This is a genomic window from Kitasatospora brasiliensis (assembly GCF_032654805.1).
Lineage (GTDB): Bacteria > Actinomycetota > Actinomycetes > Streptomycetales > Streptomycetaceae > Kitasatospora > Kitasatospora brasiliensis.
Genome location: NZ_JAUOOW010000005.1, coordinates 287,269 through 718,527 on the forward strand (window position 1 = coordinate 287,269; position 431,259 = coordinate 718,527).

Here is a 431,259-nt window from a genome sequence, read left to right on the forward strand (position 1 = left end):
CGCCTCGACGGCGGAGCTCACTGCGGCCTGGATTGCCTGGGAAAGGTCTGCGGGGGTCACGACGCCAAGCGTAGGCGAGACGGAGTGCCCGCCCGCCACTCGGTTTACCGGTTGAGACGTCCGGATGCCCTCGTTCCGGGGTCTCAGCCCCGATCGGTGGGGTCTGTTCGCTCAGGGCGAACTGTGTCGGGCGACCCCTCGGGCCGCACGGTGAGCCGCATCAGCCGCCGGACCAGGGCCACCAGGTCGGCCGGGTCGAAGGGCTTGCCGAGGTAGCCGTCCACCCCGACCCGCTCCCCCAGGTCGAGGTCCGCCGGGGTGCAGGCGCTCACGATCGCGATCGGCAGCCGGCCGGTGTCCGGGGTGGCGCGCAGCCGGGCCGCCGTCCGCAGGCCGTCCAGCCGCGGCATCATCACGTCCAGCGTCACCACGTCCGGCCGCACCCGGCGGATCACCTCCAGGCACTCGGCGCCGTCGGCGGCGGTCACCACCTCGAAGCCTTCGAGCTCCAGGTTGACCCTGATCAGCTGGCGGATCACCTCGCTGTCGTCCACCACGAGGACCCGCCCGGACACTCCCGACACCTCACCGAGGGTATCGGCGGCCCCGCCGCCCCGTCCGGCCTTTGGGCACTTCCGCTCCCCGCCCCCCGGCGCCGCCCCGACGATCTTCCGGGAACCCGGGTACGGGGCGCATGTTTCATGGGGTATTGTTTCTCACGTCGCAAGCGCAAGCAGCCGACAGGCCAGTAGGCCCCCGTAGCTCAGGGGATAGAGCACCGCCCTCCGGAGGCGGGTGCGTAGGTTCGAATCCTACCGGGGGCACTTCGCGGGAAGTGCAACTGAGGCCCAGATCAGTGGAGTTGATCCACGGATCTGGGCCTTCGTCATGTTCCGGGCCGGACGGGCCCGACGGGCCGCACGGGCCCGGTTGCCCGGGCCCGGCGCGCTTCAGGAGGCGGAGGCCTCGACCTGGGTGTAGAGGTCCGCGATGGTGTGGTCGAAGTAGGCGCTGTACGAGGTGTCGTCGGTGTCGCCGCCCTGCTCGTAGCCGCCGATCGCGCCGACCACCTCGCCGGTGGCGGTGTCGATCCACGGGCCGCCGCTGGTGCCGGACGGGTAGGACGGGCACTGGACGACCCGCTGGTAGTCGCTCTCCCGGCCGGTGGTGTCGGTGCACAGCAGCGGCGCCTCGGAGTCGGCGGGATAGCCGTAGAGCCGCACGGTCGCGCCGAACGGCTCGCCGGCGCCGAGTTTGTTGCCGCCGACCACGTCCTCGACGTTGCGCCCACCGTTGGGCGCGGTCTCCAGGATCGCGAAGTCCTCGTCCGCGTCGCCCTTCTGGGACCAGCCGGCGGTGGTGTGGATCGCCGTCACCCGCCAGGTGCCGTACGGGGCGGAGCCGTCGCGGTAGCCGGGGGCGAAGGTGACGCCGTCGGTGCTGCTGAGGCAGTGGGCGGCGGTCAGCAGCAGGTTGCCGGCGGCGCTGTGCAGCACGCTGGCCGTGCAGAAGTGGTTGCCGGCCCCCACCGAGCCGCTGAACAGCGCGCCGACGGTGGCGGATTCGCGGTCGGCGGCCGGGGCCGGGGCCGGGGCGGTGGTGCCGAGGGTGACGGGGGTGGCGGCGGCCGACGCGGTGGCGGTCGGGGAGTCGGTGGGCGCGGGCGAGGCGGAGGCGGCGGGGGACGCGGTCGGGGCCGCCGCCGCGGTGGGAGGGGCGGCCGGGCCGGTGGCCGCGGCGGGCGGGGCGGCGACCGTACGGGTGCTGCGGGCCGCCTTGCCGGCCGCCGACGCGTCGGAGAGGTCCAGCCCGTGCGTCCCGGTGAGCACGGCGGCGACCGCGACGGCGGACAGCGCGGTGAACAGGGACGGGACCAGGAGGCCGCGGCGGCGGGACCTCTGGCGGCGGTGCTTGCCCATGCCTGCTTCTCCTGCCGGGGCGATCGGTGGCGGCGTTCGGTCAACGACTATGACGCCTCAGCCTGGTAGGGGCGTGACCGGCTCCTTGGAGCTCGATGAGAAATCCGCGCCCGCCCGTGCCCCCGACGCCACCGACCCGCGTCCCGACGTCAGTTGCCCGCGAGCACCGCGTCCAGGTCGGCGGCCGCGACGAAGGCGGTGTGCGTTCCGGCGGCGGTGCAGGCGAAGGCACCGGCCACCGTACCGGCCCGGGCGCAGTCCAGCGGCGCGCGCCCCTGGAACCAGGCGTACAGGAAGCCGGTGACGAAGGCGTCCCCGGCGCCGTTGGTGTCCACCACCGGGCGGCCCGGGTCGACGGCCGGCAGGTGGCGCGGCTCGGCGTCGCCGCGGGCGAGCAGGTGGCAGCCCTCGGCGCCGGCGGTGGCGACGACCACCCGCGCACGCCCCTCGGCGAGGATCGCGCGCATCACCTCCTCGTGCCGGCCGCGGCAGCCGGCCACCGAGAGGAAGACCAGGTCGGAGCCGAGCGCGTAGTCGCGGTGGTGGGGGTCGGCGCCGTCCCAGTCGTGCAGGTCGGTGGAGGTGGTGCGGCCGAGGCGGCGCAGGTCGCCGTACATGTCCCGGTTGACGCCGGTGATGGACAGGTGGACGTGCCGGGTGCGCTCGGCGTACGGCAGGTAGAACGCGCGCGGCAGCCGCAGGTCGGCGGGGTGGCGGCCGTCGAAGAAGGAGAACCGTCGGCCGGCCGCGTCCACCAGGTTGACCCCGCGCGGGGTGCCGTGCGGGCTCACCAGGTGCGCGAAGTGCAGGCCGTGGCGCGCGTAGTGGGCGCGGACCAGGTCGCCCTGCGGGTCCTCGCCGAGGAAGTCGATGAACGCGGTGCGCAGGCCGAGGTGGTGGGCGCCGAGGGCGACACCGTTGCCGGTGTGGCCGACGTAGTCCCGCACCGGTTCGACGAACGTCGAGTCGGCGGCGGGGATCTCCAGCCGCTCGACCCGCACGATGGTGTCCACTCCGGTACCGCCGACGACGAGCAGGTCGAACTCGGGCAGCATGGCGCCTCCTTGGCCCCTGGAAAGTGCCAGGAGTCAAGCAGGCGCCGGAGGTTGACTGCAAGATCTTGCTGCAAATTTCATCCCGCCGGTGGCGGCTCCGCGCCCGCTTCGGTCCGGGCCTCCGCGCGGACCTCGGCTCGGACCTCGGCCTCCCCGGCCTCCCCCATCGGCACGGCGGTGGCCCCGATCGGCGCCGGACGGTGGTCGATCATCAGCACCGCGACCAGGGCGGCCACCAGCAGGACACCCATCGCCACCCAGGTCGCGACCACGTAGCCGTGCACCGCGCCCTGCGCCCGCACCGCCGGATCGGAGGCGATCCGGGTGGCCAGGAAGCTCGCGGTGGCGCTCGCGGCCACCGTGTTCAACAGCGCGGTGCCGACCGAACCGCCCACCTGCTGAGCCGAGTTGAGGGTGGCCGCGGCCGCGCCGGCCTCGTGCGGGGCGACCCCGAGGGTGGCCAGGCTCATGGCCGGCATGAACACCAGACCGAGGCCCAGGCCCAGCAGCAGCTCCGCGGGCAGCACCATGCCGGCCCAGGGGCTGCCCACCCGCATCTGGGTCAGCCAGGCCATGCCGGCCGCGGCCAGCAGCAGCCCGGGACCGACCAGGTACCGGGTCGGCACCCTGGTCATCATCCGGGCCGAGAAACCCGTCGAAGCCAGCACGATGGCGGCCGTCATGGGCAGGAAGGACAGGCCGGAGACGACCGGCGAGAAGTGCTTGATGACCTGGAGGTAGTAGGTCAGGAACAGGAACAGCCCGAACAGCCCGATCATCGCCAGGCCGACCGAGAGCGCGCCGCCGGCCCGGTTGCGCTCCGCGACGATGTGCGGCGGCAGCAGCGGGTGCGCACTGCGCCGCTCGACCAGGACGAACAGCGCGAGCAGCGCCGCGCCCAGGCCCAGCGAGCCGAGCACCAGGGCGTCGCCCCAGCCCCGGTTCACGGCCTCGGAGGTGCCGTAGACGATCGCCAGCAGGCCGCCGCAGCCGAGCAGCGCCCCGGGCAGGTCCAGCGGCATCCGACGGCCCTTGGCGACGTGGTCGCGGTGCAGCACGGTGAACGCCGCGAAGGCGGTGACGGCGGCGATCGGCACGTTGACGAACAGGCACCAGCGCCAGTCCAGGTACTCGGTCAGCAGCCCGCCGGCGATCAGGCCGATCGCGGAGCCGCCGCCGGCGATGGCGCCGAAGATGCCGAAGGCCGTACTGCGCTCCCGGGGGTCGGAGAAGGTGGTGGAGAGCAGCCCCAGCGCGGAGGGGGCGAGCAGGGCGCCGAACGCGCCCTGGAGGGCGCGGGCGCCGAACAGCATGGCCGGGCTCGCCGCGGCGCCGCCGAGGGCGGAGGCGAGGGCGAAGCCCAGCAGGCCGACGGTGAAGACGCGCTTGCGGCCGAAGAGGTCGCCCAGCCGTCCGCCGAGCAGCAGCAGGCCGCCGAAGGCCAGCGTGTAGGCGGTGATCACCCACTGCCGGTCGGCGTCCGAGATGCCCAGCGACCGCTGGGCGGACGGCAGGGCGATGTTCACGATGGTGATGTCCAGCACGATCATGAGCTGGGCGGTGGCGATGACCGCCAGCGCCCACCAGCGGCGTCGATCCGCGTCCTCATGACCGGTGGCGGGTAGCGCAGACACTGGTCGAGCCTTCCGGAGTGCGGCGGAGAGATCACGCAGTCGCCTTCCAGGGGAACTCCGGCCAGGGCCGATGGCAAGGAAAAACCTCACCAAATCGGCCTGTTCGGGACAAAAGGACTAGAGCCCCGGGACTCGCGACCGAGTCCCGGGGCCCCTGTCCGAGCCCGATCAGAGCGCCGAGAGCTCCTCGACCAGGTCGTCCAGCCCCAGCGAGCCCTGCGAGAGCGCCGCCATGTGCCAGGCCTTGAGGTCGAACTCCTCGCCGCGCGCCTCGTGCGCCGCCTTCGCCGCCGCCCGGCCGCGCAGCCAGGCGCGCTCGCCGAGCTTGTAGCCGATCGCCTGGCCGGGCATGCCCAGGTAGCGGACCAGCTCGCTGTCCAGGAACTCGTCCCCCAGGCCGCAGTACAGGCCGAAGAACTCCCGGGCGTGCTCGGGGCTGACCGGCTCGCCCGGCTTGTACGGGGAGTCGGCCGGGAAGTCCAGGCCCACGTGCATGCCGATGTCGATGATGACCCGCAGCGCCCGCATCATCTGGGCGTTGAGGTAGCCCAGGCGGTGGCCCGGGTCGGTGAGGTAGCCGAGCTCGTCCATCAGGCGCTCGGCGTACAGCGCCCAGCCCTCCAGGTTGGCGCTGACCCCGCCGAGGCTCACCTGGTAGGTGGAGAGCCGGTCGGCGACGTAGTTCCACTGCGCGAGCTGGAGGTGGTGGCCCGGGACGCCCTCGTGGTACCAGGTGGAGACCAGGTCCCAGACCGGGAAGCTGTCCCGGCCGACCAGCGGCAGCCAGGTCCGCCCGGGGCGGCTGAAGTCCAGCGAGGGGGCGGTGTAGTACGGCGCCGCGGCGCTGCCCGCCGGGGCGATCCGCGACTCGACCCGGGTGACCGGCTCGGCCAGGTCGAAGTGGCTGCCCTGGAGGTCCTGGACGGCCTGGTCCATCAGGCCCTGGAGGTACTCCCGGGCGGCCTCGGCGCCCTCGATGGCCGGGCCGTCGGTCTCCAGCCACCGCATCGCCGCCAGCAGGCCCTCGCCCGGCAGCACCTTCTCGGCCTCGACCTCCATCTGCGCCAGCAGGTCGTGGAACTCGCTCCAGGCCCAGGCGTAGGCCTCGTCCAGGTCCAGGTCGGCGCCGGTCCAGTAGCGCACCAGGCGCACGTAGCGCTCCCGGCCCGCGGTGTCCGGGGCGCCGGCGGCGGCCGGGGCGTACACGTCGCGCAGCCAGTCGCGCAGCTCGGCCAGCGCCCCGTCGGCGGCCTCCGCGTGCTTCGACAGCTCGGCGCGCGGGCCCTCCGGCGCGGCCTGGACGAACTGGACGAACCATCCGTCGCCCTGGCCGTCCTCGCCCAGCCACTCGGCGAACTGCCCCAGCACGGTGGCCACCTGGCGCGGGCCGGACAGCAGACCGCGCTCGACGCCCTCGGCCAGCGTCTGCCGGTACTGCGCGAGCGCCACCGGGACCCTCGCCAGGCGGCGGCCGAGCACCTGCCACTCGGCCTCGGTGTCGGTGCCCATCAGGGTGAAGGCCTCCCGCAGCTCGTGCACCGGGGAGCTGAGGTTGCGCAGCGAGCGGAAGTTCTCCCCCGCCTCGTACACGGCGAGTTCGGCGGTCAGCCGCTCGCGCAGCAGCCGGGCGCAGCGGCGCTCCGCCTCGTCCTCGGCGGCGCCGGCCCGCTCGGCCTCGTCGAGCTTCGCCAGGGTGCGGCGGGCGAGGCCGGCGACGGCCTCGGCGCCGGCCGGGGAGAGATCGGGAAGACGGTCGTCCTCGGTGTTGAGGCCGAGGTAGACCGCGATCAGCGGGTTGAGCTCGGCCAGTTCGCGGACGTGGTCGTCGGCGATGCGGCGCGGGGTGCTGCCGCCGTCGGTGATCAATTCTTCACGCATCCGGACATCATTTCGCGGTACGGCCGCTTTGACACCCATTTACCTCCTTGGCTTTTGCCTCCTGCCTTGCCTCCTGCCTTGCCATCCGTCGGTCACCGGCCGCTCCGGCCCGCCGAATCCGTTCGGCGCGACCGGATCCGATCGGTACCGCGGCCATTACGCTGGCCGCCATGGAAGCCAGCACCAGCACGGCAGCAGGTCAGGCACCCGCCCCGGCCGCGTCCGAACCGCGCCCGCGCCGCACCGGCTACCGGCGGCTGCCGGTCCAGAAGCGGCGCGAGCAGCTGATCGCGGTCGCCCTGGAGCTGTTCGCCTCCCGGCCGCCCGAGGAAGTGAGCCTGGACGACGTCGCCGAGGCCGCCGGGGCCTCGCGCCCGCTGGTGTACCGCTACTTCGCGGGCGGCAAGCAGCAGTTGTACGAGGCCGCGCTGCGCTCCGCGGCGAACGAGCTGACCAGCCGCTTCGCGGTGCGGGTGAGCGGGACGCCGTCCGAGCAGCTGTCGGCGGTGCTGGACGGCTACTTCGCGTTCGTCGCGGAGCACGACGCGGGCTACTCGGCGCTGCTGCGCGGCGGTTCGGTGGTGGAGACGGCCCGGACCTCGGCGATCGTGGACGACGTCCGGCGGGCGGCGCTGCGGCGGACGCTGCGCCACCTGGGCGTGCGGGAGGCCGGGCCGCGGCTGACGCTGCTGGTGCGCTCGTGGATCTCGGTGATCGAGGGCGCGTCGCTGAGCTGGCTGGACGAGGGGCGGACGCTGCCGGTGACGGAGCTGCGGGACTGGCTGGTGGACCAGTTCACCGCGATGGCGGCGGCGACGGCGCTGCGCGATCCGCAGACCGCCGAGGTGCTGGCGGGGGTGCTCGCGCTGGAGGGGCCGCGAGCGGAGCGGCTGCGGGCGGTGCTGGAATGCCCGTGAGGCGCCGGGCGGCTAAGCCGGGTGGCTGACATTCGAACGCCCAGGGCGAACGCAGGCGTGCCGGGGTTTGCCGCTGCGCAGGATGCCGGGCATGGAGATCATCCGGGTACGCGACGAGTTGCACATGATCACACTGGAGTTCGGCACCGCCTACCTCTGGCGGGACGAACACGGCCTCACCCTGGTCGACACCGGCATCGCCGGCTCGGCGGACGCCATCGAGGAGGGCATCCGGGCCGTCGGGCAGGAGCCGGCCGCGCTGCGCCGGATCGTGCTCACCCACCACCACGAGGACCACACCGGCTCGGCGGCCGTGCTCGCCCGCCGCCACTGCGCCCAGGTGGTGGCGCACCGGCTTGAAGCCCCGGTGGTCCGGCGCGAGCAGCCGCCGGTGCCGCCGGTGCTGAGCCCCTTCGAGCAGCAGCTGTGGGAGGGACTGCCGGCGGTACCGCCCGCCGAGCCCTGCCCGGTGCACCGGGAGGTCGAGGACGGGGACGTGCTGGACATCGGCGGCGGCGCGGTGGTGGTGCACGTGCCGGGGCACACCGACGGCAGCATCGCGCTGCACCTGCCCGGCCCCGGGGTGCTGTTCACCGGGGACGCGGTGGCCAACGTCCAGGGCCGGATCGTGCCGGGGGTGTTCAACACCGACCCGGCCCTGACGCTCGCCTCCTTCCACCGGCTGGCGGCGCTGCCGGTGGAGACGGCGGTGTTCGGCCACGGCGACCCGATCGCGCGGGGCGCCTCAGCCGCCCTGCGGGCCGCCGCCGAGCAGCACGCCCAGGTCTAGTCCGCGTGCCCGGCCCGGGCCGAGCCGGGCGACCTCCCGCTGCCAGTGCGCGAGGTCGCGCCGGGCGTCCGCCCGGGCCTCCGGGGTGGCGCCCGGCACCCGGGCCAGCCCGTCCAACAGCTCCACGGCGGCGCCCGGACTGCCGTCCCGGGCCAGCCAGAGCGCCAGGTCGTGGCAGGTGCGCAGGGTGCGCGGGTCGTCCGGGCCACAGATCCGGGCGAAGTCGGGGACGAGCCCGAGCAGGATCTCCACCGCCTCCGCCGCCTCCCCCGCCGCGCCGTGCTGCCAGGCCCGGTCGGCCCGCCGGCGCAGCTGCTCCGGGCTGGGGTCACCCGGACGCAGCATCCCGGGCCGGATCCCGCGCAGCCGCTCCAGCACCTCGGCGGCGCCGCTCGGCCGCCGTCCGGGCTGTTTGGCGAGCAGCCCGGCGATCAGCTCGGCCAGCTCCGGGTCCGTGCTGCGGACCCGCGGCGGGACCTCCTCCAGGTGCTTGTACATGTACTCGGCGGCCGAGGCGGCGCGGAACGGGCGGCCGCCGGTGCAGACCTCGTGGAGCATGATGCCGAGCGCGTAGAGGTCGGCCCGGCCGTCCACCACGCCGCCGGACCAGCACTCGGGCGCCAGGTACGGGACGGTGCCGACCACGCTGCCGGTGGAGGTGAGCCGGACGCTCTGGGTGACCAGTCGGGCGATGCCGAAGTCCAGCACCTTGGCCCGCTGCCCGTCGTCCGCGATCATCACGTTCTCGGGCTTGATGTCCCGGTGGACGATCCCCGAGCGGTGCGCCGCGTCCAGCGCCTTGCAGACGTGCCGCATCCAGCGCAGCGCCTGCTTGTGGTCCGGCAGGCCCTCCTTGAGCACCTCGGACAGCGCCCGGCCGCGGACCAGCTCCATCACCAGGTAGGGGATCTTCCCTGAGCCGGACTCCGTCCACCCGTAGTCGTAGACGGTCACGATGTGCGGGTTGTTGAGGCCGCCGGCCGTCCGGGCCTCGCGGACGAACCGGCTGACCGCCTCCCGGTCGGCGGCGTGCTCGGCGAGCAGCACCTTGACCGCGACCTCCCGGTCGATGGTCGTGTCGGTCGCCCGCCAGACCACGCCGAACCCGCCCTTGCCCAGCCGCTGCTCCAGCCGGAAGCGACCGCCGAGCACCTCGCCCTTCTCCATGCCCTCCCCCAACTCGACCGCGCCCGCCCGGCGTTCGCCGCCGGTGCGGTCGGAGGGGTCACCATAGCGGCGGGCGGGGACGAACGGGTGAACGAACCCGGCCGCCCCGGCTACGGCTTGGACTTGGGCAGTCCGGGCGGGTTGATCTCGGACTTCGGCACCGCCTCGCCGTCCAGGCCCCAGCGCTTGAGCACCTGCCCGTAGGTGCCGTTCCTGATCAGCTCGTCGATCGCCGCGTTCAGCGCCTTGACCAGCCCGTTGTCCTTCCCGGTGGCGGCCGCGATCTTGCCGAGGACGTCCGCGCCGCCGCCGGAGTAGGTGCCGACGACCTCGGTCTCGCCGGTCCGCACCGCGTGGAAGGCCAGGCTGGGGTTGGGGCCGGTGTAGACGTCGATCCGGCCGGAGGACAGCGCCAGGTAGTACTCCGGCGCCTGGAAGTACTTGATGTCGATCGGTTTGAGGCCGTTCCTGACGTTCTCCTCGCTCCAGGAGATCAGCAGCTTCTCCTGGTTGGTGCCGCTGGTGACGCCGACCGGCCGGCCCGCGAGGTCCTTCGGGCCGGTGACCTTGATCCCGCTGCCCTTCTTCGTCTCGAAGCCCAGGACGTCCAGCCGGTAGGTGGCGAAGTCGTACTTCTCCTTGCGCGCCTCGGTGACGGTGATGTTGGACAGGCCCACGTCGTACTTGCCGCTGTCCAGGCCGACGAAGATGTTCTCCCAGGAGACCGGGTTGAACTCGACCTTGAGGCCCAGCACGTTGCCGATCAGCTCGGCGAGGTCCGGCTCGACACCGATGATCGTCTTGTCGTCGTCGGCGTAGAAGTCCAGCGGCGGGGTGGTGCCGAGGGAGTCGACCACGCTCAGCCGCCCCTTGCGTCTGATCTCCTCCGGGACGAGCGCGGCGATCGCCTCGACCTTGGGCGTGGTGACCCGGTTCTGGTTCGGCGACAGGTTCACCACCGTGCCGTTCGGCGCGGTGCCGCTCCCCCTGGCCGGGGCGAGTTCCGCCGCGGCGCCCGTGGCACCGCTGCCGCAGCCGGCCAGGGCGAGGGCGGCGGCGAGCGCGCCGGCGGCGGTCACGAGGGCGCGACGGGGTACGGGCATGGCGGAACTCCTGATCGATGGAAGGGTGTTGGGAAGGGGTGGGTCAGAGGACCTTGGCCAGGAAGGCCCGGGTGCGCTCGTGCCGCGGCCGGTCCAGGACCTCGGCGGGCGGGCCCTGCTCGACCACCACGCCGCCGTCCATGAAGACCACGGTGTCGGCGACCTCGCGGGCGAAGCCGATCTCATGGGTGACCACGATCATCGTGGTGCCGCTGCGGGCCAGGTCCTTGATGACGTCCAACACCTCGCCGACCAGCTCCGGGTCGAGCGCCGAGGTGGGCTCGTCGAACAGCAGCACCTTCGGCTCCAGCGCCAGCGCCCGGGCGATCGCCACCCGCTGCTGCTGCCCGCCGGACAGCTGCCGGGGGTAGGCGGCGGCCTTGTCGGCCAGCCCGACCCGTTCCAGCAGCGCCAGCGCCGTCGCCGTCGCCTCGGCCTTGGAACGGCGCAGCGCGGCGACCGGCGCCTCGACCAGGTTCTCCAGCACGGTGAGGTGCGGGAACAGGTTGAAGTTCTGGAACACGAAGCCGATGCCGGTGCGCTGGCGGAGCACCTCGCGCTCCTTGAGCTCGTACAGCCGTTCCCCGGAGCGCCGGTAGCCGATCAGCTCGCCGTCGATGGCGACGTGGCCGCGGTCCAGCTTCTCCAGGTGGTTGATCGCCCGCAGCAGGGTGGACTTGCCGGAGCCGGACGGGCCGAGCACCACGGTCACCGAGCCGGCTGGGACGTCCAGGTCGACCCCGCGCAGCACCTCCAGCCGGCCGAAGCTCTTGTGCAGGCCGCGGACCCGCACCATCGGGGCGGCCGAGGGGAGTTCCGGCTTCGTCAGGGTGGTCACGACTGTCCTCCGGGGGTACGGGCGGCGGCGGGCCGGGTGCGGTCCGGCAGGCTCCGGGCGAAGGCCCGGACGCGCTGCCACGGGGTGGGCGGCGGGGTGCGCTCGGCGCCGCGGGCGAAGTGGCGCTCGACGTAGTACTGGCCGATCGAGAGCACGGTGGTCAGCAGCACGTACCAGACGGTGGCGACCATCAGCAGCGGCACCACCCGGCCGGTGCGGCCGTAGACGACCTGGGCCTGGTAGAAGAGCTCGCCGATGGCCATCACATAGACCACCGAGGTGCCCTTGAGCAGCGAGACCACCTCGTTGGCGGCGGCCGGCAGGATGCCCCGCATGGCCTGCGGCAGCACGATCCGCCATGCCTGGCGCAGCCGCGGGATGCCGAGCGCGGCGGCGGCCTCCCGCTGGCCGGCGTCCACCGCGACGACACCGCCGCGGATGATCTCGGCGGCGAACGCGGCCTGGTGCAGCCCGAGGCCGAGCACCGCGGCGCCGAGCGCGCCGAGCACCCCGACCGTCTCCACCTCGCCGAAGGTCGGGCCGAAGGGGATGCCGATCCCGAACCGCTTGTACAGGTAGGAGAGGTTGAACCAGAACACCAGCTGGACGATCAGCGGGATCGAGCGGAACACCCATACGTACGCCCAGGCGATGGACCGCAGGATCGCGCTGCGGGACAGCCGCATCGCGGCCACCGCGGTGCCCAGCAGGAAGCCCAGCGCCGTGCCGTACGCGGTGAGTTCGAGGGTCCGCCCGATCGCCCGGAGGATGGTGTCGGCGGTGAAGTAGAGCCGGAAGGTGGCCCAGTCCCAGCCGGGGTTGGTGGCCAGGCCGTGGGCGAACTGGGCGAGGACGACCAGGGCGGCGAGGCCGGCGGCCCAGCGCCAGGGGTGCCGGGCGGGGACGGTCGGCAGGCCGTCCAGGGCGTCCAGGTCGAGGGCGGCCGCCGGACTCGGCGGGGCCGGCGGAGCTGCGGTGCTGACGGTCATCGGGGACTCCTTCGGCTGGCCTCGCGTTCGGGCGGTCAGGCGTGCTAGGGCGGTCAGGCGTGCTCGGGCGGTCAGGCGTGCTCGGGCGGGCTGATCCGGGACTCCTTGATCGCCGACTCGGTGACCCCCCACTTGCGCAGGATCCGCTCGTACGTCCCGTCCTGGATCAGCTGGTTGACCGCCGCCTGGAGCGCCGGGGCGAGCTTGGAGCCCTTCTTGAGCGCGAAGCCGACGTCCAGACGGTGGAACTCGCCGAGGAAGCGGGTCCCGGAGGCCTCCTGCGCGGCCTGGTGGCGCAGGCCGTTGATGGTGGACATCTCGACGTCCACCCTCCCCTGCTGGAGGCTGGTCAGCAGGGCGCCGCTCTCGCTGAACGCCCGGACCTCGTACGGCTTCTTCCCGGCGTCGGCGCAGACGTTCTTCCGGTTGTTGAGGGTGGTCTCGAAGGTGGTGCCGGCACCGGTGCCGATGGTCAGGCCGCACAGCTGGACCAGGTCGGTGACCGGCTGGATCGCGGTGTTGTCCTTCTTCACCGCGAAGCCCTGGCCGTCGTCGATGTAGGTGACGAAGTCGATGGTCTTCAGCCGGGCCGCGGTGACCCCGAAGTTTCCGGTGCCGACGTCGAACTTCCCGCTGTCCAGCGCGGGCAGGATGGTCTCGAAGGCGGCCTCCTCGCGCCGCACGGTCAGGCCGAGCAGCTTGGCCACCGCGTCGGTGAAGTCCACGTCGATCCCGGCGGGCTTCTTGTCGGCCTGGTCGACGTAGAACGCGGTCGGCGGGGTGCCGAAGGAGGCGCCGAACTTCAGCGTGCCGGCCCGGCGGACCTCCTCGGGCAGCAGCGCGGCGGCGGCCTCGGACTTCGCCAGTCCGGCGACGACGTCCTCGGTGGCGGCCGCACCGCCCGTCCCCGCGGCACTCGCGATCTTCGGGTCCGAGCCGCAGGCGGCCAGGGCCAGGACCGGCAGCAGGGCGGCGGCCGCGAGCAGGCGGCGGCGGACGGTGGTGGGTCTCACGGGAGGCCTCTCAGGAGGTCGGGGCCGGTACGGGCGGCTGCGGCTGTCCGGCGGACAGCCGCTTCTCGAAGGGGAGCAGGGTGACGGTCCGCGGATCGGCGCAGACGTCGAACAGCGGGGTGTAGCCGGCTGCCAGGTAGAGGCCCCTGGCCTCGGGCTGGCGCGGACCGGTGGTGAGGTAGAGCCCGGTGTAGCCGGCTTCGGCGGCCGTCCGCTCCAGCTCGGCCAGCACCCGGCGGGCCAGGCCGCGACGGCGGTGCGCGGAGTGCGTCCAGACCCGCTTCAACTCGGCGGTGTGCTCGTCGTACCGCTTGTACGCGCCGCCGGCCACCGGCTCGCCGTCCTCCAGCAGGAGCAGCAGCACGCCGTGCGGCTCGGCGAAGGCCTCACCCGGGTAGCGGTCCATCTCCTGGCGCCCCTCGGGGCCGTACCGGGTGACGTACTCGTGGGTGAGTTCACGCAGCAGCGGCTCGGCCAACGGGTCGTCGACGGCGACCCGGAGGAACTCGGCGGGCATGGCGGGACCTTTCGGGTGGGCAGCACCGGAGGCGGCCGTGGCGGGGCACGGCCGCGCGGCAGGGGGACGCGGCGGCGGGAGCGGTGGAGTGAGTGCGGAACCGCGGGTGACGATGGCGATGTGACGGTGCGTCAGCCACCCCCGGGGTGCGCCGAGGGAGGGCCACCCAGAGGGGATCAGGGCCGAGCGGGAACGGGGCCGGACGGGCGGCCCGCCGTCAGGTCAGCCGCGACACGCTGCGGACCACACCCGACCGAAGTCGATGTGGTCGCGGGTGACCAGGGGCTGCTCGGCGTACATGGGCTCAAGTTGAACAGTCGCCCGATCGGTACGTCAACCGCCCATCGTTGCCACACTGTTGCGATCTCCCGACGCGTTTCCGACGTGTTGCGGGCGGATGGCGGCACCCCTGATCGCCCCCGATCACCCTTGACGGCCGTCGATCGCGCATGCCTACGATCGGCGCGGAGTGCAGTGCCCCGCGCCGGCCGTGTTGAGGGACACGGGCCGCGACCGCGTACGTGACCACCGCCGTACCCCTCCCCGCCCGCACTCCGCCCAGGAGCCGCCGCCATGGCCACCCCGCAGGACGTCCTGCCCGCCCGCTCCACTGTCCGTCCGGCTGTCGAGCCGCCCGACGCCGAGGCCCGGATCGTCGCCCGCCGAAGGCCCGGCCAGTGGGCCGCCGCCGCCCTGGCGCTGCTGCTGGCCGCGATGGCGGTCGACTCGGTGGTCCGCAACAAGGCGTTCCAGTGGGGCCTGGTCGCCGACTGGTTCACCGCCCGGTCCGTGCTCGACGGCCTCACCCTCACCCTCTGGCTGACCGCCGTCACCCTCGCCCTCGGCTTCGTGTTCGGCACCGTCCTCGCCGTCATGCGGCTCTCCACCAACCCGGTGCTGCGGACGCTGAGTTGGGGCTACATCTGGGTGTTCCGATCCACCCCGCCGCTGGTGCAGCTGCTGTTCTTCTTCAACATCGGCGCGCTCTACCCGACCCTCGGCCTCGGCATCCCCTTCGGCCCCGAGTTCGTCACGGTGAAGACCGTCAACCTGATGGGACCCACGCTGACCGCCGTCATCGGCCTCACCCTGCTGGAGAGCGCGTACGCCGCCGAGGTGATCCGCGGCGGCATCCTCTCCGTGGACCGCGGCCAGCTGGAGGCGGCGGCCGCGCTCGGGCTCGGCCGGTGGCGGGTGCTGCGCCGGATCGTGGTGCCGCAGGCGATGCGGGCGATCGTGCCGACCGCCGGGAACATGCTGATCGGCGCACTCAAGGGCACCAGCATCGTGAGCGTACTGGCCGTCTCCGACCTGCTCTACTCGGTGCAGCTGGTCTACCTCCAGTCGTACCAGGTCATCCCGATGCTGATGGTCGCCACCCTCTGGTACCTGGTGGTCACCACCCTGCTGTCGATCGGCCAGTACTACGTGGAGCGGCACTTCGCCCGGGGCGCCACCCGGGACGGGCTGCCGCCCACCCCGCTCCAGCGGGCCCGTACAGCCTTCGCCAAGGTGGTGCGGGCATGAGCAGCGTCGTCATCGTCGGGGCCGGCCCACGCGGCACCGGGCTGCTGGAGCGGATCGCCGCCAACGCCGCCGAACTCCTGCCCACCGAGCGACCGTTGGCGATCCACCTGGTCGACCCGCATCCGCCCGGCGGGGGCCGGATCTGGCGCCACGACCAGTCCCCGCTGCTGCGGATGAACTCGATGGCCGAGGACGTCACCATGTTCACCGACGAGCGCTCCACCCTCGAAGGGCCGGTCCGCCCCGGCCCCTCGCTCGCCGAATGGGCCCGGCGGCAAGAGGAGTTCGCGCCCTACCGGGAGGTCGCCGACCCGGCCGTGCGCGCCGAACTGCGCACCCTCGCGCCCACCGACTTCCCCACCCGCCGGGCCCAGAGCGCCTATCTGGACTGGGTGTTCCGCCGCGCCGTCGCCGACCTGCCACCGCACATCACGGTCACCGTCCACCGCGACACCGCCCGGCGGATCGACGGCCCGGACGACGGCCCGCAGACCGTCCACCTCACCGACCGGACGCTCACCGCCGACCATGTCGCGCTCACCCTCGGCCACCTCGACTCCGCCCCGCACCCGCGCTTCGCCGCCGACGCCGAGTTCGCCGCCCGGCACCGACGCTTCCACCTCCCACCCGCCTACTCCGCCGACGTGGCAGGCGAGTTGGAGCGCATCGCCCCCGGCGAGCAGGTGCTGCTGCGCGGCCTCGGGCTCGCCGCGGTGGACCTGGTCTCCCTGCTCACCGAGGGCCGCGGCGGCCGCTTCGAGCCCACCGGCGACGGCGCCGCCCCGCGCTACCTCCCGTCCGGCCGCGAGCCGGTGCTCCACCTGGGCTCCCGGCGCGGCGTCCCGTACCACTCCAAGACCGGCTACCGCCTCCAGGGGCCGCCTCCGCCGCTCCCCCGGTACTTCGACGCGGCCGCCGTGGACACCGTGCTCGCCCGCGCGGGACAGCTCGAACTACGGCGCGACTTCTGGCCGTTGATGGCCAAGGAGATCGGCTTCGGCCATTACCACGAGCTGTTCCACGCCCACCCCGAGCGCACCGCCCTGCCCTGGCCGGAGTTCCTCGCCCGGTACGACCGGCACGACTGGTACAGCCCCGAACTCGCCGCCCTGGTCGCCCAGTCCGTCCCCGACCCGGCCGACCGGATCGACTTCGAGCGGCTCGACCACCCGCTCGCCGGACTCGAACTCGACACCGCCGAGGAACTCCAGGCCCACCTGCGCGCGTACGTCGGCAGCGACGCCGACCGCCGGGCCGACCCCGCGCACAGCGCCGACCTCGGCGCCTTCCTCGCCCTGCTCTCGCTGTTCGGCCAACTCCCCCGGATCACCGCGAGCGGCCGGCTCACCGCCCGCTCGGTCGCCGAGGAAGTGGACGAGTGGTTCTTCGGCTACTTCAGCTTCCTCGCCTCCGGCCCGCCCGGCTTCCGGCTGCGCCAGCTGCTCGCCCTCTCCGAGGCCGGGGTGGTGCGCTTCCTCGGCGCGGGCGTCCGGATCGAGCGGGACGAGCCGAGCGGCACCTGGCGGGCGCGCGGCGCCACCGTGCCCGGCCACGCCGTCACCGCGACGGCGCTGATCGAGGCGTACCTGCCCAAGCACGAGCTGGGCCGCACCCTGGACCCACTGCTGGGCGAGCTGCACCGCGCCGGGCGGCTCGTCGAGGAGGTGGTCACCGACCCGGACCACACCCACCGCTCCGGCCTGGTCACCATCGCCCCCGCCGACAGCCGGCTGCTCGACCCGGCCCTCGGCGGCGCCCCGCACCCGCGCCGCACCGCCCTCGGCCCGCACACCAGCCTGCGCTCGGCCGCCGCCTTCGCCCGGCCGCGCACCGACGCCCCGGCCTTCCGGCAGAACGACGCGGCCGCCCGCGCCCTGCTCCGGGCGCTGGCGGCGGCGCCGGCGGTGCGGGCGCTGGCGGCGTGAGGCCTCGGGAGGCTCAGGAGCCGCAGATCTGCGTCACCAGGTCCTCGTCGGTGACGAAGAACGGCGCGGAGGCCACCCGCTCCGCGACGCCCTTCGCGCCCGTGCCGCGCTCCAGCGCGCGGGCCGCTTGCGGATCGCCGCCGGACCTGAGCCGCCGGACCAGCCGCAGCGCCTCGTCCCGGTCGATCCGCACCCGCCACGCCCGGACGGTCCGGGCCGGACCGCCGTGGAACCGGGCCCGCTTCCGGTACTCCGCCAGGTCGGCCCGGGCCCGCATGCTGCGCCGGTCGGTCACGCCGAAGGCCTCGTCGAGCCGGGGCACCATGTCGGTCAGCTGGAGCACCGCGGCCTGGTAGTCGCGCCGCCGGGCCTGGCAGGTCGCGAGGTCCTGCCAGGCCTTGAAGACGAGCGGGCCGCGCGGACCCAGGGCGCCCCTCAGCACGGGCAGGAGTTCGGTCAGCAGCCGGATCGCGGTGACCGTCTCGCCGCTGTCCCGGACCAGCTCGGTCAGGTCGTACCTGACCTCCAGGACCTGGGGATCGACCGGTCCGAGAGCCGAGTTCAGGTCCTCCACCAGCCCCTCCAGCACCCGGACGGCCCGCGTCCGCTGGCCGGCCCGGCCGAAGTACCGGGCGAGGTCCCGCCGGGCGGTGACGACCTCCGGGTCGGTCGCGCCGAGCGACCCCGCGGCGGCGTCGACCACCGGCTGGAGCAGGTACACCGCCTTCGCGGGCCGCTCGTCCCGCACGGCCCGTACGGTCTCCGTCAGCCGGGCCCGCAGGACCACCGCGTCCTCGACCGGCGCGGGCCGGACGACCCGGGCGGGCGGCTCGGGCCAGACGAAGCGGGGAGGCGGCTCGGGGTACAGCAGCGCGGGCCGCCCCACCGGCCGCAGGTTCGGCTCCTTCGGGTGTCGGGTCAGTCCCCGCGGCCGGACGGGCCGGACGGGAGCCCGCCGGCCCGGCGGCGAGGTGCGCGGTGGCGCTGGTGCGGGTGCGACCTCGGGCTCGGCCTCGGCCTCGGGAGCGGGAGCGGGCTTGGGGGCCGGCTCGGGCGGCACCTTCCCGTCGGCCAGGTCCGCGAGCCGCCCGGCGACCGTCCGGGCGTCGGCCGGCCGGTCGTTCGGGTCCTTCGCCAACAGCTGGGCGACCAGCGCGGGCAGCTGCGCCGGCAGCCCGTACCGGTCCGGATCCAGCGCCGGGGGCACCTCGTTGAGGTGCTGGTACATCAGCACGGGCGTCGAGTCCCCGGCGAAGGGGCTCGTCCCGGTGCAGAGTTCGACCAGCAGGCAGCCCACCGCGTACAGGTCGGCCCGGCCGTCCACCCGGTCGCCGGTCCACCGCTCGGGCGCCATGTACGCCGGGCTGCCGATGACCGTCCCGACGGTGGTCAGCCCTCCCGTGCCGGAGTCCAGCTGGGCGATGCCGAAGTCCAGCACCTTGAGCCGACCGGCCTCGGTGATCATCACGTTGTCCGGCTTGATGTCCCGGTGCACCATGCCCGCGTCGTGCGCCGCCGCCAGCGCCTCGCAGATCTGCTGCCCCCAACGCAGGCTCTGCTTCGGCTCCGGCAGGCCGTCCCGCAGCACCTGCGTCAGGGTGCGGCCGACGAGCAGCTCCATGACCAGGAAGGTGACTTCCCGGTCCTCACCGGTCTCGCACTGGCCGAGGTCGTGCACGGTGACGATGTGCGGATGGGACAACTGGCCCGCCGCGTGCGCCTCCCGGACGAATCTCAGCGCCGCCTTCGCCCGGTCACCGCCGTCGTGCCCGATGACCTTGACGGCCACCAGGCGTTCCATCCGGGTGTCCTCGGCCTCCCACACCACCCCGAATCCGCCCTGGCCGAGCTTCCGCACCAACTGGTACCGGTCGTCCAGGACGTCACCGACTCGCACGCGCGCTCCCCCGCCCTCCCCGCCATGACGCCCAGACTCTACCGACGGACCTCCCGCCGTCACGGAGCCGGTGGAAGGATGGACGGTGAGCCCCGCGCCGGTGCGGCGGCTCGCACCAGCGGAACCGAGGAGCGCAGTCATGGCCAAGCAGGCCCCGCAGAGCGACCCGGCGCAGGACGCCCCCGAGGTGTCCGCGCCCCAGCACGCGGCCGCCGGGCTGCCCGCCGTCGGCCACAGCCTGCGGATGGCCACCGAGCAGATGGGCGCCCGCCGCACCCTGGCCACCCTGCTCAAGGTCAACCAGCCGAACGGCTTCGACTGCCCCGGCTGCGCCTGGCCCGAGCCGGACAAGACCCACACCGCCGAGTTCTGCGAGAACGGCGCCAAGGCCGTCGCCGAGGAGGCCACCGAGCGCCGGATCCGCGCCGAGTTCTTCGCCGCCCACCCCGTCGCCGACCTGGCCGAACGCTCCGGCTACTGGCTCGGCCAGCAGGGCCGGCTCACCCGGCCGATGCTGCTCGACGAGGGCGCCACCCACTACCGGCCGGTCTCCTGGGACGACGCCTTCGCGCTGATCGCCGAGGAACTCAAGGCCCTGGACACCCCGGACGGGGCGGCCTTCTACACCTCCGGCCGGACCAGCAACGAGGCCGCCTTCGCGTACCAGCTGTTCGCCCGCCGGCTCGGCACCAACAACATGCCGGACTGCTCCAACATGTGCCACGAGTCCTCCGGCTCCGCGCTCACCGAGACCATCGGCGTCGGCAAGGGCAGCGTCAGCCTCAAGGACCTCTACCAGGCCGACCTGATCATCGTGGCCGGCCAGAACCCGGGCACCAACCACCCCCGGATGCTCTCCGCGCTGGAGCGCGCCAAGCGGGCCGGCGCCACCATCGTCAGCGTCAACCCGCTGCCGGAGGCCGGGCTGGAGCGGTTCAAGAACCCCCAGCACGCGCGCGGCCTGGCCGGCCACGGCACCAAGCTGACCGACCTCTTCCTCCAGATCCGCCTCGGCGGCGACCTCGCGCTGTTCCGCGCGCTCAACCGGATCGTCCTGGAGCAGGACGGGGTCGACCGCGGGTTCGTCGCCGAACACTGCCACGGCTTCGAGGAGTTCGAGGCCCAGGCGCTGGCGACCGACCGGGCCGAGGTGCTCGCCGCGACCGGCCTGCCCTGGGAGCAGATCGAGGAACTCGGCCGGCTGGTGCTGAAGTCCGAGAAGATCATCGTCTGCTGGGCGATGGGCCTCACCCAGCACAAGCACGCCGTTCCGACCATCCGCGAGGTGGTCAACTTCCTGCTGCTGCGCGGCAACGTCGGCCGCCCCGGCGCCGGGGTCTGCCCGGTGCGCGGGCACAGCAACGTCCAGGGCGACCGGACGATGGGCATCTTCGAGCGGCCGTCGACGGCCTTCCTGGACGCGCTCGGCAAGGAGTTCGGCTTCGAGCCGCCGCGCGAGCACGGCTTCGACTCGGTGGACACCATCCGCGCGATGCGCGACGGCCGGGTCCGGGTCTTCTTCGCGATGGGCGGCAACTTCGTCGCGGCCACCCCCGACACCGAGGTCACCGAAGCCGCGATGCGCCGCTGCCGGCTGACCGTCCACGTCTCCACCAAGCTCAACCGCTCGCACGTGGTCACCGGCGCCCGCGCCCTGATCCTCCCCACCCTGGGCCGCACCGACCGGGACGTCACCGCGCGCGGCGCCCAGTTCGTCAGCGTCGAGGACTCGATGGGCCAGGTGCACGCCTCGCGCGGCGGCCTGCGCCCGCCGGCCCCCGGACTGCTCTCCGAGACCGCGATCGTCTGCCGCCTCGCCCGCACGGTGCTCGGGCCGCAGGACACCGTGCCGTGGGAGGACTTCGCCGAGGACTACGACGCCCTGCGCGACCGGATCGCCCGCGTCATCCCGGGCTTCGAGGACTACAACGACAAGGTCCGCCGCCCCGGCGGCTTCACCCTGCCGCACGGCCCCCGGGACACCCGCACCTTCCCGACCGCCACCGGCAAGGCCAACTTCTCGGTCAACCCGCTGACCGCCCCCGAGGTCCCGGCGGGCCGGCTGCTGCTCCAGACGCTGCGCTCCCACGACCAGTACAACACCACCATCTACGGCCTGGACGACCGCTACCGCGGCATCAAGGGCGGCCGCCGGGTGGTCCTGGTCAACCCCGCGGACGCCGCCGAACTCGGCCTGGCCGACGGCCAGTACGTCGACCTGGTCAGCGAGTGGAGCGACGGCGTCGAACGCCGCGCCCCGCACTTCCGGGTGGTCCACTACCCCGTCGCCCGCGGCGGCGCGGCGGCCTACTACCCGGAGACGAACGTCCTGGTCCCCCTCGACTCCACCGCCGACATCAGCAACACCCCCACCTCCAAGGCCGTCGTCATCCGCTTCACCCCCGACACCGTCGCGTAGCGGCCACGGGACGGGCTCTCCCCTCGCCGCCCCCGTGCGCCCCTTGGGGCGCACGGGGGCGGCGAGGGCGCGAGGCGGAGACGGGAACGGCCTCGGACAGCGCGAAGGCCGCCCCTCGTCCGTGGACGTGGGGCGGCCTTCTCCGAGTGTCAGTGCGTCGGCGTGCCCAGCGGCAGGGTCGCGGTGGGGCTGCCCGGGGCCGAGGCGCTCGCGGAGCCCGTGCCGGTCGGGCTGCCGGTGCCGGTCGGGCTTCCCGTGCCGCTCGGGGTGGGCGTCCCGGTGGTGCCGGTCGGTGTCGGCGTCGGGGTGCCCGGCGTCTCCGTCGGGGTCGGCGTCGGAGGCGGGGTGGGCGTCTCCGGCGTCCCCGGCGTCGTCGGCGGCGTCACCGGCACGGTCGGGGCCGGCGGCGCGGGCGGCGGGGGCGGGGTCTGCTTGACCGGGCTCGGCGCGATCGGCGTGGCCGCGTCCCAGCCCGACGGCAGGTCTGGCACCTTCCAGGCGCCGCCCGCCTCGTCGGCCGCGCCGGACGGGTCCGGCCGGACCGCGCCGAGGATCGCCATCGAGCCGACCGGCGAGATCTTGATGAACGCCCCGGGTCGCGGCGCCTGCACGATCAGCCCGCCGCCGATGTACATCCCGACGTGCGAGGCGTCCTGGAAGTAGATCACCAGGTCACCGGGCCGCAGCTGGTTGAGCGCGACGTGCGGCAGCTGCGCCCACTGCTCCTGGCTGGTGCGCGGGATCGGCTTGCCGGCGTGCAGCCAGGCCTGCGAGGTGAGGCCGGAGCAGTCGTAGGAGTCCGGCCCGGTGCCGCCCCACAGGTACGGCTTGCCCAGCTGCGCCAGCGCGAAGACCACGGCCGCGCGCCCTTGGAGGGAGGGCGTGTGCTCCCCCTTGCCGAGCGCCCCGGAGGCGAGGAACGCGAGCTGCGCCTCGTCCGCCTTGGCCTTCTCCAGCTGCTCCAGCTCGGCCCGCTGGGCGCCGGTCAGCGAGGAGACCAGCTGCTCGACCGCGGCGAGGTCGGTGGCCGCCTTGGCCTTGGCCGCGTCCTGCTGGGCGACCAGTGTCTGCGCTGTCTTCAGCGCCTCCTCGCTCTCCTTCTTCAGCCCGTCCAGCGCGTCCCGGTCGCCCTTCAGCTTGTCCAGGAACTCGGACTGCGAGCGGCTGGCCACCGCGAGCAGCTCGGCGATGGTCACCGCCTCGTACGGGTCCTTGGAGAGCAGCAGTTCGGCGTACGCGGAGGCGGCCCCGTTGCGGTACTGCGCCGCGGCGAGCTGCGAGGCGATGTCGGTGCCGGCGTCGACCTGCTTCTGCTGGCGGTCCAGCCGGCCCTGGAGGTCGGTGAGCGAGGTCTGCTGCTCCGCGACCTTGGCCACCGCGCCGTTGTACTGCTCGGTGGCGGCCTCGGCGCTCTGGTACAGCGCGTGCAGCTGGTCGAGCATCGGGCCGAGGGTGGCCTTGGCGGCGGCGAGCGGGTCCGAACCCGGGACGACCTGGCCGGTGTTGCCCGGGTCGGGTGCGGCCCAGGCGGCCTGGCCGGCGGCCGGCAGCGCGAGGGCGGCGGCCGCGAGGACGGCTCCGCAGCGCAGCGCCGCCCGCACCCAGGGTCGTACGCGTGTCGTTTCGGCTCTCTGTTCTGCCCCGCCCATGTCGACCTGGTCCTCCCGCCGCGCACTGCCCCTGTCCCGGCTTCCCGGATCCCGCAGATCCTCCCACGGGTTACTCGCCGGAAACAGGGCGCGGAAGGACGGGGAGGTTAATTCTCGATCGATCTGTGAGACAGCTCTCAGCAAACCGGGTCGAACCGTCATTTTCTTCGCTAATGTCCAGCTCAGCGCGCCGCAGGTCACCGCAATGAAATCCAATGGTCACCGGGAGTCAACCATCGGAACCATGATTCCCGGCTCAGTTCACCTTCCGTTTACCAAACAGACCTACGGTCGCGACGTCATCAACGTCCGTGCGACAACTACGACGATTGTTTGGGTATGGAACACATCTCGTTCCTGGTAGCCGTTGTGATCATCACGGCGCTCGCCTTCGACTTCACCAACGGGTTCCACGACACCGCCAACGCGGCCGCCACCGCGATCGCGACCGGGGCCCTTCGTCCGAAGGTCGCGGTCACCATCGCGGCCCTGCTCAACTTCGCGGGCGCCTTCCTGTCCGTGAAGGTCGCCACCACGATCTCCGGCGGCATCGTCAACGAGAAGGCCGGCGTCCATCCCGAGATCATCTTCGCCGCACTGGCCGGCGCGATCCTCTGGAACCTGCTGACCTGGCTGCGCGGACTGCCGTCCAGCTCCTCGCACGCCCTGTACGGCGGCCTGATCGGCGCCACGATCGTCGGCGTCGGTATGAACGGCGTCAACTTCGACACCGTGATCACCAAGATCATCATTCCGGCGGTCGCCTCCCCCTTCGTCGCCGGCCTCGCCTCCTGGGGCGCCACCAAGCTGGCGTACGCGATCACCCGCAAGGGCAACAGCGCGGCCACCGAGAAGGGCTTCAAGACCGGCCAGGTCTTCTCCTCCTCGCTGATCTCGCTGGCCCACGGCACCAACGACGCCCAGAAGACGATGGGCATCATCACCCTGACCCTGGTCTCGGTCGGCGCCCTGCCGCACGGCGCGCTGCCTCCCACCTGGGTGATCGTCTCGGCCGGCGCCGCGATCGCGCTCGGCACCTACATGGGCGGCTGGCGGATCATCCGCTCGATGGGCAAGGGCCTGGCGGACATCCGTCCGCCGCAGGGCTTCGCCTCCGAGTCGGCCGCCGCGACCGTCATCCTGACCTCGTCGCACATGGGCTTCGGCCTCTCCACCACCCAGGTCTGCTCCGGCGGCATCATGGGCGCCGGCCTCGGCGGCCCGAAGGGCGAGCTGCGCTGGAGCCTGGTCCGCCGCATGGTCTACACCTGGGGCCTGACCCTGCCGGCCGCCGCCGTGGTCTCCGGCCTCGCGGCCCTGGTGGCCGAGCAGGGCGGCTGGGGCGTCGCCCTGGTCGGCGCCGTGCTGGTGGCCGGCGCGGGCGCGATGTGGATGATCTCCCGTCGCCAGCCGGTCGGCGCGGACAACGTCAACGACGTCAACGAGGTCACCCCGGTCGAGGTCACCCCGGTCGAGGTCGCACCGGCCGGTACCGCCAACGCCCCCACCCCGGCCTCGACCACGGTCGCGGCCTGAGCGCCCGCGGCTGAGGAGGAGCACTCACCATGCACATCACCATCAAGTGGAACGCCCTGGCCGAGACCGCCGGTGTCAGCTTCGGCATCACCGTCGCCGTGGTCGCCGTCTTCGCGCTCGGCATCCTGGCGCTGTCCCGCCGCGAGGCCGCGGTGAGCGCCGCCCGCGAGGGCGGCACCGCCGCGGCTGGCGGCGGCAAGCTCGCCCTGGCCGGCGCGTACGTCTGCTTCGCGGCCTGCGGCGCGGTCGTCCTGTACGGGCTGTCGCTGATCGCCGGCAAGTAGCCGCCGCGCACGGGGGCGAACGGCAACGGGCCGGGGAGTGTCGAGACACTCCCCGGCCCGTTCGCGCGTTCCGACCGGTCGGCCCGCCTGCCGGTCGCTTCCCTGTCAGCTCTCCTGGGTGGTCTTCAGCGCCGTCTCCCGGATGAACAGCACGGTGACGAAGGCCAGCGCCGAGAACGGGGCGGCCCACAGGAAGACGGTGCCGACGCCGTGGCCGAAGGCGTCCGTCACCAGCGGCACGATCGGGGCCGGCAGCTTGGCCAGGTCCGGGATGCCGCCGCCGGAGGCCGCGGGCGAGGCCGGGATGTGCGCGGCGGCCAGGTTGTCGGCCAGGTAGTGGCCGACCTTGTTGGTCATCAGCGCGCCGAGCGCGGAGACGCCCATCGCGCCGCCCATGGTGCGGAAGAAGGTGACCACCGAGCTGGCCGCGCCGAGCTCGTGCCGGGGCACCGTGTTCTGCACCGCGAGCACCAGGTTCTGGCTGGTCAGGCCGAGGCCGATGCCGGTGATCGCCATGTAGGCGGAGAGCAGCGCGTAGTCGGTGTCGGCCCGGGCGGTGCCGAGCAGGCCGAAGCCGACCGCGAGCAGCGCGGTGCCGGTGACCAGGTAGGCCTTCCACTTGCCGTACTTGGTGATCAGCCGGCCGGCCACCGCGGAGGAGAGCGCCAGGCCGAGGATCATCGGCAGGGTCATCAGGCCGGCCACGGTCGGGGACTTGGCGCGGGCCAGCTGGAAGTACTGGCTGAGGAAGGTGGTCGCGCCGTACATCCCGACGCCGACCAGCACGCTGGCCAGCGCGGCCAGGGTGACGGTGCGGTACTTGAACAGGCCCGGCGGGATGATCGGCTCGGCCGCGCGGAACTCGATCGCGATGGCCAGGGCGCCCAGCAGCAGGCCGCCGCCGACCATGGCCGCGGTCTGCCAGGACAGCCAGGCGTAGTTCTTGCCGGCCAGGGTGATCCAGATCATCAGCAGGCTGACCGAGGCGGTGATGACCACGGCGCCCAGGTAGTCGATCTTCGCCTGGCGCTTGACCACCGGCAGCTTGAGGGTGCGCTGGATCACCAGGATCGCGGCCACCGCGAACGGGATGCCGACGTAGAAGCACCAGCGCCAGCCCAGCCAGGAGGTGTCCACGATGACGCCGCCGATCAGCGGGCCGCCGATGGTGGCGAGCGCGAAGACCGCGCCGAAGTAGCCGCTGTACCGGCCGCGCTCACGCGGCGGGACCATCGCGGCCAGGCAGATCTGGCCGAGCGCCACCACACCGCCGGCCCCGATGCCCTGGAGCGCGCGGCAGGCGATCAGCTCGCCGGTGTTCTGCGAGAGGCCGGCCAGCGCCGAGGTGCCGATGTAGATCAGCAGGGCGATCTGGAGCAGCAGCTTCTTGCTGGCGAGGTCGGAGAGCTTGCCCCAGATCGGGGTGGAGGCGGTGAGGGTGAGCAGCGACGCGGTGATCACCCAGGTGTACGCGGACTGGCCACCGTGCAGGTCGGCCAGGATGTGCGGCAGGGCGTTGGAGACGATGGTCGAGGAGAGCACGGCCACGAAGAGGCCGAGCAGCAGGCCGGAGAGGGCCTCCATCACCTGTCGGTGCGTCATCTGTTGACTGTCGGTCGCGGCGGCGGTGGCGCTCGCGGCCTCGGTGGTCACGGTCATCTGGGTCCTTCGGCGAGCAGGCGGGCGGGCAGGATGCGCGGATCATGAAATTTCGTTGCCGTAAGCAACCATAAGTCGAGATGGTTGAACTAGGCAACTTTCTTCAAGGGAAAGTAAAGCCGCGCGCTCAAGCGCCCGCAGCGCCTCCGGAAGCCGCCGGGACCCCTCCGGGCCTCACTCCGTCGGGGGCTCCCCCAGCACGTCGTTGAAGCGGTGCAGCAGCACCGCGAAGCGGGCCACGTCCTCCGGGGACCAGTCGCCCATCACCTCGCGCACCCGCCGCATCCGCACGTCCCGCGCGGACAGGTAGCGCCGGCGGCCGTCCTCGGTGAGCGAGACCAGCGCGGCCCGGCGGTCCAGCGGGTCCGCCTCCCGGGCGACCAGGCCCAGCTCCTCCAGCGTCCGGATCTGCCGGCTCACCGTCGCCTTGCCGATGGTGAAGTGCGCGCCGACGTCCGTCACCCGCACCGGCCCGGCCTGCTCGATGTACGCGAGCAGGCTGTACGCCATGCCCTCCAGTCCGGGGTGCACCCGGCGTGAGAGTTCCGCCACTCTGGCCCGGCCTCGCCGGAACATCAGGGCGACCTCGCGCTCCACCGCCACCAGGGCTTCCTCGTCACTCACCGCGCCAGTATCGCGCAGCGACACTCGCCGAGCCCGGGGACGTACAGTGCGACAAGCCAACTAGTTCATGGTATTAAGTATCGGTTCTGGAAGTACCGATTTTCCCCCATACGCAAGGAGATGTGGATGGCAGCCCCGGGGCAGGGTTTCCTCGCCGAGTTGAAGAGCGCGGTCACCCCGCGCGCGGCACTGCTCGTGTTCGGAGTCCTGCTGCTCCAGCTCGGCTTCATCACCTCCTACATCGGGGCGCTGCACAAGCCCGCCCCGCAGAACCTCTCGATCGCGGTGGTCGCCCCGCCGCAGGTCGCCCCCAAGCTGGTCGGCGCGCTGGAGGCGGTGCCGAACGACGCCGTCCGGGCCAGCACCGTGCCGGACGCCGAGACCGCGACCCAGCTGATCAAGGACCAGAAGCTCTACGCCGCGCTGGTCGTGGACCCGACCTCCACCCAGGACACCCTGCTGGTCGGCAACGCCCGCGGCACCGCCGCCTCCAAGGCCGCCGAGACCATCACCACCGCGATCGACCAGAGCCAGGGCCGGACCGTCAAGGTCCAGGACGTGGTGCCGCTCGCCAAGGGCGACAACAACGGCCTCTCCGCCTTCTACCTGGTGATCGGCTGGTGCGTCGGCGGCTACCTGGTCGCCTCGATCCTCGGCATCAGCGCGGGCTCCAAGCCGGCCAACACCCACCGCCTGCTGATCCGCCTCGGCGTCCTCGCGGTGTACTCCATCGGGGCCGGCCTGCTCGGCACCGTGATCGCCGGACCGGTGCTGAACGCCCTGCCGGGCTCGATCCTCGCCCTGACCGCCATCGGCGCCCTGGTGGTGTTCACGGTCGGCGCGTTCACCATGGCGCTCCAGTGCCTGTTCGACATCCTGGGCATCGGCGTCGCGGTGCTGATCTTCGTGGTGCTCGGCAACCCGAGCGCGGGCGGGGTCTACCCGGCGCCGATGACTCCGCCGTTCTGGCGGGCCATCGGCTCCTGGATCCCGAACGGCGCCGGCACCACCGCCACCAAGTCGATCGCCTACTTCGGCTCCACCAACCTGGGGATGCCGATCCTGGTCATGGTGGTCTGGGCGCTGGTCGGCATGGGCGTCGCCCTGCTGGCCGTGCTGCGCGGCCCGCGTTCCGGCGGCCGCGAGCTGGTGGCCGAGGAGGCCTGAGCCTCCCGCTGACCACGCGCGAGCCCCCGGCCACCACGGCCGGGGGCTCGCGCGTTCCCCGCGACGACAGTCAGCCGGTCAGCCGAGCGGCCCCGGATCGGCGATGACGGCCCGTACGACGCGCACCGCCGCGCCCAGCAGCGGGCCCCGGCGGCCCAGCCGGGAGACGGTCAGCCGCTCCGGTGACCACGGCCGTACCGTCACCCGGGCGGCCAGCTCGGCGCGCATCGCGGGCAGCAGCCAGGGCGCCAGCCGGGCGTAGCCGCCGCCCAGCACCACCCGGGCCGGGTCCAGCAGGTTGACCGCGCCCGCGGCGGCGGTGCCGAGCGCCGTGCCCGCCCCGGCCAGCGCGGTACGGGCCGCCGTGTTCCCGGCCCCGGCACGGTCGGCGAGCAGCGCCACCCAGTCGCCCCGGGAGCCGGTCAGGCCGGCCGCCCGCAGCACCGCCGCCTCGCCCGCGTACTGCTCCAGGCAGCCATGCGCCCCGCAGGCGCAGCGGGGCCCGCCGGGGTGGACGGGCACATGGCCGAACTCGCCGGCGAAGCCGCGCGCCCCGCGCAGCAGCCGGCCGTCGGCCACGATCGCCGCGCCGACCCCGGCCTCGGCGGAGACGTACAGGAAGTCCTCCGGGCCCTCGCCGAGCCAGCGCTCGGCCAGTCCGCCGAGGTTGGCCTCGTTGTCCGCCTCGATCGGCAGCTCGGCCAGGCCGCCGCCGGTCGCCCGCAGCGCCGGGCGCAGTTCGGCGGCCAGCGGGACGTCCTGCCAGTCCAGGTTGGCGGCCCGCTGGAGCACCCCGCCGGAGCCGCCGACCAGCCCGGGTACGGCCAGGGTGAGCCCCGCCGGGCGCAGCCCCGCCTCGGCGACGGCCTCGTCCAGCAGCCGGGCGAGGTCGGCCATCACGGCGGCCGGTTCGCGGCCGTGATTGGAGACCTCCCGGCGCCGCGCGGCGCGGACCTCCCCGCGCAGGTCGACCACGCAGGCGCCCAGGTGCCGGACCCCGATCTCGGCGCCGAGGCCGCCGGGCCCGGCCGGGTTGAGGCCGAGCGCGGTGCCGGGGCGGCCGACCTTGCCGCCGGAGGTGGCGGGGCCCTCCTCGACCACCAGCCCGGCGGCGATCAGCTGTTCGGCGAGCGAGGAGACGGCGGCCCTGGTCAGCCCCGTCCCGGCGGCCACTTCGGCGCGCGAGCGCGGGCCGCTCGCGATCACCCCGAGCACCAGGGCCAGGTTGGCCCGGCGCATCCCCTGCTGGCTGGCGGGGCCGGTCCGCAGGGCGTCCGGCTCGCGCATAAGGCTCACCTCGCCCCTTTACGGCACATCCGGTGGCATCTCGGGTGCAGCGTAGCCGGGTTCCGGGGCCGTCGTCGGGAGCAGGGCGGGCGGCACGGGCCCGGCGGGCGGGGCCGGCCGGGCGGGCGGGGCGAAGACCCAGCGCCGCATCGCCCAGTAGCGGAACAGCATCGCCACGAAGGTGCCGACGACCATCCCGCTGAGGAAGTCCGCGAGCTCCTGCTGGACGGGGTCGATGTACGGCTCGCGCAGGTCCAGCAGGTACCGGGAGGCCGCCAGCGGTACGTCGTTGACGGCGATCGCCACCGCGCTGACCAGGAGGAACATCAGCACCTCCCGCTGCCGGCCGTCGGCCCGGAACGCCCAGCGGCGGTTCAGCACGTACGAGACGGCGGTGCCGATCACCGTCGCCACCGTCAGCGCGACCACCGGTTTGTGTTCCAGCACGGTGAACTTCAGCCCGAAGTTGATCGCCGTGGTGAGCACGAAGCAGCCGCTGCCCACCAGCAGGAACTTCACCAGCCGGCGGTGCCGCACCAGGAAGGGGCGCAGCCGTTCGGGCACCCGGGCCAGGGCGCGCTGCGTGGGGGACGGCATCTCCGCAGTGTCGCACGCGGGGATGCCGTCGCCCCTTCACTCGGCGGTGGCGACTCGGGCGGTAGCGGCTCAGGCGGCCGCGACCAGCACCTCGGCCGGCTCCAGCGCCAGCTCCAGGACCTCCCTCACGTCAGCCACCGGGTGCACGGTGAGCCGCTTCAGCACCTCGGCCGGGACGTCGTCCAGGTCGGCCTCGTTGCGCTTGGGGATGATCACCGTGGTGAGCCCGGCCCGGTCGGCGGCCAGCAGCTTCTGCTTCAGCCCGCCGATCGGCAGCACCCGCCCGGTCAGCGAGACCTCGCCCGTCATCGCCACGTCGGTGCGCACCCTGCGGCCGGAGAGCAGCGAGGCCAGCGCCGTCGTCATGGTGATGCCGGCGCTCGGCCCGTCCTTGGGGACGGCTCCGGCCGGGATGTGCAGGTGCACGCCGCGGTCGCGCAGCGAGGTGACGGGCAGCTCCAGCTCGGCCCCGCGCGAGCGCAGGTAGGAGAGCGCGATGTGCGCGGACTCCTTCATCACGTCGCCCAGCTGGCCGGTGAGGGTCACCCCGGTGCCGCCCGTCTCGGCGTCGGCCAGCGAGGCCTCGATGTAGAGGACGTCGCCGCCGGCGCCCGTCACCGCGAGGCCGGTGGCCACGCCGGGGACGGCGGTGCGGCGCTCGGCCGGCTCCTGGGCGGACTCCGGCACGTGGTGCGGCCGGCCGATCAGGGCGCGCAGGTCCTGCGGGCCGACGGCGGCGGGCAGTTCGCGCTCGCCCAGCTCGGCCTGCGCGGCGATCTTGCGCAGCACCCGGGCGATCGAGCGCTCCAGGCCCCGGACCCCGGCCTCCCGGGTGTACTCCCCGGCGAGCCGGCGCAGTGCCTCCTCGCCCACGGTGACCTGCTCGCCGCCGAGGCCGGCCTTCTCCAGCTGGCGCGGGAGCAGGTGGTCGCGGGCGATGACGACCTTCTCGTCCTCGGTGTAGCCGTCCAGCCGGACCAGCTCCATCCGGTCGAGCAGCGGCTCGGGGATGGCCTCCAGGACGTTGGCGGTGGCGAGGAAGACGACGTCGGAGAGGTCGAGCTCGACCTCCAGGTAGTGGTCGCGGAAGGTGTGGTTCTGCGCCGGGTCCAGCACCTCCAGCAGGGCGGCGGCCGGGTCGCCCCGGTAGTCGGAGCCGACCTTGTCGATCTCGTCGAGCAGGACGACCGGGTTCATCGAGCCGGCCTCCTTGATCGCCCGCACCAGGCGACCGGGCAGCGCGCCGACGTAGGTGCGCCGGTGGCCGCGGATCTCCGCCTCGTCCCGGACGCCGCCGAGCGCGACCCGGACGAAGCTGCGGCCCATCGCCTTGGCGACCGACTCGGCAATGGAGGTCTTTCCGGTGCCGGGCGGGCCCACCAGGGCGAGCACCGCGCCCCCTCGGCGGCCGCCGACCAGCCCGAGCCCCTGGTCGGCCCGGCGCTTGCGGACGGCCAGGTACTCGACGATCCGCTCCTTGACGTCGGCGAGGCCCGCGTGGTCGGCGTCCAGCACCGTGCGGGCACCGGCGATGTCGTACGCGTCCTCGGTGCGCTCGCTCCAGGGCAGCTCCAGGACGGTGTCCAGCCAGGTGCGGATCCAGGAGCCCTCGGGCGACTGGTCGGAAGCGCGCTCCAGCTTGTCGACCTCCTTGAGCGCGGCCTCGCGCACCTTCTCGGGCAGGTCGGCGGCCTCGACCCGGGCCCGGTAGTCGCCCTCCTCGTCGGCGGCCTCGCCGTTCAGCTCCGCCAGCTCCTTGCGGACGGCCTCCAGCTGGCGGCGGAGCAGGAACTCCTTCTGCTGCTTGGCCACGCCCTCCTCGACGTCCTTGCGGATGGTGTCGTTGACCTCCTCCTCCGCGAGGTGGTCGCGCAGCAGGGTCAGCGCGTACTCCAGCCGGGCGACCTGGTCGGCCTCCAGCAGCACCTTGAGCTTCTGCTCGGCGGTGGCGAAGGGCGCGTAGCCGATGTTGTCGGCGAGCTCGCCGACGCCCTCGATCTGCGCCACCCGGTCGACGATCTGCCAGGCGCCGCGCTTGCGCAGCCACTGGGTGGACAGCGCCTTGTACTCCTTGACCAGTTCGGCGGCCCGGCCGGCCACCGGGGTGCCGACCGAGGACTCCTTGAACGGCGTGGTCTCCACCCAGAGGGCGGCGCCGGGGCCGGTGGTGCCGACGCCGATCCGCGCCCGCCGCACGGCGCGCACCAGCGCGGCCGGCTCGCCGTCGGCCAGCCGGCCGACCTGCTCCACGGTCGCCAGGGTGCCGGCCGCCGCGTACGAGCCGTCCACCCGCGGCACCAGCAGGACCTGCGGCTTGCCGGTGCCGGTGGCCGCGGCCCGGGCGGCCTCGACCGCCGCGCGCACCTCGGTGTCCTTCAGGTCCAGCGGGACGACCATGCCCGGCAGGACGACCTCGTCGTCCAGCGGCAGCACGGGCAGGGTGAGCGGTGTGGACGTGGATGCCATGATCTCTCCCCAGTCAGCGAACTTGAGTCGACCTGACTAAGTCTTCGCGCCCGGCGAATGTTCCCCACGCCCGGTTCGCCGTGAGCGAACACGAATCGACACGGAATGCACCACGTCCGACTCCGTCAAAAGCGCACCAAAAACACCTCAAGGGAGTCTTAAGAGACCCTGATGAAAAGGTCACCCGTCGCGGGCCGCGCCCGACCGGGCGGCGGTGTCAACGCGCCGTCCACGCCCGCGCGGGAGCACTGCCCGGAGCCGTCACGGCGGCCGGGCGCGGCCGGGGCGGGCGCCGCTCGACCCGTCGCAGCCAGCGCCACAGCGCGACCCCGGTGAGCACCGCGGCCGGGTGCCCCACCCCGGTGATCACGTCCCGGTCGCCGGCGATCTGCCCGGCGATCATCAGCCCGACGCCGCCCAGCGCCAGCACCCGCCCGGGCCGGGAGAGCAGCCCGGCCACCGCTCCCAGACAGGCGAGCACCCCGTAACTGACCCCGATGTCCAGGTAGTCCATCACCTCGGGCGCCATCCGCCCGGTCTCCACGGCGGTGATCACCACGCCCTGGGAGAGCAGCGTCGCCACCACGTGGCCGACCGCGAACACCGCCGCCGCCCTGGCCGGGCCGACCCTGCGCTCCAGCGGCGCCAGGGTGAACGCGAATCCCCACAGGTACGGCATCCACACCTCGCCGGCCACCCAGAATCCACTCAGCACAAGGGCGCGCAAAGGATGCTGGAGCAGGTTGTGCCCGTCCGAACTGGAGGCTTCCTGCAAGCGCTGGACGAGTTCCGGATCCGCGACTTTGGCGAAGGTCGTGGTGGCTCCCACGACGGCGAGATATCCGAGTGTGAAGGGCGTCCGACGGGGCATCGGCACTCGTTCCAGCAGCCACTCCAGGACTCCGGCGCGCAGCCCGAGCCGGAGCATTCCGTACGGCACCGCCGCGGCTCCGCTCCCGTCGGCACCCCGCCGAACTCCCGCCATGCCGCCTCCGCTCCGCGCCGCGTCCACCGGCCCCCGCCAGGTGCCCAACGTACCGGCGCGGGCCCCGGTTTCCGCCCGGCCGGGAGTTGTCGCGGACACGGTACGTCGAGGTTCTGAGAGGCACCTGGGAAAAGCCCGTGAAGACCGTCGCCGCGGCGGACCGCCGGATTCCCGGCATTGGTCCAGACCTTCTCCCCAATAACGCGGCAGCACGGCCTCTGACCGGCGACTTGGCGTCAACTGGACTGCATACGTACCGTTACGCAGAGAAAATTCGCCGGGTAAGGTATCGGCCCGTGCCCACTCGTGCAGTGGGTCCGAGGGCGGCCCGACAGCCGGCCCACGGGCCGGAAACGTCCGGTCCACCTGCCGGGAAGCATCCGCTGTCCGTACGCTGCGAAGTGCGCGGGAGAAGTGGGCGGCCGACCATCCGTCCTCGGCTCCCGATCGCGCGACGGGACGGCGGACCCGGCACAGTCCACGACGGAACAAGACTACGAGCGGAGCCCGCCATCCCCACAGGTGGCCGGCCCGCAGCCCTGGGGGCGGTGGCGTGACCGTGACAGAAATTCAGCAGGACAACCACAACACCGGTGGCACTGTGAGCAGCCAGCGCAGAGTCCTGGTGGTGGAGGACGAGCCCACGATCGCCGAGTCGATCGCCGCCCGTCTGGGCGCCGAGGGCTTCAAGGTCGCCGTGGCCCACGACGGCCCCGGCGCGGTCGACGGCTTCCACACCTGGCAGCCGGACCTGGTGGTCCTCGACATCATGCTGCCCGGCTTCGACGGCCTGGAGGTGTGCCGCCGGATCCAGGCCCAGCGCCCGGTGCCGGTGCTGATGCTGACCGCCCGTGACGACGAGACGGACCTGCTGGTCGGCCTCGGCGTGGGCGCGGACGACTACATGACCAAGCCGTTCTCGATGCGCGAACTGGCCGCCCGCGTCAACGTCCTGCTGCGCCGCGTCGAGCGCGCCCAGCAGGCCGCCCGCACGCCCGCGCTGGGCAGCCTGCGCTTCGGCGAACTGGAGATCGACCACGTGCAGCGCCGGGTCCGGCTGGCCGCGGGCGACGTCCACCTGACGCCGACCGAGTTCGACCTGCTCGCCTGCCTGGCCGCCCAGCCGCGCGCGGTGCTCACCCGTGAGCAGCTGCTGGCCGAGGTCTGGGACTGGACCGACGCCTCCGGCACCCGCACCGTGGACAGCCACGTCAAGGCGCTGCGCCGGAAGATCGGCGCCAGCTGGATCCGCACCGTCCACGGCGTCGGCTACGCGCTGGAGGCCCCGCTCTCCTGACGGCGATCCGCCTCGAAGACGGGCCACCGGGGGCCCGTGTCGGGGACGACGCCGTGCCACCACGCGGGGACCACAGGAGACCATGACCTTTCCACAGCAACGCAACGGGGAATCCGACGGCGCGCGGCCGCAGAACCTGGCCGCCCGCGCCGCCCATCGGGTCTGGGCCGACATCAGGCCGCTCGACCCGGTCCGGTCGATCAAGGGCAAGCTCGCCCTGCTCGTGGTCGTCTCCGTGTTCCTCGCCACCGGGATGGTGGTGATGGCGATCCGGTCCGAGACCCAGATCCGGATCATCATGATCTTCTCCATGATCGCCTCGCTGCTCTTCATGCAGTTCCTCGCGCACGGGCTGACCGCCCCGCTGCGCGAGATGACGGAGGCCTCCCGCGCGATGGCCTCCGGCGACTACAGCCGCCGGGTCGAGGTGAGCTCGCGCGACGAGATCGGCGAGCTGGCGGCCGCCTTCAACGCGATGGCCGCCGACCTCCAGGCCGCCGACCGGCACCGCCGCGAGCTGGTCGCCAACGTCTCGCACGAGCTGCGCACCCCGATCGCCGCACTGCGCGCCGTCCTGGAGAACGTGGTGGACGGTGTCGTCCAGCCCAATCCGGCCACCCTGGGGGCGGCGCTGGAGCAGACCGAGCGGCTCGGCCGCCTGGTCACCCACCTGCTCGACCTCTCCAAGATCGACGACGGCGTGGTCGACCTGGACGCCCGCCGCTTCGAGGTGCGCGAGTTCCTGGACGGCGTGCTGCGCGGGGTCACCGTGGACGGCGCGACGGCCGGCGGCGCCTTCTCCCGACGCGGGGACGTCCGGCTGGCCCTGGAGGTCAACCCGGCCGGCCTGACCGGCGTGGCGGACCCGGAGCGGCTCCACCAGGTGGTCGCCAACCTGGTCGACAACGCCTGCAAGCACTCTCCGCCCGGCGGCACCGTGACGGTGCGGGCCAGGCCGGAGGGCGAGACGGGCGGCCTGCTGCTGGAGGTCGAGGACGAGGGCCCCGGCATCCCCCCGGCCGACCGCACCCGGGTGTTCGAACGGTTCGGTCGCAGCGGCACCGCGACCGCCGCCGGTCCGGGCGCGGACGGCGGCACCGGACTGGGCCTGGCCATCGCCCGCTGGGCGGTCGACCTGCACGGCGGGCGGATCGCGGTGGCCGAGTCCCCGCGCGGCTGCCGGATCGAGGTCCGGCTGCCCGGCCCGCGACAGGGCGATGGTCAGGACATTTGTCACAAGTCCGACACAGAGCCACACAAAGATCGTTAGAAGATTTGGTCGAGGTTTTGTCCGATTTCGTCCGGGTATGAACCCTGTTCGACGCCGATCGGTTCCCCTCAGATACGGCTTTCTAACGTACTTTTTCGGCCAAACTCCAGGTCAGGACTGTGATCTGGACGACGCCTGGCCCCCGGGGACTGCGCGATCACCGGTCAGGGGCGTAGCCTTAATCCCCGCTGTCCAAACATCCCAAAAGGAAGCGGAAGAGGGCGGTTGCCGCCGTGTCGCCACAGTCCCCTGAAACCCCCAACAGCTCGGCAAGCTCCACTGGCTTCGGCCCCAATGAGTGGCTCGTCGACGAGATCTACCAGCAGTACCTCCAGGACCCGAACTCGGTCGACCGAGCCTGGTGGGACTTTTTCGCCGACTACAAGCCCGGTACCGAGGTGACCCCAGTGACCCAGGCCGCGACCCAGGCCGGCTCCACGCCGACCCCTGCCGCTGCCCCCGCGCCCGCCGTTCCCACGGCCGCGCCCGCCACCGCTCCGGCTGCCCCGGCCCCGGCCCCGGCCGCCGCTCCGGCCCCGCTCGCCGCCGCGCCCGCCGCGCCCCCGGCCCCCAAGGCCGCCCCGGCGCCGGCCGCGCCCGCGACCGCCGCCGCCGGCCCCGAGCTGGTCCAGCTGCGCGGCCCGGCGAAGGCCGTCGCCACCAACATGGACGCCTCGCTGGAGGTGCCGACCGCGACCTCGGTCCGCGCCGTCCCGGCGAAGCTGTTGATCGACAACCGCATCGTCATCAACAACCACCTCCAGCGCGCGCGCGGCGGCAAGGTCTCCTTCACCCACCTGATCGGTTACGCCCTGGTCCAGGCCGTCAAGGCCGCCCCGGGCATGAACTACAGCTACAAGGTGGAGAACGGCAAGGCCTTCCTGGTCAAGCCGGAGCACGTCAACCTGGGCCTGGCCATCGACCTGGTCAAGCCGAACGGTGACCGCCAGCTGGTCGTCGCGGCCATCAAGAAGGCCGAGACCCTCGACTTCTTCGGCTTCTGGCAGGCCTACGAGGACATCGTCCGCCGGGCCCGCGCCAACAAGCTGACCATGGACGACTTCACCGGCGTCACGGTCTCGCTGACCAACCCCGGCGGCATCGGCACCGTGCACTCCGTGCCGCGCCTGATGCAGAACCAGGGCACCATCGTCGGCGTCGGCGCCATGGAGTACCCGGCCGAGTTCCAGGGCTCCGCCCCGGAGACCCTGTCCCGCCTGGGCGTCTCCAAGATCATGACGCTGACCTCGACCTACGACCACCGCGTCATCCAGGGCGCGGCGTCCGGCGAGTTCCTGCGCGAGATCCACCGTCTGCTGCTCGGCGAGAACGGCTTCTACGACGAGATCTTCGAGTCGCTGCGGATCCCGTACGAGCCGGTCCGCTGGGCCACCGACGTCGCCACCACCCACGACGACGAGGTCAACAAGACCGCGCGCGTCATGGAGCTGATCCACTCCTACCGGGTCCGCGGTCACCTGATGGCCGACACCGACCCGCTGGAGTACAAGCAGCGCAAGCACCCCGACCTGGACGTCACCACCCACGGCCTCACCCTGTGGGACCTGGAGCGCGAGTTCGCGGTCGGCGGCTTCGGCGGCCAGAAGATGATGAAGCTCCGCGACATCCTCGGCCTGCTGCGCAACACGTACTGCCGCACCGTCGGCATCGAGTACATGCACATCCAGGACCCGACGCAGCGCAAGTGGCTGCAGGACCGCCTGGAGAAGCCGTACACGAAGCCGGAGCGCGAGGAGCAGCTGCGGATCCTCCGCCGCCTGAACTCGGCCGAGGCCTTCGAGACCTTCCTCCAGACCAAGTACGTCGGGCAGAAGCGCTTCTCGCTGGAGGGCGGCGAGTCGCTCATCCCGCTGCTGGACGCCACCATCGACGCCGCCGCCGAGCACCGCCTCGACGAGGCCGTCATCGGCATGGCCCACCGCGGCCGCCTGAACGTGCTGGCCAACATCGTCGGCAAGCCGTACGGCAAGATCTTCGGCGAGTTCGAGGGCAACCTCGATCCGAAGTCGATGCACGGCTCCGGCGACGTCAAGTACCACCTGGGCTCCGAGGGCACCTTCACCGGCCTGGACGGCGAGACCATCAAGGTCTCGCTCGCCGCGAACCCCTCCCACCTGGAGGCCGTGGACCCGGTCGTCGAGGGCATCGCCCGCGCCAAGCAGGACATCCTGGACCAGGGCGGCACGACCTTCCCGGTGCTGCCGATCCAGATCCACGGTGACGCGGCCTTCGCCGGCCAGGGCGTCGTCGCGGAGACCCTGAACATGTCGCAGCTGCGCGGCTACCGCACCGGCGGCACCGTGCACATCGTGGTCAACAACCAGGTCGGCTTCACCGCCGCCCCGGCCAGCAGCCGCTCGTCGATGTACTCCACCGACGTGGCGCGGATGATCGAGGCCCCGATCTTCCACGTGAACGGCGACGACCCGGAGGCCGTGGTCCGCGTCGCGCGGCTCGCCTTCGAGTTCCGCGAGACGTTCCACAAGGACGTCGTGATCGACCTCATCTGCTACCGCCGCCGCGGTCACAACGAGGCCGACAACCCGTCTTTCACCCAGCCGCTGATGTACGACCTGATCGACAAGAAGCGCTCGGTGCGCAAGCTGTACACCGAGGGCCTGATCGGTCGCGGCGACATCACCATGGAAGAGGCGGAGCAGGCGCTCCAGGACTTCCAGGGCCAGCTGGAGAAGGTCTTCGCCGAGGTCCGCGACGCGGCCCAGGCGCCGGCCGACGCCACCGCCGGCAAGCCGGTCGCCGACTTCCCGGTCTCCATCCAGACCGGCATCTCCCAGGAGATGGTCAAGCGGATCGCCGCCTCGCAGGTCAACCACCCGGACTGGCTGACCGTCCACCCGCGCCTGGTGCCGCAGCTCCAGCGCCGCGCCGCCTCGGTCGAGGACAACACCATCGACTGGGCGATGGGCGAGACCCTCGCCATCGGCTCGCTGCTCATGGAGGGCCACCCGGTCCGCCTGGCCGGCCAGGACAGCCGCCGCGGCACCTTCGGCCAGCGGCACGCCGTCCTGATCGACCGCAAGACCGGCGAGGACTACACCCCCCTCCAGTACCTCACCGAGGACCAGGCCCGCTACACCGTCTACGACAGCCTGCTGTCGGAGTACGCGGCCATGGGCTTCGAGTACGGCTACTCGCTGACCCGCCCGAACGCGCTGGTCATGTGGGAGGCGCAGTTCGGCGACTTCGTCAACGGCGCGCAGACCGTGGTGGACGAGTACATCGCCTCCGCCGAGCAGAAGTGGGGCCAGCACTCCGGCGTCACCCTGCTGCTGCCGCACGGCTACGAGGGCCAGGGCCCGGACCACTCGTCCGCCCGCCCGGAGCGCTTCCTCCAGCTGTGCGCGCAGAACAACATGACGGTCGCCATGCCGACCCTGCCGTCGAACTACTTCCACCTGCTGCGCTGGCAGGCGCACAACCCGCACCACAAGCCGCTGGTCGTCTTCACCCCGAAGTCGATGCTGCGTCTGAAGGCCGCGGCGAGTGCGACGGAGGAGTTCCTGTCCGGCTCCTTCCGCCCGGTCATCGGCGACTCCACCGTCGACCCGGCGCAGGTCCGCAAGGTGATCATCACCGCCGGCAAGTTCTACTACGACCTGGAGGCCGCCCGCACCGAGCGCGGCGTCACCGACACCGCGATCGTCCGGGTCGAGCGGCTCTACCCGCTGCCGGTGGCCGAGCTCCAGGAGGAGCTGGCCCGCTACGGCGACGACGTCCAGTTCGTCTGGGCCCAGGAGGAGCCGGCCAACCAGGGTGCCTGGCCGTTCATCGCGATGAACCTGGTCGACCACCTCCAGGTCGTCATCGGCCGCAGCGGCGGCGACGCCCGTCTGCGCCGGGTGGCCCGTCCGGCCGCCTCGTCGCCGGCCGTCGGCTCGGCCAAGCGGCACGCCGCCGAGCAGCAGGCGCTGGTCGAGGAGGTCTTCGCGCTCTGACGCGCCGAGACCCCCGCTGTTCGAACGCCCGCGGCCCCGCTCTCCCCACCGGGAGGGCGGGGCCGCGGGCGTTCCCGTAGGTCCCAGCTCTGCAACCAAACCCGAACCCCGGTGTGCGAGCTCCTGACGGGTCGATAGGTTATGCCTCGCCGGTCGGCAGCCCCGGCGCCCGTCGTCGCGCCCGGCCGCCACGGCCGTACCGCCTCACCGCACTCCCAGGGGGATCCACCAGATGACCGCCGACACGCCTCGGGACGCCGACCGGCTCCCGCCGGTCTTCCAGCCGCTCCTCCCGGACGACCCCCGGGACGTCGGCGGCTACCGGCTGTTCGCCCGGCTCGGCGCCGGCGGCATGGGCCGGGTCTACCTCTCGTACACCCCGGGCGGGCGCCCGGTCGCGCTCAAGGTGGTGCGCCCGGAGTTCGCCGAGGACGGCGAGTTCCGCCGCCGCTTCGCCCAGGAAGTCAGCAACGCCCAGCGCATCCACGGGCTCTACACCGCCCAGGTGATCGACTCCGGCGGCCTGGACTCCGACGCCCCCTGGCTGGTCACCGCGTACGTGCCGGGCCCGTCCCTCCAGCAGGTGGTGCGCGAGCACGGCGCGCTGCCGGCGCGCACCGTGCTGCTGCTGATGGGCGGCATCGCCGAGGCCCTCCAGGCGATCCACAGCGTCGAGGTGGTCCACCGCGACCTCAAGCCCGCCAACGTGCTGGTCGCCGGGGACGGCCCGCGGGTGATCGACTTCGGCATCGCCCGGGCCGCCGACGCCACCGCGCTGACCGGCACCGGCTACCGGATCGGCTCCCCCGCCTTCATGTCCCCCGAGCAGGCCCAGGGCCGCCCGGTCACCCCGGCCACCGACGTCTTCGCGCTCGGCGCCCTGGCCGCGTACGTGGCCGGCGGCACCGCGCCGTTCGGCGACGGCCCGGACACCGCGGTGCTCTACCGGGTGGTGCACGAGGAGCCGGACCTGACGGCCGTCCCGGCGGACCTGCGCGAGCTGATCCAGCGCTGCCTGGCGAAGAGCCCGGAGGACCGCCCGAAGCCCGCCGAGATCATCCAGGTGGCCCGCAACCACCCGGAGGTCGGCGGCCAGCTGCGGTTCGGCGACGACTGGCTGCCGCGCCAGGTCAACACCGAGATCACCCGCCGCTCCGACCTGCCCAAGACGCCCCCCACCCCGCTGCCGGCCGCGCCCGCCACCTCGCCGAGCACGCCGCCCGCGATGCCGGCCGCTCCCCCGCCGCCGGCCGCCGCCCCGACCCACCCGGCGACCGCCGTACACCCGCCGCGGCAGCCCTCGACGCCCCCGCCCGGCTTCGCGCCGCCGCCGGTCGGCTCGTACGGCGCCCCGCAGCCGCCCACCGAGTCGCCGACCGCCCCGGTGCGGCCCACCCCGCCGACCGCCCACCTGCGGCCGGAGCCGCCGACCTACGACACCCCGCCGCCCGGCCCGGTGGTCACCGCCGCCCCGGCCCCCGAGCCGGAGCCGGAGGCCCGGCGCAAGGGCGGGGTGTCCTGGAAGATGCTGCTCACCGTCGCCCTGGTGATGGCCGTCGGCGGCACGGCCGGCGGCGTGGTGCTGATGAAGAAGCTGGACGACGGCAAGACCCCCGAGGCCAAACCGGCGGTCACCGTCACCCGGCCCTCCGACCCGCTGCCGCCCGCCTCGACCGCCCCGACCCGGCCGTCCCCGTCGGCGACGTCGGCCACCTCGGCCACCTCCGCCCCGGCGGTCTCCGCCGGCCCGGCGAAGTACACGGTCGTCTACGAGGACCGTGAGCTGACCGCGCCGAGCCGCAGCTACAACTTCGACCTGACGGCGGGCAAGGTGGCCCCGACCACGAGCGGCAACGCGTGGGTCCTCAGCCCGAACTACGGCAAGCTCAGCTACGACGGGGACGCCTACATCCCCCAGGACTCCACCCTGACGCCCGAGCAGTGCTCGGCCGCCGTCGAGAAGGAGCCGGCGGGCAACCTGGACTACAACGCCCTGCCCCAGGGCCGGTTGTTCTGCGTCCGCAGCCGCACCAACGGCAACATCGCGATCGCCAAGGTCGTCTCCATCGACGACAACAGCGGCTCGGTCAAGCTCTCGCTGGCGCTCTACCGCAAGGAAGGCTGACCGGACCCGTCTATCCTGACCAGGTCAATCCCCATCCGACCGGAGCGAACCGTGTACTTCACCGACCGAGGCATCGAGGAGCTGGAGAACCGGCGCGGCGAGGAGGAGGTCACCCTGGGGTGGCTGGCCGAGCAGCTGCGCACCTTCGTGGACCTCAACCCGGACTTCGAGGTCCCGGTCGAGCGGCTGGCCACCTGGCTGGCGCGGCTCGACGACGAGGACGACGAGTGACCCGGTGAAAGCCGGCGTCAGGCCCGGGAGGCAACCGCCTCCCGGGCCTGACGCGTGTCCGGGGCCGGAAACCCGTAGGGGAGGGCTCCGGGGCGGGTCGGGGTCGGGTTCGGGGATCGGCACGCTTGACTCTCCCGGTACGCGATATATCGTCTTTAGAAGAGAACGCGATACATCGCGATCCGCGACGGGAGGCGGCAGAGATGAGCCAGTGGACGGTCGAGGGCACCGAGAGGATCACCTTCGACGAGACGGTGCGCGCGCTGCACGTGCGGACCATCGAGGGCACCGTGAACGTGGTCGCGGCCGAGGGCCCGGCCCGTCTGGAGGTCACCGAGCTGGTCGGCGACCCGCTGCACGTGACGCTGGTGGACGGCGTCCTGACGGTCACCTACAAGGACATCAACAGCTGGGGCGAGTTCGGCGACTGGCTCAAGTCGGTCGGCTCGGTGAAGAACTTCTTCGGCACCTTCAAGCGCAAGCGGATCGCCGGCGTCACGCTGACCGTCCCGGCCGAGGCCGAGGTCAAGGTCGGCACCGTGTCGGCCGACGCCACCGTCAGCGGCGTCTCCGGGCACGTCTCGGTGCAGAGCGCCAACGGCGACACCACCTTCGCCGGGGTGACCGGCCGGATCGACGCGACCACCGTCACCGGCGACGTGGACGCCCAGGCCGTGGGCGGCCAGCTCAAGGTCAACACCGTCTCCGGCCGGCTCACCGTGATCGCCGGCACCGCCGACCGGGTCCAGGCCAACACCGTCACCGGCGCCGTCACCCTGGACCTCGACGTGGCCGGGGAGACCGACGTCAAGGTCAACACCGTCAGCGGCCCGGTCGTGGTCCGGATCCCCTCCGTCGCCGACGCCACCGTCCAGGCCGGCTCCACCAGCGGCGACGTCTCCAGCACCTTCGAGCAGCTCCAGATGAGCAGCACCTGGGGCGCCAAGAAGATCTCCGGCCAGCTGGGCGAGGGCCGCGGCAACCTCAACGTCACCACCGTCTCCGGCGCCGTCACCGTGCTGCGCCGCCCCGACGCGGAGGACGAGGGCCCGGTGGTGGTCAAGGAGCTTCCGGCCGGCCCCGGCACGCCCAACCTCACCAAGGAGGCCTGACATGACCCCCGTGTTCGGCCACGGTCGGCTCCGGCTCTACCTGTTGAAGCTGCTGGACGAGGCGCCGCGGCACGGTTACGAGGTGATCCGGCTGCTGGAGGAGCGGTTCCAGGGCCTGTACGCCCCCTCGGCCGGGACGGTCTACCCGCGGCTGGCCAAGCTGGAGCAGGAGGGCCTGGTCACCCACACCACCGAGGGCGGCCGCAAGGTGTACCGGCTGACCGACGCCGGACGCACCGAACTCGAAGCCCGGCAGGGCGAGTTGGACGAGCTGGAGCTGGAGATCCACGACTCCGTGGCGCAGCTCGCCGGGGCGATCCGGGAGGACGTCCGGGACAGCGCCAAGGACCTGCGCGAGGAGCTGTGGAACGCCGCGAAGCAGGCGCCCCGGCCGGAGCGCACCGAGCGGCCCGGGGACCCGTGGGCCGGGCCCTGGGGCGAGAACGAGTCCTGGCAGCGCGCCAAGGAGGAGTTCGCCCAGTTCAAGCAGCAGGCCAAGGAGCAGGCCAAGCGCGCCCGGGAGCAGGAGAAGGCCGCCAAGGCCAAGGCGAAGGCCGCCGAGGAGGAGGCCCGCCGGCTGCGCGAGCAGGCCAAGGCCTCGCGCACCGCCGCCCAGCAGGAGGCGCTGCGGATCAAGCGCCGCGTCGAGCAGCAGGTGCGCGAGCACGCCGCCAAGGGCGACTGGCCGACCGGGCTGGCCGAGGGCCTGTCCGAGCTGACCAAGGGCCTGTCCGGGCTGGCCGACGCGGCCCGCTGGGGCCATGTCGCGGAGGAGCCCGCCGAGAAGGTCACGGTGACCAGGATCGACCTGGACGAGGACGAGCCCGGCACCCCGGCCGACCTGCCCTCGTGGGCCCGTACCGACCCGGCCGGGGACCCGGCCCGGGAGCTGGAGCGGCTGCTCGACCGCTTCCGCGACCAGGTCCGCGACGCGGCCCGGGACGGCGGGGTGGGCCCGGACCGGCTGGCCGAGGCCGGCGCGGTGCTGGGTGCCGCGGGCGAGCGGCTGAAGCGGCTGCTCGGCTGAGCATCCGTACGGTCCGGCCCGGTGCCTCTCGATGGAGGGCGCCGGGCCGCCGTGGGTGTCAGGACGTCAGGGCGTGAGGACGATCTTGCCGAAGACGTCGCCCTTGGCCAGCCGGGCGAAGCCCTCTCGCGCCTCGGCCAGCGGCAGCACCGAGTCGATCACCGGCCGGACGCCGGTGTTGGCGCAGAACGCGAGCAGCCCGGCCAGCTCCTCCTTGGTGCCCATGGTCGAGCCGACCACCTTGAGCTCCAGGAAGAAGATCCGGTTCAGCTCGGCGGAGCCGGGGTTGGGGCCGGAGGTGGCCCCGGAGATGACGATGGTGCCGCCCGGGCGCAGCGACTTCACCGAGTGGGACCAGGTCGCGGCGCCGACCGTCTCCATCACCGCGTCCACCCGCTCGGGCAGCCGGGCACCGCTCTCGAAGGCCGCGTCGGCGCCGAGCTCCACCGCCCGGGCGCGCTTGGCCTCGTCCCGTCCGGTGACCCAGACCCGCAGGCCGGCCGCCTTGCCGAGGACGACCAGCGCGGTCGCCACCCCGCCGCCGGCCCCCTGGACCAGGACGGTGTCTCCGGGCTTGACCCCGGCGTTGGTGAACAGCATCCGGTAGGCCGTCAGCCAGGCGGTGGGCAGGCAGGCGGCCTGTTCGAAGCTCAGTCCGGCGGGCTTGGGCAGCAGGTTCCAGGTGGGCACCGCGACCTGCTGGGCGAAGGTGCCCTGGTAGCGCTCGGTGAGGATGGAGCGCGGCTCGTCGGGGCCGACCCCGTGGCCGCTCTGGCCGATCACCGAGTGGAGGACCACCTCGTTGCCGTGCTCGTCGACGCCGGCGGCGTCGCACCCGAGGATCATCGGCAGCTTCTCGGCGGGCAGGCCGACCCCGCGCAGCGACCACAGATCGTGGTGGTTGAGGCTGGCGGCCCGGACCGTGACCACGCTCCACCCGGGACGGGCCTGCGGCTCGGGGAGGTCACCCAGCTCCAGCCCGCTCAGCGGGTCGGCGGCGTCGATACGTGCGGCGTAGGCAGCGAACATGCCACCGCACGATAGCCGCGACGACCCGGGGCCGGAACCACGTCACGATGTGACGCGTGTCCCGGCCCCGGGTTGTTTGCGGATCGTCAGATCCGCGCCACGCCCTCGGCCCGGGCGGCCTCGGCGACGGCCTTGGTGACCGCCGGCGCGACCCGCTCGTCGAACGGCGAGGGGATGACCTTCTGCGGCGTCAGCTCGTCGGCCACCACGCCGGCCAGCGCCTTGGCGGCGGCCAGCTTCATGCCCTCGGTGATCCGGGAGGCGCGGACCTGGAGGGCGCCCGCGAAGATGCCCGGGAAGGCCAGCACGTTGTTGATCTGGTTCGGGAAGTCGCTGCGGCCGGTGGCGACCACGGCGGCGTACTTGTGCGCGACCTCGGGGTGGATCTCCGGGGTGGGGTTGGCCATCGCGAAGATGAACGCGCCCTCGGCCATGGTCGCCACGACCTCCTCCGGGATGGTGCCGCCGGAGACGCCGATGAACACGTCGGCGCCGGCCAGCGCCTCGGCCAGCGAGCCCTTGAGGCCGGTGCGGTTGGTCCGCGCGGCGATCTCGGCCTTGACGTCGGTGAGGTCGCCGCGGCCCTCGTACACCACGCCCTTGCGGTCGCAGACGGCCACGTCGCCGATGCCGGCCGCGACCAGCATCTTGGCGATGGCGATGCCGGCCGCGCCGGCGCCGGAGATGACGGCCCGCAGCGAGCCGATCTCACGGCCGGTCACCTTGGCCGCGTTCCACAGGGCGGCGGTGGAGACGATCGCGGTGCCGTGCTGGTCGTCATGGAAGACCGGGATGTCCAGGGCCTCCTGGAGCCGGCGCTCGATCTCGAAGCAGCGGGGGGCGGAGATGTCCTCCAGGTTGACGCCGCCGAAGGAGGGCGCCAGCCGGACCACGGTCTCGACGATCTCGTCGACCCCGGTGCAGTCGAGCGCGATCGGCACCGCGTCCACGCCGGCGAACTGCTTGAACAGGATCGCCTTGCCCTCCATCACCGGCAGCGAGGCCTGCGGGCCGATGTCGCCGAGGCCCAGCACCGCGGTGCCGTCGGTGACCACCGCGACGGTGTTGGACTTCCAGGTGTAGTCGTTGACCAGCTCCGGCTGCTCGGCGATGGCCGTGCAGACCCGGGCGACACCGGGGGTGTAGGCGAGGGACAGGTCGTCCGCGTCGCGCACCGGGACGGTCGCCCGGATCTCCATCTTGCCGCCCCGGTGGAGCGCGAAGACCGCGTCGACCGGATCGTCGGTGTCCTGAGTACTGCTGTGGATGATCTCCGCTGCCACGATGACCTCTTCGTCAGTGATCTGGCGAGGGCACACGACCGACGGGCGAACGACCCGTCCGGAAACCGGAAACCGGGTACGCCGAAGCGGACCCGGGGAGAGGGTCGGGGCGCTGCCGTCGGGCGGCGCCCTCGGATGAGGGTGTTATTGGGTCTGGTGTTGTCCGTGTTGTGCTTCCCGCCCGAGCGTAGGTCGGACGAGGGCATCGCACCTATGCCTTTTCGTCCTCGTCACGTACGGTTCATCGCCGCGCTGTCGCGTCGCGGGGCCCGGCATCGCGAGAGCCGGGCTCCGGCGGCGGCAACGGCATGAGCGCACGCACACCCGCGGGGTGAACACAGATCCGAAAGGGAGTCGGGTGTTCCGGATACGGAGCCACGTGAGGACTTCCGTTCCTGAGCACCCCGAGCCTGTCGGGGCTCGTCGGTCTGGTTCGAGCGTTCGGGGGTCACCCGGTGACGATTCTGACATACCCGCCGCCGGGCCCGGCAGGCCGGGATGGAACGCTCCGGTCCGCATACCTATGCGCGGAGTGACAGGTCCACCGGCTGGGTCCGAATAGCGGACAGCGTGACCCCTCGTTATCCGATTTTGATCTGGATGACGGTCATCTGACTGTCATCAGATGGCAGGATTCCCCCCATCTCCGATCGAGTCGGCCCCTGGTCGAGGCGGTTCGGTCGACGGCCACCTCGGCGGAGGGTGGCGGAAGCAGTACCTGGTACCACCCCGGGCGGCCTCCATGTGCCCCGGGCAATCGCACCACCGGCCTGCACGTCTCTCCCCCCAGGATGGAGATCCCCCTCATGACCGCCCGTACCCAGCGCAACCGCCTCTTCGCGGCCGGCCTGGTCGCCGCCTCCGTCTCCCTCGTGCTGACCGGTTGCGGCAGCAGCGGCAGCAAGGACGAAGGCAGTGGCGCCCCCAACGCCTCCGCGACCGTCAACGAGGTCAAGGCCGACCCCAAGCTGGCCCCGCTCGTCCCCGAGGACGTCAAGGCGGCCGGCAAGCTGCTGGTCGGCGCGGACGCCTCCTACGCGCCGGACGAGTTCAAGGACGACAACGGCAAGGTCATCGGCATGGACGTCGACCTGGCCAACGCCATCGCCGCCAAGCTCGGCCTCAAGGCCGAGGTCCAGGACTCCGGCTTCACCGCGATCCTCCCCGGCATCCAGTCGAACAAGTTCCAGCTCGGCATGTCCTCCTTCACGGACAAGAAGGAGCGCGAGGACATCGTCGACATGGTCACCTACTTCAACTCCGGCAGCGCCGTCGCGGTGAAGAAGGGCAACCCGGAGAAGATCGACCCCAAGGACCTGTGCGGCAAGAAGGTCGCCGTCCAGACCGGCACCACCCAGGCCGACGAGATCAACGACACCCGCAACCCGGACTGCGCCAAGGCCGGCAAGCCGGGCATCCAGAACGGGGGCGACAAGTTCGACCTCCAGACGGACGTCACCAACGCGGTGGTCTCCGGCCGCGACCAGGCGATGATGGCCGACTCCCAGGTCGTCGACTACGCCGTCAAGCAGTCCGGCGGCCAGCTGGAGAAGGTCGGCGAGACCTACGGCGTGGCCCCCTACGGTGTCGCCCTGGCCAAGGGCTCCAAGCTCACCCCGGCCGTCCAGGGTGCCATCCAGTCGCTGATCGACGACGGCACCTACAAGCAGATCCTCACCAAGTGGGGTGTCGAGGCCGGTGCCATCACCAAGTCGGTCGTCAACAGCGCCGCCGGCAGCTGACCGTACGCTCCATCTTCTCTCCCGAGGCCACACCGTGAACTCTTTGGACAAGGGGACGGCGCAGGAGGGACGGCCTGACACCATCAAGGCCGTCCCGGTCCGCCACCCCGGACGCTGGGCTGGCGCCGTCGTCATCGCCCTGCTCGCGGCGATGCTGCTGAGCGCCCTCTTCACCAACCCCGCTTTCAAGTGGGACATCGTCGGTCAGTACCTGTTCCACGACAGCATCATGCACGGCCTGCTGGTCACGCTGGAGCTGACCGTGCTCGCCATGCTCATGGGCGTGGTCGGCGGCATCGTCCTCGCGGTGATGCGCCTGTCCCCCAACCCCCTGCTGGCCGGCGTCGCCTGGGTCTACATCTGGATCTTCCGCGGCACCCCGGTGCTGGTGCAGCTGGTCTTCTGGAACTTCCTCGGCCTGATCTGGGCCAAGCTGTCGATCGGCGTCCCGTGGGGGCCGGAGTTCTGGTCCCAGCAGACCAACGTCCTGATCCCGACCTTCGTCGCCGCACTGCTGGGCCTCGGCCTCAACGAGGCCGCCTACATGGCGGAGATCGTCCGCGGCGGCATCCAGTCGGTGGACGAGGGCCAGGCCGAGGCCGCGCACGCGCTCGGCATGAGCCGGGCCCAGACCATGCGCCGGATCGTCCTGCCGCAGGCCATGCGGGTGATCATCCCGCCGACCGGCAACGAGACCATCTCGATGCTCAAGACCACCTCGCTGGTCTCGGTGATCTCCCTGGAGGAGATCTTCCGGGCCGGTCAGGTCATCTACTCCCGGAACTACCAGAACATCCCGCTGCTGATCGTCGTCAGCCTCTGGTACCTCTTCTTCACCTCGGTGCTGACCATCGGCCAGTACTACGTCGAGCGCCACTACGCCCGAGGCTCCAATCGCACCCTGCCGCCCACCCCGCTGCAGCGGCTGCGGGGCCTGTTCGCCGGGAAGCCCGCCCCCAAGACGGCCGCCGACGTCGTCCCGGGGATCGAGGGAGGTGGTCACGTATGACCGATCTGACCAAGACCCCGGCCCGCCCCGCCGCGGCGGCGGCCGACCTGATGGTCCGCGCCGAGAACGTGCACAAGTCCTACGGCCTGGTCGAGGTGCTCAAGGGCATCGACCTGGAGGTCCGCAAGGGCGAGGTGTTCTGCCTGATCGGCCCCTCCGGCTCCGGCAAGTCGACCTTCCTGCGGTGCATCAACCACCTGGAGAAGATCAACGGCGGCCGCCTCTGGGTGGACGGCGAGCTGGTCGGCTACCGGCAGAAGGGCGACCGGCTGCACGAGCTCAAGGACCGCGAGGTCGCCGTCAAGCGGCGCGACATCGGCATGGTCTTCCAGCGCTTCAACCTGTTCCCGCACATGACCGCGATCGAGAACGTCATGGAGGCGCCGGTCCAGGTCAAGGGCGAGACCAGGGCCGAGGCGCGCGAGCGCGGGATGGCCCTGCTGGAGCGGGTGGGCCTCGCCGACAAGGCGAAGAACTATCCCTCCCAGCTCTCCGGCGGCCAGCAGCAGCGGGTGGCGATCGCCCGCGCGCTGGCCATGAAGCCCAAGCTGATGCTCTTCGACGAGCCGACCTCCGCGCTCGACCCGGAGCTGGTCGGCGACGTCCTCGACGTCATGCGCGGCCTCGCCGAGGAGGGCATGACGATGGTGGTCGTCACCCACGAGATGGGCTTCGCCCGCGAGGTGGGCGACGCGCTGGTGTTCATGGACGGCGGCGTGGTGGTCGAGTCCGGCAACCCCCGCCAGGTGCTCACCGACCCCCAGCACGAGCGCACCCGGGCCTTCCTGTCCAAGGTGCTCTGAGAGCCGTACCCCCGGCGCCCGGCAGGCCGTCCTGCCGGGCGCCGCGTTTTCCCCTCGGGGGTAATAGGCTGGAGGCTGTCAGCCCGTTACCGAATCTGGAAGGACCCCTGTGGAGCTCGCCGCCTACGCCGATCTCGCCGTTCGGCTGGTGAACACCGAGGAGCCCGAGCGCGGCACCGACACGCTGACCACCGTGGAAGCGGTGCGCGGCCTGTTCTCCGACTCGGCGCGGGCCGCCGCGCTCGCCGACGAGTCCGACCTGCCCCGGCTGCGGGCAGTACGGACCAGGCTGCGCGGAGTCTTCGAGGCCGCCGCCGAGGGGGACGAGATCCGCGGCGTCGACCTGCTGAACAGCCTGCTGATGGAGTACCCCGTCAGCCCGCTGATCTCCGGGCACGACTACCTGGACGACGCCGGGCGGCCCCGCTGGCACCTGCACCTGGCCGACAACTCCGCCACCGCCACCGCGCACTTCAGCGCGGTCGCCTGCATGGGGCTGGCCGTCCACCTGACCGAGCTGGGCGCCGACCGGCTCGGCATCTGCCAGGCCGCGCCCTGCCGCAACGCCTACCTGGACACCTCGACCAACCGCTCCCGCCGCTACTGCTCGGACCGCTGCGCGACCCGCGCCAACGTGGCCGCCTACCGGGCCCGCAAGCGCCAGGAGGCGGAGGCCGCCGCCCAGGCGTAGCGGCGCGTTCTCCACGCCCGCTTCCAGACGTCCGCTTCCAGACGCCCGCTTCTAGACGTCCTCGACCCAGGCGCCGAGCCGGCGGGCCAGGCCCGGCACCCGGGCCAGCCGCGGGGTGAGCAGCAGCCGCTCCAGTCGACGGCCCGGCGCCAGCCAGGCCGGGCTCGGACGCAGCCGCAGCAGCGCCCGGCCGAGCACCAGCTCGTCCGGGACGGCACCGTAGCTGCGGCTGTCGCTGTCCACCGGGCGGTTGTCGGACAGCAGCCACCAGCCCTCGGCCCGGCGCTCCGCGGCCCGCTTCACCACCAGCAGGTCCTGCTGGAAGGGGTGCCGGAAGAGCACCACCGCGCCCGGCCGGATCGGGGCCCCGTAGCGGACCAGCAGCCGGTCGCCCTCGCGCAGGGTCGGGACCATCGACGGCCCCGCCACGTCGACCAGCCCGAACGGCAGTGCGCTGCCCTCCGGTCGCGTGCTCCGCGCCACGACTCCTCCTCCCGCTCGGCCGACCCCCAGTCTGCCGTACGGACCGTCATCCGTTCGATGTCCGAAATGACATGGTTCCCGGTCCGCCTTTTGCCCTAGGCCCACCGCCCGATCGCGAATCCGGGAGGGCGGAAGGGTAATCTCGGGCGCGGGAAGACGATCTAAGGAAGGACTCCCATGTTCTCTCGTCTGTTTGCACCTCGCGCCACCGCCCACGCCCACTGCGACCTGCCGTGCGGCGTCTACGACCCGGCGCAGGCCAAGCTGGAGGCCGAGTCCGTCAAGGCCACCCAGGAGAAGTACCAGGCCAACGAGGACGCGCACTTCCGCGCCCGCGCCATCATCATCAAGGAGCAGCGCGCCGAGGCCGTCAAGCACCACATCTCGGTGCTGTGGAGCGACTACTTCAAGGCCCCGCACTTCGAGAAGTACCCGCAGCTGCACCAGCTGATCAACGACACCCTGAAGGCCGCCTCGGCCGCCAAGGCGTCCACCGACCCGGCCACCGGCCAGGCCCTGCTGGACCTGATCGCCGAGGTCGACAAGATCTTCTGGGAGACCAAGCAGGCCTGAGCCTGACGAGTCGCCACCCGACCGCCCCCGTCCGGACCACCGGACGGGGGCGGTCGTGCGTTCACGTCCCACCCGCCATCGGTAAGGGTTGAATGCCCTGAGCGGCTGTTATGCTGCCAGGGCGTCCGAGGGGGAAGTCCGGTGTGAATCCGGCGCTGACCCGCAACGGTGAGCGCGGCCCGTACCAGCCCGGACGGCCACGCCAGCCCGATCGCCCTCGGCCGCCGACCTCCCGACAACTCGCCGCGGACTGCGAGGGGAACGGCGCCCCGGCACGCCCGCGCGCCCGCCCCGGCGCACCCGCGGCCCGAGGCAAGGCGCACCCGTGAACCGCCCCTCCGTGGACCGCGCGCCCGCAGACCGCGCGGCCGGCCCGCCCACCCGCCGCGCACCCGTCGCCCCGCTCGCCGCCGGCCTCGCCGTCGCCCTGCTGCTCTCGCTGGTCTGCGGGGTCGCCCTCGGCTCCTCCGGGATCGACCTGCCCCACGTCCTGCGGCTGCTCGGCGCCGGACTGACCGGCGGTCGGCTGGACGCGGACGAGGCCGCCGCCTACGCGATCGTCTGGCAGATCCGGCTGCCGCGCACCATCCTCGCCGCCGTGGTCGGCGCCGGACTGGCCGCCTGCGGCGTCGCCGTCCAGGCCCTGGTGCGCAACGCCCTGGCCGACCCCTTCGTCCTCGGCATCTCCTCCGGCGCGGCCGTCGGCGCCAACGCCGTCCTGCTGTTCGGCGCCTTCGCCTCGCTCGGGGTGTGGGCGATCTCCGCCTCCGCCTTCGGCTCCGCGCTCGCCGCGATGACACTGGTCTACCTCGCCGCCCGCACCGCGTACGGGCTCACCCCGCTGCGCCTGGTGCTCACCGGCACCGCCCTGTCCTACGGCTTCTCCGCCGCCACCACCCTGATGGTCTTCGCCGCCGACCGCGGCGAGGCCGCCCGGGACGCCATGATGTGGCTGCTCGGCAGCCTCGGCGGCGCCACCTGGGGCAAGGTGCCGCTCGCCGCCGCCACCGTGCTGGCCGGCCTGGCCTACCTGCAGTGCGCCGCCGGCCGGCTGGACGCGCTCGCCATGGGCGACGAGACCTCCGCCTCGCTCGGGGTGGACCCGGACCGGCTGCGCCGCGAGCTGTTCGTGGTCACCGCCGCCGTCACCGGCACCGTGGTCGCGGTCAGCGGGGCGATCGGCTTCGTCGGGCTGCTGATGCCGCACCTGGCCCGGATGCTGGTCGGCGCCGGGCACCGCCGGGTGCTGGTGATCGCGCCGCTCGCCGGGGCACTGCTGCTGGTCTGGGTGGACATCGCGTCGCGCACCCTGCTGGCGCCCGCCGAACTGCCCGTCGGGGTGTTCACCGCGGTGCTCGGCGTGCCCGCCTTCCTGCTGCTGATGCGCCGCCGCGGCCAGGCCTTCGGAGCCGGCCGATGAACGGGACGACCGAAGCCCAGGACCTCGCCGTGGACGCCGTCTCGGTGGAGCTGGCCGGCACCCGGCTGGTCCACGAGGTGAACCTGGCGGCCGCCGCCGGGCAGGTGGTCGGACTGGTCGGGCCGAACGGCAGCGGCAAGTCGACCCTGCTGCGCTGCGTCTACCGGGTGCTCAAGCCCGCCGGCGGCGCCGTCCGGCTGGCCGGCGACGACCTGCACGCGCTCACCGCCCGCGCGAGCGCCCGGCGGGTGGCCGCGCTCTCCCAGGAGCACTCCGCCGAGTTCGACTTCACCGTGGCCGAGGTGGTCGCCATGGGCCGGCTGCCGCACCGCCGCGGCTTCGGCGCCCCCACCGACGGGGACGAGGAGCGCTGCGCCGAGGCGCTGCGCAAGGTCCGGGCCGGGCACCTCGCCGAGCGGGGCTTCCTGAGCCTGTCCGGCGGCGAGAAGCAGCGGGTGCTGTTCGCCCGCGCGCTGGTCCAGGAGCCGCGCCTGCTGGTGCTGGACGAACCCACCAACCACCTCGACATCGCCCACCAGTTGGAGGTGCTGGCGCTCGCCCGCGAGGCCGGCCCGACGGTGCTCACCGCGCTGCACGACCTCAACCTGGCGGCCGGCCACTGCGACCTGCTGTACGTGCTGCGGGCGGGGCGGATCGTCGCCTCCGGCCCGCCCCACGAGGTGCTCCGACCCGCCCTGCTGGCCGAGGTGTTCGGCGTCCGCGCCACCCCGGTGCGGCACCCGGAGACCGGCGCCGTCCAGCTGCTGTTCGACCGCCTCGCCCCCTCCGCCTGATCCACCCCGTCGAAGGAACCACCGTGCGTACCAAGGCCGTTGCCGCCGCCGCCCTGCTCACCCTCGGACTCACCGCCTGCGGCGCCGAGATCGCCCCCAAGGAGGCCGCCACCACCACCGCCCACTACCCGGTGACGGTGGAGAACTGCGGCGAGAAGCTCACCTTCGCCCAGAAGCCCGCCCGGGTGGTGACCAACGACGTCAACATCACCGAGCTGATGCTCTCGCTCGGCCTCGCCGACCGGATGGCCGGCTACGTGATGCCCGACGACAAGGGCAGGATCGACCAGGTCTCCTGGAAGGACGGCTACCAGCAGACCACCTGGCTCTCCAAGAAGGTACTCACCAAGGAGATCGCCCTGGACGCCAAGGCCGACCTGGTCTTCGCCGGCTGGCACTACGGCTTCGACGAGGGCGCCGGCGTCACCCCGCAGGCCTTCAAGGCGCTCGGCATCGACTCCTACGTGCTCAGCGAGTCCTGCCGCAGCGGCAAGGGCACCGAGCGCGGCGTGATGGACCCACTGGAGGCGCTCTACACCGACCTGACCAACCTCGGCGAGATCTTCGACGTCAAGGACCGCGCCGACAAGCTGATCGCCGGCTTCAAGGCGCAGATCGCCGCCGTCCCCCAGCCCGAGCGCCACCCGTCCGTCTTCCTGTACGACAGCGGGCAGGACAAGCCGTACACCGCCGGGAAGTTCGCCGCCGCCAACGAGATCATCGCCAAGGCCGGCGGGACCAACATCATGGGCGACCGCGCCGACACCTGGTTCACGGCCGGCTGGGAGAGCGTGGTGCGGCTCGACCCCGAGGTGATCGTGATCAACGACTACGGCAGCACCGGCGCCGAGGAGAAGCGCCGCTTCCTCACGTCCTTCCCGCCGCTGGCGAACGTCGCCGCGATCAGGAACGACCGGATCTTCACCATGGACTACGTCGACATGGTGGAGAGCCCGCGCAACCCGGCCGCGATCAGCGCGCTGGCCGCCTACCTGCGCACCGTAACGGCCCGCTGACCGCGCGGGCGGCGGGGGCGGCCGGGCGTACGCTCGAAGTGCGAGCCGACGGAACCCGACCGGAGGAGCGAGATCATGACCACCATGGCGACCCCCGCCGCCTTCGACACCCGCGCCCTGCGCGAGGGCATCGAACGCGGCGACGCCGGAACCCTGTTGGCGCTCTACGCGGAGGACGCCGAACTGCGCGTGGTCGACCGCAAGACCCAGCCCAGCCACCCCCTGGTGATGCACGGGCGGGCCGAGATCGGCGCCATGCTGGACGATGTCTACGCCCGCGAGATGACCCACAAGCTGGAACAGGTGGTCGTCCAGGGCGACCACGTCGCCTTCCTGGAGTCCTGCCGCTACCCCGACGGCGTCCGGGTGCTGATGTCCTCGATGGCCGGACTGCGGGACGGCCGGATCGTCGACCAGACCTCCGTCCAGGCCTGGGACGAGAGCGGTCCCGAGCAGTAGGCTCACAGCATGATCCGCACCGCCGTAGCCACCGACGTTCCCGTCATCCACGCCATGATCCGTGAACTCGCGGACTACGAGAAGGCCCTGCACGAGGCGAAGGCCACCGAGGCGCAGCTGCACGACGCCCTGTTCGGCGAGAACCCGGCGCTGTTCGGCCTGATCGCCGAGGACGACGCCACCGGTGAGCCGGTCGGCTTCGCGGTGTGGTTCCGCAACTTCTCGACCTGGCGCGGCACCCACGGGATCTACCTGGAGGACCTGTACGTCCGTCCTCAGGCGCGCGGCGGCGGCCACGGCAAGGCGCTGCTGCTGGAGCTCGCCCGGATCGCCGTCGAGCGCGGCTACTCCCGGGTCGAGTGGTCGGTCCTGGACTGGAACCAGCCCTCGATCGACTTCTACAAGTCGATCGGCGCGGTGCCGATGGACGAGTGGACGGTCTACCGGCTCACCGACGAGGCGCTGGCCGAGGCCGGACAGCGCTGAACGGCCCCCGGGAGACCGGGAAAAGGGTCTGCCACCCTGCGTCGCAATGCCTTACCATGAGTAACTCCCGAACCGGGGTGCGGAAGGCAGAGCGATGGCGGATCCGCGGCGCCGGGCACCCCTTCGGGGGTAGCGAGCGGTAACAAGCGGGGTACCAAGAAAGCACAGCGCGCCACCCAGGAGGCAAGGGTGTCCCAGATCGACGGCGATCTCGGTGTTCAGGACTTCGTGGAGGTCCGGCTGCCCGCAGCCGGCGCCTACCTCTCCGTCCTGCGAACAGCGACGGCCGGGTTGGCGGCCCGGTTGGACTTCACCCTCGACGAGATCGAGGATCTGCGGATCGCGGTCGACGAGGCTTGCGCCATCCTGCTCCAGCAGGCGGTGCCCGGCTCGGTGCTGTCCTGCGAGTTCCGGCTGGTCGGCGACTCGCTGAAGGTGACCGTCGCCGCCCCGACCACCGACGGCAAGGCGCCCGAACGGGACACCTTCGCCTGGACGGTGCTCTCCGCGCTGGCCGGCGAGGTCGACTCCTCGGTCGCCGAGGACAACACCGTGTCGATCAGCCTGCACAAGAAGCGCGGCGGCACTCCCGCCCACTAGTCGGGCCGACCGAACGACAGCAGCACCCAGCACCACCCGCGCAAGGGCCGTCCGCCGATCCCCGCTCCGGGGCCCGGTGGACGGCTCCCGGTACCGCCCCGGGCGGTACGACCAACGAGACGATTCCGGGGCCACCGGCCCCGGTGCTCCCGGAACGGAACGGGGGAATGGCCGTGAGTGATCTGGACCGTACCGGCCTCGCGACGGCGGGACCTGCCGTACCGACCCAGGCGAGCGTTCCCGGACTCGCCGCCAACGACGAAGCGCACCCGAAGGACGCCCACCGGATGAGCCACCCCACCGAGCCGACGTCCGACCCGACGCCTGCCGCCGCGCCCCCGCCGGACCTGGTGGACGAGACCGGCGAGGTCGCCGCCGCCGGCACCGTCGATGCGGCCGACGCCGTCTCCGACGCCGCCGAGAGCGACGCGGCGGCAGAGGCGACCGAGGCGGCAGAGGCGACCGAGGCCGAACCGCACGGCGCCGTCCCCGCCCAGGGCTCGCACCGCACCGGCGCCCCGGACCGGGAGGCCGCCCGCGCGCTGTTCGTCCGGCTGTCCGCGCTGCCCGAGGGCTCCCCGGAGCGGGTCGAGCTGCGCAACCAGCTGGTGCGGATGCACATCCCGCTGGTCGAGCACCTGGCCCGGCGCTTCCGCAACCGCGGCGAGCCGCTGGACGACCTGACCCAGGTCGCCACCATCGGACTGATCAAGTCGGTGGACCGCTTCGACCACGAGCGCGGGGTCGAGTTCTCCACCTACGCCACGCCGACCATCGTCGGAGAGATCAAGCGGCACTTCCGCGACAAGGGCTGGGCGGTGCGCGTCCCGCGCCGGCTCCAGGAGCTGCGGCTGTCGCTCACCACGGCGACCAGTGAGCTCTCCCAGCGGCACGGCCGCTCCCCCACGGTGCACGAGCTCGCCGAGCACCTGGGGATCTCCGAGGAGGACGTGCTGGAGGGCCTGGAGTCCGCCAACGCGTACTCCACGCTGTCCCTGGACGTGCCGGACAGCGACGACGAGTCTCCGGCCGTCGCGGACACCCTGGGCGCCACCGACGAGGCACTGGAGGGCGTCGAGTACCGCGAGTCGCTCAAGCCGCTGCTCGCCCAACTGCCGCCCCGGGAACAGAAGATCCTGGTGCTGCGGTTCTTCCGGAACATGACCCAGTCGCAGATCGCCGCCGAGGTGGGGATCTCCCAGATGCACGTGTCCCGGCTGCTCGCCCGGACGCTGGCCCAGCTGCGGGAGAAGCTCCTGGTGGAGGAGTAGGCCTGACGGCCGGTCAGCCCTGGCGGCCCTGTGTGCTCAGCTCTCCTGCTGGGCGTACAGGGCCGCCGTCGACTTCGGGTTCAGCAGCGCGCCGATGCCCACCAGGCCGAGCACGCCCACCAGCACGCCGGCCGCGACCATCGCGCCGCCGCTCTGGCACATGTAGTAGGCGACCGGCAGGCAGGTCGAGTTGGTCAGCACCGCCGGGCTGCGGCCCCAGCGGCGCTCCTTGAGCAGCGCCCGGGCGGCCAGGATCGGCAGCACGCCGAGCAGCACGATGACCGCTCCGCCGAACTCGTTCAGGGCCAGCTGCTTGGCCTGGCCGGAGAACGCGGACACCATGTCCGAGATGCCGACGACGGCCAGCGCGGCGCCCTCCAGGGCGGTGATGGCGGCGCCCAGGGTCAGGGAGACGGGGCGGCCGGAGCCTGCCGAGGGGGCGGGGGCGGAGGTTTCTGCGGTCACTCCAGCAGGGTAGCCGCCGGTTGGTCCGTACCGACCCGTAGGCTTTCCCCATGCGCGCTCTCCTGGTCGTGAACCACAAGGCCACCACCACCAGTGGCCGAACCAGGGACGTCCTGATCCACGCGCTGCGCAGCGACCTCAAGCTGGAGGTGGCCGAGACCGAGTACCGGGGCCACGCGCGCGACCTGGCCCGCGAGGCGGCGGAGGACGGCACGGTCGACCTGGTGGTGGCGCTGGGCGGCGACGGCACCGTCAACGAGGTGGTGAACGGGCTGCTGGCGCACGGCCCGGGCGAGAGGGTCCCGCGACTGGCCGTGGTGCCGGGCGGTTCGACCAATGTGTTCGCCCGCGCGCTCGGCCTGCCCAACGACCCGGTGGAGGCCACCGGCGTCCTGCTGGACGCGCTGGAGCACGGCCGCGAGCGGCCGATCGGGCTGGGCAAGGCGATGACCGACGGCCTGCCGGACCGCTGGTTCACCTTCACCGCCGGCCTCGGCTTCGACGCCGGGGTGGTGGGCCGGGTCGAGGAGCAGCGCAAGGCTGGGCGCAAGTCCACCCACGCCCTGTACGTCGGCCAGGCGCTACGGCACTACTTCACCCAGCGTGAGCAGCGCCGCTCCGGCCCGGTCTCCTTGCTGTTGCCGGGCCGCGCGCCGGTTCCGGGCCTGGTCCTGTCGATAGTCAGCAACACCTCGCCCTGGACCTTCCTCGGCAACCGCCCGGTCTACCCCTCACCGCTCGCCTCCTTCGACACTGACCTGGACGTCTTCGGCATCACCCGTATGACGGCGTTCGGCACGGCTCGAACGGTCCGTCAGATCCTGCGGTCGTACGGGTCTTCGAGCGATGGCGCCCCTCCGGCCGGGCCTGGCGGGAAGCACGTCGTCTCCTATCACGACGTCAGGCACTTCACCTTGGTTTCAGAGGAACCGAGCCCGTTCCAGGTCGACGGGGACCATCTTGGAGACAGGAGTCGCGTCAGTTTCACAGGCGTACGGCGGGCACTGCGTGTGATTGTGTGACTGGAAGGGGGGTTCCTCCTTCTTCTCGAACGCACAAGCCCCCTTCACTCCATAGAAGTACTGGCTGTGAGCTAGGCGACACCGAAGAATCCAAAATTCCTCCCCGAAGGGGGTTGTATCCGAGCCCGAGGTTTGCGAACCTCTACATGGCGATCGGGACACATCGCAGCGACGGCAACTCCGGAAACATCAGGAGCGCCGACCGCGGAGTGCCCCTCGAATCGCCGAATCCCCCCCAGCACAGACCACCCGGGCCCGGTGGGCCTTTGGTCTCTTTTGCTGTTGCGGGATTCGTGAAAGCGTTCACATTCACAAGCCATTCGATTGTGCCGATCGGGCCACCCCCCGCGGCAGGAGGAGTTGGACGACCATGGACTGGCGCCACCGCGCTGTCTGCCGCGAAGAGGACCCGGAGCTGTTCTTCCCGATCGGGAACACCGGTCCTGCTCTGTTGCAGATCGAGGAAGCCAAGGCCGTGTGCCGCCGCTGCCCGGTGATGGAGCAGTGCCTCCAGTGGGCGCTTGAGACCGGCCAGGACGCCGGCGTCTGGGGCGGCATGAGCGAGGACGAGCGTCGTGCGATGAAGCGCCGCGCCGCCCGCAACCGCGCCCGCACCGCCTGATCGCGCAGCGATCACACGCCGTAGCACCAGCAGCAACCGCCGTACCGATCGACACACGATCAAGGCTTCCCTGCACTTCCTGGTGAAGCCTTCCGCACAAAGGACCCCGCCAGCCGGGGTCCCGCGACACCAGACCCGCCCAGCCACTTGATACTGTTCACTGAGAGCAATATTGTGGAGCTGTGGCGCTCACCGTGTGCAACGCACCGGCGAAGTGTCGCACCACCCAGAGCCCCCGCTCCGGCCGACTCCCCCCGACGGCCGGAACGGGTTGAGAGGCCCTGTCGACCCACCCCCCCCCGGTCGACAGGGCCTCGTTTCTGTTTCTCCGGCCGTCTTCCCGCCCCCGCGCACGGAGCGTGCACCCGGCGCATCCGCCGAACGCACGCCCCTCACGGGCGCGTTCGCAACCGATTCCTCGGGCCGTGCTCAGCGGACCGGGATCTCCAGGACCACCTTGGTCCCGCCGTTCGGGCCGGCCACCATGTCGAAGGTGCCGCCCAGCTCGCCGGTCGCCAGCGTCCGGACGATCTGGAGTCCGAGGTTGCCCGCCGTCTGGGGGTCGAAGCCCTCCGGCATGCCGCGGCCGTCGTCCTGGACCGTGATCAGCAGGTACTCCTCCGGCCGGGCGCCGCCGGTCCAGCTGTCCGACCAGCCCTTCCCGGTCGCCGGGGCCCGTCCGCGCAGCGCGCTCACCTCCAGGTTCCCGGAGGCCGTCGGACCGAAGGCGTGTTCCAGCGCGTTCTGGAGCAGTTCGGTCAGCACCATCGACAGCGGGGTGGCCACCTCGGCGGACAGGATGCCGAAGCTGCCGGTGCGGCGGGTGGCCACCCGGCCGTCCTGGGACAGCTCCATCACCATCGCCAGCACCCGGTCGGCGATCTCGTCGAAGGCCACCTGCTCGTCCAGCGCCTGGGAGAGCGTCTCGTGCACGATCGCGATCGAGCCGACCCGGCGCACCGCCTCGTCCAGCGCGGCCCGGCCGGACTCCGACTCCATCCGGCGGGACTGAAGCCGCAGCAGGGCCGCGACGGTCTGGAGGTTGTTCTTCACCCGGTGGTGGATCTCCCGGATGGTGGCGTCCTTGGTCATCAGCTCGCGGTCGCGGCGGCGCAGCTCGGTCACGTCCCGGCAGAGCACCAGCGAACCGGTCAGGGTGCCCTTGGGCTTGAGCGGGATCGCCCGCAGGGTCACCACTCCCCCCTGGGCCTCCACCTCGGTCTGCCGGGGCGCCCAGCCGCTCGCCACCTTCACCAGCGCCTCGTGGACGGCCGAGCGGGACGGCGGGGCGAGGGCCGCGGTGGCGCGGCCGAGGTGGCTGCCGACCAGGTCGGTGGTGAGGCCGAGCCGGTGGTAGGCGGAGAGGGCGTTGGGGCTGGCGTAGGTGACGATGCCGTCCGCGTCCAGCCGGATCAGGCCGTCGCCGACCCGCGGCGCGGCGTCCATGTCGGCCTGCTCGGCGCCGGGGAACGGGAAGGAGCCGGCCGCGATCATCTGGGCCAGGTCGGAGGCGCTCTGGAGGTAGGTGAGCTCCAGCCGGCTGGGGGTGCGGACGGTCAGCAGGTTGGTGTTGCGGGCGATCACCCCGAGCACCTTGCCCTCGCGCCGGACCGGGATCGACTCGACCCGGACGGGGACCTCCTCGCGCCACTCCGGGTCGCCCTCGCGCACGATCCGCCCCTCGTCGAAGGCGGCGTCCAGCAGCGGACGGCGGCCGCGCGGGACGAGGTGGCCGACCATGTCGTCCTGATAGGAGGTGGGCCCGGTGTTGGGCCGCATCTGCGCCACCGAGACGTAGCGGATGCCGTCCCAGGTGGGGATCCACAACACCAGGTCGGCGAAGGAGAGGTCGGAGAGCAGCTGCCACTCCGAGACCAGCATGTGGAGCCATTCCACATCGGCCCCGGTCAGGGTGGTGTGGCGGCGGACGAGTTCGTTCAGCGAGGGCACATGGCGAGGGTAGCGCCGCGGCCGCGGGCGGGGCGCGGCGGACCCGGCGGGCGGGCCGCCCGGGGAGCCTGAGTTGTTTAGACCAATCCCCGGAGAGGCCTGGACAACCGAGATTGGTCTAGTCCACAATGAAAGGGCACCAAGGAGAGGCCCCCGCGCAACTGCCCTGACCGCGCGCGGCTTCTCCTCGGTCGGACGCCGCCGAACGAGGACCCCGCACAGTCCTTGATCGAACCCGGCGCCCGACGACAGCTCCGGGCTGCGGTGCCGCATGGGTTGAGGGTCCCGTGTCGGCGCCGTGGCCCGTAGTGTTTCCGGCCCCGAGAACCATGGTCGGCCGCTCAAGGAACAGGCCCCCGGTCCACAGCTCGTGGACCGGGGGCCTGTTCGCGCACCGGACCCGGCTACCGGGTCTCGGTGACCTTGGCCAGGGCGCGCGGGGCGTCCGGGTCCTGGCCGCGGGCGATGGTCACCTCGTGGGCCAGCAGTTGCAGCGGCAGGATCTCCAGGATCGGCTGCACCTCCTCGGGCACCCCGGCCGGCAGCGCGAAGCCGGCCGAGGCCGCGTCCACCTGCGCCTGCTGCCCGACCACCACCAGGTCCGCGCCGCGCCCGCGCAGCCGGTCCAGCACCGGCTGGAGGGCCTCGCCGCCCTTGCCGTCCGGGACGATCGCGATGACCGGCGAGACGTTGTCCACCATGGCCAGCGGGCCGTGCAGCAGGTCGGCGCCGGAGAACGGGGTGGCCGGGATGTAGGTGGTCTCCATCAGCTTGAGCGCCGCCTCGCGGGCGGTCGGATAGCCGTAGCCGCGCGAGGTGATCACCAGCCGCTGGGCGAAGCGGTAGCGCTCGGCCAGCGCCTTCACCTCGGCCTTGCGGGCCAGCACCCCGGCGGCCAGGCCCGGCAGCTCCTTGGCGGCCCCGCCGTCGCCGCCGCGCAGGCCCTCGACCAGCAGGTAGAGCGCCAGCAGCTCGGCGGTGTAGGTCTTGGTGGCCGGCAGCGCCTTCTCCGGGCCCGCCAGCACGTCGATGTGGAACTCGGAGACCTCGGCCAGCGGCGAGGCGGCGTTGTTGGTCACCGCCAGGGTGATGGCACCGGCCTCGCGGGCGGCCTTGGTGGAGGCCACCAGGTCGGGTGAGCCGCCGGACTGGCTGACGGTGATCACCAGGACGTCGGTGAGGTCCGGCTTGGCGCCGTACGCGGTGGTGGTGGACATCGAGGTCAGCCCGGCCGGCTTGCCGAGCAGGATCTCGATCAGGTACTTGGCGTACAGCGCGGCGTTGTCGGACGTGCCGCGCGCGGTGAGCAGGACGAAGCGCGGGGCGCGGGCGGCGATCTGCGCGGCGACCTCGCGGATCTTCGGGGCACCCTCGTCGAGGATGCGCTGGAGGACGGCCGGCTGCTCGGCCATCTCCGCCGCCATGATCCGGCCGGGGACGGGAACGGTCTGCGGGTCGGACATCTGGGTCTGCCTCCGATGAGAGGTTCGACCCCACGCGGGCGGCTGCCCGGCGGGGGCTCCACGGGCGGCGAGTCCGCACACTCGCTGCGGTCCTTCGTCCGGCAATCCTACGGGCGCGCCCGGTGCCGGGCACCTCCGTCCGCACACCCGTACGCCCCCCGGCACGCCCCGCCGGAGACCGGAGGGGCGTGCCGCGACGGACGGTCAGGGCTTGTTGATCAGCTGGTCGATCGCGGCGTCGGCCTCCTTGGTGGCCTGGTCCACCGACTTGCCCTTGAGGATCGAGGCCAGCATGTCCGGAATGATCTTCTGCTTCTCGACCGCGCCCCAGCCGGGGGCCAGCGGGGTGAACCAGGCGTCCGGGACGGCGTTGGCCGCGGCCGCGGTGCTCGGCTTGTTCTTCAGCGGGTTCAGCTGGGTGAGGTTGTTCGGCAGGATGTCCTTGTCCGCCAGCGCCTGCTCGGACTTGGTGCTGGTGAACATCCGGATCCAGTCGGTGGCCGCCGCCACCTGCTGGGACTTGGCGGTGACGGCGAGGTCGGAGCCGCCGATGAAGGTCGGCAGCGGCTTGCCGTCCGGGCCGGGCATGGTCGCCACCTTGACGGCGTCCTTGATGCTCGGGTCCCCGGTGACCGGCGCGGTGACGCTGGCCGCCTCGTAGCCGTTGCCGTAGAAGGCCGCGGCGTGCCCTCGGGCCATCGCCTCGAACTGGTTCTGCTCGTTGACCGTCAGGTCGCCCTTGTTGTACTTGCGCACCAGCTCGACGAAGTGGGTGATGCCCTGCTGCGACTTGGCATCGTGCAGGGTGCCGTGCCAGTTGCCGGCGGCGTCGAACTTGGCGATGCTGCCGCCGGCCCCGGCGACGTAGCTCATCGCGGCGTACCAGTACGGGCCGGGCAGGTAGAGCGCGGAGTAGGTCTTGTCGGCCTTGTTCTTGTCCGCGATCTTGTCCAGCGCGGACATCAGCTCGAACTCGGTCTTCGGGAACTCGGCGCTGCCGGTGGCCTGCTGGAAGGTCGCCGAGTTGTAGATGGCGACCCGGGAGCCGGCGTAGTACGGCACGCACCACAGCTTGTCCTGGTACGTGCAGGTGTTGGCGAGCGCCTTGATCCAGCTGTCGGCGTTGTCGAAGCTGGTGCGGTCCACCGGGGCCAGCGCGCCGGAGAGCACGTACTTCATGGTCTCGGTGTTGCCCAGCTCGACCACGTCGGGGGCGTTGCCCTCGGCGATGGCCTTGTCCAGCTTGCCCACCTTGTCGGCCCAGCCCTGGTAGGCCAGCTTGAGGGTGATGTTCGGGTACTTCGCCGCGAACTCGTCGTTCACCCGCTGGACCAGGTCGGGCCAGTTCTTCTGGGCGTCGTCCATCAGCCAGACGGTGACGGTGCCGCCGGCGGCCTTCGAGCCGTCCGCCGCGCCGTCGCCCGCGGGCTTCGCGGACGAGGAACAGGCCGTCAGACCGACGGCCAGCGCCATCGTCCCGAGCGTCGACATGAGCTGACGCGTCTTCACGCCATCCTCCGAGGGTGTAGAGCCATGTGCCCGCCGGCAGCGTGATTGGCGCCCCGGCGGGAGAGTCCGGGCTTGGGGGCGGCGAAGAGCTTCAGGTGGGGCTGATACCACATCCGGGGAGGTTCGTTCTTCCGCCGGATGACTGGACTCTGGCCTAGACCATAGGTGGTGTCAACGGCCAAAAGCCTTCGTCGGGGCCGCCGTTGCAGAGCTGTTGTACCGCGTGGGCGGCCAGTTGCCACACCGTCACCCTAAGTAGATCTTAAGGTGGATTTAAGGCCTGCTTGAGGGAGCACGGTCACTCGACGAATCCGCAGGTCACCACGGGGAAAACGGAACGGGCCCGCCATGCGGCATGCGCATGACGGGCCCGTCGGCCGACGCCCTCCGGACACGGCCGGTGACGTCTCGTCGGTCGGTTCAGCCGATCGCTCCCGGCTGCCCGGTGAGGACCTCCACGGCCGCCAGCCCGCAGACCCGGGCGGCGCCGTGGGTGGCGATGTGGATCGCGCCGACCGGCTCGGACTGGGGCAGGCCCATCTCCACCACGGCGGCGTCCGGACGGGCCGCCACCAGGCGGCTCAGCGCGGCGGCCATCCACGCGTGCCGGTGCGCGTCCCGGACCACCAGGACCAGGCGGCGGCCCTCGGCGCCGGCCACCAGCTCGCCGACCAGGGCGTCCAGCAGCTCCGGCGTGGCCTCGGCCGCCGACACCTCGCGGGTGCGGGTGCCGGGGAAGCGGTCCGCCAGCATGCCGGCCACGCCCCACGGGGTGACGTCGCCGACGGCGATGTTCGGCTCGTCCGAGAACGAGGCCACGTACGGGCGCTCGCTCACCGGCGGCGCCACCACGCCCGGCGCCCGGACGACCCGCAGCGCCCGGCGCGCGGCCCGCAGGCCGACCGCCAGGTCCGGCTCGACCCGCTCGCCCTGGGCCGCGATCCGGCCCCAGCTGCCCAGCGCCCGGACCCGCTCGGCGGCGTCCGCCAGCCGCTCCTCGGCGAGCCGGCCGGAGCGCACGCCCGCCACGATGGCGTCGCGCAGCATCAGCACGGTCTCCTCGTCGGCGAGCCCGCCGCCGACGCAGATCGCGTCCGCGCCGGCCGCCAGGGCCAGCACGGTGCCCTCGCCCATCCCGAAGGTGTCGGCGATGGCGCCCATCTCGATCGCGTCGCTGACGATCAGGCCCTGGTAGCCGAGGCCTCCGTCGGCCGGGGCCGCGCGCAGCAGGTCGCGCAGCACGGCCGGGCTCAGGGTGGCCGGCAGCTTCGGGTCCAGCGCCGGGACCATGATGTGGGCCGTCATCACGGCCTTGGTGCCGGCCGCGATCGCGGCCTGGAACGGGATCAGGTCGCGGGCCCGCAGCACGTCCAGGTCGACGTCGATGACCGGCAGGCCGTGGTGGGAGTCCACCGCGGTGTCGCCGTGGCCGGGGAAGTGCTTGGAGCAGGCGGCCACGCCGGCCGACTGGAGGCCCTCGACCCAGGCGGCGGTGTGCCGGGCGCACAGCTCGGGGTCGGCGCCGAAGGAGCGCACCCCGATCACCGGGTTGCGCGGGTTGGAGTTGACGTCCGCGGTGGGCGCCCAGTTGTAGTTGACGCCGGCCGCGGCCAGCGCCCGGCCCAGCTCGCGGGCGACGTCCCGGGTCAGCGCCGGGTCGTCGATCGCGCCGAGCGCGAGGTTGCCCGGCCAGGAGGAGCCGGAGCCCGCCTCCAGCCGGGTGACGTCGCCGCTCTCCTCGTCGATGGCGATCAGCAGGTCGGGGTTCTCGGCGCGCAGCGCCCCGGTGAGGGCGCAGAGCTGGTCGAGGTCGACCACGTTGCGGTCGAACAGGGCGACCGAGCCGAGGCCCGCGGCGAGGTGGCGGCGCAGCCACTCCGGCGGCTCGGTGCCGACGAAGCCGGGCTGGAGGACGGTCAGCGCGTCCCGGTGCAGCTGGTCGCTGTCGAGGACGGTGGGAACGAGGATGCTCACGGTGGCTCAGCCCTTCACGGCGCCGTCGGTCAGACCGCCGACCGCCTTGCGCTGGAGGAAGACGAACAGGATCAGCACGGGAATGGCGAACATCGTGGACGCGGCCATGGTGGCGCCCCAGTCGTTCCCGAAGGCGGTCTTGAAGGACGACAGCCACAGCGGCAGGGTCTGGCCGTCGTCCTTGTTGAGGATCAGGACGAGCGGGAACTCGTTCCACGCCGTGATGAAGCCGAACAGCGAGGTCGACATCAGGCCCGGGGCCAGCAGCGGGAAGATCACCTTCACGAAGGCCTGGGTGCGGCTGCACCCGTCCACCATGGCCGACTCCTCCAGCTCCTTGGGCACCGCGGCGATGAAGCTGCGCAGGGTCCAGATGGTGAAGGGCAGGACCATCATCATGTAGAAGAAGGTCAGCGGCACCAGGCTGTTCAGCATGTCGTTGTCGCGGGAGATGATGTAGACCGCGATGGTCATGACCTCCCACGGCGCCATCTGCGACATCATGACGACCAGCACGAAGGCCTTGCGGCCGCGGAACTTCATCCGGGCGATGGCGAAGGCCGCCAGGGTCGCGATCACCAGCGACATCAGCACCGCGGCGATGGTGACCACGAAGCTGTTGGTGACGTACGTCCAGAACTTGGGCGCGTTGACGGCCGTGGTGAAGTGCTCGAAGGTCGCGTTGAGCGGGACGAACACCGGCGTCGGGCTGATGATGTCGCTGTCCTGCTTGAACGCGGTCGCGAACATCCAGTAGACGGGGAAGACGAAGAAGACGGCGAGGACGGCCGCGATCACGTTCAGCCAGGTACGTCCGAAGAGAGAGCGCCTCACAGCTCGTCCTCCTGCTTGATCATGATGCGGAAGTAGTACGCCATCAGCACGCCCAGCATCAGGATGGTGAGCACCGCGATCGCGGCGCCGACGCCGTAGTGCTGGCCGGAGGAGCCCTCCAGGAAGGCGTGCACGGGCAGGGTCCTGGTCAGGTTCTCGGGGCCGCCCGCGTTGACGGCGTAGACCTGGGTGAAGGACTTGAACACCCAGATGACTTCGAGGAAGGTCGTGGCCATGAAGAACGGCTTCAGGTTGGGGAAGATCACCGCGGTGAAGATCTTGACCGAGCCGGCGCCGTCCATCCGGGCGGCCTCGTAGAGCTCCTTGGGGATGGTCGTCAGACCGGCGTACATCTGGAACGCCACGAACGGGATCGACATCCAGACGATCAGCAGGATGATCACGAAGAACGTCGAGTACTGGTCGCTGAGCCAGTTGTAGTCCCGCATCGAGTGCCAGCCGAGCTGGTCCAGGATCCAGTTGACGACGCCCCACTGGGAGTCGAACAGCCAGGTGTAGACGGTGGTCGCGGCGACCACCGGCATCGCCCAGGCCATCAGCAGCGCGATCTGGAGCACCAGCCGCATCTTCTTGCCGAGCTGGTTCAGCAGCAGGCCGATCAGGGTGCCGCCGGCCATGATCAGCACCACGTTGACCAGGGTGAAGGCGACGCTACGGCCGGTGACCGCCCAGAACTCGGGGTCGCTCAGCTGCTCCTTGTAGTTGTCGAAGCCGTTCCACTCGGTCAGGTGCAGGACGAGCTGGCGCTTGTTGAGGTTCTGGAACGACAGCAGGACCGTCTTGACCAGCGGCCAGCCCAGCAGGCCGACCGTCGCCACGATGGCCGGCAGCAGCAGCAGGTACGGCGCGAGGCGCGAGCCCAGCCCGGGGCCGCCCGCGGATCTGACGCCCTTCGGCGCGGGGCCCTTGGAGCCGCCGCCCGCGGCGCTCTTGGTAACCGTCACAGCAGCCTTCCCTGGCTCCGGAGACTGTGTCTGCACCCGCTGCGAATGCACAGCCATCGTTCTCACTTCCTCACAACCGGCCACGACGGACAGGCGCCGCCCACCGGCCCCCCGCCGGGGGCCGGTGAGCGACGCCGCTCAGTGCTCTTACTGCTTCTGGTTGAGCTTCTTGGCGATGACCTCGTCGTACTTCGCGGCCGTGGAGGCGAAGTCGCCGCCCTGGAGGACAGCGGTCAGGAACTCCTTGACCGGGTTCGGGTTGTCCTCGACGCTGGCCCAGTTCGGGGTGTTCGGGGTGATCGCGCCGACGGACGCGGCGGCCTTGGCGGCGGTGGCGAACTCGCCGGTGATCGCGCTGTCCAGCGCGGGCTTGTTCGAGGTGATGCCGTTGGCCGGGAAGATGCCCTCGTTCTTGTCGTTCAGGGCGATCTTCAGGAAGTCCTTCGCCATGTCGGTGTTCTTGCTCTGCGAGGCGATCGCGAGGTTGGAACCACCGAGGAACACGCCGGAGGGCTTGTCGGCGGTCTTGCCCGGGAGCGGGAAGAAGCCGATCTTGTCCTTGGGCATGGCCTTCTCGTCCGGCAGCTCCCAGCCGAGGCCGATCATGGCGCCGACGTTGCCCTTGCCGAAGACGTCCTTCTGCTGCGGGGTGGCCTCGTCCTTGTCCTTCGGACCGGTGGCCGAGTAGCTCTGGAGCTTCTTGTAGGTCTCGAAGGCCTTCTGGCTCTCGGGCGAGCCCAGGCCGCCGACCCACTTGTCGCCGTCCTTCTTGGCGATCTTGCCACCCTCGCTGCTGAGCAGACCGAAGTAGACGTACCACTCCTGACCCGGCATGTAGATCGGGTCGGCGACGCCCTCGGTGGCCTTCAGCTTCTCCAGGTCGGCGTAGAACTCGTCCAGGGTCTTCGGCGCGGCGCCCAGGCCGGCCTTGGCCCACAGGTCCTTGTTGTAGGCGACCACGCGGTTGGTGACGTACCACGGGGCGGCGTACTGCTTGCCGTCCAGGACGGTGGACTCGACCTGGTTGGCCGGCCAGGTGTCGCCGCCGAAGGCGGCCTTGTCCTTGGTGATGTCCAGCAGACCGCCCGAGGCGGCGTAGCCGGCGGTCTGGGTGTTGCCGACCTCGACGACGTCGACCGAGCCCTCGGACAGCGCGGCGGTGATCTTGGCGCCGATGCCGGTCCACTGCTGGTCCGCGAACTCGACCTTCGAGCCCGGGTAGGTGGTCTCGAACTCGGTCTTGACCGAGTCGGACCAGCCCTTGGGGGCGGAGCCGGTCATGGTCCAGACCTTCAGCGTCTTGCCCTTGTACTTGTCGGCGGCCGAGGCGGAGGTCGAGCCCGACTTGTCCTCGCTCTTCTTGCCGTCCGAGCTGCAAGCCGCCAGGCCGACGACCATTGCTGCGACGCCGACCGCCGCGATGAGCTGACGCTTCACGCCATCCTCCTGAGGGATGCCTGGGTTTCCCCGTCGGACGGCGGCGGCAGACCCACACAAAGCGAGGGAAAAGGTGCCGCGGACCCCATCGAACGGGTGGGGGGATTCATAGTTACCGGTCTAGTGGTGTAGACCAGATGCCTGGAGCTTGGCCTAGACCAATGGGCCTGTCAACGGCTGTTCGGCCCTTCAACACCACCCGTTATCAAGACGACACCGCACATCGTTCATCGCGTGATGAGGTATTCGTTCCGTAGCCATACATGCAACGATGTGAGCCGTTAACGATGTGGCGGGGCCTGCGAGGCCTCGCGAGAAGCGGGAGAACAGGTCCGATGAGCAGCGACGGGGGATCCACCGCCCAGGTCAACGACCCCGAAGTGAACAACCTCCCGACGCAGGCCGGCACCGATCCGACCGCGCGCGTCCCCAAGTACTACGGCCTGAAGCGGCACCTGCTCCAGCTCACCGAGACCCAGCCCGCCGGCACCCCGGTGCCGCCCGAGCGCGCGCTCGCCGCCCAGTTCGACACCTCGCGCACCACCGTGCGCCAGGCCCTCCAGGAGCTGGTGGTCGAAGGCCGGCTGGAGCGCATCCAGGGCAAGGGCACCTTCGTCGCCAAGCCCAAGGTCGCCCAGGCCCTCCAACTGACCTCCTACACCGAGGACATGCGGGCCCAGGGCCTGGAACCCGCCTCCCGGCTGATCGAGATCGGCTACATCACCGCCGACGAGCGGCTCGCCCCACTGCTGGACATCAAGCCCGGCGGCCGGGTGCTGCGGATCGAGCGGCTGCGGCTGGCCAACGGCGACCCGATGGCCATCGAGGTCGCCCACCTGTCCGCCAAGCGCTTCCCGGCCCTGCGCCGCAACCTGGCCAAGCACACCTCGCTGTACGCGGCGCTGCGCGAGGTGTACGGGGTCACCGTGGCCGAGGCCGAGGAGACCATCGAGACCACCCTGGCCAACCCGCGCGAGGCCGGCCTGCTCGGCTCCGACCTCGGGCTGCCGATGCTCCAGCTCTCCCGGCACTCCTTCGACGCCGAGGGCGATCCGGTCGAGTGGGTCCGCTCGATCTACCGCGGCGACCGCTACAAGTTCATCACCCGGCTGAAGCGCCCGGAGTAGGCCCCCGGGGTCGCCGCACTTCGAGGCACCGGCGCGCGAGTCCCGCGCGCCGGTGCCTTTTCGCATTCCGCGACCGCGCTCTCACGTCCCGCGACAGCGCCCTTTCCGGCCACCCGGCACCGCATTTCCGCCCCCGTGCGGCGGATATCGGACGGTTGCGTCCGAGTGCTGGGAAGTTCCGTGAATTCCGGTGACATGGATCACCCCATGCCCTAGATTGCGCAGCCGTAATGACCTGACTGCCGATCACCGATGGTGCTGCTCGGCGGGCCTGTCCGGCGCCCGGCGCCGACCGGGCTGCGGCGCCGACGGGGACCTTCCGGAGCGGAGCCGACATGCCCTCTGATCCCCCCACTGTCGACGACGTGGCGCCCGAGCCGGCCGGGAGGCACATCCCGGCCGTGACGCCCGAGCGGGTACTGGCAGGCCTCGCCCTGCTGGTGCCCATCGTCGCGATGCTCTGGGTGTCCTCGTACAACAAGAGCGAACCGGCGGTGGCCGGAACGCCGTTCTTCTACTGGTACCAGCTGCTCTGGGTGCCGGTGTCGGCCGTGTTCACGGTCACCGCCTACCTGCTGATCAACCGGGACGAGAAGGCCCGCAAGGCGGCCGGGCAGGGTGGTGCGCGATGAAGGACGTCAACGTGCCGGCCCTCGTGGTCTTCGTGCTGTTCTTCGCCCTGGTCACCGTGATGGGCTTCCTCGCCTCGCGCTGGCGCCGCGCGGACAACGCGGCCCACCTGGACGAGTGGGGCCTGGGCGGGCGCAGCTTCGGGACCTGGGTGACCTGGTTCCTGCTCGGCGGCGACCTCTACACCGCGTACACGTTCGTCGCCGTCCCCGCGGCGGTCTACGCGACCGGCGCGGCGGGCTTCTTCGCGGTGCCGTACACGATCATCGCCTACCCGCTGGTCTTCCTCTTCCTGCCCCGGCTCTGGTCGGTCTCCCGGGTGCACGGCTACATCACCCCGGCCGACTTCGTGCGCGGCCGCTACGGCTCGCGGCCGCTGTCGCTGGTGGTCGCGCTCACCGGCATCCTGGCCACCATGCCGTACATCGCCCTCCAACTGGTCGGCATCCAGGCCGTGTTGGACGTGCTGGGGGTCGGCGGCGGGGAGAACGCCAACTGGTTCGTCAAGGACCTGCCGCTGTTCATCGCCTTCGGCGTGCTGGCCGCCTACACCTACTCCTCCGGCCTGCGGGCCCCGGCGCTGATCGCCTTCGTCAAGGACGCCCTGGTCTACATCGTGATCATCGTCGCGGTGATCTACATCCCGATCCGGCTGGGCGGCTACGGGCACATCTTCGACTCGGTCGCGCAGCACTTCAAGGAGGTCAAGACCGGTTCGCTGACCGTCCCCGACAACAAGCAGTGGACGTACGCCACGCTCGGCCTCGGCTCGGCGATGGCGCTGTTCATGTACCCGCACTCGGTGACCGGCGTGCTGGCCTCCAAGTCCCGCAACACCGTGCGCCGCAACATGGCGATCATGCCCGCGTACTCGCTGATGCTGGGCCTGCTGGCGCTGCTCGGCTTCATGGCGATCGCGGCGGGCGTCGGCAAGGGCGTCAAGGGCTTCAACGCCCAGCTGTCGGTGCCCCAGCTGTTCGCGAACATGTTCCCGGACTGGTTCACCGGCGTGGCCTTCGCCGCGATCGGCATCGGCGCGCTGGTGCCGGCCGCCATCATGTCCATCGCGGCGGCCAACCTGTTCACCCGCAACGTCTACAAGGAGTGGCTCAAGCCCGCCGCCACCCCCGCCGACGAGACCCGGATCGCCAAGCTGGTCTCGCTGCTGGTGAAGGTCGGCGCGCTGGTCTTCGTGCTCGGCATGGACAAGCAGGCCGCGATCAACCTCCAGCTGCTGGGCGGCCTGTGGATCCTCCAGACCTTCGTGGCGATCGTCGGCGGCCTGTTCACCCGCTGGTTCCACCACTGGGCGCTGTTCGCCGGCTGGGCGGCGGGCATGGTGTACGGCACCTGGAAGGCGTACGGGATCGCCAGCCCGGCCACCAAGCACTTCGGCGGCAACGCGGCCGAGATCCCCGGCATCGGCGAGATCGGCTACATCGGCCTGACCGCCTTCGTGCTCAACCTGGTCGTCTCGGTGGTGCTCACCCTGGTGCTGCGGGCGGTCAAGGCGCCGGACGGCCCGGACGAGACCAAGCCGTCCGACTACAGCGCCGAGGCCGGGGACGAAGAGCTGAAGAACGCGCCGGAGCCCGTAGCGGCGCACTGATTCGCCCGGTACGCGCCCTGTGATCGCGCCGCCTTCTCCGTGAACACTGGAGAAGGCGGCGCGATCATATGTATGAACAGGCGTGCACGCCGGGCACCACCAGACCGGACCGGCATCCGGCCGGAACCTGATCGACCACGGGGAGCTCGCGGCCATGGCAGAACTCGGCACCACCCTCAACGGCCAGCACCAGTCCACCCAGAGCGAGCGCCAGCCCGCCCAGGGCCCGCACCTGAACGTCGTCGGCGGCCACCGCCCGCCGTCGGCCGGCCGGCTGCCGTCCGTCCTGGTCGCCACCCGGCACGGCGAGTCCACCGCCAACGTCGAGTTCCAGCGGGCCGAGGCCGCCGGCGCGCTCAGCGTCCCGATCGCCTGCCGCGACGCCGACATCCCGCTGTCGCTGCGCGGCCGCCGGCAGGCCCAGGCGCTCGGCCGCTGGTGGGCCGCCCTGCCCGGCGCCGACCGCCCGCGCAGCGTCTGGTGCTCGCCGTACGTCCGCACCGCCGAGACCGCCCGGATCGCCCTCGCCCAGGCCGCCGGGCTCGGCGCCGTCCCGGTCTCGCTGGCCGTGCGCTACGACGAGCGGCTGCGCGACCGCGAGCTCGGCGTCCTGGAGATGCTGCCGAAGGCCGCGATCGAGGCCGAGCACCCGCAGGAGGCGGCCCGGCGGCGCAAGATGGGCGAGCTGTACTACCGCCCGCCGGGCGGCGAGTCCTGGGCCGACGTCGCGCTGCGGGTGCGCAGCGTGCTGCGGGACGTGTGCGAGGAGGAGGCCGGCCGGCCCGTCCTGCTGGTCGCCCACGACTGCACGGTGCTGATGCTGCGCTACGCGCTGGACCGGCTCAGCGAGGAGCAGCTCACCGCGCTCGGACCGGTGCACAACTGCTCCGCCAGCCTCTGGCGGGCCCAGGACGGGCGGCTGCGGCCGGACGGCTGGAACGCGGTCGGACACCTGGGGCGTGTCTGACCATTCGAGTCGGATCAGCGCCCGGCGGGAATCGTCGGACACGCCCTGACGGCCGAGGCGGACTGACGGACGGTCCGTTCGACCCCGCAGGACCGGTCCGCCGACCGGTCCGGCACACTGGCCCGATGGACTTCCTCATCCGCAAGGCCCTCCCCGAGGACCTCACCGACGCCGGCCGGATCACCGTCGAGGCCTTCGTCGGCGACGGCTTCACCTCCCCCACCAGCGACTACGTCAAGCTGCTGGGCGACGCCGGGCGGCGGGCCCGGGAGGCCGAGCTGCTGGTCGCCGTCGACGGGGCCGGAGCCGGAGTCCTCGGCAGCGTGACCTTCGCGGTCGGCGGCACCGAGTGGGCGGACATCGCCACCCCGGGGGAGGGCGAGATCCGGATGCTCGCCACCGCCGCCGCCTCCCGCGGCCGCGGTGTCGGCGAGGCGCTGGTGCGCGCCGCCGTCGCCCGCAGCCGCGAACTCGGCCTGGCCGGCATGGCCTTCTCCACTCAGCCGACGATGACCACCGCCCACCGCGTCTACGAGCGGATAGGTTTCCGGCGCACCCCCGAGCGCGACTGGGAGCCGATGCCGGGGATGCGCCTGATGGTCTACACCATGGCGTTCTAGCGGGGCGTTCTAGCGGGGCTTCTTGTCGTACCCCGGCGCCACGTAGATGGTGTACCGGCCGTGCTTGCCGCTGGTCACCACGGAGACCACCCGGTAGCCGGCGGCCTTCAGGGTGGGCTGGATCGCCTTGTCGATGGCCCCGGTCTGGGTGAAGTCCAGGACCACGACCTTCCACTCGTGGGCCTGGATGCCGGCCTGGATCGCGGGCACCCCGTTCTGCATCTCGCCGGTGTCCGGGTTGCGCCGGAACACCGCCACCAGGTCGTGCCACTGCTGCCAGTTGGTCTGCTTGCGCAGGTAGTACGCCGGGACGTTGTAGTTCTCGACCAGGTAGCGGTCCTCGCCCTTGACGATGTACGGCTCCAGCGCGGCGACGAAGTCCTTGGAGTTCGACCACTCGCCGTTCATCTCCCGGCCCTGGGCCGCGCCCACCCAGGCCAGCGGGCCGACCACCAGCGCGGCGGCCGCCACCCCGGCCACCAGGTGCAGCCGGCCCTTCAGCCACAGCACGGCACGGGCCAGCACCAGGCCGGCCACGACGCAGGAGAACCAGGCGCCGAAGTCGACGTGCTTCTGGAGGGACAGCCAGGTGTGGATGCGGATCTGGTTCACCGGCGCCATCAGCCCGGCCAGCAGCAGGAGCAGCGCCAGCCAGAACTCCGGCCAGGCCGCGCCGCCGCGCCGGCGCGCCCGCACCAGCTGCACCAGCACCCCGGCCAGCGCCACCACCAGCAGCGGACCGACCCAGCGGGCGGCCTCCGAGGCCACGTAGGAGTACGAGTCGTGGCCCGGGGCGCGCTTGAGCGTGGTGTGGTTGAAGCCGTTGACGTACTTCTGGCCCGCCGCCAGCGCCGCCGCGCCGACCGCCAGGACGAAGGTGAGCAGCACCAGCAGCCCGCGCCGCCAGGCCTCCCAGGTGCGCAGCGAGCCGCGCGGCCCGGCCAGCACCGCGATGCCCGCCACCACCGGCACCCAGAGCAGGGCGGCGTACTTGGTGACACCGGCCAGGGCCAGCAGCAGCCCGGCGACGACCAGGCTCGGGTACCCGCCACCGGTGGTCAGCCGCACCGCGCAGTAGCCGGCCCAGGCGAGGATCGCCAGCGCCATCGCGTCGTAGGTGGCCAGGCCGCCGAGGAACTGGGTGGGGCCGAGCGCGGCGAACGCCGCCGCCGCGCAGAACGCCGCGAGCGAGCCGTGCAGCCGCCGGGTGGCCAGGTGGACGGCCGCGGTGGCGGAGAGCATGAACGCCAGGCTCAGCAGCCGGGCGCCGTTCAGCCCGCCGAGGAAGTCCGCGACGGCCACCACGATCGGGTAGATCAGCGGCGATCCGGAGAAGAAGGTCTCGTAGTCCGACACCGGGTTGCCGTGCCGCAGGTGGGCGATCTCCTGGTACCCGGCGTAGATGTAGGTGCCCTCGTCGATGAAGGCGGTGTTGCTGAGGATCAGGTGGTACGAGAGCGCCGCCTGGACCAGCAGCACGGCCAGCAGCGGCAGCCAGTCCGCCCGCAGCGCCGGCCGGGCCGGGTGCGCCACCGGGGGCGGGCCGGACTTTCGGCGGCGCCGGTCGGCGCCCGTGGCGGCGGGACCGGGCCCGCCGGCCGTCCGGTCACGCTCGCCGAGGGCCACGCCGCCGGCCGGTCTGGCGCCGCCGAGGACCGGCTTGCGGGTGGACTCGGGCCGGATCCAGCGGCCGTCCGCGCTCATCAGACATGCTCCTCATCTGGGGACTTCGCATCCCCTGGCGGGGCGCACTACGGCCGCCGCCCCGTGGTGCGGGGGGCGGCGGCCGGATGTTCTCAAGGGCCTTCGGCGGGCCGGACCCCGGGGGTCAGCCGCCGAGCCAGGCGCCGGTCGGCGCGACGGACGGCGGCGAGCTGGGGCCGGCCACCAGCTTGACGATGTCGGCCTCGGGCAGCACCTGGCCCCACACCTGGATGTCGGCCACCGCGCCGTGCCAGGGGTCGGCCCACTGGGAGTTGGAGCTCAGCCGCCCCACCTGGAGCGAGTTGGTGCCGCTCGGCTGCACCCCGGCCGACTTGGCCGAGGCCTGCGGAGCGCCGTTGACGTACAGGGTGAGCTGGCCCGCCGCGTCGTCGTAGACGCCGGTCAGCAGCACCCACTGGTTGACCGTCGCGTCGCCCTTGGACCAGGCGATCGCGGAACCGCCGCCCGGCACCTGGACCTTGAAGTACCACTGGTCGTGGCCGTTGTTGTTGGCCCGGCCCATCGAGTACGAGTAGTACTGGCCGTCGCCCTGGCTGACCGCGCTGCGGTTGCCGTTGGGCACGTCGACCAGCACCCGCGCGGAGACGGTGAAGCTCTTGCTCACGTCGACGACCGAGGTGGACGTCGAGGCGAAGGAGTCCGGGCCGCTGGGCAGCTTGAGGACCTGGCCGGAGAAGCCGGTCATCGTCCCCTGCTTGGCGTCGCCGCCCAGGTTGAGCGCGGCCGAGCCCTTCTTGGCGGGCAGCGAGCCGACGGTCGGCGGGCTGTCGATGGCCTTGCCGCCCGGCGTGCTCGGCTGGCTCCCCTGGCCCGACGGGGTCGTCGGGGTGACCGGACCGGGGGTGGTCGGGCCGGGCGTGACGGGCCCGGGCTGCGGGTCCTTCTTGTGCTGCCCCTGGTAGTACCAGAAGCCGCCGCCACCGGCCGCGGCCACCACCACGACGGCGGCCACCGCGCCGATCAGCTTGTTCCGGCGGCCGCGCTTGGCGGCCTGCTCGTTCCGGTCGGCCAGCGCCTCCCAGTCCGGGGTGCCGGAGGGGGCCGCCGGGGCGCCCGCGGCGAAGGCCGGGGTGCCGGAGGAGGGGACGGGCGGCTGGAAGCCGCCCTGCTGCTGCCAGTGCGCCACCGGCTGCTGCGGCTGCTGCGGGGTCGGCGGCTGGGCCTGCTGCGGCGCCGGCGGGAAGGGCTGCCGGCCGACGGGCGGGCCGGGCTGCGGCGCCACCGGACCGGGCTGCACCGGCCCCGGCACCACCGGGGCGGGGCCGCCGCCCGGCTGCGGCACCGGCGGCACCGGCGGCACCGGATGCGGCATCAACTGCGGCGGCTGCGCGGGTGCGGCGGGCGGCGGCCCGTAGCCGGACGCGGGCCCGAAGGCTCCGCTCGGGGACTGCGGTGGCACACCGGTGGCCGGAGCGGCCCCCCCGGCCGGTGCCTGCTGCGGTGGCGTGGCGGGCTGGCCCGGCTCGCCACTCGGTACCGGTCGATCGCTCATGGGCCGAATGCTAGGGCATCGGACCCGACACGCCCATGGGGGGTGCGTGGACGAATCGTCAGTACGTCCGACCCTCAGCGCCCGGGCTACGCGACCCCGTTGTACGGCAGCTTCCAACGCTGGGAGACGGTGTCCGCGCACGGCCGCAGCTGCACCGGGATCCCGTCCGCGAGGGCGCCGCCCGTGGTGCCCAGGCACAGGCCGGTGTCCGGGTGCTTCAGCCGCTGCCCGGGGGCGGTGACCCAGCGCTGGGCCGGGCCGCCGGTGCAGTCGGCGAGCGTCACCGAGGTGCGGTCGGCGGCCGGGGCCAGGCAGGCCGCTCCGCCGCGCAGCGAACCGTCGTTGCCCACCGTCCAGCCGGTGGAGACGGCCTGGTCGCCGCAGGATCCGACGGTCACCGGGGTGCCGGCGGTCCCGCCGCCGCCGTGCCGCAGGCAGATCCCGGGGGCGCCCGCCGGGACCTCGCCGGCCGGCAGGCCGACCCGGTTGTGGAAGGCGAAGGACTCGCTGCGCAGGCCGGCGCCGCCGCTCCAGACCTCGAAGCCGGCCTGCACCCGGCACAGGTAGGAGCCCTTGGGGACGTACCCGCGTGCCATCGCGTCGGCGGTGAACAGCCGCAGGTCCAGGCCGCGGGTGGTGTGGGTGGGGGCCGTGCGGACGTAGCTGATCACGCTGTGCGGGCCGGTGATCGGCGCCTGGTACACGTGGTACGCCGCGTCCCCGAAGGGCTGGGAGTCCGCCACCTTGTCCCCGGCGGGCTTCACGTTGTCGGTGGCGTCCAGCCAGACCATCAACTCGGCGCTCTCCCCCGGCAGGCAGTTGCCCGGACTGGAGCCGTACCAGAGGTCGAGCGAGAGGTTGAAGGAGCCGCTCACCTTGCCGTTGGCGTCCCAGTCGACGGTGGCGTCGCCGAGCGCGCTGACCGGCACCGGCAGTCCGCTGGCGCCGGGGGCGGTGGAGACGTTGGGGTAGGCGCCCGGGGCGAGCGGGTTCTTCGGGACGAAGTCGTCGGTGCGGGAGAGCGTGAAGCCGCTCGTCCCGACCGGGTCCACGCAGACCGTGCCCGCGGTGTTCCACGGGTTGGGTTCGAGGATCGTGGCGCCGCCGTCCATCGCCAGTTTGGGGAACGGTTCCTGAGGGGTCGAACAGAGACCGGCCGCGGCCCGGGTCTCGGTGGGGGCGGGCTGTTCCACCGCCCCGACCCGGCCGCTGCACCCGGTCAGCAGCGCGGCGATCGCGCCCAACGCGGCGACCGCCCGAAGGCCCCGCGCCGGGCGTCCGGCCGTCCCGTCCTCGATGATCATCAATTTCCCCGAACCGTCCTGGACCGTCGAGCGGACAACCGTACACAAGCGTTCCGAACGCACCTCCGTTCACATCACGATCAGAACTCGATATCGGTTCCGAACGGGTCACGGCAGGTGGGGGAGCCAAGTGAAAGGGATCGGTCCCGTACGATCCTGCCGTCCCCCCTTGCCGCCCCAGAACGGCCGCCGCACGGGGACGGTTCAGAAACGACACGGTTCCGGGGGAGTAGAGCACGTGACTGTCACCGAGAGCCCGCGACAAGCGGGAAGCGGCCGGCCGCCCGTCTCTCGACGCCGCAACCGGCGCGATCCCGCCGCCCGCACCCGCTGGGGCCTGCTCCCCCAACCGCCGGACAACAGCGAGAAGTACCTCTACGCGCGCACCAACCTGTGGGTGCTGACCTGCTTCTCGCTGATCAGCTTCGCCTGCATGGTGGCCAGTGAGATCGGGCTGCTGAAGTCGACGCCGTGGTTCCTCTTCTTCGTGCCGCCGCTCGCCTTCACCATCGTCTACTACCTGATCTCCCGCTGGGTGCACGGCTTCAACGAGACCTTCGACATCTCCGCCCACCGCGCCCTGGTCAAGTCCTGGCAGCCGGAGCACTATCCGACCGTCGACGTCTTCCTGCCCGTCGCCGGCGAGCCGATCGAGGTACTGCACAACACCTGGACCCACGTCGCCCGGCTGCGCGACCAGTACCCCGGCGACGTCACCCCGTACGTCCTCGACGACAGCAACAGCCCCCAGCTCGCGCAGATGGCCGTCGACTTCGGATTCGTGTACGGCACCCGGGACAAGCTCGGCTGGTTCAAGAAGGCCGGCAACCTCCAGTTCGGCTTCCGCAACTCCGACGGCGACTACATCCTCATCCTGGACGCCGACTTCGCGCCCCGGCCGGACCTGCTCAACGAGATGCTCCCCTACATGGAGAACGACCCGGGCATCGGCATCGTCCAGTCCCCGCAGTTCTTCCGCATCCTGGACTCGCAGAACTGGATCGAACGCGGCGCCGGCGCCGTCCAGGAGCTGTTCTACCGGACCGTCCAGGTCTCCCGGCAGCGCAACGACGGCGCCATCTGCGTCGGCAGCTGCGCGGTCTACCGGCGCGCGGCGCTGGAGGAGAACGGCGGCACCACGCTGATCGGCCACTCCGAGGACGTGCACACCGGCTTCGACCTGCGCCGCCTCGGCTGGGACCTCCAGTACATACCCGTGGCGCTGGCCACCGGCGTCTGCCCGGACAACGTCGGCGGCTTCTTCAACCAGCAGTACCGCTGGTGCACCGGCTCGATGAGCCTGCTCGGCAGCAAGAAGTTCTGGCAGACCAAACTGCGGCCGGCCACCCGCGCCTGCTACATGTCCGGCTTCTTCTACTACATCCACACGGCGCTGTTCACCATCGTCTCGCCGCTCATCCCGATCGTCCTGCTGCTCGCCCGCCCCGACCTGATCCGCTGGGAGAACACCGCGCTGGTGCTGCCAGGCCTGCTCTACGCGACGGTCATCTTCCCGCTCTGGCACCGCAATCCGTACCGGCTGGAGGCCTGGGCCGCCCGCATGATGTACGGCTGGGCGCACGTCTTCGCCATCTGGGACATCGTGCGCGGCAGCCGGATGGCCTGGCAGCCGACCGGATCCAGCGGCGCCAAGAAGAACAAGACCCGCCGGTTCTGGATCGGCGTCATCGCCTGGGGCGGCGGAACGGCCCTGCTCTGGGTGCTGCTGAGCATCTGGCGGATGCTCACCATGGGACCGCTGAACTTCGCGCTCGTCCTCGCCTCCGGCCTCTTCTACGCCACCGTCGTGGGCCGGGTCCTCGTCCAGCCGCGCCCCACGGAAGCAGTGTGATCGCCATGACCGCCCACCTCGGACGGGCCGGGCGGCTCCGTCGCCGGCTGGCGTTCCCGCTGCTGGCGGCCGCCGGACTGCTGCTCGCCACCGCGTGCGGGCCGGAGGACCCGGGATTCGCGATGCAGAAGGACCTCGCGCCGCCCGCCCCGGCCGCCACCACCACTGCCGCCTCCCCCGGCGCCGCTCCCGCCGCGGTCGCGACGCCCAAGGCCCTGCCGGCCGGCGTCCCGTACGACGTCACCCCGCTGCTCAAGCCGAGCCACAAGTACCTCGGCGCCGCCCTGCCCGACGTCCCCGGCACGATGGACGCGCTGGCGCCCTACAGCGCCGCGATCGGCAAGCAGCCCAACGTCCTGGAGTTCTACGCCCATTGGAAGGGCGGCTTCGACACCACCGGCGCCCGCCGGATCCACGACGCCGGGGCCCTGCCCTTCATGGCCTGGGAGCCGCACGACCGCTCGCTCGCCTCGATCGCGGCCGGCGACACCGACGACTACGTGCGCGGCGTCGCCAAGTCCGTCGCCAAGTTCAACCTGCCGATCGCCATCAGCATCGCCCACGAGATGAACGGCGACTGGTACCCGTGGGGCCGTCAGGCCGCCACCCCCCAGGACTTCGTGGCCGCCTGGCGCCACGTCCACGACATCTTCGACCAGGCCGGCGCCACCAATGTGATCTGGGTCTGGAGCCCCAACATCACCGACCCCGCGCCCAACACCCGCCTCGCGCCGTACTACCCCGGCGACACCTACGTCGACTGGGCGGGCATGACCGGCTACTTCACCAAGACCGGGCCGAAGACCTTCGAGACGCTGTACGGGCCGACCATGACCGAGATCCGCGCCTTCTGCAAGAAGCCCTTCTTCATCAGCGAGACCGCCTCCGAGCAGGGCAAGCGCCAGCGCGCGGACATCGACCAGCTGTTCTCCGGACTGGAGGCGCACGACGACATCGTCGGCTTCGTCTGGTTCAACATCGTCAAGCGGGCGGACTGGCGGGTCGAGGCCGTCCCGGACACCCTCGCCGCGTTCAAGCAGCGCGTGTCCGACCCCCGTTACGGCTTCGACATCCGGAATCCCCGATGAGCACTGAGTCCGACTTCTCCCACGAGCCGCCCGGCCGCGCCGCCCACGAGCCGATGACCGAGCCCCAGCCGGACCCGATCGCCCAGGGCCGGGCCGCCCGCCGCCGGGCCGCCGCGGCCGCCGCCTCCGCCCCTGGCGCTGCCGCCGCTGTGGGCGCCGCCGAGCCCGAGCCGAACCTCATCGAGCAGGGCCGGGCCGCCCGCCGCCGGGCCGCCCGGGAGTCGATGGCCGAGGCCGAGGCCGAGCCCGCGTTCGTCGAGCCGCCCCGCGCGGCCGTCGCGGTGGACGAGCCGGAGCCCACGCCCGCGCCCGTGCCTTCTCCCGCGCCCCGCCGCACCGAGCGCACGCCCGCGCCCGCGCCCGCGCCCGAGCCCGAGTCGCGCCGCACGGCCGCCGCCGTGGAGAACCCCGACGGCATACCCCTCGCCCCGTACACCATCCCCGAGGTCCCCGCCATCGGCTGGGACCCGAGCACCAGCCCCCGCCGCCGCTGGATCGCCCGCGGCCTGCTGGGCGCCGTACTGACCGTCCAGGCCGCCCTGTCGCTGCGCCTGCTGGCCGCCGCCCACCCCGACGAGGCCGCCACCATGGTCGCCGGCCGCCAGCAGCTCGACCACCTGCTGCACGGCACCCCCGTCACCACCGACCTGGTCGAACGGATCCAGGGCTCGCCCTGGCTCTACCCGCCGCTGGCCGGCGCCGCCGCGAACGCCGACGGCATCTGGGGCACCCGGCTGCTCAGCCTCGGCTTCGCGCTGATCACCACGGTCCTGCTGTACTCCCTGACCCGCCGGCTGTTCAACGAGCGCGTCGCCATCTGCGCGATCGGCGTCTACGCCGTCCTCCAGTCCACCGTCGTGGTCGGCTTCTACGCCGCGCCCGAGTCCCTCGCCCTCCTGCTGGTCGCCCTCGCGGCCTGGACCACGGTGTTCACCGCCCGCCGCCACCCGGCGCTGGCCCTGCTCGCCGCCCCACCCGCGGCACTGGCCTGCGCCGTCGCCTACTCCGCGGCCTTCGCCGTCCCGGCCCTGGTCGCCCTCGCCTTCGCCGGTGCCCGGCCGTACCAGCGGACCGGCCCGGCCGCCCTGCGCGCCCTGCTGGCGGGCGCCGGCACCCTCGTCCTGCTGCTCCCGTACGGCACCCTCGGCAAGCTCGCCGGCTGGTCGCCCTCGCGCGGCAACGCCCCCGGCCCGGCCGGCTCGATCCTGCTCAACACGCTCCAGTGGGCCGGCCTGTTCACCGTCCTCGCGGTGGCCGGCACCATCGCCTACGCGCGCCGCGAGCAGATGAACGAGCACGACGCGCCGGAGCAGGACCCGTTGCCCACCAGCCGGGGCCAGCGCGCCCTGCTCGGCACCGTGCTCACCGTCACAGCCCTGCTGATCCCCGCCGCCCACCTGTGGACCGGCACCTCCGGCGCGCTGTTCCGCCACCTCGGCTACGGCGCGCTGCTGGCCGCCCCGCTCGCCGGCGTCGGCCTGACCCGGCTGGTCGGCGCCCACTTCCGCCACCCGCAGCTGGGCATCCTGGTCTGGGTCGCGCTGCTCGCCCTCGGCCTGGAGCAGTCCGCGCTGCGCTACCAGAACGGCCCCGACTCCGGCCGCCTGCTGGCCGTCCTGCGGGTCCACACGGACCCCCAGGGCCACTACCTCACCGAGGTCGACGGACTCGCCGAGTACTACCTCGGCGGCGTCTCCAAGCCCGAGCAGTGGGTCTCCGCGCGCACCGGCACGGAGTACCGCGACGCCGCCGGCGCGCAGCACCACGGGGACGCCGGCAGCGTGGCCGCGATCCGCGACGGATGGTTCTCCATGGTCGTCCTCGACAGCACCGCGCCGAAGGCCACCGACCGGGCCCTGAGCGACGCCCTGACGGCCTCCGGGCAGTACCGGCTGATCGCCCAATTCACGTCGCCGACCGGCGATTCGAGTACGTACAAGGTCTATCTGAAGCACTGACCGGCCACCCGGCCCACCCACACCCGCGACACGACAGGCACAACATATGGTGCCGCCGCAAGCTGGCGGCACTACATGTATGCTCGCTACTGCTGTCGACGCAGGGGAACCCGGTGCGAATCCGGGACTGCCCCGCAGCGGTGTGCGAGCGGCTCCAGCAGCCGTGCCGCGAGTCCGAGTACCTGCCGACAGCCTGCGCCACGGCCCTCCCGCAGAGGCCGCGCCAGCATCAGCAGTACACCTCCGGGCCTCGCGGGCGGGCCGGGGAGTCACCGTCGCGCGACGCCGTTTTGGCGTTCGCGCTGTGCTCCCCTGCCCCGAACGGCCCGGCGGCCCCCGATCACCGCCGCCGATCGCCGCCAGGAGAGAGCGCCTTGACCACCGCCGCCTCAGTCACCCTGCCCACCCAGGGCACCGGTACCGCCTTCACCGACCCGACGGTCTCCGACCCCGGCGGCGCCCTGCTGCGGCTGCTCACCGACCGCAGCACCGACCTCACCGAGGTCGACCCCGGCCATGTCGCCGCCGCCGCGCTGCGCGGCCGCCACGCCGGCTCGGACTTCGCCGAGCTGCGCGGGCTGGCCGTGGACGCCGCCGCGTCGATGATCGCCGAGGACCCGCAGTACTCGAAGCTGGCCGCCCGCCTGCTCGCGCTGGAGATCGTCGACGAGGCGAACAGCCAGGGCTCGGTCTCCTTCTCCGCCTCGATCGCCGTCGGCCACGCCGAGGGCCTGATCGGCGACACCACCGCGGACTTCGTCGCCAAGCACGCCGCCGCCCTGGACGCGCTGATCGACACCGCCGGCGACGACCGGTTCGAGTACTTCGGCCTGCGCACCGTGCAGTCCCGCTACCTGCTGCGCCACCCGATCACCCGCAAGGTGATCGAGACCCCGCAGCACTTCCTGCTCCGCGTCGCCTGTGGCCTGGCGGTCGGCGACAACGAGCAGTCCGTGCGCGAGGTCTCCGAGCTGTACGGCCTGATGAGCCGCCTGGAGTACCTGACCTCCTCGCCGACGCTCTTCAACTCCGGCACCCGCCACCCGCAGATGTCCAGCTGCTACCTGCTGGACTCGCCGCTGGACAACCTGGACTCGATCTACAACCGCTACGCGCAGATCGCCCGCCTGTCCAAGCACGCCGGCGGCATCGGCCTGTCCTACTCGCGCATCCGCTCGCGCGGCAGCCTGATCCGCGGCACCAACGGCAAGTCCAACGGCATCGTGCCGTTCCTGCGCACCCTCGACTCCTCGGTCGCCGCCGTCAACCAGGGCGGCCGCCGCAAGGGCGCGGCCTGCGTCTACCTGGAGACCTGGCACGCCGACATCGAGGAGTTCCTGGAGCTCCGCGACAACACCGGCGAAGAGGCCCGCCGCACCCACAACCTCAACCTGGCCCACTGGATCCCGGACGAGTTCATGCGCCGGGTCAACGCCAACGAGGACTGGTCGCTGTTCTCCCCGGCCGACGTCCCCGAGCTGGTCGACCTGTGGGGCGCCGAGTTCGACGAGGCCTACCGCAAGGCCGAGCTGGCCGGCAAGGCCGTGCGCACCATCCCCGCGCAGACCCTGTACGCCCGCATGATGCGCACCCTGGCGCAGACCGGCAACGGCTGGATGACCTTCAAGGACGCCTCCAACCGCGCCGCCAACCAGACCGCGCTGCCGGGCCGCACCGTGCACTCCTCCAACCTGTGCACGGAGATCCTGGAGGTCACGGACGACTCCGAGACCGCCGTCTGCAACCTGGGCTCGGTCAACCTCGGCGCCCACGTGGCCCCCGGTGCCTCCGCCGACGACCTGCTGGGCGCGATGGACTGGGAGCGGCTGGACGCCACCGTGCGCACCGCCGTCACCTTCCTCGACCGCGTGGTGGACATCAACTTCTACCCGACCAGCGAGGCCGGGACGTCCAACTCCCGCTGGCGCCCCGTGGGCCTCGGCGTGATGGGCCTCCAGGACGTCTTCTTCAAGCTGCGGATCGACTTCGACTCCGCCCAGGCGAAGGCCCTGTCCACCCTGATCGCCGAGCGCATCATGCTCACCGCCTACGAGCGCTCCGCCGACCTCGCCGAGCAGCTCGGCCGCCACGAGGCGTACGGCGAGACCCGCGCCGCCCGCGGCGAACTGCACATCGACCACTTCGACGTGGCCCCCCAGTGGGGCGAGAAGTGGGACGCGCTGCGCGCCCGCATCGCCGTCACCGGCCTGCGCAACTCGCTGCTGCTGGCCATCGCGCCGACCGCGACGATCGCCTCCATCGCCGGCGTGTACGAGTGCATCGAGCCGCAGGTGTCCAACCTGTTCAAGCGCGAGACCCTCTCCGGCGAGTTCCTCCAGGTCAACCCGTACCTGGTGCGCGAGCTCAAGGAGCTCGGCGTCTGGGACCAGCAGACCCGCGACGCCCTGCGCGACGCCAACGGCTCCGTCCAGGACCTCAACTGGCTGCCCGCCGAGGTCCGTTCGCTGTACCGCACCGCCTGGGAGCTGCCGCAGCGCGCGCTGATCGACCTGGCCGCCGCGCGCATGCCGTACCTGGACCAGAGCCAGTCCCTGAACCTGTTCATGGCGGCGCCGACCATCGGCAAGCTCAGCTCGATGTACGCCTACGCGTGGAAGGTCGGTCTCAAGACCACCTACTACCTGCGTTCGCGCCCGGCCACCCGCATCGCCCAGGCCGCGCCCGGTGCCGCCCGTGCCGCCGCGCCCGCGCCCGTGCCCGTGAACACCCCCTCCCTCACCCCGGAGCAGGAAGCCGCCATCGCCTGCTCCCTGGAGAACCCCGAGTCCTGCGAGGCCTGCCAGTAATGTCCGACGACCGCCAGAAGATGCTGCTCGACCCCGGCTTCGAGCTGACCCTGCGCCCGATGCGCTACCCGTCGTTCTACGACCGGTACCGGGACGCCATCAAGAACACCTGGACGGTGGAGGAGGTGGACCTGCACTCGGACGTCGCCGACCTGGCGAAGCTCAACGAGGGCGAGCGCCACCTGATCGGGCGACTGGTCGCGTTCTTCGCGACGGGTGACTCGATCGTCTCCAACAACGTGGTGCTGAGCCTCTACAAGCACATCAACTCCCCGGAGGCGCGCCTGTACCTGTCGCGCCAGCTGTTCGAGGAGGCCGTCCATGTGCAGTTCTACCTGACGCTGCTGGACACCTACCTGCCCGACCCGGAGGACCGCAACGCGGCCTTCGCCGCGGTGGAGAACATCCCCTCCATCCACCAGAAGGCCCAGTTCTGCTTCAAGTACATGAACGCGGTCGACCACATCGACTCGCTCCAGACGAAGGAAGATCGCCGGGCGTTCCTGCTCAACCTGATCTGCTTCGCGGCGTGCGTCGAGGGCCTGTTCTTCTACGGCGCGTTCGCCTACGTGTACTGGTTCCGGAGCCGGGGTCTGCTGCACGGCCTGGCCACCGGCACCAACTGGGTGTTCCGCGACGAGTCCATGCACATGGACTTCGCGATGTCGGTCGTCGACACCGTCCGCGAGGAGGAGCCCGACCTCTTCGACGACGAGATGGCCAAGCAGGTCACCGAGATGCTGGAGGAGGCTGTTGAAGCCGAGCTCCAGTTCGCCCAGGACCTGTGCGGTGACGGCCTCGCCGGCATGAACACCGAGTCCATGCGCCAGTACCTGGAGGCCGTCGCCGACCAGCGCCTCGCGCGCCTCGGCCTGCCGATCCGGTACGGGTCCACGAACCCGTTCGGCTTCATGGAGCTCCAGAACGTCCAGGAGCTGACCAACTTCTTCGAGCGCCGGGTGTCGGCGTACCAGGTGGCTGTCGAGGGCTCGGTCTCCTTCGACGACGACTTCTAAGAGGGACGAGTAACACTGGTGCCCCGCACGGCCAAAGCCGTGCGGGGCACCAGTGTTACGCCAACTCCCCTGATTTGATCCCGGCGATGAACGCCACCCACGCATCAGCCGCGAAGAGCAGAGCCGGCCCGCCCGGGTCCTTCGAGTCACGGACAGCCAGCTCGAAAACCAATCGCCGGGTCTCCACGCAGTCGTTCGCCTGAGCGCTGTAGCTGCTCTTGAACCAGTCCCGAACAGCGATCTCCGGTAGGGCCATCGCGCTCACACTCCTGTCTGGTCTTGCGCTCACGTCTCCGCTGCAATTGCCGAGATCATATCCAGCGACTTCGCCGGGTTCAGTGCCGATGACCGGAGGTACTCGAAGACCAACCCGTAGCCGTCGAGCTCTGCCTGGTTCTCCATGTAATGGCTGCTCGTCAGCGTCTCCAAGAAGACCGCCCCGGCGTTCGGAGAGTCCGTGAACCCGAACATCACGAAGGCTCCGCACGCACCAGCCGTCGCCCCGACCTCCAGTGGCACCACTTGCAAGGTCACATTGGGCATTTGCGCGGCCATGGCCAGGTGCTCCAGCTGTGCTCGTTGGACCTTCCTACCTCCGACGGGACACCTGAGCGCCGGCTCCCAGATGATCGACCAGAATCTGGCCGGGTCTGCCTTGGAGAGGACTTCCTTTCGTTCCATCCGGATCTCGACCAGTTGGTCGATGCGCTCCGGGCGGACGGCAGCCGGATTGGCCTCCAACACCGCACGCGCATAGTGCTCGGTCTGCAACAGACCTGGCACCACCATGGACTGCCAGGTGCGGATATACCGGGCATCCCCTTCAAGCCCAAGGAAGTCGGCGTATGCCGGCGGAATCGTGTCACCGTAGTCGTGCCACCAACCACGCTTCTTGCTGTCTCGGGCCAGTACCTCAAGGGCTTCGCGCTCCTTGCCTCCCGACCCGTAGAGATCGAGCAGGATCCCCAGGTCCAGCCGACGGACGCCCGACGCCCCGGTCTCTATGCGGCTGATCTTGGCGCGGGAGCAAGCAAGTGCCTGTGCCGCATCCTCCGTCCCCTTGCCCGCAACTTCGCGGAGGCGGCGAAGTTCCGAGCCGAGTCGGCGGGCACGGACGGTCGGCTTCGGTTCATGAGCCATGCGCAAGTCCTCTCACCTAACGGCCACAGTGTGCATTGTGACGGTTCGTCAATCCAGCGTAACCACTTCTGCATCGTTGCAGTTGTTTCACTTGCAGCATGCAGAGACGCGGGTGCATGCTACCTGGAGTGCGAGCGCCGCCACACCGTGTGATCATGGCGAGCTCGCCACCGGGCATCCCCATGCCTTCTCAGCCGTCTTCACCCCGCACCTCGGAGGTGGCCCCGCCATGCCTGAAAGCGTCTCCCCCGCCCCCATCTCGCAGACCTGCCGGCTCACGCGGCACCGAAGGTCCGCCGGCACCGCCCGCCAGAAGCTCCACGACTTCCTCCTCCCCCACCCCTCCGGCGAACTCCTCCTCCCCACCGGCGAGTTGCTCGTCAGCGAGCTCGTCACCAACGCCATCCAGCACTGCCGCGCCCCGCGCGACCGGCACATCCTCGTCCGCTTCCACCTCGCCCCGGACCACACCCTCCGCATCGAGGTGCACGACGCCGACAGCGAGAAGCCGGTCATCCAGCCCATCTCGAACTCCTCCGAGACCGGCCGAGGCCTGTTCCTCGTCCAGGAGTTGGCCCAGAGCTGGGGCTGCTGCCCGCGTGAGGGCGGCATCGGGAAGTTCGTGTGGTGCCACATCTCCCCCGAGGCGGCCGCCGCGTGAACACCGTCCACGCCGAGATCACCGGCATCATGCAGCCCACCGTCTTCCTCAGCGTCGACCACGCCCTCCCCACCCTCTGGGAGCACGTGCGCGACCTCCCCGTCCGCGAGGCCCACCGGGAGTTCATCCGGGCCTGCATCGGACCCGGCAACAGCGAAGGCATCACCCGCTGCCTCGACCGCAGCGGCAGCTGGAGCACCACCCTCTACGTGGGCGAGATGACCGCCTCCACCGCCCACCCGATCACCATCACCACCACCCCCCAGCCCTGAACTCCCCCGCCCCCGCCCGGCCTTCACGCCGGGCGGGGGCCCAGGAACCGCCCGCCATGCACCTCTCCCGCGACGCCTTCGGCGCCCTCTTCGACGGCTTCCACCATGCCGCCTTCCGCCTCGCCACCCGGGACACCTACGGCAGCGTCGATGCCTACCAACGCTTCCTGGCCGGAGAGCCGAAACCCCCCGACCACAACGCCGCCTGGCGGACCCGGGTCCAACGGCACACCGACGCCGGCCGACGCATCCACCGGGTCCACATCCTGACCCGGCCCCTCAGCCCCTACCTCCGGTTCGAACTGGACTGGGGCTACCGAACGAACGCCACCGCCGGCGAGGAGTTCTCCATCCTCGACACCACCGACCAGCCCAACCCCCTCCAACACGCCCCCGACTTCTGGCTGTTCGACGAATCCACGGCCGTCTCCATGGCCTACGACACCAACGGATACTTCCTCGCCGCACAACAGGAACCCGACACCCACCGGTGGATCCACCACCGAGACACCGCCCTGGCCCACGCCACCCCCTTCCCCACCTGGTGGGCCCGCCACGGCACCACGTGAGAAGCCGAACTCCCCCGCCCTGCCCGGCACGCGCGCCGGGCAGGGCGGACAAACCCCACACGAGACAGGTCACAGGTCGGCGAGTCTATGCAGGAACGCGACTAACGGCATGGCTGCGCTTGTCCCCTCTCAACCGCAGTCCGTAGCTTGTCGTCACCACAAGCAGAGGGGGCGTAGTGGAACTGAGGATGATCGCGGGTGGCCCGTGTGGCACATCCGGCGACGAGAACGGTGACTGCGACAGCGGGGACTGCCCAACGGTCTATGTGACCGACCGGGACACGGTCGCTGTTCAGGGGTACGACATCGACCGTGCGACCCCAGCCGGGGAGTCCGTGGTGGAGATCCCCAAGGCCGTACTGAGGGAGGCCGTTCGTGTTCTTGGATGGTGAGGAGTGGCAGAGCTACTTCCGGAACTTCCGGAGATCTGCCTGGCGCCTTGAAGTACAGCCCAGGTACACGATGCCCGCCGAGGCCGACAGTCTGGCCCGCTTCCTCCGTGGCGAGCCGAAGCCCGTCCACCACAATGCCGCTTGGCACACCACCGTCCGGGAAGCGGTGGCTTCGGGGAAGAGCTTCGGGCGCGTCCGTATCGTCCGGGAGCCCCTGACGGACTACCTCCGCTACCAGTCCGCGTGGGGAATCCCCGGAAACATCACAGCCGGGGAGGATATTCGCGTTCTCGACCTCACGGACCGAACGCTCGCTCTCCCGGAGCAAGACTTCTGGATGTTCGATGACGAGGTCGTCGTCCACCTGAACTACCGAGCCGACGGGACACAGATAAACCGTGAACTGATTTCGAACCCGGACCTTTCCACGTACCACCAGTGGCGCGATCTCGCCCTCGCTGAATCAGTCGGCTTCACAGAGTGGAACAGTGCTCGAACCTGAACTCCAAGGACAGCAGCGAAAAGACCTTGCGGAGGCCCTGAGAGGCCTCCGCAAGGCTTCCGGCCTTTCCGGGGAGCGACTGGCCAAGCGTTGCAACATGAGCCAGTCGAAGATCAGCCGGATAGAGACCGGGAGGATTCTCCCCACAGTTGTCGACGTTGAACTGATCCTCTCGGCTCTCGAAGTCGTTCCGCCGGAGGTGACAAGAGAACTCCTCGACCTCGCCCGCGCAGCGAACGTCGACTACGTGGCGTGGCGCACGCAGGCCCGACTGGGGCTGCACCACAAGCAGGCCGAGCTCAAAGCGCTGGAAGGGTCGTCACGTCTGATGCGCCACTTCCTCCCGGCGATCCCGACAGGACTCCTCCACGTGCGCGAGTACGCGGTGGCAACGCTGACGCCGACCGTTGGGAGCAGCCCGACGAGAGACGTAGCCAGAGTGGTCCAAGCCCGCATGGAACGACAGTCCATCCTTGACGACCCGGCGCGCCACTTCGTGTTCCTGATGACCGAACAGGCCATCAGGTGGCAACGGGCGAGTCGACCGATCATGGCGGCCCAGGCATTGCACATGGCAGCCGTCTCAGAGAAGCCCAACGTGGAGATCTCGATCATCCCGCAAGACCTTCCCGTCAACGGCACACCCATGAACATCTTCGTCATCTATGACGACCGCCTGGTCACTATCGAACTGTTCTCCGGCGAGGTGATCCTGCGCGATCCACAGGACATCCGTCACCATATAGAGCTGTTCGACATGTTTCTCAGCCATGCCCTTACGGGTGAGGCTTCCTCGGAATTTCTCCGACAGTGCGCGGACGAGTTTATGCCGGAGCTCGACTAGACGTAGATCGCAGCCCCCTACGGCCATAGCGTGTTTCTCAATCGACAGATCCGAGAACCACGGGAGCCTTCCATGTCCACTGCGGATTCCGTACAGCCGACCGGCCGGCACGACCTGTACGAACTCGACCTCTCCGAGGTCCGGTTCAACCGCGCGTGCGGCGGCAACCAGGGCGGGGGCGACGACGGCGAGTCATGCGTGACCCTCGGGCTGGTGAAGCACGGCGTCTTCGCCCTCGGCGACAGCAAGCGTCCCGACCGGGAGCCGCTGCTGTTCACGACCGAGGAGCTGACCAGCTCCGGGATCGACCCCGCGCGGTTCGGCCTGTCCGTCTGACGTCCCCCAACCACCCCGGTCGCCCGCAGCTTCCTGCGGGCGACCGGGGCACCAACACATCCAAGGACCAGCGCAGTTGCACTTCCACGGCTACGAATGGACCGGTGACGGCCGGCTCCTGGCGAAGGAGTCCGAGCGGAGGCCGGTCGACGGCGGCGGGTTCCGGCTCTCCGAGCTGCCACCGCTGATGACGGGCTGGTGGCTCCTGAAGCCACCAGCCCAGATCCGGGGCACCTGGGCCGCACCAGCCGACGCAGCCGACTGGCTGGTGAAGCGCTACGAGGAGCACACGCCCGGCGGTGAACCACGGCTGCCAACCGAGGCACGCCGACAGCAAGCGCTCGACCAACTGGCCGACTCCTCCGACGTGGTGTGGTCCCGCTGGGTCTCCGACAGCCGTTGGTCGGGCCACTACGTGATCGCCTGCCCGAACAGGACCTGGCCGGACATCCCCTGCCCGGCCGGAGCGTGAGCCTCCGCGCGCGCTGGGAGGCATCTTCGCGCGCTCGGGTGCACGCTCTGCCGGGCAGGTGAGGGCGGCCCGATCATAGGGCGATCCGGAGTCGGTCGGCCGCGAACCAGGTTCATGGCCACCGCACTTCACCGAAGGCACCATCGGGAGGATCTCCATGACCATCCGACCGCGACTGCCCTTCCGGGTCGTCGCCCTGGCCGCGACCCTCTTCGCTGCCATCGCCGTCATCCCGCTCACGGCCACCGCCGCCCGGGCGGCGAGCCCGATCTGCATCAGCGGCACGATCCAGTACGACTACCAGTCCCCCGAGGACGGGGCGAACAAGCCCACCCGCACCAAGCCGCTGCGCAACGCCATCATCGAGTTGTGGGGCGCGGAGAAGAGCACCGACACCGCGCACGCGCTCAACTCCTGGTCGATCACCAACGCCAATGACGGCGGCTACAACCTCTGCTACACGCCCACCACGACCACCTCGCTGAGCACCGTGTGGGTGAAGGTCTGGGCGGCGGGCTGGTACAGCAACCTGTGGCGGGTCCTCGACGGCAACGGCCAGTACTACAGCCTGGACCTGCCGGCCCTCTCCAACGTCACCGGCAACAGGAACCTCGGCACGGCCAAGCCCCCGGCTTCCGCGGTTCGCGCCTGGCACACCCTCGACACCCTCAACCTCCTGTGGTGGAAGCGCCAGAACCCCAAGAGCGACTGCTGGTCCGCCAACGAAACGGACAGCTACAACTGCACCCCGCTCACGGTCATCTGGCAGGACGGCCCCAGCGGCTCGTGGTACGACACCGGCCGGAACAGCGTCTACCTCATGGGCATCGACGCGGACTCGGAGCACTACATCCTGCACGAGGCCAGCCACTTCCTCATGCACCGCCTCCTCAACGGAGTGTGGTCGAGCAGTCTCAACTGCCAGTCGCACCACATCTCGTACGCGATCCCCGAGGGGTGCGCGTGGTCGGAGGGCTTCGCCGACGCCTCCGCCGCCTACGCGTACGGCGACTCCCGGTTCGTCTTCGGCGACGGGTCCGACACCAATTTCGTCTACGGCAACGACTGGGGCGTCGGCGACCAGGTCGAGGGCAACGTCGCCGGCTCCCTGCTCGAACTGTGGCGCAACGTCGACACCGACTGGAGCGGAACCATCGCCGCGATCGCCGCGCAGAAGCCGCTCACCTTCAACACCTACTTCAACTCCACCCGCCCGGCCGCGAATCCGCCCCTGGCCACCGGCAGCACGGCGCTCGCCAAGCTGCTCCCGCACACCATCGACTACGGGCCCACCATCGTCGGCGACGGCAAGTACCGCAGCCTCACCGACGGCGGCGGCGTGGTGCTGGACCGGATGGGCGGGTGCGCCAACGTCACCGGCGCGAACGTCGACCTCAACACCGCCGGTGCCAACCAGGGTTGGCAGCGCTGGAAGCTCGACGCGAACGCGGACGGCACCGTCCGGGTCTCCGACGGCTGCGCCCAGCCGCTGACCCTCACCGCCCCCACCGGCGTCGGCGGCACCGTCACCGTCAAGGTCTACGACCCGTCCAACGCCTACCAGAAGTGGAAGGTGACCAAGGCCAACGGCACCCTCAAGCTCGTCAACCCGCAGACCGGCCTCGCCCTCGACCGGACGAGCACCGCCCTGGGCGCCCTCGTGACCGTCAACACGTCGAGCGACTCGAACTCCCAGTCCTGGGCCGCTCTCGCCTGAACAGCGGGGCCGGTGCGGGTGATCCGCACCGGCCCCGCCGTCCGAACCGCGGCCTCACCCCTGAGCGACGGCCTCCAGCGGGCTCAGCGCCGCCGCCCGGCGGGCCGGGAGCGCCGCCGCGAGGACGCCGACCGCCAGCGAACCCAGGCACACCAGTGCCAGCGTCCCCCAGGGCAGCGCCAGCGTGTACCCCTCCATCGCGCCGCCCGCGAGCGCGCCGACGGCCCAGGCGCCGAACAGGCCGCCGGCCAGGCCCAGCAGGGTGCCGAACGCGGCGACCACCACCGCCTCCAGGCGGATCATCCGACGGATGCCGGGCCGGTCCAGCCCGATGGCGCGCAGCATCCCGATCTCCCGGGTCCGCTCGGCGACCGACATGGCCAGGGTGTTCACGATCCCCAGCGCGGCGATCACCCCGCCGATCGCGAGCAGCCCGTACATCAGCGTCAGCAGGCTGCCCATGACCCCGGAGGCCTCGCGCACCAGCTCGGCCCGGTCCTGCACCTTGAGCAGCGGATTGTCGCCCACCGCCGAGCGCAGCCCGTCCCCGGTCGCGCCGTCGCCCTGCACCAGGATCCGCTGGACGGAGCCGGGCCGGTAGCTGTTGCGCTGCACCTCGGCGCGGTCGCCGAGCACGCTGCCGGCGGTGGGGTTGTCCCGGTAGACGCCCACCACGGTGTACGGGGTGGACTCCTCACCCCGGCCCATCCGGACGTCGACCCGGCTGCCCGCGCTCACCCCGTTCTCCTCGGCGATGCTGTCGGCGAGGGCGATCCGGCCGGGCCCGAGGTCCTTGAGCGAGCCGCTGACGAAGTCGAGCTTCAGGGCCTGGCCGACGGAGGCCGGGTCGACGCCGGCGATCTCGCGGACCCGGCCCCCGATGAGCGCCGTGGAGTCCGCGATCGCGGTCACCGACCGCACCCCGGGAGCGCCGGCCACCCGCTGCACGGCCGCCGGGTCGATGACGGTCATCGGGCTGTCGGTGCCGATCACGTAGTCGGCGCCGAGCCCGTCCGCCGCCTGCCGGTCCAGGGCCTGCCCGGTGGAGGCGCCGATGGTGGCGAGCCCGCTGACCAGCGCCGTGCTGATCAGCAGGGTGGTGGCGGTGGCGGCGGTGCGGCGTGGGTCGCGCAGGGCGTTGCGCTGGGCGAGCTGTCCGGTGGCGCCGAAGCGGCGGGTGAGCGAGCCGGCCGCCCGGATCGCCGGGCAGGCCAGCGCGGGCGCCAGCACGATCAGGCCGACGACCAGGGCCGCGCAGCCGAGCATCGCGCTGCGCAGGTTCTTCTCCGAGGCGTCCTTCGCCGAGCCTTCGAGCGCGATCAGCAGGCCGACGCCGAGCAGCAGCAGGACGGTACCGACGACGGGCCGCAGCCAGGAGCGCCCCTCCGGCCCCGCGGCCGCCCGCAGCGCCTCGATGGGCGCGATCCGCGCGGCCCGGCGCGACGGCAGCCAGGCGGCGAGCACCGTCACCCCCACCCCGACGAACAGCGCCGCCACGACCGACCGGCCTCCGATCTCCAGCGGGCCGGTCGGCAGCCGGCCGCCGTCGGTGCTCAGCAGCTCGGGCAGCACGGACGCGATGCCGAGGCCGAGCGCGAACCCGGCCGCCGACGCCACCAGCCCGACCAGCACCGCCTCAACCAGCAGCGAGCGCACCACCTGGCGCCGGGTCGCCCCCACCGCCCGCAGCAGCGCGATCTCCCGGCCGCGGCGGGCGACCAGCATGGTGAAGGTGTTGACCACCAGGAACGATCCGATGAACAGCGACACCCCCGCGAAGACCAGCGGCATCTTCTGGTAGCCGCGGGTCAACGTCTTGACGTAGATGGCCTGTTGCTCGGCCTGCGCCAGCCCGGTGGTGGCCGTGACACGATCGGCCGGGAGCACGGCCGTGATCCGCTGCGCCAGCTCGTACTGGCCGACACCGGGCGCGGCGACGACGTCGATGCCGGTGTACGCCCCCGGCTGCGCGAACAGCCGCTGCGCGGTGGCCCGGTCGAACAGGGTGAGGGTGCCACTGGACGTCACCCGGGTGTCCTCGGTGGTGACGATCCCGACCAGGCGCGCGGTGAGCACCGGGCCGTCCGTGGCCAGCGTGACGGTGTCGCCCAGCCGGTAGCGGCCGGCGTCCGCCGTACCCCGGTCGACGGCGATCTCCTCGGCACCGGCCGGGGCCCGGCCCTCCACCAACGGGTGGTGCCCGGACTCGTACGCGCCCGCGAGGTTCGCCCCGCGCTTGACCCGCAGCGGCTTGCCGTCCGCCGCGTTCAGGGTGGCGCTGCCGTCCGCCGTCGGCCGCACCGCCGCGACGCCGGGCACGTCCGCGATCCTGCGCGCCAGGGCGTCCGTCAGGTCCTCGGGCTCCTGACCCGTGACGGTGACCGCGATGTCGGCGAAGTTCCTTGACGCGGCGGCCCGTTGGGCGGCGGCGGTGGAGTCGGCGAAGACGAGGGTGCCGGAGACGAACGCGACACCGAGGCAGACCGCGAGGACGGTCATCAGCAGGCGCGCCTTGTGCGCCAGCACGTTGCGCAAGGCTGTGGTCAGCATGAGCAGCTTTCGATCAGTAGGAGGGGGCGCGAGGCTTCAGCCGGCGACGGCGGGGCTCTGGGGGCTCCCCCCGGAGAAGCGCCGCATGACGTCCAGCACCCGGTCCGGCGTCGGGTTCGCCATCTCGTCGACCAGCCGCCCGTCGGCCAGGAACAGCACCCGGTCCGCGTACCCGGCGGCCACCGGGTCGTGGGTGACCATGACCACCGTCTGCCCCAACTCCCGTACGGAGTCCCGCAGGAAGCCGAGCACCTCGGCGCCGGCCCGGGAGTCGAGATTGCCGGTCGGCTCGTCGCCGAACACGATCGCGGGGCGGGCCACCAGCGCCCGGGCGACCGCGACACGCTGCTGCTGCCCGCCGGACAGCTCGGCCGGGCGGTGGCCGAGCCGATCGGAGAGCCCGACCATCGCCACCACCCGGTCCAGCCACTCCCGGTCCGGCCTGCGGCCCGCCAGCGACAGCGGGAGCGTGATGTTCTCCAGCGCGGTCAGCGTGGGCAGCAGGTTGAACGCCTGGAAGATGAACCCCACCCGGTCGCGCCGCAGTTGGGTGAGCTGCCGGTCCCCGAGGCCGCCCAGTTCCGTCGTCCCGATCCGGACGGAACCCGAGGTGGGGGCGTCCAGCCCGGCCGCGCAGTGCAGCAGGGTGGACTTGCCGCAGCCGGACGGGCCCATGATCGCGGTGAACTCGCCCTCCCGGAAGATGACGCTGACCCCGTCCAGGGCGGTGACCCGGGTCTCGCCGCTGCCGTAGACCTTGGTCAGGTCGGAGGTGGCGGCGGCGATCCCCGGTGTCACGTACGGGGCAAGGGCGTTGACGGTCACGGGGAGGGCTCCTGTCCGAGGTGCGGGTCGGTTCACTCCGGATGGTGTCCGAGCCACGTATCGGGGCCCCGTGCCGCCGTGTATCAGTCCCCGCTCCGCTCGGCAGCGGTTCCGTAGCGGTCCGGTGCGTCCGGCAGCCGCAGCGTGGCCACCGCGCCGCCGTCCGGCGCGTTGGCGAACCGCAGGTCGGCGCCGAGCAGCCGGGCCTGCCCGAGCGCGATGGTCAGCCCCAGCCCGTGGCCCGTGCCGCGCTCGGCGGCGCCGGTGTGGAAGCGGCGCGGCCCGTGGCGCAGCAGCTCGTCGGGGAAGCCGGGGCCGTGGTCGCGCACGACGACCGTCCGGCCCTCGACGGTGACCAGCACCGGGGCGGCGCCGTGCCGGTGGGCGTTGAGGACGAGGTTGGCGACGATCCGCTCCAGCCGCCGCGGGTCGGTCTCCACCGACGCCGGCTCCCCGGCGATCACGACGTCGGCCACGGCCTCGGCACCGGACCCGGCCCCGGTGCGCGCCACCGCCTCCCGGACGACCTCTCCCAGCGGCACCCGCACCGGCACCGGCTGCTCCGCCCCGGCGTCCAGCCGGGAGACCTCCAGGAGGTCCTCGACCAGTCCCCGCAGGTCCCGCACCCGGGCCCGGATCAGGTCCTCGGTCTCCCCGGCCGGCAGCAGGTCGGTGGCGGCCAGCAGCCCGCCGACGGGCGTGCGCAGCTCGTGCGCCACGTCCGCGGTGAACTGCCGCTCGGTGCGCAGCCGTCGGCCGAGGCTGTCGGCCATCGCGTCCACCGTCGCCGCGATCTCGGCGACCTCGTCGCCGCCCTTGGTGGGGCCGGTCCGGGCATCGAGGTCCCCGGCGGAGATCCGGCCGGCGGTCTCGGCGACCCTGCGCAGTCGGCGGGCGAGCAGCCCGGCCCCGTACCCGGCGAGCGGCAGGGCCACCGCGAGCGCGACCAGCGAGGCCACCGCCATCGCCGCGTCCAGCCGGGGCAGGTGGGACAGCTCGGGCGCCATGTTGACCTGGACGGCCAGCACCGGGCTGCCCGTCCCGCCGGTGCGCTGGGCGGCCCAGTAGGACGGTCCGAAGTTCCCCCGGACGCGCCCGTCGTAGGCGGTGTGCCGCCGGTCGTCGGGCAGGTGCCGCAGTTCGGCGGGCAGGTCGGGCGGGTCCAGCTCGGCGCCGTCGACCAGTGCTCCGGTGCGCCGGTGGACGTCCATGGCCGCGTACACGGCGTTGAAGGCCCTGGCCTCGGCCCGGCCGCGGATGTCCTGGGCGGTCCACAGGTGCACCAGCACGCCGACCGCCACCGCGACCAGGCAGGCGGTGGCGGCGGCCAGCGCGGCGATCTTCCAGCGCAGCGAGACCCCGCGCGGCATCCGGACCCGCACCGCGCTCAACGCCTGAGCTTGTAGCCGAAGCCGCGGACCGTCTCGATCCGCTCCCGGCCGAGCTTGCGGCGCAGCCGCTGCACGCACAGGTCGACGACCCGACTGTCGCCGTCCCAGCCGTACTCCCAGACGGTGCGCAGCAGGGTGTGCCGCTCCAGCACCACCCCGGGGTGGGCGGCGAACTCCAGCAGCAGTTTCAGCTCGGTCGGCGTCAGCGCCACCGGCTCGCCGCCGACGGTCACCTCCAGGCCGACGGGGTCGACGGCCAGGTCCCCGAACACCAGGGCCTCCGTCTCGGGGGCGGCCCCGGGCGCGGGAGCGGAGGCGTACGTCGCCCGCCGCAGCAGCGAGCGGATCCGCGCCACCAGCACATTGGTGTCCACCGGCTTGACCACGTAGTCGTCGGCCCCGGCCTCCAGCCCGGCGACGACGTCCAGGCCGTCACCGCGGGCGGACATCATCAGCACCGGCACCAGGCTGCTCTCCCGGACCCTGCGGCACAGGCCGATCCCGTCCAGGCCGGGCAGCATCACGTCCAGGATCAGCAGGTCGAACGGTTCGTCGCGGAACAGTTCCAGGCCGGTGAGCCCGTCCGCGGCGGCGCGCATCCCGTAGCCGTAGCGTTCCAGCGCGACGGTGAAGGAGCGGCGCATCAGGTCGTCGTCCTCCACCAGCAGCACGCGGACGGGGCGCGGGGACGGGGCGGCGGGCGAGGACACGGACGGAACGCTCCAGTTCGGCGAACTACACGGGGCGGCGGACAGGGGGAACGATATGGCAGATACCGGACACGACGGCCTCGGTGCCCGCGTCGACGGCCGGGGGGGACCACCCGACGCGCGGCGGACACCCGGTGGATACCCGGGGACGCGAAAACGCGGGGGCCGGCCCGGGAGTCCCCCGGACCGGCCCCCAACACGCCGTCGGGCGTTACGCGTTCGGCACCGTCGCGTACTTCGGGGTGCCCTCGGCCATCTGCCGCAGGGCGTCCTTGCGGTCCCGCTTGGACAGCTTGTCGATGTACAGGAAGCCGTAGAGGTGGTCGGTCTCGTGCAGGAGGCAGCGGGCGAAGAAGCCGGTGCCCTCGACGCGGATCGCCTTGCCGTCCTTGTCGACGCCGGTGACCGCGGCGTAGTCCGGGCGGGGCAGCTCGGCGTAGGCGGTGGGGACGGAGAGGCAGCCCTCGTTGCCGTCGTCGAGGACCCGCTTGCGGTCCTTCGGGAACTCCTCCAGCACCGGGTTGATCACGTGGCCGATGTGGCGCACGCCCTCGTCGTCCGGGCAGTCGTAGACGAAGACCTTGAGGTCGACGCCGATCTGGTTGGCGGCGAGGCCGACGCCCTCGGCGGCGTACATCGACTGGAACATGTCGTCGATCAGCGCGGACAGCTCGCCGTCGAACGCGGTGACGTCCTTGACCTCGCGGTGCAGCACCGGGTTGCCGACGACGGTGATCGGGCGGGCGGTGCCCTTGGAGAGGTCGGGCTCCTCACCGATCACCTTCACGGGCGTCTCGGGCGCCGTCCCCTCCACGTCGTGCTCGTGCTCGTGCTGCTCGGCCTGCTCCGCCATGTCTTCCGCTTCCGTACGTAGGTCTGTTCGTTTACCTCACCAGGGTACTCAGCAGACTTCTTCGAGGTCCCGGTAAGCCCGGGTTCCCGGGGCGCCCACGACCCAGCGGTCCAGCAGGGTGCGCACCAGGTGGGCCGGGGCGGCGATCCCGCACTCGCGTTCGACCAGCCAGGACATCCCGGCCGCGCCGCCCTGGCTGAGGTGGCTGAGGTGCCCGGGGTGGGCGGCGTCGCCGTCGTCGTGCGGGTCGTGGTGGGCGGCGACGCCGTCGTCGGAGGCCATCCGGCTCTCCGAGCAGGCGCGGCACAGCAGCCGCACCGAGGAGGTCCAGTCCTCGGCGGCGTAGCCGGCGTCGGCGACCAGGCGCTCCAGGGCGTCCCGGTCCCCGGCGGTGGCGGCCTGGAGCAGCACCACGTAGGTCGGCACCGGGGAGGGCGCCCACAACTCGATCTCGTCGAACACCGGGTAGGCGACGCCGTCGGTGACCCGTTCGCCGTGCGGGGCGCCGTCGTGCAGCACCACCTCGCCCCAGCGCCGGCCGGAGGAGGGCAGCGGGATGGACAGCACCTCGATCCGGGCCGGGTCCAGCCGGCGGCCCCAGACCACCTCGGACTCGCCGTCCGGGGAGAGCCGCACCGGGGTGGTGCCGAGGTCCAGGCTGACCGGGCCCTCCTGCTGGACGCCGGGGCCGCCGGGCAGCTTCAGCCCGTACGCCTGCCAGGCTCGGCGGGCCAGCGGCCAGTCCTGGAGGGCGGTGGCGGTGATGCCGAGGTTCCACCAGTCCGGGGCGCCGTGCTCGCGGTCCAGCAGGGCGACGGCGCGCAGGCCGGCCGAGCGGGCCTGCTCCCAGTCCCGGCGGAACTTGTGCAGCAGGGCGAGGTTGAACCAGGAGTCGGAGAGCCAGGGCTCCAGGTCGGCGGCCATCACCAGCAGCGCGCCGGCGTCCTCGTAGCGGCCGTCGCCGATCAGCGTGAAGGCCCGGTCGGTCGTCTGTCGCCAGGTGGCGGACGGCCGGTGCCGTGCCCGGTGGAAGATCCTCACGTTCGTCCCTGCCGTCGTCGTCCGCTCAAGTCCCGTGCCACCGTGCCCGTCCGCCTCGGACGGCGTACGGAGCCCGGTGCCCCGGGTCGGTGTTCCACGCTACGACCGCATCCAACCACGCCCGCCCCCGCCCGCGCTCCCCACCGTCGAGGTTGGGGCCCGCCCCTCCCCAGCCTGCCCGCCCGATCGCGCCCGCTCAACCCCTGACGGCCGCGAGCCGGTCCCCCCGGGCCCTCGGGGCATGCCGGCCGCTCAGCCGCGGGCCTGTCCGCGCAGCCGGGCCAGGGCGTCCACCACGCGGGTGTCGTAGACCCGGCCGCGGCCCAGCCGCAGCACTTCCAGGGCCTCCAGCCGCCCGACGGCCTCGCCGACGCCCCGGCCGCGGGCCGCCGTGAGCAGGTCGTCGTGGGCGTTGGCGACCCGGATGATCCGGGACGCGAGCGGCACCGGGCCTTCGCCGGGGGCGGGGGCGGCGATCGGGTCGGCCAGCCGGGCGACCTGCTCGGCGACCTGCCGGGGCACCCCGGTGCGGCTGATCACCTCGCTGCCCAGCCGGGCGATCCGCCGCTGCTCGGTGCCGGGCAGCAGCGCGGTGGCGCCGTCCGGCACCGGCTCCACCAGGGACAGCTGGCCGACGTCGTGCATCAGGGCGGCGTACTCCAACAGGGCGAGCTCGCGGGTGCCCAGACCCAGCTCGCGCCCCAGCGCGCACGCCGTGTCCGCGACCCGGCGCGCGTGCCCGTTCGGGGTGTAGCCGGCCACCTCGGTGGCCCGGGCGAGGCTGGCGATGGTCTGCCGGGTGGTGGCCCGCACGGCCGCCGCGCGCCGGAAGGACACCTGGGCGAGCAGCAGCGGGGCGCAGAACAGCGGCAGTGCCCACAGCCCGACCTCGCCGGCCGCGAGGCTGACCAGCATCCCGGTGGCGACGATCGCCGAACCGATGCCGAACAGCGAGCGCAGCTCGTCCTCCAGCGCGGCCGGGAAGCGCGGCCCGCCACCGGAGCGGCGCAGCAGCGCCGCCAGGGTGGCGTCGCAGAGCGCGGCCAGCGCGGCGACGGCGGTCAGGAACGCCCCGTACCCGGGGCCCTGCGGGGAGAAGCGGTCGACCGCGCCGCCGTTGTAGAGCGGCTGGAAGACGGCGGCGGCGAAGCCCACGGCCAGCAGCCGGCGGGCGGCGCCGTCGAGGTGGGCCGGGTCGGCCCACGGCGGGCGACGGTGCGTCCGCTCGGCGGGGGCGCCCGGCAGCACCCGGCACGGCAGGACGAGGCAGGCCAGCCGGCCCAGCAGCAGGCCGACCCCGGTCACCGCGACCACCTGGAGCGTGCCGTGCGCGGTCGGCACCCCGCGCAGCGGCCCGAGCAGGGCGTACGCCAACGCGCCGGCCGCGCCGATGGGCGCCTGCTCCCGATCCCCCGGAAGGGTGATCCGTACGCACTCGCCGAGCGCGATCAGCGCGGTGAACGCCAGCGCGACCCCGGGCTCCGGGAGGCCGCGCACCGTGACCGCGCCCAGCGCGAGCGCCAGCAACGCGGCGGCGGCCGCGCGCACCACGCGGGCGGTGCGCCCTGCGGCCGTACGCCCCGAGGCGGCACGCCCCGAGGCGGCACGCCCGGCAGCCGTCCGCACGAAGACCGCGCGCCCGGGGGCTCTCACGGCTGCCCGGCCTCGGCGGCGCTCCCGCCCTGGGGCGGCACCCGGCCCGGCGCCGCCCGGACCGGCTCGGGCACCCCGAGCGGGATGTCCGGCACCGCCTGGATGGCGTCCTCGGAGTGCACCACCGGCTGCCAGTCGTGCTCGGCCAGCGCGGCGATCAGCGCCCGCACCATCACCGGGTCGAACTGGCTGCCCGAGCAGCGCTCCAGCTCGGCCACCGCCTCGCCGACCGGCCGCCCGCGCCGGTAGGAGCGGGTGGAGGTCATAGAGTCGAAGGCGTCGGCGACCGAGATGATCCGGGCGAACTCGGGGATCCGGTCGCCGGTCAGCCCGCTCGGGTAGCCCCGGCCGTCCATCCGCTCGTGGTGGTGCAGGATCCCGGCGTGCGCCTCGCGCAGGAAGTCGATCCCGCGGACCAGCTCGTACCCGTACACCGGGTGGATCTCCACCTCGCGGCGCTCCGCCTCGGTCAAGGGACCGTTTCTGCGGAGCAATTCGGTGGCCACGCCGAGCTTGCCGACGTCGTGCAGGATGCCGGCGAAGCGCAGGGTGCGCAGCCGCTCCGCCTCCATGCCGAGCTGAGTGGCGATCAGCACCGAGGCCCGGCCGACCCGTTCGCTGTGGCCCCGGGTGTAGGAGTCCTTGATCTCCACGGCCTGCACCAGTGACTGCACGGTGGCCTGGTGGGCGTCCCGCTCACGCTGCCCCTGGGCGAACACCCAGGCGGAGATGGACAGCGGCAGCAGCGCCAGCAGCGCCGCGAACGCGCCGTACGGGCCCTGCCAGAGCACCGCGACCATCAGCCCGCCGGCCGCGTGCACCAGCACCGGCAGCCCGCACACCGAGTGGGCCCCGCGCAGCAGCACCCCGGGGCGCCGACCCTCGGTGAGCATCAGCATGGCGCCCACCACCGCCCCGTTGACCAGGCAGAACACGGCGACGGCGGCGAAGGAGGGCAGCAGCGCGGCCGGGAAGCGGGAGCCGAGCAGCAGCTGCGGGCCGCACAGCAGGTGGAAGGCGACCGAGGAGGCGAAGGCGCACAGCGCGAGCTGGGAGCCGTTGAACAGCTGCCGCGGGCGGCTGCCGCGCCCGCTCGGGCCGCCGAGCAGCGCGGCCGGGGCGGCGACCAGGGCGGCGGCGGCCGGCGGGAGCATCAGCACCCCGGCGAACAGCACCGGGAAGAAGGCGTTCACCCCTGACCCGGACCGGGCCGGCGCGCGCTCGGGCAGCGCCGGACGGCCCAGCAGCCGGCGCACCAGCACCAGGCAGGGGGTGGGCAGGCCTTGGGCGAGCGATTCCCAGCAGCCGTGCAGGAAGGCCAGCAGCCCGACCTTGGGCCAGTCCACCGGAGCGCCGAGCCAGTGCGGCACCCCGGAGGCGGCCGCGGCGGGCAGCAGCGGCACCAGGCAGCAGAGCGCCATCAGCGGGACGGCCACCAGGTAGCGCACCGCCCCGCGCGGCAGGGCCGGGCCTCCACAGTCGGTAGCGATCTCGACCTCCCCGCCGTACGGACCCGGTGTTGCCTCGACACGTCGGAAGGACCGACGGTGAGTGTCCGTCAGGAGAATAGGACGCGACCCGGGCGTGGGGACGCATGATGGCGCAATGGCGCAGTTGGCGCACCGTCAACCCACTCGAACGAGTGAGGGCGCACATGAGCAGAACGGGAGCGGCCCCGGGAGCGCACACTCCCGGGGCCACCGCCCTCCTTGCCCGAACCGTCGGCCCGCCCTCGCCGGCGGGCCGACGGGCCATCACGCCGAGCGGTCGACCACCGACTCGGCCACCGTACGGGCGTTCGCCCGACGGTCCGTCACTCCGCCTGAGCTCCGGCCTCGACCGGCGCACCCGGGCGCTCCGCCGGAGCCTGCCCGGCGGCCCCGCCCAGCTTGGGCGCCGGACGCGCCGACTCGGCGTGCACCTCGACCGTCGTCTCCACCGAGACCACCACCTGCTCGCCCGAGCGCTGCCCGGCCCGGATCGAGTCGATCCTGGCCAGCACCTTGCCGCGCAGGTCCGCCGGGGTGTCGTCGCAGCCGCAGGAACGCTTGATCAGCGCCTTGATCGCCTGCTCCAGCCCGTACTGCTTCAAACATGGCGAACACTCGTCGAAGTGGACCCGCAACTTTGCGCAGTCACCTTCGGGCATCTCGTTGTCGAGGAATTCATAGAGGTGGTCGAGGACCTCGCCACACTCGGTTTCGTGCGGATCGCCGCAGCTCATGAGCCCGAGCCCTTCGCTTCCTGCCCTGCCCCGCTGCCGGCCGGGACGAGCCCGCGCTCACGGGCGTAATCCTCCAGCATGCCGCGCAGCTGACGGCGGCCGCGGTGCAGTCGGGACATCACCGTACCGATGGGAGTACCCATGATGTCCGCGATCTCCTTGTACGCAAAGCCTTCTACGTCCGCGAGATACACGGCGATCCGGAATTCCTCCGGGATCGCCTGGAGCGCGTCCTTCACATCGCTGTCGGGAAGGTGGTCGAGCGCCTGGGTCTCGGCCGAACGCAGACCCGTCGACATGTGCGACTCGGCCCGCGCCAGCTGCCAGTCCTCGATCTCCTCCGCCGCGGTGCGCTGGGGCTCCCGCTGCTTCTTGCGGTACGAGTTGATGAACGTGTTGGTGAGGATGCGGTACAGCCAGGCCTTGAGGTTCGTCCCCTCGCGGAACTGGTGGAACGACGCGTACGCCTTCGCGAACGCCTCCTGGAGCAGGTCCTCCGCGTCGGCCGGGTTGCGCGTCATGCGCAGCGCCGCCGAGTACATCGGATCCAGGTAGCCCAGGGCGTCGCGCTCGAAGCGCTCCCGCCGGGCCTCCTCGCTCTCCTCCGCCGACACCCGGTAGGTGTCCTCACCGATCGCCTCGGCCAGCTCCTCACCGGTGAGCGCCTCGCCCGCAGGCAGGGCCTCGCCCGGGCCACGGCCCGGATCGGCCTCGTGCTCGGTCCCGACGACCGGACCCACCTCCTCGGCATGACGGGTACGGCCCACGGCGGGCCGCCCAGAAATGGAGGATATCGGGCTGACGGGCTTCTCGCCCGCGTCGAGCCAATCCGACCAGGAGGGGGCGAACGCCATGGCGGCCTCGCGCTCCTCAGGCCGTTCCGGGCACGCGATCGAACCCATCTGCCCTGCCTCTCACCGGTACTCGTGCTGACGGAGAGGACAACCACCGGTACCCCCCGCGCATTCCCGCCCGCCCGCACCATTCACTCGCACGAGTGCACGAGTGCGCTCACGGGCCAGAACACCGTGCGCCCACAGGCCCACGACGAGCGGAACGACCCGCCCCCGGCCTCACACCAGCCCCAGCACCCAGTCCCCCACCGCGGCGCAGATCAGCTCCAGCACCTCCTCCTGCCCCACCGACGCCCGCTTCGGCACCTCGAAACCGTGGTTGCCGTACGGCAGCGCCACCAGCTCGTGCCCCGGCGGCAGCTCCGGGAACTCCCCCGGCCCGCCGAACGGATCCGCCGGGCCCTGCACCACCAGCGTCGGCAGCCCCGACCCCAGCAGCTCCTGCGCCCGGCTCTTCTCCGGCCTGCCCGGCGGGTGCAGCGGGAACGCCAGCGCCACCACCCCCACCGCCCCGCTCGCCGCACCCGTCCGGCAGGCCACCCGCGCCCCGGCGCTGCGCCCGCCCACCACCAGCGGCAGCCCCTGCCCGGCCAGCAGCCCGGCCACCGGCCGCCAGCCCAGGTCCAGGGTCTTCGGCGCCGGGCCCAGCTTCTTGCCCGCCACCCGCCACGGCTGCTCGACCAGCGCCACGGTGATCCCCCGGTCCGGAAGCTTCCCGGCCAGCGCCACCAGGTCCCGCGCCCCGATCCCGCCGCCGGCCCCGTGCCCGAGCGCCAGCACCGCCCTCGGCTCGGCGGCCCGGTGGTAGGTGATCCGGGCCTCGCCCGCCTCGGTGGGGACCGCTTCGGTGGTGCTCATCTCGATGACTCCAGGAAGGTTCGGATCAGAACAGGGTGGTCACGGGCTCGACCCACGGCTCCTTGAGCTCCGGCCCGTTGTTGCGGATGCTGCCGACCGCCGGATCCACCGGCGTCGCCACCAGCGCCCCCGGCGGCGGGGGTATCAGCAGTCGGCGCAGCCCCTCCGGTTCGGTCAGCCGCGGATCCAGCCACTCGTCCCAGTCCGCCCGGTCCAGGAACAGCGGCATCCGCTCGTGGATCGGCGCCAGCGCCTCCTCGGCGTCCGTCGTGACGACCGTGAACGTCACCAGCCAGGCCCGCGGATGCCCCGGCGGCACCGCCCGGTCGCGCCAGAACTCGTACAGCCCGGCCAGCGCCAGCGGCGCGCCGTCCGCCCGGGAGACGAAGTACGGCTTCTTGCGCGCCCTGCCCCGCTCCCCCGGCACCGTCTGCCACTCGTAGTAGCCGTCCACCGGCAGGACGCACCGGCGCGCCGCGAAGGCCTGCCGGTACGAGGGCTTCTCGTGCACCGTGTCCGACCGGGCGTTGATCATCTTCACCGCCGTCTCGGCGGAGTCCGACCACGGCGGCACCAACCCCCAGCGCAGCACCCGCAGCTGACGCACCGCCCGCGCCGGCCGCTCCTTCGCCAGCCGCTCCAGCACCACGAAGGCGCTGTCGGTCGGCGCCACGTTCCAGTTCGGCGCGAGGGTCTCCGCGGGCTCCCAGTGCTCCACGTCGAACAGCTCGACGAGGTCCTCGGGCTTGCTGCTGGCTGCGAACCGACCGCACATGCGGGCCAGCTTGCCATGCCGCCCGCCCTCAGGACCTCTCCGTCCCCGCGCCGCAACCACCCGCCCCCGACCGACCGTCCCCCGTGCGAGGCTGACCCGAACGGCCCAACGCACAAGGCCCGGCCCGCCGGACGGAGGCAACGAGACACCGATGAACACGAACGACCAGACCCTCGCCGACCTGTGGAGCCAGGTCACCGGCACCCAGACCGCCCCACCCGGCTGGCTGGTCCTGGCCACCGGCGCCGCCGCCCTGCTCACCGTCCTCGCCCGCCCGCTCTGGCACGTCGCCCGCAACGCCGTGACCATCGCCCACGAAGGCGGCCACGGCCTGACCGCCCTGGTCACCGGCCGCAAACTGGCCGGCATCAGGCTGCACTCCGACACCTCCGGCCTCACCCTCTCCTACGGCCGCCCCACCGGCCCCGGCATGGTCCTCACCGCCTTCGCCGGCTACACCGCCCCCGCCCTGCTCGGCCTCGGCTGCGCCGCCCTGCTCGCCGCCGACCGGATCACCCTGCTGCTCTGGCTGGCGGTCCTGCTGCTGCTCGCCCTGCTCGTGCGCATCCGCAACGCCTACGGCTTCCTCACCGTGCTGCTCGCCGGCGGCGCCTTCTTCCTGGTCTCCTGGTTCGGCAGCGCCCAGGTCCAGGCCGGCTTCGCCTACCTCGGCTGCTGGTTCCTGCTCTTCGGCGCCGTGCGCCCCGTCCTGGAGCTCCAGCACCAGCGCCGGATCGGCTGGGCCCGCGACTCCGACGCCGACCAGCTGGCCCGGCTCACCCACGTCCCCGCCCTCGCCTGGGTCACCGTCTTCCTGCTCGTCGCCCTCGCCTGCCTCGGCCTCGGCGCCGCCTGGCTGCTCCAGCCGCTGTCGTAGTGCGGGCGCCGAGACTGTTCCGGTACGGCCCCTAGACTTGCCCCATGACCGAGACCCTGTGGCCCGCCCCCGTCGCGACCAGCCCCGTCGACGCCACCGTCACCATCCCCGGCTCCAAGTCGGTCACCAACCGGGCCCTGGTGCTGGCGGCACTCGCCGACGGGCCGGGCTGGGTGCGCCGCCCGCTGCGCAGCCGCGACTCCCAGCTGATGGCCGACGGCCTGCGCGCCCTCGGGGTCACCATCGAGGAGAAGGTCAACAACGACTCCGGCGGCATCGGCGGCGGCGAGGCCTGGCGGGTCATCCCCACCCCCGTGCTGCACGGCCCGGCCTCGGTCGACGTCGGCAACGCCGGCACCGTGATGCGCTTCCTGCCCCCGCTGGCCGTCCTCGCCGACGGCCCGGTGCACTTCGACGGCGACCCGCGCTGCTACGAGCGCCCCCAGCACGGCGTGATCAACGCCCTGCGCGCGCTCGGTGCCCGGATCGAGGACGGCGGCCGCGGCGCCTTCCCGCTCACCGTGCACGGCACCGGCTCGCTGGACGGCGGCCCGGTCGAGCTGGACGCCTCCTCCTCGTCCCAGTTCGTCTCCGCCCTGCTGCTCTCCGGCGCCCGCTACAACCACGGCATCGAGGTCCGCCACGTCGGCGGCCCGGTCCCGTCGCTGCCGCACATCCGGATGACGGTGGAGATGCTGCGACTGGCCGGCGCCCAGGTCGACGCCCCCGAGGACGGCGGTGAGAAGGACGTCTGGCGGGTCACCCCCGGCGCCCTGATCGGCCGCGACCTGGTGGTCGAGCCGGACCTCTCCAACGCCGCGCCGTTCTTCGCCGCCGCGCTGGTCACCGGCGGCCGGGTCACCGTTCGGGACTGGCCCAAGCACACCACCCAGCCCGGCGACCAGCTGCGCGAGATCTACACCCGGATGGGCGGCGCCTGCGAGTTCACCGACGAGGGCCTCCAGTTCACCGGCACCGGCCGCGTCCACGGCATCGAGGCCGACCTCCACGACGTCGGCGAGCTCACCCCGGTGATCGCCGCCGTCGCCGCGCTCGCCGACTCCGAGTCCCACCTGTACGGCATCGCCCACCTGCGCCTGCACGAGACCGACCGGCTCGCCGCGCTCGCCAAGGAGATCAACGACCTCGGCGGCGACGTCACCGAGACCGAGGACGGCCTGCGCATCCGCCCGCGCCCGCTGCGCGGCGGCATCTTCCACACCTACGAGGACCACCGGCTCGCCACCGCCGCCGCCGTCCTCGGCCTCGCCGTCCCCGGCGTCGAGGTCGAGAACGTGGCCACCACCGCCAAGACCCTGCCCGACTTCCCCGGGATGTGGGCCGAGTTGCTCGGCGAAGCGACGGCGGGCGTCTGAGCGGAGACTGAGCACATGCGCCGCTACGGCAAGGACGCCGACGAGGACGACATCCGCAACCGCCCCGCCCGCCGGGGCTCCCGGCCGCGGACCAGGATCCGGCCCAAGCACGAGGACGCCGCCGAGGCGATGGTGCTGACCGTCGACCGCGGCCGGATCACCTGCCTGATCGACCCGGGGACGAAGCAGGAGCGCGAGGTCGTCGCCATGAAGGCCCGCGAGCTGGGCCGCAAGGGCGTCGTCGTCGGCGACGTGGTCAACCTGGTCGGCGACCTCTCCGGGGACGCCGACACCCTCGCCCGGATCGTCCGGGTCGAGGAGCGCAGCTCGGTGCTGCGGCGCACCGCGGACGACGACGACCCGTACGAGCGGATCGTGGTCGCCAACGCCGAGCAGCTGGCCATCGTCATCGCGCTGGCCGACCCGGAGCCGCGCCCCCGGCTGATCGACCGCTGCCTGGTGGCCGCCTACGACGCGGGCATGGAGCCGCTGCTGGTGCTCACCAAGTCGGACCTCGCCCCGGCCTCGACCCTGCTGGACTCCTATGCCTCGCTCGGCATCACCTATGTGGTCACCCGGCGCGACGAGCTGGAGACCACCGGCGCCGAGGCCGTGCGCGAGCACCTGCGCGGGCGCTCCACGGTGTTCATCGGCCACTCCGGCGTCGGCAAGACCACCCTGGTCAACGCGCTCGTCCCGGACCGCCAGCGGCAGACCGGCCGCGTCAACGCGGTCACCGGCCGCGGCCGGCACACCACTGTCTCCGCCCTGGCGCTGCGGCTGCCCCCGCCGCCCGGCGCCAAGCCCGGCTCGAAGAAGGCGCTGGACCCCGGCTGGGTGATCGACACCCCCGGTTTCCGCTCCTTCGGCCTCTCGCACATCGACCCGTCCCGGGTCATCCACGCCTTCCCCGACCTGGAGCCCGGCACCGTCGACTGCCCGCGCGCGTGCAGCCACGACGAGCCGGACTGCGCGCTGGACGCCTGGGTCGAGGGCGGCCACGCCGAGGCCGCCCGGCTCTACTCGCTGCGCCGTCTGCTGGCCAGCAAGGAGGGCGAACTCGACTGAGCTTGGTGGCCCGTTCGAGGTGTCGGAGCGCTCCCGCCTGGCGATCATAGGAAGGTCGGGCCGGATACGGTCCGGCCCGCCGATCGACAGGGAGGGCACGCGATGGCATGGGCCCTGGTGGTCCTGGCCGGTTTCCTGGAGACCGGCTTCGCGATCAACCTCAAGCTCAGCGAGGGCTTCACCAAGCTCTGGCCCACCATCAGCTTCTGCGTGTTCGCCCTCGGCAGCTTCGGCCTGCTCACGCTCTCCCTGAAGAGCCTGCCGGTCGGCCCCGCCTACGCGGTGTGGACGGGCATCGGCGCGGCCGGAACCGCGGTCTACGGGATGGTCTTCCTGAACGAGAGCAGCTCGGTGCTCAAGCTGGTCTCGATCTCCCTGGTGATCGCCGGCGTGATCGGACTCCAGCTCAGCGGCACGGCGCACTGAGCAGCGGGGAGCCGCGGCGCGCACCCGGCGGCACGCTAGGGTTTCGGGCATGGCCGACTACCACGACGATCTCCGACTCGCCCATGTCCTCGCCGATGCGGCCGACTCGGTCACCTTGGAGCGCTTCCGCGCCCTGGACCTGAAGGTCGAGACCAAGCCCGACCTCACCCCGGTGAGCGACGCCGACAAGGCCGCCGAGGAGCAGGTGCGCAGCGTGCTCCAGCGCGCCCGCCCGCGCGACGCCGTGCTCGGCGAGGAGTTCGGCCTCCAGGGCTCGGGCCCGCGCCGCTGGGTGATCGACCCGATCGACGGCACCAAGAACTACATCCGCGGCGTCCCGGTCTGGGCCACCCTGATCGCCCTGCTGGAGGACGGCCCGGACGGCGTCGAGCGCCCGGTGGTCGGCATCGTCTCCGCCCCGGCGCTCCAGCGCCGCTGGTGGGCGGCCAAGGGCCTCGGCGCGTTCGGCGGCCGCAGCCTGGCCAAGTCCTCCCGGCTGCGGGTCTCGGGCGTCTCCCGGATCGAGGACGCGTCCTTCTCGTACTCCTCACTCACCGGCTGGGAGGACCGCGGCCGGCTGGACCCGTTCCTGGACCTCACCCGGGCCTGCTGGCGCACCCGCGCGTACGGCGACTTCTGGTCCTACATGATGGTCGCCGAGGGCGCCGTGGACATCGCCGCCGAGCCCGAGCTGTCGCTGTGGGACATGGCGGCCAACTGCATCATCGTCGAGGAGGCCGGCGGCAGCTTCACCGGCCTGGACGGCATCCCGGGCCCGGGCGGCGCCGACGCCGTCGCCTCCAACGGCCTGCTGCACGAGGAGGCCCTGCGCCGGCTCTCGGTCTGAGCGTGGTCGCGGCCCCCGTGTCCGGCGCGTGCCGGACACGGGGGCCGCCGCTTTGCGCGGTCCGGCTGCTACTGCTGCTTGCGCAGCTCCCGGACCGCCGCCTCCAGCCGCTGCCCGAAGTCGGCGTCGGCCTTGCGGAAGTTGTCGATCGCCCGCTCGACGATGTCGTCGCGGTCGGCCGAGACCTTGGCGATGAAGCCGGACAGGTTGCCGATCAGGCGCTGCTTCTCCTCCTCGGAGTACAGCCGGTACAGGGCGCCGGCCTGCCCGAAGTCGTCGTCCTCGGCGTGCGAGGGCGCGACGTGGGTGCCGGTGGTGCCGGCGACGGAGGTCGCGGCCCACAGCGGACGGCCGGTCTGCACCGGGCCGCCGAAGCTGTTCGGCTCGTAGTTCTTCTGCCGCCCGTGCCGGCCGTCGTACAGGGAGCCGTCCCGGCCGTTGGTGCGGGCCTCGGTGGCGTGCGGACGGTTGACCGGCAGGTGGTCGGCGTTGACGCCGACCCGGTAGCGGTGGGCGTCGGCGTACGCGAACAGGCGGCCCTGGAGCATCTTGTCCGGGGAGGGGCCGATGCCGGGCACGAAGTGCGCCGGGGAGAAGGCCGACTGCTCGACCTCGGCGAAGACGTTGTCGGGGTTGCGGTTGAGCTCCAGCTTGCCGATCTCGATCGGCGGGTAGTCGGCGTGCGGCCAGACCTTGGTCAGGTCGAAGGGGTTGAAGCGGTAGTTCGCCGCGTCGGCCGCCGGCATGATCTGGACCTGCACCGTCCAGCTGGGGAACTCGCCGCGCTCGATCGACTGGCGCAGGTCGCGCTGGTGGCTGTCCGGGTCCTCGCCGGCCAGGGTGTTGGCCTCGGCCTGGGTGAGGTTGCGGATGCCCTGGTCGGTCTTGAAGTGGTACTTGACCCAGAAGTGCTCGCCGGCCTCGTTCTGCCACTGGAAGGTGTGCGAGCCGTAGCCGTTCATGTGCCGGTACGAGGCGGGGATGCCGCGGTCGCCGAACAGCCAGGTCACCTGGTGGGTGGACTCGGGCGACAGGCCCCAGAAGTCCCAGACGTTGTCCGCCTCCTGCGAGCCGGTGTACGGGTCGCGCTTCTGGGTGTGGATGAAGTCGGGGAACTTGGTGGCGTCCTTGATGAAGAACACCGGGGTGTTGTTGCCGACGAGGTCGTAGTTGCCCTCCTCGGTGTAGAACTTCAGCGCGAAGCCGCGCGGGTCGCGCACCGCGTCGGCCGCGCCGAGGTTGCCGGCCACGGTGGAGAAGCGCAGGAAGACCTCGGTCTGCTTGCCGACCTCGGACAGGAACGCCGCCCGGGTCCAGGGCGTCACATCGGCGGTGACGGTGAAGGTGCCGTACGCCCCGGCGCCGCGGGCGTGCACCACGCGCTCCGGGATCCGCTCGCGGTTGAAGTGCGCGAGCTTCTCGAACAGCAGCTGGTCCTGGATGAGGGCGGGGCCCCCGACACCGGCCGTCTCGGTGTTCTGGTTGTCGGCGACGGGGGCACCCGCCTCCGTGGTCAGGGTCGGGCGCAGCTCGTCCTGGGTCGTCATGGCAGTGCCTCCGCGGTATCCGGTCTCGATGACACGATCCTAACTTGGACTTTGTCCAAGTCAACACTGGAACCAAACTCGGAGCATGACTTACTCTGGATGACATGAGCGATCTGCTGGAGAGACTGCGCGGCAGAGGCTGGCGGCTGACCTCGCAACGCCGGGTCGTGGCCGAGGTCCTGGACGGCGAACACATCCACCTCACCGCCGACGAGGTGCACGCCCGCGCGACGGCCCGCCTGCCCGAGATCAGCCGCGCCACCGTCTACAACACGCTCGGCGAACTCGTCACCCTCGGCGAGGTCCTGGAAGTCGCCACCGACGGCCGCGCCAAGCGCTACGACCCCAACGCCCACCGCGCCCACCAGCACCTGATCTGCTCGGGCTGCGGCGCGATCCGCGACGTCCACCCGCACGGCGACCCGCTCGCCGACCTCCCCGCCGCCGAGCGCTACGGCTTCACCGTCACCGCCGCCCAGGTCACCTACCGCGGCCTGTGCCCCGACTGCCGCCCCTGAGCACGGGGTTCAGACACGGGGTTCAGACACGGGGGTTCAGGCACTGAGCTCCGCGCTCAGCGCGCCCAGCAGCCGTCCGGCCCGCTCCGACACCTCGGCCGGCCCGTAGTCGATCGCCCGCCGGCACCAGTTCTCCGCCTGCGTCGGCTCCCCCCGGCGCAGCGCCAGCAACGCCAGGCGCAGCGCCGCCCGGCCGTGCCCGGCGTCCGCCGCCCGGGTGTACCAGAGCATCGCCTCGGCCTCGCTGTCCTGCCGGGCCAGCAGCAGCCCCAGGTTGAACGCCGCACTGCGGCTGCCCGCCTCCGCGGCCCGCCGGTACCAGCTCTCGGCGATCTCCAGCGCCCCGCGCTCGGCCGCCCGCACGCCCATCCGCACCTGCGCCCGGCGGTGCCCGGCGTCCGCCGCCACCGCGTACCACTGCTCGGCCTCGGCGTCCGCGTCCCCGCGCCGGTCCAGCAGCGAGGCCAGCCGGAACGCGCCCTCGGCCGAACCCCCGGCCCCCGCCTGCCGGTAGCGCTCCAGCGCCCCGGCCAGGTTGCCGCGCTGCTCCTGGACGACCGCCAGTTGCAGCGCCGCCTCGCCGTGCCCCTCGGCCGCGGCCCGCGCGTACCACTCCTGGGCCTGCTGCTGCTCGCCGCGCCCGGCGTGCAGCACACCGAGGTTGAACGCGCCGTCCACGCTGCCGGCCTCGGCCGCCTTGGAGAACCAGGGCTGGGCGCCGGACTCGTCGCCGCGCTGAAGCAGCACCACGGCCAGCGCGTTGCAGGCCTCCCGGTGCCCGGCGTACGCGGCCCGGCGGTACCACTGCTCGGCCTGCTGCTCACGGCCGGTGCCGGCGCAGAGCAGGCCGAGGTTGAAGGCACCGTTCTGGTCGCCGGCCTCCAGTGCGAGGCGGTACCAGTGCTCGGCCTCGGCGGCCTCGCCGCGGCTCGCGTGCAGCGCGCCCAGCGCGTTGGCGGCGGTGCCGTCCCCCGCCTCGGCGGCCTCCTGCCACCACTCGGCGGCGGCCGCGTGGTCCCCGGAGTCGCGCAGCAGGAAGCCCAGCGCGCAGGCCGCGCGCGACTCCCCGTTCTGCGCGGCCTGCCGGTACCAGCGGGCCGCCTCGTCGAGCAGTGACCGGTCGGCGCGGGCGCGCTCCTCCAGCAGCACGCCCAGGCGCAGCGCGGCGCGGGCGTGGCTGCGGGCGGCGGCGGTGCGGTACCAGGTCTCGGCGGTCTCCTTGTCCCCGGCGGCCTCGCGCATCCGGGCCAGCCGGTAGGCGGCCTCCCGGTGCCCGGCGTCGGCGGAGACCTTGAACCAGCGCTCGGCGCGCACGTCCCGCCGGTGCTCCATCAGGTCGCCCAGCGCGTAGGCGCCCAGCGGGTGGCCGTGGTCGGCGGCGAAGTGCAGCCAGTACTCGGCGGCCTCCTCCTGGCCCTGGTCGCGCAGTTGCAGCCCGAGCGCGTGGGCGGCCGGCGCGCTGCCGGCCACGGCGGCATGGCGCCACCACTGGCCGGCCTCGGCCCGGTGGCCCTGCTGGTGCAGCAGCACGCCGAGGTTGTTGGCGGCGGCGCGCAGCCCGGCGGCCGCGGCGGCGCGCAGGTAGGGCTCGGCGTCCTCCAGTTCGCCGCGGCGCAGCAGCAGGGTGCCCAGCCGGCAGGCGGCGTCCGGGTCCCCGCCGTCGGCGGCCTGCCGGTGGCGGGCTTCCAGCGCGGCGGACTCCCGGGCGGCCAGGGCGGTCTCGAAGCTGGTCGGGTCGAAGCCGGCCGGGTCGAGCGCGGTGCCGGCCGTCGGATCGACGCCCGGCTGCTCGCCGACGTACGCGCCGACCGCGGCGGCGAATTGACGGGTCGACACGTGGACCAGGCTGTCCGGCCCGTAGCCGGAGACCGGGAGACGCTCGGACAGTCCGTTGGCGCGCTGGGCCGGCAGGACTCCGGGGCGGCTGTCGGGGCTCTCGGCGCTCTCCGACCAGGCATCGGTGTCCGCTTCGGCGGCCGCCGCGGACTTGGCGCCTGACTTGCCGATCAGCCTCATGCCGACTCCCGCTCCCCCAGAGTGTCGCGGCATCGTGCCCCGGCGTGCGACCGGGGGGACTCCCAGGGGAGGCGCCGGACCCGACGGGCGGTCAGCGACCGTGCACCGTCCCCCATGTGTCCCATCGTCGCATCACCCAGTACCCGCGTACACCTGCCCCGGCCGAATTCCGGCGGGGCCGACCCGAAGCCGACGAAATTGCTTCGGCGCTTTGTCGATTTCCCGACACTTCAACCTCACAAACCCCGCTGCCGTCGTCCTTGGCGACGGTCGATAGTACCGGAGCGGTTCCCACCGCTTCCGGACACGAACGACCCCGGAAACAGAACGACCCCGGAAACACCAGAGGCCCGGAGGAAGAATCCTCCGGGCCTCTGGCCTTTGTAGCGGGGACAGGATTTGAACCTGCGACCTCTGGGTTATGAGCCCAGCGAGCTACCGAGCTGCTCCACCCCGCGTCGGTGGTTAAACCATAGCACGGACGCGGGGTGGAACGGAAAACGGTTACCGCAGCTCAGCGGCCTACGGCTGGGCGGCGGGCGATGCGCCGTTCGTGGCACCCGGGGCCGGAGTGCCGGTCGGGGCCGGCGCCGAGCCCGCGCCGCGGGCCGCGTCCACGGCCTTCAGCGCGTCGCCGAGCGCCTTCTCGGCGGCGCCGTACGCCGCCCAGTCACCGTTCTTGAAGGCGGTATGGCTGTCGCTGTACGCCTTCTGCGCGTCCGAGATCGCCTTCTGGAGCTCCGGCGAGACCGTCCCGCCCGGCGCCGGGGTGGTCGGCGTCGTCGGGGTGGTCGGCGTGGTCGGCGTGGTCTGCGTCGGCGGGATGGTCGCCGGCGGCGCCCCGCCGAACACCTTCTTCAGCGCGGCCTCCAGGGTGTCCTCGAACGCCACGTTGTCGTCCCCGTACACCGCCAGGACCTTCTGCATCGTCGGGTACTTGGCGCCGCGTCCGCGCACGTACACCGGCTCGATGTTGAGCAGCCCGCCGCCGACCGGCAGGGTCAGCAGGTTGCCGTACTCCAGCTCGGCGTCGCCACCGCTCTTCAGCGCGAAGATCTGGTTGGCCACCTCCTGGCGGGAGTTGAACTTCGACTGCACCAGGCCGGGGCCGGGAGCGCCGCTCTCGCCCGTCATCTTCAGGATGCGGATCTTCCCGTAGTCGTCGCCCGGGTCCGCGTTGACGGCCATGAACGCGGCCAGGTTGGGCCGCCCGTTGGGCACGAAGGTGCTGGTCAGCGAGAAGCTCGCCGCGCTGGTGTCCGGCATCCGCACCGTCACGTAGTACGGCGGCTGGACCTGCTTGGTGTCGCTGGTCGGGTCCACCGGGGTCTGCCAGATGTCACTGCCGTTGAAGAACGAGTTGGCGTCGGTGACGTGGTACTGGCCGAGCAGGTCGCGCTGCACCTTGAACATGTCCTGCGGGTAGCGCAGGTGCGGCACCAGCGTCTGCGGGATGTCCGCCTTCGGCTCCACGGTGCCCGGGAAGGCCTTCATCCAGGTCTTCAGCACCGGGTCCTTCTCGTCCCACTGGTAGAGCTTCACCTCGCCGGTGTAGGCGTCCACCGTGGCCTTGACCGAGTTGCGGATGTAGTTGACCTGGTTCGCGGCCGTCAGCAGCTCACCGCGCTGGTTGGTCAGCGAGTCCTTGGTCGCCGTGCCCAGCGTCGTCTTCGAGGCGAACGGGAAGCCGTCCGAGGTGGTGTAGCCGTCCAGCACCCAGAGCACCCGGCCGTCCTGCACCACCGGGTACGGGTCGGCGTCGATCGACAGCCACGGCGCGACCTTCTCCACCCGCTCCTTCGGCGTCCGGTTGTAGATCACCTTGGCGCCGTCGGTGATCGCCCCCGCGTAGAGGATCTGCGGCTCGGCGAAGCGCACCGCGTACGCGGCCCGGGTCAGCGGATTGTCCAGCGAGACGCCGCTGCCACCGCTGTAGGTGGTCTCGGCGTTCTGACCGGTCTTGGGATCGGTGTAGTCGATCTCCTTGTTGGAACCGCCGACGATCGAGTACGTGGTGGTCTTCTCGCCGTAGTAGATCCGCTGCTGGTAGTCGCCCAGCGAACCGGTCGCCGGCAGGCCCGACTCGGTGAACACCGGCTGGCCCTTGTCGTCGACCTGGTTGCCCTTGGCGACCACGGCGCCGTAGCCGTGGGTGTACTTGAAGTGGTCGTTGATCCAGTTGCGCTGCACGCCGTTCAGGTCCAGCTCGCGCAGGCCGATCACACTGTCCTGCTTGTCCTTCCCGGTGCCGTAGCGGTCCACGTCCAGCGTGTTCGGGAAGGCGTAGTAGTTGCGCTGCTGCTCCAGCGACTGGAACGCCGGCGAGACCACGTTCGGGTCCAGCAGCCGGATGTCCGAGATCGTCTGCGCGTCGGGCTTCAGCGCGTCCGCGTTGGTGGCGCCCTGCGGAGAGTACGGGCTGGTCTGCGCGTCCGCGATCCCGTACGCCTGGCGGGTGGCGTCGATGTTCTTCTGGATGTACGGCGTCTCCTTGGCCTGCTCGTTCGGCTTGACCTGGAACTGCTGCACGATCGCCGGGTACAGCCCGCCGATCAGCACCGCCGACAGCACCATCAGCCCCAGGCCGATCAGGGCCGGAGCCCAGGTGCGCCGGATCGGGGTCAGGAAGAACAGCACCGCGCAGATGATCGCGACGAAGAACAGGATGGTCTTGGCCGGCAGGAACGCGTTGGCGTCCACATAGCGCAGGCCCGTCCAGCCCGAGACCCCCTTGTAGGAGCCCGTCTTCACCGCCAGCGCGTAGCGGTCCAGCCAGTACGCGACGGCCTTCAGCAGCACGAACACGCCCAGCAGCACCGCCAGGTGCCCCTGCGCGCCCACACTCGCCCGACGGCCCGGGCCCTGGAGCCGCAGCCCCCCGTACAGGTAGTGCACCAGCGCCGACGTCAGCAGCGAGACGATCACCGCGCTGAACGCGAAGCCCAGCACGAACTCGTAGAACGGCAGGTCGAAGGCGTAGAACGAGACGTCCATGCCGAACTGCGCGTCCTTCTCACCGAAGGACGTCGCGTTCGTCCACATCAGCCAGGTCCGCCACTGGCCCGAAGCCGCGGCACCGGCCACCAGGCCGATCACCAGCGAGACCCCGACCAGCGCCCAGCGCTTGAACGGCGCCAGCCCCGACCGGTAGCGGTCCAGGCTCTGCTGCTCCACCGACATCGCCGACAGCGGCGGCCGCAGCCGGTGCGCCAGCCAGATGTTGAAGCCGACGATCACCGCCATCAGCAGGCCGAACACCGCGAACAGGCCGACCTTCGTCCACAGCTGGGTGGTGAACACCGAGGAGAAGCGGACCGACTTGAACCACAGCCAGTCCGTCCAGAAACCCGCGAACATGACGAACAGCAGGAAGAGCACCGCGAGCACGCCCAGGGTCAGCAGGGCCACCCGCGCCCGCCGGGAGGGCGGGCCTACCCTGCGCCGGAAACCCGGCCCTGACCGTTCGGGCATCTGGAAGACCACGGTGGCACCTCGGCTGTGTCGTCTGGATGGGGGAATGGGGGCAGTCGTCAGAGAAACTAAACCAGGCTTTGGTCGAGTTCCCACCGTTAGCAGACGGTTACGACCGCCACCCGCCCCGGCCGCCCCCACCGGGACTTCCCAGGGCCCCTCCCACCGGCGCTCCACGAGCCCCGCACGGCGAGCGCGCCCCGCCCGCCGTGTGAGGATTGAGGCATGTCCGACGCGCCTGATCTCAACAACTCCCCCGACGACGTCTCCAAGCTCCCGGCCGCCACCCCGCTGACCCGGGCCGCCCTGGAGATCGACGAGTACGCCGCCACCCTCGGCTGGGACCTCCCGGCCCGGCTGTTCGCCCTGGTGGACAGCGCCGCCCTGCGCAAGGCCAACCCCAAGATCGCCAAGCAGCTCGGCCTCGCCGAGGGCGACGAGGCCGGCCTCACCCCGATCGAGCAGGACGAGCTGCCGGCCGGCATGGAGCTCGACAAGTTCCTCGGCACCATCGCCTGGCCCGACTCCGTGGCCGGCTGCGCCCTGGTCGTCGAGCGCCTGATGCTGCCGCCGGGCGCCGAGCAGTCCCGCCCGCGGGGTGCCTCCGACGCCCAGCTCGCCGAGTGGGTGGCCAACCACCCCAAGCGCGAGGAGGTGCGGATCACCGCCGCGGTGCTGCGCGACGGCAAGAAGGAGATCGCCCTGCGGCTGCGTTCCAAGGACGTCGCCCGCGAGGTGCTGACCGGCCCGGACCTGGTGCCCGGCCTGACCGACGCGCTGCTGGCGACCTTCGCCTGACGCCGTCCCCGACGGCTACTTCGCCGCGCAGGACGGCAGCGCGGAAGCCTGCCCGGAGCGGACCTGCTCCAGCGACTTCAGCGCGCCGTCCAGCGTGTCCGTCTTGATCAGGGTCAGCCCGGACGGGACGTTCTTGGTGGCCTCGGCGCAGTTCGAGGACGGGGTGAAGAAGTACTCGGCCCCGGCATCCCGGGCGGCGATCAGCTTCATCGAGATGCCGCCGATCGGGCCGACCTTGCCGTCGTCGTCGATGGTCCCGGTGCCGGCCACGAACTTGCCGCCGGTGAGGTCGCCGCCCGGGGTCAGCTTGTCGATGATGCCGAGCGAGAACATCAGGCCGGCGCTCGGGCCGCCGACGTCCTGGAGACCGATGTCGATCTGGAACGGGTAGGTGTGCCGGATCCCGGTGCCGATGCCCACCACCGCGAGGTCCGCGCGCTCGGCCGAGGCCTTCGGGTCGAGGTCCTTGGCCCGCACCGTCGGGACGGTGACGTCGGTCTTCGTGCCGGGGGTGGCGCCGTCGGTGTCCTTGACCCGCGGAACGACGGTGAAGACCACCGACTCGCCCGGCTTGTGCTTGGTGACGGCCGCGACCACCTGGTCGACGGCGCCGACCGGGGTGCCGTCCACGGCCACGATCTGGTCCCCCGCGTGCAGCCGACCCTCGGCGGGGGCGCCCGCGGTCACCGACTTCACGATCAGCTCGTTGCCCACCGGGATGCCCAGCTGCTTGAGCGCGGCGGTGCGGGCGCTGTCCTCGGAGGAGGCGAACTCCTCGGCGTTCTGCTTCTTGGCGTCGGCGTCCGACTGCCCCTTCGGGTAGACGTTGTCGTGCGGCACCACCAGCACGTCGTCCCGCAGCCAGCCGACCACCGCGTTGACCAGGCTGGGCTCGTACTTGGCCCCGGTGACCTGGACGGTGGTCATGTTGAGGTGCCCGCTCGCCGGGTACGAGTCGTGCCCGCTGATGCTGATCACCGGCTTGCCGCCCTGGTTGCCGAGCGTGTTGTACGTCGGCCCCGGGCTCATCTCCGTGTACGGCACCTTCATCAGCACCGAGACGCAGAGCAGCGCTATGAGCAGCAGGGTGGCAGCGAGCATCGTCGCGGAGCGGCGTGGCATGCCTCGACAGTACGGGACGCGCCCGACGGGACGCCCGCCGGGCTACCTGCCGGGGCGCTCGCTCGGGGCCGCGGAGCCGGCGGTGGTCCGCTCCATGGCGGCCATGAAACGCCGGTGTTCGGCGAGTGAGGCCGGGTCCCCCGTCGCGCGCGGGGTCCGCTGGGCCCACAGTGCCCAGAGGCCGGCCGCGACGCCGGCGGCACCGGGGATGATCAACCAGGCGAGCGCACTCATGACCAGGACTCCCAGCTCGTCGTGTCTATGAGCAGATTAACCACTCCGGCGGACAACGCGGCCGACGCCATCCGGGTTACGGGGCGGCCGATCGGCTCACTTCCAGGGAGTATTCGGGGCGCCGCCGCCGACCCGTTCGGGTGAGAGCACGGCGCGCCTGACCCGACGGACGCGAAAGGTGTGCGGATCGGTTCCGGCGAATCGTTTCCGTCCGCCGCGGCCCGGGTGCCCGGTTCCGGCGTACCGATGGCCGAGCACCGTGGCCCGGGTCAGCAGCCGCCCGCGCCGACCCACTCCTCGCCGCCGTCGGCGAACACCTGGTGCTTCCAGATCGGCACCTCGCGCTTGAGGTCGTCGATCAGCCGGCGGGCCGCCGCGAAGGCCTCGCCCCGGTGGGCGCAGGAGACGGCGACGATCACGGCCTTGTCGGAGATCTCCAGCCGGCCCACCCGGTGGACCGCGGCGAGCGCCCGGACCGGGAAGTCCGCGGCCACCTTCTCGGCGATCCGGCGCATCTCCTGCTCCGCGGTGGGGTGGCAGCTGTACTCCAGCGCGGAGACCGACTTGCCGCCGTCGTGGTCCCGGACCGTCCCGACGAAGACGGTGGTGCCGCCGGCCGCGTCGTCGCCTACCGCCTCGTACACCTCGTCCAGCGAGAGCGGGGTGTCACGGACGGCGATCAGCCGGATGGGGTCGTGGTTCTCGGACATGGCCCCATGATCCCCCATCCCGCACGGACACGGGTCCGCTCCCGCGACTCCCCCGGCCCGGCCGCTCAGAACCTCCGCCGCTTGCGGGCCCGGCGCACCAGCGCCGCCGTGCCGACCAGCGCCACCGTCGCCCCGGCCGCGCCCAGGCTGGTCGCCGCCTCCTTGCCGCCCAGCCGCCGCCCGGCCACCGCGTGCTTGCCGGACACCTGCTCCAGCAGCTCGGCCAGCACCTGCTCGTTGGTGTGCACCGGGCGCCAGCCCGCCTCGTGCAGCCGGCTGCCGGACACCACCCACGGGTACATCGTGTACGCCAGATCCCCGGCCGGAGCCGGGGTCAGGCCCAGCCGGTGCAGCCGCGCCGCCGTCCCGAGCGCCAGCGAGGCCGGCAGCTCCATCCGCCGGATCCCGGACAGCCGCTCGACGTCCTCCTGCTCCAGCCAGCCGTCACAGCCGACCGTCACCTCGCCCTCGACCAGGCCCAGCACCGCGTACTCCAGCGCCGCCGCCAGGTCGTCCACGTGGCAGAACTGCCAGCACGGCCGGGAGCCGGCCACCACCAGCAGCCGGGGCGCCTCGAAGTGCCGGGTCAGCACGGTGTCCACGCCGGGGCCCACCACCACGGCCGGCCGCAGCACCGTCACCTGGAGGCCCGGGTGGGCGCGCGGCGCCCGGCGGGCCAGCCGCTCGATCTCCAGCAGGTCCCCGACCAGCGAGGCCTCCTCGGTGGCCCGCAGCTCGGAGTCCTCCGCCAACGGCACCTCGTTGTCGGCCAGCGCGCCGTAGACCATCGCCGAGGTACACAGCACCACCCGGGGCACCCCGGCGGCCGCGGCCGCGGTCAGCACGGTCTGGGCGCCGCGCACGTTGTAGGCGCTGCGGGCCCGCGGGTCGGACTCCATGCCGAAGTCCATCGCCAGGTGCACCACCACGTCGACCCCGGCCAGCCGCTCGGCCACCGCCGGGTCCCGCACGTCGAGCACCCGCCACTGCACGCCCGGGACCTCACCGCGCCGGTCGTCCACGGCCAGGACCTTCCGCACGTGCGGGGAGGCCACCAGCCGGGCCGCGACCCGCTCGCCCAGCACTCCTGCGGCACCGGTGACCGCCACGGTCAGCGGCCGTCCGCCGTAGGCTGGAGGCGGCGACGCCGTGGTGTCCGACGCGTCCTCTCCTCCGGTCAGCCCAGAGCGAACGTCCCAGGGCGGGGAACTCACCGGCCATCCTCCACGGTTAGCTTTATGTGCGTACGGACGTGTGTCACGTACGCACATCCTGCCCGAGGCGAAGGCCCGGCGGTGCACCCGGCGCGGGCCAGCCGCGCGGGAGCCGCCCCCGAGTCCCCCGCTCCGCCGCCGCCCCGGGCGCAGATTTTCCCGCCACACCCGTATGACGGCTAACCGGATCGAGGACCCCGTGAGCGACCTTCCCTTCGGATTCGGCGTTCCGCCCGAGGAGCCCGAGGACGGCAAGGCCAAGCCCGACGACGCCCAGAAGAAGAAGGACCAGGACCCGGTCGGCGGCCAGCAGCCGTTCGGCTTCGGGGGCGGCAACCCCTTCGGCGCGATCTTCGGCATGCCCGGCGCCCCGGGCGGCCCCGCTGGCGCCGACAACCCCTTCGCCGCGATGTTCGGCGGCATGAACCCCGGCGACCTCGGCGCCGCCTTCCAGCAGCTCGGCCAGATGCTCTCCTTCGAGGGCGGCCCGGTGAACTGGGACCTCGCCACCAACATCGCCCGCCAGACCGTGGTCGCCGAGCCCGCCGAGGGCAAGAGCAAGGACCGCTCCGTCAGCGCGGCCGAGCGCTCCGCCGTCACCGAGGCCATCCGCCTGGCCGACCTGTGGCTCGACGGCGCCACCGAGCTCCCCTCCGGCGCCGGCACCGCCGTCGCCTGGAGCCGCGCCGAGTGGATCGAGGCCACCCTCCCGGTCTGGAAGGACCTGGTGGACCCGGTCGCCGAGCGGGTCGGCAACGCCATGGGCGGCGTCCTGCCCGAGGAGATGCAGGCCATGGCCGGCCCGCTGATGGGCGTGATGCGCTCGATGGGCGGCGCCATGTTCGGCACCCAGATCGGCCAGGCGCTCGGCGCGCTCGCCGCCGAGGTGGTCGGCTCCAGCGACGTCGGCCTGCCGCTCGCCCCGGCCGGCAAGGCCGCGCTGCTGCCGCAGAACGTCGCCGAGTTCGGCGAGGGCCTGAGCGTGCCCGCCGACGAGGTCCGCCTCTACCTCGCCCTGCGCGAGGCCGCCCACCAGCGGCTCTTCGCCCACGTGCCGTGGCTGCGGGCCCACCTGCTGGGCGCCGTCGAGGCCTACGCGCGCGGCATCAAGGTCGACACCTCCCGGATGGAGGAGCTGGTCGGCCAGCTCGACCCGAGCAACCCGGAGGCCCTCCAGGAGGCGCTGGCCGGCGGCCTGCTCCAGCCCGAGGACACCCCCGAGCAGAAGGCCGCGCTCGCCCGCCTGGAGACCGCGCTCGCGCTGGTCGAGGGCTGGGTCGACGCCGTCGTGCACGCCGCCGCCGAGCCGCACCTGCCCCAGTCCGGCGCGCTGCGCGAGACCGTCCGCCGCCGCCGCGCGGCCGGCGGGCCCGCCGAGCAGACCTTCGCCACCCTGGTCGGCCTGGAGCTGCGCCCGCGCCGACTGCGCGACGCCGCCCGGCTCTGGGCGCTGCTCGCCGACGCCCGCGGCATCGAGGGCCGCGACGCGCTCTGGGAGCACCCCGACATGCTGCCCACCGCCGCCGACCTGGACGACCCGGATGCCTTCGTGCACCGGGGCTCCGCCGACGACCTGGAAGGCGGCATCGACTTCGACGCGTTCGACAAGCTGCTCGGCGACGCCGCGGCCGGCAAGACCGACCTCGGCAAGGACGAGCGGCCGAAGAACGACGAGAACGGCACCGACGGAAAGGGCGAGCCCACCGCATGACGGCCACCGACACGCCCGCCGCCGGGCCCTCCACCGGCCTGCACGCGGACGCCGTCCGCACGCTGACCGACTGGCGGCCCGCCGACGAGGACCAGGACCGGCTGCGGCTCGACTACCTGGACCACCTCTCCGCGCAGCCCGAGGGCCTCTACCGCTCCTGCCTGCCCGCGCACATCACCGCGAGCGCCGCGGTCGTCGACCCGGCGGCCGGGCGGGTGCTGCTCACCCTGCACCCCAAGGTCGGCATGTGGCTCCAGATGGGCGGGCACTGCGAGCCCGGTGACCGCGACCTCGCCTCGGCGGCGCTGCGCGAGGCCGTCGAGGAGTCCGGCATCCCCGACCTGGTGCTCCTGGAGGCCGACGGCCGCCCGGTGCCGGCCAAGCTGGACCGGCACCTGGTCCGCTGCACCGGCAAGGACCGGCCGGAGAACACCCACCTGGACGTCCAGTACATCGCGCTGGCCCCGGCCGGCGCCCAGGCGCTGATCAGCGAGGAGTCGCTGGACCTGCGCTGGTTCGACTACGACCGACTGCCGGAGCTCACCGACCACTCGGTGCGTGACCTGGTGGCCCGGGCGCGGCAGCTGACCGGCTGAGGTACGGCACGGAGAAGGGGGCGCGGACCTTGACGGTCCGCGCCCCCTTCCGTTGCGCCCACGGTCAGCCCTCGGGCTCGCATCCCTTCGCTCCCCCTTCGGCCCCTTCAACCCCTTCGCCCCCCTCGCCCCCCTTCGACCTCAGCCGCAGGAGGTCGCCGGGTCCGGCCCGCCCGGCCCCGGGCCCGCGTGCCGCGCGCCGGGGATGTGCGGCAGCCGGGCCGCCGAGACCACGCCCTCCAGATAGCCGCGGGCCCGCTCGGTCCGCGGATAGGCCTCCAGCAGCGCCCAGAACGCCGGCCCGTGGTCCGGCACCAGCAGATGCGCCAGCTCGTGCAGCAGCACGTAGTCCAGCACGTACTCGGGCATGCCCTGGAGGCGGTGGGAGAGGCGGATCGTCCCCTCGCTGGGGGTGCAGGAGCCCCAGCGCGAATTCTGGTTGGTGACCCAGCGGACCTGGCTGGGCCGGGCGCGATCGCCCAGATAGGCGGCCGACAACTCGCGGGCCCGGGCCATCAGGGCCTCGTCCCCCGGGATCCTCCGGGACTCCTGGGCGGCGAGCTTCTCCAGCATCTGCGCGACCCAGCGCTGCTCCTCGGCGTGCGACATCCGGGCCGGGATCAGCACGACGGTGCGGTCGCCCTCGCGGTAGGCGGAGACAGTGCGGCTGCGGCGGGCGCTACGGCGCACCTCGACCCGGGTGCGGTCGTGCGCCTCGGGCGGCACGACGCCGTTCGGCAGCGGCTGCGGTGGCCCCGGTCTCGACTGCTGCCGCTGATCCGGGCGCCCGCGCGTGTTCGGCCCCGCGATCTGCGACCCGGACGCCGCACGGGCACGCCGACGCGACGCCGGTGGATGGGAGTCCCGCTCGGCTGCCATGGCACACGACGTTACCGGCTACCACGGACAGAAGTCCGCTGCCATGGCCGGAATCTTTCATGGAGTGATCGCGAACGAAAAGTCGACGGCGGGTGTCCGGAAACCGACGCCGGGGCGGATGGCCGGTTATCCACAGGGCATGCGAACCGATCGTGTGATCATGCCCCCGGGCCTGTGGATAACTTTCCGCACCGGATCGCCGCCATGGGGCATGCTGCCGTCAGCCGTCCGGAAACGATCCGAAGGGAGATCGCCGTGCGCCTCGCTCTCAAGCCCGCGCTGTCCCGCAGCTGGCGGGACTCCGAGACCCTGCAGTTCGGCACCGTCACCCACCTCGCCGGGGTGCTCGGCAACGCCGACAAGACCCTCTGCGACTTCCTCGCGCTGCTCGACGGGACGCGCGACCGACCAGAGCTCCTGAACGAGGGCGAACGCATCGGGCTCGGCCGCGAACCGGCCGACGCTCTGCTCACCGGCCTGGAGGAGACCGGCCTGCTGGACGACGCGGCCGCGGCCACCAGGGCCCTGGCCCGCTTCCCCGACCCGCACCGCGGCCTGCTCGGCCCCGACCTCGCCTCGCTCTCCCTGGTCCACTCCGGCCCGGGCGCCGCACCGGCGATCCTGGGCCGCCGGGCCGACGCGCGGATCGAGGTGCGCGGCGCGGGCCGGGTCGGCGCCGCCGTGGCGGCGGTGCTCGCCGCCGGCGGCACCGGCACGGTCACCGTCGCGGACAGCGGCCGGGTGAAACCCGACGACTGCTCGCCCGCGGGGCTGCCACCCACGGACATCGGGCGGCTGCGCTCGACGTCCGCCCGAGAGGTGGTGCAGCGGGCCGCGGGCCGCAAGCCGGTGCCACTGCCACGGCAGAAGCCCGACGGCGATCCACCGGACTTCGTGGTCCTCGCGCCGCGGGACGGCAGCGCCGCCTTCGCCGGCGGCACGTACGAGGCCCGGCAGCTGCTGCGGGCCGGAGTGCCGCACCTGTACGTGGGCGTGGTCGAGGAGTTCGGGGTCGTCGGGCCGCTGGTGATCCCGGGGATGTCGGCCTGCGGGCACTGCCTGGTGCTGCGTCGGGAGGACGAGGACGCGGCCTGGCCGCGGGTCCTGGCCCAACTGGCCGACGGCGGCCCGGGGCGGGCCCGGACACCGGCCTGCGACACGGCCCTGGCGACGGCCGTCGCCGGCCTGGCGGCCCTGCACGTGCAGGTCTACCTGGACGGCGGCCGACCGCCGAGCGTGGACGGGCACTGCGAGGTGTCGGCGCGCGACGGGATGTTCCGGCGGCTGCGGCTTCGTGGCCATCCGGACTGCGGGTGCCTGTGGCAACCGCTGCCGCCGGCGTGAGGCGATGAGGAAGGACGAGGAGAGGAAGGAGGACACAGGACGGAGGACCGTCCCGGGCTCGGGCCCGGCGGCTGCGAGGCTCGGCAGTCGCCGCACCCGGCCCCGGGGCGCCACCGAACCGGGCGGGCGCCCGGCCGTGCCAGCCCGCGGCCGGAGAGCCGCCGACCGTACGAGCCGACGGTCGGCGACGCAGCGGAAGCCCGCTTGATGGCCCGCGCCCCGCCCAGGGCGGGGCGCGGGCCGGGGTCAGGGTCGGGAGCCAGAGGCCAGGGCCACGGCCAAGGCCAGGGACTCGGGGCCAGTTGGCGGGGCCAGGGTGCGCGGGATGGGTGAGAGGTGGGTGCGGCGGAGGGAGAGGCGGGCGGTGGGTGAGGCGGGTGGGGGGTGGGGGGTGGGGGTGGGGGGGGGAGGGGGCCCCAGAGAAGTAGCACCATCACACCACCACGTAGGAAGTCGGCCCCGCCGACTTCCTACGCACCCCCTCCCCAAAGCCCACCCCCCACCCCCACCGGACCAAGCCCCCCAACTCCCCACAAAGGGACCGCACTCCCCGCCCCGCCCGACCGAATTCCTCCGGGCACGTGGCAGGGAGCGGGCACAATGGCGTAGAGATGGTCGGCCTTCCGGAATCGGGAGGCCAGGGAATGGAGGCCCGGGTGAGCGATCTTCCGCGCAAGGCAGTGACCCGCACGGCACGGCTCGCCGCCCTGCCGCTGGGGATAGCCGGTCGCGCCACGCTCGGACTGGGCAAGCGCATCGGCGGCCGCTCCGCCGAGGTGGTCACCGCCGAGCTCCAACAGGCCACCGCCGACCAGCTGTTCAAGGTCCTCGGCGAACTCAAGGGCGGGGCGATGAAGTTCGGGCAGGTGCTGTCCGTCTTCGAGGCCGCGCTGCCCGAGGAGGTCGCGGGCCCGTACCGGGCGGCGCTCACCAAGCTTCAGGACGCCGCTCCCCCGATGCCGGCCGCCAAGGTGCACACCGCGCTCGCCCAGCGGCTCGGCGACGACTGGCGCGAGCTGTTCCTGCGCTTCGACGACCGGCCCGCGGCCGCCGCCTCGATCGGCCAGGTGCACCGGGCGGTCTGGCACGACGGGCGCGAGGTCGCCGTCAAGGTGCAGTACCCGGGCGCGGGCGACGCGCTGCTCGCGGACCTCTCGCAGCTGAGCCGGGTGGCTTGGCTGCTGGGCCCGCTGATTCCCGGGCTGGACATCAAGCCGCTGATCACCGAGCTGCGCGAGCGCGTCTCGGAGGAGCTGGACTACGAGCTGGAGGCGCAGGCCCAGCGCCGGCACGCCGAGGAGTTCGCGGGCGATCCGGACATCGTGGTGCCGCGCGTGGTGGCCCAGGCCGACCAGGTGCTGGTCACCGAGTGGATGGACGGCACCCCGCTGGCCGAGGTGATCGCGGACGGTACCCAGGAGGAGCGCGACCGCGCCGGGCAGGTGCTGGCCCGGTTCCTGTTCGCCGGCCCGTCCCGGACCGGCCTGCTGCACGCGGACCCGCACCCGGGCAACTTCCGGCTGTTGAAGGACGACGGCCCGGCGTCGGGCTGGCGGCTGGGCGTGCTGGACTTCGGCACCGTGGACCGGCTGCCGGGCGGGCTGCCCGCGCCGATCGGCGCCTCGCTGCGGATGGCGCTGGCCGGGGACGCGGCGGGCGTGCTCCGGATGCTGCGCGAGGAGGGCTTCGTGAAGCCCTCGATCCGGCTGGACCCGGACGCGGTGCTGGACTACCTGCTGCCGATCATCGAGCCGGCCGCGGTGGAGAACTTCCACTTCACCCGGACCTGGATGCGCGCCCAGGCCGCCAGGATCGCCGATCCCCGCTCGCCCGCCTACAACCTGGGCAAGCAGCTGAACCTGCCACCCGCGTACCTGCTGATCCACCGGGTGACGCTGAGCACCATCGGAGTGCTCTGCCAGTTGGGCGCCAAGGCGCCGTTCCGCGCGGAGATGCTGGAGTGGCTGCCCGAGTTCGCCGAGCGGCCACTGGTGAAGCCCGCGAAGCGGGCCCGCCCGGCCCGCAAGGGCTGACCCGGCGGCACGGAAACGACCCGCCACGGCAACGACCGCAGGCCGCTCCCCCTCAGTGGGGAGCGGCCTGCGGCACGACGGGGGTCGGACCGGAGTCCGGCGGGGCGCGGAACGCGCCCCGGGGCCGGGCGCCTTACATCAGCGCCACGGCGAGCGCCTTGCGGGCCCGCAGCGAGGCGCGCTCGGCCCGCTGCTTGAGCCGACGGGCCTGGGCGACCCGGCGGCCGAGGCGTTGGTTCTCGGCCTCGTGCATCCTGTCTTGCATATGGGCACGGGCCAGGGATTCGTGGAGAAGTTGCATCTCAAGGATCCTGCTCTGGGTCTGACGTTCGGTGGCCTGCTCGGCGCGGGCGGTGGGATCGACGGCGGCGGGGTTCATATCGTGGTCCTGCTCGTGGTGCTTGCTCGGGAACGGAATGCGGGCTGCGGCGTCGGCCTTGGCGGCGGCGATCCGCACGGATCGGCGGAGGGCACTGTCCAGCGGGGGCTGCTCTCCCCGACGGATGGCCCTGGCCTCGTGGGCGGGGTTCACGACATGACCTCGGTCTTGCGCGGACGGCCACGGGGACGCTTGCGGGCCACGACGACGCCCTGGACGAACAGCTCGCCACCCCAGACGCCCCACGGCTCACGCCGCTCCAGGGCGCCGGTCAGGCAGGCGTCCTTCACCGGGCAGGTGCCGCAGAGGGACTTCGCGTACTCGACGTCGGCCGGCGTCTCCGCGAAGAAGACCTCGGGGTCGAAGGCGCGGCACGGGATGGGAAGGCCGAGCGACTCGGCCTGCTCGATCGAGCTGATCTGCATGGAAGGAACCTCCGGGGGGTCGGCCTGGTCGGCCTTGGTGATCTGGCTTGTCTGCGGTACGGACGGGGTGGGCGGTGTGATGACCGTGGACACTGTTGCGTCTTCCTCGTCTTCTCAGTGGTTCCGGCCCAGGGGACTGGTGGTGCTGGGCCAGAGGCCCCGGGGGGCCTGGGTTGGTCTTGCGTACCGGACAAAACAGAAGGGCCGCGGATCCCGGTGTGACGGGTTCCGCGGCCCTGGAGGTGCCGACCTGAGGATGACTCAGGTTCGTTCTCTCCAGGGTTCAGGGCCGCGGAAGGCCTGCATCCGGATGGCCGTGGCACGCGTAAACGCGGCCATAGCCTGGTTAATCAGCTGCTCGTTCTGCTTCGGGGAGTTTCCGGCACCGATGACCTGCGCATAGCCGCCATGCATGGCGGCGGCTACTGCTGCCTTCGGTGCCTGGGTCGGTCGCTCATCGCGCACGGAGCGCGACGTGCCGACCGACTCCCAATCACGGGACAGACCGGTCTCGACAATGGTCCCCTCGACGCTCTCGCTGTTCGTGCAGCACAGGGCAGTCTGCCCAGGGCCACTGACAACGGGGACGACACGGACACCGGTGGTGTCGAGACCCAGACCGGTTCCACCGAGTTCGGCGAGCGCCCGAAGACGGGCAGCACGCAGGGAGGCGGCGACGACGGTCTGGCCAGTCATTTTGGTGATCATGATGCTTTCCACGGCGCGCCTCCTCTCGGCGTCTCGCGGAGCCTGGTCTCCCTGGCTCCGAATGTTCGGATGTCTGTCTCGGCAAAGCTCTCGGGCGAGGGGAATCCGCACAGGTTTCACCCCGTGCGACCGCGTCCCCTTGACCGCTCCGGCAGGCTATTGCGCTCCCGGTACGCGGCGCAAACTATTTTTCACGCGAGTTCGTCGGCACGTCACACGACGGGCTCCGAAGCCACCCGGGCGGTCCCCCTGGACCGCGCCCGGACCGGCTCAGGCCTGATCGGCCGGCCCGCCGTCCTCGACGTCGTCCGGATCCTCTTCGGGTTCCTCCCCCGCACACAACGAGAGCACGGCGGCGCCGTACTTGTCCAGCTTCATGGCCCCGACCCCGGAGATGACGGCCAGCTCCTGGCGGTTGGCGGGCACGTCCTCGGCGATCGCCATCAGCGTGGCGTCGGTGAACACCACGTAGGCCGGCACGCCCTGCTTCTTCGCCGACCGGGCCCGCCACTCGCGCAGCCGCTCGTACAGCCCTTCGTCCATCGTGGACGGGCAGCTCTCGCAGCGGCGCAGCTTGCGTTCGACGGCCTCGGTGAGCACCTTCTCGCAGACCCGGCACGTGACCGGTCCGCGGACCCGCCGTGCGGCGGAGCGTTCGCCGGGCTCGACGCCCCCTCGTCCGCCGCGTGCGCCGGTGCGTGCGCCGGTGCGTGCGCCGGGCATGGCGGAGCCGGGGCGCAGCCCGTCCAGGAAGCGGCTGGGTTTGCGGCTGGCGCGGCCGCCCGGGGAGCGGGAGAGCGCCCAGGAGAGGCTGAGGTGCTTGCGGGCGCGGGTGACGCCGACGTAGAGGAGGCGGCGTTCCTCTTCGATCTGTTCGTCGGTCTTGGCGTAGATGATCGGCATGGTGCCCTCGGTGAGGCCGACGAGGAAGACGGCGTCCCATTCGAGGCCCTTGGCGGCGTGCAGTGAGGCGAGGGTGACGCCTTCGACGGCGGGGGCGTGCTGGGCGGCGGCGCGGGCGTCGAGTTCGGCGACGTAGGCGGCGAGGTCGGTGGTCTGGCCGGCCGCGGTGCGGGTGCGTTCGAATTCCTCGGCCAGTCGGACGAGGGCGGCGAGGGATTCCCAGCGGTCGCGGACGGCTCCGGAGCCGGCGGGCGGTTCGGGGGTGAAGCCGCGGGCGGCGAGGACGGCGCGGACCTGGCCGGCGAGGTCGGGGGCGCCGTCGGTGAGCGGGTCGGAGCCGGCGCGGGCGGCGCCGCGCAGCAGGACGCCGGCGTCACGGACCTCGGGGCGTTCGAAGAACCGTTCCGCGCCCTTGAGCTGGTAGGGGACGCCGAGGTCGGCGAGGGCCTGTTCGTAGACCTCGGACTGGCCGTTGGTGCGGAAGAGCACGGCGATCTCGCTGGCGCGTACTCCGGTGGCGAGGAGGTCCTTGATCCGGCGGGCGGTGGTCTCGGCCTCGGTGGGTTCGTCCTCGTATTCGGTGTAGACGGGTTCGGGGCCGGCCTCGCGCTGGGAGACGAGTTCGAGGCGGTGGCGGGCGGCCTCGCCGCGGGCTTGGGCGAGGAGTCCGTTGGCGAGGTGGACGACCTGGGGGGTGGAGCGGTAGTCGCGGACGAGTTTGACGACGCTGGCCCCGGGGTGGCGGGTGCGGAAGTTGAGCAGGTAGTCGGGGGTGGCGCCGGTGAAGGAGTAGATGGTCTGGCTGGCGTCGCCGACGACGCAGAGGCTGGCGCCGCCGTCGGGGCCGGTCCACTGGTCGAGGAGGCGCTGCTGGAGCGGGGAGACGTCCTGGTACTCGTCGACGGTGAAGTGCCGGTACTGGGAGCGGACCTGGTCGGCGATGTCGTGGCGGTCTTCGAGGATGGCGGCGGTGAGCAGCAGGACGTCTTCGAAGTCGATGTTGCCGCGGCGGCTCTTGGTCTCTTCGTAGACGCGGTAGACCTGGGCGGTCTCGGCCGGGTCGCGGGGGGCGTCGCGGCCGGATTTGGCGACGGCGGCGGGGTAGTCCTCGGGGGCGATCTGGGTGACCTTGGCCCATTCGATCTCGGCGGTGAGGTCGCGCAGTTCGGTGCGTTGGACGCGCAGGCCGCAGCGGCCGGCGGCTTCGGCGACGAGTTGGACCTTGCGTTCGAGGAGTTGGGGGACGGGGCCGCCGACGGCGCGGGGCCAGAAGTACTGGAGTTGGCGCAGGGCGGCGGCGTGGAAGGTGCGGGCTTGGACGCCTTCGGCGCCGAGTTGGCGCAGTCGGCCGCGCATCTCGCCGGCGGCGCGGGCGGTGAAGGTGACGGCGAGGACCTGTTGGGGGTGGTAGACGCCGCTGCGCACGCCGTAGGCGATCCGGTGGGTGATGGCGCGGGTCTTGCCGGTGCCGGCGCCGGCGAGGACGCAGACGGGGCCGTGCAGGGCGGTGGCGACGGCGCGCTGTTCGGGGTCGAGCCCGGCGAGCACGGCGTCGGGGCCCGTGGCGGCGCCGGGGTCGGCCCAGGGGGAGCCGCCGTGGGGGCCGTCGTGGGGGCTGCCGCTCAAGAGGTCTTCCTGCATGCGTTCCATCCTCTCAGCCCGGTGGGACAACCTGGGAGGAGTTGTCCACAGGCTCGGTGTGATCGCAGGATGATCGCTCCGCGTGACGGTCGTCGGCGGGCCGGAATGTCCGCCGTCCGGTGGACGTTGCCTCCGGTGACCGTCCGTATCCCCCTTCCCGAAGGAGCCCCCTCGATGTCCGGCACCGTGACGATGTACAGCACGACCTGGTGTGGGTACTGCAACCGACTCAAGAGCCAGCTGACCCGTGAAGGCATCGGCTACACCGAGATCAACATCGAGGAGGACCCGGCGTCGGCGTCCTTCGTCGAGTCGGTGAACGACGGCAACCAGACCGTTCCGACGGTGCTGGTGACGCCGGCGGGTGGCGGGGAGCAGGTCGTGATGACCAACCCGAGCCTGCTCCAGGTCAAGAAGGCCCTGGCGGGCTGAACGCGCCGGGCCCGGGGTCGGCGCGCGTCACGGCGCGTCGGCCCGGGCCGGGTCGACGGGTGCGGCGGGTGCGGGCAGGCTGGTGCGCGCGCCGAGGTCGCCGACGCCGTAGACGAGTCGGCTGCGGTCGGCCGAGTAGCGGGTCTCGATGACGCGTACGGGTCCGCGCCGGTCGTAGGTGACGCGGGTCTGGACCAGGAGCGGGACGCCGGGGCCGCCCTGGAACCACTGGGCTTCCTCGGGGCCGGGCATCCGGGCGACGAGGTGGTCGACGGCGCCGATCTCGGTGCGTCCGAGGGTGGCGAGCACCGCTTCGTCGCCGCCGTCGACGGGGTCGGGTTCCATCAGCGGGGTGCCGGCGGCGAGGCCGGCCCGGTAGTGGCTCTCCTCGATGGAGTAGGGCTCGCGGTCGAGCAGGCGCAGCTGGCGGCGGACGACGATGGCTTCGCCGGGGCGCAGTCCGAGCCGTTCGGCGATGTCGACCCTGGCTCGGACGATCATCATCTCGAAGTCGGTGCTGAGTTCGCGCCCGGCTTCGGCGGCTTCGCCGAGGTAGACGTCGGAGGGTGCGGCGAGGCAGTCGCGGGGTGCGGGGGGCAGGGTGGGTCCGTAGGCGTGGTGGTCCAGGACGGGGTGTTCGCGCAGGTAGGTGCCCTTGCCCTGGAGGCGGACCAGGCGGCCTTCGTTGACCAGGACGTCGACGGCGAGGCGGACGGTGTTGCGGGCGACGCCGTACTGGCGCTCCAGTTCGCTCTCGACCGGGAGGGCGGCGTCGGCGGTGAACTCGCCTTCGGCGATCCGGCGGCGCAGGTCGGCGGCGAGGCGCTGGTATTTGGGGGATTGGGCGGTGCCCCGGGGGATTGTCACCCTGGTGAATGTAGCGAGCGTGGCGAGGGGGTTTCAGCCGTTTCCGGCAATATCGTCCGCGCGGGTTGACGGTGTGTCCTCGGATTCGTCTTCCGGTAGCAGAACTGGCCCGTCTGAACACGAACAGCTGGGCGCGAGGAATTCCGGAAGGGCTCAGAAAAGCAAAGAGGGGCGCATGGAATTGACCACGCGCCCCCCTTTCCGTGGGACTGTCGGGACGTCGGATTACCAGCGTGCCGCCGAGGGCAGCGGCTCCCCGTACCAGAGCTCGACCAGGTGCCGGGCGATCGAGATGCCGGACGGCGGCAGGATCTCCCCCGCCTCCATCCCGGCCCGCAGCTCCTCGCGGGAGAACCAGCGCGCCTCGGCCAGCTCCTCGCCGTCCACGGTGATCTCGGTGCCGCCGGGCAGCGCCTTGCCCAGGAAGCCGAGCATCAGGCTGGACGGGAACGGCCAGGGCTGGCTGGCGACGTAGCGCACCTCGCCGACCCGTACGCCCGCTTCCTCCTGGACCTCGCGGGCCACCGCCTGCTCGATCGACTCCCCCGGCTCGACGAAGCCGGCCAGCGTCGACCAGCGGCCCTCCGGCCACAGCGCCTGACGGCCGAGCAGGCAGCGGTCCTCCTCGTCGGTGATCACCATGATCACCGCCGGGTCGGTGCGCGGGTAGTGCTCGGCGGCGCAGGAGGTGCAGCGCCGCACGTGCCCGGCGCCCGCCTTCTCGGTCGGGTGCCCGCAGCGCGAGCAGAAGCTGTGCAGCCGGTGCCAGTGCTCCAGCGCCACCGCGTGCACCAGCAGTCCGGCGTCCCGGTCGGACAGCAGCCCGCCGACCTCGCGCAGCCCGGCCGGACGGGCGTCGCCGTCCAGGCGCCCGGGCAGGCTCTCGCCGGCCAGCGCGAAGTAGGAGACGCCGTCCTCGTCGGTGCCCAGGAAGTACCGGTCGCCGGTCTGCGGGGCCTCGAAGGAGGGCAGCAGCACGAGCTCGGTGCCCTGCGCGGTGTCGACCACGAACGCCTCGCCGCCGGCGATCGGCAGGACCCGGGTGTTGGGGTGGCTCCAGGCGGCCGCCAGCCAGGGCTCGTCGAAACGGTGCTCGGCCGCCCGGTCCACCCCGGACCGGGCCAGTGCCAGGTGCAGCGGGCGCTCGGTCTCAGGCACGGTGCTCACGTCTGTTCCATCCCCACGTGGTGAATCATCCGGATGAGTGATCTGGCTGCCATGGTGCGCGCGAGCGCGGGTCATGCCCCCGGCCGGAAGTTCTCGGCCAGGTCGCCCCAGAGGTACGCGGCGGTCTCCACGCCCTTGGCGAGCAGGTCCAGCTCGACCTTCTCGTTGACCGAGTGCCAGCCGTCCGAGGGCACCGAGATGCCGAGGAACAGCACCGGCGCGCCCAGCACGTCCTGGAGGTCGGCGGCGGGGCCGGAGCCGCCCTCGCGGGTGAAGAGGATCTTCTGCTCGAAGGCCCGGCCCATCGCGCGGACGGTGGACTGGAGCGCCGGGTGGTCCAGCGGGGTCAGGCAGGGCCGGGTCGCGCCCGGGAAGACCAGCTCGTACCGGATGCCCTCGGGCACCTGCTCGGCCACCCAGGTCCGGACGGCCTCGCGGACCTTCTCCACCTCCTGCCCGGCGACCAGCCGGAAGGACAGCTTGAGGTGCGCCGAGGCCGGGACGATGGTCTTGCCGCCGGGGCCGGTGTAGCCGCCCCAGATGCCGTTGACCTCGGCGGTCGGGCGGGCCCAGATCCGCTCCAGGGTGGAGTAGCCGGCCTCGCCGCGGGTGCCGTACGACTTGGCGACCCTCAGCCACTGCTCCTCGTCGAAGGGCAGCTCGGCGAAGAGCTCGCGCTCGCGCTCGGTCAGCTCGATGACGCCGTCGTAGAAGCCCGGGATCGCGACCTTGCGGTCGGCGTCGTGCAGGGCGGCGGCCATCTCGGCCGCGACCTGGGCCGGGTTGGGGACGGCGCCGCCGAAGGAGCCGGAGTGGATGTCGGTGTCCGGCCCGTACAGGTCGACCTGGGCGTCGGCCAGGCCCCGCATGCCGGTGCAGACGGTCGGCGTGGTCGCCGACCACATGCCGGTGTCCGAGATGACGACCACGTCGGAGGCCAGCCGCTCGGCCTCGCGCCGGACCAGGGCGGCGAAGTTCGGCGAGCCGGACTCCTCCTCGCCCTCGATCAGCAGCTTGAGGTTGACGGCCGGCGCGGTGCGGCCGGTGGCGGCGAGGTGGGCGCGCACGCCCAGGGTGTGGAAGAACACCTGGCCCTTGTCGTCGGCGGCGCCGCGCGCGTACAGCCGGCCGTCGACCACGGTCGGGGTGAACGGCTCGCTGTCCCAGCCGTCCTCCTTGGCGGCGGGCTGCACGTCGTGGTGCCCGTAGACGAGGACGGTCGGCGCGGCCGGGTCCCCGGAGGGCCACTCGGCGAACACCGCGGGCAGTCCGTCGGTCTCCCACACCTCGGCCACCGGGAAGCCGGTCTCGCGCAGCTTGGCGGCCAGCCAGTCGGCCGAACGCCGCACGTCACCGGCCCGGTCCGGGTCTGCGGAGACCGAGGGGATGGCCAGCCACTCGCCGAGGTCGGCGAGGAAGGCGGCCTGGTGCTGGTCGATGTAGGAGCGGACGGCGCTGTCCGGGGTTTTCGTCATACCGACGACTGTAGTTCGCCGCTGCGCGTGCCCGCCCCGGCCGTCCGGCTGGCGGGCGCCGTAGGGGCTGTAACCTCCGTCACCCCCCGTACCTCCGCGGCCCCCGCGTACCCATCGGACGCCGGCCGGACGCCCGCCGCCCCCGCCGCGGACGATCACGCGGACGGGGGCGGGAGCGCCGGTACGGGCCTCAGCCCGAGCGGCGCAGCAGGGTGATCCGCGAGCGGGTCATCAGGGCCGCGAGGACGGCCGCGAGGACCGGCAGCAGCACCACGGTGGCGGCGATGGTCGGCCATGGGAGGACCAGGGTCGCCCGGTTGGCGATCTCCTCCGCGCTGATCCCGGGGTAGCTGCCCGCGGCCTGGACCTTGCGCAGTGCCACTCCGGGCACCAGGCCGCTGACCACGCCGAGCAGGGCGCCCATGGCGGCGATGACGCCGCACTGGAAGCCGGACAGCGAGCGCCTGATGCGGGGTTCGGCGCCGACCGCCGCGAGGGTGGTCAGGTCCCGCTGGGAGTCGGCGGCGGCCAGTCCGGTGGCGATGCCGGCCGCGCCGAGGGCGACGAGCGCGGCGAAGACGTTCAGCCCGAGCTGGATCAGGTCGACCCGGCTCTGGTAGCCGCGTTCGATGTCGAGCACGTCGTGGTTGCTGAGCTTGGCCAGCGCGCCGTTGGCCTTCTGCTGGGCGCCGTCGGTGGGTGCGGCGGCGGGCAGCCAGGCCGAGCCGGCCGGGGCTGTGTGGAAGCCGAGCTTCGCGGCGGCGTCCGGGCTGATCACGGCCATGCCGGCGGCGGGCATCGTGGCGTCGGCGAGGACCGCGTCCACGGTGATCTCGGTGTGGACGGGCTTGTCCGACGAGGAGGGCGAGGACGGCGAGGACGGGGCCGCGGGGAGGGTGATCTGGAGGATCGCCTTGCCGTCCTTGAGGTAACGCGGGTCGAAGACCACGGCCTTGCCGGCGGCGAGGGCCTTGGCGGCGCCCTGGTCGGTGACGCCGTAGAGGTTGCGCAGCAGTCCCGCGTCGCCGGCCGTCAGCGACGGGAAGCGGATGCCCCGGTGGTTGGAGATCTGGCAGCGCTTGTCCGAGCTGACGATCCGTGCGCTTTCCTCGGGCGAGGAGGTGTCGTCCGGCTCGAAGACCGGGCAGCGCAGCTCCTTGGGCAGTGCGATGTTGATGTAGCCGCAGTAGGCGCCGTCGGCGCAGTCGGCCTTGGGGTCGACGCGCTGGATGTCGGCGCGCGGGCCGAGTTCGGGGATGCTGCGTTCGACGGCCTCGCGCATCTGCGGCAGCAGTTTGCCGTCGGGGCCGTCCATCCAGCCGTTGCCGAGTGTGACGGCGCCCGCCGGGGCGGAGGGGAGGTACTCGCGGCGCTGCTGCTCCTCCATGCTGGCCATGTAGACGCTGACGGCGACGGAGCCGGCGACGGCGGCCATCACGGCGGCGACGGCGGGGGCGGTGCGGGCGCGGTGGCGGACCGAGTCGCGCAGGGCGAGCCGGGGGCCGAGCGGCAGCAGGCGGCCGAGTCGGCCGAACAGGCCGACCAGGTAGGGCACCAGGGCGACCATGCCGAGTTCGGCGACGGCCGAGCCGCCGAGGACGGCGAAGCTGCTGTTGCCGATGCCGCTGGTGGCGCCGAACAGGGCGAGGGCCGCGCCGCCGGCGAGCATCAGCAGGCCGAGGACGGCGAGCTTGCGGCTGGGCGGCTTGAGGGTGTCGCGGCCGGTGAGCGCGGCGACGACGTCCTGGCGGGAGGCCTGGACGGCGGGCACGACGGCGGCGAGCAGTCCGGTGACGAGGCCGACCAGGAGGATGCCGAGCAGGTCGAGCGGCGGCAGGGCGAAGTGGCCGAAGCGCTGGCCGGAGTAGTCCTCGGCGCTGGTGCGCAGCAGGGCGACGAGGCCGATGCCGAGGCCGAGGCCGATGGCGGCGCCGGTGAGGCCGAGGACGATGCCGCCGCCGAGGACGACGGCGCGGACGTTGGCGCGTTCGCCGCCGGCGGCGGCGAGCAGTCCGAGCTGGCGGCGGGAGCGGCGGGCGCCGACGGCGAAGGCGGGGCCGGCCAGCAGGACGATCTCCAGCAGGGCCATGCCGGCGACGGTGGCGAGGATGACGACGTCGGTCCGGTCGAAGTAGCTGGTGGTGGGGGCGCCGGAGTTCTTCTGTTCGGTGTAGAAGGGGACGTCGGCGCGGGCGGGCGGGTTGGCGAGGACGGCGCGCGAGGTGGCCTCGAACCCGTACTGGTTGAGTTCCTTGACCTTCGGCCAGTCGATGGTGGCGCCGGCGGGGAGCTTGACCAGCCAGCGGGTGGGCTCGTCGGGGCCGTGGTCGCCGGGGCCCGATGTCTTGGGGAGTCGGCTGAGCAGGGTGCCGGGGCGGGCGGTGATCTCGCTGGCGGACAGCTCGCCGGGGTACTCGTAGACGCCGGTGATGGTGAAGGGGTTGGTTTCGAGGCCGCGGACGCTGGTCCGGTCGCCGATCTTGAGCTTGGAGCGCTTGAGGAAGTCGCGGCTGACGGCGACTTCGGTGTCGGCGGTGGGGGCGCGGCCCTTGACCAGGTTGATCCGGCCCTGCCAGACCGGATCGGTCAGGTCGGCTTCGCCGGCCCGGGCGCTGAGCAGGCCTTCGGCGCTGCCGGCGGCGGTGTAGGGGCCGGAAAGTTCGGGCACCAGGGTGGCGCCGGCCGGGAGCAGTTGGCGGGCGAGGTCGGCGGGCGGGGTGTCGAGGGCGCGCTGCTGCGCGGGGGTGTACGTGGGGGCTTCGCCGTTCTTGGCGTCGTCCTTGGGGTTCTTGAGGCTGATCCCGCCCTCGGGGTCGGGGGCCTGGGTGAGGGAGGATCCGCGTTCGACCATCTGGAGTTCGCCGGCGGCTTGGCCCATGAGTCGTACGGTGCGTTCGGCGGTGGTGAGTTCGGCGCTGCGGAAGACGACGTCGGCGCCGGTGACGCCGAGGACGGGCAGGGCGACCATGGCGATGACGAGGGCGCTGCGGCCCTTGGCGCGCAGGGCGTCGCGGCGGGCGATGCGCAGGGCGACCCGCCAGGCGCTGAGCTTCACTCGTCCACCTTCAGGCTGTTGCCGGCGGCGCTGACGAGCAGGCTGGCGGCGTCCTGGCTGGTGGATTCGTCGACCATCCGGCCGTCGCGCAGGAAGACGACGCGGTCGGCCCAGGCGGCGTGCCGGGCTTCGTGGGTGACCATCATGGCGGCGGCGCCGGCGTCGCAGCGGGCGCGCAGGACGGCGAGGACGGCTTCGCCGGTGGTGGAGTCGAGGGCGCCGGTGGGTTCGTCGGCGAGGACGAGGCGGCGGTCGCCGATCAGGGCGCGGGCGATGGCGACGCGCTGCTGCTGGCCGCCGGACATGTCGTCGGGGAAGCGGTCGGCGAGTTCGGGGATGCCGAGTTCTTCCAGGGCGGCGAGGGCTTCGCGGCGGGCGGCGCGGGTGGAGAGGCCGTCGAGTTCGCGCGGCAGGGAGACGTTCTCGGCGGCGGTGAGCGCCGGGATCAGGTTGTAGTCCTGGAAGACGTAGCCGACGGAGCGGCGGCGGACCTGGGCGAGCTTCTTGCGGTTGAGGTCGCCGAGGGCGGTGCCTTCGACCAGGACCCGGCCGCCGCTCGGGGTGTCGAGGCCGCCGGCGAGGGTGAGCAGGGTGGACTTGCCGGAGCCGGAGGGGCCCATGACGGCGACGAATTCGCCGGGGTGGACCTTGAGGTCGACGCCGCGCAGGGCCTGGACCTCGGCGGCGCCGTGGCCGTGGACGCGGGTGACGTTCTCCAGATGGAGGACCGGTGTGTGCCGGGCCGATTGGGTGTGGGACATGGAGTTCCCCCCTTGTGCTGGGTGTGGGCCCGGTGTCGGGTCCGGGCCTGGTGGTTCGGGTGCCGTGGGGCTCAGGCGCGCAGGCGGCGGCCGCGTTTGGCGGGCGCGGCGCCGTCGCGGGCGGCCTCGGCGGTGCGGGCTTGCAGGAGTTCGGCCTGCTGGGCGAGGCGGGTCTCGCAGTGGTCGAGCCAGCGGATCTCGGCTTCGGTCTGGAAGATCAGCTGGTCGAGGACGAGCAGCCAGGCGAGGTCGTTGCTCTCGGAGGGCACCGAGCCGGCTCTGGTGTCGCCGGCCAGGGCGCGGCCCTTGAGCCGGGTGTAGTCCTGGAGTGCCTTGATGCTGTGTCGGCGCTGGCCCTGGACGACGGCGGAGACGTCCACCCCGGGGACGGTGACGGCCATGGCGAGTTTGATCGCCAGTTCGTCGCGCGGGGGGTTGGTCCGGGGCACCGGGGTGTCGAACCAGTTCCGCAGTTCGGCGCGCCCTTCGTCGGTGACGGCGTAGAACTGGTGGCCTTCGTCGTCCTCCCCCGCGGCCTCGACCAGGCCGTCGCGTTCCAGCCGCGACAGCGTGGTGTAGACCTGTCCGACGTTGAGCGGCCAGGTGGCGCCGGTGCGCGCCTCGAATTCGGTGCGCAGCTGGTAGCCGTAGCGCGGGCCCTGGTCGAGCAGGGCGAGCAGACCGTGACGGATGGACATACCGAGTATGTATACCCGGTATGCCCTACCGCCTCAAGCTGGGGCGCCCTCCCCCGGCGACCAGGTACCGTCGTGCGGTGTGAGCCAGTTGCGCATCGCCACCTTCAACCTGTTGCACGGCCAGCCGCTCGCCCCGGACGGCGCCCCACGGCCCTACCCGTCCGACGCGGGCGGCCCGTTGGCCGAGGCGGTGGCCGCCCTGGACGCCGACGTGCTGGCGCTCCAGGAGGTGGACCGGCACCAGTCGCGCTCCGGTGGCACCGACCAGGCGGCGGTGGCGGCCGCGGCGATGGGCGCGAAGGACTGGCGCTTCGCCGCCGCGCTGCACGGCCGCCCGGCACCGGTGGCCGGCTGGGTGCCGGAGCCGTCCGGGCCGAACGGCCTGCGGGTGTATGGGCCGGACGAGGTGGGCGACGGCGCCCTGCCCTCGTACGGGACGGCCCTGCTGACGAGGCTTCCGGTGCGGCACTGGCGGGCCCGGCGCTTCGCTCCGGCGCCGTTCGGGCTGCCACTGCGGGTGGCCGGGCGGCGCGGGCTGACGCCGGTGCCGGACGAGCCCCGGGCCGCGCTGGCGGCCGTCCTGGAGGGCGAGCACGGCCCGTTCACCGTGGTGGCGGCGCACCTGTCCTTCGTGCCCGGCTGGAACATGGCGCAGCTGGCCGGCATCCGGCGCTGGATCGCCGACCTGCCGCAGCCGTACCTGGTACTGGGTGACTTCAACCTGGTGGGCGCGGTGCCGCGGACGGTGCTGGGCGGGGCGACGGCGCTGGAGCGCACCGCGCCGCGGACGCGGGTGCGGGAGCTGCGGGCGGCCCGGCGGGCCCGGCCGCTGCCGGCCGAGCCGCGCCGGCGCCGGGTGCGCGAGCCGCGCGCCCGGCTCCAGGGCTGGTACGACCTGGCGCGTACGCCGACCTACCCCTCGCACCGGCCGGCGGTGCAGTTCGACCACGTGCTGGCGATCGGGGTGCCGCGTACGGCGGTGGGCCCGGCGGCGGCGCCGCGCTCGTCGGTGTCGGACCACCGGCCGCTGCTGGTCGAGGTGTCGCTGTAGGGACTTATCGGCGCGTCAGGACTCCGGCCTGCTGCGGGAGTTGGACGACGGCCGCGAGGCTTGGGGCCGCCGCGCCGAGGGCTTGCGGGGGGTCGAACTGGAGCAGCAGCATGGCCGCGTCGTCGCACAGCTGGCGTCCGACGTGGCGCACCACGTCCTCGTGCAGGCGTTGCAGGACGTCGGCCGGGCGGTCGGCGGCGCAGCGCGGGAAGCGTTCGGCGAGCGGGTAGAAGACGCCGGCGCGGTCGCGGGCCTCGATCACCCCGTCGGTGAACAGCAGGACCCGGTCCTCGGCCTGGAGCAGGATCCGGTGGACGGGCGGGCGGACGTCGGCCGGGTCGAGGACGCCCAGCGGCGGTACGGTTTCGGCGAGTTCGAGCGGGCGGACGTCCTGGCCGCGCAGCAGCAACGGGGCGGGGTGGCCGCAGTTGACGATCTCGGCGGTGCCGTCGGGGCGTACGGCGATCAGCACCAGGGTGACGAACTCCTCCTCCACGCCGGGGTGGTCGTTCTCGTGCAGGGCCCGGTCGAGGCTGTCGGCCAGCCAGGCGGCCACCTTGTCCAGGGCCGGTTCCTGGTGGGCGGCTTCGCGGAAGGCGCCGAGGACGGCGGCGGCGGTCTCCACCGCGCCGAGGCCCTTGCCGCGGACGTCGCCGACCACGGCCCGTACGCCGTGCCGGGTGTTGACCACTTCGTAGAGGTCGCCGCCGATCCGGGCGTGGGCGGCGGCGGCTTCGTAGTGGACGGCCGCCCTGACGGTGCCGACCCGTTCGGGGACGGGCCGCAGCAGGACCCGGCGGGCGATCGAGGCGACGAGTTGGGCGTCGGCCAGGGCGCGTTCCTGGCGCAGCCGCAGGGTGGCGCTGACCCAGCCGATCGCGGCGACGAGCAGGATCGCGAAGACGCTGGCGGTGTGGACGGACTGGTCGAGGGTGTCGCTGCGGAAGGCCATCAGGAAGGCGGCCGCCTCGGTGCCCAGGCCGATGGCGAACGGGTACCAGGTGCGGCGGCTGACCACGGCGGCCAGCGCGGGGACGGCGGTGAGGGCCGGTTCGACGGTCACCTCGGTGCCACTGAGGTAGTCGAGGGCGACGATCAGCAGCATGCCGATGAACGGCAGCGCCAGCGCCGTCCTCGGCCAGGTGCCGGTCGCGCGCGGAGCGGGGCCCGGGGTCGGCCCGGTGAACCGCTCTCTGATCCATCCGGTCGCGCTCAACTTCGGTCTCTCCAGCAGAAGACGCCGGTGCCCGAGGGCACCTGCGGTGATGACTGAGGGTTAGGGAATGCGGGCCTTGCTGGCGGCCGGAGCTCGGGGGTTGACCGGTTACCGACCCCACAATAGGCGCGAAACGTGCACGACGCACAGGTTTCGGGCGCCGGCGTGACGACTTGGATGCTCTGGGTGACTCAATAGTCACTGTTCCCGATCAGAAGCCTTTCCAACTCTTTTCGGTCGGGAAGTCCTGCCGGGCGGACGATCCGGCCGCTGCGGACGTACAGGAACGAAGCCGTGACCTGCTCGGGATCGACGCCCGCGTGCTCGGCCCAGGCCAGCCGGTAGACCGCGAGCTGCAACGGGTCGGCGCTCTCCTCCCGGTGGGTCTTCCAGTCCACCACTTCGTAGCGTGACCCACCGCCGGATTCCGACAACCCGTCATCTTCCCGGTAGACCGCGTCGATCCGGCCCCGCACCACCCGGCCCGCCAGCACCAGCTGGAACGGCGCCTCCACCCGGTGGGGCTTGCGCTGGGCGTACGGGGTGCGCAGGAACGCCTCCTTGAGCCGCTCCAGGTCCTGCTCGTCCTCGATGCCGTCGTCGTCGGCGCCGGGCAGGGCGCCGGGCTCGACCAGCAGCAGCGGCTCGATCCGGGACTGCACCCAGGCGTGGAAGCGGGTGCCGCGCCGGGCCGCGGGCTGCGGGGGCCGCGGCATCGGGCGGGCCAGGTCGTGGGCGAAGCCGTCCGGGTCGGCGGCCAGGCGCAGCAGCTGGGTGGCGGAGAGCGCGGCGGGCAGCGGCACCTCGCGGGCGGTGCGCCGGGAGCGCTCCAACTCGCCGAGCAGGGCGGTCAGATCGCGGTCCCAGGAGGCGACCTGGCGCTGGTCCTCGGGGGCCATCGGCTCGGGTTCAGCAGCCTCCGCTCCGCCCAGGCGGGCGCGGACCACGCCGGCGACCCGGCGGCGGGCGTGCTGGGCGGCCGGGTCCAGCGGCAGCGGCCAGGGGCGTTCGACGGGGGCGGCCAGCGCCGGGTTCTCGGCACCCTTCTCCGGCTGCTCGGCCCAGTGTTCGATCTCGCCCGTGCCGGGCCGCTCGCAGTGCTCGCGCAGCGCCTCCAGGAAGGCGGACGGGCCGCGGACGGTCTTCTGGCTGGGGCCCCACCAGTGCCCGGAGGCCAGCAGCAGCGACCGGGGGCGGGTGAACGCCACGTAGCCCAGGCGCAGTTCCTCGGTGCCGGAGTGCTCGGCCAGCTCCTTCTTGAACGCCGTCATCGACTTCCCGTTCCAGCCGCCGCGCACGTCGGGCAGGGTCGCGGCGTCGCCGCGCAGGGCGTGCGGAAGCACCCGCTTGGTGCTCGTCCAGCGTTCGCGCGGGCTGGACGACGGGAACGCGCCCCGGACCAGGCCGGGGACGGCGACCACGTCCCACTCCAGGCCCTTGGACTTGTGCGCGGTGAGCACCTTCACGGTGTCCTCGCCGCCGGGCAGGCTGCTGTCCAGGCCGCGCTCGTACTCCTGGGCGGCGCGCAGGAAGCCGAGGAAGGCGGCCAGGCCCGGGTCCCCGTCGAGGTCGGCGAAGGAGGCGGCGACGTCCAGGAAGGCGTGCAGGGTCTCGCGCCGCCGGGCGGCCAGGGCCTGCGGGGAGGCGGCGAGTTCGACCTCCAGGCCGGTGACGGACAGCACCCGGTGCAGCACGTCCATCAGCGGGTCGGCGAGGGAGCGGCGCAGCTCGCGCAGTTCGGCGGCGAGCCGGGCGAAGCGCACCCGGGCCTCGGCGGAGAACGGCAGGTCGTCGGGCTGCTCAAGGTCGAGGAAGGTCTCCACCGCGTCGGCCAGCGAGACCACCTCGGTCGGGTCGGCCTCGGCGACGGCCGCGGCCAGCGCCTCGACGCCCTCGGGCCGGTCGGTGCGCACCAGGTCGGCGGCGCGGCGGCCGAGCAGCGCGAGGTCGCGCGGGCCGATCCGCCAGCGCGGGCCGATCAGCAGGCGCACCAGCGCGGCGTTGGCGGTCGGGTCCTGGAGCACCTCGCAGACCGCCACCAGGTCGGCGACCTCGGGCAGTTGCAGCAGCCCGCCGAGGCCCACCACCTCCACCGGCACCTGGCGGGCGACGAGGGCGGCGTGGATGTCCGGGAAGGCAGCGCCGCCGCGGCACAGCACGGCGATCCGGCCGGGCGCGGTGCCGGTGCGCACCAGGTGGGCGATCGAGTCGGCGAGCCAGTCGATCTCCTCGGCGTGGGTGGGCAGCAGCGCGGCCCGGACGAAGCCGTCCTGTTCGGCGCCGGGGGCCGGGCGCAGCGCCTCGACGCCCTCGTGCATCGCGCGCAGCGGGGCGGCGAGTTCGTTGGCGAAGGCGAGCAGCCGGCCGCCGCTGCGGCGGTTCTCGCTGAGCGCGTAGCGCTCGGCGGGGCCGCCGTCGGCCTTGGGGAAGTGCCGGGGGAAGTCGTCGAGGTTGGCGACGGAGGCGCCGCGCCAGCCGTAGATCGCCTGGCAGGGGTCGCCGACGGCGGTCACCGGATGGCCGGTGTCGGTGCCGAAGAGGCCGGCCAGCATCAGCCGCTGGGCGACGGAGGTGTCCTGGTACTCGTCGAGCAGGACGACCTTGAACTGGCCGCGCAGCAGTTCGCCGACCTCGGGGCGCTGCTGGGCGAGGCGGGCGGCGGCGGCGATCTGGTCGCCGAAGTCCATCAGTCCGGCGGAGTGCTTGCGGCGCCGGTAGTCCTCGACCAGGCGCAGCAGTTCCAGCCGGGCCCGGGCGGTGGCCGGGACGGCGCGCAGGTCGTCGTTGGTCAGTTTGACGGTGGCGAGGGTGTCCAGCAGCTGTTCGTCGAAGTCGCGCAGGGTCTGCGGCTCGACGAGGTGTTCGGCGAGTTCGCCGTCCAGTGCGGTCAGGTCGGCGACCAGGTTGGCGAAGGTGCCGGTGAGCGCGGGGAACGGGCCGCGGGCGGTGCGCAGCACCTTGGCGGCGAGCTGGAAGCGGGTGGCGTCGGCGAGCAGCCGTACGTCCGGTTCGATGCCGATCCGCAGGCCGTGTTCCTTGAGGAGGCGGCCGGCGAAGGCGTGGTAGGTGGAGATCTCCGGGTCGCCGAGGGGTTCGGCGGCGTCCCGGTCGGCGACGCCGGCGCGGAGCAGGGCGGCGCGGACGCGTTCGGAGAGTTCGCCGGCGGCCTTGTTGGTGAAGGTGAGGCCGAGCACTTCCTCGGGCCGTACGGCGCCGGAGCCGACCAGCCAGACGACCCGGGCGGCCATCACGGTGGTCTTGCCGGAGCCGGCGCCGGCCACGATCACGGCCGGTTCCAGGGGGGCGCCGATGGCCGCCATCTGCTCCCGGTTGAACGGGATCCCGAGCAGTTCCTTGAGCTGGTCGGGATGGCTGAGCACGGCGGTCACCCCGCAACGGTAACCGGAGCGGCGGACATTCCTTACTCGACCAGTTGGGCGCCGTCGCGCTGGGCGGAGCAGCTGCGGCGGAAGGTGCAGCGGTCGCAGCCGCCGCCGGTCTGGGGGACGAAGCGTTCGGCGAGGACCTTGCCGGCGGCCTCGGCGAGGAGGTTCTCGATCCAGGGCTCGCCCTCGGGCGGGTCCTGGCGCTGCACCTTGGGGGTGTCCTGGGCGGCCTTGGCGGCGGGTTCGCGCAGGTGGACGAGTTCGGCGCCGCCGGTGTCGGGTGCCGTGCCGTCGAAGCCGGGCAGCTGGTTGAGGGCGCCGGCCCGGACGGCGAGCTGGTAGACGGCGAGCTGCTTGTGCTCGGGCAGGGACTTGTCGGTGGGTATCTGCTTGCCGGTCTTGAAGTCGACGACGTAGGCGCGGCCCGCGGTGTCCTTCTCGATCCGGTCCATCGAGCCGCGGATGCGGACCTGGACGCCGCCGACGTCGAGGGTGACGTCGAAGCCGTGCTCGGTGGCGACGAGGTCGCGGCCGCGTTCCAGGACGTGCCAGTTGAGGAAGCGTTCCAGGGCGGCGCGGGCCTCGGTCTTCTCCTGCTGGGACTTCCAGGGCGCGTCGAAGGCCAGCGCGTCCCAGACGGTGTCCAGGCGTTCCATGAGGACGGCGAGGTCGGCGGGGGTGCGGCCGGAGCCGACCTCGTCGGCGAGGGCGTGCACCACGTTGCCGAAGCCCTGGGCGGCGGAGCCGGCGCCGCGGGCCTTGACCTCCTTGTCCAGGAACCACTGGAGGGAGCAGCTCTCCAGCTGTTCCAGGCCGCTGCCGGACAGCCGGACGGGGGCGTCGGCGGCGCGCAGCGGTTCGGGGGCGGCGGTCGGGTCGTCCAGGCCCCACCAGCGTTCGGGGTGGGCGGCGGGCACCAGCGGCAGCCCGTCGTCGTCGGTGGCGGCGGCGAGGGTGGCGAGGCGTTCGGCGGCGGCGCGGCGCAGTTCGGGCGAGCGGGCGGGGTCGACGGTGACGGCGCGCAGTTCGGCGACGAGGGCGGCGACGGACAGCGGGCGGCGCGGGCGGTGGGTGACGTCCTCGACGGTGACGGGCGGGGTGCGGCGCAGCACCTTGCCGTTGGCGGGGTCGATGTCTTCGCGGTAGAGCTCGCGCAGGAAGCGGGAGGGTTCGTCGCCGTCGTCGGCGGGGGCCTTGACGGCGGTGACGATGAGCCGTTCCTTGGCGCGGGTGGCGGCGACGTAGAAGAGGCGGCGTTCCTCGCCGAGCAGGGCGCCCGGGGAGAGCGGTTCGGCGAGGCCGTCGCGGCCGATCCGGTCGGCTTCCAGCAGGGAGCCGCGGCGGCGCAGGTCGGGCCAGAGGCCGTCCTGGACGCCGGCCACCACGACGAGGCGCCATTCCAGGCCCTTGGAGCGGTGGGCGGTCATCAGTCGGACGGCTTCGGGGCGTACGGCGCGGACGGTGAGGGTGTCGGCGGCGATGTCCTGGGCTTCGAGTTCGGCGAGCAGGTCGAGGGCGCTGCGGTGGCCGGTGACCTGTTCCTCGGCGCGGGCGGCGGTTTCGAACAGGGCGCACAGCGCGTCCAGGTCGCGGTCGGCGTTGCGGCCGGCGGCGCCGCCGCGCAGGGCGGCGCGTTCCAGGCGTTCGCGCCAGCGGCGGCTGCCGTCCCACAGTTCCCACAGGGCGTCCTCGGCGGTGCAGCCGCCGGCGAGCAGTTCGCGGACCTTGCGCAGCAGGGTGCCGAGGTCGCGGGCGCGGCGGGCGTGCGCGGGGTCGAGGGCGACGAGCCGTTCGGGTTCGGCGAGGGCTTCGCGGATCAGTTCGCCGGCCGGGCGCGGGGCGGTGGCGGGGTGGCCTTCGGCGCGCAGGGCGGCGCGTTCCTCCTCGCGCAGGGCGCGGCCGAGGCGGCGCAGGTCGGAGCCGTCGAGGCCGCCGAGCGGGCCGGTGAGCAGGGCGTGGGCGAGGTCGGTGGTGAGGGGGTCGGGGGCGTCCGGGTCGCCGTGCTTGTCGCGGGCGGCCTGCTGTGACGCTTGTCGGGCGCAGACCCGCAGGGCGAGCAGCAGGTGGGCGACGGCCGGTTCCTCGCGCAGCGGCAGGTCGTCGCCGTCGATCTCCAGGGGGACGCCGGCCGCGCCCAGGGCCCGCCGTACGCCGGGGATGGAGCGGGCGCCGGCCCGGACCAGGACGGCCATCTCGCCCCAGGGCACGCCGTCCTCCAGGTGGGCGCGGCGCAGCAGGTCGGCGATCGAGTCGAGTTCGGCGCCGGGGGTCGGGTAGGTGTAGACCTCGACCTTGCCGCCTTCGCGGGAGGGCAGCAGGGCGCGGTGCTGGGCGAGTTTGTCGGCGGGCAGCCGGCCCATGGGCATCCGGCGGGCGATCTCCCGGGAGGCGGCGAGCAGGACGGCGCCGGAGCGGCGGGAGACCCGCAGCACCTTGACGTCGGCGGGGCTGCCGTCGGTTTTCCGGAAGGTCTGCGGGAAGTCGAGGATGCCGTTGATGTCGGCGCCGCGGAAGGCGTAGATGGACTGGTCGGGGTCGCCGACGGCGACGAGGTCGCGGCCGCCGCCGGCCAGCTGGTGCAGCAGCCGGACCTGGGAGGGGTCGGTGTCCTGGTACTCGTCGACGAAGACGACCTCGTAGCGGCGGCGCAGTTCCTGGCCGACGTCGGGGCGTTCGGCGAGCAGGACGGCGCGGTGGACGAGTTCGGCGTAGTCGAGGACGCCGCGCAGGTCGAGGACGTCGAGGTAGTCGGCGAGGAAGTGGGCGGCGGCGGCCCAGTCGGGGCGCTGGACGCCGTGGGCGAAGCGTTCGAGTTCGGCTTCGCCGAGGCCGAGCTCGCGGCTGCGGGCGAGGACGGCGCGGACTTCGTCGGCGAAGCCCCGGGTGGTGAGGCAGGCGCGCAGGTCCAGCGGCCAGGCGATCCGGCCGAGGCCTCGTTTGGCGTCCTCGGCGCCGCCGGCGAGCAGTTCGCGGACCATGACGTCCTGTTCGGGTCCGGAGAGGAGCCGCAGCGGTTCGGCGTAGTCCTGGGGGTCCTGGTGGGCGCGCAGCAGGGCGTAGCAGAAGGAGTGGAAGGTGGTGGCCTGCGGGGCGGCGGCCGAGCTGCCGAGGCGCCCGGACATCCGGTCGCGCAGTTCCGTCGCGGCCTTGCGGCTGAAGGTGAGGACGAGGATCCGCTCGGGGTCGGTGCCGTCGGCGACGCGTCGGGCGACGGCTTCGACGAGGGTCGTGGTCTTGCCGGTGCCGGGTCCGGCCAGGACCAGCAGCGGTCCGCCGGTGTGCTCGACCACGGCGCGCTGGTAGGCGTCCAGCACGGGTGGGTCGGGCTGGACGAGCGGGCTGCGCACGAGCCGGTAGGGGGAGCTCACGTACTTGGTCCTGGGGTCGAGCAGGCATGGCCGGGCGGGCCCGCGAGGGCCCGCCCGCATCGAGCCTACGATCCTGCCCCGTCAATCCGGACCGGGCGGTGGTTTCCGGCCGATCCGCTCGCCCCGTCTACCGGCCGTCCCAGCGGGCCCGTCGGAGGTCGACCCGGATCGGGTCGGCGAGGTCGCGCAGCGGGGTGGCCTCCTCGCCGTAGTGGGCGAGGGCGCGCTGTTCGTGTCCGGGCAGCAGGCGGCCGTCCGCGCGGACCACCCGCCACCAGGGCACCGAGCCGCCGTACAGGGCCATGACCCGGCCGACCTGCCGGGGGCCGCCCTGGTCGAGGTATTCGGCGACGTCGCCGTAGGTCATCACCCGGCCGGGTGGAATCCGCTCGACCAGGTCGAGCACCAGTTCGGCGAACGCCGGCAGGGCACCGGGGAGGCCGTCCTCTGTTGCGTCCGTCACCTGCGGCATTCTTCCCTACCGGGGCGGACCCCGGGCGCCGTGGGGAAGATCCGCCGCGCCCGATCCGCCCCCTGTCCCGCACGGCGAGCCGGAGCATGCCACCATCTTCGGGGCGGTGATGAGTGATACGAGGACAACAAGACCAGATGACCGGGACGGCTGACGTGGGCGTGGACAAGGACTCCGACGAGTCCGCCGACGTGCCTCCGTCTCCCGGCGGCGGGGACGAGGGCCGGCCCGAACCGGGCCCGACGCCGGAAGTCTCCCTGATCAAGGACCGGACGATCAAGACCCCCGCGCCCGGATCCGGCACGCCCGACGGCCACGAGCACGACCACGAGCACGACCACGACCCGCTGGACGACGCCCCGCACCTGGACGTCGACGAGCCGCTGCTCGCCGCCCGCGCGCACCGCCCGTCCGACCTGATCCGCTTCCTGGCCGGCGTCTTCGGGATCATCGCCGTCTTCGTGCTGGCCGGCATCGCCACCTCGACCACCACCGGCATCGAGCAGGACATCGCCACCAACGCACCGCACTTCTCCGCGGTGTTCTCCACCATCACCGGCCTGCTCTCCAGCGTCGCGGTCCTCGCCGTGCCGCTGGCCTTCGCCGTCGAACGGCTGATCAAACGCGACGGCCTGCGGGTCGCCGACGGGGTGCTCGCCTCGGTGCTGGCGTACGGCGTCTCGCTCGGCATCGACTGGTGGGTGGCCGAAGGCGCCTCCCCGCACATCCGGGAGGCGCTGACCAGGCTGCCGCTGGACAGCAACGGCAACCTCACCGACCCGGTGCACGGCTACCTCGCCCCGGTGATCGCCTACATGACCGCCGTCGGCATGTCGAGCAGACCGCGCTGGCGGGTCGCCCTGTGGGTGGTGGTGGTCTTCAGCGGGGTCACCGAACTGCTCGGCGGCTACACCACCCCGCTGTCGCTGCTGCTCACCGTGCTGATCGGCTGGTCCGTCGCCTACGGCACCCTGTACGCGATCGGCTCCCCCAACATCCGGCCCACCGGCCAGCATCTGATGATCGGCCTGCGCAAGGTCGGCTTCACCCCGGCCGGCGCCGTCCGCGCCCCCGACGCCCCCGGCGGCACCCGCCGCTACCACGTCACCCAGCAGGGCGGCGCCCCGCTGGACGTCCACATCATCGACCGCGAACAGCAGGCCTCCGGCTTCTTCTACCGGGCCTGGCGGCGGCTGCGGCTGCGTTCGGTCGCGGTGCGCCGCAGCCCCCAGTCGCTGCGCCAGGCGCTGGAGCAGGAGGCCCTGATCGCGTACGCGGCGGCCGCCTCGGGCGCCCGCGCGCCGCAGCTGGTCGCCACCTCCGAGCTCGGCCCGGACGCCGCGATCCTGGTGTACGAGAACGTCGAGGGCCGCACCCTCGACGAGCTGGCCGACGAGGAGGTCACCGACCCGGTGATGGCCTCGGTCTGGCAGTCGGTGGCCGCCCTGCACGAGCGCCGGATCGCCCACCGCCGACTCACCGGCGAGTCCCTGCTGGTGGTCGACGACCGGACCGGCTGCCTGGTCAACCTGTCCGGCGGCGACATCGCCGCCACCGACCTGACCCTGCGGATCGACGTCGCCCAGCTGCTCACCACCTTCGCCCTGCGGATCGGCCCGGAGCGCGCCGTCGCCACCGCCAACGCGGTGCTCGGCGCCGAGCGGGTGGCCCAGGCGCTGCCGCTGCTCCAGCCGGTCGGGATGAGCCGCTCCACCAGGGTCGACCTCGCCAAGCTCACCAAGGAGCGCAAGACCGCCGCGCGGGCGAGGGCACTGGAGCAGGTCGCGGCCGGCGAGCGCACCCAGGAGCAGGCCGAGGAGGACATCGCGGCGGCCGGCGAGGACCTGCTGAGCCGCATCCGCGGCCAGATCCTCCAGATCGCCCCCGAGGCCCCGATGGCCCCGGCCAAGCTGGAACGGCTGAAGCCGAAGACCCTGATCATGGTCATCGCGCTCACCTTCGCCGCCTACCTGGCACTGACCACCATCAAGCCGGCCCAGCTCAAGCTCTCCCAGATGAACTGGGCCTGGGCCGCCGCCGCCCTGAGCGCCGCCGCGTTCAGCTACGTCGCCGCCGCGATGAGCCTGACCGGCTTCGTCCCCGAGCGGCTGCCGTTCCGGCGCACCGTCGCCGCCCAGCTGGCCGGCTCCTTCGTCAAACTGGTCGCCCCCGCCGCGATCGGCGGCATCGCGCTCAACACCCGCTACCTCCAGAAGGCCGGGATCCGCTCCGGCCAGGCCGTCGCCTCGGTCGGCGCCTCCCAGCTGGCGGGCCTCGGCGGGCACCTGCTGCTGCTGTTCAGCTTCGGCCTGATCACCGGCAGCCAGACCAACGGCGATCTCTCCGCCTCCCGCGCGGTGATCATCGGGGTGCTCACCGCCGCCGTGCTCGCCCTGGTGGTGGCCGCCGTCGCACCGCTGCGCCGGTTCGTCCTGGGCCGGCTGCGCTCGCTGTTCTTCGGCGTGGTGCCGCGGATGCTCGACCTGATGCAGACGCCCAGCAAGCTGGTCACCGGCTTCGGCGGCATCCTGCTGCTGACCCTCTCCTTCACCGCCTGCCTGGACTTCTCGGTGCAGGCCTTCGGCGGCGACGTCAGCTTCTCCGCCGTCGCGGTGGTCTTCCTGACCGCCAACGCGGCCGGCTCCGCGATCCCCACCCCGGGCGGCATCGGCCCGGTCGAGGTCGCCCTGATCGGCGCCCTCACCGTCGCCGACGTCTCCCCCGCCGTCGCCACCCCGGCCGTCTTCCTCTACCGGGCCCTGACCTTCTGGCTCCCGGTGATCCCCGGCTGGATCGCCTACAACGTCCTCCAGCGCAAGAAGGCCCTCTGAGCCGCTCCGGCATGCGGAAAGGGGCCTGCCGAGCGGCAGGCCCCTTTCCGTGCGCGAGGGTCTAGTAGACCGGCTTGTGCGGCTCGATCTGGTTCACCCAGCCGAGCACGCCGCCGCCCAGGTGGACGGCGTTGGCGAAGCCGGCGGCCTTGACCACGGCCAGCACCTCGGCCGAGCGGACGCCGGACTTGCAGTGCAGCACGATCTTCTTGTCCTGCGGCAGCTTCTCCAGCGCGTCGCCCATCAGGAACTCGTTCTTGGGGATCAGCACCGCGCCGGGGATGTTGACGATCTCGTACTCACCGGGCTCGCGGACGTCGATGAGGTAGATGTCCTCGTCCTCGTCCTGCCACTGCTTGAGCTGCTGCGAGGTGATCGTCGAACCGGCGGCGGCGGCCTGCGCCTCCTCCGACACGACGCCGCAGAAGGCCTCGTAGTCGATCAGCTCGGTGACCGTCGGGTTCTCGCCGCAGACGGCGCAGTTCGGGTCCTTGCGGACCTTCACCTGGCGGTAGTTCATCTCCAGGGCGTCGTAGATCATCAGCCGGCCGACCAGCGGGTCGCCGATGCCGGCCAGCAGCTTGATCGCCTCGTTGACCTGGATCGAGCCGATGGACGCGCACAGCACGCCCAGCACGCCGCCCTCGGCGCAGGACGGGACCATGCCCGGCGGCGGGGCCTCCGGGTAGAGGCAGCGGTAGCAGGGGCCGTGCTCGGCCCAGAACACGCTGGCCTGGCCGTCGAAGCGGTAGATCGAGCCCCACACGTACGGCTTGCCGAGCAGCACCGCGGCGTCGTTCACCAGGTACCGGGTGGCGAAGTTGTCGGTGCCGTCCACGATCAGGTCGTAGCCGGAGAAGATCTCCATGACGTTGGAGTTGTCGAGGCGCTCCTCGTGCAGCACCACGTCGACGTACGGGTTGATCTCCTTGACCGAGTCCCGCGCCGACTCGGCCTTGGAGCGGCCGATGTCCGACTGGCCGTGGATCACCTGGCGCTGGAGGTTGGACTCGTCGACCACGTCGAACTCGACGATGCCCAGCGTGCCGACACCCGCGGCGGCCAGGTAGAGCAGGGCGGGCGAACCGAGGCCGCCGGCGCCGACACACAGCACCTTGGCGTTCTTCAGCCGCTTCTGCCCCGCCATGCCCACGTCCGGGATGATCAGGTGGCGGGAGTACCGGCGGACCTCGTCAACGGTGAGCTCGTCGGCCGGCTCGACCAGGGGTGGCAACGACACGGGGACTCCGATGGGTCTTGTTCGGATGGCCAGGGCCAACCTCGGTGTGGGGTTGTTGCTCCGCCACGCGGGTGGCTCTCTAGGCCAACAGTGTCATGCCCCACCACTATTCCGAGACAGCCCGTCCGATATGCGAGACGGGCGGCGCCGGATGGTGGAAGCCCCGAAAGGCGCCCCGGGCCCGTGGTTGACGGGCTCGGGGCACCCGGCCGGCGTTCACACCCGGCAGGCCGTCTCCAGCCAGACGTCGCCCAGCGACTCGTCCAGCGGCACCTGTGTCCGCCATCCGAGACGGTCCCTGGCGGTGCGCACGTCCGCCTGCCGCCACGGCACCGGCTCGCCCGGCGCCGGCCGGCCCTCCGGGCGGTGCCCCTCCGGCCGGTGTCCGGGCAGGTGGTGACCGACCGGGTGGTGGCCCGGATGGTGGTGGCCCGGCAGGTGGTCGCCACCCGCCCCCCCGGCCTGCGCGGGCAGCAGGACCTGCCGGTTCTCCTCGACGATCGCCCCCTCGAAGCCCGAGGCCCGCACCAGCAGCTGGGCCGCGTCCCGGGCCCGGACGGCATGCCCGCTGCCGACGTTGATCACCCCGGTGGCGGCCGACACCGCGGCCGCCTGGATGGCCCGCGCGACGTCCCGCACATCCACGAAATCCCGGTATCCGGACAGGTCCGGCATCCTCACCTGGTGCTCGTCGCGCTCCAGCGCCCGCCGCAGGCCCTCCGCGAGCCGCCCGAACAGCGAGGCGGTGGGCGCCCCCGGCCCCACCACGTCGAACACCCGCAGCACCGCCGCGTCCAGCCCGGAGGCCAGCACCAGCTCCGTCCCGGCCAGCTTGGACACCCCGTACGGGCCGACCGGCCGCGGCTCGGCCTGCTCGGACACCGGCACCCCGCCGGGCACCGGCCCGTACTCGGCGGCCGAGCCGACGTGCACCAGCCTCGCCGGCTCCCGGCTGCGCCGGATGGCCTCGCAGACCGTCGCGACGGCCAGCGTGTTCGACCGGATCAGGGTGCGCGAGCTGCCGTACGTGGCGCCCGCGCAGTTGATCACCACCTGCGGCGCGACCGCGTCCAGGAACCGGGCCAGCGCGCCCGGGCTCCCGGTGGTCAGGTCGAAGCGGATGTCGGCCGAGTCGCGCCGGCCGAGCACCGTCACCTGCAACTCCTGGTCCATCAGCAGACGGTCGGTGACCCGGCGGCCGATGAAGCCGTCGGCGCCCAGCAGCAGCACCCTCATCGGGGGTGTCCTTCCACGAAGCCAGCTCGGGACGACCTGGCGGACTGAGTTCAACGAACGGGACGAAAGCGGGGATCACACGGCGGATCCCGGAGTGGAGCGAAGGTGCGGACGGACGGCGCTCAGCGGTACGAGCCGGCCCGGCCGAGCGCCGCCCCGGCGTACACGAGCAGCGCCGCCGCGACACCGCCGCCGCCGAGCAGCCACGCCTCCGGGGCGGAGCGCCCCAGCGCGAGCAGCCCGAGCACCGCGGCGGCCCCGGCCGACGCCCCCACCGCGGCGGCCGCCGACCGGCCGCACCGCGCCAGCAGCACCGGCAGCACCAGCAGCAGGCCCAGCACGCCCTGCGCCGCCCACTGGGCGGGGCCGGCCCGCTCGGCCGCCAGGTGCAGCAGCCCGCCGCCGTGGCCCGGCCCGGGGCGCGGAGCGACCACCGCCAGCACGGCCAGCGCCGCGAAGCTCAGCACCCCGAGCACCGCCAGGTGCAGGGCCAGCGCGACCGGCAGCACCGGCCGCATCCGGGCCCGGAACCCGGCCAGGGTGCCCGCCGCGCCGAGATGGCCGCGGCCCACCTGCCGGTACCAGCGGGCCGCCCCCTCGGCCGACCCGGCCGACACCGCCGCCGCCAGCCCCAGCGCCACGGCCACCGGACGGTCCCCGCCCGGCGCGGCCCGCGCGAGCAGCAGCATCGCGGCCGCCACCCCGGCACAGGGCAGCGCGGCCGAGCCGGCGACGGTCAGCGCGGCGCCCGCCCCGCCCGGCCGTCGCGGCACCGGCCCCGGCGGCGGCGGGCGCCGGGGCACCCGGGCGTACAGCTCCTCGGCCAGCGCGAACAGGTCGACGTGCCGGCAGCGGGCGGCGGCGTCCGTGCCGAGCCCGGCCTCCTCCAGCCCGGCGGCGATCTCCAACGGGTCGACGGCGCGCTCGCACAGCTCCCGGTGCTCCGCCATCAGCTCGCGCACCGGGTCCGCGCCGCCGCCGAGCAGCGTGCCGCCGGACATCAGACGGCCCCCGCGAACTCGGCCGGCTGCCGCGAGTCGACGGCGGAGCCCCCGCCGCGCGGCCCTTCGGCCAGCCAGTACTCGGCGGGGCGGGCGAACGGACGGGCCACCGGCCCGCCCTCGCCGGCCGGGAAGGCCGGGTGCCGCGAGACCAGCTCCAGGTAGATCTCCCGGAAGGCGCCGATCTCCGGCTCCACGGCGAAGCGTTCCTGCGCCCGCAGCCGCCCGGCCAGCCCGAGCCGGCCGCGTCGTTCCTCGTCGCGCAGCAGCGCCAGGCAGGCGCCGGCCAGGGCGCCCGGATCACCGGCGGGCACCAGCAGCCCGGTCGGCCCGACCACCTCGCGCGCCACCCCGACATCGGTGGAGACCACCGCCCGGCCGCTGAGCATCGCGTCCGCAAGCAGCCGGGGGCTGTGCCGGGAGAGCCCGGAGAAGACCACCACCGTGCCCGACGCCCACACCTCGGCGAGCGGGCCGGGCCGTCCGGCGAAGCGCACCGCCTCCCCCACCCCCAGCCGGCGCGCCACCGCTTCGCAGTGCGCCCGGTGGCCGGGCGCCGTCTGTTCGCCGTGCACCACCAGCCGGGCGCCGGGCACCTCGGCCCGGATCCGGGCGAGGGCGTGCAGCGCGGGTTCCGGGCCCCGGCCCGGCTCCAGCGCGCCCGCCCACACCAGGGTCGGCGCCGCCGGCTCCGGCCCGGCGGCCGGGCGCCCCGCCTCCGGCGTGCCCTCGTACACCACCCGGGTGCGCGCCGGGTCGGCGCCGCAGCGGCGCTGCCACCGCTGGTCGTGGGCGCTGCCGGGGGTGAGTATCGCGGCCTGCCGGTAGGCCTCCCCGGTGAGCTCCCGGGAGAAGGACAGCCGCAGGGCCCGCACCGGCCACCCGTACGGCGCCTCGTGGTGGCCGAGGTACTGCTCGCGCAGGTGGAGGCGGTGCTCGGTGACCAGGAACGGCACCCCGTGCAGCTGCCGGGCCACCAGGGCGGGCAGGACGGCCGGGCCGCCGCCGACCACGTGGCACAGGTCGGCCGCGCCGAGGCCGCCGGGGCCGGTTCCGTACCAGGGCGCCGACAGCGGGCGCAGCCACCGCTCCAGCAGGTCCGCCGCGGCCAGCAGGTCGCGCACCGGCGGCTGTCCGGCCGAGGTGTCCGCGCCGGGCAGCCGCCAGGTCCGCTCCAGCAGTCGGCGGGCGGGCGCGGAGGCCAGGAAGGCGGGCAGCGCGCCGTCCTCCCGGGCGAGCGCCGCCAGCCGGTACAGCCCGGACGCGAAGCCCGCCCGTTCCCCGGGCAGCACCAGGGCCCGCACCAGCTGCTCGTACGCCTCGGCGTACGGGCGTCCGCGCCGCGCGCCCGGGGCCCGGCGCGGCGGCCTCGGCCGCGATCCGGTCAGCCGGTACCGCTCGAACTCGTGCTCCGGCATCGCGGCAGCCAGCCGGTCGCACCAGTCTCCGGCGCCACGCTGGGGGTGCGGCCGGGCACCCTCGGTGAGCAGGGCTACGCGCACGGGAGACCTCCAGGGCAGAGCGGATTCGCTGGGCGGGATCACGGACGGATCGACGGATTTCCGGGCGGCCCGAGCGGTCGCCGGGGGCGCCCCGCACGGCGGCGGGGACGGCCGTCGCCGGGGAGCCCGGTCGGCCCGGTCGCGGACCCGCCGCGTTCCGTTCCCCCGGGCGCCCGCCCGCTCCGGCGGTCGGGCCCGACCCGCCGGGACCTCTCGACCGCGGCCGCCCTCCGGTTCTTCCGGCGGCCGCGAGTCCCCCACACCTGTTCGGTCCGACAGCAGAAAGGTAGGACCGGCCCAGGCCGATCCATCGGTCACATGCCTGCCTGCCACCTGATCGAGTGAACCGCAGTGACCTCGGCCCGAACCGGGCCGTTACCGGGCGGCACGCGCGGGCCCACGCTCGCCCCCCGCGCTCGCCCCCCCGCGCTCGAACCCAGCGCTCGAACCCCGTGCTCAGGCCCCCGCGATCAGCTCCCGCACCGCCCGGGCCACCTGGTCGGGGTGCTCCATCATCGCCACGTGCCCGGACTCCGGCAGTACCAGCAGCCGGGCGTCCGCGAAGGCCTCGCAGGCGCGCCGGGCCGAGCGGTACGACACCAGCCGGTCGCGCAGCCCGTACACCAGCAGCACCGGCGCCTTGACCCGCTCGGCCTGCCGCCACAGCGACTGCTCGCCGCGCTCGGTGTACGCCGAGACGATGCCGCGGGCCGAGCCGACCAGCGCCTGCATCGCGTGCGGCACCTCCAGCCGGCGCCGGTACTCGGCCACCGCCTCGGCCCTGGCCGCCGGGCTCAGGCCGTCCGGGTCGCCGTAGACCAGCCGCAGCAGGTCCTCGGTGGCGGCCTCGGCGTCGCGCCCGCCCGCGGACAGCCGGCGCAGCAGCGCGGGCACCCCGGGCACCGCGAGCAGGCCGGTCGGCCAGGCGGAGCGCTGCGGGGGCAGTTCGGGCAGGGCGGGCGAGACCAGGGTGAGGCTGCGCACCAGGTCTGGGCGCAGGGCGGCCAGCCGGACGGAGACGGCGCCGCCGAGGGAGTTGCCGAACAGGTGGACCGGGCCGCGGCCGGAGGCCTCCAGGTAGCCGATCACCGCGCGGACGTGGCCGGAGACGGTGAGGTTGCCGTCGAGGGGCGGGTGGGAGCGGCCGAAGCCCGGCAGGTCCACGGCCTCGCCGTCGACCAGGCCGCAGAGCCGGCCCATCAGGGCCTCCCAGTTGGCGGCCGAGCCGCCGAGGCCGTGGACGAACAGTCCTGGCTCGCGCCCGTCGGAGGCGCCGTCCGCGAGCGGGCGGTGCACCGCGAGCACCGCGCCGGGGACCTCGACCGTACGTACCTGCTGCTCAACGCCGCCCATGGTGGACGATGGTAGTGAGCCCGGCGCGCGGAGGAGCCGGTGGGAACAAGGCCCGTCCCCTCCGTCACACCACTGCCGACGCCGAGGTCAGCGCCGTATTGTGGGCTCCTGACAACCAGGCCGATCGTCTTTTCTCGCCTTCGCCGAACGCGGGCGCGGTTACCGAAAAGTAGAATCGGTCGTCTTGCCAGCTGCGAACAGACCCCGAAGTGAGGAGCGCCGTGACGGCCATCCAGGAGGCGCAGGAGCGCCCGCGCGGTGCCCGCCTGCCGCGAAGCGCCCGCCGTGAACAACTGCTCGGAGCCGCCCAGGAGGTGTTCGTCGCCCAGGGCTACCACGCGGCCGCCATGGATGACATCGCCGACCGTGCCGGGGTGAGCAAGCCGGTGCTGTACCAGCACTTTCCCGGGAAGCTGGAGCTGTACCTGGCGCTGTTGGACAAGCACTGCGACGCCCTGGTCGACGCGACCCGCGAGGCGCTGTCGGCGACCACCGACAACAAGCAGCGGGTGGCCAACACCATGGAGGCGTACTTCAACTACGTCTCCAGCGAGTCCGGCGCCTTCCGGCTGGTCTTCGAGTCGGACCTGACGAACGAGCCGGCCGTGCGCGAGCGGGTCGAGCGGGCCTCCGAGGCGAGCGCGACGCTGGTCAGCAAGGTGATCCAGGAGGACACCGACCTGCCGGAGGCGGAGTCCAAGCTGCTCGCCGCCGGGGTCTGCGGCCTGGCCCAGATCACCGCCCGGTACTGGCTCTCGCAGGGTCTGGAGATCCCGCGCGACGAGGCGATCCGACTGGTCGCCAGCCTGTCCTGGCGCGGCCTGAAGGGCTTCCCGATGCACGCGGGCGAGCAGGGCGGCGAGGGCTCCGCCCAGTAGGGCCGACCCACCGCCCGCCCGGGCAGGTCCGCCGAGCTTCGCCTGGCCGGTGATCCGGTGCTCTATGGTGAAGCCGTACGGCACGGTCGCCGCGAACGCTTGTCCCAGGCGGTCGGGTGCCCGTGCGTGGAGGCTGCAAACCAGGAGGGACGGAAGCCGTGGAGGTCAAGATCGGCGTGCAGAACGCGCCGCGCGAGATCGTGATCGAGAGCTCGCAGACTGCCGATGAGGTCCAGAGCGCGGTCGCCAAGGCGCTGGAGGGCTCGGAGAAGATCTTCGCGCTGTCCGACGAGCACGGCCGCCGCATCATCGTCCCGGCCGAGCGCCTGGCGTACGTGGAGATCGGCGAGTCGGCCGCCCGCAAGGTCGGCTTCGGCACCACCTGAGGCGCCGCGAGATCGTTCGGTGCCCCGTTCCCGTGAGGGAGCGGGGCACCGTTGCGTGTACGGCCGGGTGGGGCGGGGTACGGCGACAGGTGCGACGCCGGTGTCGTACGCCCGTTCCCCGGGAGGCAGCCTTGCTGGTCGAGTCGATCGTCTTCGCCCTCGTCGGCCTGGCCACGGGCGGCGCCGCCGTACTGGCCCTGCCCTCGTACTTCCGGGCCGCCCGGCCGATGACGCTGGGCACCGCGCTGGCGGCGGCGCTGGTCGGCGGGGCGGTCGCGCACTTCAGCCTGGACGGGCGCTACCCGGCGGTGTCGATCGCGGCCGCGGCGCTGGCCTCGGGCGTGCTCACCTCGCTGCTGGCCCGGCCGGACCTGGCCGCCGGGCTCGCCCCGGCGCACCGGCACCACCCGCACCGGCCCGGCACCCACCGCACCCAGCGGCGGCACCGGGCGGCGTGAGGACGGTCAGGAGGCGAGGCCGAGGGCGGCCATCCGCTTGGTGTGCGCCTCGGTGATCCGGTTGAACATCTTGCCGACCTCGACCAGGTCGAAGCCCTGCACCTGGACGCCGCCGACCAGCATGTTCGACAGCGCGTCACGCTCGGCGACGACCCGCTGGGCCTGGCTGAGCGCCTCGCCCATCAGGCGCCGGCCCCACAGGGCAAGCCGTCCGCCGGCCCGCGGGTCGGCCTCGATGGCCTGGCGGACCTTGTCGACGGCGAACTGGGCGTGGCCGGTGTCGGACATCGCGCCGAGGATCACCTCGCGGGTGTCGTCGTCCAGCCGGACGGCCACCTCGCGGTAGAAGTCGGTCGCGATGGCGTCGCCGACGTAGGCCTTGACCAGGCCTTCCAGCCAGTCGGAGGGCGCCGTCATCCGGTGGAACAGCTCCAGCGGCTCGACGAACGGCCGCATCGCCTCCTGCGGATCGGCGCCGATCTCGGCCAGCCGGTCGTGCAGCCGCTGGTAGTGCTGGAACTCGGCGGAGGCCATCCGGGCCAGGGCCGCCTTGTCGGCGAGGTCGGGCGCCAGCTTGGCGTCCTCGGCGAGCCGCTCGAAGGCGCTCAGCTCGCCGTACGCGAGGGCGCCGAGCAGGTCCAGTACGGCCGCCCGGTAGCCGGGGTCGGCCGAGCACGCGGCCCAGTCCCCGATCGAGCCGGCCGCCGTGTCCTGCGTCTCACCATGGGTCTCCATGACCCGCCACCTTAGTCCCGACCGCCCCCGGGCACGCTCGGTGACCGGCCGGAACGCCCGGTCCGGGGGCGGTTGCCGGGGGCAATGTCAGACGCGTCACGTGTTCGAGTCGTCGCCTGACTGTATGGTGGTACGGAGCCCCGTCGTGTTCGCACGGTGTCACCGCCGTCTCGGTAACCCACGCGATCCCGCTCCGTAGCGGCGCCGTCCAACCGGACGTGTCCGCACCGGGAGCACGGGTACTCACGTACGCGGATGCCCGGTCGGAGAGCCGATCGGCTCCGACCATGGCTTGGACTTCAAGCCTTGGCACCGCATCAGTGGCCGAGCGAGGGCCGCCGAGACCACGCCCCGGAGGCGAAGGTCCCGCGCAGGTCCCTCACGGGAACCTTCCCCGACGCCGCCGGCGACGCGCCCCCGCACCGGGGCAGCGCGCACCGGCCGGCCGCAGGGACCGGCGCGGTTGTGCGTTCGCGCAGCTGTATCAGGGCCGCCCAGGCCCGTACGCAGCCGTGCGGCTGCCCGCCCGCCGCTCGCTCTCGGCCCCTCCACACGGAAGAGGCAGGACCCTGTCCACCACCGCTGAACCCATCAAGACGACCTTCCGGGACCTGGGAATCCTCTCGGAGACCGCCGAGGCCCTGGAGGCCGTCGGCATCGTCCACCCGTTCCCCATCCAGGAGATGACCCTCCCGGTCGCGCTGACCGGCCACGACGTCATCGGCCAGGCCAAGACCGGCACCGGCAAGACCCTCGGCTTCGGCCTCCCGCTGATCGAGCGGGCCATCGTGCGCGCCGACGTGGACGCCGGCCGGGCCACCGAGGAGCAGCTCTCCGACTTCCCGCAGGCGCTGATCGTCGTCCCGACCCGCGAGCTGTGCACCCAGGTCACCAACGACCTCCAGACCGCCGGCAAGGTGCGCGACGTGCGCGTCCTGGCCGTCTACGGCGGCCGGGCGTACGAGCCGCAGGTGGAGGCGCTCACCAAGGGCGTCGACATCGTGGTCGGCACCCCGGGCCGACTGCTCGACCTGGCCGGGCAGAAGAAGCTGAACCTGTCCAAGGTCCGCGCGCTGGTCCTGGACGAGGCCGACGAGATGCTCGACCTGGGCTTCCTGCCCGACGTCGAGAAGATCATCACCATGCTGCCGGCCAAGCGGCAGACCCTGCTGTTCTCGGCCACCATGCCGGGCCAGGTGATCAACCTCGCCCGCCGGTACATGAGCCAGCCGACCCACATCCGGGCCGCCGCTCCGGACGACACCGGCGCGACCGTCGCCAACATCGAGCAGCACATCTTCCGTGCGCACTCGCTGGACAAGGTCGAGATGGTCTCGCGCATCCTCCAGGCCGAGGGCCGCGGGCTGGCGATGATCTTCTGCCGGACCAAGCGCACCGCCGCCGACGTCTCCGACCAGCTGACCCAGCGCGGCTTCGCGGCCGGCGCGGTCCACGGCGACCTCGGCCAGGGCGCCCGCGAGCAGGCCCTGCGGGCCTTCCGCAACGGCAAGGTGGACGTGCTGGTCTGCACCGACGTGGCGGCCCGCGGCATCGACGTCGAAGGCGTCACCCACGTCGTCAACTACCAGTGCCCCGAGGACGAGAAGACCTATCTGCACCGGATCGGCCGCACCGGCCGGGCCGGCGCCTCCGGCACCGCCGTCACCCTGGTCGACTGGGACGACATCCCGCGCTGGCAGCTGATCAACAAGGCGCTGGACCTGCCGTTCAACGACCCGGAGGAGACCTACTCCACCTCGGCGCACCTGTACGAGCTGCTGAAGATCGCGCCGGGCACCAAGGGTGTCCTGCCGCGCTCGGAGCGCACCCGTGCCGGGCTGGGCGCGGAGGAGGTCGAGGACCTCGGCGAGACCGGTGGTCGCGGCGCCCGCTCGGGCCGCGGCGGTCGCGGTGGCGGGGACGGGCGCGGCGGGCGGGACGGCTCCGGCCGTCCGGCCGCCGCCACTGCCGAGACCGAGGAGCAGAAGCCGCGCCGCACCCGTGAGCGCCGCCGCACCCGACGGGGCTCGGCGGTCGAGGGCGAGGCCGCTGCCGTCGTGACCGAGGCCGCCGTGGTGGCTCCGGCCGTCGAGGGCGCCGAGGGCGAGGCCGCTCCGCGCCGCCGCCGTCGCCGCTCGCGCGGCGGGGCCGGTGCGGCGGAGGCCGTCGTCACCGAGGCCGCCGTCGTCGAGACCCCTGCCGTCGAGACCCCTGCCGTCGAGACCGCTGTCGTGGAGACCGCTGTGGTCGAGACCGTCGCCGCCGAGGCGGCCGTCGAGACCCCGGCCCCGGTCAAGAGGGCCACCCGCGCCCGCAAGCCCAAGGCGGAGGTCGTGGAGACCGTCGCCGCCGAGGCCGTCGTCGAGACCCCGGCCCCGGTCAAGAAGGCCACCCGCGCCCGCAAGCCCAAGGCTGAGGTCGTGGAGACCGTCGCCGAGGCGGCCGTCGTCGAGACCCCGGCCCCGGCGAAGAAGGCCACCCGCGCCCGCAAGCCGAAGGCTGAGGTCGTGGAGACCGTCGCCGAGGCGGCCGTCGAGACCCCGGCCCCGGCGAAGAAGGCCACCCGCGCCCGCAAGCCCAAGGCCGTCGCGGAGACCGCCCCGGAGGCCCCGGCCGCCGAGGCCGCCGCCGAGACCCCGGCTCCGCGCAAGCGCACCCGGACCCGCAAGGCCGCCGCCCCGGCGGAGGCCACTCCGGAGAGCTGACACCCCCGTGTCTCCCCCGAGGGGGCGGACCAGGCCACCCGGCCCGGTCCGCCCCTTCGGCGTTCGACCTCCTAAGCTCGGGCCCATCGGGAGTCGCCGCCGACAGCAGGGAGCAGCCCATGAGCACGCCGCCGTTTCTGACCCTGCCCGGGTGCGCGCGCGCCGAGCGGGTGGTGACCGGGCGCGGGGAGTTCGCGGCGCTGCGGGCGGAGCCGGACGGGCCGGTGCGCGGTTCGGCGCTGCTGGTGCCGGGGTTCACCGGCAGCAAGGAGGACTTCATCGGGCTGCTGGAGCCGCTGGCCGCCGCCGGGTACCGGGTGACCGCGGTGGACCAGCGCGGGCAGTACCAGAGCGGCGGCCCGGACGACCCGGCGGCGTACCGCGTCGAGGCGCTCGGCGCGGACGTCCGGGCGCTCACCGAGGCGCTGGCCGCCGACGGCGGGCCGCCGCACCTGCTGGGGCACTCCTTCGGCGGCCACGTGGTGCGGGAGGCGGTGCTCGCCGCGGCCGCCGAGGGCCCGCTGCCGTGGCGGTCGCTGACCCTGATGTCCAGCGGCCCGGGCGCGATCGACCCGGCCGAGGCGGCCCGTACCAAGCTGCTGCTGGACGCCCTGGAGGCGATGGACCTGGAGCAGATCTGGCAGGTCATGCGGCAGCTGGAGGCGGAGAGCGGGGAGCCGCGGCCGAGTCTGGAGCCGGCCGTCGCCCGGTTCCTGCACCGGCGTTGGTTGGCCAATGTGCCGCGATCGCTGTCCGTCACCGGCGGCCACCTGGTGGCCGCGCCGGACCGGGTGGCGGAGCTCGCCGCGGCCACCGCCGGGCTGCCGGTGCTGGTGCTGTCCGGGGTGCGGGACTACGCCTGGCCGATCCCGGAGCAGACCGCGATGGCCGAGCGCCTGGGTGCCCGCAGGGTGCTGGTCGAGGATGCCGGCCACTCCCCCAACGCCGAGCGGCCGGCCGCGACGGCCGAGGCGCTGGCCGCGTTCTGGGCCTGAGTCCCGCGCGCGGGACGGCGCCGTAGCCGCGTCGGTTCCCGGGATTCCCCAGAAGTGGTCTGTACCACTTCTTCGATTTCGATCGACGTCAACACGGGACAAAATTCGTTAGTTACGGTAATCTTTGATTCTGTCCGGGAATCATCGCCGGCCTCCACTGCGGCGCAGATCACCCGAAACCCGGATGTCACGGACGGGCAATGGCCCGGTAGCACCGCCACGTCACCGTGGTTTCACGAGGCAGCTGGACGCACCAGGCAAGCAGGGGGAGCCCTTGCCGCAACAGACCGCCGTACGGGCGACGACGAACCGCCCGCTCCGGCCGTACCGCCGGATCCGCAGGACCCCTGAAGGGCTGATACCGACTCAGCCGCGACCGCCCCGCACCGCGGGGTCAGAAAAGGAGACGCCCATGACAAAGACCATGCGCTTCGAGATCGTCCGACTCGACGACACCGACGGCTCCGCCGCCGACCGCCTGATCGCCGACGCCGCCACCGTGCGCGAGTTCGTCCAGGCCGCCGCCCGCACCGGCGAGCGCCTGCTCATCCGTCCGTGCCCGACCGTCTGACCCGGCGCGGCGACTCCGACCGGGAGTCCCCACCCGCCGCCGACGAGCCGGGAGCGTCCGATCCGGACGTTCCGATACCCGACTGACGCCCCGTCACCGCATTCGCCGATGACGGGGCGTCAGTGTGTCCGGGGCCGAAGCCCGGTACGTTTGCCGCCGCCCGCGACGGGACATCCCCCAACGGGAACCGCCCGCAACGGGCGTCCGCCACCGACAGGTGCCGCCGAGCCCTCCGTACGGGTGATCGTCCTTGACGCGGCGGTCCGGAGGGAGGAGCGTTGTCGGCTATGAGGGGCGAGCCAAGCTGCCCGAGGTGCGCCGGTCGGGTCCGCGCCCCCGGTCTGTTCTCAGACACCTGGCAGTGCGACCGGCACGGAGCGGTGCACCCGATGCAGCCCGTGCTGCCCCCGAGCGTGGAGGCCCTGGGCGTCGCCGTCGCCCGTTCCCAGGTCCCCGTCTGGCTGCCCTGGCCGCTCCCGGTCGGCTGGCTCTACACCGGCATCGCCCACGTCGGCGACGACGTCTCCGGCGCCCGGGCCACCGCCGTCGCCTGCTCCGGTCCGGCGCCGCTCGGCGGCTTCGGCGAGCTGGTGCTGGTCGCCGAGGAGCTGGGGGTCGGCCTCGGCGCCCGCTACGCCGGCCTGCCCGGCCCGGACCCGGGCGACTCCGTCGGCCTCTACAAGCCCGCCGACGCCAAGCTGATGGCCGCCGGGCGGCCCACCCCGATGTTCCACGTCCCGGACGCCCCGGCCGACCGCGCGGTGTTCGTCGGCGAGGCCCGCGGGCTCTGGCTCTGGGCGGTCGCCTGGCCCGAGCAGTCCGCCCTGGTGATGTACGACGAGCTGGTGCTGACCGATCTGCGCGAGGCCGGCGCCGAACTGGACCTGCTGCCCTGCGGGGCGATCTCCCCCCGGCTCTTCCACTAGAAGCTCCACCCGGGAGCTCTATCCTGGGCGGCACCCACGAGCCCCCAGGAGCCCGATCCGTGCGCATCGACCTGCACGCCCACAGCAACGCCTCCGACGGCACCGACACCCCGGCCGAACTGGTCGCCGCGGCCGTCGCCGCCGGACTCGACGTGGTGGCGCTGACCGACCACGACACCGTGTCCGGCCACGCCGACGCCGCCGAGGCGGTACACGCGCTGCCCGAGGGCACCCGGCTGACCGTCGTCCCGGGCGCCGAGCTGTCCTGCGTCGTGGACGGCATCAGCATGCACCTGCTGGCGTACCTGTTCGACCCCGAGGAGCCCGAGTTCGCGCGGGAGCGGGAGCTGGTGCGCACCGACCGGTTCCGGCGCGGGCGGGCGATCGTCGAGCGCTGCCGGGAGCTCGGCGCGGAGATCAGCTGGGAGCAGGTGCGGCGGATCGCCGGGGCCGGCTCGGTCGGGCGCCCGCACATCGCCAGCGCGCTGGTCGAGGCGGGCGTGGTGGCCACCGTCTCGGACGCCTTCACCGCCGACTGGCTGGCCAACGGCGGGCGGGCGGACGTCCGCAAGCACGAGACCGACCCGGTCGAGGCGGTCCGGCTGGTCCGGGCGGCCGGCGGGGTGCCGGTGTTCGCCCACCCGGGGGCCGTCAAGCGCGGTCTGACGGTCTCCGACCAGGTGATCGCCGACCTCGCGGCGGCCGGACTGGCCGCGCTGGAGGTCGACCACACCGACCACGACGAGGAGACCAGGGCGCGGCTGCGCGGCCTGGCCGGCGAGCTCGGACTGCTGGTCACCGGCTCCAGCGACTACCACGGCGCCCGCAAGACCGTCCGGCTCGGCGAGTACACCACCGAACCTGCGGTGTACGAGGCGCTGCTGGCGCAGGCCCGCGGCGCGAAGCCGATCGAGCGCTGAGCCGCCGCCGGACCTCTTGAGCCGTGAACGCCCGACCAAGGGATCATGAGTCCCTCGGTCGGGCGTTCGCGCACCCCGGCTGACCGGGCGTCAGTCGAGTCGGACGCCGCGCCGGTCCGGGTCGCGCAGGTCGGTGCCCTGGTTCAGCCAGCGCTCCTGGAGGGCGGCCGCGCCGTGCACCCGCTTCCAGCCCGCCTCGTTGGGCGTCATCGGCAGCAGCGGCAGGAAGCGGACCGGGTCGGCCGGGTCGGCCAGTTCCAGGTCCTCGACCAGGCCGCCCGGTTCGGCGGCCAGCACCGAGGTGAACGGCGCGCCGTCCCAGAGCGGGGAGCCGAGGTCCAGCGAGCCGCCGGGGGCCACCACCAGGCCCTCGACCTGCGGGGTGGCGGCGAAGGTGGCCAGGGTGCGCAGCACGCTGTCGCGGCCGCCGCGGACGGTGAGCACCAGTTCGGCGCGCGGGCCGCGCAGTTGGTCGGCGACCGGGGAGGTCGGGTCGGCCATCGGGGCGGCGGACATGCCGAGCGTCGCGTACCGCACCAGCCCCTCGGGGTCCGGGCCGAAGCGCAGCACCTCGATCCGGTCCGCGCCGAGGAAGGTGACGGCGGCGCGGCCGCCGGGCTCGCCGAAGGTGGCGATCAGCCGGGCTTCGACGGCGGCCAGCACCGCCTCCCGGGTGAGCTCCGGGGAGTTGTCGCCGTAGGGGTCGCCGAAGAGCGGGAAGTCGTGCGCCATGCCGGTGAGCGTAACCCCCGGGGGTGGGCGGGCCGCGTGCGGGCGGGCCCGGGGGCGGTCGCGGGCCTCGGGGGCGGTTGTGGGCCGCAGCACACCGGGAACCCGTAAAACCTTGGGAAACCCTCTGGATCCCCTCGGCTTCGATGGCCGGTCAGATGTTAGGGTGAGCGACTGGCCACCGGGATCGTTTCGTTCCGGGGCGGCGGCGCGAAGGAGGTGGTTGCGGTGGATACCGGCCGACCATGCAGTACCGGCAGCTCTGCCCGGCCCCGTCTTCCCCGTACCCCTCGCCCCGAAGGCCCCATCGGCTGAGTCAGCCGCGGTAGCCCCGGGTGTCGGAAGCACGGCGAACGGACCTGCCGGGAGAGCACTTTCATCCCCTGTTCCACCGGTGTTCTCCGCCGTCGTACCGCGGCCGAACGTTTCTGCACTCCGCGCCGCCGCGCGACGGTTCCTGCCTCTGGGAGCCAGCCATGTCGATGATCAACAGCCTGCGCGCCGCCGTCCGCCCCAACCGTCGCCGTGGCGCGGCCGGGGCCTATGACGTCCTGACCGGGGACGCCGTCTCGGCGGTGGTGGACTGCGCGGTCTACCAGCACGGCGAGCGCAAGGGCGAGACGTGCAGCCCGCGCGAGGCGGCGCTGCGGGTCAAGGCCTCGCACCAACTCCCCGGCGGCGAGGGCTCGTTCAGCTGGATCGGGCTGCACGAGCCGACCGAGGCGGAGTTCGCGGGGATCGCCCAGCGCTTCGGCCTGCACCCGCTCGCGGTCGAGGACGCGGTGCACGCCCACCAGCGGCCGAAGGTCGAGCGCTACGACGACGTGCTGTTCGCCGTCTTCAAGACCATCCGCTACGTCGAGCACGACCAACTCACGCCCACCAGCGAGGTGGTGGAGACGGGCGAGCTGATGGTCTTCGCCGGGCGGGACTTCGTGATCACCGTCCGGCACGGCGGCCACGGCTCGCTCCAGGAGCTGCGCCACCGGCTGGAGGCCGACGCGGACGAGGCCGGACTGCTCGCCAAGGGCCCCTCGGCGGTGCTGCACGCGATCGCCGACCACGTGGTGGACAACTACCTGCTGGTCGCCGAGCGGCTCCAGAACGACGTGGACGAGATCGAGTACGGCGTCTTCTCGGCCAAGGGCGGGCGCAGCTCCGATGTCGGCCGGCTCTACCAACTCAAGCGCGAGGTACTGGAGTTCAAGCGCGCCGTGGTGCCTCTGCTGCGCCCGATGCAGCAGCTGTCCGAGCCGCTCCAGCGGCTGGTGGACCCGGACGTCCAGAAGTACTTCCGGGACGTCGCCGACCACCTGGCCCGGGTCGCCGAGCAGGTGCACGGCTTCGACGAGCTGCTGAACTCGCTGCTCCAGGCGAACCTGGCGCAGGTCTCGGTGGCGCAGAACGAGGACATGCGCAAGATCACCGCCTGGGCGGCGATCTTCGCGGTGCCCACCATGATCACCGGGGTCTACGGCATGAACTTCAAGTACATGCCGGAGCTGGACGACCAGTACGGCTACCCGACGGTGCTCGGCGCGATCGTGCTGATCTGCGTCGGGATGTACCGGGGCTTCCGCCGCAACGGCTGGCTCTGACCGCCGGCCGGAGCTACCGGCGCCCGCCGCGGGCGACCAGGACCAGGCCGAGCAGGATCAGCGCCACCGCCGGGTAGGCGGCCGCCGGGGGCCACTGGCCCAGCCAGAGCGCGGCGATCAGCGTCGCGCCCGGGGTCTCCAGCAGGATCGCGGTGGAGGTGATCGACGGCCCGAGGGTGCGCACCACGCGGTTGCTCAGCGAGTGGCCGAGCAGCTGGGCGGCGACCATCAGCAACGCGATCTGCCACCACACCCCGGCCGGCCAGCCGGCCAGCGGCGTCCCGGCGACCAGGCAGATCCCGAGCAGGACGGCCGAGGTGGTGGCGTAGCAGACCAGGGTGTAGGCGGTGGTGCTGACGGTCCTGCGGACCTCGGCGCCGAGCAGCAGGTACCCGGCCGAGGCCAGGCCCCCGGCGAGGGCGAGCGCGTCGCCGAGCAGTGCGCGCGGGGAGAGCGAGAGGTCCACGCCGGTCAGCACCAGCACGCCGGCGAAGGCGACGACGGTGCCGAGCCAGACCATGCGCGGGGCCCGGACGCCCATCAGCCGCAGCAGCAGGATGGTCCACAGCGGGGTGGTGGTGACCAGCGCGGTGGCGGAGGCCACCGAGGTCATCCGCAGGCTGGGCATCCAGAGCGCGAAGTGCACGGCGAGCAGCGCCCCGGCCGCGACGGCGAGCAGCAGCGCCCGGCGGCCGATCCCGCGCAGTTCGGCACGGTGGCGCAGCAGCGCGTACGGGCCGAGGACGCCGACCGACATGAGGTTGCGCCAGAAGGCGATCGCCAGCGCGGGCGCGGCGGTGGCGCTGATCAGCGGCCCGGAGAGCGAGATGCCGCCGATCGAGACGGCGAGCAGCAGCAGGTCGAGGGTGGGGAGCGGGTGCGCCGCACGCGGGTCGGCGGTCGCGGTCGCGGGGGTGGTGGCGGGGGCGGTCGCGGGCCGGGCGGTGGGCACGGCGCTCCTTGCTGGTCACGGTGGCGGGGCGGTGGTACGCGGGGCGGGTCATACCGTAAGGCCCGTGGCGTGGCAATGGAACTGTCGACCGGAGGCTGAGACATCCACGGACGGCGGAGCCCGTACGCTGTCCGCCATGGACCGTACGCCCGCCGCCGCGACCGCCGACGACTTCCTCGACCAGGCCCTGCTGGAGGAGGCCGCGAAGAAGTCCGGCCTGCTCTGGGTGCGCGCGGACGGGCAGGAGCAGGCCCGGCCGCTGTGGCACGCCTGGCACGACGGCGCGGTCGTGGTGGTCGGCGGGGGCGGCGAGCAGCCGCTGCACGGCCTGGAGCCCGGCTCCGGCGCCACCGTCACCGTCCGCAGCAAGGACAAGGGCGGGCGGCTGACCGGCTGGAGCGCCCGGGTGGTCGAACTGGCCCCGGAGAGCGAGGCCTGGCTGGGCGCCGTCGAGGAGCTCAAGGGCAAGCGGCTGAACGCCCCCGACACCGACGCCATCGCCGCCCGCTGGGCCCGTGAGTGCCGGGTGCTGCGGCTGGAGCCGGCCGGCCCGCTGACCGAGCGCCCGGGGGCGATGCCGGACGGCTCGCACGCCGCGCGGCCGATGCCGACCCCGGCCACCACCCGCCTGCCGATCCCGGCCGGCCTGCCCAAACTGCTGTTCAAGCGCCGTTAAAGCCCCCCGAGTGTTAAGCAAAGGATGCCGCCGAGGACTCCTACGACGGCTACCGTGCCTCCCGGCCGGGCTTCGAACACGCGGGTAGCCTGGCCACCAGGTGCGCCCCCGGCGCGTCCGGTACGGCGTCGAGCGAGTCGAGGGAGTCCATGGCAGGGCCAGGCAGCCGGGTCTTCATCTCCCATCTGTCCGCCATCGCGGTCTTCGACCCGAACGGCGACCAGGTCGGGCGGGTCCGGGACGTGGTCGTCTCGCTGCGGCTCGGCGGCCGCCCGCCGCGGGTGCTCGGCCTGGTGGTCGAGGTGGTCGGACGGCGCCGGATCTTCCTGCCGATGACCAGGGTGACCAGCCTGGAGTCCGGCCAGGTGCTCACCACCGGCGTGATCAACCTGCGCCGCTTCGAACAGCGCCCGTCCGAGACCCTGGTGCTCGCCGAGCTGCTGGACCGCACCGTGACCTGGTCCAAGTCCGGCGAGGAGGTCACCGTGCTGGACGTCGGCATGGTGCAGACCCGGCTGCGCGAGTGGGAGATCAGCAAGGTCTTCGTCCAGGTCGGCCGGGCCGGCCGGCTGCGCAAGGGCAAGGGCGAGCGGCTCACCCTCGACTGGCAGGACGTCACCGGCTTCTCGCTGCCCGAACAGGACCAGGGCGCGGCCAACCTGCTCGCCACCTTCGAGCAGCTGCGCCCCGCCGACCTCGCCGGCGTGCTGCACCACCTGTCCGCCAAGCGCCGCGCCGAGGTGGCCGCCGCCCTGGACGACGAGCGGCTCGCCGACGTCCTGGAGGAGCTGCCCGAGGATGACCAGGTCGAGATCATCGGCAAGCTCCAGGAGGAGCGCGCCGCCGACGTCCTGGAGGCGATGGACCCGGACGACGCCGCCGACCTGCTCTCCGAGCTGCCCGGCGAGGAGGCCGAGCGCCTCCTCCAGCTGATGGAGCCGGAGGAGGCCGCGCCGGTGCGCCGCCTGCTGACGTACGAGGAGGACACCGCCGGCGGTCTGATGACCACCGAGCCGATCGTCCTGGAGCCGGACGCGACGGTCGCCGAGGCGCTGGCCCGGGTCCGGGTCAGCGACCACAAGCCCGCCCTGGCCGCTCAGGTCTTCGTCTGCCGCCCGCCGAACGAGACCCCGACCGGCCGCTACCTGGGCACCGTGCACTTCCAGCGGCTGCTGCGCGAGCCCCCGTACATCCTGGTCGGCTCGCTGGTGGACGACGACCTGGACCCACTGCCGCCGGACACCCCGCTGTCGCTGATCACCAGCTACCTGGCGACCTACAACCTGGTCGCCGCGCCGGTGGTGGACGAGGCGGACCACCTGCTCGGCGCGGTGACCGTCGACGACGTGCTCGACCATCTGCTGCCGGACGACTGGCGCGACGCCGCGCTGCACGCCCATGACGAGGCGCACGACGACGAGAGGGAAGGGGTGACCGGTGGACGGTGACCGCAACGGACGGCCGGACGACTCCGCGCGCCGGCGCCTCCAGCGCGAACTGCGACAGCTGCGCCAGTTGCGCGAGCTGCGCACCCGCGAGGGCAGCCGGGACCGGCGCCCGGAGACCACGCCGATCACCGGCGCCGGCCGCGCCCGGCTCGACCAGCCGCGCACCGCCCGGCCCGGCCTGATCACGCTGCCCTCCTACGACCCTGAGGCCTTCGGCGTCCTGTCCGAGCGGATCGCCCGCTTCCTCGGCACCGGCCGGTTCATCGTCTGGATGACGGTGGTGGTCGTCGTCTGGATAGCGTGGAACACCCTGCTGCCGGCCCACGTGCGCTTCGACGAGTACCCGTTCATCTTCCTGACCCTGGCGCTGTCGCTCCAGGCCTCGTACGCGGCCCCGCTGATCCTGCTGGCGCAGAACCGCCAGGACAACCGGGACCGGGTCAACATGGAGCAGGACCGGGCCCGCAGCGACCGCAACATCGCCGACACGGAGTACCTGACCCGCGAGGTCGCGGCCCTGCGGCAGGGCCTCGGCGAGGTCGCCACCCGGGACTTCGTCCGGTCCGAACTCCAGTCCCTGCTCAGGGAGCTGGACGAGCGCAGGGAGGCCCCCGAGCCGCTGTGACCGGCGGCACGTTACCGGCCGGTCAAGGGGTCGGCCCGGCGCCGTACCATCAAGGCATGGCCAACGAGACAGAGGTCGCGGCCGGCGTCACGGAGGAGTCCGTACGCCAGGCGCTGGCGACCGTCAACGATCCGGAGATCAACCGCCCGATCACCGAGATCGGCATGGTGAAATCGGTCGAGATCGCCGAGGGCGGCGCGGTGCGCGTCGCGGTCTACCTGACGGTCTCCGGCTGCCCGATGCGCGAGACCATCGTCACCCGGGTGCGCGAGGCGGTCGGGAAGGTCGCGGGCGTGACCGGCGTCGAGGTCGAGCTCGACGTGATGAGCGACGAGCAGCGCAAGGAGCTGTCCCAGCTGCTGCGCGGCGGCGCCCCCGAGCGGGAGATCCCGTTCGCCAAGCCGGGCACGCTGACCCGGGTCTACGCCGTCGCCTCCGGCAAGGGCGGCGTCGGCAAGTCCTCGGTGACGGTCAACCTGGCGGCCGCGATGGCCGCCGACGGCCTGAAGGTCGCCGTGGTGGACGCCGACATCTACGGCCACAGCGTGCCGCGCATGCTGGGTGTCGAGGGCCGGCCGACCCAGGTCCAGGACATGATCATGCCGCCGCAGGCGAACGGCGTGAAGGTCATCTCGATCGGCATGTTCACCCCGGGCAACGCCCCGGTGGTCTGGCGCGGCCCGATGCTGCACCGCGCGCTCCAGCAGTTCCTCGCCGACGTGTACTGGGGCGACCTGGACGTGCTGCTGCTGGACCTGCCGCCCGGCACCGGCGACATCGCGATCTCGGTGGCCCAGCTGGTCCCCAACGCGGAGATCCTGATCGTCACCACCCCGCAGATGGCCGCCGCCGAGGTGGCCGAGCGGGCCGGCACCATCGCGGTGCAGACCCACCAGAAGATCGTCGGCGTGATCGAGAACATGTCGGGCATGCCGTGCCCGCACTGTGACGAGATGATCGACGTCTTCGGCACCGGCGGCGGCCAGACCGTCGCGGACGCGCTCACCCGCACCGTCGGCGCCACCGTCCCGGTGCTCGGCTCGATCCCGATCGACGTCCGGCTGCGCGAGGGCGGCGACGACGGCCGCCCGGTCGTGCTCGCCGCGCCCGACTCCCCGGCCGGCGCGGCGCTGCGCGCGGTGGCCGGCAAGCTCGGCGGCCGCCAGCGCGGGCTGTCCGGGATGTCGCTCGGCCTGACGCCCAAGAACAAGTTCTGAAACGCCGGTTGACGAAGGGCCGGGCGGTTCGCCGCCCGGCCCTTCGCCGTACTCCGGCGCCTGCTACAGCCGGGTGTAGGAGCCCAGCTCCGGCACGGTGGCGAAGCCGATGCCGTAGGCGCTGACGCCGCGTCCGTAGGCGCCCAGCAGGACGCCGGGGGCCTCCCCGGCCAGCACCCAGCCGTACTCGGACTCGCGGTAGCGGAAGGGCTGCGGCAGGCCGTTGACCGGCAGGCTGAGGGTGGACCAGCCGGGGCCGGCCAGGTCGTCGGCGAGGTCCCAGGCGAGGCTGCTCTGCTGGTCCAGCCAGTCCTGGCGCAGGGTGCGGTCCAGTTGCCCGGGCCAGGTCGCGGCGAGCAGGCCGGAGCCGGCCAGCCAGGCGGCGGAGGAGGCGGAGGTCGCCTCCAGGGTGCCGGTGTTGTCCGCGCTGCGCCGGCTGTCCCGGCGGGCCACGGTGACCACGACGGCGAACTTGCGCACATCGCGCGGCTCGTACTGCTTGGCCGGCTCGTCGCCGTGGCCCAGCGAGCCGTAGTCGACGCTGCCCGCGGCCCGGGCGCCGGCGCCGGCCTGCACCAGGAAGCGGCGGCCGGTCCAGCCCTCGTCCAGCCCGTACCAGGGGAAGTCGGCGGACAGGTAGGGCACCAGCGGGTCCGCCGGGCCGGCCTGTCCGCCGACCACCGGGCCGCCGGCCGTGGCCGTCGCCCCTCCCGCCTGACTCGTCGCGTCCATCCCCGGGCCTCCTCAAACACACGTTTGCCTGCCGTGGCGCGCTCCCATGGTGGCGTACCGCGGCGCTCCCCGGGACCGTTCCTGGACCGCGACGGTGCGCGATGTGACGGAAGGCCCAGCGGGAACAATCAGCACAATAGCGGCGCGCACGCCACCGCCCCGCTCAGCCGGGTGGCCGGGCGGGGCGGTGGCGCGGCACCGGGGCGCCGGAACGCGGTGCGGATCCGACGGCGGATCAGGTGGCGTCGGGGTCGAACGGGGGCCGCTCGCCGGGCGCCAGCGGGGCTCCGGCGGAGGCCGGCGCCGGGGCGGACTTCTCGAAGCTGACGCTGCCGCCGCGGCCGCCCGTCGGCGCCGCGGGCTTGTCGTCCAGGACGGAGCGGATGTCCAGCGAGTCCTTCATGTCCTTGAGGCCCAGCGGGTCGTCCTGGTCGCCCAGGAGCTGCTTGCGCACGAAGGTCTTGGGGTTCAGGTCCTCGAACTCGAAGTCCTTGAACTCCGGGCCCAGCTCGCTGCGGATGTCCTCCTTCGCGTTGTCGGCGAAGGAACGGATCTTCCGGATGAAGCCCATGGTGTCCTGGATCAGCTTCGGCAGCTTGTCCGGGCCGAAGATGATGATCGCCATCACGACCAGGGTCAGCAGTTCCAGCCCACCTACGTCGCTGAACACCTTTGCTCCCTAGCTCGTCGGACGACGGTCTCTACAGGGTAATGGCCACCGGCGAGTCCTTGGTCCACGCCAGGATGAAGCCGTGGTAAAGACCTGCCGGTGGCCGGGGTACGGCGGTGTCCGTCGAGGGACGTGCTACCGGCCCTGGTGGCGCAGGGCGGCCATGTCGGCGGCGTAGCGCTCCGGGGAGAGGGGCGGGGTCGCGTCGCGGGTCGCGGCGACCGGGCGGCCCACGAAGTCCACCGGGACCTGCGCCGTCATCGGGACGAGGCCGGCGCCGGGCGGGCTGACGGTGGTGCCGTGACGCTCCTCACCCTGGGTGCTGAGCCCGCCGACGCCACCGAGCGTCACCGCGGCGACGGAGAAGGCGCCCGCGGCGGCGAACACCAGCCGGCGCCCGCGTGCGGAGGTTCGAACGGCCGCGGCCGACTGCGGACGGGCGGGGGCGGCGGCCTCCGGACGGGAGGTGCGCCGGCCGATCAGCGGCCGCAGCACCGCACCGCGCCCGAAGGCGCGCGGGTCGACCCCGGGCACCGGGGAGTCGGCGCCGAGCGCTCCGGCGCCGAAGGAGGCCCCGGCACCGCGGCCGAAGGAGCCGCCGTCGAGCCGGCTGCCGCCGAGCGTTCCGGTGGCGGCGACCCCGCCACCGGGAAGGTCATCGTCGTCATCGTGGCGGCCGCGGGCCGGGCGGCGGCCGTCCGACGGGGCGTCCTCGGGGAGGTTGCCGACGGCCATCAGGCGGGCCATCAGCGAGGCGGACGGGCCGGGCGCGGCCGCCTGGGTCAGCAGGTGCTTGACGGCACGGCCCTCGTCGGCCTCGGCGAGGCACTGCGGGCAGGTCGCCAGGTGGGCCTGGACCCGGTCGCGCGAGTCGTGGCCGAGTTCGCCGTCCACGAAGGCGGAGAGGCGATCGCCGAGGTGGTGCTCCTCGGCTGCGGCGGGGCGTACCGGAAGCGCGTGCAGCACCGTGTCCGCGGGCAGCGCCACCGCGGGGGGCAGCACGGGCTCACCGGGTTCATCGCCTCCGCGACGGCCCGGCAGGGCCCAGCCCCGTCGGGTCGCGGACCGGTCGGAGGCGTCCGACCGGCCCGAACCGGACCGGCTGGTTCCGCTCACGACCGCCTCCGTCCGCGCCCACCGGGCGCGACCGCGGTCTCGACCGCGCCGACGCCGACCGGCACCGGCTCCTCCGAGCCGCCGCGGCGCTCACGGCCGGGGGCCGAGCCGGGGGCGCGGTGCTTGAGCGCGGCGCGCAGGTGCGAGCGGCCGCGGTGGATGCGGCTGCGGACGGTGCCGAGCTTGACGCCCAGCGTGGCGGCGATCTCCTCGTACGACAGGCCCTCGATGTCGCAGAGCACCACCGCGGCCCGGAACTCCGGGGCCAGGGTGTCCAGCGCCTGCTGCACGTCGGCGTCGAAGTGGGTGTCGCTGAAGTGCTGCGCCGGGCTGGGCTCGCGGGAGGCGAGCCGCTCGGCCGCGTCCTCGCCGAGCGCGTCGAAGCGGATGCGCTGGCGGCGGCGGACCATGTCCAGGAAGAGGTTGGTGGTGATCCGGTGCAGCCAGCCCTCGAACGTGCCGGGGGTGTAGGTGGACAGCGAACGGAACACCCGGACGAAGACCTCCTGGGTCAGGTCCTCGGCGTCGTGCTGGTTGCCCGTCAGGCGGTAGGCCAGCCGGTAGACCCGGGCGCTGTGCGCCTCGACGATCTCCTCCCACGTGGGCGGAGTCCAGGTCTGCGCGTCGGGACCCTCGGTGAAGGTCGCGAGGGCGGGGGCCTCGGTGGCACCGGCGGTCGGCGCGGTGGCCGCGGGCTGGTCCAGGTCGGAGTGCGCAGGCTGGTTCATCACGGGCTTCGGCGTACGGGCCGACGCGGTGCCGCGGGAGTGCCGCCGCACAGGAACGTCGCCCTCGGCCACACCTCCTCGGTCGGCTCTTCTGCCCAGCAGGGCCACCACCATATCCACCTCACCCGTCAAGCCCGGATAAAAGTGCCCGGGTGCTCTCTCGCACCCGGTCCGTCATGACAACGGCCCGCCGCCGTACGCGGTTCCCGGTCGGCCAGTAATCTGTGCCAGGAAATATCGACATCCTTCGGCACCGGGCCGCCGCCCGGGGCTCCGAAAGAGGCAGCCATCAGCGAGTTCGGGCCCGCGCGCGCGGCCCTCGCCGACACTTACGTGGGCGAGGACGCGGTGCTGACCTACGCCCGGGCACAGTCCGCGCGCACCGGGATACGGGCGATCGGCCCGAGCGGCGGGGCCTGTCTTCGGCTCCTGGCGGCCGCGCTGGACGCCAAGGCGGTGGCCGAGATCGGCACCGGCACCGGGGTGTCCGGGGTCTACCTGCTGCGCGGGATGCGGCCGGACGGCGTGCTCACCACCGTCGACTCGGAGCCGGTGCGCCAGCAACTGGCCCGCGAGGCGTACCAGGCGGCCGGGTTCGCCGCCAACCGCTCCCGGTTCATACCGGGCCGGGCGCTGGAGGTGCTGCCCCGGCTCGCCGACGGCCAGTACGACCTGGTGTTCTGCGACGGCGATCCGGCCGAGTCCTGCGAGTACCTGCTGGAGGCGCTGCGGCTGCTGCGGCCCGGCGGGATGGTCTGCTTCGAGGGGGTCTTCCAGGAGGGCCGGCTGGCCGAGCCTGAGCTCCAGGACCCGCAGACCGGCGCGGTCCGGGACCTGGTCCGGGACGTCCGGGAGAGCGAGGCCCTGCTGCCGGCGCTGCTGCCGGTGTCCGACGGGCTGCTCTGCGCGATCAAGCGCTGAGCCTTCCGGGGGGCCTCGGAGCCCCTCGGAAGGCGTGCGGAAAACACGCGGGCCCGGGCAGACATGACGTCGTACCCGGGCCCGGCAGCACATCTCCAGGAGATGGGCGAGCACCTGCTGCGGTCAGCCGCAGGCCTTCTTCAGGGCCTCGCCGAGGGCGTCGGCCTCGTCAGGCGTGAGCTCCACCACAAGGCGCCCGCCGCCTTCGAGCGGAACGCGCATGATGATGCCCCGTCCCTCTTTGGTGACTTCGAGCGGGCCGTCACCCGTCCGCGGCTTCATGGCCGCCATGCTCGTTCCCCTTCCTGCAACCGCTCAGCTACGCACCGGCAGTCCGTCCACCGCCGGTATCGAACGCATTGATCGGAAGCCATTATCCCGCATGCCACGGGCTGATGACCAACATCACTCTCGGTGCAACCACGGCCGGACCGTCCCCAACCACCGCAAACCACGCCATAAGCCCCGGCGTGGCGACGGCCCGGACGCCACCGGAGGGTGCGATACCTCACACTCCCCAGCCCCCCGCGTGCTCCGGCATCCTGACACACACGACCGACACCGCCACGATCACGGGAGCCCTCATCCATGTCCGATTCCGTGCAGTACGAGCTGGACGGCGGCCTCGCCGTCATCACCATCAACCGCCCGGAGGCGATGAACGCCCTGGACGTCGCCACCAAGATCGCGCTGCGTGACACCGTGACCGCCGCGGCCGCGGACCCGGAGGTCCGGGCCGTCCTGCTGACCGGGGCCGGCGAGCGGGCGTTCTGCGTCGGCCAGGACCTCAACGAGCACCTGGAGATGCTCAAGCGGGCCGAGGAGACCGGCGAGGGCGCGCTGCGGACCGTCGCCGAGCACTACAACCCGCTGACCCGGGCGCTGGCCGGGATGCGCAAGCCGACCGTCGCCGCGGTCGGCGGGGTGGCGGCCGGCGCGGGCGCCTCGCTCGCCTTCGCCTGCGACTTCCGGATCCTCTCCGAGCGGGCCGGCTTCAACACCGCCTTCGCCGGAATCGGGCTGACCGCCGACTCGGGCGCCTCCTGGACGCTGCCCCGGCTGGTCGGGCACGCCAAGGCCACCGAGCTGCTGATGCTGCCCCGGACGGTGAAGGCCGCCGAGGCGATGGAGCTGGGCCTGGCCACCAAGGTGGTGCCGGCCGGGGAACTCGCCGCCACCGCCCGGGCCTTCGCCCGCGAGCTGGCCGAGGGCCCGACCGTCGCCTACGGCGCCATCAAGGCGTCGCTGGCCTACGGCGCCTCCCACTCGCTGGACGAACTCCTCGACAAGGAGGACGAGTTGCAGACGCTGGCCGGCGAGAGCGAGGACCACCGGATCGCGGTGCGCGCCTTCATCGCCAAGGAGAAGCCGAAGTACGTGGGCCGCTAGGGTCTCAGCGCTTCCTCTTCGCCCCGCCGGCGCGGACGTGGCAGTCCGCCAGGTGGTCGTCGACCAGCCCGCAGGCCTGCATCAGCGCGTAGGCGGTGGTCGGGCCGACGAAGCGGAAACCCGCCTTCTTCAGGGTCTTCGCCAGCGCCGTCGACTCGGGGGTGACGGCCGGCACCTCGCCCAGCGTGCGGGGGGCCGGCCGGTCCGGGTCGGCGGCGAACTGCCAGATCAGCGCGTCCAGGCCGCCCTCCAGCTCGCGGGCGACCCGCGCGTTGGCGATCGCCGCCTCGATCTTGGCCCGGTTGCGGATGATGCCGGCGTCGGCGAGCAGCCGCTCCTTGTCCGCCTCGTCGAACTCGGCGACCTTGGCGATCTCGAAACCCGCGAACGCCGCCCGGAAGCCCTCGCGGCGGCGCAGGATGGTCAGCCAGGACAGGCCGGACTGGAAGGCCTCCAGGCAGACCCGCTCGAACAGCGCGTCATCGCCGTGCACCGGGCGGCCCCACTCGGTGTCGTGGTAGACCCGGTAGTCGTCGGTGGAGTCGCCCCAGCCGCAGCGGCGCAGGCCGTCCGCGCCGAGCACCGCGCCGTCCGTCACCGCTCCCGCCCCCTCGCGTCCTCGGAGGCCCGCTCCCCCGCCGACTGCTTGGTGAGCGCCACGGCCGGCTCGACCACCTGGGCGAACTGCTCCAGGCCGGGCAGCGGTTCGGCCGCCGGGTCGGGGGCGTCGCCCGCCTCGACCGCGCCGGCCAGGTGGGCGGCGGCCTCCAGCTCGGCGATCCGCGCGTCGCGGTAGGCGAGTTCGGCACCGAGGCGGTCCAGGACGTCGTCCACCTCGTCCATCCGGTAGCCGCGCACCGCCATCGGCAGGCGCAGCTCGTCCACGTCCGCCTTGCCCAGCGGGCGGTCCTGCGGCAGTCGCGCGGAGAGCCGGTCCGGTGCCGCCTCCGGCATCGAGCCGCCCCCGCCCAGTGCCACCAGTGCGGCACCGCCGACCACCACGGCCATGGCGACCACGATCACCCAGAACACGAGCTGTCCTCCCGAACTCTCGACCGGTCCGCTATGTGGTGGCACCCGACCACACTGATCATGACAGCATGGTCCCTTGGTGAGGCCGGGGGCCATCATCGCACCCGTAGGAGCTGTGGAGGAGACATCGGTGGTACTGCGCCTGGGACCGCGGGAATTCGGTGACGACGAGCTGGTGATCATGGCGATCGTCAACCGGACGCCGGACTCGTTCTTCGACAAGGGCGCGACCTTCGCCGACGAGGCCGCCTTCGCCGCCGCCGACCGGGCGATGGCCGAGGGCGCGGCGATCCTGGACATCGGCGGCGTCAAGGCCGGGCCGGGCGACGAGGTCACGGTCGAGGAGGAGCTGCGGCGCACCGTGCCCTTCGTGGCCGAGCTGCGCAAGCGCCACCCCGAGGCCGTGATCAGCGTGGACACCTGGCGGCACGAGGTCGGCGAGGCGGTCTGCGAGGTCGGCGCCGACCTGCTGAACGACGCCTGGGGCGGGGTGGACCCGAGGCTCGCCGAGGTGGCCGCCCGGCACGACGTCGGACTGGTCTGCACCCACGCGGGCGGCGCCGAGCCCCGCACCCGGCCGCACCGGGTCGGGTACGAGGACGTGATGGCGGACATCCTGCGGGTCACCGTGGGGCTCGCCGAGCGCGCGGTGGAGCTGGGCGTACGACGGGACGCGGTGATCATCGACCCGGGGCACGACTTCGGCAAGAACACCCGGCACTCGCTGGAGGCCACCCGGCGGCTGCCGGAGATGACCGCGACCGGCTTCCCGGTGCTGGTCTCGCTCTCCAACAAGGACTTCGTCGGCGAGACCCTGGACATGCCGGTGAACGAGCGGCTGCTCGGCACCCTGGCCACCACGGCGGTCTCGGCCTGGCTGGGCGCCCGGGTCTACCGGGTGCACCAGGTCGCGGAGACCCGCCAGGTGCTGGACATGGTCGCCTCGATCCGGGGCACCCGCCCCCCGGCGGTCGCCCGCCGGGGGCTGGCCTGACGCCCTCTTACCGGCGCTCGGCTCGCCTCCGGGGCGCTCCGGACCCGGCGCGCCCCTTCGGCTCGCTCGCGCAGACTCGCTCGCGCAGGCTCGCTCGCGCTAGATCCCGCCGGCGGGCCGGCGGGCGTCGGCGAGGATCTTCATGACCTCGTCGACCTCGTCGGTGATGTGGAACAGCTCCAGGTCGTGCGGGGCCGCCTTGCCCTGCGCGACCAGGGTGTTCTTCAGCCACTCGAACAGGCCGCCCCAGTAGGCGCTGCCGAAGAGGATCACCGGGAAGCGGGTGACCTTCTTCGTCTGCACCAGGGTGAGCGCCTCGAACAGCTCGTCCAGCGTGCCGAGGCCGCCGGGAAGCACCACGAAGCCCTCCGCGTACTTCACGAACATCGTCTTGCGGACGAAGAAGTATCGGAAGTTCAGCCCGAGGTCGACGTACTCGTTGAGGCCCTGCTCGAAGGGCAGCTCGATGCCGAGCCCGACGCTCAGGCCGCCGGCCTCCGAGGCGCCGCGGTTGGCGGCCTCCATCGCGCCCGGGCCGCCGCCGGTGATCACCGCGTAGCCGGCCTCGGCGAGGGCCCGGCCGATGGCGATGCCCGACTGGTACTCCGGCGAGTCGACCGGGGTCCGGGCGGAGCCGAACACGCTGATCGAGGGCGGGAGTTCGGCGAGGGCGCCGAAGCCCTCGACGAACTCGGAGGTGATCCGCAGCACCCGCCACGGGTCGGTGTGCAGCCAGTCGGTCGGACCGGTGGTGTCCAGCAGGCGCTGGTCCGTGGTGCTCGTGCCGACCTGGTCCCGGCGCACCAGCACCGGGCCCTTCTGCTTCTCGGGCCAGGCCTTCTTCTTCCGCGGCACCCCGACCTGCTCGGGGCCGTGACCGTCGTGCTTCTCGTCTCCTGTGCCTGTCATGACGAAACCCTACGTCCGACCTCCCCCGTTTTCAGACAACGGGGGAAGGTCGGTTGGGCATCCGGAAGGTGGCGTTCGGCTGCCGGCCGGCCCGGCGGCGCCGGGCCCGGCTCAGCTGGTCAGCCAGCCGCGCAGCCGCTCCTCGACCTCGGCGATGGCGCTCAGCGAGCAGTGCTCCTCGCGCTTGTGCGCCAGATTCGGGTCACCGGGGCCGTAGTTGACGGCCGGGACGCCGAGCGCGCTGAACCGGGCGACGTCCGTCCAACCGAACTTGGCCCGGGCCTGGCCGCCGGTGGCCGCCAGGAAGGCCCGGGCGGCCGGCTGGGAGAGTCCGGGCAGGGCGCCCGCGGCGAAGTCGGTGACGGTCAGGTCGAAGCCGTCGAAGACCTCGCGCACGTGCTTCTCCGCGTCCGCCTCGCTGCGGTCCGGCGCGTAGCGGAAGTTGACCGTGACGACGCACTCGTCCGGGATCACGTTGCCGGCCACGCCGCCGTCGATCCGGACCGCGTTCAGGCCCTCGCGGTACTCCAGGCCGTCGATCTCCACCCGGCGCGGCTGGTAGTCCGCGAGCCGGGTGAGCACCTCGGCGGCGTGGTGGATGGCGTTGTCGCCGAGCCAGCTGCGGGCCGCGTGGGCACGCACGCCGGTGAGCCTGATCTGCGCCCGCAGGGTGCCCTGGCAGCCGCCCTCGACCATGCCGCCGCTCGGCTCCATCAGCACCGCGAAGTCGCCGGCCAGCCACTCCGGGTGCTCCTTGGCGAGGTGGCCCAGGCCGTTGCGGTGGGCCTCGACCTCCTCGCAGTCGTAGAAGACGAAGGTGAGGTCGCGGTTGGGCTCGGGCAGGGTGGCGGCCAGGCGCAGCTGCACGGCGACACCGGACTTCATGTCCGAGGTGCCGCAGCCGTAGAGCAGGTCGCCCTCGACGTACGAGGGGACGTTGTCGGCGATCGGCACGGTGTCCAGGTGTCCGGCCAGGACGACCCGTTCGTCGCGGCCCAGGTTCGTCCGGGCGACCACGTTGTTGCCGTGGCGGTCGACGGTGAGGTGGGGGTAGTCGCGCAGGGCGGCCTCCACGGCGTCGGCGAGCGCCTGCTCGTCGCCGCTCACCGAGGGGAAGTCGACGAGCCGGGCGGTCAGCGTGCCGCCGTCGAGAGTGAGGTCCAGGGGCGTCGGGTTCGGGCTGCTCATGGCGCCAGCCTAGTCCGCGGCATGCGGACGTCCTGCTGACACGGATCTGCGGAGCGCCCCGCCCCGAGCCGAAGGGCGCGCCGGTGCCGAAAGGGAGAAGCGAGGAGGCCCGAGGAACGAGGGCATTGGAGCGCCGACCGTCGGCGCCGGGTCCGAGCGCCCGGAGGCGAGTGGGCGAGCCCCCGCCCCGAGCCGAAGGGCGCGCCGGTGCCGAAAGGGAGAAGCGAGGAGGCCCGAGGAACGAGGGCATTGGAGCGCCGACCGTCGGCGCCGGGTCCGAGCGCCCGGAGGCGAGTGGGCGAGTTGCAGCGGCGAGTGGGCGAGTTGCAGCGGTGAGCGAGCGAGCTCGCAGCGGCGAGTGGGCGAGTTGCGGCAACCGGAGGGCGCCGCACATCCGTCCGAGTGGGTACGGTGTCGGATCAAGGAGCAGGCGCGAGAGGGGCGAGGGTGGCCAGGAGAAGGAGCAGCGAGGAGCTGGGCGACGAGGGGGAGCCCACTCGCCGCCGCGGGCCGCTGCGCGCCCTGCTGACGGTGATCGTGGGGCTGCTCGGCCTCGCGCTGGTCGCCGGTCTGGCCGTGGTCGGGATCTGGTGGTTCGGGTTCAAGCCGGGCACCTCCGAGGAGTGCACGGTGAAGACCGCGGCCGGCAACGGCACGCTGGAGCTGCCGCAGGCGGCCAACGCCGCGACGATCGCCGCGGTGGCGCGTTCGCGCGGGCTGCCGGACCGGGCGACCACGATCTCGCTGGCGACCGCCATGCAGGAGTCCAAGCTGCGCAATCTGGCGGGCGGTGACCGGGACTCGATCGGCCTCTTCCAGCAGCGGCCGTCGATGGGCTGGGGCACCCCGGCGCAGATCTCGGACCCGGTGTACGCGACCAACAAGTTCCTGGACGGCCTGGTCAAGGTCCCGGGCTACACGCGGCTGCCGCTGACGGACGCCGCGCAGGCGGTGCAGAAGAGCGGTTACCCGCAGGCGTACGCCAAGCACGAGACCAAGGCGACGCTGCTCACCTCGGCGCTGGCCGGGCGCGAGCCGGCCTCGTTCTCCTGTGTGGTGCACGACTACGCCAAGCCGGATCCGGCGGATTCGCCGTCCGACTCGGCGACCCCGGGTGCCACGGCCGCGCCGGTCGCGGTGTCGGACCGGACGCAGGTGCTGTCGGATCGGGTGCGCCGGGAGTTCGGCCGTACGGTGACCCCGGCGGCGGGCTATGCCTCGACCATCAAGGGGGCCGAGAACGCCGTCTCGCTGACGCCGGATCCGGCTACCGCCGCGCTGACCTCGTCCTCGGACGCCGGGGCGGACGGCGGGGTGAGCGCCGAGCGGGCGAGCGGGTGGGAGGTCGCCCACTGGGCGGTGGCCCAGGCGCAGCAGCTGGGCATCGCGACGGTCGCGTACGACGGGAAGATCTGGCGCAAGTCGAAGTCGGAGGACGGCTGGCAGGCGCAGACCTCGGGCACTTCGACCAAGCTCGTCCAGGTCACTCTGGCGGCGGCCGACAAGAGCTGACGCACAGGTGTTCGGGTTGCCGCCGATCGGGTGATTGCGGTCAACCTCGGTGGACCGGAGGCCTGCTCCGGCGACCCGGGCCGGAGAACCGTCACTTCCCTTGGCCGGGGCCGTTTCGGCGGCGTCCGGGCGGCCTGGCGGGCGACACTGCCGTGGTCATACGATCCGATCGTCGGTCGGGTGAGTTCCTTGCACCGGCCGAAACCTTCTGGCTTCTCAAGCGGTAACAACGTCGTCCGCCCGGTCGTCCACGCCCGGTCCCTTGGGTGGACGGGACGGACCCAGACCCCTTCGAGGAGCCCCATGTCTCACCCCCTGACGCGCCGGATCGCCCAGGCCGCGCTCATCGTGGCCGCCGGAGCGACCCCGCTGGTCGCGGCCGGCTCCGCGTCCGCCCTGGGCGGGGACGCCCTGCTGCCCAAGAGCGACCTCGCGGCACCGCTGGGCCAGCTGACCAACACGGACGCGACGTCCACCCTCCAGCACACCACCCACCAGCTCGGCCAGGCCGCCGGCACCACCGGCGCGGCCACCGTCGCCGCCGGCGTACCGGCCTCCGCCGACGCCGCGGGCAACATCGTCGCCCAGCAGCTGCCCGAGGCGAACGAGAAGGCCGGCTCGCTGACCGCCCCGGTCGACCAGACCGCGGCCACCGCGGGCCAGCTGTCCTCGGTCACCCCGAAGGTCACCTCGACGCTGGCCGGCAAGCTCGGCGAGGCCGTCACCGGCAAGGCCACGGAGACCCGCAGCGCCACCGCCGGCACCGGCCCACTCGACGGGCTCACCCAGACCGGCTCGGTCACCCAGGCCGTGCCGGCCGCCGGCACGCTCACCGGGGCCGTCCCCGGCGGCAACGCCGTCGCCGACGCGCTGCCGGTCGGCGCGGTGCAGCGCGCGCTGCCGCTCGGCTCGGTCCAGAACGCCCTGCCGTCCGACCTGCCCGCGACCGACGTGCTCGGCCTGGCCGAGCACGGGTCGGCCAACCGCCTCGGCGGTGCCGACCTCGGCCAGAACAACCCGCTGGCCGGCCTCACCGGCGCGCTCGGCCCCCTCGGCGGCCTGCTGGGCGGCCTCAACGGCGGCGGTCTCGGCGGCCTGTAACCCCCGTGCCGCGGTAACCGCTGTTCGATCGGCAAGAACCCGAAGGGGGCCGGTGTCCGTGACACCGGCCCCCTTCGCTCGCCCTCTGAGGGTCAGCGCGCCGCGCCCAGCCGCTCCACGGCCGCGGCGACCCGCTCGTCGGTCGCGGTGAACGCGACCCGCACGAAGCGGTCGCCGGCCGGACCGTAGAAGTCGCCGGGCGCCACCAGGATGCCCAGCTCGGCCAGTTCGGCCACGGTCTCCCAGCACGGGCGGTCCTGGGTCGCCCACAGGTAGAGGCTCGCCTCGGAGTGCTCGATCCGGAAGCCGTACGCCTCCAGCGCCGCCCGCAGCGCCGAGCGCCGGGCCGCGTACCGCTCGCGCTGCTCGGCGACGTGGGCGTCGTCCGCGAGCGCGGCGATCGTCGCCGCCTGGACGGGCGCCGGCACGATCATGCCGCCGTGCTTGCGCACCTCCAGCAGCTCCTTGACCACCACCGGGTCCCCCGCCACGAAGGAGGCGCGGTAGCCGGCCAGGTTGGAGCGCTTGGAGAGCGAGTGGACGGCCAGCAGGCCCTCGTGCCGCGTTCCGTTCTCAGGGCTGCCGCAGACGTCCGGGTGCAGGACGGAGACCGGCTCGGCCTCCCAGCCCAGCTCCAGGTAGCACTCGTCGCTGACCAGCAGCGCCCCGTGCTCCCGGGCCCACTCGACGGCGTGGCGCAGCTCGTCCGCGCCCAGCACCCGGCCGGTCGGGTTGGACGGCGAGTTCACCCAGAGCAGGCGCACCCGGGAGCCGTCCAGCTCGTCCACCGAGTCGTACTCGACCGGCTCGGCGCCGCACAGCCGGGCGCCCACCTCGTAGGTCGGGTACGCCAGGCGCGGGTAGGCGACCTGGTCGCCGGGGCCGAGGCCGAGCTGGGTCGGCAGCCAGGCCACCAGCTCCTTGGAGCCGACGGTCGGCAGCACGGCCTGCGGGCCGAGCTCCGCGCCGAGCCGGCGGCGCAGCCAGCCGGCGATCGCCTCGCGCAGCTCCAGCGGGCCCCAGACGGTCGGGTAGCCGGGCGTGTCGGTGTGCGCGGCCAGCGCCTTCTGGATCACCTCGGGGACCGGGTCCACCGGGGTGCCGACGGAGAAGTCACAGAGGCCGCCCGGGTGCGCCAGGGCGGTCTTCTTGTACGGCTCCAACTTGTCCCACGGGAACACGGGGAGCTTGTCCGAAACGCGGCGCGCCGCCCCCGGGTGGCCCGGGAACGGCGCGCGCGTGCTGTTGGTGCTCACAGCTGTTGTGCCACCGATCGTCAGTGGTCGGCGTTCTGCGGCGGCAGAGCGGCGATGAACGGGTGGTCACGCTCGATCAGGCCGAGCTTCGAGGCGCCGCCGGGCGAGCCCAGGTCGTCGAAGAACTCGACGTTCGCCTTGTAGTAGTCCTTCCACTCCTCCGGAGTGTCGTCCTCGTAGAAGATCGCCTCGACCGGGCAGACCGGCTCACAAGCGCCACAGTCGACACACTCATCCGGGTGGATGTAGAGCGATCGCTCGCCCTCGTAGATGCAGTCAACCGGGCACTCTTCGATGCACGCCTTGTCCTTCACGTCGACACAAGGCTGCGCGATGACGTAGGTCACGCTGTCGTTCCTCCTCGGAAGGGCCTGGTGGCCCGTTCTGTTCTGCTGCCGTGCGCGGTGAGCGCGGCGTCGTCGATGCCCGCCCCTAGTATCGCGGGTCGGAGACCGCAAATGCACAGGAGGTGGCCAGATGCCGGTGGAGAACCCGCTCGACGACCGTCCGGAAGTCCGGATAGATCGCTCTGACGTGGGACGACGCGTGTCCGTGCGGCGCCTGGCGGAGTTCGTGGACGAGCGGCCGGTGTTCCGGGATTCGATCGGTGTGCTCACATCGTGGGACGATCTTGGGTTGACGGTCGCCCCGCGCTCCGGCGGACCGGTGTCCTTCCCGGAGAGGCTGCTGGTCGCGGGCAAGGTCGTGCCGCTCTTCCCGGCCCGGCGCGCGCCGCTGCCGGCCACCACGCCGGTCGAGCTCCAGCGGATCGCGGGACGCGGCTGGCCGGCCGTCGAGCAGGAGCCGCTCGGCGAGTGGACGCTGCGCGCCTCGGCCGGGTTCACCCGGCGGGCGAACTCCGTCCAGGCGCTCGGGGACCCGGGGCTGGCACTGCCTCAGGCGTTGGCGGCCGTCCGCGACTGGTACGCGGCGCGCGCACTGCCCGCGTACGTCGAGGTGGTCTCCCCCGGCTCGTCGGAGCCGCTGATCGCCGAGCTCGACCGGCTGGGGGCCGGGTACGGGCACTGCCGGGTCCTCACCGCCCCGCTGGCCGCGCTCGCCCGGACCGGGTCCGGGCACGACCGGGTGCGGCTCTCGCGCACGGCGGACGAGCGGTGGACCTCGCTGTACCGGCGGGTGGGTGACGACCCGGCGGTGGAGGAGGCGGCCCGGCGGGTGCTGCACGGCGGGCCGTCGGTCTGGTTCGCCACCGTTCCGGGCGCCGTCGGGCAGCCGCCGCTGGCCATCGGACGCTGTGTCATCGACGGGCCCTGGGCCTGCTTCGGCGCGATCGAGGTCCAGCCGTACGCCCGGCGGGCCGGGCTGGGGACGGCGGTCATGGCGGCGCTCGCCTCGCGCGCGGCCGAGGAGGGGGCGAGCGGCGGATACCTCCAGGTCGAGGTGGGGAACGCGGGGGCGAACGCGCTCTATGACGGGCTCGGCTTCACGACCAGTCACACTTACCACTACGCGCTACTGCCCCAGGGGTAGCAGCCAGGCAGCTTGCCCGTCCGCTCGTCCGTCCTGTTGTCCGTCCGCCGTACGAAAGCCGTCGCCGTCACCGTGACCGAGCAGAGCAGAGACCGCTTCCGGACCGCCGCCCGCGCCGAGCAGCCCGACCCGGTGCTGCTGTGCCTGCTCGCCGCCGCCGAGCACGGCATGGTGCCCGACCCGGGCGACCCCGGCGAACCGCCGGGTGTGGACGCGCTGCTCGCCGCCTGCGAGGCCGCGCTGGAGCGGCACGCGGCGGCGGTCCGGCAGGCGGTCGCCGAGCGGGCGCCCACCGGGCCGGAGGAGACCGCCGCCCTGCTCGCCGCGGTGCTCGGCGGCCGGGAGCGCTTCCACGGGCGGCAGGCGGACTACCGGCGCCTGGAGTCCTCGCTGCTGCCGGACGTGCTGCGGCGGCGGCGCGGGCTGCCGATCATGCTGTCGCTGGTCTGGATGGCGGTCGGGCGGCGAGCCGGGCTGACCGTCCACGGCATCGCGCTGCCCGGTCACTTCATCGTCGCCGTGGGCGGCCCGGCCGGCGGCGAGGAGTACGTCCTGGCCGACCCCTTCCACGGCGGGCGGCTGCTCGACCAGGAGGACGCCGAGCGGTTGGCCGCCGCGGCCGGCCAGGAGTTCACCCCCACCCTGCTCACCCCGGCCCAGCCGCTGGACATCGTGCTGCGGGTGCTCGGCAACATCCGCGCCTGGGCCGCCGAGCGCCCCGAGCACGCCCGCACCCAGCTCTGGGCCACCGAACTCGCCCTGCTGCTGCCCCGGCACCCCGCCCAGCTGCGCCTGGAACGGGCCGAACTCCTCGTCCGCACCGGGGACTTCCTCGGCGGCTCGGCGGAGATGGACGCCTACGCGCAGATCCTGGACGCCTTCGACCCGGACACCGCCGCCAAGGTCCGCCAGGAGGCCAGGGCGGCCCGGCACCGGCTCAACTAGGGTGCTACAGCCAGCCCTTCTCCCGGGCGATCCGCACCGCCTCGGTGCGGTTGCGGGCCTCGGTCTTCTGGATCGCCATCGACAGGTAGTTGCGCACCGTCCCCTCGGACAGGTGCAGCCGCCTGGCGATGTCCGCGTTCACCGCGCCGTCGGCGGCCGCGCCCAGCACGTCCCGCTCGCGCGCGGTCAGCGGGTTGGCGCCCTCGGCCAGCGCGGCGGCGGCCAGCGCCGGGTCGATCACCCGCTCGCCGCGCAGCACCCGGCGGATCGCCTCGGCCAGCTCGGCGGCGGGCGCGTCCTTCACCAGGAAGGCGTCCGCCCCCGACTCCATCGCCCGGCGCAGATAGCCGGGGCGGCCGAAGGTCGTCGCGATGACGACCCTGGTGCCCGGCGCCCGGCGGCGCAGCTCGGCGGCCGCCTCGATGCCCGTCATCCCCGGCATCTCGATGTCCAGCACGGCGACCTGCACGTCGTTCGCGAGCACCCCCGCCACCACCTCGTCCCCGCGCCCGACCTGGGCGACGACGTCGATGTCCCCCTCCAGCCCGAGCAGCGCGGCCAGCGCCTCCCGGACCATCCCCTGGTCCTCGGCGAGCAGCACGCGGATCGAGGCCCCGTTGTCAGTGTCGTTCATGGCCACGACCTTAAGGGCCCGTCTTGACCTGTGGTGAGTCTCCCGCGGGGGGAGACGCCGAGGTGGAGCCATGGACGGCAGCAGCCGGCGACCGTCCACGGCCGGCCCGTCCCGGAGGGCCTGGCCGGGGTATTCCGGTGGTTCACCGAGGCCCTGCGCGCCAGACTGGCGCGATGCCCACCCTGGAACTCCTGCGCCCCGACCACGCCGACGCCCTGCTGGCCTTCGAACGCGCCAACCGCGCGTACTTCGCCCGCAGCGTCCCGGACCGCGGCGACGCCTACTTCGCCGGGTTCGCGGACCTCCACGCCGCGCGCCTCGCCGAACAGGCCGAGGGCGTCTGCCGGTTCCACGTCCTCCGGGACGCGGCCGGCGAACTGGTCGGCCGGGTCAACCTGGTCGACCTCGTCGACGGCAGCGCCGAACTCGGCTACCGCGTCGCCGAGTCCGCCGCCGGCCGCGGCCTCGCCACCGCCGCCGTCGCCGAGGTCTGCCGCCTCGCCGCCACCGCCTACGGGCTGCGCTCCCTCACCGCCGTCACCACGCTCGACAACCCCGCCTCCCAGGCCGTCCTCACCCACAACGGCTTCCGGCCCGGGTACGAGTTCCTCCTCGACGGCCGCCCCGGCCTCGCCTACCGCCGCACCCTGACCGACCTCGCGCCGTCGGCCTGAGGGCCGGTCGGCTCAGAGCCAGCGCCGGGCGGCTTCGAGGCTGTCGGCGATGCCGGTGTTGAAGGCGAGGGCGGCGCCGGGGGCGTGGCGGCGGACGTGGTTGACCACGAGCTCGAAGAAGGGCAGGGCCGGTTCGGGCTTGCGGATGCCGCCGCCGATGACGACGACGTCCCACTCGCGGCCGGACAGGGCCGCCACGACGGCGGGTTCGGCGGTGTCGTCGGGGGCGACCAGGGCCGTGGCGACGTCGATGCCGTGCTCGGCGAAACGGGCGAGTTCGGCGTCGAGGACGGCCCGCACGGCGTCGCCGTCCATGCCGGGGACGGTGTGCGGGTCGAAGCCGATGATGAGGACGGTGGCCATGCCCGACGCAACGTTCAGCTCGGGTCCGCGGGTTCCCCGGCGAGGAAGCGGGCGGCGTCGGCGAGGGTGAGCTTGGGGTCGGTCCAGGAGCAGACCTCCAGCCAGGTGAGCCGGCCGTCCTCGGCGAAGAGGAGGACCTCGCCGTCGGAGCCGATCGCCGCCTCGGCCACCACCTCGGAGCGGGCGCCGTCCTGGACGCCGGCGAAGAGGGCGGTGCTGCACCCGCAGCGGCAGCGGGACTCGACGCGCAGGTGCGGGAACTGGGTGCGCAGCGGGTGGCCTTCGGGGAGGAGGACGTCGAGGACCTGGGCGACATCGGCGGGGAGGAGAGTCATCAGCGTCTGCTCAATCGTGAGGTGAGGGCGGACAGTTCGTCGATCCGGAGGAGGCGGGCGAGCAGCGGGTACAGGGCGGTGAACACGGCGGCGGCCGGCAGCAGGCCGTACCGGGCGGTCCACCAGGCGGCGGCAGCGGCCGGGAGGGCGGCGAGCAGCACCTTCAGGTGGTCGCCGAGGACCCGCAGCGGACCGAGGCGCCGGCGCAGCAGCAGGCCGGCGGCGAGGCAGGTGAGCAGGAACGATCCGCCGTAGCAGCCGGCCATCCCGGTGACGGCCCAGCGCAGCGGCAGCAGCAGGTGGCAGAGCACCGCGCCCAGGGCGGTCGCGGTGACGGGCAGCAGGTTGAGCAGGAAGGGCGTACGGCTGTCGCCGAGCGCGTAGAAGGTGCGGGTCAGCGCGTACGAGGCCGAGTACAGCACCAACCCGGGCGCGAACGCGGTCAGCATCCCGGCGATGGCCTGGACGTCGGCGGAGCCCGTCCGCCCGTGCCCGAAGGCGAGGGCGCACAGCTGCGGCGCGAGCACGGCGAACGCGCACGCCGCGGGGACGGTGACCACCGCGACGGTGCGGAGGGCACGGGCCAGCAGCGCGCGGACGGCGCGCGGGGAGCCGGCGGCGGCGCTCAGCGCCGGCACCACCGTCGTCACCACCGACACCGTGACCACCCCGTGCGGCACGATCCAGAGCAGGTACGCGCTGCTGTACGCGGTGTACCCGACGCCGGGCAGCCCGGCCGCGGCGGCCTGGGCACCGGCCGCGGTCGACAGCCTGGTCACCACCCAGTAGCCCACCTGGTCGCTGAGCACCAGCAGCAGCGTCCACCCGGCGGCGCGCAGCGGCTCGCCGAGCCCGGCCTGCCGCCAGTCCCAGCGCGGCCGCAGCCGCACCCCGGCGGCCCGCAGGCAGGGCAGCAGCACCAGGCTCTGCGCCACCACCCCGGCCGTCGTCCCGGCCCCGAGGACCGCCAAGTCCGTGGAGGAGAAGGAGCGTTGACCGAGGTAGCAGCCGAACACCCCGATCACCACCAGGTTGTTGAGCACCGGCGCCCACGCCATCGGCGCGAACTTCTGCCGGGCGTTGAGGAGTTGACCGAGCACCGTGAACAGCCCGTAGAAGAACACCTGCGGCAGGCAGAGGTACGCCAGCAGCACCGTACGGTCCAACTGCCCGCCCGTGTACGAGGTGTAGGCCCGCACCACGTACGGCGCGCCCGGCACCACCACGGCCGTCAGCGCCAGCAGGGCGACCACCAGCACCGTCACCAGCCGGTCGATGTGCGCGGCGCCGCCGTCCGCCGACTCCTTGGCCGCGCGCACCAGATGGGGCACCAGCGCGGTGTTCAGCGCGCCGCCGATCAGCAGCACGAACAGGATGTTGGGCACCGTGTTCGCGACGTTGTAGCCGTCCGCGAGCACCCCCGAGCCGAGGACGGCCACCAGCACCGCCGAGCGGACGAATCCGGTGGCCCGGGACACCACCGTCCCGGCCGCCATCACCAGGCTCGGCGGCAGGGCCCGGCGCGGCCTGCGGTGGCGGACCGGCAGCTGGGCGGGCGCCGGAAGGTCGTCGAAGACGGACACCCGCCACCCCCCTCCCGCCTCAGGCGCCGATCCGGACGGAACGGCGGAACCGGCGAGAGCATGCGCCAAGAGCCCTGAAGCGAGGCTGAGAAAGCTGAAGAGGACTTAAGGAACGGATTCCCCGCCGGTGGCATCCTGATGCGCATGGAAATTCTGGTGGTGGAGGACGACGCCCAGGTCGCGGCGGCCGTCCGGCGCGGCCTGGAGGCCGAGGGCTACACCGTCGACCTGGCCCCGGACGGCCTCACCGGCCTGCGGCTGGCCCGGCGGCACGCCTACCGGGCGATCGTGCTCGACATCATGCTGCCCGGCCTGAACGGCTACAAGGTGTGCGAGGCGCTGCGCGCCGACGGCGTCACCACCCCGATCCTGATGCTGACCGCCAAGGACGGCGAGTACGACGAGGCCGAGGGCCTGGACACCGGCGCCGACGACTACCTCACCAAGCCGTTCTCCTACCTGGTCTTCCTGGCCCGCCTGCGCGCCCTGATCCGCCGCAGCCAGACCCCGGGGCCGCTGCTGCGGGTCGGCGACCTGTGGCTTGACCCGGCGGGCCGCCGCTGTGGCCGGGGCGGCGCCGAGATCACCCTCACCGAGCGGGAGTTCGCCGTGCTGCGCTGCCTGGCCGAGCACCCCGGCGAGCTGCTCTCCAAGCGTCGGATCGTCGACGAGGTGTGGGACATCGCCTTCGACGGCGAGGAGTCCATCGTCGAGGTGTACATCAGCATGCTGCGCCGCAAGGTGGACACCCCGTTCGGTGTCCGCTCGATCGCCACCGTGCGCGGCGCCGGCTACCGGCTGGAGGCCGCCTCGTGCTGAGCCGCCTCTCCACCCGGCTGCGCACCTCGGTGGCGGCCGGCCTGGCCGCGCTGGTGCTGCTCGGCGCCGGCGCCTGGTGGCTGCGCGGCCACCTGTACGACGCCCAGTTGGCGGCCGCCGAGGAGGACGCCAAGTCGCAGTCCCGCGAGATCAGCAACGGCTACAAGTACGGCCGGCAGGTCGTGGACACCTGGCAGCTGCCGTACGTGGTGCTCGGCAGCGACGGCCACGTGCTGATCATGGGCGGCACGTTGACCACCCAGCACATGACCGGGCCGCTGCCGACCGCCGTCCCGCGCCTGGCCCCGGACAACTGGCAGTCGGTCCAGCGGATCAGCATCGGCCCCGCGGGCGAGGCCGCGGCCAACCGCTACTCGGGGCGCACCTTCACCGCCATGGGCAGCTGGAGCCCCCTGCTGCGCAAGGAGGACGACCAGACGAAGCCGCTGGTCGGCCCGTTCACGGTGTACGTGCTGGCCACCCCGTTCGCCGCCGAGGCCTCGCTGCGCAGCATCGACCCGGTGCTGCGGGCGGGTGTGCCGGCCGCCGCGCTGCTGGTCGCGCTGGTGGCCTGGGCGGCGACCAGCCGGGCGCTGCGCCCGGTGGACGCGATCCGCGCCGAGCTGGCCGAGATCGGCGAGCACCGGCTGGACCGCCGCGTCCCGGTGCCGTCCTCCGGCGACGAGATCACCCGGATGGCCCGGACCACCAACGCCACCCTGGACCGGCTGGAGCGCTCGGCCGTCCAGCAGCAGCGCTTCGTCGCGGACGCCTCGCACGAGCTGCGCAGCCCGATCGCCGCGCTGCGCACCAACCTTGAGGTCTCGCTGGCGCACCCCGAGCGCACCGACTGGCCGGCCGCGACGTACGAGGCGCTCACCTCGGTGGAGCGCCTCCAGCAGCTCACCGAGGACCTGCTGTTCCTGGCCCGGGGCGCGCACCCGGCGACGGCCGGCCAGTTCACCGCCGTCGACCTGTCCGCCGTGCTGCGCGAACTCGCCGACCAGTACCGCCCGGTGCTCGGCGCCCGGCTCGCCCTGCGGGTGGACGCGCCCGAGCCGGTGCCGGTGCTCGGCAGCCGGATCCGGCTGCACCGGCTGGTACGCAACCTGCTGGACAACGCCCAGCGGCACGCGACCGCCGAGGTGGTGCTGTCCACCCGGCGGACCGCGCACGGCGCCGTCCTGGAGGTCCGGGACGACGGCCCGGGGGTGCCTGCGGAGGACCGCGAGCGGATCTTCGAGCCGTTCACCCGGCTCGACGAGGCGCGCAGCCGGGACGCCGGCGGCAGCGGTCTGGGCCTGGCCATCGCGGCCGACATCGCCACCCGGCACGGCGGCACCCTGCGGGTCGCCCACGCACCGCGCGGCGCCCGCTTCGTACTGGAGCTGCCGTCCGCCTGAAGGTCCGTCTAGAGCGGGGTCCGCAGCGGCACCAGGGCCCGCAGCCGGAAGCCCTTCCCGCGCTCCCCCGGCCCGGTCTCCAGCCGCCCGCCGACCAGCGCCAGCCGCTCCTCCAGTCCGGACAGGCCGTTGCCCGGCTGGGACTTGCCCGGCCCGCGCCCGTTGTCTGCCACCTCCAGGACGGCGTAGCGCTCGCCGTTCTCCTCCCAGCGCTCGTCCCCCGCCACCGCGCAGAGGGTGGCGCCCTCGCCGTGCCGGACCACGTTGGTGACGGCCTCGCGCAGCGCCCAGGCCAGCGCTCCCGACTCCTCCTCGGCCAGCGACGGCCAGCGGTCCACGAGCTCCGGCGAGGCCTCCAGCCGGACCTGTGCGGCGCCCAGCGCGGTACGGGCGGCGGCCAGTTCGACCGGCAGGGTCGGCCGGCGGAAGCCGGTCACCGCCTCCCGGACGTCGGTCAGCGACTGCCGGGCGACCTGTTCGATGTCGGCGACCTGCGCCCGCGCCGCCTCGTCCTTGCCGGCGTCCATGAACCGCCCGGCCAGCTCGCTCTTCAGGGTGATCAGCGACAGCGAGTGCCCCAGCAGGTCGTGCAGGTCGCGGGCCAGGCGCAGCCGCTCCTCGGAGGCGGCCAGGTGCGCGACCGCGGCCCGCGCCTCGCGCAGCTCCTTCATGGTGGCGACCAGCCGTTGCAGCCCGGTCATCGCGACACCGGAGAGGAAGGCGCTGAGCGCGATGGTGGCGATGTTGTCGGTCCCGGCGCCGATGCCCCACCCGACGGTGGCGGTGAGCGCGGCCATCGCGACCAGCGCGTGCAGCCCGTACTTCAGCGGCGTGATGATCGCGACGCACACCGAGGCGTAGATGAACAGCGTCAGGAAGGCGCCGCCGAGGACGGCCGAGGCGGCGATGGCCAGCCCGACCATCGTGACGACGATCGTCAGACAGGCCCGCGGCCGCATCCCGGCCTGCGAGCGGAAGATCACCAGCAGGACGTAGGCGACCACGAACCCGGCCAGGCAGCACCAGCCGAACACCGTCCCGGCGGTGCCGTGGTGGCCGCCCAGCAGGTCGCCCGCCGGGTACGCCAGGTAGAGCATCCACAGCGCCATCCAGGCGATCTTGACCAGCAGCTGCCGCCGGGTCTCCACCGGGGAGCCGGGCACGTTCATGAACGACGCGCGCGCCACACCCACCCCCTCCGAGGGTTCGTCGGGACGGTGGGTGGGGCGCGCGCTGCTCATGTCGATCATCATGCCTGGCGGGTGTCGCGCCGGTACAGCGCCGCCGCGGCGGCGACGAACACCACCAGGAAGCCGGCCAGCCCGGCGACCGCGGCGGTGTCCAGGGAGTGTCCGGGCCGGGTGAAGGCGGCCAGCTTGTTGTACAGGTACACCGGGTTGAACCGGGCGAACTTCTCCAGCGTGCCACCCACCGGGAACCAGGTGCCGCCGAGCAGCGCCATCGCCATGTAGGTGATCATCACGATGGTCTGCACCGCGTCCGGCGCCGCCGCGTACCCGAGCGCCACCCCGAGCGCGGCGAACACGAAGCTGCCCAGCCACAGCGCCAGCGCCAGGCCGGCCCACTGCGCCGCGGGGAGCGAGACACCCTGGCTCGCGCCGACCGCGAAGACCACCAGGATCGCCGGCAGCGTGGTCACCGCGCTCGCCGCGATCTTGCCGAGGGTGTACGCCCGGCCGGGCAGCGCGGTCAGCCGCAGTTGGCGCACCCAGCCGCTCTTGCGCTCCAGCGAGATCCGCTGCGCGTTGCCGGTCAGCACCGCGCCGACCGCGCCGAAGGTGGCCATCGAGACCATGAAGTACGTCTTCACCGGCAGCCCGCCGGCCAGCGGGCTGGAGCCGTAGGCGTTGATGAAGAAGAAGTACATCAGCGCCGGGTAGAGGAGGGTGAAGAGCAGGTAGCGCCGGTTGCGCAGGGTCCGCAGGATCTCCAGCCGGATCAGGGTGGTCATCGCACACTCTCCAGGGCTGCGTCGTTCCGGTCCTGCTCGCCGGTGATGGTCAGGAAGGCCTGCTCCAGGCCCAGCCCGGTGACCTCCAGCCCGCGCGGGTACAGCCCGGCCCGGTAGAGCCCGGCCACGCTGGCATCGGCGTCCGCGGTCCGGATCCGCACCGTGCGCACCCCGGGGACGCGCGCGGTGGCGTCCAGCGACTGCACGCCGGGCAGCGCGCGCAGCACCGCCTCGTCGTACGGCTGCCCGTCCGCGTCGTGGAGTTCGAAGGCGATCCGGCGGGCCCCGGCCCGTTCCTTGATCTCCGCCGAGCTGCCGTCCGCGATCAGCCGGCCCCGGTGCAGGACCAGGACGCGGTCGGCGATCGAGTCGGCCTCCTCCAGGTAGTGGGTGGCGAACAGCACCGTGCGCCCGGCGTCGGCCTGGGCGCGCATGCTCGCCCAGAACGACTGCCGCACGCTGACGTCCATGCCGGTGGTGGGCTCGTCCAGCACGATCAGGTCGCTGTCGCCGGCGATGGCCAGGGCGAAGCGGACGCGCTGCTCCTGGCCTCCTGACAGCTTGTCGACCCGTCGTTCCGCCAGCTCCGTGATCCCGGCGTCGGTCAGTACCCCCGTAACCGACCTACCGCGCGGGTGCACGTCGCAGGCGAGCCGGACCAGCTCACGCACCTTGACGTCGGACATCAGCCCGCCGCTCTGGAGCATCGCGCCGACCTTGCCGGCCGCGATCGCCGTCCGCGGGGTGCCGCCGAACAGGGTCACACTGCCCTGGTCGGGCTCCCGCAGGCCGAGCAGCAGGTCCAGGCTGGTGGACTTCCCGGCGCCGTTCGGCCCGAGCAGTGCCACCGTCTCGCCCGGCCGCAGGACCAGGTCCAGCCCGTCCACGGCACGCACTCTGCCGTAGCTCTTGCCCACGCCGCGGAAGGCGGCCACCTCGGTCACCATCGCCCCTGCTCCTCTGCCCTGACGGTGTTACGCCTGTGAATGTCACAGTCGGTGCTGTTCGCACCACCTCAGAGTCCCGCGCGGGCCGGTACGGGCGGCAGTGTCCGCCGTCGTGCCTTCGGCATGACGGATGTCATGGGTGCGGCCGGTACCCGCATCACGCCGAACGAGGCAGTAGGGGGCACCGGCCGCGAAGGGGCTGGTCAGAGGTGCTTACAGGCCCAGCGAGCGCTTCACGAAGTCGACCTGGAGCAGCATCAGGTTCTCCGCGACCTCCTCCTGCGGGGTCATGTGGGTGACACCGGACAGCGGCAGCACGGTGTGCGGGCGCCCGGCGGCGAGCAGCGCCGAGGACAGCCGCAGGGTGTGCGCGGCCACCACGTTGTCGTCCGCCAGCCCGTGGATGATCATCAGCGGGCGCTCCAGCCCGGCCGCGTACCCGCCCAGCGAGTTGGCGGCGTACACCTCGGGCTGCTCGGCCGGGTGGCCCAGGTAGCGCTCGGTGTAGTGGGTGTCGTACAGCTCCCAGTCGGTCACCGGCGCGCCGGCCACCGCCGCGTGGAAGACGTCCGGGCGGCGCAGCACCGCGAGCGCGGAGAGGTAGCCGCCGTACGACCAGCCGCGGATGGCGACCCGGTCGAGGTCCAGCGGGAACTCCCCGGCGAGCGCGTGCAGTGCCTCCACCTGGTCGTCCAGGGTGGCCCCGGCGAAGTCGGAGACGATCGCCTTCTCCCAGGCCGGCCCGCGCCCGGGGGTGCCGCGCCCGTCGGCGACGACCACCGCGAAGCCCTGGTCGGCGAACCACTGGGACTGGAGGTGCGGGTTGTGCGCCTGGTAGACGCGCTGGCCGCCGGGGCCGCCGTACGGGTCCATCAGGACGGGGAGCAGGCCGTCCCGCTCGCGGTCGTAGCCGGTGGGCAGGAAGACGGCGGACGGGATGCGGCGCTCGCCGGCGAAGCGGAAGACCGGGCGGGCGGTGATGACCGGGGTCTCGGCGTGCGAGGCGATGGTGGCGACGTCGTCGACCGCCAGGCCCTCGGGCAGGTCCCGGGCGACCTGGACCAGCGTGCCGGGCAGGTCGGGCTCGGCGGTGGCCCGGACGGTGATCCCGCCGCCGTGCACCGCGCTGGTGACGGAGGTGAACGGCCGCCCGTTGGCGGACTCCCAGCCCAGCCGCTTGCCGTCGTGGCTGATCCGGCCGACGCCGACCCAGCCCGGCTCGGGGTCGGTCTCCTCGGTGCCGCCGGAGGCGCTGAAGAACACCTCGCCCTCGGTGACCGCGACGACCGACCGGACGTGCAGGTCGGCGCCGGTCACGGCGTGGTCGCCGATCACCAGCGCCCGCACCCCTCCCTCGTCCGAGATCCGGACCAGCTTGCCGTCCGGGGTCCAGGCCGGGACGCCCGCGAACAGCTCCAGCCAGGCGCCGTCCTTCTCCTCGTGCAGCAGCTCGGTGGCGCCGGTGGCCACGTCCAGGCCGAGGATCCGCTGGTGGCGCTGGTCGCGGGACTGGACCTGGAGCAGCGGGACGCCGCCCTTCGACCAGTGCACCCGGGCCAGGTACGGGAAGGCGGCGCGGTCCCAGACCACCTCGGTGCGCCCGCCGTGCAGGTCGAGCAGCCAGAGCCCGACCTCGGCGTTGGCGGTGCCGGCCGCCGGGTAGGGGACCTCGGCGGGCTCGCGGTCCGGGTTCGCCGGGTCGGCGATCCACCAGCGGCGCACCGCGCTGTCGTCGGCGCGCTCGACCAGCAGCCGGTCACCCCCCGGGGACCACCAGAAGCCGCGGTCGCGGTCCATCTCCTCCTGGGCGATGAACTCGGCCTGGCCCCAGGTGACGTTCGGGCCGTCGGGCTCGGCGAGCACCCGGTCGCCGCTGCCGTCGGTGCGGGTCAGCCGCAGCTCGCCGGCGGTGTTGGCGTACGCGACGTGGGCGCCGTCCGGGGACGGGCGCGGGTCCAACAGCGGCCCCTCGGCGGGGAGTTCGGCGGTGGTGCCGGCGGCCAGGTCGGCGGTGAACAGGCGGCCGGAGAGGGCGAAGGCGGCCAGCGCGCCGTCCGCGTCCAGGGCGTAGCCGACGATGCCGGCCGAGCCCTCGCGGCTGCGCTCGCGGCGGGCCTTCTCGGCCGGCGAGAGGTCCTCCTCGCCGCCACCGAGCAGCGCGGCCGGGTCGGCGGCGATCCGCTCCTCGCCGGTGGCGGTGTCGAGGGTCCAGAGCAGGTTGGCCCGGTCGCTGCCCGAGCGCGAGCGCAGGAAGACGACCCGCGAGCCGTCCGGTGCGACGGAGAAGGAGCGGGGCGCCCCGACGGTGTAGCGCAGGGTCCGCGCGTACTGCCGCGGGAAGGTGTCCTCAGAGGTGTGGGAGGTCATGGCACCAGACCTTATGACGTCGAACCACCGCTGCCGGAAGCAGATTGATCACCCGTTCGGAGCATCGTGCGGAAGTACGCCCCAAAGAGGTCCAAACCGCCTCCACTCGGCCCATGCGCCCCTCCGATGCCGCCGTGCCCCGGCGCGCGCGGACTCACTGAGCGTGACGATCCCCTCACCCATCGGGTATGACTAGTCCGGCGCGTGATCGTCGGCCCCCGTCCCGGGCCGCCGGTCCCCCGCAGCCTCCAGTCCCGCACCGTCCCCCGCCGCCCTCCCCGGAGGCGGCGCGCCCGAGAATGGGGTTGAGCCGAATGGCCATGAACATCTCCGCCGCCGTGCTGATGCTGGTCATCGTGGTGATCCTGATCCGCCGGTCCGGCCTGAAGCTGGCGCACGCGATCGTCTGCGCGCTGCTCGGCTTCTACCTGGCCTCCAGCTCGATCGCCCCGTCCATCGCCCAGGTCACCAGCAACCTCGCCGGAATGATCAACGGCCTGCGACTCTGACCCTCCGCGGGCCGGTGGTTAGGCTTCCTCCCATGACCGCGACTACCGGCCGCCGCCTCCTCCTGGTCCACGCGCACCCCGATGACGAGTCGATCGGCAACGGCGCCACCATGGCCCGGTACGCCGCCGAGGGCGCCCTGGTCACCCTGGTGACCTGCACCCTCGGCGAGGGCGGCGAGGTGATCCCCCCGGAGCTGGCCCACCTGACGGCCGACCGGGAGGACCGGCTCGGCGCGTACCGGATCGGCGAGCTGACCGAGGCGATGCGCGCCCTCGGCGTCACCGACTTCCGCTTCCTCGGCGGCCCGGGGCGCTACCGGGACTCCGGGATGATGGGCGTGCCCGAGAACGACGTGCCCGGCTGCTTCTGGCGGGCGGACGTCGACGAGGCGGCCGGCCACCTGGTCGCGGTGATCCGCGAGCTGCGGCCGCAGGTGCTGGTCACGTACGACGAGAACGGCGGCTACGGGCACCCGGACCACATCCAGGCGCACCGGGTCGCGATGCGCGCCCACGAGCTGGCCGCCGACCCGGCGTACCGTCCGGCGCTGGGCGAGGCCTGGCGGATCGCCAAGGTGTACTGGAACCGGATGCCGCGCTCGGCACTCGACGCCGGTCTCGCCGAGGCCGCCGCCAAGGCGCCCTTCCCGGGTGTCGCGCAGCCCGCCGACGTCCCCGGGGTGGTCGACGACGAGGTGGTCACCACGGTGCTGGACGGCGCCGGGTACGCCGCCGCCAAGGCCGCCGCGATGGCCGCGCACGTCACCCAGATCACCGTGGACGGCGCCTTCTTCGCGCTCTCCAACGACCTCGCCCAGCCGCTGTTCGCCACCGAGTACTACCAGTTGGTGCGCGGCCAGGCCGGACCGGGCGACGAGCCGGAGGACGACCTGTTCGCGGGCCTCGCCCCCGACACCGCGCACGCCGAGGAGGGCGTCCGATGAGCAAGCCCGCCCCGCAGCGCAAGGCCGCCGCGCAGCCGCCGCGCCGCTCGCTGTCCGCCGCCGTCCTCGGCACCCGGGAGGAGCGGCTGGCCGAGTCGCAGCCTCCGCGCGCCGCCCGGATCGCGGCCTACGCCCTGCTCTTCCTGCTGGGCGCCGCGGTGTCGGTCTGTGGATCGTTCGTGCAGGCCGTGTGGCCGCCGGTGGGGGTCCTGTTGGCGCTCGCCGCGACCGCCGGGACCTTCTACGGCGGCCTGCGGGTCACCGGCACCCGGCTCGGCGCGGGCGCGCCCGCGGCCGGCTGGTTCCTGGCGATGCTGCTGCTGATCGTGCCCCGGCCCGAGGGCGACAACGTGCTGTGGTCCAACGCCACCTCGCTGGCCTGGCTGTTCGCCGGCTCGATGCTGGGCGTGATCTGCGCCACCCTGCCCACCCGCACCAGCTGGTTCCCCGGGGTGCCCGGCCCCCCGCGCTGACCCCGGTCGGGCACGGCGTACGGTACCGCGTACGACGAGCAGTCAGGAGCGCGCGGCCTTACTCTCATACCGGAGGAACCGGACGTATCAGGATCTGTCCGAAGCCGTTCGCCGCTCAGTTCTTCCCAGTATGGTGGTCCCGCAGAACGCCGTACCCGACCGCCGCCCGCCCCAGCCAGGCCCGGCGACCACGAACCGCGGTCGCGCCGCACGGCCCGCCCGCGAACCCGGAGCAGAGCAGCATTGAGCAGCCGCGAATCTGACAACGCCCACCCGACGCCTCGGCGCACGGGTCCGGACGCCTACCCGTCGGGCACCCCGCCCTACGGCACCCCGGGCCCCGGCGGCGACCGGGCCGCGGCCGCACCGGGCGCCGCGTCGGGCGGCGAGGACGACGGGCCGAGGACCGAGACCACCCTGACCACCCGGGTCCGGATCAACATCCCCGGCTCGCGTCCGATCCCGCCGGTCGTCGTCCGCAGCGCCGTCAAGAACGAGGACGGCCCGGGCGATGACGCCCCGGCCGCCGCGTCCGAACCGGGCAGCCCCCGGCACCGCTCCGCGCCGGCCTCGCCCGTCCTCGGCGTGATGGAGGACGGCGGCCGCTCGGCCGCCCCGCCGAGCCTGCCGCCGGAGTGGGAGATGCCGGCGGTCCCGCCGATCCCGTCGGCGACCTCCGAGTCGGAGTCCACCGGCGCGTGGTTCCGGCCGCGCCAGAAGAAGACCCAGACCGCCGAGGCCGTACCGGCCGGCGTGCCGGCCGCCGCCGCGAGCGCGGTGGAGGCCCCGGCCGCGCCGGCCGCCGCCGAGCCGCGCCCGCAGGGTGCCCGCCCGGCCGCCCGTGCCAACGGCACCCCGAACGGCCGTCCGGTGCCGTCCCAGGGCAAGCAGTCGGCCCAGGGCAAGCAGCCGCACCCGGCCGCGCCCGCCGCGCCGTTCCGTGCCGAGGCCCCGGTGGAGGAGCCCGGCGTGTACGAGGCCGCCGCGCCCTTCGCCCCGGTCACCGACCCGTTCGGCACCTCCGTCCCGGAGGCCGGCCGGCCCCGGCAGAACGGGCAGTCGCAGAACGGCCGCCGACCGGACACCCGGCAGGCCGACGGGCAGCAGCAGAACGCCCAGCGCCACGACCGCCGGCAGACCGCGCCGCAGAACGGCTTCCAGCCGAACGGGCAGGCGGCCGCCGAGGCGAACACCGAGGACACCTCGGTCGACGGCTTCGCGCCGATCCACGACCACACCCCGCCGCCCGCCGCGATACCCGGCCTGCCCCGCGACGGCGCCCCGCGCGGCGCCGACGCCCCCGCCCAGCCGGGCCTGTTCGCCTCGGCCCCGACCGGCACCGACCCGTTCGCCGCCCAGCGCCCGGCCGCCCCCGGCCAGGAGAGCCCGGTCGTTCCGGCCGGTCCCGGCGCCCTCTTCCCGGGCGCGCCCGGTGCCGCCCCGCAGCACGGCGGCCCGCAGCTGAACGGCGCCCCGCGGCTGAACGGCCACGACCCCGAGGCCACCGAGTTCACCCCGCTGCCGACCCCGCCCCCGGCCGCCGGCCCGCGGCCCGAGGCGGCCAAGAACGCCAATGCCAACGCCAAGGGCAAGGGCAAGGGCAACAAGGGAGCCAAGGGGGCCGACGCCCCCGCGCCGGACCTGGCGCCGTTCCTCCCTCCCACCCTGGCTCCGGTTCCCGCCCCGGCCCCCGCCAAGAAGGCCGAGCCCGCCGCCCCCGCCAAGGCCAAGCGCGGCGGAGCCGGCAAGAAGCTGGTCAAGCTGGGCACCTACGGCATCGTCGCGGTGCTGTTCCTCGGCGCCGCCGCGTACGGCACCGGCCTGATGCTCAACCAGTCCGACGTCCCCAAGGGCACCGTGGTGCTCGGCGCCGAGATCGGCGGCAGCAGCCGCGACCAGGCGATCCACCAGCTGGACGAGTCGATCGGCAAGGCCGGCCAGCAGCCGCTCAAGCTGAAGATCGGCGACCAGGCCGTGGACCTCGACCCGACGGTCGCCGGGCTGAGCTTCGACACCACCGCCACCGTGGACGGCCTGGCCCAGCACAGCTACAACCCGGTCGACGTCATCAAGTCGCTCCAGGGCGGCACCAAGGCCGTGGCCCCGGAGGTCAAGGTCGACCGGGCCAAGCTCAAGGCCGCCCTCGACACCCTCACGGCCGCCGGCTCCGGACCGGGCCTCCAGGAGGGCTACGTCAAGTTCAGCGACAACGGCGAGCCGATCGTCGTCCCCGGCCGGGCCGGCCAGGCGGTGGACTCGGCCAGTGCCCTGGACGTGATCGAGCAGGCCTACCGCGACCGCGCCGACGGCAAGCCCGACCAGCCGATCTCGCTCGCCGTCGCGGCCGCCCAGCCGAAGGTCTCCGCCCAGGCCCTCCAGGCCGCCGCCGACGGCCTCGGCAAGCAGGTGGCCTCCGGCAAGGTGCACGTCACGGCCGGCACCAAGACCTGGGACTTCGGCCCGAAGACCGCCGCCAAGGCGCTCACCCTCGTCCCGGACTCCTCCGGCAAGATCGTGCCCAAGTGGGACCTCGACGCGCTCTCCGCCCAGCTGGGCAACGCGTTCGACAAGGTGAAGGTCAAGAAGAACGGCCAGCTCGCCGCGATCACCCCGCAGGACGTCGCGGACGGCGTCACCTCGGTGTTCGACAAGACCGGCGACAAGGACCGCACCTTCAAGTTCACGGTCTGACCCGGCCGCGTCGCCGAGGGGCCGGCCGGCCCCTCGGCGACGCCCGCCGACAACTCGACAACGTCCCTCCCGGTCAGCAAGATGTGACGCCACACCATCCGTCACATCCAGCCCGGAAGGCACGCCGATGCGCCGCCGCCTCCAGCACCACGGGACGGCCCTGCTCGCCGGTCTCACCGCCCTCACCCTTTCGCTGGCGCTCTGCTCCTGCACCTCCGGCCCGAACGGCGCCGGCGGCGACGCCTTGCCCTCCGCCCCCGCGTCGCCCAAGCTCACCTCGGTCGACATCAACCCGCACGACCGGGCCCAGCTGCGCCAGGGCGGCACCCTGAACCTGGCGATCGCCCAGTTCTCCCACCAGTGGTCGCCGATCCACGCCGACGGCGCCGAGTCCACGACCGTCATGGTCAGCAAGCCGCTGCTGCCGACCTTCTTCCGCTCGGACGCGGCCGGCACCCAGACGCCCAACCCGGCCTACCTCCAGGACGCGCACGCCGACCTCAAGGACGGCCGGCAGGTGGTCACCTGGACGCTCAACCCGAAGGCCCACTGGTCCGACGGCACCCCGATCACCTGGCGCGACATCGAGGCCAACTGGCGTGCCCTGAACGGGAAGGACCCGGCGTACAAGTCCTCCAGCAACACCGGCTTCGAGCTGGTCTCCGCGGTCGAGCGCGGCAAGGACGACTTCCAGGCCGTGATGACCTTCGACCGCCCGTTCGCCGAGTGGCAGTCGATGTTCAACAGCGCGAGCAACGCCCCGCTGCTGCCCGCCGGCCGGATCGCCACCCCCGAACAGTTCAACACCGCCTACCTGGACGGGTTCCCGGTCACCGGCGGCCCGTTCAAGGTCGAGCAGCTGGACCGCGCCGCCCAGACCGTCACCCTGGTCGCCGACCCCTCCTGGTGGGGCGACAAGCCGATGCTGGACCGGATCGTCTTCCGCGCGATGCTGCCCTCCGAGATGCCCGCCGCGTTCTCCAGGGGCGAGATCGACCTCGTCAACAACGGCCCGGACGTGGCCGGTTACCAGATCATCCAGAGCACCAGGAACGCCGTGGTGCGCCGGGCCGGCGGGCCGGACTTCCGTCAGCTCACCCTGAACGCCCGCACCCCCGCGCTCGGCGACGCGACCGTGCGCCAGGCCCTGTTCCAGGCGATCAACCGGGACGTGATGATCCGCTCCGACCTCAACGGCCTGGACTGGCCGACCGTCCCGCTCAACAACCACCTGCTGGTCACCAACCAGAACGGCTACCGGGACAACTCCCTCGGCCTGGCCCGCTACGACCCGGCCGAGGCGGCCCGCAAGCTGGACTCGGCCGGCTGGAAGCTGGACGGCGACGTACGGAAGAAGGACGGCCGCGAGCTGAACCTGCGGATGGTCGTCCCGGCCGGCGTCACCCCGGCCCAGGCCGAGGCCGCCAACGCCACCAGGATGCTCAAGGACGTCGGCGTCAAGGTCACCACGGTGACCGCCCCCGCCAACGAGTTCTTCGACAAGTACGTCAACCGCAACGACTTCGACATCGCCGCCTACTCGCTGATCGGCACCCCCTTTCCGGCCAGCGGCAACCGCGCCAACTTCGTCCAGAGCGGCGGCACCAACCACGTCGGCGCGGGCAGTCCGGCGGTGGACGCCGCGCTCGACCGGGCCGCCGCCGCGACCGACGCGGCCACCTCCTCGGAGGCGATCAACCAGGCCGACGGCGAGCTCTGGAAGGTGGCCGGCGTGCTGCCGCTCTACCAGCGCCCCCAGCTGTTCGGGGCCCGCGCCGACCTCGCCAACATCGGCGCCCAGGGCCTGTCCGACATCGTCTGGGAGAACGTCGGCTTCGTGAAGTAGCCGGCCCGCCGGGTGCGGCGGGCCTCAGCCGTGCAGCGTCTCGCGCCAGTAGTGGCAGGCGCTGCGGCGGCCCGCCAGCTCCGTCCCGTGCTCGCTGGTCACCGGTACCAGCGGCGGGAGTTCACTGCGGCAGCGGTCCTGCGCGCGGTCGCAGCGGGGATTGAAGGCGCAGCCCTCCGGGATCCGCAGCAGGCTCGGCGGCAGGCCCTTGATCGCGTGCAGGTCCCGGCCCTTCTGGTCGAGCCGGGGGATCGAGTCCAGCAGCCCCCGGGTGTACGGGTGCGCGGGCCGGGCGTACAGCTCGCGCACCGGCGCCGTCTCGACGATCCGGCCCGCGTACATCACCGCGATCTTGTCCGCGACATCGGCGACCACACCGAGGTCGTGGGTGATCAGGATCAGCCCCATGTTGAACTCGGCCTGCAACTCCGCGAGCAGGTCCATCACCTGGGCCTGAACAGTCACATCCAGCGCGGTGGTCGGCTCGTCCGCGATGATCAGATCGGGCTCCAGGGCCAGCGCCATCGCGATCATGATGCGCTGACGCATACCGCCGGAGAACTGGTGGGGATAGTCGTTCACCCGCTGCCTGGCGGCGGGGATGCGCACCCGCTCCATCAGCTCGACGGCCTTCTCCCGCGCCTCCTTGCGGGTGGCCCCCCGGTGTGACCGGAACATCTCGCCGAGCTGGTAGCCCACGCTGAGCACCGGGTTCAGCGCGGACAGCGCGTCCTGGAAGATCATCGCGATGTGCCCGCCCCGGATGGTCCGCCGGGCGCCCTCGCGCATGGTCAGCAGGTCCTCGCCGCGGAACAGGACCCGCCCCGCGGTGATCCGCCCCGGCGGCATGTCCAGGATGCCCATGATCGCCTGCGCCGTCACCGACTTGCCGGAGCCGGACTCCCCCAGCACCGCCAGCGTCTCCCCCGACGCGACGGAGTAGCTCACCCCGTTCACGGCCTTGGCGACGCCGTCCCGGGTGTGGAACTCCACGTGCAGGTCGTCGACTTCGAGCAACGGCGTGCCGGGCTCCAGGGATCCCCGACCGCCGCCGATCACCTCCACCGCGTCCATGAGAGCAGCCCTCCTCAGCACAGCGGCGTCCACCGTTGGGCGCAGAGCAACTATCAAGGAACATCCGGTACTTGGCGAGTGTGCGGCAGATCTCTTTTCCGTCACGACCCCTCGGCCGCCGAGCGCTCCGCCGCGAAGTGACAGGCCGAGTCGTGCCGCGCCGCCCCCTCCAGCCAGGAGGGCGCGGCCAGCAGCGGCACCTCGACCTCGCACCGCTGCTGCGCCTTCCAGCAGCGGGTGCGGAAGCGGCAGCCGGACGGCGGGTTGGCCGGCGAGGGCACGTCGCCGGTGAGCACGATCCGGTCCCGGGTCTCGCGCGCCGTCGGGTCCGGCACCGGCACCGCGGAGAGCAGCGCCTGGGTGTACGGGTGCGTCGCGTGGTCGTAGATCTCGGTGTCCGAGCCGATCTCCACCACCTTCCCCAGGTACATCACCCCGACCCGGTCCGAGATGTGCCGGACGATGGAGAGGTCGTGGGCGATGAACATGTACGAGAGGTTGAACTCGCCCTGCAACTTCTCCAGCAGGTTGATCACCTGCGCCTGCACCGAGACGTCCAGCGCGGAGACCGGCTCGTCGCAGATGATGACCTCCGGCTTGAGCGCCAACCCCCGGGCGATGCCGATGCGTTGGCGCTGGCCGCCGGAGAACTGGTGCGGATAGCGGTTGATGTACTCGGGGTTGAGCCCGACCACGTCCAGCAGGTCCTGCACCGCCTTGCGTCGGTCGCCCTTCGGTGCCACCTCGGGGTGGATCTCGAAGGGCTCACCGATGATGTCGCCGACCGTCATCCGCGGGTTGAGCGAGGTGTACGGGTCCTGGAACACCATCTGGATGTTCCGCCGGACGGCCTTCAGGGCCGACCCGGAGAGCCGGGAGATCTCCTCCCCCTTGTAGCGGACCGACCCCTCGGTGGCCGGCTCCAGGTTCATCAACACCTTGGCCAGCGTGGACTTCCCGCAGCCGGACTCGCCGACGATGCCGAGCGTCTCGCCCTGCATCAGGTCGAAGGAGACCCCGTCGACCGCCTTGACCGCGCCGATATGCCGCTTGAACAGGATGCCCTTGGTGAGCGGGAAGTGCTTGACCAGGTCCCGGACTTCGAGGATCGGCTCGCCGCGTCGCACCTCCTGCGCGAAGGCGACCTCCTCCGGCACCACCGCGCCCAGTGCGCCGGCCCCGTCAACGGTCATGGAGGGTCTCCTTCCAGAAGAAGCAGGCGCTGCCGCGCCCGGCCACCGGCATCCCGTCCTCCTCGGCGACCGGGAACAGCTCCGGCACCTCGGCCCGGCAGACGTCCCGGGCCCGCGGGCAGCGCGGGTTGAAGGCGCAACCCCGGGGGATGCGCAGCAGGTTGGGCGGCAGGCCCTTGATCGCGTAGAGCTCCTGGCCCTTCTGGTCGAGCCGGGGGATCGAGTCCAGCAGCCCCCGGGTGTACGGATGGGCGGGCCGGGCGTACAGCTCGCGGACGGGCGCGGTCTCGACGATCCGGCCCGCGTACATCACCGCGATCTTGTCCGCGACATCGGCGACCACACCGAGGTCGTGGGTGATCAGGATCAGCCCCATGTTGAACTCGGCCTGCAACTCCGCGAGCAGGTCCATCACCTGGGCCTGAACGGTCACATCCAGCGCGGTGGTCGGCTCGTCCGCGATGATCAGGTCCGGTTCCAGGGCCAGCGCCATCGCGATCATGATGCGCTGACGCATACCGCCGGAGAACTGGTGGGGATAGTCGTTCACCCGCTGCCTGGCGGCGGGGATGCGCACCCGCTCCATCAGCTCGACGGCCTTCTCCCGCGCCTCCTTGCGGGTGGCCCCCCGGTGTGACCGGAACATCTCGCCGAGCTGGTAGCCCACGCTGAGCACCGGGTTCAGCGCGGACAGCGCGTCCTGGAAGATCATCGCGATCTTCCGGCCGCGGATCCGCCGCCGCTCCTCCTTGCTCATCGTGAGCATGTCCCGGCCTCGGAAGAGGATCTGGCCGCGCGGGATCCGGGCCGGCGGCATGTCCAGGATGCCCATGATCGCCTGCGCCGTCACCGACTTGCCGGAGCCGGACTCCCCCAGCACCGCCAGCGTCTCCCCCGCCGCGACGGAGTAGTCGACGCCGTTCACGGCCTTGGCGACGCCGTCCCGGGTGACGAACTCGACGTGCAGGTCCCGGACGTCGAGCAGCGGCCCCTGGTACGGTGCCTGCGGCTCGTGCCCGGTACTTCTCAGCGCTGTGCTCACGGTGCGCTCCCCTCGCTCAGCGAAGCTTCGGATCGAGGGCGTCGCGCACTGCGTCGCCCAGCATGATGAAGGCCAGCACGGTGATCGAGAGCGCCGCGGCCGGGAAGAACAGCACGTACGGCGCGGTCCGGATGACCTTCTGGGCCGAGGAGATGTCGATGCCCCAGGAGATGGTCGGGTCCTGAAGGCCGATGCCGAGGAAGCTCAGCGTCGCCTCGGTGGCGATGTAGCCGCCGAGGGCGATGGTCGCCACCACGATCACCGGGGCGATCGCGTTCGGCAGGATGTGCCGGAACATCAGCCGGCCCGTCCCGGCGCCGAGCGCCCGGCCGGCCACCACGTAGTCGGACTGCTTGACGGTGAGCACCGCCCCGCGCATCACCCGGGCGATCTGGGTCCAGCCGAGGACGCCCAGCGCGACGACCACGCTCCACACCGTGCGGGTGGCGAAGGCGTTCAGCAGCACCAGCGCCCCGAGCAGCAGCGGGATGCCGAAGAAGATGTCGGTGATCCGGGAGAGCACCGCGTCGATCCAACCGCCGAAGTAGCCGGCCACCATCCCGGTCAGCCCGCCGAGCACGGTGACGGCGGCGGTCACGAAGATGCCGACGGTGATCGAGGCCCGGGCGCCGTACACCACCCGGGCGAAGATGGACCGGCCCTGGGCGTCGTAGCCGAACCAGCCGGTGCCGAAGACGTCGCCCCAATCCGGCCGCCTGAGGTAGTTGTTCACCAGGTCGGCCTTGCGTGGGTCGGCGGAGGTGAACGCCCAGGGGAAGACCGCCATCACCACCAGCAGCAGGATCAGCACCGCCGAGACCAGGAAGATCGGCCGCCGGCGCAGGTCCCGCCAGGCGTCGCCCCAGAGGCTGCGGGCCTCCTCGCGCTTCTCCACGTCCGGTTCGACTAAAGTGTCCTGCTCGACGGCCATGCCCTGCTCCCCCGCGTAGTCGAGGTGTGAGACTCCCGGCTTGGGGTGCGGCTCGTACGATTCCTCGTCGTGGATGTCAGGCATAGCGGATCCTCGGGTCCAGGACCGCGTAGAGCAGGTCGACGAGCAGGCTGGCGACCAGGTAGACGATCACCAGGACGGTCACGATGCCGACCACGGTGGGGCCCTCCTTCTGGTTGATCGCCCGGTACAGGACGTTGCCGATGCCCTGCACGTTGAAGATGCCCTCGGTGACGATCGCCCCGCCCATCAGCGCGCCGAGGTCGGTGCCGAGGAAGGTCACCACCGGGATCAGCGAGTTGCGCAGCAGGTGGCGGGAGATGATGGTCCGCCGGGGCAGGCCCTTGGCGACCGCGGTGCGGATGTAGTCGGCCCGCAGGTTCTCGCCGATCGAGGTCCGGGTGAGCCGGGCGACGTAGGCGAGCGAGAGTGAGCCCAACACGATGGCGGGCAGCACCAGCTGGGTCAGGTCGTAGCTGTCCTGCACGGTCGGGGTGACCCAGCCCAGATTGGTGGCGAACACCGTCTGCGCGATGTAGGCCAGCACGAAGACCGGGATCGAGATCACCACCAGGGTCAGGATGAGCACCAGGGTGTCCGCGACGCTGCCGCGCCGCAGGCCGGAGAGCACGCCCAGGGCCAGGCCCGCGATCATCTCGAAGACGAAGGCCAGCAGGGCGAGCCGGATGGTGACCGGGAAGGCGTCCGCCATGATGTCGGTGACCGGTCGGCCGGTGAAGCTGGTGCCGAAGTCCCCCTGGAAGAGGTTCCCCATGTAGTGCAGGTACTGCTTCCAGATCGGCTGGTCCAGGTAGTACTCGTGCTTGATGCTGGCGACCACGGCCGGGTCGGCGGCCTTCTCGCCGAACAGCGCCGCCACCGGGTCGCCCGGCAGCGTGTAGACCATCAGGAAGATCAGCAGCGTGGCGCCGAAGAAGACCGGGATCATCTGTAGCACCCGCCGCAGCACGTAACTGCCCATCCGAGCCTCCTTCCTAGGTGTCCGACTGGGTGTCCGGCCGGGTTCCCGGCCGTCAGACCGCGCCCCGCCCTCCGTGCGGGGAGGGCGGGGCCGGCACGAGCGTCCGGAGGCTCAGCCCTTGACCTCGACCTGGGTCCAGGCCGGGTTTCCGAAGGAGTCGAACTTCACGTTCTGCACCCTGTTCGAGTAGCCCGAGTTGGTGCGGTAGTACCAGAGCGGGATGGCGGGCATCCCGCTCGGCAGCACCCCCTCGGCCTGCTGGTAGCCGGTCACCGTGTCGGCGACGCTGCCGGCCTCGTCGGCCTTGGTGGCGGCCTCGTCGAACTGCGGGCTGCTGTAGCCGGTGTCGTTGGACGCGGCGCCGGTGCGGTAGACCTCGGCCAGGAAGTTGGCGTTCAGCGGGTAGTCCTGCACCCAGCCGGTGCGGAAGGCGCCGTTGAGCTGGTGCCCGGTGATCGCCGCCCGCGCGGTCTTGAAGTCGGGCTTCGGGTCGCCCAGGCAGTCGACCCCGGTGTTCTGCCGGATCGAGTTGCAGACCGCGTCGACCCACTCCTTGTGGCCGCCGTCCGCGTTGTAGGTGACCAGCAGCTTGTTGCCGGGGACGCCGCCGCCCTCCTGGATCAGCTGCTTGGCCTTCGCCGGGTCGAACTTGCAGAAGTCGCCGCAGGTGCCGTCCTTGTAGCCCTGGACGCCCTCGGCCACCCAGGCGGTGGCGGGCTTGCGGGAGCCCTGGAGCACCGTCTTGGTGATGGTGTCGCGGTCGATCGCCATCGACAGCCCCTGGCGCACCTTCGCCTTGTCCGGCGAGGACCAGTCGCCCTGGTAGAGCGTGAAGCCGATGTTCTGGATGGCGCCCTGCGGCTCGTCCACCGCGCGGTCGCCGAGGTCGCTCTTGTACGTGGCCAGCGCGGACGGCGGCACCAGGTCCATCACGTCCAGGTTGTTGGACTGGAGGTCGGCGTAGGCGGCCTCGGACGTGGTGTACATCTTGAAGACGATGCCGCCGTTCTTCGGCTTGTCCACGCCTTGGTAGTCCGGGAACGCCTTGGTGACGACATTGCTGTTGTGCGCCCAGCTGACGAACGCGTACGGGCCGTTGCCCACCGGCTTCTGCCCGTACCCGGCCGGGTCCTGGTAGAAGCCGTCGGGCAGCGGCGAGAAGGCGATGTAGCCGAGCTTGTATTCGAAGTACGAGACCCGGTGGGCCAGTTTGACGGTGAAGTGCAGGTCGTCGGTGACGGTCAGCCCGGACATCTTCTCCGTGGTCGGCGAGCCGGAGGCCGGGTGGACGTCCTGGTAGCCCTCGATGTCGGCGAACCAGGAGCTGTTGATCTGGTTGTTCGCCGGGTTGGCGCCCCAGTTCCAGGCGTCGACGAAGTTGTGGGCGTGCACCGGGGTGCCGTCGTGGAACTTCCAGCCGTCCTTCAGGGTGATGTCGAAGGTCTGCGAGTCAGTGGTGTCGATCTTGTCGGCGACCTGCATCCGGATCTTGGCGTCGCTCGGGTCGTAGTCGACCAGGCCCTTGAAGAGGTTCTGGATGATGCGGCCGCCGCCGACCTCGTTCGCGTTGGCGGGCTGGAGCGGGTTCTGCGGCTCGTTGCTCTGGTAGCTGAAGGTCTTGCCGGCGTCCGACGAACTGCTGCTGCTGCCTCCTCCTCCACCACCGCCGCCGCATCCGGTGGCCACCAGGACCACGGACGTCGCGGCGGCGAGGACCCAACGGACGCGGGCGGCTACGGGCATGGAGGTCCCTCCTCAGGGTGTGGTTCGCATCACACCCCATGAGAAGCGCGGCCCGGCGACGGCGCGAGTCAGGTGCACCCGGACGGGTGCGCCGACCCCCCGCCGAGTTGACGCGGCGCCGGAACGCCGGAAGGGCCCGCGGCGCGAACGCCACGGGCCCTTCCTGGGACGAACGGGGGATCAGGCCGCGGCCTGCTCCCGGACCTCCGGGAAGTGGCAGGCCGTCTCGTGCGCGGCCGGGCCCTCCAGCACCGAGGGCACCGCGAGCAGCGGGACCTCCGTGGAGCACCGCTCCTCCGCCTTCCAGCAGCGGGTGCGGAAGCGGCAGCCGGACGGCGGGTTGGCCGGCGAGGGGATGTCCCCGGTCAGGATGATCCGCTCGCGGGTCTCGCGCGCCGTCGGGTCCGGCACCGGCACCGCGGAGAGCAGCGCCTGAGTGTACGGGTGGGTGGCGTTCTCGTAGATCTCCTCGTCCGAGCCGATCTCGACCATCTTGCCCAGGTACATCACGCCGACCCGGTCGGAGATGTGCCGGACGATGGAGAGGTCGTGGGCGATGAACATGTAGGAGAGGCCGAACTCGCCCTGGAGCTGCTCCAGCAGGTTGATCACCTGCGCCTGGACGGACACGTCCAGCGCGGAGACCGGCTCGTCACAGATGATGATCTCCGGCTTGAGCGCCAGACCGCGGGCGATGCCGATGCGCTGGCGCTGGCCGCCGGAGAACTGGTGCGGGTACCGGTTGATGTACTCCGGGTTCAGACCCACGACGTCCAGCAGGTCCTGGACGGCCTTGCGGCGGTCGCCCTTGGGCGCCACCTCGGGGTGGATCTCGAACGGCTCGCCGATGATGTCGCCGACCGTCATGCGCGGGTTGAGCGAGGTGTACGGGTCCTGGAACACCATCTGGATGTTGCGGCGGACGGCCTTGAGGGCCGCACCCTGCAGCGTGGAGATGTCCTCGCCCTTGAACAGCACCTGGCCGGAGGTGGCGCGCTCCAGGTTCATCAGCACCTTGGCCAGCGTGGACTTGCCACAGCCGGACTCACCGACGATGCCGAGGGTCTCGCCCTTCTTCAGCTCGAAGGAGATGCCGTCGACGGCCTTGACCGCGCCGACCTGCTTCTTGAAGAGGATCCCCTGGGTCAGCGGGTAGTGCTTGTGGAGGTCCTTGACCTCCAGGATGTTCTCAGCCATGGAGGGTCTCCTTCCAGAAGTGGCACGCGCTGCGACGGCCGGTGAGCTCCTTGCCGTCCTTGTCCGTCACGTGGTGCAGCGCCGGGATCTCGGAGCGGCACAGGTCGGTGGCGGCATCGCAGCGGGGGTTGAACGCGCAGCCGGCCGGAACCTTCAGCAGGTTCGGGGGCAGGCCCTTGATCGCGTACAGCTCCTGGCCCTTCTGGTCCAGGCGCGGGATGGAGCGGAGCAGGCCCTTGGTGTACGGGTGCGCGGGGTTCGCGTACAGCTCGTGCACCGGGGCGGTCTCCACGATCCGGCCCGCGTACATCACGGCGATCTTGTCCGCGACGTCGGCGACCACGCCGAGGTCGTGGGTGATCAGGATCAGGCCCATGTTGTACTCGGCCTGGAGCTCGGCGAGCAGGTCCATCACCTGGGCCTGGACGGTCACGTCCAGGGCGGTGGTGGGCTCGTCCGCGATGATCAGGTCGGGCTGGAGCGACAGCGCCATGGCGATCATGATGCGCTGACGCATGCCGCCGGAGAACTGGTGCGGGAAGTCGTTCACCCGCTGCCGGGCGGCGGGGATGCGCACCCGGTCCATCAGCTCGATGGCCTTCTCCTTCGCCTCCTTCTTGGAGGCGCCCTGGTGCACACGGAACATCTCGCCGAGCTGGAAGCCGACGCTGAGCACGGGGTTCAGCGCGGAGAGCGCGTCCTGGAAGATCATCGCGATCTTCCGGCCGCGGATCTGCCGCCGCTCCTCGCCGCTCATCTTGAGCATGTCCTTGCCGCGGTACAGGATCTCGCCCTGGGTCACCTTGCCCGGCGGCATGTCCAGGATGCCCATGATGGTCTGCGCCGTCACGGACTTGCCGGAGCCGGACTCGCCGAGCACGGCGAGCGTCTCGCCGGCCGCGACGGAGTAGTTGACGCCGTTCACGGCCTTGGCGATCCCGTCCCGGGTGTGGAACTCCACGTGGAGGTCCTTCACCTCCAGGAGAGGGGTGCCAACTTCGAGACGTTCGTTCTTCTGGTTGTTCTCGATCACGGTGGTCATCGGGTCGTCACCTCTTCTCTCAGCGGAGCTTCGGGTCGAGGGCGTCGCGCACCGCGTCGCCGAGCATGATGAAGGCCAGCACGGTAAGGCTGAGCATTCCGGCCGGGAAGAACAGGGCGTACGGAGCCGTACGGATCACCTTCTGGGCCGAGTTGATGTCGATGCCCCAGGAGATGGTCGGGTCCTGGAGACCGATGCCGAGGAAGCTCAGCGTCGCCTCGGTGGCGATGTAGCCGCCGAGCGCGATGGTGGCGACGACGATCACCGGGGCGATCGCGTTCGGCAGGATGTGCTTGAACATGATCCGGGTGGTGCCGGCGCCGAGCGCCTTGGCCGCGGTCACGAAGTCGGCCTGCTTGACCGTGATCACCGAGCCGCGCATGACACGGGTCATCTGGGTCCAGCCCAGGGAGACCAGCGCGAAGACCACGCTCCAGATCGTGCGCGAGGTGAAGGCGTTGAGGATCACCAGCGAGCCGAGCAGCAGCGGGACGCCGAAGAAGACGTCGGTGACCCGGGAGATGATCGTGTCGATCCAGCCGCCGAAGTAGCCGGCGGCCATACCGGCGATGCCGCCGAGGATGGTCACGCCCAGGGTGACGCAGATGCCGACCACGACCGAGGCGCGGGCGCCGTAGATGACGCGGGCGTAGATGCTGCGGCCCTGGAGGTCGTAACCGAACCAGTCCGCCTGGAACAGGTGGCCGTAGTTCGGCTTCGTCAGGTAGTGGTTGCGCAGGTCGCCGGCCCGCGGGTCCACCGAGGTGAACAGCCCCGGCGCGACCGCGATGATGACCAGCAGCAGGATGAGCAGCGCGGAGATCACGAAGATCGGCTTGCGACGCAGGTCGTGCCAGGCGTCGGAGCCCAGGCTGCGGGCCTTCTCCGGCTTCGCGGCCGCGGCGGCGGCCTGGGCCGGGATCTCCTCGGCCGTCTTCTTCTCGGTCAGGTCAGGCATAACGGATCCTCGGGTCCAGGACCGCGTAAAGCAGGTCGACGATCAGTCCGGCGGCCAGGTACACGACCACCAGGAAGACCACGAAGCCGGAGACCGTCGAGCCTTCCTTCAGGTTGATCGCGTGGTAGAGCGCGTTACCGACGCCCTTGACGTTGAAGATGCCCTCGGTGACGATCGCGCCGCCCATCAGGGAGCCGAGGTCGGTGCCGAGGAAGGTGACCACCGGGATCAGCGAGTTGCGCAGCAGGTGGGTGCCGATGACCTTGCGCTGCGGCAGGCCCTTGGCCACCGCGGTGCGCACGTAGTCGGCCTTGATGTTCTCGGCTATGGAGGTACGGGTGAGACGCGCCACGAACGCCAGCGACACCGAACCGAGCACCAGGGCCGGCAGCACCAGCTGGGTGATGTCGTTGGAGTCCTGGACGGTCGGCGTGACCCAGTGCAGGTTGTCCGCGAAGGTCGTCTGGAAGATGAAGCCGAGCACCGGGATCGGGATCGAGATCAGCAGCAGGGTGAAGATCAGGGCGCTCTTGTCGAACACCTTGCCTCGGCGCAGGCCGGCGAACAGGCCGATGCCGATGCCCAGCACGATCTCGATGGCGAACGCGAACAGCGCGAGCCGGATGGTGACCGGCAGCGCCTCGGTGATCACGTCGAGGACCGGTCGGTTGGCCAGGGTGGTGCCGAAGTCCCCGGTGAACAGGCCCCCCATGTAATCGAGGTACTGCTGCCACATCGGCTGGTCGAGACCCATCTGGTGCTTCAGGGCGGCAACCTGGGCCGGGTCCGGCGCCTTGTCACCCCACATCGCGGCCACCGGGTCACCCGGCAGCGCGTGCACCATCACAAAGATGAGCAAGGTCGTTCCGAAGAAGACCGGGATCATCTGGAGCAGTCGCCTCGCGACAAAGCGCCCCATCGTGCCTCCATGTATGGCTCTGCCGGGCCCGTCAACCCGGCAAGAGATAAGTCGGCGTGCCAACGGCCGGTGCCAGTCCTCGCCCTTGTGGGGATGGACGGGCACCGGCCGTTGTCACCAGGTCAGGCGGTGCCGACCGATTACTTCTGCTTGACCTCGACGTCGGTGAAGACCGGGTCGCCGAAGGAGTCGAACTTCACGTTCTGGACGTTCTTGGAGTAGCCGGAGCTGGTCTTGTAGTACCAGAGCGGGATGGTCGGCATGTCCTTGGCCAGCTGGAGCTCGGCCTGCTGGTACAGCTCGGCGGTCTTCTCGACCGAGGTGGCGGCGTCCGCCTCCTTGGCGAGCTTGTCGAACTCCGGGCTGGAGTACTTGCTGTCGTTCGACGAGGCGCCGGTGCCGTAGACGTCACGCAGGAAGTTGGCGTTCAGCGGGTAGTCCTGCACCCAGGCCGTACGCATCAGGCTCTGGACCTGCTTGTTGGTGATGACGTCACGCACGGTCTTGAAGTCCGGCTTCGGGTCACCGGTGCACTCGACGTTGACCGCCTGGCGGATGGAGTTGCAGACCGCGTCCACCCACTCCTTGTGGCTGCCGTCGGAGTTGTAGATGATGCTGACCTTGCCGCCGGGGACGCCGCCGCCCTCGGTGATGAGCTGCTTGGCCTTGGCCGGGTCGTACTTGCAGAACTCGCCGCAGGTGCCGGCCTTGTAGCCCATGACGCCGGGGGCGACCCACGAGTCGGCGGGGATGCGGTTGCCGTTGAGCACGGTCTTGGTGATGGTGTCGCGGTCGATCGCCATCGACAGGCCCTGACGGACCTTCTCCTTGCCCGGGGTGTTCCAGTCACCCTGGTACAGCGCGAAGCCGATGTTCTGGATGGCACCCTGCGCCTGGTCGATGGCGCGCTTGCCCAGGTCGTCCTTGTACTTCGGCAGGTCGGTCGAGTCGACCTGGTCCAGGACGTCCAGGGTGTCGGACATCAGGTCCTTGTACGCGGCCTCACCGGAGCTGTAGTTCCGGAAGATGATGCCGCCGTTCTTCGGCTTGTCGCTGCCCGCGTACTTGTCGTACGCCTGGACGGTGATGGCCTTGTTGTGCTCCCACGAGACGAACTTGTAGGGGCCGTTGCCGACCGGCTTCTGGCCGTAGCCGGCCGGGTCGGCGAAGAAGCCCTCGGGCAGCGGGGAGAAGGCGGCGTAGCCGAGCTTGTACGAGAAGTACGAGACCGGGGCGTTCAGCTCGATGGTGAAGTGCGTGTCGTCGACGATCTTCAGACCGGACATCTCGGTGGCCGTCGGGTCGCCCGTCTCCGGGTGGACCGCCTCGTAGCCGACGATGTCGGAGAACCAGGAGGAGTTGATCTGGTTGTTCTTGACGTTGGCCGACCAGTTCCAGGCCTTCACGAAGGAAGCGGCGGTGACCGGGGTGCCGTCGTGGAACGTCCAGCCGGACTTCAGCGTGACGGTGTAGTTCTTGGCGTCGGTGGTCTCGATCTTGTCGGCCACCTGGTTGCGCAGCGCGCCGGTCGCCGGGTCGTAGTCGACGAGGCCCTTGAAGAGCTCCTTGACGATACGGCCGCCGAGCGTCTCGTTGGCGTTGGCCGGCTGGAGCGGGCGCTGCGGCTCACCGCTCTGGTAGCTGAAGCTGGCCCCGGCGTTGACGGCACCGTTGTCGGAGCTGCCCCCGGAGGAGTCGGTGCTGCTGCTGCACGCAGTCGCAGCGAGGGCGACAGCAACAGCTGCGACAACCCACTTGGCCTGGCTCGCACCGCGCATCGGTGTGCCTCCTGAATTCGACGTTGCAACGAGGAGGGCATGGCGGAACGGTTGTCACCGGGTCCGCTGTGCCTCCGCGCTCGTGGTTTCGGCGCGCACCCCTGCGCGTTCACCCTTGACCCGAGCCTGACTGCACCCACTATCCGTCACGCACGGACACGAAAGTGACCAGTGACGATCTCAATTAGGTCACATGAACAGTCGGTAAGTTTCGAAAACCGGACATTTGAGACATAGCCAGACAGGCACCAAACGGACAGTCCTTGCGGATGACGAACTGTCATGTCCGCTCAGCGAACACCCTGATGTGATGAGCGCTATTCCGTGAATAGCGGCCCCGACAACTTGGAGTAGTTGAAAAAGTTCGCCCCCCTCTCCACAGGAAAGGGGGGCGAATCATTCCGGCCAATGGCCGTTCAGTGCGTCCGGATCACGCCTTCTTGGCGCGCGAGGAGGCGCGGCCGCGGTCCTTCTGGTCGAGAACGACCTTACGGATGCGAACCGTCTCCGGGGTCACCTCGATGCACTCGTCCTCGCGGCAGAACTCCAGCGACTGCTCCAGCGAGAGCTTGCGCGGCGGGACGATCGACTCGGCCACATCAGCGTTCGAGGAACGCATGTTGGTGAGCTTCTTCTCCTTGGTGATGTTGACGTCCATGTCGTCGGCGCGCGAGTTCTCGCCGACGATCATGCCCTCGTACACCTCGGTGCCCGGCTCGCAGAAGAGCACGCCGCGCTCCTGGAGGTTGGTCATCGCGAAGGCGGTGACCACACCGGAGCGGTCGGCGACCAGCGAGCCGTTGTTGCGGGTGGTCAGGTTGCCGAACCACGGCTCGTGGCCCTCGTGGATCGAGTGGGCGATGCCGGTGCCGCGGGTGTTGGTGAGGAACTCCGTGCGGAAGCCGATCAGACCGCGGGACGGGACGACGAACTCCATCCGGACCCAGCCCGAGCCGTGGTTGGACATGTTGTCCATCCGGCCCTTGCGGATGCCCATGAGCTGGGTGACGGCACCCATGTGCTCCTCGGGCACGTCCACCGTGAGGCGCTCGACCGGCTCGTGGGTCTTGCCGTTGACCTCCTTGGTGACGACCTGCGGCTTGCCGACGGTCAGCTCGAAGCCCTCGCGGCGCATGGTCTCGATCAGGATGGCCAGCGCCAGCTCACCGCGGCCCTGCACCTCCCAGGCGTCCGGGCGCTCGGTGTCCAGGACGCGCAGCGAGACGTTACCGATCAGCTCGCGGTCCAGGCGGTCCTTCACCTGGCGGGCGGTGACCTTGCGGTCCACCTTGCCGGCCGCCTTGGCGTCCGCGCCCTTGCCGGAGCCACCGCGGCCGACGAGCGGCGAGGTGTTGGTGCCGATGGTCATCGAGATGGCCGGCTCGTCCACCGTGATCAGCGGCAGCGCGATCGGGTTCTCCGGGTCGGCCAGGGTCTCGCCGATCATGATGTCGCCGATGCCGGCGACGGCGCAGATGTCACCGGGGCCGGCCACCTCGGCCGGCTTGCGGGTGAGCGCCTCGGTCATCAGCAGCTCGGAGATGCGGACGTTCGAGATGCTGCCGTCGCGCTTGATCCAGGCCACGGTCTGGCCCTTGCGCAGCTCGCCCTGCTCGACGCGGAGCAGCGCGATGCGGCCGAGGAAGTTGTCGGCGTCCAGGTTGGTGACGTGGGCCTGGAGCGGGGCGTCCTCGTCGTAGCTCGGGGCCGGGACGTGCTCCAGCAGGGTGGAGAAGAACGGCTCCAGGTTGGTGCTGTCGGCCGGGACGGTGCCGTTCTCCGGCTTGGTCAGCGAGGCGACGCCGTCACGGGCGCAGGCGTAGACGATCGGGAACTCGATCTGGTCCTCGTCCGCGTCCAGGTCGAGGAACAGGTCGTAGGTCTCGTTGATGACCTCGTCGATCCGGGAGTCCGGACGGTCGGTCTTGTTGATGCAGAGGATGACGGGAAGGCGGGCCGACAGCGCCTTGCGGAGCACGAAGCGGGTCTGCGGCAGCGGACCCTCGGAGGCGTCGACCAGCAGGACGACCGCGTCCACCATCGACAGACCGCGCTCGACCTCGCCACCGAAGTCGGCGTGGCCCGGGGTGTCGATGATGTTGATGGTGATCGGCGCGCCACCATCCTTGGGGTGGTACTTGACGGCGGTGTTCTTCGCGAGAATGGTGATGCCCTTCTCGCGCTCCAGGTCGTTGGAGTCCATCATCCGGTCGTCGAGGTGCTGGTGGGCGGCGAAGGCGCCGGCCTGCTTCAGCATGGCGTCGACCAGCGTGGTCTTGCCGTGGTCAACGTGGGCGACGATGGCGACGTTACGGATGTCGTTGCGCGTGGGCATGCCTAGCGGATTCTCCCGGAATCGTGGGTTGCGGCGCCCGGCTGCGTGACGCGCACTTGCGATCCCTTTCGATCGCCGCCGCCCGTTCCGCCTGCTACTACCGGTCCACCCGCCGGGCACATGGCCATGCCTCGGCTTCCTCCTATCGTACGGGGAAGCGCCCAGGTGGGCGGAAACGAGCAGGTCGGGCGGGATCAAGATCACAGCCGGGTCACACACTCTTCACCCGACATCCGCGCTCCCGCCCCCTTCCGTTCGTGATCCGACGACCGGGCCCCAGGGCGTGTCCTGACCGCTCCAGCCCACGTCCTGGAAGCGCGGCCAGCCGAAGCCGTACGCGCCCGCGCCGACCACCCCGGCCCGGACGCCGACCAGCTCCGGCCGCTGGTAGAGCGGCACCGAGTGCCCGAGCTGCCAGATCCGCACGTCCGCCTCCTGGAGCAGGTCCAGCCGGGCCGCCGGGTCCAGCTCGGCGGCCGCCCGGTCGAACAGCCGGTCGATCTCCTCGGTGCCGCTGCGGCCGAAGTTGCCGCCCGGCTCCGGCGCGCCGTCGGCGTCCGGCCGGGGCTTGGCGTACGCGGGCCGCAGCTCGCTCGCCGGGCTGGGGCCGGCCGGCCAGGAGAACAGGGCCAGGTCGTAGTCCCCGGCCGCCAGGTGCTCCCCGACGAAGGACTCGGCGGGCGCGGCCACCTGCTGCACCGCGACCCCGGCATCCGCCAGGCCCGCGGTGAGCGCGTCGGCGGTGCGCTTGGCGGTGGCCGAGCCGGCCGGGACGAGCAGGGAGAGGGCGAGCGGCGTGCCGCCCTTGGCCCGGGTGCCCCCGCCGGCGGGCCGCATCCAGCCAGCCTCGTCCAGCAGCCTGGCCGGGTCCGCCGGGCCGGCCGCCTCGCTGTTGTCCCGGTAGCCCTCCTGGTCGCCCGCGAGCAGGTGGCTGCCCAGCGGTGCGGCGGGCAGGCCGAGCGGGGTGAGCGCCGCGTCGGCGATGCGGCGGCGGTCGACGGCCCGGATGAGGGCGCGGCGCACCAGCGGGTCGGTCAGCGGGCCGCGGGCGGCGTTCAGGGTGAGCTGGGTGAGCGAGGCCGCGGCGGCCCGGTGCACGGTGATCCCGGGAAGCGACTCGGCCCGCTTCAGCGCCGTCGCCGCCGCCTCGGGCGCCGCCTCCGGCACGGCCGCGGGCGGCGGGGCCTCCGCCGGTGCGGACGCGGTGGGCACCGGAGCCGCCCGGTCCACCGCCGCGGTGAGCGGGGCGACGTCCAGCCGCTCCTGGTCCAGCGCGTCCAGCCGCTGCTCGGGCGGCACGGCGAGGAAGTCGATCCGCTCGGCCTTCGCCGGCTCGCCCCACCAGAGCGGATTGCGCACCAGGGTGACCGTGCCGCCCTCGGCGTCGTACCCGGAGAGCGCGTACGGCCCGGCGCTCGGCCGGCCCGCGTCGGTCAGCGCCTGCTCGAAGGCGGCCGGGGTGGCCGTCTCGGCGGCCGGGTAGAGCGGCCCGAACAGCGAGCGCCACTCGGCGTACGGCCGCCGGAAGGCCACCTTGACCTCCTGCGGGTCGGCGCCCTGGGTGACCGACTCGATGGCGTCGTACCCGGCCGGGCGGGTGCCCTGGCCGGCCAGGGCGGCCCGCTGCGCGTCGAGGTCGGCGGCCGAGAGCGGGGTGCCGTCGCTCCACACGGCGTGCGGGTTGAGCCGGTAGGTGACCACCTGCGGCTGCTGCCCCGGCGGGGTGGACTCGGCGTCCTCCAGGTAGTCCGGGTCGGGGACGAGCCGGCCGTGCTCGTCGGGCCGGAACAGCGAGGGGTACAGCGCGTGGGCGAGCAGCGCCGAGTCGGCGCTCGCCGCGCCCTGGTAGACGTTCAGCGTGGCCGGGACGCCGTCCAGCGCCCAGCGCAGCGTGCCGCCGTCCCGGACGGCGGCACGGTCGGCGGGCCGGACGTCCCCGGTGCCGACCGTGGGATCGGCCGGAACCGGCACGGCGGCGGGAGTACGGGCGGGGCCCTGGTCGTCGGAGCAGCCGCCGAGGGCGGCGGAGAGCAGCAGCGCGGCGGCTGCGGCGGAGAGCTGGCGGACGCGCATGGCGGCCATCGAACGCCGCCCGGGGCCCCGGCCCCGCCCCGACACGGCGGGCCGCCGGGCGACTGCACCCGTCCGGCCCACCGCCTCGAAGGACTACAGCGCCAGCTCGAACCAGACGATCTTGCCCTTCGGGGTGCGCCGACTGCCCCAGCGCTCGGCCAGCAGGCTGACCAGCTGGAGGCCGCGGCCGCCCTCGTCGGTCTCCTGGGCGCGCCGCTGGCGGGGCTGCGCGTAGCCGTCGTCCCAGACCTCGCAGACCAGGCTGCGCTCGCGCAGCAGCCGCAGCCGGATCTCGCCCCGGCCGTGCTTGAGCGCGTTGGTGACCAGCTCGCTGACCAGCAGCTCGGTGGTGTCGACGAGCTCCTCCAGACCCCGGGAGAGCAGCCAGCTACAGGCCAGTTCGCGGGCCTTGGCCACCGAGGTGGGCTCGGGCGGCAGGAACCAGTTGCCGACGGCGTCCTCGGGGAAGGCGTGCACCTTGGCCATCAGCAGGGCGATGTCGTCCTCGCCGTGGTGCGGGTTGAGCTCGCCGAGCACGTGGTCGCAGAGGTCCTCCAGGCCCTTGCCGTCGCCGGAGAGCGCGGAGCGGAAGGCCCGCAGGCCCTCGTCCAGCTGGTGCTTGCGGCTCTCCACCAGGCCGTCGGTGTAGAGGGCGAGCACGGCGCCGTCCGGGAGGGTCAGCTCGACCTCCTCGAAGGGCTCCCCGCCGACGCCGAGCGGCAGGCCGGGCGGCACGTCGAGCATCCGGGCGCTCTCGCCGGGGCTGAGCAGGACGGGCGGCAGGTGGCCGGCGTTGGCGAAGACGCAGCGGCGGGTGACGGCGTCGTAGACCGCGTAGACGCAGGTGGCCAGGTAGACCTCGCGGGCCTCCTCGTCGGCGGTCGAGGTGAGCCGCCCGTACGGGGCGGTGGGCGGGCCGGCCGGCGCCGGGTCGCCGCCGAGGCCGCGGGCGATCTCGTCGAGGGCGGTGAGCACCTCGGCGGGGTCGAGGTCGAGCATCGCCAGGGTGCGCACGGCGGTGCGCAGCTGGCCCATCGCGACGGCGGCGCGCAGGCCGCGGCCCATCACGTCGCCGATGACCAGCGCGGTGCGGTTGCCGGGCAGCGGGATGACGTCGAACCAGTCGCCGCCGACCTCGGTGTTGTTGTTGCTGGGCAGGTAGCGGCAGGCGATCTCCAGGCCGCTGGCGGCCGGGTTGCCCGGGGGCAGCAGGCTGCGCTGGAGGATCAGCGCGCGCTCGTGCTCGCGCCGGTAGAGCCGGGCGTTGTCGATGCAGACGGCGGCGCGGGCGACGAGTTCCTCGGCGATCGCGACGTCGCGGGCGTCGAAGGGCTCGCTGCCGATCGCCCGGGAGAGCTGGACGAGGCCGAGCACCTGGTCGCGGGCGACCAGCGGGACGATCAGGGTGGAGCGCAGCAGCGGGTCCGGCCCCGGCTCGGGGATGACGCTGCGGCCGGTGCGCAGCGCCCGGGCGTGCGGGGAGCGGCGCGGGTAGCAGAGGGTGCCGCCGGCCTCGGCGATCGGCAGGCCGGTGACCGAGCCGAGCACCGAGGAGGCGCCGCCGACCACGCTGGAGACGGCGACCCGGCGCAGTTCGCCGCTGCCGTCGGTGAGCACGGTGTCGCCGAGCCGGCCGGCGCTGGGCACCGTCTCGCCGGAGAGCAGCGCGGTGTAGAGGTCGACGGTGGCGAGGTCGCAGAACGGCGGGACGACGACGTCCAGCAGTTCCTTGGCGGTGGTCTCCAGGTCGAGCGTGGAGCCGATGTGGGCGCTGGCCTCGTTGAGCAGGGCCAGGTTGCGGCGCACCCCGTCGGCCTCGCGTTCGGCGACGTGCCGGCTGGTGACGTCGGAGACCTGCCCGGCCACGCCCATGGTCTGCCCGGCGGAGCCGCTCAGCCGGTACAGCGAGACGGCCCAGAGCCGGTTGCCCTCGCGGGTCGGGACGGCGCCGTGGAAGCGCAGGTCGAAGACGGGCTCGCCGGTGGCCAGGACCTTGCGCAGGGCGGCGGCGAGCCGGTCCGCCTCGGACGGCGGGAAGATGTCGTGCGGGGTGAGGCCCTCCAGGTCGGTGGGGGCCAGGCCCATGCCGGAGGCGAAGGCGTCGTTGACCCGCTGGAGCCGCAGCCGGTCGTCGAACAGCACGAAGCCGGTGGGCGTCTGTCCGAAGACGGCCTCGGAGGCGGCCAGGTCGGTCTCGATCCGGCGCAGCCGCCCGAGGTCGACGGCCAGGCAGGTGGCACCGGCGGTGGGCAGCGAACTGTCCGGCATCAGGTAGAGCTCGGCGAGGCCCTCGCCGCCGGCGGCGTCCCGGTACGGGGTGGTACCGACCCACTCCTCGCCCGCCAGGGTGCGCTCCAGCCGGGACCGGCCGCGCCGCCAGAGCTCGCGGGGCACGAAGGTGGTGATCGGGTCGGCGCCGACGGCGTCGGCGGCCGGGATGCCGAAGAAGTCGGCGGCGCGCTCGCTCCACTGGCTGATCCGGCCGTCGGGGCCGATCGCGAAGGTGGCGACCCGGATGTAGTCGTAGATCGTGCCGGGGTCGCCGCCGCTCCACGCCCGCTCCTCGGCGGCGACGGGGTGGTGGTGGCTGCGGCTCGCGGCGCCGCCGTCCCGTACGGGCAGGTGCGCGGAACCGGCCTGCCCGGGCACGGCGGCATGACCGCTGCTGCTCGGCGCTCTCCGCGCCGGAGTGCTGTTCAACGGACCGACCCCTCCAACCCGCGACCGTCCGGATGTCGAGAAGACCGAGTATTCATCATCAAGGGGTGCGTTCACACGCCCTCAACATCACAACATCAGATCGGGCGAAGGTTTTTGTCCTATCGCCCGCGCAACCACAATGCCACGCTCGCGCCCCCTGCCGGGGCGCGCGCTCCCCTTGAGCGCCTGTCAGCATGTGCGGTCCGCTCTCCTGGTCCTCGACTTGATCACGATCCGTCGGGCTCATTACCCGGCAGCGCCTGCTCGAACCAGACGACCTTGCCGATGCCCTCGGCCCGGGCGCCCCAGCGCAGCGCCAGCCGGTGGACCAGTTCCAGACCGCGCCCGCCCTCGTCGGCCTCGGCCGCGTGCCGCTCCCGGGGCGGGTCGGGCAGCGGGTCGGAGATCTCCACCAGCAGCGTCTCACCGAGCGTCAGCCGGACCCCGATCGGGGCGCTGGCGTACCGGACGGCGTTCGTGACCAGCTCGCTGACCAGCAGTTCGGCGGTGTCGGTGAGCTCCTCGACGCCCCACTCGACGAGCGCGCCGCGGACCAGCCGGCGGGCCCGGGAGACGGCGGTGGGCTCGGCCGGCAGGGTCCAGCCCGCCGTCGGGGTGTCGGCCTGGCCGTGGCCGAGCCGGGCCAGCAGCAGCGCGACGTCGTCCGGCTCCCGGCCCTGCTCCATGGTGTCCAGCACCGCCTCGCAGGCGGCCTGGATGGAGGCGTGCGGCCCCTGGAGCACGCTGACCAGCCGGCCGAGGCCGACGTCCAGGTCCTTGTCCCGGGACTCGACCAGGCCGTCGGTGCACAGCGCCAGCAGGCTGCCCTCCGGGATCTTCAGTTCGACCGATTCGAACGGGACGCCGCCCACGCCGAGCGGGGCGCCGGAGGGCAGGTCGAGGATCCGGCCGGCGCCGCCGGGCAGCGGGCCGCCCTCGTGGGTGGGCTCCGCGGCCGACGCGCCCGGCACCACCAGCACCGGCGGAATGTGCCCGGCCTTGGCGACGGTGAGCCGGGCCGTCGCCGGGTCGAACACCGCGTAGACGCAGGTGGCCAGCAGCGCCTCGTCCGGCCCCTGGGCGAGGTCGTCGGCCAGCTCGTGGACGTGCCGCAGCAGGACGTCCGGCGGCAGGTCGAGGGCGGCCAGCACCCGGACGGCGGTGCGCAGCCGTCCCATCGTGGCGGCGGCCCGCAGGCCGTGGCCCATCACGTCGCCGACCACCAGCGCGGTGCGGTCGCCGGGCAGCGGGATGACGTCGAACCAGTCGCCGCCGACCTCGGTGCCGCTGCTGCCGGGCACGTACCGGTAGGCGACCTCGACGCCGGTGGGCTGCGGGACCTGCTGCGGGAGCAGGGTGCGCTGGAGGGTGAGCGCGGCGGTGCGCTCGCGGGCGTAGAGGCGGGCGTTGTCCAGCGAGCTGCCGGCCCGGTCGGCCAGCTCGACGGTGAAGGCCACGTCGTCCCGGTCGAAGCCCTCGCGGTAGCCGGCCCGGCTGACCAGCAGCAGGCCGATCACGATGCCGCGGGCGCGCAGCGGCACCGCCAGCAGCGAGTGCACGCCGAGGTCCCGGGCGGCCTGCGCCTTCGGGTCGCCGGGGTAGGTGACGTCGTCCAGCTGGTCGGCGCCGGAGATCAGCTCGGGCACGCCGGTGCGCAGCACCCGGCCGCAGACGGAGTCCTCGGCGAAGGTGATCCGGGCGCCGCGGCGCAGCAGCACGTCCACCTCGGGGCCGTCCTGGACGGAGGCGGTGCCGAGCTGGAGCAGCGAGGTCCGCCGGTCGTGGCCGTGCCGGGGCAGGTCGTCACCGTGCGCGACGGCCTGGAGCAGGATCACCGCCGAGTGGTCGCTCAGCCGGGGGACGACCGAGCCGGCCAGCTCCTGGGCGATCCGGGAGGCGTCCAGCAGGTCACCGACCCGGGAGCCGAACTCGTTGAGCAGCGAGAGCCGGCGCCGGGCGTGCTCGACCTTGGCGACGGCCCGGTAACGCTCCGTCACGTCCATGACGGTGCCGGAGATGCCGAGCACCCGACCGGAGCGGTCGGTCATCCGGCTGTAGGAGATCGAGCGGTAGCCGGCCCGGGTGGTGACCGGGGAGGCCAGGGTGACGTCGATGACCGGCTCGCCGGTGGCCAGCACCTGGCGCTGGATGGCGGTGATCTCGTCGGCGGCCCGCTCCGGCAGGGTCTCGCCGGTGGTGCGGCCGACGTGGTCCTCCAGGGCGACGCCGTTCATCTCGGCGAGGGTCTGGTTGACGGCGGTGTAGCGCAGGTCGGTGTCCATGATGGCGATGCCCAGCGGGGACTGTTCGAACAGCGCGTCGCGCACCGCGAGGTCCCGCTCGACGGCCCGGACGGCGGCCGCCTCGGCCATGTTGACCTGGAGGAACGGGGTGCCGTCGCCGTCCACCAGGAGGGAGATCCGGGCGTCCACCGAGACGGGTGCGCCGTTCCGGTCGACCAGTTCGGCGAGGCCGGCCCAGCGGCCCTGCCGCAGGGTGGCCTGGATCGCGGCCCGGATCCGGGCGACCTGCGCCGGGTCGGGGAGCAGCTCGTCGATCCGGCGGCCGACCAGCAGCTCGTTGGGCCAGCCGAGCAGTTCCTCGGCGGCCGGGCTCCAGAGCACCACCCGGCCCGAGGTGTCCAGGATCGCGATGGCGACCTTCAACAGGTCCAGCAGGCTGCCTTCGGCGGGCGGCGTGCCGGGGCCCCGCGGGGTGTCGGCGGGGCCGCCGGGGAACGGCCTCCCGGGGCGGGAGCGCAGACCGGCCCGGGCGCCGGCCTCGGCGCGACGGCCCGCTTCGGAGCGCGGGGCGGCTTCGGAGCGGGGGGCGGCTTCGGAGCGGGGGCCCGGCTCGGCGGCCGCCGGGGTCGGCGCCGGCTGGGGGGCGGCCGGACGGGCGGCGCGGCGCAGTCGGGCGCGAGCGGCGGCGCTCCCGGTGGAGCCTGCCCGCCGCTCTCCACCGGCGCCGTTCCCGGTACTCGACACCGACGGGGCCTCCGGCTCTGGTCGGGATCGGCGTCGCCGGCTGGGGGCGGCTCACCGATGGTGACGAATGGTCCCGAAAAGTGACATACCCAGCGATGTCCAGGCTATCCCGGCCCCCAGGTCGTCTTGTCTGATTGACCTACTTGGCGGACGGCGCGTCGCCCATCGGCGGTGCGCCCTCAGAGGCCGCCGGGCCCGCCCCGGCGAGCAGCCTGGCGACGTGCGGCAGCACCTCACGGTCGTGGTCGATCCAGTCCACGTCGTCCAGCTCGTCCGGGCCCAGCCAGCGCAGCGCGTCGTGGTCCTCCAGCGCGCGCGGCTCACCGGCCAGCAACTCCGCGGCCCAGAAGCGCAACTCCAAGCCGGGGCGCACGGCCCATGCGCCCGGCAGCCGGGTCAGCGCGCGCGCCCGTACGCCGAGCTCCTCCAACAGCTCCCGCTCCAACGCCTGCGCCTCGGTCTCGCCGGGCTCGGCCTTCCCGCCGGGGAACTCCCAGCGCCCGGCCACCGACTCGGGCGCGCTGCGCCGGGCGGCCAGCACCCGGCCGCGGCGGACCAGGGCGCCGCCGACGACGATCCGGGGAGCGGCGGGTTCGGGGGCGGCGGCGGTGTGGGTGGCGTCCATGGGCCCGACCCTACGGGCTCAGGCGTTGCGGACCGTCCCGTCCGGCAGTTCCGGCCGCTCCGTCCCGTCCGGTTCCGCCCAGTAGAGCTGCTTGTGGCCGCGGGCCTCGAACTCGGCGGCCAACCGTCGGGCCTCGGCCGGATCGAGGCCCTTGGCGACCAGGAAGCGGTTGCCGTTGTCGTCCTGCCGCATCAGCCGGTAGGTGCCCATGGCGGGAGGGTATCCGGCAGACCCCGGGCCCGCCGTACGGTCGCTCAGACCCGCAGGTCGGGGGCCTGCTCGCCGGTGGACAGGCCCAGCCCGCGGCGGACCTCCAGGACCATCGGCCCCGTCTTGGCCTTCAGCGCCCCGGCGCGGCGGAGGTCGCCCTCCACGTCGCCGCCGGAGGCCGCGGCGTCCCAGGCGGCGGCCGACTCGGACTTGGCCTCGGCCAGCTTGGCGACCTTCGGCTGCACGTCGGCCGGCCAGGGCACCGACGGCGCGCCCAGCGCCGCCGCCTCGGCCCGGGAGGCCGCGGCCATCCGGCGGGCCCACATCCGGTAGTCGGCCTCGGCCTCGGAGACCTCGCCCTCCGGCTGGTCCCGGTACACGTCGTTGAAGCTCCGGGCGGCCTCCAGGTAGGCCAGCTGGGGCGCGGTCAGCCGGCTCCGGTCGGTGCGGACCGTTCCCCGGTGCCGGTCGGTGCCGTCCTCCAGGGCGCAGGTGACGTACCGGTCGCCGTCCGCCCAGTTCTCCGCCGACGGGTAGAGGTAGACCTCCTCCATGCCGTCCGGGACGTCCCACAGGTCGAGCGCGTAGTCGCCCAGCACCTTGCGGCACAGCCGGACGGACGCCTCGCCGGCCGCGCTCTCGCCCGGGTACGAGCCGTCGGCGTTCGGGAGGTCGGCGGTGCCCGCCACCTCGCCGTGGTGCGGCTCGGTGCAGGCCCGTCGCTGCACCCAGGTCGACGCGAGGGAGCTGTCCTTGCCCGCCGCCGATTCGCTGTGGGGGGAGTCGTAGCAGTCGCCGGCCCTGAGGTCGGACCAGGCCACGGAGCCGGCCGGCGCCTTCATCGGCCGCCCGAAGCCGCTCGCCCGCGCCGGGCTGAAGTCGGCGGCGCCGAGCAGCACGGCCAGCAGCAGCGTGCCGGCCGCGCCCAGCGCGACGCCGGCCACCGCCATGCCGGAGCCGCGCTGCTTGCGGCGGTTGATCTGGGTCAGCGCGACGATGCCGAGCACCAGGGCCACCGGGGCCACCAGGAGCAGGCCGGTGACCAGGGATCCGACGGCGAGGCCGTTGGTGGGGGCGGGGCCGGGGGCGGCGAAGGGCGGCAGCGGGGCCTGGCCCGGGGCCGGGGCGTAGGGGTTGGCGGGGTGGAAGCCGGGCTGGGCGGCGGGGGTGGTGACGGAGGCCCAGCCGCCGGCCGGCAGCGGGTGCGGCGGCTGGGGCGGGGCGGCCGACGGCGGGACGGGCGGCGGGGGCGCGGCGGCGGGCGGGGGCGTCGCGGCGAACGGGCCGGCGGTGACGTCGGGGGCGGCCCAGGGGTCGGCGGGCTCCGGTTGCTCGACGGGCTCGGGCTCGACGGGCTCGGGCTCGACGGGCTCGGGCTCGACGGCGTCCTTGCGGAAGTCCACCCGGGGGTCCTGACCGGCCGTCGACGCTTCCGGCGCCGAGGCGGGCAGCTCGGACTCAGGCGTGGACACGTGGACTCCCCCAACCCGCCGGGACGGGCATCGGCTCGGCCTCGGCGCCATGGCTCGGACCCGAACGGGCCCGATCTGAACGGTCGCGCGACTTTACCCGATCTTTCCGAACGCCTGCCCGTACGCCCGAACCCTCGTCCGCACGCTCAGCGGCGGGCCAGCACCTCGCCGTGCAGCATCGAGAACCAGCCGTCCCCGGCGGCGCTCCACTCCCGCCAGCCGTCCGCGATCCGGTCCAGCTCGTCCGGGTCCGCGAAGCCCCGCTCGACCGCCGTACGGCCCAGCGCGGTGCCCGTCACCCGGTCCGCCCACATCCCGCCCCACCAGGCGCGCCGCTCGGGCGTCGCGTACGTCCAGGTGGTGGCGCTCGCGGTGACCTCGGTGAAGCCGGCCGCGCGGGCCCAGGACAGCAGCCGCCGGCCGGCGTCCGGCTCGCCGCCGTTGGCGCGGGCGGTGCGCCGGTACAGCTCCAGCCACCGGTCCAGCGCGGGCACCTCCGGGAACCAGGTCATCGAGGCGTAGTCGACGTCCCGGGCCGCGACCACGCCGCCCGGCGCCGTCACCCGCCGCAGCTCGCGCAGCGCGCCCACCGGGTCGGCCACGTGCTGGAGCGTCTGGTGGGCGTGCACCACGTCGAACTCGCCGTCCCGGTACGGCAGTCGGTGCACGTCGGCGCGCTCGAAGACGACATTGGACAGGCCCCGCGCGGCGACGTACCCGGCGGCCTGCTCCAGCACCTCGGCGGAGGCGTCCACCGCCACCACCCGCCCCTCGGGGCCGACCAGCTCGGCCAGGTCCGCGGTGATCGTGCCGGGCCCGCAGCCGACGTCCAACAGGGCTTGTCCGGGCCGCAGTTCGGGCAGCAGGTAGCCGGCCGAGTCGGCGGCGGTACGGGAGCGGTGCGAGCGCAGTACGGCCTCCTGGTGGCCGTGGGTGTAGACGGCGGCGGGCTGCGGTCCGGTCATCAAGTCCCCCTGGACGTGGTCGGCTTCGACACTCCACGACGCTACTCCAGCGTTCCGCATCCCGAGAAGAACCGTCTCACATTCCAGACGGCCGGCCGATCCGGGCCCGCACCCCCGCCCAGCCGCCGTACCGTGGAGGCGCCCCCGACAGAACGGTCCCCGCCCATGCCCGGCCCGCGCCCCTTCGTCCTGCTGAGCGCCGCCGTCTCGCTCGACGGCCACCTCGACGACGCCTCCCCCGAGCGGCTGCTGCTCTCCAACGCCGCCGACTTCGACCGGGTCGACGAGGAGCGCGCGGCCGCCGACGCGATCCTGGTCGGCGGCAACACGCTGCGGGTGGACAACCCCCGGCTGCTGGTCAACGACCCCGCCCGCCGGGCCGCCCGACTGGCGACCGGCCGGCCCGAGCACCCGCTGAAGGTGACGCTCAGCGCGAGCGGCGCGCTCGACCCCGACCTGCGGTTCTGGCACACCGGCGGCGCCAAGCTCGTCTACGGCACCGACGCCGGCGCCGCGGTGCTGCGCCGGCGGCTGGACGGACTGGCCGAGGTGGTCGCGCTCGGCGACACGGTGGACCTCGGCGCGGTGCTGGACGACCTGGGTGCCCGCGGAGTGCGCCGACTGATGGTCGAAGGCGGCGGGGGCGTGCACACCCAGTTCCTCGCCCAGGGGCTGGCCGACGAACTCCAACTGGCCGTCGCCCCACTGCTGGTGGGCCAGACCGAGGCCCCCCGGTTCCTCCGCCCGGCCGCCTTCCCGGGCGGCCCGAACCGGCGGATGCGACTGCTGGAGGCCCGTACCGTGGGTGACGTCGTCCTGCTCAGGTACGCCCCGAAGGAGCCCGCGCCGTGACCCAGCCCGCCGCCGACCTCGCCCACCTGCGCCGGGCCGTCGAACTCTCCCGCCGCTGCCCGCCGTCCGAGACGGCCTTCTCGGTCGGCGCGGTGATCGTCGGCGCCGACGGGACGGTCCTGGCGGAGGGCTACAGCCGGGAGTCCGACCCGCACGACCACGCCGAGGAGGCGGCCCTGGCCAAGCTCCCTGCCGACGACCCCCGACTGCGCGGCGCGACCGTCTACAGCTCGCTGGAACCCTGCGGACAGCGCGCCTCGCGCCCCACCCCGTGCGCCCGGCTGCTCGTCGCGGCGGGCGTGCCCCGGGTCGTGGTCGCCTGGCGCGAGCCGGACCTGTTCGTCACCGACTGCCAGGGCACCGCACTGCTGACGGCCGCCGGCATCGAGGTGGTGGAGCTGCCGGAACTGGCCGCGGAGGCCAAGGCGGTCAACGCCCACCTGCTCGACCGCCCCGCACCCCCTTCGGCGGGTGGTACCGCCTGACGCACTGCTTCGAGCGGCATCGACCCGGCACCACCCCGAAGGGGCCGGACCCCGTATGCGGGATCCGGCCCCTTTACCGGCGCGGGCAAGCGTCAGACGTTGAAGCGGAATTGCCATCACACGGCTACGACCTGCGGAAACGCTCCCCTCGACGAACGAGGTCAGCACAGAACCAGCACGGTGACGCAACCCCCGACCGGCAATCAGTAGTGATAGCGGGCTGCCAGGATGACGATCTCCCGGTCCGTGACCAGATAGACGAGGCGGTGCTCGTCATCGATCCTCCGCGACCAGGCCCCGGGCAAGTGGTACTTCAGCGGCTCGGGCTTACCGATCCCGGTGAACGGGTCACGCAAGACGTCCTCGATGAGCTTGTTGATCCGGGCGAGCATCTTCCGATCGCTCTTGAGCCAGGACGTGTAGTCCTCCCAGCCGGCCTCTTCGAAGACGAGCCTCACGCGGCGCCCTTCTCGACACCCGCCGCATCAGGGTCGATGAGCTCCCGCTCGGAGAGCCCTATGCCACCAAGGGCATTCTCGTACGCCTTGAGCAAGCGGCGGGCGTTCGCAGGCGAGCGCAACAGGTAGGAGCCTTCACGCAGGGCGGCGTAGTCCTCGGCCGATACGAGTACGGCATTCCCATGCTTGGAGACGATCTCGATGGCCTCATGGTCGTCATTGACCTTCTTGATCAACGGAAAGAGAGCCTTGCGCGCCTCGCTGGCAGTGATCGACATCGACTGAACTCCCTCCACAACCGGTACCACATAACGTACCACCAGAGGGGGGTGGGGCAGACTGAAAAGTCAGCACCAAGTCAGCACGGAATGAAGAACGGGGCCCGCCTCAAGGGAGGCGAGCCCCGCTTGACCCGCACACTTGACAGATCAATCCGGCTCAAAGCAATCAGAGGATCACACGTTGAAGCGGAACTCCACGACGTCGCCGTCCTGCATGATGTAGTCCTTGCCCTCGATGCGGGCCTTGCCCTTGGAGCGGGCGTCGGCGATGGAGCCGGTCTCGACCAGGTCGGCGAAGGAGATCACCTCGGCCTTGATGAAGCCCTTCTGGAAGTCGGTGTGGATGACTCCGGCGGCCTCGGGGGCGGTGGCGCCCTTCTTGATGGTCCAGGCGCGGGCTTCCTTGGGGCCGGCCGTCAGGTAGGTCTGGAGGCCGAGGGTGTCGAAGCCGACCCGGGCGAGGGTGGCGAGGCCGGGCTCCTCCTGGCCCATGGACTGGAGGAGCTCCAGGGCCTCGGCGTCGTCCAGCTCGATCAGCTCGGACTCGATCTTGGCGTTCAGGAAGATGGCCTCGGCCGGGGCGACCAGCGCGCGCTGGACGTTCTTGAAGTCCTCGTCGGCCAGCTCGGCCTCGTCCACGTTGAAGACGTAGAGGAAGGGCTTGGCGGTCAGCAGGTGCAGCTCGCGGATCGGGGTGGTGTCGAAGCCGGCCTCGAAGAGGGTCTTGCCGGTCTCCAGGATCGCCTGGGCGGCCTCGGCGGCGGCCAGGACGGGGGCGGTGTCCTTCTTGAGGCGCGCCTCCTTCTGGAGCCGCGGCAGGACCTTCTCGATGGTCTGGAGGTCGGCCAGGATCAGCTCGGTGTGGATGGTGTCGATGTCGTCCTTGGGCGACACCTTGCCGTCCACGTGCACCACGTCCGGGTCGGTGAAGGCGCGCACGACCTGGCAGATCGCGTCCGACTCGCGGATGTTGGCGAGGAACTTGTTGCCCAGGCCCTCGCCCTCGCTGGCGCCGCGCACGATGCCGGCGATGTCGACGAAGTCGACGGTGGCCGGGAGGATGCGCTGGGAGCCGAAGATCTCGGCGAGCTTGGTCAGCCGCTCGTCCGGGACGCCGACGACGCCGACGTTCGGCTCGATGGTGGCGAACGGGTAGTTGGCCGCCAGCACGTCGTTCTTGGTCAGGGCGTTGAACAGGGTCGACTTGCCGACGTTCGGCAGGCCGACGATTCCGATCGTGAGCGACATGAAGCGCAGTCCCGTGGGCTTGGAGGAGTCTGGGTCGGCACCGTACGGGCCGACCCCCAAGTCTACGGGCAGCCCCCGCTCCGCCTCACGCCTCGGTCGCCGCCGTTCGGGGCTCCAGGAACTCCAGCCGGTTGCCCAGCTTGTCGTCGGCGTAGAAGCGCCGGTGGCCGGGCAGGTTGTCGTCCCACATCACCGGGTGGCCGTGCGCGGTGAGGTGATCGGCCAGCGCGTCCAGCGAGTGGACCAGGATGCCCGGGTGTCCCTTGCGGGACGGCCGGAAGTCCGGGGTGACGCCCAGGTGCACCTCGACCCCACCGCCTCGGAACCAGCAGCCGCCGCGGGCGGCCAGCGCCGGCGGCTTCGCCAGCTCGGTCATGCCGAGCACGCCGGACCAGAACGCGCGGCACTCGTCCTCGGCGCCGGCCGGGATGTCGATCTGGACGTGATCCAGCCGATCGAACGTGAAATCGGTCATGTTGCTCCCCCGTCTATGGACCGCGAACCGGCGGGACGATCATGGCGTACCACGACGGCCGCGCAGGTCAGCACACCTGAATGACCATCACATCAGTACTCCGTCCGGAGACACGGGGCAAGGCCGTAACGGTGCATTACACAGTGTGGCGATGATCGGACCGTACGTTGGGCGGGTGGAGCAGAGCATCCGTACCCAGCCGCCAGGGCCTAGACGCCGTCCGCCGACCGGCGCGGCCGCAGCCGCCGTCCCCGGTCCAGGCCGGGCCCCCGAGACCGTCGGAGCCCCCGCCAAGTCCGTCACCTCCGCCCGGCCGCGTCCCCCCGCGGCGAGCCCGCGGCTGCGGCTGCGCCTGCCGCTGGGCGGGCACGGACGCGGGCGCACCGGCCGACCGACCCGGCTGACGGCCATCGGCACCGGCGTGCTCGCCGTGCTGGCGACGCTCGCGATGGCGGGCGTGGACCGGCTGCTGTTCGACGGCCTGGGCTGGCTGTTCGGCTTCGGCTACCTGGTGGTCTGCTTCCAGCTGGCCGTCCGGGTGCGCTACGTCGACCTGCTGGCCGCGCCGATCAGCGGGCCGATCGCCTTCGCCCTCGCGCTGCTGCTGCTCGAACCGGTGCACTCCTCGGGCGTCACCGCCCAGGTGGTCTCGCTGGCGACCGGGCTGGCGCTGCGGGCCGACTGGCTGTTCACCGGCACCGGACTTGCGGCGCTGATCGTGCTCGCCCGGTTCGTCGCCCAGCGCCGGTTCCACCGGGCGCGCTGAGACCGCGCCCACTGAGGGCCCCTCACCGGGAAAGCCCCTCAGCCCCCGGCTCGGGCCGCCGCCATGGCGGCTCCGACGATGCCGGCGTCGTTGCGCAGCTCCGCCGGCACCACCCGCGCCTCGCGGGCCCTCAGCAGCGGCAGGAACCTCTCGTGCTTGCGGCTCACCCCGCCGCCGATCACGACCAGCTGCGGCGAGAACAGCTTCTCCACCAGGTCCAGGTACTCGTCGACCCGGACGGCCCACCGCTCCCAGTCCAGCCCGTGCCGTTCCTTGGCGGCCGAGGAGGCCCGGCGCTCGGCGTCCTTGCCGCGCAGCTCCAGGTGGCCCAGCTCGGTGTTGGGCACCAGCACGCCGTCCACGAACAGCGCGCTGCCGATGCCGGTGCCGAAGGTGAGCACCAGGACCACGCCCGACTCGCCCCGCCCGGCGCCGTGCGCCAGCTCGGCCAGCCCGGCCGCGTCCGCGTCGTTCAGGACGGTCGCGGGCATCCCCAGCGCCTCGCTGAACAGGCCCGCCGCGTCCAGGCCGACCCAGCCCTTGTCCACATTGGCCGCCGTCCTGGTGTGCCCGTCGACCACCACTCCGGGGAAGGTCAGCCCGACCGGGCCCCGGTGGTCGAAGGTGCGGACCACCTCGCAGACGGCGGCGACCACCGCCCGGGGGTCGGACGGCTGCGGGGTGAGCACCTTGAACCGCTCCTGGGTGAGCACGCCCCGGGCGGGGTCGACGGGCGCGCCCTTGATGCCCGAGCCGCCGATGTCCACGCCGAATACCGCCGTCATCACGTCCGCCCTCCGCCGTCGGCCGCGGACCCGCTCGTCCCCGGCCCGTGGATTGTCCACAGCCTGTGCACAAAGCTACGAGAGCCCGGGCGGCACCGCACAGCAACGGAGACGCCCGACAGCGGAAACGGCGGAGGACCCGGCGCCCGCACCGGGCACCGGGTCCTCCGCGACCGGCCTCAGAGCTTGCCCGCGGCCTCGGCGCGCAGGTCGCGGCGCAGCTCCTTGGGCAGCGAGAAGGTCAGGTGCTCCTCGGCGGTCTTGACCGTCTCGACCGTGTCGAAGCCGCGCGCGGCCAGGAGCTCCAGCACGCCCTCGACCAGGATCTCCGGCACCGAGGCACCGCTGGTCAGGCCGACGGTGGTGACACCGTCCAGCCACTCCTCCTGGATCTCCTCGGCGAAGTCCACCAGGTGGGCGGCCTTGGCGCCGTACTCCAGGCCGACCTCGACCAGGCGGACGGAGTTGGAGGAGTTCTTGGAGCCGACCACGATCAGCAGGTCGGTCTCCGCCGCCATCTTCTTGACCGCGACCTGGCGGTTCTGGGTGGCGTAGCAGATGTCGTCGCTGGGCGGGCTGACCAGTCCGGGGAAGCGCTTCTTCAGCTCGCCGACGGTGGCCATGGTCTCGTCCACCGACAGGGTGGTCTGGGACAGCCAGACGATTTTGGACTCGTCCCGCACCTGGACGTTCGCGACGTCCTCGGCACCGTCCACCAGGTGGATCCGGTCCGGAGCCTCGCCCATGGTGCCGATGACCTCCTCGTGGCCCTCGTGGCCCACCAGCAGGATGTCGAAGCCCTCGTCGGCGAACCGCACGGCCTCCTTGTGCACCTTGGTGACCAGCGGGCAGGTGGCGTCGACGGTGGCGAGCTTGCCGGCCCGCGCCTCGTCGTGGACGGACGGGGCGACGCCGTGCGCGGAGAAGACGACGATCGAGCCCTCGGGCACCTCCTCCGTCTCGTCGACGAAGATCGCGCCCTTCTTCTCCAGGGTCTGCACCACGTACTTGTTGTGGACGATCTGCTTGCGGACGTAGATGGGCGCCCCGTACTGCTCCAGGGCCTTCTCCACGGCGATCACGGCGCGGTCGACTCCCGCGCAGTAGCCCCGGGGGGCGGCGAGCAGGACACGGCGCTGCGCGGTCTTGGACATGGCCCCATCGTACGGGCGGTGGCAAGCGGTGTCTGCCCTTCCGCTACCCGATCGAGGCTGATCAAAAGCCGCGCCGACAACTGGCGCATTCCATGCAGACTCGGTCATCACCGCTCAAAATACGGTGTCTATGAGCTCTGTGAGCGAGCAGGCGACGCCGAGCGGCCTGCGCCGCACCCTGGGCGTCCGCGATCTGATGGTCTACGGGCTGCTGTTCATCGCACCGATGGCCCCGGTCGGGGTGTTCGGCGTGCTGGACGCCAAGAGCCACGGCGCCGTCGCCACGGTGTACCTGGCCGCGACGGTGGCGATGGGCTTCACCGCCCTCTCGTACGCCCAGATGGTGCGCGCGGTGCCGCAGACCGGCTCGGTGTTCGCCTACGCGCGGGCCGGGCTGGGCGAGGGGCCGGGCTTCGTCGCCGGGTGGATGGCGATGCTCGACTACCTGCTGATCCCCGCGGTGGCCTACCTGTTCTCCGGGATCGCGCTGAACTCGCTGGTGCCGGACGTCTCGCGCTGGGTGTGGACGGCGCTCGCGGTGGTGGTGACCACCGCCCTCAACCTGATCGGGGTGCGGACGGCGGCGGCGGTCGGCTTCGCGGTGCTGGCGATGGAGATCGCGGTGCTGGCGGTGTTCGTGGCGGCGGCCGTGGTGGCGCTGGCCCAGGACGGCGCCCGGCGCGGCTGGGACACCCCGTTCACCGCCGTGGGCGACTTCTCGCTGACCGCGGTGATCTCGGCGGTGTCCGTCGCGGTGCTCTCCTACCTGGGCTTCGACGCCATCGCCACCTTCGTGGAGGAGGCGGTCGGCGCCTCGGCGGCGGTGGCCCGGGCGGTGCTCTGGTGCCTGGCGCTGGCCGGTGTGCTGTTCGTCGTCCAGACCTACCTGGCGGCGGTGCTGGAGCCGATGGGCCCGGCGCAGCTGGCCGCCGACCCGAAGGCGCAGGGTTCGGCCTTCTACGACACCGTGGAGAGCGGCGTCGGGCACTGGCTGCACCTGCTGGTGGCGGCCAGCAAGGCGATCGGCGCGGCCTTCGCGGCGCTGGCCGGGCAGGCGGCGGCCGGACGGCTGGTGTTCGCGATGGGGCGGGCCGGACGGCTGCCGCGCTTCCTCGGCTCGGTCGACCGGGCCAGCGCGGTGCCGCGCCGGGCGCTGCTGGTGGCCGCGGTGATCACCCTGGCGGCGGCGGTCTGGGCGGCGAACCGGGACGACGGGCTGGACCAGCTGACCTCGGTGGTGAACGTGGGCGCGCTGACCGCCTTCGCGCTGCTGCACGCCTCGGTGGTCGGCTGGTACACCGTCCGGCACGGCTCCCGGGACCGGCTGCGGCACCTGGTCGTCCCGGTGCTCGGGATCGCGGTGATCGGGGCGGTGGTCTACGAGGCGTCGACGACGGCGCAGATCGTCGGGGCGGTCTGGCTGGCGGTCGGCCTGGTGGTGCTCGCCGTCCAGGGTGCGGCTCCTGTCGGCGGCCGCCGCTAGCCTCGTACGCATGGCCAACACCAGCTCCCCCGAAGCGCCGCTCCCGGTCGGCAAGGTCTCCGCGCTGATCGGCGGCTGGATCGACCGGCTCGGCGCGGTCTGGGTGGAGGGGCAGATCACCCAGCTCAGCCGCCGTCCCGGGGCGGGCGTGGTGTTCCTGACCCTGCGCGACCCGCAGGCGGACGTGTCCCTCACGGTGACCTGCTTCCGCTCGGTGTTCGACCAGGTCGCGGACGTGGTGCAGGAGGGCGCGCGGGTCGTCGTGCACGCCAAGCCGGAGTGGTACGCGGCGCGCGGGCAGCTGTCGATGCGCGCCTCGGAGATCCGGCCGGTGGGCCTGGGCGAGCTGCTGGCCCGGCTGGAGCAGCTGAAGCGGCGGCTCGCCGGGGAGGGCCTGTTCGCGGCCGAGCGCAAGAAGCCGCTGCCGTTCCTGCCCCAGTGCGTCGGGCTGGTCACCGGGCGCGGCTCGGCGGCCGAGCGGGACGTCCTGGAGAACGCCCGGCGGCGCTGGCCGGCCGTCCGCTTCGAGGTGCGCAACGTCCCGGTGCAGGGAGTCAGCGCGGTGGAGCGGGTGAGCGCGGCCGTGCGGGAGCTGGACGAGCACCCCGAGGTGGACGTGATCGTCGTGGCCCGCGGCGGCGGCAGCGTGGAGGACCTGCTGCCGTTCTCGGACGAGTCCCTGGTGCGGCTGGTCGCGGCCGCCCGTACGCCGGTGGTGAGCGCGATCGGGCACGAGCCGGACCAGCCGCTGCTGGACTTCGTCGCCGATCTGCGCGCCTCCACCCCGACCGATGCCGCCAAACGGGTGGTCCCGGACGTCGGCGAGGAGCTGGCCAAGGTCCGCCAGCTGCGCGACCGCGCCCGCCGGCACGTGCTGTCCCGGGTCGAGCGCGAGCAGCACGGACTGGACGGGCTGCGCAGCCGCCCGGCGCTGGCCGCCCCGCACCGGATGCTGGACGGGCGCGGCCAGGAGGTGGACGGCCTGCTGGAGCGGGCCCGGCGCACCCTGCGGCACCGGCTGGACCACGCCCAGAGCGACCTCGGGCACACCCTGGCCCGGGTGGTGGCGCTCTCCCCGGCGGCCACCCTGGAGCGCGGCTACGCGGTGCTCCAGCGCTCGGACGGCACGGTGGTGACCGACCCGGCGCAGGTCGCGGCCGGCGAGGGGCTGCACGCCCGGGTGGCGGGCGGCGGCTTCGACGTCACCGTGGCGGCCGCCGAGGCCGGGGACGCTCCGGCTCAGTAGCTCCGGGTCGGTGCCCCGGGCTCAGTAGGACCGCTGCCGGGACAGCGCGACGGAGTGCTCGCCGAAGCCGAGGCTGCGGTAGAGCGCCTCGCCGCCGCTGCTGGCGTGCAGGTCGATCCGGCCGGTCCGACGGCCGTCGAACCAGTCCAGCAGCGACTCGGTGCAGGCCCTGGCGTAACCGCGCAGCCGGTGGCCCGGGTCGGTGCAGATGTTGAAGACGAAGCCGAACAGGCCCTCCGGGTTGCCGGGCGACGGCAGCCGCCGCTCCAGGGTGCCGACGGCGCAGGCGGCGAGCCGGCCGGGCCGCTGCGGGTCGTCGACCACGAAGGCCGGCATGGTCAGCTCCTCGGCCGGGACGGCCAGGCGCTCGCGCAGCATCCGCTCGGCGGTGGCCTGCCAGGGGCCGGGGCCGGTCAGGGCGGCCATGCTCGGCATCGCCTCGAACATCAGGTTGCGCAGCCGGACGAGCTCGGCCGCGTCGGCCGGGACGGCGGGTCGTACGTCGATCATGCGGCGGAGGCTAGCGCCGGTGGCCGGCCGGGCGCACCAGGATTTCCACCGGGCGCCCCGGGGTTCGGCCGGACCGGCCGGTGGGCCCGCGGACCCGCGGGCCCCGTTCTGTCGGCGAAAGCCCCTACGCTGGCACGCATGGCAGAGCAGCAGGAACAGCAGGACGCGGCGGCGGCGCCGAACCCGGACGACGCGCTGGGCTACGAGCACGCCAGGGACGCGCTGCTGGACGTGGTCCGGCAGCTGGAGAACGGCGGGACGTCCCTGGAGGAGTCGCTGGCGCTGTGGGAGCGCGGCGAGCAGCTGGCGAAGGTGTGCCAGCGCTGGCTGGACGGCGCCCGGGCCCGGCTGGACGCCGCGCTGGCCGCCGAGGAGGGCGGCGAGGGCGGCGGAATGTGAGCCGGGTCACAGCGGCTTGGGGAATCGTTGAATCTTCACCTATGTTGGTGGAAGTGAACGGCCTCGGCCGCTCACACCGACGAACCCCCCTTTCCGCATGAGGTGCAGAAGCATGACCACCGACGCTCTGGTACTCGACGCCGCCGCCCAGGACCTGCTCTTCCGCGAGGCCCGCACCGCGAACACCTTCACCGACGAGCCGGTCTCCGAGGAGCAGATCAAGGCCATCTACGAGCTGGTCAAGTTCGGCCCGACCGCCTTCAACCAGCAGCCGCTGCGCGTCGTCCTGGTCCGCTCGGCCGAGGGCCGCGAGCGCCTCGTCCAGCACCTGGCGGACGGCAACAAGGCCAAGACCGCCGCCGCCCCGCTGGTCGCCATCCTGGCCGCGGACAACGAGTTCCACGAGGAGCTGCCGACCCAGTTCCCGCACTTCCCGCAGGCCAAGGACGTCTTCTTCTCGGAGCGCGCCGTCCGTGAGCAGTCCGCCGCGCTGAACGGCGCCCTCCAGGCCGCCTACTTCATCATCGGCGTGCGCGCCGCCGGCCTGGCCGCCGGCCCGATGACCGGCTACAACGCCGAGGGCATCAACAAGGAGTTCTTCGGCGAGGGCGACCACTCGGTGCTGGCCGTGGTCAACATCGGCAAGCCGGGCGAGGACGCCTGGTTCCCGCGTTCGCCGCGCCTGGCCTACGACGAGGTCGTCACCACCGTCTGATCCGCCCCGCGCGCAAGGGCCCCGCACCGGTTCGTCCGGTGCGGGGCCCTTCGGTATGCGCGGAAAGCGCGCTCGGGAGGCGTGCGCGGGAAGCGCGGGAGCTACTTGAGCGCCTGCGCCAGCTCGGCCAGCTCCTCGTACGAGGCGGTGCCGGTGAGGAGGGTGGTCCCCGAGCCGGTCTGCGCGGTCAGCGCGCGGTCCTTCTCGCCCTGCACCCGCTCCCAGGCGCGGCCGGCCACCTCGGAGGTGCCCTCCGGCTTGGCGCCCTTCACGTACTCGGCCAGCAGCGCGTCGCGCGGCACGTCGCTCTGCTCGATCGCCGCGTACTGGCCGGAGGGGGTCACGAAGCCCAGGTGCCAGGCGTTGCCCTTGCCGTTGTTGGTGTCGGCCGGCCGGTAGCCGACCGAGGTGGCCCGCCACTTCGCGGGCAGCCCCTCCGGGGCGAGCAGCGGGTACGGTGCGGCGCGCTTGGCGGAGGCGGCCTCCACCTGGTACCCGACCGTGCGCACCGGGTCGCCGCCGTCGCCGTGCGGAAGGAAGACGTACCCGATCCAGACGACGATACCGACGGCCAGCATCGACAGGACCATGTCCCGTACGGTCTGCCGACCCCTCATGCCCTTGCTGTCTGCTGCCACCCCCACATGGTGACTCATCCACATCCCGCGACAGCCACCAGGGGTGTCCACGAAGGGGTGAAACCGGACGAAACGACACCTTCCGGCACAGAGCAGCGACCCGCGCCACAGACAGTCATCTCGTGGGCAGATACGATCGCAATACCCTCACCACGGCGTTCCGACCAGGCAGTAGTCGGGCGCTCACTGGTCGTCGCGTACAGAGAGGTAACGACGATGTCCACGCAGTACCCGCACCACCTTCCCAGTGCCCTGGAGGTCGCGCCGGAGGCTCCCGACCGGAACCTCGCGCTCGAACTCGTCCGGGTCACCGAGGCGGCGGCGATGGCCGCCGGCCGGTGGGTCGGCCGCGGTGACAAGAACGGCGCGGACGGCGCCGCCGTGAAGGCGATGCGCACCCTCGTCTCGACCGTCTCGATGAACGGCGTCGTCGTCATCGGAGAGGGCGAGAAGGACGAAGCCCCGATGCTCTACAACGGCGAGCGGGTCGGCGACGGCACCGGCGCCGAGTGCGACGTCGCGGTCGACCCGGTGGACGGCACCACGCTGACCGCCAAGGGCATGAACAGCGCCGTCGCGGTGCTGGCCGTCGCCGACCGCGGCACCATGTTCGACCCCAGCGCCGTGTTCTACATGGACAAGCTGGTGGCCGGCCCGGAGGCGGCCGAGTTCGTCGACATCACCGCCCCGGCCGCGGTCAACATCCGCCGGGTCGCCAAGGCCAAGGGCAGCGCCGTCGAGGACGTCACCGTCGTCGTCCTCGACCGCCCCCGCCACGACGGCCTGGTCCGGGAGATCCGCGAAGCGGGCGCCCGGATCAAGTTCATCTCGGACGGCGACGTGGCCGGCGCCATCATGGCCGCCCGCGAGGGCACCGGCGTCGACCTGCTGATGGGCATCGGCGGCACCCCGGAGGGCATCATCGCGGCCTGCGCGATGAAGTGCATGGGCGGCGTGATCCAGGGCCGGCTGTGGCCCAAGGACGACGCCGAACGGCAGAAGGCCCTGGACGCCGGCCACGACCTGGACCGGGTGCTCACCACCGACGACCTGGTCAGCGGCGAGAACGTGTTCTTCGTCGCCACCGGCATCACCGACGGCGAGCTGCTGCGCGGCGTGCACTACCGCTCGGAGACCGCCACCACCAGCTCCCTGGTGATGCGCTCCAAGAGCGGCACCATCCGCGAGATCAACTCCACCCACAAGCTCTCGAAGCTGCGGGCGTACAGCGCGATCGACTTCGACCGCGCCAACTGAGACCCGCGCGCCGGGTCAGGCGCGCGGATCGAGGCACGGCAGAACGCAGTTCGCGGCCCCGGCGGAATCCCCCTCCGCCGGGGCCGCGGCGCGTGCGCCCGCTCTCCGACCCGGCGTCACCCGGCTATCCGGCGCCGCGCGGCCGCCGTCGCCCGCGCCGCCTCGCGCAGCTCCGCGTCCCGACGGCGCCGCCGGGCCAGCACCACCCGCCGCTCGGCGGCCGTCAGCCCGCCCCAGACGCCGTACGGCTCCGGCTGGGCCAGCGCGTGCTCACGGCACTCCAGCAGCACCGGACAGCGGGCGCACACCTGCTTGGCCTGCTCCTCGCGCGACAGCCGGGCCGCCGTCGGCTCCTTGGAGGGCGCGAAGAACAGCCCCACCTCGTCCCGCCGGCACGCCGCACCGGTGTGCCAGGGGTTGTCCTCCCCGGCGGGGGCACCCGTCGGGCCGCCCGGGGGCTGCGGCTGCGGCCGGACGCCGGGGCGGCGCTCCAGGACCTGCGCGGCGGCGACTGGCGAGGTGGTGCGGGACTCGATCGGATGCAGCACGGCCGTACTCCTGACGAGGCTCTCGGACACGGGGAACCCTCGCTCCCCTGCCGGCTGCGAGCCCCCGCTGTCCAACCCCGGCGCGGCCGCTCGGCCGCCTCCGGTGCGCAGCCGTACAAGAAGCGATGTGCGGAAGGAACTACCCCGCCCGGCCGCGATTCATGCACACTGCACGCAATCGACTACACAGCGCACCCGTCGCAACGCCGAGCGCCCGACCGGGAGTTGATTCCCGGCCGGGCGCTGCGCAGGTCAACGGCGGTCAGTCGGTGCCCAGTTGGCGGCGCACCCACTCCTTCAGCTTCTTGCCGCGGCGCGGCCTGGCCTCGCAACCGCCGAACAGCGCAAGGCCCTTGACCCGGACAACCGGAGCGTACGGGTCCGCGGCGGTCGCCTCCCGGACGTCGAAGCCGCCGAAGATGCCGACGCCGGAGCCCTGCAGGGTCACGTTCTCCGGCACCCGGACCTGGACCCCGCCGAAGATCGCCGTCACGGTGATCTCCACCTCGGGGGACTCGAACACGGCGTCGGTCAGGTCGATCTCCACCCCGCCGAACGCGGCGAAGGCGCTCAGGTGCGAGCCCACCCGCCAGCGGCCCTTGCGGGCGGCGCCGCCGAAGACGGCCACCACCGTCGGGGACTCCTGGCGCGCGGGCGGCTGCGGCAGCCGGGCGGCCCGCGGGGCGTCCAGCGGCGGCTTCTCGAAGGACAGCGGGCGGGCCGGCAGGTCCCTGGTCAGCGGCGCGAGGTCGCCGACGGTCTTCGCGGCGTAGGCGGCCTCGATCCGGTCCGCGTGCTCGTCCGCGTCCAGACGGCCTTCGGCGTAGGCGTCCCGCAGCAGTTCGGCGACCTTCTCGCGGTCGGCGTCGGAGACCCGCAGCTCCGCCTCGGCGACCGGCGCGTGCGGCCGCGGCGCGGCCTGCGGCCTGGCCTCGGGCTTGAGTTCGGGCTGGGGTTCGGTTTTGGTCAGCGGTACGGGCGCCGACACCGGCGGCTGCCCCGAATCGTCGTGCGACGGCGAGTTGTCCACGGGGTCAGCCTAGTCGTTCGCACTCCTGCGCGAGTGAGCCCGGTCACGCAAGGCCGACCTGTCCGCAGGGCGGCTCCCGCCGGGACCTACCCTGGATGGTGCTTCGCCGACGCAGCCGGACCAACTGGATAGCTAAGGACCGCCCCCATGGCTCCCACGCCAGACTTCGAGTACAGCGACCTGCTCCCCCTGGGCGCTGACCCGACCCCGTACCGCAAGCTCACCTCCGAGGGTGTCTCCACCGTCGAAGCCGGCGGCCGCACCTTCCTCCAGGTCGAGCCCGAGGCCCTGCGGCTGCTGACGGCCGAGGCGATGCACGACATCTCGCACTACCTGCGCCCCGCCCACCTCGCCCAGCTGCGCCGCATCCTGGACGACCCGGAGGCCAGCCCCAACGACCGCTTCGTCGCGCTCGACCTGCTGAAGAACGTCAACATCTCGGCCGGCGGCATCCTCCCGATGTGCCAGGACACCGGCACCGCGATCGTCATGGGCAAGCGCGGCCAGAACGTGCTGACCCAGGGCGGCGACGAGGCCTCGATCGCCCGCGGCGTGTACGACGCGTACACCAAGCTCAACCTGCGCTACTCCCAGATGGCCCCGGTGACCATGTGGGACGAGAAGAACACCGGCAACAACCTGCCGGCCCAGATCGAGCTGTACGCCACCGACGGCGACGCCTACAAGTTCCTGTTCATGGCCAAGGGCGGCGGCTCCGCCAACAAGTCGTACCTGTACCAGGAGACCAAGGCCATCCTGAACGAGGCGAGCATGCTCTCGTTCCTGGAGCAGAAGATCCGCTCGCTGGGCACCGCGGCCTGCCCGCCGTACCACCTGGCCATCGTGATCGGCGGCACCAGCGCCGAGTTCGCGCTGAAGACCGCCAAGTACGCCTCGGCGCACTACCTCGACAACCTGCCGACCGAGGGCAACGCCAGGACCGGCCACGGCTTCCGGGACCTGGAGCTGGAGGCCAAGGTCACCGAGCTGACCCAGAAGATCGGCATCGGCGCCCAGTTCGGCGGCAAGTACTTCTGCCACGACGTGCGCGTGGTGCGCCTGCCGCGGCACGGCGCCTCGCTGCCGGTCGCGATGGCCGTCTCCTGCTCCGCCGACCGCCAGGCGCTCGGCAAGATCACCGCCGAGGGCGTGTTCCTGGAGCAGCTGGAGACCGACCCGGCGAAGTACCTGCCGGACACCACCGACGAGCACCTGGACGACGACGTGGTGCGCGTCGACCTCAACCAGCCGATGTCCTCGATCCGCGCCGAGCTGTCCAAGTACCCGGTGAAGACCCGGCTCTCGCTCACCGGCACCCTGGTGGTCGCCCGCGACATCGCCCACGCCAAGATCAAGGAGCGCCTGGACGCCGGCGAGGGCATGCCCAAGTACCTCCAGGACCACCCGGTCTACTACGCGGGCCCGGCCAAGACCCCCGAGGGCTTCGCCTCCGGCTCCTTCGGCCCGACCACGGCCGGCCGGATGGACTCCTACGTCGACCAGTTCCAGGCGGCCGGCGGCTCGATGGTCATGCTCGCCAAGGGCAACCGCAGCAAGCAGGTCACCGACGCCTGCGCCCAGCACGGCGGCTTCTACCTCGGCTCGATCGGCGGCCCGGCCGCCCGCCTCGCCCAGGACTGCATCAAGAAGGTCGAGGTGCTGGAGTACGCCGAGCTCGGCATGGAGGCGGTCTGGCGCATCGAGGTCGAGGACTTCCCGGCCTTCATCGTCGTCGACGACAAGGGCAACGACTTCTTCCGCGAGACCACCGAGGGCCCGCTGATCACCAGCCTGCGGATCCGCTCCAAGGAGTGACCCCGCACGCCCCCTCACCGCCCCGGCCGCCCCTGGGGCCGGGGCGGTTGCGTTCGCCGACGCGGGCCGTTCGGGGCTCAGGCGTCGAAGTCGTACTCCAGGACGTACGAGGCGGCGTCGAGGATCATCTCGTTGAGTTCGACGACCTGGCCCTCGTCGGCGAAGGCGGTACGGCAGATCAGGATGACCGGGGTGCCGGCGGACAGGTTCAGGCGGGCGGACTCCTCCGCGCTGGGCATCCGGGAGCGGACCTCCTCGCGGAAGTGCACGGGCTTGGCGCCGATCTCGGCGAGCCGGGCGTAGGTGCCGCCCGGCCCGGTGTCCTCGCGGGTGATGGCGGTGCCCGCGACCAGGACGGCGGGCAGATAGGAGGTCGAGAGCAGCACCGGCTTGCCGTCCAGCACGAAGCGGCGGTGCCGTACGCACATCGGGGCCCCCGGGTCGACCCCGAGCACCCGCGCCACGTGCTCGGGCGCGCCCTGCTCGGTGACGGACACCTGGTCGACCACCAGGCTGCGGTTGTCGATGTCCGCCGACCATATCGACCGGCCGGACCCCCATTGCCCCTGCGCCAGCCGCTGGATGCCGCGCCGGCGCAGCGGCCGGAAGTCCCGGACGAACACCCCCGCACCGCGGCGCGCCTCGGCGATGCCCTCGCTCTGGAGCACGCCCAGCGCCTGGCGGGCGGTCATCCGGGCCACGCCGTACTCGTCCATCAGGTCGTTCTCGCCGGGCAGGCGGTCCCCCGCGCGGTACCGGCCGGCGTCGATGGCCGTCTTCAGGGCTTCGGCGATCCGCTGGTACTTGGGCTGCTTGTCGCCACTGCTGCCGGTCATCGCCGCTCCCTCTGCCTGGGACGAATCGTAGGGGCGCCCCCGGTCGCCGGTAAGGAGATACGACGGACCGTTGACATCTCTAGAGATATTAGCTTCTCTAGAGATGCTGGGACACGCCGAAAGGAGCAGGCGGTGAGCACCCGACAGCGCGACACCTCGACCTACCGGCCACACACGGGTGAACTCGTCCTCGATCGGAGGACCGGACGCACCGGCATCTACATGGACACCCTCGGCGGCGAGCACTACCTGCGCCCCGAGGGCGGCGGCCGGGAATGGACCGCCGAACCGCACCAGGTCTCACCCGTTCCCGGGCCCCGCGATTCAGCCGAATACGATCTTTAGCGCCAATTGCGGCAAAACCCACGCAATCACAGCATTTCGGACCCGAGTAATCCCCCCGGATGAATCCGGAATTCCGGAACGCCCGACGCCCGACGCCGAGCACGTTACGGATGGCACCGGTCACCATGCGTGCACCAGGGGCGGGAATCGGCCACCGCGATGCAGCCACATGCGAATTGGCGCACGCATAACCGACAGCACCCCCGCGCCCGGACGGGGGCACGGGGGTGCTGTCGGTACGGCTTACGGGTTGCCGCCGACGGCGTTCGCAAAGGCGCCGACAGCGGTCACCATGTAGCCGGCGGTCACCACAGCGGTCGACACGGCGACCACGGCAACCCGACGAAGCTTGCTCATGCAGAACCCCTCCAACTCGCCAGATCCACCCCTAGGGCGAACATGAGTTCGATTCTACACATCGTCAGATCGCCTACTTGGCAGTCGAGATGCGAGCGCCCCCGCGCCCGGGCGGGGGCGGCGAGGGCACTGGCGGCGGAACGGCTTACGGGTGGCCGCCGACGGCGTTCTCCGGCACGTACTTCTTGCCGGGCTGGCCGGTGGCCGGCGTGGTGGGCTCCACCAGGTGGTCGGAGTCGTCACCGAAGAGCTCGCCCTCGATGTCCGCCTTCTGATCGTCCGTAGGCGCGGTGTACTCGGTGGGGTCCGAGGCCGCGGTCACCGCGCCCTCGACAGCCTTGCCCGCCTCCACAGCGGCGGCCGGGGCCTCGGTCTTCGCCTCGTTCTCGGGCGCCGACGGCTCCGGGGTCTCGCTCTGGTCGTTGGCCATTGGGCGGCCGCCTTTCAGTCATCAATTGTCGTCAGCCCGACCTCCGTGGCACGGGCGCGCGGACAGTATCGTAGGGTTGATTAAATGTCCGATAAACATCGTGCGGCTTGCGGCCCCGTCCGGCAGTGTCGGGCGTCCGCCTAAGCTGAACCATCGCGGCGGACCGCCGAGCGCCCTTTCACGGAATCGACACTTCAGGCCATCGGGGGACTTCATGGAGTTTCTGGAGACGCCGCAGAACCCTGCGCTGCGCTTCCAAGTCCTCGGTCCGGTCCAGGCCTGGCTCGACGGGAAACCCCTCTCCCTCGGATCCCCCCAGCAGCAGGCCGTCCTGACCGCGCTCCTCCTGCACTCCGGCCGCCCGGTGACCACCCAGGACCTGGTGGACGCGCTCTGGGGCGAACGGCCCCCGACCCAGGCCGTGGCCGCGCTCCGCACCTACGTCTCGCGCCTGCGCTCCGTCATCGAGCCCCGGCGGGAGGTCCGCCGACCCGCCGAGCTGCTGGTCTCGGTCGCCGACGGCTACGCCCTGCGCATCCCGGGCGACGCCCTCGACCTGACGGTCTTCGAGCGGCTTGCCGGAGCGGCCGCGACCGCCCGGGCCGCCGGCGACAAGCGCGAGGCGCACCGGCTGCTGACCCAGGCACTGGAACTGTTCAACGGCCGTCCGCTCACCGGCGTCCCCGGGCCCTACGCCGACGCCCAGCGGCTGCGGCTCGCCGAGCGCCAGGTGGCCGCCGCCGAGGAGCTGTGCGCGGCCGCCCTGGAGATCGGCCTGCACGCCGAGATCGTCGGCGAGCTCAACAGCCTGACGGCCGAGAACCCGCTGCGGGAGCGGCTGCGGGAACTGCTGATGCTGGCGCTGTACCGCTGCGGGCGCCAGGCCGAGGCGCTCGGCGTCTACACCGACACGCGCAAGATCCTCATCGAGGAACTCGGGGTCGAGCCGGGCGCCGGCCTGTCCACGATGCACACCCGTATCCTCGCTGCGGACCCGACACTCGCCGTCCCGGCAGTACCCGCCTCCGCCCCTCAGGAAGAAGGCCCCGCCACACCTCCGGCACCTGCCCAACTCCCGGCCGACGTATCGGACTTCAGCGGACGCTCCGAGCTGGTCGGCGACCTCTCCGCAGTCCTGATGAACGCCACCGGCCAGGCCGTGGTGGTCACCTCGCTGGCCGGCATCGGCGGCGTCGGCAAGACCACCCTCGCGGTGCACGTCGCCCACCGGGTCCGGGCCGAGTTCCCGGACGGGCAGCTGTACGTGGACCTGCGCGGGGCCGGTGCCTCACCCGCGGACCCGGCGGCCGTCCTCGGCGACTTCCTGCACGCGCTCGGTGTCGCCGAGAACCCCGAGTCGCTGGAGCAGCGCGCCGCCCTCTACCGCTCGCTGCTCGCCAACCGGCGGATGCTGATCCTGCTGGACAACGCGCGCGACGCCGACCAGATCCGACCGCTCATCCCCGGCGTCTCCGGCTGTGCCGTGCTCGCCACCAGCCGCTCCCGGCTGGCCGGCATCCCCGGCGCCCAGCTGTTCGACGTCGAGGAACTGACCCCGGACGAGGCGCTGGCGCTGTTCTCGGCCATCGTCGGTGAGCAGCGGGTCGCTGCCGAGCCGGAGGCGACCATGCAGGTCGTCACCGCCTGCGGCTTCCTGCCGCTGGCCGTCCGCATCGCCGCCGCCCGGCTGGCCAGCCGGCCGCGCTGGAGCGTCTCCGACCTGGCCCGCCGGTTAGCGGACCAGCGCCGGCGGCTGGACGAACTCCAGCTCGGCAACCTCGCCGTGGAGACCACCATCGGCCTCGGCTACGGACAGCTGTCCGCCGCCGAGGCCCGCGCCTTTCGACTGCTCGCCCTGATCGACTCCCCCGACATCCCGCTGGCGGCCGCCGCGGCGCTGCTCGGCGTGGACGAGTTCACCGCCGAGGACCTCGCCGAGGCGCTGGTCGAGGCGAACATGCTGGAGTGCTTCACCCCCGGTCGCTACCGCTACCACGACCTGCTCCGGCTCTACGCCCAGCGGCAGAACGAGCGGATCGGCGACACCGGGGAGCAGGAGGAGGCGATCCTGCGGCTGTTGGGCCTGTTGATCCCGACCGTGCACAACGCGGCCCAGCTCATCGAGCCGGACGAACCGGTGATCGAGCGGCTGACCGTGCTCTCCTCGCCCGGGCTCGGGCTGTCCACGAGCCAGGCCGCCCAGGACTGGCTCCGCACCGAAGGCGGCCTGCTGCTCAGCACCGTCGAGGCCGCCGCGAGCGGCCCCGGCACCCTGCAACGCGCGGCCGTCGACCTGCTGAACTACCTGATCAGCATCGACCCGGACCCGACCCGCGGCCCCCGAGCACTCCGCACCCTGGAGGCCATCAGCGAGGACGCCCAGCGCCGTGACGACGCGGCCGCGCTCGCCCGGGTGTACTTCGCCCGCGGCACATTGGAGTCCGTCACCAGTGACTTCCAGGGAGCCGAGCAGTCCTTCCGTCGGAGCCTGGTCCACCAGTCGCCGAACGTTCCGACGCTCCTCCTCGTGGCCACGGCCAACATGCTGGGCGTGATGCTGAGCATGGGCAACCGTCCGGCCGAAGCCCTGCCATTCCTGGAGCAGGCCCGGGCCACCAGTCAGGCTGTCGACGAGCCCAAGAGCGAGGCCCGGATCGTCGGCAACATGGCCCGGGTGCAACACCGGCTCGGCATGACCGAGACGGCGATCCGGTCGGCCGGCGAGGGCGTCGCCGCCGCACGGCAGTCCGACAACGGCCCGCTGCTCGCCCAGACCCTCTACCAGCTGGGCGTGGTGCTCTCCGGCCTCGAAGCCATCCCCCACCTGCGCGAGGCACACCGCCTCTACCAGTCCCACCAGAACCCTCTCTGGGAGGGCTACACCCTGGCCCGCCTCGCCACCGCCCTGCTCGCCGCCGGGCAGCCCGCCGAGGCCGCCGAGGCCGCCGGCGAGTCCCTGGCGATCGCCCAGGAGCTGGACTCCGCCTACTGCCAGGGCCTGGCGAACGCCGCGCTAGGCGAGGCGCTGTTGGCGCTCGCCCAGCCGGCCCGCGGACTCGCGTGCCTCCAGGAGGCCCACGCGATCTTCACACGGCTCGGTGTGCCCGAGGCCTCCCCCGTGGCGGACCTCATCTCCCAGCAGCACACCGAGCCCTTCCCTCCCCCCGCGCCGTGAGGTCTCCGCTCCCCCCGCGGAGAACCTCCCCCGTTCCGCGCGTCGGCGTTCCCGCAGCCCCCCGGCTGCGGGAACGCCCTCAACGCTTCCCCGGCGCTGAGACCACTCTGCACCGCGCCGATTGACGTTCGATAAACGTCAGATAGTCGGCCCGACCATCGGCGAAACCGCAGGTCATCGACGCTGCCGTGGCGCCTCGTCCGGCGCGCGGAGCCCGGCGCGCAACCCAGCTCGCAACCTCGTGCTTCCACAACCCTGACCACGCCGACCCGAGCACGGCGAGTTGGCCGGAAAGGGACCCCACGGTCCAGTGATCGCGCATATTCTCAGATGCCAGTACGCACACGAGTGTCTGCCGGAAGCCCGTCGGGGTGCGAAGTCCGGCCACGTGGTGCGGCGTGCGTGACGTACCGCCACCGGCAGCGGCCCTCGGGGCCGCGGAGGAGCCACCGGAGGCCACGGGTGGAAGGGTGCCTCACAACGTGACGACCGGACAGATATCGGACCCGTTCCCGGTCGGCGAGGACGCCGGGGACGACGAGCCCGAGGTACGGCGCCGCCGGGCGGTCCGGGCCCTCCAGGCGGTCGCCTTCGACACCATCGGCACCGAGTACGGCGAGGCCTTCCCCGCCAAGGACGGCCAGCTGGCCTGCGTCCGGCAACTGCTCGCCGGGCTCGCACCCGGCGACCGGGTGCTGGACGTGGGCTGCGGCACCGGCGACCCGACCGTCCGCCAGCTGGCCGCGGCCGGTCTGCGGGTGACCGGGGCCGACCTCTCCGACGGGATGCTCGCGCTGGCCCGCAGGGCCGCCTTCCCCGGCGGCTTTCCGCCGGTCTTCCACCGGATCGACCTGTACGATCTGGCCACCGAACGCGCGGCCCGGGTCTGGAACGCCCCCGAGCTGGGGCCGGACGGCCGGGGCCGGTACGCCGCCGTGACCGCGTTCTTCTCCCTCATCCTGCTGCCGCAGGACGAGATCCCGACCGCGCTGGGAAGGCTGCGCGAACTCCTGCGGCCGGGTGGGCTGCTGGCGCTCGGTATGGTCGAGGCGGACCTGGATCACGTTCCGCTTCCGTTCCTTGGCAGAGAGCTGCGGATCAGTGGGTATCTGAGGGAGGATCTGGAGCGGGTTCTGGTCTCGGCCGGCTTCGCCGTCGAGGAGTGCTCGGGGCATCCGTACGCGCCGGCCAGTACCTCGCTGCCGCCGGAGGAACAGCTGTTCCTGTGCTGTCGACGCGTCGGCTGATCGAAGCGGGACAGGACCGGCCGCACCCGCGGGCGGGGCAACAGAACAGCTCACCGACCACACCGAATCCAGGACAGGCAGCCGTGCGCGACCAGCTCAAGACCGAGGCGGAGCAGCCGCCCGCCGTCCCGGGTCAGCGCCGCCAGGTCCCGGCGGCCCCGGCCGCCCCGGCGACGACCGCCACGGCGACGACGGCCACGGCTGCGGCGAGGCGGCCGGCCGGGCGCCCGGAGCGCGCCGAGATGGCGGACCGCCTCGGCTACCTCGACTCGGCGACCCGGCGGATCAACAGCGCCCTCGACCTGGCCGCGACGCTGCGCAACATCGGCCGGGTGCTGGTCCCGACGCTCGCCGACGCCGCCGTCGTCCACCTGCGCGACCCGCTGCCCAACGTCGAACGCGAGCCCGGCTTCCCGGAGGAGCTGCGGATACACCACAGCACCGGCACCCGGATCGGCCGCCGCGGCCGCCCGAGCGGCCTGGACGACCGGCGGCGCTCCCGCTACGGCGCCCGCTCGACCGCCGACGGCGGCCCGGCCACCCCGGTGACCCGCGGCGGGGCGCTCGCCCACGCCCTGCTGAGCCGGCGCCCCGCCGAGGCGGCCGTCCTCGGCACCCCCGGCGCCGAGCGCACCGAGACCCTGCTGCGCGAGCTGTACGGCACCCGCGGGGTGGCCCGGCTGGCCGCCGGCACCTCCGTGCTCGCCCTGCCGCTGCGCGGCCGCAAGGCCGTCCTCGGGCTGTTGATACTGATCCGCCGCCCTCCCGAACGCACCGGCCGCCCGGTCTTCGACGCGGCGGACACCGCGACCGCCGCGCACCTCGCCACCCAGGCCGGGCTGGCCGTGGACACCGCGCTGCGCTACGCCCGCGAGTGGGAGATCGCCAACGAGCTCCAGCGCAGCATGCTGCCGCTGCGGCTGCCGCAGTCGCACGGCGTCCGGATCGCCCAGCGCTACCTGCCCGGTGAGCGCGGCGCGCAGGTCGGCGGGGACTGGTACGACGCCGTCCCGCTCCCCGGCAACCGGGTCGCCCTGATCGTCGGCGACGTGATGGGCCACTCGCTCACCTCGGCCGCCATCATGGGCCAGCTGCGCACCAGCGCCCAGACCCTGGCCGCCCTCGACCTGCCGCCGCACGAGGTGCTCTACCACCTGGACGAGCAGGCCCAGCGGCTCGGCCGCGAACAGCACCTGGCCACCTGCATCTACGCGGTGTACGACCCGATCGCCAACCGGGTGGTGATGGCCAACGCCGGGCACGTCCCGCCGGTGCTGGTCCGCCCGGACGGCACCGCCGAGCTGGTCGAGCTGGACTCCGGGGCGCCGATCGGCGTCGGCGGGGTGGACTTCAACTCCGTCGAGCTGCCCGCGCCGCCCGGCTCGGCGCTGCTGCTGTTCACCGACGGGCTGGTGGAGACCCGCACCCGCCCGATCAGCGACGGCCTGGAGGTGCTGCGCGCCCGGATCGCCGCCGCCCGCTGGCAGGCCCCCGAGCAGCTGTGCCAGGAGGCGCTGCGCATCCTGCCGCCCGGCGACCGCGGCGACGACATCGCCCTGCTCGGCGCCTGCTTCGACGGCATCCCGGCCGGGGACGTCGCGCACTGGTACCTCCAGCCGCGCAACGAGACGCCGGGCCGGGCCCGCCGGCTGGCCGCCCACACGCTGCGCCGCTGGGGGCTGGACGAGCTCTGCGAGGCGACCGAGCTGATGGTCAGCGAGCTGGTCACCAACGCCGTCCAGCACGCGACCCGGCCGGTCACCCTGAGCCTGGTGCGCACCACCCGGCTGCGCTGCGAGGTCGGCGACGACAGCCCGCTGCTGCCGCGCCCGCGCCGTACCGGGCCGGAGGACGAGCGCGGGCGCGGGCTCCAGATAGTGGCCCGGTGCGCGGACCGCTGGGGTGCGACCCGGCTGGGCACCGGCAAGGTCGTCTGGTTCGAGCAGCGGCTGCCCGTACGGACGTGACGGTCGTACGGGCGTGACGGTCGCAGAGACGTGACGGTGCCCGGCGGGACGGGATCCCGCCGGGCACCGCACTTCGCTACACCCGGGCGGGCTCCTTCGCCGGCTGCTCCTCCAGCGCGGCGATCAGCTGCTCGCCCTCCATATCGACGTTCGGCACGACCTTCTCCAGCCGCTTCGGGAACCACCAGGCGGCCCGGCCGAACAGCGCCATCGCGGCCGGCACCAGCGCCATCCGCACCAGGAAGGCGTCCACCAGCACGCCCACCGCGAGGGCGAAGCCGATCGGCTGGACGATCGGGTCGTCGCCGAGGACGAACGAGCCGAACACCGAGACCATGATCAGCGCGGCGGCCGTGACCACCCGGGCGCCGCCCCGCACACCGGCCACGACGGCCTCGCGCGGCGCCATGCCGTGGACGTACTGCTCCTTCATCCCGGAGACCAGGAACAGCTCGTAGTCCATCGCCAGCCCGAACAGCACGCTGATCAGCAGGATCGGCAGGAAGCTCACCACCGGCCCGACCTTCGGCACGTCGATCAGGCCGTCCAGCCAGCCCCACTGGTAGACCGCGACCACGGCGCCGGTCGAGGCCAGGATGCTGAGCAGGAAGCCGACCACCGCCTTGAGCGGGACGAGCACCGAGCGGAACGCCAGCGCGAGCAGCACCAGCGCGATGCCGACGATCACCGCGACGAACGGCGGCAGCGCCTGGCCGAGCTTGGTGGAGACGTCGATGTTGGCGGCCGTGGTGCCGGTGACGGCGATGCCCGCGCCGGTGGCGGACCTCAGCTCCTCGCGCTGGTCGCGGATCTCGTTGACCAGCGCCCTGGTGTCCTCGTGGTCCGGGCCGGTCTGCGGGATGACGGTCACCAGGGCCGTCCCGCTCGCCGCGTCGACGGCCGGCGGCAGCAGCGTCCGGACGCCCTTCAGGGTCTGCAACTTCGCCGCCACCTCGCGCACCGCCTGCTCGGGCTGCGGCGCCCCGTGGGCGTCCACGACGACCACCAGCGGCGCGTTGAAGCCGGGCCCGAAGCTCTCGCCGACCAGGTCGTACGCCTTGCGCGGGTCCGTCCCTGCGGCCTGCGAACCGCCGCCCGGCAGGCCGAGGGACAGGCTCGCGGCGGGCACCGCGAGGACGCCCAGCGCGGCCAGCCCGGTGAGCAGGACGGCCAGCGGACGGCGGACCACGAAGCGGCCCCAGCGCTCGCCCAGGGTGGTGCGGCCGCCGGTGCGCAGCGCCCGCTTCCACACCGGCAGCCGGTCGATCGAGCGGCCGGCGAAGCCGAGCAGCGCGGGCAGCAGGGTGATCGCCACCAGGACGGCCACCACGACGGCACCGGAGGCGACCAGGCCCATCACGGTCAGGAACGGGACGCCGGCGACGGCGAGCCCGGCGAGCGCCACGACCACGGTCAGGCCGGCGAAGACGACGGCGCTGCCGGCGGTCGCGGTGGCGCGGGCGGCGGCCTCCTCGGGTTCCAGGCCCTCGGCCAGGTGGCGGCGGTGCCGGGAGACGATGAACAGCGCGTAGTCGATGCCGACCGCGAGGCCGACCATCAGGGCGAGCACCGGGGCGGCGGTGAGGATCTCGAACGAGCCGGTCAGGGCCCAGATCCCGGAGAGCGCCACGCCGATCCCGACCAGGGCGGTCAGCAGCGGCATCCCGGCGGCGACCAGCGTGCCCAGGGTGATCACCAGCACCGCCCCGGCCACCGCCAGGCCGATCGACTCGGAGCCGCCTTCGACCTGGGCCATCTTGTTGTACGCGTCGCCGCCTGCGGCGACCTCCAGCCCGGCCGCGCGGGCCGGTTCGGCGGCGGCCTTGACGGCCTCGCGCTGCTGCTCGGTGATGTCGGCGAGCCGGTGGTCGAAGGAGACCAGGGCGATCGCGACCTTGCCGTCGGGTGAGACGGCGCCGGTGGCGTACGGGTCGGGCACCGCGGCCACGCCCGGGACGGCGGCGATCCGGGCGACCGCCTCGCTGACCGCCCGGCCCGCCTCCGGCGCGGTGACGCCGCCGGGGGCGGAGGCGGCGAAGACGACCTGGGCGGAGCCGTGGTCCTGCTCCGGGAAGGCGCCCTTGATCCTGTCCAGGGTGGTCTGTGCCTCGGTGCCGGGGACCCGGAACTCGTCGCTGGTCTTGCCGGCGAAGGCGCCCGCGGCGCCACCCAGGGCGATCAGCAGGGCAATCCAGACGGCCAGCACGGCGCGCCTTCGGCGGAAGCCGAAGCGGCCCAATCGGTACAGGCAGGTGGCCATCGGCGGTCCTCGGGGTCGTCGCGGAGGTGTCGGGACCACCGTAAGGCCAACATTGTCACATGACAAAGTTGCGCGACAGGATTGCGCGACAAGATCGATCGACGCAGTTGCCCGCCCGTGGCGATACCCTGACCCAATGGCTCATGTCCCCGCCTCCGAACGCCGCCCGCAGCTGGTCCAGGCAGCCCTCGATCTGATGGCCAGGGAAGGGGTCGCGGCCGGCAGCACCCGCGCGATCGCGGCCGAGCTGGGCGTGGCACAGGCGACGGTGCACTACACCTTCGGCACCAAGAAGGACCTCTACCGGGCCGTGGTGGAGCAGCTGACCGCCGACTTCGTCGACAGCGTCCGCGCCGTCGACCCCGGTGACGGACCGTTCGGGGAGCAGGTCCGCACCCTGGTCCACGCCCTGTGGCAGAACTCGACCAGGGCGGACGGGCGTTGCGAGCTGCTCGCCGAGTTCGGCACGCTGGCCATGCGCGACCCGGACCTCCAGGAGATCATGTCGGCGATGCAGCGCGGGCTGGAGGGCACCGCGGCCGAGATGCTCGGCGCGCTGGCCGACGCCCACGGCATCCGGCTCGCCCTGCCCGCCCGGGAGGTCGCGATCTTCTTCCTGGCCGGCTTCGACGGCCTGACCGGCCGCCACCTGGCGCAGCGCACCCCCGGCGAGCCGACCGACCCGGACACCCTGCGCGCCCTCGACCTGCTGGTGACCACCGCCGTCGGGCTCTGCCTCGGCGGAGCGGCGGTCAGCTGACGATCCGCACCGGCAGCTCGACCAGCACCTCCCGCAGCGCGGCCGCGAAGCGCTCGTACTCGGCGCTGCGGGCCGAGCCCGGCCGGACGGCCAGCCCGATCCGGCGCCCCGGGGAGGGGGAGGCGAAGCGGACGGCGGCCAGCCGGTCGGTACGACCGGCCTCGACGTCCAGCGCGGTGGCCGGCAGCAGGGTCACCCCGAGGCCGCCGGCGACCAGCTGGACCAAGGTGGCCAGCCCGGCCGCGCGGGTGGACGAGCCCACCGGGTCGGCGCCGACCTCGCGGCAGATGTCCAGCGCCTGGTCACGCAGGCAGTGGCCCTCCTCCAGCAGCAGCACGTCCAGGTCGAGCAGCACGTCGCGCGGCACGTCGATCCGCCCGGCGAGCGGGTGGCCGGGCGGGGTGAGCAGCACGAAGTCCTCGTCGAACAGCGGGATGTCCCTGGTCGGCGAGGCTCCGCCGGCCGGCAGCGCGAGCAGCAGGACGTCCAGCCGCCCGGAGGCCAGGCCTTCCAGCAGCGAGGAGGTGCGCTCCTCGTGGACGTGCGGCTCCAGCTCCGGGAAGCGGTCGCGCACCAGCCGCAGCACGGTGGGCAGCAGATAGGGCGCGACGGTCGGGATGACGCCCAGGTGCAGCGGCCCGGTGAAGGGGCGGCGGGCGGCCTCGACCTCCTCGGTGAGGGCCTGGAGCGAGGCGAGCACCCGACGGGCGTGCCGGTGCACCCGCTCCCCCAGCGGTGTGACGATCACCTTGCGCGTCGTACGCTCGACCAGTTGCGCGCCCAGCGCCTCCTCCAGCGCCGCGACCGCCCCGGACAGCGCGGGCTGGCTGGTCCCGGTGGCCGCGGCGGCCTCCCGGAAGTGCCGGTGCTCGGCCACCGCGACGAACGCCTTCAGCTGGGCGACGGTCGGGGTGCGCGGGCTGCGCGCTGTGGCGCTCGCCACAGTCGGTTCGATCTTGGCGCCGGCGCTCTTGCGGGGGCCCGGCCGCGACTTGGGGGATTCAGTACTGATAGCAATCTCCGATCAGACACATCCAGTCTAGCTATTTCCCTGATCAGTCCACGATGTGGAATGGTGGGTGTTGTTCGGAATCCGGACAAACTCCCCTCATCTATTTCAGGAGAAGCGAACGTGCTCACGATTGGTGACAAGTTCCCCGAGTTCGACCTCAAGGCCTGTGTCGACCTGGACGCCGCGAGCGCCTTCGCCGACATCAACCACAAGTCCTACGAGGGCAAGTGGAAGGTCGTCTTCTTCTGGCCGATGGACTTCACCTTCGTCTGCCCGACCGAGATCGCCGCGTTCGGCAAGCTGAACGACGAGTTCGCCGACCGTGACGCCCAGATCCTCGGCGTCTCCGGCGACTCCGAGTTCGTGCACCACGCCTGGCGCAAGGACCACAAGGACCTGCGCGACCTGCCCTTCCCGATGCTGGCCGACATCAAGCACGACCTGATGCGCGACTGCGGCGTCGAGAACGAGGACGGCACCGCCCAGCGCGCCGTCTTCATCGTCGACCCGAACAACGAGATCCAGTTCGTCATGGTGACCGCCGGCTCCGTCGGCCGTAACCCCAAGGAGGTCCTGCGGGTGCTGGACGCCCTCCAGACCGACGAGCTGTGCCCGTGCAACTGGAGCAAGGGCGAGGACACCCTCGACGCCCAGGCCCTGCTGGCGGGCTGACCCATGGCTCTCGACGACCTGAAGGCCGCCCTCCCGGACTACGCCAAGGACCTCAAGCTCAACCTGGGCTCGGTCATCGGCAACTCCGACCTCCCGGCCCAGCAGCTCTGGGGCACCGTGCTGTCCTGCGCGATGGCCACCCGCAGCCCCGGCCTGCTGCGCGAGCTGGAGCCCGAGGCCAAGGCCAACCTCTCCCCGGAGGCGTACACCGCCGCCAAGGGCGCGGCCGCGATCATGGGGATGAACAACGTCTACTACCGGACGCTGCATCTGCTCTCCGACAAGGAGTACAGCACGATGCGGGCCGGTCTGCGGATGAACATCATCGGCACCCCGGGCGTCGAGAAGGTCGACTTCGAGCTCTGGTGCTTCGCGGTCTCGGCCATCAACGGCTGCGGCCAGTGCCTCGACTCGCACGAGGCCGTCCTGCGCAAGGCCGGCGTCGAGCGCGAGGTCGTCCAGGCCTCGATGAAGATCGCCGCCGTCCTCCAGGCCGTGGCCGGTGTCCTCGACTCCGAGGCCGCCCTGGCCGCCGTCAACGGCTGACGCACGCTCCACGGGAACGGGCCCCGTCCGGACATCTGTCCGGACGGGGCCCGTTCCCGTGCATACGCCCCCGCTACTCGGCCGCGGGCCGCGACCGCGCGGACGCCGGGGCGGCCGCGGTGCGCTCGGCGGCCTCGCGGGCGGCCTCCAGCGCGGTGAAGACGGCCTGACCGGCCTCGTTGCGCCGACGCAGGTGGCCGACCACGGTGTTGATCACCGCGATCAGCGGGACGGCGACCACCGCGCCGCCGATGCCGCCGATGATGCCGCCGGCCGCGACGCCCAGCACCACGCCGAGCGGGTGCACCCGTACGGCCCGGCCGAGGATCAGCGGCTGGAGGATGTGGCTCTCCACCTGCATCACCACCACCAGCACCACCAGCACCATCAGCGCCGTCCACGGCCCCTGGGTGACCAGCGCGATCAGCACCGCGACGGTGCCGGTGATCAGCGCGCCGACCAGCGGGACGAAGGCGCCCAGGAAGATGATCACGGCCATCGGCATCGCCAGCGGCACCCCGAGCACGTCCACACCGATGCCGATGCAGACCGCGTCGATGAAGGCCACGCAGACCGTCCCGCGCACGTACGCGGTGAGCGTCGTCCACGCCTTCGGACCGGCCCCGGCCATCGCGAAGCGGGACTGCCGGGGCAGTCCGCGCAGCGCCCAGTTCCAGATCTTCGCGCCGTCGTAGAGGAAGAAGAAGGTGGTGAAGAAGGTCATCAGCAGCGCGGTCAGGATCTCGACGGCGATCTGCGCGCCGGTGATCGAGGCCGAGGTGAGCTGATCGGTGTTGGTGGTGATCGCCTTGGTGATCTGGTTGGCGAAGTCGGTGATCTGCTGCTGGGTCAGGTGCAGCGGCCCGGTGACCATCCAGTCCCGCAGCTGGTTGACGCCGGTCTTCACCTGGGTGGTGACGTCCGAGAGGTTGGTCGTCACCTGCCAGACCACGAACCAGCCAACCAGGCCGATTCCGGCCAGACCGCTCAGGAACACCCCGCCCGCCGCCAGCGAGCGCGGCACCCCGCGCCGGCGCAGCCAGGAGACCGAGGGCTCCAGCAGCGCGGTGATCAGCAGCGAGGCCAGCACCGAGAAGGCGACCAGCCGCAGCATGTCGACCACGTAGAAGAGGACGTAGAGCGCGGCGCCCAGCAGCAGCAGCCGCCAGGTCGACTCGGCGGCCACCCGCAGACCCCACGGCACCGCCTCGGCGGGCGTGGCCGGCCGGCCCGGGTGGTACTCCCGGCCGAGCCCGGCGTGCGAGACCGGTACGGGCGGGGCGGCCGGGGCCTCCACGGCGGACGGCGGGGCCTCCTCGGCCACCGGGTCCGCGGGCACCGCCACGTCCGCCGGCAGCACCGCCGGGGCCGGGTCCGTCCGCGGGACGGGTACCGGGCCGGCGGCCAGGCCGATCGCCTCGGCCGGCGCCGGGACGAAACCGTCCGTCAGCGCCGGGACGGCCGACTCATGGGGGTCGGCCGCCATCGCGGCGCGCCGTCTCCGTTCGATCACGGCGGCCGCGCTCGCCACCACGGCCATGCCCTTGGCCACGGCCTTGAAGGCCTTTCCGCCCCGCGCCATCCTCGGTACCACCACTCCCCTGCCGAACCCGCCGTGCCAGGCGGTACGCCGCGCTTCCCGCCGCGGCCGTCGGGGATGACGCTACCCGGCGAGGGCGTGGTGAGTCCGATCGCCGGCCTGTTCGACTCGAACCATCCATCCTGATGAACCGGACAAACCGCCATGTTCCATCTGGTTTCGGACAGACTTCGCTGGGGAGGAGTCGGGACGAGACCCCGGAGCCGAACACCCGAGGTCGCCCCACGGCCAACTGCCGGCGGACCGGTCGGCGCGGAAGGCAACCAGGACCCCTTCCCGCGCCCCGCGTCCGCAACAGGGCCGCACCGCCCGAGGGCGCACTGGTCAGCGCGGCCCGGGCGGCGCGGTCCGCCCCGACACCGCGCACTCCGGCGCACCCGCGCCGGAGAACGCCGCGGCCCCCGGCCGTCCGCCCGGGAAGGGGCGAACGGCCGGGGGCCGCGATGAACCGCGCGGCTACGCCGCGGCGGTTCCTAGTACCACTGGTGGGCCTGCCAGAACGACCACGCGCCACAGGGGCTGCCGTAGCGGCTGTTCATGTAGCTCAGGCCCCACTTGATCTGGGTGCCCGGGTTGGTGCGCCAGTCGGCACCGGCCGAGGCCATCTTGTTCCCGGGCAGCGCCTGGACCAGGCCGTACGCACCCGAGCTCTTGTTGGTCGCGGTGTAGTCCCAGCCGCTCTCGCGCTTCACGATCTGGCTGAAGCACTGGAACTGCGCGTCGTTGCCGACGATCTGCCGGGCCAGGTCCTGGACCGAGCCGGGGCTGACCGAGACGGCCGGCGCGCTGTCGTCGACCGCGGTCATCGCCGAACGCGACTTGGAGCGGTTGGCGGCGGCCTCGTCGGCCTTCCGCTTCTCGTCCGCGGCCTTGGCGGCCTTGTCCGCCTCGGCCTTCTCCGCGTCGGCCTTGGCCTGAGCGTCGGCCTTCGCCTGGGCGTCCGCGGCGGCCTGCTGGCGCGCGGCCTCCTCGGCGGCCTTCTGCTCCGCGGCGGCCTTGGCGGCAGCGTCGGCGGAGGCCTGCTGGGCGGATGCCTGCTGGCCGATGTTGTCACTGATGGTCTGCGCCTGGGCGCCAGAGGGGACTTCGGCAAGCAGGGTCGCGCCGGCGACATCGACCGTCTGCGTCGTCTTGCCCTCGCTGCCCGAGGCCATACCCACGACGGCACCGACAGCGGTGACGGCGGTGGCGGAGGCCACAGCGACTCCCCGGACCGAGATCCGAGTCACATGGATTCCTTCCAGCATCGCCCACGCGTGACCGTACGGGCGCAAGATGCCCCTTGGCACGGACCTCCGCACGGTGCTCTGGTCACGGGAGGTGCTGGCCCGGCGTCCGGCCGAGGTGAGGCGACCGGGCGTTGGAATCGGGCGGCGTACGGCTCAACGGTCTTCAATTGTGTGTCCACCGACCGGAGTTGGCGGACCTTCCGGGGCCGGACTTCCAGAGTCCGGAAGCCCTGCCGCGCCGTACGCGGGGCCTGACAGAACCCTCACCATGCCGCACCGGGTGCGGTCGACGCAATTCCCGCTCGCGTGGCGCATGTCACATTCACCGTGCGACGGTTCCCCGAACGGAAAGCACTCGATGTGATGAAACGGATGGGGCCCACTCCCTCAGGAACGGGCCCCGGACCGCGAGTTGACCGTATTGTCCGACTATGCCCTGATCAGGGACGGATCACGGGTTGATGTCCTCCAGCATCTCCGTGACCAGCGCCGCGATCGGCGAACGCTCCGAGCGGGTGAGCGTGATGTGGGCGAAGAGCGGATGACCCTTCAGCTTCTCCACCACCGCCACCACGCCGTCGTAGCGGCCCACCCGGAGGTTGTCCCGCTGCGCCACGTCGTGGGTGAGCACCACCCGCGAGCCCTGGCCGATCCGGGACAACACCGTCAGCAGGACGTTCCGCTCCAGCGACTGCGCCTCGTCCACGATCACGAAGGCGTCGTGCAGCGAGCGCCCCCGGATGTGGGTCAGCGGCAGCACCTCCAGCATCCCGCGGGCGATGACCTCCTCGATCACGTCCGGAGTGGTGACGGCGGAGAGGGTGTCGAAGACCGCCTGGGCCCAGGGGCCCATCTTCTCCGCCTCGCTGCCCGGCAGGTAGCCGAGCTCCTGGCCGCCGACCGCGTACAGCGGCCGGAAGACCATCACCTTGCGGTGCTGCCTGCGCTCCAGCACCGCTTCCAGCCCCGCGCACAGCGCCAGCGCCGACTTGCCGGTGCCGGCCCGGCCGCCCATCGAGACGATGCCGACCTCCGGGTCGAGCAGCAGGTCCAGCGCCACCCGCTGCTCGGCGCTGCGCCCGCGCAGCCCGAACGCCTCGCGCTCGCCGCGCACCAGCCGCACCCGGCCGTCGCCGGTGACCCGGCCGAGCGCGCGGCCGCGTTCCGAGGTCAGCACCAGCCCGGTGTGGACGGGCAGCTCGGTGGCGCCGTCGACGTCCACCCCCACGTCGTGGCCGGCCGCGAACAGCGCGTCCACCTGGTCGGCCGGGACGTGCAGTTCGGACATGCCCGTCCAGCCGGAGGTGATCGCCAGCTCCGCCCGGTACTCCTCGGCGAGCAGGCCCACCGAACTGGCCTTGATCCGCAGCGGCAGGTCCTTGGACACGACGGTGACGTCGTAGCCCTCGGCCTGGAGGTTGCGGGCGACCGCGAGGATCCGGGTGTCCGCCTCGCCGCCGCCGGCCCGGTAGCCGACCGGCAGTATCGACACGTCGGAGTGGTTGAGCTCGACCCGGATGGTGCCGCCGAGCTCACCGACCGGGATCGGCTCGTCGAGCCGGCCGTGGCGGATGCGGTAGTCGTCGAGCAGCCGCAGCGCCTGGCGGGCGAAGTAGCCCAGCTCCGGGTGGTGCCGCTTGGCTTCCAGCTCGGTGACGACCACCACCGGAAGGACGACCTCGTGCTCCTCGAAGCGGGTCATGGCGAGCGGGTCCGCCAGGAGCACGCTGGTGTCGAGAACGTACGTGCGCCGGTCTGGTGTCCGGCGGCTCTTGGAACTGACCACTAGGCCTCCAGAGCGGATGACCCTGCGTCATCCGCGTCCAGCCGGCCCCCGCTGCCCCGGTGGCCTCGGGGCCGGACTGAGTGGAGTATTCCCAGGCGGGGAACGGTGCATTCGCGCCCCGGGAGAACTGACGGATCATTGCCGGTGAACGTTTGGCCGCGCGCGGGCACCGGGTAGGCCCCGCCTACGGCGGTCATTTCCCCGCGCGGCCCCGGCTGTTACAGACCCATCCGCCGGTTGCGCTGCTCGTAGGCGCGCAGCGCGCGCAGGAAGTCGACCTTGCGGAAGGCCGGCCAGTACGCCTCGCAGAAGTAGAACTCGCTGTGCGCGCTCTGCCAGAGCAGGAAGCCGGACAACCGCTGCTCGCCCGAGGTGCGGATGATCAGGTCCGGGTCGGGCTGGTCGCGGGTGTAGAGGTGCTCGGAGATGTGCTCGACGGTCAGGATCTCGGCCAGTTCCTCGATCGAGGTGCCGCGTCCGGCCTGTTCCTGGAGCAGCGAGCGGACGGCGTCGGCGATCTCGTGCCGGCCGCCGTAGCCGACCGCGACGTTGACGGTGATCCCGTCGATGTCGGCGGTCTGTTCGGCGGCCCGCTTGAGCACGTCGGCGGTGTGCTGCGGGAGCAGGTCCAGCGCGCCGACCGGGTTGACCTTCCAGCGGCGGGCGGCGGCCAGGCCGGTGACGGCGTCCTCGATGATGCCGAGCAGCGGGACGAGCTCGTCGGCCGGGCGGTCCAGGTTGTCGGTGGAGAGCATCCAGAGGGTGACGACCTTGACGTGGGTCTCGTCGCACCAGCCGAGGAACTCGCTGATCTTGTCGGCGCCGCGCTGGTGGCCGTAGGCGGTGGAGCCGCCGGTGGCCTTGGCCCAGCGGCGGTTGCCGTCCAGGATCACGCCGATGTGGCGCGGGGTGCGCGCGAGGTGGACCTCCACCCGTCGGCCGTAGAGCCGGTACATCCCGCCGAGCAGGGTGCGCAGCCCCGGCGTCCGTTCGGCGACATCGCGCAGACCCATCTTTCCGGCCCCTCCGTACTCGTTACAGCTGGTGCCTCTCAGCCCCCGGCGCAGCCTACTCCCGCGCACAGGGGCCCGGTAAAGCCGCAGGTAGCAGTCTTGTCACGGTCCTGTGCGAAGTCTGTCGCGACAGGTGTGTCGAGGGTCGTCCGGGCGGGCCGCAGGGGTGTCGCGGGGCGCCCGGGACGCGGACACGGAACGGTCTCCGAATCCTTAACGGAACCGTAAGCCGTCCGTCCGATGCTTGACGACCCGCAATGGTCTAGTCCAGCTTTTGATCCGGGACGAAACGAATCCTCCCCTCGTCCCACCGGCTCATCTCGGACGCAACAGCCCTCCCCCACACGCGGCCGCCGCGACCCCCACCGCGGCGGCCGCTCCTCCCCCAGGAGCGTCGCCCCATGGCCCGTACGCTGAACCAGCCGTCGCACAAGCGCCGGCGCAGCCCCCTCCCGGCCGTCGCGGCCGGTGCCACCGCCCTCGCCCTGGCCGGCGGCGGCCTCGCCCTGTTCGCCGGCGGCGCCAGCGCGGCGGTCGGCAACCTGGTCGCCAACGGCGGGTTCGACAGCGGGCTCGGGGGCTGGACCTGCACCGGCGCCGCGACCACCGTCTCCTCCCCGGTGCACTCCGGCACCGGCGCGCTCCAGGCCACCCCGGGCGCCGGCGACACCGCCGAGTGCACCCAGACCGTCAGCGTGCTGCCGAACACCAGCTACACGCTGAGCGCCTGGGTCCAGGGCTCGTACGTCTACCTGGGGGCGCGCGGCACCGGCGGCACCGACCCGTCCGTCTGGTCGAACCAGAACAGCTGGAACCAGCTGTCCAGCACCTTCACCACCGGGGCCAACACCACCAGCGTCACCGTCTACCTGCACGGCTGGTACGGCCAGAGCGCCTACCTGGCGGACGACGTCGCGCTGGTCGGCCCCGGCGGCACCGGCACCCCGTCGCCGACCGCGACCCCCACGCCGACGGCCACCGCCTCCCCGACGCCGACCGCGACGCCGACCCCCACCCAGACGGCGACCCCGAGCCCCACCGCGACGGCCACCCAGACCGCGACGCCGACGCCGACCACCACCCCGAAGCCCCCGACCGGCCTGCCCGCCCACGCGGTCACCGGCTACTGGCAGAACTTCGACAACGGCTCGACCGCGCAGCGCCTGAGCGACGTCCAGAGCGCGTACGACATCATCGCGGTCTCCTTCGCCGACGCGGTGCCGACCCAGACCGGCGCGATCAGCTTCACCCTGGACCCGGGCCTGTCCAAGGCCCTCGGCGGCTACACCGACGCCCAGTTCCGCGCCGACATCAAGGCCAAGCAGGCGGCCGGCAAGAAGGTCGTCCTCTCCATCGGCGGCCAGAACGGCGCGATCACCGTCGGGAACGCCACCGCCGGCGCCAACTTCACCAACAGCGCCTACGCGATCATCAAGGACTACGGCTTCGACGGCATCGACGTCGACCTGGAGAACGGCGTCCAGGCCGGCCCGCTCGGCGACGCGCTGCACGCCCTCCAGGCCAAGGTCGGCCCCGGCTTCATCCTGACCATGGCCCCCGAGACCATCGGGATGTACAACACCTCCGGCGCCTACTTCCAGCTGGCGCTGAACACCAAGGACATCCTCACCGTCGTCAACACCCAGTTCTACAACTCGGGCGGCATGAACGGCTGCGACGGCAAGGTCTACACCCAGGGCACCATCGACTTCATCACCTCGCAGGTCTGCACCCAGATCCAGGGCGGCCTGCGGCCGGACCAGGTGGGCATCGGCGTCCCGGCCTCCAGCAAGGCGGCGGGCGGCGGCTACGTCTCCCCGACCGTGGTGAACAACGCCCTGGACTGCCTGGCCACCGGCAACAACTGCGGGAGCTTCGTGCCGCCGGCCAAGTGGCCGACCATTCGCGGCGCGATGACCTGGTCGACCAACTGGGACGCCAACAACGGCAACGCGTTCTCCAACACGGTCGGCCCGTTCGTCCACAAGATGCCGTAAGGCAAGAGCAGGCTCCGGCCACCAAAGCTCAACTCCCCCCGGCGCGCCGCCCCTTGAGGGTGGGGCCCGCGCGTCGGCGGCGGGGCCCGTCGTACCCGACCGGTACGGCGGGCCCTTCCGTTTCCCTCCCCCTCCACGGCCGGCTGTCGTTCATCACCGGCTGTCGCTCATCACCGGCTGGCGCTCACCGGGCCAGGACCGCGGTGAGCGCGCCGAGCAGCAGGAACGGGCCGGCCGGGAGGGTGAGCCCGCGCACCGGCCGGCGGCGGGCCAGCGCGGCGGCCGCCCGCAGGGTGGCCCACAGCCCGGCGAGCACCACCGCGGCGAACAGCCCGCCGAGCGCCACCGACCAGCCGTACCAGCCGAGCAGGGCACCCAGGGCGAGCCCGAGCGGGGAGTCCCCAGGGCCCAACGCGCCCAGCCAGACGGCGAGTTCGAGCACCGCCCCGACGGCGAGCGCGACCAGCAGGCAGCGCAGCAGCGCGCTCGGATCCGCCTCGGCCAGGGCCGCGTTCACCAACAGCGCGGCCACCCCGCCGAGCAGCGGTGTGGTCAGCCGGTACGGCAGCCGGCGCACCCGGGCGTCGACGAAGCCGAGCACCACGCCGAGCGCCGCCGCCCAGGCCAGCGCCAGGGTCACCACCAGCAGCCGGTCCGCCGCGTACGCCACCGCGACGGCGGCCGCCACCGCGACCGGCTCCACCGTCCAGGCCCCGGCGCCCAGTCGCCGCCGACACCCCGGACAGCGCCCGGTCGGCGGCAGCAGGCGCACTCGTCGCCCGCACGCCGGGCAGGCGTCGCACCAGGGCTCGCCCTCCGGCACCGCGAACCGGGCGATCCTCCCCCGCAGCACCGGAGCCGCCAGCAGGCCGACCAGCACCGCCACCACCACGACCGGGACCACCGGCGCACCCCCTCCTCGACCGACGCACCGGCCACATCCTCCCGCCCTGGTGTGCCGTCCGTCTCGTTCCCCCACAGCCGCGCGGCGGCGCTCCTCGCGTACGGGGGCAATCCGGACATCCGGCCGCCGATTCACAAGGCCGCCCGGGGCCATCGCCTGCCGATCCAAGGGGGCCTCCGAGACCCTCCCGGGCGCCTTCCCGGAGACCGGTCGAACGGGCCGTCCGTACGCCGTCCGTACCCCTAAAGTAGGCGGACATGCAGGTCATCCAGTCCAGCAAGCTCGCCAATGTCTGCTACGACATCCGCGGCCCGGTGCTCGACGAGGCGATGCGGCTGGAGGAACAGGGCCACCGCATCCTCAAGCTCAACACCGGCAACCCGGCCACCTTCGGTTTCGAGGCACCCCCGGAGATCCTCCAGGACATCCTGCGCAACCTCGCCAACGCCCACGGCTACGGCGACTCCAAGGGCCTGCTCTCCGCCCGCCGCGCGGTGGTCATGCACTACGAGGAGCGCGGGCTGCACGGCCTCTCCGTCGACGACGTCTTCCTCGGCAACGGCGTCTCCGAACTGATCCAGCTGGCCATGACGGCGCTGCTGGACGACGGCGACGAGGTGCTCGTCCCGGCGCCGGACTACCCGCTGTGGACCGCCTCGGTCTCGCTGGCCGGCGGCACCGCGGTGCACTACCGCTGCGACGAGCAGTCCGAGTGGTACCCGGACCTCGCCGACATCGAGGCCAAGGTGACCGACCGGACCAGGGCCATCGTGGTGATCAACCCGAACAACCCGACCGGCGCGGTCTACCCGCGCGAGGTGCTGGAGGGCATCGCGGAGATCGCCCGCCGGCACCAGCTGGTGGTCTACGCGGACGAGATCTACGACAAGATCCTCTACGACGACGCCGAGCACGTCCCGCTGGCCACCCTGGCCCCGGACCTCTTCTGCGTCACCTTCAACGGCCTGTCCAAGGCGTACCGGGTGGCGGGCTTCCGCTCCGGCTGGATGGTGCTCTCCGGCGACCGGCGCCGGGCCCGCAGCTACATCGAGGGCCTGACCGTGCTCGCCTCGATGCGGCTGTGCGCCAACATGCCCGCGCAGCACGCGGTGGCCGCGGCGCTCGGCGGACGGCAGTCGGTCAAGGACCTGGTGCTGCCCGGTGGCCGGCTGCTCGCCTCGCGCGACGCCGCGTACGAGCTGCTCAACCAGATCCCGGGGGTCAGCTGCGTCAAGCCCAAGGGCGCGCTGTACGCCTTCCCCCGGCTGGACCCGAAGGTCCACAAGATCAGGGACGACGCCCGGATGGTGCTCGACCTGCTGCGTTCCCAGCGCATCCTGCTGGTCCAGGGCACCGGCTTCAACTGGCCCGAGCCGGACCACTTCCGGCTGGTCACGCTGCCCCGGGCGGAGGAGATCACCGAAGCGGTGACCAGGATCGGCGACTTCCTCGGCGGTTACGTCCAGCCGTAGCACCGGTCGCGAAAACGGCGCCGGTCGCGAAAACGGCACCGGTCATGAAATCGGCGCCGGTCATGGAAACGGTGCCGGTCGTGGAAACACTACGGCCGGAGTCCCGGCCCGGGTGATCTCCTTGGTCGGGGAAGACCACCCGGCGGAACTCCGGCCGTCCTGCCGCTCGGCGGGGCGCGCGGTTCGTGCCACGCGCCCGCCGTTGTCGCGGCTGAGGCTCAGGCTCAGCCGAGACGCGCGACGAGGTTCCGGTACTCGTCCCACAGCTCCTTGGGGGTGTGGTCGCCGAAGGTCTCCAGGTGGGCCGGCACGAGGGCGGCCTCCTGGCGCCAGATGTCGGCGTCCACGGTGAAGAGCAGGTCGAGGTCTTCCTGGGACAGCTTCAGGTCGCCGAGGTCGAAGCCCTCCACGGTCGGCAGCACGCCGATCGGGGTCTCCACGCCCTGGCCGGTGCCCTCCAGGCGCTCGACGACCCACTTCAGCACGCGGCTGTTCTCGCCGTAGCCCGGCCAGACGAACGCGCCCTCGGCGTTCTTGCGGAACCAGTTGACGTAGTAGATCTTCGGCAGCTTGGCGGCGTCGGCCTGGGCGCCGACCTTCAGCCAGTGGGCGAAGTAGTCACCCATGTTGTAGCCGCAGAACGGCAGCATCGCGAACGGGTCGCGGCGCAGCTCGCCGACGGTGCCCTCGGCGGCGGCGGTCTTCTCGGAGGCGATGTTGGCGCCGAGGAAGACGCCGTGCTGCCAGTCGAAGGACTCGGTCACCAGCGGGACGGCGGTGGCGCGGCGGCCGCCGAACAGGATCGCCGAGATCGGCACGCCCGCCGGGTCCTCCCACTCCGGGGCGATGGTCGGGCACTGCGCGGCCGGCACGGCGAAGCGGGCGTTCGGGTGGGCGGCCGGGGTGCCGGACTCCGGGGTCCAGTCGTTGCCGCGCCAGTCGGTCAGGTGCGCCGGGGGCTCCTCGGTGAGGCCCTCCCACCACACGTCGCCGTCGTCGGTGAGGGCGACGTTGGTGAAGACGGTGTTGCCCCAGAGGGTCTCGATGGCGTTGGCGTTGGTGTCCACGCCGGTGCCGGGGGCGACGCCGAAGAAGCCGGCCTCGGGGTTGATGGCGTAGAGGCGGCCGTCCTGGCCGAAGCGCATCCAGGCGATGTCGTCGCCGATGGTCTCGACCTTCCAGCCCGGGACGGTCGGCTGGAGCATGGCCAGGTTGGTCTTGCCACAGGCCGAGGGGAAGGCGGCCGCGACGTACTTGGCCTCGCCGTTCGGCGGGGTGAGCTTCAGGATGAGCATGTGCTCGGCCAGCCAGCCCTCGTCGCGGGCCATGGTCGAGGCGATGCGCAGCGCGTAGCACTTCTTGCCGAGCAGGGCGTTGCCGCCGTAGCCCGAGCCGAAGGACCAGATCTCCTTGGTCTCCGGGAAGTGCGAGATGTACTTGGTGCTGTTGCACGGCCACGCCACGTCGGCCTCGCCCTCGGCGAGCGGGGCGCCGACGGTGTGCACGGCCTTGACGAAGTCGCCGTCCTCGCCGAGCTGGTCCAGCACGGCCTGGCCCATCCGGGTCATCACGCGCATGGAGACGGCGACGTAGGCGGAGTCGGTGATCTCGACGCCGTACGCGGCCAGCGGGGAGCCGACCGGGCCCATCGAGAAGGGCACGACGTACATCGTGCGGCCCTTCATCGCGCCGCGGAAGAGGCCTTGCTCGCCCTGGAAGATCTCCCGCATCTCGGCGGGGGCCTTCCAGTGGTTGGTCGGTCCGGCGTCCTTCTCCTGCTCGGAGCAGATGAAGGTGCGGTCCTCCACGCGCGCCACGTCGGACGGGTCCGAGGCGGCGTAGTAGGAGTTGGGGCGCTTCTCCTCGTTGAGCTTCTTGAAGGTGCCCTGAGCCACCAGCAGGTCCGCGAGGCGCTGGTACTCCTCGTCGGAACCGTCGCACCACTCGATGCGGTCCGGCTGGGTGAGCTCGGCGATCTCGCTCACCCAAGCGAGCAGCTGCTTGTGGTGGGTGGGCGCGGATGCGCTGAGAGCAGAGATCTCGTACGACACGATCGCTCCGTTTCACGCCATCTCGGCGGGGAGAAGGCGTCGCGGGGGTCTGAGGGTTCTTGCAGCGTAGCTCCGGCCTCAAGGCCTGAACGGGGCGAAGCGGCGAAATTGACGCACCTTTTACTACAGCCAGTATGATTACTAGCCGGTAACATGCCACCCAAGGCCCGGACGGAGTGCGCGGCGCCACACTTCAATTACTCCAAAACGTCTAAGAGTGACGATCGCCACTTCCTACGAATGAGTAACCTACGGGACCGTAGGTAGCGGGTAGCATCCTGCCCATGACTGCTGCTGTGCTCGCGGAGAGCGCACTCACGGAGAGCAAGCCGAAGTGGCGCGGCTGGCTGCACGCCGGGATGTTCCCCGCCACGGTCGCCGCCGGGATCGTGCTGATCTGCCTGGCCGACTCCCCGTCCGCCAAGATCGCCTGCGCGATCTACTCGGTCACCGCCTGGCTGCTGTTCGGGGTCAGCGCGGTGTACCACCGCTTCGACTGGGGCCCGCGTGGGGACGCCGTGCTGCGCCGGCTGGACCACGCGAACATCTTCCTGATCATCGCGGGCACCTACACGCCGTTCACGATGCTGCTGCTCAAGGGCGCGAACCAGCAGATACTGCTCTGGGTCGCCTGGGGCGGGGCGCTCCTCGGCATAGCCTTCCGGGTGTTCTGGGTCGGCGCGCCACGCTGGCTCTACACCCCGGTGTACATCGCGCTGGGCTGGGCCGCGGCCTTCTTCCTGCCGGACTTCCTGCACGCCGGCGGGGTCGCCGTCCTGGTGCTGATGGTCGTCGGCGGGGTGCTCTACAGCATCGGCGGCGTGGTGTACGGGCTCAAGCGGCCCAACCCCTCACCGCGCTGGTTCGGGTTCCACGAGGTGTTCCACGCCTTCACCCTGGGGGCGTTCATCGTCCAGTACGTCGGCGTCTCACTGGTGGCGTACAGCACGGCCGGCTGATCCCGGCGCACCCCGACGGGCGGCCGAACGGTCCACGGACCGGACGGCCGCCCGTTCCGCTGTCCACGGCCGCTCGTACGGGGCCCGGAGCTGGGGGCGGCGCGGGTACGGCGGGTGGTCGGCGGCGCCGGGCTCGGGCTGCGCGGCCGGGGCCCGGAACGGCTCGTGGGTGTGATGGTGCGCGTCGTGCGCGGCGGGCTTGGGGTTCGGCTCCTCGCGCGGTTCGCGGCCGGCCGCCGGCTGCGGTGCGGTCGGCGCCGGGCGCGACTGCCGGGCGTCCAGCGCCTCGCGGGCCCGGCGGCAGCGCTCGCAGTGCGCCGCGTCCGGGGTGCCGCGGCGCGGGCGGTGCCGGACCGGGGCCGGCCCGCCGTGCAGCGCACGCCAGCGGCGGGCGACGTAGACCATCAGCAGCAGGGTCTCGGCCCCGGCGACCGCCAGCACCAGCGCGGCGCCGTTGATCAGATAGGCCGCCACCACGGCCAGCGCGGAGCCCACCACCACCGCCGAACCCCACACCTGGGCGCTCGTCTGCCTGTCGTCCGCGTCGGCCACTCCGGTCCCCTTTCCCGGTGCCGGGCTCGTGGTCGGCTCCCGCCGCCCCACCCCTTCTCCGCTCTCGGCACACGTCGGCCAGCACTGACCGATTGCCACATCGTATCTACCGACAGTCATGGACTACCGCCCCGGGGCGGCGAACGCCAGATCAACGTTGCGTCAATTCCTTGTGCTGGACCAGCACTTCCAGGACACATCGCGGAGCGTGGGACCGCGGCCGCCATCGGCGCCGCCACCACCGAGGCGGTGCCGCACTGGGCGGCGGGCGACGGGCGGGAGGTCGCGACGCTGGTGGAGCGCGCCTTCGCGCTGCCGGGAGCGGGTTCACGGGGGCGTGAGCGGCTCCCCTTATATGCGCCTCCCCTCCTATGCGCTCCTCTCTATAAGGGGATAGCGGGGCCCGGCCTGAGCGGCCGGACCCCGCACACCGTCAGCCGCGGCGGACGCCCGTCCTGCGTCGCAGCACGGCGCCCGCGCCCACCAGCGCGGTGACCCCCAGGGCGGCGACCGCCGTCGCGGCCGGCAGCGCCGACGAGCCCGCCGGGGACTGCGACGCCACGGTGTCCACTGCGGCCTCCGCCTGATCCGTCCGGTCCGTCTGATCCGCCTGATCCGCCTGATCCGCCTGGTAGCCGCCGCCCTTGCCGTCCCGGTCGTACGCCGAGCCGGGCAGCTTGTCCCCGTACCGCTGGTGCACCAGCTGCTGGTACGCGGCCAGCGTCACCCCGCCCTCGCCCACCGAACGCCGGGCCTCGTCGTCCAGCGGCAGCACCCGGCCGTCGCGCAGCACGTACCAGGCGTTGACCTGCGGCTCGCGGAAGGCGGTGCCGCCGCCGCTGTTCGCCGCCTTCGCCGCGTAGTCGCCCTCGTCTGCGCCCGAGGCGATGTTGACCACCTTCCAGCCCCCGCCCTGCCGGACGGTCCAGACCGAGGCGCTCTGCCCGTCCGCCGCGACCACCGTGCTGGCGGTGAACTCGGCCTTCGCCACCGGAGCGCCCGGGGCGCCGGCCACGAAGGCCGGATCCAGGACGTACACCGGCACGGTGTCGCCGGCCAGCCGCGGGGCGGCCGCGCTCGCCGCCCGCGCCTCCTCGGCGGCACCGATGGTCAGCTGCTGGGTCGGCGGAACGCCCTTGCGGGCGAAGAAGTGGCCGACCTTGTCGAGGACAGCCGGGTCCTGCACCGCGCCGCGGGCCTGCGCCAGCTCGGCGGCGGGCACCGGGGCCGGGGCCTGGGCCTGGGCCTGCGGGGTGTCCGCGTGCGCGGCCGGGGCGAGCGCCAGCGCGAGGCCGGCGGTGAGCAGGGCGGTGGCGGCGGCGGTGGCGGCCCGACGGCGGCTCGTGGTCTCGGTCATGGTCGCCCTCACGCGCCGATCCGGTACAGGGAGTGGGTCCAGGAGAACGTGCCGTTGCTCACGTAGTACCAGTAATCCGCCCAGTTGTAGCGGTAGTTGGACGGCCATGGGTCGCCCCAGTAGACCCAGTTGTTCGTGGTGTCGTAGCCGTACAGGACGTGCATGTGGCCGCCGCCCGAACTCCACTGGATGCGCGTCTCGATCGGGCGGTCGGCGTTCACCTCGGACTGCACGGTGCTGTAGTTCAGGTACCCGCTGACGTACGAACCCGGCCTGATCCCGGCCCAGTTCAGCCCGTTCTGCACATCGCCCAGGGTGGCCTGGTTGTTGGGGCAGACGGAGTTGGCGGAGCGGCCGAACGCGGCGTTGCAGAACTGGTTCTGGCTGTAGTTGTAGCCGAACCAGGTGGCGATGGTGTTCCCGCTCGCCGCCCAGCACCAGTTGGTCTGCTGTTGCTGCTGCATGCTGATGTTGAGCGTCTTGGACGTGCCGGCCAGGTTGGCCGTACTGCCCGGAGCGGCCGCCGGGCGGACCTGGTGCGCGGCGCGGACCTGGGCCGGGGACTGCGCCGGGGCGGCCACCGCGGGCGCCGCCACCGCGGCGGTGAGCGCCGGGCCCAGCACACCGAGGGCGAGCAGTGAGACCGCGCGGCGCAGCCGTATCCGTGGAACTGGCATGGCGAAATGCCTCCTTGCACGAATGGAGCGAGGTGCTGTGGGGGGGCGCGGTCCGGATCGCGGCCCCGAGCATCGCGCCTCGTCAGAAGCCGGTCAACGCCCCCGGATCCGGGTGTGAACGGGACGGTGCGCATGTGAACGGCGCCCGGAGAACCCCCGCGCGGCAGGGCAGGACCGGTGACAAACCCGCACACCGATGTGAATATTCACGGTCAAAAGCCGGACCGCGCACGCCCGACCGTTCACCCACAGCCCGCCCCAGGAGGCCGCCATCCACCAGAGCGACCCAGCCGACCTCGCCGCCGCCCTGCGCACCGGCCCGTTCCACCTCGCCCTGCGCACCGCGATCGCCGCCCGCGGCCTCGCGCTGCACCGCGTCCGCCGCCACCTCGCGCTGCGCGGCGTCAACGTCGGCCTCACCAGCCTCAGCTACTGGCAGCAGGGCCGTCGCCGCCCCGAGCGCGCCGAGTCACTGCGCGCCGTCGCCGCCCTGGAGGAGGTCCTCAACCTGCCCGAGCACTCCCTCACCCGGCTGCTCGGCCCCCGCCGCGCCGCCTGCCCCGCCCCGACCGGCCCGCCCGTACGGCCCTACCGCGACCTCATCTCCCCCGCCGCGGCCGTCGACGACCTGCTCGCCACCCTCACCGGCCCCCGCGACACCGGGCTGCACACCGTCACCCACATCGAGCGCATCCGGGTCGGCCCCGACCGCCAGGTCACCCGCCGCGACTCCCAACACGCCCTGCGCGCCCACCACGACGGCATCGACCGCTACCTCGCCTTCTACCAGGGCGACCCGGGCAGCGACATCACCCGCGTCGGCGTCCGCACCGAGGAGAACTGCCGCCCCGGCCGCATCCGCCGCGACCAGGCCCACCACCTGCTCGCCGCCGAACTCCTCCTCGACCGCCGGCTGCGCGCCGGCGACACCCATCTGCTCGGCTACGGCTTCGACGACGCCCCCTCCCCCGACCCCAGCTGCGAGTACGTCCGCGGCTTCAACGCCGGGGCGGGCCAGTACGTCCTCCAGATCACCTTCCACCCCGCCGCCCTCCCCGTCCGCTGCCACCGCTTCGCCCTCCACTCCCCGGGCGACATCCCGTACGAGACCGAGGAACTCACCCTCGACGGGCACCACAGCGTGCACCTCGTCGCCACGGCGCTGCGGCCGTGCCTGCTGGGGATCCGGTGGGACTGGGAGTGAAGGGCGGACGGATGGCGCGCTGCCGCCGATCACCCCCGGTGGAAGTCCACCTCCAGGGAGTCCTCCACCGGCAGATAGCCGATCTGCTGGTAGATGGAGTTGCTGGTCGGGTTGGCGAGGTCCGTGTAGAGCAGTACCTCGGTGGCGCCGCGGGCGAGGAGGTGGGCCGAGGTGGCGGCGGTGACGGCGGTGCCGTAGCCGCGGCCGCGGCTCTCCACGGGGGTGTAGACCGGGCCGATGCGGGACATCCCGACGATGATCGGGCTGCTGCCGGCCAGGGCGACCGGGCGGCCTTCGACCTCCCACAGGTGCAGGCCGCCGATCGCGATCCGCTCGTCCACCGCCCTTGGCACGCCGGGGAGTTCGACCTTGGCCTCGACCAGGAACTCCTCGTACCAGCGGATCGCCAGCTCACGGTCGGCCGGCCCGGCCAGCCGGTGACGGCCGGCCGGCGGGCGCGGCGGGTCGGTCAACTCGCCGAGCCGATAGAGCCGTTCGTCGGCGCGGACGGACTGCACGGAGCCGGTGGCGGCCGCCCACGCCCCGGCGAAGGCGCGGACCGCCTCGACCTCCCCGCCGACCCCGGTCACCGTGGTGAACTCCGGCCCCGCGGCGGCAAGTTCGAGCGCCAGCTCGGCGGCCGCGGCCGGTGGCATGAAGGAGAGCCGGGGGTCGAACGGCGGGGTCTGGAGGAAGGCTCCCGCGACCGGACCACCCTCCTCGGCCCGCCACCAGCCGAAGACCGGCGGCTCGCCGAACACCGTCAGACCGGACTCGGCCAGCCGGTGGGCAATGGTGAGCAGGACGGTGTTCTCGGCCGGGCGGGCGGCCAGGAAGGCGCCGGCCCGGCCCTGGAACTCGTCGAGCGAGGTACTGAAAGTCCAGGTCATGCCCCATTGTGGGGCAGACCCGGACGTGTCCGCCAAGGGTTATCGGCCCGTCGCTACTCGACCGCCGCGCCCAGCTTCTCCGCCAGCACCGCCGGATCGGTGGTCGGCGCGTCGCAGGCGAAGTGCCGGCAGACGTACGCCGCGGGCGCCCCGCCGATCAACGGCCGGTCCGCCAGCAGCGGCACCCCGGGCTCCCCGGACTCCCCGGACTCCTGGGGCTCTCCCGGCGCGCCGACCGCGACCACCGCGCCCGGCGCCGTCCCGAGCAGCGCGGTCCGCCGCAGGGCCGCGGTGGCCGGATCGCCGTCCGGGCCGACCACGGCGACCTCGCGCGGCCCGTCGAGCAGCGCCTCGGAGACGGCCAGGCCCCAGCCGATGAACCGCGGGGCCCGTCCGGCGAGGGCGCCGACCACACCGAGAGCCCGTTCGGCGGCCGTGCGGTGCCGGTCGGAGCCGGTGTACGCGGCGTAGGTGAGCAGCGCCCCGGCGGCGGCCGTCCAGCCGGACGGGGTGGCGTTGTCGGTCGGATCCTGCGGGCGGCGGATCAGCTCCTCGGCGTCGTCGGCGGTGTCGTAGAGCGCGCCCGAGGCCTCGTCGGTGAAGTGCTTGAGCACGGTGTCGAGCAGGCCGCCCGCCAGCTGGAGCCAGGAGGCGTCGCCGGTGACGGCGTACAGCGCGAGGAAGCCCTCGGCGGTGTCCGCGTAGTCCTCCAGCACACCGGCGTTGGCACCGGCCCGGCCGTCCCGGGAAGTGCGCAACAGCCGTCCGTCCGAGGTGAGGTGGACGGCGAGCAGCAGGTCAGCGGCGCGTTCGGCGGCCTCGACCAGGTCGGGGCGGTCCAGCAGCGCGCCGGTCTCGGCGAGGGCGGCGATGGCGAGGCCGTTCCAGGCGGCGACCACCTTGTCGTCCCGGGCCGGGGCGGGCCGGGACGTCCGCGCTTCGGCCAGCCGCGCCCGGATCGCCTCGTACTCGTCGAAGTCCTCGGGGTCGGCGAGGAGTTGGAGGACGGAGGTGCCGTGCTCGAAGGTGCCCTCGGCGGTGACGGTGAACAACCGGGCCGCGGTGGCCGCGTCGGCGGGGCCGAGCAGGTCGACCAACTGGCCGGGCTCCCACACGTAGTAGGCGCCCTCGGCGGACTGCCCGGTCTCCTCGTCCAGGCTGTCGGCGTCCAGCGCGGAGGCGAACGCGCCCTCGGGCGTGCGGAGTTCACGCAGCAGGAAATCCGCGGTGGACAGCGCGACCCGACGGGCCAGCGCCGACCCGGTGGACCGCCACAGGTGCAGGTACGCGCGGAGCAGCAGCGCGTTGTCGGACAGCATCTTCTCGAAGTGCGGCACCACCCAGCGGGCGTCCACCGCGTACCGGGCGAAGCCGCCGCCCAGCTGGTCGTGGATGCCACCGCGGGCCATCGCCTCGCCGGTGCGCACGGCCATCTCCAGCGCCGCCTCCGAACCGGTCCGGGCGTGATGGCGCAGCAGGAACTCCAGCACCATGGACGGCGGGAACTTGGGCGCCCCGCCGAAGCCGCCGCGGGCCTGGTCGAAGTCCCGACTGAGGGCCACCAGCGCCTGGTGCAGGTCCGCCTCGCCGGGCGGGTTGTGGGCCCCGGCCGCATAGACGGCGCCCCGCTCGGCCAGATCGGCCCGGATCCGCCGGGCGACCTCCCCGACCTCCTCCCGACGCTCCCGCCAGGCGGCATCCACTCCCTCCAGCACCTGCCGGAAGGACGGCATCCCGTGCCTGGGCTCCGGCGGGAAGTAGGTGCCGAAGTAGAACGGCTCCTTCTCGGGGGTGAGGAACACCGTCATCGGCCACCCGCCCTGCCCGGTCGCCGCCTGCACCGCCTCCATGTACACGGCGTCGACGTCCGGCCGCTCCTCCCGGTCCACCTTGACCGCGACGAACCGTTCGTTGAGGTACTCGGCCAGCCCGGCGTCCTCGAAGCTCTCGTGGGCCATCACATGACACCAGTGACACGCCGCGTAACCGACCGACAGCAGAACAGGTACGCCGCGCCGCCGGGCCTCCTCGAACGCCTCCGGCCCCCAAGGCCACCAATCGACCGGATTGTCAGCGTGCTGCAGCAGATAAGGCGAGGTCACACCAGCCAACCGGTTCATGCGCCCCAGCCTCTCACAGCGCCCCGCCCCGCGAAGCCGCACACGGCCCGATGGAGGACCTGTGGGTCGACGCCGGCGAACTGGCGCCGGGGGGCCGCGTAAGGAGATCCGAACGCCTGGAAGCCCGGACGCCGGTGGCCGGCCCCGCGGGGCCGGCCACCGGTGTCGGCTCACTCCTTGGAGGTCTCCGGCTCCTCGACGAAGTCGACCTTCTTGAACTGCCGGTTCATCGACTTGGCCAGGAACCAGGTCGCGACGCCGAGGGCGGCGAAGACGACGAAGCCGAGGAGGCCAGGGGTGACCTTGGCGTCGTCGACGGCGAGGTCAGCGGCGAGATGGACGAGGTTCACGGAGGCACTCATATCTCTATGGTGGCCCGGCTCACGAACAGCCGGGCCGTCGGGGGGCGTTTCAGTCGCGCGTGTCGGCGGCCTCGGCCACCAGGGTGGGGGTGCGCACACCGGCGAACAGGTCGTCCTCCGGCAGGTCCACGTCGACCAGGGTACGGGCGAGCTCGTAGTCCTCGGTGGGCCAGACCTCCCGCTGGACGTCCAGCGGGACGCGGAACCACGGGCCGTCCGGGTCGATCTGGGTCGCGTGGGCGATCAGCGCCCGGTCGCGGATCTCGAACCAGTCGCCGCAGCGGACCCGGGTGGTGATCTCCCGCTCCTTGCGGCCGCTCTTCTTCCAGCCCTCGATCCACTCGCCGTACGGCGACTCGTGGCCGTGCTCGGTGAGGTAGTCGTGCAGGGCCCGGATGCGGCCCATCGGGAAGCCGTGGTTGTAGTACAGCTTCAGCGGCTGCCAGGGCTCGCCGGCCTCCGGGTAGGCGTCCGGGTCACCCGCGGCGTCGAAGGCCAGCATGGTGATCTTGTGGGTCATGATGTGGTCCGGGTGCGGGTACCCGCCGTTCTCGTCGTAGGTCGTGATGACCTGCGGCTTGAACTCGCGGATCAGCCGGACCAGCGGCTCGGCCGCCGTCTTGACGTCCTCCAGGGCGAAGCAGCCCTCGGGCAGCGGGGGCAGCGGGTCCCCCTCGGGCAGGCCGGAGTCCACGAAGCCCAGCCAGGCCTGCTTGACGCCGAGGATCGCCCGCGCCTCGTCCATCTCCTTGCGGCGCACCTCGTGGATGTTCTCCTCGACGTACCGGTCCCCCTGGAGCTTGGGGTTGAGAACCGACCCGCGCTCGCCCCCCGTGCAGGTGGCCACCAGCACGTCCACGCCCTGCTCGACGTACATGGCCATGGTGGCCGCGCCCTTGCTGGACTCGTCGTCCGGATGGGCGTGCACCGCCATCAGTCGCAACTGCTCAGTCAACGCCTTGCGTTCCTTCCACACTCGTCGGGCGTTCCGCGAAGTCCGGGTCTGCCCACCGTACGAACCGCTCACTTCGGGACCGCGTCGCCGCGGGGCCGGGCCGCTCGATGTCGTCGGCGCGGCCGAGCCCTGCCCCCGCCGGACCGGCCGCGGGCGTGCCCCTCCTATAGTGACGGACTGGAGGAGCGTCGCATTCCCCCGCACCACCCCGGGCGGCCGCTGCTCCAGGAGAGGACGGAGTCCGATGAGTGCAGACACCACCGCCACCGGCCTGCCCGAGGGGCGCTACGGCCGCGGCGGCACCCGCGACTCGGACCGCCGCCTGAAGGTGATCGGCGCGGTCTGCGGCGTGCTCGGCCTGGGCGCGGTCGCCTGGCTGGGCGGCTCCTACGTGCTGCGCGAGTCGAAGATCAACGGCTCGGTGCCGACCTTCCAGGTGCTCTCCGACTCCGAGGTCCAGCTGCACCTCACCGTGCGCAAGAGCGACGGGCAGGCGGGCACCTGTACGGTCCGCTCGCAGGGCGACGACCACGGGGTGGTCGGGGTGGCCGACTTCCCCGTCCCGGCGGCGGGCTCCAGCTACGACGCGGTGGTCACCCTGCGCACCACCTCGCGCGGCACCACCGCCGAGCTGCTGGGCTGCACGCCCGCCCAGTAGGGCGCGCATCCGGCGGGCAACCAACCGGCACCCGGGCGACGCGCATATTCGATCCGGAGAGCGGGCATCCGTACTAGGTCCCACGGACCGTTGCCGTACAAACCGGCGCAACACCGCCGTCAATGGCGCCCAAAGGCCCCTCCCGCTTGTCGGCAGGACTTGTTAGGCTCGTGGTTTCGCCCCTTCCGCACCGGATGGTACGGGAGCGGGCGTTGCTTTGTAGTTACGACCGATATCACCACCGACCCCTGCTGACGACTCACACCCTCAGCACAGCCCCGCACCTACGAGGAGCACCCGTGACCCAGACCAGTGAGAACGTGACCTGGCTCACTCAGGCCGGCTACGACCAGCTCAAGGCCGAGCTGGATCACCTGACCGGGCCCTGGCGCATCGAGATCGCCCAGAAGATCGAGGCGGCGCGCGAGGAGGGCGACCTCAAGGAGAACGCCGGCTACCACGCGGCGAAGGAGGAGCAGGGCAAGTACGAGCTGCGCATCCGCCAGCTGACCCAGCTGCTGGAGCGCGCCAAGGTCGGCGAGGCCCCGGCCGACTCGGGCGTGGTGGCCCCGGGCATGGTCGTCACGGTCGCCTTCGACGGCGACGAGGACGACCTCATGGAGTTCCTGCTCGCTTCCCGCGAGGTCGCGGGCGCCGACGACCTGGACGTCTACTCGCCGCAGTCCCCGCTGGGCCGCGCGATCGACGGCAAGCGGATCGGCGACGAGGCCACCTACGAGCTGCCGAACGGCAAGCCGGCCATGGTGAAGATCGTCAAGGTCGTGCCGCACGCCGGCTGATCCGGTCCCACGCCACGAGGGCGGCCGCGGAGGTTCCTCCGCGGCCGCCCTGTCGTTCTTCGAGCGGGTCAGGCGGTGGACGAGCGGTACTTGCGCACCGCCAGCCAGGAGAACACCGCGGTGATCACCACCGACCACAGCACCGACACCAGCGCCGCGTGCTGCATCGACCAGACCTGGTCCACCGGGCCGACCTGGTTGCCGAACAGCACCCGGCAGGCCTGCACGGTGGCGCTGAACGGGTTCCAGTACGCGACCCCCTGGAGCCAGCCCGGCATCGAGGTGACCGGCACGAAGGCGTTGGACACGAAGGTCAGCGGGAACAGCCAGATCAGCCCGGCCGAGGTGGCCGCCTCGGGGCTGCGCACCGACAGGCCGATCAGCGCGCCGATCCAGGAGAAGGCGTAGCCGAGCAGGAGCAGCAGGCCGAACGCGCCGAGCGCCCTGAGCAGCCCGTCGTGGATCCGCCAGCCGACCAGCAGCGCGACCAGCGCCAGCACGACCATGGTGAACGCGGTCTGGCACAGGTCCGCGAGGGTGCGGCCGACCAGCACCGCCGAGCGGGCCATCGGCAGCGAGCGGAACCGGTCCACCAGCCCCTTGCTCATGTCCTCCGCGATGCCCGCCGAGGCACCGGCCACGGCGAAGGTGACGGTCTGGGCGAAGATGCCGGCCATCAGGAACTGGATGTACGTGTCCGAGCTGGAGCCGGCGCCGGGGATCTTGATCGCCCCGCCCATCACGTACGAGAACAGCAGCACGAACATCACCGGCTGCATGAGCCCGAAAATGACAATTTCGGGTATTCGGGTCATTCGGCGCACATTGCGCTTCGCGACCACCCAGGAGTCGTGCAGGGTGGCGGAGAGCCCTCGGCGGTGCCGGGGCATCGCCGCGCCGATGGCGTGCTCGGTGGCCTGTCCGGTGGCGGTGCCCATCTCAGCTCTCCTTCCCGGCCGCGACGGCCTGCTTGTCCGGCCGGGGGCCGCCGTTCTCGTCCCCCTCCTCGGGCCGCTCCTCGGCGACGTGGCCGGTGAGGGTGAGGAAGACGTCGTCCAGGGTCGGGCGGCGCAGCCCGATGTCGTCGATCTCGATCCCGCGGGAGTCCAGTTCGCGGATCACGTCGGCGAGCACCCGGGCACCGCCGCTGACCGGCACGGTGATCCTGCGGGTGTTCTTCTCCACCGTCGGCTCGTTCAGCGCGTAGCGGGACAGCGCCGCGACCGCGTCGGCGACCAGGCCGGGCTCGTGCACCACGACCTCGATCCGCTCGCCGCCGATCTGCGCCTTGAGCCGGTCGGCGGTGCCGCGGGCGATCACCCGGCCGTGGTCGACCACCGCGATGTCGTGGGCGAGCCGGTCGGCCTCCTCCAGGTACTGGGTGGTGAGCAGCAGCGTGGTGCCCTGCTCGACCAGGGTCTCGATGACCTCCCAGAGCGCGAGCCGGTTGCGCGGGTCGAGGCCGGTGGTCGGCTCGTCCAGGAACATCACCGGCGGCCGGACGACCAGCGCGGCGGCGAGGTCCAGGCGCCGGCGCATGCCGCCGGAGTAGGTCTTGGCGGTGCGGTCCTTGGCCTCGGTGAGGTTGAACCACTCCAGCAGCTCCAGCGCGCGGGCCTTCGCCTCGCGGTTGCTCATCTGGTAGAGCTCGCCGACCATGGTGAGGTTCTCGAAGCCGGTCAGGTACTCGTCGACCGCCGCGTACTGGCCGGACAGGCCGATCAGGCTGCGGACCCGGTTGGGGTGCTTGAGCACGTCGACCCCGGCGACCACCGCGCGGCCGGAGTCGGGGCGGAGCAGCGTGGTGAGGACCCGCACGGTGGTGGTCTTCCCGGCGCCGTTCGGGCCGAGCAGCCCGAGCACCGTGCCCTCGGGGACGTCGAGGCTGACGCCGTCCAGGGCTCGTACGTCGCCGAAGGTCTTCACCAGGTTCTCGGCTTGGATGGCTGGCGCCATGGCCTTGCCTCATCTCCTCGAACGTATGGGGCGATCTGTCCTACTCTGCCCCGTTTTCAGGCAGGCGGGCGACTCGATACGTCAGCCCACGGGACTAGAACGCGATGTATCGTGAGTCTTGCAGTACGCGATATATCGCGTCAAGGGACAGAGCTCCGCCGTCGCCCCGGCCCGAAGGCTCGGTCGGAGACCCCGCCCGAAGGCTCAGTCGGAGACCACGTATCCCGCGTCCCGCAGCTCCCCGAGCACCAGCGCGCAGTGCTCCGGCCCCTTGGTCTCCAGGTGCAGGTCCACCTCGACCTCGGTCAGCCCCAGCCGCGGGTCGGTCCGCACGTGCGCCACGTCCAGCACATTGGCGTCCACCTCGGTCAGCACGGCCAGCAGGCCCGCCAGGGCGCCCGGCCGGTCCGTCAGCCGTACCCGCAGCGACAGGTAGCGCCCGGCCGCCGCGAGCCCGTGCCGCAGCACCCGCTGCATCAGCTGCGGGTCGATGTTGCCGCCGGACAGCACCGCCACCACCGGGCCCTCGAAGGAGTCGGGCTGCTCCAGCAGCGCCGCGATCGGGGCCGCCCCGGCCGGCTCGACCACCAGCTTCAGCCGCTCCAGGCCCAGCAGCAGCGCCCGCGACAGCGCGTCCTCGGAGACCGTGCGGATGCCGTCCGCCAGCGTGTTGACCACCTCGAACGGGATGTCGCCGGGGCGCCCGACCATGATCCCGTCCGCCATGGTGGCGAACCGCTCCAGCGACACCGGGCGCCCGGCCGCCAGCGAGGGCGGGTACGCGGCCGCGCCCGCCGCCTGCACCCCGACCACCCGCACGTCCGGCCGCAGCGGCTTGACCGCCGCCGCGATCCCGGCCAGCAGCCCGCCGCCGCCCACCCCGACCAGGATGGTCCGCACCTCGGGGCACTGCTCCAGGATCTCCAGCCCGACGGTCGCCTGGCCGGTGACCACGTCCCAGTGGTCGAAGGGGTGGATGAACACCGCGCCGGTCGCGTCGGCGTAGCTCTGCGCGGCCTGGAGCGCCTCGTCCACGGTGGCGCCGTGCAGCCGCACCTCGGCCCCGTACTCGCGGGTGGCCGCGACCTTCGGCAGCGGCGCCGCCACCGGCATGAACACGGTGGAGCGCACGCCCAGCAGCGAGGCCGCCAGCGCCACGCCCTGGGCGTGGTTCCCGGCGCTCGCCGCGACGACTCCGCCGGCCCGCTGCACCGGAGAGAGTCCCGCGATCCGCACGTACGCCCCGCGCAGCTTGAAGGACCCGGTGCGTTGCAGGTTCTCGCACTTCAGGTGGACCGGCGTGCCGATCAATCCGGAGAGGTGCCGGCTGCCCTCCATCGGGGTCACCCGGGCGACCCCGGCGAGCATCTTCTGGGCGCCGCGGACGTCGTCGAGGGTGATCGGCCAGTTGTGCATGGCGCCAGACTACGGGGGTCCGCGGGGGCAATCGGGGACGCCGGTCCTGTTCCCGGGCCCGCCCGGCCCGCGTACGCTGCTGCTTCCGAGCATCCCTCGCCGCACGACGATCGTGAGCCGCGATGACGACGACCTCGCCCCAGGCCACCGACCGCATCGACCCCGTGCACGCCCAACTCCAGTACCAGCTCGCGGTGTTCGCCCGCCGAATGGAGCAGGTCCGAACCTCCGGCGGCGGCGTCGGACCGCTCGACCGGGCCGCCTACCTGCTGCTCGACCGGCTGGAGCGGCACGGGCCGGCCAACGTCAAGGCGCTGGCCGAGGCCCTGGGGGTGGACTCCTCCACGGTGACCCGCCAGGTCGCCCCGCTGGTCGCGGCCGGACTGGTCGGCCGGGTGCAGGACCCGGCCGACCGCCGCGCCGTACGGCTCGCGCTGACCTCGCACGGCGCCGGCCGGCTCAGCGAAGTCCGGGACGGCCGGGCCGAGTTGACCCGCCGACTGATGGCCGACTGGCCACCCGAGGAGCAGCGCGCGTTCTGCGCCCTGCTGGCCCGTTTCAACCACGCGATGGAGTCCTACACGGCGGACCAGCAGGGGCAGTGAGGGGCCTGGAAGGCCCGAACTCCTTTAGCCGAGCGCCTGCTTGAGGTCGGCCAGCAGGTCGTCGATCGACTCGATGCCGACCGAGACGCGCACCAGGTCGGACGGCACCTCCAGCGGCGAGCCCGCCGCCGAGGCGTGGGTCATCCGGCCCGGGTGCTCGATCAGCGACTCGACGCCGCCGAGCGACTCGCCGAGGGTGAACAGCTGCGCGCGGTTGCAGACCTCGACGGCCGCCTCCTCGCCGCCCGCGACCCGGAACGAGACCATGCCGCCGAAGGCCTTCATCTGCTTGGCGGCGATGTCGTGGCCGGGGTGCTCGGGCAGGCCCGGGTACAGCACCTGGCTGACCTTCGGGTGGCTCGCCAGCAGCTCGGCGACCTTCTCCGCGTTGGCGCTGTGCCGGTCCATCCGGACACCCAGCGTCTTGATGCCGCGCAGCACCAGCCAGGCGTCGAACGGGCCGGAGACGGCGCCCATCGCGTTCTGGTGGTACGCGACCTCCTCGCCGAGGGCCGCGTCGGCCAGCACCAGCGCACCGCCGACCACGTCCGAGTGGCCGCCCATGTACTTGGTGGTGGAGTGGACGACCGCGTCCGCGCCGAGCGAGATCGGCTGCTGGAGGTACGGGCTGGCGAAGGTGTTGTCGACCACCAGCAGCGCGCCGGCGCCGTGCGCGATCTCGGCGAGCGCGGCCAGGTCGGTGATGCCCAGCAGCGGGTTGGAGGGGGTCTCCACCCACACCGCGCGGGTGTTGGGGCGCAGCGCCTCGCGGACGGTGGCCAGGTCCTGGGTGTTGGCGACGGAGAACTCGACGCCCCAGCGGGTCAGTACCTTGGCGAACAGCCGGAAGGTGCCGCCGTAGGCGTCGTTGGGGATGACGATGTGGTCGCCCGGCTTGAGGATGGTGCGCAGCAGGGTGTCCTCGGCGGCCAGGCCGGAGGCGAAGGCGAGGCCGCGGGCGCCGCCCTCCAGTGCCGCGAGGCACTCCTCCAGTGCGGTGCGGGTCGGGTTGGCGCTGCGGCTGTACTCGTAGCCGCCTCGCAGTCCGCCCACCCCGTCCTGCTTGTAGGTGGACACCTGGTAGATCGGCGTGACGACGGCCCCGGTCTGGGGGTCCGCTTCCTGACCCGCGTGGATGGCGAGGGTCTCGAAGCCCTGAGGAAGCTGGTGCTCGGTCATGGGTCCGAGCCTAGTGGGCGAATGCCGTCAAGCCCTCACGAACCGGGAACCGGGACGAACCCGCAGGTCGGAGCGGGGTACCGGGCGTCGAAACGGCGGTGCGCCGGGCCTGGGGGGACCGCTACGATCTCCACCCGTCGCACACATGTTCACCATGCAACAACCGGGCGCCGCCCTGCCGTCGCGCCCCACGGGGAGGATCACCGCATGGGCGCGCCCCAGCGTTCCACTGGCATGAGCACATCCATTCGGGCGTTCACCGCCGTGGCCCTGCTCGCCGGCTTCTACCTGCTCGCCCTCGGCATCGTCGTCGGCCTGCTCGTCCTCGACATCGCCCTCTACCAGGCCTCGGGCCACCTCCGCCCGGCGCTGATCAAGGTCTGGGCGCTGACCGCCGCGGTCGCCTACCCGGTGCTGCGGGTGGTGTTCCTGACCCGCCGCCGCAAGGACGGCGGCGAGCTGCCCGGAGTGCCCGTCACCCGCGAGCAGCAGCCCGCCATCTGGGCCATGGTCGACCGGATCGGCGAGCGCACCGGCGTCCGCGGGCCGTCCGAGATCCGGCTCGTGCCCGAGGTCAACGCGGGCGTGTTCGAGGAGACCAAGCTGCTCGGCCTGGTCCCCGGCAAGCGCCACCTGGTCATCGGCGCCCCGCTGCTGATGGGCCTCACCGAGGGCGAGCTGGAGTCCGTCCTGGGGCACGAGTTCGGCCACTACAGCAACCGGGACGTCAAGCTGGCCGCCGTCACGGTGGCCGGCCGCCGCGCCGTGCTGCACACCATCGGCGGGCTCCACCAGCGCGCCGACCGGCACCAGGCCGAGGAGGCCGCCAAGCTCGCCGCCAAGGCCGAGAAGCGGCTGGCCAAGGGCCGCAAGCCCTCCGACGAGCAGGCCACCGGCGGCGTCGACCGGGTGCTGGCCCGCCTCTTCACCCTCTACTCGAAGCTCTACTTCCGGGTCTCCGAGGCGGTCGGCCGCCGCCAGGAGTACGCCGCCGACCTGATCGCCGCCCAGCTGGCCGGCCGGGACGCCACCGCCTCGGCGCTGCGCAAGATGCCGGTGCTGGACTCCGCCCAGGACTTCTACCTCGGCAGCTACGCCACCATCGGCTGGGAGATCGACCTGCTCCCGCCGCCCGGCCAGGTCTTCGGCGGCCTCCAGCACCTGCTGGGAGACCCGAAGCGCCGTCAGGAGATGGCCGAGTACGCGCTCGAACTGCCCGAGCACGAACCCGACCCGTACGACTCGCACCCGCCGATCGACCGCCGGGTCGCCGCGATCGAGGCGCTGCCCGACGACGGGCGCGGAGCCGGAGCCAGCGGTCCGGCCCTCGCCCTGCTGTACGACGCCGAGCGGGTGCTGACCGAGCTGGAAGCCGTGTCGCTGGTGCCCGAGGCCGCCCGCAAGCAGCGGGTCGAGTGGGCCGAGCTGGTCCGCAGCGCGATGCTGGCGCACGCCCGCGAGGCGGGCGCCCCGGCCGGCCAGGCGCTGACGGCGCTCGGCCTGCCGCCCACCGTCCAGGGCCTGCTCGACGCCATCGACGCCGGCCGGGCCTGGGAGCTCACCGACCGGCTGCCGAAGAGCGAACAGGCCGCCGGCGCCACCGGCCGGGCCGCCCGCGAGTTCGCCCGACCGGTGCTGCGCCGGGAGCTGGCGCACGCCGCCGTGCTCGCGCTCGCCGAGGCCGGCCTGGCGGGCTGGGAGCTCTCCTGGTCGGGCCCGGCCGAGCTGCGGCTGCCGGACGGCTTCCCGGACGCCTTCGACCCGGCCCTCGACGCCGCCTGCGCCGACACCCCGGACACCTCACCGCTGCGCGCCCTGCTCGCCACAGCCGGCCTCCCCGGCCGCTGACCGGCCCCACCCCACCCTGGAAGGAGCGTCCTTGACCGGCATCATCGTCCTCGTCGTCATCCTCGCCGTCGTCGGCCTCATCCTGTCGGCCCCGAAGGTCATCCTCTGGCTGGCCAAGCGCAAGCTGGCCAAGCTGGAGCAGGCCAAGGCCACCATCGAACGCCACGAGGCGCGGCTCCTGGAGGAGAAGCGCGCGAGGGAGCGGATCTTCCCCGAGGACCACGGGCTGCTGCTCGGCAAGGACCTCATCCTGGACGACGAGCCCGGCCCCGAGGAGGAGGCCGTCCTCGCCGCCGCGAAGGCCGGCGAGTGGCGGTCGGCCGCCGCCTACCTCGCCGTGGACGCCGTCCCCGACGTCCGCTGGCGGCGCCAGCGCGCTGGCCGAGCTGGCGGCCGAGGACGACACCTGGCTGCGGGCCTGGCAGGCGGAGCGGCCGCAGGACCCGGCCGCCGCCCTGGTGCACCTGGACGCCCTGGTCTACCTGGCCTGGAACATCCGCACCGGCCAGGCCGCCAGTCAGGTCAGCCGCGAGCAGTTCGAGGGCTTCCACCGGGTCCTGCGGCAGGCCGAGGAGTACGCCGCCCGGGCGGTCGACCTCGCCCCCGACGACGACCCCAACCCGTGGGTCGCCCAGATCGGCATCGCCATGGGCCTCGGCTGGTCCCACGAGCGCTTCGGCGAGCTCTGGACCGAGCTGACCAAGCGCGATCCGTACCACTGGGCGGCGCACACCCGGGCGCTCCAGTACTGGTGCGAGAAGTGGCGCGGCAGCCACGAGCTGATGCACGGGTTCATCGACGACGCGATCGCCGCCGCGCCGGCCGGCAGCCTGCTCGCGCCGATCAAGCTGGAGGCGTTCCACGAGCAGTTCGTCCGGGACGACGAGTCCCTCGTCGCCTGGGAGAGCCCGGAGGTCGGCGCCGCCCTGGACACCGCGCTCGCCGACCTCGCCGCCGCCGACCCGGACCACCCGCGCATCCGGTACGCCCGGGGCTGGCTCGCCTACGCCCTGACCCGGGCCGAGCGGCACACCGAGGCCCTGGAGCAGTTCCGGGCCCTGGGGCAGTACATCCCGCAGCCGTTCACCACCCGCAGGGACCCGAGGCAGTTCTTCATCGACGTGCGGATCGACGCGGTCAAGGGCGCCGTCGCGGCGGCCGGGCCGGACGCCTGACCGCCCCCGCGCACACCGCCGACGGCCGCTCCCGGAATCCGGGGGCGGCCGTCCGCGTTGCACCCGGCACCACGTTCTCCGACCCGCAGGAGCAGGCCGTGCTGTTCAACCGCCACAAGACCTCGCTCGTCCCCGCCGACCAGGCACTGCCCGGCCGGGCGGCCCCGGCCTTCGAGCTGCGCGAACCGCACACCGTGCTCGGGCATCCGCTGCTCGGCCCCTACCCGGAGGGCCTGGAGGTCGCCGACTTCGGGCTGGGCTGCTTCTGGGGCGCCGAGCGCACCTTCTGGCGGCTGCCCGGTGTCTGGACGACGCTGGCCGGCTACCAGGGCGGCCACACCCCGCACCCGACGTACGAGGAGGTGTGCAGCGGGCTGACCGGGCACACCGAGGCGGTCCGGGTGGTGTACGACCCGGCGGTGATCTCGTACGAGCGCCTGCTGAAGACGTTCTGGGAGGCGCACGACCCGACCCAGGGCAACCGCCAGGGCAACGACGTGGGCACCCAGTACCGCTCCGCCATCTACACCCACTCCCCCGCCCAGGCCGAGGCCGCGGCGGCCACCCGGGACGCCTTCCAGCCGTCCCTGACCGCGCTCGGCTACGGTCCGATCACCACCGAGATCGCCCCGGCCGGCCCGTTCTTCCCGGCCGAGCCGTACCACCAGCAGTACCTGTCGGAGGCCAAGAACCCCAACGGCTACTGCGGCTTGGGCGGCACCGGCGCCTCCTGCCCGATCGGCGTGGCCCGCACCCAGGGCTGAGCCGGGCGGCTCAGAACACGGCGGGCGGCTGCTCCTTGCCGCCGTCCGCCGTGTGGCCGACGTACTTGGCCAGCAGCCTGCCGTCGGCGTCGTACGCCCCGACGGCGGGGGCGGCCCGGTACGGCACCGCCCGGGACGAGTTCGGCGGCAGGACGGCGTAGTAGGCGACCCAGTCCTTCATCCCCGCGGTGACCAGCAGGGTGGCGACGGTGGGCCGGCCGTCCTCGAAGACCACGATCCGGGTCGGAGTGGTCGGGCCCAGGTAGTAGCTGTTCACCACGATGCGGTCGCCCGCCTCGGTGAACTCCATGGAGAGGTCGGGCCTGCCGCCCGGCAGGCTCGGGGAGTGCATGTCGGTGCACGCCTGGCCCGAGTAGCCGCCCGTCACCCGGTTGATGGGGTTCCAGCACTTCTCGCCCGCGGTCACCGACAGCCTGACGCCGGGCACCGGCTCGACCCGCTCCCCGGGTTCGACGTGCCGCACCGGTGAGAGGGGCAGCCCGGTCGGCGTGGCCGTGGGGGTCGGGGTGGGCCCCGGGGCGGCGGGCACGAGCGCCCCCGCCGAGGGGGTCATCGCCGCCCCGGCGTCGCCCGCGACCTGTCCGACGTACCGGGCGTGGCCGGCCGTCACCGCCGTCACCCCGCAGACCAGGGCCACCGTGAACGCGGCCGCCCCGGCCGCCGTCCGGCGTCTGGCCCGGCGGCGCCGGGCGGAGGCGATGATCGGCACCGGGTCGGGCCCGGCCTCGTACGGGTCGTCGTCCTTGAGCAGTTCGCCGAGCCGGTGCTCGAAGCTCATGCCGCCACCTCGATGTGCGTCGTGGAACCCGCCGACGCGCCGTGGCGGTCGGCGAATTGGGGAAGTGCGCGCAGCTTCGACATCGCCCGGTGCAGGGTGCTCTTCACCGTGCCCTGGGCGATGCCCAGTTCGTCCGCGACGGCGGCTTCGGCGAGGTCCCCGTAGTAGCGCAGCACGACGACCGTCCGCTCCCGACGGGTGAGGGTGCCCAGCGCCTGGTGCAGCAGGGCCCGTTCGGCCTGTCGCTCGGCGAGGTCCTCGTCGAGCGGCCGGTCGGGGGTGTGGTCGGTGGGCAGCTCGTGGTTGCGTCGCCGGCGCCACCAGTCGCGGTGCTGGTTGACGACGATCCGGCGGACGTACGCGCCGGGGTCGTCGCCGGTGATCCGGTGCCAGTTCAGGTAGGCGCGCTCCAGCGCGGACTGCACGATGTCCTTCGCCCGGTCCGGGTCGCCGGTCAGCAGCTCGGCCAGCCGTAGCAGCTGGCGGCCGTGGCCGGTCACGAAGGCGCTGAACTCGGCGTCCTGGCGCTGTCTCTGCTCGCGTTTCACACCCGTCCTACTCCTCGGACGGACCGCGAGGTTCGGTCCGTCCGAAGAGATTTTCAGATCAAGTGTCGGCCGAGGTCGGGCGGGGTCAGACGGCGCTGCCGGCCTTCCAGGCGGCCCAGCCCATGTTCCAGCCGTTCAGGCCGTTGTCCGGGGCGACCGTCTTGTCACCGGAGTTCACGACCTCGACCACGTCGCCGACCATCGAGGACTTGTAGAACTTGAAGCCGTCGCTGCCGCTGTCCTGGGCGCCCTTGGTGTCCTGGAGGCCGATGCAGCCGTGGCTGGTGTTCTGGCCGCCGAAGATCGACGACGAGGACCAGTAGTTGCCGTGGATGAAGGTGCCCGAGGTGCTGAGGCGCTGGGCGTGCGGCACGTCCGCGATGTCGTACTCGCTGCCCAGGTTGACGGTCTGCGAGTTCATCCGGGTCTGGGTGTACTGCTCGGAGATCACCATCTTGCCGCCCCACGTGGTGTGTTCGGGCGAGCCGCCGGAGATCTTGTAGACGGCGCTGACCTGGCCGTCGGTGGTGACGGTGAGCTTCTTGGTGGCGAGGTCGGCGACGCTGGTCTGGGCGCGGCCGATGGTGAAGCTGACGTCCTTGGACTGGGTGCCGTACACGCCCTTGGCGCCCTCGACGTCCTTGAGCCGGAGCTTGAGGGTGACCTTGGTGCCCTTGGCCCAGTACTCCTGCGGCCGGAAGTCGAGGCGGGTGCTGGAGAACCAGTGACCGACGATCTCGACGCCCGGCTCGGCTATCACCGTGATCGCCTGCTGGACGGTCTTGCGGTCGGTGATCGGCTTGCTGAAGTTGATCGAGACCGGCATGCCGACGCCGACCGTCGAGCCGTCCTCGGGGGTGAAGTAGCCGACGAAGGTGTTGGCCGGGGTCGCCGTGGTGAAGACGGCGTTGGAGTCCGCCTCCAGCTTGTCCTTGTCGAAGGCGGTGGCGGCGACGGCGTACTTGGTGCCGCTGGCGGGGGCGGCGGCCGAGGTCCAGCTGGTGCCGTCGGCGGAGAGCTGGCCGGCCAGCTCCTTGCCGGTGGTGTCGGTGACCTTGACGCTGCTCAGGGTGCCGTTGGCGACGGCGACCTTGACGGGCTCGCTGAAGCTCGCGGCGGCGGCGCCGTCCGCCGGGGTGACGGTGATGACGGCGGCCGAGGTCTTCGGGGCGGGAGTCGCCCCGCCGGAGCCCGAGGTGCCGTTCCCGCCGCCACCGGAGCCGTTACCGGCGCCGGATCCGGAGGCGCTGTTGTCGTTGCAGGCCGCCAGCAGCAGCACGGGCGCCCCGATCAGTCCCGCGAGGACCCCGCGCCGACTCCAGTTGCTTGCGGCCGCCCGTCCCTGACCGTCCCGTGCCGTCACGTCGCGTCTCCCTGCTGATCATCCCGGGCATTACGGATACAGAAACGCAATCCGCCCGTTCACGGTTCCATCACCGAAGGGTAAGCGATCGTATGAGATGACCCAACTTCCCGACGAACGACGACAAAACGCCCGGTCCGAGAAGCGGACCGGGCGTTCAGCGGGCGGGCATTACTCGGCGGACTCGTCCACCTGGTATTCGTCCCACTCCTCGTCGTCGGGGTCGAACTCGGTCTGCGCCGACTCCCAGGTCGCCGAGGCGAGCTCCACGCCCGGCACGTCGCCGAGCAGCGCGACGGGGTCGATGAAGTGGGCGAGCGAACCCGACGGGTCCACCTCGATGGCCTCGACGGACTGGGCGCGCTCCTCGTCGTCGAGGTACTCGTCCGCGGTGACGGCCTCCAGGGCGGCGGCCTTGAGCGCGCCCTCGTCGGTGATCTCCGCGATGAGCTCGATCTTGACCCGGACGTAGCGCGGGGCGTCCTGGTCGGTCGTTTCAGTGCTGGTCATGCGTGCGAGCGTACGGGACGGCCGCGCCCGGCGTGGCGCACGGGCGGCCGCGCGGAGCACGCTTCCGCGCGCCCCCAGCGCGCAGGGAGGCGAACCGCGGGGCCGGTCCCTCGGAGAAGGACCGGCCCCACCGTCGCCCCGCAGGGCTCCCCCACCCGGGAGCCGCGGGGACTCGCGCCGTGTGGCGCGGAGCCGACGGCCGCCGCCGGGGAGCCGCTCCCGGACGGTTGCCGTCGCCTCACTCGGCGTCCTGCCGTTGGCCACCACGATGCCCGAGCCTTGTTAAGCGCGTGCTGCGGGCGGGTGACGCCGGTGTTCCACTTCCCGGGGGCGGATCCTCCGCGTCCGTCCCCGCGGTGGCGGCGCCGTCGCGTCAGTGCTGGCCGCGGCCGGTCAGGAAGCCCAGCAGGTCCTGGCGGGTGACGATGCCCTGCGGCTTGCCCTCGACCAGCACGACGGCCGCGTCGGCCTTCTCCAGCACGGTCATCAGGTTGGTGACGGTCTCGCCCGCGCCGACCACCGGCAGCGGCTTGGACATCACCTTGTCCAGCGTGTCGGTCAGCTCGATGTCCTTGGCGAAGATGCCCTCCAGCAGCAGCTTCTCCACCACCGAGCCGATCACCTCGCCGGCCATGATGTCCGGGTGGCCGGCGCCCGGGGAGACCACCGGCATCTGCGAGACGCCGTACTCGCGCAGCACCCGGACCGCCTCGGCGACGGTCTCGTTCGGGTGCATGTGGACGAACTGCGGGACGCCGCCCTGCGCGATGGACTCCTTGCGGGCCAGCACCTCGCCGATGTGCGCCTCGTCGGTGGCGGAGGGCAGGAAGCCGTAGTCGGCCATCCAGTCGTCGTTGAAGATCTTCGACAGGTAGCCGCGGCCGCCGTCCGGCAGCAGCACCACGACGACGTCGTCCGGCCCGAGCTCGCGGGCCACCTCCAGCGCGGCCACCACGGCCATGCCGCAGGAGCCGCCGACCAGCAGACCCTCCTCCTTGGCCAGGCGGCGGGTCATCTGGAACGAGTCCTTGTCGGAGACGGCGACGATCCCGTCCGCGACGTTGCGGTCGTAGGCGGTCGGCCAGAAGTCCTCACCGACGCCCTCGACCAGGTACGGCCGGCCGGTGCCGCCCGAGTAGACCGAGCCCTCCGGGTCGGCGCCGATCACCTTGACCTTGCCGCCGGAGACCTCCTTCAGGTAGTTGCCGGTGCCGGAGATGGTGCCGCCGGTGCCGACGCCCGCCACGAAGTGGGTGATCTTCCCCTCGGTCTGCTCCCACAGCTCCGGGCCGGTGGAGTGGTAGTGCGAGGCCGGGTTGTCCGGGTTGGAGTACTGGTCCGGCTTCCAGGCGTTCGGGGTCTCCCGGACGAGCCGGTCGGAGACGTTGTAGTACGAGTCCGGGTGCTCCGGGGCGACGGCGGTCGGGCAGACGACCACCTCGGCGCCGTACGCGCGCAGGGTGTTGATCTTGTCGGTGGAGACCTTGTCCGGGCAGACGAAGATGCACTTGTAGCCCTTCTGCTGGGCCACGATCGCCAGGCCGACGCCGGTGTTGCCGGAGGTCGGCTCGACGATGGTGCCGCCGGGCTTGAGGGCGCCCGAGGCCTCGGCGGCCTCGATCATGCGCATCGCGATGCGGTCCTTGACCGAACCGCCGGGGTTGAAGTACTCGACCTTCGCCAGCACTGTCGCGCTGATGCCCTCGGTGACCTTGTTCAGCTTGACCAGCGGCGTGTTGCCGACCAGGTCGATGATCGAGTTGTGGTACCGCACGGGGGTCCTCCCGGTCTGTGGGCCTGCGAGTGCTTCGATTTCTTCGGTACTGCAAAGCGTAGGGCGTGCCACCCGCCCCGCGACCCCCTTCTTGCACCCCCTCCTCACCTCCCCCGCCGCATCCCCGCTCGCCCTCTCCCTCCCCAATGGCCCACCCCCGCCGGTACTCCGCCCCTCCACGCGGGTAGGAGGAGGTGTACGGCCCCGCAGGGCCGGCAGGAGCACGCGAAGGGGGCACCGGATGCCAGGGGCGCAGGACTCGCGGGCCCGGGTGGCCCGTCGGATCGCCACCGCGGCGGCGTACGGCGGCGGTGGCCTCGGCCTGCTCGGGGTGGGCCTGGTCGGCGTGCTGCTGACCGAGAGCAAGCTCGCCGTCCAGGCCATCGGCGTGCTGGAGACGCTCCCGCCCAGGGCCGACGGCGTCTACGGCGAGGCCTTCGCCGACCGCTCCGCCGACCCGCCGGCCCCGCTGGTGCTGGCCGTCCTCGGCGACTCCACCGGCGCCGGCCTCGGGGTGGCCCGGGCCGGCGAGACCCCGGGCGCCCTGCTCGCCGCCGGCCTCGCCTCGGTGGCCGAGCGCCCGGTCCGGCTGGTCACCGTGGCCCGCACCGGCGGCCGCTCCGCCGACCTCTCCGGCCAGCTGGAGCAGGCCCTGCCGCACCACCCGGACATCGCGGTGATCATGGTCGGCGCCAACGACGTGACCAGGCACAGCCCGGCCCAGCTGGCCGTCCGCCAGCTCGGCGAGGCCGTCGCGGCCCTGCGCGCCAACGGCTGCGAAGTGGTCGTGGGCACCTGCCCGGACCTCGGGACGATCAAGCCGGTGCACCCGCCGCTGCGCTGGGTGGCCCGGCGGCTGAGCCGGCAGCTGGCCGCCGCGCAGACCATCGCGGTGGTGGAGGCGGGCGGCCGGACGGTCTCACTGGGCTCGCTGCTGGGCCCGGAGTTCGCCGCGCGCCCGGAGATGTTCGCCGCCGACCGCTACCACCCCTCCGCCCAGGGCTACGCGACCGCCGCGATGGCCGTGCTGCCCTCGGTCTGCGCCGCGCTCGACCTGTGGCCCGAGGAGGAGCGCCCGACCACCACCGTCCCGGGCAGCGCGGTGCTGCCGGTGGCGGTGGCCGCCGCCGCGGCGGCCGGGCGGGAGGGCACCGAGGTGGCGGCCGTCCCGGCGGAGGGCGCGAGCCGCCGCTGGGCCCAGTTGCGCCACCGGCTGCGGATCGGCCTGCCCGGTCCGGAGCACGGGAAGGAGACCGGTGCGCACCCAGGCCGGGCCTCCGGGAATACGTCGGCCAGCTCACACGCTGGTGCCGGTGACGCCTGATCTACCAGGCGGTAACTTTCCTCCCGGACGCCAGGTCCGCCGTCACCCAGCGAGGAGCCCGCCATGCCCGAAGCCGTCATCGTCAGCGCCGCCCGTTCGCCGATCGGCCGGGCCTTCAAGGGCTCGCTCAAGGACGTCCGCCCGGACGACCTGACCGCCCACATCATCCAGGCGGCCCTGGCCAAGGTCCCGCAGCTGGACCCGCGCCAGATCGACGACCTGATGCTCGGCTGCGGCCTGCCCGGCGGCGAGCAGGGCCACAACCTGGCCCGCATCGTGGCCGTCCAGATGGGCATGGACTACCTGCCCGGCGCCACCATCACCCGCTACTGCTCCTCCTCGCTCCAGACCACGCGGATGGCGCTGCACGCGATCAAGGCGGGCGAGGGCGACGTCTTCATCTCGGCCGGCGTGGAGACGGTCTCGCGCAGCGTCAACGGCACCTCGGACGGCCTGCCGGGCACCATGAACCCGATCTTCGACGAGGCCCAGGACCGCACGAAGCAGCGCGCCGAGCAGGGCGGCGGGGAGTGGCACGACCCGCGCGAGGACGGGCTGCTGCCCGACGCCTACATCGCGATGGGCCAGACCGCCGAGAACCTGGCCGCGCTCAAGGGCATCACCCGCGCCGAGCAGGACGCGTTCGGCGTCCGCTCGCAGAACCTGGCCGAGGCCGCCATCAAGGCCGGCTTCTGGGAGCGCGAGATCACCCCGGTGACGCTCCCGGACGGCACCGTGGTCAGCGCCGACGACGGCCCGCGCGCCGGCGTCACCCTGGAGGGCGTGTCCGGTCTGAAGCCGGTGTTCCGCCCCGACGGCACCGTTACCGCCGGTAACTGCTGCCCGCTGAACGATGGCGCCGCCGCGCTGGTGATCATGTCCGACACCAAGGCCCGCGAGCTCGGCATCACCCCGCTCGCCCGGGTGGTCTCCACCGGCGTCAGCGCGCTCTCCCCCGAGATCATGGGCTACGGCCCGGTCGAGGCCTCCCAGCAGGCGCTCCGGCGGGCCGGCCTGACCATCGACGACATCGACCTGGTCGAGATCAACGAGGCCTTCGCCGCCCAGGTGATCCCCTCCTACCGGGACCTCGGCGTCGACCTGGACAAGCTCAACGTCAACGGCGGCGCGATCGCCGTCGGCCACCCCTTCGGCATGACCGGCGCCCGGATCACCACCACGCTGATCAACTCCCTCCAGTGGCACGACAAGCAGTTCGGCCTGGAGACCATGTGCGTCGGCGGCGGCCAGGGGATGGCGATGGTCATCGAGCGCCTCAGCTGACCTCCACGCGCCCTCCGAAGGGTCTGGACCACCCGTTTGGAGTGACGCTGCGTAATTGAGGGCCGGATCACACCGCGAGGCCGATCCGGCCCTCAATTCTTTCGTTTTCGGCCCGGAAATCGACACTGCGGAGCGGATCAACTCCACTGCGTAGAACGGTGTTACCTAACAATTTGGGGACAAGAGCGAAAGTCCCGGAGGAATTGGACATTCGCCACTGCGGTAACAGCCCCAGATGCGGCAGTGTGGACACGTAACCCCGTTCCGCTCCTCGCTAGGAGTACGTTCCGTGAGCGCCGTCTACACCATCCTGCTGCTGCTCCTGATCACCGTGTCGACCGCCGTGCTGCTCCACCTCCGTGGACTCTCACGCCGGCTGGACGCGCAGGCCGCGGCCCAGGCCGTGCCCGTCCCAGTGGACGAGGACGCGATACGCCGGGCCGTCACCGAGGCGCTCGCCGCCGACCGCGAGCGGGAGATCACCGAGGCCCGGGCGTTCTGGGCCGAGCAGGAGGCCCGCGCGGCCGAGGACGCACCGCTGCTCGACTCGCCGTTCACCGGCGCGTTCTCCGGAACCGACGAGTGGCCGCTCTTCTTCCCCCGCCCCACCGGCCCTCAGGACGCCGCCGACAACGCCGGGACGATGGACCCGGAGTTCGGCGAGGCGCTGCGCTCCGCGCTGGAGGACCTGATCAACGAGGGCGGCTCCGCCCCGACCGAGCCCGGCACCGAGGGCGGCGTGCCGCTGCGCCCCGGCCACCCGGTCGGCGAGACCAAGGACGCCCGGGCCCGCCGTGAGGCCGACCTGCTGGCCACCGGCCTGGAGGCCGGGCTGCTGGACGCCGACCCGACCGTCGAGGAGGCCCCGGTCGCCGCGCCCGACCCGCGCCGCCACCCCTCGCACCCCGACTTCGTGCCCAGCCAGACGCCGTCCCGGGAGTGGACCGACAGCCGGCTGGCCGCCCTCGCCGAGGACTCCGTCGCCCTGATCGACGTCCGCCCGGGCCCGCTGGGCACCCTGGACGTGTACGCCTTCGCCGACGGCACCACGCTCTGCGTGGCCCCGGGCGACCGGGAGGCCGCCTACCGGCTGATCGACGCCGTCCGCGCCGGTGAGCACGTCCGGCTGCTCGGCGGCTCGCGCTTCTCCGGCTCGTACTCGCTGACCTTCTCCACCGACGAGGAGGCCGTCTACGTGCTCGCCGACCGGGTGGTCGCCAGCATCTGACACCGGATCACCGCAGCAGCAGGCCGAAGGCCGGCCGGGTCCAGGGGTTACCGACCCGGCCGGCCTTCGGCGTATCCGCGTGCGCCCGTAAGAACTCAGCGGCAGAGCGTCGCCGTCTCCCGGACGGCCTCCAGCGCCTCAGCCAGCAGTTCGGCCGCCGCCACCGGCCCGTCCGGCCGGGCCACCCGCGCGTCCTGCGGCAGCGCCGCCAGCGCGGCCGCCAGGTCGTGCCCGGCGACGGCCAGCTGGTCGCCCACCGCGAAGGCCCCGGCGTCCGGGAGCTCCCGCCGCGGCCCGTCCTCCGCCGCCAGCGCCAGCCGGGCCAGCCGCCGGGCCAGCTCCAGCGCGGCCGCCGCCCGCGAGGCGTACCCGGGCACGGCGCCCAGCAGCTTGCTCTGGGGCAGCGAGCGGAAACGATCCGCCAGGTTGTCGACGGCTTCGACCAGGGGCTCTACGTCATGCATGGATAGGAGCGTAAGCGAAAAGCCGCCGGGCCCCGGAGCGAGTGCTCCGGGGCCCGGCGGCAGTGGTTCACGACGGGGGCGGTCAGTCGTCGCCGCGCAGGATCGCGATCAGTCGCAGCATCTCCATGTAGATCCAGACCAGCGACAGGGTCAGCCCGAAGGCGGCCCGCCACGACTCGCGCTGCGGCGCGCCCTGGGCGATGGCCGTCTCGATCTCGTGGAAGTCCAGCGAGAGGAAGAAGGCGCCCAGGCCGATGCCGATCAGGCCGACCACGATGCCCAGCGGGCCGGAGCGCAGCCCCATGTCGGCGCCGAAGGCCGTCGCGACCATGTTGACCAGCATCAGCAGCACGAAGCCCAGGGCGACCGCGATGCCGATCCGCTGGTAGCGCGCGGTGACCCGGATCTTGCCGCTCTTGTACGCGAACAGCATGCCCGCGAAGACCGCCGCCGTGCCCAGCACCGCCTGGATCACGATGCCGTTCAGCATGGTGTTGAAGGCGTGCGAGATCGCGCCCATCGCGAAGCCCTGGAGGGCCGCGTAGGTGAGGATCAGCGGCGGGCTGACGCTCTGCTTGAAGGAGATCACCAGGCCGACGACCATGGCCACCAGGCTGGCGCCGATCGCGAAGCCGAAGTTCTCGAACGGCAGTGTGAACCACGCCAGGGCGCCGGCCGCGACGAGCGTCAGCAGCGTCATGGCGGTGCGGGCGACCACGTCGTCCAGCGTCATCCGCCCGGTGGCCGCCGGGCCGGCCGACGGCCCGTTGTACATCTGGTACAGCTGCTCGTCGGTCAGCGGGGCCTGGCCCTGCGGCTGCTGGGCGTACTGCGTGCCCGCGTAGGGGTTCTGGCCGTACGGCTGCTGACCGTACGGGCTCCCGGCCTGCGGGGCGGTGCCGAACCCCGCGTAGCCGGCGTCGCGGGTGAAGGACCCCTCCCGCGAGAAGACCGGGTTGCTGCTTCTCATTGCTCATTCCCTCCGTGGCGGCACTGCACCGCCCATGGGCACAAGGGTAATGGCTTGGCAAAAATTCCGGGATACGCCGCGAGGAGGATCCGGTGAACGGCGTCCGGCGGGGACGCCGTGCGCCCCCGCCGGGAGATCGGTGCCCGGAGCCGGACTCGAACCGGCACGGCCTCGCGGCCAAGCAGTTTTAAGCTGCCCGTGTCTGCGTTCCACCATCCGGGCGTCTGCGAAACCACCCTGAGCCTAGTCGCCCGACTCACCCTTTCGCATGTTCCCCGCCCCGGAAGTTGTCATGTTTCCTTGCCATCTGACGATCTGTCCGGAATTCGGCCACGAAGGATATCCGTTCCGGCCATCCCACTGCCTCAGGGTTCACGTCATACCGCAGGAGGAGGGGTACACCCCTCCCGTACGCCCAGCGGTGGTACGGCCAACCGTCCGGCGGAGCGACGCAAGACCATGATCACGTCGCGGAGCATGGAGGTACAAGTCCGCGAGCCCTAGGAGTACCCCGTGACCACGCCGACCGCAGCCGCCGTCCACACCGGCCTGGCGGCCGCCCGCGCCACCGGCCTGAACAAGGTCTACGGGGAGGGCGAGACCCGCGTCGTCGCCCTCGACAACGTCAGCGTCGTCTTCCCCCAGGGCGAGTTCACCGCGATCATGGGCCCCTCCGGCTCCGGCAAGTCGACCCTGATGCACTGCATGGCCGGCCTCGACACCGTCAGCTCCGGCTCCTCCACCATCGGGGACACCGAACTCGTCGGGCTCAAGGACAAGCAGCTCACCCAGCTGCGCCGCGACCACATCGGCTTCATCTTCCAGGCCTTCAACCTGCTGCCGACCCTGACGGCCCTGGAGAACATCACCCTCCCCATGGACATCGCCGGCCGCAAGGTCGACAAGGCCTGGCTGGACCGCGTGGTCGACACCGTGGGCCTCTCCGGCCGGCTCAGCCACCGCCCGTCGCAGCTCTCCGGCGGCCAGCAGCAGCGCGTCGCCTGCGCCCGCGCCCTGGCCGGCAAGCCGGACATCATCTTCGCCGACGAGCCCACCGGCAACCTCGACTCCCGCTCCGGCGCCGAGATCCTCTCCTTCCTGCGCAACTCGGTGCGCGAACTCGGCCAGACCGTCGTCATGGTCACCCACGACCCGGTCGCCGCCTCCTACGCCGACCGCGTGGTCTTCCTGGCCGACGGCCGCATCGTCGACGAGCTCCACCACCCCACCGCCGACACCGTCCTGGACCGCATGCGCCGCTTCGACGCCAAGGGCCGCACCAGCTGACACCCCGGCAGCCGCCGCCCGCCCAGACCTCCTCCCCAGGACTCCCCATGTATCGCACCGCACTGCGCAACGTGCTGGCCCACAAGGGCCGTCTGTTGATGACGGCACTGGCCGTCATGCTCGGCACCGCCTTCGTGGCGGGCACCATGGTCTTCTCCGACACCTTCGGCAAGGCCATGCGGGACAGCAACTCCAAGAGCTACTCGGACGTCTCGGTCCAGGTCGTCGACCGCGCGGCCGGCGCCGGTGTCAGCGCCAAGGAGAAGAGCGAGGGCGGCTCCGCCACGCTCACCGACGCCACCGTCCAGCAGCTGGCCGCCCTGCCGGGCACCGCCAGTGCCCGCGGCGTGGTGAGCGGCTTCACCGGCGTCGCGGACCGCAAGGGCGAGCTGATCGGCCAGTTCTGGGCCGCCAAGGGTGCCAACTTCGCGCCGGGCCAGGACGGCAAGGACCCGCGCTACCCGATGGTCGAGGGCCAGGGCCCCAAGAGCCCCCAGGAGGTCGCGCTCGACCGCAAGACCGCCGACAAGGCCGGCTACAAGGTCGGCGACACCGTCCGGGTCGCCGCCAACGGCCCGGTGGTCGAGGCGAAGCTCACCGGCGTCTTCACCACCGACGACCCGGTGGTGAACACCGGCGGCACCCTCACCCTGTTCGACAGGGCCACCGCCCAGCAGCTGCTCCTGGAGCCGGGCCGGTACAGCAGCGTCGTGCTCACCGCCAAGCCCGGCACCAGCCAGGACGCGCTGCTCGCCGAGGCCGAGCCCAAGGTGCCGTCCGGCAACCGGTTCGACGTCGAGACCGGTGCCAAGCTCCAGGCCGACGAGCAGGAGATGATCTCCAAGGGCACCGACAGCATGCGCACCATGCTGCTGGCCTTCGCCTGCATCTCGCTCTTCGTCGGCATCTTCATCATCGCCAACACCTTCAGCATGCTGGTCGCCCAGCGCACCAAGGAGCTGGCCCTGCTGCGCGCCATCGGCGCCAGCCGTCGGCAGGTCACCCGCTCGGTGCTGATCGAGGCCCTGGCGATCGGCACCGTCTCGGCGGCGGTCGGCCTGCTGGCCGGCGTCGGGATCGGCGCCGGGATGCAGTCCCTGATCGGCAGCCTCAACGAGAACATGCCGAGCGCCTCCCTGGTGATCAAGCCGATGACCGTCCTGGTGACCCTGTTGGTCGGCGTCGTGGTGACGGTGCTGTCGGCCCTGCTGCCCGCCCTGCGCGCCTCCCGGATCGCCCCGGTGGCCGCGATGAGCAGCGGTGACCAGCCGGTCTCCCAGAAGAGCCTGGTGGTCCGCAACACGATCGGCTCCCTGCTCGCCGCCGGCGGTCTGGCCCTGATCGGCTACGGCGCCTCCACCGGTGACAGCACCGGCCGGATGCCGGTCGCCGCGGGCGCGTTCCTGGCCGTCATCGGCGTGTTCGTCCTGCTGCCGCTGCTCTCCCGTCCGGTGGTCGCGCTGGTCGGCCCGCTGCTGCGCGGGCTCGGCGGCACCCCGGGCAAGCTCGCCCAGCAGAACGCGGTGCGCAACCCGCGCCGGACGGCCGCCACCGCCGCCGCGCTCACCATCGGCCTGACCCTGGTCACCGGCATCACCGTGATCGGCGCCTCGGTGACGGACACCGTCGACCGGGCCGTCACCAGCTCGATGAAGGCCGACTACATCGTCTCGGCCGCCAACAGCATGAGCCTCTCCGAGCAGGTGCCCGCGCAGATCGCCAAGGCGCCCGGGGTGGCCGCCTCCTCGCCGCTGATCGCCGCCTACTGGAAGCTCGACGGCACCAGCAAGTCGATCAGCGGGGTGGACCCGGCGAGCTTCGAGAAGCTCGCCGAGGTCACGCTGACCAGCGGCTCCACCGCCGCACTCGGCCAGGGCCAGCTGCTGGTGGACGAGGACGTCGCCAAGAAGTTCGGTGTCACCACCGGTTCGACGATGGCAGTCACCTACCCGGACGAGTCCACCGGCAAGATCACGGTCGGCGGCGTCTACCAGAAGGGCGGCATGCTCGGCCCGGTCCTGTTGGCGAACAGCGAGATCGCCAAGCACGAGCCGAAGCCGTACATCTCGGACGTCCTGGTCAAGGGCAAGGACGGCGCCACCGCCGCGCTCAAGCAGTCGATCAAGGACGCCACCGGGGCCAACCCGGTGATCGAGGTGAAGTCCCGGCAGGAGGTCCGCGACGGCTTCAGCCAGACCATCACCTTCGCGCTGAACCTGATGTACGGCCTGCTGGGGATGGCGGTCCTGATCGCGATCCTGGGCGTGGTCAACACGCTGGCGATGTCGGTCTTCGAGCGCAAGCGCGAGATCGGGATGCTGCGGGCGATCGGCCTGGACCGCGGCGGCATCAAGCGGATGGTCCGTCTGGAGTCCGTGGTGATCTCGCTGTTCGGCGCCGGCATCGGCATCCTGCTGGGCTGCTTCATCGCCTGGGCGGCCAACGGCACCCTGAAGTCCAGCCTCGCCGGCCTGACCACCGTCCTGCCGTACGGCCAGCTGGCGCTGTTCCTGGCGCTGGCCGGGGTGGTCGGCCTGGTGGCCGCGATCTGGCCGGCCCGCCGGGCGTCCAAGCTGGACATCCTGTCGAGCATCAAGACCGACTGACCGGTCGCCGGAACGAGGAAGGTCCCCCGCCGGGATTCCGGCGGGGGACCTTCCCACTTCTGTACTCCGCCCGGTCGCACGGCCGGCTGAGCACCACGGAGGTCGTGGTCCGGCAACGCTGCCGGGCGGAGAGCCTCCGACTCATACCCCGGTGCTCCCACACCGGGGTCTCAGTCGCTTACTTGCTGGCGAGGGCCTTGTCGTCGGCCGGCTTGGCGGCCTCGACGGGCTTGGTGGGCGGAGTGACCTCCTGGATCGGCAGCTGCGGCTTCTCCATCTGGGCGAGGCCGACCATCTCGCGCTTGAGGAACATCGCGAGCGTCCAGTCGGTGAAGACGCGGACCTTGCGGTTGAAGGTCGGCACCATCGCACCGTGGTACAGGCGGTGGAACCACCAGGCCGGACGGCCCTTCAGCTTGAACTTGCCGAAGAGGATCGCCACGCCCTTGTGCAGGCCGAGACCGGCAACCGCACCGAGGTTCTTGTGCTTGTACTCCTTCTGCGGGAAGCCGCGCATGCCGGAGATCACGTTGTCGCCGAGGACGACGGCCTGACGGCTGGCGTGCTGGGCGTTCGGCGGGCACCAGGCGCCCTCGCCGGCGGCGAGGTCCGGCACCTGGGCGTTGTCGCCGGCGGACCAGACGTAGTCGAAGCCCTGGACCTGGAGGGTCGGCGCGGTGTCGACGTGGCCGCGCGGGCCCAGCGGCAGGCCGAAGTTGGCCAGCACCGGGTTCGGCTTCACGCCGGCCGTCCACACGATGGTGGAGGCGTCCATCTCCATGCCGTTCTTCAGCATGACGTGGCCGTCGATGCAGGAGTCCATCGAGGTCTCGATGTAGACCTCGATGTTCCGCTCCTCAAGCTTCTCCTTGGTCCACAGACCGAGGTCCGGGCCCATCTCGGGGAGGATGCGGTTGGCCGCCTCGACGACGACGAAGCGCATGTCGTCGCGGCTGACGGTCTTGTACAGCTTGGCCGCGTCGCGGGCCATGTCCTCGACCTCGGCGACGGTCTCGATGCCGGCGAAGCCGCCACCGATCACCACGAAGGTCAGGGCCTTGCGACGGATCGCCTCGTCCGTGGTGGACTCGGCCTTGTCGAGCTGGGCCATGACGTGGTTGCGGAGGCCGATGGCCTCCTCGACCGTCTTCATGCCCAGGCCGTTCTCCGCCAGACCCGGGATCGGGAAGGTGCGGGAGACCGAGCCGGTCGCGACGACCAGGTAGTCGAAGGGCAGCTCGTAGCTGTCACCGGCCGCCGGCTGGATGGTGGCGACCTTCCGGTCGTGGTCGACGCCAGTGACGGACCCGGTCAGCACCTCCGCCTTCTTGAGGGTGCTGCGCAGCGGCGCGATGAGGTTGCGAGGCGCGACACTGCCGCCGGCCGCCTCGGGGAGGAAGGGCAGGTACGTCATGTACGACCGCGGGTCAACGACCGTGACGGTCGCTTCGCCGTAACGCATCTTCTTGAGGATGCGCATCGCGGCATACAGGCCGACGTAACCACCGCCGACAATGAGGATGCGAGGACGCTCCGTGGTGCTCATATCCGAAAGTATCCAGCACCGTCCGGAGCAGCCTTCGTGAGCCCAGTCACAAGTTGACGGACCCCCCGTGCTACACTGCGCGGCCACAAAATCGGGCCCGGCGCGGGTGCCGACACCCCCGCGCGCAGCCGCGCGAACACGCGCCGGAGTACCCCCGGTCTGAGCAGCAACGATCCGCACAGCGCCCGGGTTCCCGCGCGTGTATTCGATTTTCAAACCTCGAACGAGGCCTGACCTGCGATCCCATGGGCCACCCGGCCACCGGGCCTTCGGTCCCACATTTCGGACGTAGCGGGCCAGCCAGTACGACGAATGACCGTATCGCCATGTGAAGAAATTCACGAACTTTCCCGCACGCCCCCGGGTGCGCCCCGGCCCCGACCCCCCGAAAGGGGTGCCGGGGCCGGTTCGGGTAAGCCCTGACCGGGGTCAGGAGGCAATACCCCAGGCGATGCCGTCCAGGATGTCGTGCTCGCTGACGACCAGTTCGGCGGCGCCGGTGCGCTCCATGATCTCCAGCAGCTCCAGCGCCCCGGCCGCGATCACGTCCACCCGGCCCGGGTGCATCGACGGGATGGCCGCGCGCTCGGCGTGGGTGGCCGCCAGCAGCTCGCGGGCGATCCCGGCGACCCGCTCCCGGCTGATCCGCGAGTGGTGGATCGCCGCCGAGTCGTAGCCGGGCAGGTCCTGGGCGATCGCGGACACCGTGGTGACCGTCCCGGCCAGGCCCACCAGGGTGGCCGCACCGGTCAGCGGGACGACCTCCTCGGCCCGGTCCAGCTCGGCCCGCACGTGCGCCCGGGCGGCCGCGACCTGCTCCTCGGAGGGCAGCTCGGCGTCACCGAAGTAGCGCTCGGTGAGCCGCACGCAGCCGATGTTCACCGAGCGTGCCGCCAGCACGTCGTCCGTGCCGAGCACGAACTCGGTGGAGCCGCCGCCGAGGTCGAACACCAGGTACGGGCCGGGGAACTGACCGCCGGCCAGCTCCTTGGTGGCGCCCACGAAGGACAGGTGCGCCTCCTCCTCGCCGCTCACCACCTCGGGCTCGACGCCCAGGACGTCCCGCACGCCCTTGACGTACTCGTCGCTGTTCTCGGCGTCCCGGGAGGCACTGGTGGCGACGAAGCGGACCCGCTCGGGGCCGACGCCGAAGCCGGAGATGATCTCCTGGTACTCCCGGCAGGCCGCGAAGGTACGGGCCAGCGCGTCCGGGTGCAGCCGGCCGGTCTGGTCCACGCCCTGGCCCAGCCGGTTGACGATCATCCGGCGGTCGAGGTCGGTGATCTCCCCGGTCTCCGGGTCCAGGTCGGCGACCAGCAGGCGGATCGAGTTGGTGCCGCAGTCGATCGCGGCCACGCGGGTCATGCTCACTCGGACTCCCGCTCCCCGCCCTGCTCCGCCGGGGCGTCCGAGGCGTCCTCGGCATCCTCGGCATCCTCGGCGGCGAGCTTCTTCGCGGCGCGCTCGGCGGTCTTCTGCCGCTTCGCGGCGATCACCGCCTCGTGGTCCTGCTCCTTGGCGCGGTTGCGGGCGACCCGCTCACCGGCGGCCTCGACCTCGGCCGGGGAGACGCACGGGCCCTTGGCCCACCAGTCCTCCAGCATGCCGATCGCCTCGTCGCCGAGCGGGTTGACGCCCTCGCCCGCCGCCAGCGAGTGGCCGACCAGCACGTGCAGGCACTTCACCCGGTCCGGCATGCCGCCGGCGCTCGGGAAGCCCTCCAGCACCTCGATCGCGTCGCGCCGGGCGATGTAGTCCTCGTGCGCCTTCTGGTAGGCCGCGGCCAGCTCCGGGTCCTCGGCGAGCCGGGCGGTCTGGTCCTTCATCACGCCCTCGGCCTCCAGGGTGCCGATCAGCGAGGCGGCCTTGGGGCAGGTCAGGTAGTAGAGCGTGGGGAACGGCGTGCCGTCCGGCAGACGGGGGGCCGTCTCCACGACGTCCGGGTTGCCGCAGGGGCAGCGGTGCGCGACGCCGCGCAGGCCGCGCGGCACCCGGCCGAGCTGGGCGGCGATGGCCGCGACGTCGGCGTCGGAGACGGTGGGGTGGTTCTCAGTGGTCATGGGGGGAGGTGTCTCCAACGGAGGACGGTGGGAGCGGAAGGGGGGCGGCGGGGGCCGCCGCGGCGGAGTCGGCGGCGTCCACCGAGTCCCAGATGCTGGTGTACCAGGGTTTGGCGGCCTTCGCCGAACTGCCGGAGGAGGCGGGGGCGGCGGGCTCGGAGGGTCGGGCGGCCTGGCCGGCCGGGTCCACCGCGATGTACGGGGTCTCCCCCGGCACCGCGTAGTGCAGCCGGGCGCGGGCCTGCGCCTTGACGTACTCCGGGTCCTGCCAGCGGGCCTTCTCCCGGCGCAGCTGGTCGACCTGCTGGCGCACGTGGTCGGCCTTCGCCCGCTGGGCGGAGATCTCGGCGCGCTGGGAGATGAACTGCCGCGTCGGGTAGGCGAGGATCGCCACCAGCGAGCAGAGCACCAGGACGAGGACGGTCGCCCGGCTCGTGAACCGGGGCCGGGCCGCCAAGCCCGGGATCCTCCAGCCAGCCATCTCCCGTATCCCCTCCTGGTCGCGACGGTGCCCCGCCGTCCACCCTACGGGGTGAACGGCGGGGCACCGGTCAGGCGTGCTCAGCCCTCGTACTTGAACCGCGGGAAAGCGCCGCGGCCGGCGTACTCGGCGGCGTCGTCGAGGATCTCCTCGATGCGCAGCAGCTGGTTGTACTTGGCGACGCGCTCGGAGCGGGCCGGGGCGCCGGTCTTGATCTGGCCGCAGTTGGTGGCGACGGCCAGGTCGGCGATGGTGACGTCCTCGGTCTCACCGGAGCGGTGCGACATCATGCAGCGGTAGCCGTTGCGCTGGGCCAGCTCGACGGCGTCCAGGGTCTCGGTCAGCGAGCCGATCTGGTTCACCTTCACCAGCAGCGCGTTGGCGGTGCCGGTCTCGATGCCGCGGGCCAGGCGGGCCGGGTTGGTGACGAACAGGTCGTCGCCGACCAGCTGGACCTTGTCGCCCAGCTTGACGGTCATGGCCTTCCAGCCGTCCCAGTCCGACTCGTCCAGCGGGTCCTCGATGGAGACCAGCGGGTAGGCGTCGACCAGCTCGGCGTAGTACTCGATGAGCTCGGCCGAGGTGAGGGCCTTGCCCTCGAACTGGTAGGCGCCGTTCTCGTAGAACTCGGAGGAGGCGACGTCCAGGGCCAGCGCGACGTCCCGGCCGGGCACGTAGCCGGCCTTCTCGATGGCCTCCACGATGAGGTCCAGGGCCTCGCGGTTGCTGTCCAGGTTCGGCGCGAAGCCGCCCTCGTCGCCGAGGCCGGTGGACAGGCCGCGCTCCTTCAGCACGCCCTTGAGGGTGTGGTAGACCTCGACGCCCCAGCGGACGGCCTCGGAGAAGGACTCCGCGCCGATCGGGGCGATCATGAACTCCTGGATGTCGACGTTGGAGTCCGCGTGCGAGCCGCCGTTGAGGATGTTCATCATCGGGACCGGCAGGACGTGGGCGTTCGGGCCGCCCAGGTAGCGGAACAGCGGCAGGTCGCTGGCCTCGGAGGCGGCGTGCGCGACGGCCAGCGAGACACCCAGGATGGCGTTGGCGCCGAGCGAGGACTTGTCCGGCGTGGCGTCCAGGTCCAGCATGGCCTGGTCGATCAGGCGCTGCTCGGTGGCGTCGTAGCCGACCAGCTCCGGGCCGATCTGCTCGATGACGGCCAGGACGGCCTTCTCGACGCCCTTGCCGAAGTAGCGGTTCTTGTCGCCGTCGCGCAGCTCCAGCGCCTCGAAGGCACCGGTGGAGGCACCCGACGGAACAGCGGCACGACCCGTGCTGCCGTCGTCGAGGCCGACCTCGACCTCGACCGTGGGGTTGCCGCGCGAGTCGAGGATTTCACGGGCTACGACGACATCGATGGACGGCACGAAGCATCTCCTTGCGGAAGCAGGGTCCGGTCTGACGGGGTGCTGTCAGCAGGACGATTGCGGAGTCGTTACGACCAGAGCCTAACCGCCCGGGCTCCCGGGACCACCTCGACCTCGGTTCCGTCTCAGCGTGTGGCCCCACTACCCACCGGTAGTTCACCTGCTTGTCCCAGCTCGTCCCCCCTGGGGCGGGCGAACGCGGACGAAGGGGACCGGTAGGAAACCGGTCCCCTTTCATCCGTGCGCCGCGATCGGGCGTGGCCGCCCGACGTCGGCTCAGGCGAGGTGCAGCACCTGGCCCGGCAGGATCAGGTTCGGGTTGCCACCGACGGTGGCGTGGTTCTCCTGGTACAGCGCCTGCCAGCCGCCGGAGACGCCCTGGGCGGCGGCGATCGTCGACAGGGTGTCACCCGCGCGGACGGTGTAGTCGTGGCCGGCGGCGTGCGGGGCCTGCTGGGTGGCGGCCTGCGGGGCGTACTGCGGCTGGGCGGCGGCCTGGCCGGCGTACTGCTGGTAGACGCTCTGGTGGCTGGTCCAGTACCAGGCGCCGTTGTTCTGGTACCAGTACACCTTGGCGTCGGCGTCCCAGCCGGCCTTGCCGGAGAAGCCCGGGGTCTGGTGGGTCTGCTGCTGCGGGGCGGCCTGCTGGACCAGCGGCGCGGCGGGCTTCTGAGCCGGCTTCGGGGCCACCTTCGGGGCCTGCTGCTGAGCGGGCTTCTCGGCCGGCTTGACGGGCTTCGGGGCCTGCTGCTTCGGGGCCGACTGGGCCTTGCTGCCGGAGGTGTCGACCGCGGCGGCGGCGCCGCCCTTGGTCAGACCGGCCTTCTTGGAGCAGACCGGCCAGGCGCCCGGACCCTGCGAGGCCAGGACCTTCTCGGCGACGGCGATCTGCTGGCCCTTGCTGGCCTGGTTGGCCTGCGGGGCGTAGGCGCCACCGCCGTACGCCTTCCAGGTGCTGGAGGTGAACTGGAGGCCGCCGTAGAAGCCGTTGCCGGTGTTGATGCTCCAGTTGCCGCCGCTCTCGCACTGGGCGACGGCGTCCCAGGTGGAGACGGGGGCGGCGGAAGCACCGGTGGCGGTGAGGAGCGGCATCGCGAGTCCGACGCCGGCCACACCGGCGACGGCGATGGCCTTCTCGGCCTGGGTGCGACGACGGTGGCGGCCAGTTCCAACGAACAGCATGAAGAGGTCCCTCTCCGCACGCCTGCGAGGTGAGCTGTCGGGTTCGGACCGGGAGGTGGCCCGGCCGCCGTACGCGGAAACGTTTCCGCTGGGCGGCTTCACCCCAAGCCGTGGGGACGGCAACAAACCTGGTTCCCCCGCCCCTGCCCAGGGTTCTGGTCGGTTTCCCGTGCGCGGCGGGCAGGATTCGGCGTTCCGCGCACGAGGTCCGCAGCTGCGAACTCCAGGGAGAGTAGACAGATCTTCAGATGAATCACAAGCTCATATCACCGATATCACACCGGGATTACGGCACGTGTTCACCCGCCTACAAAGTGCGGTGTTATGTCCGGTTGATGGGTGTTCACACCCCCGTTTGCTGCCGGTTGGCGACGTTTCGTCAGTGCCGAGGAGCATCCGGAGGGCCCTGCGGCGAGCGGCTCTCCGGGCTGAATTCCACCGGCAGTTCGCGCAGGCCACGCATGATCAGGCCACCGCGCCAGCGCAGATTCTCCGGGCTTTCCGCGAGCCGCAGATCGGGCAGCCGGGAAAGCAGCGTGGCCAGCGCGGCACGCCCCTCCAGCCGGGCGAGCGGAGCGCCGATGCAGTAGTGGATGCCGTGCCCGAACCCCAGATGGGGATTGTCCTTCCGGGCCAGGTCAAGGGTGTTCTCGTCGGCGAACCGGGCCGGGTCGCGGTCCGCCGCGGCCAGCACCACCAGCACCGGATCGCCGACCGGGATGTCCACCCCGCCGATGGTCAGCGGCCGGGTCGCGAACCGCCAGGTGGCCAGCTCCACCGGCCCGTCGTAGCGCAGGAGTTCCTCGATCCCGGTCTCCAGCAGCGCGCTCTCCCCGCGCGCCACCGACTCTTGCAGCAGTCGGCGCTGCTCCGGGTTGCGCAGCAGCGCGTAGGTGCCGTTGCCGATCAGGTTGACGGTGGTCTCGAAGCCGGCGAACAGCAGGATGAAGGCCATCGCCGCGGCCTCGTTCTCGGTCAGGTGCTCACCGTGGTCACTGGCCCGGATCAGACCGGAGATCAGGTCGTCGCCGAGGTCGGCGCGCTTGCGGTGGATCAGCTCCAGCAGGTACGCCCGCATCCGCTTCACCGCGCGCCCCACACCGCCACGTTGGCCGCCGCCATGTCGGATCATCATTCCGGCCCAGTCGCGGAAGTCGTCCTGGTCCTCGGCCGGCACCCCGAGCATGTCGCAGATCGCGTAGATGGGGAGCGGGAAGGCGAACTCATGGATCAGGTCCGCCGAACCGCGCTGGGCGAAGCCGTCGATCAGCCGGTCGGTGAGCTGCTGCACCCGCGGCTCGAACTCGGCCACCCGGCGCGGCGTGAACGCCTTCGACACCAGGCGGCGCAGCCGGGTGTGGTCCGGCGGGTCGATGTTCAGCAGGTGGGTCATCAGATCCGCCTGCCGCTCCCCCGGGATGCCCACCCGGCCGGTGCGGTGCGCCTGCTCGCTGTGGTGCGCCGGGTTCTTCGACAGCCGGCTGTCCGCGAGCGCCTGCCGGGCGTCCGCGTACCGGGTCACCAGCCAGGCCTCGACCCCGCTCGGCAGCGTGGTCCGGTGCACCGGGGCGTGCTCGCGCAGCCAGGCGTAGGCGGGGTACGGATCGGCGGCGAACTCCCAGGTGAACAGCTGCGGAGCGGGGGCGTCGGCGGGGTCGGGCTGAGCTGGCATGGACCGACCGTATCCGGTGTCACGGGCGCGCCCCCGCGCCGACGGGCGACCGGGCCGCGTCCCTGTCGCGACCTGCCGGTTTCCCGGCCGTTTCCTGGCCATGGACGGTCAATGAACGGCTCTTGGACAGCTCTTGGCCGGAGGGCGGGCGTGACCCTGGTCACCTGAGGGGTAATCCCTGTTGCGGAGGGTCAGGACCTGCCTACGATCCTCCGCAGTACGCGTGGGCGCCGGTGCGGTGTCGTCCACAGGGAGGAGCAGGCCATGCGGGTCAGCGGGTCAGTCGTCGTCATCGCGGTCCTCGACGGCGGATCGGGCGCGGGCCTCGCCCGCAGGTTCGCCGCGGACGGCTCCGCCGGGATGCTGATCGCCGACCAGAACGTCGGCGTCGCCGAAGACCTCGCCGCCGAACTCGACCGGCCGGGCTGCCCCGTCGTCGGCGTCTGCGGCGACATCCGCCGCCCCAGCGACGTCGCCGCCCTCGTGGACACCGCCGAGAAGCACCTCGGCCCGATCGACGTGTTCGCCGTGGCCGGCCCGGACGGCGAGCGGGTCGTCTCGCTGGCCGACCTGCCCGACCACCTCGATCTGGAACGCCTCGCCGAACTCGTCGTCCTCGTCGGCGAGGCCATCGGCGAACTCGTCCCGCCGCAGCGACGCCCGGAGAGCACCGCCGCGGCGGCCTGAGCGCCAGGCTCACACCGCCGCGGCGGCCTGAGCGCCAGGCTCGGGCCCTACTCCCCGACCGGCTTGAGGCCCTCGGCCGCGCGCACCGCGTCCCGGTAACCGCGCGCGGCCGACCGCAGCGCCGCGTCCACGTCCACCCCGGCGGCGTGCGCCCGCTGCACCACCGCGAGCACCAGCCGGCCCGCCGAGTCGGCGGTCAGCTCGGCGGGCAGCTCGTACGACTCGTCCGGCACCCCGGTGAAGCCCGCCCGGCGCACCCGGGACACCAGCTTCGCCGCGTACGCCAGCGAGGGCAGCGCGGTCGGCACGCCGTCCAGCACCGACTCGCGGTCCGCCTTCTCGGCCGCCTTCAGCTGCTCCCAGTTCGCCTCCGCCTCGGTGGCGCCCTCGACCTCGACGTTCCCGAACACGTGCGGGTGCCGGTACATCAGCTTCTCGACGATGTCCCCGGCCACGTCGTCGACGGTGAACGGCTCGGTCGGGTGCTCCTCGGCGATCCGGGAGTGGAAGAACACCTGGAACAGGACGTCGCCCAGCTCCTCGCGCAGCGTCGCCCGGTCCCCCTCCTCGATCGCCTCGACCAGCTCGTACGCCTCCTCGACCAGGTACTTCACCAGGGTCTCGTGCGTCTGCTCGGCGTCCCAGGGGCAGCCGCCGGGCGAGCGCAGCCGGTCCATCACCGTCACCAGGTCCATCAGCCGCGCCCCCGGCAGGTCGTACGAGCCGGGCAGCACCTCGATCTCCGGCACCTCACCGGCGTGCTCCACCGCGAGCCGCGCCAGCGCGTCGGTCAACCCCGGGTCCCCGTCCGGGCTGCCCAGCCACACCGTCGGCCCCGCCCCGGCGGGCTGCCCGGTCAGCAGCCGGGCCAACGCCGGCGCCGAGCCGGCGGGCACCACCTCCACCGCCACCCCGGCCTGCCGCACCGCCGGCACCTGCGGATGCCCCTCGTCCCCCACCAGCACCCGCCCCGCCGCCCGCAACGCCTCCCACGCCGGCCACGCCAGCAGGCCGGGAGCCACCCGGTGGGTGGTGGTCAGCAGGATCAACTTCGCGCCCGGAACATTCGTCGTCACACCCCCGAACCTACCCGCCGCCCCACCAAGCCGCCCGAGCCACTCGGCTCCCGGCCGGCGCAGGAAGTCGACCCGGCCGACTTCCCACTCCCCAGCCCTCGGACAAGCAGCATCCACTCACGAGCTTCCAGGTGCCCGCCACCATCGCCCCCGGCGAGAGCGCCCTCGGCTTCGTCACCTTCGAGGTCCCGAAGGACGCCACGCTCGACAAGGCCCAGTTCGGCCTCGACAGCGGCTTCGCCCCGCAGACCGGCCAGTGGAAGCTCGGCTGACACCTCCGCTCACACCGGAGCGTTCACGCCAGAACGCCCACCGGCAAGCCCCCACAGCACGCAGCGCACCAGCAGAACGGCGGCCCCGGGCAGAGCCCGAGACCGCCGTGGACCACCCGAGGGCGACCGCTACTTCTTCGCCCCCGCGAGGTCGTCGAACATGGCCGACAGGAAATCGGTGCACCAGCCCAGCAGTTCCCGCCCGACCAGCGGCTTGCCGCCGATCCGCCCGGTGCTCGGGCGCGGCACCAGCAGCTGCTGGGCCGCCGCCTTCACCTGGCTGCGCGGGTAGAGCCGGTTCAGCCTCAGCTGCTGGGACTCCCGCAGCTCCACCGGCCCGAAGCGGACGTTGGCCCCCTGGAGGGTGATGTCCGAGATCCCGCACCGCCGGGCGTACAGCCGCAGCGCCGCGACCAGCAGCAGGTTCTCCACCGGCTCGGGCAGCTTGCCGTAGCGGTCCACCAGCTCGTCGCGGACCTGCCGGATGTCCTCCTCCGAGTTGACCGCCGCGATCGAGCGGTACGCCTGGAGCCGCAGCCGCTCGCCGGGCGCGTAGTCGTGCGGCACGTGCGCGTCGACCGGCAGCTCGATCTTCACCTCCAGCGGCTCCTCCTCCGGCTCCCCGCCGTTCGCCAGCGACTCGCGGAACTCCGCCACCGCCTCGCCGACCATCCGCATGTAGAGGTCGAAGCCGACGCCCGCGATGTGCCCGGACTGCTCGCCGCCCAGCAGGTTGCCCGCGCCGCGGATCTCCAGGTCCTTCATCGCGACGTACATGCCGGCGCCCATCTCGGTGTGCTGGGCGATGGTGGCCAGCCGCTCGTGCGCGGTCTCGGTGAGCGGCTTCTCCGGCGGGTACAGCATGTACGCGTAGCCGCGTTCACGGCCTCGCCCGACCCGGCCGCGCAGCTGGTGCAGCTGGGAGAGGCCGAAGGTGTCGCCGCGCTCGACGATCAGGGTGTTGGCGTTGGAGATGTCGATGCCGGACTCCACGATCGTGGTCGACACCAGGACGTCGAACTCCTTCTCCCAGAAGTCGACGACGACCTTCTCCAGCTGGGTCTCCCCCATCTGCCCGTGCGCGGTGGCGATCCGCGCCTCGGGCACCAGGTCCTTCAGCCGGGCGGCGGCCTTGTCGATCGACTCCACCCGGTTGTGGATGTAGAACACCTGGCCCTCGCGCAGGAGTTCACGCCGGATCGCGGCCGAGATCTGCTTCTCGTCGTACGGCCCGACGAAGGTCAGCACCGGGTGCCGCTCCTCGGGCGGGGTGGTGATGGTGGACATCTCGCGGATGCCGGTGACGGCCATCTCCAGGGTGCGCGGGATCGGGGTCGCGGACATGGTGAGCACGTCCACGTTGGCCCGCAGCTTCTTCAGCTGTTCCTTGTGCTCGACGCCGAAGCGCTGCTCCTCGTCGACGATCACCAGGCCGAGGTCCTTGAATCTGGTCTCGGAGGAGAACAGCCGGTGGGTGCCGATGACGACGTCCACCGAGCCCTCGAACAGCCCCTCCAGGACGGCCTTGGCCTCGGTGTCGGTCTGGAACCGGGACAGCGCCTTCACCGTGACCGGGAAGTTGGCGTAGCGCTCGGCGAAGGTCGAGAAGTGCTGCTGCACCAGCAGCGTGGTCGGCACCAGCACCGCCACCTGCTTGCCGTCCTGCACCGCCTTGAACGCGGCCCGCACGGCGATCTCGGTCTTGCCGTAGCCGACATCGCCGCAGATCAGCCGGTCCATCGGGACGGACTTCTCCATGTCCGACTTGACCTCGGCGATGGTGGTCAGCTGGTCCGGCGTCTCCGCGTACGGGAAGGCGTCCTCCAGCTCCCGCTGCCACGGGGTGTCCGGGCCGAAGGTGTGGCCGGGGGCGGCCATCCGCGCCGAGTACAGCTTGATCAGGTCGGCGGCGATCTCCTTGACCGCCTTCTTGGCCCGCTGCTTGGTCTTCGCCCAGTCCGCGCCGCCGAGCCGGTGCAGCGTCGGGGCCTCCCCGCCGACGTACTTGGTGACCTGGTCGAGCTGGTCGGTCGGCACGAACAGCCGGTCGCCGGGGTGGCCGCGCTTGGCCGGGGCGTACTCCAGCACCAGGTACTCGCGGGTGGCGCCCTGGACGGTGCGCTGCACCATCTCGACGTACTTGCCGACGCCGTGCGCCTCGTGGACGACGTAGTCGCCGGCGACGAGCGCCAGCGGGTCGATCGCGTTGCGGCGGCGCGAGGGCATCCGGCGCATGTCCTTGGTGGAGGACTTCTGGCCGGACAGGTCGGTCTCGGTGATGACCGTGAGCTTCAGGTTCTCGTCGACGAAACCGTGCTCGATCGAGCCGCAGGAGACGTAGACGACGTCCCGGGTGGGCGCCTCGGCGAGGTCGGCGACCAGGCGGGCCGGGATGCCCTCGTTGCCGAGCACCTCGGCGAGCCGGGAGGCCGGGCCGTGGCCCTCGGTCACCATGACGACCCGCCAGTCGGCGGCCAGCCGCTCCTTGGCGTCGGCGATCGCCCGGGCGGTGTCGCCCCGGTAGGCCTCGACGGCGTGCATGCCGAGGGTCAGCGTGTTGGCATCGCCGTGCCAATCAGCGACTCCGTCGCGGGCAAGCGGCCCGTCAACGGTCGACTCGCTGGTCGCGAACGGGCTGACGGACCACCAGGGCAGCCCGATCTCGGCGGCGTGCTCGCGCACCTCGGCGAGCGAGCGCAGCGAGGCGGCGGAGACGTCGATCGCCTCCAGGTCGATCGGCCGGTCCCCGCCCGCCGCGGCCGCGACCCAGGAGGCGTGCAGGAACTCCTGACTGGTCGCCACCAGGTCGGCGGCCCGGGTGCGGACCCGCTCCGGGTCGCAGACCACCGTGACGGAGCCGAGCGGCAGCACGTCCAGCAGCAGCTCCATGTCGTCCACCAGCACCGGTGCCAGCGACTCCATGCCCTCGACCGCGATGCCCTCGGCGATCTTGTCCAGGATCTCGGCCAGCCCGGGGTGCTCGGCGGACAGCTCGGCCGCCCGGGCCCGCACCTCGTCGGTGAGCAGCAGTTCACGGCAGGGCGGTGCCCACAGGCCGTGCTCGGCGATCTCCAGCGAGCGCTGGTCGGCCACCTTGAAGTAGCGGACCTCTTCAACGTCGTCGCCCCAGAACTCCACCCGCAGCGGGTGCTCCTCGGTCGGCGGGAAGACGTCCAGGATGCCGCCGCGGACGGCGAACTCGCCGCGCTTCTCGACCAGTTCGACCCGCGCGTAGGCGGCGGCGGAGAGCCGCCGGGCCACCTCCTCCAGGTCGTACGACTCACCGCGCCGCACCGCCACCGGCTCCAGCTCGGCCAGCCCCTTGACCTGCGGCTGGAGCACCGAGCGGACCGGGGCGACGATCACCTGGACCGGCCCGGCCGCCGGGTCGTCCGCCCGCGGGTGCACGATCCGGCGCAGCACGGCCAGCCGGCGCCCGACGGTGTCCGAACGGGGCGACAGCCGCTCGTGCGGCAGGGTCTCCCAGGCCGGGAACTCGGCGACGGCGTCGGCGGGCAGCAGCGAGCGCAGCGAGGCCGCGAGGTCCTCGGCCTCCCGGCCGGTCGCGGTGACGGCGAGCACCGGGCGGCCCCGGTCCCCGACGATCTGTCCGGCCAGCGCGCGGGCCAGCGCGGCGATGGCGAACGGCCTGGCGGCGGGCGGGCCGACCAGGTCCAGGTGGCGGCGTCCGCCGGCCTCGGCTCCGGTGGCGGTGGCCGCCTCGATGGCCTCGGCGAGCGCCGCGTCCCGCGCGACGACATCGAGCAGTCCGGTCAGGCTCATTGGGGTCTCTTCTTCGTCCCGTGGCTGGTGCTGCCCACGAGCGGCGAAGGCCCGCCGGGGCAACGCGAACGGCCCGGCACGCCGAGCGGCCGGGGGTCTCCAGCCTACGCCGCGCCGCGATCCCGCACGCGGTCCACGACATCGGCGGGGCCGCACCGAGGCCGGACCCGGAGCCGGAGCCGGGGTCGCGCCGCCCGATCTGTCAGGAGCACGTCCGGGAACGAACCACTGGACGGATCACCGAACCGTCCGGTGGACGAACCGACCGGCGGACGAACCGATCCGGGCACGGCCATCCGCCACGAACTGGACATACTCCTGTCACTGGCCGTCCATGGAGATCGCGCACCATGGTGAACGTGCCCGCCGCACCCAACCGTGGGGGATGGCTGTGGCGGCACTGTCGCACCCCCGATGGGGGTCGGAGGTGCGAGGCCGGGCGACCCTGGGTGGGGGCGCCCGCCCAAGCGCCGGGAACCGTGGCGCCCTTTCCTGGAGGGCGCCACGGGTCTCGGCCTCTCTCGTTCCCGGGGCCGTTCCCGGCCCCTCAGACCGCCGGCGGGTACGGCGAAGGCCCCCGGAAACCGCCCTGCCGGGTGGTTTCCAGAGGCCTTCGTGACGGAATGCTCGCGCGGCCGGTCAGCGGCGGCGGTAGCTCACCGTGTGGGGCGTCGCGTAGCCGGTGCCGTCGTCCACGATGATGATCTTCGGAACGATCCGGGTCTCCTCCTCCGTCTGAGCCCCGTCGTCCTTCCCCTCGGCCGGCTCCCCGGCCGGCTCGTCGTCCTTCTTCCCGCCGACCGACTCTCCGGCGGGCGGCGAGGCCGGCTTCGGCGGCACCGGCCCGGTCGCCACCGGCCCACCGATGGCCTTGGCGGCGCTGCCGCCCACCACCGGCGTCCGCAGCACGGGTGCCGGCTTATCCCGGACGGGCGCCTCGGCCTTCCGCAGGTCCGGCACCGGGACCTCCCCGGTGTCCGCCTCCGAGTCCACCGGCACCGCGTCGGCCACGGCGTCCTCGACCGCGTCCGCCGGGGCGGAGGCGGCGGCGGCCTTGGACGCCCGGGAGGCCGTGGACCCCCCGGCGGCCTTCGCGCGCTGAGCCGCCGCGGCTGCCGCCTCGGAGTCGATCTGGCCGACCGCCGCCCCGGTGAGCGAGGCCAGCGTGGCCTTGATGTGGTCCAGGTGCTGCTGCACCGTCTCCAGCCGGACGTCGAACTCGCGCTGCTCCTGCTCGGTCGCCGCGTTGATCTTCTCGGCCTCCCGACGGGCCTGCTCGATCATCTGGTCGGCCTTGGCCTGGGCGTCCGCCTCCAGCTGCTTGATCTGGTTCAGCACGGTCTCCCGCTGCTGCTCGGCCTCCTTGACCCGGCGCTCGGCGGTCGCCGAGACCTCGGCGTCCTCGGCGTCGGCCTTGGCCTGGGCGGCGGCGAAGGTCTCGTCGGCCTTGCGGCGCCGGGCGGCCAGCTCGGCCTCGGCCTGCTCGCTGGCCTCGGCGGCGGCCACCCGCACCTTGGCGGCGTAGGAGGTGGCGGCGTCCCGCTCGGCCCGGCTCTCCCGGTCCGCGTCCGAGCGGATGCCCTCGGCCTCCGCCCGGGTGCGCTCGGCGATGCGGCGGGCGGCCGCGTCGGCGTCGTTGCGGGTCGCGGCGGCGAACTCCCTGGCGGCCCGGTCGGCCGCCTGCCCGGCCTCGTAGACCTCGTCGCGCAGGTCCTCGGCGAAGCGCTCGGCCTTCTCCCGGACGGCGCGCGCCTCGTTCTCGGCCATCGCGGCCAGGCCGGCGGCCTGCTCGCTGAGCACCTGGTAGTCGGGCTCCGGGGCCTCCTCGGCGGTCCGGCGGATGTCGGCCAGCCGGGCCTCCATCTGCCGGATGCCGGCGCCCAGGACGCTCAGCCGTTCCCACGCCTCGTCACGCTGCGCGGTGAGGGCGGCGAGGGCTCGGTCGACCTGCTCGGGCATATAACCCTTGCGGGCCTGGGTGAAGCCGTACTGGGGGACGGCGTCGCTCATGGGCTCTTCCCCTCGTTTCGCGGGCTGCGGAGCCCATGATCGGACGGAACGGACGGATCCGGAACCGGTTCGGAGCCCGGGGCCGGATTCCGTCGCCGTACGGACCGGAATATGTCGAGGACGGGACGGATAGACCCATCCTCTTGACCTATTTTGCGCAGATCCGGGCGAAACCCCAATGAGGCACAGCTGCGGCGGCATGCCGGAGGGGTCGTCCCGGACACCGGAACGACCCCTCCCACCTGCGAAGATCGGTGACGGTCCGCTACAGCAGGCCGTCCCAGAACTGCTCCAGCAGCACGGCCCACCAGGTGTCCGCGCTCTGCAGGGCCGCCGGGTCGATCGCGGCGAGCTGGGCCTGGAAGTCGGTCGTCCAGCGACCGGCCTGCTCCGGCGTCAGCCCGTACCGCAGTCGCCACATCCGGCCCAGCAGGGCCAGCGAGCGGACGAACTCCGGTACACCGCTGTTGACGAACCGGGGCGGCTGGCCGGTTCCGTCGACCTCCACGGCGACCACGTTCGCGGTGCCGTACTGGACGCACAGCTGGCGGCCGTAGTCGTTGCCGAGCACCAGGTAGCCGCCGAAGTCCGGGCCCTGGGCGAGGCCGCGCTCGGCGGCCAGCTCGGCGAGCGTCGGGATCGGACGGCCCTCCTGCGCCTGCGCCCAGAAGAACGGCCCGAAGTCGCGCGGCAGCCCCGCCCACATCAGGGTCTGGGACACCGGCTCGGGCACGCCCTGGCGGGAGACGGCGCGCTGCTCGTAGCGGAACAGGTTCTGCCCGAAGGCGGTGCCGACCTCCTGGGCGAGCTGCTGCGGCGGGATCGGCGGCAGCGGCTGGACCGTCCCGGGCGCGGGCAGCGGCGCCCGGAACGGGCGGACCCGCTGGGCGCCGGAGGCCAGCTGGTGCAGCTCGTCCAGGTGGTCGAGCAGCTCGGCCATCCCGGCCTGCCGGGAGGCGTGGTCCCGGCCGTACGGGGCGGTGTGGGTGAGCCGGACGTTCGGCCAGGACGCGGCGATCATGCGGTTGCAGTAGCCGCCCGGCAGGTCGCAGGACTCCAGCTCGGTGTAGAGCTCCAGCACCTGCTCCGGCGGCACGTTGAGCCGCCGCAGGTCCTGGAGGATCTTCCACTCCGGGTGCGGGGTGCCGGGCTCGCTGCGGTGCAGCAGCTTCTGCTCCGAGCCGTCCGGGCCCCGGTAGCTGAGCGCGGCGAAGTACCCCGGGCCGACCGCGGGCACGCCCGGGGGCACCGGCGCGGGCTGCGGCGCGCCGGGGGACGCCGCCGGCGGGACGACCCCGGGGGCACCGGCCGCGTTCGGGTAGCCGTAGCCGGCCGCGGGCGCGGCGGGGGCCGCCGGACCGCCGGGCGGCGGCGGGACGGCCGGGCCGCCGGAGGGCGGGGTGCCCGGGTCCGCCGGGCCGCTCAGCAGCGCCGGGTCGATCGCGTTCGCCAGCTGGGTCGCCTCGTACGCCATCCCGGACGCGGCCGGACCGCCCTGCGGAGCAGGAGCAGGGGCCGGAGCCGGGGCGTCACCGCCCCGCAGGCCCGCCGGGGGCGGGGGCGGCGGGGCGGAGTCGGCCCCGCGGCCGCCGGGGTGGGCGATGGGCGTGCCGGCACCCGGGGTGTGCTTCAGCTCGGCGGGCGGGGGCGGCGGCGGGACGGAGGCACCCCGGCCCGGTCCGGCGCCCGCGCCGAGGGACCCGGCGGGGCCGCCGCGCAGCGCGGCCGGCGGGGGCGGCGGCGGGGCCGAGGCCGCACCCCGGCCGAGGCCGGGCGGCGGCACCGCGCCCTCGGGCGCGCCGGGGACGGGGGCACCGGGGCCCGGAGCACCCGGCATCCCGGCCAGGCCGGGCACCCCGCCGGGCGGGGCCAGCATGGTCGGCGCGTGCTCCACCTGCGGGCCGCCGACGGGCGGTGCGGCCGGGGCGCCCGGCAGGCCCATCAGTCCGGGCATGGCGTCCGGCGGCGCGAGCAGCGTCGGCGCCGGCTCGGCGGCCGGAGCGGGAGCCGGAACGGGAGCGGGGGCCTGCGGGGCAGCGGCCTGCGGGGCCGCAGGCGGCACCGGCGGCATGCCGTAGCCCCCGGTCCCACCGGTCGGCGGCATCAGCATGGTCGCGGCCTCGGCGGCCACCGGGGCGGCGGCCTCCGGCAGGTCCGAGCCGCTGGTCCGCAGCCCCTCGGACCTCAGGACGGTCCCGGCCTCGTCCCCGTCCGGGGCCGGGGCGGGCGCCACCGGAGCAGCGGCCTGTGGCACAGGAGGCTGGGAGGGCAGCGGGGCCTGACCCGGCTCCTCGTGCCCGGGCGGCGGCGCGAGCATGGTCGGCGCGTCCCCGGCGGGCCGCTCGGAGACCGGCGGCTCGGTCAGCACGGCCGGCGCGGACTGCGGCACGAAGGCGGGCGGCGCCGCGACGGGCGGCTCCTCGACGGGCTCGGCGACAGCAGCGGGTACGGGAACGGCAGCGGGCGCGGCAACGGCGGCACCCGCCGGAGCCGTCCCCAGCCGTTCCGCCTCCGCCGCGATCGCCGCGGCCCCCGCTTCCTGGAGCCACTGCGGCGGGCTGAGCAGGAAGGACGTCGCCTCCACCGGCCCGGGCGCGGGCTTCGCCGCCCCAGCCGGGTTGGCCGCCACCGGCCGCCCGTAGATCTCCTCGAACTGCCGGACCACCTCGTTGACGGGCAGCGCGGGCCACAGCGTGCTGGCGCCCGAGTCCCGGGCGATCACCAGCCGCGCCTCCCCCGAGCCGCCGCCCGCACCGCCCGTGCCGTCGGCCGGGCCCGCGGGCGCCACCGCCCAGCAGACGAAGCCCAGGTCGAACTCCCGGACCCGCACCTCGCGCTGCTGCGAGCGCGGCACCCCGCCGTTGATCCACTCGTCGGCGAGCTCCTGCGCCTGCGCGTACGTCACCACGCCCGGTTCACCCCTGTCCGCATCCTCTTCGTCCCCCGTTCCACCGGCACGCCCGGTCCCACCGTGATCACCGACACCACCGCGACCACGTGCCTCAGCCCATCGGGACGGCCCGGGCGAACCCGCCGTCCACCATCAGCTCCGCGACCGTCTCCAGCTCCGGCGGGCTGCCCGCCAGCCGCAGCAGGAAGGCGTCGAAGTCCTCCCCGCAGGGCAGCAGCAGCCGCGCGCAGCGGCTCTCCGGGGCCTCCGGGGCGCCGGTGTCGCGGGCGTCGTCGTACAGGTGGAACCAGACCGAGCCGGCCCGCTCGCCGCGCACCTTGAGCGCGACCAGCCCGCCCTGGGCGTAGGCGATGCCCAGGAAGTCCTTGGTGAGGTGGTCGCGCAGGCACTTGTTGGCGTACACCAGGTCCGTGGTGCCGTACTCCTCGGTGAGCGTCAGGAACGGCTGGTCGAGCAGCAGTCCGAGCTCGACGTCCAGCCCCACGCCGACCGGGGCGCGGCCGCCGCCCAGCTTGAGGAAGGTGCGGTAGGCGTCGGGCAGCCGGTAGCCGAGGCGCTGCTCGGCGCGCTGCACCAGGTCCTCGGGGACGCCGATCGGGTCGCCGCCGTCCCCGGCCAGCGAGAAGTGCACCGGACGGCGTTCCTGCAGGGGGCGGGTGCCGCGGCGGGTGTGGTCGGCGCCGGAGGTGGCCAGGCCGCCGTGGTGCCGCAGCAGCGCCTTGACCTCGACCGGGACGAGCTCCATGCGGCGCCAGCCGGGGGCGGCCCGGCCGACCGCGTGGTGCCAGGTCCAGCCGGCCGGGGTGGCGACGGCGGTCGTCAGGTCGGCCCAGAGCGGGTGGCCCTGGGTGTAGAGCGCGGCGTTCGCCGAGACGTAGTCGGTCAGCCGCAGCTCGTCCACGCCGAAGCCGTCCGGCGGGTCGGCCACCTCGGCCGCGGCGGCGGCGTACGGGCCGAAGTCCGGGTAGCCGTACTCGTCCACCCTGACCCCGGCGGGGTGCCGCTCCGCGCGGACCGGGTCCGGGAAGTGCACCACCTGACCTGCGTACGCCGCGTTCGGTGCGGCGGCGACGCCGGGCCGACCTGTCGTCATCTGGGAGCCCCCACTGGCTGCTGCAAATACGGTGCTTGCTGGGCACCAGCCTAGGCCCTGCCCTCAATCCCCCGTCCGGCAGGCGCACGGCCGGGGAGGCCACGCCGCGGACGCCCGCCGACCGCCGTCAACAGGGGCCGCACCGGGGCGAGTTGCCCGCACGGTACCGGCCGCGCCCCGGCCCGGAGGCCGTTTCGGTAGATCAGCGGACAAGTCATGACGAGGACGTGTGCATTCGGTCAGGATCGGGTGACCGCCCGGCAGGTCCGTCGCGGCGCCGGCCGCCGCCGCACCCCGGATGTGCGGTTGTCGGTGTCGTTTGACAGGCTTGCCCCGGACCGGCCCGGTCACGCCGGCCCACGCCGGCCCACGCCGTGTCACGACGAGGAGGAGGACGGATGACCACCGGTGAGCCGGCGGGCCCGCCCGTGCTGCGCCACCACCGCGACAGTCTGCTGCCCGCCGTCGCCGCCGCGCTGTCGCTCAAGGGCGGCGAGGTGCACACCCTGGCGGGCGCCAAGGACCCGCGCCGCCCGGTCCTGCACCACCTGGTCGCCGAATTCCTGGACGCCCTGCCGCGGGAGGCCCGCGAGCGGTTCACCGGATGCTGCCCCGAGGCCGTCCTGCTCTCCCAGTACCTGACCACGGTCGACGGCAAGCGCTCCAAGCGCGCCGCCCGCAAGCCGATGACCCTGCACGAGGCCCGCAAGGCGCTCAAGGGCTCCCGGATGACGACCGTGCGCATCCGCGAGGAGGGCGACCCGGCCCACGGCAGCCACGCCCCGCCGTGCCGCTCCTGCGCTCCGATGCTGGAGCACTTCACCGTACGGAGCGTCGCCGTCGGGCCGCCCGCGCACTGACCGGCCGAGCACCGAACGCCCCCTGCCCCCCAGCCCTGGAGCCCGCCCTGAACCCGCCGATCCCGCCCGCACCGGCCACCCTCTCCCCGGCCGGCCCCCGGACCCGCCCGCGCTTCGCCGCCGACGTGGCCGCCGAGCTCAAGGCGGCCGGCTGGCACCCCGGCCGCTGGCAGATCCGGCAGGCCGAGGAGTGGGCCGACACCCTGGTCGGGTACGGCGCGCCCACCGGCGTCCGGCACGCGGTGTTCCCGGCGGCGGTGGAGGCCTGGGCCGAGTTCGGCGGCCTCGCCTTCGACCTGTCCGGCCCCGGCCGCCGGCTGGCCCGCACCCCGTTCCTGATCGACCCGCTGTGCGGCCTGCACCAGCCGCGCACCCTGCTCGACCTCGGCCGGGCACTGGGCAGCCGGCTGGCCCCGCTCGGCGAGGAGGCGTACGGGCAGGCGCTGCTGGCCGTCGACGAGGAGGGCCGGGTGTACAGCCTGGACCACGCCGGCGAGTGGTTCCTCGGCCACGGCATCGACCAGGCGATCTCCACGCTGGTCCTGGGCACCGTCCCGGAGCGGCTGCGCACCCCGGACGGGTACTGAGCGCGGCCGGCAGCCGCCAGGCTCAGAGCAGCCGCCGGGCTCAGCCCAACCGCTCGGCCCGCACCGCCAGCCGCGACGGCAGCACCGCCTCGATCCGGAAGCCCCCGTCCGCCTCCGGCCCGGAGGAGAAGGTGCCGCCCAGCGCGATCACCCGCTCCCGCATCCCGACCAGCCCGTTGCCCCCGCTGGGCAGCTGCGCCGCGCCCTTCTCCCCGCCCGGGCAGGCGTTCACCACGGCCACCCGCACCCCGTTCGGCGCGTACGAGAGCAGCACCGACACCTGCGCGCCGCCCGCGTGCTTGTGCGCGTTGGTCAGGCCCTCCTGGACGACCCGGTAGGCGGTCTGCTCGGCCTCGCCGGTGAACTCCTGCCGGCTGCCGCTGACCGTCAGCGTCACCGCCATCCCGGCCGCCCGGGACTGCTCCACCAGCCGCGGCAGTCCGGCCAGCGAGTCCGGTTCCGGCTGCCGCGGGTCGTCCATCCGCAGCACCCCGAGGATCTCGCGCAACTCGTTCAGCGCCTGCCGGCCCACCTCGCCCATCAGCTTGGCGCTCTGCGCGGCCCTCTCCGGGTCCTTGAGGACGATCCGCTCCAGCGCCCCGGAGTGCACCACCATCAGCGACACCCGGTGCGCCACCACGTCGTGCATCTCCCGGGCGATCCGGGTGCGCTCCTCCAGCCGGGCCCGGCGGGCCCGCTCCTGCGCCTGCTCGGCCAGCAGGTCCAGCTCGGTCTCCAGGCCGTGCGCCCGGTCCTGGAGCGACTCGATCAGCCGCCGCCGGGCGCCCACGTACAGTCCGGTCACCACCGGAGCGACCGCCAGCCCGACGGCCACCATCACCGACAGCAGGATCTGGCCCCACAGCGGCGGCGGCTCCACCGGGGAGTCGCCGACCGTCATCAGCGACACCGCCATCACGGCGGCCGCCTCGGCGAAGGCCAGGGTGGACAGCGCCACCACCCGCCGCCGCCGGGTGGGCCACTCCCAGGTCGACGCCAGCGTGTACAGCGACACCACCAGCAGCACCACGCCCAGCATCCCGGGCATCACCAGCAGCGTCACCAGCACCGGGACGGCCGGCCAGCGCCGGCGCACCACCAGCGAGCCGCCGGCCACCGTGCCGAGCACGGCTATGCCCACCGCGCCGAGGGTGCTGACGTGGATCCGGGCGGAGAAGAAGGCGATCGTGCCGACCACGCACTCCACCGCGGCCAGCAGTGCCAGCCCGACGTCCAGGAAAGCGCTGCGCGGCCGCTTCCACCACCAGAACCACCGGACCGGCACGCGCTCCCCAGGCGACTTGCTCATGCCCCACAGCGTAAGCGGCATCATCGTCCCCTCCCCACCGGGATTGCCCGCCACACCCCCACGGGCCGTCAAGTGGTCCAGACCACAGGTGGTTTTCGGCGGCCCTGTCCGCCATCCGGCCACCTCGCGGACAGCGCAGGCCCCGACACCTATGCTGGTCGCGTCGGACAGCGCGGTCCGCACGCGTCACACCCGCCACAGCCGTGTGGAACCGTGACGATGAGCCGTTGCCGAACCCCACCACCACAGGGAGCCAGCCGTGACCGCTCCGGTCCCCACCCCGGCGGACAGCACCACGCCCGTCGTCGCCGACAACGCCGCCCTGCGCGCGGACATCCGTCGCCTCGGCGACCTGCTCGGCGAGACGCTGGTCCGTCAGGAAGGCCCCCAGCTGCTGGGCCTGGTCGAACAGGTCCGCCTGCTCAGCCGCACCGACGGCGAGGCCACCGCCGAACTCCTCTCCGACATCGACCTGGACACCGCCGCCAAGCTCGTCCGGGCCTTCTCCACCTACTTCCACCTCGCCAACGTCACCGAGCAGGTGCACCGCGGCCGCGAGTTCGCCACCCGCCGCGCCCGCGAGGGCTCGCTGCTCGCGCAGACCGCCGACCAGCTCGCCGAGGCCGACGCCAAGCACCTCCAGGACACCCTGGCCCACCTCGCGGTCCGCCCGGTCTTCACCGCGCACCCCACCGAGGCCGCCCGCCGCAGCGTCCTCAACAAGCTGCGCCGGATCGGCGAGCTCCTCGACCGCATCCACCGCGACGAGGTCACCTCCGGCCTGGCCGCCGCCGACCAGGCCCGCACCAGCAGCGCCAAGCGCTCCGCCGACCGCCGCCTGGCCGAGGTCATCGACCTGCTCTGGCAGACCGACGAACTGCGCATCGCCCGCCCCGAGCCCACCGACGAGGCCCGCAACGCCGTCTACTACCTGGACGAGCTCTACCGCGAGGCCGTCCCCGAGGTCCTGGAGGAGCTGCACGAGGAGCTCGCCCGGGTCGGCCTCAGCCTGCCCGACGGCGTCCGGCCGCTCACCTTCGGCACCTGGATCGGCGGCGACCGCGACGGCAACCCCAACGTCACCCCGCAGGTCACCTGGGACGTCCTCAACCTCCAGCACGAGTACGGCATCAAGGACGCGCTCGCCGCGATCGACGACCTGCGCAACACCCTCTCCACCTCCGAGCGGCTGGCCGGCGCCTCGGTCGAACTGCTCGCCTCGCTCAACACCGACCTGCACCTGCTCCCCGAACTCAGCCCGCGCTACAAGCGGATGAACGCCGAGGAGCCGTACCGCCTCAAGGCCACCTGCATCCGGCTCAAGCTGGAGAACACCCGCGAGCGGCTGGCCGGCGGCACCCCGCACGTCGAGGGCCGCGACTACCTCGGCACCCGCGAGCTGATCGCCGACCTGCGGCTGATCCAGGAATCGCTGCGCGCCCACCGCGGCGAGCTGATCGCCGACGGCCGCCTGGCCCGCGCCATCCGCACCGTCGAGGCCTTCGGCCTCCAGCTCGCCACCATGGACGTGCGCGAGCACGCCGAGGCCCACCACCACGCCCTCGGCCAGCTCTTCGACCGGCTCGGCGAGGAGGCCTGGCGCTACGCCGACATGCCCCGCGAGTACCGGCAGCGGCTGCTCGCCAAGGAGCTCCGCTCGCGCCGCCCGCTCGCCCCCACCCCGGCCCCGCTGGACGAGGCCGGCGCCAAGACCCTCGGTGTCTTCAACACCATCCGCGAGGGCTTCGAGCGCTTCGGCGACGAGATCGTCGAGAGCTACATCATCTCCATGTGCCAGGGCGCCGACGACGTCTTCGCCGCCGCCGTACTGGCCCGCGAGGCCGGCCTGATCGACCTGCACGCGGGCCTCGCCAAGATCGGCATCGTGCCGCTGCTGGAGACCACCGAGGAACTCCAGCAGGCCGACCGCATCCTCGACGAGATGCTCTCCGACCCGTCCTACCGCCTGCTCGTCTCGCTGCGCGGCGACGTCCAGGAAGTCATGCTCGGCTACTCCGACTCCTCCAAGTTCGGCGGCATCACCACCTCCCAGTGGGAGATCCACCGCGCCCAGCGCCGGCTGCGCGACGTCGCCCACCGCTACGGCATCCGGCTGCGCCTGTTCCACGGCCGCGGCGGCACCGTCGGCCGCGGCGGCGGCCCCTCGCACGAGGCCATCCTGGCCCAGCCGTGGGGCACCCTGGAGGGCGAGATCAAGGTCACCGAGCAGGGCGAGGTCATCTCCGACAAGTACCTGCTCCCCTCCCTCGCCCGGGAGAACCTTGAGCTGACCATCTCCGCCACGCTCTCCGCCTCGGCGCTGCACACCGCCCCGCGCCAGGCCCCCGAGTCGCTGGCCCGCTGGGACGCCGCGATGGACCGGGTCTCCGAGGCCGCCCACACCTCGTACCGCGCCCTGGTCGAGCAGGAGGACCTGCCGAAGTACTTCTTCGCCGCCACCCCGGTCGACCAGCTCGCCTCGCTGCACCTGGGTTCCCGCCCGTCCCGCCGCCCCGACTCCGGCGCCGGCCTGGACGGCCTGCGGGCCATCCCGTGGGTGTTCGGCTGGACCCAGTCCCGGCAGATCGTCCCCGGCTGGTACGGCGTCGGCTCCGGCCTGGCCGCCGCCCGCGCGGCGGGCCTGGGCGACGTCCTGGACGAGATGTACGGCGAGTGGCACTTCTTCCGCAACTTCCTGTCCAACGTCGCCATGACGCTGGCCAAGACCGACCTGCGGATCGCCGGCCACTACGTCGAGCAGCTGGTGCCCGGCGAGCTGTGGCACGTCTTCGACGAGATCAAGGCCGAGCACGCCCTCACCCTGCGCGAGGTGCTCCGGCTCACCGGCGAGAGCGAGCTGCTGGAGCACAACCCGGTGCTGAAGCAGACCTTCGCGGTCCGCGACGCCTACCTCGACCCGATCTCCTACCTCCAGGTCGCGCTGCTGCGCCGCCAGCGCGAGGAGCTCTCGGCCGGACGCCACGACGACCCGCTGCGCGCCCGCGCGCTGCTGCTGACCGTCAACGGCATCGCCGCCGGCCTGCGCAACACCGGCTGACCCACCCGGCAGAACGGCCGAGGGCCGGTGTCCCCGTCCGGGACACCGGCCCTCGGCCGTTCCTGCTGTCTACTCCTCGCCCGCGCGTCGGCGCTTCAACCAGAGCGCCGCACCGCCGGCCGCCACCACCAGGCCGCCGCCGACCGCCAGCAGCCCCGCGTCGGGGCCCATCGAATCGCCGAGCACCGGCCCGAACTGCGCCGCCGCGGGCTCCGGCGAGATCGCCGGGTCGGGCTCCGCCACCGGCTCCGCGTGTGCCACCGCGCCGCCCGACAGCAGGACCCCGGCCGCCCCCAGCGCACCGGCCGTACCGACCCGCCGCCCGAGCTGCTTCAGCCCACCCACCCGGCCGCGTCGCACTCGGCGGACCGGACGCAATCCCCGCATGGAGAACTCCCCAGGACTCGTTCGCGTACCAGGCCGACGCTATCCGATCCCGCACAGGGTTCTCACACGGATTCAGGTTTGGACGGGCAAGCGTTGTACGACCGTTGCGTACCCCTGACCCGGTCTTGACGACGGGTCAGGAGTTGTAGGTGCCCTGCGCCCGCTCCAGCCCCTCGGACAGCAGCGCCTCCACCGCGTCCGCCGAGCGGTCCACGAACCACTCCAGCTCCTTGCGCTCGGTCGAGGAGAAGTCCTTCAGCACGAAGTCCGCGACCTCCATCCGGCCCGGCGGACGGCCGATCCCGCAGCGCACCCGGTGGTAGTCCGGACCCAGCGACTTGGTGATCGACTTCAGCCCGTTGTGGCCGTTGTCCCCGCCGCCCAGCTTCAGCCGCAGCGCCGCGTAGTCGATGTCCAGCTCGTCGTGGACCGCGATCAGCGCCGAGGCCGGCGCCTTGTAGAAGTCGCGCAGCGCCGTCACCGGCCCGCCGGAGAGGTTCATGAAGGACATCGGCTTGGCCAGCACCACCCGCTTGCCGGCCAGCCGCCCCTCGGCCACCTGCGCCCGGCTCTTGTGCGCCTTGAACTTGGCGCCCATCCGCTGCGCCAGCAGGTCCACCACCATGAAGCCGATGTTGTGCCGGTTCCGGGCGTACTGCTCCCCGGGGTTGCCCAGCCCCACCACCAGCCACGGGCCCTCGTACTCGTCCGCCATGCCGCTCGTCCTCTCCTTCGCGCTCGTCGTCATCATCCCGGACACACCGCTGCCCCGGCCGCTCCAGCGGGAGCGACCGGGGCAGCGGTCTCAGCTAGTGACGCGAGGCTCAGGCCTCGGCGCCCTCGGCCTCGGCGGCCTCGTCCTCGGCCGGGGCGGCCTGGGCGCCGATGACCTGGAGGACGACGGCGTCGGCCTCGACGGCCAGGGAGACGCCGGCCGGCAGGACGATGTCCTTGGCGTGGATGGAGGCACCGGCCTCCAGGCCCTCGACCGAGACGGTGACGGACTCGGGCAGGTGGGTGGCCTCGGCCTCGATCGGCAGGGCGTTCAGCACGTGCTCAAGCAGGTTGCCGCCGGGGGCCAGCTCGCCCTCGGTGTGGACCGGGATCTCGACGGTGACCTTCTCGCCGCGCTTGACCAGCAGCAGGTCGACGTGCTCGATGGTGCGCTTGATGGCCTCGCGCTGGACGGCCTTCGGCAGGACGTACTCGTCCTTGCCCTCGATCGGAACGACCAGCAGGGCGTTCGGGGTCTTCAGGGCCATCATCAGGTCGTGGCCGGGCAGGTTCAGGTGAACCGGGGCGTGGCCGTGGCCGTAGACGACACCGGGGACGAAGCCGGCGCGGCGGGCACGACGGGCGGCACCCTTGCCGAACTCGGAACGGGTCTCAGCGGCAATACGGATCTCGGACACGACTGCACTCCTCATGGAAAGTGGCGCGGGGGTGCAGGCAACGCGAAAAACCGCCGGGACCACACCCTCAGTACGTTCGGGGGTCACTCGGCGGCAACGGCCTGCCAGGGGACGGGATTCCGCCACCGGCAGCGCGTCGATCACGGAGCGGGCGCCCGTCGAACAGGCACACGGCATCCCTCGCCGAGCAGTTTCACGAGTCTAACCGCACCAGCGGCCTCCCGCGAAATCGGCGGCGGCCCCGGTCCGTCGGAACCGGGGCCGCCTGCACGGGCCTTCGTCAGTGCACGCCCTCGAAGAGGCTGGTCACCGAGCCCTCTTCGAACACCTCGCGGATCGCGGCGGCGATCGACGGGGCGATGGACAGGGTGGTGATCTTGTCCAGCTGGATCGAGGCCGGGGTGGGCAGCGTGTTGGTGAACACGAACTCGCTCACCCGCGAGTTCTTCAGCCGGTCCGCGGCCGGGCCGGAGAGCACACCGTGGGTGGCCGCCACCACGACGTCCGCGGCACCGTTGTCGAACAGCGCGTCGGCCGCGGCGCAGATGGTGCCGGCGGTGTCGATCATGTCGTCGACCAGCACGCAGACCCGGTCCTTGACGTCACCGACGACGTCGGCCGACAGGATGGTGTTGGCCTGGGTGATGTCGCGGCGCTTGTGGATGATCGCCAGCGGGGCGTCCAGCCGGTCGCACCACTGGTCGGCGACCTTCACGCGGCCGGCGTCCGGCGAGACGACGGTCAGCTTGGAGCGGTCCACCTTCTCGCCGATGTAGTCGGCCAGCAGCGGCAGCGCGAACAGGTGGTCGACCGGGCCGTCGAAGAAGCCCTGGATCTGCGCGGTGTGCAGGTCCACCGCCATCAGGCGGTCGGCACCGGCCTGGCGCAGCAGGTCGGCGATCAGCCGGGCCGAGATGGGCTCGCGGCCGAGGTGCTTCTTGTCCTGGCGGGCGTAGCCGTAGAACGGCAGGATCGCGGTGATGCTCTTGGCGGAGGCCCGCTTCAGAGCATCGATCATGATCAGCTGTTCCATGATCCACTGGTTGATGGGAGCCGTGTGGCTCTGCATCACGAAGCAGTCCGCGCCACGCGCGGAGTCCAGGAAACGGACGTAGATCTCGCCGTTGGCGAAGTCCAGGGCCTTGGTGGGGACCAGCTCGGTCCCGAGCGCCTCGGCCACCTCCCTCGCCAGCTCCGGGTGGGCACGGCCGGAGAAGAGCTTCAGCTTCTTCTCACCCGACGTCGTGATCCCGCTCACTGCACCGTCTCCTCGCGTTGCGGACGCTGAACCCTCGACCCGGCGACGGGCAGGCAGGGCCCGCTCGCGGCACGGGTAGGGGAAATGTCGGTACGCCTGGACACGGGCGGTAAGCCCAGTGGCGCACGTATGTCCCCAAGGTTACGCGCCCGCGCAGAAACCGTCCGCCTCGGGACCCGGCCCCCGGGCCCCGAGGCCCCGACTCAGGCCTGTTCGGCGTTGTCCGGCGCGGCCTTCGCGGCCTGCGCGGATACCGTCCCGGGGCGCTTGCGCTCGACCCAGCCCTCGATGTTGCGCTGGGTGGCGCGGCTCACGCCGAGCGCCCCGGCCGGGACGTCGGCGGTGATCACCGAGCCGGCGCCGGTGTAAGCGCCGTCACCGACGGTGACCGGAGCGATGAACATATTGTCCGATCCCGTACGGCAGTGCGCACCGATGACCGTGCGGTGCTTGTTCACGCCGTCGTAGTTCACGGTGACCGAGGCGGCGCCGATGTTGGTGCCCTCGCCGATCGTGGCGTCACCGATGTAGGACAGGTGCGGCACCTTGGCGCCCTCACCCAGCTCGGAGTTCTTCACCTCGACGTAGGTGCCGACCTTCGCCTTGCGGGCCAGCTTGGCGCCCGGCCGCAGGTAGGCGTACGGGCCGGCGGTGGCCAGCTCGCCCACCTCGGCGCGGTCGGCCGTGGTGTTGCTCACCCGGGCGCCGGCGCCGACCAGGGTGTCTTTGAGGGTCGAGTTCGGGCCCACCTCGCAGCCCTCGCCCAGGTGCGTGGCGCCCTGGAGCTGGGTGTTGGGCAGCACGACGGCGTCCGGCTCGTAGCTGACCTGCACGTCGAACCAGGTGGTCGCCGGGTCCACCACGGTGACGCCCGCGCGCATCGCCCGCTCCAGCAGGCGGTCGTTCAGCAGCCGGCGGGCCTGCGCCAGCTGGACCCGGTCGTTGATGCCCAGGATGTCCCGGTGGTCCTCGGCCACCACGGCGCCGACCCGGTGGCCCGCCTCGCGCAGGATCTGCAGGGTGTCGGTCAGGTACTCCTCGCCCTGCGAGTTGTCCGTGGTGATCTTGCCGAGCGCCTCGATCAGCAGCTTGGCGTCGAAGGCGTAGACACCCGAGTTGATCTCGGCGATCGAGCGCTGGGTGGCGGTGGCGTCGCGCTCCTCGACGATCGACAGGACGGTGCCGTCCTCGTCCCGCAGGATGCGCCCGTAGCCGTACGGCTCGGGGACGACGGCGGTCAGCACGGTGCCGCCGTTCTGCTGGGCCTCGTGCGACTGGGCCAGCTGGCGCAGGGTCTCCACGGTCAGCAGCGGCGAGTCCCCGTAGGTGACGATGACGGTGCCGTCCAGCGCCACGCCGTCGGCGGCCAGCGACTCCAGCGCCACGCGCACGGCGTGCCCGGTGCCGTTCTGCTCCGCCTGGACCGCGGTGCGCACGGCCGGGTAGTGCTCCGTCAGGTGCTCCACGACCAGCTCGCGCTGGTGGCCGACCACCACGACCAGCTCACCGGGCGTCAGTTCCCGGGCCGCCGAGACCGCGTGACCCACCAGCGAGCGCCCGCACACCTCGTGCAGCACCTTGGGCAGCTTGTTCGACTTCATCCGGGTCCCGCCACCGGCGGCGAGCACGACAACGGCGGCAAGCGAATTGGCACCCATGCGGGGAGGCTCCTCGGTAAGTTCACAGAGAGGGCAGAGCAGGCCCGGCCCGGACCCAGGCCGGTTCGCCATACGCACAGTCCGCCGAGCAGCACCGACAATACCGGCGCGGGGGAAAACGCCCGAACCCGAGGCGTGCAGAGGCTCCGCCGCTAGGATTCGAACCCAGACAAAGGCCTCCAAAGGGCCCTGTGCTGCCATTACACCACGGCGGACAGTCGTGTCAGACCCTACCCGAGACGGCCCTGCCGTGGGTACGACTTGCGGCGATCCACCGCCCGATTCCGGGCCGTTCCGCCGAACCCACGGGGTCCTCGGTTCATCCGTCCGGCCGGGTGAATTCACCCGGCCGCCGCGTATCCGCGTGTTCCCCTGGACACGGAGCGCAACCTACGATGCCGTAGGTTACGCCAACGTAGCTCCGCTTCCGTCCCGTTCCGGGACGCCGCAAAGGGACGCCCATGACCATCCAGGCAGGCGAGACCACCGAGACCGCCCAGACCACCGAGACTGGGCAGACCACCGGCCCCGACACCGCCGCCACCCGGCTCTCCGCCACCCGCGGCGGGGAGAAGCAGGGCCCGGCCGAGCGGATCGCGCTCTCCCTGTTCATCCTCGTGCCGTTCGCCGCCCTGGTCGCCGCCGTCCCGGTGGCCTGGGGCCGCGGCCTGGGCTGGACGGACCTCGCGATCACCGTCGTCATGTACTTCCTCACCTGCCACGGTGTCACCGTCGGCTACCACCGCTACTTCACCCACGGCGCGTTCAAGGCCAACCGCCCGATGCGCCTCGCCCTGGCGATCGCCGGGAGCCTCGCGGTCGAGGGCCCGCTGGTGCGCTGGGTGGCCGACCACCGCAAGCACCACCGGTTCAGCGACAAGGACGGCGACCCCCATTCGCCGTGGCGCTACGGCGAGAGCGTCCCGGCCCTGATGAAGGGCCTGTGGTGGGCCCACATGGGCTGGCTGTTCGACGAGGAGCAGACCCCGCAGCTCAAGTACGCCCCGGATCTGGTCCGCGACCCGGCCCTGCGGCGGATCTCCCGGCTGTTCTGGCTCTGGACCGCCATCTCGCTGCTGCTGCCCGCGCTGGTCGGCGGCCTGGTGAGCCTGTCCTGGGAGGGTGCCCTGTCCGCCTTCTTCTGGGGTTCGCTGGTCCGGGTGGCGCTGCTGCACCACGTCACCTGGTCGATCAACTCGATCTGCCACGCCGTTGGCCGGCGCCCGTTCCGCTCCCGCGACCGCTCCGGCAACGTCTGGTGGCTCGCCGTGCTCTCCTGCGGGGAGTCCTGGCACAACCTGCACCACGCCGACCCGACCTCGGCCCGGCACGGGGTGCTGCGCGGGCAGATCGACTCCTCGGCCCGGCTGATCCGCTGGTTCGAGCTGGCCGGCTGGGTCCGGGACGTCCGTTGGCCGGACGCGCAGCGGATCGCCGCCCGCCGCGCCGCATGAAGGGGCGCTTCCAGCATGATGTAGGGGTGAACGGGAGCAGCGCAGACAGCACAGGCGGTCATGACAGCACGCGGACGGGCGCGGCACCCGCTACGGCGCCGACCCGTCCGCGGGCCGCTGCACCGGCGGCCGGCCCCGCCGAAGGAGGAGCGGCCCCGACCCCGCGCCGCCGGGGCGGCCGGGTCCGGATGACCGGCAAGCAGCGGCGCGAGCAGCTGCTGGAGATCGGCCGGACGGTCTTCGCGGAGCGCGGCTACGACGGCACCTCGGTGGAGGAGATCGCCGAGCGCGCCGGGGTGTCCAAGCCCGTGGTGTACGAGCACTTCGGCGGCAAGGAGGGCCTGTACGCGGTGGTGGTCGACCGCGAGATGCAGCTGCTGCTCGACATGGTGACCGGGGCGCTGACCGGCGGGCACTCGCGCGAGCTGCTGGAGCAGGCCGCGTTCGCCCTGATGGACTACATCGACACCTCGACGGACGGCTTCCGGATCCTGGTCCGGGACTCCCCGGTGGCCCAGTCGACCGGCACCTTCGCCTCGCTGATCAGCGACATCGCCACCCAGGTCGAGGACATCCTGGGCCTGGAGTTCAAGTCCCGCGGCTTCGACGCCCGGCTGGCGCCGATGTACTCGCAGATGCTGGTCGGGATGGTCGCGCTGACCGGGCAGTGGTGGCTGGAGGTCCGCAAGCCGGACAAGGCCACGGTGGCGGCGCACCTGGTGAACCTGGCCTGGCACGGGCTGGAGGGCCTGGAGCGGCACCCGAAGCTGGTCGGCGAGCGCAAGGGCTGACCGGACTACCGGCCCGGTTGCCGCTTGGTCCCCACCGCGAAGATCCGCCGGAACGGGAACACCGTCCCGTACGGCCCGGCCGGGTAGGCCTCGCGCAGCAGCCGCCCGTACTCGGCGAGGAAGGCGGCCCGGTCGGCCGGGTCGGTGAGCCGGGTGAGGACCGGGCGCAGCGCGCTGCCCTTGACCCATTCCAGGACCGGGTCCGGCCCCGGCAGCAGGGTGCGGTAGGTGGTCTCCCAGACGTCCGGGCGGCAGCCGGCGGCGGCCAGCGCGTCGAGGTAGCGCTCCGGCGGGTGGACCCCGGCCCGGACGGCGTCCTCCCCGAGCGCGTCCCGCCAGCGGGCGCTGCGGCGCAGGTCGGCGAGGACGGTGTGGCTGGGGGCGTCGAAGTTGCCGGGGACCTGGAAGGCGAGCACCCCGCCGGGTTCGAGGGCGTCCGCCCAGCGCGGCAGCAGCTCCAGGTGGCCGTCCACCCACTGGAGGGTGGCATTGGAGACGATCAGGTCGGGTCGGGCCGGGGCCGGGTCGTAGTCCCGGGCGTCGGCGAGCAGGTACTCGGCGCTGGGCTCGCCCTCGGCGCGGGCGGTGGCGAGCATCGGGGCGGAGTTGTCGACGCCGGTGAGGCGGGCCCGCGGCCAGCACTCGCGCAGCACGGCGGTGGAGTTGCCGGGGCCGCAGCCGATGTCCAGGATCACCTCGGCACCGGGGTGCGGGACGGCGGGGACCCGGGCGAGCAGCTCGCGCAGCGGGCGGGTGCGTTCGTCGGCGAAGCGAAGGTACTGCGCCGGGTCCCAGACGGGGTTGGGCATGGCTCACCTCAAAAGTATCTCGACATCAAGATATCCACAGTTAGCCTTGCTGGCACATTTCTCGACGTCAAGAGACTTCACATCGACACATCCACCGATACACTGATCGTCATGGAGGACGAGGTCGACAGGCTGGTCGCAGCATGGCACCGGGAGCGCCCCGACCTCGACGTGGAGCCGCTGGAGGTGCTCAGCCGGGTCAGCCGGCTCGCCCGGCATCTGGATCGCGCCCGCCGCACCGCCTTCGCCGAGCACGGCCTGGAGCCCTGGGAGTTCGACGTCCTGACCGCCCTTCGGCGGGCCGGCTCCCCGTACCAGCTCTCCCCCGGCCAGCTGCTCACCCAGACCCTGGTCACCTCCGGCACCATGACCAACCGGATCGACCGGCTCACCGTCAAGGGCCTGGTCAAGCGGCTGCCCGACCCGGACGACCGGCGCGGCGTCCTGGTCCGGCTCACCGACGACGGCCGGGACCGCGCCGACCAGGCGCTCGCCGGGCTGCTCGCGCACGAGCGCGAACTGCTCGCCCAGCTCAGCTCCGACCAGCAGACCGAACTGGCCGCGCTGCTGCGAGTGCTGGTCGCGCCGTTCGACAACATCCCGGGCTGACGGGCACCGGCTTCAGCGCCAATCCCTGAGAGCCATTCTCAAGGCCGCTCGACGGTGCTCACCACCGAGGGCGGCGGGGGCATGACCGGTTCGGCGGGGCTGACCCCGGCCCGGCGGGCGACCGCGACGGCCGCCAGCGTGGAGTGCACCCCGAGCTTGCCCAGCACGTTCTGCATGTGCGTCCGGACGGTGTGCGGCGACAGGTAGAGCCGCTCCGCGACGGCCTGCCGGCCGAGGCCCGCGACCATGCAGCGCAGGATCTGCTTCTCCCGCGGGGTCAGGGTGTCCACCAGCCGCTCGCTCTCGGTGCGGTCCCGCCGGGCGGTGGTGAGCTCGCGGATCACCCCGGTGAGCAACGCGGGCGGCAGGTGCGTCTCGTCCCGCAGCACACCCCGGACCACCGAGAGCAGCCGGGCCAGCGAACTCTCCTTGGCCACCCAGCCGGTGGCGCCCGCGTGCAGCGCGCGGGCGGCGCGGTGCGGGTCGTCGGCGGTGGCCAGCACGACGGCACGCAGCCCGGGGTGGGCGCGGCGGAGCCTGGCCAGCAGGGTGATGCCGTCGGGCGGCGGGGCCGCGGGTCTGAGCTGGTCGCCGCGCAGCGGGTCCACCACCGAGCGGGTGGCGGGCGGCAGCGCGGCGGGCGCGCCCGGGGGCACGGCCGGTCGGCGGGGCTGCGGCACCGGTGGCACCATCCGCCGCCGGGCCTCCTCGGGCTGCTCCGCAGCGGGCCGGCGGCGGGGTTGTCCCGGCGCCGCCGGCGTTCCCGGCGCCCCTGCCGTTCCCGGCGTTCCTGGTGTTCCGTACGGACCGCTCGCTCCGGCCGCCTCGGCGCCCAGGTCGGCGTCGATCAGCGCCACGTCGTAGGCCCGGCCCTCGCCGACCGCGCGCTCCAAGGCCCGCTCGGCGGCGGCGGCACTGCCCGCCGCCCCCACCTCCACGTCCGGCTCGGCGGCGAGCGCCGCGGCCAGTGCCTCGGCGAAGATCCGGTGGCCGTCGACCACCAGGACGCGAATCCGCCCCATCGTCCCTCCCCTGCTCAGAGCGCCCGAGCCCAGGGCGGGACCAGCCCGGTATCCGCGTTCCGGACCCGCCGCTCCGCCCGCCCACCGGTGGCCGGTGAGGCCGAAAGGGCGCCGGCCCCCACCGGTACCGCACTCAGCCTACGGGGCGGGCTACGCGCTCGTGGCGATTCGGTGAAGTTTCGTCAGAAAGTGCACGAGCCACCGGACTTGAGCCTATGGCCCGCCGCCGGGGGCGCCGCACCCGGACGTACCGGGTGCGGCGCACTGACGCGGCCGATCCGGCCCCGGGACCGGCCGTCGGCCCCCAACCGGCCGCCGGTCAAAGACCGTTGCTCACTTGCCGTGCTTCGCCAGGGTGAACTCCCAGGCGTCGGCGACGATCTCGTCCAGGTTCGGCCGGCGCGGGGTCCAGCCCAGCGCCTCGTGGGCGCGGGCGGCCGAGGCCACCAGCACGGCCGGGTCGCCGGCCCGGCGGCCCGCGACCCGCACCGGGATCTCGCGGCCGGTGACCCGTCGGACCGACTCGATCACCTCGTGCACCGAGAAGCCGCTGCCGTTGCCCAGGTTGCAGATCAAGTGCTCACCCGGCTTGGCCGCGTCCAGCGCCAGCAGGTGCGCCTCGGCCAGGTCGGCGACGTGGATGTAGTCGCGGACGCACGTGCCGTCCGGGGTCGGGTAGTCGTCGCCGTACACCGCGATGTGCGGGCGCCGGCCCAGCGCGGCCTGGAAGACCAGCGGGATCAGATGCGACTCGGGGTCATGCCGCTCGCCGTACGCGACACCGGAGGAACTGCCGTACGCACCGGCCACGTTGAAGTAGCGCAGCGAGACGGCGGCCAGGCCGTGCGCGACGGCCTCGCTGGTGATCAGGTGGTCCACGGCGAGCTTGGTGGCGCCGTAGGTGTTGGTCGGCGCGGTGCGGGCGGTCTCGGCGATCGGCACCGCCTCCGGCTCGCCGTAGGTGGCGGCGGTGGACGAGAACACCAGCTTGCGCACACCGGCCGCGCGCATCGCGCTGATCAGCTCCAGCGAGCCGGCCACGTTGTTGCGCCAGTACTTCTCCGGGTCCGCGACCGACTCGCCGACCTGCGAGGAGGCGGCGAAGTGCAGCACGCCCTCGAAGGAGCCGTCCAGCACCTTGCCGGCCTCCTGGATCCGGCCCTCGACGAACTCGGCACCGGCCGGGACGCCCTCGCGGAAGCCGGTGGAGAGATCGTCCAGGACGGTCACCTGGTGCCCCGCCTCCAGCAGGTGGGCGGCCACCACACTGCCGACATAGCCGGCGCCACCCGTGACCAGGTACTTACTCATGTTGCGACCTCCAGCGAACGACGGTCCGCCCGGTCGGGCGGGTGCCATCGACGGAATGCGTACGACTGGGGTCATTCTCCCAATCCCACCGAGTGCTCCGGACCATGCGCACGACCGCCCCCAGCCCTCTCACCGAGTCCGCGGCACTCGCACACCCGGCCGGGCTCGCCGGCCCCGCCCCGCCCGGCCGTTCAGCCCTCGGCCAGCCGCTCCAGCAGGCCGGTGCGCGCCGCCACCGCGGCGGCCTCCAGACGGGTCCGCGCGCCGAGCTTCATCAGCACCCGCTGGACGTGCGTCCGGGCGGTGCTGGCGGCGATCCGCATCCCGGCGGCGATCGCCGCGGTGTCCTCGCCGTCCGCGATCCGGGCCAGCACCTGCACCTCACGGCGGGTCAGCAGCCGCAGCAGCCGGACGGCCTCGTCGTCCGGTTCGGGCGCGGGGCGCAGCAGTTGGTCGAAGGCCCCGCGCAGGATGTCCACCGTGACCGCGGCCTCACCCGCGCGCGCCCGTCCGATCGCCCGCTCGACCACCTCGATCCGCTCGTCGCTGGGCACGTACCCGGCCGCTCCGGCCGCGAACGCCCCTGCCACACCACGCAGTTCACCCACCGGGCCGAGCACGATCACGGCCACCTCGGGGCGTTCCCGGCGAATCCGGCGCAGCCCGTCGAAGGCGCCCGGCTCCCCCGGCGCGGCCACTCCCAGCAGGCACACCTCGGGCCGCCGCCCGACCACCAGGTCCGCGGCGACGCCGGACGGCGAGCCGACCGCGAGCAGCCGGTGGCCGCGCAGCTGGAGCGCGGTGGCCAGCGCCTCGGCCAGCAGCCGGTGGTCGTCCACCACCACGAGTCGAACACCCATGACACCCTCCCGGTCGGGGTCCGGCTCGCGCCCGCACCCCTCGGGCGGGCGGCCGATGACGCACCATCACAGCGCATTCCCCACCCGGCCCGCCAGACCGTGGCGTGTCGACGATGCGGAACCGGCCGGAGACCTCGGCCGGGGGACCGGCCGAGGAACCGAGGATGGGGAACCGCCTGGGGAACGCGAAAGACCCCCGCCGTCAGGCGAGGGTCTTTCAGTGGAGCCCCCATGCGGAATCGAACCGCAGACCTTCTCCTTACCATGGAGACGCTCTACCGACTGAGCTATAGGGGCTTGCTCGCTTGCCGGTGTTTCTCCCGGCCGCTCGAACAAGGAAGACATTACACGGCCGCCGACCCCAAAGGGAAATCGGCCCCGCCGAGCCCTCAGCCGCCCGGGTGCGCCGCGTCGAACTCCTCGCGGGCCGCCATCACCCGCTCGGCCCGCCGCTCCGTCCACCGGCCGATCGGATCGACCAGTTCGGCCAGCTCGCGGCCGAGCGGCAGCAGGTCGTAGACCACCCGCGGCGGCGTCTCCGGGAAGACCGTACGGAGCACCAGCCCGTTGCGCTCCAGGTTGCGCAGGGACTGGGTGAGCATCTTGCGACTGACCCCGCCGACCGCGCGCTGGAGTTCGGAGAAGCGCTGCGGCCCGCAGGCGAGGAGGTCCATCAGGATCAGCATGGACCACTTGTCGGCCAGCTCGGCGAACACCTCGCGGCTGGGGCAGAGCCGGGCGAACACGTCGAGTTCCTGATCCCGCCCGCCGTCGCACGCCTTCCTGGGCGCTTCCTCCGTCGTCATGCCTCCAGGGTAGCCCGGCGGTCTCCAATCCACTCTTGGTAACCGATGGAGACCTGGTCTACATTAGAGACCGAAGCGCCGCCCGTCGGCCCGCGCCCGTCCCTTTGGAGTGCCCGCATGACCGCCGTCCGTCCGACCGTCGCCCTCGCCTACCACTCCGGCTACGGCCACACCGCCGTGATCGCCGAGGCCGTCGCCCGCGGCGCCGCCCAGGCGGGTGCCGAGGTCGTCTCGATCGCCGTCGACACCATCACCGAGGAGCAGTGGGCCCAGCTGGACGCCGCCGACGCGATCGTCTTCGGCTCCCCCACCTACATGGGCACCGCCTCCGGCGCCTTCCACGCCTTCGCCGAGGCCACCAGCAAGCGCTGGTTCACCGACGCCTGGAAGGACAAGATCGCGGCCGGCTTCACCAACTCCGGCTCCAAGAGCGGCGACAAGGCCGAAACCCTCGGCTTCTTCCAGACCCTCGCCGCCCAGCACGGCATGCACTGGGTCAACCTCGGCCTCAAGCCCGGCTGGAACGCCAACGGCGCCTCCGAGAACGACCTCAACCGCCTCGGCTTCTTCAGCGGCGCCGCCGCCTCCTCCCCCACCGACGCCGGCCCCGAGGGCGTCCACAAGGCCGACATCGCCACCGCCGAGCACCTGGGCGAGCGCGTCGCCCGGCACACCGCCGTCGTGCTGGCCGGCCGCGCCGCCCTGGCCGGCTGAGCACCGCCGACGCTGCCGCACCGTTACGCCGTCACGCCGCCGGGTCCGTCCCCCATCGGGGCGCCCGGCGGCGTCCGCCGTCCACCGGCCCCGGCCCTGGCCCCGCGCCGAGTTCCGTCTCGACGGTCTCCGGCAGCAGCCGCAGGCACCCCAGGGCCAGCACCCCCAGCACCGCCAGGTACCAGCCCACCGGCTGCGCCGTCCCGTACGCCCCGGTCAGCCGGGTGGCCACCAGCGGCGTCGTCGCACCGCCGACCACCCCGCCCAGGTTGTACGTCAACGCCGCCCCCGTGTACCGCACCCGAGTCGGGAACAGCTCCGGCAGAAACGCCGCCACCGGCCCGAACATGCAACCCAGCACCGCCATCGCACCCGCCAGCGCGACGAACATCAACGGCCGGCTCACCGTCTCCAGCAGCGGGAACAGCACCAGCGACCAGCCCGCGGCCGACACCGTCGCCCACCACAGGATCCGCCGCCGCCCCCACCGGTCACTGCGCGAGGCGCTCAGCCACACCGTCGCGGCCATCCCCACCGCGCCGACCAGCAGCATCGACAGCATCACCGTGCTCGCCACCCCGAGCCCCGTGGTCGCGTACGCCAGCGCGTACGTCGTGGTCAGGTAGAACAGCGCGTACCCCACGGTGATCGCCCCGCCGCCCGCCAGCACCGGGCGCCAGTGCTCGCGCAGCACCTCCAACACCGGCAGCCGCTCCCGGCACCCCGCCGTCCGGAACAGCGGCGACTCCTCGACCCGCACTCGCACGAACAGCCCCACCGCGACCATGACGAACGAGGCCAGGAACGGCACCCGCCAACCCCACACACGGAACGCCCCTTCGTCCAAGCCGAGTTGCAGCGCCAGGAACACCCCGTTCGCCAGCACGAACCCGATCGTCGGCCCCAACTGCAAGAACCCCCCGTACCGCCCCCGCCGCCCGGCCGGCGCGTTCTCCGCGATCAGCAGCGCCGCCCCGCCCCACTCCCCGCCCAACCCGACGCCCTGACACACCCGCAGCACCACCAGCACCGCCGGCGACCACCACCCCCACACCCCGAACCCCGGCAACAGCCCCACCGCCGCCGTCGCCAGCCCCATCAACAGCAGCGACACCACCAACGTGGCCTTCCGCCCCACCCGGTCCCCGAAGTGCCCGAACACCACCGCCCCCACCGGCCGGGCCAGGAACGCCACCGCGTACACCGAGAACGCCGCCAACAGCGCCCCCACCGCGCCCAGCCCGGGAAAGAACACCGGCCCGAACACCAACGCGGCCGCCGTCCCGTAAATGAAGAAGTCGTAGAACTCGATCGCCGTCCCGATCAGCGCCGCAGCCGCCGCCCGCCGCACCTGCCCGACCCGCCAAGCACCCTCCGCATCCATACCACCACCCTCGCCACCCCCGCCCCCACCCCACCATCCCCCACCCGAGTGACCCCAGCGCACACCCACCCACCCCGCGCCCCCGGAGCCCACCCCACCACTCCCGAACTCGCCCACCCCAAGGGCGACCTACCGCGCGTACGGGTTGTCCTCCGGCGGCACCGGCGGCTGATACGACGGCGGAGGCGGCGGCGCCGCCCCCATCGGCTCCTGCACCGGCACCGGCGGCTGCGCGACCGGCTTCCGCCGACGCCGCACCACCACGACCACCGCACCCGCCACCAACACCAGCCCGGCCGCCACACCCGCCACGATCGGCAACGCGCTACTCGAACCCGACGCCCCCTCCGCCTTCGGCTGCGCCGACGGCGCACCCGCAGCCACCTCGGTCGGAGTCTCCACTGGCGCCGGCGCCGCAGACGCGGAAGCGGGCGCACTCGCCGACGGTGACGCCGCTGGCGTGGGGGCTGCGGCGGCAGGAAGCGGCGACACATCCGCCGGCCCGGGGTCCCCCGGATTCGTCAGCGCAATACGCGGCCGCACCGCGCCATACCCGACGCTGTCGTTACGGCTGGACCCGTCATTCGGCTTTCCGGCCGTATTGATGAGGACCCGCAGGACCTGATTCGCCGTCCAATCCTTGTGAACCGACCAGACCAGGGCCGCTGAGGCCGATACCAGAGCAGTCGAATCCGACGTCCCATGGCTCTTGCAGTAACCCGTGGAAGATGTGCAGGCAGAAATCACATCCATGCCAGGCGCAATGAAGACTACCTGCGGACCTCGGTCAGACTCTGCCGTAACGGTGCCGTTTTGATCAGAAGCTCCGACGCCGACCACACCCGGAAGCGCGCCAGGATACTCGACAAGATTTCCCTTGTCGGCCCCGTTCCCGACGCTGGCGAATACAAGAACACCTTTCGAGCGGGCCCCCGCAATGATTCCGTTCAGTTTCGCAACATCAGCCGGAAAGGTCGTTACTGCCTCAATCCCCTGCGAAATGTTGATGACCTTCGCCCCTTGGTCAACCGCATACGCAATGGACTGTCCGAGCTGGTCAAGGAAATCAGTCGAAACTAGCGACCCGACCTTTCCGGTATTGATCTTCAGCGGAAGGACCTTGGCCCCAGGAGCCAGGCCTTGTGCTCCGGTCCCCGAGTTCCCCTTGCCCGTCCCGGCAATGAGACTGGAGATGGCTGTGCCGTGGCCATCCGCAGATGCCCCCACACCGCCCGGGCTTCCGCTGAAGTCCCGGCCCTGAAGGAACTGCCCCTCCAAATCGGGATGATCGAGCTTGAACCCGCTGTCGATCACCGCGACCGTGATGCCCTCTCCCTTGGAAACCTTCCACATCTCCGGGGCGTGCATCGCGTCCAGATGCCACTGCTGCTGCCGGATCGTGTCCTCGGCAACCGCGGGTGCTGCGACCGGGCCGACCACGATTCCCGCCGCCAGAAGTGCCGCAGCAGCAGCCCGCCGGCGCGCTCGCACGTTCGTCCGCCCCATCACAACTCCTCGTCAATCTCTCCGTCGACCGGGAAGCGTGCCCCGAACAAGCCTGCCCGGCCACTGGGGAGGCCCCAGTGGCCGGGCAGTCGTTGTCGTCCTACTCAATCACGTCCGGGTTGCTGTGCGGCGTACCGCTGGTCCAGGTCTCCTCGTCCTCGTGGAGGTAGTCGGCCCGCTTGCGCCGGTCCTTCTCGTTCCGGCCGCCGTGGCCCGCGGCTCCGGGGGCCATCATGCCGTTCTGCCTGGACTGGGCTCCGCCGCCCTCGGCAGCGCCCGCCGCGCGGTTGCGCAGGCCCGTACCGCCGGGCGTGAACTCCCCACCCGAGGTCGGCCCCTTGCGGCCGCCGATCGTGCCGCCGGTGGTCGAGGTCAGACCCCGGCCGCCGCGCGAGCCGCCGCCGGCGCCGACCGCGCCACCGTGGGCGCCGCCCATGCCGGGGTGCATGCCGCCCATGCCGGGCCCGCCGACCCGGCCGCCGCCGGACCCTGCCGCCTCGCGGGCGCCGAAGACCGTTCCACTGGGCAGGCCCTGGGAGCCGCTCCTCCCCTGCGGGCCGCCGCCGAACGGGGTCGTGCGCGCCGGAATCTGGCCGCCGCCCTTGCCGGGGACGAGCCCGCCGCTGCCGCCCCTGGCCGGGATGGTGCCGCCGCCCGGTCCGGTGGGGACGCCGGGAATCGGGCCGCCACCGGGGATGCCGGGGCCTCCGCCCGGACCGTTCGGCCCGCCCGGGTATCCGGGAAGGCTGGTCGTTCCGTCCGGCGGCAGCTGGCCGCCGCCGGGACCGTACGGGCCGGTCTGGGACGGGAGGGTCGGCAGGGTGGGCACGCTGTCGAGGCCGGTGCCCGGACGGCTGCCCGGGTCCGACGGGTGGGACGGCGGGGTCGGGACGCCCGGGTCCTGCGGCGGGGGCGGCAGCTGGCCGCCACCACCGTGCCACGGGGGCGGGGTGGTGCCCGGGTTGGAGGGGACGGGGCCGCCCGATCCCGGGTCGTGGGGCAGGACCTGACCGCCGCTGTGGTTTCCGCCGCCGGGCGGGCGGACGTTTCCGCCGGTGTTGCCCACGTTCATGCGAGGGCTACGGATGGGACCACCGGAGCCTACAGAGCCACCAGTACCACCCGAGGCATCCGACAGGTCGCTCCTGCTGCTGTTCCTGCCAGGCGTCCCAGGCAGCACCACATCGGCAGGAATCCCGTTCAGCGTCGTCGTCGCCGCGCTGTACGCCTGCGCCAGCTTCTCCATCTGGAGAACGGCTTCCTGGTGTTCCTTGTCGACCTTCGCCTTGGCCGTTGCGTACTCCGCCGATGTCACCCAGTTGTGGGGCGGAATCGACTTCATGTACTCATCGGGCGTCTGCCCGATCACATACGCGGGAACGTTGACCGACTTCGGCTGCTGGTTGTAACTGTCGACCTTTTGGATCTCTGTCGCCGGAGGCTCCGGCACAGCGACCTTGGCGGTGCTGAGAGCCTCACCGGCCTGGTGCATCGCGCCGCCCGCGGTCGCGGCGTGGTCACCGATGATCTCCGCCGACTGCTGAAGGTTGTTCACCCAGGTCTTGAAGTTCTCGGCAGCCGGACCTTCCCAAGCGACATTGCCGACATGGGACTTCAGCGCTGCGCTCAGCTCCTTCAGCACTCGACCAGCCGATTGCAGTTGAGTACCACGACTGAGGACCGTCGTCGGATCGGTCTTGTCCACCATCTTCCGCAGGTGGGCGTGTTCCATGCCTTCGAAGTTCGTACCGGCTGACACTACTTGCTCCCCGTCTCCCCGTAGGACTCTCCCCAGACCACCATCAGTACTTGCTGCCCGGTGCCGCGGTGGTGACACCCGCATCCTTTGCGACAGCATTCTGTGCGGCCGTCGTGTGATCCTCATTGGTCGCGTAGTTGCTCGCCGTCTGCGCAACTGCCTTCTGCATCGCCTGGATCTGCGACGCGAAATCCTTGTGCAACTGGACGAGCTGGGCGTGCACCTTCTCGTACGCGCTGGTCAGGGCCGTCGCCTCGGCGAACTCCGCGCTGGCGAAGCTCTTGCCCGTCAGCTTCTGTTCCTGGAGCTTGTACGGAGCGGCCGCCGACCCCTCCATCGCGGCGAGCAGGGCCTCGACCTTCCCGGCGAACGTCGTGAGCGTGTCGATCTCGACCTGGACGTCCTGCTTCCCGAAGGCCGCCACCAGGTCGCTCGCGCTCACGTTCGTCTGGATCGTGCTGACGATCGGCGCGACGTTTATCCCGCCGATACCGAAGGGCATCGGGATCTTCTGGTCCAGCATGAACGGCGTCGTGTCCCCCGAAGGGTTCGCCGGCGCGGGAGTCCCCGACCCGTTCCCGTTACCTTCTGCCACAGCAGTTCACCTCTCCCCCGTACGGCGGGCCGGCCCCGGGTTCCCGGGTGGCTTCGCGCCGCAACACACCGTCAACTTCTGGGTTGTACCGTCCTGGTCGGCGCACCGCCCGCCCTGGGGGCGGCTTCCGCCTCCGTCATCGTAGCCACCACCTCTGTCGGACCGGCAGGGCCCTTGGCCCGCCCGTACGCGATCGGTACGAACTTGACACGTACGAGCCGCCGCGGAGGAGCTCGAAACGCTCCTCCGCGGCGGCTGGTGGCCCCTCGGCTCAGACCTGCTCGGCCAGCTCCAGCCAGCTCATCTCCAGCTCCTCCTTCTCGTCCCGGACGGTGCGCAGCTGCGCGTCCAGCTCGGCGACCTTGGAGAAGTCGGCGGCGTGTTCGGCGAGTTGGGCGTGCAGCTTGGACTCCTTCTCGTCCAGCTTGGCGATCTGCCGCTCCAGCTTCTGCATCTCCTTCTTCGCCGCCCGCAGGTCTCCGCCGGAGAGCCCGGCAGTGGGGGTGTCGGCCGAAGAGACAGGGGAAGAGGCGGCGGCGGAAGCGGCGGCCGCGGCCGCGGCCGCCATCCGGGCCCGGCGCTCCAGGTACTCGTCCACCCCGTTCGGCAGCATCCGCATCTTCTTGTCGCCGAGCAGCGCGTGGACGGTGTCCGTGGTGCGCTCGATGAAGAAGCGGTCGTGGCTGATGACGATCATCGAGCCGGGCCAGCCGTCGAGGAGGTCCTCCAGCTGGTTGAGCGTCTCGATGTCCAGGTCGTTGGTCGGCTCGTCCAGGAACAGCACGTTGGGCTCGTCCATCAGCAGCCGCAGCAGCTGGAGTCGGCGGCGCTCGCCACCGGACAGGTCACCGACGGGCGTCCACTGCTTGTCCTTGCCGAAGCCGAACTGCTCGCACAGCTGGCCGGCGCTCATCTCCCGGCCCTTGCCGAGGTCGACCCGCGAGCGGACCTGCTCGACGGCTTGGAGGACCCGGGTCGCCGGGTCCAGTTCGGCGACTTCCTGGGAGAGGTAGGCCAGCCGTACCGTCTTGCCGACCTTGATGACGCCCGAGGCCGGCTGGATGTCGCCCTCGCTCGCGTAGGCGTCGCGCATCGCGCGCAGCAGCGAGGTCTTGCCGGCGCCGTTGACGCCGAGCAGGCCGATCCGGTCGCCGGGGCCGAGCTGCCAGGTGAGGTTCTCCAGCAGCAGCTTGGGGCCGGCGGTGACGGTGACGCCTTCCAGGTCGAAGACGGTCTTCCCGAGCCGCGCGTTGGCGAACTTCATCAGCTCGGACTTGTCGCGCGGATCCGGCACGTCCGCGATCAGGGCGTTGGCCGCCTCGATCCGGTAGCGCGGCTTGGAGGTACGGGCGGGGGCGCCGCGGCGCAGCCAGGCCAGCTCCTTGCGGGCCATGTTCTGGCGCTTCTGCTCCTCGACGGCCTCGATGCGGGAGCGCTCGGCGCGGGCGAAGACGTAGTCGGAGTAGCCGCCCTCGTACTCGTGCACCTCACCGTGCTGGACGTCCCACATCCGGGTGCAGACCTGGTCGAGGAACCAGCGGTCGTGGGTGACGCAGACGAGCGCGGAGCGGCGCTTCTGGAGGTGCTGGGCGAGCCAGTTGATGCCCTCGACGTCGAGGTGGTTGGTGGGCTCGTCGAGGATGATCAGCTCGGGCGAGCCGAGCAGCAGCTTGGCGAGGGCGATCCGGCGGCGCTCGCCGCCGGAGAGCGGGCCGATGACGGTGTCCAGGCCGTCGGCGAAGCCGGGCAGGTCGAGGCCGCCGAAGAGGCCTTCGATGATGTCGCGGATCCGGGCGTCGCCGAGCCACTCGTGGTCGGCGCGGTCGGCGATGACCTCGTGCCGGATGGTGGCCTGGGGGTCGAGCGAGTCGTGCTGGGTGAGGACGGCCGGTTCGAGGCCGCCGTTCCAGGTGATCCGGCCGCCGTCCGGCTCTTCCAGTTTGGCGAGCATCCGGATCAGGGTGGTCTTGCCGTCGCCGTTGCGGCCGACGACGCCGATCCGGTCGCCCTCGCTGACGCCCAGGCTCACCGCGTCCAGCAGGGCGCGGGTGCCGTAGACCTTCGTGACGGACTCGATGGTGGCGAGGTTGACGGCCACGTGTGCTGCGCTCCTGGGTTCGGCGGTTGCGGGACGGCCCGCCGCTCGATGGCCGGGCGGGCGCCCCTGTCGGGGGCACCCCGATCTCTCCAGCCTAATGGGCTCGCCGGAACGCCTTCACCGCGTCACCCGGAACGCCGTCACCGCCTCGGGCCTCACTCCGGCCCCACCGGGCTCGGCCTCGGGCCGCCCCGGTACCGGCTCAGCCCATCACCGCGGCGCCCGGCACCGGCCCGTACGTGGCGTGCGCGGTCCGGCAGGTGCCGGAGGCCCGCAGTGCCGCGGCCACGGCGGCGGCCGCCTCGGCGTCCTTGACCAGGAAGGCGCAGGTCGGCCCGGAGCCGGAGACCAGCGCCCCGAGGGCGCCCGCCTCGGTGCCGGCCCGCAGGGTGTCGGCGAGCGCGGGGCGCAGCGAGAGCGCGGCGGGCTGGAGGTCGTTGGCGAGCGCGGCGGCCAGGGCGACGGGGTCGCCTTCGGCGAGGGCGGTGACCAGTGCCGGGTCGGCGTCCGGGGTGGGGACGTCGGTGTCGCTGGAGCCGGTGCCGGCTTCTTCGCGCAGCCGGTCGCACTCGCGGAACACGGCGGGGGTGGACAGGCCGCCCTCGGCGACCGCGAAGACCCAATGGAAGGTGCCGTCGGTGGCCAGCGGCTCCAGGATCTCGCCCCGGCCGCGGCCCAGCGCGACGCCGCCGAGCAGGGCGAACGGCACGTCGGAGCCGAGTTCGGCGGCCAGTTCCAGCAGCACCGGGAGCGGGGTGTCCAGCTGCCACAGCGCGTCGCAGGCGACCAGCGCCGCGGCGCCGTCGGCGCTGCCGCCGGCCATGCCGCCGGCCACAGGGATGGCCTTGGCGATGTGCAGGTGCACGCCCGGGTCGGCGATGCCGTGGTGGGCGGCGAGCAGGCGGGCGGCGCGGGCGGCGAGGTTGCTGTCGTCCAGCGGGACGACGGCGGCGTCCGGCCCGGAGCAGCTCAGGGTGACGCCTTCCCCGGCGGAGGCGGTGACCTCGTCGCCGAGGGCGACGGCGAAGAAGACGTTGGCCAGGTCGTGGAAGCCGTCGGCGCGCAGTCCGCCGACCCCCAGCTGGACGTTGACCTTGGCCGGTACCCGTACGGTGATCACACAGTGTCCTTAGCAGGCTTGTGCTCGGCGATCGCGGCGAACTGCTCGACCGTGAGCATCTCGCCGCGCAGCTTGTGGTCGATGCCGGCGGCCGCTAGCGCCTGCTCGGCCCCGGCGGCGGAGCCCGCCCAGCCGGCCAGCGCGGCGCGCAGCGTCTTGCGCCGCTGGGCGAACGCGGCGTCGACCACCGCGAACACCTCCTCGCGGCTGGCGGTGGTCTGCGGCGGCTCCCTGCGGATCAGCGAGACCAGCCCGGAGTCGACGTTGGGGGCGGGCCAGAACACGTTCCGCCCGATGGCGCCGGCCCGCTTCACGTCGGCGTACCAGTTGGCCTTGACCGACGGGACGCCGTACACCTTGTTGCCCGGCTTGGCGGCGAGCCGGTCGGCGACCTCGCTCTGCACCATCACCAGGGTGCGCTCGATGCTGGGGAAGGTCGCCAGCATGTGCAGCAGGACGGGCACCGCGACGTTGTACGGGAGGTTGGCGACCAGCGCGGTGGGCGCCGGCCCGGGCAGCTCGGTGACCTCCATGGCGTCGCTGAACACCAGGTCGAAGGAGTCCGCCTTGCCGGGCATCCGGGCGGCGACGGTGTCCGGCAGGTGCTGCGCCAGCACCGGGTCGATCTCGACCGCCGTGACGTGCCGCGCCACCTCCAGCAGCGCCAGCGTCAGCGAGCCGAGTCCGGGCCCGACCTCCACCACCGCGTCCTGCTCCGTCACGTCGGCGGCCCGGACGATCCGCCGCACGGTGTTGCCGTCGATGACGAAGTTCTGCCCGCGCTGCTTGGTCGGCTTCACGCCGAACGCGGCCGCCAGTTCCCGGATGTCGGCGCTGCCCAGCAAGGGGGTCCCCCCGGCCGGAGGCTGGGGGCGGCTGTCAGGGGTGGGGTCGGTGGTGCTCACGCGCCAAGGATACGGGCGCGGGGGGCGCCGTCCGGACGCGCCGTCCGGACGCGCCGTCCGGACGGGCCCCCGACCGCGGGCAACGGGCCCCTGACCACGCGCGACGGCCCCCGACCACGCGCGACGGCCCCCGGCCGCCCGCTCAGTACCCGAAGGCCCGGGCGGTGTTCGCCGCGATGGCGGTGGAGAGCTCGTCCTCGGGCAGGCCCAGGGTGGCGGCCATCGAGCGGACCGTGACCGGGATCAGGTACGGGGCGTTCGGGCGGCCGCGGTAGGGGTGCGGGGTGAGGAAGGGGGCGTCGGTCTCGACCAGGACGCGGTCCAGCGGGGTGGCGAGCAGGGCGTCGCGCAGCGGCTGGTTGGCCTTGAAGGTGACCGGGCCGGCGAAGGAGAGGTACCAGCCGTGTTCGGCGCAGACCTTGGCCATCTCGGCGTCGCCGGAGTAGCAGTGGAAGACCGTCCGCTCCGGGGCGCCCTCCTCCAGCAGGACGGCGATGACGTCCTCGTGGGCGTCCCGGTCGTGGATGACCAGGGCCTTGCCGTGCCGCTTGGCCATCTCGATGTGGCGGCGGAACGACTCCTTCTGGATCTCCACGCCCTCCGGCCCGGTGCGGAAGTAGTCCAGGCCGGTCTCGCCGACCGCCACCACCTGCGGCAGTGCGGCGAGCCGGTCGATCTCGGCGAGCGCCTCGTCGAGCGCGGCGGCGCCGCCGGGCTCCCGCCGCTGTCCGGACCAGCCGTCCGGGTCGCCGAGGAAGATCCGCGGCGCCTCGTTCGGGTGCAGGGCGACGGCCGCGTGCACCTGCTCGTACTGGGCCGCCAGGTCGGCGGCCCATCGCGAGCCGGGCACGTCGCAGCCCACCTGGACCACCGTGGTGACCCCGACCGAGGCGGCCTTGGCCAGGCCCTCGGCCGGGGTGCCGGACTGCATGTCCAGGTGGGTGTGCGAGTCGGCCACCGCCACGGCCAGGGGTTCCGGCAGCGGCGGCGGGGTGGACCGGTCGTCGTCCTTCTTGGCCATGGTCAGGCGGTCGGCTTCTCTTCGAGGCGCGGGAAGAGGATCTCGCCCTTGGTGACGGTGGCGCCGACCGGCAGCCGGCCCCAGTCCGCCGCGGTGCCGATGGTCTGGGCGGCCAGCGCGCCCAGCCCGGCGGCCTCGGCGCCCAGCGAGGTCCACAGCTTCTCGGCGGTGGACGGCATCACCGGGTTGAGCAGCACGGCGGTGGCGCGCAGCGACTCGGCGGCGGTGTAGAGGATGGTGGCCAGGCGGGCCTGCCCCTGCGCCGAGTCGTCCTTGGCGACCTTCCAGGGCTCCTGCTCGGTGAGGTAGCCGTTGACCTGCTTGACGAACTCGAAGATCGCCGCGAGGCCGCCGGCGAAGTCCAGCTCCTCGCCGATCTTCGCGTCGGCGACGGCGACGGCCTTGGCCAGCCCGTCGGCCACGGCCTGCTCGGCGTCACCGGCGGCGGTGGCGGCGGGCAGCACCCCGTCGAAGTACTTGCCGACCATCGCGGCGACCCGGGAGGCCAGGTTGCCGAAGTCGTTGGCGAGCTCGGAGGTGTACCGGGCGGTGAAGTCCTCCCAGGAGAACGAGCCGTCGGTGCCGAACGGGATCGCCCGCAGGAAGTAGTAGCGGTACGCGTCCACGCCGAAGTGCGAGGTCAGGTCGGTGGGCGCGATGCCGGTCAGGTTGGACTTGGACATCTTCTCGCCGCCGACCATCAGCCAGCCGTTGGCGACGACGCGCTTGGGCAGCGGCAGCCCGGCGGCCATCAGCATGGCGGGCCAGATGACGGCGTGGAAGCGCAGGATGTCCTTGCCGACCAGGTGGACCGAGGCGGGCCACAGCTCGGCGAAGCGCTCCGGGTCGCTGCCGTAGCCGGCCGCGGTGATGTAGTTCTGGAGCGCGTCCACCCACACGTACAGGACGTGCTTCTCGTCCCAGGGCAGCGGGACGCCCCAGTTGAAGGTGGAGCGGGAGATCGAGAGGTCCTGGAGGCCCTGCTCGACGAAGCGCAGCACCTCGTTGCGGGCGGACTCCGGGGCGATGAAGCCGGGGTTCTCGGCGTAGAACTCCAGCAGCTTCTCGGTGTACGCGGACAGGCGGAAGAAGTAGTTCTCCTCCTCCAGCCACTCGACCGGCCGCTTGTGGATCGGGCAGAGCTTCTCGTCCTCGGTGGCGCCGTCGAGCAGCTCGTTCGGGAGCTTGTACTCCTCGCAGCCGACGCAGTACGGGCCGGAGTAGCCGCCCTTGTAGATCTCGCCCTTGTCGAACAGGTCCTGGACGAACTCCTGCACCCGGGCGGTGTGCCGCTCCTCGGTGGTGCGGATGAAGTCGTCGTTGGCGATCTCCAGGTGCCGCCAGAGCGGCTTCCAGGCCTCCTCGACCAGCTTGTCGCACCACTCCTGCGGGCTGACGCCGTTCGCGTCGGCGGTCCGCATGATCTTCTGACCGTGCTCGTCGGTGCCGGTCAGGTACCACACCTTCTCGCCGCGCTGGCGGTGCCAGCGGGTGAGGACGTCGCCCGCCACGGTGGTGTACGCGTGGCCCAGGTGGGGGCGATCGTTGACGTAGTAGATCGGGGTGGAAACGTAGTACGCCGGGGCGCTCGCCCCGGTGGTGCTGTGGTCTGCTGTGGCCGCCATGGTCGGAAATCTTAGTCGGGCGCGCGGGCCGCCCTCGACCGAGTTGTTTCCCGGCCGGGGGCGGTGCCTGCCGTGTCAGCCCAGCAGCCGCGACCAGAACCGGGCCCAGCGGCCGCGCGGCCGGGCGGGGTCGGTCACCGAGGCCGCCGGGGGCGCCGCGGCCGGCTCGGCGTGCGCCGGGTAGCCGGGCGCGTGCTGCCAGGCCTGGTCGGCGGAGGCGACCCGGCCCTCGCGCATGATCCGTACGGTGTGGCCGCCGCAGCCCGGGCAGGTCGGCTTGAGGAGCGGGGACGGCACCCGGACGCCGTTGGCGTGGTACTCGAACACGACGTGCCCGTCCTTGGCCACGTGGTGCTCGATGTCGTACGCCTGCTCCCAGCCGTACCCGCAGCGCAGGCACGCGAAGGAGTAGGCCTCCCGTACGGTCTCGACGGGGGTGTGCGGCCGGCCGGCCAGGCCGGCGGTGCTCAGTGCGCTGCCACTGACGGGGCTACCGACAACATCGCTCATGGCCGTCTCCCAGCGCCCGCCGGACGCTCGTCCGGCTGGGTCTTTCCCTTCCAGGAAATGCCCGGACCACCCCGGCCGACGCCCCGCTTGTGAAGACTTGGATGCGCGTTGGTCAGACCTATACGAAAATCCTCGCGGGATCCGAGAACCGCGGCCGAACCTTCAGCTCAGCGGGTGTTTACCGGGGCCTTCTCTCCAAGGTACGACTCCCCGTGAGCAACGCAACCCCCGGTATTCACCCCTTTCCCAGGGCGCCTTCCTTCTTCGCCGCCACGACCGCGTCGAAGACCTCCCGCTTGGGCAGCGAGAGCTCCGCCGCGACGGCCGCGATGGCCTCCTTGCGGCGCTCCCCGGCCTCCTCCCGGACGGCCACCAGCCGGGCCAGCTCCGCCGGGGTCAGCTCCTCGGGCGCGGCCGGCGGGGCACCGGCGACCACGACGGTGATCTCGCCCTTGACGCCCTCGGCCGCCCAGGCCGCCAGCTCGCCGATCGGGCCGCGCTTGACCTCCTCGTAGGTCTTGGTGAGCTCGCGGCAGACGGCGGCCGGGCGCTCGGGCCCGAAGGCCTCGGCCATCGCGGCCAGCGCCTCGGCGATCCGGTGCGGCGCCTCGAAGAAGACCATGGTGCGCGGCTCGGCAGCGATCGAGGCGAGCTGCCGGGCCCGGTCGCCGGTCTTGCGCGGCAGGAAGCCCTCGAAGGTGAAGCGGTCCACCGGCAGGCCGGACAGGGCGAGCGCGGTGAGCACCGCCGAGGGCCCGGGCACCGCGGTGACCTTGAGGTCGGCGGCCACGGCGGCGGCGACCAGCCGGTAGCCGGGGTCGGAGACCGAGGGCATGCCGGCGTCGGTGACCAGCAGCACCCGGGCGCCGCCGAGCAGTGCCTCGACCAGTTCGGGGGTGCGGCCGACCTCGTTGCCCTCGAAGTAGGAGACCACCCGCCCCGCCGGGGTCACCCCGAGCGCCTGGGTGAGCCGGCGCAGCCGCCGGGTGTCCTCCGCCGCGATGACGTCGGCGGTGGCCAGTTCGTGGACCAGTCGGGGCGGGGCGTCCGAGACGTCGCCGATGGGGGTGCCTGCGAGAACGAGTACTCCTGTCACGGACCCCATCCTTGCAGCTGTCGAGGGCCGGGGCTTTTGGTGACGATTCGGTCAGCTTCCGAGGGAGCGGTCACCTGTACGAAGAGCGCCCCTACGATGTGGCGGATGAACGGCGACACGGCGGCGCAGACGCCCACTGGTACAGACCACTCCGCGCACGGCGGCGTCGGCCTGCCGTCCCCCCGCTCACCACAGGCCGATCCCGCCGGCTGGCGCGAACGCCTGGCCCGGTACGGCTACGCCGCCCGGCCCGGGGCGACGCTCACCGAGCGCCTGGCCCCGCCGATGCCGGACGGCCCCCGGGTGACGCCCCCGGACGTGCCCCAGTCGCCGCTGCTGCTGCGGCTGGGCGTCTCGCTGCCGCAGGGCCTCTGGTACTTCCTCTGCCGCTGGGCCGGCTGGCTGGGCCCGATCGCGGTGGCGGTGTTCGCCGGGATCCTGCGGTTCACCGACCTCGGGCAGCCGCACGCGATCATCTTCGACGAGACGTACTACGCCAAGGACGCCTACGCGCTCTGGCACGGCGGCTACGAGATCAACTGGCCGGAGAACGCCAACGCCACGATCATGACGCCCGGCGCGGCCGTCCCGTACCGGGCGGTGCCCTCGTACGTGGTGCATCCGCCGGTCGGCAAGTGGATCATCGGCGCGGGCGAGCAGCTGTTCGGCATGAACCCCTTCGGCTGGCGGTTCGCGGTGGCCCTGCTCGGCACCCTGTCGATGCTGATGCTGGCCCGGATCGCCCGCCGGATGTTCCGCTCCACCCTGCTGGGCTGCGTGGCGGGCCTGCTGCTCGCGGTGGACGGCCTGCACCTGGTGCTCAGCCGGGCCGCGCTGCTCGACCTGGTGGTGATGTTCTGGACCCTCGCCGCCTTCGGCTTCCTGGTGCTGGACCGCGACCGCACCCGGGCGCTGCTGGCCGAGAAGCTGGGCGGGCGGACGAACCCGGAGCTCGCCCAGCGGGTCGGCTTGGGCTGGCGCCCGTACCGGATCGCGGCCGGCGTCTGCGTCGGCCTGACCGGCGCCACCAAGTGGAGCGGCCTGTACGTCCTGGCCGCCTTCGGCCTGATGACGGTGCTCTGGGACATCGGCGCCCGCCGGGCGGCCGGCGCCCCGCGCCCCTACCTGGCGGTGCTCGCCCGGGACGTCGTACCGGCCTTCGTCTCGGTCGCGGTGGTCTCGGTGGCGACGTACATCGCCTCCTGGTGGGGCTGGTTCGCCAGCAGCACCGCCCCCGGGCAGGGCGGCTGGGGCCGGGACTGGGCGGTCGGCCGGGCCACCGACTTCCCCTGGATACCCGAGGGCCTGCGCGCCCTGTGGCACTACCACACGACGGTCTTCGACTTCCATGTCGGCCTGAGCGACCCGCACACCTACCAGTCCAACCCGTGGTCCTGGCTGGTGCTGGGCCGGCCGGTCTCCTTCTTCTACGAGTCCCCCAAGTTCGGCCAGTCCGGCTGCACCGCCGCCGACTGCGCCCGCGAGGTGCTGGGCATCGGCACCCCGCTGCTGTGGTGGACGGGCGTCGTGGCGCTGGCGTACTGCCTGTGGCGCTGGGCGTTCCGGCGGGACTGGCGGGCCGGCGCCCTGCTCTGCGGCCTGGCGGCCGGCTATGTGCCCTGGTTCGCCTTCCAGGAGCGGACGATCTTCCTCTTCTACGCGGTGGCCTTCGTCCCGTTCCTGGTGCTGGCGGTGACGATGCTGATCGGCGCCCTGATCGGACCGGCCGGCGCCTCCCGGGACCGCCGGATCATCGGCTCCGCGGCGGCCGGGCTGCTGATCCTGCTGATCGTCTGGAACTTCCTGTTCTTCTACCCGCTCTTCACCGGGCAGACCATCCCGCTGGAGGACTGGCGCCGCCGGATGTGGTTCACCACCTGGATCTGAGCCACCTGGATCTGAGCCACCTGGACCTGAGCTGCCCGGATCCGACCCGCCCTGATCCGACCGTTCCCGGGCCCGCCGCCCCGGCGCGCACCGGGTCCCCGCGAATCGTCCGTATGCGGTGCACGACACGTACCAGATCCGTCACAAGTGCCCGGCGTTTCGCAGGGGCACCGATCAGCGCTGCCTAGGGTGGTGGGGTACCGCGTTTCCGGCCCCGCCGGTTGCGCCCGGCCGCGAGACCCCTGGGGGAGCTGCACCATGCGCAGTGGCGCGAAGATCGGCATCATCACCGGCGTGTCCATCGCCGTCCTCGCGGGCGGCGGCTACGGCGTGTACAGCCTGGTGAGCGACCCGGACGGCGGCTCCGGCGCCAAGAAGCCGCGCACCGTGGTCGCCGAGCCGCCGTCGGCCCAGCAGGCGGCGGCCGGCATGAAGGACTTCCTGACGGCCTGGCAGGCCGGCGACATCGCCAAGGCGGCCTCGCTGACCGACGACCCGACCGCGGCCACCACCGCCCTGACGGCCTTCAAGGACCAGGTCAAGCCGAGCGCGCTGACCCTCACCCCGTTCGGCGAGACCACCCAGCAGGTCTTCTCCGCCGCCACCGGCTCCCCCGCCCCGGCCGCCAAGCCGTCCGCCGGGGCCACGCCGGGCGCCACCGACACGCCGTCCGCCGCCGCCACGCCCGGTCCGACCGGCACGCTGATGTCCTACAAGGCGCGCGCCGAGTTCGCCGGCACCAGCCGGGTCTGGGACTACCAGGGCTTCCTGAGCGTCGTGAAGATGAGCGACGACACCCCGGCCGTGCACTGGGCGCCCTCGGTGATCCACCCCCACCTGTCCGGCAACGAGACCATCGCCGTCCAGCCGGTCTTCGCCCCGCCGTCGACCGTGGTGGACCGCAACGGCAAGCCGATCCAGGGGGCCTCGCTCACCGCGGCGCTGATGAACACCCTCCAGGACAACGCCCGCAAGCTGCTGCCCGCCGACCCGAACAAGGACCAGGACGCGGGCAGCGCGGTGGTGATCTCCGACCCGGCCGGCAAGGGCCCCCAGGACAAGCTGTTCACCATCGTCGAGCCGAAGCCCGGCAAGCCGTTCAAGGTGACCATCGACAACACCCTCCAGGCCGCCGCCGAGAAGGCGATGACCGACCTGGGCGGCAAGTCCGGCTCGATCGTCGCGATCGAGCCGAGCACCGGTCAGGTGCTGGCCTTCGCCAACGCGCCGGCCACCGGCCAGAACCGGGCCTTCACCGGGCTGCTCGCGCCCGGCTCGACGATGAAGATCGTCACCTCGGCGGCGCTGCTGGAGAACGGGGTCAACCCGGACACCGTGGTGGCCTGCCCGGAGAAGAGCAGCAACTCGGTGCCGATCCCGAACTCCTTCCCGGGCGCCTACCCGGGCAACACGCTCCAGCAGGACTTCATGATGTCCTGCAACACCGCCTTCATCAATCAGGGCCTGACCAGCCTCAAGCCCGACACGCTGTCCTCCACGGCCAAGGACGTGTTCGGCATCGGCCTGGAGTGGAAGACCGGCCTGCCGAACACCGACGGCAAGGTGCCGGCGGCGCCGGGCAGCAAGGACGAGCAGGCCATGAACTACATCGGCCAGGGCAAGGTCCAGATGAACCCGCTGGCCATCGCCTCGGTCACCGCGACCGTCCAGAGCGGCACGTTCAAGCAGCCGATCCTGGTCGCCGAGCTGCCGCAGCAGCCGGCCGCCCGCCAGATCTCGCCGGACGTCGCCGCCAAGCTGCGCACGATGATGAGCGCCACCGCCACCGGCGGTACGGCCAAGGACGTGATGGCCGGGATCACCGACAACGCGGGCGCCAAGACCGGCTCCGCCGAGGTCGCCGGGGTGGACGTCACCAACAGCTGGTTCACCGCCTACCGCGGCAACCTCGCGGTGGCCGCCGAGGTGCAGGGCGGCGGCCACGGCGTGGACGCGGCCGGCCCGGCCGTCGCCGCCATCCTGAAGGCCAACGGCGGCCGCTGAGCCCGCCGGGAACACCGCGGCCCGCCCTGCCCCGAGGGGCAGGGCGGGCCGCGGTCGTGTTCAGACCCTCGGCAGCGCCGGCAGCGGCCGCCGCCGCACCCGCCCGTACGGGGCCGGGATCCGGCTGCCCCAGCGCCGGGCCGCCAGCCGGGGCCAGATCATCAGCACCACCGGCAGCGCCAGGTATCCGAAGCGCCCGGCCGGGGCGAGCATGAAGGCGATCGCGAGCCCGGCGGCCAGCAGGTCGGCCGCGGCGATCGCGGAGACCGGCGGCCGGGCCAGCAGCCAGATCGCCACCCCGATCAGGGCCACCGTCATCAGCGACAGCGAGATCGCGTGCCCGGTCGGCCCGAAGCCGGCCAGCACCTTGCCGGGCAGCGGGCTGCCCGCCGGGGTGCGGATCGCCGTCATCCCGAGCGGGAAGCGCACCACCTGTTCGCGCAGCTCGCTCGCCTGGGCCAGCACCGAGGGCAGGATCACCGCCGCGCTCGTCCCGACCGCGATCAGCGCCGTCCGGGCCGCGGGCCGCCGGCCGTACAGCCGCCAGAGCAGCAGGACGGCCACCGGCAGGGCGGGCCAGGCCGTCCACTTCAGGGTGCAGGCGAGGGCCAGCACCAGTCCGGCGCCGACCGTACGGTCGCGCTCGGCGAGCGCCATGGCCAGGCAGCAGACCCCGATCAGCGGCAGGTCCACCCCGCCGACCACCAGGGCGAGCGCGATCAGCGGCGAGGCGGTGAGGACGGCCAGCGGCAGCAGCGGCGCCCGGTCCCTGGAGGGCCGCAGCAGCCGCCAGGCCGCCAGCAGGCAGGCGAAGAAGGTCAGCGCGAACCAGATCCGGGCGTCTCCGGCGACCCGCGCGAAGGCGGTGGAGTCGCCGAGCAGCTGGCGCGGCATCCCGAACAGCGACATCGCCGGCAGGTACGGGTTGTAGTCCGTGACCACCACCGGATGCGGCAGGTACGGGGTACCGGTGGTGAGTAACAGGTGGGCCGAGCGTTCGACCACCATCACCTCGGACTGGTGGCGGCCGGTCAGGGCCAGCAGTCCGAGCGGCACCAGGACGGCCCCGAGCACGGCGACCGAGGCGGCGGCGCGGGCCGCGAAGCGGCGCGGCAGGGTCAGGCAGAGCACTCCGGCCAGGGCGTACGCGGGGGCCGCGATCAGCCCCCAGATCCGCTGGTTGGGCAGGTCGGAGACGAGCGGGAAGGCGGCGGCCCATCCGGCCGCGACCAGGCAGCCGAGCAGTTGGACGGTGCGCATCGAGGCGAGCCCGGCGAGCCCGGGGGAGTTCAGCTGGTCGGGCGCGAGCGGAAAGGTGCTCTCGACGCGCTGGCGGGGGAACGGCCGGACGGAGAAGCGGCGCGGTCGGCGTCCGGGGCTGGACGGCGCCGCGGTCGCGGAGGTCTGGGCCGGCGTTCCGCCCCGGCCGGTGATGCGGCCGCGCGGGCGGGAGTAGCCGGGCGTGCGGGTGCTCACCATGGTGGAAGGTTATGGGCGGGGGCCGGGCCGTGTCGCCCGGGCGGCGGACACCGGACGGGCGATGGCGTGAAAAGGGCCGCCGGACGTCTCGGCGGTCGACGGCCCTTCACTCCGGGTTGGTCCGCGGGTCAGCCGGCGGCGCTGTCCGTGGGGACGGACGGCTGCTCCGCCCGCTCCAGCCGGGAGTGCCTGATGCTGTAGCCGAAGTACACCACCACGGCGATGACGAGGGCGATCGCGCCGGCCCGGAAGGTGTCGGCGTGCAGCCCGGTGATCAGGTAGATGCAGAAGCCGACGCTGATCAGCGGGACGACCGGGTAGCCGGGCACCTTGAAGCCGCGCGGCAGGTCGGGCTGGGTGCGGCGCAGCACGATGACGCCGATCGACACCACCGAGAAGGCCACCAGGGTTCCGAGCGAGGTGATGTCGGCCAGCACCCGCAGCGGGATGAAGGCGGCCAGCGCGCCCACGCCGAGGCCCACCACGACGGTGTTCCAGACCGGGGTGCCGCTGCGCGGGGAGAGCTCGGCGAAGCGCTTGGGCAGCATGCCGTCGCGGCCCATCGAGTACAGGATGCGGGTCTGGCCGTAGATCACCACGAGGGTGACGCTGAAGATCGAGATGATCGCGCCGACCGCGAAGAGCATCGCGGGCCAGCTCTGGCCGGTGATGTCCTGGAGGATCTGGGCGAGGCCGGCCTCCTGGCCTTCGAACTTGGTCCACGGCTGGGCGCCGATGCCGGCCAGGGCGACCAGGATGTAGAGCAGGGTCACCACGACCAGCGAGATGATGATCGCCAGCGGCATGGTGCGGCGCGGGTTCTTGACCTCCTCACCGGCGGTGGACACGGCGTCCAGGCCGATGAAGGAGAAGAAGATGCTGGACGCGGCGATCTGGACGCCGCCGATGCCGAGCGGCATGAACGGGGTCAGGTTGCCGGAGTGGAAGCCGGTGAGCGCCACGCAGACGAACATCAGCAGGATCACGATCTTGGTCGCCACCATCACCGCGTTGACCTTCGCCGACTCGCTCACGCCGCGGACCAGCAGGAAGCAGACCATCGCGACCAGCACCAGCGCCGGCAGGTTGAACCAGTGGGTGCCGTCCGGCGCGCCGGAGAGCGCTTCGGGGATCCTGTGCCCGAAGACCAGGTCGAAGAACTTGTTCAGGTACTCGGCCCAGGTGACCGCGATCGCGGAGGCGGAGACGCCGTACTCCATCAGCAGGCAGATGCCGACGCCGAAAGCCACGCCCTCGCCGAGGGTGGCGTAGGCGTAGGAGTACGAGGAGCCGGAGGCCGGGATCGCGGAGGCCATCTCGGCGTAGCAGAGCGCGGTGAGGCCGGCCGTGACGGCGGCGATCACGAAGGACAGGATGACCGCCGGACCGGCCGAGGGCACCGCGGTGTTCAGCACGAAGAAGATGCCGGTGCCGATGGTGGCGCCGATGCCGATCGAGGACAGCTGCCACAGGCCGATCGATCGGCGCAGGTGGATGCCGGAGCGCCCGCCCTCCTCGGGCGCGCCGGCGGGGAGGGTGTCCTTGCCTTCGGTCTCGGCGAGGAGCGTCGAGACGGGCTTGCGTCGCAGCAGACGCGCACCAAGGGTGTTGCTGGCCAAAACCGCGGTCTTTCTGGGCGGGAGGGTGTCGGATCCGACCGTGTCATTGTACGGATCGATGCATAACAATGCACAAATCTGGACCGTTCATGCGCGTTAGATCGCTCACTTCGCCCCATCCGTCTCACCCGCCGAGCACCGCGCGCATCACCGAGCGGGCGATCGGCGCGGCCAGCGCGCCGCCCGTGACATCGGTGGCGCCGCCGTCCTCGACCACCACGGCCACCGCCACCGGCGGCACCGCGTCCGATCCGGCCGGCTTGGCCCAGGCGATGAACCAGGCGTACGGCGTCCCGCTGTTGGCCACCCCGTGCTGGGCCGTCCCGGTCTTGCCGCCGACCACCGCCCCGTCGATCCGGGCGTTGCCGCCGGTGCCGTGCTCCACCACGTCGGTCATCAGGGCGCGCAGCTGCCCGGCCACCGCCGGGGTCACCGCCCGCTTGTACACCGCCGGCTTCATCAGCTGCACCGTGGTGCCGTCACCCTTCGTCAGCCTGTCCACAAGCTGTGGACGCATGACCGTCCCGTCGTTGGCGACCCCGGCCGCGACCATCGCCATCACCAGCGGGGTGGCCGCCGTGTCGAACTGGCCGATCGAGGAGAGCGCCAGCTGCGACTCGTCCGTCCGGGTGTCGAAGTTCGACCGGGCGGCGCGCACCGGGATGTCCAGCCCGGCGTCGTTGAAGCCGAAGTCCGCGGCCATCGCGGCCATCTTCTCCGAGCCGGTCCGCACCCCGAGGTAGCCCAGCACGCTGTTGCAGCTGGCGGTCATAGCGGCGTCCAGCGACAGGTCCGCCCGGTCGCAGGCCGGGGTGTCGTTGACCAGCGGCGTGGTGGTGCCGGGCAGCACGTACGGGAAGGGCGCCCCGGTCGGTGCGCCGGGGTCGGTGACCACCCCGTTCGCCAGCGCGGCCGCGGCGGTGACCACCTTGAAGGTCGAGCCCGGCGGGTAGGTCTGGCGCAGCGCCCGGTTGAGCATCGGCTGGTCGGCGTCGGTCTGGAGGCGGTTCCAGGCCGCCTGGTCGGCGGCGCCGTAGCCGGCGAAGTCGCCCGGGTCGTAGGAGGGTGTGCTGGCCAGGGCCAGGATCCGCCCGGTGGCCGGCTCGATCGCGGCGACGGCGCCCCGACGGCTGCCGAGCCCGCGCATCGCGGCCTGCTGGGCGGCCCGGTCCAGCGTGGTGTGGACGTCCCCGCCGGGGTTCTGCCGGCGGGCGACGGCGTCCCAGAGCGACCAGCCCGCCAGCCGCCCGTCCGTGCCGGTCAGCAGCTCGTCCTCGGTCCCCTCCAGCTGGCTGATGCCGTACGCCTGCGAGGCGAAGCCGGTCACCGCCGCGTAGGTCGGGCCGTCGGTGTAGTCGCGCTTGTACGCGTACCGGCCGCCGGTCGGCTCGGAGCGGGTCACCGGCTCGCCGCCGACCAGGATGTCGCCGCGCGGCTGGGCGTAGCGCTCGATGGTGAGCCGCTGGTTGGCGCTGTTGCGGTCGAGGTCCTTCGCCTGGAACACCTGCACCCGGGTGGCCTGCACGCACAGCGCCGCGACCAGCAGCAGGCAGAAGGTGCCCGCCCGGCGCCCGGTGACCGAGATGCCGGGCAGCCCCTGCGGGCCGTTGCCCCTGGGCCGCGCCCGGCTCACCGCGGCTCCCCCGGTGCGGGCCCGCGGGCGATGCCACTCACGCGTCCGCCTCGCTTCGCCCGCCGGCCGCTTCGCGACACACGCCGCCCCCCATGGACTCGCTCGCTGCGCTCACTCATCCTCATCAAGAGCGCGACGATGATCCAGTTGGTGACCACCGAGGAGCCGCCCTGGGCGATGAACGGCATGGTCATCCCGGTCAGCGGGATCAGCGCGAGCACCCCGCCCGCCACCACGAACACCTGGAGGCCGACGATCGCGGCCAGCCCGATCGCCAGCAGCCGCCCGAACGGGTCGCGCAGCGCGATGCCGGTCCGGAAGCCCCGCGAGACCAGCACCGCGTACAGCAGGAACACCGCGATCAGCCCGGTCAGCCCCAGCTCCTCGCCGATGGTGGCCAGGATGAAGTCCGACTTGGCGGCGAAGCCGATCAGCACCGAGTGCCCGTTGCCCAGCCCGGTGCCCAGCTGGCCGCCCCAGGCGAAGGCGAACAGCGACTGGGCGATCTGGTTGGCGCCGCGGCCCGCCGCGATCGAGCCCAGCGGGTCCAGCCAGTCCGCGACCCTGCTGTGCACGTGCGGCGAGAGCCAGCCCACCGTCACCGCCCCGACCGCCGCCAGGCCCAGGCCGATCGCGATCCAGCCGGTGCGCGCGGTGGCCACGTAGAGCATCACCACGAACAGGCCGAAGAACAGCAGCGAGGTGCCGAGGTCGGTCTCCAGCACCAGGACGCCGACGAACGCCGCCCAGATCAGCAGCACCGGCCCGAGCACCCGCCCGCGCGGCAGCTGCCAGCGCCAGACCCGGCGGCCGGTGAGCGCCAGCGCGTCCCGGTGCACCGCCAGGTAGGCGGCGAAGAAGACGGCCAGCAGGACCTTGGCGAACTCCCCCGGCTGGAAGGAGAGCGGCCCGACCACGACCCAGATCCGCGAGCCGTACACCGGCGGGAAGAAGATCGGCAGCACCAGCAGCACCAGCGCCACCAGCGCCCCGATGTACGCGTAGCGCTGCAACCGCCGGTGGTCGCGCACCAGCAGCACCACCGCGATGAACAGCGCGACCCCCAGCGCCGACCAGAGCAGTTGGGTGGCGGCGGCCCCGCGGCCTGGGGTGGCCCGGTCCAGCCGGTAGATCACCACCAGCCCGATCCCGTTCAGCAGCACCGCGATCGGCAGCAGCAGCGGGTCCGCGTACCGGGCCCGCCACCGGACGACGACGTGCGCCGCCAGCGCCAGCACGCCGAGCGCGGCCCCGTACTCGGCCGCGTCGGCCGGGACGCGGCCGTCCAGGTTGACGCCGACCTCGATGTAGCCGAACACCGCGATCAGGACGGCGCCGACCACCAGCGCGAGCTCGGTGGTGCGCCTGCTCGGCACCGGCCGGCTCGGCCCGGCGGCGGATCTCGGCACGGCGGAGGGTGTCGCCACGGACGGTCCTGGGGTAGCGAAGGGCCCGGTGCCGCCGGCCGGGGGATGCCGATCGGGGCGGACCGGCGACGGGGCCGGTCCGCCCCGACGGGAGCGGCGGTCAGACGGGGTGGATCAGACGGTTGCCCGGACGCGCGAGGCGTCGACGATCGCGGCCAGCTCGGCCTCCGACTCGGCCGAGAGCGAGGTCTGGATGATCCGGCCGCCGTAGCGGGCCAGCGCCGGGACGACCTTGTCGGCGGTCGCCGTCCGCACCAGCAGGAAGACGGCGGCGGTGCCCGGCTGGAGGTGCTCGCCGACCTGGCGCATGAAGTCGTCGTCCACCCCGATGTCGGTGGAGGCGCCGATCGCCGCCCCGGTCGCGCCGCCGACCGCCGCGCCCACCAGCGGCATGAAGAACAGCAGGCCGATGACCCCGCCCCAGAGCGCGCCGCTCGCGGCCCCGGCGCCGGTGGTGTTCACCTGCTGGTGCAGTTTGATCTTGCCGTCCGCGCGACGCTCGACGACGACCGCGTCCTCCAGCTCGATCAGCTTCTGCTTCTGGAGCCCGATCGCCTCGCCGCGCACCGCCTGGGCGGTGGCGAGGTCCGGGTAGGCGATCGCGAAGAGGTTGCTCACTGCGGGGTCCTTCCAAGGTGTCGGACAGGCCGTCCAGGGCCGGGCGGTGGTACGCCCGTGTCCCGATTCCGCACCCTAACGAGTGTTATCCATATTTATTGGCTCTTCGCTGCGGTGTGTCCGCCATTGCCCGAATCATCCGAAAGCGCCACGTGGGCACCCGAAGGCACTCCCGGGCGCCCCGAGGCATCCGAGGGCCGCTCACTCCGGCCGTCGCCCGGCCAGCGCCGCCACCCCCGCACCGACCGCCGCCAGCAGGACGACGGCCGCCAGCAGGCTCCCCCACGGCACGGCGACCCGACCGGTCCGGGCCGCCGACACCAGGCCCCGCACCGCCGCGTTGGCCGGCGAGGCCGGAGCCACCAGCAGCACCGTCGCCAGCCCCAGCGCCGCCGGGATGCCGTACTGCGCGCGGGCCAGCACCGGCCGGTTGGCCACCGCCCCGGCCACCACCCCCAGCAGCGCGCAGACCACCGAGGCCGCCAGCCCGGCCGCCACCGCCGCCCCGGCCCCCGGATCCCGCTGCGCCCCCGCGTTCGCCACCGGCCCGCTCGTCCACCACACCGCGGCCACCTGACCGACCGCCAGCACCAGCGACACCGTCAGCGCCGCCAGCAACGCGCCCAGATGCACCCGCACCGGCCCCGCCGCCGCCACCAGGCAGGCCCGCGAGGCCGGCGGCTCCGCGCTCAGCGCGCTGCGCACGTACCAGGCGCTCACCGGCAGCAGCACCCCCGCGCCGAAGCCGAGGCCGCCCAGCAGCGGATCGCCCGCCGCCAGCCCGATCACCAGCAGCAGCGCGTACGCCAGGAACGGCGGCAGCCAGGCGTGCGAGCGCAGCAGCAGCTCCAGGTAGTACCGGGTGAGCGAGCCGACCTGTCCCATCACCGCCCCCCCTCCGCGAGCCGCCGCACCGCCAGCACCCGGACGGCCGGGCGGCCCAGCAGCAGCCGGCGCAGCAGCGCGTCCGAATGCGCGGCCGGTACGGTCAGCCGCACCGCCGTCCCGGCCAGCGCGGCCACCTCCGGCGCGCCCGGCAGCGACGCGGGCAGCGGGGCGCCGCCCGGGACGTCCACCTCAAGCTCCATCAGCGGGCCGTCCACCGCCGGCTCCGCCACCTCCTCGGGCCGCAGCGCGCCGTCCGCACCGACCCGGTACGCCGCGCTGGTCAGCCCGGCCAGCCGGGCCGGATCGTGGTCGACGAACAGCACCGTGCCGCCCGCCGCCGCCCGCTCGGCGGCCGCCTCGTCCAGCACCGCCCGGGCCTCCGGGTCCAGCCCGGTCCAGGCCTCGTCCAGCAGCAGCACCCGCGCCTGCGGCAGCAGCGCCTGGGCGACCGCGACCTTCTGGCAGGTGCCCTTCGACAGCCGGCTCAGCGGCGTGCCCGCCCGGCTCGCGACGCCGAACCGGTCCAGCCACTCCTCGGCCCGCCGCCGGGCCGGCTCCGCCGGCAGCCCGTGCACCCGGCCCACCCGCAGCAGGTACGAGACGGCGTCGAACGGCAGCGCCGGCGGGAACCGCTCGGGCACGTACGCCACCGGACCGGGCCGCCGCACCCGCCCGGTGCTCGGCCGTTCGATCCCGGCGGCCAGCCGCAGCAGCGTCGACTTGCCGCTCCCGTTGCGCCCGGAGATCCGCACCAACTCGCCCGGCCCGAGTGCCAGATCGACCCCGCGCAGGATCCACCTCCCCTGCCGCCCGTACCGCTTGCCGACCGCCGTCAGCTCCATCGCGCCCCCGCTCCGCTCCGTCGTGGAACGGAAGGCTATCCGTCCCGGATAAGGCCGACGTGAGCGAAGTCCGGTGCGGTGCGCCGGAGTTCACCACCGGGCGGATCGAGGCACGATCCGGACTCGTTTCGCCATGGCGAACTGATGCTCCCTAGGATCAACGGGTGAATACCGGACGACGACCACAGACCAGGCTCGGCAGCCTGCTGGCGGCCCTGGCGATATCGGGCGCCTCGCTGCTCCTCGGCCTGCCCGCCCACGCCGACGAACCCTCAGCCGGGGCCGCTCCCACGACCAAGGAGGCCCCTCGGGTCGACCTCGTCCTGGACGTCAGCGGCTCCATGCGGGAGGCGGACATCCAGGGCAAGAGCCGCATCTCGGTGGCCCAGCAGTCGCTGAACGAGGTGATCGACGCGCTGCCCCCGGAGACCGAGTTCGGCATCCGCACCCTGGGCGCGACCTACCCCGGCAACGACAAGGCCCAGGGCTGCCAGGACACCAAGCAGCTCTACCCGGTCGGCAAGACCGACAAGGTCGAGGCCAAGACCGCCGTCGCCACCCTGCGGCCCACCGGCTTCACCCCGATCGGCCTGGCCCTGCGCGGCGCCGCCCAGGACCTCGGCAAGGGCGAGACCACCCGCCGGGTGGTGCTGATCACCGACGGCGAGGACACCTGCACCCCGCCCGACCCCTGCGACGTCGCCCGCGAACTCGCCTCCCAGGGCATCCACCTGGTGGTCGACACCCTGGGCCTGGCCCACGACGACAAGACCCGCCAGCAGCTGCTCTGCATCGCCAACGCGACCGGCGGCACCTACACCGACGTCCGCACCCAGGAGCAGCTCACCGACAAGGTGAAGCAGCTGGTCGACCGCTCCAACGACACCTACACGGTGACCCCGGTCAAGACCAGCGGCACCGACAAGTGCGAGAACGCCCCGGTGCTCGCCCCGGGCGTCTACACCGACCGCGAGAAGTTCTCCGAGCACCGCGTCTACAAGGTCCCGGTCAAGTCCGGCCAGGAGCTGCGCGCCTCGGTCAGCGTCGCCCTCGACCGCCCGGTGGCCAGGGACTACGGGGTGCTGCTCCAGGCCACCAGCGCGACCGGCCAGGAGCTGGTCCGCGGCACCGACGCCGGCAGCGGCCGCACCGACGTGGTCTCCACCGGCCTGCGCTGGTCCACGAACGACTCCAAGGGCTACGTCACCACCAGCCCCACCACCTCCAAGGAGTCCAAGGAGAAGCCGGAGACCACCGTCTGCCTGGTCGTCAGCAACTCGCTGGCCCCGCAGGCCGGCGTCCAGGCCGACCCCGGCCTGCCGCTGGAGCTGACCGTCGACCTGGCCTCCGCCTCGCCCGCCCCTGAGGGCGCCGCGATGGGCCTCGGCCGCGGCTGGATCCTGCTGCTCACCCTCACCCTGGCCGGCCTGGCCTTCGGTCTGGTCTTCGGCTGGATCGCGCGTTGGCGGATCGCCGTCTGGCGGGAGAACTGACCATGCGTACGACGATTCGCGGCGCCCTCGCCGCCCTCGCCCTGCTGCCCGCCCTGGCCCTGGGCGCCCCGGCCGCCTCGGCCGCCTCGCCGTCCCCCTCGGCCAGCGCGAGCGGCACTCCGGCCCCGGCCACCAAGGCCGGCACCTCCTTCCTGACCGCGGTGAACCTCTCGCCCCACCAGGACGCCAACGTCGCCGCCTCCACCGGCGACTACCTGTACTGGGCGTTCGGCGCCGCCGAGGGCCAGACCCCGACGATCGCCCTGACCGTCAACCTGGCCCCCTCCGCCGACCGGCACGGCCCGCAGACCTGGTCCGTCGAGGTCTTCGACGGGCTGCGCCGCCGCCAGGCGTGCACCGCCGGCACCCAGAACGCCACCGCCGAGCAGGCCGCCACCGCGCTGACGCTGGACTGCACCCTGCGCGAGGTCCGCACCTGGGCCGAGCCGTGGTCCGGCGACCCGCTGCCCGGCACCTACTACGTACGGCTGTCGGTCAGCGACGTCCCCCAGCCGGACCTCGGCCTGGCCTCCTCCGTCCGGCTGCACGTCACGGCCAAGGGCGACGCCGACAACGCCCAGCCGGAGGGCGGCGAGCTGAAGGCCCCGCTGGTCCCGCCGGCCGGCGGCGGCGCGAGCACCGCCAAGGCGGCCGCCCCGGTGACGCCGGAGGAGCACTGGTACACCGGCTGGTTCTCCGGCTGGAACAGCCGCTGGTACTGGACGATCGGCGGCGGCTTCCTCGCCGCCCTGGCCGGTGTCCTCGGCTACAACCTGACCCGGCACCCGCACGGCCGCCGCCCGGGCCACTACGGCGCCGTCCCGTCCCAGGGCTCGCACCCCACCGGCAGCCACACCGGCTCCGACCGCCCCTGAGCCACCTCCCGGAGGGCCGGCCGGACACCGTTCCGGCCGGCCCTCCGGCGTCTCCGGCACCGGGCGCCCGGGGACCCGGGCGGCGTCAGGAACAGCGGTGTGATCCGCGACACACTAGGCCCTCGGGCGGCATCGGACCCATCCCGGTGCCCCAAAACGCGAAATCCCCCCGGGAGTTGCCTCCCGGGGGGATTTCGTCGACCGGCCGGAGCCGATCCGTTGGGTGGAGCTGAGGGGATTCGAACCCCTGACCCCCTCGATGCGAACGAGGTGCGCTACCGGACTGCGCCACAGCCCCAACGAGAAGAAACTTTAGCACCTTTCGGAGGTGGTCCGTGACCACCCCCCGACCACGGTGCCGGTCGGGCCCGTCCGCGACTCCCCCAGGTGGGAGCCGCGGGCGGGCCCGGGGGTCATTCGTTGGCCGCGCGCGGGCGCGACTCGGGGTCCTGCGGTTCGGCGTACTGGTCGAACAGCGGGGTCTTGCGGGACTCCGCGGGGCGCCCGGCGGCCCAGGGGCCCGGGGCCGGCCGGTCGAGGCCGCGGGGGACCCTGGGGGCCACCGGCGCGGTCACATAGGTCGGCAGCGGGACGGGCACCGGCTCCCAGGAGTCCGGGCCGGCCGCGCCGCGCTCGCGCATGCCGTCGACCCACTCCTCGTGTTCGGTCGCCTCGGCCACCGCGGAGGCGGAGGACACCAGGACGGTGTCCTGCTCCGGATCGACCGCCAGCCGCAGGTGCGCCCGGCGTCCGGCCCGCTGCCCGGCGGACGGGGCCGGGGCGGGCTCCGCGGCGTCGGGGGCCTCGGCCGGGGCGGCTTCCGGGGCCGCGGCGGCGCGCTGCTGCTCGCGCTTGCGCAGCCGCTCGGCCGCCTGGGCGGCCCGGACCCGGTCCAGCTTCACCTCGTACCGCTGCCGCTCCAGCTTGCGCAGGTGGCCGATGTACAGGGTGAGGAGGACCGCCGGGACGGCCGGGACCCAGAGGAAGGCCAGGCCGGCCACCGCGGCGACCACCGCGCCGAGGGCGAAGGACAGGAAGAGGGCCGTCACCATCCGGCGCCGGCGGGCCAGCAGCCGTGCCCGGCGCTCGACGCCGATCCGCGGCTCGGCGACCCGCGGCTCGGCGGCCGGCCGCTCGGGGGCGGGCCGCTCGGCCGGCCGCTGCGCCGGGGGTTCGGGCTCCCGCGCGGGTTCGCCGGAGGCGGCCTCGTCCCGTTCGGGAGGACCGTCGTTGCTCTGCTCGTCGTCATGCGGTTCGTCGCCCAGGGCCCGGGCTGCCCGCCGCTCCAGCGCCGAACGCCCCGCCAGCAGGCGGATGGCGGTGCTGAAGCGTTCCGTCGGGCGTGCCTCGTTGAGTTCGTCCTGCCTACGGAGCCACATCGGCACCAGATAGGCGGCCCAGGCCCCTACGATGACGGCGTAGATAAGGCCGCTACTGCTCACGATTCACACCGTACGGGCGCTGGGGAAGGCCTGGCAGCAATTTGGCGCGGCGTGTCGTGTGATCAAGCTGATTCTCCGACTATTTTGCTGGCATTTGTGGTGATCCGGTGCCACGGCGATGCCATATCGATATTTCATTCGAACATATATTCAATTATTCGGCCGACGGCCGGAACTGAGTGCCCGCCAGCGGGCCAGCACCCCTTCCGGAACCTCCTCCGCCGTCAACGCGTAGACGAGGTGGTCGCGCCAGTCGCCGTCGATGTGGAGATAGCGCGGACGGATTCCCTCCGAGCGGAAGCCGAGCTTTTCCACCACCCGTCGGCTCGGGCCGTTCTCCGGGCGGATGCAGACCTCGATCCGGTGCAGTCCGAGCGTGTGGAAGCAGTAGTTCACCGCGAGCGCCACGGCGGTCGGGATGATGCCCCGGCCGGCCACCTCCTCGTCCACCCAGTAGCCGATGTTCGCCGAGCACATCGACCCCCAGGTGATCCCGCCGACGGTCAACTGGCCGACCAGGCGGCCCTTGTGGACCACGACGAAGGGCAGCATCCGGCCGGCCGACGCCTCGCCGCGCAGGAAGCGGACCATCTGCCGGTACGTCGGCCGGGGGCCGGCGGCCTGGCCGGCCGGGCCGGGCGGCACGGTGGCCTCCCAGCGGCGCAGCCAGTCCCGGTTGCGCAGGCTCACCTCCTGCCACTCGCGCTGGTCGCGGGCCCGGATCGGGCGGAGCACGACGTCCCCCTCGTGGAGCTCTACCGGCCAGCCGGCGTTCAGTGCGCACTCCCGGTCGCTGGGGCGTCGGGCCGGGGGTGGTCCCCGCCGCCGAGCTGGTCGACGGCGTGGGCGAGCAGCGGCTCCAGGACGGCCAGGCCGTCCTTGACGCCGCCGGTCGAGCCCGGCAGGTTGACGATCAGGGTACGTCCGGCGAGCCCGGCGAGCCCGCGGGAGAGCGCCGAGGTCGGCACCTTCTCCCGGCCGTACGCGCGGATGGCCTCGGCGATGCCGGGGACCTGGCGGTCGATCACCCGGGCGGTCATCTCGGGGGTGAGGTCCGTCGGCGAGATGCCGGTGCCGCCGGTGGTCAGCACCACGTCGTAGCCGGCCGCGACGGCCTCGCGCAGCACGGCCTCCACCGGCTCGCCGTCCGGGACGACCCGGGGGCCGTCCGCGGTGAAGCCCATCGCGGTCAGGCCGGCCACCAGCAGCGGGCCGCCCTTGTCCTCGTACACCCCGGCCGAGGCCCGGTTGGAGACGGTGACGGCCAGCGCCCTCCCGGCCGGCGTCTGCCTCCCGCTCACGCGTCCACCCCCGGGGCGAACCAGTCGCCGCTCTTGCCGCCGGTCTTGGTCAGCACCCGGACGGACTCGATCGTGGCGCCCTTGTCCACCGCCTTGACCATGTCGATGACGGTCAGCCCGGCCACCGCCACGGCGGTCAGCGCCTCCATCTCGACACCGGTGCGGTCGGCGGTCCTCACGGTGGCGGTGATCTCGACCGCGTCGTCCGCGACGGCGAGGTCGACCTTGACGCCGGAGACCGCGATCGGGTGGCAGAGCGGGATCAGGTCGGGGGTCTTCTTGGCGCCCATGATCCCGGCGATCCGGGCCACCGCGAGGGCGTCGCCCTTGGGCACGCCCTCGCCGCGCAGCAGCTCGACCACCTGCGGGGACACCCGCACCCGGCCGGCCGCCACGGCGGTGCGCGCCGTGGTGGCCTTCTCGGAGACGTCGACCATCCGGGCCGCGCCCTGGTCGTCGATGTGGGTGAGGCGGTCGCCGGGGGGAGGTGTCGTCACGGGTAACTCCAGGGGCGCGCAGGTCGAATACCGCGCTACCGTACCCTCCTGTCACTCGCCCGCTCGCCTCCGGGCGCCCGGGACCCGCCGCCGACGGTCGGCGCTCCGTCGCTCCTTCGTCACTCCGTCGCTTCTCCCTTTCGGCGGCGGAGCGCCCTTCGGCTCGGGGCGGCTCGCTGGAGGTTCACGAGTCCAGCAACACCACGTCCACCTCGCTGCCGGCGGGCAGTGCGGTGACGTCCTCGGGGACGGTGATCAGGCAGTTCGCCCGGGCCAGCGCGCCGACCAGGTGCGATCCGGCGCCGCCCACCGGCTCGACCGTGCCGTCCGCCGCCGAGTACCGGCCGCGCAGGAACTGGCGGCGGCCGGCCGGGGAGCGCAGCGCCGCCGGGCAGAGCGCGCGGACGACCGGGCGGTGCACGTCGGCGGCGCCGAGCATGGTGCGGATGACCGGGCGGACGAAGAGCTCGAAGGAGATGTACGCGCTCACCGGGTTGCCCGGCAGGGCGAGCAGCGGCACCCCGGCCGCGCCGCCGATCCGGCCGAAGCCCTGCGGCTTGCCGGGCTGCATCCGCAGCTTGCGGAAGTCGACGCCCCCGTAGGACCCGAAGACCTCCTTGACCACGTCGTACGCGCCGACGCTGACCCCGCCGCTGGTGACGATCAGGTCGGCCCGGCCGAGCTGGTCCTCCAGGACGGCGCGCAGCCGGTCGGCGTCGTCCGGGACGGCGCCGACCCGGTAGGCGATGGCGCCGGCCTCCTGGGCGGCCGCGGTGAGGGTGAAGCTGTTGGAGTCGGCGATCTGCCCGGGGCCGACCGGCTCGCCGGGCTGGACCAGCTCGCTGCCGGTGGACAGCACCACGACCCTCGGACGCGGGCGGACCTTCACGGTGGCCCGCCCGATCGCGGCGACCAGGCCGAGCTGGGCGGGGCCGAGCCGGGTGCCGGCCTCCAGAACCTTGGTGCCGGCCGCGACGTCGCTGCCCCGGCGGCGGATGTGCGCGCCCTCGGCGACCGGGCGCAGGACGCGGACCTCCTCGTCCGGGACGGGCGGGGTCATCGCGGCGGCGGCCACCCCGGTGCCGGTGCCGCCGTCGGTCCACTCGACCGGGGCGACCGCCAGGGCGCCGGGCGGCATCGGGGCGCCGGTCATGATCCGGGCGGCCTGGCCGGGGCCGACCTTGGGCAGCTCACCGGCGCCGGCGGCGATGTCGCCGACCACCGAGAGCACCGACGGGTAGGTGTCGGTGGCGCCCTCGGTATCGGCGGTGCGGACCGCGTAGCCGTCCATCGAGCTGTTGTCGAAGGGCGGCAGGTCGCCGTCGGCGATCACGTCCTCGTCGAGCCGGCAGCCCTGGGCGTCGAGCAGCCGGAGCTCGATCGCGGGCAGCGGTCCGACCGCGGCCAGCACGTCGGCGAGGTGCTCGTCCACCGTCCACAGGCGCCCGGCCGCCGGGGCCGGGTCCGCTCCGGCGTCGCAGCAGGCGCTGGGCGTGGTGCTGTGCTCGGTGGACCCGGTCATCGGCGGCTCGCTCTCTGTCGTGTCAGTCCTGCATCTCGGTGCCGACGAACTCCCGCAGCCAGGAGCGGAACTCCGGGCCCAGGTCCTCGCGTTCGGCGGCCAGTCGGACGATAGCGCGCAGGTAGTCGGCGCGGTCGCCGGTGTCGTAGCGGCGGCCCTTGAAGAGCACGCCGTGCACCTGGCCGCCGTCCGCCGCCTCGCGGGTGGTCAGCTCGCGCAGGGCGTCGGTGAGCTGGATCTCGCCGCCGCGGCCGGGCGGGGTCTCCCGCAGCACGTCGAAGACCAGCGGGTCGAGGACGTAGCGGCCGATCACGGCGTAGTTGGACGGGGCCTCGCCGGGCTCGGGCTTCTCGACCAGGTCGGTCACCTGGAAGACGTCCTCGCCGAAGCCGTTCGCCTTGACGGCGGCGCAGCCGTAGAGGTGGATCTGGGCCGGGTCGACCTCCATGAGGGCGACGACCGAGCCGCCGAGCTCCTGCTGCACCTCGATCATCCGGGAGAGCAGCGGGTCGCGCGGGTCGATCAGGTCGTCACCGAGCAGGACGGCGAAGGGCTGGCCGGCGACGTGCTGCTCGGCGACCGAGACGGCGTGGCCGAGGCCCTTGGGGTCGCCCTGGCGGACGTAGTGCATGTTGGCCAGCTCGACGGACTCGCGGACCCGGGCCAGGCGCTGCTCGTCGCCCTTGCGGACCAGCAGCTCCTCCAGCTCGTACGCGCGGTCGAAGTGGTCTTCCAGGGCCCGCTTGTTGCGCCCGGTGACCATCAGTATGTCGGAGAGGCCGGCCGCGGAGGCCTCCTCGACGACGTACTGGATCGCCGGCTTGTCGACGACCGGGAGCATCTCCTTCGGGGTGGCCTTGGTCGCCGGGAGGAAGCGGGTGCCCAGTCCGGCCGCGGGTACCACGGCCTTGGTTACCGGAACTCGGGAGTTGGTCGTCGTCATGCGTTTACCTTACTCAGGCACGTTTTCGCCCGACCGAGCGCCGGGGGACGGCTAGGACAGCACGTCGCGGGGCCCGGCCGCAGTGGCGGCCGTATGGGTCGCGACCGGCTGGTCGAGGGGGTTCCGGCCGGCACAGGCCGACAGACTACCGGGCTTTCCCGAACGGCCGGGTTCGGCGTCAGGACGGCCGCCGGGGCCCTGGGCGGCCTGCTCGGAGCGGTCGGTTCGGGGGCGTTCCGACTCCCCGGGGCGTTCGACGGAGAGCCGCCAGCAGTCGCCGCCGGCCGCCCGGGCCGCGGCGAGCGCGGTGTCGGCGGCGCGCAACAGGACGGCGGCGTGGGTGCCGTCCTCGGGCAGGACGGCGATGCCGCAGGCGGCGGTGAGGCCGTTGCCTGCGGCGGGGCGGGACTCGCGCGGGCCGGAGGACCAGTCCAGCAGCAGGTGCCGTCGGACCGACCAGACCAGCCGCTCGGCGACCTGGGCGGCGCCCTCCACGCCGGTGTCCGGCAGCACGACCAGGAAGTCCTCGCCGCCGTAACGGCCGAGGGTGTCGGCCCGGCGGATCTCCATCGCCAGCCGCTGGGCGAGGTCGCGCAGCACCGCGCCCGCCCGGGCCCGGCCGTGCTCGGCGACGACCGCGTCGAAGCCGTTGATGGCGAGCATCAGCACGGCCAGCGGGCGCGGCCCTTCGGCCTGCTCGGTGTGCTCGGCCCGGCGGGCCCGTTCGATCTCCCGGTCCAGGGTGAGCTGGAGGTGGCGGTAGTTCCACACCCCGGTGAGCGGGTCGCAGGAGGCGGTGCGCTCCAGTTCGGCGCACTGCTCCTCCAGCTCGGCGATCCGCCCGCGCAGCAGCTCGGCCCCGGCGGTGGCCCCGGCCCGCTCCCGCCGTCCGCGCAGTCCGAGGACGGTGGCGCCGGCCAGTGCGGGGACGCTCAGGGCGGCCAGGGACTGGACCAGCAGCGGGGTGGTCAATGGGGGGCGCCCTTTCGCGTGTCAGGCTCTGCGCGTCGACGGTGCGGAGCCAGGAGGACCGGATGCACGACGATCGGACGCACAGCGATCGAATGGACAACGAGAAGAGCGGCCTGAGGACACGGCTGCTGGCGGAACGCCGCGCGCTGACCGCCGAGCAGCGGGCCGCGACGGCCGACGCGCTGGCCGGGCACGCCGGGGAGCTGGCCGGCCCGGGTGCCACGGTGGCCGCGTACGTCTCGGTGGGCGCCGAGCCCGGGACGCGGCCACTGCTGGACGCGCTGCGGGCGCGCGGGGTGCGGGTGCTGCTGCCGGTGCTGCTGGCGGACAACGACCTGGACTGGGCCGAGTACGCGGGCCCCGACGCGCTGGCCCCGGCCGGGCGCGGGCTGCTGGAGCCGGTCGGCCCCCGGCTCGGGCCGCAGGCGGTGACGGAGGCCGCCGTGGTGCTGCTGCCGGGCCTGGCGGTGGACGGCTCCGGGCTGCGGCTGGGCCGGGGCGGCGGCAGCTACGACCGGGTGCTGGAGCGGCTGGCCCGGGCGGGCGCCCGGCCGGTGCTGGCGGTGCTGCTGTACGAGCACGAGCTGCTGGAGCGGGTGCCCGCCGAGCCGCACGACCGGCCGGTGGACCTCGCGGTGCTGCCCTCGGGGGTGCGCGGGCTCGGCTGAACGCGGCAGCGGCCCCGCTCCCCTCGGAGGGGAACGGGGCCGCCGGCTGCCAGGCCGTACCGGGGTCAGCCGGTGGTGAGCACCAGCTTGTGCTTGGTGGCCTTCTCGACCGCGTCCGGGGAGTAGGCCCAGGTCAGCAGCTTGCCCTTGAGCCAGACCTCGGTCTGGTCGTTGTAGTTGTCGTGGAAGGCGTGGCCGGAGGCGCCGCCGACGTTGACCCAGCGCGAGGCGTCGAGGTCGTTCAGGTCGACCACCATGCGCATCGACGGGATCCAGTCCACCTGGTAGCCGGCCGCCGCGTTCCAGCCGGCCGCGTCGACCGCCGCCGAGCCGCCGGAGAGCCGGTACGGGCCGCGGTTGAGCAGCTTGTGCACCGCGCCGGAGGCGATCGAGGAGTCGTCCGTGCCGAGGGTCTGCTCACGCAGCTCCAGCTTGTGCAGCCGGCCCCAGCTCCAGGTGGAGACGTCCTTGCTGAGCAGCGAGGTCAGCTCCTGGCGGGCGTTCTTCATCGCCTCCTGGAGCAGGTTGTCCAGGCCCTTCTGCTCCTTGTGCTGGTCGTCGATGTACGTCCACCACGCGCTGTCGGGCTTCTCCAGCTGCTGGCGCACCACCTCGGTCCAGCGGTCGCCGCCGTCCGGCTGGGCCTTGCCCGGGTCGCGGGTGCCGCACTCGGTGACGATCTTGGTGGCGCTGTCCGGCTTGGTCGGGTCGTCCTGCTGGCGGACCAGCAGGCAGTTGTCCTTGGCCCGCAGGTCGGCCGGGAACTTCTGGCCGAAGGCCAGGATCAGCAGCTGGCGCCAGACGCCGTTGTAGTACGCGGCGGCGGCGGAGTCGGCGTCCTGGTGGAAGTTCCAGTCCTTCAGCAGGTCCTGGGCCTCGCGCACGTACGGGTCGCTGACCGGCTGCTTGAGCAGCAGCGGGACCAGCGTCTTGGCCATCACGCTGGTGTTGTCCAGCTGGAGGGTCTGCATGTCGTCCGGCGAGATCTTGCCGTTGTTCTTGAGCAGGCCCTCGATCTGGTCGGTGATCTCCTTGGCCCGGGTGCCGTACTCCCAGTCCTTGGTCAGGTTGTACTTGTAGCTCGGGTCCACCACGGCCTGGTTGGCGGTGACGATGTAGCCGGCCGAGGGGTTGAGGCTCCACGGCAGGGCGTTGAAGGGGATCGGGTCCTTCCACTGGTAGGTGGAGTCCCAGCCCGGCGCGGGGAGGGTGCCGTCGCCCTTGCCGCGGACCGGGATGGCGCCCGGGGCCTGGTAGCCGATGTTCTTGGCGTCGGCGTAGATCAGGTTCTGCGCGGGGACGGTGAAGTCCTTGGCGGCGTTGCGGAACTCGTCCCAGTTCTTCGCCTTGTCCAGCTCGAAGACGGCGTCCATGGTCTTGCCGGGGCTGAGCGCCGTCCACTGGAGGGCGACGCCGTAGCCGCCGGTGCCGCGGTCGGGGGCGGAGGTGCCGTTGGGGGCGTACTTGCCGACGTTCTGCTGCTCGGTGCTCTGGTCGGAGATGAGCGGGGCGCCGGTCTTGGTGGTGCGGACGGTGATGGTGCGGTCCTCGCCGCCGGCGACCTTGATGGTCTCCTTGCGGAGCTCGAACTTCTCGTCCTTGCCGTCCACCTGGTAGGTGTCCGGGCCGGTGACCTTCTCCAGGAAGAGGTCGGTGACGTCGGCGCCGAGGTTGGTGAAGCCCCAGGCGATGTCCTTGTTGTGGCCGATCACCACGCCGGGCATGCCCGCGAAGGTGAAGCCGGAGACGTCGAACTGGCAGGCCGGGGAGGTGGTCCGGCAGTGCAGGCCCATCTGGTACCAGACCGAGGGCAGGCCGGGGCCGAGGTGCGGGTCGTTGGCCAGCAGCGGCTTGCCGGTGGTGGTGTGCGAGCCGGCCACCACCCAGGAGTTGGAGCCGATGCCCTGGCCGGGGCGGCCGAGCAGCTGCGGCATCCCGTCGATCCGGTCGGTCAGCCCCTGGAGCATCGCCTTGGTGGTGGCCGCGCCCTGCGCGGTGGCGGTGCCGGGGGCCGCGCCGGGCTGCGGGGAGCCGTCGGCGGGGCGGTAGCTGTCGCCCGCCACGGTGCCGGTCTTCACGATGGTGCCGTTGCGGGCGTACGGGTAGTCCGGGTACAGCTCGGCGATCTTGTCCGGGCCGAAGTCCTGGGCCAGCAGCGAGCGGTCGATCTCCTCCTGGAGGTTCCCGGAGAGGTTCCAGGCCATCGCCTTGAGCCAGGCCACCGAGTCGACCGGGGTCCACTGCTCGGGCTGGTAGCCGCCGTTGACGACGCCGAGCAGCGAGTACTCCAGCGAGGCCTTGGAGCCGCCGGGGTGCTCGGAGAGCCAGGCGTTCACGCCGTCCGAGTAGGCCTGGAGGTACTTCTTGGTCTCCGGCGACAGCTTGGTGTCGAACTCCTTCTGCGCCACCTGCCGCCAGCCCATGGTGCGGATGAAGGCGTCGTTGTCGACCTGGCTGTCGCCGAACATCTCGGAGAGCCGGCCGGCGGTGATGTGCCGGCGGACGTCCATCTCCCAGAAACGGTCCTGCGCCTGGACGTAACCCTGGGCGCGGAACAGGTCCTCGGCGGTGTCGGCGTACAGCTGCGGGATGCCGTTGGCGTCCCGCTTGACGTCGACGGGCGCGGTCAGGCCCGCCACCTTGACGCTGCCGTCGACCTCCGGGAAGGAGGCGCGGACCGCGGAGACCCCGCGGTAGCCGCCGTAGCCGGCGCCGGCCACCAGCAGCACGACCAGCACGATCACGATCAGACGGGCGCGCCGGAACTTCTTCGAGCGGGGCATCTGGGTCCTTGCGGTCCTGACTTCGGGGCGGGCGGGGCGTGTCCAGGGCCTGCGACCCCGGCAGGGCACCACATTAGGCCGAGACGGCCGGGCACCGTGAACGGGGGACCAAGCTAAAGATATGGCAAAATGTTAGACTGCGTAACGATCCACAAGGAGAGTATTGACGCCTTCTTAACGCGTCGGCCTTTCGACGGGCCGGCCCTTCGACGGATCAGCCTCTCGACGGATCAGCCCACAGCACCACCAGACACCCCGCCCGCCCCCGCCTGCCCGAGGTGCCCCTGCGTGAACGTCTCCCACCTGAACCAGCTCCTCCTTGAGTCCTCCGTGATCCTGCTGTTCGCGGTGGGTGCCGTCCGCCTCTCCACCCGATCAGGGCTGCCCAGCCTGCTGATCTATCTGGGGATCGGCGTGGCACTGGGCCAGAACGGGCTCGGCGTCACCTTCAACAACGCCGAGCTCACCCAGGTGCTCGGCTACGCGGCGCTCGTGGTGATCCTGGCCGAGGGCGGCCTCAAGACCAGCTGGCGCGAGATCAAGCCGGTGATGCCGGCCGCGACCGTGCTCGCCACCGTCGGCGTCGGCGTCAGCGTCTTCGCCACCGCCGCCGGCGCGCACTGGCTGGTCGGCCTGGACTGGCGGACCTCACTGCTGCTGGGCGCCATCGTCTCCTCGACCGACGCGGCCGCCGTCTTCTCGGTGCTGCGGATGGTCCCGCTGCCGCACCGGCTCACCGGCCTGCTGGAGGCCGAGTCCGGCTTCAACGACGCGCCCGTGGTCATCCTGGTCGTCGCCTTCGCCACCACCGGGGAGCTGGACTCCTGGTACGTACTGCTCGGCACGATCCTCGCCGAGCTGGCGATCGGCGCGGTGATAGGCCTCGCCGTCGGCAAGATAGGCGCCTACGGGCTCAAGCACGTCGCGCTGCCCTCCTCGGGCCTCTACCCGATCGCCGTGATGGCGCTCACCGTGCTCGCGTACGCCGGCGGCGCCCTGCTGCACGGCTCCGGCTTCCTCGCCGTCTACATCTGCGCGGTGGTGCTCGGGAACTCCAAGCTGCCGCACGGCCCGGCCGTCCGGGGCTTCGCCGACGGGCTGGCCTGGATCGGACAGATCGGCATGTTCGTGCTGCTCGGCCTGCTCGTCACGCCCGAGAGCATGGGCGACGCGGTGGTGCCCGCGCTGGTCATCGGCGGGGTGCTGGTCTTCCTGGCCCGGCCGCTGTCGGTGATGGTCTCGCTGACCCCGTTCAAGGTGCCGCCCCGCGAGCAGGCGCTGCTGAGCTGGGCCGGGCTGCGCGGGGCGGTGCCCATCGTGCTGGCCACCATCCCGGTGGTGTCCGGCGCCCACAAGGCCGAGGACGTCTTCAACATCGTCTTCATCCTGGTCGTCGTCTTCACCCTGCTCCAGGGGCCGACCCTGCCGTGGGTGGCCAAGCGGCTGAAGATCGGCGAGGGCGCGATGGGCCAGGACCTGGACATCGAGTCCGCGCCGCTGGAGAAGCTGCACGGGCACCTGCTGTCGATCGCGATCTCCCCCACCTCGCGGATGTCGGGCGTGGAGGTCAGCGAGCTGCGGCTGCCCAAGGGGGCGGCGGTCACCCTGGTGGTGCGCGAGGGGAGCTCCTTCGTACCGGACAAGGCGACGGTGCTGCGCGGCGGGGACGAGCTGCTGGTGGTCACCACGGACGAGGTCGGCGAGGCCGCGGAGCGACGACTGCGGGCCGTGGACAAGGGCGGCAAGCTCGCCGGGTGGCTGAACGGGCGGTGACGGCGTGACGCCGGGGTCCGGCGGGGTTCTCCTCCCCGCCGGGCCCTTTCGCTATCTACGCGCGTAACCGCATGCTGGTCGCCCCCTGTATGCTGGTCCGAAATACCGTATGACCACCGCTAGACCACCCCAGCATCTGCCTGAAGCAGAGTTGGCGCGACCGCTCGGCGGCCGCGGTCCGGCCCCCGGCGAGCACGCCGGACCGACCCGGTATCTACCCCGGTCGACGCGCGAGAGGACGACTCTCGGCGCCGTCGGGGCTCCACCATGCCCTGCCGCGCTACCAGGCAGCAGGAAGGACCGACCGTGACGGCGCGCCGAACGGTCGACACCGCCGCGGACTCCGCGGTCGACACCATCGCAGCTCCGGCCCTTGAGGCTGCCCGTACGGCTCCGGCCCCCGAGGCCACCGGTACGGCTCCGGCCCCCGCCCGCGTCGGGTACGGCGAGCTGCTGCGCACGCCGGGGGCGTGGACGTTCCTCGCCCCCGCCCTCGTCGCGCGGCTGCCCTACGCGATGCTCAGCATGGGCATCCTGCTGCTCGTCACCCAGACCCACGGCTCGTACGGCACCGCCGGTACGGTCACCGCGGTCGCCGCCGTCGCCCAGGCCCTGATCGGGCCGCAGACCGGGCGGCTCGCCGACCGCTACGGCCAGGCCGCGGTGCTCGTCCCGACCGTCCTGGTGCACGCCGTCTCGGTCGGCACGCTGATCGCGCTGGCCCTCGGCCACGCGCCGGTCTGGAGCCTGTGCCTGGCGGCCGTCCCGGCCGGGGCCAGCGTGCCGCAGGTCGGTGCGATGGTCCGGGCCCGCTGGGTGGCCACGTTCTCCGCGGACGGCGCCTCCGACACCACCGCGGCCCGGGTGGGCACCGCGTTCGCCTTCGAGTCCGTGACGGACGAGTTCACCTTCGTGATCGGCCCGATCCTGGCCTCCGGCATCGCCGCCCTCGTCAACCCGGCCACTGCCCTGGTCGCCGAGGCCTCGCTGACCCTGGTCGGCGGCCTGGCCTTCGCCGCCCAGCGGCGCACCGCCCCGGCCCGGATCGTGCCGCAGCCCGGCACCAAGCGCGCCTCCGCGCTCGCCTCCCCCGGCGTCCGGCTGCTGGCCGGGGCCTTCCTCGGGGTCGGCTCGGTGTTCGGCGGCATGCAGGTCTCGGTGAACGCCTTCGCGGACGAGGTCGGGCAGCACGCGGCCGGCGGCACCGTGTACGGGATCTTCGCCGGCGGCTCGATGCTGGCCGGCGTGCTGTACGGCGTGATCGCCTGGCGGCGGTCGGTGCAGCAGCGGATGCTGATCAGCTACGCGCTGCTGGTGCTGGGCTGCTCGACGCTGTGGGCGATGCCCAACCTGATCGCGCTGACCGTCGCCGGGCTGGTCTGCGGGCTGGCCATCGCGCCGACCCTGATCAGCGGCTACACCCTGGTCGAGACGCTGGTCGCGGACGGGGCCAAGACCGAGGCCTTCACCTGGCTGACCGGCGCGATCGGGCTGGGGCTGGCGGTCGGCTCGATGGCGGCGGGCCGGCTGATCGACGGGCACGGGCCCTCGACCGGGTTCCTGGTGCCGGTGGTCGGCGCCGGGCTGGGGCTGGTCGCGCTGGTCTCGCTGCGGCACCTGCTGGCGGCGCCTCGGGCCGGCTCCGGTTCGGGCGCCGGTTCCGTGGCGCGCGGTGGCGTGGAGCCACTGGTCGGCGCGGCCAACGGCTGAGCGGAAGGCTCCGCGACGGCCGGTCCCGGCCCATCTCACACCGGAGTCGCTGGACTGATCCCGCGGAATACCGCATCATTGACCATCGTTAGCACTCATCAGGCGAGAGTGCCAGGAGGAAGACAAGTGCCCACGTACCAGTACCAGTGCACCGAGTGCGGCCACGGCCTGGAGGCGGTGCAGAAGTTCACCGACGAGGCGCTGACCACGTGCCCCGACTGCCAGGGACGGCTCCGCAAGGTCTTCTCGGCCGTGGGCGTCGTGTTCAAGGGCTCCGGCTTCTACCGGACCGACAGCCGCTCCTCCTCCAGCAGCTCGGTGGGCGCCGGGTCGTCGTCGACCTCTTCGACGCCGTCCTCCTCGTCCACCACCTCGACGTCGTCGGGCTCCGGCTCCTCGGCCTCGTCCAGCCCGGCTCCGGCCGCGAGCTGACGTCGGCGCCGGGCAGCGTCCCGGCGCTCCGCAGACCACGGGAAGGCCCGTCGGCCCCGCTTTCGCGCGGGGGCGGCGGGCCTTTCCGCATGCCCGCCGGGGGTCGATGGGTGGTGCCTGCCGGGGGGGCGGCCACGAGGCCTGCCGTCAACTCGAACAGGCCGGAGCAACTCCTGCGGGTGTACGAAGTTATCCACAGGGCCGAGTTGTCCACAGGCCTGGGGAAAGGGCTTTCCGAGTTCGCCGGGAACGCCCATCGTGGGGGTCATCCGGTCCACGAGGGGCCGGGTCGCCGACACCTCGGAGGTCCTCGATGACGGCCGTGAGCTTCTCCCTCCCCCTGCCCGCGCCCACCGTGCCGCCCACCCAGGAGCTGCCGAGCTTCCCCCCGATCCGGCGAGGCTGCGGCGGGTGGCACCGCTGGCGCAGTGCGGTGCGGCGGCGGGCCGGGGCGCCCGCGCTGGTGCTGCTCGCGGTGGCGGCGGCGCTGGCACTGGGGCCGGCGCGGGCCGGGCTGCCGCCGCCCTCGGGGGGCGCGCTGGGCCGGACGGGTTGTCAGTCCGGGCCTGCGGAAGATCACCCGTAACCGGAATGCGCCTTCGTCGTTCGAGGCGGCATGAAGGGCTTCAAGGAATTCCTGCTGCGTGGAAATGTCGTCGAACTCGCCGTGGCCGTGGTCATCGGCGCGGCTTTCACCAACATCGTCAACGCCTTCGTCAAGGGCGTGATCAATCCGATCGTCGGCGCGTTCGGGCCGAAGGACCTCGCGACCTACAGCTCCTGCCTCAAGGGGCCCTGCGGGGTCAGCCCGACCGGTGAGGTCACGTCCGGAATCCTCATCCTGTGGGGGTCGGTGCTCAGCGCCGCGCTCCAGTTCCTGATCACCGCGGCCGTCGTCTACTTCGCCCTGATCCTGCCCATGAACAGGCTGGCCGCGCACCGCAAGACCGTCGCCGAGGAGGCGGCGGAGGCCGAGGCCAAGGAGGTCCAACTGCTGACCGAGATCCGCGACGCGCTCGTCGCGCCGCTGCGCTGACCGACGGGCGCCATCCGTCCCGTCCCCAGCACCGTCCCCGTTCCCGTCCCTCAGTCCCCGTGGTGCGGCGGGCGCTGGCTCAGGTACCAGTCCAGCCCCCGCCCACCGCTCTCCCCCGCCCCGGGGCGCTCGCCCCAGCCGGAGTCGGTGTCGTCCTTGGACTGCTGGTCGAACGGGTCCCGGAAGACCAGCCGGGCCTTGGCGGCCGCGTCCTTCCGCGGCTCCCGCGCCTGGCCCCGGTCCTGCCCCTGGTCCTGGTCCTGCCCCTGTCCCTGCTCACTCACGCTGTCCACTCCGTCCGCTCGTCCCTTCTCCTCCAGCTCCTCCAGCCTAAGAGCCCCGGGGCACGCCTCGGGCCCCGGTGCGGAGCGTTCCGCGCCGGGGCCCGTGTGAGGGGCTCGGCCGCTGGGCCGGCAAGGCTCGGCCTGGCTGTCAGGCGGCCTCGAAGCCCGCGTGGTCGGCGATCTTCTTCAGCTCGGCCAGCGCGTGCTTCTCGATCTGGCGGATCCGCTCACGGGTGAGGCCGTGCTGCTTGCCCACCTCGGTGAGGGTGCGCTCGCGGCCGTCCTCCATCCCGTAGCGGGAGCGGATGATCGAGGCCGTGCGGTCGTCCAACCGCCCGATCAGGTCGTCCAGCTCCTCGCGGCGGAGCATGACCATCACGGCGTCCTCGGGGGACGTGGCCCCGGTGTCCTCGACGAGGTCCCCGAACTGGGTCTCACCCTCGTCGTCCACCGACATGTTGAGGCTGACCGGGTCGCGCGCCCAGTCCAGCACGTCCTTGATCCGGGCCTCGGTGGTGTCCAGCTCGGCCGCGATCTCGGCCGGCTCCGCCTCGCGGCCCAGCTCCTTGGACTTCTCCCGCTGCACCCGCCGGATCCGCCCCAGCTCCTCCACCAGGTGCACGGGCAGCCGGATGGTGCGGGACTGGTCGGCGATGGACCGGGTGATCGCCTGCCGGATCCACCACGTCGCGTACGTGGAGAACTTGAAGCCCTTGGCGTAGTCGAACTTCTCGACGGCGCGCACCAGGCCCGCGTTGCCCTCCTGGATGAGGTCCAGCAGGGGCAGGCCGCTGCGCGGGTAGCGCCGGGCGACGGCAACGACGAGCCGGAGGTTGGAGCGGATGAAGACGTCCTTGGCGCGCTCGGCGTCGGCGGCTATCGCCTCCAGCTCCTCGCGCGTGACGCCGTCGGGAAGTCCGCCCTCCTCCTCCAGCAGGTGCTGGGCGTACACGCCGGCCTCGATCCGCAGGGAGAGCTCGACCTCCTCGGCAGCATCGAGCAGGGGTGTCCTGGCGATCTCGTCGAGGTACATGCCGACCAGGTCGCGGTCGGCTTCGAGATTGGTCGGGCGGGCCGCGCGACTCCGGTCGGCCCTGTCGCGAACGACGGCACGGGTGGCCATGCTTGCTCCCTTTGCTGGTGTTGCCGAGGTCTGCCTGCCTGCCCCGCGAGGGCAAGAAATGCGGGCCCCTGGGGGCTCACACGTAACGATCCAACGACCAGATTCCGGACAACATTCCCAAGTCGCTCAGATTCTTCCCGGCGATGCAGTATCCTGCCGAATTTCACCGCACTTTCGGACAGTCCGTGACCGACCGGGCACATCTCGTGCCGACGGGCGACCGCCCGGGGAGCGTCTTCTTCACTCGACCCACACGCGCTCGCCGCCCATCCGTTGAACCCGCGAAGGGCCCCGGACGTTCCCCCGACGCCCGCCCGTCGCCCGCGTCCGCACCCCGACGTACGCAGGTCCTCCTCACAAACGATGCGAAATCGCTATCACTGCGGCTCTTGCTCGGCGCGGGACACTGGGAAGGTGTCAGCCATGCACCTGACCAACAGCACGACCATCGTCACTGCGCGTCATCGCAGTCTCCTTCGGGACGCCGCGCTCGCGCTGGGCTGTGCCGCGCTGTTCGGCCTCCTGGCAAGCCTGGTCACCGGCCACTGGCTCCCGCTGACCCGCTTCGACCAGGAGTGGATCGGCGAACTGCACCTCTACGCCCGGGACCACCGGGCCTGGACCGCCGCGGTGCAGACCCTCTCGGACATCGGCGGCACCGTCACGATGCGTACGCTGCTCGGGATCGCCGCCGGGTGGCTCTGGCTGATCGGCGCCCGGGTGCTGGCCGGCTGGGTGGCCGCCCAGACCCTGGTCGGCTGGGGCGCCCAATGGGCGCTGAAGCTGGCCTTCGACCGCGGCCGCCCCTCCTTCACCGATCCGGTCTCGCACGCCGGCGGCCCGGCCTTCCCCTCCGGGCACGCCATGGCCTCGGCGATCACCTGCGCCGTCCTGGTCGGCCTGCTCTGGTACCGGGTCCACCGGCGCGGCCGGACCGCCGCCTGCCTGGTGGCGGCCGCGACCGTGCTCACCATCGGCTGGACCCGGGTCGCCCTCGGGGTGCACTGGCCCAGCGACGTCCTGGCCGGCTGGCTGGCCGCCGGGATGGTGCTGGGCTCCGTGACCGCCGCGATCCAGCTGTGGCGCCCCGGCGCCCTCGCCCGGGACGTACGGCGGGTCAACTGGCGTACCAGGCCCCGGGTCCAGCGGGTCATCGTGTCGGGCGGCCGGACCGACGAGACCGTCCACTGAGCCGTTCCCGGCCGCCGTTTCCCGGCCCCCGTTTCCCGGCCCCGTTCCCCGGCTCCGCTAGCGTGACGGCCATGTCCGACACCCCTGCCGCCGCGCCCGCCGATCACCCCGAGCGCCCGCTGCGGATCGCCACCGTCCAGGCCCAGGCCGTGGCCGGCGACATCCCCGCCAACGCCGCCCAGGCCGCCGGGCTGATCCGCGAGGCAGCCCGGGCCGGCGCCCGCCTGGTGCTGTTCGCGGAGAAGTTCCTCTCCGGCTACGAGCCCGAGCTGATCAGCACCGACCCCGTCAAGTACGCCGTCCGGCCGGGCGATCCGCGCCTCGCGCCGATCGCCGAGGCCTGCCGCGAGACCGGCACCGCCGCGATCCTCGGCGCCGCCGTCCAGGACGGCGACGACCTGCGCATCTCCGCCCTCGTCCTCGGCCCGGACGGCGGCCTCGTCACCCGCTACGACAAGCAGCACCCGACCAGGACCGAACGCGACCACTACCGCCCCGGAACGGCCGGCTGCACGGTGGAGCTGGACGGCTGGCGGCTCGGACTCGGCATCTGCTACGACTCCGGCTTCCCCGAGCACGCCCGGGCCGCCGCCCTCGACGGCTGCCACGCCTACCTGGTCGGCGCGCTGTTCAGCATGGGCCACGGCCACCACGAGTCCCGCACCTGGTTCCCGGCCCGCGCGCTCGACAACACCTTCTACACGGTGCTCGCCAACCACATCGGCCACACCGGCGGCTGGCACGCCTGCGGCGGCAGCGCGGTCTGGGGCCCGGACGGCCGGCTGATCGCCGAGGCGAGCGAGGACCGGCGCGAACTCGTCATCGCCGACCTCGACCCCGCCCTCCTGCGCAGCACCCGCGAGACCGAACCCCTCCTCGCCGACCTCGCCCTCACCATCGGCCGACCCGCCACCCCGCGAACCCGTTCCACCCTGTCCTGAGCCCGTCGGCGGGGCCGCCCCCACGGGCCGAGAGCACGGCGGCGTGGGGGCGGGCGGGTCGCAGCCCGAGACCCGCCTCCCGAGACGGCCACACACGGCCCTCGGGGCCGCCTCACCTGGCCTGATCACCGCGGCTGCCCCACCCCGGCCCCAGGCGGCACCCGCGCGCCCGAGCCCCTGCTCTCCGCACAGCCGCGCACGCCCCGACCCGATCCACCCCGACCTGAGCAGGCCCCGGCCCGGGACGCACCGACGGCAGACCCGGCCGGGATGCCGGCACCGCCACCGCCCCGGTATGCCGGCGGCCCGGGACGCCTTGATGGGCAGGCGGAGCGGAACGGCCGGGCCCAGCGGCACCCGCGAGCCCGCGCCCGTCCCCGCCGCCCGGCCGCCCGGCTCGGCCCCCGCCCCGACCGCAGGGCGGGTCAGGATGCCCGCATCGCCGTTACTGCGCTCATTCGGCCCACGCGGCGGGCGGGGAGGACGGCGGCCGCGAGGCCGACCAGGACGGTGAGGGCCAGGGCGGCCAGGACGGGGAGCAGGGGCGGGGCGCCGACGGTGCCGATGGTGGAGGTGATGGAGCGGGCGGCGACCCAGCCGTAGGAGACGCCGAGGGCGGTACCGACCAGGGCGGCGGCGAGGGAGAGCAGCAGGGCCTCCAGGGTGAGCATCCGGCGCAGTTGTTCGCGGGACATGCCGATCGCGCGGAGCATGCCGATCTCGCGGGAGCGTTCGCTGATGCTGAGCATCAGGGTGGCGGCGACGCCGAGGCCAGCGATGGCGACGGAGAAGGACAGCAGCGCCATGCTGACGGTCGTCAGCCGGTCGAGCAGGGAGCGCAGGGTGTCCGCCTGGGCGGCGGTGTCGGTGACGGTCAGCTGCGGGTGGTCGGCGAGGGCGCGGTCCAGGGCGCGGCGGGCGGCGGGGCGGTCTTCGCCCGCAGTCGGGCTGATCCAGGCCGTGGTGACGGGCGCGCCGGGGGCGAGGCGGTCCAGGGTGGCGGGGGTCACCAGCAGGGTGGCCCCGCTCTGGAGGGTGAACGGCAGGCTGCTGCGGCCGGGTTGGAGCCGCAGTTCGACGCCGCCGGCCCGGTGCGCTCCGGTCTCGCCGAGTCCGCTGAGCGCGGCGCCGTCGCCGAGCGAGCGGGCCCGGTCCACGTCGTCCGTCGAGGAGTTGAGCCGGGCGGGGTCGACGGCGGCGACCACGGTGGGTCGGCCGTCGAGGTCGACGGTGGCCGAACGGACCGGGGTGACGGTCAGCCCGTGGTCGAGGGCCAGGGCGTCGAGGGCCCCGGCGGGCAGCGGGCCGCCGCCGACGGTGGCCGCGGCGAAGACCCCGGGCTGGCGCGCGGACACCACCGGGACCAGCGAGCGGGAGGTGATGTCCAGCGCGGTGACCGCGCCGATCATCACGGTCACGCCGAGCAGCAGTGCCGAGCCGGTGGCGCCGGTGCGGCCCGGGTTGAGCCGCAGCTGCTGGGTGGCGAGCCGCCCTGCCGTGCCGCCGAGCCTGCGGGCGGGCCGGCCCAGTACGGCGACGACCGCGGGCAGCACCCGGTGGGCGAGCCGCAGCACCCCAAAGAAGTTGGCGATGGCGCCGACGGTGACGGCGAGCAGCGACAGCGGCGGCGGGGTCATCGCCCCGGCCGCCAGCAGCGCCGTACCCGAGACCAGCAGCGCGCCGGTCCACACCGCGGCCCGCACCCGGGCCGCCCCGACGGTCGGCGCCGGCGTGCCGCCGAGCGCGGCGACGGGCGGCACGGCGGCGGCGGCCTTCGCCGGTCCGCGGACGGCCAGCAGGGTCAGCAGTACCCCGAACAGTCCGGCCAGCAGGCAGGTCAGCGGGGAGGGCAGCAGCGACAGGTGCACCGGCCCGAGGTCGAGTCCGTCGAGCACGGCCGTGCCGAGCCCGCAGAGGGCGACCCCGAGCAGGACGCCCGCGAGGGAGGCGCCCAGCCCGAGCAGCAGCCCCTGGCGGCGGATCAGTCGGCGCAGCTGCTGCCGGTCGGCGCCGACGCAGCGCAGCAGGGCGAGTTGGCGGGTGCGCTGGGCCAGCACCACGGTGAAGGTGTTGCCGACCACCATCCGCGCCACCGCGAGCGCGATCAGGACGAAGGAGAGCGCGGCGACCAGGACGACGCCGTACATGGTGTTGCTCTGCCGGGTCGCCTCGGTGACGGAGGCCGCGTGGGTGTGCACCTCGACGCCGCCGCCGAGGGCGGTCCGCAGGGCGTCGACGGTACGGGTCGGGGTGGTGTCCGGGGCGACCCTGACGTCGAGTCGGTCGGTGGTGACACCGGTCGCGTAGGCGGCGACGGCACTCGCCGGTACGCCGACGATCGGGACCCCGGCGAGGCTCGGTGCGCCCCGCTCGTCCAGGGTGCCCACCAGTCGGGCGGTGGCGGCGCTGCCGTCGGCCTTGGCCAGGTGCACCTCGGCGCCGACGGCGGCGCCGAGGCGGTCCGCCGTCCCGGTGTCGAGCAGCACCTCGCCGGGTCCGGTCGGCCAGTGGCCGTCCTTGAGCAACTGCCAGCGCAGCGCCGGGTCCTCGGCGACGGCGCTGACCGCGGCGGTCCGGTCGAGCGGCCGCCCGTCGGCGGTCAGCACGCCGCCCTTGCCGATCAGCCGCGGGGCCACCGCGGCCACTCCGGCGGTCTGCCGCGCCCGCTCCACGGCGGCCGTGTCCAGCCCGCCGGCCCCGGCCCCGGTCGCGGCCGCAGCTGAAGAGGCCGAGGCCTTCCCGGTCACCTGGATGTCGGCGGGGCCGACCTCGGCGGCCGCGGTCTGGCTGTACGAGTCCACCAGCGCCCCGCTGCCGCTGACGGAGGCGATCAGGAAGGCCACCCCCAGCGCGATCGCGGCGCCGCTCAGGAGCAGTTGGCGCAGCTGTCCGCGCAGCTCGGCCACGGTGTATCGGTACGTCGTCATCGGTCCCCGGCTCGTCCGCCCTGACCGGCGAACGATGCTCCGGCAGGGGTCTCGTCGAGCCTAGGAGCGGGGTGGCCGCGGGCCGTCAGCACAAGGTCGGCTTCGTGATCACCCCGTGGGCGGACGACCGCCCACCGCCGTCTCCTCCCCCGGAGGTACGCCGCCCCTGAGGCGCCCGCCCCGGCCGGGGAGCGACCCGGGCCGGGAAACGGCGCAGGCCCCCGCCCGGGTGGGCGGGGGCCTGCGACCTGCGTGTTCGTTGTGCCCCAGACAGGAATCGAACCTGCGACACCGGCTTTAGGAGAGCCGTGCTCTATCCCCTGAGCTACTGAGGCGCGGCCCGGGTGGTACCAGGCCGTTCACAGCGTACCGGATCGGGGGTGGGGCTCGGCGGGATGGCCGGAACGCGGGTGGCCGACGGGGCGTCAGGGCGGGTCAAGTAGCCTGCCGGGCAGGGTGGGGGATCTCGCCACCGGCACGCCGCGGCTAAGGAGACGAAGGACCTGATGAGACCTGCTGTGCGCCCGGTGGACCGGCTGCTGGGGCCGGTGTGGGTGTGGCCCGCGGTGGTCATGCTGGCGGTGGGCGGGTACCGGCTGGGGACGCCGGACCTGTGGCGGGACGAGATCGCGACGGCGACGGTGGCCACCCGTTCGCTCGGTGACCTGCTGCGACTGCTCCAGCACGTGGACGCCAGCAACGGCGCGTACTACCTGCTGATGCACGGGTGGACGGCGGTGTTCGGCGACTCCGCGATATCCCTGCGAATACCCTCCGTGCTGGCGATGGCGGCCGCGGCCGCGTTCGTGGCGCTCACCGCCCGGCGGCTGTTCGGCGGCCGGGCGGCGGCGGTCGGCGCCGGGCTGCTGTTCGCGGTGCCCCCGCAGATCGCCCGGTACGCCCAGGAGGCCCGCTCCTACGCGCTGGTGACCTGCGCGGTCGCGGCGGCCGCGTACTTCCTGCTGCGGGCGTTGGAGCGGCCGAGCCGGCGGCGCTGGGCGCCGTACTGCGTGGCCATGGTGCTGGCCGGCGCCGGGCACCTGATCTCCTTCAGTACGGTCGTCGGGCAGGTGGCGCTCCTGGCCCTGCACCTGTGGCGCACCCGGGCGCAGGCCGACCGGCGGCTGCTGTGGCAGTACCCGCTGGCGGTCGTGGTGGCGGTGCTGCCGGTGCTGCCGGTGGTGCTGCTGGGCAGTCGGCAGTCGGACCGGCAGCTGGGGTGGATACCGGTCCCCTCGATGCGCGGCCTCGCCCGCTTCGGCGAGCACCTGTTCGGCTCCGACCAGGTCTTCTACGCCTTCGCCCTGCTGGCGCTCCTGGCCCTGGCGCTGCCCGGCCGGCGCTTCCAGGCCTGGCAGGTGCTGCTGCTCGCGGAGCTGCCGGTGGTGGCCGTCTGGCTGGTGTCGCGGCTGAGCGACACCTCCTACTTCATCGAGCGGTACCTGCTGTTCACGGTGCCCGCCTGGGCGGTGCTGGCCGGCGGCGGCGCCGGGGCGGTGTACGGCGCGGTCGCGGCCCTGGCCCGGCGCCTCGCCGTCCGGCCCCGGCAGGCCGTCGTCCTGGCCGGCCTGCTGTCCGTCGCGCTGCTCGCCCTGCCGGCCGTGGCGGCGCTGCCGAAGCAGGCTTCGGTGCGGTACGTGGGTGCGCACAACGGCTCGGAGGAGCCGTTCAAGGCGGCGGCCCGCGAGATATCCGCCGGCTACCGCTCCGGGGACGGGATGGCGGCGCCGTTGGGCGACCAGTCCTGGGCGATGGCCTGGCCGGGCGTCAGCTACTACCTGTCCTCGGACGTCCGCCCCTTCCCGGTCTTCGTCGCGCAGAGCGCCGACGACGCCGAGGACCTCTCGCCGGTGCCCTGCGCGCAGCCGGGGAGCTGCCTGGGCGGGGCGTCCCGGATATGGCTGGTGGTCCTCGGCGACACCCTGGACCCGCTGGCCGAGATGCCGACCGACCAGGCGCAGGTGCTCCGCGACCAGTACGGCGACCCGGACCGGGTGACGCCGCTCGGCGGGCTCACCCTCGCGCTGCTCGACCGGGACACGTAGACCCGAGGACAGGACGAAGGAGGGGAGCCGGTCCGGGACCGGCTCCCCTCCTTCGTCGTGTCACTACCTCAGCGGCTCACAGCGTGCGCAGCAGCCGGGACTGGATGGACGGCGGCTTCAGGTCCGACTGGAGGGCCACCGGCACCTCCACCTTGGCTTCGCCCGTGCCGACCCGCAGCACGCCGACCTCCTTGCCGGCCACCTCGTTGTGGGCGAGCTTCTGGGCGTCCAGGGTGACCGTGCCGGAGATGCCGGGGAAGCCCGCCACCACCAGGTCCTTGGTCGCGACGACCTGGACCTTGCCGCCGAGCCCGTTGTCCACCGAACCGACGACGTCGCCCTTCTTCACCACGGTCTGACCGGTCACGCCGTCCTGCGCGGCCTGGATCTGCTTGCCGCTGACCTTCAGCACGGTCGGCAGGATGCCGTCGCCGGGGTTCGGCCCGGTGGCCTGCTGGCCCAGGGTGACGCCGAGGATCAGCCGCTTCACGCCACCGATCTCCTTGTACGCGGCCCACATCAGGCAGCCGCCGGCCGGGGTGCTGGAGCCGGTCTTGACGCCGATGACGCCGGTCTTCGGGTTGATCAGGTTGTTGGTGTTGGGGATCTTCACGTTGTTGAAGTTGGTCTCCGGGGTGGAGACGATCTGCCGGAAGATCTCGTCCTGCATGACCTGCTCGGCCAGCTTCAGCTGGTCCTTGGCGGTGGACTTGGTGTCCGCGTTGAAGCCCGCCGGGTCGGCGTAGATGGTGTTGGCCATGCCGAACTTGGCCGCGGTGTCGTTCATCTGCTTGACGAACTCGCCCTCGGAGCCGGAGTGGAAGCGGGCGAGCAGCCGGGCCACGTTGTTGGCCGAGGGCAGCATCAGCAGCTCCAGGGCCTGGTACTCGGTGAGCACCTGGCCCTCGGTGAGCGTCACCTTGGACTCGTCGACGTTGCCGGACTCCTGCGCGGCCTGCTTGTCGACGGTGATCTTCGGGCCGCTCTCCCCCTTCTTCAGCGGGAACTTCTGGAGGATCAGGTAGGCGTTCATCACCTTGGTGACGCTGGCGATCGGGGCCGGCACCTCCTGGCCCGAGCTGCCCAGGCTGCCGACGCCGACCACCTCGGCGGCGGACTGGCCCTTGGTCGGCCAGGCGAGGTCGAGCGGGTCGCCGGAGAAGTTGAAGCCGCTCGCGGCGGTCATCTTCAGCTTGGGGTCCGGCAGCGGGCGCAGCAGCTGGGCGACCGCGAGCGCGCCGAGCACCACGGCGAGGAAGACCGTCCAGATGGTCACCCGCTTGAGGGCGCGCTGCAGCGGCGAGACCGGGCGGGCGTTGAGGGTGGCCAGGACCTCCATCGCCTCGGCGGTGTTCTCCGGCGAGGGCAGCGGCTCCGGGGCGGGCAGCGGCGCGGGCTTGGGCAGCGGCGGGACCGGCGGCACCGGCCGCGGGTCGGGCTCCGGCAGCGGCTTCGGGGCCGGCGCGGGGACGGGCTTGGGCGTCGGCTTCGGCAGCGGCGCCGGGCCGGGGGTCGGCTCGGGCTCCGGGACGGGCTTGGGCTTCGGCTCCGGCACGGTGCCGGCCGGGGGGACGGCACCGGCCGCGGAAGCGGCGGAGGCGCGCAGCGGCGCGGGCTTCTCCAGCTTCTCGGGCTTGGCCGGCACCTCGGGCTTGATCAGCGCCAGGGTCAGTTCGGCGTTGGCGGGAGGGTCGTCGGACTCGGCGTCTTCGGAGTCCTCGGACTTCTCCGCCTTGTCGGACTTCTCCGCCTTGTCGGACTTCTCCGCCTTGTCGGCCTTCTCCGCCTTGTCGGCCTTGTCGGCCTTCTCCGCCGACGCGGCCGCAGGCTTGACGGGCTCCTCGGAGTCGGCCTCGTCGGACGGCTCGGACGACTCGTCCTCCGCCTTCTCCCCGACCTTCTCCGCCACCGCGACACCCGTCCGAATGGCGAGACGCGGGTCATCGCCGACAGGACGCTCGACGGTCTCCGTCACCTCTTCGGACGACGACGAGGCCCCCTCCTTCTCGCCCCCACCTTCGGAACTCCCCTTGGCAGCAGTCTTGACCAGCTCCTCGGGCAGCCGCAGCGCGGTGGTCCGGTTGTCCACCGGAAGCCGCAGCATCGTCGTCTCGCTGTCCACATCCCGGACGCGGAGCTGTACGGTCGAGCCGCCCTTGGCCGCCTTCGCCGGAGCGTCGGCGGACGCCTTCGGGGCCGCCTCGCCGGAGGTCTCGGCAGGGTCGTCCGAGGCGGCGTCCGCAGCGGTCTCAGCAGCCGCCTCGGCCCCGCCCGAGGCGTTCGCCTTGGCCGAACGCGAGGCGGCCTCCTTGGCCGAGCCCGAGGCGTTCGCCTTGGCCGAGCCCGAGGCTGACGCCCCGTCCGCCTTCGAACCGGAGCCGCCCTCGACCGGCTCGGCGGCCTCGGCAGCGGCCTCGGTGGCAGCGTCAGCCGCCGCACCGGTCCGTTCGCGTTCGCGGTCCCGCTGCCGCTCGTCGCCGTCCCTCAGCACCCTGTCGGGGGACTCGCCCACGTATCCCAGCCTCCTCAACGCCCGGCGGGGCACCGGCGAACCCGATTTCGGGAAGCCGACGCCCCGCCCCGTGTACCTGTACAGTCTCCGCCACCGGCGGTCGTTCCGTCCGCGCACACCCCGCCCGACCGGCGCTTATTGTCGGCGCCCGGACGCACCACGGTCTGTTCACAGGTCAGACGCAAGGCCCGTCACCGCCGGTTCCGCGCCTCCACAGCAAGGTCACGATTCGGAGGCGTACTCGACAAGCCCGTGTGAGAGGCGTCACCCTGTCTCTCATCCACGCGGGGAGGCTTGGATGGGCAAGAGCCGCAGAACTGTTCCCGAGGAACTCTTGCTGCTCGCTTTGGACCCGACCACGGGTACCACGGCGCAGCCGCAGACCCTCGACCTCGGACTCGCCGGGGCGCAGCTCGTCGAGCTGTCCCTGGCCGGACGGATCGTACCGGAGGGAGACCGGATCGCCGTCGTGCTCGCACGGCCGACCGGCGACCCGACCCTTGACCACGCACTGGAACTGCTGCGCCGACGCGGCAGTCCGGTCCGCGCGGCGCATTGGATCGGAGGGCCCCGGCTGGGGCTTCGTCAGACGTACTTGGCGCACCTGGAGCGCTGCGGCATGGTCACGGCCGTGCCGGGCCAGGTGTGCGGGGTGCTGCCGACGACCCGGTACCAGGCGTCCGACGACTGCACCAACGCCGCGATCAAACAGCGGCTGGACACCGCGATCCGCACCGGTGTGCCGCCGGACCCCCGGACGGCCGCGCTCGCCGCGCTCGCCCATTCGGTCGGGCTGGGCAAGCACCTGTACCCGGGCAACGAGGGTCGGTCCTCGCGGTCGCGGCTGCGCGACCTGATCCGGTACGACCCGTTGGGCGGGATGGTCGCGCACGCCGTGATGGATGTGCAGAACGGCCTGCCCGCACAGCAGAACCGTTCTTCCCAGGGTTCCGGGGCCGCTTCCGGCCGTCCTGGCACCCGTACGGCGGGCCGGGGCTCGGGCGGGCGGGTCTCCGCTCCCCGGGTCGGCGTCCGCTGACCCGGCGGGCCGCCAAGGCCTCCGGGTCTCGTACGGCCGCAGGAACACGTACGACCGCAGGAACACGTACGACCTCCGGGACGCGCACGGCCGCCGGAGCGGGCACGGCCGGGCGGGCAGCCACCAGGGCGCCCGACGCCACCGACCGCGCGCCCGACGGCGCTCGCCGCCCCGTTCACGCCGCCCGACGGCGCTGAGCGGCCCGGCGCACCACCGGTGCCACCGCTTGTCGAAGGCACCGGATCGAAGGCACCAGCAGCACCCAGGGGCGGTCGCCCCGCGACGCGAGTCGCCCGGCGACCGCCCCTCTGCCGTCCCCTGACGCCCGGCAGCGGCCCGCCTCCGCACCCGTCGGAGGCCCCTGCGAACCGGGCCGGGGACACCCACCACAGCATCTGTCCGAATCACCGAGCCGCATTACCACCTGGGGGCTTTCGCTGTCTCGCGGAAGTGCTTTTCCGATGATCTGTTCTACCGCGCTGCCAAGAATCCCCCGCGCCGACCTGGCCCAAGGTGTCATGCTGCTCCGAGTCAGGGGGGTTGGTCCCAATGTCCGAAGTGTTCCGAGGACTGCCGTTCCAACGAGCACCAGAGGTCCGGCCGGAGGTCGAAGTGTCCGCCAACGTCAATCCCACCGTGCGCCGTCGGCGCCTGGGTTCGGAGCTGCGCAAACTCCGCGAGGGCCTGGGCATGACGGCGGAGGAGGTGGCCGGCCGGCTGATGGTCTCCCAGTCGAAGATCAGCCGACTGGAGAACGGCCGCCGCAGCATCAGCCAGCGCGACGTGCGCGACCTCTGCGACGTGTACAACGTGGCCGACGAGCAACTGCGCGCCAGCCTCATGGAGATGGCCAAGGAGTCGCGCCAGCGCGGCTGGTGGCACGACTTCAACGACATGCCGACGCCGTACAGCGTCTACATCGGACTGGAGGCCGAGGCCTCCTCGATCCGCGCGTACGAATCCTCCTTCGTCCCCGGCCTGTTGCAGACCGAGCTCTACGCCCAGGCCGTCGTCGAGGGCACCCAGCCGGACACCGACGCCGTCGCCGTGCAGCGCCGGGTGCAGGTCCGGATGAAGCGCCAGGAACGCATCCACGGCGAGAACCAGCTCGGCAGCCTGTGGACCGTCGTCGACGAGGCGGTGCTGCGCCGCGAGGTCGGCAGCAAGGCGGTGATGGCCCAGCAGTTGCGGCAGATGCTGGACCTCAGCCTGCGCCCGAACATCACCATCCAGGTGATCCCGTTCTCGCACGGCGCCCACCCCGGTATGACCGGCACATTCTCACTGCTGGAGTTCCCCGAGTCAGCCGATTCCACGGCTGTCTACTTCGAAGGTGTGACGAGCGATCTCTACCTGGAGAAGGAGGCGGACGTGCGCCGCTATACCGGTCTGTACGACTACCTGAGAGCGGCCGCGCTCGGTGTCGCGGAGAGCCGGTCGCTGATAGCCGACATCGAGAAGGAATTCCACGAATGATCACCCCGTCCGAGTACGGAACCGATTGGCGCAAGAGCAGTCACAGCGGGGGCCAGGGCGCCTGCGTGGAGATCGCCCTCCCCGGTGTCGGGGAGGTGGCGGTCCGGGACTCCAAGGACCCCGGAGGCCCGCAGCTGCGCTTCTCGGCCGAAGGCTGGACGTCGTTCGCCTCGGCGGCGGCGACCGGCGCCTTCGGCGGCCTCCCGGGCTGACCGGCCCGAGCGGTTCCGCATTCGGACGCGTTGCCCGTAGCGGTGGCCGCCGCCCCTCGGCGGCGGTCGGCGCCACGGGCAACGCGCTTGCCGGCTCCGGTGGTCCGGCCGGTGGTTCGGCCAGTGGTCCGGCCGGTGGTTCAACCAGTGGTCCAGCCGGTGGTCCGGCCGGTGGTTCAGCCGGCCACCGGGTAGCGGCCGGCCCAGTGGGCGCCCTCCGGGGTCCGCCGGTCGTGCAGTTCGGCGCCGTGCACCAGCTCCATCACGAAGTCGTCGGCGAGTTCGAGGATCGCCCCGCGCCCTTCGAGTCCGGCCAGCAGACCGGGCGGCAGCGCGGTGTCCCCGTGCAGCGCCCCGAGCAGGTTGCCGCAGATCGCGCCGGTGGAGTCGCTGTCCCCGGAGTGGTTGACCGCCAGCAGCAGGCCCGAGCGCACGTCGTGCGCGACCAGCGCGCAGTAGACCGCGATCGCCAGCGCCTCCTCGGCGACCCAGCCCTCCCCCAGCGCCTCGACCCGGTCGGCGGACGGCTCGCCGGCCCGCACCGCGTCCAGGGCGGCCCGCAGCGCGGCGGTGGTCTCCTCGTGCGCCTGCCGCTCGGAGAGCAGCGCGAGCGCGAGGTGCACGCCCTCCTCCAGGGTGCCGCCGCGGGCGACGGACTGGACGATCACCGCGAACGCGCCCGCCGCGAGGTAGCCGGTGGGGTGGCCGTGGGTGAGCACCGAGCACTCCACCGCGAGCTGGAACACCAGGCCGGGCTCCCAGCTGGTGAGCAGCCCGAAGGGGGCCGCCCGCACCACCGTGCCGCAGGCCTTGGAGTGCGGGTTCTTGGGGCTGTCCAGGGTGCCGAGCCGCTCGGCGTCGGCCCCGGTGAGGCCGGACAGACAGCCCTGGCCGGGGGCGCGCTGGGCGTACAGCCACTCCTCGCGGCCGAGCCAGCCGAGGTCGGGGCGGCGTTCGTCCGGGCCCCAGTCGTGCTGGGTGGCGGCCCAGCGCAGGTAGGCCAGGTGCAGATCGGTGGGCGGGTGCCAGCTGCCGGTGTCGCGCCGGATGTGGGCGCGGATCAGCCCGTCGACGGTGAAGAGGCTGAGCTGGGTGTCGTCGGTGACGGCGCCGGTGCGCCCGTACGCGGGGACGTAGCCGGTGACGCCCTGCGGGCCGTGCCGGTCCCGGATCTTCTCCAGTGGCTCGAACTCGACGCCCGCACCCAGCGCGTCGCCGATGGCACCGCCGAGCAGACAGCCCCGCACCCGGCTGCGGTAGTCCTGCTGCTGGGCGCGTGACCACAGTGGCATCACGACGGGGCGCCTTTCGTCGGGGTCGGGGGCCGCGAGCGGCACCACGGCGGCCGACGCGCCCTGGCACTGTACTTCGAAGGTTCGAACGGATCGACGGGATCCCTCGCGGCCCGACGGCCCCGCGCCCGGCCCGCCGACGGTGCGGCGGGCCGGGCCGACGGCCTCAGTCCAGCACCGGCAGCAGCTTCGGCAGGTGCCCGTCCGAGGCCAGTGCCGCGGCCCGCCGCTCGGCCGGCACCTCGCCGTAGGTGGTGGTGCGCTGGCGGTGCGGACGGCCCGCCGCCTCGGCGATCGCCTCCAGGTCGCGCACCGACTTGTAACTCCCGTACGCCGAACCGGCCATCCGCGAGATGGTCTCCTCCATCAGCGTGCCGCCCAGGTCGTTGGCGCCCGAGCGGAGCATCTCGGCCGCGCCCTCGGCACCCAGCTTGACCCAGCTGGTCTGGATGTTGGGGATGTGCGGGTGCAGCAGCAGCCGGGCCATCGCGACCACCGCGCGGTTGTCCCGGGCGGTCGGGCCGGGCCGGGCGATGCCGGCCAGGTAGACCGGGGCGTTGGTGTGGACGAACGGCAGGGTGACGAATTCCGTGAAGCCGCCGGTGCGTTGCTGGATCTCGGCGAGCAGCCGCAGGTGGCCCAGCCAGTGCCGCGGGGTGTCCACGTGCCCGTACATCATCGTGGACGAGGAGCGCAGGCCCAGCTCGTGCGCGGTGCTGACCACCTCGACCCAGGTCGCGGCCGGCAGCTTGCCCTTGGTGAGCACCCAGCGGACCTCGTCGTCCAGGATCTCGGCGGCGGTGCCCGGGATGCTGTCCAGGCCCGACTCCTTGGCCCGCTGGAGCCAGTCCCGGATCGACATCCCGGTGCGGGTCGCGCCGTTGACCACCTCCATCGGCGAGAAGGCGTGCACATGGATGCCGGGCACCCGCTCCTTCACCGCGCGGGCGATGTCGAAGTAGGCGGTGCCGGGCAGGTCCGGGTGGATGCCGCCCTGCATGCAGACCTCGGTGGCGCCCACCTCCCAGGCCTGCGCGGCCCGGTCGGCGACCTGCTCCAGGGAGAGGGTGTAGGCGTCCGCGTCGGTGCGGCGCTGGGCGAAGGCGCAGAAGCGGCAGCCGGTGTAGCAGACGTTGGTGAAGTTGATGTTCCGGGTGACGCAGTAGGTGACCTCGTCGCCGACTGCGTCCCGGCGCACCGCGTCGGCGATCCGGCACAGCGCGTCCAGGGCCGGGCCGTCCGCGTGGAACAGGGCCAGCGCCTGGTCGTCGGTCAGCTTCACCGGGTCGTCCGCGGCCACCGCGAGGGCCTCCCGCAGGTCCCCGGCCAGCCGCTCGGGGGCGCCCTTGGCGAGCACCTGCTCGCGCAGCACCTCCCAGTCGCCGTACACGTCCTCGAAGTCGGCCCGGCGGTCGCCGGTGCGGCCTTCGGTGTCGATGGTGGCGTGCAGGTCGGTGCGCCCGTACGACTCCGGCAGGTCCTCGGGCTCCTGCCAGGGCAGGCCGCGGACCGGCGCGTCCGGGTTCGCCAGGCCGGTGGCCGGGTCGGCCAGGGCGCGCACGTGCGGCAGCACCCGCGGGTCCAGCCAGGGCTCGCCGCGCAGCACGTACTCGGGGTAGACGGCGAGGCGTTCGCGCAGCTCGAAGCCGGCCGCGGCGGAGCGCTCGGCGAGCCGGTCGATCTGCGGCCAGGGGCGTTCGGGGTTGACGTGGTCGGGGGTGAGCGGGGAGACGCCGCCCCAGTCGTCGATGCCGGCCGCGATCAGCCGCTCGTACTCCCCGTCCACCAGGTTCGGCGGCGCCTGGAGGCAGGCGGTGGGGCCCATCAGGTGCCGGGCGACGGCCACCGTGGCGACCAGCTCGTCCAGTTCGGCGTCCGGCATGCCGCGCATCGCGGTGTCCGGCTTGGCCCGGAAGTTCTGGAGGATCAGCTCCTGGACGCCGTGGTAGGCGCGGGAGACCTTGCGCAGCGCGAACAGCGACTCGGCGCGCTCCCGGTAGGTCTCGCCGATGCCGATCAGCAGGCCGCTGGTGAACGGGACGGAGCTGCGGCCCGCGTCCTCCAACACCCGCAGCCGGACGGCCGGTTCCTTGTCCGGGGAGCCGTAGTGCGGGCCGCCGGGCTCGCTCCACAGCCGGGTGGCGGTGGTCTCCAGCATCATGCCCATCGAGGCGGAGACCGGCTTGAGCCGCTGGAAGTCCGTCCAGCTCAGCACCCCGGGGTTGAGGTGCGGCAGCAGGCCGGTCTCCTCCAGGACGCGGATCGCCATGGCGCGCACATAGGCGACGGTGTCGTCGTAGCCGTGCGCGTCCAGCCACTCGCGGGCCTCGGGCCAGCGGTCCTCGGGCTTGTCGCCGAGGGTGATCAGGGCTTCCTTGCAGCCGAGTTCGGCGCCGCGCCGGGCCACCTCCAGCACCTCGTCCGGGGACATGAACAGCCCGTGGCCGTCGCGGCGCAGTTTGCCGGGGACGGTGGCGAAGGTGCAGTAGTGGCACTTGTCGCGGCAGAGCCGGGTGAGCGGGATGAAGACGCTCTTGGAGTACGTGATCACCCCGGGGCGGCCGGCCGCTTCGAGGCCGGCGTCGCGGACCCGGGCGGCGCTCGCGCACAGGTCGAGCAGGTCCTCGCCTCTGGCCTGGAGCAGCACGGCGGCCTCGGCCGTGTCGAGGGCGACGCCGTCCCGGGCGCGGCGCAGGGCGCGGCGCATCGCGTTGGCGGTCGGTGGGGTGCTGTCGTCCTCGGCTGTTGCGTCCATGGCGCGACCCTATGCCAGAGGTGGTACCCGGGAGGGAGGGAACCCTGAGACCGTCTCAGGGTCGGGGTACCCACGAAGGCCACCCCGATCTGGCCCCGCAGGGCGATGACGGCGGCGGTGCGGCCGCCTGTAATGGAGGGGCAAGGCCAACCACACCGGTATCCGGAGGAGTTGAGGACGTCATGACCAATGAGAAGGCGGCGGGGGACGATCTGGACGGCGGCGTGCCGTACCGATCCCGACGGCGTGTCCTGGTGCGCGCCGCGGTACCGGTGGCGGTGGCCGCGACGATCGCCGCGGGGGTGGGCCTGGTCCCGGCGCTGGCCGCCGACGGAGCGCCCGACCTGCCGACGGTGACGGCGGAGCAGCTGGTCGCCAAGGTGCTCGGTTCCGAGACCCAGTCGCTGTCCGGGACGGTCGCGGTCTCCACCGACCTCGGGCTGCCCACCCAGCTGCTGGGCGCGGCCGGCGGTCTCGGCGGGGCGGTCGGCGGGCACGGCGGCGGCAGCGGCCAGGGCTCCGCCGCGGACCCGCAGGCCAAGCTGATGGGCCTGCTCGGCGGGGACCAGACGGTGCGGGTCGCGGTGGACGGTCCGGAGCGCCAGCGGGTGGACGTGCTGGAGAAGATGTCCGGCTACACCCTGGTCCGCAACGGCGACCAGACCTGGGCCTGGGACAGCTCCTCCAACAGCGCGGTGCACACCACCGGGCGGGCCGCCGAGTCGCGGCAGCACGCCGGGGCTCCGTTGTCCGAGCTGCCGACCACCCCCCAGGAGGCTGCCAGGCAGTTCCTGGCCGCGGGCGCCGGCACCACCTCGGTGACGGTCGCCGGGACGGCCAAGGTGGCCGGGCAGAACGCCTATCAGCTGAGCGTGAAGCCCACCCAGTCCGGCTCGACCCTGTCCGAGGTCCGGATCGCGGTGGACGCCGACAACGGGGTGCCACTGTCGGTGGCGGTGACGTCCGTCGACGGCGGCACCGTGCTGAACGTCCGCTTCACCGAGGTGTCCTTCGCCAAGCCGGACGCCAAGACCTTCGAGTTCACCGCCCCCAAGGGCGCCAAGGTGACGGACCGGAAGGCGGATGCGGCGGCCAAGGGTGACGCGGCCAAGGGCGACCCGGCCAAGGGCGCGCCGGGCGACGCCAAGGAGCACCACGGCGTGAACGTGGTCGGCGAGGGCTGGACGACGGTCGTCTCCACTCGGCTGCCCAGCACCGTGGAGGCGGCGCCCAAGGGCGACGCCAAGGGCGGCAAGCACGGCGGCCACGGCGGCGACACGGCCCGGTCGATGAACCCGCAGGCGCTGGTGAAGTCGCTCGGCAAGCCGGTCGACGGCGGCACCCTGGTGAGCACCAAGGTGCTCAACGTCCTGCTCACCGACGACGGCCGGGTCTTCGCCGGCGCGGTGACGCTCCCGGTCCTCCAGCACGCCGCCGGGGTGAACTGACGCATGACCAAGGCTCCCGTAACGGGGGACGTTACGGAGTCGGCCGGGGGGCCGGGCGCCGAGCCGCGCCCGGCCCCCGTTCCCCCCGCCGCTCTCGCCGCCCCCGCCACTCCCGAGACCGCCCCGCCCGGCACCGACGACGTGATCCGCACCCGTGGCCTGACCAAGCGCTTCCGCGGCGGCCAGCTCGCCGTGGACGGCCTGGACCTGGCCGTGCCGCGCGGCTCCGTCTTCGGTTTCCTGGGCCCCAACGGCTCCGGCAAGACCACCACCATCCGGATGCTGATGGGCCTGATCGCCCCCACCTCGGGCGCGGCCGCCGTGCTCGGCGAGCCGATGCCGCAGTCCGTCGCCACCGTGCTGCCCCGGGTGGGCGCGCTGATCGAGGGCCCGGCCCTGTACGGCTTCCTCTCCGGGCGGGACAACCTGGCGCGCTTCGACGCCGCCGACCCGACCGCCGACCCGCGCACCCGCCGGGAGCGGGTAGAGGCGGCGCTGGAGCGGGTCGGCCTGAGCGCCGCGGCGGGCAAGAAGGCCCGCGCGTACTCGCTGGGCATGAAGCAGCGCCTGGGCCTGGCCTCGGCGCTGCTCCAGCCGCGCGAGCTGCTGGTGTTGGACGAGCCGACCAACGGGCTGGATCCGCAGGGCATGCGGGAGATCCGGACGCTGGTCCGGGAGGTCGCGGCGGAGGGCACCACGGTGTTCCTCTCCTCGCACCTGCTGGACGAGATCGAGCAGGTCTGCACCCATGCCGCGGTGATGTCCCGTGGCCGGCTGGTGGTGCAGGGCACCGTCGCCGAGCTCGCCGCCCGGGCGCAGGGCCGGCTGGTGGTCCGCACCCCGGACGTGGCGCGGGCCGCCGAGGTGCTGGCGGAGCACCGGGTCACCGCCCTGGTGGCCGGCGAGGGCCGGGTGGACGGCGAGCCGGGCGTCCTCGGCGAGGAGGCGCTGCCCAGGCTGTGCGCTGCGCTGGTGGAGGCCGGGGTGCGGGTGCACGGCTTCGGGTTGGAGCGGGGCACATTGGAGGACGCCTTCGTGGCGCTGACCGGGGAGGGCTTCGATGTCGCGGGCTGAGGCCGTGCCGATCGTCGGCGGGCGGCGGCCGCAGACGGCGGCCGGGTTCCTGGCGCTGTTCCGCAGCGAGCTGCACCTGACGTTCCGCCGGATGCGCACCAAGGTGCTGCTGGCCATCCTGGCGGTGCTGCCGATCCTGATCGGGGTGGTGATCAAGCTCAACACCGACAGCCCGCGCGAGGGCGGCGGTCCGAGCTTCATCGCCCAGACCACCCAGAACGGGCTGTTCCTGGTCTTCACCGCCCTCGCGGTCGCCCTGCCGGTCTTCCTGCCGATGACGGTCGGCGTGGTCGCCGGGGACGCGGTGGCGGGCGAGGCGGCGGCCGGGACGCTGCGCTATCTGCTGGTCGCCCCGGCCGGGCGGACCAGGCTGCTGGCCGCCAAGTTCACCGCCGGGCTGGTGTTCTGCCTGGCCGCGACGGCGGCGGTCGCGGTGACGGCGCTGGCCGCGGGCGCGGTGCTCTTCCCGCTGGGGGAGGTCACGCTGATCTCCGGGGACACCATCGGCCTCGGCGACGCGCTGCTGCGGGCGGTGCTGGTGGCGCTGGTGGTCGCGGGCTCGCTGGCCGGGCTGGTGGCGATCGGGCTGTTCGTCTCCACCCTCACCGGCAGCGGCATCGCGGCGATGGCCGCCACCGTGGTGCTGGTGGTGACCGTCCAGATCCTGGACGTCTTCCCGCAGCTGCACGCGGTCCAGCCGTTCCTGTTCTCCCACTACTGGCTGAACTTCGCGGATCTGCTGCGGGCGCCGATGTACTGGGACGGGGTGCTGAAGGACCTCGGCCTCCAGGCCGCCTACGTCGCCGTGTTCGGCTCGGCGGCCTGGTCCCGCTTCACCAGCCGGGACATCAGCGCGTGACGGACGCCTCCGCCGGTACGGGCTGCGGCACGGCCGCGGCCCGCACCGCGCGGTCGGCCCGCACCTGGCGCAGCGCGTCCCAGGTGAGCAGCGCGAGCGCGGCCCAGACCAGGGCGAAGCCGGCCCAGCGGGCGGGCGGCATGGACTCGTGGAACACCGCGACGCCGAGCAGGAACTGGAACACCGGCGCCAGGTACTGGAGCAGCCCGAGCACGGTCAGCGGCAGCCGGGTCGTGGCGGCGCCGAAGAACAGCAGCGGGATCGCGGTGACGATCCCGCTGAGCATCAGCAGCCCGGAGTGCCCCCAGCCGTACGAGCCGGCCATCGTGTGCCCGAAGGTGCCGCGCCCGCTGACCTCCAGGTAGACCAGGTAGCCGAGGGCGAACGGGAACATGAAGGCGCTCTCGGCCGCCAGGCTCTCCAGCCCGCTCAGCCCGACCTGCTTCTTCAGCAGGCCGTACGTGGAGAAGGAGAACGCCAGGGTGAGCGCGATCCAGGGCAGCTGTCCGAGGGCGACGGTCAGCACCACGACGGCGACCGCGCCGATGCCCACCGCCGCCCACTGGCCGCCGCGCAGCCGCTCCTTGAGCACCAGGACGCCGAAGGCGATGGTGACCAGGGGGGTGATGAAGTAGCCGAGGCTGGTCTCGACCACGTGCCCGGCGTTGACGGCCCAGATGTAGACGCCCCAGTTGACGGATATCACCGTGGCGGCGCCGGCCAGCATGGCGAGCCTGCGGGGCTGGCGCAGCACCGGGCGGATCCAGCCCCAGTGCCGCTGGGCGATCAGCAGCAGGACGACCGCGACCAGCGACCAGACCATCCGGTTGGCCAGGATGTCGTCGGCCGCGCTGGGTTCCAGCAGCGGCCAGAACAGCGGGAACAGGCCCCAGATGCCGTACGCGGCGACGCCGTACCAGAGGCCTCGGCCGCTGTCCTGCTGTGCTGTTCCCGCCATGGCCGACTGCCTTCCCGCGCGCTTGTGTCGAGGCGACGGTAGCGGTCGGAAGGGCTGAATGTCATATGTGTTTCCGTACTTTGGTCATGACATTGCCTGATATCGGACGGGTCCGGGGCGCTCCGGGCCCGCTGCCGGACCCGGAGTCGCTACGCCTCAGGCGCCCAGGGCCGCACGGACGGACTCGGCCAGCGGGACGGTCGGGCGGCCGATCAGCCGCGCCAGGTCGCCCGGGGTACCGGCCAGCTCGCCGCGCGCGATGCCCGCGTCCACGTCCACCAGGGCCTCGGCGAAGCCCTGCGGCAGGCCCGCGCCGACCAGGGCCTCCAGGTGCTCGGCCGGGGTGACGTCCCGGTGCTCGACCGGCTCGCCGGAGGCCTTCGCCAGCTCGGCGGCCAGCTCGGGCAGGCTCCAGGCGGCGTCGCCGGTCAGCTCGTACGCCTTGCCCTCGTGCCCCTCGCCGACCAGGACGGCGACCGCCGCGGCCGCGTAGTCCCGGCGCGGGGCGGTGGCGATCCGGCCCTGCCCGGCGCTGCCGAGCACCACGCCGCGCGCCACCGTGCCGGCCGGGTCGCCCAGGTAGTTCTCGGTGTACCAGCCGTTGCGCAGGAACACGTACGGCAGCCCGGAGGCCAGGATCAGCTCCTCGGTCGCCCTGTGCTCGTCAGCCAGCCGGAAGGTCGCGGCGGCCGGGATGCTGGTGTAGGCGAGCAGCGCGACCCCGGCGGCCTTCGCGGCCTCCACCACGGCCCGGTGCTGCGGGATCCGGCGGCCGACCTCGCTGCCCGAGATCAGCAGCACCCGGTCCCCCGCGGCGAAGGCGCCGGCCAGGGTCTCCGGCTTGTCGTAGTCGACGACGTGGACGGTCACGCCGCGCGCGGCGAGGTCGGCGGCCTTCTCGGCGGAGCGGACGGCGACGGCCACCTCGCTCGCGGGGACCTCGGCCAGCAGGCCTTCGACGACGAGACGGCCGAGCTGGCCGGTGGCACCGGTGACGACGTACATGGTGTTGCTCCTCTGGGGATCGCTACGGGGTTCTGGCCTCACAACTCACCCTAGGGGTGGCACTAACTTCTGGTAAGTACGCACTTCGAAGTAGGGTACTGATATGAAGGTAAGCGAGCTGAAGACGGGCGCACTGCCGCCCGCCGACGTCTTCGACCGGATGTGCCCGTCCCGGGGCGTGCTGGAGCACGTCACCAGCCGCTGGGGGGTGCTGGTGCTCGGCGCGCTGGACGAGCGCGGCTACCGGTTCAGCGAGCTGCGCCGCAGGGTCTCCGGGGTCAGCGAGAAGATGCTCGCCCAGACCCTCCAGACGCTGGAGCGGGACGGCTTCGTGCTGCGTGAGGCGCACCCGGTGATCCCGCCGCGGGTCGACTACAGCCTCACCCCGCTGGGGCGGGAGGCGGCCGAGCTGGTCACCACGCTGGCGCGCTGGTCGGAGCACCGGGTGCCGGAGGTCGAGGCGGCGCGCGTGGAGTACGACGGGCGCTGAGCGGGCCTGGCTACCGTCGCCCGACGAGCGCGTCGAGTCCGTCCAGGACGCGGGCCAGGCCGAAGGCGTACGCGTGGTCCGGGCTGTACGCGCCGCCGTGCGCCTCGCCGGCCGCGGCCCCGACCCGGGCGGCGACCGGGTAGCGCTCGGGGTCGAAGACCCGGCCCAGCAGCTCGGCGTTGGCGGCCCACCACTGCTCGTCGGTCATCGCGCTGTCCTGCCGGGCGGCGCGCTCGTCGGCGGCCATCCGGGCGCAGGTCTGGACGAAGCCGAGCAGATGGGTCAGCGCGGCGTCCAGGTCGACGTCGGGCAGCCCGGTGCCCTCGAAGGCGCGCAGTTCGTACTCGTACTTGGCCATCAGGCCGGGCCCGAGCGGCGGGCGGCTGGTGGACACGGCGGCGACCCACGGGTGGGCGCGGTGCAGCGCGCGGTTGTCGTCCGCGACGGCGGTGACCCGGGCCCGCCAGCCCTCGTCCGCGGGGGTGCTGCGCGGCATCGTGGCGTAGACGGTGTCCAGCATCAGGTCGAGCAGCTCGGCCTTGCCGGGCACGTAGGTGTACAGCGCCATCGGGGAGAGCCCCAGCTCCTGCGCGACCCGGCGCATGGTGACGGCGTCCACGCCCTCGGCGTCGGCGAGGGCGATCGCGACGGCGGCGATCTCCCCGGTCGACCGGGCCTGCCGGGGCCCGCGCCGGCCGGGCTTCTCCTCGGCGGTGAGGCCCCAGAGCAGGGCGAGGGTGCGCGCCGGGTCTCCTGCGCTGCTGCGGTCGGTGGCCATGGGGCCATCGTGTCACGCGGTACGGACGGCTACCGTCTCCCCATGACCAGCCCTGAGCCCCTCCCCGGTACGGAGTCCGCGCAGACCCTCCGCCCGCGGGTGACCTGCCGCCGCTGCCACCGGCCGCTGCATGACCCGGAGTCACGGATGCTGCGGCTGGGGCCGGAGTGCCGGGACCCGGCGGAGCGGGTCGCCCGGTTCGACGTCGACCAGGAACCGCTGCCCGGCGTGTAGGGCGCGGTCACCCCCTGCGGAAGAGACGGCGCAGTCGGCCGGGACGGGGCGCCTCCTTGGCGACCTCTTCGGCGGCCTCTTCCGCCCCCGCGTCGGCCGCGTCCTCCCGGGCCGTCAAGTGCCGGGCCAGCTCGCGGTCCTGCTCGGACATCCAGGGCGCGACCAGCACCAGCGCGGACAGCGAGCGCAGGATCGTCACCACCCGGGTGCGGCGGGCCCGGGCGCCGTGGTGCAGCCGCTGCCGGAGCAGGTCGGCGACGTCCGGCCGGGTCTGCGACTGCGTCCAGCCGATCGCGACCAGCGCGAAGCCGGCCGCCTCGACCACCCAGTCCTCCGGCCCGAGCAGCAGGTCGCGCAGCACCCGGCGGCGCTCCGAGCCCTCCCAGGGCTGGTCGGTGCGGTGGTGGGCGATGCCGAGGCAGGCGAAGACCTGGACGGCGCGCACCCAGAGTTCGGGCTGGTGGGCGAGCAGGGCGCGGCCGAGTTCGTCCTCGCGCGGCATCGGCGGGTGGACCAGGACACCGAGCAGGTCGTCCAGCGGCAGTCCGGCCAGCCGGACGGCCTGGTCGTAGGCGGCGGGCACGGTCGGCCAGAAGATCTCGGCGGTGGCGCGGACCAGTTCGGCGCTCCGCGGCGCGGGCGGGGCGACGGCCGGGCGCGCTTCGGTGCCCTCCCAGGCCCAGATCCGGGTGGTGGGCTCGATCAGCGGCAGCCGGGGGTCCGGTTCGCCGACGGCCTGGTAGCTGACACTGGAGCGCGGCAGCGCCAGCCGGACGGCCAGCACCGAGCTGGGCGGCTCCACCGTGGAGGCGGCGCACTCGATCTCGGTGTCGCGGTCGGTGTCGGGGGCGGCGAGCACCTGGTGCAGCACGTTGACGGTCGCCTCGGTGGTGCCGGCGACCAGGCCGAGCCAGGGCTCCCGGTGGCTCAGCCGCTCCAGCAGCTCCTGGGCGTACTCGTGCTCGGGGTGGGCGCGGTGGTGGTCGGCCAGGCCGAGCAGGTGGGCCGGGTCGCCGTCCAGGGCGTGGCGCAGCCCGTACCGGGCCGGTCCGGCCTTGGGGTGGTCGGGCTCGGCGGCGAGCACCCGGTCCAGCCAGGGCAGGCCCTCGGCGGGGCGGTCGAGGGCGGCGTACAACTCGGCGACGTCCACGGCCAGGTAGCTGCCGGCGCCGTCGCGGTCGGCCGCCGACCGCTCCAGTTCGGCCTCCCAGACGGCGAGCGCCTGCTCCGGCCGGCCGTCCGAGCGCAGGGCGTTGCCGAGCATCACGGCGGGCAGGTAGCCGGGGGCCGACCGGTGGGCCCGGTCGGCGAGTTCGACGGCGCGGGCGGTGTCGCCGAGCCGGCGGGTCAGACCGGAGGCCATCGCGAGCAGCGGCACATGGCCGCCGTGGTGGGCCACCACAGCCTGCACGAAGTCGTGGAACGGCCGTATGGCGTCCGCCGGTTCGGCCGGGAGCGGGTCGGGCAGGGAGCCGCTCGCGCGGGCCACCGCCTGGGCGACGGTGTCCGGGTCGACCAGGGCGGGGAGGTCCTCGCGGGCGAGCCAGGCGGCGTGCGCCCAGGGCCGGGCCGGCTCGTGCTGGATGGCGTGGGCGAGCAGGCCGACGGCGGCGTCCCAGTCTCCGGCGGCGGCCTCCACATGGGCCCGGCAGACGGCCGTGCCGAGGTAGACCGGGCCGTCCAGCGGGAACAGCTCGCGGGCCGCCGCCGGGCCGCCCGCCGCCGCGCACAACTCGGCCAGCGCCTCGTGCAGTTCGGGCAGCTGGGGGTCGGCGAGGATCGCGTCGCCGAGGTGCTCGGCGGCGTGCGTCAGCTCGCCGGAGTCGATCGCCAGCCGGGCGACCGCGACCTCGCCCTCGGCCGTCAGGCGCTCGTCGTCCGCGCCGTCGCCGTGCCCGCTCATCCGCCCCGCTCCCCGGTGGTCTCGCCTTGTTCCGTCCTGCTCCGCAGGAGGCTATCCGGTGCGACCGACAGCTCGGCGATCACCCGGGCGGCTGCCGCCGTCCACGTCATGGATCGGATACGACTCGTACGGGTGGTTTGAAGCTTCGAGGACTTCAGAAGGCGCCTTGCAGCCACCACGATGGCCGAGGTCCTTCGCCAGCGAAGTGCCAATCCTACAAAGGGAATCGAGGAGATCGATGAAGCTCTCGCGCACCCTGTCCCTGGCCGCCTCCGCCGCCGTCCTGAGCACCCTCGCCGTCGCCGGCCAGACCGCCCCGGCCTCCGCGGCCGGCTCCTTCGTGGTCAGCGAGTCCCAGTTCAACCAGATGTTCCCGAGCCGCAACGGCTTCTACAGCTACAAGGGCCTGACCGACGCCCTGGGCGCCTTCCCGAAGTTCGCGGCCACCGGCGACACCGCCACCCGCAAGCGCGAGGCGGCCGCCTTCCTGGCCAACGTCAGCCACGAGACCGGCGGCCTGCGCTACGTCGTCGAGCAGAACACCGCCAACTACCCGCACTACTGCGACACTTCACAGCCGTACGGCTGCCCGGCCGGGCAGGCCGCCTACTACGGTCGCGGGCCGCTCCAGCTGAGCTGGAACTTCAACTACAAGGCGGCCGGCGACGCGCTGCACATCGACCTGCTGCACAACCCCAACCTGGTGCAGACCGACCCGGCCACCTCCTGGAAGACCGCCCTCTGGTTCTGGAACACCCAGAGCGGCGCCGGGCGGATGACCCCGCACGACGCCGTCGTCAACAACAAGGGCTTCGGCGAGACCATCCGCAGCATCAACGGCGCGCTGGAGTGCGACGGCAAGAACCCCGACCAGCGCAACAGCCGCATCAACCTCTACAAGCAGTTCGTCGGCGTCCTGGGCACCGACGTGGGCGGTGGCAACATCTCCTGCTGACAGGCTCGTTGGCGCGCGGAGTCGTTCAGCGGATCCACTCAACGGGCCACCGGGGCGGCGCCGGTGGCCGCGAGGGACAGCTCCCACAGGCGGGCGGCCGCCTCCGGGTCCGCCGCGTGCGGGCGGACGCCGCCGTCGTCCATCGGGGTGTACGGCCCGCAGGCCTCGGCCACCTCGCAGTCCTCCAGGTAGAGCCCGCCACACCCGTCGAGCAGCGGCGAGGTGGCCGCCCACAGGCCGGTGGCGGAGCCCTGCGACGGGGTCTTGAAGTCGGCGCCGACCACCCGGCCCTCGGCGTCCACCCAGCCGCGCTCGACCTGCTCCTCCAAGGTCAGCTCCCGCTGGAGCCCAGTGATGATCTTGCCCGGGTGGAGCGCGAACGCCCGTACCCCGTCGTTCTGTCCGAGCACGTCGAGGTGCACGGCGAACAGGGCGTTGGCGGTCTTGGACTGGCCGTACGCCAGCCACCGGTCGTAGCCGGTGCGAAAGTGCGGGTCGTGCCAGCGGATCCCGCTGAGGGCGTGCCCGGCGGAGCTGTGCGTGACCACCCGCGCGCCGTCGCGGGCGGCGGCCAGCAGCGGATACAGCTCACAGGCGAGGAGGAAGTGCCCGAGGTGGTTGGCGGCGAACTGCCCCTCCCAGCCCGGCCCGACGCGCCGCTCCGGGGTGGCCATCACCCCGGCCACGGCCAGCAGCAGGTCCAGCCGGTCGGTGGCCTCGCCGATCAGCCCGGCGGCGGCGCGGACGCTCGCGGGGTCGGCGAGGTCCATCGGGACGATCCGGACCCCGAGCCCGCCGAGCGCGGCGCGGGCGACGTCCGGGCGCCGGGCCGGGACGATCACCCGGGCCCCGGCGGCGGTCAGCGCCCGGGTGGTCTCCAGGCCGAGGCCCGAGTAGCCGCCGGTCACGACGGCGGTGCGGCCGGAGAGGTCGAGGCCCGCCAGGACGTCCTCGGCGGTGCTGGCGGCCGAGAAGGGCGAGCCGACCTTGTTGTTCGTGGTGGTCATGGCGAGGACGGTAGGACGTAGAGCGCGGTCTAGCTCAAGCCCCCGGCCCCTATGATCTGACCACATGACAGACCTCACCATCGGCGAGGTGGCCGAGCGCACCGGCCTCAGCGTGCACGCCCTGCGCTTCTACGAACGCGAGGGACTGCTGGTCGGCCCGGTGCGGCGGACGGCGGGCGGCCGCCGCCGGTACGCCCTGCTCGACGTCCAGTGGCTGGAGATCTGCGTCCGGCTGCGCGAGTCCGACATGCCGCTCGCCGACCTGCGCCGCTTCGCCGAACTGGTCCGACAGGGCCCGGGCAACGAGGCCGAACGGCTGCGGCTGCTGGACGCCCACCAGCCGCGCGTCAACGAGCGGATCCGGGAACTGGAGGAGTGCCGCTCGCTGATCGCCTGGAAGGCCTCCGTCTACGCCGACCACCTGGCGCGCGGCGAGGCCGGCGGCCTCTGGGACCCGACGGCCGACCGTCAGCCCTCCTCGTCCTCGTCGTAGGGCGGGATGGTCCAGCGCAGCACCGTCCCACCGGTCCCGTCGGCTTCGAGGGTGACCGGGAAGGCCTGCCCCCAGTCCCGCCCGCCGTGATGCCGCACGGAGTGGTCGCCCTGGCACCAGTCGATCCCGAGCACCTGGCAGCCGCCGACCTCGATCGCGCCCACGTTCAGCGGGTGGTGCAGGCCGGCCCGCCGGAAGCGGAAGTAGTCGACGTGCGGCTCCACCGAGCCGGCCACGCCCTGGCCCCACACCCCGCCCCGCCAGGTGCTGATCTCGGCCTCCAGCGCGACCGCCTCCGCCATCGGGACGTCGAGCCATCCGTACACCCCGTCGACGCCGCCGGGGTGGGGAATCCGCTCGCCGCCGAACCGCGCGTGGGCGTCCTCCTCGTACCGGCCCCAGAACGTCACGTCGCCCAACCCGTCGGCCGGTTCGTCCTCCTGCCCCGTCCAGGCGTCCAGCCCCACGCCGTCGCCGATCACCATGCCGCTCCGGTCGACCGGCAGGTCCCCGAGCAGCACCGGGCCGTCCACCCCCTCGGGCCACGGCAGGCCGAGCTCGATCTCCAGCGTCGCGATCGTCGGCTCCTCGTCGAACATCGAAGGCTCGGTGGTGGCCCGCACCGCCAACGGCCGGTCGGCGGCGGCCGGCACGGCGACCGCCTCGCACTCCTCCTCCCGCAGGTACCCGCCGCCCGCCTTCGCCGCCACCCCGGCCCGCACCGACAGGGGCTCGCCCACCTCCCGCCAGTAGTCGATCCAACCGGCCATGCCGAGCACCACCACCCCGGAGGGCGCGGTGACGAATCCCAGGTCAACGAAGGTTTCGGACATGCCCCGATGATCCCAGGCCCCTCCGACACCTCGATCCGCCTGAGTACGCGTACTCACGACCAGCCCTGGGCGCCCTTGGGACGATGCTCGGATGCCGACGTGGTTACTCGACCTGCTGCTGACGGTCCCGCTCGTGGCAGGCGAGGGGTTGGCCGCCACGGCCTGGTTCTTCCGGGGCAGTTGGGAGACCTGCCAGGGCAGGCGGAAACCCACCCCGCCACCCGTGGTCGCGCGGTGGCTGGTGGGCTTCCTGGTCTTCCTCGTCGGAACGGGCGTCGGACTGCTCCGCCTCCACCTGCCCATCGCCGCTACGGCACAGGGCGGGCTGGCCGCGCTGGTCGCTGTGCTACTCGCCCTGGGGGCTGCGGAGTTGCTCCGCCACCGAAGGTCCCGTGATCGGGCGGACAGCCCCTGACCGGGCCGGACTTCCCGCTCAGGTTCCCACGGACTTGAGACACATGACGGACCCCGGGGTCGACGCGATGCCTTCCTCGCAGAAGATGAACGAGGGGATGGGGTCGCCGGTCCGCGCGATGATGAGAGCTCCTGTGAAAGGCCCCTCGGCGGGAGCACCGCCCGAGGCGACGCAGTTGCCCGCACCCAGGTTGTAATCAGGGATCACCACGTCACAGGTGTACACCGGAGCATTTTGGGCGTGAGCGGCGGGCGTGGCGAGCGCCACCGGGACCAGGGCCAGCGTTGCGGTGGCCGCGGTGGCCATGAGGCGTCGGACGGACATGAGGGGTCTCCCTAGCTGTCAGTGCGGGGTCGCACACCAGCAGGTTCGACGGACGGTGCCCGGCCTACAACCGTACGCACCCGAACGAGTGGCGGGCGCCATCAGCGGGGGTTGAGGCGAGTGGCGGCCCAGGGGGAGTTACGGCCGGCGGCCTCGCGGTAGGCGATGCGCTGGACGGCGAAGAGCAGGCGATGGAGGTTGAGGGCGGTCTCGGAGTCGTCGGCGGCGAAGCCCAGGTCGAAGACGAAGGTGTCGAGCTCGGCCCAGTCGAAGTCGTCGGGGACGGGCGGGGCGACGGCGACACCGAAGAGGGCGTTGAAGGCGGCGGCGACGGCGTAGTTGGCGGCGGCGAGGGCGTTGGTGACGACGGGGTCGGCGGCCGGGTCGAGCGTGTTCATCGCGACTCCTCTGCGTCGGATTCCGCGAGAAGGGTGAGGAGGTTCAGGAGGGTGGAGGCGGGGGCGCTGCCGAAGCGGACGATGACCTGCCCGTGCCGGGTGTTCGTGCAGGCGGCGGGGAAGTAGAGGCCGAACTTCTTGCCACGCCGGTGGAGTTCGTTGAGGAGGGCCAGGACGTCGCGTTCGCTGTAGGCGCGGACCCGACGGTCGCCGGGCTTCATCGGGAAGCGATTCACGCGGTGGCCTCCTGGATCAGCTCGAACCAGACAACCTTGCCATCCTTGCGCGGCTCCGCGCCGAACCGGTGGGTGAGGGAGCGGACCAGGTGGAGACCCCGGCCGGACTGCGAGAGCGGGTCGACGGGGAGGTCGGGCTCGGCCGGAAGGGTCGAGCTGCCGTCGCAGACCGAGACCCGCAGGCACACCGGGGAGAGCACGAGGGTGACGAGCGGAGCTGAACTCCCGGCATGTCGCCACGCATTGACGAAGAGTTCGTGAAGCGCGAGTTCGGCGTCGGAGATGACCGAGGGACGCCACCCCGCAGAGGTGAGGAGACCGGAGAGCTCGGACCGAGCGGTCGACCAGTCGGGAGGGTTGCAAGCACGCATGAGAGCCCCTGGGGAGTAGGAGGGGAATCGAGGAAGACGGACACTCCGCCACGTGATCGGTGCAACACTGAGAGTAGGGCGATAGGTGTTACGCGTGCAACCAGATCGCCAAGATGCCTAGCTCAGCTTGACTAAGCTCACTCGTGCGGGTGGAAACTGGCCCGATACGGAAGGAATCCCCCCTTGGCACTCAGGACCCAAATCAGCGAACGACAGCGGCGGTTCGGCGCTGAGCTGAGGAGGTTGCGCGAGGCAACAGGCCTCGCAGTCAAGGATGCCGGCGCCCTCATCGGCATGGCGGGCCCTCAGCTCAGCCACATCGAGGCGGCGCGAACGTCGCTCGACCCGGAGCGACTCTCGGTCTTGCTCGACGCTTACGGGTGCACGGATGAGACCTACATCGCCCTGCTGCGCGATCTCGGCGCCAGCGACGGCAAGGGCTGGTGGAGCAACTTCAAGGGCCAAGTACCTTCCCTGTCACTCGACCTGGCCGAGTCAGAAGACCGGGCAGTCCGGCTCGACAACTACGAGACACTTCACATCCCTGGCATCCTTCAGCTGCGCGCCTACACCGAAGCGGTCTACGCCGACGGCACTGGCAAGTGGGACACTGCACGACAGATCGAGTTCCGCATGGAGCGACAGCGCATCCTGACCGATGGAAAGCTGCGGCAGTTCCGCTTTGTCATCCACGAGGCGGCACTGCGTATGCGGTTCGCAGGAGATGAGGTCATGCGAGCTCAACTGATCCACCTGATGGAGATCGCGGAGCTACCCAACGTCGACCTCCAGGTCATGCCGTTCGCTGCGCCGAAACGTGCGCCCTTCTCCGCTTCATTCCTGCTCTGCGACCCCGGCTGCCCCGAACTCTCAACCGTCACCCTGGACGGCCCGAGGCGGGCGGAGCACATTGGTGAACAGGCCGAGCTGGCGGCCTACCGCCAGATGTTCCAGCAGCTCAGTGCTCACGCTCTGCCGGTGGCCGACCGCGAGACGGCGTTGCGCGGACTCCCCAATCGCGATTCCTGGGGGCTCCTACATCATCTTCTCTATCTGCTTCAGTCGTGAAAGGCCCGTGATGTCCCACCTGTCCTGGCAAAAGTCGTCGTACAGCAACGCCGAAGGCGCCAATAACTGCCTTGAGCTGGCCGCTGGCGTCAGCGATCTCTGCCACCTCCGCGAATCTGATGCCCCCGAGACCATCATCACCACCACAGCCACCAAGCTGAGGACCTTTGTCCTCAGCGCCAAGGCCGGCGAGTTCGACCACCTCATCTAGATCCGACAGTTGCTGGACGGAGCCATACATGCACCCGCTGCTGTGGAGGAAGTCATCGTTCAGCGGATTCAACGAAGGCGGCAACTGCGTTGAACTCGCAGCCACAGCTGACGGCCACCGCTACCTTCGCGAGTCGGACGATCCATCCGTCGTCATCACCACCACCACCGCCAGCCTCCACGCCCTCCTCCTCGGCGCCAAGGCTGGCGACTTCGACCACCTCACCTGACCCCACCCTCGCCTGCTCATTGGCCCCCAACGAGCAGGCGAGACAATTCGGAACACAATAGGGGCGGGACGGCCGGGTGGCCGTCCCGCCCCTACATGCTCCAACAGCTCAGTCACCCGGCACCGGCTCCATCACGAAGCCCAGCCGAGCCACGACTTCGCCATCAGCCCACCGAACCGGTACACCCCACACTTCCAGGCCCGGCTCGGGGGCCACTTGCTGTTGCCGGTAGCACGCAACCAGCTCCGCGTACCGAGGGTCGATCCACTCCATCGAAAGACCTCCTGTCCCGTGCCCGGCAGCCTACGCCTTCACCACACGCCCGAAGGCTTGGCCGCCATCGGCCTGATAGAACTGTGCGGCGCGTGCTGGCACTTGGCCGCCACGAACACCAGCACCTCCGCCTTCAGCACTTCCTGGGCCGCCGCGCCATGCCATACCTGGGATCACCCGCAGCCGACCGCTTCTTCCCTGCCCGCTCGCCGCTTCGGCGAGCGGGCAGGCCAGGCTTCCCATCCCCCGGAGAGGGGCACCCACCACGTTGAGCACCTCCCGGCCCGGCGCCCACGAGGCCCGCCTCGAACTCGGTCGCCGCCTGCGGGCGATCCGCACGGCGGCCAAGCTCGATGGCCGTACCCTGGCATCCCGCCTCGGCTGGCCTGCCAGCAAGGTCTCCAAGCTCCAACTCGGGCGCCAGATCCCCACGGTGGACGATCTCCGTGCCCGGGCAACCGCCTGCACCCTCTCGACACCGGGCGATGTCGTCGGCTGGCTCCAGGCCCGCTACGAGGAGAACCCTCCCCCTCTCGCCCAGGATGAACGACTCCCCGTCAAATTCCGGTCCGCGTACGCCGTCGAGGCTCTCTCCGGCGGATCCGACGTGGTCTGGGCGTACTGGCAACAGGAGGCCGGCCCGCGCTTCGTACACCTGGCCGCGGTCTGCTGCCCCAACCGGGTCTGGCCCTCGATCCCCTGCCCGAGCCCCTGATCCGTAATTACCCCGGAAATGCGAAGAACCCCCATCCGGATCCCGGATGGGGGTTCTTCA

At 72.7% G+C, this 431,259-nt stretch carries 376 protein-coding genes, 7 tRNA genes, 1 pseudogene and 3 riboswitches (1 of these 387 only partly in view); of the genes and pseudogenes, 158 read left to right on the forward strand and 226 right to left on the reverse strand.

What is annotated here, in order from left to right:
* Positions 1-60, reverse strand: partial view of an arginine--tRNA ligase gene (gene argS, locus QWJ13_RS20845; RefSeq protein ID WP_316526289.1) — the 5' end (the start) only. It extends 1,602 nt beyond the left edge of the window; the window shows 60 of its 1,662 coding nt (coding positions 1-60); the start codon lies at positions 58-60; the stop codon falls past the left edge of the window.
* 83 nt (positions 61-143) lie between these two features.
* Positions 144-575: a response regulator gene (locus QWJ13_RS20850; RefSeq protein WP_316526698.1), complete on the reverse strand. Its 432-nt coding sequence runs from the start codon at positions 573-575 to the stop codon at positions 144-146.
* A gap of 177 nt (positions 576-752) precedes the next feature.
* Between QWJ13_RS20850 and QWJ13_RS20855 the strand changes: the two genes are divergently transcribed.
* Positions 753-824: transfer RNA gene (locus QWJ13_RS20855), tRNA-Arg, on the forward strand.
* A gap of 126 nt (positions 825-950) precedes the next feature.
* Here the strand turns inward: QWJ13_RS20855 and QWJ13_RS20860 are convergent.
* From QWJ13_RS20860 to QWJ13_RS20875, 4 genes are all read right to left on the reverse strand, one after another.
* On the reverse strand, positions 951-1,919 hold the full coding sequence (locus QWJ13_RS20860) for a trypsin-like serine peptidase (protein WP_316526290.1): 969 nt from the start codon (positions 1,917-1,919) through the stop codon (positions 951-953).
* Positions 1,920-2,068: 149 nt separating this feature from the next.
* Entirely contained in the window at positions 2,069-2,974 is a 906-nt protein-coding gene (locus QWJ13_RS20865; protein ID WP_316526291.1) for a carbohydrate kinase family protein, read from the reverse strand.
* A 77-nt stretch (positions 2,975-3,051) separates the two neighbouring features.
* Complete coding sequence (locus QWJ13_RS20870; RefSeq protein ID WP_316526293.1) at positions 3,052-4,608, reverse strand: MFS transporter; 1,557 nt, start codon at positions 4,606-4,608, stop codon at positions 3,052-3,054.
* A gap of 168 nt (positions 4,609-4,776) precedes the next feature.
* Positions 4,777-6,486 carry a DUF885 domain-containing protein gene (locus tag QWJ13_RS20875; protein ID WP_316526295.1) on the reverse strand — a complete coding sequence of 570 codons (1,710 nt, stop codon included), beginning with the start codon at positions 6,484-6,486 and terminating at the stop codon, positions 4,777-4,779.
* A 170-nt stretch (positions 6,487-6,656) separates the two neighbouring features.
* Between QWJ13_RS20875 and QWJ13_RS20880 the strand changes: the two genes are divergently transcribed.
* A complete protein-coding gene (locus tag QWJ13_RS20880) occupies positions 6,657-7,403 on the forward strand; it encodes a TetR/AcrR family transcriptional regulator (RefSeq protein ID WP_316526296.1) in 747 nt (248 codons plus the stop codon).
* Positions 7,404-7,494: 91 nt separating this feature from the next.
* Positions 7,495-8,193 carry an MBL fold metallo-hydrolase gene (locus tag QWJ13_RS20885; protein ID WP_316526297.1) on the forward strand — a complete coding sequence of 233 codons (699 nt, stop codon included), beginning with the start codon at positions 7,495-7,497 and terminating at the stop codon, positions 8,191-8,193.
* On the opposite strand, the gene QWJ13_RS20890 is transcribed toward QWJ13_RS20885, so the two are convergent.
* The 6 genes from QWJ13_RS20890 to QWJ13_RS20915 form a co-directional block, all read right to left on the reverse strand.
* Entirely contained in the window at positions 8,149-9,360 is a 1,212-nt protein-coding gene (locus QWJ13_RS20890; RefSeq protein WP_316526298.1) for a serine/threonine-protein kinase, read from the reverse strand. The two genes, QWJ13_RS20885 and QWJ13_RS20890, sit on opposite strands and share 45 nt — an antisense overlap.
* A 110-nt stretch (positions 9,361-9,470) precedes the next feature.
* Positions 9,471-10,463, reverse strand: coding sequence for an ABC transporter substrate-binding protein (locus QWJ13_RS20895; RefSeq protein ID WP_316526299.1), 993 nt, complete (start codon positions 10,461-10,463; stop codon positions 9,471-9,473).
* Positions 10,464-10,506: 43 nt separating this feature from the next.
* Positions 10,507-11,259 carry an amino acid ABC transporter ATP-binding protein gene (locus QWJ13_RS20900; RefSeq protein ID WP_316526699.1) on the reverse strand — a complete coding sequence of 251 codons (753 nt, stop codon included), beginning with the start codon at positions 11,257-11,259 and terminating at the stop codon, positions 10,507-10,509.
* 38 nt (positions 11,260-11,297) lie between these two features.
* On the reverse strand, positions 11,298-12,290 hold the full coding sequence (locus QWJ13_RS20905) for an amino acid ABC transporter permease (protein ID WP_316526300.1): 993 nt from the start codon (positions 12,288-12,290) through the stop codon (positions 11,298-11,300).
* A gap of 71 nt (positions 12,291-12,361) precedes the next feature.
* On the reverse strand, positions 12,362-13,303 hold the full coding sequence (locus QWJ13_RS20910) for an ABC transporter substrate-binding protein (protein WP_316526302.1): 942 nt from the start codon (positions 13,301-13,303) through the stop codon (positions 12,362-12,364).
* Positions 13,304-13,313: 10 nt separating this feature from the next.
* Positions 13,314-13,820 (reverse strand): GNAT family N-acetyltransferase, encoded by a 507-nt coding sequence (locus QWJ13_RS20915; RefSeq protein ID WP_316526303.1) that lies wholly within the window; start codon positions 13,818-13,820, stop codon positions 13,314-13,316.
* A 573-nt stretch (positions 13,821-14,393) separates the two neighbouring features.
* Between QWJ13_RS20915 and QWJ13_RS20920 the strand changes: the two genes are divergently transcribed.
* On the forward strand, positions 14,394-15,347 hold the full coding sequence (locus QWJ13_RS20920; RefSeq protein ID WP_316526304.1) for an amino acid ABC transporter permease: 954 nt from the start codon (positions 14,394-14,396) through the stop codon (positions 15,345-15,347).
* Complete coding sequence (locus QWJ13_RS20925; RefSeq protein WP_316526306.1) at positions 15,344-17,272, forward strand: FAD/NAD(P)-binding protein; 1,929 nt, start codon at positions 15,344-15,346, stop codon at positions 17,270-17,272. Before QWJ13_RS20920 ends, QWJ13_RS20925 begins: the two co-directional genes overlap by 4 nt.
* Before the next feature lie 13 nt (positions 17,273-17,285).
* On the opposite strand, the gene QWJ13_RS20930 is transcribed toward QWJ13_RS20925, so the two are convergent.
* Entirely contained in the window at positions 17,286-19,169 is a 1,884-nt protein-coding gene (locus QWJ13_RS20930; protein WP_316526307.1) for a protein kinase domain-containing protein, read from the reverse strand.
* Between the two features lie 139 nt (positions 19,170-19,308).
* Between QWJ13_RS20930 and QWJ13_RS20935 the strand changes: the two genes are divergently transcribed.
* On the forward strand, positions 19,309-21,588 hold the full coding sequence (locus tag QWJ13_RS20935) for an FdhF/YdeP family oxidoreductase (RefSeq protein WP_316526308.1): 2,280 nt from the start codon (positions 19,309-19,311) through the stop codon (positions 21,586-21,588).
* 149 nt (positions 21,589-21,737) lie between these two features.
* On the opposite strand, the gene QWJ13_RS20940 is transcribed toward QWJ13_RS20935, so the two are convergent.
* Positions 21,738-23,237 (reverse strand): C40 family peptidase, encoded by a 1,500-nt coding sequence (locus QWJ13_RS20940; RefSeq protein WP_316526309.1) that lies wholly within the window; start codon positions 23,235-23,237, stop codon positions 21,738-21,740.
* Between the two features lie 339 nt (positions 23,238-23,576).
* Here QWJ13_RS20940 and QWJ13_RS20945 point away from each other — a divergent pair, with 339 nt between their 5' ends.
* Positions 23,577-24,773 carry an inorganic phosphate transporter gene (locus QWJ13_RS20945; RefSeq protein WP_316526311.1) on the forward strand — a complete coding sequence of 399 codons (1,197 nt, stop codon included), beginning with the start codon at positions 23,577-23,579 and terminating at the stop codon, positions 24,771-24,773.
* A gap of 29 nt (positions 24,774-24,802) precedes the next feature.
* Entirely contained in the window at positions 24,803-25,057 is a 255-nt protein-coding gene (locus tag QWJ13_RS20950) for a hypothetical protein (protein WP_316526312.1), read from the forward strand.
* A 105-nt stretch (positions 25,058-25,162) separates the two neighbouring features.
* On the opposite strand, the gene QWJ13_RS20955 is transcribed toward QWJ13_RS20950, so the two are convergent.
* Positions 25,163-26,659, reverse strand: coding sequence for an MDR family MFS transporter (locus tag QWJ13_RS20955; RefSeq protein WP_489753399.1), 1,497 nt, complete (start codon positions 26,657-26,659; stop codon positions 25,163-25,165).
* 231 nt (positions 26,660-26,890) lie between these two features.
* Entirely contained in the window at positions 26,891-27,340 is a 450-nt protein-coding gene (locus QWJ13_RS20960; RefSeq protein WP_316526314.1) for a MarR family winged helix-turn-helix transcriptional regulator, read from the reverse strand.
* 126 nt (positions 27,341-27,466) lie between these two features.
* Between QWJ13_RS20960 and QWJ13_RS20965 the strand changes: the two genes are divergently transcribed.
* On the forward strand, positions 27,467-28,507 hold the full coding sequence (locus QWJ13_RS20965; protein WP_316526316.1) for an ABC transporter permease: 1,041 nt from the start codon (positions 27,467-27,469) through the stop codon (positions 28,505-28,507).
* Positions 28,508-28,585: 78 nt separating this feature from the next.
* On the opposite strand, the gene QWJ13_RS20970 is transcribed toward QWJ13_RS20965, so the two are convergent.
* From QWJ13_RS20970 to QWJ13_RS20985, 4 genes are all read right to left on the reverse strand, one after another.
* Positions 28,586-29,794, reverse strand: a complete 1,209-nt coding sequence (locus QWJ13_RS20970; protein ID WP_316526317.1) for an ROK family transcriptional regulator — start codon at positions 29,792-29,794, stop codon at positions 28,586-28,588.
* 18 nt (positions 29,795-29,812) lie between these two features.
* Complete coding sequence (locus QWJ13_RS20975) at positions 29,813-30,391, reverse strand: GtrA family protein (protein WP_316526319.1); 579 nt, start codon at positions 30,389-30,391, stop codon at positions 29,813-29,815.
* Between the two features lie 69 nt (positions 30,392-30,460).
* Positions 30,461-32,857 (reverse strand): endopeptidase La, encoded by a 2,397-nt coding sequence (gene lon / locus QWJ13_RS20980; RefSeq protein ID WP_316526320.1) that lies wholly within the window; start codon positions 32,855-32,857, stop codon positions 30,461-30,463.
* Between the two features lie 217 nt (positions 32,858-33,074).
* A complete protein-coding gene (locus tag QWJ13_RS20985; protein ID WP_316526321.1) occupies positions 33,075-33,797 on the reverse strand; it encodes a rhomboid-like protein in 723 nt (240 codons plus the stop codon).
* A 604-nt stretch (positions 33,798-34,401) separates the two neighbouring features.
* Between QWJ13_RS20985 and QWJ13_RS20990 the strand changes: the two genes are divergently transcribed.
* The 7 genes from QWJ13_RS20990 to QWJ13_RS21020 all read left to right on the forward strand — a co-directional run bounded on the left by QWJ13_RS20990 (position 34,402) and on the right by QWJ13_RS21020 (position 44,881).
* Positions 34,402-35,139, forward strand: a complete 738-nt coding sequence (locus QWJ13_RS20990) for a response regulator transcription factor (RefSeq protein WP_316526322.1) — start codon at positions 34,402-34,404, stop codon at positions 35,137-35,139.
* Positions 35,140-35,221: 82 nt separating this feature from the next.
* Entirely contained in the window at positions 35,222-36,409 is a 1,188-nt protein-coding gene (locus QWJ13_RS20995) for a sensor histidine kinase (RefSeq protein ID WP_316526324.1), read from the forward strand.
* Between the two features lie 233 nt (positions 36,410-36,642).
* Positions 36,643-40,386 (forward strand): multifunctional oxoglutarate decarboxylase/oxoglutarate dehydrogenase thiamine pyrophosphate-binding subunit/dihydrolipoyllysine-residue succinyltransferase subunit, encoded by a 3,744-nt coding sequence (locus QWJ13_RS21000; protein ID WP_316526325.1) that lies wholly within the window; start codon positions 36,643-36,645, stop codon positions 40,384-40,386.
* 232 nt (positions 40,387-40,618) lie between these two features.
* Positions 40,619-42,511, forward strand: a complete 1,893-nt coding sequence (locus QWJ13_RS21005) for a serine/threonine-protein kinase (RefSeq protein ID WP_316526326.1) — start codon at positions 40,619-40,621, stop codon at positions 42,509-42,511.
* A 51-nt stretch (positions 42,512-42,562) separates the two neighbouring features.
* A complete protein-coding gene (locus tag QWJ13_RS21010; RefSeq protein WP_049649445.1) occupies positions 42,563-42,742 on the forward strand; it encodes a DUF6104 family protein in 180 nt (59 codons plus the stop codon).
* A gap of 203 nt (positions 42,743-42,945) precedes the next feature.
* Positions 42,946-43,854, forward strand: a complete 909-nt coding sequence (locus QWJ13_RS21015; RefSeq protein ID WP_316526328.1) for a DUF4097 family beta strand repeat-containing protein — start codon at positions 42,946-42,948, stop codon at positions 43,852-43,854.
* A gap of 1 nt (position 43,855) precedes the next feature.
* A complete protein-coding gene (locus tag QWJ13_RS21020; protein WP_316526329.1) occupies positions 43,856-44,881 on the forward strand; it encodes a PadR family transcriptional regulator in 1,026 nt (341 codons plus the stop codon).
* Between the two features lie 66 nt (positions 44,882-44,947).
* Here the strand turns inward: QWJ13_RS21020 and QWJ13_RS21025 are convergent, their stop codons facing one another.
* Positions 44,948-45,910, reverse strand: coding sequence for a zinc-binding dehydrogenase (locus QWJ13_RS21025; RefSeq protein WP_316526330.1), 963 nt, complete (start codon positions 45,908-45,910; stop codon positions 44,948-44,950).
* A gap of 86 nt (positions 45,911-45,996) precedes the next feature.
* Positions 45,997-47,193 (reverse strand): NAD(P)-dependent malic enzyme, encoded by a 1,197-nt coding sequence (locus QWJ13_RS21030; RefSeq protein WP_316526331.1) that lies wholly within the window; start codon positions 47,191-47,193, stop codon positions 45,997-45,999.
* 806 nt (positions 47,194-47,999) lie between these two features.
* On the opposite strand from QWJ13_RS21030, the gene QWJ13_RS21035 reads away from it, so the two are divergent.
* From QWJ13_RS21035 to QWJ13_RS21050, 4 genes are all read left to right on the forward strand, one after another.
* A complete protein-coding gene (locus QWJ13_RS21035; protein ID WP_316526332.1) occupies positions 48,000-48,935 on the forward strand; it encodes an ABC transporter substrate-binding protein in 936 nt (311 codons plus the stop codon).
* Between the two features lie 34 nt (positions 48,936-48,969).
* Positions 48,970-49,944 carry an amino acid ABC transporter permease gene (locus tag QWJ13_RS21040; protein ID WP_316526333.1) on the forward strand — a complete coding sequence of 325 codons (975 nt, stop codon included), beginning with the start codon at positions 48,970-48,972 and terminating at the stop codon, positions 49,942-49,944.
* Positions 49,941-50,747: an amino acid ABC transporter ATP-binding protein gene (locus tag QWJ13_RS21045; RefSeq protein ID WP_316526334.1), complete on the forward strand. Its 807-nt coding sequence runs from the start codon at positions 49,941-49,943 to the stop codon at positions 50,745-50,747. Before QWJ13_RS21040 ends, QWJ13_RS21045 begins: the two co-directional genes overlap by 4 nt.
* Before the next feature lie 109 nt (positions 50,748-50,856).
* Positions 50,857-51,438 carry a CGNR zinc finger domain-containing protein gene (locus tag QWJ13_RS21050; protein ID WP_316526335.1) on the forward strand — a complete coding sequence of 194 codons (582 nt, stop codon included), beginning with the start codon at positions 50,857-50,859 and terminating at the stop codon, positions 51,436-51,438.
* 51 nt (positions 51,439-51,489) lie between these two features.
* Here the strand turns inward: QWJ13_RS21050 and sodX are convergent, their stop codons facing one another.
* Entirely contained in the window at positions 51,490-51,852 is a 363-nt protein-coding gene (gene sodX / locus QWJ13_RS21055) for a nickel-type superoxide dismutase maturation protease (protein WP_316526700.1), read from the reverse strand.
* A 246-nt stretch (positions 51,853-52,098) separates the two neighbouring features.
* On the opposite strand from sodX, the gene sodN reads away from it, so the two are divergent.
* The 8 genes from sodN to QWJ13_RS21095 all read left to right on the forward strand — a co-directional run bounded on the left by sodN (position 52,099) and on the right by QWJ13_RS21095 (position 58,540).
* A complete protein-coding gene (sodN, locus tag QWJ13_RS21060; protein WP_188308420.1) occupies positions 52,099-52,494 on the forward strand; it encodes a superoxide dismutase, Ni in 396 nt (131 codons plus the stop codon).
* A gap of 88 nt (positions 52,495-52,582) precedes the next feature.
* Positions 52,583-52,713: riboswitch (cobalamin riboswitch) on the forward strand.
* Between the two features lie 106 nt (positions 52,714-52,819).
* Positions 52,820-53,914: a FecCD family ABC transporter permease gene (locus QWJ13_RS21065; RefSeq protein WP_432277567.1), complete on the forward strand. Its 1,095-nt coding sequence runs from the start codon at positions 52,820-52,822 to the stop codon at positions 53,912-53,914.
* Positions 53,911-54,708, forward strand: coding sequence for an ABC transporter ATP-binding protein (locus QWJ13_RS21070; protein WP_316526336.1), 798 nt, complete (start codon positions 53,911-53,913; stop codon positions 54,706-54,708). Before QWJ13_RS21065 ends, QWJ13_RS21070 begins: the two co-directional genes overlap by 4 nt.
* Before the next feature lie 23 nt (positions 54,709-54,731).
* Complete coding sequence (locus QWJ13_RS21075) at positions 54,732-55,724, forward strand: ABC transporter substrate-binding protein (protein ID WP_316526337.1); 993 nt, start codon at positions 54,732-54,734, stop codon at positions 55,722-55,724.
* 75 nt (positions 55,725-55,799) lie between these two features.
* On the forward strand, positions 55,800-56,183 hold the full coding sequence (locus QWJ13_RS21080) for a nuclear transport factor 2 family protein (RefSeq protein ID WP_316526338.1): 384 nt from the start codon (positions 55,800-55,802) through the stop codon (positions 56,181-56,183).
* A 9-nt stretch (positions 56,184-56,192) separates the two neighbouring features.
* On the forward strand, positions 56,193-56,669 hold the full coding sequence (locus tag QWJ13_RS21085; protein ID WP_316526339.1) for a GNAT family N-acetyltransferase: 477 nt from the start codon (positions 56,193-56,195) through the stop codon (positions 56,667-56,669).
* 189 nt (positions 56,670-56,858) lie between these two features.
* On the forward strand, positions 56,859-57,269 hold the full coding sequence (locus tag QWJ13_RS21090; RefSeq protein ID WP_316526340.1) for an ATP-binding protein: 411 nt from the start codon (positions 56,859-56,861) through the stop codon (positions 57,267-57,269).
* Between the two features lie 173 nt (positions 57,270-57,442).
* Positions 57,443-58,540: an RNA polymerase sigma factor SigF gene (locus tag QWJ13_RS21095; RefSeq protein WP_316526342.1), complete on the forward strand. Its 1,098-nt coding sequence runs from the start codon at positions 57,443-57,445 to the stop codon at positions 58,538-58,540.
* Positions 58,541-58,576: 36 nt separating this feature from the next.
* Here QWJ13_RS21095 and QWJ13_RS21100 read toward each other — a convergent pair whose 3' ends face one another.
* A complete protein-coding gene (locus tag QWJ13_RS21100) occupies positions 58,577-59,005 on the reverse strand; it encodes a hypothetical protein (RefSeq protein ID WP_316526343.1) in 429 nt (142 codons plus the stop codon).
* Between the two features lie 50 nt (positions 59,006-59,055).
* Between QWJ13_RS21100 and QWJ13_RS21105 the strand changes: the two genes are divergently transcribed.
* Complete coding sequence (locus tag QWJ13_RS21105; RefSeq protein WP_316526344.1) at positions 59,056-60,027, forward strand: diacylglycerol/lipid kinase family protein; 972 nt, start codon at positions 59,056-59,058, stop codon at positions 60,025-60,027.
* 370 nt (positions 60,028-60,397) lie between these two features.
* Complete coding sequence (locus tag QWJ13_RS21110; protein ID WP_014138019.1) at positions 60,398-60,649, forward strand: WhiB family transcriptional regulator; 252 nt, start codon at positions 60,398-60,400, stop codon at positions 60,647-60,649.
* Between the two features lie 429 nt (positions 60,650-61,078).
* Here the strand turns inward: QWJ13_RS21110 and QWJ13_RS21115 are convergent, their stop codons facing one another.
* The 7 genes from QWJ13_RS21115 to QWJ13_RS21145 all read right to left on the reverse strand — a co-directional run bounded on the left by QWJ13_RS21115 (position 61,079) and on the right by QWJ13_RS21145 (position 70,781).
* Positions 61,079-62,599, reverse strand: a complete 1,521-nt coding sequence (locus tag QWJ13_RS21115; RefSeq protein ID WP_316526347.1) for a sensor histidine kinase — start codon at positions 62,597-62,599, stop codon at positions 61,079-61,081.
* 404 nt (positions 62,600-63,003) lie between these two features.
* Positions 63,004-64,062: an SIS domain-containing protein gene (locus QWJ13_RS21120; RefSeq protein WP_316526348.1), complete on the reverse strand. Its 1,059-nt coding sequence runs from the start codon at positions 64,060-64,062 to the stop codon at positions 63,004-63,006.
* Positions 64,063-64,266: 204 nt separating this feature from the next.
* Positions 64,267-65,553 carry an extracellular solute-binding protein gene (locus QWJ13_RS21125; RefSeq protein WP_432277577.1) on the reverse strand — a complete coding sequence of 429 codons (1,287 nt, stop codon included), beginning with the start codon at positions 65,551-65,553 and terminating at the stop codon, positions 64,267-64,269.
* A 438-nt stretch (positions 65,554-65,991) separates the two neighbouring features.
* Positions 65,992-67,545 carry a glycoside hydrolase family 3 protein gene (locus tag QWJ13_RS21130; protein WP_316526350.1) on the reverse strand — a complete coding sequence of 518 codons (1,554 nt, stop codon included), beginning with the start codon at positions 67,543-67,545 and terminating at the stop codon, positions 65,992-65,994.
* A 6-nt stretch (positions 67,546-67,551) separates the two neighbouring features.
* Positions 67,552-68,379, reverse strand: coding sequence for a carbohydrate ABC transporter permease (locus tag QWJ13_RS21135; protein ID WP_316526351.1), 828 nt, complete (start codon positions 68,377-68,379; stop codon positions 67,552-67,554).
* A complete protein-coding gene (locus QWJ13_RS21140) occupies positions 68,376-69,401 on the reverse strand; it encodes a carbohydrate ABC transporter permease (RefSeq protein WP_316526352.1) in 1,026 nt (341 codons plus the stop codon). The genes QWJ13_RS21135 and QWJ13_RS21140 overlap by 4 nt, the downstream gene beginning before the upstream one ends.
* A 90-nt stretch (positions 69,402-69,491) precedes the next feature.
* Positions 69,492-70,781, reverse strand: coding sequence for an extracellular solute-binding protein (locus QWJ13_RS21145; RefSeq protein ID WP_316526353.1), 1,290 nt, complete (start codon positions 70,779-70,781; stop codon positions 69,492-69,494).
* Positions 70,782-71,116: 335 nt separating this feature from the next.
* Here QWJ13_RS21145 and QWJ13_RS21150 point away from each other — a divergent pair, with 335 nt between their 5' ends.
* The 5 genes from QWJ13_RS21150 to QWJ13_RS21170 all read left to right on the forward strand — a co-directional run bounded on the left by QWJ13_RS21150 (position 71,117) and on the right by QWJ13_RS21170 (position 75,734).
* Complete coding sequence (locus tag QWJ13_RS21150; protein WP_316526354.1) at positions 71,117-71,908, forward strand: GntR family transcriptional regulator; 792 nt, start codon at positions 71,117-71,119, stop codon at positions 71,906-71,908.
* Between the two features lie 335 nt (positions 71,909-72,243).
* The gene (locus tag QWJ13_RS21155; RefSeq protein WP_316526355.1) at positions 72,244-72,540 is read left to right on the forward strand and encodes a DUF3311 domain-containing protein; all 297 of its coding nucleotides are present in this window, start codon (positions 72,244-72,246) and stop codon (positions 72,538-72,540) included.
* Positions 72,537-74,147: a monocarboxylate uptake permease MctP gene (gene mctP, locus QWJ13_RS21160; RefSeq protein WP_316526356.1), complete on the forward strand. Its 1,611-nt coding sequence runs from the start codon at positions 72,537-72,539 to the stop codon at positions 74,145-74,147. Before QWJ13_RS21155 ends, mctP begins: the two co-directional genes overlap by 4 nt.
* A 154-nt stretch (positions 74,148-74,301) precedes the next feature.
* The gene (locus QWJ13_RS21165) at positions 74,302-75,114 is read left to right on the forward strand and encodes a histidine phosphatase family protein (protein ID WP_316526357.1); all 813 of its coding nucleotides are present in this window, start codon (positions 74,302-74,304) and stop codon (positions 75,112-75,114) included.
* A gap of 125 nt (positions 75,115-75,239) precedes the next feature.
* On the forward strand, positions 75,240-75,734 hold the full coding sequence (locus QWJ13_RS21170; protein ID WP_316526358.1) for a GNAT family N-acetyltransferase: 495 nt from the start codon (positions 75,240-75,242) through the stop codon (positions 75,732-75,734).
* 9 nt (positions 75,735-75,743) lie between these two features.
* Here the strand turns inward: QWJ13_RS21170 and QWJ13_RS21175 are convergent, their stop codons facing one another.
* From QWJ13_RS21175 to QWJ13_RS21185, 3 genes are all read right to left on the reverse strand, one after another.
* Positions 75,744-77,438: an ArnT family glycosyltransferase gene (locus tag QWJ13_RS21175; RefSeq protein WP_316526359.1), complete on the reverse strand. Its 1,695-nt coding sequence runs from the start codon at positions 77,436-77,438 to the stop codon at positions 75,744-75,746.
* Between the two features lie 124 nt (positions 77,439-77,562).
* Positions 77,563-78,951 carry a LamG domain-containing protein gene (locus tag QWJ13_RS21180; RefSeq protein WP_316526360.1) on the reverse strand — a complete coding sequence of 463 codons (1,389 nt, stop codon included), beginning with the start codon at positions 78,949-78,951 and terminating at the stop codon, positions 77,563-77,565.
* Positions 78,952-79,037: 86 nt separating this feature from the next.
* Positions 79,038-80,255 (reverse strand): ricin-type beta-trefoil lectin domain protein, encoded by a 1,218-nt coding sequence (locus QWJ13_RS21185; protein WP_316526361.1) that lies wholly within the window; start codon positions 80,253-80,255, stop codon positions 79,038-79,040.
* Positions 80,256-80,688: 433 nt separating this feature from the next.
* On the opposite strand from QWJ13_RS21185, the gene QWJ13_RS21190 reads away from it, so the two are divergent.
* The 5 genes from QWJ13_RS21190 (at position 80,689) to QWJ13_RS21210 (ending at position 88,976) form a co-directional block, all read left to right on the forward strand.
* Complete coding sequence (locus QWJ13_RS21190; protein WP_316526702.1) at positions 80,689-82,107, forward strand: glycosyltransferase family 2 protein; 1,419 nt, start codon at positions 80,689-80,691, stop codon at positions 82,105-82,107.
* A gap of 5 nt (positions 82,108-82,112) precedes the next feature.
* On the forward strand, positions 82,113-83,195 hold the full coding sequence (locus QWJ13_RS21195) for a glycoside hydrolase family 26 protein (protein ID WP_316526362.1): 1,083 nt from the start codon (positions 82,113-82,115) through the stop codon (positions 83,193-83,195).
* Positions 83,192-85,153: an ArnT family glycosyltransferase gene (locus QWJ13_RS21200; RefSeq protein ID WP_316526363.1), complete on the forward strand. Its 1,962-nt coding sequence runs from the start codon at positions 83,192-83,194 to the stop codon at positions 85,151-85,153. The genes QWJ13_RS21195 and QWJ13_RS21200 overlap by 4 nt, the downstream gene beginning before the upstream one ends.
* 49 nt (positions 85,154-85,202) lie before the next feature.
* A riboswitch (cobalamin riboswitch) is annotated at positions 85,203-85,357 on the forward strand.
* Between the two features lie 194 nt (positions 85,358-85,551).
* A complete protein-coding gene (locus QWJ13_RS21205; RefSeq protein ID WP_316526703.1) occupies positions 85,552-87,960 on the forward strand; it encodes a ribonucleoside-diphosphate reductase subunit alpha in 2,409 nt (802 codons plus the stop codon).
* The gene (locus QWJ13_RS21210) at positions 87,960-88,976 is read left to right on the forward strand and encodes a ribonucleotide-diphosphate reductase subunit beta (RefSeq protein ID WP_316526364.1); all 1,017 of its coding nucleotides are present in this window, start codon (positions 87,960-87,962) and stop codon (positions 88,974-88,976) included. Before QWJ13_RS21205 ends, QWJ13_RS21210 begins: the two co-directional genes overlap by 1 nt.
* A 55-nt stretch (positions 88,977-89,031) precedes the next feature.
* On the opposite strand, the gene QWJ13_RS21215 is transcribed toward QWJ13_RS21210, so the two are convergent.
* Together QWJ13_RS21215 and QWJ13_RS21220 are read right to left on the reverse strand one after the other, a co-directional pair.
* On the reverse strand, positions 89,032-89,232 hold the full coding sequence (locus tag QWJ13_RS21215) for a DUF397 domain-containing protein (RefSeq protein ID WP_316526704.1): 201 nt from the start codon (positions 89,230-89,232) through the stop codon (positions 89,032-89,034).
* Between the two features lie 29 nt (positions 89,233-89,261).
* Complete coding sequence (locus QWJ13_RS21220) at positions 89,262-90,116, reverse strand: helix-turn-helix domain-containing protein (RefSeq protein WP_316526365.1); 855 nt, start codon at positions 90,114-90,116, stop codon at positions 89,262-89,264.
* Positions 90,117-90,345: 229 nt separating this feature from the next.
* On the opposite strand from QWJ13_RS21220, the gene QWJ13_RS21225 reads away from it, so the two are divergent.
* From QWJ13_RS21225 to QWJ13_RS21265, 9 genes are all read left to right on the forward strand, one after another.
* Positions 90,346-90,777, forward strand: coding sequence for an ATP-binding protein (locus QWJ13_RS21225; protein WP_316526366.1), 432 nt, complete (start codon positions 90,346-90,348; stop codon positions 90,775-90,777).
* Complete coding sequence (locus tag QWJ13_RS21230; RefSeq protein ID WP_316526368.1) at positions 90,774-91,049, forward strand: hypothetical protein; 276 nt, start codon at positions 90,774-90,776, stop codon at positions 91,047-91,049. Before QWJ13_RS21225 ends, QWJ13_RS21230 begins: the two co-directional genes overlap by 4 nt.
* Positions 91,050-91,105: 56 nt before the next feature.
* Positions 91,106-91,618, forward strand: a complete 513-nt coding sequence (locus QWJ13_RS21235) for a DUF6879 family protein (RefSeq protein WP_316526369.1) — start codon at positions 91,106-91,108, stop codon at positions 91,616-91,618.
* Between the two features lie 176 nt (positions 91,619-91,794).
* Positions 91,795-92,010, forward strand: coding sequence for a hypothetical protein (locus QWJ13_RS21240; protein ID WP_316526370.1), 216 nt, complete (start codon positions 91,795-91,797; stop codon positions 92,008-92,010).
* Positions 91,994-92,512 (forward strand): DUF6879 family protein, encoded by a 519-nt coding sequence (locus tag QWJ13_RS21245; RefSeq protein WP_316526371.1) that lies wholly within the window; start codon positions 91,994-91,996, stop codon positions 92,510-92,512. The genes QWJ13_RS21240 and QWJ13_RS21245 overlap by 17 nt, the downstream gene beginning before the upstream one ends.
* The gene (locus tag QWJ13_RS21250; protein ID WP_316526372.1) at positions 92,499-93,356 is read left to right on the forward strand and encodes a helix-turn-helix domain-containing protein; all 858 of its coding nucleotides are present in this window, start codon (positions 92,499-92,501) and stop codon (positions 93,354-93,356) included. Before QWJ13_RS21245 ends, QWJ13_RS21250 begins: the two co-directional genes overlap by 14 nt.
* 72 nt (positions 93,357-93,428) lie before the next feature.
* Positions 93,429-93,692 (forward strand): DUF397 domain-containing protein, encoded by a 264-nt coding sequence (locus tag QWJ13_RS21255; RefSeq protein ID WP_316526373.1) that lies wholly within the window; start codon positions 93,429-93,431, stop codon positions 93,690-93,692.
* Between the two features lie 76 nt (positions 93,693-93,768).
* Positions 93,769-94,164 carry a hypothetical protein gene (locus tag QWJ13_RS21260; protein ID WP_316526374.1) on the forward strand — a complete coding sequence of 132 codons (396 nt, stop codon included), beginning with the start codon at positions 93,769-93,771 and terminating at the stop codon, positions 94,162-94,164.
* A gap of 157 nt (positions 94,165-94,321) precedes the next feature.
* Positions 94,322-95,881, forward strand: coding sequence for a ricin-type beta-trefoil lectin domain protein (locus QWJ13_RS21265; protein WP_316526375.1), 1,560 nt, complete (start codon positions 94,322-94,324; stop codon positions 95,879-95,881).
* Positions 95,882-95,935: 54 nt separating this feature from the next.
* On the opposite strand, the gene QWJ13_RS21270 is transcribed toward QWJ13_RS21265, so the two are convergent.
* The 12 genes from QWJ13_RS21270 to QWJ13_RS21325 all read right to left on the reverse strand — a co-directional run bounded on the left by QWJ13_RS21270 (position 95,936) and on the right by QWJ13_RS21325 (position 109,615).
* Complete coding sequence (locus tag QWJ13_RS21270; RefSeq protein ID WP_316526377.1) at positions 95,936-98,431, reverse strand: ABC transporter permease; 2,496 nt, start codon at positions 98,429-98,431, stop codon at positions 95,936-95,938.
* Positions 98,432-98,467: 36 nt separating this feature from the next.
* Positions 98,468-99,256, reverse strand: coding sequence for an ABC transporter ATP-binding protein (locus QWJ13_RS21275; protein WP_316526379.1), 789 nt, complete (start codon positions 99,254-99,256; stop codon positions 98,468-98,470).
* An 83-nt stretch (positions 99,257-99,339) separates the two neighbouring features.
* Positions 99,340-100,626 carry a HAMP domain-containing sensor histidine kinase gene (locus QWJ13_RS21280; protein ID WP_432277578.1) on the reverse strand — a complete coding sequence of 429 codons (1,287 nt, stop codon included), beginning with the start codon at positions 100,624-100,626 and terminating at the stop codon, positions 99,340-99,342.
* A 17-nt stretch (positions 100,627-100,643) separates the two neighbouring features.
* Positions 100,644-101,357 (reverse strand): two-component system response regulator CseB, encoded by a 714-nt coding sequence (gene cseB / locus QWJ13_RS21285; RefSeq protein WP_316526381.1) that lies wholly within the window; start codon positions 101,355-101,357, stop codon positions 100,644-100,646.
* Positions 101,358-101,568: 211 nt separating this feature from the next.
* A complete protein-coding gene (def, locus tag QWJ13_RS21290; RefSeq protein ID WP_316526382.1) occupies positions 101,569-102,210 on the reverse strand; it encodes a peptide deformylase in 642 nt (213 codons plus the stop codon).
* Between the two features lie 48 nt (positions 102,211-102,258).
* The gene (locus QWJ13_RS21295; RefSeq protein WP_316526384.1) at positions 102,259-103,251 is read right to left on the reverse strand and encodes a tetratricopeptide repeat protein; all 993 of its coding nucleotides are present in this window, start codon (positions 103,249-103,251) and stop codon (positions 102,259-102,261) included.
* Positions 103,252-103,503: 252 nt separating this feature from the next.
* A complete protein-coding gene (locus QWJ13_RS21300; protein ID WP_316526385.1) occupies positions 103,504-104,802 on the reverse strand; it encodes an HD domain-containing protein in 1,299 nt (432 codons plus the stop codon).
* Positions 104,803-104,900: 98 nt separating this feature from the next.
* The gene (locus tag QWJ13_RS21305; RefSeq protein WP_316526386.1) at positions 104,901-106,352 is read right to left on the reverse strand and encodes an HD domain-containing phosphohydrolase; all 1,452 of its coding nucleotides are present in this window, start codon (positions 106,350-106,352) and stop codon (positions 104,901-104,903) included.
* A 365-nt stretch (positions 106,353-106,717) separates the two neighbouring features.
* Positions 106,718-107,128: a mycothiol system anti-sigma-R factor gene (gene rsrA, locus QWJ13_RS21310; protein WP_316526387.1), complete on the reverse strand. Its 411-nt coding sequence runs from the start codon at positions 107,126-107,128 to the stop codon at positions 106,718-106,720.
* Positions 107,125-107,868: a sigma-70 family RNA polymerase sigma factor gene (locus QWJ13_RS21315; protein ID WP_432277579.1), complete on the reverse strand. Its 744-nt coding sequence runs from the start codon at positions 107,866-107,868 to the stop codon at positions 107,125-107,127. Before QWJ13_RS21315 ends, rsrA begins: the two co-directional genes overlap by 4 nt.
* 333 nt (positions 107,869-108,201) lie before the next feature.
* Complete coding sequence (locus QWJ13_RS21320) at positions 108,202-108,840, reverse strand: alpha/beta hydrolase family protein (RefSeq protein WP_316526389.1); 639 nt, start codon at positions 108,838-108,840, stop codon at positions 108,202-108,204.
* Positions 108,841-108,865: 25 nt separating this feature from the next.
* Complete coding sequence (locus tag QWJ13_RS21325; protein WP_316526391.1) at positions 108,866-109,615, reverse strand: SOS response-associated peptidase; 750 nt, start codon at positions 109,613-109,615, stop codon at positions 108,866-108,868.
* Positions 109,616-109,766: 151 nt separating this feature from the next.
* On the opposite strand from QWJ13_RS21325, the gene QWJ13_RS21330 reads away from it, so the two are divergent.
* The 5 genes from QWJ13_RS21330 (at position 109,767) to hisN (ending at position 114,209) form a co-directional block, all read left to right on the forward strand.
* Positions 109,767-110,492 (forward strand): M50 family metallopeptidase, encoded by a 726-nt coding sequence (locus tag QWJ13_RS21330; RefSeq protein WP_316526393.1) that lies wholly within the window; start codon positions 109,767-109,769, stop codon positions 110,490-110,492.
* Between the two features lie 44 nt (positions 110,493-110,536).
* Entirely contained in the window at positions 110,537-111,868 is a 1,332-nt protein-coding gene (gene aroA / locus QWJ13_RS21335; RefSeq protein WP_316526394.1) for a 3-phosphoshikimate 1-carboxyvinyltransferase, read from the forward strand.
* 15 nt (positions 111,869-111,883) lie between these two features.
* Positions 111,884-112,936, forward strand: coding sequence for a ribosome small subunit-dependent GTPase A (gene rsgA / locus QWJ13_RS21340; RefSeq protein ID WP_316526395.1), 1,053 nt, complete (start codon positions 111,884-111,886; stop codon positions 112,934-112,936).
* A 102-nt stretch (positions 112,937-113,038) separates the two neighbouring features.
* Positions 113,039-113,362, forward strand: coding sequence for a DMT family transporter (locus QWJ13_RS21345; protein WP_316526396.1), 324 nt, complete (start codon positions 113,039-113,041; stop codon positions 113,360-113,362).
* Positions 113,363-113,411: 49 nt separating this feature from the next.
* The gene (hisN, locus tag QWJ13_RS21350; protein WP_316526397.1) at positions 113,412-114,209 is read left to right on the forward strand and encodes a histidinol-phosphatase; all 798 of its coding nucleotides are present in this window, start codon (positions 113,412-113,414) and stop codon (positions 114,207-114,209) included.
* A 68-nt stretch (positions 114,210-114,277) separates the two neighbouring features.
* Here the strand turns inward: hisN and QWJ13_RS21355 are convergent, their stop codons facing one another.
* Positions 114,278-115,756 carry a catalase gene (locus tag QWJ13_RS21355; RefSeq protein ID WP_316526398.1) on the reverse strand — a complete coding sequence of 493 codons (1,479 nt, stop codon included), beginning with the start codon at positions 115,754-115,756 and terminating at the stop codon, positions 114,278-114,280.
* 104 nt (positions 115,757-115,860) lie between these two features.
* Here QWJ13_RS21355 and QWJ13_RS21360 point away from each other — a divergent pair, with 104 nt between their 5' ends.
* Positions 115,861-116,274: a Fur family transcriptional regulator gene (locus QWJ13_RS21360; protein WP_316526399.1), complete on the forward strand. Its 414-nt coding sequence runs from the start codon at positions 115,861-115,863 to the stop codon at positions 116,272-116,274.
* Between the two features lie 36 nt (positions 116,275-116,310).
* Here QWJ13_RS21360 and QWJ13_RS21365 read toward each other — a convergent pair whose 3' ends face one another.
* The 3 genes from QWJ13_RS21365 to QWJ13_RS21375 all read right to left on the reverse strand — a co-directional run bounded on the left by QWJ13_RS21365 (position 116,311) and on the right by QWJ13_RS21375 (position 121,761).
* Positions 116,311-118,290 (reverse strand): tetratricopeptide repeat protein, encoded by a 1,980-nt coding sequence (locus QWJ13_RS21365; protein ID WP_316526401.1) that lies wholly within the window; start codon positions 118,288-118,290, stop codon positions 116,311-116,313.
* Between the two features lie 384 nt (positions 118,291-118,674).
* A tRNA-Met gene (locus QWJ13_RS21370) sits at positions 118,675-118,748 on the reverse strand.
* A 64-nt stretch (positions 118,749-118,812) separates the two neighbouring features.
* Positions 118,813-121,761: a UPF0182 family membrane protein gene (locus QWJ13_RS21375; RefSeq protein WP_316526705.1), complete on the reverse strand. Its 2,949-nt coding sequence runs from the start codon at positions 121,759-121,761 to the stop codon at positions 118,813-118,815.
* Between the two features lie 225 nt (positions 121,762-121,986).
* Between QWJ13_RS21375 and QWJ13_RS21380 the strand changes: the two genes are divergently transcribed.
* Positions 121,987-122,559: a PPA1309 family protein gene (locus QWJ13_RS21380; protein WP_316526402.1), complete on the forward strand. Its 573-nt coding sequence runs from the start codon at positions 121,987-121,989 to the stop codon at positions 122,557-122,559.
* A gap of 15 nt (positions 122,560-122,574) precedes the next feature.
* Here QWJ13_RS21380 and QWJ13_RS21385 read toward each other — a convergent pair whose 3' ends face one another.
* From QWJ13_RS21385 to QWJ13_RS21400, 4 genes are all read right to left on the reverse strand, one after another.
* Positions 122,575-123,681, reverse strand: coding sequence for a YlbL family protein (locus QWJ13_RS21385; RefSeq protein ID WP_316526403.1), 1,107 nt, complete (start codon positions 123,679-123,681; stop codon positions 122,575-122,577).
* Between the two features lie 42 nt (positions 123,682-123,723).
* Positions 123,724-123,915 carry a hypothetical protein gene (locus QWJ13_RS21390; RefSeq protein WP_316526405.1) on the reverse strand — a complete coding sequence of 64 codons (192 nt, stop codon included), beginning with the start codon at positions 123,913-123,915 and terminating at the stop codon, positions 123,724-123,726.
* 269 nt (positions 123,916-124,184) lie between these two features.
* Positions 124,185-124,625 (reverse strand): molybdenum cofactor biosynthesis protein MoaE, encoded by a 441-nt coding sequence (locus QWJ13_RS21395; RefSeq protein ID WP_316526406.1) that lies wholly within the window; start codon positions 124,623-124,625, stop codon positions 124,185-124,187.
* A 65-nt stretch (positions 124,626-124,690) separates the two neighbouring features.
* Positions 124,691-125,839: an NAD-dependent epimerase/dehydratase family protein gene (locus QWJ13_RS21400; RefSeq protein ID WP_316526407.1), complete on the reverse strand. Its 1,149-nt coding sequence runs from the start codon at positions 125,837-125,839 to the stop codon at positions 124,691-124,693.
* A 199-nt stretch (positions 125,840-126,038) separates the two neighbouring features.
* Here QWJ13_RS21400 and QWJ13_RS21405 point away from each other — a divergent pair, with 199 nt between their 5' ends.
* Positions 126,039-127,550 (forward strand): zinc-dependent metalloprotease, encoded by a 1,512-nt coding sequence (locus tag QWJ13_RS21405; RefSeq protein WP_316526408.1) that lies wholly within the window; start codon positions 126,039-126,041, stop codon positions 127,548-127,550.
* The gene (locus QWJ13_RS21410) at positions 127,547-128,146 is read left to right on the forward strand and encodes an NUDIX hydrolase (RefSeq protein WP_316526409.1); all 600 of its coding nucleotides are present in this window, start codon (positions 127,547-127,549) and stop codon (positions 128,144-128,146) included. Before QWJ13_RS21405 ends, QWJ13_RS21410 begins: the two co-directional genes overlap by 4 nt.
* A gap of 141 nt (positions 128,147-128,287) precedes the next feature.
* On the opposite strand, the gene QWJ13_RS21415 is transcribed toward QWJ13_RS21410, so the two are convergent.
* Positions 128,288-128,872, reverse strand: coding sequence for a M48 metallopeptidase family protein (locus tag QWJ13_RS21415; protein ID WP_316526410.1), 585 nt, complete (start codon positions 128,870-128,872; stop codon positions 128,288-128,290).
* 408 nt (positions 128,873-129,280) lie between these two features.
* Between QWJ13_RS21415 and QWJ13_RS21420 the strand changes: the two genes are divergently transcribed.
* Together QWJ13_RS21420 and QWJ13_RS21425 are read left to right on the forward strand one after the other, a co-directional pair.
* Positions 129,281-130,369, forward strand: coding sequence for a TOMM precursor leader peptide-binding protein (locus tag QWJ13_RS21420; protein ID WP_316526411.1), 1,089 nt, complete (start codon positions 129,281-129,283; stop codon positions 130,367-130,369).
* 656 nt (positions 130,370-131,025) lie between these two features.
* Entirely contained in the window at positions 131,026-132,402 is a 1,377-nt protein-coding gene (locus tag QWJ13_RS21425; RefSeq protein WP_316526412.1) for an ABC1 kinase family protein, read from the forward strand.
* 133 nt (positions 132,403-132,535) lie between these two features.
* On the opposite strand, the gene QWJ13_RS21430 is transcribed toward QWJ13_RS21425, so the two are convergent.
* From QWJ13_RS21430 to QWJ13_RS21445, 4 genes are all read right to left on the reverse strand, one after another.
* Positions 132,536-132,934 carry a putative WhiB-interacting protein gene (locus QWJ13_RS21430; protein WP_316526413.1) on the reverse strand — a complete coding sequence of 133 codons (399 nt, stop codon included), beginning with the start codon at positions 132,932-132,934 and terminating at the stop codon, positions 132,536-132,538.
* Positions 132,931-133,299 carry a WhiB family transcriptional regulator gene (locus QWJ13_RS21435; protein ID WP_432277568.1) on the reverse strand — a complete coding sequence of 123 codons (369 nt, stop codon included), beginning with the start codon at positions 133,297-133,299 and terminating at the stop codon, positions 132,931-132,933. Before QWJ13_RS21435 ends, QWJ13_RS21430 begins: the two co-directional genes overlap by 4 nt.
* 168 nt (positions 133,300-133,467) lie before the next feature.
* Positions 133,468-133,926 carry a hypothetical protein gene (locus QWJ13_RS21440; protein ID WP_316526414.1) on the reverse strand — a complete coding sequence of 153 codons (459 nt, stop codon included), beginning with the start codon at positions 133,924-133,926 and terminating at the stop codon, positions 133,468-133,470.
* Positions 133,927-134,184: 258 nt separating this feature from the next.
* Entirely contained in the window at positions 134,185-136,467 is a 2,283-nt protein-coding gene (locus QWJ13_RS21445; protein WP_432277569.1) for an ATP-dependent DNA helicase UvrD2, read from the reverse strand.
* Between the two features lie 165 nt (positions 136,468-136,632).
* On the opposite strand from QWJ13_RS21445, the gene QWJ13_RS21450 reads away from it, so the two are divergent.
* Entirely contained in the window at positions 136,633-136,890 is a 258-nt protein-coding gene (locus QWJ13_RS21450; RefSeq protein ID WP_316526415.1) for a mycoredoxin, read from the forward strand.
* A 27-nt stretch (positions 136,891-136,917) separates the two neighbouring features.
* Here the strand turns inward: QWJ13_RS21450 and QWJ13_RS21455 are convergent, their stop codons facing one another.
* From QWJ13_RS21455 to QWJ13_RS21480, 6 genes are all read right to left on the reverse strand, one after another.
* Positions 136,918-137,757, reverse strand: coding sequence for a GntR family transcriptional regulator (locus QWJ13_RS21455; protein ID WP_316526417.1), 840 nt, complete (start codon positions 137,755-137,757; stop codon positions 136,918-136,920).
* Between the two features lie 225 nt (positions 137,758-137,982).
* Positions 137,983-138,924: an NAD(+) diphosphatase gene (gene nudC, locus QWJ13_RS21460; protein ID WP_316526418.1), complete on the reverse strand. Its 942-nt coding sequence runs from the start codon at positions 138,922-138,924 to the stop codon at positions 137,983-137,985.
* Between the two features lie 71 nt (positions 138,925-138,995).
* Positions 138,996-140,399: a dipeptidase gene (locus tag QWJ13_RS21465; protein WP_316526419.1), complete on the reverse strand. Its 1,404-nt coding sequence runs from the start codon at positions 140,397-140,399 to the stop codon at positions 138,996-138,998.
* A gap of 190 nt (positions 140,400-140,589) precedes the next feature.
* Positions 140,590-143,454: an FtsX-like permease family protein gene (locus QWJ13_RS21470; protein WP_316526420.1), complete on the reverse strand. Its 2,865-nt coding sequence runs from the start codon at positions 143,452-143,454 to the stop codon at positions 140,590-140,592.
* Positions 143,451-144,215 carry an ABC transporter ATP-binding protein gene (locus QWJ13_RS21475; protein WP_316526421.1) on the reverse strand — a complete coding sequence of 255 codons (765 nt, stop codon included), beginning with the start codon at positions 144,213-144,215 and terminating at the stop codon, positions 143,451-143,453. Before QWJ13_RS21475 ends, QWJ13_RS21470 begins: the two co-directional genes overlap by 4 nt.
* Positions 144,216-144,286: 71 nt before the next feature.
* The gene (locus QWJ13_RS21480) at positions 144,287-144,913 is read right to left on the reverse strand and encodes a PadR family transcriptional regulator (RefSeq protein ID WP_316526422.1); all 627 of its coding nucleotides are present in this window, start codon (positions 144,911-144,913) and stop codon (positions 144,287-144,289) included.
* 79 nt (positions 144,914-144,992) lie between these two features.
* On the opposite strand from QWJ13_RS21480, the gene QWJ13_RS21485 reads away from it, so the two are divergent.
* Positions 144,993-145,964, forward strand: coding sequence for an endonuclease/exonuclease/phosphatase family protein (locus QWJ13_RS21485; protein WP_316526423.1), 972 nt, complete (start codon positions 144,993-144,995; stop codon positions 145,962-145,964).
* Between the two features lie 4 nt (positions 145,965-145,968).
* On the opposite strand, the gene QWJ13_RS21490 is transcribed toward QWJ13_RS21485, so the two are convergent.
* The 4 genes from QWJ13_RS21490 to QWJ13_RS21505 form a co-directional block, all read right to left on the reverse strand.
* Entirely contained in the window at positions 145,969-147,180 is a 1,212-nt protein-coding gene (locus tag QWJ13_RS21490; RefSeq protein WP_316526424.1) for a PP2C family protein-serine/threonine phosphatase, read from the reverse strand.
* A gap of 191 nt (positions 147,181-147,371) precedes the next feature.
* Positions 147,372-150,569, reverse strand: a complete 3,198-nt coding sequence (locus tag QWJ13_RS21495) for an ATP-dependent helicase (protein ID WP_316526425.1) — start codon at positions 150,567-150,569, stop codon at positions 147,372-147,374.
* Between the two features lie 32 nt (positions 150,570-150,601).
* Positions 150,602-153,934 carry an ATP-dependent helicase gene (locus tag QWJ13_RS21500; RefSeq protein WP_316526426.1) on the reverse strand — a complete coding sequence of 1,111 codons (3,333 nt, stop codon included), beginning with the start codon at positions 153,932-153,934 and terminating at the stop codon, positions 150,602-150,604.
* A 127-nt stretch (positions 153,935-154,061) separates the two neighbouring features.
* The gene (locus QWJ13_RS21505; RefSeq protein ID WP_316526427.1) at positions 154,062-154,406 is read right to left on the reverse strand and encodes an MGMT family protein; all 345 of its coding nucleotides are present in this window, start codon (positions 154,404-154,406) and stop codon (positions 154,062-154,064) included.
* Between the two features lie 137 nt (positions 154,407-154,543).
* Here QWJ13_RS21505 and QWJ13_RS21510 point away from each other — a divergent pair, with 137 nt between their 5' ends.
* Positions 154,544-157,237, forward strand: coding sequence for a flippase-like domain-containing protein (locus QWJ13_RS21510; protein WP_316526428.1), 2,694 nt, complete (start codon positions 154,544-154,546; stop codon positions 157,235-157,237).
* 61 nt (positions 157,238-157,298) lie between these two features.
* Here the strand turns inward: QWJ13_RS21510 and moeZ are convergent, their stop codons facing one another.
* The 5 genes from moeZ to QWJ13_RS21535 form a co-directional block, all read right to left on the reverse strand.
* Complete coding sequence (gene moeZ / locus QWJ13_RS21515; RefSeq protein ID WP_316526429.1) at positions 157,299-158,477, reverse strand: adenylyltransferase/sulfurtransferase MoeZ; 1,179 nt, start codon at positions 158,475-158,477, stop codon at positions 157,299-157,301.
* A 216-nt stretch (positions 158,478-158,693) separates the two neighbouring features.
* Positions 158,694-159,713: an NAD-dependent epimerase/dehydratase family protein gene (locus QWJ13_RS21520; protein WP_316526430.1), complete on the reverse strand. Its 1,020-nt coding sequence runs from the start codon at positions 159,711-159,713 to the stop codon at positions 158,694-158,696.
* Positions 159,714-159,835: 122 nt separating this feature from the next.
* Positions 159,836-160,714, reverse strand: a complete 879-nt coding sequence (locus tag QWJ13_RS21525) for a hypothetical protein (RefSeq protein ID WP_316526431.1) — start codon at positions 160,712-160,714, stop codon at positions 159,836-159,838.
* Positions 160,714-162,216 (reverse strand): glycosyltransferase, encoded by a 1,503-nt coding sequence (locus QWJ13_RS21530; protein ID WP_316526432.1) that lies wholly within the window; start codon positions 162,214-162,216, stop codon positions 160,714-160,716. Before QWJ13_RS21530 ends, QWJ13_RS21525 begins: the two co-directional genes overlap by 1 nt.
* Before the next feature lie 456 nt (positions 162,217-162,672).
* Positions 162,673-163,569, reverse strand: coding sequence for an alpha/beta fold hydrolase (locus tag QWJ13_RS21535; RefSeq protein WP_316526433.1), 897 nt, complete (start codon positions 163,567-163,569; stop codon positions 162,673-162,675).
* Between the two features lie 221 nt (positions 163,570-163,790).
* Here QWJ13_RS21535 and QWJ13_RS21540 point away from each other — a divergent pair, with 221 nt between their 5' ends.
* The 3 genes from QWJ13_RS21540 to QWJ13_RS21550 all read left to right on the forward strand — a co-directional run bounded on the left by QWJ13_RS21540 (position 163,791) and on the right by QWJ13_RS21550 (position 165,291).
* Entirely contained in the window at positions 163,791-164,447 is a 657-nt protein-coding gene (locus QWJ13_RS21540) for a TetR/AcrR family transcriptional regulator (protein ID WP_316526434.1), read from the forward strand.
* Between the two features lie 158 nt (positions 164,448-164,605).
* On the forward strand, positions 164,606-164,833 hold the full coding sequence (locus QWJ13_RS21545; protein WP_316526435.1) for a DUF3107 domain-containing protein: 228 nt from the start codon (positions 164,606-164,608) through the stop codon (positions 164,831-164,833).
* A gap of 131 nt (positions 164,834-164,964) precedes the next feature.
* A complete protein-coding gene (locus QWJ13_RS21550; RefSeq protein WP_316526437.1) occupies positions 164,965-165,291 on the forward strand; it encodes a hypothetical protein in 327 nt (108 codons plus the stop codon).
* Positions 165,292-165,297: 6 nt separating this feature from the next.
* Here the strand turns inward: QWJ13_RS21550 and QWJ13_RS21555 are convergent, their stop codons facing one another.
* Positions 165,298-166,026, reverse strand: coding sequence for a ferritin-like fold-containing protein (locus QWJ13_RS21555; protein WP_316526439.1), 729 nt, complete (start codon positions 166,024-166,026; stop codon positions 165,298-165,300).
* Between the two features lie 683 nt (positions 166,027-166,709).
* Between QWJ13_RS21555 and QWJ13_RS21560 the strand changes: the two genes are divergently transcribed.
* From QWJ13_RS21560 to QWJ13_RS21580, 5 genes are all read left to right on the forward strand, one after another.
* Positions 166,710-168,731 (forward strand): DEAD/DEAH box helicase, encoded by a 2,022-nt coding sequence (locus QWJ13_RS21560; RefSeq protein ID WP_316526708.1) that lies wholly within the window; start codon positions 166,710-166,712, stop codon positions 168,729-168,731.
* Positions 168,732-168,850: 119 nt separating this feature from the next.
* A complete protein-coding gene (locus tag QWJ13_RS21565; RefSeq protein WP_316526440.1) occupies positions 168,851-169,726 on the forward strand; it encodes an alpha/beta fold hydrolase in 876 nt (291 codons plus the stop codon).
* A 424-nt stretch (positions 169,727-170,150) separates the two neighbouring features.
* On the forward strand, positions 170,151-170,297 hold the full coding sequence (locus QWJ13_RS21570) for a DUF8834 family protein (protein ID WP_489753400.1): 147 nt from the start codon (positions 170,151-170,153) through the stop codon (positions 170,295-170,297).
* Between the two features lie 287 nt (positions 170,298-170,584).
* Positions 170,585-171,223 carry a DUF6758 family protein gene (locus QWJ13_RS21575; RefSeq protein ID WP_316526441.1) on the forward strand — a complete coding sequence of 213 codons (639 nt, stop codon included), beginning with the start codon at positions 170,585-170,587 and terminating at the stop codon, positions 171,221-171,223.
* A 59-nt stretch (positions 171,224-171,282) separates the two neighbouring features.
* The gene (locus tag QWJ13_RS21580) at positions 171,283-172,143 is read left to right on the forward strand and encodes a PHP domain-containing protein (RefSeq protein ID WP_316526443.1); all 861 of its coding nucleotides are present in this window, start codon (positions 171,283-171,285) and stop codon (positions 172,141-172,143) included.
* A gap of 90 nt (positions 172,144-172,233) precedes the next feature.
* Here QWJ13_RS21580 and QWJ13_RS21585 read toward each other — a convergent pair whose 3' ends face one another.
* Positions 172,234-172,875, reverse strand: a complete 642-nt coding sequence (locus QWJ13_RS21585; protein ID WP_316526444.1) for a suppressor of fused domain protein — start codon at positions 172,873-172,875, stop codon at positions 172,234-172,236.
* 473 nt (positions 172,876-173,348) lie between these two features.
* Between QWJ13_RS21585 and corA the strand changes: the two genes are divergently transcribed.
* Positions 173,349-174,470: a magnesium/cobalt transporter CorA gene (gene corA, locus QWJ13_RS21590; RefSeq protein ID WP_316526445.1), complete on the forward strand. Its 1,122-nt coding sequence runs from the start codon at positions 173,349-173,351 to the stop codon at positions 174,468-174,470.
* Between the two features lie 13 nt (positions 174,471-174,483).
* Here the strand turns inward: corA and QWJ13_RS21595 are convergent, their stop codons facing one another.
* The gene (locus QWJ13_RS21595; RefSeq protein ID WP_432277570.1) at positions 174,484-175,422 is read right to left on the reverse strand and encodes a DMT family transporter; all 939 of its coding nucleotides are present in this window, start codon (positions 175,420-175,422) and stop codon (positions 174,484-174,486) included.
* 136 nt (positions 175,423-175,558) lie between these two features.
* Here QWJ13_RS21595 and QWJ13_RS21600 point away from each other — a divergent pair, with 136 nt between their 5' ends.
* The 4 genes from QWJ13_RS21600 (at position 175,559) to QWJ13_RS21615 (ending at position 179,388) form a co-directional block, all read left to right on the forward strand.
* Positions 175,559-176,098, forward strand: a complete 540-nt coding sequence (locus tag QWJ13_RS21600) for a hypothetical protein (protein WP_316526446.1) — start codon at positions 175,559-175,561, stop codon at positions 176,096-176,098.
* Positions 176,099-176,247: 149 nt separating this feature from the next.
* Positions 176,248-177,546, forward strand: a complete 1,299-nt coding sequence (locus QWJ13_RS21605) for a magnesium transporter MgtE N-terminal domain-containing protein (RefSeq protein WP_316526447.1) — start codon at positions 176,248-176,250, stop codon at positions 177,544-177,546.
* 76 nt (positions 177,547-177,622) lie between these two features.
* Complete coding sequence (locus QWJ13_RS21610; protein ID WP_316526710.1) at positions 177,623-178,171, forward strand: DUF1003 domain-containing protein; 549 nt, start codon at positions 177,623-177,625, stop codon at positions 178,169-178,171.
* A gap of 56 nt (positions 178,172-178,227) precedes the next feature.
* Complete coding sequence (locus QWJ13_RS21615) at positions 178,228-179,388, forward strand: Mrp/NBP35 family ATP-binding protein (RefSeq protein ID WP_316526449.1); 1,161 nt, start codon at positions 178,228-178,230, stop codon at positions 179,386-179,388.
* Between the two features lie 63 nt (positions 179,389-179,451).
* On the opposite strand, the gene QWJ13_RS21620 is transcribed toward QWJ13_RS21615, so the two are convergent.
* The 4 genes from QWJ13_RS21620 to sigE form a co-directional block, all read right to left on the reverse strand.
* Positions 179,452-180,120, reverse strand: coding sequence for a hypothetical protein (locus QWJ13_RS21620; protein WP_316526450.1), 669 nt, complete (start codon positions 180,118-180,120; stop codon positions 179,452-179,454).
* A 235-nt stretch (positions 180,121-180,355) separates the two neighbouring features.
* Positions 180,356-180,790 carry a sec-independent translocase gene (locus QWJ13_RS21625; RefSeq protein WP_316526451.1) on the reverse strand — a complete coding sequence of 145 codons (435 nt, stop codon included), beginning with the start codon at positions 180,788-180,790 and terminating at the stop codon, positions 180,356-180,358.
* Positions 180,791-180,925: 135 nt separating this feature from the next.
* The gene (locus QWJ13_RS21630; protein WP_316526452.1) at positions 180,926-181,792 is read right to left on the reverse strand and encodes a zf-HC2 domain-containing protein; all 867 of its coding nucleotides are present in this window, start codon (positions 181,790-181,792) and stop codon (positions 180,926-180,928) included.
* A 110-nt stretch (positions 181,793-181,902) separates the two neighbouring features.
* Positions 181,903-182,634 carry an RNA polymerase sigma factor SigE gene (gene sigE, locus QWJ13_RS21635; protein WP_432277580.1) on the reverse strand — a complete coding sequence of 244 codons (732 nt, stop codon included), beginning with the start codon at positions 182,632-182,634 and terminating at the stop codon, positions 181,903-181,905.
* A 288-nt stretch (positions 182,635-182,922) separates the two neighbouring features.
* Here sigE and QWJ13_RS21640 point away from each other — a divergent pair, with 288 nt between their 5' ends.
* Positions 182,923-183,555: an O-methyltransferase gene (locus QWJ13_RS21640; protein ID WP_316526711.1), complete on the forward strand. Its 633-nt coding sequence runs from the start codon at positions 182,923-182,925 to the stop codon at positions 183,553-183,555.
* Between the two features lie 123 nt (positions 183,556-183,678).
* Here QWJ13_RS21640 and QWJ13_RS21645 read toward each other — a convergent pair whose 3' ends face one another.
* Entirely contained in the window at positions 183,679-183,846 is a 168-nt protein-coding gene (locus tag QWJ13_RS21645; RefSeq protein WP_014137929.1) for a DUF3117 domain-containing protein, read from the reverse strand.
* Between the two features lie 297 nt (positions 183,847-184,143).
* Between QWJ13_RS21645 and QWJ13_RS21650 the strand changes: the two genes are divergently transcribed.
* Positions 184,144-184,944: an enoyl-CoA hydratase-related protein gene (locus QWJ13_RS21650; RefSeq protein ID WP_316526457.1), complete on the forward strand. Its 801-nt coding sequence runs from the start codon at positions 184,144-184,146 to the stop codon at positions 184,942-184,944.
* Between the two features lie 4 nt (positions 184,945-184,948).
* On the opposite strand, the gene QWJ13_RS21655 is transcribed toward QWJ13_RS21650, so the two are convergent.
* Entirely contained in the window at positions 184,949-185,542 is a 594-nt protein-coding gene (locus QWJ13_RS21655) for a DNA-3-methyladenine glycosylase I (protein WP_316526458.1), read from the reverse strand.
* Positions 185,539-185,976: a DivIVA domain-containing protein gene (locus tag QWJ13_RS21660; protein WP_316526460.1), complete on the reverse strand. Its 438-nt coding sequence runs from the start codon at positions 185,974-185,976 to the stop codon at positions 185,539-185,541. Before QWJ13_RS21660 ends, QWJ13_RS21655 begins: the two co-directional genes overlap by 4 nt.
* 181 nt (positions 185,977-186,157) lie before the next feature.
* Between QWJ13_RS21660 and folP the strand changes: the two genes are divergently transcribed.
* Entirely contained in the window at positions 186,158-186,970 is an 813-nt protein-coding gene (folP, locus tag QWJ13_RS21665; protein WP_316526712.1) for a dihydropteroate synthase, read from the forward strand.
* 99 nt (positions 186,971-187,069) lie between these two features.
* On the opposite strand, the gene QWJ13_RS21670 is transcribed toward folP, so the two are convergent.
* Entirely contained in the window at positions 187,070-187,879 is an 810-nt protein-coding gene (locus tag QWJ13_RS21670; RefSeq protein ID WP_316526461.1) for an LOG family protein, read from the reverse strand.
* Positions 187,880-187,990: 111 nt separating this feature from the next.
* On the reverse strand, positions 187,991-189,067 hold the full coding sequence (gene dapE / locus QWJ13_RS21675) for a succinyl-diaminopimelate desuccinylase (RefSeq protein WP_316526462.1): 1,077 nt from the start codon (positions 189,065-189,067) through the stop codon (positions 187,991-187,993).
* Between the two features lie 447 nt (positions 189,068-189,514).
* Between dapE and QWJ13_RS21680 the strand changes: the two genes are divergently transcribed.
* Together QWJ13_RS21680 and QWJ13_RS21685 are read left to right on the forward strand one after the other, a co-directional pair.
* Complete coding sequence (locus QWJ13_RS21680; RefSeq protein WP_316526463.1) at positions 189,515-190,579, forward strand: VldE C-terminal domain-containing protein; 1,065 nt, start codon at positions 189,515-189,517, stop codon at positions 190,577-190,579.
* Between the two features lie 303 nt (positions 190,580-190,882).
* Entirely contained in the window at positions 190,883-191,680 is a 798-nt protein-coding gene (locus QWJ13_RS21685; RefSeq protein WP_316526464.1) for a hypothetical protein, read from the forward strand.
* Positions 191,681-191,772: 92 nt separating this feature from the next.
* Here the strand turns inward: QWJ13_RS21685 and dapC are convergent, their stop codons facing one another.
* Together dapC and fdxA are read right to left on the reverse strand one after the other, a co-directional pair.
* A complete protein-coding gene (gene dapC, locus QWJ13_RS21690; RefSeq protein ID WP_316526465.1) occupies positions 191,773-192,936 on the reverse strand; it encodes a succinyldiaminopimelate transaminase in 1,164 nt (387 codons plus the stop codon).
* A gap of 20 nt (positions 192,937-192,956) precedes the next feature.
* Complete coding sequence (fdxA, locus tag QWJ13_RS21695) at positions 192,957-193,283, reverse strand: ferredoxin (RefSeq protein WP_030061559.1); 327 nt, start codon at positions 193,281-193,283, stop codon at positions 192,957-192,959.
* A gap of 136 nt (positions 193,284-193,419) precedes the next feature.
* Here fdxA and QWJ13_RS21700 point away from each other — a divergent pair, with 136 nt between their 5' ends.
* Positions 193,420-194,427 (forward strand): GNAT family N-acetyltransferase, encoded by a 1,008-nt coding sequence (locus QWJ13_RS21700; RefSeq protein ID WP_432277581.1) that lies wholly within the window; start codon positions 193,420-193,422, stop codon positions 194,425-194,427.
* Positions 194,428-194,499: 72 nt separating this feature from the next.
* Positions 194,500-195,372, forward strand: coding sequence for a transglutaminase-like domain-containing protein (locus tag QWJ13_RS21705; protein ID WP_316526713.1), 873 nt, complete (start codon positions 194,500-194,502; stop codon positions 195,370-195,372).
* A gap of 4 nt (positions 195,373-195,376) precedes the next feature.
* On the opposite strand, the gene QWJ13_RS21710 is transcribed toward QWJ13_RS21705, so the two are convergent.
* Positions 195,377-196,006, reverse strand: a complete 630-nt coding sequence (locus QWJ13_RS21710) for a response regulator (RefSeq protein WP_316526468.1) — start codon at positions 196,004-196,006, stop codon at positions 195,377-195,379.
* A 173-nt stretch (positions 196,007-196,179) separates the two neighbouring features.
* On the opposite strand from QWJ13_RS21710, the gene QWJ13_RS21715 reads away from it, so the two are divergent.
* Positions 196,180-196,680: a GNAT family N-acetyltransferase gene (locus tag QWJ13_RS21715; protein ID WP_316526469.1), complete on the forward strand. Its 501-nt coding sequence runs from the start codon at positions 196,180-196,182 to the stop codon at positions 196,678-196,680.
* A gap of 12 nt (positions 196,681-196,692) precedes the next feature.
* On the opposite strand, the gene QWJ13_RS21720 is transcribed toward QWJ13_RS21715, so the two are convergent.
* Genes QWJ13_RS21720 through murJ form a run of 3 tightly spaced genes read right to left on the reverse strand, consistent with a single transcriptional unit; the run spans position 196,693 to position 198,961 of the window.
* The gene (locus QWJ13_RS21720; RefSeq protein ID WP_316526470.1) at positions 196,693-197,043 is read right to left on the reverse strand and encodes a hypothetical protein; all 351 of its coding nucleotides are present in this window, start codon (positions 197,041-197,043) and stop codon (positions 196,693-196,695) included.
* 14 nt (positions 197,044-197,057) lie between these two features.
* A complete protein-coding gene (locus QWJ13_RS21725) occupies positions 197,058-197,378 on the reverse strand; it encodes a hypothetical protein (RefSeq protein WP_316526471.1) in 321 nt (106 codons plus the stop codon).
* Positions 197,378-198,961: a murein biosynthesis integral membrane protein MurJ gene (gene murJ / locus QWJ13_RS21730; protein ID WP_316526472.1), complete on the reverse strand. Its 1,584-nt coding sequence runs from the start codon at positions 198,959-198,961 to the stop codon at positions 197,378-197,380. The genes QWJ13_RS21725 and murJ overlap by 1 nt, the downstream gene beginning before the upstream one ends.
* A gap of 144 nt (positions 198,962-199,105) precedes the next feature.
* On the opposite strand from murJ, the gene QWJ13_RS21735 reads away from it, so the two are divergent.
* Together QWJ13_RS21735 and QWJ13_RS21740 are read left to right on the forward strand one after the other, a co-directional pair.
* Positions 199,106-199,780 carry a response regulator transcription factor gene (locus tag QWJ13_RS21735; RefSeq protein WP_316526473.1) on the forward strand — a complete coding sequence of 225 codons (675 nt, stop codon included), beginning with the start codon at positions 199,106-199,108 and terminating at the stop codon, positions 199,778-199,780.
* The gene (locus QWJ13_RS21740; protein ID WP_316526474.1) at positions 199,774-201,183 is read left to right on the forward strand and encodes a sensor histidine kinase; all 1,410 of its coding nucleotides are present in this window, start codon (positions 199,774-199,776) and stop codon (positions 201,181-201,183) included. The genes QWJ13_RS21735 and QWJ13_RS21740 overlap by 7 nt, the downstream gene beginning before the upstream one ends.
* A gap of 8 nt (positions 201,184-201,191) precedes the next feature.
* On the opposite strand, the gene QWJ13_RS21745 is transcribed toward QWJ13_RS21740, so the two are convergent.
* The 4 genes from QWJ13_RS21745 to QWJ13_RS21760 all read right to left on the reverse strand — a co-directional run bounded on the left by QWJ13_RS21745 (position 201,192) and on the right by QWJ13_RS21760 (position 206,469).
* Complete coding sequence (locus QWJ13_RS21745; RefSeq protein ID WP_316526475.1) at positions 201,192-202,424, reverse strand: sensor histidine kinase; 1,233 nt, start codon at positions 202,422-202,424, stop codon at positions 201,192-201,194.
* Positions 202,425-202,432: 8 nt separating this feature from the next.
* Positions 202,433-203,155: an ABC transporter permease gene (locus QWJ13_RS21750; protein WP_316526476.1), complete on the reverse strand. Its 723-nt coding sequence runs from the start codon at positions 203,153-203,155 to the stop codon at positions 202,433-202,435.
* A complete protein-coding gene (locus QWJ13_RS21755; protein ID WP_316526477.1) occupies positions 203,152-204,102 on the reverse strand; it encodes an ABC transporter ATP-binding protein in 951 nt (316 codons plus the stop codon). Before QWJ13_RS21755 ends, QWJ13_RS21750 begins: the two co-directional genes overlap by 4 nt.
* 213 nt (positions 204,103-204,315) lie before the next feature.
* The gene (locus QWJ13_RS21760) at positions 204,316-206,469 is read right to left on the reverse strand and encodes a S9 family peptidase (RefSeq protein ID WP_316526478.1); all 2,154 of its coding nucleotides are present in this window, start codon (positions 206,467-206,469) and stop codon (positions 204,316-204,318) included.
* 314 nt (positions 206,470-206,783) lie between these two features.
* Here QWJ13_RS21760 and QWJ13_RS21765 point away from each other — a divergent pair, with 314 nt between their 5' ends.
* The 5 genes from QWJ13_RS21765 to QWJ13_RS21785 all read left to right on the forward strand — a co-directional run bounded on the left by QWJ13_RS21765 (position 206,784) and on the right by QWJ13_RS21785 (position 212,932).
* Entirely contained in the window at positions 206,784-206,978 is a 195-nt protein-coding gene (locus QWJ13_RS21765; RefSeq protein WP_316526480.1) for a DUF2304 domain-containing protein, read from the forward strand.
* A 32-nt stretch (positions 206,979-207,010) separates the two neighbouring features.
* Entirely contained in the window at positions 207,011-207,922 is a 912-nt protein-coding gene (gene mshB, locus QWJ13_RS21770) for an N-acetyl-1-D-myo-inositol-2-amino-2-deoxy-alpha-D-glucopyranoside deacetylase (protein WP_316526482.1), read from the forward strand.
* Entirely contained in the window at positions 207,919-208,395 is a 477-nt protein-coding gene (locus QWJ13_RS21775) for a DUF6113 family protein (RefSeq protein WP_316526483.1), read from the forward strand. Before mshB ends, QWJ13_RS21775 begins: the two co-directional genes overlap by 4 nt.
* Positions 208,396-208,638: 243 nt before the next feature.
* Complete coding sequence (locus QWJ13_RS21780) at positions 208,639-211,086, forward strand: peptidoglycan binding domain-containing protein (RefSeq protein ID WP_316526484.1); 2,448 nt, start codon at positions 208,639-208,641, stop codon at positions 211,084-211,086.
* 127 nt (positions 211,087-211,213) lie between these two features.
* Positions 211,214-212,932, forward strand: a complete 1,719-nt coding sequence (locus QWJ13_RS21785) for an ABC transporter family substrate-binding protein (RefSeq protein ID WP_316526486.1) — start codon at positions 211,214-211,216, stop codon at positions 212,930-212,932.
* Positions 212,933-212,956: 24 nt separating this feature from the next.
* Here the strand turns inward: QWJ13_RS21785 and QWJ13_RS21790 are convergent, their stop codons facing one another.
* The 19 genes from QWJ13_RS21790 to QWJ13_RS21880 all read right to left on the reverse strand — a co-directional run bounded on the left by QWJ13_RS21790 (position 212,957) and on the right by QWJ13_RS21880 (position 239,179).
* A complete protein-coding gene (locus tag QWJ13_RS21790) occupies positions 212,957-214,006 on the reverse strand; it encodes an ABC transporter ATP-binding protein (protein WP_316526488.1) in 1,050 nt (349 codons plus the stop codon).
* A gap of 101 nt (positions 214,007-214,107) precedes the next feature.
* Positions 214,108-215,199 carry an ABC transporter ATP-binding protein gene (locus QWJ13_RS21795; RefSeq protein ID WP_316526489.1) on the reverse strand — a complete coding sequence of 364 codons (1,092 nt, stop codon included), beginning with the start codon at positions 215,197-215,199 and terminating at the stop codon, positions 214,108-214,110.
* A complete protein-coding gene (locus QWJ13_RS21800) occupies positions 215,189-216,241 on the reverse strand; it encodes an ABC transporter ATP-binding protein (protein WP_316526490.1) in 1,053 nt (350 codons plus the stop codon). The genes QWJ13_RS21795 and QWJ13_RS21800 overlap by 11 nt, the downstream gene beginning before the upstream one ends.
* Positions 216,242-216,257: 16 nt before the next feature.
* A complete protein-coding gene (locus QWJ13_RS21805) occupies positions 216,258-217,172 on the reverse strand; it encodes an ABC transporter permease (protein WP_316526714.1) in 915 nt (304 codons plus the stop codon).
* Between the two features lie 76 nt (positions 217,173-217,248).
* Positions 217,249-218,175, reverse strand: coding sequence for an ABC transporter permease (locus QWJ13_RS21810; RefSeq protein WP_316526491.1), 927 nt, complete (start codon positions 218,173-218,175; stop codon positions 217,249-217,251).
* A 111-nt stretch (positions 218,176-218,286) separates the two neighbouring features.
* Complete coding sequence (locus tag QWJ13_RS21815) at positions 218,287-219,918, reverse strand: peptide ABC transporter substrate-binding protein (protein WP_316526492.1); 1,632 nt, start codon at positions 219,916-219,918, stop codon at positions 218,287-218,289.
* A 180-nt stretch (positions 219,919-220,098) separates the two neighbouring features.
* Complete coding sequence (locus QWJ13_RS21820) at positions 220,099-221,115, reverse strand: ABC transporter ATP-binding protein (RefSeq protein ID WP_316526493.1); 1,017 nt, start codon at positions 221,113-221,115, stop codon at positions 220,099-220,101.
* Positions 221,108-222,157 (reverse strand): ABC transporter ATP-binding protein, encoded by a 1,050-nt coding sequence (locus QWJ13_RS21825; protein WP_316526494.1) that lies wholly within the window; start codon positions 222,155-222,157, stop codon positions 221,108-221,110. Before QWJ13_RS21825 ends, QWJ13_RS21820 begins: the two co-directional genes overlap by 8 nt.
* Positions 222,158-222,176: 19 nt before the next feature.
* Positions 222,177-223,115, reverse strand: coding sequence for an ABC transporter permease (locus tag QWJ13_RS21830; RefSeq protein WP_316526495.1), 939 nt, complete (start codon positions 223,113-223,115; stop codon positions 222,177-222,179).
* Complete coding sequence (locus tag QWJ13_RS21835) at positions 223,108-224,034, reverse strand: ABC transporter permease (RefSeq protein ID WP_316526496.1); 927 nt, start codon at positions 224,032-224,034, stop codon at positions 223,108-223,110. The genes QWJ13_RS21830 and QWJ13_RS21835 overlap by 8 nt, the downstream gene beginning before the upstream one ends.
* A 140-nt stretch (positions 224,035-224,174) precedes the next feature.
* Positions 224,175-225,812 carry a peptide ABC transporter substrate-binding protein gene (locus QWJ13_RS21840; protein WP_316526497.1) on the reverse strand — a complete coding sequence of 546 codons (1,638 nt, stop codon included), beginning with the start codon at positions 225,810-225,812 and terminating at the stop codon, positions 224,175-224,177.
* A gap of 430 nt (positions 225,813-226,242) precedes the next feature.
* Entirely contained in the window at positions 226,243-228,147 is a 1,905-nt protein-coding gene (typA, locus tag QWJ13_RS21845; protein ID WP_316526498.1) for a translational GTPase TypA, read from the reverse strand.
* A 222-nt stretch (positions 228,148-228,369) separates the two neighbouring features.
* Positions 228,370-230,220, reverse strand: coding sequence for an ABC transporter family substrate-binding protein (locus QWJ13_RS21850; RefSeq protein WP_316526499.1), 1,851 nt, complete (start codon positions 230,218-230,220; stop codon positions 228,370-228,372).
* 93 nt (positions 230,221-230,313) lie between these two features.
* Positions 230,314-232,920: a SpoIIE family protein phosphatase gene (locus tag QWJ13_RS21855; RefSeq protein WP_432277571.1), complete on the reverse strand. Its 2,607-nt coding sequence runs from the start codon at positions 232,918-232,920 to the stop codon at positions 230,314-230,316.
* A 227-nt stretch (positions 232,921-233,147) separates the two neighbouring features.
* Positions 233,148-235,907 (reverse strand): SpoIIE family protein phosphatase, encoded by a 2,760-nt coding sequence (locus QWJ13_RS21860; RefSeq protein WP_316526500.1) that lies wholly within the window; start codon positions 235,905-235,907, stop codon positions 233,148-233,150.
* A 139-nt stretch (positions 235,908-236,046) separates the two neighbouring features.
* On the reverse strand, positions 236,047-236,532 hold the full coding sequence (locus QWJ13_RS21865; protein WP_316526502.1) for an NUDIX domain-containing protein: 486 nt from the start codon (positions 236,530-236,532) through the stop codon (positions 236,047-236,049).
* Positions 236,533-236,550: 18 nt separating this feature from the next.
* Positions 236,551-236,742 (reverse strand): SPOR domain-containing protein, encoded by a 192-nt coding sequence (locus QWJ13_RS21870; RefSeq protein WP_316526503.1) that lies wholly within the window; start codon positions 236,740-236,742, stop codon positions 236,551-236,553.
* A gap of 44 nt (positions 236,743-236,786) precedes the next feature.
* On the reverse strand, positions 236,787-238,214 hold the full coding sequence (locus tag QWJ13_RS21875) for a DUF4190 domain-containing protein (RefSeq protein WP_316526504.1): 1,428 nt from the start codon (positions 238,212-238,214) through the stop codon (positions 236,787-236,789).
* A 146-nt stretch (positions 238,215-238,360) separates the two neighbouring features.
* The gene (locus QWJ13_RS21880) at positions 238,361-239,179 is read right to left on the reverse strand and encodes a methyltransferase domain-containing protein (RefSeq protein ID WP_316526505.1); all 819 of its coding nucleotides are present in this window, start codon (positions 239,177-239,179) and stop codon (positions 238,361-238,363) included.
* Between the two features lie 165 nt (positions 239,180-239,344).
* Here QWJ13_RS21880 and QWJ13_RS21885 point away from each other — a divergent pair.
* A pseudogene (locus tag QWJ13_RS21885) lies at positions 239,345-240,516 on the forward strand (dihydrofolate reductase family protein).
* A gap of 203 nt (positions 240,517-240,719) precedes the next feature.
* On the opposite strand, the gene QWJ13_RS21890 reads toward QWJ13_RS21885, so the two are convergent.
* The 4 genes from QWJ13_RS21890 to QWJ13_RS21905 all read right to left on the reverse strand — a co-directional run bounded on the left by QWJ13_RS21890 (position 240,720) and on the right by QWJ13_RS21905 (position 242,978).
* On the reverse strand, positions 240,720-240,974 hold the full coding sequence (locus QWJ13_RS21890; RefSeq protein ID WP_316526506.1) for a Txe/YoeB family addiction module toxin: 255 nt from the start codon (positions 240,972-240,974) through the stop codon (positions 240,720-240,722).
* Entirely contained in the window at positions 240,971-241,252 is a 282-nt protein-coding gene (locus QWJ13_RS21895) for a type II toxin-antitoxin system Phd/YefM family antitoxin (protein WP_316526507.1), read from the reverse strand. Before QWJ13_RS21895 ends, QWJ13_RS21890 begins: the two co-directional genes overlap by 4 nt.
* 177 nt (positions 241,253-241,429) lie before the next feature.
* Positions 241,430-242,503, reverse strand: coding sequence for a redox-regulated ATPase YchF (gene ychF / locus QWJ13_RS21900; protein WP_316526508.1), 1,074 nt, complete (start codon positions 242,501-242,503; stop codon positions 241,430-241,432).
* Between the two features lie 85 nt (positions 242,504-242,588).
* The gene (locus tag QWJ13_RS21905) at positions 242,589-242,978 is read right to left on the reverse strand and encodes a VOC family protein (protein WP_316526509.1); all 390 of its coding nucleotides are present in this window, start codon (positions 242,976-242,978) and stop codon (positions 242,589-242,591) included.
* 151 nt (positions 242,979-243,129) lie between these two features.
* Here QWJ13_RS21905 and QWJ13_RS21910 point away from each other — a divergent pair, with 151 nt between their 5' ends.
* On the forward strand, positions 243,130-243,744 hold the full coding sequence (locus tag QWJ13_RS21910) for a DUF6542 domain-containing protein (protein WP_316526510.1): 615 nt from the start codon (positions 243,130-243,132) through the stop codon (positions 243,742-243,744).
* 38 nt (positions 243,745-243,782) lie between these two features.
* Here QWJ13_RS21910 and ppgK read toward each other — a convergent pair whose 3' ends face one another.
* Entirely contained in the window at positions 243,783-244,529 is a 747-nt protein-coding gene (gene ppgK, locus QWJ13_RS21915) for a polyphosphate--glucose phosphotransferase (RefSeq protein ID WP_316526511.1), read from the reverse strand.
* Positions 244,530-244,708: 179 nt separating this feature from the next.
* Complete coding sequence (locus tag QWJ13_RS21920; protein ID WP_316526512.1) at positions 244,709-245,683, reverse strand: 4-hydroxy-3-methylbut-2-enyl diphosphate reductase; 975 nt, start codon at positions 245,681-245,683, stop codon at positions 244,709-244,711.
* Positions 245,684-245,813: 130 nt separating this feature from the next.
* Between QWJ13_RS21920 and QWJ13_RS21925 the strand changes: the two genes are divergently transcribed.
* Together QWJ13_RS21925 and xseA are read left to right on the forward strand one after the other, a co-directional pair.
* Positions 245,814-247,166, forward strand: a complete 1,353-nt coding sequence (locus tag QWJ13_RS21925) for an APC family permease (protein WP_316526513.1) — start codon at positions 245,814-245,816, stop codon at positions 247,164-247,166.
* Positions 247,167-247,176: 10 nt separating this feature from the next.
* Positions 247,177-248,412 carry an exodeoxyribonuclease VII large subunit gene (xseA, locus tag QWJ13_RS21930; RefSeq protein WP_316526514.1) on the forward strand — a complete coding sequence of 412 codons (1,236 nt, stop codon included), beginning with the start codon at positions 247,177-247,179 and terminating at the stop codon, positions 248,410-248,412.
* Between the two features lie 21 nt (positions 248,413-248,433).
* Here the strand turns inward: xseA and QWJ13_RS21935 are convergent, their stop codons facing one another.
* A complete protein-coding gene (locus QWJ13_RS21935) occupies positions 248,434-248,922 on the reverse strand; it encodes a GNAT family N-acetyltransferase (RefSeq protein ID WP_316526516.1) in 489 nt (162 codons plus the stop codon).
* A 138-nt stretch (positions 248,923-249,060) separates the two neighbouring features.
* Here QWJ13_RS21935 and QWJ13_RS21940 point away from each other — a divergent pair, with 138 nt between their 5' ends.
* The gene (locus QWJ13_RS21940) at positions 249,061-249,321 is read left to right on the forward strand and encodes an exodeoxyribonuclease VII small subunit (RefSeq protein WP_316526517.1); all 261 of its coding nucleotides are present in this window, start codon (positions 249,061-249,063) and stop codon (positions 249,319-249,321) included.
* Between the two features lie 112 nt (positions 249,322-249,433).
* Complete coding sequence (locus tag QWJ13_RS21945) at positions 249,434-250,036, forward strand: malonic semialdehyde reductase (RefSeq protein ID WP_316526518.1); 603 nt, start codon at positions 249,434-249,436, stop codon at positions 250,034-250,036.
* Between the two features lie 101 nt (positions 250,037-250,137).
* Here the strand turns inward: QWJ13_RS21945 and QWJ13_RS21950 are convergent, their stop codons facing one another.
* Entirely contained in the window at positions 250,138-250,674 is a 537-nt protein-coding gene (locus QWJ13_RS21950; RefSeq protein ID WP_316526519.1) for a DUF4245 domain-containing protein, read from the reverse strand.
* 216 nt (positions 250,675-250,890) lie between these two features.
* Here QWJ13_RS21950 and glpX point away from each other — a divergent pair, with 216 nt between their 5' ends.
* A complete protein-coding gene (glpX, locus tag QWJ13_RS21955) occupies positions 250,891-251,931 on the forward strand; it encodes a class II fructose-bisphosphatase (RefSeq protein WP_316526520.1) in 1,041 nt (346 codons plus the stop codon).
* Positions 251,932-252,047: 116 nt separating this feature from the next.
* Here glpX and QWJ13_RS21960 read toward each other — a convergent pair whose 3' ends face one another.
* Together QWJ13_RS21960 and QWJ13_RS21965 are read right to left on the reverse strand one after the other, a co-directional pair.
* Positions 252,048-252,479, reverse strand: a complete 432-nt coding sequence (locus tag QWJ13_RS21960; protein WP_316526521.1) for a WhiB family transcriptional regulator — start codon at positions 252,477-252,479, stop codon at positions 252,048-252,050.
* Between the two features lie 262 nt (positions 252,480-252,741).
* The gene (locus tag QWJ13_RS21965; RefSeq protein WP_432277572.1) at positions 252,742-253,509 is read right to left on the reverse strand and encodes a DUF1707 SHOCT-like domain-containing protein; all 768 of its coding nucleotides are present in this window, start codon (positions 253,507-253,509) and stop codon (positions 252,742-252,744) included.
* Positions 253,510-253,656: 147 nt separating this feature from the next.
* Here QWJ13_RS21965 and QWJ13_RS21970 point away from each other — a divergent pair, with 147 nt between their 5' ends.
* Positions 253,657-255,324: a fumarate hydratase gene (locus QWJ13_RS21970; RefSeq protein ID WP_316526522.1), complete on the forward strand. Its 1,668-nt coding sequence runs from the start codon at positions 253,657-253,659 to the stop codon at positions 255,322-255,324.
* A gap of 77 nt (positions 255,325-255,401) precedes the next feature.
* Here QWJ13_RS21970 and QWJ13_RS21975 read toward each other — a convergent pair whose 3' ends face one another.
* Positions 255,402-256,160 (reverse strand): GntR family transcriptional regulator, encoded by a 759-nt coding sequence (locus tag QWJ13_RS21975; RefSeq protein ID WP_316526523.1) that lies wholly within the window; start codon positions 256,158-256,160, stop codon positions 255,402-255,404.
* A gap of 132 nt (positions 256,161-256,292) precedes the next feature.
* Between QWJ13_RS21975 and QWJ13_RS21980 the strand changes: the two genes are divergently transcribed.
* The gene (locus QWJ13_RS21980; protein ID WP_316526524.1) at positions 256,293-256,505 is read left to right on the forward strand and encodes a hypothetical protein; all 213 of its coding nucleotides are present in this window, start codon (positions 256,293-256,295) and stop codon (positions 256,503-256,505) included.
* A gap of 502 nt (positions 256,506-257,007) precedes the next feature.
* Here the strand turns inward: QWJ13_RS21980 and QWJ13_RS21985 are convergent.
* Entirely contained in the window at positions 257,008-257,292 is a 285-nt protein-coding gene (locus tag QWJ13_RS21985; protein ID WP_316526525.1) for a hypothetical protein, read from the reverse strand.
* Between the two features lie 214 nt (positions 257,293-257,506).
* Here QWJ13_RS21985 and QWJ13_RS21990 point away from each other — a divergent pair, with 214 nt between their 5' ends.
* The 3 genes from QWJ13_RS21990 to QWJ13_RS22000 all read left to right on the forward strand — a co-directional run bounded on the left by QWJ13_RS21990 (position 257,507) and on the right by QWJ13_RS22000 (position 263,681).
* Positions 257,507-260,467 (forward strand): AfsR/SARP family transcriptional regulator, encoded by a 2,961-nt coding sequence (locus QWJ13_RS21990; protein ID WP_316526526.1) that lies wholly within the window; start codon positions 257,507-257,509, stop codon positions 260,465-260,467.
* Positions 260,468-260,949: 482 nt separating this feature from the next.
* Positions 260,950-261,714: a class I SAM-dependent methyltransferase gene (locus QWJ13_RS21995; RefSeq protein ID WP_432277573.1), complete on the forward strand. Its 765-nt coding sequence runs from the start codon at positions 260,950-260,952 to the stop codon at positions 261,712-261,714.
* Positions 261,715-261,956: 242 nt separating this feature from the next.
* Positions 261,957-263,681: an ATP-binding SpoIIE family protein phosphatase gene (locus tag QWJ13_RS22000; protein WP_432277582.1), complete on the forward strand. Its 1,725-nt coding sequence runs from the start codon at positions 261,957-261,959 to the stop codon at positions 263,679-263,681.
* A gap of 76 nt (positions 263,682-263,757) precedes the next feature.
* On the opposite strand, the gene QWJ13_RS22005 is transcribed toward QWJ13_RS22000, so the two are convergent.
* The gene (locus tag QWJ13_RS22005) at positions 263,758-265,941 is read right to left on the reverse strand and encodes an MMPL family transporter (protein WP_316526528.1); all 2,184 of its coding nucleotides are present in this window, start codon (positions 265,939-265,941) and stop codon (positions 263,758-263,760) included.
* A 136-nt stretch (positions 265,942-266,077) separates the two neighbouring features.
* Here QWJ13_RS22005 and QWJ13_RS22010 point away from each other — a divergent pair, with 136 nt between their 5' ends.
* Positions 266,078-266,701: a TetR/AcrR family transcriptional regulator gene (locus tag QWJ13_RS22010; RefSeq protein WP_316526529.1), complete on the forward strand. Its 624-nt coding sequence runs from the start codon at positions 266,078-266,080 to the stop codon at positions 266,699-266,701.
* On the opposite strand, the gene QWJ13_RS22015 is transcribed toward QWJ13_RS22010, so the two are convergent.
* Complete coding sequence (locus QWJ13_RS22015) at positions 266,694-267,644, reverse strand: LysR substrate-binding domain-containing protein (RefSeq protein WP_316526530.1); 951 nt, start codon at positions 267,642-267,644, stop codon at positions 266,694-266,696. The genes QWJ13_RS22010 and QWJ13_RS22015 overlap by 8 nt on opposite strands.
* Positions 267,645-267,833: 189 nt before the next feature.
* Between QWJ13_RS22015 and QWJ13_RS22020 the strand changes: the two genes are divergently transcribed.
* Together QWJ13_RS22020 and QWJ13_RS22025 are read left to right on the forward strand one after the other, a co-directional pair.
* Positions 267,834-268,385, forward strand: coding sequence for a peroxiredoxin (locus QWJ13_RS22020; RefSeq protein WP_316526531.1), 552 nt, complete (start codon positions 267,834-267,836; stop codon positions 268,383-268,385).
* 3 nt (positions 268,386-268,388) lie between these two features.
* Entirely contained in the window at positions 268,389-268,931 is a 543-nt protein-coding gene (locus tag QWJ13_RS22025; RefSeq protein WP_316526532.1) for an alkyl hydroperoxide reductase, read from the forward strand.
* 73 nt (positions 268,932-269,004) lie between these two features.
* Here QWJ13_RS22025 and QWJ13_RS22030 read toward each other — a convergent pair whose 3' ends face one another.
* The 4 genes from QWJ13_RS22030 to QWJ13_RS22045 form a co-directional block, all read right to left on the reverse strand.
* Entirely contained in the window at positions 269,005-270,513 is a 1,509-nt protein-coding gene (locus QWJ13_RS22030; RefSeq protein WP_316526533.1) for an AI-2E family transporter, read from the reverse strand.
* 491 nt (positions 270,514-271,004) lie between these two features.
* Positions 271,005-271,760 carry an aggregation-promoting factor C-terminal-like domain-containing protein gene (locus QWJ13_RS22035; protein WP_489753398.1) on the reverse strand — a complete coding sequence of 252 codons (756 nt, stop codon included), beginning with the start codon at positions 271,758-271,760 and terminating at the stop codon, positions 271,005-271,007.
* 451 nt (positions 271,761-272,211) lie between these two features.
* Positions 272,212-273,546 carry an RNA 5'-3' helicase PhoH2 gene (gene phoH2, locus QWJ13_RS22040; RefSeq protein WP_316526535.1) on the reverse strand — a complete coding sequence of 445 codons (1,335 nt, stop codon included), beginning with the start codon at positions 273,544-273,546 and terminating at the stop codon, positions 272,212-272,214.
* Positions 273,547-273,764: 218 nt separating this feature from the next.
* Positions 273,765-274,559, reverse strand: coding sequence for an isoprenyl transferase (locus QWJ13_RS22045; protein ID WP_316526536.1), 795 nt, complete (start codon positions 274,557-274,559; stop codon positions 273,765-273,767).
* A 401-nt stretch (positions 274,560-274,960) separates the two neighbouring features.
* On the opposite strand from QWJ13_RS22045, the gene QWJ13_RS22050 reads away from it, so the two are divergent.
* Positions 274,961-276,556, forward strand: coding sequence for a chitinase (locus QWJ13_RS22050; protein WP_316526537.1), 1,596 nt, complete (start codon positions 274,961-274,963; stop codon positions 276,554-276,556).
* A 184-nt stretch (positions 276,557-276,740) separates the two neighbouring features.
* Here QWJ13_RS22050 and QWJ13_RS22055 read toward each other — a convergent pair whose 3' ends face one another.
* Positions 276,741-277,460 (reverse strand): prepilin peptidase, encoded by a 720-nt coding sequence (locus QWJ13_RS22055; protein WP_316526538.1) that lies wholly within the window; start codon positions 277,458-277,460, stop codon positions 276,741-276,743.
* A gap of 257 nt (positions 277,461-277,717) precedes the next feature.
* Here QWJ13_RS22055 and QWJ13_RS22060 point away from each other — a divergent pair, with 257 nt between their 5' ends.
* Complete coding sequence (locus tag QWJ13_RS22060; RefSeq protein WP_316526539.1) at positions 277,718-278,932, forward strand: pyridoxal phosphate-dependent aminotransferase; 1,215 nt, start codon at positions 277,718-277,720, stop codon at positions 278,930-278,932.
* Positions 278,933-279,156: 224 nt separating this feature from the next.
* Here the strand turns inward: QWJ13_RS22060 and QWJ13_RS22065 are convergent, their stop codons facing one another.
* Positions 279,157-280,983 carry a phosphoenolpyruvate carboxykinase (GTP) gene (locus QWJ13_RS22065; protein WP_316526540.1) on the reverse strand — a complete coding sequence of 609 codons (1,827 nt, stop codon included), beginning with the start codon at positions 280,981-280,983 and terminating at the stop codon, positions 279,157-279,159.
* Positions 280,984-281,267: 284 nt separating this feature from the next.
* Here QWJ13_RS22065 and trhA point away from each other — a divergent pair, with 284 nt between their 5' ends.
* Complete coding sequence (gene trhA, locus QWJ13_RS22070) at positions 281,268-281,942, forward strand: PAQR family membrane homeostasis protein TrhA (protein ID WP_316526541.1); 675 nt, start codon at positions 281,268-281,270, stop codon at positions 281,940-281,942.
* On the opposite strand, the gene QWJ13_RS22075 is transcribed toward trhA, so the two are convergent.
* From QWJ13_RS22075 to QWJ13_RS22085, 3 genes are all read right to left on the reverse strand, one after another.
* Complete coding sequence (locus QWJ13_RS22075; protein WP_316526542.1) at positions 281,913-282,494, reverse strand: hypothetical protein; 582 nt, start codon at positions 282,492-282,494, stop codon at positions 281,913-281,915. The two genes, trhA and QWJ13_RS22075, sit on opposite strands and share 30 nt — an antisense overlap.
* Before the next feature lie 433 nt (positions 282,495-282,927).
* Complete coding sequence (locus QWJ13_RS22080) at positions 282,928-283,851, reverse strand: hypothetical protein (protein ID WP_316526543.1); 924 nt, start codon at positions 283,849-283,851, stop codon at positions 282,928-282,930.
* 8 nt (positions 283,852-283,859) lie between these two features.
* The gene (locus QWJ13_RS22085; RefSeq protein ID WP_316526544.1) at positions 283,860-284,528 is read right to left on the reverse strand and encodes a papain-like cysteine protease family protein; all 669 of its coding nucleotides are present in this window, start codon (positions 284,526-284,528) and stop codon (positions 283,860-283,862) included.
* Positions 284,529-284,799: 271 nt separating this feature from the next.
* On the opposite strand from QWJ13_RS22085, the gene QWJ13_RS22090 reads away from it, so the two are divergent.
* Positions 284,800-285,732 (forward strand): hypothetical protein, encoded by a 933-nt coding sequence (locus tag QWJ13_RS22090; RefSeq protein ID WP_316526719.1) that lies wholly within the window; start codon positions 284,800-284,802, stop codon positions 285,730-285,732.
* Positions 285,733-285,761: 29 nt separating this feature from the next.
* Here QWJ13_RS22090 and QWJ13_RS22095 read toward each other — a convergent pair whose 3' ends face one another.
* From QWJ13_RS22095 to mca, 4 genes are all read right to left on the reverse strand, one after another.
* Complete coding sequence (locus tag QWJ13_RS22095; protein ID WP_316526545.1) at positions 285,762-286,622, reverse strand: GNAT family N-acetyltransferase; 861 nt, start codon at positions 286,620-286,622, stop codon at positions 285,762-285,764.
* 53 nt (positions 286,623-286,675) lie between these two features.
* Positions 286,676-288,742 (reverse strand): thioredoxin domain-containing protein, encoded by a 2,067-nt coding sequence (locus QWJ13_RS22100; RefSeq protein WP_316526546.1) that lies wholly within the window; start codon positions 288,740-288,742, stop codon positions 286,676-286,678.
* A gap of 170 nt (positions 288,743-288,912) precedes the next feature.
* Positions 288,913-289,104: a hypothetical protein gene (locus QWJ13_RS22105; protein ID WP_316526547.1), complete on the reverse strand. Its 192-nt coding sequence runs from the start codon at positions 289,102-289,104 to the stop codon at positions 288,913-288,915.
* A 49-nt stretch (positions 289,105-289,153) separates the two neighbouring features.
* Positions 289,154-290,059 carry a mycothiol conjugate amidase Mca gene (gene mca / locus QWJ13_RS22110; protein WP_316526548.1) on the reverse strand — a complete coding sequence of 302 codons (906 nt, stop codon included), beginning with the start codon at positions 290,057-290,059 and terminating at the stop codon, positions 289,154-289,156.
* A 244-nt stretch (positions 290,060-290,303) separates the two neighbouring features.
* Here mca and QWJ13_RS22115 point away from each other — a divergent pair, with 244 nt between their 5' ends.
* On the forward strand, positions 290,304-290,717 hold the full coding sequence (locus QWJ13_RS22115) for a DUF4307 domain-containing protein (protein WP_316526549.1): 414 nt from the start codon (positions 290,304-290,306) through the stop codon (positions 290,715-290,717).
* A gap of 299 nt (positions 290,718-291,016) precedes the next feature.
* A complete protein-coding gene (greA, locus tag QWJ13_RS22120) occupies positions 291,017-291,517 on the forward strand; it encodes a transcription elongation factor GreA (protein ID WP_316526550.1) in 501 nt (166 codons plus the stop codon).
* Between the two features lie 68 nt (positions 291,518-291,585).
* Here greA and QWJ13_RS22125 read toward each other — a convergent pair whose 3' ends face one another.
* From QWJ13_RS22125 to ilvA, 3 genes are all read right to left on the reverse strand, one after another.
* Positions 291,586-292,455, reverse strand: a complete 870-nt coding sequence (locus tag QWJ13_RS22125; RefSeq protein WP_316526551.1) for an ABC transporter permease — start codon at positions 292,453-292,455, stop codon at positions 291,586-291,588.
* A gap of 1 nt (position 292,456) precedes the next feature.
* On the reverse strand, positions 292,457-293,473 hold the full coding sequence (locus tag QWJ13_RS22130; protein WP_316526552.1) for an ATP-binding cassette domain-containing protein: 1,017 nt from the start codon (positions 293,471-293,473) through the stop codon (positions 292,457-292,459).
* Positions 293,474-293,677: 204 nt separating this feature from the next.
* A complete protein-coding gene (ilvA, locus tag QWJ13_RS22135; protein ID WP_316526553.1) occupies positions 293,678-294,889 on the reverse strand; it encodes a threonine ammonia-lyase in 1,212 nt (403 codons plus the stop codon).
* A gap of 122 nt (positions 294,890-295,011) precedes the next feature.
* Between ilvA and QWJ13_RS22140 the strand changes: the two genes are divergently transcribed.
* Positions 295,012-295,494 carry a MarR family winged helix-turn-helix transcriptional regulator gene (locus tag QWJ13_RS22140; protein ID WP_316526554.1) on the forward strand — a complete coding sequence of 161 codons (483 nt, stop codon included), beginning with the start codon at positions 295,012-295,014 and terminating at the stop codon, positions 295,492-295,494.
* A 24-nt stretch (positions 295,495-295,518) separates the two neighbouring features.
* Here QWJ13_RS22140 and QWJ13_RS22145 read toward each other — a convergent pair whose 3' ends face one another.
* Complete coding sequence (locus tag QWJ13_RS22145) at positions 295,519-296,673, reverse strand: cystathionine gamma-synthase (protein WP_316526555.1); 1,155 nt, start codon at positions 296,671-296,673, stop codon at positions 295,519-295,521.
* Between the two features lie 234 nt (positions 296,674-296,907).
* On the opposite strand from QWJ13_RS22145, the gene QWJ13_RS22150 reads away from it, so the two are divergent.
* The 3 genes from QWJ13_RS22150 (at position 296,908) to msrA (ending at position 300,460) form a co-directional block, all read left to right on the forward strand.
* Positions 296,908-298,521: a M48 family metalloprotease gene (locus tag QWJ13_RS22150; RefSeq protein ID WP_316526556.1), complete on the forward strand. Its 1,614-nt coding sequence runs from the start codon at positions 296,908-296,910 to the stop codon at positions 298,519-298,521.
* A 458-nt stretch (positions 298,522-298,979) separates the two neighbouring features.
* On the forward strand, positions 298,980-299,696 hold the full coding sequence (locus tag QWJ13_RS22155; protein ID WP_316526557.1) for a hypothetical protein: 717 nt from the start codon (positions 298,980-298,982) through the stop codon (positions 299,694-299,696).
* Positions 299,697-299,794: 98 nt separating this feature from the next.
* Complete coding sequence (msrA, locus tag QWJ13_RS22160) at positions 299,795-300,460, forward strand: peptide-methionine (S)-S-oxide reductase MsrA (protein WP_316526558.1); 666 nt, start codon at positions 299,795-299,797, stop codon at positions 300,458-300,460.
* A gap of 10 nt (positions 300,461-300,470) precedes the next feature.
* On the opposite strand, the gene QWJ13_RS22165 is transcribed toward msrA, so the two are convergent.
* The 5 genes from QWJ13_RS22165 to QWJ13_RS22185 all read right to left on the reverse strand — a co-directional run bounded on the left by QWJ13_RS22165 (position 300,471) and on the right by QWJ13_RS22185 (position 305,454).
* Positions 300,471-301,259, reverse strand: a complete 789-nt coding sequence (locus QWJ13_RS22165; protein ID WP_316526559.1) for a hypothetical protein — start codon at positions 301,257-301,259, stop codon at positions 300,471-300,473.
* Positions 301,256-301,807, reverse strand: coding sequence for a SigE family RNA polymerase sigma factor (locus QWJ13_RS22170; protein ID WP_316526560.1), 552 nt, complete (start codon positions 301,805-301,807; stop codon positions 301,256-301,258). The genes QWJ13_RS22165 and QWJ13_RS22170 overlap by 4 nt, the downstream gene beginning before the upstream one ends.
* A gap of 85 nt (positions 301,808-301,892) precedes the next feature.
* Entirely contained in the window at positions 301,893-303,170 is a 1,278-nt protein-coding gene (locus tag QWJ13_RS22175) for a L,D-transpeptidase (RefSeq protein ID WP_316526561.1), read from the reverse strand.
* Between the two features lie 171 nt (positions 303,171-303,341).
* The gene (locus QWJ13_RS22180) at positions 303,342-303,680 is read right to left on the reverse strand and encodes a hypothetical protein (RefSeq protein WP_316526562.1); all 339 of its coding nucleotides are present in this window, start codon (positions 303,678-303,680) and stop codon (positions 303,342-303,344) included.
* 373 nt (positions 303,681-304,053) lie between these two features.
* Positions 304,054-305,454, reverse strand: a complete 1,401-nt coding sequence (locus QWJ13_RS22185; protein ID WP_316526563.1) for a cystathionine beta-synthase — start codon at positions 305,452-305,454, stop codon at positions 304,054-304,056.
* A gap of 241 nt (positions 305,455-305,695) precedes the next feature.
* On the opposite strand from QWJ13_RS22185, the gene QWJ13_RS22190 reads away from it, so the two are divergent.
* The 3 genes from QWJ13_RS22190 to QWJ13_RS22200 all read left to right on the forward strand — a co-directional run bounded on the left by QWJ13_RS22190 (position 305,696) and on the right by QWJ13_RS22200 (position 309,290).
* Positions 305,696-306,778 carry an SGNH/GDSL hydrolase family protein gene (locus tag QWJ13_RS22190; protein ID WP_316526564.1) on the forward strand — a complete coding sequence of 361 codons (1,083 nt, stop codon included), beginning with the start codon at positions 305,696-305,698 and terminating at the stop codon, positions 306,776-306,778.
* Positions 306,779-306,841: 63 nt separating this feature from the next.
* Positions 306,842-308,062, forward strand: coding sequence for an acetyl-CoA C-acetyltransferase (locus QWJ13_RS22195; RefSeq protein WP_316526565.1), 1,221 nt, complete (start codon positions 306,842-306,844; stop codon positions 308,060-308,062).
* A 289-nt stretch (positions 308,063-308,351) separates the two neighbouring features.
* Positions 308,352-309,290, forward strand: coding sequence for a hypothetical protein (locus QWJ13_RS22200; RefSeq protein WP_316526566.1), 939 nt, complete (start codon positions 308,352-308,354; stop codon positions 309,288-309,290).
* Between the two features lie 95 nt (positions 309,291-309,385).
* Here QWJ13_RS22200 and QWJ13_RS22205 read toward each other — a convergent pair whose 3' ends face one another.
* The 3 genes from QWJ13_RS22205 to QWJ13_RS22215 form a co-directional block, all read right to left on the reverse strand.
* Positions 309,386-309,754 (reverse strand): hypothetical protein, encoded by a 369-nt coding sequence (locus tag QWJ13_RS22205; RefSeq protein ID WP_316526567.1) that lies wholly within the window; start codon positions 309,752-309,754, stop codon positions 309,386-309,388.
* Positions 309,755-309,836: 82 nt separating this feature from the next.
* Positions 309,837-310,724 (reverse strand): Bax inhibitor-1/YccA family protein, encoded by an 888-nt coding sequence (locus QWJ13_RS22210; RefSeq protein WP_316526568.1) that lies wholly within the window; start codon positions 310,722-310,724, stop codon positions 309,837-309,839.
* Positions 310,725-310,864: 140 nt separating this feature from the next.
* Positions 310,865-310,946, reverse strand: a tRNA-Leu gene (locus QWJ13_RS22215).
* Positions 310,947-311,237: 291 nt separating this feature from the next.
* Here QWJ13_RS22215 and QWJ13_RS22220 point away from each other — a divergent pair.
* On the forward strand, positions 311,238-312,011 hold the full coding sequence (locus QWJ13_RS22220; RefSeq protein ID WP_316526569.1) for an ABC transporter ATP-binding protein: 774 nt from the start codon (positions 311,238-311,240) through the stop codon (positions 312,009-312,011).
* Positions 312,012-312,058: 47 nt separating this feature from the next.
* A complete protein-coding gene (locus QWJ13_RS22225; protein WP_316526570.1) occupies positions 312,059-314,617 on the forward strand; it encodes an ABC transporter permease in 2,559 nt (852 codons plus the stop codon).
* 178 nt (positions 314,618-314,795) lie between these two features.
* Here QWJ13_RS22225 and QWJ13_RS22230 read toward each other — a convergent pair whose 3' ends face one another.
* From QWJ13_RS22230 to QWJ13_RS22260, 7 genes are all read right to left on the reverse strand, one after another.
* Positions 314,796-316,163 (reverse strand): NAD(P)/FAD-dependent oxidoreductase, encoded by a 1,368-nt coding sequence (locus QWJ13_RS22230; RefSeq protein WP_316526571.1) that lies wholly within the window; start codon positions 316,161-316,163, stop codon positions 314,796-314,798.
* A gap of 429 nt (positions 316,164-316,592) precedes the next feature.
* Positions 316,593-317,528: a Ppx/GppA phosphatase family protein gene (locus tag QWJ13_RS22235; RefSeq protein WP_316526720.1), complete on the reverse strand. Its 936-nt coding sequence runs from the start codon at positions 317,526-317,528 to the stop codon at positions 316,593-316,595.
* 2 nt (positions 317,529-317,530) lie between these two features.
* Positions 317,531-318,241 carry a DUF501 domain-containing protein gene (locus QWJ13_RS22240; RefSeq protein ID WP_316526572.1) on the reverse strand — a complete coding sequence of 237 codons (711 nt, stop codon included), beginning with the start codon at positions 318,239-318,241 and terminating at the stop codon, positions 317,531-317,533.
* Positions 318,213-318,680: an FtsB family cell division protein gene (locus tag QWJ13_RS22245; RefSeq protein ID WP_316526573.1), complete on the reverse strand. Its 468-nt coding sequence runs from the start codon at positions 318,678-318,680 to the stop codon at positions 318,213-318,215. The genes QWJ13_RS22240 and QWJ13_RS22245 overlap by 29 nt, the downstream gene beginning before the upstream one ends.
* Positions 318,681-318,784: 104 nt before the next feature.
* Positions 318,785-320,071, reverse strand: coding sequence for a phosphopyruvate hydratase (eno, locus tag QWJ13_RS22250; protein WP_316526574.1), 1,287 nt, complete (start codon positions 320,069-320,071; stop codon positions 318,785-318,787).
* A gap of 276 nt (positions 320,072-320,347) precedes the next feature.
* Entirely contained in the window at positions 320,348-321,253 is a 906-nt protein-coding gene (locus QWJ13_RS22255; protein ID WP_316526575.1) for a LysM peptidoglycan-binding domain-containing protein, read from the reverse strand.
* Positions 321,254-321,258: 5 nt separating this feature from the next.
* A riboswitch (cyclic di-AMP (ydaO/yuaA leader) is annotated at positions 321,259-321,424 on the reverse strand.
* Between the two features lie 208 nt (positions 321,425-321,632).
* Positions 321,633-322,925 carry a cytochrome P450 family protein gene (locus QWJ13_RS22260; RefSeq protein ID WP_316526576.1) on the reverse strand — a complete coding sequence of 431 codons (1,293 nt, stop codon included), beginning with the start codon at positions 322,923-322,925 and terminating at the stop codon, positions 321,633-321,635.
* A gap of 264 nt (positions 322,926-323,189) precedes the next feature.
* Between QWJ13_RS22260 and QWJ13_RS22265 the strand changes: the two genes are divergently transcribed.
* Positions 323,190-323,612: an SDR family NAD(P)-dependent oxidoreductase gene (locus QWJ13_RS22265; protein ID WP_316526577.1), complete on the forward strand. Its 423-nt coding sequence runs from the start codon at positions 323,190-323,192 to the stop codon at positions 323,610-323,612.
* 47 nt (positions 323,613-323,659) lie between these two features.
* On the opposite strand, the gene QWJ13_RS22270 is transcribed toward QWJ13_RS22265, so the two are convergent.
* Positions 323,660-324,688, reverse strand: a complete 1,029-nt coding sequence (locus tag QWJ13_RS22270; protein WP_316526578.1) for a nucleoside triphosphate pyrophosphohydrolase — start codon at positions 324,686-324,688, stop codon at positions 323,660-323,662.
* A 131-nt stretch (positions 324,689-324,819) separates the two neighbouring features.
* Here QWJ13_RS22270 and QWJ13_RS22275 point away from each other — a divergent pair, with 131 nt between their 5' ends.
* Positions 324,820-324,960: a DUF4352 domain-containing protein gene (locus QWJ13_RS22275; protein WP_316526579.1), complete on the forward strand. Its 141-nt coding sequence runs from the start codon at positions 324,820-324,822 to the stop codon at positions 324,958-324,960.
* Between the two features lie 129 nt (positions 324,961-325,089).
* Here QWJ13_RS22275 and mfd read toward each other — a convergent pair whose 3' ends face one another.
* The 4 genes from mfd to QWJ13_RS22295 all read right to left on the reverse strand — a co-directional run bounded on the left by mfd (position 325,090) and on the right by QWJ13_RS22295 (position 334,757).
* Positions 325,090-328,743, reverse strand: a complete 3,654-nt coding sequence (gene mfd, locus QWJ13_RS22280; protein WP_316526580.1) for a transcription-repair coupling factor — start codon at positions 328,741-328,743, stop codon at positions 325,090-325,092.
* A 639-nt stretch (positions 328,744-329,382) separates the two neighbouring features.
* The gene (locus QWJ13_RS22285) at positions 329,383-330,753 is read right to left on the reverse strand and encodes a coiled-coil domain-containing protein (protein WP_316526581.1); all 1,371 of its coding nucleotides are present in this window, start codon (positions 330,751-330,753) and stop codon (positions 329,383-329,385) included.
* A 265-nt stretch (positions 330,754-331,018) separates the two neighbouring features.
* Positions 331,019-333,661: an SUKH-4 family immunity protein gene (locus QWJ13_RS22290; protein WP_316526582.1), complete on the reverse strand. Its 2,643-nt coding sequence runs from the start codon at positions 333,659-333,661 to the stop codon at positions 331,019-331,021.
* Between the two features lie 94 nt (positions 333,662-333,755).
* Entirely contained in the window at positions 333,756-334,757 is a 1,002-nt protein-coding gene (locus tag QWJ13_RS22295; RefSeq protein ID WP_316526583.1) for an SMI1/KNR4 family protein, read from the reverse strand.
* A 398-nt stretch (positions 334,758-335,155) separates the two neighbouring features.
* On the opposite strand from QWJ13_RS22295, the gene QWJ13_RS22300 reads away from it, so the two are divergent.
* Positions 335,156-335,617 (forward strand): YwqJ-related putative deaminase, encoded by a 462-nt coding sequence (locus QWJ13_RS22300; protein WP_316526584.1) that lies wholly within the window; start codon positions 335,156-335,158, stop codon positions 335,615-335,617.
* Positions 335,618-335,742: 125 nt separating this feature from the next.
* Positions 335,743-336,204 carry an SUKH-3 domain-containing protein gene (locus tag QWJ13_RS22305; RefSeq protein WP_316526585.1) on the forward strand — a complete coding sequence of 154 codons (462 nt, stop codon included), beginning with the start codon at positions 335,743-335,745 and terminating at the stop codon, positions 336,202-336,204.
* Positions 336,205-336,244: 40 nt separating this feature from the next.
* Here QWJ13_RS22305 and QWJ13_RS22310 read toward each other — a convergent pair whose 3' ends face one another.
* Positions 336,245-337,513, reverse strand: coding sequence for a sensor histidine kinase (locus QWJ13_RS22310; protein WP_316526586.1), 1,269 nt, complete (start codon positions 337,511-337,513; stop codon positions 336,245-336,247).
* Positions 337,514-337,772: 259 nt separating this feature from the next.
* On the opposite strand from QWJ13_RS22310, the gene ppc reads away from it, so the two are divergent.
* Positions 337,773-340,571, forward strand: coding sequence for a phosphoenolpyruvate carboxylase (ppc, locus tag QWJ13_RS22315; RefSeq protein WP_316526587.1), 2,799 nt, complete (start codon positions 337,773-337,775; stop codon positions 340,569-340,571).
* A gap of 69 nt (positions 340,572-340,640) precedes the next feature.
* On the opposite strand, the gene QWJ13_RS22320 is transcribed toward ppc, so the two are convergent.
* The 6 genes from QWJ13_RS22320 to QWJ13_RS22345 form a co-directional block, all read right to left on the reverse strand.
* Complete coding sequence (locus QWJ13_RS22320; protein ID WP_316526588.1) at positions 340,641-340,958, reverse strand: hypothetical protein; 318 nt, start codon at positions 340,956-340,958, stop codon at positions 340,641-340,643.
* Positions 340,959-341,094: 136 nt separating this feature from the next.
* Positions 341,095-341,673, reverse strand: a complete 579-nt coding sequence (pth, locus tag QWJ13_RS22325) for an aminoacyl-tRNA hydrolase (protein WP_316526589.1) — start codon at positions 341,671-341,673, stop codon at positions 341,095-341,097.
* 109 nt (positions 341,674-341,782) lie between these two features.
* Positions 341,783-342,370, reverse strand: a complete 588-nt coding sequence (locus QWJ13_RS22330) for a 50S ribosomal protein L25/general stress protein Ctc (RefSeq protein ID WP_316526590.1) — start codon at positions 342,368-342,370, stop codon at positions 341,783-341,785.
* Positions 342,371-342,650: 280 nt separating this feature from the next.
* Positions 342,651-343,628: a ribose-phosphate diphosphokinase gene (locus QWJ13_RS22335; protein ID WP_316526592.1), complete on the reverse strand. Its 978-nt coding sequence runs from the start codon at positions 343,626-343,628 to the stop codon at positions 342,651-342,653.
* 203 nt (positions 343,629-343,831) lie between these two features.
* Positions 343,832-345,286 (reverse strand): bifunctional UDP-N-acetylglucosamine diphosphorylase/glucosamine-1-phosphate N-acetyltransferase GlmU, encoded by a 1,455-nt coding sequence (gene glmU / locus QWJ13_RS22340; RefSeq protein WP_316526593.1) that lies wholly within the window; start codon positions 345,284-345,286, stop codon positions 343,832-343,834.
* Positions 345,287-345,430: 144 nt separating this feature from the next.
* Positions 345,431-345,501 (reverse strand) — tRNA-Gln (locus QWJ13_RS22345).
* A gap of 246 nt (positions 345,502-345,747) precedes the next feature.
* Here QWJ13_RS22345 and QWJ13_RS22350 point away from each other — a divergent pair.
* Together QWJ13_RS22350 and QWJ13_RS22355 are read left to right on the forward strand one after the other, a co-directional pair.
* Positions 345,748-346,740 carry an acyl-CoA desaturase gene (locus QWJ13_RS22350; protein ID WP_316526594.1) on the forward strand — a complete coding sequence of 331 codons (993 nt, stop codon included), beginning with the start codon at positions 345,748-345,750 and terminating at the stop codon, positions 346,738-346,740.
* A 188-nt stretch (positions 346,741-346,928) separates the two neighbouring features.
* Positions 346,929-347,531, forward strand: coding sequence for a TetR/AcrR family transcriptional regulator (locus QWJ13_RS22355; RefSeq protein WP_224285115.1), 603 nt, complete (start codon positions 346,929-346,931; stop codon positions 347,529-347,531).
* A gap of 5 nt (positions 347,532-347,536) precedes the next feature.
* Here QWJ13_RS22355 and QWJ13_RS22360 read toward each other — a convergent pair whose 3' ends face one another.
* Positions 347,537-348,340 carry a methyltransferase domain-containing protein gene (locus QWJ13_RS22360; protein WP_316526596.1) on the reverse strand — a complete coding sequence of 268 codons (804 nt, stop codon included), beginning with the start codon at positions 348,338-348,340 and terminating at the stop codon, positions 347,537-347,539.
* Positions 348,341-348,451: 111 nt separating this feature from the next.
* On the opposite strand from QWJ13_RS22360, the gene QWJ13_RS22365 reads away from it, so the two are divergent.
* Complete coding sequence (locus QWJ13_RS22365; protein ID WP_316526597.1) at positions 348,452-348,949, forward strand: MarR family winged helix-turn-helix transcriptional regulator; 498 nt, start codon at positions 348,452-348,454, stop codon at positions 348,947-348,949.
* 38 nt (positions 348,950-348,987) lie between these two features.
* Here the strand turns inward: QWJ13_RS22365 and QWJ13_RS22370 are convergent, their stop codons facing one another.
* From QWJ13_RS22370 to QWJ13_RS22390, 5 genes are all read right to left on the reverse strand, one after another.
* The gene (locus QWJ13_RS22370; RefSeq protein ID WP_316526598.1) at positions 348,988-349,971 is read right to left on the reverse strand and encodes a LuxR C-terminal-related transcriptional regulator; all 984 of its coding nucleotides are present in this window, start codon (positions 349,969-349,971) and stop codon (positions 348,988-348,990) included.
* A gap of 333 nt (positions 349,972-350,304) precedes the next feature.
* Entirely contained in the window at positions 350,305-351,282 is a 978-nt protein-coding gene (gene galE / locus QWJ13_RS22375; RefSeq protein WP_316526599.1) for a UDP-glucose 4-epimerase GalE, read from the reverse strand.
* A gap of 191 nt (positions 351,283-351,473) precedes the next feature.
* Positions 351,474-352,142: a response regulator transcription factor gene (locus QWJ13_RS22380; protein WP_316526601.1), complete on the reverse strand. Its 669-nt coding sequence runs from the start codon at positions 352,140-352,142 to the stop codon at positions 351,474-351,476.
* A gap of 221 nt (positions 352,143-352,363) precedes the next feature.
* A tRNA-Thr gene (locus QWJ13_RS22385) sits at positions 352,364-352,439 on the reverse strand.
* Between the two features lie 92 nt (positions 352,440-352,531).
* On the reverse strand, positions 352,532-352,948 hold the full coding sequence (locus QWJ13_RS22390) for a winged helix-turn-helix transcriptional regulator (protein WP_316526602.1): 417 nt from the start codon (positions 352,946-352,948) through the stop codon (positions 352,532-352,534).
* Between the two features lie 117 nt (positions 352,949-353,065).
* Between QWJ13_RS22390 and QWJ13_RS22395 the strand changes: the two genes are divergently transcribed.
* Entirely contained in the window at positions 353,066-353,662 is a 597-nt protein-coding gene (locus QWJ13_RS22395; RefSeq protein WP_316526604.1) for a flavodoxin family protein, read from the forward strand.
* Between the two features lie 31 nt (positions 353,663-353,693).
* Here QWJ13_RS22395 and QWJ13_RS22400 read toward each other — a convergent pair whose 3' ends face one another.
* From QWJ13_RS22400 to rsmI, 11 genes are all read right to left on the reverse strand, one after another.
* Positions 353,694-355,046 (reverse strand): MFS transporter, encoded by a 1,353-nt coding sequence (locus QWJ13_RS22400; RefSeq protein WP_316526605.1) that lies wholly within the window; start codon positions 355,044-355,046, stop codon positions 353,694-353,696.
* A 129-nt stretch (positions 355,047-355,175) separates the two neighbouring features.
* Positions 355,176-356,552, reverse strand: a complete 1,377-nt coding sequence (locus QWJ13_RS22405) for a S8 family serine peptidase (RefSeq protein ID WP_316526606.1) — start codon at positions 356,550-356,552, stop codon at positions 355,176-355,178.
* Between the two features lie 100 nt (positions 356,553-356,652).
* Positions 356,653-358,284 (reverse strand): WXG100 family type VII secretion target, encoded by a 1,632-nt coding sequence (locus QWJ13_RS22410; protein ID WP_316526607.1) that lies wholly within the window; start codon positions 358,282-358,284, stop codon positions 356,653-356,655.
* 70 nt (positions 358,285-358,354) lie between these two features.
* Positions 358,355-358,834, reverse strand: a complete 480-nt coding sequence (locus tag QWJ13_RS22415; protein WP_316526608.1) for a DUF2563 family protein — start codon at positions 358,832-358,834, stop codon at positions 358,355-358,357.
* 343 nt (positions 358,835-359,177) lie between these two features.
* Entirely contained in the window at positions 359,178-361,004 is a 1,827-nt protein-coding gene (locus tag QWJ13_RS22420) for an ABC-F family ATP-binding cassette domain-containing protein (RefSeq protein WP_316526609.1), read from the reverse strand.
* 202 nt (positions 361,005-361,206) lie between these two features.
* Positions 361,207-362,124, reverse strand: coding sequence for a 4-(cytidine 5'-diphospho)-2-C-methyl-D-erythritol kinase (locus QWJ13_RS22425; protein WP_316526610.1), 918 nt, complete (start codon positions 362,122-362,124; stop codon positions 361,207-361,209).
* The gene (rsmA, locus tag QWJ13_RS22430) at positions 362,121-363,029 is read right to left on the reverse strand and encodes a 16S rRNA (adenine(1518)-N(6)/adenine(1519)-N(6))-dimethyltransferase RsmA (protein ID WP_316526611.1); all 909 of its coding nucleotides are present in this window, start codon (positions 363,027-363,029) and stop codon (positions 362,121-362,123) included. Before rsmA ends, QWJ13_RS22425 begins: the two co-directional genes overlap by 4 nt.
* 142 nt (positions 363,030-363,171) lie before the next feature.
* Positions 363,172-364,050, reverse strand: a complete 879-nt coding sequence (locus tag QWJ13_RS22435; RefSeq protein WP_316526612.1) for a TatD family hydrolase — start codon at positions 364,048-364,050, stop codon at positions 363,172-363,174.
* Between the two features lie 2 nt (positions 364,051-364,052).
* Positions 364,053-365,675 carry a methionine--tRNA ligase gene (gene metG, locus QWJ13_RS22440; RefSeq protein ID WP_316526613.1) on the reverse strand — a complete coding sequence of 541 codons (1,623 nt, stop codon included), beginning with the start codon at positions 365,673-365,675 and terminating at the stop codon, positions 364,053-364,055.
* A gap of 75 nt (positions 365,676-365,750) precedes the next feature.
* Positions 365,751-366,185 carry a hypothetical protein gene (locus QWJ13_RS22445; RefSeq protein ID WP_316526615.1) on the reverse strand — a complete coding sequence of 145 codons (435 nt, stop codon included), beginning with the start codon at positions 366,183-366,185 and terminating at the stop codon, positions 365,751-365,753.
* A gap of 235 nt (positions 366,186-366,420) precedes the next feature.
* Positions 366,421-367,281 (reverse strand): 16S rRNA (cytidine(1402)-2'-O)-methyltransferase, encoded by an 861-nt coding sequence (rsmI, locus tag QWJ13_RS22450; RefSeq protein WP_316526616.1) that lies wholly within the window; start codon positions 367,279-367,281, stop codon positions 366,421-366,423.
* Between the two features lie 96 nt (positions 367,282-367,377).
* Here rsmI and QWJ13_RS22455 point away from each other — a divergent pair, with 96 nt between their 5' ends.
* A complete protein-coding gene (locus tag QWJ13_RS22455) occupies positions 367,378-369,168 on the forward strand; it encodes a dolichyl-phosphate-mannose--protein mannosyltransferase (protein ID WP_432277574.1) in 1,791 nt (596 codons plus the stop codon).
* A 258-nt stretch (positions 369,169-369,426) separates the two neighbouring features.
* Positions 369,427-371,172 (forward strand): penicillin-binding transpeptidase domain-containing protein, encoded by a 1,746-nt coding sequence (locus tag QWJ13_RS22460; RefSeq protein WP_316526618.1) that lies wholly within the window; start codon positions 369,427-369,429, stop codon positions 371,170-371,172.
* 60 nt (positions 371,173-371,232) lie between these two features.
* On the opposite strand, the gene QWJ13_RS22465 is transcribed toward QWJ13_RS22460, so the two are convergent.
* From QWJ13_RS22465 to QWJ13_RS22495, 7 genes are all read right to left on the reverse strand, one after another.
* Complete coding sequence (locus QWJ13_RS22465) at positions 371,233-372,651, reverse strand: glycosyltransferase 87 family protein (RefSeq protein ID WP_316526619.1); 1,419 nt, start codon at positions 372,649-372,651, stop codon at positions 371,233-371,235.
* Positions 372,652-372,779: 128 nt separating this feature from the next.
* Complete coding sequence (locus QWJ13_RS22470) at positions 372,780-374,270, reverse strand: amino acid permease (RefSeq protein ID WP_316526620.1); 1,491 nt, start codon at positions 374,268-374,270, stop codon at positions 372,780-372,782.
* Between the two features lie 124 nt (positions 374,271-374,394).
* A complete protein-coding gene (locus QWJ13_RS22475) occupies positions 374,395-375,855 on the reverse strand; it encodes a penicillin-binding transpeptidase domain-containing protein (protein WP_316526721.1) in 1,461 nt (486 codons plus the stop codon).
* A gap of 44 nt (positions 375,856-375,899) precedes the next feature.
* Complete coding sequence (locus QWJ13_RS22480; protein ID WP_316526621.1) at positions 375,900-377,330, reverse strand: FtsW/RodA/SpoVE family cell cycle protein; 1,431 nt, start codon at positions 377,328-377,330, stop codon at positions 375,900-375,902.
* 114 nt (positions 377,331-377,444) lie between these two features.
* The gene (locus QWJ13_RS22485; protein WP_316526622.1) at positions 377,445-377,948 is read right to left on the reverse strand and encodes a DUF1269 domain-containing protein; all 504 of its coding nucleotides are present in this window, start codon (positions 377,946-377,948) and stop codon (positions 377,445-377,447) included.
* 201 nt (positions 377,949-378,149) lie between these two features.
* On the reverse strand, positions 378,150-378,833 hold the full coding sequence (locus QWJ13_RS22490; RefSeq protein ID WP_316526623.1) for an ABC transporter: 684 nt from the start codon (positions 378,831-378,833) through the stop codon (positions 378,150-378,152).
* Positions 378,833-379,678, reverse strand: a complete 846-nt coding sequence (locus QWJ13_RS22495) for an ABC transporter ATP-binding protein (protein ID WP_316526624.1) — start codon at positions 379,676-379,678, stop codon at positions 378,833-378,835. Before QWJ13_RS22495 ends, QWJ13_RS22490 begins: the two co-directional genes overlap by 1 nt.
* Positions 379,679-379,842: 164 nt before the next feature.
* Between QWJ13_RS22495 and QWJ13_RS22500 the strand changes: the two genes are divergently transcribed.
* Positions 379,843-381,171, forward strand: coding sequence for a VWA domain-containing protein (locus QWJ13_RS22500; protein ID WP_316526625.1), 1,329 nt, complete (start codon positions 379,843-379,845; stop codon positions 381,169-381,171).
* A gap of 2 nt (positions 381,172-381,173) precedes the next feature.
* Positions 381,174-382,046: a peptidase gene (locus tag QWJ13_RS22505; RefSeq protein WP_316526626.1), complete on the forward strand. Its 873-nt coding sequence runs from the start codon at positions 381,174-381,176 to the stop codon at positions 382,044-382,046.
* 224 nt (positions 382,047-382,270) lie between these two features.
* On the opposite strand, the gene QWJ13_RS22510 is transcribed toward QWJ13_RS22505, so the two are convergent.
* The 8 genes from QWJ13_RS22510 to QWJ13_RS22545 form a co-directional block, all read right to left on the reverse strand.
* Positions 382,271-382,344: transfer RNA gene (locus QWJ13_RS22510), tRNA-Ala, on the reverse strand.
* Between the two features lie 115 nt (positions 382,345-382,459).
* Positions 382,460-383,488, reverse strand: coding sequence for a divisome protein SepX/GlpR (gene sepX / locus QWJ13_RS22515; RefSeq protein ID WP_316526627.1), 1,029 nt, complete (start codon positions 383,486-383,488; stop codon positions 382,460-382,462).
* Positions 383,489-383,638: 150 nt separating this feature from the next.
* Entirely contained in the window at positions 383,639-384,223 is a 585-nt protein-coding gene (locus tag QWJ13_RS22520) for a GNAT family N-acetyltransferase (RefSeq protein ID WP_432277575.1), read from the reverse strand.
* 38 nt (positions 384,224-384,261) lie between these two features.
* Entirely contained in the window at positions 384,262-384,789 is a 528-nt protein-coding gene (locus QWJ13_RS22525; protein WP_316526628.1) for a MogA/MoaB family molybdenum cofactor biosynthesis protein, read from the reverse strand.
* Positions 384,786-385,226, reverse strand: coding sequence for a cyclic pyranopterin monophosphate synthase MoaC (gene moaC, locus QWJ13_RS22530; protein ID WP_316526723.1), 441 nt, complete (start codon positions 385,224-385,226; stop codon positions 384,786-384,788). The genes QWJ13_RS22525 and moaC overlap by 4 nt, the downstream gene beginning before the upstream one ends.
* A 244-nt stretch (positions 385,227-385,470) precedes the next feature.
* The gene (glp, locus tag QWJ13_RS22535) at positions 385,471-386,808 is read right to left on the reverse strand and encodes a molybdotransferase-like divisome protein Glp (protein ID WP_316526629.1); all 1,338 of its coding nucleotides are present in this window, start codon (positions 386,806-386,808) and stop codon (positions 385,471-385,473) included.
* A 22-nt stretch (positions 386,809-386,830) separates the two neighbouring features.
* The gene (galU, locus tag QWJ13_RS22540) at positions 386,831-387,751 is read right to left on the reverse strand and encodes a UTP--glucose-1-phosphate uridylyltransferase GalU (protein WP_316526630.1); all 921 of its coding nucleotides are present in this window, start codon (positions 387,749-387,751) and stop codon (positions 386,831-386,833) included.
* Positions 387,752-387,802: 51 nt separating this feature from the next.
* Positions 387,803-388,723, reverse strand: a complete 921-nt coding sequence (locus tag QWJ13_RS22545; RefSeq protein ID WP_316526631.1) for a GGDEF domain-containing protein — start codon at positions 388,721-388,723, stop codon at positions 387,803-387,805.
* Between the two features lie 62 nt (positions 388,724-388,785).
* Between QWJ13_RS22545 and QWJ13_RS22550 the strand changes: the two genes are divergently transcribed.
* A complete protein-coding gene (locus tag QWJ13_RS22550; RefSeq protein WP_316526632.1) occupies positions 388,786-389,391 on the forward strand; it encodes a 5-formyltetrahydrofolate cyclo-ligase in 606 nt (201 codons plus the stop codon).
* A gap of 65 nt (positions 389,392-389,456) precedes the next feature.
* Here QWJ13_RS22550 and QWJ13_RS22555 read toward each other — a convergent pair whose 3' ends face one another.
* The gene (locus tag QWJ13_RS22555) at positions 389,457-392,174 is read right to left on the reverse strand and encodes a penicillin acylase family protein (protein WP_316526634.1); all 2,718 of its coding nucleotides are present in this window, start codon (positions 392,172-392,174) and stop codon (positions 389,457-389,459) included.
* A gap of 288 nt (positions 392,175-392,462) precedes the next feature.
* Here QWJ13_RS22555 and QWJ13_RS22560 point away from each other — a divergent pair, with 288 nt between their 5' ends.
* The 5 genes from QWJ13_RS22560 (at position 392,463) to mscL (ending at position 397,125) form a co-directional block, all read left to right on the forward strand.
* Positions 392,463-393,947: a potassium/proton antiporter gene (locus QWJ13_RS22560; RefSeq protein ID WP_316526635.1), complete on the forward strand. Its 1,485-nt coding sequence runs from the start codon at positions 392,463-392,465 to the stop codon at positions 393,945-393,947.
* 450 nt (positions 393,948-394,397) lie between these two features.
* The gene (locus QWJ13_RS22565) at positions 394,398-395,657 is read left to right on the forward strand and encodes an MFS transporter (RefSeq protein WP_349256228.1); all 1,260 of its coding nucleotides are present in this window, start codon (positions 394,398-394,400) and stop codon (positions 395,655-395,657) included.
* Between the two features lie 126 nt (positions 395,658-395,783).
* Positions 395,784-396,089 (forward strand): FmdB family zinc ribbon protein, encoded by a 306-nt coding sequence (locus QWJ13_RS22570; RefSeq protein WP_316526637.1) that lies wholly within the window; start codon positions 395,784-395,786, stop codon positions 396,087-396,089.
* 313 nt (positions 396,090-396,402) lie between these two features.
* Complete coding sequence (locus QWJ13_RS22575) at positions 396,403-396,675, forward strand: hypothetical protein (RefSeq protein WP_316526639.1); 273 nt, start codon at positions 396,403-396,405, stop codon at positions 396,673-396,675.
* A 30-nt stretch (positions 396,676-396,705) separates the two neighbouring features.
* A complete protein-coding gene (mscL, locus tag QWJ13_RS22580; protein ID WP_316526640.1) occupies positions 396,706-397,125 on the forward strand; it encodes a large conductance mechanosensitive channel protein MscL in 420 nt (139 codons plus the stop codon).
* 50 nt (positions 397,126-397,175) lie between these two features.
* Here mscL and QWJ13_RS22585 read toward each other — a convergent pair whose 3' ends face one another.
* Positions 397,176-397,409, reverse strand: a complete 234-nt coding sequence (locus QWJ13_RS22585; RefSeq protein ID WP_316526642.1) for a hypothetical protein — start codon at positions 397,407-397,409, stop codon at positions 397,176-397,178.
* Positions 397,410-397,557: 148 nt separating this feature from the next.
* Positions 397,558-398,532, reverse strand: a complete 975-nt coding sequence (locus tag QWJ13_RS22590; protein ID WP_316526644.1) for a sigma-70 family RNA polymerase sigma factor — start codon at positions 398,530-398,532, stop codon at positions 397,558-397,560.
* 423 nt (positions 398,533-398,955) lie between these two features.
* On the opposite strand from QWJ13_RS22590, the gene QWJ13_RS22595 reads away from it, so the two are divergent.
* Together QWJ13_RS22595 and QWJ13_RS22600 are read left to right on the forward strand one after the other, a co-directional pair.
* Positions 398,956-399,723: a phosphatase PAP2 family protein gene (locus tag QWJ13_RS22595; protein ID WP_316526645.1), complete on the forward strand. Its 768-nt coding sequence runs from the start codon at positions 398,956-398,958 to the stop codon at positions 399,721-399,723.
* Between the two features lie 71 nt (positions 399,724-399,794).
* Positions 399,795-400,664, forward strand: a complete 870-nt coding sequence (locus QWJ13_RS22600; RefSeq protein WP_316526646.1) for a carbon-nitrogen hydrolase family protein — start codon at positions 399,795-399,797, stop codon at positions 400,662-400,664.
* Positions 400,665-401,089: 425 nt separating this feature from the next.
* On the opposite strand, the gene QWJ13_RS22605 is transcribed toward QWJ13_RS22600, so the two are convergent.
* Together QWJ13_RS22605 and QWJ13_RS22610 are read right to left on the reverse strand one after the other, a co-directional pair.
* Positions 401,090-403,591, reverse strand: a complete 2,502-nt coding sequence (locus QWJ13_RS22605; protein ID WP_316526647.1) for an FtsX-like permease family protein — start codon at positions 403,589-403,591, stop codon at positions 401,090-401,092.
* A gap of 262 nt (positions 403,592-403,853) precedes the next feature.
* Positions 403,854-403,926 (reverse strand) — tRNA-Arg (locus QWJ13_RS22610).
* A gap of 171 nt (positions 403,927-404,097) precedes the next feature.
* Here QWJ13_RS22610 and QWJ13_RS22615 point away from each other — a divergent pair.
* Complete coding sequence (locus QWJ13_RS22615; RefSeq protein ID WP_316526648.1) at positions 404,098-405,636, forward strand: glycosyltransferase family 39 protein; 1,539 nt, start codon at positions 404,098-404,100, stop codon at positions 405,634-405,636.
* Positions 405,637-405,712: 76 nt separating this feature from the next.
* Here QWJ13_RS22615 and QWJ13_RS22620 read toward each other — a convergent pair whose 3' ends face one another.
* Positions 405,713-408,148, reverse strand: coding sequence for a D-alanyl-D-alanine carboxypeptidase family protein (locus tag QWJ13_RS22620; RefSeq protein ID WP_316526649.1), 2,436 nt, complete (start codon positions 408,146-408,148; stop codon positions 405,713-405,715).
* A gap of 298 nt (positions 408,149-408,446) precedes the next feature.
* Between QWJ13_RS22620 and QWJ13_RS22625 the strand changes: the two genes are divergently transcribed.
* From QWJ13_RS22625 to QWJ13_RS22635, 3 genes are all read left to right on the forward strand, one after another.
* A complete protein-coding gene (locus tag QWJ13_RS22625) occupies positions 408,447-409,187 on the forward strand; it encodes a GOLPH3/VPS74 family protein (RefSeq protein WP_316526650.1) in 741 nt (246 codons plus the stop codon).
* 612 nt (positions 409,188-409,799) lie between these two features.
* A complete protein-coding gene (locus tag QWJ13_RS22630; protein ID WP_316526651.1) occupies positions 409,800-410,663 on the forward strand; it encodes a helix-turn-helix domain-containing protein in 864 nt (287 codons plus the stop codon).
* Positions 410,660-410,875 carry a DUF397 domain-containing protein gene (locus QWJ13_RS22635; RefSeq protein WP_316526653.1) on the forward strand — a complete coding sequence of 72 codons (216 nt, stop codon included), beginning with the start codon at positions 410,660-410,662 and terminating at the stop codon, positions 410,873-410,875. Before QWJ13_RS22630 ends, QWJ13_RS22635 begins: the two co-directional genes overlap by 4 nt.
* A gap of 176 nt (positions 410,876-411,051) precedes the next feature.
* Here QWJ13_RS22635 and QWJ13_RS22640 read toward each other — a convergent pair whose 3' ends face one another.
* Positions 411,052-412,167 (reverse strand): ADP-ribosylglycohydrolase family protein, encoded by a 1,116-nt coding sequence (locus QWJ13_RS22640; RefSeq protein ID WP_316526654.1) that lies wholly within the window; start codon positions 412,165-412,167, stop codon positions 411,052-411,054.
* Between the two features lie 166 nt (positions 412,168-412,333).
* The gene (locus QWJ13_RS22645; protein ID WP_316526655.1) at positions 412,334-414,922 is read right to left on the reverse strand and encodes a bifunctional FO biosynthesis protein CofGH; all 2,589 of its coding nucleotides are present in this window, start codon (positions 414,920-414,922) and stop codon (positions 412,334-412,336) included.
* A gap of 182 nt (positions 414,923-415,104) precedes the next feature.
* Here QWJ13_RS22645 and QWJ13_RS22650 point away from each other — a divergent pair, with 182 nt between their 5' ends.
* Genes QWJ13_RS22650 through QWJ13_RS22660 form a run of 3 tightly spaced genes read left to right on the forward strand, consistent with a single transcriptional unit; the run spans position 415,105 to position 418,303 of the window.
* Positions 415,105-416,370 carry a LolA family protein gene (locus QWJ13_RS22650; RefSeq protein WP_316526656.1) on the forward strand — a complete coding sequence of 422 codons (1,266 nt, stop codon included), beginning with the start codon at positions 415,105-415,107 and terminating at the stop codon, positions 416,368-416,370.
* Between the two features lie 3 nt (positions 416,371-416,373).
* The gene (locus tag QWJ13_RS22655) at positions 416,374-417,444 is read left to right on the forward strand and encodes an ABC transporter ATP-binding protein (protein WP_316526657.1); all 1,071 of its coding nucleotides are present in this window, start codon (positions 416,374-416,376) and stop codon (positions 417,442-417,444) included.
* Positions 417,431-418,303 carry an ABC transporter permease gene (locus tag QWJ13_RS22660; RefSeq protein WP_316526658.1) on the forward strand — a complete coding sequence of 291 codons (873 nt, stop codon included), beginning with the start codon at positions 417,431-417,433 and terminating at the stop codon, positions 418,301-418,303. The genes QWJ13_RS22655 and QWJ13_RS22660 overlap by 14 nt, the downstream gene beginning before the upstream one ends.
* On the opposite strand, the gene rarD is transcribed toward QWJ13_RS22660, so the two are convergent.
* Positions 418,293-419,261, reverse strand: a complete 969-nt coding sequence (gene rarD, locus QWJ13_RS22665) for an EamA family transporter RarD (RefSeq protein ID WP_316526659.1) — start codon at positions 419,259-419,261, stop codon at positions 418,293-418,295. The genes QWJ13_RS22660 and rarD overlap by 11 nt on opposite strands.
* Before the next feature lie 156 nt (positions 419,262-419,417).
* Complete coding sequence (locus tag QWJ13_RS22670) at positions 419,418-420,266, reverse strand: SDR family oxidoreductase (protein WP_316526660.1); 849 nt, start codon at positions 420,264-420,266, stop codon at positions 419,418-419,420.
* A gap of 103 nt (positions 420,267-420,369) precedes the next feature.
* Between QWJ13_RS22670 and QWJ13_RS22675 the strand changes: the two genes are divergently transcribed.
* Positions 420,370-420,756: a winged helix-turn-helix transcriptional regulator gene (locus QWJ13_RS22675; RefSeq protein WP_316526662.1), complete on the forward strand. Its 387-nt coding sequence runs from the start codon at positions 420,370-420,372 to the stop codon at positions 420,754-420,756.
* A 10-nt stretch (positions 420,757-420,766) separates the two neighbouring features.
* Here QWJ13_RS22675 and QWJ13_RS22680 read toward each other — a convergent pair whose 3' ends face one another.
* Positions 420,767-421,534 (reverse strand): TetR/AcrR family transcriptional regulator, encoded by a 768-nt coding sequence (locus QWJ13_RS22680; protein ID WP_316526663.1) that lies wholly within the window; start codon positions 421,532-421,534, stop codon positions 420,767-420,769.
* 42 nt (positions 421,535-421,576) lie between these two features.
* Here QWJ13_RS22680 and QWJ13_RS22685 point away from each other — a divergent pair, with 42 nt between their 5' ends.
* Complete coding sequence (locus QWJ13_RS22685; RefSeq protein WP_316526664.1) at positions 421,577-421,768, forward strand: DUF6011 domain-containing protein; 192 nt, start codon at positions 421,577-421,579, stop codon at positions 421,766-421,768.
* A 7-nt stretch (positions 421,769-421,775) separates the two neighbouring features.
* On the opposite strand, the gene QWJ13_RS22690 is transcribed toward QWJ13_RS22685, so the two are convergent.
* The gene (locus QWJ13_RS22690) at positions 421,776-423,671 is read right to left on the reverse strand and encodes a tetratricopeptide repeat protein (RefSeq protein ID WP_316526665.1); all 1,896 of its coding nucleotides are present in this window, start codon (positions 423,669-423,671) and stop codon (positions 421,776-421,778) included.
* Between the two features lie 238 nt (positions 423,672-423,909).
* Here QWJ13_RS22690 and QWJ13_RS22695 point away from each other — a divergent pair, with 238 nt between their 5' ends.
* On the forward strand, positions 423,910-424,626 hold the full coding sequence (locus QWJ13_RS22695; protein WP_316526666.1) for a chitinase: 717 nt from the start codon (positions 423,910-423,912) through the stop codon (positions 424,624-424,626).
* Between the two features lie 38 nt (positions 424,627-424,664).
* Here QWJ13_RS22695 and QWJ13_RS22700 read toward each other — a convergent pair whose 3' ends face one another.
* Complete coding sequence (locus QWJ13_RS22700) at positions 424,665-425,633, reverse strand: SDR family NAD(P)-dependent oxidoreductase (RefSeq protein ID WP_316526668.1); 969 nt, start codon at positions 425,631-425,633, stop codon at positions 424,665-424,667.
* A gap of 64 nt (positions 425,634-425,697) precedes the next feature.
* Here QWJ13_RS22700 and QWJ13_RS22705 point away from each other — a divergent pair, with 64 nt between their 5' ends.
* Entirely contained in the window at positions 425,698-426,126 is a 429-nt protein-coding gene (locus QWJ13_RS22705; RefSeq protein WP_316526669.1) for a MerR family transcriptional regulator, read from the forward strand.
* Here QWJ13_RS22705 and QWJ13_RS22710 read toward each other — a convergent pair.
* A complete protein-coding gene (locus QWJ13_RS22710) occupies positions 426,102-426,959 on the reverse strand; it encodes a hypothetical protein (protein WP_316526670.1) in 858 nt (285 codons plus the stop codon). The two genes, QWJ13_RS22705 and QWJ13_RS22710, sit on opposite strands and share 25 nt — an antisense overlap.
* A 91-nt stretch (positions 426,960-427,050) precedes the next feature.
* On the opposite strand from QWJ13_RS22710, the gene QWJ13_RS22715 reads away from it, so the two are divergent.
* Positions 427,051-427,374, forward strand: coding sequence for a hypothetical protein (locus tag QWJ13_RS22715; RefSeq protein WP_316526671.1), 324 nt, complete (start codon positions 427,051-427,053; stop codon positions 427,372-427,374).
* Positions 427,375-427,392: 18 nt separating this feature from the next.
* Here QWJ13_RS22715 and QWJ13_RS22720 read toward each other — a convergent pair whose 3' ends face one another.
* The 4 genes from QWJ13_RS22720 to QWJ13_RS22735 form a co-directional block, all read right to left on the reverse strand.
* Positions 427,393-427,698: a hypothetical protein gene (locus tag QWJ13_RS22720; RefSeq protein WP_316526672.1), complete on the reverse strand. Its 306-nt coding sequence runs from the start codon at positions 427,696-427,698 to the stop codon at positions 427,393-427,395.
* A gap of 101 nt (positions 427,699-427,799) precedes the next feature.
* Positions 427,800-428,096, reverse strand: a complete 297-nt coding sequence (locus QWJ13_RS22725; protein ID WP_316526673.1) for a hypothetical protein — start codon at positions 428,094-428,096, stop codon at positions 427,800-427,802.
* Positions 428,093-428,332, reverse strand: coding sequence for a hypothetical protein (locus QWJ13_RS22730; RefSeq protein ID WP_316526674.1), 240 nt, complete (start codon positions 428,330-428,332; stop codon positions 428,093-428,095). Before QWJ13_RS22730 ends, QWJ13_RS22725 begins: the two co-directional genes overlap by 4 nt.
* On the reverse strand, positions 428,329-428,703 hold the full coding sequence (locus QWJ13_RS22735; protein ID WP_316526675.1) for an ATP-binding protein: 375 nt from the start codon (positions 428,701-428,703) through the stop codon (positions 428,329-428,331). The genes QWJ13_RS22730 and QWJ13_RS22735 overlap by 4 nt, the downstream gene beginning before the upstream one ends.
* A gap of 183 nt (positions 428,704-428,886) precedes the next feature.
* Here QWJ13_RS22735 and QWJ13_RS22740 point away from each other — a divergent pair, with 183 nt between their 5' ends.
* Genes QWJ13_RS22740 through QWJ13_RS22750 form a run of 3 tightly spaced genes read left to right on the forward strand, consistent with a single transcriptional unit; the run spans position 428,887 to position 430,211 of the window.
* On the forward strand, positions 428,887-429,771 hold the full coding sequence (locus QWJ13_RS22740; RefSeq protein WP_316526677.1) for a helix-turn-helix domain-containing protein: 885 nt from the start codon (positions 428,887-428,889) through the stop codon (positions 429,769-429,771).
* Between the two features lie 10 nt (positions 429,772-429,781).
* Entirely contained in the window at positions 429,782-429,982 is a 201-nt protein-coding gene (locus tag QWJ13_RS22745) for a DUF397 domain-containing protein (RefSeq protein ID WP_316526679.1), read from the forward strand.
* Positions 429,983-430,010: 28 nt separating this feature from the next.
* Entirely contained in the window at positions 430,011-430,211 is a 201-nt protein-coding gene (locus QWJ13_RS22750) for a DUF397 domain-containing protein (protein ID WP_316526680.1), read from the forward strand.
* Positions 430,212-430,319: 108 nt separating this feature from the next.
* Here QWJ13_RS22750 and QWJ13_RS22755 read toward each other — a convergent pair whose 3' ends face one another.
* On the reverse strand, positions 430,320-430,484 hold the full coding sequence (locus QWJ13_RS22755) for a hypothetical protein (protein WP_316526681.1): 165 nt from the start codon (positions 430,482-430,484) through the stop codon (positions 430,320-430,322).
* Positions 430,485-430,752: 268 nt separating this feature from the next.
* On the opposite strand from QWJ13_RS22755, the gene QWJ13_RS22760 reads away from it, so the two are divergent.
* On the forward strand, positions 430,753-431,199 hold the full coding sequence (locus tag QWJ13_RS22760) for a helix-turn-helix domain-containing protein (RefSeq protein WP_316526682.1): 447 nt from the start codon (positions 430,753-430,755) through the stop codon (positions 431,197-431,199).
* The last annotated feature ends 60 nt before the right edge of the window (positions 431,200-431,259 follow it).

What these genes read in the sequence shown, in the direction of transcription:
- QWJ13_RS20860 (WP_316526290.1), bottom strand. Translation starts at nt 1,919, where the DNA reads ATGGGCAAGCACCGCCGCCAGAGGTCCCGCCGCCGCGGCCTCCTGGTC.
- QWJ13_RS20865 (WP_316526291.1), bottom strand. Translation starts at nt 2,974, where the DNA reads ATGCTGCCCGAGTTCGACCTGCTCGTCGTCGGCGGTACCGGAGTGGAC.
- QWJ13_RS20875 (WP_316526295.1), bottom strand. Translation starts at nt 6,486, where the DNA reads ATGCGTGAAGAATTGATCACCGACGGCGGCAGCACCCCGCGCCGCATC.
- QWJ13_RS20880 (WP_316526296.1), top strand. Translation starts at nt 6,657, where the DNA reads ATGGAAGCCAGCACCAGCACGGCAGCAGGTCAGGCACCCGCCCCGGCC.
- QWJ13_RS20885 (WP_316526297.1), top strand. Translation starts at nt 7,495, where the DNA reads ATGGAGATCATCCGGGTACGCGACGAGTTGCACATGATCACACTGGAG.
- QWJ13_RS20890 (WP_316526298.1), bottom strand. Translation starts at nt 9,360, where the DNA reads ATGGAGAAGGGCGAGGTGCTCGGCGGTCGCTTCCGGCTGGAGCAGCGG.
- QWJ13_RS20895 (WP_316526299.1), bottom strand. Translation starts at nt 10,463, where the DNA reads ATGCCCGTACCCCGTCGCGCCCTCGTGACCGCCGCCGGCGCGCTCGCC.
- QWJ13_RS20900 (WP_316526699.1), bottom strand. Translation starts at nt 11,259, where the DNA reads ATGGTGCGGGTCCGCGGCCTGCACAAGAGCTTCGGCCGGCTGGAGGTG.
- QWJ13_RS20905 (WP_316526300.1), bottom strand. Translation starts at nt 12,290, where the DNA reads ATGACCGTCAGCACCGCAGCTCCGCCGGCCCCGCCGAGTCCGGCGGCC.
- QWJ13_RS20915 (WP_316526303.1), bottom strand. Translation starts at nt 13,820, where the DNA reads ATGCCCGCCGAGTTCCTCCGGGTCGCCGTCGACGACCCGTTGGCCGAG.
- QWJ13_RS20920 (WP_316526304.1), top strand. Translation starts at nt 14,394, where the DNA reads ATGGCCACCCCGCAGGACGTCCTGCCCGCCCGCTCCACTGTCCGTCCG.
- QWJ13_RS20925 (WP_316526306.1), top strand. Translation starts at nt 15,344, where the DNA reads ATGAGCAGCGTCGTCATCGTCGGGGCCGGCCCACGCGGCACCGGGCTG.
- QWJ13_RS20935 (WP_316526308.1), top strand. Translation starts at nt 19,309, where the DNA reads ATGGCCAAGCAGGCCCCGCAGAGCGACCCGGCGCAGGACGCCCCCGAG.
- QWJ13_RS20940 (WP_316526309.1), bottom strand. Translation starts at nt 23,237, where the DNA reads ATGGGCGGGGCAGAACAGAGAGCCGAAACGACACGCGTACGACCCTGG.
- QWJ13_RS20945 (WP_316526311.1), top strand. Translation starts at nt 23,577, where the DNA reads ATGGAACACATCTCGTTCCTGGTAGCCGTTGTGATCATCACGGCGCTC.
- QWJ13_RS20950 (WP_316526312.1), top strand. Translation starts at nt 24,803, where the DNA reads ATGCACATCACCATCAAGTGGAACGCCCTGGCCGAGACCGCCGGTGTC.
- QWJ13_RS20955 (WP_489753399.1), bottom strand. Translation starts at nt 26,659, where the DNA reads ATGACGCACCGACAGGTGATGGAGGCCCTCTCCGGCCTGCTGCTCGGC.
- QWJ13_RS20965 (WP_316526316.1), top strand. Translation starts at nt 27,467, where the DNA reads ATGGCAGCCCCGGGGCAGGGTTTCCTCGCCGAGTTGAAGAGCGCGGTC.
- QWJ13_RS20970 (WP_316526317.1), bottom strand. Translation starts at nt 29,794, where the DNA reads ATGCGCGAGCCGGACGCCCTGCGGACCGGCCCCGCCAGCCAGCAGGGG.
- QWJ13_RS20975 (WP_316526319.1), bottom strand. Translation starts at nt 30,391, where the DNA reads ATGCCGTCCCCCACGCAGCGCGCCCTGGCCCGGGTGCCCGAACGGCTG.
- lon (WP_316526320.1), bottom strand. Translation starts at nt 32,857, where the DNA reads ATGGCATCCACGTCCACACCGCTCACCCTGCCCGTGCTGCCGCTGGAC.
- QWJ13_RS20995 (WP_316526324.1), top strand. Translation starts at nt 35,222, where the DNA reads ATGACCTTTCCACAGCAACGCAACGGGGAATCCGACGGCGCGCGGCCG.
- QWJ13_RS21005 (WP_316526326.1), top strand. Translation starts at nt 40,619, where the DNA reads ATGACCGCCGACACGCCTCGGGACGCCGACCGGCTCCCGCCGGTCTTC.
- QWJ13_RS21015 (WP_316526328.1), top strand. Translation starts at nt 42,946, where the DNA reads ATGAGCCAGTGGACGGTCGAGGGCACCGAGAGGATCACCTTCGACGAG.
- QWJ13_RS21020 (WP_316526329.1), top strand. Translation starts at nt 43,856, where the DNA reads ATGACCCCCGTGTTCGGCCACGGTCGGCTCCGGCTCTACCTGTTGAAG.
- QWJ13_RS21025 (WP_316526330.1), bottom strand. Translation starts at nt 45,910, where the DNA reads ATGTTCGCTGCCTACGCCGCACGTATCGACGCCGCCGACCCGCTGAGC.
- QWJ13_RS21035 (WP_316526332.1), top strand. Translation starts at nt 48,000, where the DNA reads ATGACCGCCCGTACCCAGCGCAACCGCCTCTTCGCGGCCGGCCTGGTC.
- QWJ13_RS21045 (WP_316526334.1), top strand. Translation starts at nt 49,941, where the DNA reads ATGACCGATCTGACCAAGACCCCGGCCCGCCCCGCCGCGGCGGCGGCC.
- sodX (WP_316526700.1), bottom strand. Translation starts at nt 51,852, where the DNA reads ATGGTCCCGACCCTGCGCGAGGGCGACCGGCTGCTGGTCCGCTACGGG.
- sodN (WP_188308420.1), top strand. Translation starts at nt 52,099, where the DNA reads ATGTTCTCTCGTCTGTTTGCACCTCGCGCCACCGCCCACGCCCACTGC.
- QWJ13_RS21070 (WP_316526336.1), top strand. Translation starts at nt 53,911, where the DNA reads ATGAACGGGACGACCGAAGCCCAGGACCTCGCCGTGGACGCCGTCTCG.
- QWJ13_RS21080 (WP_316526338.1), top strand. Translation starts at nt 55,800, where the DNA reads ATGACCACCATGGCGACCCCCGCCGCCTTCGACACCCGCGCCCTGCGC.
- QWJ13_RS21085 (WP_316526339.1), top strand. Translation starts at nt 56,193, where the DNA reads ATGATCCGCACCGCCGTAGCCACCGACGTTCCCGTCATCCACGCCATG.
- QWJ13_RS21105 (WP_316526344.1), top strand. Translation starts at nt 59,056, where the DNA reads ATGCGCGCTCTCCTGGTCGTGAACCACAAGGCCACCACCACCAGTGGC.
- QWJ13_RS21110 (WP_014138019.1), top strand. Translation starts at nt 60,398, where the DNA reads ATGGACTGGCGCCACCGCGCTGTCTGCCGCGAAGAGGACCCGGAGCTG.
- QWJ13_RS21120 (WP_316526348.1), bottom strand. Translation starts at nt 64,062, where the DNA reads ATGTCCGACCCGCAGACCGTTCCCGTCCCCGGCCGGATCATGGCGGCG.
- QWJ13_RS21125 (WP_432277577.1), bottom strand. Translation starts at nt 65,553, where the DNA reads ATGTCGACGCTCGGGACGATGGCGCTGGCCGTCGGTCTGACGGCCTGT.
- QWJ13_RS21140 (WP_316526352.1), bottom strand. Translation starts at nt 69,401, where the DNA reads ATGGCTGTGCATTCGCAGCGGGTGCAGACACAGTCTCCGGAGCCAGGG.
- QWJ13_RS21150 (WP_316526354.1), top strand. Translation starts at nt 71,117, where the DNA reads ATGAGCAGCGACGGGGGATCCACCGCCCAGGTCAACGACCCCGAAGTG.
- QWJ13_RS21155 (WP_316526355.1), top strand. Translation starts at nt 72,244, where the DNA reads ATGCCCTCTGATCCCCCCACTGTCGACGACGTGGCGCCCGAGCCGGCC.
- mctP (WP_316526356.1), top strand. Translation starts at nt 72,537, where the DNA reads ATGAAGGACGTCAACGTGCCGGCCCTCGTGGTCTTCGTGCTGTTCTTC.
- QWJ13_RS21165 (WP_316526357.1), top strand. Translation starts at nt 74,302, where the DNA reads ATGGCAGAACTCGGCACCACCCTCAACGGCCAGCACCAGTCCACCCAG.
- QWJ13_RS21170 (WP_316526358.1), top strand. Translation starts at nt 75,240, where the DNA reads ATGGACTTCCTCATCCGCAAGGCCCTCCCCGAGGACCTCACCGACGCC.
- QWJ13_RS21175 (WP_316526359.1), bottom strand. Translation starts at nt 77,438, where the DNA reads ATGAGCGCGGACGGCCGCTGGATCCGGCCCGAGTCCACCCGCAAGCCG.
- QWJ13_RS21180 (WP_316526360.1), bottom strand. Translation starts at nt 78,951, where the DNA reads ATGAGCGATCGACCGGTACCGAGTGGCGAGCCGGGCCAGCCCGCCACG.
- QWJ13_RS21185 (WP_316526361.1), bottom strand. Translation starts at nt 80,255, where the DNA reads ATGATCATCGAGGACGGGACGGCCGGACGCCCGGCGCGGGGCCTTCGG.
- QWJ13_RS21190 (WP_316526702.1), top strand. Translation starts at nt 80,689, where the DNA reads ATGGTGGCCAGTGAGATCGGGCTGCTGAAGTCGACGCCGTGGTTCCTC.
- QWJ13_RS21195 (WP_316526362.1), top strand. Translation starts at nt 82,113, where the DNA reads ATGACCGCCCACCTCGGACGGGCCGGGCGGCTCCGTCGCCGGCTGGCG.
- QWJ13_RS21200 (WP_316526363.1), top strand. Translation starts at nt 83,192, where the DNA reads ATGAGCACTGAGTCCGACTTCTCCCACGAGCCGCCCGGCCGCGCCGCC.
- QWJ13_RS21210 (WP_316526364.1), top strand. Translation starts at nt 87,960, where the DNA reads ATGTCCGACGACCGCCAGAAGATGCTGCTCGACCCCGGCTTCGAGCTG.
- QWJ13_RS21215 (WP_316526704.1), bottom strand. Translation starts at nt 89,232, where the DNA reads ATGGCCCTACCGGAGATCGCTGTTCGGGACTGGTTCAAGAGCAGCTAC.
- QWJ13_RS21220 (WP_316526365.1), bottom strand. Translation starts at nt 90,116, where the DNA reads ATGGCTCATGAACCGAAGCCGACCGTCCGTGCCCGCCGACTCGGCTCG.
- QWJ13_RS21225 (WP_316526366.1), top strand. Translation starts at nt 90,346, where the DNA reads ATGCCTGAAAGCGTCTCCCCCGCCCCCATCTCGCAGACCTGCCGGCTC.
- QWJ13_RS21235 (WP_316526369.1), top strand. Translation starts at nt 91,106, where the DNA reads ATGCACCTCTCCCGCGACGCCTTCGGCGCCCTCTTCGACGGCTTCCAC.
- QWJ13_RS21255 (WP_316526373.1), top strand. Translation starts at nt 93,429, where the DNA reads ATGTCCACTGCGGATTCCGTACAGCCGACCGGCCGGCACGACCTGTAC.
- QWJ13_RS21265 (WP_316526375.1), top strand. Translation starts at nt 94,322, where the DNA reads ATGACCATCCGACCGCGACTGCCCTTCCGGGTCGTCGCCCTGGCCGCG.
- QWJ13_RS21270 (WP_316526377.1), bottom strand. Translation starts at nt 98,431, where the DNA reads ATGCTGACCACAGCCTTGCGCAACGTGCTGGCGCACAAGGCGCGCCTG.
- QWJ13_RS21280 (WP_432277578.1), bottom strand. Translation starts at nt 100,626, where the DNA reads ATGCCGCGCGGGGTCTCGCTGCGCTGGAAGATCGCCGCGCTGGCCGCC.
- def (WP_316526382.1), bottom strand. Translation starts at nt 102,210, where the DNA reads ATGGCGGAGCAGGCCGAGCAGCACGAGCACGAGCACGACGTGGAGGGG.
- rsrA (WP_316526387.1), bottom strand. Translation starts at nt 107,128, where the DNA reads ATGAGCTGCGGCGATCCGCACGAAACCGAGTGTGGCGAGGTCCTCGAC.
- QWJ13_RS21320 (WP_316526389.1), bottom strand. Translation starts at nt 108,840, where the DNA reads ATGAGCACCACCGAAGCGGTCCCCACCGAGGCGGGCGAGGCCCGGATC.
- QWJ13_RS21325 (WP_316526391.1), bottom strand. Translation starts at nt 109,615, where the DNA reads ATGTGCGGTCGGTTCGCAGCCAGCAGCAAGCCCGAGGACCTCGTCGAG.
- QWJ13_RS21330 (WP_316526393.1), top strand. Translation starts at nt 109,767, where the DNA reads ATGAACACGAACGACCAGACCCTCGCCGACCTGTGGAGCCAGGTCACC.
- aroA (WP_316526394.1), top strand. Translation starts at nt 110,537, where the DNA reads ATGACCGAGACCCTGTGGCCCGCCCCCGTCGCGACCAGCCCCGTCGAC.
- rsgA (WP_316526395.1), top strand. Translation starts at nt 111,884, where the DNA reads ATGCGCCGCTACGGCAAGGACGCCGACGAGGACGACATCCGCAACCGC.
- QWJ13_RS21345 (WP_316526396.1), top strand. Translation starts at nt 113,039, where the DNA reads ATGGCATGGGCCCTGGTGGTCCTGGCCGGTTTCCTGGAGACCGGCTTC.
- hisN (WP_316526397.1), top strand. Translation starts at nt 113,412, where the DNA reads ATGGCCGACTACCACGACGATCTCCGACTCGCCCATGTCCTCGCCGAT.
- QWJ13_RS21355 (WP_316526398.1), bottom strand. Translation starts at nt 115,756, where the DNA reads ATGACGACCCAGGACGAGCTGCGCCCGACCCTGACCACGGAGGCGGGT.
- QWJ13_RS21360 (WP_316526399.1), top strand. Translation starts at nt 115,861, where the DNA reads ATGAGCGATCTGCTGGAGAGACTGCGCGGCAGAGGCTGGCGGCTGACC.
- QWJ13_RS21365 (WP_316526401.1), bottom strand. Translation starts at nt 118,290, where the DNA reads ATGAGGCTGATCGGCAAGTCAGGCGCCAAGTCCGCGGCGGCCGCCGAA.
- QWJ13_RS21375 (WP_316526705.1), bottom strand. Translation starts at nt 121,761, where the DNA reads ATGCCCGAACGGTCAGGGCCGGGTTTCCGGCGCAGGGTAGGCCCGCCC.
- QWJ13_RS21380 (WP_316526402.1), top strand. Translation starts at nt 121,987, where the DNA reads ATGTCCGACGCGCCTGATCTCAACAACTCCCCCGACGACGTCTCCAAG.
- QWJ13_RS21385 (WP_316526403.1), bottom strand. Translation starts at nt 123,681, where the DNA reads ATGCCACGCCGCTCCGCGACGATGCTCGCTGCCACCCTGCTGCTCATA.
- QWJ13_RS21390 (WP_316526405.1), bottom strand. Translation starts at nt 123,915, where the DNA reads ATGAGTGCGCTCGCCTGGTTGATCATCCCCGGTGCCGCCGGCGTCGCG.
- QWJ13_RS21395 (WP_316526406.1), bottom strand. Translation starts at nt 124,625, where the DNA reads ATGTCCGAGAACCACGACCCCATCCGGCTGATCGCCGTCCGTGACACC.
- QWJ13_RS21410 (WP_316526409.1), top strand. Translation starts at nt 127,547, where the DNA reads ATGACGGCCACCGACACGCCCGCCGCCGGGCCCTCCACCGGCCTGCAC.
- QWJ13_RS21445 (WP_432277569.1), bottom strand. Translation starts at nt 136,467, where the DNA reads ATGGAACGCATGCAGGAAGACCTCTTGAGCGGCAGCCCCCACGACGGC.
- QWJ13_RS21450 (WP_316526415.1), top strand. Translation starts at nt 136,633, where the DNA reads ATGTCCGGCACCGTGACGATGTACAGCACGACCTGGTGTGGGTACTGC.
- QWJ13_RS21465 (WP_316526419.1), bottom strand. Translation starts at nt 140,399, where the DNA reads ATGACGAAAACCCCGGACAGCGCCGTCCGCTCCTACATCGACCAGCAC.
- QWJ13_RS21475 (WP_316526421.1), bottom strand. Translation starts at nt 144,215, where the DNA reads ATGTCCCACACCCAATCGGCCCGGCACACACCGGTCCTCCATCTGGAG.
- QWJ13_RS21480 (WP_316526422.1), bottom strand. Translation starts at nt 144,913, where the DNA reads ATGTCCATCCGTCACGGTCTGCTCGCCCTGCTCGACCAGGGCCCGCGC.
- QWJ13_RS21505 (WP_316526427.1), bottom strand. Translation starts at nt 154,406, where the DNA reads ATGCCGCAGGTGACGGACGCAACAGAGGACGGCCTCCCCGGTGCCCTG.
- QWJ13_RS21510 (WP_316526428.1), top strand. Translation starts at nt 154,544, where the DNA reads ATGACCGGGACGGCTGACGTGGGCGTGGACAAGGACTCCGACGAGTCC.
- QWJ13_RS21520 (WP_316526430.1), bottom strand. Translation starts at nt 159,713, where the DNA reads ATGAGGGTGCTGCTGCTGGGCGCCGACGGCTTCATCGGCCGCCGGGTC.
- QWJ13_RS21525 (WP_316526431.1), bottom strand. Translation starts at nt 160,714, where the DNA reads ATGTCCGGCGGCACGCTGCTCGGCGGCGGCGCGGACCCGGTGCGCGAG.
- QWJ13_RS21535 (WP_316526433.1), bottom strand. Translation starts at nt 163,569, where the DNA reads ATGGGCGGCGTTGAGCAGCAGGTACGTACGGTCGAGGTCCCCGGCGCG.
- QWJ13_RS21555 (WP_316526439.1), bottom strand. Translation starts at nt 166,026, where the DNA reads ATGGAGACCCATGGTGAGACGCAGGACACGGCGGCCGGCTCGATCGGG.
- QWJ13_RS21560 (WP_316526708.1), top strand. Translation starts at nt 166,710, where the DNA reads ATGACCCTCCCGGTCGCGCTGACCGGCCACGACGTCATCGGCCAGGCC.
- QWJ13_RS21565 (WP_316526440.1), top strand. Translation starts at nt 168,851, where the DNA reads ATGAGCACGCCGCCGTTTCTGACCCTGCCCGGGTGCGCGCGCGCCGAG.
- QWJ13_RS21570 (WP_489753400.1), top strand. Translation starts at nt 170,151, where the DNA reads ATGCGCTTCGAGATCGTCCGACTCGACGACACCGACGGCTCCGCCGCC.
- QWJ13_RS21575 (WP_316526441.1), top strand. Translation starts at nt 170,585, where the DNA reads ATGAGGGGCGAGCCAAGCTGCCCGAGGTGCGCCGGTCGGGTCCGCGCC.
- QWJ13_RS21585 (WP_316526444.1), bottom strand. Translation starts at nt 172,875, where the DNA reads ATGGCGCACGACTTCCCGCTCTTCGGCGACCCCTACGGCGACAACTCC.
- corA (WP_316526445.1), top strand. Translation starts at nt 173,349, where the DNA reads ATGTCGATGATCAACAGCCTGCGCGCCGCCGTCCGCCCCAACCGTCGC.
- QWJ13_RS21600 (WP_316526446.1), top strand. Translation starts at nt 175,559, where the DNA reads ATGGACCGTACGCCCGCCGCCGCGACCGCCGACGACTTCCTCGACCAG.
- QWJ13_RS21605 (WP_316526447.1), top strand. Translation starts at nt 176,248, where the DNA reads ATGGCAGGGCCAGGCAGCCGGGTCTTCATCTCCCATCTGTCCGCCATC.
- QWJ13_RS21615 (WP_316526449.1), top strand. Translation starts at nt 178,228, where the DNA reads ATGGCCAACGAGACAGAGGTCGCGGCCGGCGTCACGGAGGAGTCCGTA.
- QWJ13_RS21620 (WP_316526450.1), bottom strand. Translation starts at nt 180,120, where the DNA reads ATGGACGCGACGAGTCAGGCGGGAGGGGCGACGGCCACGGCCGGCGGC.
- sigE (WP_432277580.1), bottom strand. Translation starts at nt 182,634, where the DNA reads ATGAACCAGCCTGCGCACTCCGACCTGGACCAGCCCGCGGCCACCGCG.
- QWJ13_RS21645 (WP_014137929.1), bottom strand. Translation starts at nt 183,846, where the DNA reads ATGGCGGCCATGAAGCCGCGGACGGGTGACGGCCCGCTCGAAGTCACC.
- QWJ13_RS21650 (WP_316526457.1), top strand. Translation starts at nt 184,144, where the DNA reads ATGTCCGATTCCGTGCAGTACGAGCTGGACGGCGGCCTCGCCGTCATC.
- folP (WP_316526712.1), top strand. Translation starts at nt 186,158, where the DNA reads ATGGCGATCGTCAACCGGACGCCGGACTCGTTCTTCGACAAGGGCGCG.
- QWJ13_RS21670 (WP_316526461.1), bottom strand. Translation starts at nt 187,879, where the DNA reads ATGACAGGCACAGGAGACGAGAAGCACGACGGTCACGGCCCCGAGCAG.
- dapE (WP_316526462.1), bottom strand. Translation starts at nt 189,067, where the DNA reads ATGAGCAGCCCGAACCCGACGCCCCTGGACCTCACTCTCGACGGCGGC.
- QWJ13_RS21685 (WP_316526464.1), top strand. Translation starts at nt 190,883, where the DNA reads ATGTCTCACCCCCTGACGCGCCGGATCGCCCAGGCCGCGCTCATCGTG.
- QWJ13_RS21710 (WP_316526468.1), bottom strand. Translation starts at nt 196,006, where the DNA reads ATGAACGACACTGACAACGGGGCCTCGATCCGCGTGCTGCTCGCCGAG.
- QWJ13_RS21715 (WP_316526469.1), top strand. Translation starts at nt 196,180, where the DNA reads ATGCCCACCCTGGAACTCCTGCGCCCCGACCACGCCGACGCCCTGCTG.
- QWJ13_RS21720 (WP_316526470.1), bottom strand. Translation starts at nt 197,043, where the DNA reads ATGGCCACCGTCCTCATCATCGGCTTCGACCCGCACACCGTCCCCGGC.
- QWJ13_RS21725 (WP_316526471.1), bottom strand. Translation starts at nt 197,378, where the DNA reads ATGACTCTCCTCCCCGCCGATGTCGCCCAGGTCCTCGACGTCCTCCTC.
- QWJ13_RS21735 (WP_316526473.1), top strand. Translation starts at nt 199,106, where the DNA reads ATGGAAATTCTGGTGGTGGAGGACGACGCCCAGGTCGCGGCGGCCGTC.
- QWJ13_RS21745 (WP_316526475.1), bottom strand. Translation starts at nt 202,424, where the DNA reads ATGAGCAGCGCGCGCCCCACCCACCGTCCCGACGAACCCTCGGAGGGG.
- QWJ13_RS21750 (WP_316526476.1), bottom strand. Translation starts at nt 203,155, where the DNA reads ATGACCACCCTGATCCGGCTGGAGATCCTGCGGACCCTGCGCAACCGG.
- QWJ13_RS21755 (WP_316526477.1), bottom strand. Translation starts at nt 204,102, where the DNA reads ATGGTGACCGAGGTGGCCGCCTTCCGCGGCGTGGGCAAGAGCTACGGC.
- QWJ13_RS21760 (WP_316526478.1), bottom strand. Translation starts at nt 206,469, where the DNA reads ATGACCTCCCACACCTCTGAGGACACCTTCCCGCGGCAGTACGCGCGG.
- QWJ13_RS21765 (WP_316526480.1), top strand. Translation starts at nt 206,784, where the DNA reads ATGGCCATGAACATCTCCGCCGCCGTGCTGATGCTGGTCATCGTGGTG.
- mshB (WP_316526482.1), top strand. Translation starts at nt 207,011, where the DNA reads ATGACCGCGACTACCGGCCGCCGCCTCCTCCTGGTCCACGCGCACCCC.
- QWJ13_RS21775 (WP_316526483.1), top strand. Translation starts at nt 207,919, where the DNA reads ATGAGCAAGCCCGCCCCGCAGCGCAAGGCCGCCGCGCAGCCGCCGCGC.
- QWJ13_RS21785 (WP_316526486.1), top strand. Translation starts at nt 211,214, where the DNA reads ATGCGCCGCCGCCTCCAGCACCACGGGACGGCCCTGCTCGCCGGTCTC.
- QWJ13_RS21790 (WP_316526488.1), bottom strand. Translation starts at nt 214,006, where the DNA reads ATGGACGCGGTGGAGGTGATCGGCGGCGGTCGGGGATCCCTGGAGCCC.
- QWJ13_RS21795 (WP_316526489.1), bottom strand. Translation starts at nt 215,199, where the DNA reads ATGACCGTTGACGGGGCCGGCGCACTGGGCGCGGTGGTGCCGGAGGAG.
- QWJ13_RS21805 (WP_316526714.1), bottom strand. Translation starts at nt 217,172, where the DNA reads ATGGCCGTCGAGCAGGACACTTTAGTCGAACCGGACGTGGAGAAGCGC.
- QWJ13_RS21810 (WP_316526491.1), bottom strand. Translation starts at nt 218,175, where the DNA reads ATGGGCAGTTACGTGCTGCGGCGGGTGCTACAGATGATCCCGGTCTTC.
- QWJ13_RS21815 (WP_316526492.1), bottom strand. Translation starts at nt 219,918, where the DNA reads ATGCCCGTAGCCGCCCGCGTCCGTTGGGTCCTCGCCGCCGCGACGTCC.
- QWJ13_RS21820 (WP_316526493.1), bottom strand. Translation starts at nt 221,115, where the DNA reads ATGGCTGAGAACATCCTGGAGGTCAAGGACCTCCACAAGCACTACCCG.
- QWJ13_RS21825 (WP_316526494.1), bottom strand. Translation starts at nt 222,157, where the DNA reads ATGACCACCGTGATCGAGAACAACCAGAAGAACGAACGTCTCGAAGTT.
- QWJ13_RS21830 (WP_316526495.1), bottom strand. Translation starts at nt 223,115, where the DNA reads ATGCCTGACCTGACCGAGAAGAAGACGGCCGAGGAGATCCCGGCCCAG.
- QWJ13_RS21835 (WP_316526496.1), bottom strand. Translation starts at nt 224,034, where the DNA reads ATGGGGCGCTTTGTCGCGAGGCGACTGCTCCAGATGATCCCGGTCTTC.
- QWJ13_RS21840 (WP_316526497.1), bottom strand. Translation starts at nt 225,812, where the DNA reads ATGCGCGGTGCGAGCCAGGCCAAGTGGGTTGTCGCAGCTGTTGCTGTC.
- typA (WP_316526498.1), bottom strand. Translation starts at nt 228,147, where the DNA reads ATGCCCACGCGCAACGACATCCGTAACGTCGCCATCGTCGCCCACGTT.
- QWJ13_RS21850 (WP_316526499.1), bottom strand. Translation starts at nt 230,220, where the DNA reads ATGCGCGTCCGCCAGCTCTCCGCCGCAGCCGCCGCGCTGCTGCTCTCC.
- QWJ13_RS21865 (WP_316526502.1), bottom strand. Translation starts at nt 236,532, where the DNA reads ATGGACGCCACCCACACCGCCGCCGCCCCCGAACCCGCCGCTCCCCGG.
- QWJ13_RS21870 (WP_316526503.1), bottom strand. Translation starts at nt 236,742, where the DNA reads ATGGGCACCTACCGGCTGATGCGGCAGGACGACAACGGCAACCGCTTC.
- QWJ13_RS21880 (WP_316526505.1), bottom strand. Translation starts at nt 239,179, where the DNA reads ATGACCGGACCGCAGCCCGCCGCCGTCTACACCCACGGCCACCAGGAG.
- QWJ13_RS21895 (WP_316526507.1), bottom strand. Translation starts at nt 241,252, where the DNA reads ATGTCGATCACTGCCAGCGAGGCGCGCAAGGCTCTCTTTCCGTTGATC.
- ychF (WP_316526508.1), bottom strand. Translation starts at nt 242,503, where the DNA reads ATGTCGCTCACGATCGGAATCGTCGGCCTGCCGAACGTCGGCAAGTCG.
- QWJ13_RS21905 (WP_316526509.1), bottom strand. Translation starts at nt 242,978, where the DNA reads ATGACCGATTTCACGTTCGATCGGCTGGATCACGTCCAGATCGACATC.
- QWJ13_RS21910 (WP_316526510.1), top strand. Translation starts at nt 243,130, where the DNA reads ATGATCGGACCGTACGTTGGGCGGGTGGAGCAGAGCATCCGTACCCAG.
- ppgK (WP_316526511.1), bottom strand. Translation starts at nt 244,529, where the DNA reads ATGACGGCGGTATTCGGCGTGGACATCGGCGGCTCGGGCATCAAGGGC.
- QWJ13_RS21920 (WP_316526512.1), bottom strand. Translation starts at nt 245,683, where the DNA reads ATGTCCAAGACCGCGCAGCGCCGTGTCCTGCTCGCCGCCCCCCGGGGC.
- QWJ13_RS21925 (WP_316526513.1), top strand. Translation starts at nt 245,814, where the DNA reads ATGAGCTCTGTGAGCGAGCAGGCGACGCCGAGCGGCCTGCGCCGCACC.
- xseA (WP_316526514.1), top strand. Translation starts at nt 247,177, where the DNA reads ATGGCCAACACCAGCTCCCCCGAAGCGCCGCTCCCGGTCGGCAAGGTC.
- QWJ13_RS21935 (WP_316526516.1), bottom strand. Translation starts at nt 248,922, where the DNA reads ATGATCGACGTACGACCCGCCGTCCCGGCCGACGCGGCCGAGCTCGTC.
- QWJ13_RS21940 (WP_316526517.1), top strand. Translation starts at nt 249,061, where the DNA reads ATGGCAGAGCAGCAGGAACAGCAGGACGCGGCGGCGGCGCCGAACCCG.
- QWJ13_RS21945 (WP_316526518.1), top strand. Translation starts at nt 249,434, where the DNA reads ATGACCACCGACGCTCTGGTACTCGACGCCGCCGCCCAGGACCTGCTC.
- glpX (WP_316526520.1), top strand. Translation starts at nt 250,891, where the DNA reads ATGTCCACGCAGTACCCGCACCACCTTCCCAGTGCCCTGGAGGTCGCG.
- QWJ13_RS21970 (WP_316526522.1), top strand. Translation starts at nt 253,657, where the DNA reads ATGGCTCCCACGCCAGACTTCGAGTACAGCGACCTGCTCCCCCTGGGC.
- QWJ13_RS21975 (WP_316526523.1), bottom strand. Translation starts at nt 256,160, where the DNA reads ATGACCGGCAGCAGTGGCGACAAGCAGCCCAAGTACCAGCGGATCGCC.
- QWJ13_RS21985 (WP_316526525.1), bottom strand. Translation starts at nt 257,292, where the DNA reads ATGGCCAACGACCAGAGCGAGACCCCGGAGCCGTCGGCGCCCGAGAAC.
- QWJ13_RS21990 (WP_316526526.1), top strand. Translation starts at nt 257,507, where the DNA reads ATGGAGTTTCTGGAGACGCCGCAGAACCCTGCGCTGCGCTTCCAAGTC.
- QWJ13_RS22000 (WP_432277582.1), top strand. Translation starts at nt 261,957, where the DNA reads ATGGCGGACCGCCTCGGCTACCTCGACTCGGCGACCCGGCGGATCAAC.
- QWJ13_RS22005 (WP_316526528.1), bottom strand. Translation starts at nt 265,941, where the DNA reads ATGGCCACCTGCCTGTACCGATTGGGCCGCTTCGGCTTCCGCCGAAGG.
- QWJ13_RS22010 (WP_316526529.1), top strand. Translation starts at nt 266,078, where the DNA reads ATGGCTCATGTCCCCGCCTCCGAACGCCGCCCGCAGCTGGTCCAGGCA.
- QWJ13_RS22025 (WP_316526532.1), top strand. Translation starts at nt 268,389, where the DNA reads ATGGCTCTCGACGACCTGAAGGCCGCCCTCCCGGACTACGCCAAGGAC.
- QWJ13_RS22030 (WP_316526533.1), bottom strand. Translation starts at nt 270,513, where the DNA reads ATGGCGCGGGGCGGAAAGGCCTTCAAGGCCGTGGCCAAGGGCATGGCC.
- QWJ13_RS22045 (WP_316526536.1), bottom strand. Translation starts at nt 274,559, where the DNA reads ATGGGTCTGCGCGATGTCGCCGAACGGACGCCGGGGCTGCGCACCCTG.
- QWJ13_RS22050 (WP_316526537.1), top strand. Translation starts at nt 274,961, where the DNA reads ATGGCCCGTACGCTGAACCAGCCGTCGCACAAGCGCCGGCGCAGCCCC.
- QWJ13_RS22060 (WP_316526539.1), top strand. Translation starts at nt 277,718, where the DNA reads ATGCAGGTCATCCAGTCCAGCAAGCTCGCCAATGTCTGCTACGACATC.
- trhA (WP_316526541.1), top strand. Translation starts at nt 281,268, where the DNA reads ATGACTGCTGCTGTGCTCGCGGAGAGCGCACTCACGGAGAGCAAGCCG.
- QWJ13_RS22080 (WP_316526543.1), bottom strand. Translation starts at nt 283,851, where the DNA reads ATGACCGAGACCACGAGCCGCCGTCGGGCCGCCACCGCCGCCGCCACC.
- QWJ13_RS22085 (WP_316526544.1), bottom strand. Translation starts at nt 284,528, where the DNA reads ATGCCAGTTCCACGGATACGGCTGCGCCGCGCGGTCTCACTGCTCGCC.
- QWJ13_RS22095 (WP_316526545.1), bottom strand. Translation starts at nt 286,622, where the DNA reads ATGACCTGGACTTTCAGTACCTCGCTCGACGAGTTCCAGGGCCGGGCC.
- QWJ13_RS22100 (WP_316526546.1), bottom strand. Translation starts at nt 288,742, where the DNA reads ATGAACCGGTTGGCTGGTGTGACCTCGCCTTATCTGCTGCAGCACGCT.
- QWJ13_RS22105 (WP_316526547.1), bottom strand. Translation starts at nt 289,104, where the DNA reads ATGAGTGCCTCCGTGAACCTCGTCCATCTCGCCGCTGACCTCGCCGTC.
- QWJ13_RS22115 (WP_316526549.1), top strand. Translation starts at nt 290,304, where the DNA reads ATGAGTGCAGACACCACCGCCACCGGCCTGCCCGAGGGGCGCTACGGC.
- QWJ13_RS22125 (WP_316526551.1), bottom strand. Translation starts at nt 292,455, where the DNA reads ATGGGCACCGCCACCGGACAGGCCACCGAGCACGCCATCGGCGCGGCG.
- QWJ13_RS22130 (WP_316526552.1), bottom strand. Translation starts at nt 293,473, where the DNA reads ATGGCGCCAGCCATCCAAGCCGAGAACCTGGTGAAGACCTTCGGCGAC.
- ilvA (WP_316526553.1), bottom strand. Translation starts at nt 294,889, where the DNA reads ATGCACAACTGGCCGATCACCCTCGACGACGTCCGCGGCGCCCAGAAG.
- QWJ13_RS22140 (WP_316526554.1), top strand. Translation starts at nt 295,012, where the DNA reads ATGACGACGACCTCGCCCCAGGCCACCGACCGCATCGACCCCGTGCAC.
- QWJ13_RS22145 (WP_316526555.1), bottom strand. Translation starts at nt 296,673, where the DNA reads ATGACCGAGCACCAGCTTCCTCAGGGCTTCGAGACCCTCGCCATCCAC.
- QWJ13_RS22150 (WP_316526556.1), top strand. Translation starts at nt 296,908, where the DNA reads ATGAGCACATCCATTCGGGCGTTCACCGCCGTGGCCCTGCTCGCCGGC.
- QWJ13_RS22165 (WP_316526559.1), bottom strand. Translation starts at nt 301,259, where the DNA reads ATGAGCTTCGAGCACCGGCTCGGCGAACTGCTCAAGGACGACGACCCG.
- QWJ13_RS22180 (WP_316526562.1), bottom strand. Translation starts at nt 303,680, where the DNA reads ATGACCAGCACTGAAACGACCGACCAGGACGCCCCGCGCTACGTCCGG.
- QWJ13_RS22190 (WP_316526564.1), top strand. Translation starts at nt 305,696, where the DNA reads ATGCCAGGGGCGCAGGACTCGCGGGCCCGGGTGGCCCGTCGGATCGCC.
- QWJ13_RS22195 (WP_316526565.1), top strand. Translation starts at nt 306,842, where the DNA reads ATGCCCGAAGCCGTCATCGTCAGCGCCGCCCGTTCGCCGATCGGCCGG.
- QWJ13_RS22205 (WP_316526567.1), bottom strand. Translation starts at nt 309,754, where the DNA reads ATGCATGACGTAGAGCCCCTGGTCGAAGCCGTCGACAACCTGGCGGAT.
- QWJ13_RS22210 (WP_316526568.1), bottom strand. Translation starts at nt 310,724, where the DNA reads ATGAGAAGCAGCAACCCGGTCTTCTCGCGGGAGGGGTCCTTCACCCGC.
- QWJ13_RS22225 (WP_316526570.1), top strand. Translation starts at nt 312,059, where the DNA reads ATGTATCGCACCGCACTGCGCAACGTGCTGGCCCACAAGGGCCGTCTG.
- QWJ13_RS22230 (WP_316526571.1), bottom strand. Translation starts at nt 316,163, where the DNA reads ATGAGCACCACGGAGCGTCCTCGCATCCTCATTGTCGGCGGTGGTTAC.
- QWJ13_RS22235 (WP_316526720.1), bottom strand. Translation starts at nt 317,528, where the DNA reads ATGACCCGCGTGGCCGCGATCGACTGCGGCACCAACTCGATCCGCCTG.
- QWJ13_RS22255 (WP_316526575.1), bottom strand. Translation starts at nt 321,253, where the DNA reads ATGCTGTTCGTTGGAACTGGCCGCCACCGTCGTCGCACCCAGGCCGAG.
- QWJ13_RS22260 (WP_316526576.1), bottom strand. Translation starts at nt 322,925, where the DNA reads ATGCCAGCTCAGCCCGACCCCGCCGACGCCCCCGCTCCGCAGCTGTTC.
- QWJ13_RS22265 (WP_316526577.1), top strand. Translation starts at nt 323,190, where the DNA reads ATGCGGGTCAGCGGGTCAGTCGTCGTCATCGCGGTCCTCGACGGCGGA.
- mfd (WP_316526580.1), bottom strand. Translation starts at nt 328,743, where the DNA reads ATGAGCCTGACCGGACTGCTCGATGTCGTCGCGCGGGACGCGGCGCTC.
- QWJ13_RS22285 (WP_316526581.1), bottom strand. Translation starts at nt 330,753, where the DNA reads ATGAGCGACGCCGTCCCCCAGTACGGCTTCACCCAGGCCCGCAAGGGT.
- QWJ13_RS22295 (WP_316526583.1), bottom strand. Translation starts at nt 334,757, where the DNA reads ATGACGACAGGTCGGCCCGGCGTCGCCGCCGCACCGAACGCGGCGTAC.
- QWJ13_RS22300 (WP_316526584.1), top strand. Translation starts at nt 335,156, where the DNA reads ATGACCACCGGTGAGCCGGCGGGCCCGCCCGTGCTGCGCCACCACCGC.
- QWJ13_RS22310 (WP_316526586.1), bottom strand. Translation starts at nt 337,513, where the DNA reads ATGAGCAAGTCGCCTGGGGAGCGCGTGCCGGTCCGGTGGTTCTGGTGG.
- QWJ13_RS22320 (WP_316526588.1), bottom strand. Translation starts at nt 340,958, where the DNA reads ATGCGGGGATTGCGTCCGGTCCGCCGAGTGCGACGCGGCCGGGTGGGT.
- pth (WP_316526589.1), bottom strand. Translation starts at nt 341,673, where the DNA reads ATGGCGGACGAGTACGAGGGCCCGTGGCTGGTGGTGGGGCTGGGCAAC.
- glmU (WP_316526593.1), bottom strand. Translation starts at nt 345,286, where the DNA reads ATGGGTGCCAATTCGCTTGCCGCCGTTGTCGTGCTCGCCGCCGGTGGC.
- QWJ13_RS22350 (WP_316526594.1), top strand. Translation starts at nt 345,748, where the DNA reads ATGACCATCCAGGCAGGCGAGACCACCGAGACCGCCCAGACCACCGAG.
- QWJ13_RS22355 (WP_224285115.1), top strand. Translation starts at nt 346,929, where the DNA reads ATGACCGGCAAGCAGCGGCGCGAGCAGCTGCTGGAGATCGGCCGGACG.
- QWJ13_RS22360 (WP_316526596.1), bottom strand. Translation starts at nt 348,340, where the DNA reads ATGCCCAACCCCGTCTGGGACCCGGCGCAGTACCTTCGCTTCGCCGAC.
- QWJ13_RS22365 (WP_316526597.1), top strand. Translation starts at nt 348,452, where the DNA reads ATGGAGGACGAGGTCGACAGGCTGGTCGCAGCATGGCACCGGGAGCGC.
- QWJ13_RS22370 (WP_316526598.1), bottom strand. Translation starts at nt 349,971, where the DNA reads ATGGGGCGGATTCGCGTCCTGGTGGTCGACGGCCACCGGATCTTCGCC.
- galE (WP_316526599.1), bottom strand. Translation starts at nt 351,282, where the DNA reads ATGAGTAAGTACCTGGTCACGGGTGGCGCCGGCTATGTCGGCAGTGTG.
- QWJ13_RS22380 (WP_316526601.1), bottom strand. Translation starts at nt 352,142, where the DNA reads ATGGGTGTTCGACTCGTGGTGGTGGACGACCACCGGCTGCTGGCCGAG.
- QWJ13_RS22390 (WP_316526602.1), bottom strand. Translation starts at nt 352,948, where the DNA reads ATGACGACGGAGGAAGCGCCCAGGAAGGCGTGCGACGGCGGGCGGGAT.
- QWJ13_RS22395 (WP_316526604.1), top strand. Translation starts at nt 353,066, where the DNA reads ATGACCGCCGTCCGTCCGACCGTCGCCCTCGCCTACCACTCCGGCTAC.
- QWJ13_RS22400 (WP_316526605.1), bottom strand. Translation starts at nt 355,046, where the DNA reads ATGGATGCGGAGGGTGCTTGGCGGGTCGGGCAGGTGCGGCGGGCGGCG.
- QWJ13_RS22405 (WP_316526606.1), bottom strand. Translation starts at nt 356,552, where the DNA reads ATGGGGCGGACGAACGTGCGAGCGCGCCGGCGGGCTGCTGCTGCGGCA.
- QWJ13_RS22410 (WP_316526607.1), bottom strand. Translation starts at nt 358,284, where the DNA reads ATGGAACACGCCCACCTGCGGAAGATGGTGGACAAGACCGATCCGACG.
- QWJ13_RS22415 (WP_316526608.1), bottom strand. Translation starts at nt 358,834, where the DNA reads ATGCTGGACCAGAAGATCCCGATGCCCTTCGGTATCGGCGGGATAAAC.
- QWJ13_RS22435 (WP_316526612.1), bottom strand. Translation starts at nt 364,050, where the DNA reads ATGGCCAAGAAGGACGACGACCGGTCCACCCCGCCGCCGCTGCCGGAA.
- metG (WP_316526613.1), bottom strand. Translation starts at nt 365,675, where the DNA reads ATGGCGGCCACAGCAGACCACAGCACCACCGGGGCGAGCGCCCCGGCG.
- QWJ13_RS22445 (WP_316526615.1), bottom strand. Translation starts at nt 366,185, where the DNA reads ATGAGCGATGTTGTCGGTAGCCCCGTCAGTGGCAGCGCACTGAGCACC.
- QWJ13_RS22455 (WP_432277574.1), top strand. Translation starts at nt 367,378, where the DNA reads ATGTGGCGGATGAACGGCGACACGGCGGCGCAGACGCCCACTGGTACA.
- QWJ13_RS22460 (WP_316526618.1), top strand. Translation starts at nt 369,427, where the DNA reads ATGCGCAGTGGCGCGAAGATCGGCATCATCACCGGCGTGTCCATCGCC.
- QWJ13_RS22465 (WP_316526619.1), bottom strand. Translation starts at nt 372,651, where the DNA reads ATGGTGAGCACCCGCACGCCCGGCTACTCCCGCCCGCGCGGCCGCATC.
- QWJ13_RS22490 (WP_316526623.1), bottom strand. Translation starts at nt 378,833, where the DNA reads ATGGGACAGGTCGGCTCGCTCACCCGGTACTACCTGGAGCTGCTGCTG.
- QWJ13_RS22495 (WP_316526624.1), bottom strand. Translation starts at nt 379,678, where the DNA reads ATGGAGCTGACGGCGGTCGGCAAGCGGTACGGGCGGCAGGGGAGGTGG.
- QWJ13_RS22505 (WP_316526626.1), top strand. Translation starts at nt 381,174, where the DNA reads ATGCGTACGACGATTCGCGGCGCCCTCGCCGCCCTCGCCCTGCTGCCC.
- moaC (WP_316526723.1), bottom strand. Translation starts at nt 385,226, where the DNA reads ATGGTCGACGTCTCCGAGAAGGCCACCACGGCGCGCACCGCCGTGGCG.
- glp (WP_316526629.1), bottom strand. Translation starts at nt 386,808, where the DNA reads ATGACCGGGTCCACCGAGCACAGCACCACGCCCAGCGCCTGCTGCGAC.
- galU (WP_316526630.1), bottom strand. Translation starts at nt 387,751, where the DNA reads ATGACGACGACCAACTCCCGAGTTCCGGTAACCAAGGCCGTGGTACCC.
- QWJ13_RS22550 (WP_316526632.1), top strand. Translation starts at nt 388,786, where the DNA reads ATGCACGACGATCGGACGCACAGCGATCGAATGGACAACGAGAAGAGC.
- QWJ13_RS22555 (WP_316526634.1), bottom strand. Translation starts at nt 392,174, where the DNA reads ATGCCCCGCTCGAAGAAGTTCCGGCGCGCCCGTCTGATCGTGATCGTG.
- QWJ13_RS22575 (WP_316526639.1), top strand. Translation starts at nt 396,403, where the DNA reads ATGACGGCCGTGAGCTTCTCCCTCCCCCTGCCCGCGCCCACCGTGCCG.
- mscL (WP_316526640.1), top strand. Translation starts at nt 396,706, where the DNA reads ATGAAGGGCTTCAAGGAATTCCTGCTGCGTGGAAATGTCGTCGAACTC.
- QWJ13_RS22590 (WP_316526644.1), bottom strand. Translation starts at nt 398,532, where the DNA reads ATGGCCACCCGTGCCGTCGTTCGCGACAGGGCCGACCGGAGTCGCGCG.
- QWJ13_RS22595 (WP_316526645.1), top strand. Translation starts at nt 398,956, where the DNA reads ATGCACCTGACCAACAGCACGACCATCGTCACTGCGCGTCATCGCAGT.
- QWJ13_RS22600 (WP_316526646.1), top strand. Translation starts at nt 399,795, where the DNA reads ATGTCCGACACCCCTGCCGCCGCGCCCGCCGATCACCCCGAGCGCCCG.
- QWJ13_RS22605 (WP_316526647.1), bottom strand. Translation starts at nt 403,591, where the DNA reads ATGACGACGTACCGATACACCGTGGCCGAGCTGCGCGGACAGCTGCGC.
- QWJ13_RS22615 (WP_316526648.1), top strand. Translation starts at nt 404,098, where the DNA reads ATGAGACCTGCTGTGCGCCCGGTGGACCGGCTGCTGGGGCCGGTGTGG.
- QWJ13_RS22625 (WP_316526650.1), top strand. Translation starts at nt 408,447, where the DNA reads ATGGGCAAGAGCCGCAGAACTGTTCCCGAGGAACTCTTGCTGCTCGCT.
- QWJ13_RS22635 (WP_316526653.1), top strand. Translation starts at nt 410,660, where the DNA reads ATGATCACCCCGTCCGAGTACGGAACCGATTGGCGCAAGAGCAGTCAC.
- QWJ13_RS22640 (WP_316526654.1), bottom strand. Translation starts at nt 412,167, where the DNA reads ATGCCACTGTGGTCACGCGCCCAGCAGCAGGACTACCGCAGCCGGGTG.
- QWJ13_RS22645 (WP_316526655.1), bottom strand. Translation starts at nt 414,922, where the DNA reads ATGGACGCAACAGCCGAGGACGACAGCACCCCACCGACCGCCAACGCG.
- QWJ13_RS22650 (WP_316526656.1), top strand. Translation starts at nt 415,105, where the DNA reads ATGACCAATGAGAAGGCGGCGGGGGACGATCTGGACGGCGGCGTGCCG.
- QWJ13_RS22655 (WP_316526657.1), top strand. Translation starts at nt 416,374, where the DNA reads ATGACCAAGGCTCCCGTAACGGGGGACGTTACGGAGTCGGCCGGGGGG.
- QWJ13_RS22660 (WP_316526658.1), top strand. Translation starts at nt 417,431, where the DNA reads ATGTCGCGGGCTGAGGCCGTGCCGATCGTCGGCGGGCGGCGGCCGCAG.
- rarD (WP_316526659.1), bottom strand. Translation starts at nt 419,261, where the DNA reads ATGGCGGGAACAGCACAGCAGGACAGCGGCCGAGGCCTCTGGTACGGC.
- QWJ13_RS22670 (WP_316526660.1), bottom strand. Translation starts at nt 420,266, where the DNA reads ATGTACGTCGTCACCGGTGCCACCGGCCAGCTCGGCCGTCTCGTCGTC.
- QWJ13_RS22675 (WP_316526662.1), top strand. Translation starts at nt 420,370, where the DNA reads ATGAAGGTAAGCGAGCTGAAGACGGGCGCACTGCCGCCCGCCGACGTC.
- QWJ13_RS22680 (WP_316526663.1), bottom strand. Translation starts at nt 421,534, where the DNA reads ATGGCCACCGACCGCAGCAGCGCAGGAGACCCGGCGCGCACCCTCGCC.
- QWJ13_RS22685 (WP_316526664.1), top strand. Translation starts at nt 421,577, where the DNA reads ATGACCAGCCCTGAGCCCCTCCCCGGTACGGAGTCCGCGCAGACCCTC.
- QWJ13_RS22690 (WP_316526665.1), bottom strand. Translation starts at nt 423,671, where the DNA reads ATGAGCGGGCACGGCGACGGCGCGGACGACGAGCGCCTGACGGCCGAG.
- QWJ13_RS22695 (WP_316526666.1), top strand. Translation starts at nt 423,910, where the DNA reads ATGAAGCTCTCGCGCACCCTGTCCCTGGCCGCCTCCGCCGCCGTCCTG.
- QWJ13_RS22700 (WP_316526668.1), bottom strand. Translation starts at nt 425,633, where the DNA reads ATGACCACCACGAACAACAAGGTCGGCTCGCCCTTCTCGGCCGCCAGC.
- QWJ13_RS22705 (WP_316526669.1), top strand. Translation starts at nt 425,698, where the DNA reads ATGACAGACCTCACCATCGGCGAGGTGGCCGAGCGCACCGGCCTCAGC.
- QWJ13_RS22710 (WP_316526670.1), bottom strand. Translation starts at nt 426,959, where the DNA reads ATGTCCGAAACCTTCGTTGACCTGGGATTCGTCACCGCGCCCTCCGGG.
- QWJ13_RS22715 (WP_316526671.1), top strand. Translation starts at nt 427,051, where the DNA reads ATGCCGACGTGGTTACTCGACCTGCTGCTGACGGTCCCGCTCGTGGCA.
- QWJ13_RS22720 (WP_316526672.1), bottom strand. Translation starts at nt 427,698, where the DNA reads ATGTCCGTCCGACGCCTCATGGCCACCGCGGCCACCGCAACGCTGGCC.
- QWJ13_RS22725 (WP_316526673.1), bottom strand. Translation starts at nt 428,096, where the DNA reads ATGAACACGCTCGACCCGGCCGCCGACCCCGTCGTCACCAACGCCCTC.
- QWJ13_RS22735 (WP_316526675.1), bottom strand. Translation starts at nt 428,703, where the DNA reads ATGCGTGCTTGCAACCCTCCCGACTGGTCGACCGCTCGGTCCGAGCTC.
- QWJ13_RS22745 (WP_316526679.1), top strand. Translation starts at nt 429,782, where the DNA reads ATGTCCCACCTGTCCTGGCAAAAGTCGTCGTACAGCAACGCCGAAGGC.
- QWJ13_RS22750 (WP_316526680.1), top strand. Translation starts at nt 430,011, where the DNA reads ATGCACCCGCTGCTGTGGAGGAAGTCATCGTTCAGCGGATTCAACGAA.
- QWJ13_RS22755 (WP_316526681.1), bottom strand. Translation starts at nt 430,484, where the DNA reads ATGGAGTGGATCGACCCTCGGTACGCGGAGCTGGTTGCGTGCTACCGG.